Origin of the sequence: Streptomyces viridosporus T7A, from assembly GCF_008704515.1 — a bacterium.
In the GTDB taxonomy this organism is placed as follows: domain Bacteria; phylum Actinomycetota; class Actinomycetes; order Streptomycetales; family Streptomycetaceae; genus Streptomyces; species Streptomyces viridosporus.
The window spans coordinates 5765203-6226575 of record NZ_CP023700.1; the positions used below are offsets into that span (position 1 = coordinate 5765203).

Below are 461373 nucleotides of genomic sequence, written 5' to 3' on the forward strand. Positions count from 1 at the left end.
GGTGGGCTTCGTAAGGTCACTACATGACCGTTTTGGATGAGGCGCCGGGTGAGCCGACCGACCTGCCGGGCGAACCGACCGACGCGCGCGGACGCGTGGCCGAACTGCACGGGATCCGCGAGCAGGCGGTGGCCGGGCCGAGCGAGAAGGCGACGGCGGCGCAGCACGCCAAGGGCAAGCTGACCGCACGGGAACGCATCGAGCTGCTGCTGGACCCCGGCTCCTTCCGCGAGGTCGAGCAGCTGCGCCGGCACCGGGCCACCGGCTTCGGTCTGGAGGCCAGGAAGCCGTACACGGACGGTGTGGTCACCGGCTGGGGCACGGTGGAGGGCCGCACGGTCTTCGTCTACGCCCATGACTTCCGCATCTTCGGCGGTGCGCTGGGCGAGGCCCACGCCACGAAGATCCACAAGATCATGGACATGGCCATCGCGGCCGGCGCCCCGCTGGTGTCGCTGAACGACGGCGCCGGCGCGCGGATCCAGGAGGGCGTCTCGGCGCTGGCCGGCTACGGCGGCATCTTCCAGCGCAACACCAAGGCCTCGGGCGTGATCCCGCAGATCAGCGTGATGCTGGGTCCGTGCGCCGGCGGCGCCGCCTACAGCCCCGCCCTGACGGACTTCGTGTTCATGGTCCGCGACACCTCGCAGATGTTCATCACCGGCCCCGACGTGGTCAAGGCGGTCACCGGCGAGGAGATCACCCAGAACGGCCTGGGCGGCGCGGACGTGCACGCGGAGACCTCCGGCGTCTGCCACTTCGCCTACGACGACGAGGAGACGTGCCTGGCGGAGGTGCGCTACCTGCTGTCGCTGCTGCCGCAGAACAACCGGGAGAACCCGCCCCGGGCGGAGGCCGCCGACGCCCCCGACCGGCGCGGCGACGCGCTGCTGGACCTGGTCCCGGTGGACGGCAACCGCCCGTACGACATGGCCAAGGTCATCGAGGAGATCGTCGACGACGGCGAGTACCTGGAGGTCCACGAGCGCTGGGCGCGCAACATCATCTGCGCGCTGGCCCGGATGGACGGCCGGGTCGTCGGCATCGTCGCCAACCAGCCCCAGGTGCTGGCCGGCGTGCTGGACATCGAGGCGTCCGAGAAGGCCGCCCGCTTCGTGCAGATGTGCGACGCCTTCAACATCCCGATCCTCACCTTCCTGGACGTGCCCGGCTTCCTGCCGGGGGTCGACCAGGAGCACGGCGGCATCATCCGGCACGGCGCGAAGCTGCTCTACGCGTACTGCAACGCGACCGTGCCGCGGATCTCGCTGATCCTGCGCAAGGCGTACGGCGGTGCCTACATCGTCATGGACAGCCAGTCCATCGGCGCCGACCTGACCTACGCCTGGCCGACGAACGAGATCGCCGTGATGGGCGCGGAGGGCGCGGCCAACGTCATCTTCCGCCGCCAGATCGCCGAGGCCGAGGACCCCGAGGCCATGCGGCAGAAGATGGTCAAGGAGTACAAGGCCGAGCTGATGCACCCCTACTACGCGGCCGAGCGCGGCCTGGTCGACGACGTGATCGACCCCGCCGAGACCCGTGAGGTGCTCGTCGGGGCCCTGGCGATGCTCCAGACCAAGCACGCCGACCTGCCCTCCCGCAAGCACGGCAACCCGCCCCAGTAACCCGACGGACCCCACGCGGCAACCCCGCGGTCCCCTCTCCCAGGGAGACTGACACCCATGAGCACACCTGACATCCGCGTCGAGAAGGGCCACGCCGAGCCCGAGGAGGTCGCCGCCATCACGGCCCTCCTGCTGGCCCGCGCCGCCGCCCGCCCCGCCGAGATCGCCCCGGCCCACGGCGGCCGCGTCCGCGCCGGCTGGCGGCGCCTGGAACGCGAGCCGGGCTTCCGCGCCCCGCACAGCTGGCACTGACCTCACCGACGCGAAGAGGCCCCTCCGCACGGAGGGGCCTCTTCGCGTGAACGCCCGCCGGAGCCGTGCCCCTTGGGGACCCGGGGGCCCGGGGAACGGCGCGACCGGCCACGGACGGCCCCGCGCCCGGCAGACAAAGACCCCCTGTGGCCCGGAGGCCGCAGGGGGCGTCGCGCACACCGGTCCGCGCTACCGCAGACGCGCCATCAACGCGTGCTCCACGAGCGTGATCAGCGTCGACTTGGCGTCCGCGCGGTGGCGGGCGTCGGTGGTGATGATGGGGGTGTCGGGGCCGATCTGCAGTGCCTCGCGCACCTCGTCCGGCTGGTACGGCTGCTGTCCGTCGAAGCCGTTCAGCGCGATGACGAAGGGCAGTCCGCTGTTCTCGAAGTAGTCGACGGCCGGGAAGCAGTCGGCGAGCCGGCGGGTGTCGACGAGGACGACCGCGCCGATGGCGCCGCGCACCAGGTCGTCCCACATGAACCAGAAGCGGTCCTGGCCGGGGGTGCCGAACAGGTACAGGATCAGGTCCTGGTCGAGCGTGATGCGGCCGAAGTCCATGGCGACCGTGGTGGTCGTCTTGTCCCCGGTGTGGGTGAGGTCGTCGATGCCCGCCGAAGCAGACGTCATGACGGCCTCCGTGCGCAGCGGGTTGATCTCCGAGACGGCGCCGACGAACGTGGTCTTGCCCACGCCGAAGCCGCCCGCCACCACGATCTTCGCGGAGGTGGTGGAGCGGGAAGGACCGCCGCTAGAGCTTGCGAAGTCCACTGAGCACCCTTTCGAGCAGTGTCACGTCTGGCTGGCCGCCGGCGTTCTCGTCGCCGCCGGGCTGATGGATGGCGACCAGTCCCGCCTCCGCCAAGTCGGCGACGAGGATCCTGGCCACGCCGAGAGGAATGGTCAGCAGGGCCGAGATCTCGGCCACCGACTTGATCTCCCGGCAGAGGTTGCAGATCCGCTGATGCTCGGGCAGCTGCCCCTGCATCTGATGCGGCTGCGCAGTGGTGTGCACCAGTGCCTCGATGGCGAGCTGGTACCGCGGCCTGGTGCGGCCGCCCGTCATCGCGTACGGACGCACCAGTGGGTTGCTCGACGACCCGGCGGGCGTCGGCTCGGGGGTGCGGCGCTGCGGCTGCACGGGCTGGACACGCGGCTGGTCGTACGGCGAAGGGCCGGGGCCCTGCGGCGCGTACGGCTGCTGGTGGCCGGGGGAGGGGTAGCCGTATCCGCTCTGGGCGTCGTTCTGGCCCTGGGCAGGGCCGTACGACCAGTTGCCCGAAGACGAACCGCCTGGGGGTGTTGCCACTTTCTCCTCCTCCGACTGTGCCGGGCACCCATGACTGTGGAGCCGCGTCCCGAAACCTTACGGCTCCGGGACGCTCAAGCGCACCGTCCCTTTGTTAGTTGAGAAGGCTTCCCTGGAGCTCCGCCCGGAGATCCGGTGTCAGGACCGTACCGGCCCGGTCGACCAGGAGGGCCATCTCGTACCCGATGAGGCCGATGTCCGCCTCGGGATGTGCGAGGACCGCGAGTGACGAACCGTCGGAAATGGACATGATGAAGAGGAATCCCCGCTCCATCTCCACAACCGTCTGGTTCACGCTGCCGCCCTCGAAGATCCGGGAGGCGCCTGCCGTCAGAGACGTCAGACCGGAGGCGACGGCCGCGAGCTGGTCGGCGCGGTCGCGGGGGAAGCCTTCGGACATCGCCAGAAGGAGTCCGTCGGCGGAGACCACCACCGTGTGGGACACCCCCGGGGTGTTGTCCACGAAGTTGGTGATCAACCAGTTCAGGTTCTGTGCCGCCTGGCTCATCGGGCTCACACTAACGCTCCTGGTTGTAGGTGCTGTCAGGACCGAAGCCCTGGCCGTTCGTTTCACTGCCTGCGGTGCGGCCCCGTTGGACGCCGCGCCGCAGGTTGCTCAGTCTGCCCCGGACGTCCTCCGGGGCGCGGGAGACCTGTGGGCCTCCCTGGGGAGTGGTTTCGGCGGAACCTTGGACCAGGTTGGCCTTGGGCACCCGCCGCGGCAGGCCGGAGGAGGTCACTCCGCCCGCCTTGGGCTTCCGGAGCTGCGAGGCCTGCTGCCAGCGCTCGTCGTTCGCCGAGCGCCAGCCGCTGCCGCCGTTGCTCTCCGGGGTGGAGGCCGGCGGCTCCTGGTTCACGCGCCGTGCGCCGCCCGCGCCGTTCGCGGTGGATCCGCGGCGGGGAAGTCCGGCGTCGGTCAGGTCGTGACCTTCGGAGGGGGCCGGTCCCGGACGGTCGAAGCCTACGCCGTCCCGCTCACCTGCGTCAGCGGCCTGCGCGGATTCCGGTTCCTGGGCACCCGCAGGGTACTGGGCGGGGTAGCCGTTGGGGTAGCCGTCCTGCTGCGGCCAGTCGTCCTCACGGCGCCGCTCGGCGAAGGCCGGGAAGGACTCGGTGGCGGAGGCGTCCGCCGAGCGGTTCTCCTGGGCCGGCTCGGCGTAGGAGGGGTCCTGGTAGCCGCCGGGCGCCGGGAAGCCGTCGTTCTGCGGCAGGTGGCCGCCGGGCGCGTAGTAGTCCTCGCCGTACGCCGCCTGCTGTCCGTTGCCGTACGCCTGCTGGTCGTACCCGGCGGTCCGCTGCTCCTGGTAGCCGTCGTAACCCTGGCCGTTGTCGTAGCCCTGCGGGGCGGCGAACTCGTCGGGGTACGCGGGCGCCTCGGGGGCGTTCTGGCCGTTCGGGGCGCCCGACTCGGGCTGCTGGGGGTGCGCCTGGGCCTCCAGGGCCGCCCGGCGCTCCTCGCGCATCAGGGAACGGCCGACCGGGTCCAGGCCGCGTATGTCGTCCGGGGCCTCGGTGTAGCGGCTGTCGTCGAAGCCGAGCTCCGCCGCGGTGCGCAGGGGCTGGTTGAAGTCCTCGCCCTGGAAGTTCTGTTCCGGGATGATCTGCGAGACGGTGAACTCGTCGGGGCCCATCTGCTGCTCGCCGCCACCGCCGTGGGTGATCGCGTCCGGCAGCATGACCAGCGAGGTCGTACCGGCCTGCTCGCCCGAGGGGCGCAGCTGGACGCGGATGCCGTGCCGGTCGGACAGCCGGCCGACCACGAACAGGCCCATGCGCTGCGAGATCGCGGCGTCCACGGTCGGCGGGTTGGCCAGCTTGTGGTTGATGTCCGCGAAGTCCTCGGCGGTCAGGCCGATGCCCTTGTCGTGGATCTCGATCATCACGCGGCCGTCGGGGAGACGGGTCGCGGTGACGCGGACCTTGGTCTGCGGGGAGGAGAACGTCGTGGCGTTCTCCAGGAGCTCGGCGAGCAGGTGCACGAGGTCGGTCACGGCCCGGCCGTGGATCTCGGCGTCGGGGACGCCGGACAGTTCGATGCGCTCGTACTGCTCCACCTCGGAGGAGGCGGCGCGCAACACGTCGACCAGCGGCACCGGCTGGTCCCAGCGGCGGCCCGGCTCCTCGCCGGCGAGGACGAGGAGGTTCTCGCCGTTGCGGCGCATACGGGTGGCCAGGTGGTCCAGCTTGAAGAGGTTCTCCAGCTGGTCCGGGTCGGCCTCGTTGTTCTCCAGGTCGGTGATCAGGGTCAGCTGGCCCTCGATCAGCGACTGGTTGCGGCGCGAGAGGTTGGTGAAGATCGCGTTGATGTTGCCCCGCAGCAGCGCCTGCTCGGCGGCGAGCCGGACGGCCTCGCGGTGGACCTGGTCGAAGGCGCGGGCGACCTCGCCGATCTCGTCCGTGGAGGTGATCGGGATCGGCGCGACCCGGGTGTCGACCCGGCCGGGGTCGGTGCGGGAGAGCTGGTCGACCAGCATCGGCAGCCGCTGCTCGGCGATGCCGAAGGCGGCGTTGCGCAGCTGGCGCATGGAGCGGCTCATCTGACGGGCCACCATGCCGGCCACGATGAACGCGGCGAGCAGGGCGACCACGACGGCGGCACCGGTGATGTAGGCGTCGCGCTGGGCGTCGTCGGCGATCTGGGAGGCCTCGTTCACCGCGGTGTCGGCGAGGTCCGTCTCGATCCGGCCGTAGCCGTCGAACTTGAGGGTGTTCACCGCCCACCAGTTCTCGGGGGTGATGCCCTGTCCGGCGAGGCCGGCGCGGGCGGCCTCGCCGGTGGTGTCGAGCCGGGCCAGTTCGGAGACCATCGTGACCGGGTTCGCGGGCGGTGCGACGTAGTCCGGGTCCTTGTCCTTGGCCTCCTGGGCCATGGCCTTGCCGTCGGCCTGGATCTCCTGCGTGATCTCGTCCAGCTTGGCGGCGTCGGCCTCGGTGCCACCGCCGAGGTACTCCCGGACGGCGATGCCCTCGAGGTAGGCGTAGGACGAGAGCGCGACGCGCTGGCTGGCGAGCTGGCTGTCGGTGGGGCCGGGCTTCACCAGCATGTGCATACCGATGGACCGCTGCAGCGACACGGCCGCCTTGGTCAGCGAGATCGCGTAGACCGTACGGCCGTAGCTGGTGATGTTGCCGGTGCCCAGGCCGAGTTCGTTGGCGAACTGCATCAGAGGGTTGGCCACCTCGACGTAGCCCTCTTCGGTCTCCACGCCCTTGAGCTTGGAGGTGTACGCGCCCGCGCGCAGCGTCGTGAGCTTCGGCTCGACCTCGCGGAACAGGTTCAGCCGGCGCTTCAGACCCGCTGTGCCCGGCATGTCCTGCGCCGCCTCGTTGAAGGCGTCGGCGGCCTTGTCGGTGGCCTCGCGGGCCTCGGTGACGGTGGAGTCCTGCTGGCCCTTGCCCTGCAGCAGCGGGGTCGCCGTGACGTCCCGCTCGTTGTAGAGGGCGTTGGCGTAGGTGAGGGAGGCCTGCACCAGGCGCGCGGTCTTCTCCGCGTCCTCGGCCTCCTGCCAGGTGTCGATCGAGCCCTTCACCTGGAAGCCGCCCATGACCAGGCCGACCAGCACGGGAAGGAGCAGGATCGCGTTCAGCCTGGTCGCCACCCGCCAGTTGCGCGGGGTGAGGCGCCCGCTGCTGGGAGCGGGCGCGCCCGCCGACTCGGTGTCGGACACGGGGGCGGGTGCCGCTGCGCGCGGCGGCGGGGTGAAGTTGCCCCGGGCCGACGGCTCGGGACTGTTCTTGCTTCGCCTCACTCGACCAACAACCTCTCGGCGGTCGGCACCAACGTTGTGCCGCAGTGTCTCAGAGCCCGACATGCCATCGACTACTGAGTACGTCTTTGACTATTGGGCAGTTCAGGCATTCCAGCATGCCGAGCTGCGCTCTTCCAAACAGTGGAGAGCGGGCATTCCGAGTGATGCAAGCCCCAGATAAAACGGTCATAAAGAGCGAGCCTTGTCAAAAGACAGGAGGTTCGTGCGCACAGTGACACCGATCGACCGCGTCGAGTGGTGGGCTTCGCCCGATTCCTCTGCCGAAACGTTATGAACGCCGAGGCCGGCCGTGTCGAAGGACACAACCGGCTACGGGTCGTCGTCTACGGCAACTGCCGTACGCGGCGCGTGATTTGGATCTACCGCAGGCGCGCCATGAGAGCGTGTTCGACCAGCGTGATCAGCGCACTCTTGGCGTCCGCGCGGTGGCGGGCGTCGGTGGTGATGATGGGGGTGTCGGGGCCGATCTGCAGTGCCTCGCGCACCTCTTCGGGCTGATAGGGCTGCTGTCCGTCGAAGCCGTTCAGGGCGACGACGAAGGGCAGTCCGCTGTTCTCGAAGTAGTCGACGGCCGGGAAGCAGTCGGCGAGCCGGCGGGTGTCGACGAGGACGACCGCGCCGATGGCGCCGCGCACCAGGTCGTCCCACATGAACCAGAAGCGGTCCTGGCCGGGGGTGCCGAACAGGTACAGGATCAGGTCCTGGTCGAGCGTGATGCGGCCGAAGTCCATGGCGACCGTGGTGGTCGTCTTGTCCCCGGTGTGGGTGAGGTCGTCGATGCCCGCCGAAGCAGACGTCATGACGGCCTCCGTGCGCAGCGGGTTGATCTCCGAGACGGCGCCGACGAACGTGGTCTTGCCCACGCCGAAGCCGCCCGCCACCACGATCTTCGCGGAGGTGGTGGAACGGCTTTCGGAGACCGCCCCGCCGCTAGAGGTTGCGAAGTCCACTGAGCACCCTTTCGAGCAGTGTCACATCCGGGGCGCCGGTCGTTTCGTCGCCGCCCGGCTGGTGAATGGCGACCAGACCCGCTTCCGCGAGGTCCGCCACCAGGATTCTTGCCACACCCAGCGGCATGTTGAGCAGTGCCGAGACCTCGGCGACCGACTTCACCTCACGGCACAGGTGGCAGATGCGCTGATGCTCCGGAAGGAGCCCCATGAGCGCTGCCGGATCGGCCGTCGTGCTGACCAGTGCCTCGATGGCGAGCTGGTAGCGCGGCCTGGTCCGGCCGCCGGTCATCGCATAGGGACGGACCAGCGGCTGGTCGCCCTCATCCTCGTACGGCTCCGCGTACGGATCATGAGAGGCGGTGGGCGGGGTCATGAATCCTCCGGGCGGGACAGCAAGTCGGTCAGTCAAGCCGTCTGACGGGGCCGGTGGGGGGAATGTGGCGGCCGGACGGTGATTTGGTGAGACGGGTGGTGCCGAGGCCGATCAGTGGAGCAGACTTCCCTGGAGCTCGGCGCGCAGATCCGGGGTGAGGACTGCGCCGGCGCGATCGACCAGCAGCGCCATTTCGTAGCCGACGAGGCCGATGTCGCACTCGGGATGCGCCAGGACGGCGAGGGACGAGCCGTCCGAGACGGACATGAGGAAGAGGAATCCCCTCTCCATCTCGACGACCGTCTGGGCGACGTTGCCGCCCTCGAAGATCCGGGAGGCGCCGGCCGTCAGGGAGGTCAGTCCCGACGCCACGGCCGCGAGCTGGTCCGCGCGGTCGCGCGGAAAGCCCTCGGACAAGGCCAGAAGAAGACCGTCGGCGGACACGACGACGGTGTGGGACACCCCGGGGGTGTTGTCCACGAAGTTGGTGATCAACCAGTTGAGATTCTGTGCCGCCTGGCTCATCTGACTCAACTAACGCTCCTGCTGGTGAGTGGGCCGCGGGAAGCTGCCGGTCTGGGTGGACCCGGCCTGACGACCCTGTGCGATACCCCGACGGAGATTGGTCAGCCGGCCGCGCACGTCATCGGGGGCGCGCGAGACCTGGGGACCGCTCTGGTGCGGTTGCTGCTGAGCCGTGCCCGGGACGAGGTTCGCCTTGGGCACCCGGCGCGGCAGGCCGGAGGTGGTGACGCCGCCCGCGGCCGGCTGCCGGACGCGTTCGGCCTGCCGGACCAGCTCGTCGTTGGGCGAGCTGCGCCAGGCGGGGGAAGCGGACCGCTGCGGGCCGGTGGGCCCCTGCGGCTGCTGGGACTGCTGCTGGGGTGCCGCAGCGGAGTCGTTGCCCTGTTCCTGGCCACCGCCACCCCCGCGGAACCAGTTGGTCTCCAGGGTGTCGTACAGCGGCGTACGCCCGTCGCCGGGGCCGGGCGCCGGGGGCAGGGCCTCCGGCTCGTGGCGGACCGGTTGCTGCTGCGGGGCGGGCGGACGCGGGGCGCCGAAGTCGGCTCCGTGCGCGCCGTTGCGCTGCGGACGCTCGAACCGGCCGGTGTCGGCCGGGTCCATGGGGCCCGGGCCCTGCGGGAGGGCGTGCCGGCCCGTGGCGCCGTTGTCCTGGCCCGCCACCGGGTACGGGCCGGTGGCGCCGTTGTCGTAGCCCTGCGGGGCCGCGAACGGGCCCGTCGCGGACGGGTCCTGCTGACCGCCCGGCCGGCCCTGGGAGGCACCGAAGACGTCGCTGCGGCTGAACTGGCCCGTGTTCTGGGCGTCGTTCGCGCCGGGCTGGGCGTACTGGCCCGTGTGCTGCCCGGGGTCGGGGAAGCCGTAGCCGGACGGACCGGCGTTCTGCCGGTCGTCGAACCGGGGGATCTCCGCCGTGGCGCCGGGCCCCTGCCGGTCGTCGAACCGGGGCATGGGGGCGGTCCGGGAGACGTCCGGCTCCTCGTGGCCGCGCGGGGCGTCCAGCGAGGCGCGCGGCACCGGGGGCTGGGCGTTCTCGTCGCTCCAACTGGGCGTGCGCTGCTGCGGGTCGCCACCGGGCAGCTCGGCGCGCGGACCACCGCGCGGCGGGAGCTGCGGACGACGGCCGCGCTCGGCGTTGTCGTTGCCGTTGCCGCGCTGCGGGGGCACCTGGCCCCGGCCGCCACCGAAGGCGTCCCGGTCCTGCGCACCGCCCGGACCCGCGGCCTGCAGCCCCTGCGGGGCACCCGGCGCCTGGCCTCCGAAGCCGGCGCCGGCGCCGGCCGGACGGCCCTGCGGCGGCGCGGAGGGAGCACCCCGGTCGAACAGCGACGGCGTGGAGTTGCCCGGCTGGCCCTGCGGCCCCCGTGACCCGTCGGGCCGGCCCGCGCCGTCCCGTCCGGGCAGCGCGGTCCGCGGGCCCTGACCGGCGCCGAGCAGGCCCCCGGGTGCACCGCCCTGACCGCCACCGGCGTTCCGGCGCGCGGCGGCGGCACCGGCGGCCGCCTGCGCGGCGGCGGGGCCACCGACACCCGGCTGGCCCGGCTTGCCCTGGGGCTTCCTGCCGCCCTGGGCGACGTCGACGGGCAGCATGACCAGCGCGGTCGTACCACCGGAGTCGGACGGGCGGAGCTGGATGCGGATGCCGTGGCGCTGCGACAGGCGGCCGACCACGAACAGACCCATGCGGCGGGAGACGGAGACGTCCACGGTGGGCGGCGAGGCGAGCCGCTCGTTGATCGCCGCCAGGTCCTCCGGGGACAGACCGATACCGGTGTCGTGGATCTCGATCAGCACCCGGCCGTCGGGCAGCGCGTGACCGGTGACCTTGACCTTGGTCTGCGGCGAGGAGAACGAGGTCGCGTTCTCCAGCAGCTCGGCGAGCAGGTGCACGAGGTCGTTGACGACCCGGCCGGCCACCTCGGTGGTCGGCACGGAGGACAGCTCGATGCGCTCGTACTGCTCCACCTCGGACGCGGCGGCACGCAGCACGTCGACCAGCGGGACCGGACGGGTCCACCGGCGGCCGGGCTCCTCACCCGCGAGGACCAGCAGGTTCTCACCGTTACGGCGCATACGCGTGGCGAGGTGGTCCAGCTTGAACAGCGAGGAGAGCTGGTCCGGGTCGGCCTCGCGGGACTCCAGTTCGGAGATGAGCGAGAGCTGACGCTGGATGAGGCCCTGGGAGCGGCGCGAGAGGTTGGTGAACATCGCGTTGACGTTGCCCCGCAGCAGGGCCTGCTCGGCGGCGAGGCGGACCGCCTCGCGGTGCACGTCGTCGAAGGCCGCGGCCACTCGGCCGATCTCGTCCCGGGAGTGCACACCGACCGACTCCACGGACGTGTCGACGTCCTGCGGGTCGGACTCGGAGAGCTGCTTGACCAGTTCGGGCAGGCGTTCCTGGGCGACCTTGGTCGCGGTGTCCTCCAGCCGGCGCAGCGAGCGGATCATGGAGCGGGCCACGACGAAGGCGCCGACCAGCGAGACGCCGAGCACGATGAGGATCAGCGCACCGGAGATGATCGCGTCGCGCTCGGTGGCGGCGCGCAGCTCACGGGCCTTCTGCTCCATCTCCTCGAGCAGCCTGTGCTCGATGTTCTTCATCTGCTGGATCTTGGTGGAGCTGTCGTCCAGCCAGTCCCGGTAGGACCGCTTGCCCACCGACTTGAGGCCGAACTCCGAGGCCAGGGCACGCCCGGCGTACTCGTCGGTGGCCTTGATGATGTTGTTGCCGTCCTCGATCGGCAGGAGCAGCTCGGCGGCGGCGGTCTCGCCGTAGATGCTCTTGAAGCTGCGGATCTCGGACTTCTGGTTCGTCAGCGCCGACTCGGCGTAGAGCCGGTCGTTGTCGGAGAGTTCACCGGTGGTGGTGTTGCTGGCGGGCAGCGCCGCCGCGAGGACCGCGCGCTGGATCGAGGCGTACTCCTTGGCGGAGGAGAAGGACGCCAGGGCGCGGGTGCGCTGGATCATCTCGGGGTTGCTGGTCGCCTCCGCCATGTCCTGCGAGAGGTCGATCAGGTTCTCGATCAGGCGGTGGTACGCCTCGACGGTCTGCGTGGAGTTCTTCTCCGACGTGTAGGCCGTGTTGCGGATCTTCGCGATGTCGCCCAGCTCGCCGGTGAGCTGGACCAGGTTGTCGCGGACCCCCTTGAGGTTGCCGTCCTTGGCCGCGTTGTCGATCTCCTCGGAGCTGTCGAGGAAGTTCTCCATCGCACGGTCGGTCTTCTCGCGGTAGCCCTTGACCGTGAAGTCGGTGCTCTTGCCGCCGTGCGCCAGCGGGCCGGCCGACTGGTCGCGCTCCTCCTGGAGCGCGGCGGCCAGTTCGGTGGCCTGCTTGGTCATGTCCGTCAGCAGCTTCATGTTGTCGAGCTGCTGGATGTCGTCCATCGACTGGCTGATGCGCAGCGCACCCAGCGAGGTGGCCGCGACCACCGGGAGCGCGAGCAGCGACACCAGACGGGTCGAGATGCGCCAGTTGCGCAGGGCTATGCGCGGTCCGGGGCCGGTCGGGCCCTTCGGCGCCACCTCGTCGACCGGGTCCGACGTCCCCGCGGACGCGCCGGGACGCCCGGTCCGGTCGCCGCTGTCGCCGGACACGGCCGGGCCCTGGTTCTGGGCGTGCTGGGGCGAGGAGCTGACGGCCATCGGGCCAGTCCCGCCGTGCGGCTCCGGCTCCGCCGAAGCGCTGCCATCCCTCTTGAAACGTCCCTGCACTAGCGTCGCAACCTCTGGACCAGGCACCCCTCCGCGTGAACGACGGGGCACGGTGTCGGCGTCATAGGGGCGCCCTGAATACGCCCCCGTGGTGGTCGTGAGTGACCGGCGCTGGTTCCCCCCATCTCGCCGCCACTCGGCGCGTCTGTGCGCCCCCTGTGCGCCGGCTCGATCCTGCGGCGGTCCGTGGAATTCCAGCACAGTGCCGGATCTCCAACAAGGCCCGTAGGCCCACCCGTGACATACGTGACACCGCGTGAGTGGCGAGTCACCACGGGTAGAAAGGGAGCTCCCCCAAACCGGGCGTACGCTCACGAGTCGACCGGTCGCTCCGGGTGTCCCAGTCGCCATGATCAGGAGCGGAATGGTGGCTTCAGGGGGGCAATGTCCGTTTCGGAGGGGCGGGGCGCCTGTCCGTATTGGTCCATTTGTTCAATAGTTCGTGAGCAAAATCACACCAAGATCCCGGCCTTCGAGCGCCGTCGGCGGGGAATTGCATGTTTAGCCTGACGCTTTACAGGGATGGCAAAACCGACAACCCGCGCCCGTCACCCGGGTCCCCGTACCCCGGTGGGCGCCGCGAACAGGACAAGGTCGAAGTAAACAGTGAAGACGACGATGATGTTCCACAAGATCGCCAACCCGCGACGCACCACGCTGGCGCACCTCGACGGCGCCGACGAACTGCAGACGCCGGTCCAGCAGGAACACCCCGTCGACCTTCCGGCCCAGACCGCCAACCCCAGGCGCACCGTCCTCATGGAGATCCCGGTCACGGCCGGCGCCGCGCACTGACCCGGACGCCGACCGCGCTGATCGCACCGATCAGTACGCACACCGGCCGCGCATCGCTCAACGCCACCGCGTCCGGCCGGTGACACCGGCCCGCCACGCGGCACGAGGGGCGCCCCACGTTCCACCGGGGCGCCCCTCGCCGTGCGCGGGGCGCCCCGCGCACCGGGCGACGGCGCCCGCAATGCGCGAGAACGGGAGGTCGTACCGCGTTAGCCTGGAGCGTCAGACTCCAGCCGCTTAAGTCAAGGGGCCAAGCATCCCGTGCGCATCGCCAGATTCTCCATCGACGGGAACGTCGCCTTCGGCGCGGTCGAGGGCGACCAGCAGGACGAGCTCGTCCTGGACATCATCAAGGGCATCCCGTTCACGGACTTCGAGCTCTCCGGTACGAAGGTCCCGCTGAGCAAGGTCAGGCTGCTGCCCCCGGTGCTCCCCAACAAGGTGGTGGCCTTCGGCCGCAACTACGCCGAGCACGCCAGGGAGATGGGCAACGAGGTGCCCGAGGAGCCGTTCGCCTTCTTCAAGCCCGCCACCTCGGTCATCGGCCCCGGCGACGAGATCCAGTACCCCTCCTTCTCCCGGGAGGTGCACCACGAGGCCGAGCTGGCCGTGGTCATCGGCCGGCTGTGCCGCGAGGTCCCGCGCGAACGCGTCAAGGACGTGATCTTCGGCTACACCTGCGCCAACGACATCACCGCGCGTGACGTCCAGAAGCGCGAGAAGCAGTGGGCCCGGGCCAAGGGCTTCGACACCTCCTGCCCGCTCGGCCCCTGGGTGGAGACGGGCCTGGACCTCGCCGCCGCGAGCGACCTGACCGTCCAGCTCACGGTCAACGGCGCCCAGCGCCAGCTCGGCCGCACCAGCGAGATGATCCACTCCATCGAGGACCTGGTCGTCAACATCTCCGAGGCCATGACGCTGCTCCCGGGCGACGTCATCCTCACGGGCACCCCGGCCGGGGTCGGCCCCCTCAACGTCGGCGACGAGGTCGCCGTCACCATCGAAGGCATCGGCACTCTCACCAACAAGGTTGTCAAGCGTGGCTAGCGCATCAGGCTCCCCCTCCCCCCAGTCCTCGACCCCGCTCGGACAGGGGGCACCCCCACGCGTCCGTTTCTGCCCCTCGCCCACCGGTAACCCCCACGTGGGCCTGGTCCGCACCGCCCTGTTCAACTGGGCGTTCGCCAAGCACCACGGCGGCACCCTGGTCTTCCGCATCGAGGACACCGACGCGGCCCGCGACTCCGAGGAGTCCTACGAGCAGCTGCTCGACGCGATGCGCTGGCTCGGCTTCGACTGGGACGAGGGCCCCGAGGTCGGCGGCCCGCACGCGCCGTACCGCCAGTCGCAGCGCATGGACATCTACCGGGACGTGGCCCGCAAGCTCCTCGACGGCGGTCACGCCTACCACTGCTACTGCTCCCAGGAGGAGCTGGACACCCGCCGCGAGGCCGCTCGCGCCGCGGGCCGGCCCTCCGGGTACGACGGCCACTGCCGTGAGCTGAGCGACGCCCAGGTCGAGGAGTACAAGGCCCAGGGCCGGGAGCCGATCGTCCGCTTCCGCATGCCCGACGAGACGATCACCTTCACCGACCTGGTCCGCGGCGAGCTGACCTTCACCCCGGAGAACGTCCCGGACTACGGCATCGTGCGCGCCAACGGCGCCCCGCTGTACACGCTGGTCAACCCGGTCGACGACGCGCTGATGGAGATCACCCACGTCCTGCGCGGCGAGGACCTGCTCTCCTCCACCCCGCGCCAGATCGCCCTGTACAAGGCGCTGATCGAGCTGGGCATCGCCAAGGAGGTCCCGGCCTTCGGCCACCTGCCGTACGTCATGGGCGAGGGCAACAAGAAGCTCTCCAAGCGCGACCCGCAGTCGTCCCTGAACCTCTACCGCGAGCGCGGCTTCCTCCCCGAGGGCCTGCTCAACTACCTCTCGTTGCTCGGCTGGTCGCTCTCCGCCGACCGGGACGTCTTCTCGATCGACGAGATGGTCGCGGCCTTCGACGTCACGGACGTGCAGCCGAACCCGGCCCGCTTCGACCTCAAGAAGTGCGAGGCGATCAACGCCGACCACATTCGCCTGCTCGGCGCGGAGGACTTCGCGGAGCGCTGCGCCCCCTGGCTCCGGGCCCCCTTCGCCCCCTGGGAGCCGGAGGCCTTCGACGAGGCCAAGTGGCAGGCCATCGCCCCGCACGCGCAGACCCGCCTGAAGGTCCTCTCCGAGATCACGGAGAACGTCGACTTCCTGTTCCTGCCGGAGCCGGTCTTCGACGAGGCCTCCTGGAACAAGGCGATGAAGGAGGGCTCCGACGCCCTGCTGCGCACCGCCCGCGAGAAGCTGGAGGCGGCCGACTGGACCTCCGCCGAGTCGCTGAAGGAGGCCGTCCTGGCCGCCGGCGAGGCCCACGGCCTCAAGCTCGGCAAGGCCCAGGCCCCCGTCCGCGTGGCCGTCACCGGCCGCACGGTCGGCCTGCCGCTCTTCGAGTCGCTGGAGGTCCTGGGCAAGGAGAAGACGCTGGCCAGGATCGACGCGGCCCTGGCCAAGCTCGCCGCGTAGGGCCCGTACGGGCGAGGGGCGGCACCCGGGGGGTTCCCGGGTGCCGCCCCTTTGCCGTGCGGGTCCGGGTACCGTCGGTCCCATGGCGATCCGAGCCGTCGTCTGGGACGTGGACGACACCCTCTTCGACTACACGACCGCCGACCGCGAGGGCATGCGGGCGCACCTCCTGGCCGAGGGGCTGCTCGACGGGCACGCCTCCGTGGAGGAGGCGCTGCAGCGCTGGCGGGAGGTCACCGACCTGCAGTGGGCGCGGTTCGCCGCGGGGGAGGTGGACTTCGAGACCCAGCGCCGCGACCGCACCCGCGTCTTCCTGGACCGGAACCTGACCGACGCCGAGGCCGACGACTGGTTCCGGCGCTACGTGACCCACTACGAGGCCGCCTGGAGCCTCTTCCCGGACGTGCTGCCCGTCCTCGACGCCCTCGCCGCCAGCCACCGCCACGCGGTGCTCTCCAACTCCAGCCTGACCGTCCAGGACCGCAAGCTGCGCCTCCTCGGCGTCCACGACCGCTTCGAGGCCATCCTGTGCGCCGCCGAGCTGGGCGTCTCCAAGCCCGAGCCCGATGCCTTCCTGGCCGCCTGCGAGGCCCTGTCCCTGCCGCCCGACCAGGTCGCGTACGTCGGCGACCACCCGGAGATCGACGGCCGGGGCGCCGCGGAGGCCGGGTTGCTGTCGGTGTGGATCGACCGCGGCGGGGCGTACGCGACCGTCGAGCCGCCCGTGGGACCGCGCCGCATCGCCTCCCTCGCCGAACTGCCCGCACTGCTCGCCGCCGATACTCGTTTTGGAGCGCCGTCCACCTTCGGGTAATGTTCTTCCTGCGCCGCGGAGAGCGGGCCGGAAGGCCGGGACTCCACGGTGCAGAACTAGAACAAGATCCCCTCAGGGGCTTGCGTTCCAGTGGCCTATGGTGTAATTGGCAGCACGACTGATTCTGGTTCAGTTAGTCTTGGTTCGAGTCCAGGTAGGCCAGCTCGCAGAGCTCATCTGCAACCTGCGGATCACATCCGCGAGCCCCCGTTGTGTAGCGGCCTAGCACGCCGCCCTCTCAAGGCGGTAGCGCCGGTTCGAATCCGGTCGGGGGTACAGATCCTTCCCGCGGGAACAGCCGGGTCGCTCCCACTGTTCCCGATGCAGGATCGCTAGGGCCCCCGTTGTGTAGCGGCCTAGCACGCCGCCCTCTCAAGGCGGTAGCGCCGGTTCGAATCCGGTCGGGGGTACTGACTGGTCTAAACCATCATTGGTCTATGGTGTAATTGGCAGCACGACTGATTCTGGTTCAGTTAGTCTTGGTTCGAGTCCAGGTAGACCAGCAGGATCTACGGAAACGTGTGATCCACGCCCCCGTTGTGTAGCGGCCTAGCACGCCGCCCTCTCAAGGCGGTAGCGCCGGTTCGAATCCGGTCGGGGGTACAGATGGCGAGAGCCCTCCACTGCGGTGGAGGGCTCTCGGCGTTCCGGGAGGGCGACGGCGCGAGGCGCCGGACGCCGGCCCCGCCGGGTGACCCGGTTCACTCGATCCCGTGGCGCCGTGCCGACTGCTCCTCCCGTGCCGACCGGTGGAGTGCCCGCGGCGCCGGTGCGAAGAGCACCGCGGAGGCCACCGCCGGCTCCACCCGCTCCGTCCCGGAGACGCGCCTCTCCGGGGAGTCGAGCTGCCTGCGCGCCACCTGGTGGGTCAACTCCCCGAACGGTGCCGTCAGTTCGGCGTCCCGGGAGTGGCCCGGCCGGCGCGGCGGCTCGACGAGCCGTCGCCACCGGCAGGCTCCCACCCGGACCGGGGCGCGCACCGGCCGCAGTCGGCGCGGGCGCTCCTCGCCGTCCCCGGCCGTCGTCGCGTTGATCCGGCGGCGCCGCTCACCGCCTCGCCGCGGACGTACGGCGTCGTCCGACGGCGGGTGGGGCCGGGGAGGGCCTGCCGCGGCGTTGAGGCGGGCCCGTCCCCGACGGAGCGGCGGATGAAGAAGGGGGGCGGTCAGGAGCGGCGCAGCGCCTCGGAGAGGCGGCCGGCGGCGTCGATGACGGCCTGCGCGTGCATGCGGCCCGGGTGACGGGTGAGGCGCTCGATGGGACCGGAGACCGAGACGGCGGCCACCACCCGGTTCGAGGGGCCGCGCACCGGCGCGGAGACGGACGCGACCCCCGGCTCGCGCTCGCCGATCGACTGGGCCCAGCCGCGGCGCCGTACGCCCGACAGGGCCGTCGCCGTGAAACGGGCGCCCTGCAGGCCGCGGTGCAGCCGCTCCGGCTCCTCCCAGGCGAGCAGGATCTGCGCCGAGGAGCCGGCCTTCATCGTCAGCGTGGAGCCCACCGGGACCGTGTCCCGAAGGCCCGACAGGCGCTCCGCCGCGGCGACGCAGATGCGCATGTCGCCCTGGCGCCGGTAGAGCTGGGCGCTCTCCCCGGTGACGTCGCGGAGGTGGGTGAGCACCGGGCCCGCCGTGGCGAGCAGACGGTCCTCGCCCGCCGCCGCGGCCAGTTCGGCCAGGCGCGGGCCGAGGATGAACCGGCCCTGCATGTCGCGCGCCACCATGCGGTGGTGTTCCAGTGCCACGGCCAGGCGGTGGGCCGTGGGTCGTGCCAGTCCGGTGGCGCCGACCAACCCCGCGAGGGTGGCCGGACCGGACTCCAGAGCGCTCAGGACGAGGGCCGCCTTGTCCAGAACGCCGACGCCGCTACTGTTGTCCATGAAACGATACTTGCGTCTCACTCTGTGAAACGCAAGTTCAATTTTCCGTGGAACCCGCCACTCTGGAAGCACGGAAGCAACGCGGCCCGTGGACCACCGGGCCTGGCGGCGGACGCCCGGGATCAGGGGTGCGGGCGCCGTCTCCTCACAGATCTCTAGATGGGCCGGAGGGGTTCGTGCCGGCCGGAGGGAAAGCGATGGGTAGGACACTCGCGGAGAAGGTCTGGGACGACCACGTCGTCCGGCGCGCCGAGGGCGAGCCCGACCTCCTCTACATCGATCTGCACCTGCTGCACGAGGTGACCAGCCCGCAGGCCTTCGACGGTCTCCGCAAGAACGGCCGGAGGGTGCGCCGGCTGGACCTGACCATCGCCACCGAGGACCACAACACCCCGACCCTGGACATCGACAAGCCCATCGCCGACCCGGTCTCCCGGGTCCAGCTGGAGACGCTGCGCAAGAACTGCGCGGAGTTCGGCGTCCGGCTGCACCCGCTGGGCGACGTCGAGCAAGGCGTCGTGCACGTGGTCGGCCCGCAGCTGGGCCTGACCCAGCCCGGCATGACCGTGGTCTGCGGCGACTCGCACACCTCCACGCACGGTGCCTTCGGCGCCCTGGCGTTCGGCATCGGCACCTCCCAGGTCGAGCACGTGCTGGCCACCCAGACGCTGCCGATGGCCCGCCCGAAGACCATGGCGATCACGGTCAACGGCGAATTGCCCGACGGCGTCACGGCCAAGGACCTGATCCTGGCGATCATCGCGAAGATCGGCACCGGCGGCGGCCAGGGCTACGTCCTGGAGTACCGCGGCGAGGCCATCGAGAAGCTCTCGATGGAAGCCCGGATGACCATCTGCAACATGTCGATCGAGGCCGGCGCCCGCGCGGGCATGATCGCCCCCGACGAGACCACCTTCGAGTACCTCAAGGGCCGGCCGCACGCCCCGCAGGGCGAGGACTGGGACGCCGCCGTCGCGTACTGGAGCACGCTGCGCTCCGACGAGGACGCCGAGTTCGACGCCGAGGTCGTCGTCGAGGCCGCCGAACTGTCGCCGTTCGTCACCTGGGGCACCAACCCGGGCCAGGGCGCGCCGCTGTCCGCCGCGGTCCCCGACCCCGCTTCGTACGAAGACCCCTCGGAGCGCTTCGCCGCCGAAAAGGCCCTGGAGTACATGGGGTTGGAGGCCGGCCAGCCGCTGCGCTCCATCGACGTGGACACCGTCTTCGTAGGTTCCTGCACCAACGGCCGCATCGAGGACCTGCGCGCCGTCGCCGAGATCCTCCAGGGCCGCAAAGTCGCCGACGGCGTACGGATGCTGGTCGTCCCGGGCTCCGCGCGGGTGGGGCTGCAGGCCGTCTCCGAGGGCCTGGACGTGATCTTCAAGGAGGCCGGCGCCGAGTGGCGGCACGCGGGCTGCTCCATGTGTCTGGGCATGAACCCCGACCAGCTCGCCCCCGGTGAGCGCTCCGCCTCCACCTCCAACCGCAACTTCGAGGGCCGGCAGGGCAAGGGCGGCCGCACCCACCTGGTGTCCCCGCAGGTCGCCGCGGCCACCGCGGTCCTCGGTCACCTGGCCTCCCCGGCCGACCTCGCCGCCGACGCCCCCACGCCCGCTGGAGTCTGATCAGTCATGGAAGCATTCACCACCCACACCGGCCGGGCCGTCCCGCTGCGCCGCAGCAACGTCGACACCGACCAGATCATCCCCGCCCACTGGCTCAAGAAGGTGACGCGGGACGGGTTCGAGGACGGACTGTTCGAGGCCTGGCGCAAGGACCCGGAGTTCGTGCTCAACCGGCCCGAGCGCGAGGGCGCCACCGTGCTGGTGGCCGGCCCCGACTTCGGCACCGGCTCCTCCCGCGAGCACGCGGTCTGGGCGCTGCAGAACTACGGCTTCAAGGCCGTGATCTCCTCCCGCTTCGCCGACATCTTCCGGGGCAACTCGCTGAAGAACGGCCTGCTCACGGTGGTCCTCGACCAGAAGATCGTGGACGCGCTGTGGGAGCTCACCGAAGCCGACCCCACGGCGGAGATCACCGTCGACCTCGAGGCCCGCGAGGTGCGCGCCGAGGGCGTCACCGCCTCCTTCGAGCTCGACGAGAACTCCCGCTGGCGCCTGCTGAACGGCCTCGACGACATCTCCATCACCCTGCAGAACGAGGCCGAGATCGCCGCCTACGAGGCGAAGCGTCCGTCGTTCAAGCCGCGCACGCTCACCGCCTGACGCGCTCGGCAGGCGGAGCCCTGCCGAGAGGTCGACTTTCGGCCACCCCCACACCCCGCCCGTACCCCCGATCGGCTTGATCGGGGGTACGGGCGTCTCTGTGCCCGACCGGCTCCGCCCGGTGCCCCGGATGCGCTCAACCTCCCACGTTACGGAGGTGATTGCTGGGGTACGTGCGTCATGTACCCACGGCTTCCGCGGGTGTCGGGAAGGACGCCCGAGGCAGCAGTTGCCCCCTGCGCAGGCGACAACTTGCCCCAGATGGCACAATCTGTGCATGGAACACGACGGCCAACTCGAGCTCTATGCGGCGGTCGCGGTCCGGCTCAAAGAAGCGCACTCGAGGGTGCGCGCACTGCAAGTCCCGGAGGGCGTACGGATGGCGCTGACCCGGAAGCTGCTGGTCATTACGGCCGCGGCCAAGCACGATCTCGCCGGTGCGGCAAGGCGTCTGGACCGGTTCGTCGCGGACCTCGACGCGGGGCGATTCCCCGAAGAGGAGCGCTGAACCGGTCGGGACGGTCGAGTCCGTTGCGGCACAAGGGTGATTAGCCCGTTTCGTGTTTGATTTGCGGTATATATCTGCCTAACGTGCGAAAAAGCTTGAACAGTTTCGTTCTGGCGATGTCTCCGAAGGGGAAGACGTGAACAAGGCGCAGCTCGTAGAAGCGATTGCCGACAAGATGGGCGGCCGCCAGCAGGCCGCCGATGCTGTCGACGCGGTCCTGGACGCCATCGTCCGCGCGGTGGTCGCGGGGGACCGGGTCTCGGTCACCGGTTTCGGTTCGTTCGAGAAGGTCGACCGTCCGGCCCGCTACGCCCGCAACCCCCAGACGGGCGAGCGGGTTCGGGTCAAGAAGACCTCCGTTCCGCGGTTCCGCGCGGGACAGGGGTTCAAGGACCTGGTCAGCGGGTCGAAGAAGCTCCCGAAGAACGACATCGCCGTCAAGAAGGCCCCCAAGGGAAGCCTGTCCGGTCCGACGCCCACCATCTCCAAGGCCGCGGGCAAGAAGGCGGCCACCAAGAAGGCCGCGGCCAAGAAGGCGACGGGCGCGGCGAAGACCACGACGGCCCGGAAGACGGCGGCGAAGAAGGCGCCCGCCAAGACGGCGGCGGCCAAGACCGCGGCCAAGAAGGCGCCCGCCAAGAAGACGGCGGCGCCCGCCAAGACCGCCGCCGCGAAGAAGACGACCGCCAAGAAGGCCCCGGCCACGAAGGCACCCGCCAAGAAGTCCACCGCGCGCAAGACCACGGCCAAGAAGACCAGCGCCCGCAAGAAGTAGCCGCGGGCAAGCGGTACTCACGCGCCGGGCCGGACTCCGTCGGGGAGCCCGGCCCGCGGCGTGTCCGGGGTGGTGACGGCAGGAAAACGGCCGGTCAGAACGTCTGGAGCGTCACCAGCGTGATCCGCCGCCCCTCGCCCTCGCCCTCGGTCTCGATCCGCACCCGCTGCCCGGGACGCAGCAGCCTCAGGCCCCCCGCGTCGAACGCCGGAGCCTCGAAGGGCACCGGGGTGCCGTCGTCCAGGAGCACCTGACCGCTGCGGCTGACGGGGTCGTAGGTGTATGCGGTGGCCTGCATACCGGCAGCCTACTGCTCCGGAATCAGCAACCGCGCGGCGGCAGCGGCCGTGTGGGGACCCACCCCCAGTGCCAGCGCCGCCCGCAGATCGTCGCCGGTGTCCACGTCCTGCCGTACGGAATCCACCCCGTCCAGGCACAGCTCCACGGCCCCGGACGCCCGGTGCCGGGCCCGGGAATCGGGCCCGAAGGACGGACGCAATTCCCGGTCCGGGGACGCGGCCAGCAGGGTCGTGCCGATCGCGGCGGTATCCGCGAGAAAAGCACGCGGGAATGCGGCGGCCGTATCGAGAGCGCGGGCCAATTCCGGCGGGCGGAGCGCCGGCAGATCGGCGTTCAGGGCCGCCACCGCGCCGGCCCGCCGGGACGCGCGCACCACCGCCGCCGCGTGGGCGAGGGCGGCGTTCAGGCCGCCGCCCGGCTCGTCGGGGACGATCCCGGCACCCAGTGCCCCCAGCTCGCGGCCCGCCCGGGCGTCGTCCGTGACGACCACCACATCCCGCACCGCCGGGCACGCCAGCGCGGCCGCCACCGTGTCCTGGGCGAAGGCGAGCGCGAGGCCCGGGCGCAGCCCGTCGCCCGCGGTGTCCGACAGCCTGCTCTTGGCCCGGTCCAGCGGCTTCAGGGGCACCACCAAGGTCCACTGCACGAGTGTTACGTCCCTCTCTTGTCGCGGTCATTGTCCCCCGGGGCGCCCGGTGCCCGGAGGGAGGGGGAGGGCGGCGGAGCCCCTCGCGGGGACGGTGACGGAAGACGGGCGGGCGTACGGTGTTCTCGACAGACCGGCGGCCCGGGGCGACACTTGTGCGGCCCGTCCGGCCTCCGGCCCGAGCCCGTGGCCCCGGGGTGATACGAAAGACAGGACCAAGAGGAAGGTGTCCTTGTGCCGCGCCGCAGAATCGGCTTCTGGTACCGCTTCGCCGCGGTGATCTGCAAACCGCCTCTGGTGGTTCTGCTCAAGCGGGACTGGCGCGGAATGGAGAACATTCCGGCCGAGGGCGGCTTTATCACCGCGGTGAACCACAATTCGCACATCGATCCCCTCGCCTATGCGCACTTTCAGTACAACACCGGACGTGTTCCGCGTTTCCTGGCGAAGAGTGGGCTTTTCAAGAAGGGATTCGTCGGCGCCGCGATGCGCGGCACCGGACAGATCCCCGTCTACCGCGAGAGCACGGACGCGCTCAGCGCCTTCCGCGCGGCGATCGACGCCGTGGAGCGCGGGGAATGCGTCGCCTTCTACCCGGAGGGCACCCTCACCCGCGACCCGGACGGCTGGCCCATGACCGGCAAGACCGGTGCCGCGCGCGTCGCCCTGCAGACCAAGTGCCCCGTGATCCCGGTCGCCCAGTGGGGCGCCAACGAGGTGCTGCCGCCGTACGCCAAGAAGCCGCACCTCCTGCCGCGCAAGACGCACCGGGTCCTCGCCGGACCGCCGGTGGACCTGGACCGCTTCTACGACCGGGAGATGACCCCGGAACTGCTCAAGGAGGCGACCGAGGCGATCATGGCGGCCATCACCCGCCAGCTGGAGGAGATCCGCGGCGCGAAGGCCCCCGAGACGCCCTACGACCCGCGTCGCGAACGCATCGAACAGCGCCGCAGGACCCGGTCGCAGAGGCAGCGGACGGGACGGCGCGGCACCCGGTCGCCGGGGACGCCGATGGTGGAGACCGAGCAGGCGCGGAACAGGGTCGTCGCACAAGAAGAAGGGCTGGGCACGTGAGCAAGCCGGTCAAGGCGGCCGTCTTCGGCACCGGATCGTGGGGCACGGCCTTCGGCATGGTCCTCGCCGACACGGGCTGCGACGTCGTGCTGTGGGGGCGGCGCCCCGAACTCGCCGAGGCGGTCAACTCCACCCGCACCAACCCCGACTACCTGCCCGGCATCGAACTCCCGAAGAACCTGCGGGCCACGGCGGACGCCGCCGAGGCCGCGCACGACGCCGACTTCACCGTCCTCGCCGTCCCCTCGCAGACGCTGCGCGGCAACCTCGCCGAGTGGGCGCCGCTGCTCGCCCCCGGCACGGTCCTCGTGTCGCTGATGAAGGGCGTCGAACTCGGCTCCGCCATGCGCATGAGCGAGGTGATCGAGGACGTCGCCGAGGTGGGCGCCGACCGCGTCGCCGTGGTCACCGGCCCCAACCTGGCCCGCGAGATCGCCGCCCGCATGCCGGCCGCCGCCGTGGTCGCCTGCGCCGACGAGGCCGTCGCCCGGCGGCTCCAGACCGCCTGCCACACGCCCTACTTCCGGCCGTACACCAACACCGACGTCGTCGGCTGCGAACTGGGCGGCGCCGTGAAGAACGTGATCGGGCTGGCCGTCGGCATCGCGGACGGCATGGGGCTCGGCGACAACGCCAAGGGCTCGCTCATCACCCGCGGCCTCGCCGAGACCACCCGGCTCGGCGTGGCGCTGGGCGCCGACCCGCTGACCTTCTCCGGACTGGCGGGACTGGGCGACCTGGTGGCCACCTGCTCCTCGCCGCTGTCGCGCAACCACACCTTCGGCACCAACCTCGGCAAGGGCATGACCCTGGAGGAGACCATCGCGGTCACCCGGCAGACCGCCGAGGGCGTCAAGTCCTGCGAGTCGGTGCTGGACCTGGCCCGCCGGCACGGCGTCGACATGCCGATCACCGAGACGGTCGTCGGCATCGTGCACGAGGGCAAGCCTCCCGCGGTCGCCCTCGAGGAGCTGATGTCGCGCAGCGCGAAGCCCGAACGACGCTGAGCGACGACCCCCCTCCGTCCGGCCCACACGCGGCGTTGCGGGCGCTGTCTCCCGGCTCTACCAACGGGTACTCTCGTCGCGATATGAGCACCGAGAACCTCTCCCAGAGCCCCGAGCAGCCGCCGCGCAAGCCGCGGGTGGCCGTCGTGTTCGGCGGGCGCAGCTCCGAACACGGGATCTCCGTGGTCACCGCCGGAGCCGTCCTCAAGGCCATCGACCGGTCCCAGTACGACGTCCTGCCCATCGGCATCACCGCGGACGGCCGCTGGGCGCTCACGGCCGACGAGCCGGAACGCATGGCGATCACCGACCGCCGCACCCCCAGCGTCGACCAGCTCGCCGAGTCGACGGAGGGCGGCGTGGTGCTCCCCGTGGACCCCGCCAGCCGCGAAGTCGTCTACAGCGAGCCCGGCTCGGTGCCCAAGGCGCTCGGCGAGGTCGACGTGGTCTTCCCGGTGCTGCACGGCCCCTACGGCGAGGACGGCACCCTGCAGGGCCTGCTGGAGCTCTCCGGCGTCCCCTACGTCGGCTCGGGCGTGCTCGCCTCGGCCGTCGGCCAGGACAAGGAGTACATGAAGCGGGTGTTCACCTCCTTCGGGCTCAAGGTCGGCCCGTACGTGGTGATCCGGCCGCGCGAGTGGCAGCGGGACGAGTCCGCCGCCCGCAAGAAGATCGTCGACTTCGCCGGCGAGCACGGCTGGCCGCTGTTCGTGAAGCCCGCGCGGGCCGGCTCCTCGATCGGCATCACCAAGGTCGACGACCTCTCCGGGCTGGACGGGGCGATCGCCGAGGCCCAGCGCCACGACCCGAAGATCCTCGTCGAGGCGGCGCTGCGCGGCCGTGAGATCGAGTGCGGCGTGCTGGAGTTCGAGGACGGCCCGCGCGCCTCGGTGCCCGCCGAGATCCCGCCGCCCGACGCGCACGCGTACTACGACTTCGAGGCCAAGTACATCGACTCCACGCCCGGCATCGTGCCCGCGCCGCTGACCGAGGAGGAGACGGCCGAGGTGCGCCGGCTCGCGGTGGAGGCGTTCGAGGCGGCCTCCTGCGAGGGACTGGTCCGCGCGGACTTCTTCCTCACCGAGGACGGCGACTTCGTGATCAACGAGATCAACACGATGCCCGGCTTCACGCCCATCTCGATGTACCCGCAGATGTGGCAGGCCACCGGCATCGGCTACCCGGAGCTGGTGGACCGGCTGGTGCAGGCGGCGCTGCGGCGCTCGACCGGACTGCGCTGACCCACGCGGCGGTCGCGGCCCGCACGGGGGCCGCACCGGTCACGGAGGCCGCGGGGATCGCGGACGACGCGGGGCTTCGGGAGGAGGCCCCGCGGGCAGTGCCTGCCCTGCGGCCGGAACGGGAGCGGCCCGCACGCGCGCGCCGCCGTCCGCTTCTCCGCCGACCGCCCCGGCACCGCGCGGTGCCGCGTCCGGGCCGGTCGTCTCCGGCGGTCGTGCGGCCCCGTACCGCAGTATGATCGCCACGCCGCCCCGACCCGTGGCCGGTTCGGACGCGGGCCGGGACCTCGCGACGCCCACCGCCCGCCGCCGTCCCCGGGGCTCCGTCCGGGATCCGGCACGGCCCGGTGGCCTTCGCGCCCGGGCCGAGAACCACCGCGGACGCGCAGCGGCCCGTGGCGGTGGAAGCGGCGCCGCGGGGGCGGGCAGGGCGGTACGCCGGTGGCGGAAGGAGTCCACCGGCGCAGGGCGGACGGGGGCTACAAATGGACGACCGGACAGGTCAGGGTACGGGTGATCCCGTCCACCTGCTGGACCTTCGCGACCACCATCCGACCCAGGTCGTCGACGGTGTCGGCCTGGGCGCGCACGATGACGTCGTACGGCCCGGTCACGTCCTCGGCCTGGACGACTCCAGGGATCTTGCCGATCAGATCGGCGACGGTCGACGCCTTGCCGACCTCCGTCTGGATCAGGATGTACGCCTGTACCACGGAACCTCCAGGGCGGCCACGAGGATCATGTGGGGAAAAGGAACGCCACGGTATCGCGTCGCCGCTCGTCACGGGGAGATCTGCGGGAACCGGACCTTGCGCGCCGGGGTCCGGACACGAGAGAAGTTGACGGTCACCTCGACCGTAGCGAGCCCACGGACGGCTCGCGACCGGGCACGGTCAGGCACAGGGACAGAAGGGGAGCAAGGGAAATGAAGGGCACTGTTGGTGAGCTCGGGGAGTTCGGGCTCATCAGGGAGCTCACCTCCCGCCTCACCACCACCCCCGCGGTCCGGATCGGCCCCGGTGACGACGCCGCCGTGGTCGCCGCGCCCGACCGCAGGGTCGTGGCCAGCACCGACATCCTGGTGGAGGGCCGCCACTTCCGCCGCGACTGGTCCACGGCCTACGACGTCGGCCGCAAGGCCGCCGCGCAGAACCTCGCCGACATCGCCGCCATGGGAGCCGTGCCGACCGCGCTGCTGCTCGGCCTGGTCGTCCCGGCGGAGCTGCCCGTCACCTGGCCCTCGGAGCTGATGGACGGCCTGCGCGACGAGTGCCAGGTCGCGGGTGCCGCGGTCGTCGGCGGTGACGTCGTGCGCGGCGACACGATCACGGTGTCGATCACCGCGCTCGGTGACCTGCGCAACCAGGAACCGGTGACCCGGTCCGGCGCACAGCCCGGCGACCTCGTCGCGGTGACCGGCTGGCTCGGCTGGTCCGCGGCCGGGCACGCGGTGCTCTCCCGCGGTTTCCGCTCGCCGCGCGCCTTCGTCGAGGCGCACCGGCGCCCCGAGCCGCCGTACCACGCGGGCCCGGCCGCGGCCGGGCTGGGCGCCACCGCGATGTGCGACGTGAGCGACGGACTGATCGCCGACCTCGGGCACATCGCCGTGGCCAGCAACGTGCGCATCGACATCCGTTCCGGGGCGATCGACATCCCCTCGCAGATGAACGACATCGGCCAGGCCGTCGGCGTCGACCCCATGCAGTGGGTGCTGACCGGGGGGGAGGACCACGCGATCGTGGCCACCTTCCCGCCGGACGTGAAGCTGCCCGCCCGCTGGAAGGTCATCGGCGAGGTGCTCCACCTCTCGGCGCTGCCCCAGGTGACGGTCGACGGGGCGCCCTGGACGACCCAGGGCGGCTGGGACCACTTCGGGGACATCGAGTCATGAGCGGGCGGACCGCCCCGCCCCGGGTGCTCACGGTGGCCGGCTCCGACTCGGGCGGCGGCGCGGGCATCCAGGCGGACCTGAAGACGATGCTCGCGCTCGGGGTGCACGGCATGAGCGTGCTGACCGCGGTGACCGCGCAGAACTCCCTCGGCGTGCAGGGCGCCTGGGAGCTCCCCGTGGAGGCGGTGCGGGCCCAGTACCACAGTGTCGTCGACGACATCGGCGTGCAGGCGGTCAAGACCGGCATGCTGGCCTCCGCCGAACTCGTCGAGGCCGTGGCCGACTTGATCGCCGGCACGGACGCTCCGGCGGTCGTCGACCCGGTGGGGGTCTCCAAGCACGGGGACCCGCTGCTGGCGCTCTCCGCACTGGACTCCGTACGGACCAGGCTGCTGCCGGTGGCGACCGTGGCCACGCCGAACCTGGACGAGGTGGCGCAACTCACGGGCCTGCGGGTCGAGTCGGAGTCCGACATGCGCCGGGCGGCTCGGGCGGTGCTGGAGTTCGGGCCGCGCTGGGTGGTGATCAAGGGCGGCCATCTCGCGGCGGGCGCGGACCAGGCGGTCGACCTGCTGACGGACGGCTCGCAGGAGCACTGGCTGCGCGCCCCCCGGCACGACAACCGGCACACCCACGGCACGGGCTGCACGCTCGCGTCGGCGATCGCGTCCCAGCTGGCGAAGGGGCAGCCGGTGCCGGAGGCGGTGGCGGCGGCCAAGGAGTACGTCACCGGGGCGATCGCGGCCGGGTTCGCCCTGGGCGGTGGCATCGGGCCGGTGGACCACGGCTGGGAACTCGGCCGGCGGACCCGCGGCGGGGCGGCCGGTACCGGCTGAGGACCGGTGGCGGGACGGCCGGCCCCGGCCGACGCCCCGGGGCGGCGGAGGGGGTCCGGCCGTCATCCTGTGACGGCGGCGGCCGCCCTCCGTCCCCGCGGCCGCGGACGGTCCTCAGAGCACGGCAAAAAGCCGGTCCACACGAGGTGGACCGGCTCCATGCGGCGAAACCGGTTGTGACCGCGCGCTCAGCGGAAGCGTCAGCGCGAGACCTTGCCGGCCTTGATGCACGAGGTGCAGGCGTTCACGCGCTTCGGCGTCCCGCCGACCACGGTACGCACACGCTGGATGTTCGGGTTCCAGCGACGGGGCGTACGGCGGTGCGAGTGCGAGATGTTGTTGCCGAAGCCCGGCCCCTTGCCGCAGACGTCGCAGTTGGCAGCCACGGGTCACTCCAAAGACTTCAGATGCACTTACGGTTGATCCCGGCTTGCCGGGATCCGGACACCGGGCTCGAGGAGCCCCGTGGAATCCGAGTGGCGTTGCCAGGGGAGAGGCCCGATCGGATCGGGCAACCGGAGCAGCATACAACGGCTGCAGCCGTAGGACGAAACTACCATGGCGGCTCCGGGGCCCGCCCCGGGCCCTCCCGCGGTGGACGAGGTCCCGAGGTCTACGCTGCGTGCCACGTCCAGCAGCTCAGGGAGGCGCAGGTGGCGCAGGTGCCGCAGACGTTCTTCGATGCTCTCGCGGTGCGTGCCTGGTGCGGTCTCGCGCTGGAGGCGCTGGGACGGGCGCGCGAGGAGATCGACGCGATCAATGTCTACCCCGTGGCGGACGGGGACACCGGTACCAACCTCTACCTGACCGTCGAGTCGGCGGCCGCGGCGGTCGAGGCGGTGTTCGCGGGGCACGAGGCGGGCGGCGCCGCGCGCCCCGCCGGGAACCCGGGCGGCGTGGCCGAGGGGCCGACGCTGGCCGAAGCGGTACGGGCGATGGCGCACGGGGCGCTGATCGGCGCCCGGGGGAACTCCGGGACGATCCTGGCGCAGCTGCTGCGCGGGATGGCCCAGGTGCTGGCCGGGGAGGAGACCGCCGTCCACGCCGACGGACAGCGGCTGCGGCTCGCCCTGAGGCACGCGGCCGACTCCGCGCGCGGGGCCGTCGCCCACCCCGCCGAGGGCACGGTCCTCACCGTCGCCTCGGCCGCCGCCGAGGCGGCCGACGGTGCCCCGGGCGACTGCGGGACGGTGGCCCGGGCGGCCTACGAGGGAGCCCGCACGGCCCTCGCCGCGACGCCGGGCCAGCTGGCCGTCCTCCGGCGCGCGGGAGTGGTGGACGCGGGCGGCAGGGGACTGGTCGCGGTGCTGGCGGCCCTGGTGGAGACGTTCACGGGGGAGACGCCGCGCGTGCTGCCCGCGGTGGCGGTGGACGGCGCGGTCGCGGGGGAGCGCCGGGCGTGCGGGGAGGCGCCCGGAGATCTCGCCCGGGCCGCCGCGGGGCCCGGTGAGTGCGCCGACGGCGGGAGCGTGCCGGGGTCCGGCGGGCCCGCCTTCGAGGTGATCTACCTCCTGGAGGCCGACGACGCGGCCGTGGCGCGGTTGCGGGAGCGGCTCGACGGGCTGGGGGACTCGCTCGTCGTGGTCGGCGGCGACGGGCTGTGGAACGTCCACGTGCACGTCGACGACGCGGGCGCGGCGGTCGAGGCCGGGGTCGAGGCCGGGCGGCCGTACCGGATCCGCATCACCCACTTCGGTGCCGGGGACGTGCACACCACGGGAGCCGGGCGCTCGCTCGGGGAACGCGCCCAGCGGGCCGTCGTGGCCGTGGTGCCCGGCGAGGGGCTGGCCGGGCTGTACGCCGAGGCCGGTGCGACCACCGTGCTCGCCCGCCCCGGGGAGCCGCCCGCCAGCGGTGAGCTCGTCCAGGCCGTGCGGCGGGCGCACGCGCGCGAGGTGGTGCTGCTGCCCAACGACGAGAACCTGCGCCACACCGCCGCCGCGGCGGCCGAGCAGGCCCGGACCGAGGGCGTCCGGGTGGCGCTCATCCCGACCCGTTCCGCGGTCCAGGGCATCGCGGCGCTCGCGGTGCACGAACCGGAGCGCCGTTTCGACGAGGACGTGGTGGCGATGACCTCGGCGGCGGGCGCGACCCGGTACGCCGAGGTCACCGTCGCCGAGCACCAGTCCTGGACCATGGCCGGCATCTGCCAGGCCGGTGACGTCCTCGGTCTCATCGACGGGGACGTGGCCGTGATCGGGCAGGACCTCACGGCCGTCGCCGAGGCGGTCCTCGACCGCATGCTCGCGGCCGGCGGCGAGATGGTCACCCTGGTCCTCGGCGACGGGACCCCCGAGGCCGTCGCCGACCGCCTGGAGGCCCGGGTCCGCGAGGGCTACCTCGCCGTCGACACGGTGGCGTACCACGGCGGGCGACAGGGCGCCCTGCTGCTCATCGGGGTGGAGTGACCCCCGACCGGGCCGGCCGCTCCCCAGGGGTCCGGGCGTCCGCCCGTTCCCGCGCCCGCTCCTGAGCGTGCTCCTGTTCCTGTTCCGCCAGGACCCTCAGCAGGTGCTCCGCCTCCGCGCGCCCGGCCCGTCCCCGCCTGCCACCGGCCCTGCCCGTGCGGCTCGTACGCGGGGCAGTCGGCCATGGAGTCCCGGTCGGCGGCCAGCCACGCGGCATACGCCCGCTCGGCCCGCCGCACGTCCCCGATGTGCGCGGCCACACTGAACTCGGCGCCGCGGACCGCCCGTTCGGAGTGACCGACGAGCCGGTAGCGGTGCTCCGTCTCACCGAGCCACTTCTCGACCGAGGCGAGCGGGACGTGCGGCTGGTCGAGCATGCCGGCCGGCATCCACTCGGACACCCAGTGCAGCGAGTGCGTCTCGTACGCGTCGAAGTCCTCGGGCCGCTCGTCCCACAGGCGCGGCAGCCGCGCGAAGGGGACGAACATCTTCGCCTTCTCGGAGCCGTAGTTGTCGACCGTCAGCCGGTGCCCGAGCGCCTCGATCACGGCGAGCGGGACGTTCAGCCGCTCGGCCTCCAGCCGCAGCCGCTCCGCCCGGGCGTTGCGGGCCGGCCCCTCCGGCTGTCCGGCGTTCTCCGCCATCGCCCGGCGCAGGGAGTCGAGGTCCGTGATCCCGCCCATCAGCGACCGCCCCCGCGGAGTCGTCGTGCATGGCCCACTCCAGAAGACCGATGTCCATCGTCACGGCGCCGGTGGTGGGACTCGCGACGGCGCGGGGTCGGACGGTCCCGGTGGGGCGGCGGCCGCGGGAAGGAGGGCCGGGCGCGTCATCCCGGAACTTCGGGCACTGGCCTGACCAGGTATTTCCCGAGAATTCCGGAAAGTGCCAGGACCCGGTGTCCCCGCGCTGTCAGTGCCGTGGTGTGCAATGGACCCCGTGCCCGCACTGGAAGAACCACTGAAGAAGGTGCTCGGCCCCGCCACCGCGAAGGTGATGGCCGAGCACCTCGGCCTGCACACCGTCGGCGACCTCCTGCACCACTATCCGCGCCGGTACGAGGAGCGCGGCCAGCTCACCCACCTCGCCGACCTCCCCATGGACGAACACGTCACGGTGGTCGCCCAGGTCGCCGACGCCCGCCTGCACACCTTCGCCTCCGCCAAGGCCCCGCGCGGCAAGGGCCAGCGCCTGGAGGTGACCATCACGGACGGCAGCGGCCGGCTCCAACTGGTCTTCTTCGGCGCCGGCGTCCACAAGCCCCACAAGGAACTCCTGCCGGGCACCCGCGCGCTGTTCGCGGGCAAGGTCTCCGTCTTCAACCGCCGCCTCCAGCTCGCCCACCCGGCCTACGAGTTGCTGCGCGGCGACGGCGACGGCGCGGAGGAGACGGTCGAGAGCTGGGCCGGCGCCCTCATCCCGATCTACCCCGCCACGGCCAAGCTGGAGTCCTGGAAGATCGGCAAGGCGCTGCAGACGGTCCTGCCCAGCGCCCGGGAGGCCGTCGACCCGCTCCCGGAGTCCCTGCGCGAGGGCCGCGGCCTGGTCCCCCTCCCCGAGGCCCTGCTGAAGATCCACCGCCCGCAGACCAAGGCGGACATCGAGGACGCCCGCGCCCGCCTCAAGTGGGACGAGGCCTTCGTCCTCCAGGTCGCCCTCGCCCGCCGCCGGCACGCCGACGCCCAGCTCCCCGCGGTCGCCCGCAGGCCCGGGCCGGACGGCCTCCTCGCCGCCTTCGACGACCGCCTCCCCTTCACGCTCACCGAGGGCCAGCAGAAGGTCTCCGCGGAGATCTTCGCCGACCTCGCCACCGAACACCCGATGCACCGGCTGCTCCAGGGGGAGGTGGGATCGGGGAAGACGATGGTCGCCCTGCGCGCCATGCTTGCCGTCGTCGACGCCGGAGGACAGGCGGCGATGCTCGCGCCCACCGAGGTGCTCGCCCAGCAGCACCACCGGTCGGTCACCGAGATGATGGGCGAGCTCGCCGAGGGCGGCATGCTGGGCGGGGCCGAGAACGCCACCAAGGTGGTGCTGCTCACCGGCTCCATGGGCGCGGCCGCGCGGCGCCACGCCCTGCTGGACCTGGCCACCGGCGAGGCCGGCATCGTCATCGGCACCCACGCGCTGATCGAGGACAAGGTGCAGTTCCACGACCTGGGCCTGGTCGTGGTCGACGAACAGCACCGGTTCGGGGTGGAGCAGCGCGACGCCCTGCGAGGCAAGGGCAAGCAGCCGCCGCACCTGCTCGTCATGACCGCCACGCCCATTCCGCGCACGGTCGCCATGACCGTCTTCGGCGACCTGGAGACCTCCGTCCTCGACCAACTCCCGGCCGGGCGCTCGCCGATCGCCAGCCATGTCGTCCCCGCCGCCGACAAGCCGCACTTCCTCACCCGCGCCTGGGAGCGGGTGCGCGAGGAGGTGGTGGGCGGCCACCAGGCGTACGTGGTCTGCCCGCGCATCGGCGACGAGGAGGACGACCCGAAGAAGGCCGGCCGGAAGAAACCGGCGTCCCCCGAGGACGAGGCCGAGAAGCGTCCGCCCCTCGCCGTCCTCGACGTCGCCGACCAGCTCGCGAAGGGCCCGCTGCACGGTCTGCGGGTCGAGGTCCTGCACGGCAGGATGCCGCCCGACGACAAGGACGCCGTCATGCGCCGCTTCGCCGCCGGCGAGACCGACGTCCTGGTCGCCACGACCGTCATCGAGGTCGGCGTCAACGTCCCGAACGCCACCGCGATGGTGATCATGGACGCCGACCGCTTCGGCGTCTCCCAGCTCCACCAGCTGCGCGGCCGGGTCGGCCGCGGCTCGGCCCCCGGCCTGTGCCTGCTGGTCACCGAGATGCCCGAGGCGAGCGCGGCCCGGCAGCGGCTGAACGCGGTGGCCTCCACCCTCGACGGCTTCGAGCTCTCCCGGATCGACCTCGAACAGCGCCGCGAGGGCGATGTGCTGGGCCAGGCCCAGTCCGGCACCCGGTCCAGCCTGCGCATGCTCGCGGTCATCGACGACGAGGAGATCATCGCCGAGGCCCGCAGGGAGGCCACCGCGGTCGTCGCCGCCGACCCGGAGCTGGAGCGCCTGCCGGCCCTGCGCACGGCGCTGGACGCCCTCCTGGACGAGGAGAGGGAGCAGTACCTGGAGAAGGGCTGACGCCGGCGCCGCCCGGGGGACACGGGGCGGCGCCGGAGCGCGGCGCCACCGGCGGGCGCGAGCGGCGCCACGACGGACCCGCGGCCACCGACGCGACGCCCGGCGCCCTCGGCCTGCGAGACTGGACCCGTCACCACTCCACGAACGAGGACCCGAGATGACCCGCGTGATCGCCGGCGTGGCCGGCGGACGCCGCCTGGCCGTTCCGCCGGGCAACGGCACCCGTCCCACCTCCGACCGCGCGCGCGAGGGTCTGTTCTCCACCTGGCAGGCGCTGCTCGGCGGCCCGCTGGACGGCGAACGCGTTCTCGACCTGTACGCCGGGTCCGGAGCCGTCGGGCTGGAAGCCCTGTCCCGGGGCGCCGGCCACGCCCTGCTCGTCGAGGCCGACGCCCGGGCCGTGCGCACGGTCCGGGACAACGCCAGGTCGCTCGGGCTCCCCGGCGCCGAGGTCCGCTCCGGCAAGGCGGAACAGGTCATCCGCACGGCGCCGCCGGACGAGCCGTACGACCTCGTGTTCCTGGACCCGCCCTACGCCGTCTCGGACGACGATCTCCGCGAGATCCTTCTCACACTCCGTTCACAGGGCTGGCTCGCGGAAGAGGCCCTCGTCACCGTGGAGCGCAGCACCAGAGGCGGAGAATTCAGGTGGCCGCCCGGTTTCGACGCGCTCCGGGCCCGCCGCTACGGCGAGGGAACGTTTTGGTACGGTCGCGCCGCCTCTACGTGCGAAGACGCACGATGACCGGACCGGAGAGCGAGGGATCACAAGTGCGCCGCGCCGTATGCCCCGGGTCGTTCGACCCGATCACCAACGGACATCTCGACATCATCGCCCGGGCCTCCCGGCTGTACGACGAGGTCTACGTCGCGGTGATGATCAACCAGTCCAAGAAGGGCCTGTTCGAGATCGAGGAGCGGATCGACCTGATCCGCCGGGTCACCTCCGAGTACGGGAACGTACGCGTCGAGGCCTTCCACGGCCTCCTCGTCGACTTCTGCAAGGAGCGCGACATCCCCGCCATCGTCAAGGGCCTGCGCGCCGTCAGCGACTTCGACTACGAGCTGCAGATGGCCCAGATGAACAACGGCCTCTCGGGCGTGGAGACCCTCTTCGTCCCCACCAACCCCACCTACAGCTTCCTGTCCTCCTCACTGGTGAAGGAGGTCGCGGCCTGGGGCGGCGACGTCTCCCACCTGGTGCCGGAGGAGGTCCTCGCGGCCCTCACCGAGCGTCTGCGCAGGGACTGAGGACGCGCACCGCCGGCACCCGGGGGCGGTCCGCCGCCCGGCGAACCGCCCGGCCGGTGTCCCGGCGACGCCCCGGGGTCGTACAGTCGTCCCGTCCGTCTCCAACACAGCTGTAGAGAGTGGCGAGCACACGGTGGACGTGCAGAAGAAGCTCGACGAGATCGTCGCCGCGGTCTCCAGTGCCCGGTCGATGCCCATGTCGGCCTCGTGCGTGGTCAACCGCGCCGACCTGCTCTCGAAGCTCGACGAGGTGCGCGCGGCGCTCCCCGGCTCCCTCGCCCAGGCCCAGGAACTCATCGGCGACCGGGAGCAGATGGTCGAGCAGGCCCGGCAGGAGGCCGAGCGGATCATCGAGAGCGCCCATGCCGAGCGCGGCTCCCTGATCGCCGGCACCGAGGTCGCCCGCCGCTCCCAGGCCGAGGCCGACCGCATCCTCGCCGAGGCCCGCAAGGAGGCCGAGGAGATCCGCGCGGAGGCCGACGACTACGTCGACTCCAAGCTCGCCAACTTCGAGGTCGTCCTCACCAAGACCCTCGGCTCGGTCGGCCGCGGCCGCGAGAAGCTGCTCGGCACCGGCCCCGGTCTGGACGAGCAGGGCTACGAGGACGAGGACGCCCCCGAGCGCAGCCACGACCCGGAGACCCTGCGCCGCACCGCCGACGAGTACGTCGACGCCAAGCTCGGCGCCTTCGAGGCGGTCCTCGCCAAGACCCTGGAGGCGGTCGGCCGGGGCCGCCAGAAACTGCACGGCCGGATCGCCACCGACGACCTCGGCGCCCTCGCCGACGACCCCACGACCGTGCAGCACTCCAGCGACGCCGACTACCTCGCCGACCTCGCGGCGATCGCGGACACCCCGGCCCCGCCGTCCCAGCCGCCCGCGCAGGTCCCGCAGCAGGCCTCCCCGCAGCAGGACTACATCCCGCAGCAGCCGGCCTACGACTACCCGCAGCAGGCCCAGCAGCCGGATCCGTACGGCGGCTACCCGGAGCAGTACGGCGGCGGGCAGGACGCCTACTCCCCCACCTCCGGCTACGCTCCGGCGGGAGGCACCCCCCTCCAGCAGGCCGACCCGTACGCCGCCTACCAGGGCTACGACGCCCCGCAGCAGCCGGCGTACGATCCCGGTCAGGCCCAGCAGGGCTACGTCCCCCAGCAGGCCCAGCCCGCCCTCGACGAGACCAGTCTCTTCGACACGAGCATGATCAGCGCCGAGCAGTTGCGGGCCTACGAACAGGGCCGCGGCAACGGCTGACCGGCCGTCGCCGGCCGTCGGGGACCCGGATTGGGCTGAGAGCGAAAGGTCCAGTATTCTGGCTCTTCGGTCGCGCGTGCGTTCACGCTGATGATGTGGACATCCGCGATCACCGCTGTCCGGACGTACGGGAAGCCCCGGGGGCAGCGTTCCTCCGAGTTCCGCAGACCGAAAGCAGGAATGGCCCTGAACGCCCGCCTCGACCACCGCAACCCCCTTGTGCTCGACACGCACGAGCTGGGTCGGCGGCCCGGTGCGCTGCAGCGCCTGACCCGTACGGTCGACGCTCCCAAGGACTTCGGTATCAAGGGGGTCGTCGGGGTGCCGGAGGGCGCTCCGGTGGAGCTCGAACTCCGGCTCGAGTCGGTCATGGAAGGTGTGCTCGTCACGGGCACCGCCCGTGCCACGGCCGAGGGGGAGTGCGTAAGGTGTCTGGAGCCGCTCGGGCTGGAGCTCGAAGCGGACTTCCAGGAGATGTTCTCGTACCCTGACGCCGACGACCGGGGCCGCGTGATCGCGGAACCGGGCGACGACGCCGAGGAGGACGAGGACAGGCTCTTTGTCGAGGACGGTCTGATCGACCTCGAGCCCGTGCTGCGTGACGCGGTGGTGCTCGCACTGCCGATGCAGCCGGTGTGCCGGGAAGACTGCCCGGGTCTGTGCTCCGAGTGCGGAGCGCGGCTCGCTGACGACCCGGATCACCACCATGACGCCGTCGACATCCGTTGGGCGGCTTTGCAGGGACTCGCCGACACCATGAAGGACGGCGAGAAGGACGAGATGGGCGGCGCCGAACCGGGCGTCGACGAGAAGCAGGAGAAGTAGCCGTGGCTGTTCCGAAGCGGAAGATGTCGCGCAGCAACACGCGCCACCGCCGGTCGCAGTGGAAGGCTGCGGTCCCCACCCTGGTTGCGTGCGAGCGCTGCCACGAGCCCAAGCAGCAGCACATCGCGTGCCCGTCGTGCGGCACTTACAACAAGCGCCAGGTCCTCGAGGTCTGAGCGGCTGGTGAGAGGCACTGTGTCCACTGCCAAGAAGGCGGAAGACGCCGAAACCAGCAGTCCCCGTCGACGCGGGGGTGCTCCGGCGGACAACCAGGCCTCGTCCCACACGCTTCTGGAAGGGCGGCTCGGCTACCAGGTCGAGTCCGCCCTTCTGGTGCGTGCGCTGACCCACCGTTCCTACGCGTACGAGAACGGCGGTCTGCCGACGAACGAGCGGCTGGAGTTCCTCGGGGACTCCGTGCTCGGCCTCGTCGTCACGGACACGCTGTACCGCACCCACCCCGACCTGCCCGAGGGCCAGCTGGCCAAGCTGCGGGCCGCGGTGGTCAACTCGCGTGCGCTGGCGGAGGTGGGCCGCGGCCTCGATCTGGGTTCCTTCATCCGGCTCGGCCGCGGTGAAGAGGGCACGGGCGGCCGGGACAAGGCGTCCATCCTCGCCGACACCCTCGAAGCGGTGATCGGCGCGGTCTATCTCGACCAGGGCCTGGACTCGGCGGCGGAGCTGGTGCACCGCCTGTTCGACCCGCTGATCGAGAAGTCCTCCAACCTCGGTGCCGGACTGGACTGGAAGACCAGTCTCCAGGAACTCACCGCGACCGAGGGGCTCGGTGTCCCCGAGTACCTGGTCACGGAGACCGGCCCCGACCACGAGAAGACCTTCACTGCTGCCGCCCGCGTCGGAGGCGTCTCGTACGGCACCGGCACCGGCCGCAGCAAGAAGGAGGCGGAGCAGCAGGCCGCCGAGTCCGCCTGGCGCTCCATCAAGGACGCGGCGGACGAGCGCGCCAAGGCGGCGGCCGAGGCCGAGGAGGCCGTCCGGGCCGCCGAGGCACGGGCCACCGGCAAGAGCGCCGACGCCCCGTCGGCCTCCGCCTGACCGACAGCACGTCCCGAGCGCCCGTCCCGACCCGGGACGGGCGCTCGGTGTTCGTACAACCGCCCCTGGAGGGGGAACCATGCCCGAGCTGCCCGAGGTCGAGGTCGTACGGCGCGGACTCGAACGGTGGGTCGCCCATCGCACCGTCGCCGAGGCCGAGGTGCTGCACCCGCGCGCGGTGCGCCGCCACCTCGCCGGCGCCGACGACTTCGCGCACCGCCTCGAGGGCCACCGCATCGGCACCGCCGACCGCCGCGGCAAGTACCTGTGGCTGCCGCTGGAGGACACGGACCAGTCGGTCCTGGCCCACCTCGGCATGAGCGGCCAGCTCCTCGTCCAGCCGCACGACGCACCGGACGAGAAGCACCTGCGCATCCGGGTCCGTTTCGCGGACGATCTGCACACCGAACTCCGCTTCGTCGACCAGCGCACCTTCGGCGGCCTGTCGCTGCACGACACCACCCCCGACGGCCTGCCGGACGTCATCGCGCACATCGCCCGCGACCCGCTCGACCCGCTCTTCGACGACGAGGCCTTCCACCGGGCGCTGCGCCGCAAGCGGACCACCATCAAGCGGGCCCTGCTCGACCAGTCGCTGATCAGCGGCGTCGGCAACATCTACGCGGACGAGGCGCTGTGGCGCGCCCGCATCCACTACGAGAGCCCGACGGCCGGCTTCACCCGCCCGCGCACCCTGCTCCTGCTGGGACACGTCCGGGACGTCATGAACGCGGCCCTCGCGGTCGGCGGCACCAGCTTCGACAGCCTCTACGTCAACGTCAACGGCGAGTCGGGCTACTTCGACCGGTCCCTGGACGCCTACGGCCGCGAGGGACTGCCCTGCCGCCGCTGCGGTACGCCGGTGCGCCGACGGCCGTGGATGAACCGCTCCAGCTACTTCTGCCCGAAGTGTCAGCGGGCGCCGCGCGTGTCGTCGTAGCGCTCACGCGCCTCGAGCACGGCGTCCATGCTGTCCTCCACGAAGCGGATGAGGGACAGCAGGCGCTGCGCGACCCCGCGGCCCAGCGGGGTGAGTTCGTAGTCCACGCGGGGCGGGTTGGTGAGCTGCGCCTCCCGGTGCACCAGGCCGTCGCGCTCCAGCGCGTGCAGTGTCTGGGACAGCATCTTCTCGCTCACGCCGTCGACCCGGCGGCGCAGTTCGTTGAACCGGAGCGAACCCTCGTACAGCGCGCCGAGCGTCAGCGCGCCCCAGCGTCCGGTCACGTGCTCCAGGGTGCCGCGGGAGGGGCAGGCCTTGGCGAACACGTTGAAGGGGAGGCCCTGCTCCTCCGGGCGCCGCTGCGTGGTCGTCATGGTTCAAGCCTACTTCAGAGCAGCACCGTCCAGCAGAAAGCACTAACTGAGAGTTAGTGCTTTTACCTGGTGGTTTTCCGGAAAGCGCGGACGGTGGCCCCGGAACGCCCCGCGCCCGCCGCCCCCGCGCGGACCGCGCACCGCGTAGCGCCGGGGGTGTCCGCGCCCTTCCTAGTAGCCGAAGTTCTGGGTCCACCACGGGCCGCCCGGCCCGAAGTGGACACCCACGCCCAGTGTCCTGAAGTCGCAGTTCAGTATGTTCGCCCGGTGGCCGGGGCTGTCCATCCAGGCCTGCATGACGGCCTCGGCGTCGGCCTGGCCGCGGGCTATGTTCTCGCCGCCGAGGTCGCTGACACCGGCCGCCTTGGCCCGGTCCCACGGCGTGTCGCCGTCGGGGTCCGTGTGGTCGAAGAAGTTCCGCCGGGCCATGTCCTTGCTGAACGCGGTGGCCAGACCTGCCAGGCCGCCGTTCGGGATGACGGGGCTGCAGCCCACCTTGGCCCGCTCCTCGTTGACCAGCTTGAGGACCTGGGCCCCGGCGGCGGCCTCCGCCGGCGTGGCCACCGGGCTGCCCGGCTTCTTCTCCGGCTCCGGCTCGGCCGTGCGGGGCGGCGTCTTCCCCGGCTTCTCGCTCGGAGTCGCCGCGGGGGCCTCCTTCTCCGGGGCCTCCTTCTCCGGTGCCTTCGTCGGCGCGGCCGAGGCGGAGGCCGGTGCCGACGGCTCGGGGGAGACCGGGCGTCCGGAGTCGCGGTTCGCCGGGGCGCCGGCGTCACGGCTCGGGGGCTGGGCGCTGCCGGACGTGCCGCCCTGCTCGCTGGGCAGGTTGGTCGCCAGGTCCCCGGCCTGCACCTCCTCACCGGGGGTGCTGTCGCCGCCGAGCTTGTAGTTCTCCAGGCCGGGCACCGCGCCCGTGGCCACCGCGACCGTGCCGAGGGCCACCGCGGCGGAGACACCGAGCAGACCGCTGCGGACCGGTGCCGCGTTCTTCTTCTTCCGGCGCCGGTGCCCGCCCGCACGCCGGGCGCCCCCTTCGGGCGTGAAGCCGTCGTCGGGGGAACGGCCTTCCGGGAAGGAGTCGTTGGGGAAGCGGTTGCTGGGGAAGGGACCGCCCGGGAAGTCGCCGTCCGGGAAACGGTCGTTCGGGAAGGAGCCGCCCGGGAAGGGGTCGTTCGGGAAGGGGCCGCCGGCGGGACCGCCCGCGAACCCGTCATCGGCGAGGACGGCGGTGTCCAGGACCTCGGTCCCGCCGTCCGTCCCGAAGAGGTAGGCCTCGCTCTTCGCGTACGTCTCGGCGTACGCCTCGGGGTTCAGGTACGGCGCGATGCCCATCGTGGGCGGGTCGTCGGTGCGGGCACTCAGCGGATCCCGGTCCCCGCCGTAGGAGCCGTCGTCGTGAGCGACCCCCGGGGCGCGGCCCGTGGCGGCGCGGCCGGCGGCGGAGCGTCGGTGGCGTCCCATGTCCTGGCCTTCCTCGTCCTCGCGGTCGAATCGTCCTCGCGACCTACGCGAAACATGATCGACACGAAACTCACACCAACGAGTGAGTTTCATATGAGATTCATGGGTGGGGACGGTACCGCATGAGGCCTGGGAAGGAAGTGTCCCCAGGGACATTGACCGGTTAGGTTGCCGTCATGAGCGACGACGTGCGACTGGTCGCCTGGGTGCGAGGACGTGTCCAAGGTGTGGGTTTCCGCTGGTTCACCCGGGCCAAGGCCCTGGAGATCGGCGGCCTGAGTGGCTTTGCTCTCAATCTGGGCGACGGCCGGGTCCAGGTGGTCGCCGAGGGCTCCCGCGAACGTTGCGAGGGGCTGCTCGACTGGCTCCGGGCCGGCGACACGCCCGGACGAGTGGACGGTGTCACCGAGATCTGGGACACACCGCGCGGCGGCTACGAGGGCTTCGCCGTCCGCTGAGCCCGCCGCCCCCCGGCGGCTCGGCCGGCGCCCGCCGCGGGCTGCGGACGGGGAAAAAGTCCAGGTGATTGCCAAGAACGGCTTGTCATGGGAAGCTCCACCCGCAAAAATGATCGCCGCACCCCCGAGGACCCGCAGGCCTCGCGGCACCGCCCTCGCCCGGCCGTGCACGCCCGGTTGTCCGCCGATACGGGGCGTGATCGTGTTGACCGTCAAACTTTTTGGTGAGACGCTGAAAGCCCCGCGCACCTTAGCTGTTTGGCATGGCTGAACGGCAGCACAACTCCAGGCCTGCCAAGCACCGCGGGTGCAAATCCCTCACGACCCACACCGCATCGGTCGGTCACTCAGTGTGGAGGACCATCCATCATGGCAAAGGCGCTTCTCGGTTACGTCGGCGGCTCCGACCCTCGACTCCTCGCCGAGATGCGACGGCTCCAGCAGCGCGTCCAGGACCTGGAATCCGAGCTCGTACGCATCCAGGCGGAGAACGACGCGCTGGCGGCTGCCGCTTCTCACGACAGGAGCATGGAGAGCGTTGACGCACACCAGGCGGAGCCTGCGCTCACCTGATCACTGCACCGCTCCACAACGGCACAGCAGTGGTCGGGCCGTCCGTCACAACCGCCAAGCAGTCAGAATTGCAAGGGACGCCCCGGCGTCCCTTCTTTCTTGCCTCCGCGTCCTCGCCCCCGCGTCTTCGCCCCCGAGCCCGGGCCCGTGCCCGGTACTCCTTGTCCCGCGCATCCTTTCACCGTCTTCAACGTCTGGTGTGCCCTGCGCGTTCACCGGCGAAACCGCGCGTTCATGGAGCGAGACCTTCCCGGCGTACGGGTAAAGTCCGACGGCGTGCACCTCAAGGCCCTGACCCTCCGCGGCTTCAAGTCGTTCGCCTCGGCCACCACCCTCCGGTTCGAGCCGGGCATCACCTGCGTCGTGGGGCCGAACGGTTCGGGCAAGTCCAACGTCGTGGACGCGCTCAGCTGGGTCATGGGCGAGCAGGGCGCCAAGTCGCTGCGCGGCGGCAAGATGGAGGACGTCATCTTCGCCGGCACCACCGGCCGACCGCCGCTGGGCCGCGCCGAGGTGTCGCTGACCATCGACAACTCCGACGGGGCGCTGCCCATCGAGTACTCCGAGGTCACCATCACGCGGATCATGTTCCGCAACGGCGGCAGCGAGTACCAGATCAACGGGGACACCTGCCGTCTCCTGGACATCCAGGAACTGCTCTCCGACTCCGGCATCGGCCGCGAGATGCACGTCATCGTCGGCCAGGGCCAGCTCGACTCCGTGCTGCACGCCGACCCCATGGGCCGCCGCGCCTTCATCGAGGAGGCCGCCGGCGTCCTCAAGCACCGCAAGCGCAAGGAGAAGGCGCTGCGCAAGCTGGACGCGATGCAGGCCAACCTCGCGCGCGTGCAGGACCTCACCGACGAGCTCAGGAGGCAGCTCAAGCCCCTCGGTCGCCAGGCGGCGGTCGCCCGCAGGGCCGCCGTCATCCAGGCCGACCTGCGCGACGCCCGGCTGCGCCTGCTCGCCGACGACCTCGTGCGGCTGCGCGAGGCCCTCGAGGCCGAGATCGCCGACGAGGCCGCCCTGAAGGAGCGCAAGGAGGCGGCCGAACGGGAGCTGGGCAAGGCCCTCCGGCGCGAGGCCCTGCTGGAGGAGGAGGTGCGCCGGCTCGTCCCGCGGCTGCAGAACGCCCAGCAGACCTGGTACGAGCTCTCCCAGCTCGCCGAACGGGTGCGCGGCACGATCTCGCTGGCCGACGCGCGGGTGAAGAGCGCCACCTCCGCGCCCCCCGAGGAGCGGCGCGGCCGCGACCCCGAGGACATGGAGCGCGAGGCCGCCCGCATCCGCGAACAGGAGGCCGAGCTGGAGGCGGCCCTGGAGGCGGCCGAGCGCGCCCTGGAGGACACGGTCGCCCACCGCGCCGAACTGGAGCGCGAACTGGCTCAGGAGGAACGGCGTCTGAAGGACGCCGCCCGTGCCATCGCCGACCGGCGGGAAGGGCTCGCCCGGCTCAGGGGCCAGGTGGGCGCCGCCCGTTCGCGTGCCGCCGCCGCCCAGTCCGAGATCGAGCGCCTGGCCGCCGCCCGCGACGAGGCCCGGGAGCGCGCCGTCGCCGCCCAGGAGGAGTACGAGGCGCTCAAGGCCGAGGTCGACGGCCTCGACGCCGGTGACGCGGAACTCGCCGAGCGGCACGAGGCGGCCAAGCGCCGGCTGGCCGAGGCGGAGAGCGCCCTGAGCGCCGCCCGCGAGGCGGCCGCCGCGGCCGAGCGCGAACGCGCCGCGACCCGGGCCCGCCACGACGCCCTCGCCCTGGGCCTGCGCCGCAAGGACGGCACCGGGGCCCTGCTCGCGGCCGAGGACCGGCTCGCCGGACTGCTGGGACCGGCCGCCGAACTCCTCACCGTGGCGCCCGGCCACGAGATCGCCCTGGCCGCCGCCTTCGGGGCCGCCGCCGACGCCCTGGCGGTGACGTCCCCGTCGGACGCCGCCGACGCCATCCGCCTGCTGCGCAAGCAGGACGCCGGCCGGGCCGCCCTGCTGCTCGCCGGCGCCCCCGACGACGTACCGCGGCAGCCGCGGGCCGACGGACCGCCGTACGCCGCCGATCTGGTGCGCGGGCCCGCCGCCCTGCTGCCCGCCGTGCGGCGGCTGCTGCGCGGGATCGTCGTGGTCGGCACCCTGGAGGAGGCCGAGGACCTCGTCCGCGCCCGGCCCGATCTGACCGCGGTCACCGCCGAGGGCGATCTGCTGGGAGCGCACTTCGCCCAGGGCGGGTCCGCCGGGGCGCCCAGCCTCCTGGAGGTGCAGGCGTCCGTGGACGAGGCGGCCGCCGAGCTGGAGGAGCTGACCGTGCGGTGCGAGGAGCTGGCCGGGGCGCAGGCCGCCGCGGCCGAGCGGCGCACGGAGTGCGCGGCCCTCGTCGAGGAGCTGGGGGAGCGGCGCCGGGCCGCGGACCGGGAGAAGTCCGCCGTCGCCCAGCGGCTCGGAGGGCTCGCCGGACAGGCGCGCGGTGCCGCCGGGGAGGCCGAGCGGGCCGGCGCCGCCGCGGCCCGGGCCCAGAAAGCCCTGGACACGGCGCTCGCCGAGGCCGAGGAGCTCGCCGAACGGCTCGTCGTCGCCGAGGAGAGCGCCCCCTTCGGGGAAGGAGGGGCGGAGGAGCCCGACACCTCGGTGCGCGACCGGCTCGCCGCCGACGGCGCCAACGCCCGCCAGACCGAGATGGAGGCCCGTCTCCAGGTCCGTACCCACGAGGAGCGGGTCAAGGGGCTCGCCGGGCGGGCCGACTCCCTGGACCGGGCCGCCCGCGCGGAACGCGAGGCACGGGCGCGCGCCGAGCGGCGCCGTGCCCGGCTGCGGCACGAGGCGGCCGTCGCCGCGGCCGTCGCCTCCGGGGCCCGGCAGTTGCTGGCGCACGTCGAGGTCTCCCTCGCCCGCGCCGACCAGGAGCGCGCCGCCGCCGAGGCCGCTAAGGCCCACCGCGAGCAGGAACTCGCCCGCGCCCGGGCCGAGGGACGCGACCTCAAGGCGGAACTCGACAAGTTGACGGATTCAGTTCACCGGGGCGAGGTACTCGGCGCCGAGAAGCGGCTGCGGATCGAGCAGCTGGAGACCAAGGCGCTGGAGGAACTGGGTGTCGAACCGGCAGGGCTGGTGGCGGAGTACGGGCCGCGGCAGCCGGTGCCGCCCTCGCCCCCCGCCGAGGGCGAACGGCTGCCGGAGGACCCGGAGCACCCGCGCAACAGGCCCCGCCCCTTCGTCCGGGCCGAGCAGGAGAAGCGCCTGAAGGCCGCCGAGCGCGCGTACCAGCAGCTCGGCAAGGTGAACCCGCTCGCCCTGGAGGAGTTCGCGGCGCTCGAGGAACGCCACCAGTTCCTCGGCGAGCAGTTGGAGGACCTGAAGAAGACCCGCGCGGACCTGCTCCAGGTCGTCAAGGAGGTCGACGAACGGGTCGAGCAGGTCTTCACCGAGGCCTACCGGGACACGGCCCGCGAGTTCGAGGGCGTCTTCTCCCGCCTGTTCCCGGGCGGTGAGGGACGCCTCGTGCTGACCGACCCCGACGACATGCTCACCACGGGCGTGGACGTCGAGGCGCGTCCGCCGGGCAAGAAGGTCAAGCGGCTGTCGCTGCTCTCGGGCGGGGAGCGGTCGCTGACCGCCGTGGCCCTGCTCGTGTCGATCTTCAAGGCGCGGCCCAGTCCGTTCTACGTGATGGACGAGGTCGAGGCCGCCCTCGACGACACCAACCTCCAGCGGCTGATCGGGATCATGCAGGAGCTGCAGGAGGCCTCGCAGCTGATCGTGATCACGCACCAGAAGCGCACCATGGAGGTCGCCGACGCGCTCTACGGCGTCTCCATGCAGGGCGACGGCGTGTCGAAGGTCATCAGCCAGCGCCTCCGCTAACTCCGTGCAGATTGCACCTTTCTGGCCCGCATCCTCCCCTTTTTGCTTCAACTTGTGAAGTCAGTCTCTGAGGTAACGCCAAGGAAACTTCTACTTGGCCCCCTGTTGACTTCGAAAATTGAACACATAGTCTCTGCTTCGTTGCTTTTACCTTCAGGCACCTTCAGGTGGACCTCGAAGGGCTGACCCCCCATCCGGCGACGTTGCCGGTGGCCCGAGGAGTACACGTGACCAGCACAGCGCAGGCGCAGAAGTCAGGAGCCGGGGCGGCTCATCCCGAACATCTCGGGCACGTCATCTTCATCGCGGCGGCCGCCGCGATGGGCGGTTTCCTCTTCGGCTACGACAGTTCGGTGATCAACGGCGCCGTCGAGGCCATCCGCGACCGCTACGACATCGGCTCCGCCGCCCTCGCGCAGGTCATCGCCGTCGCCCTGATCGGCTGCGCCATCGGTGCCGCGACCGCCGGCCGCATAGCCGACCGCATCGGCCGCATCCGCTGCATGCAGATCGCCGCGGTCCTGTTCGCCGTCAGCGCCGTCGGATCCGCGCTGCCCTTCGCCCTGTGGGACCTCGCCTTCTGGCGCGTCGTCGGCGGCTTCGCCATCGGCATGGCCTCCGTCATCGGCCCGGCCTACATCGCCGAGGTCGCCCCGCCCGCCTACCGCGGCCGGCTCGGCTCCTTCCAGCAGGCCGCGATCGTCATCGGCATCGCCACCTCCCAGCTGGTCAACTGGGGCATCCTGAACGCCGCCGACGGCGACCAGCGCGGCAAGCTGCTGGGCCTGGAGGCCTGGCAGCTCATGCTCGGCGTCATGGTGATCCCCGCCGTCCTCTACGGTCTGCTCTCCTTCGCCATCCCCGAGTCCCCGCGCTACCTGATCTCCGTCGGCCGCCGCGAGCGCGCCCGGCGGGTCCTCGAGGAGGTCGAGGGCAAGGACGTCGACCTGGACGCCCGCGTCACCGAGATCGAGTCGGCGATGCACCGTGAGGAGAAGTCCAGCTTCAAGGACCTGCTCGGCGGGAGCTTCTTCTTCAAGCCGATCGTCTGGATCGGCATCGGCCTGTCGGTCTTCCAGCAGTTCGTCGGCATCAACGTCGCCTTCTACTACTCCGCGACGCTGTGGCAGTCGGTCGGTGTCGACCCGACGGCCTCGTTCTTCTACTCCTTCACCACGTCGATCATCAACATCGTCGGCACCGTGATCGCGATGATCTTCGTGGACCGCATCGGCCGCAGGCCGCTCGCGATCATCGGCTCCGTCGGCATGGTGATCGGCCTCGCGCTGGAAGCCTGGGCGTTCTCCTTCGACCTCGTCGACGGCAAGCTCCCGGCTACCCAGGGCTGGGTCGCCCTGATCGCCGCCCACGTCTTCGTCCTCTTCTTCGCCCTGTCCTGGGGCGTGGTCGTCTGGGTCATGCTCGGCGAGATGTTCCCGAACCGGATCCGCGCCGCCGCCCTGGGCGTGGCCGCCGCCGCCCAGTGGATCGCCAACTGGGCCATCACCGCGAGCTTCCCGTCGCTGGCCGACTGGAACCTCTCCGGCACCTACGTGATCTACACGTTCTTCGCCGCGCTCTCCATCCCGTTCGTCCTGAAGTTCGTGAAGGAGACGAAGGGCAAGACGCTGGAGGAGATGGGCTGACCCGCCCTCCCGCGCGCCGGACGGGCCCGACCCGTCCCGCGGACCCGGGGAGAAGGGCCCAAGTCCCCGCTGCCCCTCTCCTCGTACCCCCCACCGCCGCCCCGGCCCGGTACCGTCCGAGCCGGGGCGGCGCCCTGTGCGCGCCGCCGTACGCGGGGAGTCCCGGGCCGGGAGCGCCGACCGGGGCGCCGCCGGATCGCCGGGCCGCCGGCACCGTGCGGCACGGGCCGTCCGGGCGGGTCGGCATCGGGGCGAGGGGGGTGCCCATGGCTGATACTGGACCCGTTATGGACATCGTCATCCTTGCTGTAGTCATCGCCGTGGTCGTGCTCGGCGCGCTCAGCGGGCTCATCGTCGGGAGCAGGCGCAAGAAGTCGCTGCCCCCGCCACCGCCCGCCGCGCCCGACATCACCGCCCCCCCGGCCGAGCCGCACGTCGGCGACGAGGCCGAGACGCCGCGGGAGGAACCGCGGCGCACCATCGAGGAGGTTGATCTTCCGGGCGGCCCCGCTCCCGTCACCGTCGAGGAGCCGCCCATCGTCGAGGCTCCCCCGATCGAGATCCCGGAGCCCACCGCCGGACGTCTGATCCGGCTGCGCGCCCGTCTCTCCCGTTCGCAGAACGCCCTGGGCAAGGGCCTGCTCACCCTGCTGTCCCGCGAGCACCTCGACGAGGACACCTGGGAGGAGATCGAGGACACCCTGCTCACCGCCGACGTCGGCGTGCAGCCCACGCAGGAGCTGGTCGAGCGGCTGCGCGAGCGCGTGAAGGTGCTCGGCACCCGTACGCCCGAGGAACTGCGCGGCCTGCTCCGCCAGGAGCTGATCACGCTGGTCGGCCCCGAGATGGACCGCACCGTGCACACGGAGAACGCGGCCGGCGGCCCGGGCATCGTGATGGTCGTCGGGGTCAACGGCACCGGCAAGACCACCACCACCGGCAAGCTCGCCCGCGTGCTGGTCGCCGACGGCAACACCGTCGTCCTCGGCGCCGCCGACACCTTCCGCGCCGCCGCCGCGGACCAGCTCCAGACCTGGGGCGAGCGGGTCGGGGCCCACACCGTGCGCGGTCCCGAGGGCGGCGACCCGGCCTCCGTGGCGTTCGACGCGGTCAAGGAGGGCAAGGAGATGGCCGCGGACGCCGTGCTCATCGACACCGCCGGCCGCCTGCACACCAAGACCGGCCTCATGGACGAGCTCGGCAAGGTCAAGCGCGTCGTGGAGAAGCAGGCCCCGCTGGACGAGGTGCTGCTGGTGCTCGACGCCACCACCGGTCAGAACGGACTGGTCCAGGCCCGGGTCTTCGCCGAGGTCGTCGACATCACCGGCATCGTGCTCACCAAGCTGGACGGCACGGCCAAGGGCGGCATCGTGATCGCCGTCCAGCGCGAGCTGGGCGTCCCGGTGAAGCTGATCGGCCTCGGCGAGGGCGCGGACGACCTGGCGCCGTTCGAGCCGGAGGCGTTCGTGGACGCGCTCCTCGGGGACTGATCCCTCAAGACCCCTGCTGCCCACGCGAAGAAGCGCCCGCTCCCGGATCGTCCGGGGACGGGCGCTTCGCCGTGCACGGGGCCAGCTCGCGGGAGCGGCGTGCCCCCCGGCGGTCGGCGGCGCCGGGGGTCACCTCCGCGACCGGTGCGCCACGTACGCCAGCGTGCCGAGCACCAGCCGGGCCTCGGGCGGCCGGGACGCCGGGTCCAGGGTGGGGGAACGCAGCCAGCGCACCGGGCCGAGGCCGCCCCGGTCGGACGGCGGTGCCGTGATGTGCGTGCCGGGTCCGAGGCCCCGCAGGTCGAGGGCGGCCGGGTCGTCCCAGCCCATGCGGTAGAGCAGCTCGGGCAGCGCGGCGGCGGCGCCGGGCGCGACGAGGAAGTGGGCGCGGCCGTCCGGGGTGGCGGTGACCGGACCGACCGGCAGGCCCATGCGCTCCAGCCGGGCCAGGGCGCGGCGCCCGGCGGGCTCGGCGACGTCGATGACATCGAACGCCCGCCCGACCGGCAGCATCACCGAGGCCCCGGGGAACTCGGCCCAGATCCCGGTCGCCGCGTCCAGCGGTGTGCCGGCGGGGATCACCGGGGCGAAGTCCAGGGGGTGCGCGCCCGGTGCCCGGCAGCCGGTCCGGCCGCAGGAGCAGATGCCCGAGGCGGCCCGGGCGCCCGGCACCACGTCCCAGCCCCACAGCCCGGTGTACTCCGCCACGGCGGTGCCGTCCGACGAGCGCCCCCGGCGGCGCGAGCCGGACCGGATGTCGCGGATGCCCCGACTGATGCCGATCGTGAAGCCCATGCCCCCTCCAACGGGTCCGGCGTACCGCTGGTTACGCAGCGGACGCGGAACGTGACTCTCTGTATTCCGACTTCCCCGCGCCGCACCGCTCAGTCGGCGCTTGGAAGTGTTCGGGGGTGGTGTGTTCCACGGTGCGCGCCCCTGCGCGCACTACTGCACCCATCCCTGACTGTCCTGTGTCAAGTGAAGCGTGGGTCGACGGTCGTGGGTTCATTCGAAGGGGTGGCGAATGGTGGCGATTGTGGTTTCGCCATGGTGAGACGGGTGATCGTAGGACTACGGTGAGTGCACGGCTTCTTGGGGCACATGCACTCGTGGGTATGCCGGAGGCAACTCGGCTTTCCGTTCGAGGGGTGGCAACCGCCGGACGGGCGGCCCCGGCAACCGGCATTCTGATAGGGCTTGGCGCACTCAGCGACAAGTGGTCTTCAGGGATGGGGGCGTTCCAGTGAGCGGCAACGGCGGCGGCGGGACGAATGCTGCGGGCACGGAGAAACGCCCGAACGGACTCCTCGCCTCGTGGTTCGTCCGCAGCGGTTGGTCCAAGGGCGAACTGGCCCGCCAAGTCAACCGCAGAGCACGCCAGTTGGGCGCCAACCACATCTCCACCGACACCTCGCGCGTGCGCCGCTGGCTGGACGGCGAGAACCCGCGCGAGCCGATCCCCAGGATCCTGTCCGAGCTGTTCTCCGAACGCTTCGGCGTCGTGGTCTCCGTCGAGGACCTGGGCCTGCGCACCGCCCGCCCGTCACCCTCCGCGACCGGCGTCGACCTGCCCTGGACGGGCCCGCAGACCGTGGCCCTGCTCAGCGAGTTCTCGCGCAGCGACCTGATGCTGGCGCGGCGCGGCTTCCTCGGGAGCTCGCTGGCCCTCTCCGCGGGCCCGCCCCTCATCGAGCCCATGCAGCGCTGGCTCGTCCCCACCCCGTCCGCCCCACAGCCCCGGCCCGAGCCGGACCCGGTGGCGTCCCCCGGGCGGGCCCGGGGCCGGCTGTCCAAGCCGGAGCTGGACCTGCTGGAGGCCACCACCGTGATGTTCCGCCAGTGGGACGCCCAGTGCGGCGGCGGCCTGCGCCGCAAGGCGGTCGTCGGCCAGCTGCACGAGGTGACGGACCTGCTCCAGGAGCCCCAGCCCGAGACCACCACCCGGCGACTGTTCAAGGTCGCCGCCGAACTGGCCGAACTGGCCGGCTGGATGTCGTACGACGTCGGGCTCCAGCCCACCGCGCAGAAGTACTTCGTGCTCGCCCTGCACGCCGCCAAGGAGGCCGGCGACCGGCCGCTCGGCTCCTACGTCCTCTCCAACATGAGCCGCCAGATGATCCACCTCGGCCGGCCCGAGGACGCCCTGGAGCTCATCCACCTCGCCCAGTACGGCAGCCGGGACTGCGCGAGCCCGCGCACCCAGTCGATGCTGTACGCGATGGAGGCCCGCGCCTACGCCAACATGGGCCAGCCCGGCCGGTGCAAGCGGGCGGTCAGGATGGCCGAGGACACCTTCGCCGAGGCCGCCGAGTGGGACGAGCCGGACCCCGACTGGATCCGCTTCTTCTCCGAGGCCGAGCTGTACGCGGAGAACTCCCACTCCTTCCGCGACCTCGCCTACGTCGCCGGCCGCAGCCCCACCTACGCCTCCCTCGCCGAGCCGCTCATGCAGCGGGCCGTGGAACTGTTCGGCCAGGAGAGCGGCGAGCACCAGCGGTCCTACGCCCTCAACCTGATCGGCAAGGCCACGGTGCACCTGCTCCAACGGGAGCCCGAACAGAGCGTGGTTTTCGCCACCGAGGCCATCAAGGCGGCCAAGAAGGTCCGTTCCGAACGCGTCAACACTCGTATCCGAAAGACGGTCGACACGGCCGTACGCGACTTCGGGGACCTCGCCGACGTCGTCGATCTCACCGAGCGACTCGCGATCGAGCTGCCCGAGTCGGCGGAGGCGGTCTGACACTCCCGAGGAACCGTTGAGCCCCGGCCGCGGCCGGCCCTCCCGAACTGCCCGACTCGGCTCCCCCATGCCAGGTCATTCGGAGGCCGACCGCGGCCGGCCCTTTTCCGCGCCCAGGCCGGCGCCGCCCTCGCGGACGGGGCCGCTCGCCGTGGTCCCTCCACGGGCGGTCGTCGTGCCGTGCGGTGAAGGGGGCGTCACGACAGCGATCGGTGCTGTCCGGATCCGGCGGTTCACCGACCCGTAACACGCCGGGTCCCTTCGTCACGGCGGCGAAACAGCGAGGGGCTTCCACCGAAACCGCGCTGCGCCAATCTCATGGCGCATAACCGGCCCACCCCTCCATCCGCTCAGGCTTCGCCCGCACGGGGCCGTACCAACGACGAGGAGACGCCGATGGCACCAGCCATCACCCTGGCCGCGGAGACGCCCACGCTCTCCGCCGCCAACACAGGGTTCATGCTCATCTGTTCCGCCCTGGTGATGCTCATGACCCCGGGCCTGGCCTTCTTCTACGGGGGCATGGTCCGCGTCAAGAGCACGCTGAACATGCTGATGATGAGCTTCATCAGCCTGGGGATCGTCACCGTCCTGTGGGTGCTGTACGGCTTCTCCCTGGCGTTCGGCACCGACTCCGGCGGCGTCATCGGCTGGAACTCCGACTGGGTCGGGCTCAGCGGCATCGGCCTGACCGAGCTGTGGGACGGCACCACCATCCCGCTCTTCGTCTTCCTGGTCTTCCAGATGATGTTCGCCGTCCTCACGCCCGCCCTGATCAGCGGCGCGCTCGCGGACCGCGTGAAGTTCACCGCCTGGGCGCTGTTCGTCGCCCTGTGGGTCACCGTCGTCTACTTCCCGGTCGCGCACTGGGTCTGGGGCTCCGGTGGCTGGGCCTTCGAGCTGGGCGTCATCGACTTCGCCGGCGGTACGGCGGTCCACATCAACGCCGGCGCCGCCGCACTCGGCGTGATCCTGGTCATCGGCAGGCGCATCGGCTTCAAGAAGGACCCGATGCGCCCGCACAGCCTCCCGCTGGTCATGCTCGGCGCGGCCCTGCTGTGGTTCGGCTGGTTCGGCTTCAACGCCGGCTCCTGGCTCGGCAACGACGACGGCGTCGGCGCGCTGATGTTCGTCAACACCCAGGTCGCCACCGGTGCCGCGGTCCTCGGCTGGCTCGCCTACGAGAAGATCCGCCACGGCGCCTTCACCACCCTGGGCGCCGCCTCCGGCGCGGTCTCCGGCCTGGTCGCCATCACCCCGGCCGGCGGCGCGGTCTCCCCGCTCGGCGCGCTCGCGGTCGGCGCCGTCGCCGGTGTGCTGTGCGCCATGGCCGTCGGCCTGAAGTACCGGTTCGGCTACGACGACTCCCTCGACGTCGTCGGCGTCCACCTCGTCGGCGGCATCCTCGGCTCCCTGCTCGTCGGCTTCTTCGCCACCGGCAAGGGCCAGTCCGACGTCGCGGGCCTCTTCTACGGCGGCGGCCTCGACCAGTTCTGGAAGCAGTGCGCCGGTGTCGCCGGGGTCCTCGCCTACTCCCTGGTCGTCTCCGCGGTCCTCGCCTTCCTCCTCGATCGGACCATCGGCATGCGCGTCTCCGGGGACGACGAGGTGGCCGGCATCGACCGGGCCGAGCACGCCGAGACCGCGTACGACTTCAGCGGCGGTGGCGGCGGCGCGGCCCGCACCGCCGCCACCGCCCCCGCCGCCCCGGCCGAGAGCAAGAAGGTGGACGCATGAAGCTCATCACCGCCGTCGTGAAGCCGCACCGGCTCGACGAGATCAAGGAGGCCCTGCAGGCCTTCGGCGTGCACGGTCTCACCGTCACCGAGGCCAGCGGCTACGGCCGCCAGCGCGGCCACACCGAGGTCTACCGCGGGGCCGAGTACACCGTCGACCTGGTCCCCAAGATCCGCATCGAGGTGCTGGTGGAGGACGACGACGCCGAACAGCTCATCGACGTCGTCGTCAAGGCGGCCCGCACCGGCAAGATCGGTGACGGCAAGGTCTGGTCGGTCCCGGTCGAGACGGCCGTACGGGTCCGGACCGGCGAGCGCGGTCCGGACGCGCTCTGACCGCGGTCCGACGGAACAGGAGTCGCCGGATGACGGGCACGGACACGCACGACGAGACGAAGGACCCGGGGCCCGGCGGCTACGCGGCGGCCCGGCTGCGCCTCCTCACCGGGGGGACGCGGTCCGGGCCGCCGCGCCGTACCGCCCTCGCGGGCCTCACGGACGCCTGGCTCGCCGCACTGTTCGCCGCCGGGGCGCGGGAGCCGCGCGGCGTCTCCCTGGTCGCCGTCGGCGGCTACGGCCGCGCGGAGCTGTCCCCGCGCAGCGACCTCGACCTGCTCCTGCTGCACGACGGCGGCGACCCCGGGGCGGTCGCCGCCCTCGCCGACCGGCTCTGGTACCCCGTCTGGGACCTGGGCCTCGCGCTCGACCACTCCGTCCGCACACCGGAGGAGGCCCGCAGGACCGCGGGCGAGGACCTCAAGGTCCAGCTCGGACTGCTCGACGCCCGGCACCTCGCCGGCGACCTCGGCCTCACGGCCTCCCTGCGCACGGCGGTGCTGGCCGACTGGCGCAACCGGGCGCCGAAACGGCTCCCCGAACTTAAGGAGCTGTGCGCCGAACGCGCCGCACGCCAGGGCGAACTGCAGTACCTCCTGGAACCCGACCTCAAGGAGGCGCGCGGCGGACTGCGCGACGCCACCGCGCTGCGCGCCGTCGCCGCCTCCTGGCTCGCCGACGCCCCGCGCGAGGGCCTCGTCGAGGCCCGCCGCCGGCTCCTCGACGTACGGGACGCACTGCATCTGACGACCGGCCGCGCGACCGACCGGCTCGCGCTCCAGGACCAGGACCAGGTGGCGTCCGAGCTGGCGCTGCGCGACGCCGACGCGCTGCTGCGGCAGGTGTACGAGGCCGCCCGCGTCATCGCGTACGCCGGTGACGTCACCTGGCGCGAGGTGGGGCGTGTGCTGCGGTCCCGGGCCGCGCGGCCGAGGCGGCGCGCCCTGCTGGGCGGGGGCGTGCCCGCCGCCGAGCGCTCCCCCCTGGCCGAGGGGGTGGTGGAGCAGGAGGGCGAGGCGGTGCTCGCGCGCACCGCGCGCCCCGAACACGACCCCGTGCTCCCGCTGCGCGCGGCGGCCGCCGCCGCGCAGGCCGGGCTCCCGCTCTCCCCGCACGCCGTACGGCGCATGGCGGCCGGAGCGCGTCCGCTGCCCACGCCCTGGCCGGCCGAGGCCCGGGAGCAGTTCGTCACCCTGCTGGGCTCCGGCCGCCCCGCCGTGGAGGTCTGGGAGGCACTGGAGGCCGAGGGCCTGGTCACCCTGCTGCTCCCCGACTGGGAGCGGGTGCGCTGCCGGCCGCAGCGCAACGCCGTGCACCTGTGGACCGTCGACCGGCACCTCGTCGAGACCGCCGTGCGCGCCTCCGCGCTCACCCGCCGGGTCGGCCGCCCCGACCTGCTGCTGGTCGCCGCGCTGCTGCACGACATCGGCAAGGGCCGGCCCGGGGACCACTCGGTGGCCGGCGAGGTCATCGCCGGGGACGTGGCCGCCCGCATCGGCTTCGACCGCCACGACACCGCGGTGATCGCCGCCCTCGTGCGCCACCACCTGCTGCTCGTGGAGACCGCCACCCGGCGCGACCTGGACGACCCGGCGACCGTGCGCGCGGTCGCCGGGGCCGTCGGCTCCCAGGGCACCCTGGAGCTGCTGCACGCCCTGACCGAGGCCGACGCGCTCGCCACCGGCCCCGCCGCCTGGTCGTCCTGGCGCGCCTCGCTCGTCGCCGACCTGGTGAAACGGGTCTCGGCGGTGTTCGCGGGGAACGCCCCCGCCGCTTTCGAGGAGAGCGCGCCCACCACCGAGCAGGAGCGCCTCGCGCGCGAGGCGGTCGCCGCGGGCGGCCCGGTGCTGGCGCTGCGGGCGCGGACCGAGCCGCCCGCGAAGCGGCAGGAACCCACCGGTGACCCGGAGCCGCTGGGCGTGGAACTGCTCATCGCCGTCCCCGACCGGCCGGGCGTGCTGCCCGCGGTGGCGGGGGTGCTGGCCCTGCACCGGCTGACCGTGCGGACCGCGGAGCTGAGGGCGGTGGGCCTGCCGGACGGCGTCGAGGGATCGGTGCTGCTGCTGGACTGGCGCGTGGCCGCCGAGTACGGCTCCCTGCCCCGGGCCGCCCGGCTGCGCGCGGACCTCGTACGCGCCCTGGACGGCACCCTGGACGTCGCCGGCCGACTCGCCGAACGGGACGCCGCCCACCCCCGGCGCCGGGGCGTGGTCGCCCCGCCGCCGCGCGTCACGGTCGCCCCGGCCGCCTCCCGGCACGCCACCGTGATCGAGGTCCGGGCCCAGGACGCGCCGGGGCTGCTGTTCCGGATCGGACGGGCGCTGGAGGACGCGGGGGTGCGGGTGCGCAGCGCGCATGTGAGCACGCTGGGCTCCAACGCGGTCGACGCCTTCTACGTGACGACTCCCGCGGGGGCGCCCCTGCCGGGAGACGACGCGGCCTCGGCGGTCGGGAAGCTGGCGGAGGCGCTCCGGGCATGACCTCGCCGGCCGATCCCTCGTGCACCGGGCGTGCTCCCCGCCGACGCGGGATCTCGTCCCTGCCCGCTCTCCGCAGCGGGCAGGGACGATTTGCTTGCCGGGCCGGATACCCTGGAGGACGACCCACACCACTGCCGACGCGAGGACCTACGCCGCCGTGTTCGATACTCTCTCCGATCGCTTGTCAGCCACCTTCAAATCCCTCCGGGGCAAGGGCCGGCTGTCCGAAGCGGACATCGACGCCACGGCCCGCGAGATCCGTATCGCCCTTCTCGAGGCGGACGTGGCCCTGCCGGTCGTCCGTACGTTCATCAAGAACGTCAAGGAGCGCGCGCTCGGCGCCGAGGTCTCCAAGGCGCTGAACCCGGCCCAACAGGTCCTCAAGATCGTCAACGAGGAACTGGTCACCATCCTCGGCGGCGAGACCCGGCGGCTGCGCTTCGCCAAGCAGCCCCCCACCGTGATCATGCTGGCCGGTCTGCAGGGTGCCGGTAAGACCACCCTCGCGGGCAAGCTCGGCAGGTGGCTCAAGGAGCAGGGCCACTCGCCGGTGCTGGTCGCCGCCGACCTCCAGCGCCCGAACGCGGTCAACCAGCTCAGCGTCGTCGCCGAGCGCGCGGGCGTCGCCGTCTACGCGCCCGAGCCGGGCAACGGCGTGGGCGACCCGGTGAAGGTGGCCAAGGACTCCATCGACTTCGCGCGGGCCAAGGTCCACGACATCGTGATCGTGGACACCGCCGGCCGCCTGGGCATCGACCAGGAGATGATGCAGCAGGCCGCGGACATCCGGGACGCGGTCTCGCCCGACGAGATCCTGTTCGTCGTCGACGCGATGATCGGTCAGGACGCCGTCAACACCGCCGAGGCCTTCCGCGACGGCGTCGGCTTCGACGGCGTGGTGCTCTCCAAGCTCGACGGCGACGCCCGCGGTGGCGCGGCCCTGTCGATCCGCCAGGTCACCGGCAAGCCGATCATGTTCGCGTCGAACGGCGAGAAGCTCGACGACTTCGACGCCTTCCACCCGGACCGGATGGCCTCCCGCATCCTCGACATGGGTGACCTGCTCACCCTGATCGAGCAGGCGGAGAAGACGTTCAGCCAGGAAGAGGCCGAGAAGATGGCCTCCAAGCTGGCGTCGAAGAAGGGCCAGGACTTCACCCTGGACGACTTCCTGGCCCAGATGGAGCAGGTCAGGAAGATGGGCTCCATCTCCAAGCTGCTCGGCATGCTCCCCGGCATGGGCCAGATCAAGGACCAGATCAACAACCTCGACGAGCGCGACGTCGACCGCACGGCCGCCATCATCAAGTCGATGACCCCGGCCGAGCGCCAGGACCCGACGATCATCAACGGCTCGCGCCGCGCCCGCATCGCCAAGGGCTCCGGTGTCGAGGTCAGCGCGGTGAAGAACCTGGTCGAGCGGTTCTTCGAGGCCCGCAAGATGATGTCCCGCATGGCCCAGGGCGGCGGCATGCCGGGGATGCCCGGGATGCCGGGCATGGGCGGCGGCCCCGGCCGGCAGAAGAAGAAGCAGAAGCAGGCCAAGGGCAAGCAGCGCTCCGGCAACCCGATGAAGCGCAAGCAGCAGGAGCAGGAGGCCGCCGCCCGCCGCGCCGCCGCCGCGGAGGGGGGCAGCGCCTTCGGGCTGCCGCAGCAGGGCGGCAAGGACTTCGAGCTCCCCGAGGAGTTCAAGAAGTTCATGGGCTGACGCCCGCGCCGTGACCGTACCGGGGCGCCCCTCGCACGGGGGGCGCCCCACAGGCGTGTCCGGCGGTCCCGGGCGCCGGTGGCGTCAGGGCACCGGCACCGGGTTCACGGTGTCCGCGCGATCAGGTACCGGAACACGTTCGGCATCCACACGGTGCCGTCCTGCCGCTGGTACGGATGGAGCGCCTCCGCCAGCTCCTTGTCCACCTGCTCCTGGTCCGTGGCGCTGATCGCCGGGTCGAGCAGCCCCGTCGACCTCAGGCCCCGCACCGCGCTGTCCACGTCGGCGTAGCCGAAGGGGCAGGCCACCCGCCCGGAGCCGTCCGGCGTCAGCCCCGCCCGCCGGGCGACCCGCTCCAGGTCGTCGCGGTGCGCGGGGCGCCAGGTGCCCGCGGCGCGCAGGGGCTCCGCCGACTTGGCGGCCACCCGGAGCACGGACGCCGTGGTGCACCGCTCCGGCGGACCCCAGCCGGCCAGGACCACGGCCGCGCCGCGCCCGGCGAGCGGCGTCGCCCCGGCGAGCAGCTCGCCGAGCCCTTCCGCGTACCCCGCGAGACAGCCGATCGGCTCGAAGGCGGTCAGCACGGTGTACGGGGCCGCGTCCGCGCGGGCCGCGTCCGCGCGGGCCGCGTCCGCGGGCGGGCCGTCCACGAGCCGGGTCTCCGTCCGCGTGCGCGCCTCCCGCTCGTCGGGCAGCAGCCGCTCCCGCGCGAGGGCCAGCCGGTCGGCGGAGGTGTCGACACCGGTGACCGTGGCACCGCGCGAGACCGCCATCAGCAGGGCCAGCCCGGAACCGCAGCCGAGACCGAGCAGTCGCGTCGCGGGCCCCACGTCCAGTCGCTCGTAGACGGCCTCGAAGAGCGGTACGAGCATCCGCTCCTGTATCTCGGACCAGTCACGCGCGCGTGCACGCAGGTCCACGCGGGGGACGGCCCCCGGGTGAGGCAGGTGCTGCCGCACGAGCGTAGGTGTCATAGGTAAGCGCCCCAATCAGCCGAGAGTTGCCGCAGTGCCCGATTCCCTGGCCCCCGTGCAGTGCGCTCGCACTTCCCCCGTATGCCAGGAAACTGCGCCCTCGACGTGTCGTCCAGTGGAACGGGGCGGCGGTTTGGCAGTTGCTCGTGCCAGTGGCAAGAATTCACATTCCGGCAATCCGGGACCGCGCGATCCGGTCGGGTGCGGGGTGGTGCGGATCGGTACGGACCGGGGCGGGGCGGTGCGGAGCGCCGGCGGGGCACCCGGTAGCGTGCGGTCCGGACGGGTGCGGACCGGGCCGAACGGCTCCGCCGCGAGAGCGGCCGAAAACGCCTCTTGCGCATCAGCGGGCTCTCCGCACACCGGCGCGCGGACACTGCGTACGCGCCGGGCCGTACGTCGGCCTACGCACCACCTTGCGGTGAGCTGCGAGGCTTCTCCGCAGATCAGCGCACCCGCCCTCGTCGGCACGCATCAGTGACAACTGACGGGTACGTGCAAATTATTTGGGATGCCCCGGAATCGGAACACAGAGGCACCCCGGCTCGTTGTCATTACGTGAGCACGACACAGACACCACCTGTTCTCGCCGCAGAGCTGGCGCAGGCGTGGGCCGACATTCAGCGGCACCACCCCGAGCTGCCCGATCTTGCCGCGCCCGAGTCCCTGATCGGGGAGTCGTCGTCCGCGTGCGGTCACGAACTCTCCTTCGAACGACTGCTGCACGAAGCAGTCCACGGCGTCGCCGCCGCGCGCGGCGTGCGCGACACATCCCGTGCCGGCCGCTACCACAACCGCAGGTTCCTCGCCATCGCGGAGGAGCTGGGCCTGGACCACCCCGAGGAGCCGCATCCCAGCAGCGGTTTCTCGCTGGTCACGCTCACTCCCGAGGCGAAGCGCCGCTACCGCCCGACGATCGAACGCCTGCAGCGCGCCCTGAAGGCCCACTCCGCGGCGACCGCGGGCGACACCGCCCGCAGCTTCCGCGGCCCGGCCGCCCGGCACGGCTCCTCCGGCGGCGGCGTCCGGGTCAAGGCCGTCTGCGACTGCGGCCGCAACGTCCGCGTCGTCCCCTCGGTCCTGGCCCAGGCCCCCATCGTCTGCGGCGGCTGCGGCAAGCCCTTCCGCATCCCGGAGGTCGTGGGAGCGGCGAGCTGACCCTCTTCGGTATCTCGTGGGTACCGGACGGGCGACGACAGAACCGAACAGGGTGCCGGCGACCCTGCCCGCGCGGCTGGGGGCAGGGTCGCCGGCACCCCTGACACCGGACCGTGCACCCGGCGCGCGGCTCTCGCGGCACCGGGCGGCCCCCGGCGCGCCCCCTCTTTTTCGCGCGCCCCTTCGGTCCGAGGGGCCCCGCGGCGTATGGCACAATGGCTAGCTGTACTCGACAGCCGCACAGGATCCCTCTCTCCTCCGGCTGACGCGTCCATCGGGCACTCGGGTACCGCAACCCCACGCGGCTTCTCTCGCCGTGCCCAACCACGTCAAATCCAGGAGAACCCACTCCCGTGGCAGTCAAGATCAAGCTGAAGCGTCTGGGCAAGATCCGTTCGCCTCACTACCGCATCGTCGTCGCCGACTCCCGCACCCGCCGTGACGGCCGGGCCATCGAGGAGATCGGCAAGTACCACCCGACGTACAACCCGTCGGTGATCGAGGTCGACGCCGAGCGTGTGGCGTACTGGCTCGGCGTCGGCGCCCAGCCGACCGAGCCCGTGCTCGCCATCCTGAAGAAGACCGGCGACTGGCAGAAGTTCAAGGGCGAGCCCGCTCCGGCTCCGCTGCTGCAGCAGGCCGAGAAGTCCGCCCGCCCGTCGTTCGAGGCGCTCGGCGGTGACGACGAGGGCAAGGGTGAGGCGATCACCCAGAAGAAGAAGGCTGAGAAGAAGGACGAGGCCGCCGCCGAGTCCGCGTCGACCGAGGCCTGAGCATGCTCGAGGAGGCTCTCGAGCACCTCGTGAAGGGCATCGTCGACAACCCCGACGATGTGCAGGTCGCCTCACGCAACCTGCGGCGCGGGCGAGTGCTCGAGGTCCGGGTCCACCCGGACGACCTCGGCAAGGTGATCGGCCGCAACGGCCGCACCGCACGCGCCCTGCGCACCGTCGTGGGCGCCATCGGCGGCCGCGGTGTCCGGGTCGACCTCGTCGACGTGGACCACGTCCGCTGACGCTTATCGCAACCGGCTCGGGCCGGGGAGGGCCTTGAGGGCCGTCCCCGGCCCGTAGTCGTGCGGGGGCAGCCGTAGAGGCCAGTCGTAGATCAGGAGAACCAAGCACCGTGCAGCTGGTAGTCGCTCGCATCGGCCGCGCCCACGGCATCAAGGGCGAGGTCACCGTCGAGGTCCGTACCGACGAGCCGGAACTGCGGCTCGCCCCCGGCGCCGTCCTGGCCACCGAACCGGCCTCGGCCGGTCCGCTGACCATCGAGACGGGCCGCGTCCACAGCGGCCGCCTTCTGCTGCGCTTCGAGGGCGTACGCGACCGCAACGCCGCCGAGGCCCTGCGCAACACCCTCCTGATCGCCGAGGTCGACCCGGAGGAACGGCCCGAGGACGAGGACGAGTACTACGACCACCAGCTGATCGACCTCGACGTCGTCACCGCGGACGGCGAGCGGGTCGGCCGGATCACCGAGATCTCCCACCTGCCCACCCAGGACCTCTTCGTGGTCGAACGCCCCGACGGCAGCGAGGTGTTCGTGCCGTTCGTCGAGGAGATCGTCGCCGAGATCGACCTGGTGGAGCAGCGCGCGGTCATCACCCCGCCGCCCGGCCTGATCGACGACCGGGCGGTCCGCGACGAAGCCGCCGACGGGCACGGTGCGTCCCCCCGGGACGAGGTCTAGATGCGCCTCGACGTCGTCACGATCTTCCCCGAGTACCTCGAACCGCTGAACGTCTCCCTCGTCGGCAAGGCACGCGCGCGCGGGCAGTTGAGCGTGCACGTGCACGACCTGCGCTCCTGGACCCACGACCGGCACCACACCGTCGACGACACCCCGTACGGCGGCGGCCCCGGCATGGTGATGAAGACCGAGCCGTGGGGAGAGGCCCTCGACTCGGTGCTGGCGGACGGGTACGAGACCGGCTCCCACGAGCCGGCCCTGATCGTCCCCACCCCCAGCGGCCGCCCCTTCACCCAGGAACTCGCGGTCCACCTCTCCGAGCGCCCCTGGCTGATCTTCACCCCGGCCCGCTACGAGGGCATCGACCGGCGGGTCGTCGACGAGTACGCGACCCGGATGCCCGTGTACGAGGTGTCCATCGGCGACTACGTCCTGGCCGGCGGCGAGGCGGCCGTCCTCGTCGTCACCGAGGCCGTGGCGCGGCTGCTCCCCGGCGTCCTGGGCAACGCCGCATCGCACCAGGACGACTCCTTCGCGCCCGGCGCCATGGCCAACCTCCTGGAGGGCCCCGTCTACACCAAGCCGCCCACCTGGCGCGACCGGGGGATCCCCGAGGTGCTGCTCAGCGGCCACCACGGGAAGATCGCCCGCTGGCGGCGCGACGAGGCGCTGCGGCGCACCACGGCGCACCGGCCCGACCTCATCGAGCGCTGCGCCCCCGAGGCCTTCGACAAGAAGGACCGCGAGATGCTGTCCATCCTGGGCTGGGAACCGGACCCGGAGGGAAAGCCGTACGGTCGATTTTGGCGCAGGACCGACGGCGTGGAAGAATAGGCCGCTGTTGTGCGCCGTCCGGCGTGCGCCCCTGCCGCAGGGGGACACGACGCCCGCCCGGCCCCGCACACCCGTGATCCGAACTCCAGTTGCCGTTGATGACCTGCGGCATCAGCGAAGAAAGCAGACGAAATGTCTCACCTGCTCGACTCCGTCGACTCCGCGTCGCTGCGCAGCGACGTCCCGGCCTTCCGTCCCGGCGACACCGTCAACGTCCACGTGCGCGTCATCGAGGGCAACCGCTCCCGTGTGCAGCAGTTCAAGGGCGTGGTGATCCGCCGCCAGGGTGCCGGCGTGCGCGAGACCTTCACGGTCCGCAAGGTCTCCTTCTCCGTCGGCGTCGAGCGCACCTTCCCGGTGCACACCCCGATCGTGGAGAAGATCGAGCTCGTCACCAAGGGTGACGTCCGTCGCGCCAAGCTGTACTACCTGCGCGACCTGCGCGGCAAGGCGGCGAAGATCAAGGAGAAGCGCGAGAGCTGAGCGTTTTACCGGCGTCGTCTCGCGGCCGGATAACATCTGGCCCCGATGGACACCGAAGCACAGCCGACGGAGCGCGATCGCTCCTCCCGCCCGGCCGCACCCGAGGAGACCTCGGGAGCACCGGGCCCGGAGGGGCGGTCGCGTTCCGCGTTGGGGCCGCGCGTGAGGGAGTGGCTCCCCGGCGGGCGGATCACGCTGACCCTGCTGCTCTGCCTGCTGTTCCTGCTGGCGCTCAACACGTTCGTGGCGCGGCCGTTCCAGATCCCCAGCGGTTCCATGGAGCCGGCTTTGAGGGTCGGCGACCGTGTTCTCGTAAACAAGGTGGTGTACCGCTTCGGCCCCGGACCGCTCCGCGGCGACGTGGTGGTGTTCGACGGCACCGGGTATTTCGGTGAGGCCGACTACATCAAGCGGGTCGTCGGGGTGGGCGGGGACCGGGTGGTCTGCTGTGACGAGGAGGGGAGGATCCGGGTGAACGGCCGGGCGATCGACGAGTCGGGCTTCCTGTTCCCCGGTGACGCTCCCTCCACCGTGCCCTTCGACGTCGTGGTGCCCGACGGGCGCCTGTTCGTCCTGGGTGACCACCGCGGTGACTCCAGCGACTCCCGCGACCACCTCGGGTCGCCCGGCGGCGGCATGATCCCGGTCCGCGAGGTGATCGGCCGCGCCGACTGGATCGTCCTGCCCTTCGACCGGGCCACCCGGCTGCACCGTCCCGACGCCTACGCGCGCGTGCCCGCCCCGGGGACGGACGCGGCGCACCCGGCGGAGGGCGCCCATGGGTAACCGAGGTCGGCCCCGCGGCGTCCCGGCCGAGGCCACGGAGAGCCCGCTGCCCACCGGCTACCGCCGTGCGTCCAGCCCGGCCGCCGGCCGCACGCGCGCCGAGCGGCGCAAGCTCCAGCGCAAGGTCAAGCGGCGGCGCAGGCGCAGCGCCGTCAAGGAGATCCCCCTCCTCGTCGGTGTGGCCGTCCTGATAGCGCTGGTGCTGAAGACGTTCCTCGTCCAGGCCTTCGTGATCCCGTCCGGCTCCATGGAGCAGACGATCCAGATCGGCGACCGGGTGCTCGTCGACAAGCTCACCCCGTGGTTCGGCTCCAGGCCGCAGCGCGGGGACGTCGTCGTGTTCAAGGACCCCGGCGGCTGGCTGCAGGACGAGCAGACCGCCCCGAAGAAGGACGACCCCGTCGGGATCAAGCAGGTCAAGGAAGGGCTCACCTTCATCGGCCTGCTGCCGTCCGACAACGAGAAGGACCTGATCAAGCGGGTCGTCGGGGTCGGTGGCGACCGGGTCCTGTGCTGCGACGCGCAGGGCCGGGTCACCGTCAACGGCGTTCCCCTGAACGAGGACTACCTGTACCCCGGCAACGCCCCGTCCGCGACGCCGTTCGACGTCACGGTCCCCGAGGGGCGGCTGTGGGTGATGGGCGACCACCGGGACAACTCCGCCGACTCCCGTGCCCACCAGGACACCGATTACGGCGGCACCGTCTCCGAGGACCAGGTGGTGGGCCGGGCCATGGTCATCGCCTGGCCGCTCGGCAACTGGAGCACGCTGGAGGAGCCGAAGACCTACGCCTCCGTGTCGGACTCGGCGTCCGGGTCGACCGATGCCGCCCGGCTGTCGCATAGGGTTGCCCCGGACGACCCGAACGGAACGGCCCGGCTCCCGACCCCTGCGGAACTCCCGCTCGTTATGGGAGTGGTGGGCCTGCGTCGCGCACGGCGCGGGCGGCGGCAGAGAGTGAGGAGTTGGCGTGGGGGATGCGGCGGTTGGCGCACGGTCCGGACACGAGGGCGAGGAACGGCACGGGCGTTCCCCGGGAGCGGCCTACCAGGCCGCGGACGACTCCGTGACCCCCGGGAACCACACCCCGGCGGGCGGTGGCGACGGGCCCGGGGACCGGCGGCCCCCCACGGCGGAAGGGGGGCCGGGCGACGGCGCCCCCCAGGCGAAGAAGCCCCGCTCCTTCTGGAAGGAACTGCCGATCCTGATCGGCATCGCGCTGGTGCTGGCGCTGCTGATCAAGACGTTCCTGGTGCAGGCGTTCTCGATCCCGTCCGACTCGATGCAGAACACCCTCCAGCAGGGTGACCGCGTCCTGGTCGACAAGCTCACCCCCTGGTTCGGCTCCGAGCCCGAGCGCGGCGAGGTCGTCGTCTTCCACGACCCCGACAACTGGCTGGCGGGCGAGCCGACGCCCACCCCGAACGCCCTGCAGCAGTTTCTCAGCTGGATCGGTCTGATGCCGTCCGCGGAGGAGAAGGACCTGATCAAGCGGGTCGTCGGGGTCGGCGGCGACACGGTCGAGTGCAAGGGCACCGGCCCGCTGAGGGTCAACGGCAAGGAGCTGAACGAGCCGTACGTCTACCCCGGCAACACGCCCTGCAGCCAGGACGACCAGGGCGGCCAGTTCAAGGTCCAGGTCCCCGAGGGGTACATCTGGGTGATGGGCGACCACCGGCAGAACTCCCGGGACTCGCGGTACAACCAGGCCGACAAGAACCACGGCATGGTCCCCGTGAAGGAGGTCGTCGGCCGCGCCGTCGTCATCGCCTGGCCCGTCAACCGCTGGAACAACCTGCCGGTCCCGGACACCTTCGACCAGTCCGGTCTGGACGCCCGGGCGCCGGCCGGCGCGGTCCTGTCGGTCGCGCCCCAGGGGCTCGCGCTCGCCGGCGCGGCGCCGCTGGTGCTGCTGCGCCGCAGGTGGCGCGGCGACGGCGACGGCCGCTGAGCGGTCCCCGGGAGAGCGTCCCGGGGAGGGCTGCCCCCCGTCCGGTACTGCCGGGTAGGGTGCGGCCATGAGTGGTCGGAGCACGACGCGTACGGCCCCCCGCGGGGGCCAGGCGGGCAGCCGGACCGGACAGCGGCTGTCCGGACTGGCCGTGGCCCTGGGCATGGTGCTGTTCCTCGGCGGTTTCGCCTGGGGGGCGGTGGTGTACCGGCCGTACACCGTGCCCACCACGTCGATGGCACCGACGATCGGCGCCGGCGAGCGCGTGCTGGCCCAGCGCATCGACAGCGGTGACGTCCGCCGCGGTGACGTCGTCGTCTTCAAGGACGAGACCTGGGCGAACGTCCCGATCCTCAAGCGGGTGGTCGCCGTCGGCGGCGACACCGTCTCCTGCTGCCGGGACGGCAGGCTCGAGGTCAACGGCGAGGAGATCGACGAACCGTACCTCTCCGAGGCCACGGCGACCGGGTTCAACGGCTTCCCGGAGGTGACCGTGCCGAAGGGGCGGCTGTTCCTGCTCGGCGACGAGCGCTCCGGTTCGGTCGACTCCACCGCCCGTCTCGCCGACGCCGCGCACGGCACCGTGGCCCGGGGGGCCGTCGAGGCCCGGGTCGACGCCGTGGTCTGGCCGATGGACGGCATGCTGACGGCCGCCACCGGCTTCGAGGAGCTCGGCCCCCTCTCCTCGCCCGGCCCGCTGCGGACGATCACCGCCATGGTGGTCGCCGGTGCCGTCCTCGTCCTCGGTGGGGCCGCGTACGGTCCCCTGGCCCAGTGGGCGGGCGCGTCCCGGGCCCGGACGAAGGCGGGGCCCGCCGGTGCCCGCTGAGCCGATCCCGGTGGCCGGGGACCTCGCCGAGGGCGGACTGCGCAGGGTCGCCCGGGTCGTCCTGCTCGACCCGCAGGACCGCATCCTGCTGCTGCACGGCCACGAACCGGACGATCCGGCCGACGACTGGTGGTTCACGCCCGGTGGCGGCGTGGAGGGCGACGAGACGCGTGAGCAGGCCGCCCGGCGGGAACTCGCCGAGGAGACCGGCATCACCGAGATCGAGCTCGGGCCCGTGCTGTGGAAGCGGCGGTGCTCCTTTCCCTTCGCCGGACGCCGCTGGCACCAGGACGAGTGGTACTACCTCGCCCGCACCGACCGGACGGCCACCGCGGCCACGGCGCTGACCGAACTGGAGCGGCGCAGCGTCGTCGGAGCACGCTGGTGGACGTGCCCGGAACTGACCCGGGCCCGTGAGACGGTGTATCCGACCAGACTCGCCGAGCTGCTGCGCACGCTGCTCGACGAGGGTCCCCCGGCCGGCCCCGTGACCCTGGACACCGAAATCGTCTAGGGGTTCCCGGGACTGGCGCACAATGGGGGGATCGCACGGCTGAAGGGGAACATGCCATGAGCGCCGAGGACCTCGAGAAGTACGAGACCGAGATGGAGCTGAAGCTCTACCGGGAGTACCGCGATGTCGTCGGTCTGTTCAAATACGTGATCGAGACCGAGCGGCGTTTCTATCTGACCAACGACTACGAGATGCAGGTGCACTCGGTCCAGGGTGAGGTGTTCTTCGAGGTGTCCATGGCGGACGCCTGGGTCTGGGACATGTACCGGCCGGCTCGGTTCGTGAAGCAGGTGCGGGTCCTTACGTTCAAGGACGTGAACATCGAGGAGCTCAACAAGAGCGATCTGGAGCTCCCGGGCGGGTGACGGAGTTGTCCACAGCCGCCGGGTTTCCCACCGGGACCCACTCCGCGGGGCGGGATGCGTGACGGTTGGCGCCGGAGGTGGTGCCGACATGAACGCACAACGGGCACGCGGCGCGCTCGGACGGTACGGCGAGGCGCTGGCCGCACGGCGGCTGGTCCAGGCCGGGATGACGGTCCTGGAGCGCAACTGGCGCTGCGGCAGGACCGGCGAGATCGACATCGTGGCCAGGGACGGGGACGTCCTGGTCGTCTGCGAGGTGAAGACCCGCAGGGCGGGGTCCTTCCAGCACCCCATGGAGGCGGTCACGCCGGCCAAGGCGAGCCGGCTGCGCGGCCTGGCGGAACGCTGGCTCCAGGAACACGGGGGAGCGCCGCCCGGCGGCGTCCGCATCGACCTGGTCGGCGTCCTGCTGCCGGCCCGCGGTGCGCCCGTCGTCGACCACGTCCGGGGGGTGGTCTGAGATGGGGTTCGCCCGCACGTGCTCGGTCGCGCTGGTCGGCGTCGAGGGCGTGGTCGTGGAGGTCCAGGCCGACCTGGAACCGGGGGTGGCGGCGTTCACGCTGGTGGGGCTGCCGGACAAGAGCCTGACGGAGAGCCGGGACCGGGTCCGCGCGGCCGTGGTGAACTCCGGTGGGCAGTGGCCGCAGAAGAAGCTCACCGTGGGACTCAGTCCGGCCTCGGTGCCGAAGGCCGGCAGCGGATTCGACCTGGCGGTCGCCTGCGCGGTGCTCGGCGCCGCCGAGCGGATCGACCCACGGGTGCTCGCCGACATCGTCATGATCGGCGAGCTGGGGCTGGACGGCAGGGTACGGCCGGTGCGCGGCATCCTGCCGGCGGTGCTGGCCGCGGCCGACGCGGGTTACGAGCAGGTGGTGGTGCCGGAGTGCGCCGCCGCCGAGGCCTCCCTGGTGCCGGGCGTGTCCGTGCTCGGCGTGCGCAGCCTGCGCCAGCTGGTCGCGGTGCTCACCGACGAGCCCGTGCCGGACGAGGTCCCCGACGAGCAGGGGCGCCCCGATCCGCTCCTGGCCGGGCTGCGCGTCCCCGGCGCCGGGGTGGCCGCCGGCATGCACGGCACCGGCGCGGCGCAGCACGACCACGGCCACGACCTCGCGGACGTCGTGGGCCAGCTCTCGGCACGGACGGCGGTGGAGGTGGCCGCGGCGGGCGGGCACCACCTGTTCCTCGAAGGGCCGCCCGGGGCCGGCAAGACGATGCTGGCGGAGCGGCTGCCCTCGGTCCTGCCACCGCTGGACCGGCAGGAGTCGCTGGAGGTCACCGCGGTGCACTCGGTGGCGGGCCTGCTGCCCCCGGGCAAACCGCTGATCGACGTCGCCCCCTACTGCGCCCCGCACCACTCGGCCACGATGCAGGCGCTGGTGGGAGGCGGCCCCGGGGTGGCGCGGCCCGGAGCGGTGTCCCTCGCGCACCGAGGGATCCTCTTCCTGGACGAAACACCCGAATTCAGCAGCCACGCCCTCGACGCGCTGCGCCAGCCGCTGGAGGCCGGGCACGTGGTCGTCGCGCGCAGCGCGGGCGTGGTGCGCTTCCCGGCGAAGTTCCTGATGGTGCTGGCCGCCAACCCCTGCCCCTGCGGGCGCTTCTCGCGGACGAACGACCTGTGCGAGTGCCCGCCCTCGGCGATCCGCCGCTACCAGGCCAGGCTCTCCGGGCCCCTGCTCGACCGGGTCGACCTGCGGGTCGAGGCCGACCGCGTCACCCGCGCCGAGCTGACGGCGAGCGGTGTCCGCGGCGAGTCCACCGCCGCGGTCGCCGCCCGGGTGCGGGCGGCCCGGGAGCGCGCCGCCGCGCGGTTCGCCGGCACTCCGTGGCGCACCAACAGCGACGTCCCCGGCCGGGAGCTGCGCAGCCGCTGGCACGCCGCGCCCGGCGCGATGGAGGACGCCGAACGCAGTCTGGAGCGGGGGGTGCTCACCGCCCGGGGGCTCGACCGGGTGCTGCGGGTCGCCTGGACCGTCGCCGACCTGGCCGGCCACGACCGGCCCGACGCCGGGGACGTCGCCCTCGCGCTGCAACTGCGCACCGGTGTCCCCCGCGGTGTGCCCATGGCCATCGGAGCGCCGGCATGAGCGCCGCCGACGAGGGCGAGGACGGGCTCCTCGCCCGGATCCTCCTCACCCGGGTCGTCGAGCCCGGGGACGAGACCGGCGGGCGCTGGGTGCGGGAACTCGGAGCGGGGGCCGTGGTGCGGCGGCTGCGGGAACGGGGCGGGCCCCTGCCCGGGGTGAGCGGCAAGCGGTGGGCCGGGATGCTCGCCCGGGCCGAGCGGGCCGACCCGCACAGGGACCTCGCCGTCGCGCGGGAGGCCGGCGCGCGGTTCGTCACCCCCGGGACCACCGAGTGGCCCCGGCAGCTCGACGACCTGGGGGACGCCCGGCCCCTCGGGCTGTGGGTGCGCGGCGGCGCCGATCTGCGGATGTGGGCGCTGCGCTCGGTCGCCCTCGTCGGCGCCCGCGCCTGCACCGAGTACGGCGCCCACATGGCCGCCGTCCTCTCCGCCGGCCTCGCCGAACGCGGCTGGGTCGTGGTCTCCGGCGGAGCCTACGGCGTCGACGGTGCCGCCCACCGCGGCGCGCTCGGCTCGGGCGGCGCCACCGTCGCCGTCCTCGCCTGCGGAGTCGACCGGCCCTACCCGCGCGGGCACACCGGGCTGATCACCAGGATCGCGGAACAGGGACTGGTGATCGGCGAATTGCCGCCCGGCGATCACCCCACACCGAGCAGATTCGTCCTCCGGAACCGGGTGATCGCCGCACTCACCCGGGGCACCGTGGTCGTCGAGGCCGCCCACCGCAGCGGCTCCCTGGTGACCGCCAGGGCGGCCCGGCGGCTGGGGCGCCACACGATGGGGGTACCGGGACCGGCCACCAGCGGGCTCTCCGCCGGGGTGCACGAGCTCCTGAGGCAGGAAGCGGTGCTGGTCACCGATGCCGCGGACGTCGTCGAGCTGGTCGGCGACATGGGCGAGCTCGCGCCGGAACGCCGGGGGCCGGTGCTGCCCCGGGACCTGCTGGAACCGGCCGGCCGCCAGGTCCTCGCCGCGCTGCCGGCGCACGGGGCCGCCCGGGCGGAGGACATCGCGTGCGGCGCGCAGACCACCCGGGACGACGCGATCGCGAGACTGTACGAACTGCGAGCACTTGGTTACGTCGAACGACACGGCGACGGCTGGAAGTTGACACGCCAGGCGCTGATCTCGGCCCGCGGCGGTTCGGACGCGCACTGACGGAGCGTGTTCGGCCGTCCGGGGGAACCCCCGACGCCCCTTGAAAAATACGTCAGTTGGGACACCCGGGTGATCACGCTGAGCGACCGCAATGCCCCGGTGGGGCGGCGCCCGGAACGAATCTGCGCACGGCTCCGCCCCGCCTCTTCGCACACCGCGACGCCCCAGTCACGCTACGCTCACGAGGATTCCGGCACGCACAGGCAACTCGACACGGGACAGACGACTCACCCAGGCAGTACCAGTCCACGGCAGAACGGCACAAGGCGACGAATGCCCCAGCACACCTCCGGGTCCGACCGGGCGGCGATCCCCCCAGCCGCCCGCGACGGTGGCAGCGTGCGGCCGCCCGCTCCCTCGACACTCGACGAGTTGTGGCGGTCGTACAAGGCGACAGGAGACGAGCGGCTGCGGGAACAGCTGATCCTGCACTACTCGCCGCTGGTGAAGTATGTCGCCGGCCGGGTCAGCGTGGGGCTGCCGTCCAATGTCGAGCAGGCGGACTTCGTCTCCTCCGGGATCTTCGGGCTGATCGACGCGATCGAGAAGTTCGACGTCGACCGGGAGATCAAGTTCGAGACGTACGCGATCACCCGCATCCGGGGCGCGATGATCGACGAGCTGCGGGCGCTCGACTGGATCCCGCGCTCGGTCCGGCAGAAGGCGCGGAACGTCGAGCGGGCCTACGCCACCCTGGAGGCGCGGCTCAGACGCACGCCGTCGGAGAGCGAGGTCGCCGGCGAGCTGGGCATCGCCGTGGAGGAGCTGCACGCGGTTTTCAGCCAGTTGTCGCTCGCGAACGTCGTCGCCCTGGAGGAGCTGCTGCACGTCGGAGGCGAGGGCGGCGACCGGCTGAGCCTCATGGACACGCTGGAGGACACCGCCGCCGACAACCCGGTGGAGGTCGCCGAGGACCGGGAGCTGCGGCGGTTCCTGGTGCGGGCGATCAACACGCTGCCGGAGCGGGAGAAGACCGTGGTCACCCTGTACTACTACGAGGGGCTCACCCTCGCCGAGATCGGCAACGTGCTGGGGGTGACCGAGAGCCGGGTCAGCCAGATCCACACCAAATCCGTGCTCCAGCTGCGGGCGAAACTGGCGAGTTTCGGACGCTGAGCCCGTTCGGCCCGGGTTCCGCCGGGGCCCCGTGTGACCTGCGCCTGCGAACGGGAGACTCCCGCCGCGGGTGAGGCGTCCGTAAAGTGGACGACGTGCCAAGGATTCGAGCGGCCTCCGTGGCCGAGCACCGGTCGATGCAACGAGCCGCCCTGCTGGACGCGGCACGCTCCCTGCTGTCCGAGGGCGGGACGGAGGCGTTGACCTTCCCGGCCCTCGCCGAGCGGACGGGCCTCGCGCGCTCGTCCGTGTACGAATACTTCCGCTCGCGAGCGGCCGTCGTCGAGGAGCTGTGCGAGGTCGACTTCCCGGTCTGGGCGGCGGAGGTCGAGGCGGCGATGGCCCTCGCCGACGGAGCCGAGGCGAAGATCGGGGCGTACGTCCGCAAGCAGCTGGAACTGGTCGGGGACCGGCGGCACCGGGCCGTGGTGGCGATCTCCGCCAGCGAACTCGACGCGGGTGCCCGGGAGAAGATCCGCGCGGCGCACGGCGGACTCATCGCGATGATCGTCGAAGCCCTGGGCGACCTGGGCCACGACCAGCCCCGGCTCGCGGCGATGCTGCTCCAGGGCGTGGTCGACGCCGCGGTGCGCCGCATCGAACTGGGCGCGGCGGAACACCCGGACGCGATCACCGAGGCGGCGGTCTCCATGGTGCTGAGGGGAGTGCGGGGCTGACGGACGGAGCGCGCGGCCCGGCCCGGCACGCCTTCGCGGTGCCTTTCGGCGGTGTCCTTCCGGCGGCGGAGGATCCGGCCGTGGCCACTCCTCCGGCGGCCGCTTTCGAGACGCCGGGTCACCGAGGCGACGGCCGCTCCCCGGCGCCGGCCCGGCGCGGAGGGGCCGGCCCCCGTCACCGGGGCACCGGGACCCCGAGCACCGGCAGCAGTCTCGGCGGGCCCCTGTGCAGCAGCCACGGGGGCAGCAGGGTGAGCGGGTCCAGGTAGGCGTCGCCCCTCAGGAGGCCCCAGTGCACGCACGGGGCCGAGCAGTGCGAGCCCGTGGGCTCCACCGCGCCGACCACCTCGCCGGCCGCCACCTCGTCGCCCTCGTCCACCGACGCCCGGACGGGTTCGTAGGTCGTGCGCAACGGGGGATCACCCGTACCGGCCAGTTCCACCGAGACGACGCCCCTCCCGGCGACCCGGCCCGCGAACGAGATCCGGCCCGCCGCCACCGCCCGTACCGGCGCCCCCGGCGCCGCCGCCAGGTCCACGCCCCGGTGCCCCCGCCCGTACACCGTGACCGGCGGCTCCCAGCCGCGCAGCACCCGCGGCCGCGCTCCCACGGGCCACGCCCGTCCCACGGCCGGAGTCCCGCAGTCCCCGCCCGCCGGCACCGCGTTCCCCGTGCCGGTGTCCGTGCCCGGCGCCGGCCACCACGGCGCCGGTGCCGACAGCACCGTCAGCACCGACAGGATCAGGGCCACCCACGGGGCCGCTCGCGCACACGCTCTCGGACATCGCCTCACTCGCATGCGGGAAGCGTTCCGGAAGAACCGTGATCATGGCCGGGACCTGTGGATCGGCCGCCGGTTGTGGACAACGGCGTCACCCGGCACCCCGCCGGTCCCGTACACTTCTGGTGGCGACCCGGGCCACCGGGTCGACTTCGCACGCCCCGACACCGAGACCGGTCACGGCCGGATCCCGATGTCAGCGCCCCTCGGTCCTTCGTGGCAACGGCGCGTCGCGGGCGTCAGGCGCGGAGGCCGGCCGGTCTCCGCGGCACAACCGAGAAATTCAAGGAGATACGGCCATGGCCGTCGTCACGATGCGGGAGCTGCTGGAGAGCGGCGTCCACTTCGGTCACCAGACCCGTCGCTGGAACCCGAAGATGAAGCGCTTCATCTTCACCGAGCGCAACGGCATCTACATCATCGACCTGCTCCAGTCGCTGTCGTACATCGACCGCGCCTACGAGTTCGTCAAGGAGACCGTCGCCCACGGCGGCACGGTCATGTTCGTCGGCACGAAGAAGCAGGCGCAGGAGGCCATCGCCGAGCAGGCCACCCGCGTCGGCATGCCCTACGTCAACCAGCGCTGGCTGGGCGGCATGCTCACCAACTTCTCGACCGTCTACAAGCGCCTGCAGCGCCTGAAGGAGCTCGAGCAGATCGACTTCGAGGACGTCGCGTCCTCCGGTCTGACCAAGAAGGAGCTCCTGGTCCTCTCCCGCGAGAAGGCCAAGCTGGAGAAGACCCTCGGCGGTATCCGCGAGATGCAGAAGGTGCCCAGCGCCGTCTGGATCGTGGACACCAAGAAGGAGCACATCGCGGTCGGCGAGGCCCGGAAGCTCAACATCCCGGTCGTCGCCATCCTCGACACCAACTGCGACCCCGACGAGGTCGACTACAAGATCCCGGGCAACGACGACGCCATCCGCTCCGTCACCCTGCTCACCCGGGTGATCGCCGACGCCGTCGCCGAGGGCCTCATCGCCCGCTCCGGTGTCGCCACCGAGGGCAAGGGCGAGAAGGCCGCGGGCGAGCCGCTGGCCGAGTGGGAGCGCGACCTGCTCGAGGGCGAGAAGAAGGCGGACTCCGAGGGCGCCGCTCCGGCCGCCGCCGAGGGCGAGAAGCCGGCCGAGGCTCCCGCCGCGGAGGCCCCGGCCGAGCAGGCCCCGGCCGAGCAGGCTCCGGCCGAGCAGGCCTGACCGACCCGTCAGGGCCGATGACGGCGGGAGCGGTGTCCTCGTCCCCCTCGCCCCGAGGGCGGGGGAGGCACCCCCATCGCTCCCGCCGTCCGCCCGCAGGTCGGCGGCGCGTCGGAGACCTGCCCCCGGGCGGGCCCCGATCCGCAGATCTTCGAAACTCCAGACTTCGAGAAAGACTCACAGACTCATGGCGAACTACACCGCCGCCGACGTCAAGAAGCTCCGGGAGCTCACCGGCGCCGGCATGATGGACTGCAAGAAGGCGCTGGACGAGGCCGAGGGCAACGTCGACAAGGCCGTCGAGGCGCTTCGCATCAAGGGCCAGAAGGGCGTCGCCAAGCGCGAGGGCCGCTCCGCCGAGAACGGCGCGGTGGTCTCGGTCATCGCCGACGACAACTCCTCCGGCGTCCTGGTCGAGCTGAAGTGCGAGACGGACTTCGTCGCCAAGGGCGAGAAGTTCCAGTCCGTGGCCACCACCATCGCCGAGCACGTCGCCAAGACCTCCCCGGCCGACCTCGAGGCCCTGCTCGCCTCCGAGATCGAGGCCGGCAAGACCGTCCAGGCGTTCGTGGACGAGGCCAACGCCAACCTGGGCGAGAAGATCGTCCTGGACCGCTTCGCGCAGTTCACCGACGGTTACGTGGCGGCGTACATGCACCGCACGATGCCCGACCTGCCCCCGCAGATCGGTGTCCTCGTCGAGCTCGACAAGCCGAACGCCGAGGTCGCCAAGGGCGTCGCCCAGCACATCGCCGCCTTCGCGCCGAAGTACCTCTCCAAGGAGGACGTGCCGGCCGAGGTCATCGAGTCCGAGCGCCGCATCGCCGAGGAGACCACCCGCGCCGAGGGCAAGCCCGAGGCCGCCCTGGCGAAGATCGTCGAGGGTCGCCTCAACGGCTTCTTCAAGGACGCCACGCTGCTCGGCCAGCCCTACGCGCTGGACAACAAGAAGTCCGTCCAGAAGGTCCTGGAAGAGGCCGGTGTCACCCTGAAGCGCTTCGCGCGCATCAAGGTCGGCATCTGAGTCCGTACCGCGACGGGCGCGCGACCCGGATAGGGTCGGCAGCGGTCGCACCGGTACGCCGTCACGTACGCGCGGGTGTCGGGCGACAGCAGATCTGACGAGGAGGCCATTGCCGTATGGGATGCGAACCACGCCCCACCGGCAATGGCCTTCTTCGTATGTGCAACACGTGAAAGAGGCGGGATCCCCGATGACCACCAAGGCTGAGAAGAGCGACGACGGCAAAGTGTGCGGCCGGTTTCTGCTGAAGCTGTCCGGAGAGGCCTTCTCCGGGGGCGGGGGCCTGGGCGTCGATCCCGACGTGGTGCACGCCATCGCGCGCGAGATCGCGGCCGTCGTGCGGGACGGCGCGCAGATCGCGATCGTCATCGGCGGCGGCAACTTCTTCCGCGGCGCGGAACTCCAGATGCGCGGCATGGACCGGGCCCGCTCGGACTACATGGGCATGCTCGGCACCGTGATGAACTGCCTCGCCCTCCAGGACTTCCTGGAGAAGGAGGGCGTCGACTGCCGGGTGCAGACCGCCATCACCATGGGGCAGGTCGCCGAGCCCTACATCCCGCTGCGCGCCGTGCGGCACCTGGAGAAGGGCCGTGTGGTCATCTTCGGCGCCGGTATGGGCATGCCGTACTTCTCCACCGACACCACCGCGGCCCAGCGCGCCCTCGAGATCGACGCCGAGGCCCTGCTGATGGGCAAGAACGGCGTGGACGGGGTGTACGACTCCGACCCGAAGGCCAACCCCGACGCGGTGAAGTTCGACCATCTCGGCTACGGCGAGGTCATCACCCGGGACCTGAAGGTCGCCGACGCCACGGCGATCACGCTGTGCCGTGACAACAAGCTCCCCATCGTCGTCTTCGAGCTCCTGACGGAGGGCAACATCGCGCGCGCCGTCAAGGGTGAGAAGATCGGCACGCTCGTGGGTGACCAAGTCAGCCAGGGCTGATGACCCGGGCCGGGGGATGGACAATGTCCCGCCGGTCGGGAACCGTGCAGGAAGAAGACGCGACGCAGCAGCCGGCCGCCACCCCGACGGGGAACCGCAGCCGGGCCTACTCAAGACACGCAGGAGCAAGTGGTGATCGAAGAGACCCTCCTCGAGGCCGAGGAGAAAATGGAGAAGGCCGTCGTGGTTGCCAAGGAGGACTTCGCCGCGATTCGCACCGGTCGTGCGCACCCGGCGATGTTCAACAAGATCGTGGCCGACTACTACGGCGCGCTGACGCCGATCAACCAGCTGGCCTCGTTCTCCGTGCCCGAGCCGCGCATGGCCGTGGTGACGCCGTTCGACAAGAGCGCGCTGCGCAACATCGAGCAGGCGATCCGCGACTCCGACCTGGGCGTCAATCCGAGCAACGACGGCAACATCATCAGGGTGGTGTTCCCCGAGCTGACCGAGGAGCGCCGCCGCGAGTTCATCAAGGTGGCCAAGGCCAAGGGTGAGGACGCCAAGGTCTCCATCCGCGCCGTGCGCCGCAAGGCCAAGGACGCCATCGACAAGCTGATCAAGGACGGCGAGGTCGGCGAGGACGAGGGTCGTCGTGCGGAGAAGGAGCTCGACGACACCACCGCGAAGTACGTCGCCCAGGTGGACGAGCTCCTGAAGCACAAGGAAGCGGAGCTTCTCGAGGTCTGATGAACGACTCTTCCTGGGGGACGCCGCAGACCGGGTACTGGGGGCCGTCCGACCACGGGCCCGGCGGGGGAGCTGCCCCGGCGGGTCCCGCGTACGATGCGCACTACGCACAGCAGACTCGCCCCATGCCCATCGTGCCCGACGTACCCGAACACGGCGGAGACCAGGATGCGGACCCGGGGGCCGCTCGGTCGAGCGGTCCTCCGTTCCGAGACGAGCCGACGCGGGCCCGCCCCCACCCGGGGGAGGTGCCGCAGAATCCGGAGCCCATGCCCGACGTCCCGCAGCCGGCGCGTGCCCCGCAGAAGAAGAGCGCGGGGCGCGACCTGGGCGCCGCGATAGGCGTCGGCGTCGGACTCGGCGCGGTGATCGTCGCGTCGCTGTTCGTCGTCAAGGCCGTCTTCGTCGGCGTGGTCACCGTCGCGGTCGTGGTGGGCCTGTGGGAACTGACCACGCGGCTGAAGGAGTGCAAGGGCATCAGGGCACCCCTGGTGCCGCTCGCGCTCGGCGGCGCGGCCATGGTCGTCTCCGGGTACGCCCGGGGAGCCGAGGGCGCGTGGGTCGCCATGGCGCTCACCGCGCTGGCGGTACTGGTGTGGCGTATGACGGCGCCCCCCGAGAACTACCTCAGGGACGTCACGGCGGGTCTGTTCGCGGCGTTCTACGTGCCGTTCCTGGCGACCTTCGTCGCGATGATGCTGACGGCGGACGACGGGCCCTGGCGCGTGCTGACGTTCCTGCTGCTGACGGTCGTGAGCGACACGGGCGCGTACGCGGTCGGCTGGCGTTTCGGCACGCACAAGCTCGCCCCGCGCATCAGCCCCGGCAAGACTCGCGAGGGGCTGCTGGGCGCGGTCGCCTTCTCGATGGCGGCGGGCGCGCTGTGCATGCAGTTCCTGATCGACGACGGCAGGTGGTGGCAGGGTCTGCTGCTCGGCCTCGCGGTCGCGGTCAGCGCCACGCTCGGCGACCTGGGCGAGTCCATGATCAAGCGGGACCTGGGCATCAAGGACATGGGCACGCTGCTGCCCGGCCACGGCGGCATCATGGACCGGCTGGACTCCCTGTTGCCGACGGCACCGGTGGTGTGGCTGCTCCTCGTCCTCTTCGTCGGGTCCGGCTGACCCGTTCCCCGGCCGTACCCGTGGTGAGAGGGGCCCGTCCCGGTGGGACGGGCCCTTCCGCGTGCCTGCTCCGGCTCGTGCGCCGGGCCTATTCGGCCGGGTGTGTCCGCGGTACCGGGGCCGGAGCGTCGAAGGGAGTGGGCCCCTCGTCGGCACGGGGGGACTCCGGTGGAGCGGGCCGGGCGCGACGGTCGTCCGCCGACACGCCGTCGGCCGGGGCGCGGACGGGGGAACGGCGCAGCGCCACCATGGCGATGTCGTCCACGATCCGGGCGCCCGCGTACCGCCGCAGGTCGGCGTGGAGGGCGGCCAGCAGCGCCTCGGGTTCCGTGTCCGTCCAGCGCCGTACCCGCTCGGCGAGCGGATAGAAGGCTCCCGACGTGTCGCGGGCCTCGGTCACCCCGTCGGTGTACAGCAGCAGCGTGGCCCCGGGCGGGATGTCGGCCGTGTCCACGACGAGTCCGTCGGCGTTCAGGTCCGCCAGACCCACCGGTGGGGCCGGAACGGTCGGTTCGAGGGCCGTGACCGTGCCCCCGTGCAGCAGCAGCGGGGCCGGGTGGCCCAGGTTCACCAGACGGATGCGGCCGTCGTCGGACAGGTCGGCCGCCACCCCGGTGACGAACGACTCGGTCGCGAGTTGACCGGCCGGACGGACCCCCGGGTCCGTCGCGGCGGTCTGCTCCTGGACCTCCTCGCGGAACGCCGCCTCGATCTCGCCGACCATCTCGTCCAGCGGGAGACCGTGCCGCGTCGACCGCCGGAAGCTGTTCAGCACACAGCTGACCATCTCCAGCGAGGCCAGCCCCTTGCCCTGGACGTCCCCGACCAGCACCCGAGTGTTGCGCCCGCACCGGGCGACACCGTAGAGGTCACCGCCGACGGCGGCCTCCTCGTCCGCCGCCAGGTACAGCGAGGCCACGTCGAAGGGGCCGGACCGGCGCGGCAGCGGGTGGAGCAGCACTCGTTGGGTGACCTCGGCCACCCAGCGGGACGCGGCCAGCCGGCGCTCCCCGCGCACCCGGATCGCGCTGGCCGCCACGGAGGCCGCGCCGATCAGCACCGTGCTGCCGAACTGGACCGGGAAGTTGACGGTGTCCAGGTGCTGGTTCACCGCGGAGGCCGCGACCGAGCACGGGAGGGTCACGGCGAGCACCGCCAGGACGCAGCGGGGGACGCAGAAGATCGCGGCGAAGGCCGGGCCCGCGACCATCAGGGGGCTCAGGCGCACCTTCGGTCCGGTCACCGCGTCCACCAGCAGCAGGAGCAGCGGCAGGAGACAGAAGGCCAGCACCCGGACCGCGGGGCGACGCCAGATATCGGAAGCGGCCAGTCTGTCGACGACAGTCCGCACTCCGACCACCTCCAGCGCCGGCACTCCTGCACGGCTCAGCGCGTTCCTCACGCTCGGGGAGCGGACCACGGGCTCCGCTCCACCGGTGCGTTTCGTCCCTTGTTCCAGCAATTATGAATTATGTCGGCAGGTGCCTTCCTGCGGTGTGCGGGACGGGGAGCACGGCCGGACCGGGGACGGGGAGCGGCGGCGGACCGATCCGGCGCGGAGATGATCACTCTGCACGTCTGCGACACTGGTAGGGCCATGCCTAAGCCCGGAGAACTCACTTTCGTCGCGCCGCGCGGAGCCAAGAAGCCGCCGCGGCACCTCGCCGACCTCACGCCCGCCGAGCGCAAGGAGGCGGTCGCAGCGGCCGGTGAGAAGCCGTTCCGCGCCAAGCAGCTCTCGCAGCACTACTTCGCGCGGTACGCGCACGACCCGGAGCAGTGGACCGACATCCCGGCCGGCTCCCGGGCCCGGCTGCGGGAGGCGCTGCTTCCCGAGCTGATGACGGTCGTCCGGCACCTGTCGACCGACCAGGGCACCACCCGCAAGACGCTGTGGAAGCTGTTCGACGGCACGCTCGTCGAGTCCGTGCTGATGCGCTACCCGGACCGGGTGACGATGTGCATCAGCTCCCAGGCGGGCTGCGGCATGAACTGCCCGTTCTGCGCCACCGGGCAAGCCGGACTCGACCGGAACCTGTCCACCGCGGAGATCGTGCACCAGATCGTGGACGGCATGCGCGCCCTGAGGGACGGCGAGGTGCCGGGAGGGCCGACGCGGCTGAGCAACATCGTGTTCATGGGCATGGGTGAGCCGCTCGCCAACTACAACCGGGTCGTGGGGGCCATCCGCCGCCTCACCGATCCCGAGCCGGACGGGCTCGGGCTGTCGCAGCGCGGGATCACGGTGTCCACGGTCGGCCTCGTCCCGGCCATCCACCGGTTCTCCGACGAGGGCTTCAAGTGCCGCCTCGCCATCTCGCTGCACGCCCCCGACGACGAGCTGCGCGACACCCTCGTCCCCGTGAACACGCGGTGGAAGGTGCGCGAGGTGCTCGACGCCGGGTTCGCCTACGCGGCCAGGTCCGGGCGGCGGCTGTCCATCGAGTACGCGCTCATCCGGGACATCAACGACCAGGCCTGGCGCGGCGACCGGCTCGGCCGGCTGCTCAAGGGCCGGCCCGTGCACGTCAACCTCATCCCGCTCAACCCGACGCCCGGTTCCCGGTGGACCGCCTCCCGGCCCGAGGACGAGAAGGCGTTCGTGGAGGCGATCGCCGCCCACGGCGTGCCGGTGACGATCCGGGACACCCGCGGCCAGGAGATCGACGGGGCCTGTGGTCAGCTTGCCGCGAGCGAGCGGTAGCCTGGCCGGCGTCAGCACAACTTCATAGTCGAGAATCAGACAAGCACATCTTCATATTCCGACAGGGGAGCGCCACAGCGCTGAGAGTGCGGCACCGGCCGCAGACCCTCCGAACCTGGCCCAGGTCATTCTGGGTAGGGAGATCGGTCACCACTCGAGCTGTTGCACCCTGCCCGGGACACCTGTGAGGGGTCCCGGGCAGGGCCGCGTCTCTTCCTGGTCACCCAGGAGGGATCCAGTGAGCATCACCAAGAAGGTCACGATCCTGGCCGTCGGGCTGGGCCTGGTCACCGTGACCGCCTGCGGTTCGTCCGGCGGCGACGACCGGAGCGGCGGCGGGTCGAAGACCGTGACCCTCGTCAGCCACAACTCGTGGGCCGCGTCCGAGGAGGTCGTCGCCGCCTTCGAGAAGGAGTCCGGCTACAAGCTCAAGGTCCTTAAGGACGGCGACGCCGGGCAGGCCGTGAACAAGGCGATCCTGACCAAGGACAACCCCCAGGGCGACGTCTTCTTCGGCGTCGACAACACCCTGCTGTCCCGCGCCCTCGACAACGGGCTGTTCCAGTCGTACGAGGTGAAGGACGCCGACTCCATCCTCCCCGAGTACCGCGTCGACGGGGGCGAGCACCGGGTCACGCCCATCGACACCGGCGACGTCTGCGTCAACTACGACAAGGAGTGGTTCGCCGAGCGGAAGCTGACCCCGCCGCGGACCTTCGACGACCTGACCGAGCCCGAGTACAAGAACCTCCTCGTCGTCGAGAACGCCTCCACCTCCTCGCCCGGCCTCGGCTTCCTGCTCGGCACCGTCGCCGAGTACGGGGACGACGGCTGGACGGACTACTGGAAGAAGCTCAAGGCCAACGGCGTGAAGGTGGCCGACGGCTGGGAGCAGGCCTACAACGAGGAGTTCAGCGGCTCCGCCGGCGGCAAGAAGGCCAAGGCCGACCGGCCGCTGGTGGTGTCCTACGCCTCCTCGCCGCCCGCCGAGGTGATCTACGCCGACCCGAGGCCGGACACCGCGCCCACCGGTGTGGCCGAGGACACCTGCTTCCGCCAGGTCGAGTACGCGGGGCTGCTGAGCAACGCGAAGAACCCCGAGGGCGGCAAGGCGCTGCTCGACTTCCTGGTCGGCCAGCGGTTCCAGGAGGACATGCCGCTCAACATGTTCGTCTACCCGGTGCGCGAGGACGCCCGGGTGCCCGCGGAGTTCACGGAGTTCGGACCGCAGGCGAAGGACCCCCGGACCATGGCCCCGGCGAAGATCGCCGACCACCGTGACCAGTGGGTCAAGTCGTGGACCTCGCTCGTACTGAAGTGAGCGGCGCCGCGCCGGTGAGCCGCACCGCGGCCGGGTGGCGGGGGAACGCGGCGCGGCTCGGTCTCATGGCCGTGCCCGTCGCGTTCTTCGCCGTCTTCTTCGCCTACCCCGTCGCCGCGATCGTCGCGCGCGGCCTCAAGGCCGAGGGGACCTGGCAGCTCGGGCGGGTCGGGGAGGTCCTGGCGCAGTCCGACGTCCGGCAGGTCCTGTGGTTCACCACCTGGCAGGCGCTGGTCTCCACCGCCCTCACCCTGCTGATCGCCCTGCCCGGCGCCTACGTCTTCGCCCGCTTCGACTTCCCCGGCAAGCAGGTGCTGCGGGCCGTGGTCACCGTCCCGTTCGTGCTGCCGACGGTGGTCGTCGGGACGGCGTTCATGGCGCTGGTGGGACGCGGCGGGCTCCTCGACGAGCTGTGGGGCCTGCGGCTGGACACCACCGTGTGGGCGATCCTGCTCGCGCACGTCTTCTTCAACTACGCCGTGGTCGTCCGGACCGTGGGGGGACTGTGGGCACAGCTCGACCCCCGGCAGGAGGAGGCCGCGCGGGTGCTCGGCGCCTCGCGGTTCGCGGCCTGGCGGACCGTCACCCTGCCCGCGCTCGCGCCGGCCGTGGCCGCCGCCGCGCTGATGGTCTTCCTGTTCACCTTCACCTCCTTCGGCGTGGTGCAGATCCTCGGCGGGCCCACCTTCTCCACCCTCGAGGTGGAGATCTACCGCCAGACCTCCGAGATCTTCGACCTGTCCACCGCCGCCGTCCTGACGATGATCCAGTTCGTCGCCGTGGGCGCGATCCTCGCCCTGCACGCCTGGACGGTGCGGCGGCGGGAGACCGCGCTGCGGCTGGTGGACGCCTCGGTGACCGCGCGCCGGCCGCGCGGCGCCGGGCAGTGGGCGCTGCTCGGCGGGGTCGTGGCCACCGTCGGCGTGCTGCTCCTGCTGCCGCTCGCCGTCCTGGTGGAACGGTCCTTCGCGGGCGCCGGACTCGGCTACTACCGGGCGCTGACCCGCGAGGACGGGGGAGTGTTCCTCGTGCCGCCGATCGAGGCGGTCGGCAACTCGCTGCAGTACGCGGTGGCCGCCACCGCCATCGCCGTGGTGATCGGCGGCCTCGCCTCCGTCGCGCTCACCCGGCGGGACGCGGGGCGGCTGGTGCGCGGGTTCGACGCGCTGCTGATGCTGCCGCTCGGGGTGTCCGCGGTGACCGTCGGCTTCGGGTTCCTGATCGCCCTCGACGAGCCGCCGCTGGATCTGCGGGCCTCCTGGATCCTGGTGCCGCTCGCACAGGCACTGGTCGGCGTCCCGTTCGTGGTCCGGACGATGCTGCCCGTGCTGCGGGCCGTGGACGTCCGGCTGCGGGAGGCGGCGGCCGTGCTCGGGGCGTCGCCGTGGCGGGCGTGGCGGGAGGTGGACCTGCCGATGGTGCGGCGGGCGCTGCTGATCGCCGCCGGGTTCGCCTTCGCGGTGTCGCTGGGCGAGTTCGGGGCGACGGTGTTCATCGCGCGGCCCGAGAACCCGACGCTGCCGGTGGCCGTGGCCCGGCTGCTGGGACGGCCCGGCGACCTCAACTACGGCCAGGCGATGGCCCTGTCGACGATTCTGATGATCGTGTGCGCGGTGGCGCTGCTGGTGCTGGAGCGGCTGCGGACCGACCGGACCGGGGAGTTTTAGATGCTGTTGAGCCTTCGGGCCGCGACCGTCCGCTTCGGCGGACGGCCCGTACTGGACGCCGTCGACCTGGAGGTCGCCGAGCACGAGATCGTGTGCGTGCTCGGACCCAGCGGCAGCGGCAAGTCGACGCTGCTGCGGGCGGTGGCCGGGCTGCAGCCCCTCGACTCCGGGCGGGTCGTGCTCGACGGCCGCGACCGGACGGACGTGCCCGCGCACCGGCGCGGGGTCGGGCTGATGTTCCAGGACCACCAGCTGTTCCCGCAGCGGGACGTCGGCGGCAACGTAGCCTTCGGGCTGCGGACGCGCGGGGCGTCGCGCAGCGAACAGGCCGAGCGGGTGGCGGAGCTGCTGGAGCTCGTCGGGCTGCCCGGAGCGGCCGGGCGGGCCGTCGCCGCGTTGTCCGGTGGGGAGCAGCAGCGCGTGGCGCTGGCCCGCGCCCTCGCGCCCAGCCCCCGGTTGCTGATGCTCGACGAGCCGCTCGGGCAGCTGGACCGCTCGCTCAGGGAACGGCTTGTCGTCGAACTGCGTGAGTTGTTCGGCCGGCTGGGCACCACCGTGCTCGCCGTGACCCACGACCAGGGGGAGGCGTTCGCGCTGGCCGACCGGGTGGTGGTGATGCGGGACGGGCGGATCGCCCAGTCCGGTACGCCCCTTCAGGTGTGGCAGCGGCCGGCCGACGCCTTCGTGGCCCGCTTCCTCGGTTTCGAGAACGTGGTCGAGGCGACGGTGGGCGACGCGGTCGCCGTGACTCCCTGGGGCAAGGTCCCCGTGCCCCGGGACGCCCCGCAGGGGACGCGGACGCTCCTCGTCCGGCCCGCCGGTGTCCGCCTGGTCCCGGCCGACACGGGCCTGCGCTGCACCGTGGCCGCGCGGACCTTCCGGGGCACCCATGTCGCCGTCCGCCTCCAGCCCGAGGGCGCGCCCGGGCTGGAGGCGGCCTGCGCACTCAGGTCGGCGCCGGAGGTCGGGGACGAGGTCGGGGTGGAGTTCGACGCCGACGAGATCGCCGTGCTCGGATGAGTGCTCCCGCCCGGGCGAGCGGCACGGAGCCCCTCGCGCATGACCACCACCGCGACGGCACCGCCCCTCGGGCGGGCCGGTCGGGGGCCGGGGTGACCCCGGGCGCCGCTCCGGACGGCACCGCGCCCGCCCCCTCGGACCGGTCGCTCGGGTGAACCGCCGGGAGGCGGCCCGTTCCCGCAGCACGATGGCCCGCCCCCCTCGGGGACGGGCCATCGCATCGCGTCCGTGAGGCGTCAGTCCTCGCTCTTCGCCCCTCGGCGGCGCATGCCGAGGAAGACCGCGCCGCCGCCGACCGCGACCAGCGCGGCCGCGATGCCGACGATCAGACCGGTGTGGGAATTGGCACCGGTTTCGGCGAGGTTCGACTCACCGGCCGGGGAGGGCACGTTGTTCGTCGTGTCCGCCGGAGCGGTGCTGCCGCTCCCCGAGGCCGACGGGGTCGGCGAGCCGGCCTCCTCGGCCGGGGACGGGGCGGCGTCCGACGGGGTCGGCACGGGCTTCGAGGCCGGGGGCTTCTCCTCGCCCTTCTCGCACGCCGTGGCCGGGGTGACCAGGTTCGGCTTGATGTCCTCGTCCACGTGGGGCACGGCCTTGACGTGGATGCGGTACTCGGCGTTCGGCTCCCAGTCCTCCTCGAAGGTGATGGTGGTGCCCTCGGGGGAGCCCTTGACCACCTGTTCGCCGACCTTCTTCACGTCGGCGCCGTTGTTCTCGAGGAACACGCTGACGGTGGCGGGGATGCCGGCCGGGTCCACGTCGGTGACGGTGATGACGCCCTTGTCACCCACGCACTCGGCCCGGGCCGAGAACTCGTCGATGGTGCACGCCGCCGCGCTGCCGGCGGTGCTGAGCGCGAGCGCGGCCGATGCGGAGACGACACCGAGGGCGCGTACGCTGCGCGCGACGGTGCGGCGGGGTACGGACAGAACTGCCACGTTTGTCCTTTGCGGGGGATGCGCAAATGCGGGGGGTTGAGGGAGTGCTGACGGAGCATCACCACTCCCGGGAAGCTCCCAGGTGTATAAGCGCCGCGTAAGGAGTGTCAACGCATGTGCCCGCAGCAGGCTCCGGTTTTGCCTTCTTATTAAGCAACCGGATGTTTCAACGTCGTCAGGGCGGTCCTCACCTCCGTCGGGGAAGCGCTCCTCGCCCCCGACGGGGGGAGGGCGGGACCCGTCCGTGCCCGCCCCCGCCGGGCCCGCCCGTCTCTCATCCCTCCACGGCGGTCGGGTCCATCCACACGACCTCCCAGGTGTGGCCGTCGAGGTCGTCGAAGGCGCGGCCGTACATGAAGCCGTGGTCCTGGGTCTCGCCGGTGACCGAGCCGCCCGCCGCGACGGCCTTCTCCACCAGCTCGTCGACCTTCTCGCGGCTCTCGGCGCTCAGGGCCAGCAGCACTTCGCTGCTCTTCGTGGCGTCCACGATCTCCTTCTTCGTGAAGTCCGCGTACTTCTGACGGGTGAGCAGCATCGCGAAGATCGTGTCACTGATCACGACCGACGCGGCGGTCTCGTCGCTGAACTGCGGGTTGATCGAGTAGCCGAGCTCCGTGAAGAACTTCTTCGACGCCTCGAGGTCGTTGACGGCCAGGTTCACGAAGATCATCTGCTGGTACATGGCGGGGTCTCTCCCATCGGTTCCGTGCTGTTCGGGGGGTGGACCCGGGGGCGGCGCGGAACTCATCGGTGCGCGGAGAACCCGTTCGAGGAATTTTCCGCACGGGCCTCAGCGGGCCAGCGGCCACGCCGACAGTTCGGCCACGGCCAGGGTCAGCGGCCCGAACAGCGCCAGGAGGGCGCCGGCGCGGAGCGCGGCGGCCTTGCGCAGTGTGGTGAGCGGTGCCCCGAGGCGCAGCAGCGCGGCCGTGGTGTCGGCGCGGGCGTGCTTGGCCTCGACGGCGGCCGTCAGCAGGGTCGCCGTCGTGCAGCCGGCCACCAGCAGCACCCCGAGCGTGGTGAGCGGACCGACCGACGGCCCGTCGGACCCGCTCAGCGAGGCCATGGCGCCGGCGGCCGACAGCACCGCGCAGACCACCCCCAGCGGGCGGCCGATGCGGGCGGCCTCCGTCATCAGGATCCGCCCGGCCAGCAGGCGCAGGGCACCCGGCCGGACCGCCTGGAGCAGCAGCCCGCACAGATGGGTGAGACCGGGGCCGGCCAGGGCGAGGCCGACGGCGGTCAGGGCCAGCCCGACCAGCGCGCCGGGCCGGTCGACGGGGGCGCCGTCGGAGCCCGTACGGCTCGCGAAGGCCTCCACGGCCAGTCCCACGGCCAGCACGGAGATGCCCCAGGGGAGACCGGACAGCACCGAGCGGGCGGGGGCGGGCGGGACACCGGTGCCCCCCGGGACCGCCTCGGCGGCGCCCGGGACCGCTTCGGGAACGCCGGAGACCGCTTCGGGAACGCCGGGGACCGCCTCGGGGGTGTCGGGGACGGCCCCCCGCTTCTCCTCCTGCGGTGCGCGGGCCGTCCGCCGCCCGCGCGCCGCCGCTCCCAGCTGCCTGCCGAACCGTCCGTACGCCCCGAAGGTCTCCGGCCCCGCCGGGCGCCGGGCCGCGCCGAACCGTCCGTACGCCCGCGCGCCGCGGGACGCGCCCGGCGCCGGTTCGCGCGGACGCAGCGTCACCGCCACGGCCGCCGACGCGCTCAGCGGCACCAGGGCCAGCAGCGTCAGGGTCGCCGGGAACGGCAGCGGCCGGTCCGCGGCGAGGAAGTCCGCCGCGGCACCGCCGGAGGGCACGCCGGTGAGACCGCCGCGCAGGAACAGGAAGACCAGCAGGGCGAGCAGCGAACCCAGCGCACACGACAGGGCCGTGGTCGTCGCGGAGATCGCCATCAGACGGGCCGGGCCCAGGCCGACCGCCGACAGCCCGGGCCGGGGCCGGGTGCCCGGGTCGGTGCGGGCCACCGCGACCGCGAGGTGCACGGTGGCCGCCATCGGGGCTGCGCACCAGGCCAGCCGGAGCGCCGAGGCGGACGGCGCGCCGGAGTGGCCCAGCGCGTGGCCGAGGGCGCACAGCAGCAGGAAGCCCGTGCCCGCCGACGCGGCCGCGACCAGCAGACGGCGCAGCTGGACGGCGGGGTGGGCGCTTCGGGTCAGACGGAGAGCGAGCACGCCGCCCGGCCTTCCGCCTCGGCGCTCCCGGGGACCGGGGGCAGGTGCACGGTGCGCACGCGCCGTCCGTCGAGCAGCGACACCGTGCGGTCGGCGACGGCCGCGGTGTCCGGGGCGGCGGTCGCGAGGACCACCGTGATGCCGTGCGAACGGGCCGCCGCGGTGAGCGTGCGCAGGACGTGCCGGTGGTCGGCACGGTGCAGCGGGGCGGTCGGCTCGTCGGCGAACACCACCGAGGGCGCCGGGGCGAGGGCGCGGGCGATGCACACCCGCTGCCGCTCCGCCTGCACCAGTTCGTCCGGGCGCCTGCGGGCCTTGTCGCCGATGTCGAGGCGTTCCAGCCACTCCATGGCGGCCGTCTTGGCCCGGCGCCGTCCGGTGCCGCGCATCATCAGTGGCAGGGCGGCGTTCTCCCAGACGTTCAGTTCGGGGATGAGCACCGGGTCGGGGTCGATCCAGCCGAAGCGCTCCCGGCGCAGCCGCTCCCGGGCGACGGGGCCCATGGTGTGCACGGGCACGCTGTTGAACCAGACCTCGCCGCTGCGGACGGGCACCAGTCCCGACAGGCAGCGCAGCAGTGTCGTTTTTCCGCTGCCTCGCGGGCCGCTGACGGCGAGGATCTCGCCCTCCCGGACACCGAGCGAGACCCCGCTCAGTCCGGGTGAGCCGTCGTCGTGCCGGAAGTGCAGGGCACGGGTCCAGAGCACGTCGTTGTCCGGTGGGGCCACCATGGCGTACACCTCGGTTCGGATCGGAAATGCCGTGCGTGGTTCGGGCTAAGTCCCCCGTCCGGGGGAACGAAGGCAGGGCCGATCGGTCACAGGAACGCTAGGCAGGCCACGGCGACGGGCCGGACAGCACGCGGCCCCGGGCCGCCGTTTCTCACTCGAACGGGCGGCACCGGGGCCGTGAATGATCATCCCAACGGAAGATCACAGCCGTCGGCGGCTCACAGCTTCGTCCACGCCTCCGACAGCGTCGCGCGCAGGATCTGCTCGATCTCGTCGAAGGTCCCCTGGTCGGAGATCAGCGGCGGGGCGAGCTGGACGACCGGGTCGCCGCGGTCGTCGGCACGGCAGTACAGGCCGTTCTCGAACAGCTTCTTCGACAGGAAGCCGTACAGGACCCGCTCGGTCTCCTCCGCGTCGAAGGACTCCTTGGTGTCCTTGTCCTTGACCAGTTCGATGCCGTAGAAGAAGCCGTTGCCGCGGACGTCGCCGACGATCGGCAGGTCGTGCAGCTTCTCCAGGGTGGCGCGGAAGGCGCCCTCGTTGTCCAGCACGTGCCGGTTCAGGCCCTCGCGCTCGAACAGGTCGAGGTTGGCGAGGCCCACCGCGGCCGACACCGGGTGGCCGCCGAAGGTGTAGCCGTGCAGGAAGGTGTTGTCGCCCCGGTAGAACGGCTCGGCGAGCCGGTCGGAGACGATGCACGCGCCTATGGGGGAGTAGCCCGAGGTCATGCCCTTGGCACAGGTGATCATGTCCGGGACGTAGCCGAACTTGTCGCAGGCGAACGTCGTGCCGAGCCGGCCGAAGGCGCAGATGACCTCGTCGGAGACGAGCAGCACGTCGTACTGGTCGCAGATCTCGCGCACCCGCTGGAAGTAGCCGGGCGGGGGCGGGAAGCAGCCGCCGGCGTTCTGCACCGGCTCCAGGAAGACCGCGGCGACCGTGTCGGGGCCCTCGAAGAGGATCTGCTGCTCGATCTGGTCGGCGGCCCAGCGGCCGAACGCCTCGGGGTCGTCCCCGTGGATCGGCGCCCGGTAGATGTTGGTGTTGGGCACCTTGTGCGCGCCCGGGACGAGGGGCTCGAACGGGGCCTTCAGACCCGGCAGTCCGGTGATGGACAGGGCGCCCTGGGGGGTGCCGTGGTAGGCGACCGCGCGGGAGATGACCTTGTACTTGGTCGGCTTGCCCACCAGCTTGAAGTACTGCTTGGCGAGCTTCCAGGCGGTCTCCACCGCCTCGCCGCCGCCGGTGGTGAAGAAGACCTTGTTGAGGTCGCCCGGCGCCTCGTGCGCGAGCCGCTCCGCGAGCTCCACGGCCTTGGGGTGGGCGTAGGACCACACCGGGAAGAAGGCCAGTTCCTGCGCCTGCTTGGAGGCGGTCTCGGCGAGCTCCGTACGGCCGTGACCCGCCTGCACCACGAACAGGCCGGCGAGACCGTCGAGGTAGCGCTTGCCCTTGTCGTCGTAGATGTGGGTGCCCTCGCCCCGGACGATGGTGGGGACGGGGGAGTTCTCGTACGAGGACATGCGGGTGAAGTGCATCCACAGGTGGTCGTACGCGGACTTGCTGAGGTCGTTGGGGCTGTCGCTGCTCACGGTTATCGGGTTCCCCACATGTAGGTCTGCTTCTTGAGCTTGAGGTAGACGAAACTCTCGGTGGAGCGCACGCCGGGCACGGCCCGGATGCGTCTGTTGATGACCTCCAGAAGGTGGTCGTCGTCCTCGCAGACGATCTCGACCATCAGGTCGAAGGAGCCCGCGGTCATCACCACGTACTCGCACTCGTCCATGGCGCTCAGCGCGTCGGCCGCGGACTCCACGTCGCCCTCGACGTTGACCCCGACCATCGCCTGGCGTCTGAAGCCCACGGTGAGCGGGTCCGTGACGGCGACGATCTGCATCACGCCCTGCTCCAGCAGCTTCTGGACGCGCTGGCGCACGGCCGCCTCCGACAGGCCCACGGCCTTGCCGATGGCGGCGTACGGGCGGCGGCCGTCCTCCTGGAGCTGCTCGATGATGGCGAGGGAGACGGCGTCCAGGTGGGGACCACCGCCGTTCTTGGACTCGCGGGGGTCCTTCGGGTCTGCGCTTCGACTGGCCACGGGGCCACTGTGCACGACGTATCGACAGTTTCGCAAGGCTCATTCAATGAAATTCGTTGTTATCGGGGTGCGAGTTTGCGGATTTCGCAGGGGCGGGGCGGGTGGGGGTGTTGAAAACGTCAGGGCTCGGTCTAGGGTGGGTGTCTCAGAGGCTGGACACTTCCGGCCCCTCTCGAGACCTCATCGACACCTCACCTCATCGACACTCGGACACCCACAAGGAACACCAGGAGGGCCTGCAGTGAGCACCGAGCTGCGTCGTCTGCGCAACTACATCGGCGGGGAGTTCCGGGACGCCGCCGACGGACGGACCACCGAGGTGGTCAACCCCGCGACCGGCGAGGCCTACGCGACCGCTCCGCTGTCCGGCCAGGCGGACGTGGACGCCGCGATGGCGGCCGCCGCCGAGGCCTTCCCCGGCTGGCGCGACACCACCCCGGCCGAGCGGCAGAAGGCCCTGCTGAGGATCGCGGACGCCTTCGAGGAGCGGGCCGAGGAACTCATCGCGGCCGAGGTGGAGAACACGGGCAAGCCCGTCGGGCTGACCCGCACCGAGGAGATCCCGCCGATGGTGGACCAGATCCGCTTCTTCGCGGGCGCGGCACGGATGCTCGAGGGCCGCTCGGCCGGCGAGTACATGGAGGGCCTGACCTCCATCGTGCGCCGCGAGCCGATCGGTGTCTGCGCCCAGGTCGCTCCGTGGAACTACCCGATGATGATGGCCGTGTGGAAGTTCGCCCCGGCGATCGCCGCGGGCAACACGGTCGTCCTGAAGCCCTCGGACACCACCCCGGCCTCCACCGTCCTGCTCGCCGAGATCCTCGGCTCGATCCTGCCCAAGGGCGTCTTCAACGTCATCTGCGGCGACCGCGAGACCGGCCGGATGATGGTGGAGCACGAGACCCCGGCGATGGCGTCCATCACCGGCTCGGTGCGCGCCGGCATGCAGGTCGCCGAGTCCGCGTCCAAGGACCTCAAGCGCGTCCACCTGGAACTCGGCGGCAAGGCCCCGGTCGTGGTCTTCGAGGACACCGACATCGCCAAGGCCGTCGAGGACATCTCCGTCGCGGGCTTCTTCAACGCCGGCCAGGACTGCACGGCCGCCACGCGCGTCCTCGTCCACGAGTCGATCCACGACGAGTTCGTCTCGGCGCTCGCCAAGGCCGCCGCCGACACCAAGACCGGCATGCCCGACGACGAGGACGTCCTCTTCGGCCCGCTCAACAACCCCCGCCAGCTCCAGCAGGTGGAGGGCTTCATCGAGCGGCTGCCCGCGCACGCGCGCGTGGAGGCCGGCGGCAAGCGCGTCGGCGAGCAGGGCTTCTTCTACGCGCCGACCGTGGTCTCGGGTCTGCGGCAGGACGACGAGATCATCCAGAAGGAGGTCTTCGGCCCGGTCATCACCGTCCAGTCCTTCACCGACGAGGACCAGGCCGTGGAGTACGCCAACGGGGTCGAGTACGCCCTGGCCTCGTCGGTGTGGACCAAGGACCACTCCCGCGCGATGCGCATGTCCAAGAAGCTCGACTTCGGCTGCGTGTGGATCAACACCCACATCCCGCTGGTCGCGGAGATGCCGCACGGCGGCTTCAAGAAGTCCGGCTACGGCAAGGACCTCTCGGCGTACGGCTTCGACGACTACACGCGCATCAAGCACGTGATGACGTCGCTGGACGCGTAGGCGCCCCCGCCGGGCGGCCGGATACCCGGGCACCGTCCGGGAAGTCCGGCCGCCCGGAAGGCCGCGGGCCGTCCGCGGCCTTCCGGGCGGTTCCCCGCGGCCCTAGGCGGTGTCTTCAAATGTCACGCCCACATCAGGAGCGATGCGAGGGTGACGGCTGCTTGGTAGGACTCGGCGGTCTTGTCGTAGCGGGTGGCGATGCCGCGCCACTGCTTCAGGCGGCTAAAGCAGCGTTCGACCACGTTGCGCCGTTTGTAGAGCTGCCTGTCGAAGGCCGGCGGCCGCCCGCCGCGGCGGCCGCGGCGGAGCCGGTTGCGGATCTGGTCGGCCCGCTCCGGGATGGTGTGGCCGATGCCCCGTCGCCTGAGCCAGGCCCGGATCGCCTTGGAGCTGTAGCCCTTGTCGCCGAGCACGTGATCGGGCCGGACGCGGGGCCGTCCCGGTCCGAGGCGGGGCACCCGGATCGCCTCCATCACGGCGGTGAACTGGGTGCAGTCGTTGGTGTTGCCGCCGGTGACGGTGAAGGCGAGCGGGCGCCCCAGGGCATCGCAGGCGAGGTGGATTTTGCTGGTCAGGCCGCCTCGGGAGCGTCCGAGGGCGGGGTTGTGGATCCCCCTTTTCGGGCGCCGGCGGCGTGCTGGTGGGCGCGGACAACGGTGGAGTCGACCGACACCAGCCAGTCGATGTCCCCGGCCGCGTCCGCCTGCGCCTGGGCGGCCCGGAGCATCCGCTCGAAGGTGCCGTCCAGGGCCCACCGGCGAAAACGGGTGTGCAGCGTGGCCCACGGGCCGTACCGCTCGGGCACGTCCCGCCAGGCGGTTCCGGTGCGGAACTTCCACACGATCCCGTTGAGGACCGTGCGGTCGTCCAGCCGCTTCCTGCCCCGCAACGAGGCGGGCAGCAATGGCCGGACGAACTCCCACTCGGTATCCGACAGTTCATGGCGACGTATCACCCGACCATGATCCACCACTCAAGATCATTTGAAGACACCGCCTAGCGGCCCTAACGACCCTGGCGCCCGGCCCCGGTGCCGCGCAGCGCGCACAGGACGTCGATGCGGTTGGTCGTGATCGAGTCGGCGCCCAGGGCCAGCAGGCGGCGCATGGAGCGGCGGGTGTCCGGGGTCCAGACGGAGAGCAGGTGGCCGCCGCGGTGGACGCGGTCGGCGAGGGCCCGGTCCACCAGGCTGAAGCGGTAGTTCAGCCAGCGGGGGCGGATCACCTCCAGGAGGCCGGCGCGCGGCGGGGCCAGCGTGGTCCGGGTGAGGGCGATCTCGGCGGACGGGTCCGCCGCGCGGACGGCGAGCATGGCGGGGGCGTCCGCGCAGTAGGAGACCCGCTCCTGTGCGCCGCAGGCGCGCACCACGTCCACGATCCGGTGCGCGGCACGGACGTCCGGCGTGCCGGGCAGGTCGATCATCACCCGGCTGCCGTCCGTCGCCGCCAGCGCGTCGGAGAGGGCGGGCACCCCGCCGCCGGTGACGTCGCGGACCTCGTCCCACGACAGGGACGGCAGCGGGCGGTCGTGTTCCCACAGGCGCAGGAGCGTCTCGTCGTGCAGCAGCACCGGTACGCCGTCGCGGGTGAGGCGCACGTCGATCTCGACCGCGTCCGCGCCCCGCCGGAGCGCGGAACGCAGTGAGGCGAGCGTGTTCTCGCGGACGCGGTACGGGTCGCCGCGGTGGGCCACGGCGGTCACGTTCGGCATGGCGGCCTTTCGCGGGGCGGTCAGGGGGCGAGCCAGGACGCGGTGTAGCCGTCGATCTCGGCGGCCAGGCGGGCCTTGCCCGCCCGGTCCATGAAGGACGCCTCGACCGCGTTCTTCGCCAGCTCGGCCAGGCCCCGCTCGTCGAGGTCGAGCAGCCGTGCGGCGACCGCGTACTCGGTGTTGAGGTCGGTGCCGAACATCGGCGGGTCGTCGGAGTTGATCGTGACCAGGACGCCGGCCCGCACGAACTCCTCCAGGGGGTGCTCGTCGAGGGTGGTGACCGCACGGGTGGCGATGTTGGAGGTGGGGCACACCTCCAGGGCGATGCGCCGCTCGGCCAGGTGCCGGAGCAGCTCGGGGTCCCGGGCGGAGCTGGTGCCGTGCCCGATCCGCTCGGCCCGCAGCTCGTTCAGCGCGTCCCACACCGTCTCCGGGCCGGTGGTCTCGCCGGCGTGCGGGACCGAGCGCAGCCCGGCGGCGATCGCCCGGTCGAAGTACGGCTTGAACTGCGGGCGGGGGACGCCGATCTCGGGTCCGCCGAGGCCGAAGGAGACCAGGCCCTCGGGGCGCAGCCGGTCGTCGGTGGCGAGCCGCGTGGTCTCCTCGGCGGACTCGAGACCGGCCTCGCCGGGGATGTCGAAGCACCAGCGCAGCACGGTCCCGAACTCGGTCTCGGCCGCCTTGCGGGCGTCCTCGATCGCGTCCATGAAGGCACGCTCGTCGATGCCGCGGCGGGTGGAGGAGAACGGGGTGACGGTCAGCTCCGCGTACCGCACCTGCTGCCGGGCCAGCTCGCGGGCCACCTCGTAGGTCAGCAGGCGGACGTCCTCGGGGGTGCGGATCAGGTCGACGACGGACAGGTACACCTCGATGAAGTGGGCGAAGTCCGTGAAGACGAAGTAGTCGGCCAGGGCCTCGGGGTCGCTGGGGACCCGGGAGTCGGGGTGGCGGGCGGCCAGCTCCGCGACGATGCGGGGGGAGGCGGAGCCGACGTGGTGCACGTGCAGTTCGGCCTTGGGCAGTCCGGCGATGAAGGCGTGCAGGTCGCGGCCCTGCACGGTGGTGGCTGCGTCGAGGCGGTCGGTCAATGTTCCTCCCCGGAACGGCGCCCCGGGCCGGTGTGCGGCGGGACGCGGGTGATCGGCTGATCGGTGGATCGGGGATCATCGTAGGCCGGGTGCACGCGGTGGGGGAGCGCGCCGTAGCATGACGGGACGCTCGACCAAGGAGGCCCAGCGCATGTCCGACGACGCGCAGACGCCGGGGGCGCGGGGGGACACGGGACCCACCGGGGCCGCGGGAGGCGGTACGCCGGCGGACCGGCCGGCCCGTGACGTGTGGCCGGCGCCGGTCGACGGCGGGGCCGCGGACGCGGTGCCGCAGGACGGTTCGCTGGTGGACCTGGGCAAGCCGGACGCGCCGGCGACGACGGGCACCCCCGACCCCTGGGCGCCTCCGGCCCACGGCGCACCGGCCTCCGGCCCGGGAGCGGGCGGACCCGGTCCCGGTGGCCCCGGCGGTCCGGGCGAGACCGTCGTGGCCGGCGACCTCCCGCCCTGGTCCGCCCCCTCCGCCTCCTCCGTGCACGACCAGCAGACGGTCACCTCGTTCCCCGCGATGGGCACGCCCCCCGCCCACGGTTCTCCGCCCGGTCCCTACGCTCCCCCGGCCGCGAGCGAGCCGGTCCCGCCGCCGCCCCTCGCCCCCGACGGCCCCGGCCAGGTCCCGTACGGCTATCCGGGCGGGTACGGCCACCAGGCCGCGCAGCCGCCCGGGTACGGCGGTGTCCCGGGACAGGCCTACTACGGCTGGACCGGCATGGCGCCGGTGCCGAGCAACGGGCTGGGCGTGGCCGGACTGGTGCTGGGGATCATCTCGGCCGTCGTGTTCTGCCTGTGGCCGGTGGCCATCCTGCTCGGCGTCCTGGGCGTGATCTTCGGTGCGATCGGCCGGGGCAAGGCCGCCCGCGGCGAGGCCACGAACCCCGGCCAGGCCCTGGCCGGGATCATCTGCGGAGCGATCGGCACGGTCTTGGGCATCGGCTTCGGCGTGCTCGTCCTCGTCACCTCGCTCTAGGGCTCAGCCGGCGCCCCCGCCCGCCCGGATCCGTCCGCGCGCCTCCATCAGCGCGAACCCCAGCAGGTTCGGTCCCCGCCACCGCTCCGGGTCCGCCGCCCCCTCGTCGGCCGCCGCCAGGCCGATGCCCCACACCCGGTCCACCGGGCTCGCCTCGACCAGGACGCGCTCGCCCGTGTTCAGCAGGAAGGCCCGCAGGCCGTCGTGGGCCGTGAACTTGTGGACGCTGCCCTCGACGACGATGCGGAACCGCTCCTGCCGCCAGAGCGCCTCGTCGAAGCCCCGCACCAGCCGCCCGGCCTTCTTCGCCTGCGCGGGATGGTCCGCGGCGAGCACCCGCCGCTCCGCCTCCGCGTCCGCGAAGAGCCGGGCCTTGGCCGCCATCATCCAGTGCTCGGCCGTCGCGTACTCCACGCCCTCCACCGTGAACGGCGACGGCCACCACTGACTCATACAGCTCGCCCCGATCCGGCCGTCGGGCAGCGACCGATGTCCCCAGAAATGCAGGTACTTGACCCTCTTCCCGGCCCGCAACGCCGCGATCAGCGCCTCCCTGGAGCCGATCGTCCCCGCCGTCCCGCCCACCGCCACCCCGCCCACCGCCACCCCGCCCACCGCCACCCCGCTCACCGCCACCCCGTGGTCCCTTCCGTGCACGCGAGTCTGGCACGCACCACCGACACCTCGTCCTGCCTTTTCCGCAGTCGCTCGACACCCGGTCGACAGAATTCGTCGCGTAACCAAATGGCAACAACGGAATCACTTGTTGGAGTCCCGTCCCTCTGTCAGGATCGGCACTCACATCGAGCTGGAGCCACGCCGCCCCCCTCGGGGACACGGAGGAGAGCGACATGCACAACCCGGACAACGCCACCCCGGACAACGCCACCCCGGAACGATTCCCCGCACGGGAGCGCTTCGCCGACGGGGCGCAGTTCATCGCGGGACGCGTGACGAAGGGGACCTCGGGCCGCACCCACACGGTCGTCGACCCGGCCACCGGTGAGGGCGTCCTCACGTACGAACTGGCCGGCGCCGACGACGTGGACGCGGCCGTCGCCGCGGCCCGTGAGGCGTTCCCGGCCTGGGCGGGCGCCACCCCGGGCGAGCGCTCCGACGCCCTGCACCGGTTCGCCGCCGTCGTCGCCGGGCGCGCCGAGGACTTCGCGCAGGCCGAGTCCCTGCAGTGCGGCAAGCCGCTGAAGCTGAGCCGCGAGTTCGACGTGCCGGGCACGATCGACAACATCACCTTCTTCGCGGGTGCCGCCCGCCACCTCCAGGGGCAGTCGGCCGGTGAGTACTCCGGCGACCACACCTCCTACGTCCGCCGCGAGCCGATCGGCGTCGTCGGGTCCGTCGCCCCCTGGAACTACCCCCTCCAGATGGCCGCCTGGAAGATCCTCCCGGCGATCGCCGCGGGCAACACCATCGTCCTCAAGCCCGCCGAACTCACCCCGCTGACCTCGCTCCTCTTCGCACAGGCCGCCGCCGACGCCGGCATCCCGGACGGGGTGATCAACATCGTCACCGGCACCGGCGCGGAGGCGGGGGAGCACCTCGTCGGCCATCCCGGCGTGGCCATGACCTCCTTCACCGGCTCCACCGCCGTCGGCAAGCGCGTCGCCGAGATCGCCACCGCCACCGTCAAGCGCGTCCACCTGGAGCTCGGCGGCAAGGCTCCCTTCGTCGTCTTCGACGACGCCGACCTCGACGCCGCCGTCAACGGCGCGGTGGCGGGCGCGCTGATCAACACCGGCCAGGACTGCACGGCCGCCACGCGCGCGTACGTGCAGCGCCCGCTCTACGAGGCGTTCGTCGAGCGGACGGCCGCCCTGATGGAGACGGTGCGGCTGGGTGACCCCTTCGCCCCCGGCACCGACCTGGGCCCGCTGGTCTCGCACGTCCAGCGCGACCGCGTGGCCGGCTTCGTCGACCGGGCGCGCGCCTACGCGCGCGTGGTGACCGGCGGTGAGGCCCCGGGGGGAGACCTCGCGAAGGGCGCGTACTACCGCCCCACCCTCATCGCCGGAGCGCCGCAGGACAGCGAGGTCGTGCAGTGCGAGATCTTCGGGCCGGTGCTGGTGGTCCTGCCCTTCGACACCGACGACGAGGGCATCGCGCTGGCCAACGACACCCCGTACGGGCTCGCCGCCTCGGCGTGGAGCCGTGACGTGTACCGCGCGGGCCGCGCCACGCGCGAGATCAAGGCGGGATGCGTGTGGATCAACGACCACATCCCGATCATCAGCGAGATGCCGCACGGCGGTTACCAGGCGTCCGGCTTCGGCAAGGACATGTCCTCGTACTCGTTCGAGGAGTACACCCAGATCAAGCACGTCATGTTCGACAACACCGCGGTGGTCCGCAAGGACTGGCACCGCACCGTCTTCGGGGACCGATAGCAGCCAGGCCGCCCGACCCGCGGCCCTCCTCCCGAAAGGGCACCACGAGCATGGAGCAGTACGAGCCCGACCGCCTCTCCCCGGCCCAGGTGGCCGCCGTGCGGCGCAGCCTCCGCAACGGCCGGGCGTCCCTGACCCGCCGTTCGCTGCTGCGCGCCTCCGCGGGCGGCGCGCTCGCGGTCGGCGGAATCGGGGCGCTGAGCGGCTGCGGCATCCCCGCGGCCGGCACCCCCCAGGGCGGTGTCTCGGCGGAGGACCACTCCGAGAAGGAGAAGACCGTCGCCTTCTCCAACTGGACCGAGTACATGGACGTCGACGACAGCGGCCGCAGGCACCCCACGCTGGAGGCGTTCACCCGGCGGACCGGCATCAAGGTCACGTACACCGAGGACATCAACGACAACACCGAGTTCTTCGGCAAGATCAAGCCGCAGCTCGCCGCCGGCCAGGACACCGGCCGCGACATCATCGTCCTCACCGACTGGCTGGCCGCCCGCCTGATCCGCCTCGGCTGGGTGCAGAAGCTGGACCCCGCCAACCTCCCGCACGCCTACACCAACCTGTCCGCCCAGTTCCGCAACCCCGACTGGGACCCCGGCCGCGCCTACTCCTACCCCTGGCAGGGCATCTCCACGGTCATCGCCTACAACAAGAAGGCGCTCGACGGCATCGAGGTGAAGACCCTCTCCGACCTGCTGGACGACCCGAAGCTCAAGGGGCGCGTCGGCCTGCTCACGGAGATGCGCGACACCATCGGCATGACCCTGCTCGACATGGACAAGGACCCGGCGAAGTTCACCGCCGACGACTACGACGCGGCGACGGCCCGGCTGCAGAAGGCCGTCGACAAGGGGCAGATCCGCCGCTTCACCGGCAACGACTACACCGCCGACCTCACCAAGGGCGACCTCGCCGCCTGTCTGGCCTGGGCCGGTGACATCGTCCAGCTCAGGGCGGACAACCCGGACATCGAGTTCCTGATCCCCGACAGCGGCTACATGACGTCCAGCGACAACATGATGGTCCCCAACAAGGCCCGGCACAAAGAGAACGCCGAACGGCTGATCGACTACTACTTCGAGCCGCAGCCGGCCGCCGAGCTCGCCGCCTACATCAACTTCGTCTGTCCCGTCGACGGGGTGAAGGACGAGCTCGCGAAGCTCGACGAGGACGCGGCGAACAACCCGCTGATCCTCCCCGACCAGGACATGCAGGCCAAGTCCCGTGCCTTCCGCTCCCTGAGTTCCGAGGAAGAGACGGTGTTCGAAGAGAAGTTCGCGAAGCTCACTGGGGCGTGACGAGATGAAGACGACGAAAGACACCACCACGGCCGGCAACGGCGGCGGGGACGTCCGCCTCACCGGCATCAGCAAGACCTACGGCGCCTTCACCGCCGTGCACCCCCTCGACCTGACCGTGCCGGAGGGCTCCTTCTTCGCCCTGCTCGGCGCGTCCGGCTGCGGCAAGACCACCACCCTGCGGATGATCGCCGGCCTGGAGGAGCCCACGAGCGGCACCGTCCGCCTCGGCGACCAGGACGTCACCGCGCTCCCGCCGTACAAGCGGCCGGTGAACACGGTCTTCCAGTCCTACGCCCTCTTCCCGCACCTCGACATCTTCGAGAACGTCGCCTTCGGTCTGCGCCGGCGCGGCATCAAGAGCGTGAAGAAGCAGGTCGAGGAGATGCTGGACCTGGTCCAGCTCGGCGAGCAGGCGAGGAAGAAGCCGCACCAGCTCTCCGGCGGCCAGCAGCAGCGCGTCGCGGTGGCCCGCGCGCTGATCAACCACCCCAAGGTGCTGCTGCTGGACGAGCCGCTGGGTGCCCTGGACCTGAAGCTGCGCCGCCAGATGCAGTTGGAGCTCAAGCGCATCCAGACCGAGGTCGGCATCACCTTCGTGCACGTCACGCACGACCAGGAGGAGGCCATGACCATGGCCGACACGGTCGCCGTGATGAACGCGGGCCGGGTCGAGCAGCTCGGCTCGCCCACCGACCTGTACGAGAACCCGCGGACCACCTTCGTCGCCAACTTCCTCGGCACCTCCAACCTCATCGAGGCCGAGGTCGACTCGAAGTCCGGCGACGAGATCGTGCTGAGGGCGGGCGGCGGCAAGCTCGTCCTGCCCGGGGCCCGCACCAGCGCGCCCGCCGCGACCGGCGGGAAGGTACTGGTCGGCGTGCGCCCGGAGAAGATCTCCCTCACCCACGCCGACGACGCCGGCGAGATACCCGAGGGCCGCAACCGGATCACCGGCCGGATCGTCGACTCCAGCTTCATCGGCGTCTCCACGCAGTTCGTCGTCGACAGCCCGGCCTGCTCCGACTTCGAGGTCTACGTCCAGAACATCGACCGCGACACCCGGCTGGTGCCCGGTACCGAGGTCGTCCTGCACTGGAACCCGGCGCACACCTTCGGCCTGGACGCCGCCCAGTCCCTGCTCGCCGGGACGGTGGGCTCCGCGGGCGTCGAGACGGTCGAGGAAGAGGTCACCCGATGACCACGGTCACCGAGGCGCCACCCCTGGCGCCCGCCCCGGAGGGGAAACCCCCGCGCAGACGGGGCCGCTGGACGCCGTACCTGCTCCTGCTGCCCGGTCTGCTGTGGCTGGTGGTGTTCTTCGCGCTGCCGGTGATCTACCAGGCCTCCACGTCCGTGCAGACGGGCTCCCTGGAGGAGGGCTACCGGGTCACCTGGCACTTCGCCACCTACTGGGACGCGCTGTCCGAGTACTGGCCGCAGTTCGTCCGCTCGGTGCTCTACGCGGCCTCCGCGACCGTGCTGTGCCTGCTGCTCGGCTATCCGCTCGCCTATCTGATCGCCTTCCGCGCCGGACGCTGGCGGAACCTGATCATGATCCTGGTGATCGCGCCGTTCTTCACCAGCTTCCTGATCCGCACCCTCGCCTGGAAGACGATCCTCGCCGACGGCGGCCCGGTGGTCGGCGCCCTGGACGCCCTGCACGTCCTGGACGTCACCAACCTGCTCGGCTGGACCGCCGGCGACCGGGTGCTCGCCACCCCGCTCGCGGTCGTCTGCGGTCTGACGTACAACTTCCTGCCGTTCATGATCCTGCCGCTCTACACCTCCCTGGAGCGCATCGACCCGCGCCTGCACGAGGCGGCGAACGACCTGTACGCCAGACCGTCGACCACCTTCCGCAGGGTCACCTTCCCGCTGTCGATGCCCGGCGTGGTCTCCGGCACGCTGCTGACCTTCATCCCCGCCACCGGCGACTACATCAACGCGGACCTGCTCGGCTCCACCGACACCCGCATGGTCGGCAACGTGATCCAGACGCAGTTCCTGCGGATCCTCGACTACCCGACGGCCGCGGCGCTCTCGTTCATCCTGATGGCCGCGATCCTCTTCATGGTCACGTTCTACATCCGCAAGTCCGGCACGGAGGATCTGGTTTAAATGACCTTCGTCAACTGGCTCAAGCGCCATCTCGTCGTCATCGCGGGACTGTGCACCCTCGCGTACCTCGTCCTGCCGAACGTCGTCGTCACCGTGTTCTCCTTCAACAACCCGAAGGGGCGCTTCAACTACGAGTGGCAGGAGTTCTCCACGGCGGCCTGGAAGGATCCCTGCGGTGTCTCCGGACTGTGCGAATCGCTCTCGCTCAGCCTCCAGATCGCACTGTGGGCGATGCTCGGCGCCACCCTGCTCGGCACGATGATCGCCTTCGCGCTGGTCCGCTACCGCTTCCGCGCCCGCGGCGCCGTGAACTCGCTGATCTTCCTGCCGATGGCGATGCCCGAGGTGGTCATGGCGGCCTCGCTGCTCACCCTGTTCCTCAACATGGGCGCCCAGCTGGGCTTCTGGACGATCCTGATCGCCCACATCATGTTCTGCCTCAGCTTCGTCGTGGTCGCCGTCAAGGCACGCGTGATGTCCATGGACCCCCGGCTGGAGCAGGCCGCGCAGGACCTGTACGCCGGCCCGTTCCAGACGTTCGTCCGGGTCACGCTGCCGATCGCGGCCCCCGGCATCGCGGCGGGCGCGCTGCTCGCCTTCGCGCTCTCCTTCGACGACTTCATCATCACCAACTTCAACGCCGGCTCGACCGTCACCTTCCCGATGTTCGTCTGGGGCTCCGCCCAGCGCGGAACGCCCGTGCAGATCAACGTCATCGGCACGGCCATGTTCGTCGTCGCCGTCCTGCTGGTGCTGGTCTCGATGGCGATCGGGAACCGGCGCAGGCGGCAGAAGGCCTAGCGGCGGAAGGTCCGGAAGCCGCGCACCGGGAAAAACAAACCGCAGTCCCCTGTAGGGAGTTGAAATCATGGCCCCGAGCGCCATGAGCCGTTGGACGCGATCCCTCTCCGAAGCCCGGCCGGTGTCCTACTGGCTGGACGACCCCGGCAGGCCCGACCCCGAGCCCGCCCTCACCGGCGCCGAGACCTGCGACCTGCTGGTCGTCGGCGGCGGCTACAGCGGGCTGTGGACCGCGCTGATCGCGAAGGAACGCGACCCCGGGCGGGACGTGGTGCTGGTGGAGGGCCGCGAGGTGGGCTGGGCCGCCTCGGGCCGCAACGGCGGGTTCTGCGCCGCCTCCCTCACCCACGGCCTGCCCAACGGACTCGCCCGCTGGCCGGGGGAGATCCACCGGCTCCAGGAGCTGGGCGCCCGCAACCTCGACGCCATCGAGGAGACGCTCGCCCGCCACTCCATCGACTGCGACTTCGAACGCACCGGTGAGATCGACGTCGCCACCGAGCCCCACCAGGTCCGGGAACTGCGCGACTGGCACCGGGAGATCGAGCGCGCCGGCCTCGCCGACGGCATCGAGTTCCTGGACGCCGACGCGGTACGGGAGCAGGTGGACTCCCCGACCTTCCGGGCGGGCCTGTGGGACCGGCGGGGCGTGGCGATGCTCCACCCGGCCAAGCTCGCCTGGGGCCTGAAGCGGGCCTGCCTCGACCTCGGCGTGCGCGTCCACGAGCACACCCCCGCCCTCACCCTGAAGCGGTACGGCGCCGGCATGGCCGTCCGCACCCCCTACGGGCACGTCCGCGCCCGCCGGGTGGCCCTCGGCACCAACGTCTTCCCCAGCCTGGTCAGACGGGTCCGCCCCTACACCGTCCCGGTCTACGACTACGCCCTGATGACCGAGCCGCTCACCGACGGGCAGCTGGCGTCGATCGGCTGGAGGAACCGCCAGGGCCTCGGCGACAGCGCCAACCAGTTCCACTACTTCCGGCTCTCCGCCGACCACCGCATCCTGTGGGGCGGCTACGACGCGATCTACCCGTACGGCGGCCGGGTGCGCGCCGAGCACGACGACCGGCCGGAGACCTACGCCAGGCTCGCCGGGCACTTCTTCACCTGCTTCCCGCAACTGGAGGGCGTCCGGTTCACCCACGCCTGGGGCGGCGCGATCGACACCTGCTCCCGCTTCTCGGCGTTCTTCGGCACGGCGCACGCGGGGAAGGTGGCGTACGCGGCGGGCTACACGGGGCTCGGCGTGGGCGCCACCCGCTTCGGCGCCGAGGTCATGCTGGACCTGCTGGCGGGGGAGCGGACCGAGCGCACGGAACTGGAGATGGTGCGCACCAAGCCGCTGCCGTTCCCGCCGGAGCCGTTCGCCTGGACCGGCATCGCCCTCACCAAGTGGTCGCTGGCCAGGGCGGACGCCCGGGGCGGGCGGCGCAACCTGTGGCTGCGGACGATGGACAAGCTGGGCCTCGGCTTCGACAGTTGAGCTGCGCGGGGGCTTGACAACCGAATTGGTCTGGACCAAATTGAGCGCGCTCCACCCTCCCCTTCCCCCCTGCCCGGAGGCTCTTGTGGACCGCTCCAGACCTCTCGCGCGCCGACCCCTCGTCGCGTTGCTCACCGCCACCGCCCTCGCCGCGACCGGGACGACCGCGCTCGCGTCGGCCGCCCGCGCGGCCGACGCGGACCTCGTCAGGAACGGAGGCTTCGAAGCCGGCCTCGACGGCTGGAGCTGCACGGCCGGTACGACCGTGAACGCCCCTGTCCACAGCGGTAGTTCGGCGCTCAGGGCGACACCGGCCGGTGCGGACAACGCCCGTTGCTCGCAGACCGTCACCGTGAAGCCGGACTCCCAGTACACGCTCTCCGGCCACGTCCGCGGCAGCTACGTCTACCTGGGCGCGAGCGGCACCGGCACCACCGACGTCTCCACCTGGGCCCAGTCCGCCCCCGACTGGCAGCGGCTCACCACCACCTTCCGCACCGGCCCCTCCACCACCCGCGTCACCGTCTACACCCACGGCTGGTACGGCACCGGCGCCTACCACGCCGACGACATCTCCCTCGTCGGGCCCGGCGGCGAGACGGGGCAGCCGCCCGCCCCGCCCACCGGCCTCAAGACCGGCACCGTCACCTCGACGAGCGTGGCCCTGTCCTGGTCACCGGTCGCGGGCGCCACCGGCTACGCGGTCTACCGCGACGGCACCAAGGTCCGGACCGTGAACGGCACGTCGGCCACCGTCACCGGACTGTCGCCCTCGACGGCGTACGCCTTCCAGGTCGCGGCCGTGAACGACGCGGGGGAGTCCGCCCGTTCGGCCACCGTCACCGCGACGACCACGGCACCCGACTCCGGCGGCGACTCCGGTCTCCCGCCCCACGCCCTGGTCGGCTACCTCCACGCCAGCTTCGCCAACGGCTCCGGCTACACGCGCCTCGCCGACGTCCCCGACAGCTGGGACGTCATCGACCTGGCCTTCGGCGAGCCGACCACCGTCACCTCCGGCGACATCCGCTTCGACCGCTGCCCCGCCTCGGAGTGCCCGGGCGTGGAGAGCGACGCCGAGTTCAAGGCGGCCATCAAGGCCAAGCAGGCGGCCGGGAAGAAGGTGCTGATCTCCATCGGCGGTCAGAACGGCCAGGTGCAGCTCACCACCACCGCCGCCCGCGACATGTTCGTCACCTCCGTCTCGAAGATCATCGACGAGTACGGACTCGACGGGCTGGACATCGACTTCGAGGGCCACTCGCTCTCCCTGAACGCCGACGACACGGACTTCAGGAACCCGAAGACCCCGGTGATCGTCAACCTGATCTCCGCGCTGAAGACCCTCAAGGCCAAGTACGGCGACGGCTTCGTGCTGACCATGGCCCCGGAGACCTTCTTCGTCCAGCTCGGCTACCAGTACTACGGCACCGGCAAGTGGGGCGGCCAGGACCCGAGGGCGGGCGCGTACCTCCCGGTCATCCACGCCCTGCGGGACGACCTGACCCTGCTGCACGTCCAGGACTACAACTCCGGCCCGATCATGGGCCTGGACAACCAGTACCACTCGATGGGCGGCGCGGACTTCCACATCGCGATGACGGACATGCTGCTCACCGGCTTCCCGGTCGCGGGAGACGCGAACAACGTCTTCCCGCCGCTGCGCGCCGACCAGGTCGCCATCGGCATGCCGGCCACGCCCAACGCCGGCAACGGGCACGTGTCCCCGGCCGAGGTCACCAAGGCCCTCGACTGCCTGACGAAGCGGACGAACTGCGGCTCCTACGCGACCCACGGCACCTGGCCCGGACTGCGCGGGCTGATGACCTGGTCGATCAACTGGGACCGGTTCGGAGGCTGGGAGTTCCAGCGGACCTTCGACGGCTACTTCGGCTGACCAGCAGCCGCAGGCAGATCAGCAGCACCGCGCCGAGGCACCAACTGGCCGCCACGTCCAACGGCCAGTGGTAGCCCCGGCGCACCAGCCCGAAGGAGGCGCCCAGCACCAGGGCGCCGCAGAGGACGACCAGTGCACGGCGTACGGCCGGCGACCGCAGCAGCGGAAGGAGCAGCAGCGTCGCCGCGCCGTACGCCACGACGGCGGTGGCGGTGTGGCCGGAGGGGTAGTAGCCGACCGCCGGGGGCACGGCCGGGGTGCCGGGCCGGTCGGTCCACTCCTTCAGGGGCGCGACCAGCGCCGGCACCAGCACCATCGCCGCGGCCCCGGCGAGCGGCGGCAGCCACCAGCGTGCACGGCCTCTCGCGCGTCCGTGCCACGCGACGTACGCCAGCGCGACCGCCAGGACCGGCACGGCCACCTGGACGTTGCCGAGGTCGGCGAGCAGTTCGGAGGCCCGGTCCGGACGGACGAGGGCCCCGCTCAGCCGCTCGTCGACGTCCACCAGGGGGCCGTCGGCGACGACCTGCCAGGTGATCAGCGCGAAGAGGAGCAGGGGCGGTCCGAGCAGCAGCATGCCGCCCAGCTTCGCAGGTCGGCGACCTCGTGACCTCACCGCCCGTGAAGCGCGGACGAACGGCACGGGACAGCGCGAGACGACAGCTCTTCGCCCGGCTCGAAGAGCTGTACGAGACGGGAGAGTACGAGGAGGCCCCGGCCGAGGCCCCGCACGGTCCGGGGCGCCGCGGCGAGGCCGCGGTGCGGCGCGCGCTCACCGACTGCGGGCACCGCCTGCGTCCCGCCCGTCCCCGCGTCCGGGAGGCCCGCGCCCCGCCGGCCCGTGTCACCGGGGAGGAGTCCCGCCCGTGAACGCCGAAGGGCCGGCGCAAGGGGGGGTGCGCGCCGGCCCTTCGGGGAACGGCGTGCCGACATGCCTGGGCGGCCGTCCGGACCGGAACGTCGCGCGCCCCGGGGGGTTTGGGGCGGGCGACCGTCCGATCGTGAGGAGACCCGGGGCCCTCGGGCCCCGGTTGTGTGCGCGAGGGCACGACCAGGTCGAAGCTGGGGAGGCCTCGGCCCGTGCCGCTCACAGTTCCCTGTGAGCGGGTGTATCTCTCATCCCGGTAGAACCTACGGCAGGGGGCGGACCCGCGACAGGGGCAACGGGCTGCCGTCATCCACCCCGCACACGTTCTTCACAGGCTCTGCGGTTCCGCCCCGGTCCGCCGGACCGGGGCGGCTCACCTGCTCCGATACCGGCTCAGATGCGGGCGAACGCCTGCTCGATGATGTCCAGGCCCTCGTTCAGCAGGTCCTCGCCGATGACCAGCGGCGGCAGGAAGCGCAGCACGTTGCCGTAGGTGCCACAGGTCAGGACCAGCAGACCCTCCTGGTGGCAGGCCTTGGCCAGCGCCGCGGCCGCCTGCGGGGCGGGCTCCTTGGTGGCGCGGTCCTTGACCAGCTCGATGGCGATCATCGCGCCCCGGCCGCGGACGTCGCCGATGACCTCGAACTTCTCCTGCATCGCGGTGAGGCGGCCCTTCATGACCTCCTCGATCCGCTTCGCCCGGGCGTTGAGGTCGAGCTCCTTCATCGTCTCGATCGCGCCGAGCGCACCCGCGCAGGCCACCGGGTTGCCGCCGTAGGTGCCGCCCAGGCCGCCCGAGTGCGCGGCGTCCATGATCTCCGCGCGGCCGGTCACCGCGGCCAGCGGCAGACCGCCCGCGATGCCCTTGGCGGTGGTGATCAGGTCCGGGACGATGTCCTCGTCCTCGCAGGCGAACCACTGGCCGGTGCGGCAGAAGCCGGACTGGATCTCGTCGGCGACGAAGACGATGCCGTTGTCCCGGGCGAACTGGCTGATCGCGGGCAGGAAGCCCTTGGCCGGCTCGATGAAGCCGCCCTCGCCGAGCACCGGCTCGATGATGATCGCGGCCACGTTGTCGGCCCCGACCTGCTTGGAGATCTGGTCGATGGCCTGGGCGGCGGCCTCCGGACCGGCGTTCTCCGGACCGGTCGGCCAGCGGTAGCCGTAGGCCACCGGCACCCGGTAGACCTCGGGCGCGAACGGGCCGAAGCCGTGCTTGTACGGCATGTTCTTCGAGGTCAGCGCCATGGTGAGGTTGGTGCGGCCGTGGTAGCCGTGGTCGAACACGACGACCGCCTGCCGCTTGGTGTAGGCGCGCGCGATCTTGACGGCGTTCTCGACGGCCTCGGCGCCGCTGTTGAACAGCGCCGACTTCTTGGCGTGGTCGCCCGGCGTCAGCTCGGCGAGCGCCTCGGCGACGGCCACGTACCCCTCGTACGGCGTGACCATGAAGCAGGTGTGCGTGAAGTCGGCGAGCTGGGCGGAGGCGCGGCGGACGACGGCCTCGGCGGAGGCGCCGACGGAGGTCACGGCGATGCCCGAGCCGAAGTCGATCAGCCGGTTGCCGTCGACGTCCTCGATGATCCCGCCGCTCGCGCGCGCGGTGAACACGGGCAGCACGGAGCCCACGCCCTGCGCGACCGCGGCGGTGCGGCGGGCCTGCAGCTCCTGCGACTTCGGGCCGGGGATGGCGGTGACGACGCGGCGCTCCTGGGGAAGTGCGGTCATGCGGGGCTCCTGGAGGTGTAACGGACGCTTTTCCGGTCTTTTCTCGCAGGCTAAGACGGTGGGAGGGGGCTGGGCATGCTCCATGTGGGCGTTGTCCGGGGGGCCGGGTTGTCCGCGGTGGACATAGCGGCGGTGCGGCTTCGACACGGGGGCGGGAATTGCGCCGTGGCCGGACCCGGCCGCGTAAACGGTGAACTCGCCCTGCCGGGGCGTTAGATTGACTCGCTGATGGTGGACGGAGCGGCTGGTCAGGGGGCAAGGGCGATGGACAGCGACGGGACCCGGGACACGCGGGGCACGCATGCGAATTCCGTGCCCCGCCCGGCGGGACCTCCGGACGCACCCGCGGTGCCTCCGCGGCCCGCACGGGCGCCGGGCATGCCACCGCCGCCGGACGGGTCGGCGTTCCTGACCTGGCTGCGCACCCCGCGCCCCCAGGCGCTGCCCGGCGTGTGGCGGTTCGGGCACCGGCCGCGGCCGGAGCAGGAGCCGGAGCGGATCCCGGCCCGGCAGCTGCTGAGCGGGGCGCTGATCGCGTTCCTCGTCGGGTGGCTCGTCTGGTCGCTGCTGTGGAACGGCTACCTCGGCGGCTGGTGGCTGCTGCCGCTCTACGCGATGGTCCCCGACTCCTGGGCCGAGCCCCACAGCTTCGGCGCCGTGGTCGTCGTCTACGCCTATTACGCGCTGGTCGCGGGGGTCATCATGGTCGGCGTCGGCCGGCTCGGCCGCTGGGGCGAGATCTGGCACCGCTGGGGCCCGCCCGCCTGGCGCCGCACCCCTCAGCGGGAGCAGCGTCCGCCCACCCCCGAGGCCGACCCCGCCACCTGGCCCGCGCTGCGGGCCGCCGGGGCCGTCGACGCCGCCGAGCGGCTCGCCGCCGACGCGCGCGCCGGGCTCATGCGGGACGTCGACCACGCCCGCATCGCCCGTGCCTGGCAGGGCGTGCGCAACGGCCGCCACAGCCTCGCCGCCTTCACCGGCGCCGTGCTCCGGGACGGCGCCGCCGCCTGCGCCCACCCCTCCGGCGCACGCGACCTGTCCGCCCGGCAGGCCCGGCACGACCTGCTCACCGAGCAGGTGCGGCTCGGCACCACCGCCGACGATCCCCGCAACCCCTACGCCTACCGCGGCACCGGCCTGGCGCTCGGCCCGGACCTGCTCGGCACCTCCCTGCTCGCCGTCGGTCCGGCCGGCTCCGGCAAGACCGGCGGCGTGGTCCGGCCGCTCGCCGAGTCGCTGTGCCTGCACGCGCTCGCCGGGAAGGCCGCCGTGATCGTCGTCGGCGCGGCGGGCGCGGGACTCGGCCCGGCCGACGCCTACGACGTCGTCGTGCGGATCGGCCATCCCGACTCCGTCCACGACCTCGACCTCTACGGCGGCACCACCGACCCCGACGAGGCCGCGGCCGTGCTCGCCGAGGCGCTGGTGGGGGACCTGGCGGATCCGCACCCGGGCAGTGACAGCCGCCGCTCGACCACCGTCCTCGCCCAGCTCCTCGGCCCCTTCCGCGCGGTCCACGGACGCTTCCCCTCCGTCCCCGAGCTGCGGCAGCTGCTCGACGGGGCGCCGGGGCCGCTGGCCGCGCTGCGCCAGGGCCTGACGGAGGCGGGGCAGGAGTCGCTGCTGCGCGAACTCGACGCCCGGGAGCGGCAGATGGCCCACCCCGGCGACATCGGCGGGATCCTCGCCGACCGGGTGGCGCTGCTGGACCGGCCGGCCTTCGCCACGTTCTTCAAGAGCGCGGCCCTCGCCACCCCCGGGCAGCCCCGGCCGTTCTCGCCCAAGGCGCTCGACCACCCGGTGCGGGTGCGCGTCGACCTGCCCGAGCGCGGGCACGCGGACGCCTCGCGGCTGCTGGCCCGGCTGGTGCTCGCGCAGTTCACGGCGAGCGTGACGGCGCGTGAGGACCGGTCGCTGTTCGCCTGCCTGATCCTGGACGACGCCACCGGCGTGGTCACCCCCGAGGCGGTCCGCGGCATCCAGCGGCTGCGGTCGGCCAACGCGGGCGCGGTCCTGACGCTGCGCACCCTGGACGACGTGCCGAGGCCGCTGCGCGGGCCGCTGCTCGGGGCCACCGGCTGCCGGATGGCGCTGTCCGGGCTCACCCCGTGGGACGGGCAGGACTTCGCCGAGGTGTGGGGCAAGGAGTGGACCGAGGCCCGGGACGTCACCGACCGGCAGATCATCGCCGAGAGCCCGGCGGGCAAGGCCGTGCACGCGCTGCGGCGGGCGATCACCGGCAAGGCGCCGACCGCGCGGGCGGTCACCGTGCGGCAGGTGGAGCGGGAGCGGTGGTCCGCCTCCGAGCTGGCGCACGCGGTGCCGGCGGGGCACGCGGTGCTGTCGCTGACGAACGTCAGGGGCGAGCACGCGCCGCCGCTGCTGGTGGACCTGCGGGGCTAGGGCCCGCCGCGCGCCGCCGCACCCGCCGACGGCGGCCCGCGGGGCGGTCCAGCGTGGAGTGCGGCGGGAGGCCGCGTCCGAGGTGCCGCGGCAGGCGGTGCCCGCCACGTGCCGCCTCTCCTCCTCGGTCGGGCCGGGCTTCGAACGCACGGGCCGGGCGGTGGTCCCGACGTTCTCGACGCCCGGATCGTCGGCCGCGTCCGCGCCCCGGCGTCGCCTGCGCACGGCGATGCGGCGACCGTACGATGAGGCAGAATTGACACAGGTCGTTCATACGCAGCGGCCAAAAGATCACGATGATCACCGAACCTCCGCATGCCCCGATGTCCACCGACCTGAAGGCCCCATGCCCCTGACGCTCGCCTCGCTCGTCCACCACTCCGCGCTCAAGCTGACCGTGCGCGCGGGCGAGGACCGCCTCGACGCGCCGGTCCGCTGGGCGCACGCCAGCGAGCTCGCCGACCCCGTGCCCTACATGGAGGGCGGGGAACTGCTGCTGATCACCGCGCTCAAGCTGGACGCGGAGGATCCGGCGGCGATGCGCCGCTATGTGAAGCGGCTGGTGGCGGCGGGGGTCGTCGGGCTCGGGTTCGCCGTCGGCGTCCACTACGAGGACATCCCCGACGCCCTCGTCGACGCGGCCCGCGAGGAAGGGCTGCCGCTGCTGGAGGTGCCGCGCCGCACCCCCTTCCTCGCGATCAGCAAGGCCGTGTCCGCCGCCATCGCCGCCGACCAGTACCGCGCGGTGACCGCGGGCTTCGCCGCCCAGCGGGAGCTGACCAAGCAGGCGCTGACCGACGGACCGGAGGGACTGCTGGCCGCGCTCGCCTCCCAGGTCGACGGCTGGGCCGCGCTCTACGACGCCTCGGGCACCGTCGTCGCGACCGCACCGGAGTGGGCGGGCCGGCGCGCCGCGCGGCTCACCGCGGAGGTGCAGCGGCTGCGGGAGCGGCCCGCGCCCGCCTCCTGCGTCGTGGCCGGGCCGGAGAACGAGGACCGGGTCGAACTGCACTCCCTGGGCACCGGCCGGCGCCCCCGGTCCGCGCTCGCCGTGGGCACGGCCGCGGCCCTGGGCACCGCCGAGCGGTACGCCGTGCACTCCGCCGTCGCCCTGCTCACCCTGACCACGGAACGCTCCCGCTCCCTGCACGCCGCCGAGCAGCGCATCGGCGCCGCCGTCCTGCGGATGCTGCTCGCCGGGGAGCCGGACCACGCCCGCGCGGTGGCCGGGGACCTGTACGGCAACCTCCTGGACGCGCCGTTCCGGATCATCGTCGCCGAGACCGGGACGACCCCCGCCGCCCGGGACCGGGGAGAGGTGAACGGGGACGCCCTCGGCGCCCTGGCCGAGGTCGCGGAGTCCGCCGCCGCCCGCTCCGGCGAGGCGGTCCTGGTGGTGCCGGAGGGCGAGCGGCTGGTGGTGCTGGCCGCCGACGGGGGCACCGCCGCGGCGGCCTGCTGCGACCACGCCGCCGCCCGGGAGGCGGTCCGCACCGGCGCGGGCGCCCACGCGCCCCGGGCGGGCGCCGACGAGGAGGAGCTGGTCGTGGGGCTGTCCGCGCCGGCCGGCCCGATCGCCGCGTCCGCCGCCTACAAGCAGGCCGAACAGGCCCTGTCGGTGGCGCGGCGGCGCGGGCGGGTGCTGGTGGAGCACGAGCAGATGGCCGCCGGGTCCGTGCTGCCGCTGCTCGCCGACGACGCGGTCCGGGCGTTCGCGGACGGGCTGCTGCGGGCGCTGCACGAACACGACGCGACCGGGCGCGGCGACCTGGTCGCCTCCCTGCGCGCCTGGCTCTCCCGGCACGGGCAGTGGGACGCGGCGGCGGCCGACCTCGGCGTGCACCGGCACACCCTGCGCTACCGCATGCGCCGGGTCGAGGAGATCCTCGGCCGCTCGCTGGACGACCCGGACGTCCGCATGGAGCTGTGGCTGGCGCTGAAGGCGACGTCCGCGGAGTGACCCGGCCGCCCCGCCAAAGCGGCGTGCCGGCCCGCCCGACTGCTACGACTCGGACAAACGACCGTCCGTCGTCCCGCCCCTACCGTGAATTTCAGCAATCCATGTACTCACCCCCAAGCGGAAGGGCCGGGACTCGACATGCCCCAAGAACAGAATGTGGGGGCCACCCACGCCTTCTGGATCGCCGGCCGCCAGGCCACCGGCGAGGCCGGCTTCGACGTCACCTCCCCGTGGGACGGCCGGGTCGTCGGCACGGTGAGCGTCCCCTCGGACGCCCAGGTCGAGGAGGCCGTGGCCGCCGCGTACGCCGTGCGGGACGAGTTCGCCGCCACCCCCGCCCACGTCCGCGCCGCCGCCCTGGACCACGTCGTCCGCAGGCTCGTGGAGCGCACCGAGGAGATCGCCCGGCTGATCTCCGCCGAGAACGGCAAGCCGATCAAGTGGGCGCGCGGCGAGGTCGGCCGGGCCGTCTCCGTGTTCCGCTTCGCGGCCGAGGAGGCCCGCCGGTTCAACGGCGGCGAGGCCCAGCGGCTCGACACCGACGCCGGCGGCCAGGGCCGGCTCGCCCTCACCCGCCGCTTCCCCAAGGGCGTCGTGCTGGGCATCGCGCCGTTCAACTTCCCGCTGAACCTGTGCGCCCACAAGGTCGCCCCGGCCATCGCCGCCGGCGCGCCGATCATCCTCAAGCCGGCCCCGGCGACCCCGCTGTCCGCGCTGATCCTCGGCGAGCTGCTCGCCGAGACCGAGCTGCCCGCCGGTTCCTGGAGCATCCTGCCGGTCCCGAACGACCGCATGCCCGCCCTGGTCCAGGACGAGCGGCTGCCGGTGATCTCCTTCACCGGGTCCGAGCAGGTCGGCTACGCGATCATGGACTCGGTGCCGCGCAAGCACTGCACCCTGGAGCTCGGCGGCAACGGCGCGGCCGTCGTCCTCGCCGACTGGGCGAGCGACGAGGACCTGGACCGGGCCGCGAACCGCATCGCGACCTTCTCCAACTACCAGGGCGGCCAGTCCTGCATCTCGGTGCAGCGCGTGATCGCCGACGCCGCCGTGTACGACCGGCTGCTGCCGCGCATCGTCGCCGCCGTCGAGGCCCAGGTCACCGGCGACCCGAACGACGAGGCCACCGACGTCGGCCCGCTGGTCAGCGAGGACGCCGCGCGGCGCGTCGAGGCCTGGGTGCAGGAGGCCGTCGAGGCCGGCGCCACCCTCCTCACCGGCGGCAAGCGCGACGGCGCCTCCTACGCGCCGACCGTGCTCACCGACGTGCCGGCCGACGTGACGATCGCCTGCGAGGAGGTCTTCGGCCCGGTCCTGACCGTGCAGAAGGTGGACGGCGAGGCCGCGGCCTTCGACGCCGTCAACGACTCCAAGTACGGCCTCCAGGCGGGTGTGTTCACCCACGACCTGCAGACCGCCTTCCGGGCCCACCGCGCCCTGGAGGTCGGCGGTGTGGTCGTCGGCGACGTGCCCTCCTACCGCGCCGACCAGATGCCGTACGGCGGTGCCAAGCAGTCCGGCGTGGGCCGTGAGGGCGTGCGGTTCGCGATGGAGGACTACACCTACGAGCGGGTGCTGGTCCTGACCGGCCTCGCCCTCTAGCGGCGACCGGGAGCCGTCTCCCGCGGACCCCCGAAGGGGCCCGGCACCGAAGGCATCGGTGCCGGGCCCCTTCTTCGTGCCGGCCGCGTCCGGACCCTCAACCGGAGAAGCCGGCCCGCGCGAGCCGCAGCGGGCCGCGCAGTCCGAGGCGCACGTCGTGCACGCCGTCCACGGCGGCGGTGACGGGCGCGGTGAGCGTGACGTAGGCGTACCGGCCCGGGGTGGGCGCCCCCGTCGACAGCGCGGCGAGCACCGGACCGCCGTCGAGGGACAGCTCGACCGTGCCCTCGCCGGACACCTCCACCGACACCTCCGCCACGCCGCCGCCGAAGTCGCAGCGGCGGAAGAGCAGTTCCCCGTCCTCGCCGTCCACGGGGGTCACCGCGTCGCCGGACGCCCTGCTCCGGTCGACGATCTCTGTGCCGCTCTGCTCGTCGAAGTCGGCCGCCTCCAGGCCGCGTTCGAGAACGGGGCGCGGGGTGGCGGGCTCGCCGTCGAGCACGACGGCCGCACGGAGCCGCACGTCCTCGGCGGAGGCGCCGGCCAGCAGCTCGTACGGGCCCGGCTCGACGCGCCACCGGCCCACGGCGACGTCCCAGAACGCGAAGGCGGACAGCGGGACCTCGAAGGACAGCTCGGCCGTCTCCCCGGGCGCGAGCGTCACCCGCCGGTGGGCCACCAGCTCGCGCCGCGGGCGCGGGACCGACGGCTCCACGGCCCGTGCGTAGAGCTGGGCCACCTCGTCGGCGGTGACGGACCCGGTGTTGGTGACCGCGAAGGAGACGTGCACCGCCGCCGCGTCGGCCCGGGCCGCCAACGCGTCGTAGGAGAAGGACGCGTACGACAGGCCGTGCCCGAAGGGGAACAGCGGCGTTCCCTCGAAGTAGAGGTAGGTCTGGCGGCCGCCGATCACGTCGTAGTCGAGGAGGTCCGGCAGGTCGGCGTCGTCGGCGTACCAGGTCTGCGGCAGCCGGCCGGCGGGGGAGACGTCCCCGGCGAGCACCCGGGCCAGGGCGGTGCCCGCTGCCTGCCCGCCGTGCGCCGTCCACAGCACCGCCGGCAGGTCCGCCGGGTCGACCGCGTACGGGTAGGCGGAGACCAGCGCCAGCACCGTGCCCGGGTTCGCGGCGCGGGCGGCGCGCAGCAGCAGCTCCTGCTGGGCGGGCAGCCGCAGCGTCGTGCGGTCCTCGGTCTCGCGCCCGTTGACGTGCGGGTCGTTGCCCGCGACCACGACGACCGCGTCGGCGCGGGCCGCGGCCCGCGCCACCGCGTCCTCGCCGCGCTCGGTGACGACCAGCTCGAAGACCTCGGGGTCCTCCTCGGCAACCTTCACGCCGTCGGCGGCGACCTGCACGTGACGTCCTGTCCCCACGTGCCTGAGGAGGTGACCGTCCCCGTGCGGTTCCAGGCGGAACGTCTCCTGGACGACCCAGCCGCCCGGCTGGTCGGCGGAGGCGCGGACGTACCCGTCCTCGGCGACGGAGAGGTAGCGGCCGTCGGGGGCGCGCAGCGTGAGCACGCCCTGGCCCCAGTCGGCCAGGGCGAGTTCGGTGCCGTCCGGGCCGGCGGTGAGCGGGGGCAGATCGGTGCGGCCGGCGAGCAGCGCGGGGTCGAGGGCGCCCTCGGCGCCGCGCGCCGCCCCGAGGGCCTCGGGGGCGGGCGGGACGCGCAGGAACGCACCGGCGGCCGTCTTCAGCAGGACGCGGTCCACGCCCTCGGCGAACTCCACGTGCTCGGCGCCGAACCGCTCGTGGATCCCCTCCAGCGGAGTGGAGCGGTGGAGGAGGGTGCCGCTGTACCAGTCGAGCTTGCACTCGTCGGCGAGCAGCCCGACGACCGCGATCCGGGTGCCGGGGGCGAGCGGCAACAGGCCGTCGTTCTTGAGCAGGACGACCGCCTGCTCGGCGGCCTCCTGGGCGAGCGCCCGGTGCTCCGGGGTGTCGAAGGCGTGCGCGTCGGCGAGCGGGCCGGCGGGGCCGTCGGCGCCCCGGTCGAACTCCCCGAGCCGGAAACGCACCGAGAGCTGGCGGCGGACGGCCGTGTCGACGTCGGCCTCCGTCAACAGGCCCCGCTCCAGAGCCCCCTTGACGCGCGCGACGGTCCTCGAACCGTCCGTGCCGTGGTCGGTGAAGCTGTCGACACCGGCGCGCAGGGCCGCCGCGGTGGCCTCCTCGTGCGTGTCGAAGTAGTGCTCGGAGTCGACCAGGTTGGACGGCGCGCCCGCGTCCGAGCAGACCAGCAGGTCCCGGTCGGTCCAGGCGCGCAACTGCTCGCGCAGGTACGGCGAGACGTGGTTGGGGCGGCCGTTGACCAGGTTGTACGCCGGCATCACCCCGGCCACCGCGCCCGCCTCGACGGTGCCGCGGAAGGCGCGCAGGTCGTACTCGTGCAGCACGCGCGGGCGGACCGAACTGGAGGAGGTGTCGCGGTCGGTCTCGTTGTTGTGCGCGAGCCAGTGCTTGAGGACGGGGGCCGTGCGCCAGTACACCGGGTGGTCGCCGCGCAGGCCGCGGGTGTAGGCGGTGGCGATCGCGGAGGTGAGCTCCGGGTCCTCCGCGTACCCCTCCTCGTTGCGGCCCCACAGGGGGTGGCGCAGCAGGTTGACCGTCGGCGCCCAGACGTTGAGGCCGACCCGCCCGTCCCGGGCGCGCATCGCGCGGGCCTCCTTCGACACCGCCTCGCCCACCCGGCGCACCAGCTCCGGGTTCCAGGTCGCGCCCAGCCCGACCGCCTGCGGGAACACCGTCGCCGGGCCCATCCAGGCGACGCCGTGCAGGGCCTCCTGACCGGTGCGGAAGGCGGCGATGCCCAGGCGCTCGACGGCGGGGGCGAACTGGTGCAGGAAACCGATCCTCTCGTCGAGGGTGAGCCGCGACAGAAGGTCGTCGATGCGCTTCGCGAACGGCAGGTGCGGATCGCGGAAGGGCGGCGTGGTCGGCGTGGGTGCGGTCACGTGGGGTTCCCCTCGGAGTGGAGCGACGAGGCGCTTTCGAAGCGCTTCGATGCTCATGCGGAGCGGAGTCGGGTGTCAAGGGACCGGAGTGCGACAGATCCGGTGACTCCGGTCCGACCCGTGCAGTGCAAGGTGCTCCCGCACTCGTGCGGACCTCCGAGGAATCTTGGGAGTGACCCTTGTGCGCCCTGAGGTGTTCACTTAACCTCGCAGCAACATCGAAGCGCTTCGACTGAGAGGCCCGCCGTTCGGCGCATCCTGAGCCGAACGGCCGCTTCGGCTCAGCCAGTTCCACTGAAGACACCGCAGCCGACGGCCACCGCCGGGTGTCCTGGTGCGCCATGAAGGGTTGACGCAATGACGCCGAACGCCGCCCCCCATTCCTCCGGACCCAGCCGGAGAAGCTTCCTCGCCTCCACGGCGGTCGCCACCGCAGCGGTGGCCGCAGGGATGCCGCTGCTCACCGCCTGCGGGGGCGGGCAGGAGGGCCGCAAGGAGGGCGCCACCTCCGAAAAGGAGGCCGAGAAGCTCCTCCCGGCCTTCGTGGCGTCGAGCGTCGTCACCCCGGACATCCCGGCGAAGAACGGCTCGGCGGCCGGCTTCACCCGGGCCATCCCGGCCGCCGAGCTGAAGACCTCGGTGCCCGAGAAGCTGGGCAGCGGCGGCAGGCTGAAGATCATGTCCCCGTTCTGGGGCACCCCGCCCAAGGGCGACAACCCGTACTACACGGCGATGAACGAGGCCGTCGGCGTCGAGGTCACCTGGCAGAACCAGGACGGCGTCACCTACGACCAGAAGCTCGGCGCGGTCCTCGCCTCCAGCGACATCCCCGACGTCGTGGTCGTGCCCGGCTGGAACCTGATGGGCCGCATCCCCAGCGCCGTCAACGCCAAGTTCGCCGACCTCGGCCCCCACCTGTCCGGCGACAAGGTCAAGAAGTACCCCAACCTCGCCGCCGTCCCCACCGAGGCCTGGCGGCGCGGCATCTTCGGCGGGCAGCTCCGCGCGGTCCCGATGCCCGGCCCGTACGTCACGGACATCGCGCCCCTCTACCGCAAGGACCTGTTCGCCGAGGAGGGCTACAGCGTCCCGGGGAGCCCCGACGCGTTCCTGTCCTGGGCGAAGGAGGCCACCGACGCCAAGGGCAAGCGCTGGGCCTGCGACGACATGAAGTGGACGGCGTTCAACATCTTCGGCGTCCTGTCGGGCAGCGACAAGGCGCTGTGGTGGAACCTCGAGGGCGACCGGCTCGTCAACCGCATCGAGACCGAGCAGTACCTCGAGGCCCTGGAGTGGACGCGCAAGCTCTACGCCGCCGAGGTGGTCCACCCGGACGCGGTCCAGGGCAAGGCGGGCGGCGACGCGGGCAACCGCTTCACCGCCGGGGAGGTGCTGGTCTACAACCAGAACATCTCCGACTGGTGGGGCAAGACCGCCGAACAGCGCACCCAGAACCCGGACTTCGAGATGGCGGCGTTCGACGTCTTCGGCCCCGACGGGGGCGACCCGACGCTCTGGGCGGTCCAGCCGGCCAACATCTTCACCTTCGTCTCCAAGAAGGCGTCGAAGCGGCAGGTCGAGGACTTCCTCGCCCTGTGCAACTTCTGCGCCGCGCCCTACGGCACCAAGGAGTTCATGCTCACCGCCTACGGCGTCGAGGGCACCGACTACGAGATCGAGGACGGTCTGCCGACCAAGACGCAGCAGGGCGTCAACGAGGTCAACGGCGCCTACGACTACACCGGCAACCCCGCCCCGTACATCGCCTACCCGGACCTGCCCGACATCACCCGGGGCATGGTCGAGTGGCAGCAGCGCATGGGCGCCTTCACCAAGAAGTCGTCCTTCTTCGGACTGACCGTCACCGAGCCCAACCGCTGGTCCAACCTCGCCGACGACTTCGAGCAGCTCGAGGACGACGTGGTGCGCGGCCGCAAGAAGATCAGCGACGTGCAGCAGGCCGTGTCCGACTGGAGGAGCAGGGGCGGCGACGGACTGCGCGACTGGTACCGGAAGCTGCTCGACGACAACGGCGCGGCGAAGTGACCCGGAGCTGACGCGAGGAGAAGGCCGTGTCCCACAGCACGGTGCCCCGGAACACGACCGGGGCGCAGACCGCCGAGCAGGCCCCCGAGGGGTCCGGTGACGCCGCCGGGCCCCGGGGCCGGGGCGGGAAGAAGCCCGGCCGGAGGCCCGGAAGGTCCGGGAAGAAGTCCGGGAGGGCGTCCGGGCCGGCCCCGGGCAAGCTGGGCCTGAGGCTCAGGTTCCGGCGTGACCGCACCCTCGTCCTCATGACGGTGCCGACCCTGCTGCTGGTCCTGGTGTTCAACTACATACCGATCCTCGGCAATGTGGTCGCCTTCCAGGACTACGACCCGTACCTCAGCGAGAACGGCTTCGTCGCCATCTTCGAGAGCCCCTGGATCGGCTTCGAGCAGTTCGAGCGGATCTTCGCGGACTCGGCCTTCTGGCACGCGGTGCGGAACACCTTCGTCCTGTTCTTCCTCCAACTGGTGCTCTACTTCCCGATCCCGATCCTGCTCGCGCTGCTCATCAACAGCGTGGTCAGGCCCCGGGTGCGGGCGGTCGCCCAGGCGATCATGTACCTCCCGCACTTCTTCTCCTGGGTCCTCGTCGTCACCGTCTTCATGCAGATCTTCGGCGGCGCGGGCATCATCGCGCAGACCCTCCGCCGGCACGGCTACGAGGGTTTCGACCTGATGACCGACCCGGAGGTCTTCAAGTACCTGGTGACGGCCGAGACCGTCTGGAAGGACGCCGGCTGGGGCATCATCGTCTTCCTCGCCGCGCTCTCCTCCGTCTCCGACGACCTGTACGAGGCCGCCGCCATGGACGGCGCCGGACGCCGGCGGCGCATGTGGCACATCACCCTGCCCGCCCTGCGCCCGGTGATCGCCCTGCTGCTGGTGCTGCGCGTCGGCGACGCCCTCACCGTCGGCTTCGAACAACTGCTGCTGCAACGACAAGCGGTGGGTGTCGCCGCCTCCGAGGTCCTCGACACCTACGTGTGGTGGAACGGCATCCGCAACCAGGACTTCAGCTACGCCGCCGCCGCGGGCCTGATCAAGGGCGTGGTCGGGCTGGCCCTGGTGCTCACGGCCAACAAGGTGGCCCACCTCATGGGCGAGCAGGGGGTGTACAAGAAGTGACCGCCGTCCTCGGCACACCGGCCGGTGAGCAGCCGGCGAAGAAGGCGAAGAGGCCGAGCCCCTGGGCCGCGCCGCCCCGTCCCGTCTGGGAGGAGAAGCCGTCCGGGGCCGGACAGGCGGGCAAGGGCCTCGCCCTGGGCCTGGCCTGCCTGGCGATCCTCTTCCCGCTGTGGATCGTGGTCGTCACCAGCCTCCAGACGAAGAGGACCATCGACGAGGCCGGCGGCCTGGTGGTGATCCCCAAGGGCGTCACCTTCCTCGCCTACCAGGAACTCCTCACCGGCGGCCAGGTGCAGCGCGCCACCCTGGTCAGCATCGGCGTCACCGTCGTCGGCACGCTGTTCAGCATGACCGTGTCCGTGCTGTGCGCGTACGGCCTCTCGCGCAGCGGCTCGCTCGGCCACCGCTGGATCCTGATGACCCTGCTCGCCACGATGTTCTTCGGCGCCGGTCTGATCCCGACCTACCTGCTGGTCCAGGCCCTCGGCCTCACGGACACCTATCTGGCGCTGATCCTGCCCAGCGCGGTGAGCGTCTTCAACATCCTGGTGCTGCGCTCGTTCTTCATGAACATCTCGCAGGAGCTCATCGACAGCGCCCGCATCGACGGGGCCGGCGACTGGCGGATCCTGTTCCGGATCGTGCTGCCGCTGTCCCGGGCGGTCGTCGCGGTGATCGCGCTGTTCTACGCGGTGGGCTACTGGAGCGCCTGGTTCAACGCGTCGATCTACCTGACCGACCAGGACATGATGCCGCTGCAGAACGTGATGATCCAGCTGGTGCAGAAGCAGGAACGGCCGGTGGGACTGTCCGCCCAGATCAACACGGGACAGCTGTCGCCGCTGGCGATCCAGATGGCCGTGATGGTGCTGGCGCTGCTGCCGGTCGCGGTGCTGTCGCCGTTCGTCCAGAAGCACTTCAAGAAGGGGATGCTCACGGGGGCGGTGAAGGGCTGACGCCCGAACGGGGCGTGCGCGGCGCGCCGGCCGCGGCCCCGTCGCGGCCGGTCGCCCCCACGACAAAAGCCGCACACCGGCACGGCCCCGCCCCCGAGATCCCCCCACCCACCCGTAGACGAGGTTCTGTCATGCATGCGTTCCCTCTGAGCCGACGTGCCGTTCTCGCCGGTGCCGCGGCCACCGCCGCCGTCGCCGGTGCCTGTCTCCCCGGCGGGCGCGCCGAGGCCGCCGAGCCCGTGGCCGCCCGCGCCTACCGCTGGCGCAATGTCGTCATCGGCGGCACCGGGTTCGTCACCGGCGTGCTGTTCCACCCGTCCGCGCGCGGGCTCGCCTACGCCCGCACCGACATCGGCGGCGCCTACCGCTGGGACGATCGGACCGGCCGCTGGATCCCGCTGCTGGACCACATCGGCTGGGACGACTGGAACCTGCTCGGCGTCGAGGCGATGGCGGTCGACCCCGCCCACCCCGACCGGCTCTACCTCGCCCTCGGCACCTACGCCCAGCCCTGGGCCGGCAACGGCGCCGTGCTGCGCTCCGAGGACCGCGGCGCCACCTGGCGGCGGACCGACCTCGCCGTGAAGCTCGGCGCCAACGAGGACGGGCGGGGCACCGGCGAGCGGCTGCTGGTGGACCCGCGCGACAGCGACGTCCTGTGGCTGGGCACCCGGCACGACGGCCTGCTCAGGTCGGCCGACCGGGGCGCCACCTGGGCGCCGGTGCGCGGCTTCCCGGCCGCCCCGTCCGCCACCGGCCAGGGCGTCACCCTCCTCGTCGCCGCCGGGCGCGCCGTCTACGCCGGGTGGGGCGACGCGGACGGCGGCTCCGCCCGCCTGTTCCGCACGCTCGACGGCACCACCTGGGAGGCGGTCCCCGGGCAGCCGTCCGGCACCGCCGCCCGGGTGCCGATCCGGGCCGCCTACGACCGGCACACCCGCGAGCTGTACGTGACGTACGCCGACGCCCCCGGCCCCAACGGGCAGTCCGACGGCAGCGTGCACAGGCTGCGCACCGGCGACGGCACCTGGAGAGAGGTCACCCCGGTGAAACCGGGGGGCACGGGGGACGGCGGCGCCGCCGACACCTTCGGCTACGGCGGGGTCGCCGTGGACGCGCGGCGCCCCGGCACCGTCGTCGTCTCCACCAACAACCGCTGGGCGGCGGTCGACACGCTCTACCGGTCCACCGACGGCGGCCGCAGCTGGCGGTCCCTGAAGGACTCCGCCGTCCTGGACGTCTCCGAGACGCCGTACCTGAAGTGGGGCGGAGAGGAACCCAAGTTCGGCTGGTGGATCCAGGCCCTCGCCCTCGACCCGTACGACTCCGCGCACCTCGTGCACGGCACCGGCGCCACCCTCTACGGCACCCGCGACCTCAAGCACTGGGCCCCGTGGATCCGCGGCCTGGAGGAGGCGTCCGTGCGCCAGCTGATCTCGCCCCCGACCGGACAGGCGCACCTGATCAGCGGCCTCGGGGACATCGGCGTGATGTACCACGACCGGCTCACCGCCTCCCCCTCGCGCGGCATGGCGACGAACCCGGTCTTCGGCACGGCGACCGGACTCGCGCAGGCCGCCGCCCGCCCCTCCCACGTCGTCCGCACCGGCTGGGGCGACCACGGCAACGGCGCCCACTCGCACGACGGCGGCCGGACCTGGGCGCCCTTCGCCTCCCAGCCGGTGCCCGCCGAGGACGCCCCGGGACCGATCGCCGTCAACGCCGACGGCACCGTGCTGCTGTGGTCCTTCGTGCACGGGGACGGCACCGGGTACGCGGCCCACCGCTCGGCGGACGACGGCGCCACCTGGTCCGAGGTCCCCACCTTCCCCGAGGGCGCCGTCCCGGTCGCCGACCCCGTCGACCCGGCGCGCTTCTACGCCTACGACACCGGCACCGGCACGCTCTTCGCCAGCACCGACGGCGGGCGCGCCTTCACCGCGCGGGCGGGCGGACTGCCGTCCGGCGACCACCAGTTCAAGCTGGTCGCGGCACCCGGCCGGTCCGGCGACCTGTGGCTGAGCGCCAAGGAGAACGGGCTGTACCGGTCGACCGACGGCGGCGCGGGCTTCACCCGGGTGGAGAGCTGCCGGACCTCCCACACCCTCGGCTTCGGCAAGGCCGCCGGCGGGGCCGCGTACCCCGCGATCTACCAGGTCGGCTCGACGGGGACGAGCACCGCCGTGTACCGCTCCGACGACGGGGCGAGGACCTGGGTGCGGATCAACGACGACGCCCACCAGTGGGGCTGGACCGGCGAGACGATCACCGGCGACCCCCGCGTGTACGGCCGGGTCTACCTCGCCACCAACGGGCGCGGCATCCAGTACGGGGAGCCCGTCTGATGCCCCGCCGCGAAGGACCCACGCTCGCCGACGTCACCCGCGGCCGCATCCTCTACGGCGGCGACCACAACCCGGAGCAGTGGCCCGAGGAGACCTGGCACGAGGACGTCCGCCTGATGAAGGAGGCCGGCGTCAACTCCGTCACCCTCGGCGTCTTCTCCTGGTCGAAACTCGAACCCCGCCCGGGAGAGAGGGACTTCGGCTGGCTGGACCGGCTGATGGACCTGATGCACGGGGCCGGCGTCGGCGTCGTCCTCGCCACCCCGACCGCCTCGCCGCCGCCCTGGCTGGGACACCTCCACCCGGACACCCTGCCCCGCGACGAGGACGGCCGCACCGAGTGGTGGGGCGGCCGCCAGCACTTCTCGCACTCCAGCGCCACCTACCGCCGCCACGCCGCCGCCCTCACCGAGGACCTGGCCGCCCGCTACGCGAACCACCCGGCCCTCACCCTGTGGCACATCAACAACGAGTACTGCACCTACGACTGGGGCGACGAGGCCGCCGCCCGCTTCCGCACCTGGCTGCGCCGCCGCTACGGCACCCTCGACGCCCTCAACACCGCCTGGGGCACCGCCTTCTGGAGCCAGGGCTACGGCGACTGGGCCGAGGTGCTGCCGCCCCGCCGCGCGCACTACCTGAAGAACCCCACCCAGGTGCTGGACTTCAAGCGCTTCACCTCCGACATGCTCCTGGAGTGCTACACCGCCGAACGCGACATCGTCCGCCGGCACACCCCGCACGTCCCGGTCACCACCAACTTCATGCCGCTGTGGGCGGGGCAGGACGCCTGGCGCTGGGCCGAGGAGGAGGACGTCGTCTCCGTCGACCTCTACCCCGACCCCCGCGACCCCCTCGGCGCCCAGAGCGGCGCGCTGGTGCAGGACATGACCCGGTCCCAGGCGCGCGGCCCCTGGATGCTGATGGAGCAGGCGGCCGGAGCGGTCAACTGGCGCGGGGTGAACCACCCCAAGCCGCGCGGCCTCAACCGCCTGTGGTCCCTGCAGGCGGTGGCCCGCGGCGCGGACGCCGTCTGCTACTTCCAGTGGCGCCAGTCCCGGCAGGGCGCGGAGAAGTTCCACTCCGGGATGGTCGGCCACGCGGGGGAGGAGGGGCGCGCGTACCGGGAGGTCAAGCGGCTCGGCGCGGACCTGGCGCGGATCGCCCCGCACGTCGGCGGTGCCCCGGTCGCCGCCGACGTCGCCGTGCTGCACGACTGGCACTCCTGGTGGGCCGGGGACCAGGAGGCCCGGCCGTCGCGCGAGGTCGACTACCCGCGGGTCCTGGGCGCCTGGCACCGGGCGCTGTGGCAGGCGCACCTCACCACCGACTTCGCCCGTCCCACGCACGACCTGTCCGCCTACCGGCTGGTCGTCGTGCCGCAGCTCTACCTCCTCACCGACGCGGCCGTCGACAACCTCCTGGCGTACGTGCGCGGCGGCGGCACCCTCGTCTGCGGCTTCCTGACCGGCGTGGCCGACGAGGACGACCGGGTGCGGCCCGGCGGCATGGACGCCCGGCTGCGCGCGCTCTTCGGCATCCGCACCCTGCACGAGTGGTGGCCGCTGGACCCCGGGGAGACCACCGCGTGCGAAGGCTTCCGCGGCACCCTGTGGTCGGAGGAGCTGGAGGCCGACGGCACCGCCGACGAGACGGTCCCCTACCGGGGCGGGGAACTCGACGGACTGCCCGCCGTCCTGCGCAAGGGCCGCGCCTGGTACGTCTCGACGCTGCCGGAGCCGGAGGCGCTGCGCGCGCTGCTGACCCGCGTCGCGGGGGAGGCCGGCGTCCGGCCGGTGCTCGACGACCTCCCGGACCGGATCGAGGCGGTGCGCCGCGGTGAGGTGCTGTTCCTGCTCAACCACGGCCGCGAGCCGGTCACCGTCGAGGTGCCCGGCACCCACCGCGACCTGCTGACCCGGACGACCGTGACCGACCGGCTCACCCTCGGCCGCTACGGAGCGGCGGTGCTGGGACCATGAGCGCCACCCCCGTCCACGGAACCTGGGAGCCGCGCCCGGCCGCCCGCTGGGAGGACGGCTTCCTGAGCGGCAACGGCCACCACGGCGCCCTGGTGTTCGGCGATCCGGACGACGACCGGGTCGTCGTCACGCACCACACCCTCGTCCGGCCGAACGGGGGGAGCGGCGAGCACCGCCTGCCGCCCCGCCTGGCCGACGGACTTCCCGGGCTCCAGGACCGTCTGCTCTCCGGCGACCCGGCCGCCGCGGAGGACTTCACCGACGGCCGCCCCCTCCAGTGGGTGCAGCCCTTCCACCCGGCCTTCCAGGTACGTCTGCGCGGCCAGGACGGCGAGCGGGACGCCCCGGACGGCGACCGGGGCGGTCCGGACCGGTACCGCCGCGCGGTCGACTTCGCCACCGGCGTCACGGAGGCGACCCGCGCCGGTCGGACCAGCCGCGTCTTCGTCTCCCGCGCCGACGACGTGATCGTCCAGCACGTCACCGCCCCCGCACCCGCCCTCGACGTGTCCCTGGACCACCGCCTGCCCGGCGCCCCCGCCGCGCTGGGCATCGGCCACGGCGCCGTCCTCACCCCCGAGGGCGCCCTGCTGAGCCTGCGCGTCCGCTACCCGGGCAGCGACCTCGCGTACACCGGCGTCACCCTGGTCGCCGTCACCGGCGGCACGACGAAGCTCACCCCGCCGGGGGCCCGGGTCGAGGGCGCGCGGTCCGTGCTGCTGCTCACCCGGGTGCGGCGGCACACCGGGGAGGCGGACGTGGCGGCCGAGGGCCGCGCCCTGCGGGACCTGCTCGACGAGGGGCGGGACGCGTACGACGACCTCCTGGCCCGCCATCTGCCGCACCACCGCACCGCCTACGAACGCGTCACCCTCGACCTCGCCGCCGACCCGGCCGAACGCGCCCTGCCGGGGTCCGCGCTGCTGACCCGGCCGCACAGCGCCGCCCTGCTGGAACGGCTCTTCGCGGCCGGCCGCTACCACCTGCTGTCCGCCGGCGGCCTGCTCCCGCCCCGCCTCACCGGCCTGTGGACCGGCGACTGGGACACCGCCTGGTCCGGCGCCTTCACCACCGACGCCAACCTCAACCTCCAGACCGCCTCCGCCGCGGCCGCGGCCCTCCCCGAGGTCACCGAGGCGCTGGCGTCGCTCGTCCACCGCCAGCTGCCCGACTGGCGGGACAACGCCCGCGCGGTCTTCGGCACGCGGGGCGCGGTCGCGCCCGCGCACACCGACGGCGAGTCCGGGCACGCGTACCACTTCAGCCGCGAGTACCCCCTCCACCTGTGGACCGCCGGCGCCGACTGGCTCCTCAAGCCCCTCGTCGACCACGACGAGACCCGCGGCGAGCGGGACCCGCGCACCGCCGCCGCGCTCGCCGAAGTCGCCCTGTTCTACGAGGACTTCCTCACCCGCACCGACTCCGGGGGCCGACTGGTCGTCGTCCCCTCCTACTCGCCCGAGAACCGGCCCGCGAACGCGAGCTGGGGCACGGTCAACGCGGCCATGGACCTCTCCGCGGCCCGGCACGCCCTGCTGACCGCGGCGACGTACCACCCGGAGCGCGCCGCTGGTTGGCGGGCACTCGCCGACCGGCTCCCGCCGCACCGGACCAACGCCGACGGCGCGCTCGCCGAATGGGCCTGGCCGGGCCTGGAGGACTCCTACGACCACCGCCACCTCAGCCACCTCTACGGCGTCTGGCCCCTGGAGGAGATCACCCCCTACGACACCCCGGACCTCGCGGCGGCCGCCCACCGCGCCCTCGAACTGCGCGGCACCGAGAACGACTCCGCGCACGGCCACCTGCACCACGCCCTGATCGCGGCGCGGCTGCGGGACGGCGAGCGGGTCGCCCACGCGCTCGCCCGGGTGCTGGAGGGCGACTTCTTCCACGTCTCCCTGATGAGCGCGCACTACCCGCACCGGCACGTCTACAACGCCGACGCCGCCCACACCCTGCCCGCCGTGCTGATCGAGGCGCTCGTGCAGTCCACCCCCGACCGGCTGGTCCTGCTGCCCGCCCCGCCACCGGCGTACCCGAGCGGCACCCTGCGCGGGGTGCGCACCCGCTTCGGTGCCGCACTCGACCTCACCTGGTCCCCGGCCGGCGCCACCGCCGTCCTGCGGCCGGACCGCACCCACCGCATCGACCTGTGGACTTCCGCCGGCGCCGAGCCCCTCGACCTCGTCGCCGGAGAAGACCGCGTCCTCACGCTGAGGACGCGGTGATCCCCGCCATTCCCCCCACCCATGGAAGGAACACCATGGCACCAAGCACCCTGAGCAGGGTCACCAAGGCCCTGCTGGCCCCCGCCCTCGCGCTCGGCGCCACCGTCGGCCTCGCCTCCGCCCCGGCCCACGCCGCCGTCTGGCACTCCTGCGACCAGTGGGGCAACACCGGCCTGAACGGCTACACGCTCTACAACAACATCTGGGGCTCCGGCGCCGGCAGCCAGTGCATCTGGGCCAACTCCGGCACCGACTGGGGCGTGTGGGCGAACCACCCCGACACCGGCGGCATCAAGTCCTACCCGAACGCCAAGAAGGTGATCAACAAGCCGATCGCCTCGATCGGTTCGCTCACCAGCAGCTACAACGTCACCGTCCCGTCCTCGGGCGCGTACAACACCTCGTACGACATCTGGGACACGGACTACGACTACGAGATCATGCTCTGGGTCAACGACAACGGCGCCGTGGGCCCGCTCGGCACCGCCCAGGGCACGGTGTCCCTCGGCGGCCACACCTGGAACGTCTACAAGGGCAGCAACGGGCACAACGAGGTCTTCTCGTTCCTGCGCACCTCCGACTCCACCTCCGGCACGGTGAACATCCTGCCGATCCTGAAGTGGATCAAGGACACCAAGGGCTGGATGGGCAACGAGACCATCGGCGACGTCCAGTTCGGGTACGAGATCACCTCGTCGGCCGGCGGGCTGGACTTCCGCACCAACAGCCTGACGGTGTCAGGCGGTTAGGCACCGGCACCGTCTCCTCGCCGCCCGTGCCGGCGCGGCTCCCCGAGCCGCCGGTCCGGGCGGCTCCGGCGTTCCCGGGGACCGGCGTGCCCCCATAACGCCGTGCAGGGGCAGGAGCGGGAGCTCCCCCGCGGCCGCCACCGCGACTACGTTTTCCGGTGATCACCACCGGAGCACGTCCGCGCGACCACAACAGCCCGCCCCGCGAGCGCGGGCGCGCTCCGGGTCAGGCACGTCCCGTCCTTCCCGCCCCCCACCGAGGAGATCGAGGAACCCGCCATGACCCCATCCGACCCCGACGCCCCCGGCGCGTCCGCTCCCGACGCGTCCGGCACCGGTACGGGAACCGGCGCCGACCGCCGGATCAGCCGCAAGAGCCTGCTCAGGGCGGCCGTCGCCGCCGGGGCCGCCGTCCCGCTGCTCGCCACGGGCACGGCGGCGCTCGCCCGGGACGCCGAAACCCAGGGGCGGTCCCTGAAGCCGACGCCCTTCTGCGACGACGGCGACGACCCCACGCCTCCCCAGATGGAGGGCCCCTACTTCAAGCCGAACTCCCCGCTGCGCACCGACCTCGTGGCACCGGGCGCCCCCGGCACCCGGCTCACCGTCAGCGGACACGTCTTCGGCCGGAACTGCGTCCCGCTCGCGGGGGTCCTGCTCGACTTCTGGCAGGCCGACCACGCGGGCGCCTACGACATGGCCGGATACACCTTCCGCGGGCACCAGTTCACCGACTCCTCCGGCGCCTTCACCCTGCGCACGATCGTGCCCGGCCTCTACCCGGGCCGCACCCGGCACATCCACGTCAAGGCCCAGGCGCCCGGCAGGCCCGTGCTCACCACCCAGCTGTACTTCCCCGGCGAGCCCCGCAACAGCACGGACGCGCTCTTCGACCCGGAGCTGCTGATGAACGTCCGCAGTGCCGGCGGCGGCAGGGAGGGCACCTTCGACTTCGTGCTCGACGTGGACGGCCGGCCCACCGACCCGCCCACCGATCCGCCGACCGACCCGCCGAGCGGCAGCTGGGCGCCCGGCCGCGCGTACGCGGCGGGCGACCGGGTCACCCACGGCGGCGCCGCCTACCGCTGTCTGCAGGCCCACACCTCCATGGCCGGCTGGGAGCCGCCCCTCGTCCCCGCGCTGTGGCGCCGCGAGTGACGTCCGTCCCGCGTCGCTTCGGCCGAAGTCCCGTGGCGGTGCACGGAACTTCGGCCGAAGTGCGCTACGCCTCCCGGACCGGCAGGTTCGCCCCGTCCCGCAGGAACAGCGGGATGCGGTCCAGCGGCGCCGCGACCGTCACGGTCGCACCGCCCTCGTAGGTCTCGCCCGTCCACGCGTCCGTCCAGCGCGCGCCCGCCGGGAGATGCGTCGTCCGGGCCGTGGCGCCCGCCGTCAGCACCGGGGCGACCAGCAGGTCGCGGCCGAACAGATACGCGTCGTCCACCGACCAGGCCGCCTGGTCGTCGGGGAACTCCAGGAACAGCGGCCGCATCACCGGCAGCCCCTCCTCGTGCGCCTCCCGCATGACCTCCAGGACGTACGGCTTCAGCCGCTCGCGCAGCCGCAGGTACTTCTCGAGGATCGGGTACGCCTCCTCGCCGTACGACCACACCTCGTTCGGGCCGCCGGTCATGTCCGGGCCCAGGGGCATGCCCGGGTCGCGGAAGCCGTGCAGCCGCATCAGCGGGGACAGCGCGCCGAACTGGAACCAGCGGATCATCACCTCGCGGTAGGCGGGGTCGTCCGGGTCGCCGCCGTGGAAGCCGCCGATGTCGGTGTTCCACCACGGGATGCCGGACAGCGAGGTGTTGAGGCCGGCCGCGATCTGGCGGCGCAGGGTGGCGAAGTCGGTGCCGATGTCCCCGGACCACAGGGCGGCCCCGTAGCGCTGACTGCCCGCCCACGCCGAGCGGTTGAGGGTGATCACCTCGTCCTCGCCGGAGGCCCGGAGGCCCTCGTGGAAGGCGCGGGAGTTCTCGGCCGGGTACAGGTTGCCGACCTCCAGGCCCGGGCCCGCCCAGTAGCGCAGGTTCTCCGGGAAGCCCGGCTTCAGCTCCGGCTCGCAGGCGTCCAGCCAGAAGGCCGTGATCCCGTACGGGTCGAGGTAGTTCTCCTTGATCCTCGACCACACGAACTCCCGGGCCTCGGGGTTGGTGGCGTCGTAGAAGGCGACCTGGACCGTGGAGGCGACCTCCTTGTCCGGCCAGTCGGCGTGCGCCGTCGGACCGTACTGGGTGCCGATAAAGTAGCCGCGCTGGTCCATCACCGGGTGGTTCTCGCTCAGCGGGGAGACCGACGGCCACACGGAGACCACCAGCTTGACGCCGAGCTCGTCCAGCTCGCGCACCATCGCCGCCGGGTCGGGCCACTCCTTCGGGTCGAACTTCCACTCGCCGAGGTGCGTCCAGTGGAAGAAGTCGCAGACGATCGCGTCCAGCGGCAGCCCCCGGCGCCTGTACTCCCGTGCCACGGCGAGGAGTTCGTCCTGGGTGCGGTAGCGCAGCTTGCACTGCCAGAACCCGGCCGCCCACCGGGGCAGCATCGGCGACCGCCCGGTCACCGCGCTGTAGCGGCGCTGGGCGTCCGCCGGGGTGCCCGCGGTGATCCAGTAGTCGATCTGCCGGGCCGAGTCCGCCACCCAGCGGGTGCCGTTGTGGGCCAGTTCCACACGGCCGATCGCCGGGTTGTTCCACAGCAGGGTGTAGCCGCGGCTGGAGGTGAGCACCGGGATGGAGACCTCGGCGTTGCGCTGCACGAGGTCGACGACCAGGCCCTTCTGGTCCAGCCGGCCGTGCTGGTGCTGGCCCAGGCCGTACAGCCGCTCGTCGTCGTGGGCGGCGAACCGCTGTTCCAGCCGGTGGTGGCCGTTGCCGACCGCCGTGTACAGGCGCGGGCCGGGCCACCAGAAGTGGGCGCGCTCCTCGGCGAGCAGTTCGCCCCCGTCGGCGGTGCGCAGGAAGCGGACCATGCCCTCGGCGTCGACCTCGGCGGTGAGCGCGCCGACGGTCAGCCGACCCCGGCCGTCCTCGATCTTCACGGCGGACTCGGTGGCGGGCGCCTCGTCCAGGAGGGCACCGGGCAGGTCCCGGAGCACCGGGCCGCCGAGCCGGGCCCGCACCCGGACCGCGTCCGGCCCCCACGGTTCGATCCGTACGGTCTCCTGACGGCCGCTCCACTCCAGCGCACCGTCCCGCTCACGGAACGTGCCGACGGTGGGGGAGGACTGGGCGAGGCCGACCTTGGGCTGTGTCTCGGCGGACTGGGTCACGAGGCGTGCTCCTGGAGGAGTGCAGACATGGAGGTGCCCCGGGAGGGGCGAGCGTTCGCTGAAACCGAAGAGGGGGAAGTGCGCTGAGGCCGAAGAAGAGCGAAGAAGGGAGGGAAGGGGGAGAAGCGAAAAGGGAAGGAGGAGAGGAAGGGACCTGGCTTACCGGGACTTACTGGGCAGGAGCGGGGCCGGAACTCGCCCGGACCGTCAGCTCGGGGGCGAGCAGCACGACCTCGTCACCGCCCCGCCCGTCGAACTTGGCGACCAGCTGTTCCACGGCGTGCCGGCCCATCTCCTGCGCCGGGATGGCGACGGAGGTGAGCCGCACCGACGCCTGCACGGCGACCTGCTCGGGGCAGATCGCGACCACCGAGACGTCCTCGGGCACGGCCCGCCCCTGCTGCCGCAGCAGGGCCAGCAACGGCTCCACCGCCGACTCGTTCTGCACGACGAACCCGGTGGTGCCCGGGCGCTCGTCCAGGATCCGGGAGAGCGTCACGGCCATCGCGTCGTACCCGCCCCCGCACGGCCGGTGCAGCAGCCGCAGCCCCAGCTCCCGTCCCCGGGAACGGAGCCCGTCGAGGGTGCGCTCGGCGAAGCCGGTGTGCCGCTCGTACACCGCGGGGGCCTCACCGATGACGGCGATGTCCCGGTGCCCCAGCGTCGCCAGATGTTCCACGCACAGCGCGCCGGTGGCCTTGAAGTCGAGGTCGACGCAGGTCAGGCCGGTGGTGTCGGCGGGCAGCCCGATCAGCACCGCCGGCTGGTCGGTCTCCCGCAGCAACGGCAGCCGTTCGTCGTCGAGTTCGACGTCCATCAGGATCATCCCGTCGGCGAGCCCGCTGCCCGAGACGCGGCGCACCGCGTCGGGGCCCTCCTCGCCGGTGAGCAGCAGCACGTCGTAGCCGTGCGTGCGGGCCGTGGTGGCCACCGCGATGGCGATCTCCATCATCACCGGCACGTACATGTCGGTGCGCAGCGGGACCATCAGCGCGATGATGTTCGACCTGCTGCTGGCCAGGGCGCGGGCCCCGGCGTTCGGGTGGTACCCGAGTTCGCGGATGCTCCGCTCGACCCGCTGCCGGGTGGTCACGGAGATGGACCGCTTGCCGCTGAGGACATAGCTCACCGTGCTCGCCGAGACTCCGGCGTGCTGGGCGACCTCGGCGAGGGTGACCATCCGGCTCTCCCAGTGTGTGAAGCGCTTCGACAGTGCGCAGGGCGTACAAGGGCGGGTGAGGGTGGTTCGACAGTATCCCTAGCGAAGGTGGGTGTCCAGAGGATGTCGAAGCGCTTCGACAGCTTTCTTCGGGACCCCGTCGCAGCGGGCCTCGTGGCGCCCCCAGGTTCCCATGCGCGGTGCCCGGCCGGTGCCCGGCCGGCTTCCGGGGCCGGTGTCGGCCGAACGGCCGCACGAAGGGTGGCGGGACGGCTACGAATCGGGTACATACGATCGGGTAGCACCAGTCAGTAACGTAACCCCCGGAAGCATGCGAAAAGATCCCCTCCGGGGGTGTGGACCATCCATTCCGATTCGCGGCGAGGTGAGCCTCATGTCCGCAACACCCGAGACACCCCCGTCTCCGTCTCGACCCACCGTCACCGAACGTGAGGCCCGCCAGGTCGCGGAGGCCGCCCGGGAGCAGGACTGGCGCAAGCCCAGCTTCGCCAAGGAACTGTTCCTCGGCCGCTTCCGGCTCGACCTGATCCACCCCCACCCCCTCCCGGCCGACGAGCACGCCCAGCGCGGCGAGGAGTTCCTCGCCAAGCTCCGCGACTTCTGCGAGACGAAGATCGACGGGGCGCTGATCGAACGCGAGGCGCGCATCCCCGACGAGGTGGTCACCGGGCTCAAGGAGCTCGGCGCCTTCGGCATGAAGATCGACACCAAGTACGGCGGCCTGGGCCTCACCCAGGTCTACTACAACAAGGCCCTCGCCCTGGTCGGCTCCGCCAGCCCCGCGATCGGCGCCCTGCTCTCCGCCCACCAGTCGATCGGCGTCCCGCAACCGCTGAAGCTCTTCGGCACGCAGGAGCAGAAGGAGACGTTCCTGCCGCGCTGCGCCCGCACCGACATCTCGGCCTTCCTGCTCACCGAACCGGACGTCGGCTCCGACCCGGCACGGCTCGCCACCACCGCCGTCCCGGAGGGCGACGACTACGTCCTGGACGGCGTGAAGCTGTGGACGACCAACGGCGTGGTCGCCGACCTCCTCGTGGTCATGGCGCGCGTGCCGAAGTCCGAGGGGCACCGGGGCGGCATCACCGCGTTCGTGGTGGAGGCGGCCTCGGAGGGCATCACCGTGGAGAACCGCAACGCCTTCATGGGCCTGCGCGGCCTGGAGAACGGCGTCACCCGCTTCCACCGGGTCCGCGTCCCCGCCTCGCACCGCATCGGCGAGGAGGGCCAGGGCCTGAAGATCGCCCTCACCACGCTCAACACCGGCCGGCTCTCCCTGCCCGCCATGTGCGTGGGCGCCGGCAAGTGGTGCCTGAAGATCGCCCGTGAGTGGTCGGCGGCCCGGGAGCAGTGGGGCAAGCCGGTGGCGCTGCACGAGGCGGTCGGCTCCAAGATCGCCTTCATCGCGGCGACCACCTTCGCCCTGGAGGCCGTCGTCGACCTGTCCTCGCAGATGGCGGACGAGGACCGCAACGACATCCGCATCGAGGCCGCCCTGGCCAAGCTGTACGGCTCCGAGATGGCCTGGCTGATGGCCGACGAGCTGGTCCAGATCCGCGGCGGACGCGGCTTCGAGACCGCCGACTCCCTCCGGGCGCGCGGCGAGCGGGCGGTCCCCGCCGAGCAGATGCTGCGCGACCTGCGCATCAACCGCATCTTCGAGGGGTCCACCGAGATCATGCACCTGCTGATCGCCCGGGAGGCCGTCGACGCCCACCTGTCGGTCGCCGGCGACCTGATCGACCCCGAGAAGTCGCTCCCCGACAAGGCCAGGGCGGGCGCGAACGCGGGCGTCTTCTACGCGAAGTGGCTGCCCAGGCTGGTCGCGGGTCCCGGACAGCTCCCCGGGTCCTACGGCGGGTTCAAGCACGGCGTCGACCTGTCCGGGCACCTGCGCTACGTCGAACGCACCTCCCGCAAGCTGGCCCGCTCCACCTTCTACGCCATGTCCCGCTGGCAGGGGAGGATGGAGACCAAGCAGGGCTTCCTGGGCCGGATCGTCGACATCGGCGCCGAACTGTTCGCGATGAGCGCCGCCTGCGTCCGCGCCGAGCTCCTGCGCGGGCGCGGCGAGAACGGCCGCGAGGCCTACCAGCTCGCCGACGCCTTCTGCCGCCAGGCCCGCATCCGGGTCGAGGAACTCTTCGACCGGCTGTGGACCAACACCGACGACATCGACCGCAAGGTCGTCAAGGGTGTGCTCTCCGGCACCTACACGTGGCTGGAGCACGGCGTCGTCGACCCCTCGGGCGACGGCCCGTGGATCGCGGACGCCGCACCGGGTCCGAGCACCCGGGACAACGCGCACCGGCCGATCCGCTGAACCGGAGGAGGGGAGGGGCCGCCGCCCGGTCCGGCTCCTCCCCGGCGCCCCTCCGTCCGGCGGGCACGACACGGACACGGGAACGGTGCCGCCGGGGCGGGGCCCCGGCGGCGGCCGCAACCCGACACAATGGGGCCATGACCGACGCTCCAGCCCCCCTCGCCGACCCGCACCTGGTGTACGACCCCGTCGCGGGAGACGGCCCGAAGGACGTGGTGATCCTCGGCTCCACCGGGTCGATCGGCACCCAGGCCATCGACCTCGTGCTGCGCAACCCCGACCGCTTCCGGGTCACCGGCCTGTCCGCCAACGGCGGCCGGGTCGCCCTCCTCGCCGAACAGGCCCGCCGGCTGCGGGTGCGTACGGTCGCCGTCGCCCGCGAGGACGTCGTACCGGCCCTGCGCGAGGCGCTGTCCGCGCAGTACGGCGCGGGTGAGCCGCTGCCCGAGGTCCTGGCCGGGAAGGACGCGGCCACGCAGCTCGCCGCCTCCGACTGCCACACCGTCCTCAACGGCATCACCGGCTCCATCGGGCTCGCGCCGACCCTCGCCGCCCTGGAGGCGGGCCGCACCCTCGCGCTCGCCAACAAGGAGTCGCTCATCGTCGGCGGCCCGCTGGTCAAGGCGCTGGCCAAGCCCGGGCAGATCATCCCGGTCGACTCCGAGCACGCCGCGCTGTTCCAGGCGCTGGCCGCCGGCACCCGCGCCGATGTGCGCAAGCTCGTCGTCACCGCCTCCGGCGGCCCCTTCCGCGGCCGCACCAAGGAGGAGCTGGCGCACGTCACCGTCGAGGACGCCCTCGCCCACCCCACCTGGGCGATGGGCCCGGTGATCACGATCAACTCCGCGACCCTCGTCAACAAGGGGCTGGAGGTCATCGAGGCGCACCTGCTGTACGACATTCCCTTCGACCGCATTGAGGTCGTCGTGCACCCGCAGTCGTATGTCCACTCGATGGTTGAGTTCACGGACGGATCGACACTGGCCCAGGCGACGCCCCCCGACATGCGCGGGCCCATCGCCATCGGCCTCGGCTGGCCCGAGAGGGTCCCCGACGCCGCCCCGGTCTTCGACTGGAGCAAGGCGTCCACCTGGGAGTTCTTCCCCCTGGACAACGAGGCGTTCCCCTCGGTGAACCTCGCCCGGCACGTGGGCGAGCTCGCGGGCACCGCCCCGGCGGTGTTCAATGCCGCCAACGAGGAGTGCGTGGAGGCGTTCCGCGCCGGAGCGCTGCCGTACCTCGGGATCATGGAGACGGTCACACGGGTGGTCGAGGAGCACGGCACCCCGGGAACGGGAACCTCGCTGACCGTGTCGGACGTCCTCGAAGCGGAGACCTGGGCCCGCGCACGGGCCCGGGAACTGACAGTCCGGACGGCGAGCGCGGAGGCGCGTGCATGACGATCCTGATGTTCATCCTCGGCATAGTCGTCTTCGCGGTCGGCCTGCTGCTCTCCATCGCCTGGCACGAGCTCGGGCACCTGTCCACGGCCAAGATGTTCGGCATCCGGGTGCCCCAGTACATGGTGGGTTTCGGGCCGACCCTGTGGTCGCGGCACAAGGGCGAGACCGAGTACGGCGTCAAGGCGATCCCGCTCGGCGGATACATCCGCATGATCGGCATGTTCCCGCCCGGCCCCGACGGCCGGCTGGAGGCCCGCTCCACCTCGCCGTGGCGCGGCATGATCGAGGACGCCCGCTCCGCCGCGTTCGAGGAGCTCCGGCCGGGCGACGAGAAGCGCCTGTTCTACACGCGCAAGCCGTGGAAACGGGTCGTCGTCATGTTCGCGGGCCCGTTCATGAACCTGATCCTCGCCGTGGCGCTGTTCCTCACCGTGCTCATGGGCTTCGGCATCCAGCAGCAGACCACCACCGTCAGCTCGGTCTCGCCGTGCGTCATCTCACAGAGCGAGAACCGCGACGCGTGCAAGAAGTCCGACCCCCAGTCCCCGGCCGCCGCGGCCGGCATGAAGGCGGGCGACCGGATCGTCGCCTTCGGCGGGGTCAGGACCGATGACTGGGCCGTCCTCTCCGACCTCATCCGCGACAGCGCGGGCAAGCAGGTGCCGATCGTCGTCGACCGCGACGGCCGGGAGGTGACCCTCCGGGCGGAGATCGCCACCAACCTGGTCGCCAAGAAGGACGGCAACGGGGCCTACGTCGAGGGCGAGTACGTCAAAGCGGGCTTCCTCGGCTTCAGCGCGGCCACCGGCGTGGTCAAACAGGACTTCGGCGACTCCGTGGTCTGGATGACCGACCGGGTCGGCGACGCCGTCGACTCCCTCGCCGCCCTGCCGTCCAAGATCCCCGCCCTGTGGGACGCCGCCTTCGGCGACGGCCCGCGCGAACCCGACTCCCCGATGGGCGTGGTCGGCGCGGCCCGGGTCGGCGGCGAGATCGCCACCCTCGAGATCCCCGCCTCACAGCAGATGGCCATGTTCGTGATGCTGCTCGCGGGCTTCAACCTCTCCCTGTTCTTGTTCAACATGCTCCCGCTGCTGCCGCTCGACGGCGGGCACATCGCGGGCGCCCTGTGGGAGTCGCTGCGCCGCAACCTGGCCAAGGTGCTGCGCCGCCCCGACCCGGGACCGTTCGACGTGGCGAAACTGATGCCGGTGGCCTACGTGGTGGCCGGGATCTTCGTCTGCTTCACCCTCCTCGTCCTCATCGCGGACGTGGTGAACCCGGTGCGGATCTCCTAGCCCCGCCCCCGACACCTGTCGTTCACGACGGCCTGGAACCCTTTCGTTCCGGGCCGTCGTCCTTTGGACGGGTTTACGAAGGGGATGTGCCCGGGCGTCGGCCCGTGCCGTAATCTCGGAGCCCGGGGCCCGCTGCTCACGGGGAGCCGGAGCTCGATCCACGACTTGGGGTTGCACAGCAGATGACTGCGATTTCTCTCGGCATGCCGTCCGTTCCGACCAAGCTCGCCGAGCGGCGGAAGAGCCGGCGGATCCAGGTCGGGTCCGTGGCGGTGGGCGGGGATGCCCCGGTGTCGGTGCAGTCGATGACGACGACGCGGACCTCGGACATCGGTGCGACGCTGCAGCAGATCGCGGAGCTGACCGCGTCGGGGTGCCAGATCGTGCGGGTGGCCTGTCCCACGCAGGACGACGCGGACGCGCTGGCGGTGATCGCGCGCAAGTCGCAGATCCCGGTGATCGCGGACATCCACTTCCAGCCGAAGTACGTGTTCGCGGCGATCGAGGCGGGCTGCGCGGCGGTGCGGGTCAACCCGGGCAACATCAAGAGGTTCGACGACCAGGTGAAGCAGATCGCCCGGGCGGCCGGGGAGCGCGGCACGCCGATCCGCATCGGGGTGAACGCCGGGTCGCTGGACCGGCGGCTGCTGCAGAAGTACGGCCGGGCCACGCCGGAGGCGCTGGTGGAGTCCGCGCTGTGGGAGGCGTCGCTGTTCGAGGAGCACGGTTTCCGGGACATCAAGATCTCGGTCAAGCACAACGACCCGGTGGTGATGATCGAGGCGTACCGGCAGCTGGCCGAGCGGTGCGACTACCCGCTGCACCTGGGCGTGACCGAGGCGGGCCCGGCGTTCCAGGGCACGATCAAGTCGGCCGTCGCCTTCGGGGCGCTGCTGTCGGAGGGGATCGGGGACACCATCCGGGTGTCGCTGTCGGCGCCGCCGGTGGAGGAGATCAAGGTCGGCATCCAGATCCTGGAGTCGCTGAACCTGCGGCAGCGGGGTCTGGAGATCGTCTCGTGTCCGTCCTGCGGGCGGGCGCAGGTGGACGTCTACAAGCTGGCGGAGGAGGTCACCGCGGGGCTGACCGGGATGGACGTGCCGCTGCGGGTGGCGGTGATGGGGTGTGTGGTGAACGGCCCGGGCGAGGCCCGCGAGGCCGATCTGGGGGTGGCCTCGGGCAACGGCAAGGGGCAGATCTTCGTGAAGGGCGAGGTGATCAAGACCGTGCCCGAGGCGAAGATCGTCGAGACGCTGATCGAGGAGGCGATGAAGATCGCCGAGCAGATGGAGAAGGACGGCGTGGCCTCCGGCGAACCGGAGGTCTCGGTCGCGGGCTGACCGGACTCCCGGCGCCGGCCGGACGATCCGATCGGTCCGGCGCCGGCGGACGCGACCGTTCGACCGAAGCGGGCCCGGGGCGGCAGCCCCGCAGACGGCGTGCCGACCGGCGGTGCCCTTCACAGAAGTGGCACCCCGCACGATGCGGCGCCGTACAGGCTCCGCGGGTACAGTGCGGAAATCAGCAGACCCCAGTGTGTGAGGCCCCCACGCGTGTTGACGCAGACCACATCCAGGGTCCTCGAACCGAGCGACCTGGACGCCGCACTCGCCGTGCTCGACCGCGAGCCGGTGGTGAACGCCTTCGTGGCCGCCCGGGTGCGGGTCGCGGGCCTGGACCCGTGGCGGCTCGGCGGTGAGATGTGGGGCTGGTACGAGGGCGGCGCACTGACGTCCCTGTGCTACGCCGGCGCCAACCTGGTCCCCATCTGCGCCACCCCGAGGGCCGTCCGCGCCTTCGCCGACCGCGCCCGCCGGGCGGGCCGCCGCTGCTCCTCCATAGTCGGGCCGGCCGGCCCGACCGCCGAACTGTGGCGGCTGCTCGAACCCCAGTGGGGCCCGGCCCGCGAGGTCCGCTCCCGCCAGCCCCTCATGGTCGCCGACCGCATGTCCGACACCGTCGCCCCGGACCCCTACGTACGCCGCGTCCGCAAGGACGAGCTGGAGACGATCATGCCGGCGTGCGTGGCGATGTTCACCGAGGAGGTCGGCATCTCCCCGCTGGCCGGCGACGGCGGCCTGCTCTACCAGGCCCGGGTCGCCGAGCTCGTCGGCTCGGGCCGCTCCTTCGCCCGCTTCGACGCCGACGGCAAGGTCGTCTTCAAGGCCGAGATCGGCGCCGCGACGGACCGCGCCTGCCAGATCCAGGGCGTCTGGGTGGCTCCCGAACACCGGGGCGCGGGCCTCGCGGCCCCCGGCATGGCGGCCGTCCTGCGCTACGCCCTGGCGGACGTCGCCCCCCTGGTGAGCCTCTACGTCAACGACTTCAACACCCCCGCCCGCAGGACGTACCGGCGGGTGGGCTTCCGGGAGATCGGCGCCTTCATGAGCGTGCTGTTCTGAGCACGGGCCGACGGCCGCGCGACGGACGGCGCCGGGCGCCGCACACCACGGCCCCCGCACCGGCCCGGGAGACCGTTCTGCCCCGGGGGGCACCCCCTGTAGTCTCCCCGACATGCTGCGCTTTCCCGGTCACGGCCCCTCCCGCCCCGACGACATCGTGATCGGCCCCCTCGACCTCGCCGCCCACGTCGACGCGGCGCTGGCGGTCCAGGCGGTGGCCTTCGGACTCGGCCCCGACGAGGTGGCCGTACGGCGGCAGATCGTGCTGCGCCACATGACCTTCCCGGGCGCCAGGGCCTTCGGCGCCACCGTCAAGGGCCGCCTGATCGGCTTCGTCTACGGCATGCCCAACGACCGCACCCACTGGTGGTCCACCGTCGTCGAGCCCTATCTGCGCGCCCAGGGCCACGACGACTGGCTCGACGGCTCCTTCGTCATCACCGAGCTGCACGTCCACCCGCGCCACCAGGGACACGGCGTCGGCCGCGCCCTGATCACCACCATCACCGACGGCGCCGACGAGCCCCGCTCGATCCTCTCCGCCATCGACGTCGAGAGCCCCGCCCGCCGCCTGTACCGCTCCCTCGGCTACCGGGACCTCGCGCGGCAGGTGCACTTCCCCAGCGCCGTCAAGCCGTACGCCGTCATGGGCGCCCCCCTGCCACTCCCGCGCGGACAGCTCCGCGGGTAGCGGAGAACCGATTTCCGCCGTCCCGTCCCGCCCGGCTAACCTCCTGTCATCACCCAGACATAGCAGGAGTACGAGAACCATGGCGAACGCACCGGTCCAGCGCATGTCCCAGTTGATGGCGAAGACGCTGCGCGACGACCCGGCGGACGCCGAGGTCCTCAGCCACAAGCTGCTCGTCCGCGCCGGCTACGTGCGCCGCACCGCCGCCGGCATCTGGACGTGGCTGCCCCTCGGCAAGAAGGTCCTCGCCAATGTCGAGCGGATCGTCCGCGAGGAGATGGACGCCATCGGCGCCCAGGAGGTGCTGCTGCCCGCCCTGCTCCCGCGCGAGCCCTACGAGGCGACCGGCCGCTGGGACGAGTACGGCCCCGAGCTGTTCCGCCTGCAGGACCGCAAGGGCGGCGACTACCTCCTCGGCCCCACCCACGAGGAGATCTTCACCCTGCTGGTGAAGGACCAGGCGTCCTCCTACAAGGACCTGCCGGTGATCCTCTACCAGATCCAGACCAAGTTCCGGGACGAGGCCCGCCCCCGGGCCGGCATCCTGCGCGGCCGCGAGTTCCTGATGAAGGACTCCTACTCCTTCGACCTCGAGGACGAGGGTCTCGCCCGGTCCTACGCCCTGCACCGCCAGGCGTACCAGAAGGTGTTCGAGCGCCTCGGCCTCGACTACCGCATCTGCGCGGCGACCGCCGGTGCGATGGGCGGCTCCAAGTCCGAGGAGTTCCTCGCCCCGGCCGAGGCCGGCGAGGACACCTTCGCGGACTGCCCGAACTGCGACTTCGCCGCGAACACCGAGGCGATCGCGTACGAGCTGAAACCGGTCGACGCCTCCGGCGCCCCGGCCGCCGAGGACATCCCCACGCCCGACACCCCGACCATCGAGACCCTCGCCGCGTCGCTCGGCGTGCCGGCCTCGGCCACGCTGAAGAACCTGCTGGTCAAGGTCGACGGCGAGATCGTCGCCGTGGGTGTGCCCGGTGACCGCGAGGTCGACATGGGCAAGGTCGAGGCGCACTTCGCCCCGGCCGCGGTGGAACTGGTCACCGAGGCGGACTTCGCCGCCCGCCCCGATCTGGTCCGCGGCTACGTCGGCCCGCAGGGCCTGGACAAGGTGACCTACATCGCCGACCCGCGCGTGGCGCCGGGCACCGCGTGGATCACGGGCGCCAACAAGGCCGACACCCACGCGAAGAACGTGGTCGCCGGACGCGACTTCGAGGTCGACGCGTACGTGGACGTCGTGGTGGTCGAGGAGGGCGACCCCTGCCCCCGGTGCGGCACCGGCCTCAAGCTCGACCGCGCCATCGAGATCGGCCACATCTTCCAGCTGGGCCGCAAGTACACCGACGCCCTCAAGCTCGACGTGCTCGGCCAGAACGGCAAGCCGGTCCGCGTCACCATGGGCTCCTACGGCATCGGCGTCTCCCGCGCGGTGGCGGCCCTCGCCGAGCAGACCGCCGACGACAAGGGCCTGTGCTGGCCGCAGGAGGTCGCCCCGGCCGACGTCCACGTGGTCGCCGCGGGCAAGGCCCTCCAGACGGAGCTCGCGCTCGACGTCTCCGAGAAGCTGGCCGCGGCCGGCGTCCGCGTCCTGGTCGACGACCGCCCCGGCGTCTCCCCGGGCGTGAAGTTCACCGACTCCGAGCTGATCGGCGTCCCGCGGATCCTGGTCGCCGGCCGCCGCGCGGCCGAGGGCGTCGTGGAACTCAAGGACCGCCGCACGGGCGAGCGCGAGGAACTGACCGTCGAAGAGGCGATCGCCCGCCTGACCGCCCACTGACGGGGCACCCGGCCGGCCTCCGGACGGCCGGGGCGGGGCACGGCCGGCGCGGTCCGCGCGCCGGCCGCCGGCCCCGGACCCGAGGGGGCCCACCCCCTGTGTCCGGTGGCCGGCGTCCGTGCCCCGGGCACCCCGCCCGGCGACCGCGCCCTCCCCGCGCGCGTACCCCTGCGCGCAAGCCGCCGCCGCGCACCGCGTCCCCGACGGCGACCCCCCGGACCAGGACGCGCTCCTCCGCCGGCACACACGGCCACCGGCTCGCGAAGGGAACGTGCCGTCCGGTTCCACCGGGGCACCTTGCACCGGGACGACCGGACGGGAGCCGCCGGAACCCCCGGTCGGCCTCCGGACCGCCCCGGCGACGGACACGCGGGACTCCGGCCGGCAGGCCCGGGAGGCACACCGACCGGACCGCCGGCGCCCCCTCGCCGTCCCGGCCGGCGGGGGCGCATCCGCCCGGCCGCCGATCAGCCGTGTGAACGACGCCTCGGGTCCGCACCCGGTCGGTCCCCCGGAGCCGTCCCGCGCCTAGAGCCAGCCCGCGAACTCCAACAGCAGTTCCGCGTCCTGCGCGCGGCCGACCCGGCGGGCCCGTACCCCCGACTCCACCGCGCGGAACAGGGTCCAGCCGCGCAGGCGCTCCCGGTCGACCTCCAGGGACTCCGCGAGGCGCTTCACCCGGCGACGGGTGGTCGCCGCGCCGGAGGGCTGGGCGATGAGGTCCTCCACGCGGTCGCGGACCAGCCGGGCCAGGTCGAAGGCGTGCTCGCCGACCACCGGGTCCGGGCCCACCGCCAGCCACGGCAGCCGCTCCCCGGACAGCACCTTGCTCTGCCGGAACGTGCCGTGCAGCAACCGGTGCTCGGGCGGCGCGGCCAGCAGCTCCTCGCGGGCCGTCAGCGCCGCCTCCACCAGCGGCGCCACCTCCGGGTCGGACGCCGCGCTCGCCCGCATCGCCTCGGCCTGCCGCCCGGTCCGCTCGGCGACGGTCTCGAACGTGTGGTCCTCCGGCGGCTCCACCCACAGCCGGCGCAGCGTCTCCGCCGCCTCCAGCAGCGCCCTCGCCTCCGGGAGCGACCGCACCGACACATCCGGGTGCAGCCGCTCCAGCAGCAGGACGCCCTCGGTGGACGGGGGTGCCTCCCCGCTCACGGGGGTGCCCCCGCTCGAGCGGAGCCGGGAACTCGGGGGAGGCTCCAGCAGCCGCACCGCTCCCCGGCCGCCCCAGTGGGCCAGCGCGGCCCGCTCGCTCTCCGGCCGGGCCCGGCGCGGGGCCAGTTTCAGCACTGCGGGCGTGCCGTCGGCCGTCCGCACCAGCACGACCAGGCTGCTGCGCCCTCCGGGCACCTGCACCCGCTCCACCGCCAACTCGCGCCGGGCGACGGCCTGCCGCGCCAGTTCGGGCAGCCTCTCCAGCCAGTCGTCCCCGTGCGGCGCCGTCTCACCGAGCGCCCTCACCAGACGCTGCGGCGGTTCGAAAACCATGCGCGAGTCGTTCCCTTCGTGCTGTACGCGGTGTCTGCCGCCCCGTCACGCCGTCGGCGGGGAAGCCGGAGCCTTCGAGGCCGGGCCGGCCCGCTCGGCGAGCCCAGGGAAGGCTACGCTCCTGCCGCTCCACCGCACCGACCGCACCGCCGCCTCCCGCATCGCCTCGGCAGCCCCCCGGCGCCGCTCGCCCCCGCTGTCGCGCACCAGATCGGCGTACACCCCGGCCACCCGGCCCTCCAGTTCCGCGGCGAACCGGACCGCCGCCGCGTCCTGCACCGGGAAGGGCAGCGCGTACCCCGCGGCCGCGGCGACGGGCTCGCCCCCCGCGTCCCTCACCTCGCGCACCAGCGCGTCCCTGCGCGCCCGGTGCGCGTCGTACGCCGTACGCGCCTCCGTGCGCCGCTCCTTGGCGATCCGCCCCCCGACGACCCCGTAGCCGTACACCGCCGCGTGCTCCGCCGCCAGGGCCGCCTGCAGGGCCCGCAGCTCCCGGTCCTCCGTCTCGCGCGCCTCGTTCACCGTCATGCCTCCGTCAGCAGGTACACGTGGGCCGCGCCGGCCGCCGCCACCGAGGCCAGCAGCCGGGCCAGTTCGCCCGGCGCGTCCACCAGAGCCCGAGTCCGCCGGTCGGCGACCTCCCGCTCCGCGGCGGCGAGTTGGGCCAGGGCCTCCTTCTCCCCGGCGGGCACGGCGGCGCTCCAGGCGGAGGCGGAGGCCGGTGCGGAGGCCGGTGCAGAGGCGGAGGGCGCCGTCCCGGAGGGCGTCGGCGACGCCGCCGTCGCACCGCCGAACGCCTCCGTGTGCCGGGCGGTCTCCGCACGCAAGGGGGCCAGCCGCCGGGCCAGCTTCGGGTGCGCGGCGATGACCGCGTCGTACCGCCCGGCCAGCTCCCGGCTGTCCCGGGCCGCACGCGCGCGCACCCGGTCGGCGGCCGAGGGGCGGCTGCCCCCGGTGGAGTCGGGGCGCTCGGACTCGGCGGAGCAGCCCGCCACCAGCAGGGCCGCCGGAGCGACGGCGAGCAGGCTCCTTCTGCGCGGCCCCGGACGGACGCGCAAAGACGGGGGGAACGGCACGGCAGACGTCCTCGGGGGGTTCGTACGAACGTGGCGACGGGAGAAGGGCCCCGGGGCGCGCCGGCGACCTCCGCCCGCCCGGCGGGAGGCGGGGAATCGTCGGACAGGCCCTCGGCCCGGGATCACGGTACCCGGGCGTCCGCCCGGCAGCGGTCAGCGGCACCCCCCGCGACCGGGTGGACGGCAACACCCTCCGCGACCGGATACCCTTTGACCAGACACGCGCCCCATCCCACAACAGCACACGCGGCCGAGGAGTCACCCGGATGAGCACCACCCAGAGCGAGAGGCTTCGAGAACTTCTGGAACCGCTCGTCAGCTCACAGGGCTTCGATCTCGAGGAGATCGCCGTGGACTCGGTCGGCCGCCGACGTGTGCTGCGCGTCGTCGTCGACTCCGACACCGGTGCCGACCTGGACCGGATCGCCGACGTGAGCCGTGCGCTCTCGGCGAAGCTCGACGAGACGGACGCGATGGGCCAGGGGGAGTACACCCTCGAGGTGGGAACCCCGGGCGCGGAGCGCCTCCTCACCGAGCACCGGCACTACGTGCGCGCCACGGGCCGCCTGGTGCGGTTCCAACTGGCCGAGGGCGGCGAACTGGTCGCCAGGATCCTCGAGGTCGGCGACGACGGCCTCGACCTCGAGGTGCCCGGGGTGAAGGGCCGCAAGGCCACCGCGCGCAGACTCGCCTTCGACGACATCACCAGGGCGCGCGTCCAGGTCGAGTTCAACCGCAAGGACGACGCGTCCGACAAGAAGGACGACGAGAAGGAAGAGGAGGCGTAGCCGTGGACATCGACATGAGTGCCCTGCGGGGCCTGGTACGGGAGAAGGAGATCTCCTTCGACCTGCTGGTCGAGGCGATCGAATCGGCCCTCCTCATCGCCTACCACCGCACCGAGGGAAGCCGCCGGCACGCGCGCGTGGAGCTCAACCGGGAGACCGGGCATGTGACCGTGTGGGCGAAGGAGGACCCCGAGGACCTCGAGGAGGGCCAGGAGCCCCGCGAGTTCGACGACACCCCGTCCGGCTTCGGCCGCATCGCCGCCACCACGGCCAAGCAGGTCATCCTGCAGCGCCTGCGCGACGCCGAGGACGACGCGACGCTCGGCGAGTACGCCGGCCGCGAGGGCGACATCGTCACCGGCGTGGTCCAGCAGGGCCGCGACCCGAAGAACGTGCTGGTCGACATCGGCAAGCTGGAGGCCATCCTGCCGGTGCAGGAACAGGTCCCGGGCGAGAGCTACCCGCACGGCATGCGGCTGCGCAGCTATGTCGTCCGGGTGGCGAAGGGCGTGCGCGGCCCGTCCGTCACGCTGTCGCGCACGCACCCCAACCTGGTGAAGAAGCTGTTCGCCCTCGAGGTGCCGGAGATCGCCGACGGCTCCGTGGAGATCGCCGCGATCGCCCGCGAGGCCGGTCACCGCACCAAGATCGCCGTCCGGTCCACCCGGTCCGGCCTCAACGCCAAGGGCGCCTGCATCGGCCCCATGGGCGGCCGGGTGCGCAACGTCATGGGCGAGCTGAACGGCGAGAAGATCGACATCGTCGACTGGTCCGACGACCCGGCCGAGATGGTGGCGAACGCGCTGTCGCCGGCCCGCGTCTCCAAGGTGGAGGTCGTCGACATGGCGGCCCGGTCCGCCCGGGTGACCGTGCCGGACTACCAGCTGTCCCTGGCGATCGGCAAGGAGGGGCAGAACGCCCGTCTCGCCGCCCGTCTGACCGGCTGGCGCATCGACATCCGGCCGGACACCGAGCAGGCCGGGGAATAGATCCGAGCCGCAGGCCGCTGAGATCACGACAGGTTCCCGCGCGGCGTGCGTTCGATCCTTGCCCCGAGGGGGTGAGGTCGGTCCGGGGAGGTAGACTGAGGAGTGTCTGGCCGGACACGTACCCGCGCATGCCCTGAGCGCACCTGCGTGGGGTGCCGGGAGCAAGCGTTCAAGAGTGAGCTGCTGCGCATCGTGGCGATCGAGGACGCGTGCGTCCCCGACCCTCGCGGTACGCTGCCCGGCCGGGGCGCCTATGTACACCCCGTCCAGGTCTGTCTCGACCAGGCGGTGCGCCGCAGGGCGTTCCCCCGGGCGCTGCGCGTTCCGGGACCGCTCGACGTAAAGGCGTTGCGCCGCTACGTCGAGCAGACGCAAGGTTGCTGACAGCGACTGACAGCAACACGGTAAGGAAACGTGCCGCACGGAAGCCCCCGTGCGGTCTGGTACCTCGCGAGTCGAAAGCAGGTCGAGATTGCGATGAGCACTCGATGAGTACGCGATGAGTACGCCCATGAACTAGCGACGGTCCGGACGCAACCCGGACCTCAAAGGAGCGAAGTGGCTAAGGTCCGGGTATACGAACTCGCCAAGGAGTTCGGTGTGGAGAGCAAGGTCGTCATGGCCAAGCTCCAGGAACTCGGTGAATTCGTCCGTTCGGCGTCTTCGACGATCGAAGCGCCCGTAGTACGCAAGCTGACCGACGCCTTCCAGCAGGGCGGGGGCAACGGCAAGTCCGCCGCGAAGCCCGGCGCGCCCAGGAAGGCGGCCCCCAAGCCCGCCGCGCCCTCTCCGGTGCAGGCGGGAGGCGCCTCCCGCGCCGCCAAGGCACCGGGGGAGCGTCCGGCCACCCCGAAGCCGCCGGCCGCGCCCAAGCCCGCTGCGGCCCAGCCGCCCGCGGCCCCGTCGGCGCCCGCGCCGACCCCCGGTCCGCGTCCGACGCCGGGTCCGCGGCCCGCGCCGCGTCCGGCTCCGGCGGCCCCGGAGTTCCAGGCCCCGCCGTCGGCTCCGGCCCAGCCCGGTCCGAAGCCCGGCGCGCGTCCCGGTGCCCCCAAGCCCGGCGGTCGTCCCGCCGGTCAGGGCCAGGGCGGCCAGGGCCGTCCGGCCGGCCAGGGTCAGCGTCCCGGTGGCGCCGCACCGCGTCCGGGTGCCCGCCCGGCCGGTCCGCGTCCCGGCAACAATCCCTTCACCTCCGGTGGCTCCACCGGCATGGCCCGCCCGCAGGCGCCCCGCCCGCAGGGCGCGCGTCCCGGCCCCGGCGGCCCCGGCGCCCCCGGTGCCGGTCCGCGTCCGCAGGCCCCCGGCGGCCAGAGCGGCGGCGGTCCGCGTCCGCAGGCTCCGGGCGGTCCGCGCCCGACCCCGGGCTCGATGCCGCGTCCGCAGGGCGGTCCCCGCCCCGGCGGCCCGCGTCCGAACCCCGGCATGATGCCGCAGCGTCCCGCTGCCGGCCCGCGTCCCGGCCCCGGCGGCCGCGGTCCGGGCGGTGCGGGTCGTCCCGGCGGTGCCGGTCGTCCCGGTGGCGGCGGCGGCTTCGCCGGTCGTCCCGGCGGCGGTGGCGGTGCCGGTCGTCCCGGTGGCGGTGGCGGCTTCGCCGGTCGTCCCGGCGGTGGCGGCGGCTTCGCCGGCGGCGGTGGCCGTCCCGGCTTCGGTGGCCGTCCCGGCGGTCCCGGTGGCCGCGGTGGCACGCAGGGCGCCTTCGGCCGTCCCGGCGGTCCGGCCCGTCGTGGCCGCAAGTCGAAGCGGCAGAGGCGCCAGGAGTACGAGGCCATGCAGGCCCCGTCGGTCGGCGGCGTGATGCTGCCTCGCGGCAACGGCGAGAGCATTCGCCTGTCGCGCGGTGCGTCGCTCACCGACTTCGCGGAGAAGATCAACGCCAACCCGGCGTCGCTCGTCGCGGTCATGATGAACCTCGGCGAGATGGTCACCGCGACCCAGTCCGTCTCCGACGAGACGCTCCAGCTCCTCGCCGACGAGATGAACTACACGGTTCAGATCGTCAGCCCGGAGGAGGAGGACCGCGAGCTGCTCGAGTCCTTCGACCTGGAGTTCGGCGAGGACGAGGGCTCCGAGGAGGACCTGGTCGTCCGTCCGCCGGTGGTCACCGTCATGGGTCACGTCGACCACGGCAAGACCCGCCTGCTCGACGCCATCCGCAAGACGAACGTCGCCTCGGGCGAGGCCGGCGGCATCACCCAGCACATCGGTGCCTACCAGGTCACGACCGAGGTCAACGAAGAGGATCGCAAGATCACCTTCATCGACACCCCGGGTCACGAGGCGTTCACCGCCATGCGTGCCCGTGGTGCGAAGTCGACCGACATCGCGATCCTGGTCGTCGCGGCCAACGACGGCGTCATGCCGCAGACGGTCGAGGCGCTCAACCACGCCAAGGCGGCCGACGTGCCGATCGTCGTCGCGGTCAACAAGATCGACGTCGAGGGCGCGGACCCGACCAAGGTGCGCGGTCAGCTGACCGAGTACGGCCTGGTGGCCGAGGAGTACGGCGGCGACACCATGTTCGTCGACATCTCCGCCAAGCAGGGTCTGCACATCGACAGCCTCCTCGAGGCCGTCGTCCTCACCGCCGACGCCTCGCTCGACCTGCGGGCCAACCCCAAGCAGGACGCGCAGGGCATCTCGATCGAGTCCCGGCTCGACCGCGGCCGCGGTGCCGTGGCGACCGTCCTCGTCCAGCGAGGCACCCTGCGGGTCGGCGACACGATGGTGGTGGGCGACGCCTACGGCCGCGTGCGCGCCATGCTCGACGACAACGGCAACAACGTCGCCGAGGCGGGTCCGTCGACGCCGGTCCAGGTCCTGGGCCTGACCAACGTCCCGGGCGCGGGCGACAACTTCATCGTCGTCGACGAGGACCGCACGGCCCGTCAGATCGCCGAGAAGCGCGCCGCCCGTGAGCGCAACGCCGCGTTCGCCAAGCGCACGCGCCGCGTGTCGCTGGAGGACCTGGACAAGGTGCTCAAGGCCGGCGAGATCCAGCAGCTGAACCTGATCATCAAGGGTGACGCGTCCGGATCGGTCGAGGCCCTCGAGTCCTCGCTGCTCCAGCTGGACGTCGGCGAAGAGGTCGACATCCGCGTCCTGCACCGCGGCGTCGGTGCGGTCACGGAGTCCGACATCGACCTGGCGATGGGCTCGGACGCCATCGTGATCGGCTTCAACGTGCGCGCCGCCGGGCGGGCACAGCAGATGGCCGAGCGCGAGGGCGTGGACGTCCGCTACTACTCGGTCATCTACCAGGCGATCGAGGAGATCGAGGCGGCCCTCAAGGGCATGCTCAAGCCGGAGTACGAGGAGGTCGAGCTCGGCACGGCGGAGATCCGCGAGGTCTTCAAGTCGTCCAAGCTGGGCAACATCGCGGGTGTGCTCATCCGCTCCGGCGAGGTCAGGCGGAACACCAAGGCCCGCCTCATCCGCGACGGCAAGGTGGTCGCGGAGAACCTCACCATCGAGGGTCTGCGTCGCTTCAAGGACGACGTCACCGAGATCCGCGAAGGCTTCGAGGGCGGTATCAACCTCGGAAACTTCAACGACATCAAGGTCGACGACGTCATCGCGACGTACGAGATGCGCGAGAAGCCGCGGGCGTAACACCCCACGGCGTGTGCCGGCCGGCGGGACCGCGGTCCCGCCGGCCGGTCCGTGTGTCCGGGGGACGGTGGACCGGGCCCGGAGCCCACGGAGCGTAATATCCGTCGAGCGGCGCGCCCCCTTCGTTGTACGGTTCTGATGTCCCCGCCCATGACGGATGGCGGGGCCATCGATCCCGGACCGGCGGGTGAACCGGTTGCACACATGTATGTGGGGACGCTGTCCTTCGACCTCCTCCTCGGCGACGTACGGTCGCTGAAGGAGAAGCGCTCCGTCGTCCGCCCCATCGTCGCCGAGCTCCAGCGCAAGTACGCGGTGAGCGCGGCCGAGGTGGATCACGTGGACCTCCACCGCAGGGCACTCATCGGCCTGGCCGTGGTGTCCGGCGACCCGGGGCACCTGACCGACGTGCTGGACCGGTGCGAGCGACTGGTCGCCGGGCACCCGGAAGTGGAGCTGCTGTCCGTCAGACGGCGCTTCCACGGCGAAGACGACTGACGACCACAGCTCATCGAAACGCAGACAGGAAAGAACGGGAGACGGACCAGTGGCCGACAACGCGCGGGCGAAAAGGCTGGCGGACCTCATCCGAGAGGTGGTGGCCCAGAAGCTGCAGCGCGGGATCAAGGACCCGCGGCTCGGCACACACGTCACCATCACGGACACCCGGGTCACGGGCGACCTGCGGGAGGCGACCGTCTTCTACACGGTGTACGGGGACGACGAGGAGCGCAAGGCGGCGGCGGCCGGCCTGGAGAGCGCCAAGGGCATCCTGCGCTCCGAGGTGGGCCGGGCGGCGGGCGTGAAGTTCACGCCGACCCTGACCTTCGTCATGGACGCGTTGCCCGACACGGCACGCAACATCGAGGACCTCCTCGACAAGGCGCGCCAGTCCGACGCGAAGGTGCGCGAGGCGTCCGCGGGCGCCACGTACGCCGGGGGCGCCGACCCGTACCGCAAGCCGGGCGACGACGAGACGGACGACACCGCCGAATGACCCAGAAGCACACCGCGCCCGACGGCCTCGTCATCGTCGACAAGCCGTCGGGCTTCACTTCGCACGACGTGGTCGCCAAGATGCGCGGCATCGCGCGCACCCGGCGCGTCGGCCACGCCGGCACCCTCGACCCGATGGCGACGGGCGTCCTCGTCCTCGGCGTCGAGAGGGCGACCAAGCTCCTCGGCCACCTGGCGCTGACCGAGAAGGAGTACGTGGGCACCGTCCGGCTCGGGCAGAACACGCTCACCGACGACGCCGAGGGGGAGATCACCTCCTCCACCGACGCCTCCCGCGTCACCCGCGAGGCCATCGACGCCGGCGTCGCCGAGCTGACCGGCGACATCATGCAGGTGCCGTCCAGGGTCAGCGCCATCAAGATCAACGGCGTGCGCTCCTACAAACGCGCCCGGGAGGGCGAGGAGTTCGACATCCCGGCACGGGCGGTCACGGTCTCCTCGTTCTCCGTGTACGACGTGCGGGAGGCCGTCGCCGACGACGGCACCGCCGTGCTCGACCTGGTGGTCTCCGTCGTCTGCTCCTCCGGCACCTACATCCGCGCCCTCGCCCGCGACCTGGGCGCCGGCCTCGGCGTGGGCGGGCACCTCACCGCGCTGCGCCGCACCCGGGTCGGCCCGTACAAGCTGGAGGCGGCCCGCACGCTCGACCAGCTCCAGCAGGAGCTGACCGTGATGCCGATCGCCGAGGCCGCCGCCGCCGCGTTCCCGCGCTGGGACATCGACGCCCGGCGGGCCCGGCTGCTCACCAACGGCGTGCGACTGGAGATGCCGGACGAGTACGCGGGCTCCGGTCCCGTGGCCGTCTTCGGCCCCCAGGGGCGGTTCCTGGCCCTCGCCGAGCAGCAGAAGGGCAAGGCCAAGAGCCTGGCCGTCTTCGGCTGACCGGCCGCCGGTTCCGCCCGTGGAGCGGCGTCACGGGGATGGACATGCCGCCGCTCCACGGTCCCCCTCGGTTCCCCCACCCCTAGGGTTATCCATCCGTCCCCGCCTGTTCACCCGTAAGTGCGGGCGCTCGGAGTGAACCGGGGGAGTGGAAGGGGGCGCGTTCGCCGAGCGGGCTGTCCCGCCGATCATTCCGGCCGCACCGCCGGGCGCAAGGGCACGGTGGTACGGCGGAGGACTCGACGATGAGGTCGCGGAACCGGTCCCGTCACGGACGGGACACTCCGGGCGCCCCCTCGGACCTCCGCGGCCGCCCGGGCCTCTCGGGCTGCTCGGGCCCCTCCGGCCGCCCGGACCCCTCGGGCCGCTCCCGTGCGACCACGGGGGATCACCCCGGCGACGACGTCCTGGTCCGCGCCCGGGCCCTCGCCGGCCGGCCGCGCGGCACCGGCTTCGCGGCCGACCACCACGGCACGGTGATCACCAGCCACGAAACCGCCGACGGCCTCCCCGGCCTGCGCCACCGTGGCGACGGCGGCACAGGCCCTGCCGCGCACCCACCGGCGCGCGGCCCCGGACGCGCCGGCGGAGGCGCTCGCCGACAGCGCGCACCGGCGGGCCGACCAACTGCTCGCCGTGCCGGCCGAAGCGGAGCCCCCGGCGGTGTACCGGGCGGTCGACCGGTGGGCGCGGGACGAGAGCGGCCCGCGCGCCGGGCCGTGGCTCCGACGTACGGCCTGCGCGTCGCACCGTACGCCCGCACCGCCGGTGACCGCGCGCTCGGTCGGCCGGCGGACGCCCCGCGGGAGTGGGCCGCGGTCGTGGGACCCGGCGCCCGCCGGACGATCGAGGACCTGACGGGCGTAGGCACCCCCGGCCGGGCCCGCACCGCGCGTGTACCCGGTCACAGCTCCATGCCGATGCGGGCCGCGGGTCTGCGGCATGGCACTCTTAGACCTGCGCAGGAGAAGTCCACGGGAGTCCACGGACTCGGGTACGACGAGGTTTCGACAAGGAGCAGGGACAGTGCAGCGCTGGCGTGGCTTGGAGGACATCCCCCAGGACTGGGGGCGCAGCGTCGTCACCATCGGCTCCTACGACGGAGTCCACCGTGGGCACCAACTGATCATCCGGCATGCCGTGGACCGCGCCCGCGAACTGGGCGTCCCCGCGGTCGTCGTCACCTTCGACCCGCACCCCAGCGAGGTCGTCCGCCCCGGCAGCCACCCCCCGCTGCTCGCCCCGCACCACCGGCGCGCCGAACTCATGGCCGAGCTGGGGGTGGACGCGGTCCTGATCCTCCCCTTCACCACCGAGTTCTCCAAGCTGTCCGCGGCCGACTTCGTGGTCAAGGTCCTGGTCGACAAACTGCACGCCAAGGCGGTCGTCGAGGGCCCCAACTTCCGCTTCGGTCACAAGGCCGCGGGCACCGTGGACTTCCTCACCGAGCAGGGACGGATATACGACTTCGCGGTCGAGGTCGTCGACCTGTACGTGACCGGCGAGGCGGGCGGCGGCGAGCCGTTCTCCTCCACGCTCACCCGCCGCCTGGTCGCCGAGGGCGACGTCGACGGCGCGGCCGAGATCCTCGGCCGCCCGCACCGCGTCGAGGGCGTGGTCGTCCGCGGCGCCCAGCGCGGCCGCGAGCTGGGCTTCCCCACCGCCAACGTCGAGACCCTCCCGCACACCGCGATCCCTGCCGACGGCGTCTACGCCGGCTGGCTGCACGCCCAGGGCGAGGCCATGCCGGCCGCCATCTCCGTCGGCACCAACCCCCAGTTCGACGGCACCGAGCGCACGGTCGAGGCCTACGCCATCGACCGCGTCGGCCTCGACCTGTACGGCCTCCACGTCGCCGTCGACTTCCTGGCCTTCGTCCGCGGCCAGGCGAGGTTCGACACGCTCGAGGCGCTGATGGAGCAGATGGCGCGGGACGTCGAGCGCTGCAAGGAACTGGTGGCCGCGGCCGGGAAGCCGTAGAGGCGGCCGGATCCCGCCCCGGACGCGAAGCGGCCCGCGCCGAGTACGGACGGCGCGGGCGGGGAGGGGGACCGGTCCCTCGGGAGGGACCGGTCGGTCGGACGGAGACGCGGGTGCCCCGGCCTACTGCTGCGCGGGCGGCTGCTGGCCGGACTGGGGGTAGCCGTAGCCCGGCTGGGGTTGCTGCGGCTGCGGCTGGGGTTGCGGCTGCGACGGCTGGGGTTGCTGAGGCGGCCGGCCGGGCTGGGGGTAGGGCTGGCCCGGAACCTGCGGATACGCCTGCCCCGGAATCTGCGGATACCCCTGGCCGGGCTGGACCGGCGGCTGTCCCGGCATGGGCTGGCCGGGCTGGGCGTACGGCTGGCCGGGCTGAGGCTGGGGCTGCTGCGGGTACGGACCCGGCTGACCGGGGACGGGCTGCCCCGGAACCTGCGGATATCCCTGGCCGGGCTGGACCGGCGGCTGTCCCGGTACGGGCTGTCCCGGCAGCGGCGGGGCGGCGACCGGCGGCGGGTTGCCGTCGGAGGTCCACAGGCCGTGCGACTGCTGGTGGCGGACGAAGTCCTCGGCGACCAGCGCCGCGAGGTTGAAGTACGCCTCCCGCACCTTCGGCCGCATCATGTCGAGGTCGACCTCCGCACCGGCGGCCAGATGCTCGTCGAACGGCACGACGACCACACCGCGGCACCGCGTCTCGAAGTGCGTCACTATGTCCTCGACCTTGATCATCTTTCCGGTCTCGCGCACGCCGGAGATGACGGTGAGGGACCGCGAGACGAGATCGGCGTACCCGTGCGCCGACAGCCAGTCCAGCGTCGTGCTGGCGCTGCTCGCACCGTCCACGGACGGGGTGGAGATGATGATGAGCTGGTCGGCGAGGTCCAGCACCCCGCGCATGGCGCTGTAGAGCAGACCCGTGCCGGAGTCGGTGAGGATGATCGGGTACTGCTTGCCGAGCACGTCGATCGCGCGCCGGTAGTCCTCGTCGTTGAACGTCGTCGACACGGCGGGGTCGACGTCGTTGGCGATGATCTCCAGGCCGGAGGGCGCCTGCGAGGTGAACCGCCGGATGTCCATGTAGGAGTTGAGGTACGGGATCGCCTGCACGAGGTCACGGATGGTGGCCCCGGTCTCGCGCCGCACGCGGCGGCCGAGCGTACCGGCGTCCGGGTTGGCGTCGATCGCGAGGATCTTGTCCTGCCGCTCGCTGGCGAGGGTGGCGCCGAGCGCGGTGGTCGTGGTCGTCTTGCCGACACCGCCCTTGAGGCTGATGACGGCGATGCGGTAGCAGGACAGCACCGGCGTGCGGATCAGTCCCAGCTTCCGCTGCCGCTCGGCCTCCTCCTTCTTGCCGCCCAGCTTGAACCGCGACCCGCCGGCCGCGGGACGGCTGCTCTTCGCCTTCTGCTTCCTGCTGTTGAGCAGCCGGTCCGACGACAGCTCCACGGCCGCGGTGTAACCGAGCGGCGCCGCACCGGGGTTGGTCGGCTGCCGCTGGTCGTGCTGCACCGGCTGCGGCCAGGCGGCCCCGACCCGCGGATCGACGGGCGGCTGCGGCGGCTGGCCGGCATGCGGGGGTTGGCCGGCGTGCGGGGGCTGCGGCTGCACCGGTTGCGGCTGCGGACCGGCGCCGTACGGAGCCGGTGCGCCCGGCTGGGCCTGCGGCGGCACACCGGGGTGCTGAGGCTGTCCCTGCTGCGGGAGCGGCTGCTGGGGGAAGCCGTAACCGCCGGGCTGGGCCGGGGGGTTCGGGGTCGGGGCGGGACCGGCGGGCGGGAAGCCGTAACCGGGCTGCGGGACGGGGGGCTGGACGGGGGGCTGCTGGGCGGCGGGGCCCGGAGCCCCCGGCTGCGGGAAGCCGTATCCGGCCTGCGGGGCGGGTGGCTGTGCGGCCTGGGCCGGCACCTGGTGCGGCGGTGCCTGCGCACCCGGTGCGTTCCAGGCGGCGGGCGCGGGCTGCGGCGCCTGCGGCTGGAACGGCGGCTGCTGGCCGGGGACGACCGGCCCGCCCTGGGCCGCCGCCGGCTGTGCCGGTGCCTGCGGCGGCTGCTGCGGCTGCGCGGGCCACTGGCTCGCGGGCGCCGGGGCGGCGGGGAAAGCGGGCGGTACCGGAGGCACTCCCTGCGGTGCCGGTGGCGTCCAGGCGGGCGGGGCATCGGGCGCGGCCGGGACGGTGTCCCGGGGAGCGTCGGAGGGGGCCGCGGCGGCGGGCGCGGCGGCGTCGTCCACCGGCTCGGCGTCCTCGGGTCCGGCGGCCGTCGGTCCGTCGTCCGCCGCGGGCACCGCACCCTCGGGTCCGGTCTCCGGGACCGCCGACGCGGTGGCGTCCTCCACGTCGGTGACCGAAGAGCCGGCGTCCCCGTCCTCCGCGTCTGCCGTGTTCTCCCCGTTCTTCCCGTGCTCCGCGTGCTCCGCGTTTTCCAGAGCCTTCGCGTCCGCCGCTTCCTCCTCGTGCTCGGAGGAGACGGCACGGTCGGGACGGCTCTCGTCGGACCCGTGCGGGGCACCGGGAGCGTCGGGCGTTCCGGACCCGTCGGAGGGGCCGGTGGTCCCGGAAACCGCTTCCGGTTCGCCCGCCCCCGGGACGTCCGACGCACCGGCCGGGGCGTCCGTGCCGTCGGTCCCGTCCCGGTCCTCGTCGGCAACCGGCGCGGACGGCGTCCCCGCCTCGGCCTCCCGCTCCTGGATCTCCCGCTTCAACGCGGCGGCGGAGAACCGGATGGTGGCACCGCTCTCGAGGTCCCCGTTGCCGGATTCCTCCCCGGTCACGGGCGAAGACGGAGGCGTCGGCGCCTCGTTGGGCTCCTGCTCTTCCCGAGGCCGAGGCTCGAACCCGCTCCCCACCGGAAGACCGGGCACGGCCACGGGCTCCCCGACCGGCGGCGCGGGCGGCGTGAAGGGCGCCCTCGGTGCCGGAACGGGGGAGGACCCCGCGGCCGGAGGCGAAGCCGGGACCGGGGGCGTGGGGGAAGAGGGGCCGGAAGAAGAACCGGAGGAGGGCGAGGGGTCCGGGGAGGACGACGCGGCGGGCGCGGAGGGCACCCCCGGCCCCGAACTCCCCGAAGCGTTCTGCGTGTACCAGGCCGGCGGTGCGTAGTCGATGGTGAACTCGCCCGTCGCCTCGACGGCGGACTCCGCGTCGGGCTGGTCATCGCCGGGTGTCGCCCAGCCCCCGCGCGTCCCGTCCCGATCGCTGCTCACAGTTCCTCCTGGTGTGGTCGAGCACCCTCATGCCGTGCTGGTGCGACCGTTTCTCGTCATCCGAAGTAGTTCGAGGCCGTCCGAGGCCGCTGTGAGGCCGTCCGATTCACGGTCGACCGATCCACCGGCTCCCCCTGGGGCGTCGCCACCTGGTTCACGGGCTCAGGCGCCGCGCCCGATCCCAGCCTAATCACCACCACCGGTACCCCGGCAGACCCGTCCACCGCTCGGTGCGCGTCCGCTCCGTGGCAATCTGCCCGACGCCGCCGCTCCCGAAGCCCCGGCGCACCGGACGAAAAATGACGGACCGCGCCGAACCACCATGACAGAGAAGGCACTTGCCGGGCCGACTTACCCCTGCCCCTGCGCTTGCCCTGTGCTGTGCCGCCGGCCCGCCGCGGTGTCAGTCCATCCGCCGCGGCGTGCCCAGCAACCCGACCTCCGCATCGGTCGGCTGCGTCATCACGTACTGCCGGTCGCGATCGGAGCACCAGAGGGTGATGCCGTCGGCGAGGGTCGGCAGGGAGTCGACGTCGGCCCGGGGCAGCCCCATCGTGCGGCCCAACTCCCCGGCCTCGTCCGGCGATATCCGCTGGACACCCACGAGCCGGGCCTGCCGCAGCAGCCGGGGCGCGACGGGGCTGAGGTAAGGCAGCAGCGTCAGCACCGACTGCCAGGGGCCGGACACCACACGCCCCCGCGGGGGCCGCATGCCGCAGTCCCGCACCACCAGCACCGGGGTACCGGCCGAAGCGCCCTGCGGGGGCACCCGCCCCACGTCGTACACCGCGAGCCCGTTCTGTCCACCGCCCATGGCGTGCACCATCTGCGTCCAGGCCTGTGCCCGCCCGGTCTCCACGGCCACCCGCGCGCCGGTCGCCGCGGCCCGCAGCGCGAACACCTGGGCCGTCCACAGGCCGCCGATGAGCACGACGTCGTACGGCGTGGGCCGGTTCAGCCCCAGCACGGCGGGCTGCCCCTCGGCGTCCACCCCGATGACGACGCCGTCGTCCCCGATGGGCAGCGCCAGGGTGTCCAGGTCGTCCGCGGACAGGGTGTGCCGTCCGTGGCGCGGGCCGAGCAGACCGAAGCCGGTGCGCAGCAGTTCGTGCGCCCGCCGGCCGGCCGACTGCGATGCCCCGGCCCCGGCCGCGGCCGGCGACTGTGCGTCGCCCGGCACTCCCGGCCCCCCGGCCGCTCCCGGTGCGCCGTACGCACCGGGTCCGCCGGCGGTCCGCGTCGTCATGGCCGTCACCGAGCACCTCCGAGGGGCAGAGTGGCGAGTACACCCGGCAGCTGTTCCCGGTCGAGCCGCGCCAGCGCCGCGCCCGACTCCCGGGCGGCGTCCTCCAGCGCGCGCCGCGCCGCGGTCAACTCCTCGGCGCTGCGCCCGGTCACCCGCAGGTGGCCGCTCAGCGCCATCTCCCGCCGGTCCGCGTGGGCGAGGGTGAGGCTGATGGTGGTGGCGAGCGCGGGCACCGCCGTGACCCGTGCGACGAACTGGGGCAGTGACACCCCGCGGTCCCCGCCCAGCGGAGGCCACCTGCGGATCCAGTACGTGGTGTGCCTGCGGTTGTCGCAGCGCCAACTGCGGCTGGACTCCTCGGTCCGCCGCTCCTGCCGGTCCGCCCGCCCGGCCTCGGCCGTCACCAGCGGGTTGGCGCAGGCCGAGGTGGCGATGGCCGAGGTCAGCTCCTCCTCGTCGAGCACCGTGGCACGGAACCCGGCACCGGTCAGCCGGCTGGCGAGGTGGTCGGCGGCGCGCACGACGCACTTCTGCGCGCCGACCAGACCGCCGCCCCGGGCCGCCACGGCCTCCGGACACAGCTCCGGATCCAGTTTCAGCGCGATCCAGGTGATGCGGACCGCGGGAGCGCCGGTCTGTTCCTGCAACGGCGCGTAATTGCTGACGGCCACGGACTGCCGCGGCAGATGCAGCGCGGGCGCGGGCTGGGTGTGCAGCACTATCTGCGCCGACTCCAGGCGGATCCCGTCCACCTCGAGCGCGTCCCGCACCAGGGCCAGCGGCAGCGGCCGCCGGCTCCGCTCGGCACGCAGGGCCGTGGCATCGGCCTCCACCTGCACCACGGCGGTGACGAAGGTGCCGTCCCCGACGACACCGACGGGACGCCGCTCCCGGCCGCCGTACGCATACGTGCGCAGGCTCGGATCGCACTCCACGGCCGGAGCGAGCCCCGGCTCCGTGCCGGGCGGCACCACCAGCTTCGCGGCGCTCTTCTGCCGGGAGCGCAGGGCCTGTGCCGTGGCGATCCATTCGGGCAGGGAGCGGCCCCGGCGGCGTACGAAGGCCAGCAGGACCAGGACGACGGCGACGACGGCGGCGGGCACCAGGGCCAGGGGGCCGATCACCCACCCGGTGAGGAGGACGGCGGCTGCGAGCTCCAGCAGGACGATACGTTGCAGCCGGAACGAACCCGGCCGACCCGTGCGCACCTTGAGGTGGAGGCCGCCCCGCGCGGACGCCTGCCGTGCCGCTCCCGCCCCGGGTTCGGCGGAGTCGCGCGCCCGGGTCCGGCCACGGCGCGGCGCCCGCGTTCCGGAAGCCATCACTCCATCCCCCCCATTTGTTTACAACTCGCTGGAATTCCAGCACGGCACCAGGCCCTTGAGGGCCCAGGCACCCTACCCGCTCCTCAAGTCGCTTCCCGTACCAGGCATAGTAGGGGGCCGGTCCGACATCGGCGGGCGGGGGACGGCGGCCCCCGGCGCCACCCGGGCGGAACACGGGCGGAACACGGGGAGAGACACGCATCCATGGCATCTCGGCGGGACCAGCTCAATGCCTACACCTTCGCGAAGCGCCGCTTGCTCGCGGCCTTCGTCCAGTCGTTCCCGCAGGGCTCTGAGGAAGGAGCGCCGCGCCCGTTGCGCGGCGTCGTGCCCGGGCTCGTCATCGGTGTGATCATCATGGCCGTTTTCGGCGCCTGGGGCATGTTCAAGCCGACCGCACCCAAAGGCTGGGACACCCCGAACGAAAAAGTGATCATCGCCAGCGAGTCGACCACCCGGTACGTCGTGCTGAGGACCGGTAAAGAGGTCCAGTTGCACCCCGTGCTCAACATGGCGTCCGCCAAGCTCCTCCTGGCCCCCGGCAAGGGCGACGTCGTCACCGTCAGCGAGTCGCTCCTCGACAACGGCAAGATCCCGCACGGCGCCACCATCGGCATCCCGTACGCCCCCGACCGCCTGCCCTCCGGGAAGGAGGCGGGCGCCGCCAAGCGGTGGGTCGTCTGCGAGCGCCCGAGCGCGGGCGGGGGGTCCGTCCAGAAGGCCGCGCTGGTCCTCGCCGACCGCGAGAAGGAACTGACCGAGGACAAGCAGAAACTGACCGGCGGTCAGCTTCTCTACGTGGCGGACCCCGACGGCAACCGCTTCGTCGTGGACCCGGGCGGTACGGCGTACCGGGTCGACGAGGTGGACACCGGCGACGAACTGGAACTGCTGCTCCGCACGGTCGTCGGCTCCGGCCGCGAGCCCCAGCGGGTGTCCCGGGAGTGGCTGGCGACCCTGCACCAGGGCGACCCGATCACCTTCCCGGAGATCGATGGCTCGCCCGGCGCACCGGCGAACGCCCCCGGCCAGCTCGACGAGTCGGCCGACAAGGTCGGCACCGTGCTCAAGGCGTTCGACAACAACAAGGAGCAGTACTACGTCGTGCTGCCCGACCGGGTCGCCCCGGTCTCCGCCTTCGTCGCCCAACTGCTGCTGTTCAGCAAGGACCTGGCACAGGTCGGGCAGGCCGGTCAGGCGCTGGAGACGAGCCCCGGAGCGATCGTCCCGGGCAAGCCCTTCGGCACCGAGCACGACTGGCCCACCGGCACCCCCCAGCCGGTCAACGAGGCGTCGGACGCCCCGGGCAGCCGCAACACGGTCTGCAACGTCCTGCGCGGCGTCGGCGACAAGGGCGCCACCACCCTCAGCACCTGGGCGGGCACCGACTTCCCGGCCGACCTCCCCACCGGTTCCTCCAGTGCCTACGTCACCCCCGGATCCGGCCAGCTCTACCGCCAGTTCCAGGGCACGGAGACGAAGGCGGGCCCCGTCTTCCTGGTGACCGACACCGGCCTGCGCTACGTGCTGCAGTCCAACGCGGACAGCGCCACCGACGACGCCGGCATCGGCATGTCGGCCGAGGAGAGGAAGCAGTTGGAGCAGGAGGCCCAGCAGGCCCAGACGCGCCTCGGCTACGCCGACGTGGACCCCGCGCCGATCCCCGCCGCCTGGTCCGCGTTCCTCCCCACGGGCCCCCGCCTGTCCACGGCAGCGGCACGCCAGCCGCAGGGCTCGTAGCAGGGGGCGCCGCCATGCGACACACACGCCTGCCCCTCCTCCGGACGGCGGCCGCCGCGGCCCTGCTGACGGTTCCCGTGGTCCTCGCACCGCCGTCCGCCGCCGCGGACTCCTTCTCCGGCCAGTGCGAATACCCCAACGCGCCCTATCCCGGCCGCCCTTGGTCCCTCCAACGCGTCCAGCTCGACGAGCTGTGGAGCCAGTCCAAGGGCAAGGGCGTCAGGGTCGCCGTCATCGACACCGGCGTCGACGTGAGGAACCCGCAGCTGAAGGACGCGGTGGACGTGAAGAGCGGCCGCAACTTCCTGCCCAAGGGTCTTAAGGACGAGGACGGCGACCCCATCGAGCGGGGCAACGAGAACGGCACCACCGACACCGTCGGCCACGGCACCAAGGTCGCCGGCATCATCGCCGCCCGTCCCGCCGACAAGACCGGCTTCGTGGGCCTGGCCCCCGAGGCGACCATCATCCCGATCCAGCAGAACGACGCGGAGGGCCACGGCGACACCGACACCCTCGCCGCCTCGATCCGCCACGCCGTCCAGGCGAAGGCGGACGTCATCAACATCTCCCAGGACACCTCGGACGCCGCCGAGCCGGCCCCGGACCTGGAAGCAGCCGTCAACGAGGCCCTGGAGCAAGAGATCGTCGTCGTCGCCTCGGCGGGCAACGACGGAGCCGGCGGCAACGTCAAGAAGACCTACCCCGCCTCCTACGAAGGCGTCCTCGCCGTCGCCGCCTCCGACCGCAACAACGAGCGCGCCTCCTTCTCCCAGTCCGGCGACTTCGTCGACGTGGCGGCCCCGGGCGTCGACATGATCTCCACCGTCCCCCGAGGGGGTCACTGCTCCGACAACGGCACCAGCTTCTCCGCGCCGTACGTCGCGGGCGTCGCGGCGCTGATCAAGGCCAAGCACCCCGACTGGACGCAACGTCAGATCGTCGCCCAGATCGAGCAGACCGCGGAACGCACCGTCGCCGGCCACGACCGCCTGGTCGGCTGGGGAGTGGTGGACCCCGTCCGCGCGCTGACGGAGGACGACCGGCCGATCGAGTCCCCCCGCCCCCGGGAGGGCCTGGTCAAGGCCGAGGCCCCCGCCGCGGCGGAATTCCCGCTCGGCGAGACCGCCGACGAACGCAACGCCCGCCTCGCGACCTACGTGGCCGTCGGCGCGGCGATCCTGGTCGCGGGTCTCGGCGGGACGGCGGTGGCGATCCGGGACGCGCGCGCAAGGGCCCGTGGCACGGGCGTTCGCAGGGGCCGCACCGCAACGTGACGAACACCGCTCGACCGTCGCCCGGACATCCGTGACCCTTGTGGGAACCGTATCGGCCGGGTGAAGAAGGGGAGTATGTCTGTCAGTTGACAGTACTGCTCCTGCATAAGGCAGTTGGGGCTGTCGGTGTCAGTCACTAGAGTGGGCCGTAGCGGTCGTGATCGCTTCAGTGGTGTACCCACCCGGCGACTTGCGCAGGACCGACCGCGACACGGGGAAAACGGGGAGGAATAACGTGGGGCTTCCTGAAGACATGGTCGGAGGCGCCGCGGACGTGCGCCGCGGCGTGATGGCACTGTCGACGTTCAAGAAGCGCGTGGACGACCTGCTCGCCACCTTCGAGGAATCGGCGGGCGGCCCGTCCAAGGTCGGAGCTCACAGCCTGTCGGAGAGCGCCTTCGGCAGCGGTGCCTTCCCGGAGGGCAAGCGGCTCCACCTGGAGTACGAGCGGGTCCACGAGAGGATCACCGCGCTCTCCAAGTCACTGGGTCTCCAACTGGAGGCCATGCGGATCGCCGTGCACGGCGTGGACGTCACCTTCGACAACCTCGAAGAGGAACAGCGCCGGCGGTTCCACGAGATCCGATTTGAGATCAATCAGACGCGGGAGAAGATGCTGGAACAGCAACTCCAGCGGGACAACCGCGCCGATCGCACCGACGCGGGGTACTGATGAGCGGAGACAAGAAGACGCCGGACCCCTACCAGGAGGAGCGCCAGGAGGCCCAGGCGCAGAACGGCGCGCTCGACGCGTTCACGCACATGACGAGGTTCGTCAGCCCCTTCGGCCCCTTCTCCCCCAGGGGCTTCCACTTCGGCTCCACCAGCTTCGAGGGCTACGACCTCAACGACATGGTCGACATCGTCGAGTCCGCCAACCCGGCACTGCTGGAGTCGGCGGCCGAGGCACTCGTCGCCGCCAGCAACGCCATCCAGAAGGCCGCCGGGGAACTCAACGGCAACCTCAAGGGCATTGATTGGAAGGGCGAGTCCAACACCGCCTTCACTAAATGGGCCACCAGCCTCGTCGAAACCGCCAAAGGCATCGCCGACTACGCCGACGTCGTCGGTACCCAGGTCCTGGCCGCCAGTTCCGGCCTCGCCTCCGTCCGCAAGTCCATGCCTCCGCGTGATACCCGCAGCAACCCCAAGGCCATTGACGACATCCCCGAGGCCAAACGGGTCGACAGCAACGACGAGTACACAGCGGCTGTCAAGGCGGAGAAGCACCGTCAGGAGGCCATCAACCAGATGTACCGCCTGGCGTCGTACTACACGGTGTCGGCGGGGGCGATGCAGGCGGCCGAGGAGCCGGTGTTCCCGAAGATGCCGGATGTGGGGGTGCCGCTGCCGTCGCCTTCTACTGGAAACCCGATTGAACGAGGTGCTCCTCATGAGGTATTGACACCTCAGGGCGCCCCAGAGAGCTCTGTGCGGAATTCCATGGTGACCGCAGTAAAGGAGCAAGGGCCAGGGGACCAGTTGTCGGCGCTCAAAGAAGCTGACAGACCTGTCCCGCAGGCAGTTGGTACGGAGATCAACAGCGTCGGTACGCTGCCTCCCCAGGAATCCATGAGGCCGACCAACGTCGCGCCGCCGTCGACGACCGGCCCGGCTGCCGCAGGAGTCTTTCCACCTGTGGCCTCGGGCGCGGTCCCACCTGTTTTTCGCGGGACCACCGGGCGCGCCACAGGATCCAGTGGCGCGCCCGTGACCAAGATTCCTCCGTCGGTACAGGGACGAGTGGGGGGTGCGGCAGGCAGCAGCCCGACAGCTCGTACGGGACCCGGCCCTCTGGGACAAAGCCCACGTGCCGCCACACCTGGATCGGTGGGGGGTCGGGGGACCGGCCCTCTAGGGCAAGTAGGACGCACCGCTATGCCGGGGCAGGCAGAGAGCCGCGGAACTGGTCCTGTGGGACGTGGCATCATCGGCGGCATGCCGAGGTCCGGGGGAGCGGCGACTGGACAAGTCGGCAGTGTTCCACGCAGTCCCATGGGGACTGTGGGCGCCACACCCCCCAGTCGCAGCGGCTCCGGACGCACCAACGATGGCGTTGTCGGCGGTCGGCCGGTCACCGGCGCTGCGCCCGGCGGCAACAACTCCAGACCGCCGCGCGGCACGGTCATCGGTGGTGAAGGCGTGCCCGGCCCGCGCACGACCGGACAGAGGCCCGGTCAGCACGGTGTGATCGGAGCGCCTCCTGCGACGCCGAACACGGGGCAGGCACCCCGTCGCTCCGTCAGCAGTCCTGACGGTGTCGTCGGAACGCCCAACGGAATGGTTCCCGGTACAAGGAACAACGGACGTACCTCTGAGGGTTCCGGGGCACAACGTGGTGCCGCAGGCAACCGCGGCTCCAGCGCGGGTCGTTCACGTCGCGATGAACGACGCGATACATCGGCGACCGATTGACCGGATTGAAGAAGGACAGACAGAGCATGGTGTCAAGGTTCAGCCGACGTGTTAGGCGGAGCGCGCCCTCTCCGAGGCGATACAGGAGACGGGTTGCCGGTACCTGTTCAGTGCTTGGTGCCGTGGCCATCCTGTCGGTAGGACTGACGCCTGGTGCAGCAGCTGCAGACGTCCAGCCGAAACAGTGGTATCTCTCGGCGATGAAGGCCGAGGAGATGTGGAAGGCGAGCACCGGCAAGGGCGTCAAGGTCGCCGTCGTCGATACGGGAGTGAATCCCGATACCCCCTCATTGAAGGGGCAAGTCCTCACTGACGAAGTCCCGAAAGAGGTCTCTTATAAGGCCACCGAAGATTACGACGGCCACGGCACCAGTATGGCTGAGCTGATCGCAGGTACTGGTGCCGACGGCACGCTGAGAGGTCTAGCTCCCGACGCCAAGATTGTTCCTTACCGGGTCGCGCTTACGGGCCTCGACAAGGCAGAGATGCAGAAGGCGCCCCACCTGGCGAAAGTCATCAGGGCGATTGCCGACAGCGATGTGAAGATCATCAATATGTCCTTCGGTGGAAAAATAGATCTCCCCGATGTTCGTGAAGCGATGAAGTACGCCCACGACAAGGGGAAATTGATGTTTGCCGGTACGGGTAACGATGCAATGGAGACGGAGTTTACCGGTTTCCCAGCCGCCTACCCCTATGTAGTCGGTGTTGCTGCTTCGGACGAGTCCGGCGTCGTAGGGGAGTTCTCACAGCACGGCAACTACGTTGACCTAGCTGCCCCGGGGCTCGACGTACCCACCTGGTGCGACAAGACTTTCCGTTCCTATTGCACAGGTGAAGGAACGAGTATGGCCTCCGCAATCGCCTCCGCCTCTGCCGCCCTTGTCTGGTCCGCCCACCCCGACTGGACCGCCAACCAGGTCCTCGCCAGCCTCATCGACACCGCCGGCCGCGACTGGGCCAGGGACGACCCGAGCACATACCTCGGCTACGGCCTGATCCGTCCCCGCAAGGTCCTGGAGAACAAGGACTTCAACCCCGGCCCGGCGGACACCGACCCTCTGGCCAAGGAGAACTTCAGGGGCGTCGTGGACGAGTCGGGCAAGCCGGTGGCTGCCTCCCCCTCTCCGTCGACCGAGCCCTCGAAGGGAACAGAGACGTCGGACGGCGATGACCAGGGCGACCGGGCATCAGCAACCGCCTCCGAGACGGACACCTCCGGCAACACCACCCTCTGGGTGGCCCTCGGAGCCGCAGCGGCGGCCCTGGTGATCGGAGGCGGCGCCTTCGCCGTGATCCGCTCACGGCGAGGCGCGTAGGGAAAGGCGCACAGAGCAGCCGACCCGGTACGGGCACAACCGACCACCCACCACCACGCGGTGCCACGCCGCACCGCACCACCGCTCTCACGAAAGGGACCGCCGACATGGCTGACGGCCGCAAGCTTTATGAGGCCCAGGTACAGAAGCTCCAGACGAACGTCATCGACCGGTACGACTCCATCAGGCAGTCTCTCGCCCGCCTCCAGGGGACGATCGACATGATCGAGAAGAACTGGACGGGTCAGGGCGCCATCGCCTTCGACAAGAAGCAGACGGAGATCAACCGCCACATGGCCGCGATCGGCCGGATGCTCGACGACTTCCTCGAGGGCATCCAGCTGAACAAGAAGGACAAGCAGAACCTCGAGAGCCAGATCGAGGCCGACATCGCCAAGATCTCGGTGGAGGACCTCGGCGGAAAGACCTCGGCACTCAGCAGCTACTGACGCGAGCCACCGACCACCTTCCGGTCTTCAACGAAACGAGGAAAACATGTCCGGAGCCCACTACGACGAGCTCGCCGTCTCCTACGGCACCATGGACGCGCTCGCCACCGAACTCGGCGACCAGGCCAGGAAGCTCGAGGAGGACCTCGAGGCCCTCAAGAAGGCCGTGCTCGACGCGGCCGCGGGCTGGGGCGGCGAGGCGTACGAGGAGTTCACCAAGAAGACCAAGGAGTGGGACCGTCACGCCAACGGCATCCACCAGGCCCTGGTCAGCATCGCCCAGCGGGTCGGCACCGCCGGCGGTGACTACCGCGGCGGCGATCTGAAGGGCGCCAGCTACTTCCTGTAGACCGGCCGCAGGAAGCGCGCAGAGCGCGCACAGCGCACGCAGAGAAGCGAACAGGGTGGACACGCGCGGGAGGTGTCCACCCTGTCGTGCGTCATGGCGCGGCAGGACCGGGCTTTGCCCGAAGTATCAGCCGCGCAGGTCCCGCAGCGTCGAATCCTGTGCGGACCACGCTGCGCCACGTGCGTCGTTGACCAGAGAAGCCTGGACCTTGCTGCTCGTACCCAGAGCAGTGCTCCACACCCGGACCAGTTCGGTGCTCTGTGCTTCGAGGACTTCGATAAGATCGTCGGGCGGGTCAGAGGGAAGGCTTTTCCTCCAGGTGGCGACGATGTGTCCAGCCGGGTCTTCGTCGAAAGAAGGCACCTGACCTGCTTTCTTCGACGACAGGCGAGTGAAGGTCTTCTCCTCCCAATCTTTCGAATTCTCCTTGCCTGCCTTTTCCCGTGCGGCATTTGCTACTGCGTCCATGGTGCCGAGCGTCCACGCAGTAATCGGAGGATAAGGAGACAAGGCTTCCTTGGATTTACTGCGGGGCGCGGCAGCGAACTCCTGAGCCGCTTGTTGGGTCATTGCATCGCGCAGAGTCGCGTAGGCCTCGGGGTCGACGGAAAGGGACGTCATAATGCGCACCAGCGATTTAAGTGGGATCGACATGTGCACACCTTCGGAATCCGTCCATGCCTTTTCAGAGGGCAGCGCGCGGCGGGCGTACTCCGTGTTGCCGGGTGTCAGCATCGCGTGCATGTCCTCGGCATAGTCCGCCAGTGCCATCGAAACGGGACCGGTCAGTTGCTGGTCCAAGGGGGCGGGACCTTCCCCGATGACGTTGTCGATTGCCACCAGGACATTCTTCATCGCCTGAGCCTGATCCAGCGAATGCTGCTCGGTCTGTGGTCCGGTCGTCGCACGCTTGATGGCAGCACCGAGCTCCGCACAACTCAAGTCGGACTCGTAAGCCAATTCGAGAGTTGCGGGAATGCGCTCGTGCTGCAGAAGTTCCTGGCAGGAGTCCTGCTCGCCACGAGAATCGATGTACAGCCATGTGCCCAGCCCTGCCACGAGGCCAATGACGCACAGAATGACGATGAGTGACTTGGCGCCCGGGCGCCTTGCTCCGTTCACATTTTCTTCCATGAGTTGGCCGGTCGTGCGGGTTTTCGTACTGCCGCGGCAGTACTACCGCCGTGTGGCAGAGAGACGTTTCAGTGCCGCTGGTGTCAGTTCGTCGTGTCTGTCAGGTACTTTCCGGCGGTCTCGGCCCCCCGACTGCGGCCTTGGAGCATGTTGGTGGTGAGTGCCTGGCTCTCCGGACTGTCGGCCTCGATGTCCGACCGTCCCTGCGCCCAGCCGTCGACGATGTAGGCGGCCTGTTGGTTGGCATTGAGATAAGTGTCAGCGATCTGAGCGTTCGCTTCGGCGTCCGCATCTGCCTTCATGGAGTTACCCAGGTCCCAGGTCAGAGTGTCCACACCACGCTGGAGGGCGTCGCCGTAGGCGATGGTGACTGGGCCTGTCGTGACGTACAGAGGAGTGAGCGCGCCACCGATGAAGTGGTAGGCGGCCTTCATCTTCCAGTCGGCTTCGGAATACTTGTCCATGCGCTTGTCGTTGATCACGTCTTCCTTGATGGCCGAGTACGTACCCAGACCGCTGCCCAGGTTCTCCAGCTTCTCGTCGATGTCTCCGTGGGCCGCCCCTTCCGGCATGGTTCCCAGCACATTGCTGATGTGGCGGAGTTCTGCCTTTTCCAAAGTCGAGTACGCCGCTGGGTCCTCGGAGAGGCCACGCAACACCTGTACAAGGCTCTTCGCGTCGGTGGCCAGGTGGGTCGAACTGTCTTCGGTGAAGTAGCCGTTGCCTCCGGCAGCACTGATGTAATCGATGTCCACACCGACGAGAATGTTGTGCGTGTCCGATCCGTACTCGCCGAGTGCGTTGGCCAAAGGCTGACGTAGGTTCGCGTGAATGCCCTCATCCGTGTCCACGACCGGTGCGAGCTCCTTGATGATGGAGTTCATGACACGCGCTTGGGCTTCGGTGTGCTTCATATCGGGCCAGGGATCCTCTCCAGTTCGAAGAGGCGGGTGCCCGGTCGCCGCCGCTTCCAGTGCCGCGCCGAGCCCCATGCGGCTGAAGGGGTCGTCGGTAGTGATGACCGTAACAGAGGCGGGGACGCTGATCTGCGGCCACTCACGCTCGTTCAGCAGATACTTCAAGTGGCTGTTGCCGACATGGTCGGAGCCCGAGCCATTGCCCGCCGGGTCGAAGAAGGCGGTGGCCGCGTCGGGGTTCTTGCTCATGATGCCGAGAAGTCCGTCGAGGGCGTCCGCGCGGACCCCGTCGTGGCTGGCCCCCCACGGAGCGAAGATGTTGGACTGTTCCTTCTCTGCCGCTATCAGGTCGTCGCCCAACTCGTAAAGGAACTGGTCGTCGTACTTGACGCTACTGTGCTGCATCAGGCTGACGAACGACTGGTAGCCGTAGAGCGGATGGTCGCCGGCCCCGTAGTTCTTGGTGCCGTGCTTGTCGAGGCTGTCCATCCACTGCCGGTAGAACCTGCCATCGTCGCTGGCGAGCCAGTCCTTGAACTTCTGGGATCCGGGAGGAGCGTCGGTGACCGAGCCGGGCACCTGGGTGGCCTTGGCGATGGTGTCGGCCAGACCGCCCTGCAGTTCCAGGTACTGGGCCTTGTTCTTCTTGTCGTCGTCATAGGCGAGCTGGTTCAGCTCGTTGGTCAGCTTGATGGTGCCGTCGGGGCCGAGTCCCTTCAGGAGGGCCTGGCTGAACACCTTGCTGTCGGAGTTGTCACGGAAGGCGCGGTCGAGTTCGGCGAGTTCGGCGGCGGACACCTTCTTGCCGTCCACAAGGCGGGTGGCGATGTCCTCGGCGTTCTCCGCCTCGTACTTCTCGATGTCACCCTGTGCCCGGCCGTTGAAGCCGTTGGACGTGCCGTCGAGGAGATCGGAGTCGACGACGACGGCCTTGAAGGCGATCTCGACGCCCTTGTCGGCGTCGGTGACGTCCTTGACGAGCTGGTCGATGCGGTCCTGCCAGGAGCGGATGCTCTTGCGGACGCTTTCCTGGAAGTCGGGGTCGTGGCGGTAGGCGTTGCGGGTGCCTTCGTCGAGCTGTGTCGTGTCGTAGGAGACGACGCCCTGGTCGGACACCTTCAAGCCGGCGTCGACGGCACCCTGGCGGGCGGCCTTGAGCTTGCCGCGCAGATCGACGAACTGGGTGTGGGCGTCCCGCAGGAGGGAGGCGATGGCCTTCGCCTCAATCTGGGCGCTCTGGTACTCCTTGAGCGTGATGTCGAAGCGGCGGTTGGCCGCGTCCGCGCTCAGGCCCAGCCAGGTCTGGCCCATGGACACGCCGTGCACGTCCCGCTTGTAGGCCTTCTCCTGCTTGTTGAACTCCTTGGCCATGTCGTCCCAGGCGTCGGCCGCCGTGGTGAGCGTGGCCAGGTCGGTCGTCATGATCTCGTGGTACGTCGGCATGCGTCCCCCGCGGTGCGCGTCGGCGTGAACAATCGGCGGTGGGCGGCTCAGTAGCCGTCCAGGCTGGAGGACTTGCGGATCCCCAGGCCGACGTTGAAGTCGTTGTTCTGGAACAGGATGTTGGTGCTGCGCAGGGCTTCCTTCTCGGAGCCCAGGCGGTTCATCAGGTTCTGCACCTGCTCGCCCCAGGTCTTGTGCGCCTTCTTCAGCGCCGCGGAGGTGACCCACCCGTGGCCGTCCTTGGCGGCGAAGGCCTTGACCGCGGCGCCGGTCTCCTCGTCCGCCCGGTCGCCGGCCTTGCGGGTGTCGGGCTCGAGGTGCTCCTCGATGGCCTTGGCCGCGGCCTTCTTCTGCGCGGGACTGGACGCCAGGTCCCTCTGGCCGCCGATCACGGGCCCGGGCGCGCCTCCCGGGTCCGCCGGGTACTGGTTCAGCCGCATCCCGACCGGCTGCCCGACCCCGCCGTCGTTCCCGTACCGCTCCGCGACAGGCTCCGTCATGCCTTCTCGTCCCCGTTCACTCGATCGGCGTGCGCCCGACAGGCTAACAATCAGGCCGACTTGTGGATCACGAGGGCACCTGTTGACACAGGGTCGACATCAGCCCGCCCCGACCTCCTCACGAAGCTCCTCCCACAACCGTGTCCTGGCCGGCCCGGGCTCACCCAGGCTCCGATGCCCCCGGCACCCTTGCGGAAGGTCACCGGCGGGATCCGGCGCTCGCGCAGCTCCCGACGGTTCTTCCGGCGACCGGCCACCGGTTCGGCCGCACACCGGCAGGCTGCCCGGCCCGACCGTCGTTCCCGTACCGCTGCGGCACAACCAGGAGCACTCAACCCAGCAGATCCAGCGCGAGGAAGGTGCCCCCTCACGAAGATCCAGATCCGTCCCATGATGCGGAAGACGACCGGGGCACCGATCATCGGTGTGCGACGGGAAGCGAACCGGTGAGTCCGATGCGCGAACCCCATGATGTTCAGTGCGAAGAACCAGCCGACGACGAAGAAGAGCAGTGGCCCCGGGGCGATGCCGATCACCGGTCCTCCCTCCTGCTTCCGTGGTGGTGGGCCTGTCGGCCATCGCGGTCGATGCTGCCGTCGTTGTCCTGAGCGGTGCGGCCCTTGTCGACCCGCCGGTGGGAGCGCAGCCGGTACCGGAAACCGCCCGGCACCGTCGCGGCCGGGACAGTTGTGATGACGTTCAGTGGTGTCGGCAGGCGACGCTCCGCCCGGAGCCGCTCCGGGAAGCGCCGGGCCCGAAGCCCGCCCACGAGTCGCGGGCCGCACAGGGACGGGGCCCAGTCGTTCACCGGGCCGCCGGAGGCGCTCGCCTGCTCCTGTGGACTTCAGTCCGCGTCCACCTCCGCGCGGAACTCCTCCATGGTCATGACCCGGTCGGTGTCCGGCAGGGTCACCGTGGTCGCCTTGCCGAAGTCGACGTACGTCGTGCCGCTTCTGCGCCCGTTCCGCACCGACTCCATCCTCAGCAGGCGCGCAGGGTCCTTCTCGCTGAGGTAATACACGTCTGAGGCGGCCCCCGAGGACGCCACGACGGCCTGTGCCGGGACCCCTTCGATCTCCTTGTCCTTGTCGGGGGCGAAGACGCCGGACGGCACCGCGAAGTAGGAATCGCAGCCCTGCTCGCTCTCCGTGGTCACATAGACGTCGTCCAGCCGGGCCGGGACGGTGATCCGTACGCCTTTGGACTCCAGGCTCAGCGCCAGCAGACCCGCACTCGTGTAGGTCACGCCGTCCTTGCAGTACATGTCGTCGCCACTGATTCCGGTGAGCTTGATGTGCAGACCCTGCTCGGGGTTCCACCGGATCTGCTGCAGTCCTTCATCGAAGGCCGTCGTCGTGCCGATCCCGCTGAACGGTGTGTTCCGCATGGTCTCGTTCACCTGGTCGATGCGTGCTTCGGCAGAGGTCCCGCCGGGGCCCGAGCCGTCGGTGGCCGTGGGGGAGGAGACCGGGGCGCGCTCAGCCTCCTCCCCTCTGCCGGAGTCGGCCCCACAGGCGAGCGCGGGTAGCGAGAGCAGCGCTGCCAGGGCAAGCGCACGCGCCACCGCACGGGGACGATCCGGTCCCGTGCCGGCCCGCTGTGTCCGGTTCCTGCGCGTCAGCGAACTCATGTGTATCAACCGCCTTCCTGAAGAAGGTCACGGCCCGTCGACGGGCGGACCACTGGCCGGCGCGGCACCGGGCAAGAATGGCTACGAGGCGCACGTGCTGCGCGCCGCGCCCTGATCCCGCCGGCCCCCGCTCGTTGCGCCGCCGCACCCCGAAGCGCCATCACGGCGCCGACCCCGACCATCAGAACCCCTCCTCCGCCACCAGCCCCGTCTGCACCAACGGCCGCCCCCGCCGCCGGGAAACGAACACGCCCCGCCCCGGAGGCATCGGCCGCGGCCGCACCCCGCCCAGCACGTCGCCCTCGGCCGGGTCGCCGGCCAGGACGACACCCTGGGCCCCCAGCTCCTTGATGCGCTGCGTGAACGCCTCGTACGAGGCACGGCTCGCGCCGGCCGTGGACCGCGCGATGATGAAGCGCACGCCCACGTCCCGGGCGAACGGCAGCAGCTCCGTCAGGCCGCTCAGCGGGTTGCCGCTCGACGTGGCGACGAGGTCGAAGTCGTCGATGACCACGTACACCGTCGGTCCCCGCCACCAGCTCCGGTCCCGCAGTTGCTGCGGGGTCACGTCGGCGGTGGGGGTGCGCCGCTTCATCAGGTCGGCCAGGGCCGCCATGTGGTGGTCCATGGCGTTGGACATCGGGATGTACTCGGCGAGGTGGGAGTCCGGGGTGACACCCAGCAGGGAGCGCCGGTTGTCCACGACGAACAGCTTGCACTCGTCGCCGGGGTAACGCGTCGTCAGCTGGTTGATCAGCAGGCGGAGCAGGTTCGACTTGCCGGACTCGCTCTCGCCGAAGACGAGGAAGAACGGGTCCTGGTCGAAGTCGACGAAGACGGGCTCCAGGTTGTCCTCGTCGAGCGCGAAGGCGATGCCGCGCTTCGGGAAGCGGTCGCCCGGAGGAAGCCGGTCCGCCGGGAACTCGCGCGGCAGCAGACGGACCTCGGGGGCGCCCGGAGCCTCCCAGTGCCGGGACACCTCGGCCGCCAGCGCCGCCGTGGCGTCCGCCAGGTCGGTGTCGGAGGTCAGGCCGTCGATGCGCGGCACGGCCGCCATGAAGTGCAGCTTCTGCGGCGACAGACCGCGGCCGGGCACACCGGTGGGAACGTTCGCGGCCACCTTGCGGTCCAGTTCGGAGTCCATCGGGTCGCCGAGCCGCAGCTCCAGCCGGTTCAGCAGGTTGTCCTTGAGGGCGGAGCGGACCTCCATCGAGCGGGAGGCCGACAGGACCAGGTGGATGCCGTAACCGAGGCCGCGGGCGGCGATGTCGAGGATCACCTGGTCGAGTGCCTCGTAGTCGGCGCGGAAGTTGCCCCAGCCGTCGATGACCAGGAAGACGTCGCCCCACGGCTGATCGGTGGCCGAGATGTCGCCGCGGGCGCGCCGGGTCCGGAACTCGGCGATGGACGAGATGCCCGACGTGCGGAAGTACTCCTCACGGCGGGTCAGGACGCCGTAGACCTCCGCCACCGTGCGCCGCACCTTCTCCGGGTCCAGACGGGAGGCGATGCCGCCGACGTGCGGCAGTCCGGCCAGCGAGGACATGCCGCCACCGCCGAAGTCCAGTCCGTAGAACTGCACTTCGTGCGGCGTGTGCGTGAGGGCGAAGGAGCAGATCAGCGAACGCAGCAGCGTCGACTTGCCGGACTGCGGGCCGCCGAGGACCTGCATGTGGCCCGCCGCACCCGAGAAGTCCACCCACAGCGGGTCGCGGCGCTGCTCGTACGGCTTGTCGACGAGGCCGACCGGGACCACCAGTCGTCCGGCGCCCTCGTAACCGGGCTGGGTGAGACCCCGGCCCTCCACGGCGGTGAGGCCGGGCAGCAGCCCGTCCAGGGACGGCGGGCTGTCCAGCGGCGGCAGCCACACCTGGTGGGCCGCCGGACCCTGGGCCTCCAGCCGGCGCACGACGACGTCCAGCACGGTGTCCGCCAGCGCGTCGTCCACCTCGCCGGCGCCGTCCGCCGCGTCCGTCCGCTGCCGCGGCACCGGGGCGTACCGCACCGGCACCTCCGCCGCCGTGAACAGCACCGGTCGGCGGTCCACCGGCAGCGGGCCGCCCGCGGACGCGTCCCGCCGGCCCCCGGCACGGTAGACGCCCGAGACGTACGCCGCCTTGAACCGCACCATCTCGTCCGTACCGAACTTGAGGAACCCCGATCCCGGCACGTTCGGCAGTTCGTACGCGTCCGGGACCCCCAGGGCCGCCCGCGACTCGGCGGCGGAGAAGGTGCGCAGACCGATGCGGTACGACAGATACGTCTCCAGGCCGCGCAGCCGGCCCTCCTCCAGCCGCTGCGAGGCCAGCAGCAGGTGCACGCCCAGCGACCGGCCGATGCGGCCGATCTGCACGAACATGTCGATGAAGTCCGGCTTCGCGGTCAGCAGTTCGCTGAACTCGTCGATGACCAGCAGCAGGGAGGGGATGGGCTGGAGCGGCGCGCCCGCCGCACGCGCCTTCTCGTAGTCGTGGATGTTGGCGTAGTTGCCCGCGTCGCGCAGCATCTCCTGGCGGCGGTTCAGTTCGCCGCGGATGGAGTCGCCCATGCGGTCGACCAGGGTCAGGTCGTCCGCCAGGTTGGTGATCACGGCTGCCACGTGCGGCATCTGCGCCATGCCGGCGAAGGTGGCGCCGCCCTTGAAGTCCGCCAGGACGAAGTTCAGGGTCTCGGAGGAGTGGGTGACCGCGAGGCCCAGCACCAGGGTGCGCAGCAGTTCCGACTTGCCGGAACCCGTGGCACCGACGCACAGGCCGTGCGGGCCCATGCCCTCCTGGGCCGCCTCCTTGATGTCGAGCATCACCGGGCGGCCGTCCTCGCCGACGCCGATCGGCACCCGCAGCCGTTCCGCCTGCGACCGCGGCCGCCAGGTGCGCCGGGTGTCGACGGAGGCGGCGTCGCCCAGGTTCAGCAGGTCCGTGAACTCCAGGTTCGCCAGCAGCGGTTCGTCGTCGTCCCCGCCGGACGCCATCCGCAGCGGCGCCAGCTGCCGGGCCAGCGCCTCCGCGGACTCGTACGACAGGACGTCGGGCGTTCCTTCGTAGACGACGCCGTGCGCCGACTCCAGGTGCAGCGAACGCGGCCGTACGACGACGGAGAGGTCGCCGCGGACACCGGACGGCTCCCCCTCGGCCACCTCGACGACCGTCACGCCCTGCAGGCCCTCGGGGCTCGCCAGCAGGGAGTCCGGGGGCAGGGACACCCCGTCGAGCACGACGACGACGTGTGGGGTGTCCGGTAGGGGCGCGGCGTTCGGATGGAAGCGGGGGCGTCCGGTCAGGCGCGGGGCCAGCAGGTCCTCGAGCTCACGGGGGTCGCCGCTGATCAGACGGCGGGAGCCGGCACCGTCCGTGGTACCGGGAAGCTGCACGTGCGGCAGCCACTTGGCCCACTCCCAGTGCGGCAGCGCCTCCCGGCCCGCCGCGACCGCGACGACCAGGTCCTCGGGGGAGTGCAGCGAGGCGAGCGAACCGGTCAGGGCGCGGGCGGAGGACCGTACGGACTCCGGTTCGCCGCCGAGCACGACGTGGTAGAAGGCGCGCAGGGAGACCGCCATCGGCAGGTCGTCCAGGGTGCCGTGCACCGCGACGAACCGCTGCATCGCGCCCGCGGTGAGCGGCTCCAGCTGGTCGACCGGGCCCGTCTCGGGGGCGATCAGCGGGGTGGCCAGGGACTGCGGGCCCAGACCGATGCGCACCTGCGCGAAGTCCTCGTCGCCCGGCCGCCGTTCCCACACCCGGCTGCCCTCGGCGACCAGCGCCCACAACTGCTCGGGGGAGGGGTGGAGGTAGTACTGGGCGTCACGCTGCGCCCGCGCCGTCTCCTGGGTGGTCCGGCGGGTCCGCGACAGGTAACTCAGGTAGTCGCGGCGCAGATCGGCGAGCTGGCCCTGGGAGCCGCGGCGGAAGCGGACCACCATGGCGATCGACATGGCGATCGTCGACGCGATCATCACCATGCCCATGATCCGCATGAACGGCTGCCCGCTGGTGAAGAAGAAGACGACCGAGCCGCCCATGCCGAGCGTGGGCAGCAGTTGCATCAGCACGCTCTCCTGGTGCCCCCGCGGCAGTTCGGGCGGCGGCTGCACGACGACCTCGCCCGTGGGCACCTCCGGCGGCAGCGCCCGCGGCGGACGCTTCACGACGATCTGGCTCACTGCTCACCAATTCCCTTGCCGGCCCGCCGGGTTTGTCGTCCGCCACCCCGTGTCAGGCGGACGAGGGCCGCCGCGTGATCCTACTGATCCCGCCGCGCACCGGCGGGCGGTAGGGTGCCGGATGTTCGCGTGAGCACAGGTGAACCGGACGGATGTATGGGGCATTCCGTGAGATGCGGTGCGGCACGGAGGCGCCGGGCTCTGCCGGACGGCCCCCCGTCCGTCCCGTGCCGCCCCGTCCTGCGGCGGACGCCGGGAAAGAGGCGCAGGACCTTCACACCGCAGACACAGCAGCAGCACTGAGGGGGAGCAGCAGGTGAGCACGACGGCCTCCACGGCGGCCACCGGCACGGGCGGACCGGGCCAGGGAGCCCTTCCCGGGGCGGTGACGGGGCTCGGCTTCTGCCGGGTCACCATCGTCGCGCCCGACAGCCGGATCGATGTGGCGCTGCCCGACGACGTACCGGTCGCCGATGTCTACCCCGAGATCCTCCGGCTCTCCCGGCAGACCGCCGCCGAGGGCGCCCCGGTCGGCTACCACCTCGTCCGCCGCGACGGGACCGTCCTCGACAGCTCCCGCTCCTTCGCGGCGCAGCGCATCCTCGACGGTGAACTCCTCACCCTCCGCCCCTTCTCCGAATCGCTGCCGCCGGCCGTCATCGACGACGTCTCCGAAGCGGTCGCCTCCGCGGTGACCCGGGACCGCTCCCTGTGGCGCGGCGACCTCACGCGTGCCGCGGGCCTCGTCGGCGGCGGTGTGCTGCCCGCCCTGCTCGCCTTCGTCGCCTGGTCCGCCGACCCGCGGCACGACATGCACGGCCTCCCCGGCATCCTCGCGGGCATCGCCGGGGTCCTCCTCGTCGTCCTCGGCTGCGTCCGCGCCCGCGTCTACGACGACCGGGCCGCGGCCGTCGCGCTGGGCCTCGGCGCCCTCCCCAACATGGGCGTGGCGGGCTCCGGCCTGCTGTCGCTCTCCGAGGGGCAGGGCGTCGGGAAGCTCCAGTTCCTGCTCGCCTGCGCGGCGGTGCTGGTGGCCTCGGTGATCCTCACCCTGTGCTCCCCGCGCGGCGACGGCCCGTTCGTCGCCTTCGCGGTCGCCTCGGGCCTCGCCCTGGTCACCACCTTCGTGGCGCTCCTGAGGAACTGGACCCCGGCCGAGAGCGCCGCCCTGTGCGCCCCCGTCGCCATCGGCGCCCTCGCCTTCCTGCCGGGCATGTCCCTGCGCTTCGCCCGGCTGCCCATCGGTTTCGAGGCACCGGACACCGCCCCGCGCAGCGTGTACGGCGCCGACCCCGAGCCCCACGAACCGGTGGACGCCGAACGCATCGAGGCCCGGGCCCGGCGCGGCCACGAACTCCTCGTCGGCCTGGTCGGCGGCTGCTCGCTGGTCGCGGTCGGCGCGGCCCTGGTGCTCGGCTTCTCCGACGACCTCTGGGCGCAACTGCTGGCCCTCGCCACCGGAATCGCCCTGTTGATGCGCGCGCAGCTGTTCCGCTACACCGCGCAGGTCGCCACCGTCCTGGCCGCGGGCCTCGGTTCCCTGGTCGCGCTCGGCCTCGGCCTGGCGCTCAACCCGCCGAACGCCCTGGTCCGCGAGGCCCTGGCGGGGGACCGCACCGACCTCGACATCCGCACGGTCTGGCTGGTCGCGGCCATCGCGGCGGCGGCCGCGCTGATCACCGCCATCGGCCTGATGGCCTCGCGCAGCGGACTCACGCCCTTCTGGGGCCGCTTCCTGGAGATCGCCGAGGGCTTCGTGCTGCTGACGCTGGTGCCCCTGGCACTCGCCGTCTTCGACGTGTACACGACGGTGCGGTCGATGACCGGCTGACGCGGCGCGACGCCCGGCGGGCGCACCCGTGCGGGGAGCCTGCCGGGCGTCGCGCCGCGGTCACTTCGCGTCGGGACCCGACGGCTCCAGGTCGAACTCCCCGTCCCGCGCGCCCAGCACGAACGCCCGCCACTCCGCCTCCGTGTACCGCAGCACGGTGTCCGGGTCGAGGGACGACCGCATGGCCACGGCGCCGCCCGGCAGGTAGGCGATCTCGACGCGCTCCTCGTGCTCCTCCGTACCCGGCGCGCCGTGCCACTCGACGCCGGAGATGTCGAGTGCGTACAGCTCGTCCCTCTCCCGCTCCTTGCGCGCCTTGATCTCCTCAGCCGTCTCCGCCATGCCGCAGCGTTCCCTTCCGTCGTTTCCGCCGTATCCGCCGTACGAACGACTCCGAGCGCTCACCCTAGTGGCCGCCTCCGTCCGACCCGGGCGGTTCGACGGACCCGGGAAAAGCGCCCGCCGCTGCCTGGTAGTCTGGCTGACGGCCGTTTGTGTACGCACCCCCGGAGCGCCCGCTCTGGAGGCCGCGCTCAGCGGATCCCCGCCTTCCGAGTCATGGAAGATCCCCCGAGACGAAGACCGGGGGCACTCGGTGGCCCTTTATCCAGACCATGAGGAGTACGCGTGTCGCTCGACGCCGCCACGAAGAAGCAGATCATCTCCGAGTTCGGTACCAAGGAGGGTGACACCGGCTCCCCCGAGGTCCAGGTCGCTCTGCTCTCCCGTCGGATCTCCGACCTGACGGAGCACCTCAAGACCCACAAGCACGACCACCACTCCCGCCGTGGTCTGCTGATCCTGGTCGGTCAGCGCCGCCGGCTGCTGCAGTACCTCGCCAAGAAGGACATCCAGCGCTTCCGTGCGCTGGTCGACCGCCTCGGCATCCGCCGCGGTGCGGCGGGCGCCAAGTAAGACGCCGTGAGGGGAGCGGTTCCCGTGACGAGGGGGCCGCTCCCTTTGCTGTACGTGCGGAGTGCCGCCGCATCTTTGTAGTGTGGTAGCACAACGCATGAAGTACGACTCAGTGTGATGACCCGTGCCGCATCGGGTATGCGGTTCCACGGGTGTCACGACGGACGTCCTCCGGACGTCAACGACGCACGAGGAGAAGCGCGCCTCGCCGCCGGTCCTCGGTAGTGGCCCCCGGGAGAGTGAACCCGGGTGCTTCGATCGAAGACCGGCCCGCACCAGTGGAGCGCTTCTCCGCCACCGTCCCCCCGCCACACGGGCGCGGCGGGACCAAAGACGACAAGTAACGGAGAAAACGCTAGTGGAGAACGAGACCCACTACGCCGAGGCCGTCATCGACAACGGCTCCTTCGGCACCCGCACCATCCGCTTCGAGACGGGCCGCCTCGCCCGGCAGGCCGCCGGCTCCGCCGTGGCCTACCTGGACGACGACACCATGGTGCTGTCGGCCACCACCGCCTCCAAGAACCCCAAGGACCAGCTCGACTTCTTCCCGCTCACGGTGGACGTCGAGGAGCGGATGTACGCGGCCGGCCGGATCCCCGGCTCCTTCTTCCGCCGTGAGGGCCGGCCCTCCGAGGACGCGATCCTCACCTGCCGCCTCATCGACCGCCCGCTGCGCCCGTCCTTCAAGAAGGGCCTGCGCAACGAGATCCAGGTCGTCGCCACGATCATGGCGCTCAACCCCGACCACCTGTACGACGTCGTGGCGATCAACGCCGCCTCCGCGTCCACGCAGCTGGCCGGCCTGCCCTTCTCCGGCCCGATCGGCGGCGTCCGCGTCGCGCTGATCCGCGGTCAGTGGGTCGCCTTCCCGACGCACACCGAGCTCGAGGACGCCGTCTTCGACATGGTCGTCGCGGGCCGCACCCTGGAGGACGGCGACGTCGCGATCATGATGGTCGAGGCCGAGGCCACCGAGAAGACCGTCAAGCTGGTCGAGGGCGGCGCCGAGGCACCCACCGAGGAGGTCGTGGCCGCCGGTCTGGAGGCCGCGAAGCCCTTCATCAAGGTGCTGTGCCGCGCCCAGGCCGACCTCGCCGCGAAGGCCGCCAAGCCGACCGCCGAGTTCCCGATCTTCCTGGACTACCAGGACGACGTCCTCGAGGCGCTGACCGCCGCCGTCAAGCCCGAGCTCGCCCAGGCGCTCACCATCGCCGGCAAGCAGGAGCGCGAGGCCGAGCTGGACCGCGTCAAGGCGCTCGCCGCCGAGAAGCTCCTGCCGGAGTTCGAGGGCCGCGAGAAGGAGATCTCCGCCGCGTACCGTTCGCTGACCAAGTCCCTGGTCCGCGAGCGCGTCATCAAGGAGAAGAAGCGCATCGACGGCCGCGGTGTCACCGACATCCGCACCCTGGCCGCCGAGGTCGAGGCCATCCCGCGGGTGCACGGCTCGGCGCTGTTCGAGCGCGGCGAGACCCAGATCCTGGGCGTCACCACCCTCAACATGCTCCGCATGGAGCAGCAGCTGGACACCCTCTCCCCGGTGACCCGCAAGCGCTACATGCACAACTACAACTTCCCGCCGTACTCCACCGGCGAGACCGGCCGCGTCGGCTCCCCGAAGCGCCGCGAGATCGGCCACGGGGCCCTCGCCGAGCGCGCCCTGGTCCCGGTCCTGCCCTCGCGCGAGGAGTTCCCCTACGCGATCCGCCAGGTGTCCGAGGCCCTCGGCTCCAACGGCTCGACGTCCATGGGCTCGGTCTGCGCCTCCACCATGTCGCTGCTGAACGCCGGTGTGCCGCTCAAGGCCCCGGTCGCCGGTATCGCCATGGGCCTGATCTCCCAGGAGATCGAGGGCGAGACCCACTACGTCACCCTCACCGACATCCTCGGTGCGGAGGACGCCTTCGGCGACATGGACTTCAAGGTCGCCGGCACCAAGGACTTCGTGACCGCCCTCCAGCTCGACACCAAGCTGGACGGCATCCCCGCCTCCGTCCTCGCCGCGGCCCTCAAGCAGGCCCGCGACGCCCGCCTTCACATCCTCGACGTGATGATGGAGGCCATCGACCGGCCCGACGAGATGTCCCCGCACGCCCCGCGGATCATCACCGTCAAGATCCCGGTCGACAAGATCGGCGAGGTCATCGGCCCCAAGGGCAAGATGATCAACCAGATCCAGGAGGACACCGGCGCCGAGATCACCATCGAGGACGACGGCACCATCTACATCGGTGCCGCCGACGGCCCCTCCGCCGAGGCCGCCCGCACCACGATCAACGGCATCGCCAACCCGACGATGCCCGAGGTCGGCGAGCGCTACCTGGGCACGGTCGTGAAGACGACGACGTTCGGCGCCTTCGTCTCCCTCCTCCCCGGCAAGGACGGCCTGCTGCACATCTCGCAGATCCGCAAGCTGGCCGGCGGCAAGCGCGTGGAGAACGTCGAGGACGTCCTCGGCGTGGGCCAGAAGGTCCAGGTCGAGATCGCCGAGATCGACTCCCGCGGCAAGCTCTCCCTGGTCCCCGTGATCGAGGACGAGGAAGGTTCCGAAGAGCAGAAGGACGACGCCGACAAGTGACGTCCCACGGTTTCAACACGACGGCCCGCACCTCCTCGGAGGTGCGGGCCGTCGCCCGTACCCAAACCCTGATCAAGGGGGAGAACGGCATCGGCACCGTCCGCAAGACCACCCTTCCCGGGGGCCTGCGGATCGTCACCGAGACCCTGCCCTCGGTCCGCTCGGCGACCTTCGGCATCTGGGCGCACGTCGGCTCCCGCGACGAGACCCCGGCCCTGGGCGGCGCCACCCACTACCTGGAGCACCTGCTCTTCAAGGGCACGGCCCGCAGGTCCGCCCTGGACATCTCCTCCGCCATCGACGCGGTCGGCGGCGAGATGAACGCGTTCACGGCCAAGGAGTACACGTGCTACTACGCGCGTGTGCTCGACACCGACCTGCCGCTCGCCATCGACGTGGTCTGCGACATGCTCACCGGCTCGGTGATACGTGAGGAGGACGTCGACGTCGAACGCGGCGCCATCCTCGAAGAGATCGCGATGACCGAGGACGACCCGGGCGACTGCGTGCACGACCTGTTCGCGCACACCATGTTCGGCGACAACCCCCTCGGCCGTCCGGTGCTCGGCACGGTCGAGACGGTCAACTCCCTCACCGCGGACCGCATCCGCCGCTTCTACCGGAAGCACTACGACCCCACCCACCTCGTGGTCGCCTGCGCCGGCAACATCGACCACGGCAAGGTCGTACGCCAGGTCCGCGCCGCCTTCGAGGCGGCCGGCGCCCTCAAGGACCCCGGCGCCCGGCCGATCGCCCCGCGCGGCGGCCGGCGCGCCCTGCGCACCGCGGGCCGCGTCGACCTCGTCGACCGCAGCACGGAGCAGGCGCACGTCATCCTCGGCATGCCGGGCCTGTCCCGCACCGACGAGCGGCGCTGGGCCCTCGGCGTGCTGAACACCGCCCTCGGCGGCGGCATGTCCTCCCGCCTGTTCCAGGAGGTCCGGGAGAAGCGCGGTCTGGCCTACAGCGTGTACTCGTACACCTCCGGCTTCGCCGACTGCGGCCTGTTCGGCGTGTACGCGGGCTGCAGGCCCTCGCAGGTCCACGACGTGCTGAAGATCTGCCGCGACGAACTCGACCACGTGGCCGAGCACGGACTGCCGGACGACGAGATGGAGCGCGCCGTCGGTCAGCTCCGGGGCTCCACCGTCCTCGGCCTGGAGGACACCGGCGCGCTGATGAACCGCATCGGCAAGAGCGAGCTGTGCTGGGGCGAGCAGATGTCGGTGGACGACATGCTGGCCCGGATAGCCTCGGTCACTCCGGACGACGTCCGCTCGGTCGCCCGCGACGTCCTGGGACAGCGGCCCTCCCTGTCGGTCATCGGCCCGCTCAAGGACAAGCAGGCGTCCCGGCTGCACGACGCCGTCGCCTAGCCGCGGGACCTGCCGGCAGGCCCCACCCCCCGACAAGGAAGCAAGGAAGATGAGCAAGCTGCGCGTGGCGGTCCTCGGTGCCAAGGGCCGGATCGGGTCCGAGGCGGTCAGGGCGGTCGAGGCCGCCGAGGACATGGAACTGGTGGCCGCCCTCGGCCGGGGCGACAAGCTGGAGGCCCTCGCCGAGACCGGCGCCCAGGTCGCCGTGGAGCTGACCACCCCGGCCTCCGTCATGGGCAACCTCGACTTCTGCGTGCGCCACGGCATCCACGCGGTCGTCGGTACGACGGGCTGGACCGACGAACGCCTCGCGCAGCTGAGGGGCTGGCTCGCGCAGTCCCCGGAGACGGGCGTGCTCATCGCGCCGAACTTCTCCATCGGCGCCGTGCTGACCATGAAGTTCGCGCAGATCGCCGCCCCGTACTTCGAGTCCGTCGAGGTCGTCGAGCTGCACCACCCGAACAAGGTGGACGCCCCCAGCGGCACCGCCACCCGCACCGCCCAGCTCATCGCCGAGGCCCGCCGCCGGGCCGGCAGCGCCCCCGCCCCGGACGCCACCACCACCGCCCTGGACGGCGCCCGCGGCGCGGACGTGGACGGGGTCCCGGTGCACGCGGTCCGGCTGCGCGGCCTGCTCGCCCACCAGGAGGTCCTGCTCGGCGGCGAGGGCGAGACCCTCACCGTCCGCCACGACTCCCTGCACCACAGCAGCTTCATGCCGGGCATCCTGCTCGGCGTCCGCCGCGTGGTGACCACTCCCGGCCTGACCTTCGGCCTGGAACACTTCCTCGACCTGAACTGAGCCCGAGCCGACCCCATGCGCGCCAAGATCTCCTACGCCGTCACGGCCGCCGTCCTGGTCGTCTACTTCGTCCTGGTCGGCAGCCGCGGTGTGCTGCTCATCGAGACCGGTACGCCCCTCACCGTCGTCTTCGGCGTCGCGGTGCTGATCCTGCCGGTCATCGGTGTGTGGTTCCTGTGGAAGAACACCGAGTTCGTCCGCCACGCCAACCGGCTCGCCGCCGAGCTCGACGCCGAGGGCGGACTGCCCGTCGACGAGCTGAAGCGCCTCCCCAGCGGCCGCATCGACCGCGACTCGGCCGACGAGGTCTTCGCCCGGCGCAAGGCCGAGACGGAGGCCGCCCCCGACGACTGGCGCAACTGGTTCCGGCTCGCCGTCGCCTACCACGACGCCCGCGACACCCCGCGCGCCCGCAAGGCCATGCAACGGGCGATCGCCCTGCACAAGACCTCCCACTGAGCGTGGGCGCACCATGCGTCGGGGCCCGGTCCGTCTGTACGGACCGGGCCCCGACGCATGGTGCAGGGGTCCGCGTGCTCAGCTCCGCCGGTACTCGTCGGCCCAGGCCTCCACGGAGTCGGCCGCCCGGTCGAAGGCCAGCGGGTCCCGCCCCAGGAAGTCCGCGTTGTGCGAGGTCAGCAGGGGCGGCAGGGTCTCCGCCGCCCGCCCCCGCCGGACGAGGAGCAGTGCCTGCCCCTGCACCGTGCGCGGCAGCCCCAGCCAGCGCACCGGCTGCTGCACCGTGCGCACGGAGGCCACCTGCTCCCAGGGCGTCGTACGGGTGGTGAGGAAGGCCACGTGGCGCAGGCCCCGCGCGCTCACCCAGACGCCCGTGCGCAGCATCCGCAGCGCGCAGCCGACGACGACCAGTGCTATGCCGAACACGGCACCGGCGGACGACAGCGTCGCCGTCGCCGCGATGACGACCCCCGCGAACAGCACGAACGAGGCGAGCAGCAGCAGAATCGCCGCCGCACCCACCCGCCACGGCCCGGGGCGGTACGGGCGCCGCCAGCGGTCACGGTCGTCGTACGGCAGAGCGGCGTCGTCCGCCGTGTCGAACGCGCGGTCGGCCGTCAGGAAGGGCAGGGGCACGGCTGGTCCTCACTCGATCCATGCGTGGGCAGTGCCCGGTGAGGCTACCGACCTGTGTTCGCAGTCACCACCCTCGGGGTCCGGACGGGACCGGTGCGGCCGACCCGGCGGCTCAGCGCCCGTCGGTGGCCTGTGACTGCTGGGTCCCCGTGCCCGCGGGATCGGTGGACAGCGCGGGCGTCCCGATGATCAAAGAGCCCACCAGTCCGGCGACGACGGTGAGCCCCAGCAGACAGCGCCCGGCTATCTGACCGACGGTCGCCCGTTCACGGGGCGGGGGAGTGACATTGCTGCGGAACCTCTCGGCCTCGGCGAGGAAGGCGAACGGTACGGGCTCACGCCGACCGAACATCAGGGGTACCTCTCCCTTCGGGTCGAACGAATCACTGTCACCAACACAGACGAACGGACGCCCCGAAAAGTGCCCACTTTCGCCGAGTACGCAGAAGTTCGATGATGTTCGCAGCCGTTCGGTGGCGTATGTCGTGGCCCGACGTCGAACGTCCCGTCGAACGATCCGCTGTCGGAGCCGGGCCGTAGAGTGGGCGCCGCCCGCGAGATGTGATGGAAGGACCTCCGCGCCGTGACCGACACCCCCGCCGACGACCTCAAGCCCGACTTCCGCAGCGATGTGACCGTCGAGCTGGTCAAGCACACCGCGTCCGACGCCGACGTGCTGTTCGCCGCCCGCGTCTCGACCCTCGGCGAGCAGTCCCTGGACGAGCTGAACAAGGACCCCGAGCGTTCCAAGGGCTTGATCAACTACCTGATGCGGGACCGGCACGGCAGCCCCTTCGAGCACAACTCGATGACCTTCTTCATCAGCGCTCCGATCTTCGTCTTCCGGGAGTTCATGCGGCACCGCGTGGGCTGGTCCTACAACGAGGAGTCGGGCCGCTACCGCGAGCTCCAGCCGGTCTTCTACGTCCCCGACGGGTCCCGCAAGCTGGTGCAGGAGGGCCGCCCCGGCAAGTACCGCTTCGTCGAGGGCACCGAGGCCCAGCAGGAGCTGGTGGGCCGCGTCATGGAGGACTCCTACCGGCAGGCGTACGAGGCGTACCGGGAGATGCTCGCCGCCGGCGTCGCCCGCGAGGTCGCCCGCGCGGTGCTCCCCGTCGGCCTGTACTCCTCGATGTACGCCACCTGCAACGCCCGCTCCCTGATGCACTTCCTCGGACTGCGCACCCAGCACGAACTGGCGAAGGTCCCGTCCTTCCCGCAGCGGGAGATCGAGATGGTCGGCGAGAAGATGGAGGCCGAGTGGGCCCGGCTCATGCCGCTCACCTACGCCGCCTTCAACGCCAACGGCCGTGTCGCACCGTGAAGGAACTCCCCGTTCGCGCGCTGGGCGCACATCTGCGGGTCAGCCCTCCGCGGTGTCCGTATTGCGGCATTTCGTGAAGTTCATCTAGCCTGATCAAACGGGCCCGGCACTGCCTGAACCCCCGAGCGGGCAGTGCCGGGTCCCCCTTTTGCCCCAGTTTGCCGTCTCCCCCGAGGGCAGACCCCGACCTGAGCAACGAGTAGCGTGTAACCCATGGCTCCGACCTCCACTCCGCAGACCCCCTTCGGGCGGGTCCTCACCGCCATGGTCACGCCCTTCACGGCGGACGGCGCACTCGATCTCGACGGCGCACAGCGGCTCGCCACCCACTTGGTGGACGCAGGCAACGACGGCCTGATCATCAACGGCACCACCGGCGAGTCCCCCACCACCAGCGACGCGGAGAAAGCGGATCTCGTACGAGCGGTCCTGGAGGCGGTCGGCGACCGCGCCCACGTCGTGGCCGGAGTCGGCACCAACGACACCCGGCACAGCATCGAGCTGGCCCGCGCCGCCGAGCGCACCGGCGCGCACGCTCTGCTGGTCGTCACCCCGTACTACAACAAGCCCCCGCAGGAGGGCCTCCACCGGCACTTCACCGCCGTCGCCGACGCCACCGGGCTGCCGGTCATGCTCTACGACATCCCCGGCCGCAGCGGCGTCCCGATCAGCACCGAGACGCTCGTCCGCCTCGCCGAGCACCCCCGGATCGTCGCCAACAAGGACGCCAAGGGCGACCTCGGCCGCGCGAGCTGGGCCATCGCCCGTTCGGGCCTGGCCTGGTACTCCGGCGACGACATGCTGAACCTCCCCCTGCTCTCCGTGGGCGCCGTCGGCTTCGTCTCGGTCGTCGGCCACCTCGTCACCCCCGAGCTGCGCGCCCTGGTCGAGGCGTACACCTCGGGGGACGTCCAGAAGGCCACCGAGATCCACCAGAAGCTGCTTCCGGTCTACACGGGGGTGTTCCGTACCCAGGGCGTGATGACCACCAAGGCGGCGCTCGCCCTCAAGGGCCTGCCCGCCGGGCCCCTGCGTGCCCCCATGGTCGAGTGCGCGCCGGAAGAGGTCGAGCAGCTCAAGATCGATCTTGCTGCCGGCGGGGTACAGCTTCAGTAACCAGACTTCGCGCGACCGCCCGCGCACCGGCTTCACAACTGAATAAGCGGGCCACCGGTGCCCGCGCACCCCACAACGACAACTGCTTCTGCACGAACGTCACGCGCGCCACGTGCCCACCGGTACGTGGCGTGTGTGGTGAGGAGAGTCTTTTGAGTCATCCGCATCCTGAACTCGGTCCGCCCCCCGCGCTCCCCGAAGGCGGTCTGCGCGTCACGCCGCTCGGCGGCCTCGGCGAGATCGGCCGGAACATGACGGTCTTCGAGTACGGCGGCCGTCTGCTGATCGTCGACTGCGGAGTGCTCTTCCCCGAGGAGGAGCAGCCCGGAATCGACCTGATCCTGCCGGACTTCTCGTCCGTCCGGGACCGTCTCGACGACATCGAGGGCATCGTCCTCACCCACGGTCACGAGGACCACATCGGCGGCGTCCCCTTCCTCCTCCGCGAGAAGCCGGACATCCCGCTGATCGGCTCCAAGCTGACCCTCGCCCTCATCGAGGCGAAGCTCCAGGAGCACCGCATCCGCCCGTACACCCTGGAGGTGGCGGAAGGACAGCGCGAGCGCATCGGCCCCTTCGACTGCGAGTTCATCGCGGTCAACCACTCCATCCCCGACGCGCTCGCCGTGGCCATCCGCACCCCCGCCGGCATGGTGGTCCACACCGGCGACTTCAAGATGGACCAGCTCCCGCTGGACAACCGCCTCACGGACCTCCACGCGTTCGCCCGACTCAGCGAGGAGGGCATCGACCTCCTCCTCGCCGACTCGACGAACGCCGAGGTCCCGGGATTCGTCCCGCCCGAGCGGGACATCTCCAACGTCCTGCGCCAGGTCTTCGCCGGTGCCCGCAAGCGGATCATCGTGGCCAGCTTCGCCAGCCACGTCCACCGCATCCAGCAGATCCTGGACGCGGCGTACGAGTACGGCCGCCGGGTCGCCTTCGTCGGCCGCTCCATGGTCCGCAACATGGGCATCGCCCGCGACCTCGGCTACCTCAAGGTCCCGCCGGGCCTGGTCGTGGACGTCAAGACCCTCGACGACCTCCCCGACAGCGAGGTGGTCCTCGTCTGCACGGGCTCCCAGGGCGAGCCGATGGCGGCCCTGTCCCGCATGGCCAACCGCGACCACCAGATCCGCATCGTCGAGGGCGACACCGTGATCCTGGCGTCGTCGCTCATCCCCGGCAACGAGAACGCGGTCTACCGCGTGATCAACGGCCTGACCCGCTGGGGCGCCAACGTCGTCCACAAGGGCAACGCCAAGGTGCACGTCTCCGGCCACGCGTCCGCCGGCGAGCTGCTGTACTTCTACAACATCTGCCGCCCGAAGAACCTGATGCCGGTGCACGGCGAATGGCGCCACCTGCGCGCCAACGCGGAACTGGGCGCCCTGACCGGTGTCCCGCACGACCGCATCGTCATCGCCGAGGACGGCGTGGTCGTCGACCTCGTCGAGGGCAAGGCGAAGATCGCAGGAAAGGTCCAGGCGGGATACGTCTACGTCGACGGCCTCTCCGTCGGCGACGTCGGCGAGCCGGCCCTGAAGGACCGCAAGATCCTCGGGGACGAGGGCATCATCTCGGTCTTCGTGGTCATCGACTCGTCCACCGGCAAGATCACGGGTGGTCCGCACGTCCAGGCCCGGGGCTCCGGCATCGAGGACTCCGCCTTCGGCGGGGTGATCCCGAAGATCACGGAGGTGCTGGAGCGCTCGGCCCAGGACGGCGTCGTCGAACCCCACCAGCTGCAGCAGCTCATCCGCCGGACGCTGGGCAAGTGGGTCTCCGACACGTACCGGCGCCGGCCGATGATCCTGCCCGTGGTGGTCGAGGTCTGACGGTCCGTCCGACCCCACGCACGAGCGAACCCGGAGCGGGGCACCCCGATTTGCATCGGGGCACCCCGCTCCAGTACGTTTACAGCTCCCCCCGATCGGGAACCCGACCATCTCGTGCGTCGGAACCGCTCCCGGAGGGGCGAGAAAATCCGACTCAGAAACTTCTGATAAAGTCGGGTCCGCCGGAAAGGGAAACGCGGACGCGGGACCCCGGAAAGCACCGAGGAAATCGGATCGGAAAGATCTGATAGAGTCGGAAACGCAAGACCGAAGGGAAGCGCCCGGAGGAAAGCCCGGAGGGGTGAGTACGAAGGAAGCGTCCGTTCCTTGAGAACTCAACAGCGTGCCAAAAGTCAACGCCAGATATGTTGATACCCCGTCCATCGGGTACACCGATGGCCGAGGTTCCTTTGAAGAAACACAGCGAGGACGCTGTGTGCGAGGGGACTATTCCTCCCCTCGCACCGCTCTCGTGATGTGTGCACCGGATCACCGGTAAACATTCACGGAGAGTTTGATCCTGGCTCAGGACGAACGCTGGCGGCGTGCTTAACACATGCAAGTCGAACGATGAACCACCTTCGGGTGGGGATTAGTGGCGAACGGGTGAGTAACACGTGGGCAATCTGCCCTGCACTTCGGGACAAGCCCTGGAAACGGGGTCTAATACCGGATACGACGCGCTCGGGCATCCGATGCGCGTGGAAAGCTCCGGCGGTGCAGGATGGGCCCGCGGCCTATCAGCTGGTTGGTGAGGTAACGGCTCACCAAGGCGACGACGGGTAGCCGGCCTGAGAGGGCGACCGGCCACACTGGGACTGAGACACGGCCCAGACTCCTACGGGAGGCAGCAGTGGGGAATATTGCACAATGGGCGCAAGCCTGATGCAGCGACGCCGCGTGAGGGATGACGGCCTTCGGGTTGTAAACCTCTTTCAGCAGGGAAGAAGCGCAAGTGACGGTACCTGCAGAAGAAGCGCCGGCTAACTACGTGCCAGCAGCCGCGGTAATACGTAGGGCGCGAGCGTTGTCCGGAATTATTGGGCGTAAAGAGCTCGTAGGCGGCCTGTCGCGTCGGTTGTGAAAGCCCGGGGCTCAACCCCGGGTCTGCAGTCGATACGGGCAGGCTAGAGTTCGGTAGGGGAGATCGGAATTCCTGGTGTAGCGGTGAAATGCGCAGATATCAGGAGGAACACCGGTGGCGAAGGCGGATCTCTGGGCCGACACTGACGCTGAGGAGCGAAAGCGTGGGGAGCGAACAGGATTAGATACCCTGGTAGTCCACGCCGTAAACGGTGGGCACTAGGTGTGGGCGACATTCCACGTCGTCCGTGCCGCAGCTAACGCATTAAGTGCCCCGCCTGGGGAGTACGGCCGCAAGGCTAAAACTCAAAGGAATTGACGGGGGCCCGCACAAGCGGCGGAGCATGTGGCTTAATTCGACGCAACGCGAAGAACCTTACCAAGGCTTGACATACACCGGAAAACCGTGGAGACACGGTCCCCCTTGTGGCCGGTGTACAGGTGGTGCATGGCTGTCGTCAGCTCGTGTCGTGAGATGTTGGGTTAAGTCCCGCAACGAGCGCAACCCTTGTCCCGTGTTGCCAGCAGGCCCCTCCGGGGGTGCTGGGGACTCACGGGAGACCGCCGGGGTCAACTCGGAGGAAGGTGGGGACGACGTCAAGTCATCATGCCCCTTATGTCTTGGGCTGCACACGTGCTACAATGGCCGGTACAATGAGCTGCGATACCGCGAGGTGGAGCGAATCTCAAAAAGCCGGTCTCAGTTCGGATTGGGGTCTGCAACTCGACCCCATGAAGTCGGAGTCGCTAGTAATCGCAGATCAGCACTGCTGCGGTGAATACGTTCCCGGGCCTTGTACACACCGCCCGTCACGTCACGAAAGTCGGTAACACCCGAAGCCGGTGGCCCAACCCCCCTGGGGAGGGAGCCGTCGAAGGTGGGACTGGCGATTGGGACGAAGTCGTAACAAGGTAGCCGTACCGGAAGGTGCGGCTGGATCACCTCCTTTCTAAGGAGCACTTCTCACCGCGTCCCTGCGGGATCGCGGTCAGAGGCCAGTCCATCGGCGCACGTCCGATGCTGGTGGCTCATGGGTGGAACGTTGACTACTCGGCATCATCAGCCGCCTCGGGCTGCCAGTACTGCTCTTCGGAGCGTGGAACGCAGGCCACGGGTGGGGCGGGGGTGTCGGGCACGCTGTTGGGTGTCTGAGGGCACGGCCGCACGGCCGGGTCTTCGGTCGCCGGCCCCGGTGCAGCGCCGCGTGAGCGGTGTGTGACGGGTGGCTGGTCGTTGTTTGAGAACTGCACAGTGGACGCGAGCATCTGTGGCCAAGTTTTTAAGGGCGCACGGTGGATGCCTTGGCACCAGGAACCGATGAAGGACGTGGGAGGCCACGATAGGCCCCGGGGAGCCGTCAACCAGGCTGTGATCCGGGGGTGTCCGAATGGGGAAACCCGGCAGTCGTCATGGGCTGTCACCCGCTGCTGAACACATAGGCAGTGCGGAGGGAACGCGGGGAAGTGAAACATCTCAGTACCCGCAGGAAGAGAAAACAACCGTGATTCCGGGAGTAGTGGCGAGCGAAACCGGATGAGGCCAAACCGCAGGCGTGTGAGACCCGGCAGGGGTTGCGCATGCGGGGTTGTGGGATCTCTCTTCCACGGTCTGCCGGCCGTGGGACGAGTCAGAAACCGTTGGCGTAGGCGAAGGACATGCGAAAGGTCCGGCGCAGAGGGTAAGACCCCCGTAGCCGAAACGTCAGCGGCTCGTTGGAGAGACACCCAAGTAGCACGGGGCCCGAGAAATCCCGTGTGAATCCGGCGGGACCACCCGCCAAGCCTAAATATTCCCTGGTGACCGATAGCGGAGAGTACCGTGAGGGAATGGTGAAAAGTACCCCGGGAGGGGAGTGAAATAGTACCTGAAACCGTGTGCCTACAAGCCGTGGGAGCGTCGCGTTGAGTGCTTGCGCTCAACGTCGTGACTGCGTGCCTTTTGAAGAATGAGCCTGCGAGTTTGCGGTGTGTTGCGAGGTTAACCCGGGTGGGGAAGCCGTAGCGAAAGCGAGTCCGAACAGGGCGGTTTCAGTAGCACGCTCAAGACCCGAAGCGGAGTGATCTAGCCATGGGCAGGTTGAAGCGGAGGTAAGACTTCGTGGAGGACCGAACCCACCAGGGTTGAAAACCTGGGGGATGACCTGTGGTTAGGGGTGAAAGGCCAATCAAACTCCGTGATAGCTGGTTCTCCCCGAAATGCATTTAGGTGCAGCGTCGTGTGTTTCTTGCCGGAGGTAGAGCACTGGATAGGCGATGGGCCCTACCGGGTTACTGACCTTAGCCAAACTCCGAATGCCGGCAAGTGAGAGCGCGGCAGTGAGACCGTGGGGGATAAGCTCCATGGTCGAGAGGGAAACAGCCCAGAGCATCGACTAAGGCCCCCAAGCGTACGCTAAGTGGGAAAGGATGTGGAGTCGCAGAGACAACCAGGAGGTTGGCTTAGAAGCAGCCACCCTTGAAAGAGTGCGTAATAGCTCACTGGTCTAGTGATTCCGCGCCGACAATGTAGCGGGGCTCAAGCGTACCGCCGAAGTCGTGTCATTGCGATATGTACCCCCAACGGGGATCGTGATGGGTAGGGGAGCGTCGTGTGCCGGGTGAAGCAGCCGCGGAAGCGAGTTGTGGACGGTTCACGAGTGAGAATGCAGGCATGAGTAGCGATTCACACGTGAGAAACGTGTGCGCCGATTGACTAAGGGTTCCTGGGTCAAGCTGATCTGCCCAGGGTAAGTCGGGACCTAAGGCGAGGCCGACAGGCGTAGTCGATGGACAACCGGTTGATATTCCGGTACCCGCGGTGCAGCGCCAGACACCGAGCATCGTGATGCTAAGGCCGTGAAGCCGCCCCGGAGCCTTCGGGTGAAGGGGAGTGGTGGAGCCGCCGGCCCAAGCGGTCAGTAGGTGAGTGATGGGGTGACGCAGGAAGGCAGTCCAGCCCGGGCGGTGGTTGTCCCGGGGTAAGGGTGTAGGACGTCAGGTAGGCAAATCCGCCTGGCACATCGTCTGAGACCCGATGCCGAGCCGATTGCGGCGAAGTGGATGATCCTATGCTGTCGAGAAAAGCCTCTAGCGAGTTGCACGGCGGCCCGTACCCGAAACCGACTCAGGTGGTCAGGTAGAGAATACCGAGGCGTTCGGGTGAACTATGGTTAAGGAACTCGGCAAAATGCCCCCGTAACTTCGGGAGAAGGGGGGCCATCACTGGTGATCCGGCTTTGCCCGGTGAGCTGGGGGTGGCCGCAGAGACCAGCGAGAAGCGACTGTTTACTAAAAACACAGGTCCGTGCGAAGCCGTAAGGCGAGGTATACGGACTGACGCCTGCCCGGTGCTGGAACGTTAAGGGGACCGGTCAGCTCCACTTCGGTGGGGCGAAGCTGAGAACTTAAGCGCCAGTAAACGGCGGTGGTAACTATAACCATCCTAAGGTAGCGAAATTCCTTGTCGGGTAAGTTCCGACCTGCACGAATGGCGTAACGACTTCTCGACTGTCTCAACCATAGGCCCGGTGAAATTGCACTACGAGTAAAGATGCTCGTTTCGCGCAGCAGGACGGAAAGACCCCGGGACCTTTACTACAGTTTGATATTGGTGTTCGGTTCGGCTTGTGTAGGATAGCTGGGAGACTGTGAAGCGGCCACGCCAGTGGTCGTGGAGTCGTCGTTGAAATACCAGTCTGGTCGTGCTGGATGTCTAACCTGGGTCCGTGATCCGGATCAGGGACAGTGTCTGATGGGTAGTTTAACTGGGGCGGTTGCCTCCTAAAGGGTAACGGAGGCGCCCAAAGGTTCCCTCAGCCTGGTTGGCAATCAGGTGGTGAGTGTAAGTGCACAAGGGAGCTTGACTGTGAGACCGACGGGTCGAGCAGGGACGAAAGTCGGGACTAGTGATCCGGCGGTGGCTTGTGGAAGCGCCGTCGCTCAACGGATAAAAGGTACCCCGGGGATAACAGGCTGATCTTCCCCAAGAGTCCATATCGACGGGATGGTTTGGCACCTCGATGTCGGCTCGTCGCATCCTGGGGCTGGAGTCGGTCCCAAGGGTTGGGCTGTTCGCCCATTAAAGCGGTACGCGAGCTGGGTTTAGAACGTCGTGAGACAGTTCGGTCCCTATCCGCTGTGCGCGCAGGAGTCTTGAGAAGGGCTGTCCCTAGTACGAGAGGACCGGGACGGACGAACCTCTGGTGTGCCAGTTGTCCTGCCAAGGGCATGGCTGGTTGGCTACGTTCGGGAGGGATAACCGCTGAAAGCATCTAAGCGGGAAGCCTGCTTCGAGATGAGGACTCCCACCCACTTGATGGGGTAAGGCTCCCAGCAGACGACTGGGTTGATAGGCCGGATCTGGAAGCACGGTAACGTGTGGAGGTGACCGGTACTAATAGGCCGAGGGCTTGTCCTCAGTTGCTCGCGTCCACTGTGTTGGTTCTGAAACCACGAACAGCCAACGGTTGTTGATTGTTTCATAGTGTTTCGGTGGTCATAGCGTAGGGGAAACGCCCGGTTACATTCCGAACCCGGAAGCTAAGCCCTACCGCGCCGATGGTACTGCAGGGGGGACCCTGTGGGAGAGTAGGACGCCGCCGAACAATTCTTGATAAGGGTTGGATCCCGAACTTCGGTTCGGGGTCCAACTCTTTTTTGTTTGCCGTCACTTGACGTTCACGTGGCGCAACGAGCATCCACCCCATGGGTACTGCTGCACTGCTCAGAGCCGCCGGCGTCGGCTTCGGTGACGAGGTCGTCGTACCGGCTTTCGGGAACGTGGAAGTCGCCGAAGCCGTGGTGATGGCGGGAGCGCTGCCGGTGTTCGCCGACATAGATCCGGCGTCGTACTGCCTCGAGCCGGCCGCCGTGGAGGCGGCCGTAACTCCCCGGACGGCGGCCGTGGTTGTCGTCCACCGCTTCGGCAGGCCCGCCGAGCTCGAGCGGTTGCACGCCCTCGGCCGCCGGCACGGGCTGCTGGTGCTGGAGCACGGAGAGCCCGAGGCGCCGTACGAGGAGACAGCACGGCGCCGGGAGCGGGCGGCGTTCCTCGACGCGAAGTTGAGGGGGGTGCGGACGCCCGAAGGCGGGGTCGGGCACACCTATCGGCAGTACGTGGTGCGGGTGCCGGGGAACGGACGGCCCGACCGGGATGCCTTCGCACGGGCCATACGTGCCAAGGGCGTTGACTGCCGGGTGCCGGTGAAGACGCCTGTGCACCGCCTGCCCGAATTCCGGCGGTGCGTGTTCCTGCCGGAGACCGAGCGGGCCGCCGACGAGACGCTCGCGCTTCCGGTGGACGCCTCGCTGACCAAGCGGGACATGCAGCGGATCGCGTCCGCGTGCAATGCGCTGGGCGGGTTGCTGCAGCCGACCTCTTGAGCGTGGTTGGGAACACGGGTCTGTTCAGGGTATGATCTATTTCGTTGCCGCGAGGGAAACCCCGCACACGGCAACAGGCCCCTATAGCTCAGTCGGCAGAGCGTCTCCATGGTAAGGAGAAGGTCAACGGTTCGATTCCGTTTGGGGGCTCCGACAGAAAGGCCCCGCCCTCCCGGGCGGGGCCTTTCTCATGCCCTGCTGCTCACTGGTCCTGGTGGAGGCCCGGGACGCGCATGGCGAGGATGGCCATGTCGTCGGAGGGAGCGTCGGAGGCGAACCGTTCCACGGCGCGCATGATGCGGGCCGCGACCGCGCCGGCCGTCAGGCCCGTACAGGTCGTCAGGACGTCGGCGAGACCGTCGTCGCCCAGCATGCGGGGGCCCTCACGGCGTTCGGTGACGCCGTCCGTGACACAGAGGAGGACGTCGCCGGGGTCGAGGGTGACCGTCTGCTCGTACAGTTCCAGGTCCTCCAGGACACCGAGGAGCGGCTGGGGGTCGGCGGCCGGTTCGACCGTGCCGTCCTGACGCAGACGCAGGGGGAGGGGATGACCGGCGCAGACCACCTTCAGTTCCGCGCTGCCGTCCTCCTGCGGACGCAGCTCGCCGTAGAGCAGCGTGAGGAAGCGGCTGCGGGCGCCTTCGTCGAGGATCGCGGAGTTCAGGCGCTCCAGGACCGCCGGGCCGCTCAGGCCCTCGCGGGCCAGCAGCCGGAGCGCGTGCCGGGCGAGGCCGGTGACGGCCGCCGCGTTGGGGCCCGTACCGCAGACGTCGCCGATGGCGAAGCCGTAGGCGCCGTCGCTGATGGGGAAGAGGTCGTAGAAGTCGCCGCCGACCTCGTTGCCCTCGCCGGCCGCGCGGTAGATGACCTCCACCTCGACGCCCTCGACGGTCGGCAGTTCGGGGGGCAGCAGGCTGCGCTGGAGGGACTGGCTGATGGCCGTGCGCTCGGAGTAGAGGCGGGCGTTGTCCAGGGCCAGGGCGGCCCGTCGGGAGAGGTCCTCGGCGAGTTCCAGGATCTCCTGGCGGAAGTGCTCGTCGGTCGGCTTGCCCAGGGTCAGCATGCCGATGACGCGGTTGCGGGCGACCAGGGGGAGGACCACGGTCTCGCCGCCGACGGCCGCGGCCGTGGCGAGGGTCGGGCCGATGCCCGGAGTGACCTGGTGGGCCGGACCGCCGCTGAGGCCGAGGCTGCGCATGGACGTGCGCAGGGCGGCCTGGTGGGCGATCTCCGCGGGGGCCGACCAGACGCGGGCGCCGGGGGTGGGCACCGGGTCGGGCGGGGGGATCTTCGACAGCAGGGACTTGATGCCGTCGATGAGCTCCTCGTCCTCGTGCAGCACGTAGGAGAGGTCCGGTTCGGAGGCCTGGTCGGCGATCGTGTAGACGGCGCACCAGGTGGCGAGGGTCGGGACCGTCATCTGGGCCATGAGGGCCAGCGTCTGGTCCCGGTCCAGTGTGCCGGCGAGCAGGTCGGAGGCCTCGACGAGGAAGCTGAGCGAACCCCGGCGCAGGCGCTCCAGTTCGCCCAGGCGGGCCGACTCGACGGCGAGCGCGATGCGGTCGGCCGCGAACTGCAGGCGCAGGGCCTCCTCGTTGGAGTACCTGCCGGCTCCCTCGGCGGCGACGCCGAGGGAGCCGGTGAGGCGGCCCTCGACCTTCAGCGGGACGGTGACGACCGAGCGCATGCCGGTGCCGTTGAGGAGGGGGACCGCGCCGGGCATGGCGGTGAGGTCCTCGTGGACGGCCGGCATGCGGGCGGAGCCGTAGCGGCCGGGGCCCGCCTCGACGGGGACGCGGGCGAAGCGCTGGCGGGCCGAGGGCAGTCCGGTGGAGGCGCGGACCTCCAGTTCCGTCTCGTCGTCGGTGGCGAGGAGCAGGAAGGCGGAGTCGCCGTCGAGCATGTCGCGGGCGCGCTCCACCGTGCGCTGGAGCAGGCCGTCGAGGTCGTCCGGGGCGGGAGAGCCGATGAACACCTCGAAGGGGTCGGTGCTCTGGCCCTCGGAGCCGCCGGACGTCTCGGAGGCGGGTCCGCGCAGCGGCGTCTGCAGGACCGCCCGTTCGTGGTCCCTCACCAGCAGGCAGACCGTTGACGGCTCGCCGTCGGTGTCGCGGACCCGCAGATGGGAGGCGTACACCGGGATCACGCGGCCGTGGGCGCCCCTGATGCCGTAGCTGCCCTCCCAGCGGGAGAGCTGGAGCGCCTCGGCGATGCCGGTGCCGGTGCCCGGGGTGTGCGGCCAGGCGGCGAAGTCGGTCAAGGGCTTTCCGGTGACCTGCTCGGCCGTGTAGCCGAAGAGTTCCTCCGCGTCCTCGTTCCAGGCGGTGACGGAGCCGGCCCGGTCGATCTGGACGACGGCCACGCGGACCCGGGTGTCGGCGAGCGGGAGGAGGTCGGGCGGCAGGGACGGACCGGCGGTGCGGGTCCCCACCGGGCGCTCGGGGAGGTCAAGCCGGAACCAGACGGTCTTGTGGGTGGGGGTGTACTCCACGCCCCAGCGGCCGGCCAGGGCCGCGCACAGCTGGAGGCCGCGGCCTCCTTCGCGGTCGGGGCTGCCCATGTTGACGGCCGAGCCCTGGACGGGGATCTCGCGCTCCGGATACCGGTCGGACACCTCGATCCGCACGCCGTCGTCGCCGCGCAGGCACAGCAGGTCGGCGGAGGTGCCCGCGTGGACCACGGCGTTGGTCACCAGTTCGCTGGTGAGAACCACCGCGTCGTCCACGATGTCACCGAATCCCCAGCCCTGGAGGGTGTCGCGGACGAAGGAGCGGGCGCTCGCGACCGATCGTCCGACGGGCTCGAAGCTGGCGGCCGCGCGCGCGGTGATCACAGAACTCCTCGACCGGTCGTCGGCGGACATGGTTCCATGGCCGTCGGGCTCGTGCCGCTGTTGCGGCAGGCCGCCCGTCGGCCGAGGCTCCGGGGGCTGCTCCCCGGGGATCAGTCCGGTGGTCATGTGTGCGGCCGCCCCTCCGATGCCCGCTCGTCTCCCTGCCACCGGCCAGGCCGGACGGACCGGCGTGGCTGGGCAGCCGGATGCAAGGTTACTTACCCTCGCGCCCCCAGCGGATGCCGGTCCGCTGTGTTTCCGTCCGGAGGGGTCTCACGTCCGGAGGTGTGCGGACGATGTGCGAAGCTGCCGAACTGTTATGGCCTGGTTCGGCGAGGGTGAAACACTGGGCAGGCTTGTCGTGAAGGTCCTGGCGGACCGGGTGTTTTCCGCGCCGGGTGGGCAGCAGCCCCCTTGGCGGCGTCTTGGTGCGCCGGGCGGGAATCGCAGTACGGCATTGCAGTGGTACGCAGTAGTACAGGCACTGGGCAGGAATCGGGTACGTCCTCCGGGGCGGTACCCGAGAGCACAGCGGTAAAGGTCGACCCCTGCGGGAGGGACACAGTGGAGTCTGGCGCAGCGACGCGGGGCACGAAGGCGCGCGCGAAAGGCGGACAGTCCCTGAGCAACCCACGCAAGGCGAAGGGCGGGACCACGGTGGTGGACACGGCGGCCCTGAATCGGCTGCTGGTGGCTCTCGTGGCGATGCGGGACGGGAACTTCCGCAAGCGGCTCACGGTGTCCGGCGACGGTGTGATGTCGGAGATCGCGGCGGTCTTCAACGAGGTGGCCGACCGCAATCTGCACCTGACGGGTGAGCTGGCGCGGGTGCGGCGCATGGTCGGACGTGAGGGAAAGCTCACCGAGCGGCTGGAGACGGGGGCCTCCGTGGGCTCCTGGGCGACCGCGATCGAGCACTCGAACGCGCTGGTGGACGATCTCGTGCGGCCGGTGTCCGAGGTCAGCCGGGTGCTGTCCGCGGTGGCCGAGGGCGATCTGTCGCCGCGCATGGAGCTGCGGGCCCAGGCGCCGGACGGGACCGGGCACCCGCTGCGCGGTGAGTTCCTGAAGGTCGGGCGCACCGTCAACAACCTGGTCGACCAGTTGTCGACGTTCACCGACGAGGTCACGCGCGTGGCCAGCGAGGTGGGTACCGAGGGCAAGCTGGGCGGGCAGGCCCGGGTGCGCGGCATGTCCGGTTCGTGGAAGGACCTCACGGACTCCGTCAACACCATGGCGGAGCGGCTGACGGCGCAGGTGCGCGACATCGCGCTGGTGACGACGGCGGTCGCCCGCGGCGACCTGTCGCGCAAGGTCACCGTGCACGTCGAGGGGGAGATGCTGGAGCTGAAGAACACCGTCAACACGATGGTGGACCAGCTCTCCGCGTTCTCCTCCGAGGTGACCCGGGTCGCGCGCGAGGTGGGCACCGAGGGCGCGCTGGGCGGTCAGGCGCAGGTGCCCGGGGTGGACGGCGTCTGGAAGGAGCTCACCGACTCCGTCAACACCATGGCCGGGAACCTCACGGCGCAGGTGCGCGAGATCGCCGAGGTGACGACCGCGGTCGCCAACGGGGACCTGTCGCGGCAGGTGACCGTGCCGGCGCGCGGCGAGGTCGCGCAGCTGGCCAAGACGATCAACCAGATGACCGAGACGCTGCGGATCTTCGCGGACGAGGTCACGCGGGTCGCCAACGAGGTCGGCGCCGAGGGCCGGCTGGGCGGTCAGGCGAACGTGCCGGGCGCCGCGGGCACCTGGAAGGACCTGACGGACTCCGTCAACACGGTGTTCCGGAACCTGACCACCCAGGTGCGGGACATCGCCGCGGTGACGACGGCGGTGGCCAACGGCGACCTGTCGCAGAAGGTCACCGTGGACGTGGCCGGCGAGATGCTGGAGCTGAAGAACACCGTCAACACGATGGTGGACCAGCTGTCCGCCTTCGGTGCCGAGGTCACGCGCGTGGCGCGCGAGATCGGGGTCGAGGGCGAGCTGGGCGGCCAGGCGCAGGTGCCGGGGGCGGCGGGGACGTGGAAGGACCTGACGGACTCCGTCAACACGGCGTTCCGCAACCTCACCGGACAGGTGAGGAACATCGCCCAGGTGACGACGGCGGTGGCCAACGGCGACCTGTCGCAGAAGGTCACGGTCGACGTGTCCGGCGAGATGCTCCAGCTGAAGAACACCGTGAACACGATGGTGGACCAGCTGTCGAGCTTCGCCGACCAGGTCACGCGGATGGCCCGGGACGTGGGCACGGAGGGCCGCCTGGGCGGCCAGGCCCGGGTGGACGGGGTGTCGGGCACCTGGAAGGAGCTCACCGACTCCGTCAACTCGATGGCCGGGAACCTCACGGCCCAGGTGCGCGGCATCGCCGAGGTGACGACGGCCGTCGCGCGCGGTGACCTGTCGCAGAAGATCGACGTCGACGCGCGCGGGGAGATCCTCGAGCTGAAGAACACCATCAACACGATGGTCGACCAGCTGTCGTCCTTCGCCGACCAGGTCACCCGCGTGGCGCGCGAGGTGGGCACCGAGGGCCGGCTCGGCGGCCAGGCGCAGGTGCCGGGGGTCGCCGGTGTGTGGCGGGACCTGACCGACTCCGTGAACGGCATGGCCGGCAATCTCACCGCGCAGGTGCGCAACATCGCCCAGGTGGCCACCGCGGTGGCCCGCGGCGACCTGTCGCAGAAGATCACCGTGGACGCGCGCGGGGAGATCCTGGAGCTGAAGAACACGCTGAACACGATGGTGGACCAGCTGTCGTCGTTCGCCCAGGAGGTCACGCGGGTGGCCCGTGAGGTGGGTACGGAGGGCATCCTCGGCGGCCAGGCCGAGGTGCAGGGCGTCTCCGGCACCTGGAAGGACCTCACGCAGTCGGTGAACGGCATGGCGAACAACCTGACCCTCCAGGTGCGCAACATCGCCGAGGTCACCACCGCGGTCGCCAAGGGCGACCTGTCGAAGAAGATCACCGTCGACGCCAAGGGCGAGATCCTCGAGCTGGTCACCACCGTCAACACGATGGTGGACCAGCTGTCGTCGTTCGCCGAGCAGGTGACCCGGGTGGCCCGCGAGGTGGGCACGGAGGGCATCCTCGGCGGTCAGGCCAACGTGCCGGGCGTGACGGGCATCTGGAAGGACCTGAGCGACAACGTCAACCTGATGGCCAAGAACCTGACCACCCAGGTGCGGAACATCTCCCAGGTCTCCGCCGCCGTCGCCAACGGCGACCTGACGCGGCAGGTCAGCATCGAGGCGCGCGGCGAGGTGGCGCAGCTCGCCGACACCATCAACACCATGGTGAAGACGCTGAGCGCGTTCGCCGAGCAGGTCACCAAGGTGGCCCGCGAGGTGGGCACGGACGGCATCCTCGGCGGTCAGGCGCAGGTGCCGGGTGTGGCCGGCACGTGGAAGGATCTCACCGAGTCGGTGAACCAGATGGCGTCCAACCTGACCGGTCAGGTGCGCAACATCGCCATGGTGACCACGGCCATCGCCAAGGGCGACCTGACGAAGAAGATCGACATCGACGCGCGCGGGGAGATCCTCGAGCTGAAGACGACCATCAACACGATGGTCGACCAGCTGTCCTCGTTCGCGGAGGAGGTCACGCGAGTGGCCCGCGAGGTGGGGACGGAGGGCCAGCTGGGCGGCCAGGCGCGGGTGCGTGACGTCGACGGCACCTGGCGGGACCTGACCGAGTCCGTGAACGAGATGGCCGGGAACCTGACCCGGCAGGTGCGTGCCATCGCGCGCGTGGCGACCGCGGTGACCCGCGGCGATCTGAACCTGAAGATCGACGTGGACGCGTCCGGGGAGATCCAGGAGCTCCAGGACTACATCAACAAGATGATCGCCAACCTGCGCGACACCACGATCGCCAACAAGGAGCAGGACTGGCTCAAGGGCAATCTCGCCAGGATCTCCGCGCTGATGCAGGGCCGCCGCGACCTGGAGGACGTGGCCTCGCTGATCATGAGCGAGCTGACGCCGGTGGTCTCCGCGCAGCACGGCGCGTTCTTCCTGGCGATGCCGCTGGTCGACGGCGAGGACGTGAGCGACGCGGACGACGACCAGTTCGAGCTGCGCATGCTCGGCTCGTACGGCTACTCCATGGGCTCCATGCCGACGTCGTTCCGGCCCGGCGAGGGGCTCATCGGGACGGCGGCCGTGGAGAAGCGCACGATCCTCGTGGAGAACGCGCCCACCGGTTACCTGAAGATCTCCTCGGGGCTCGGGGAGGCGCCGCCGGCGCAGGTGATCGTGCTGCCGGTGCTGTTCGAGGGGAAGGTGCTCGGCGTCGTCGAGCTGGCGTCGTTCACGCCGTTCACGGCGATCCAGAAGGACTTCCTGAACCAGATCGCCGAGATGATCGCGACGAGCGTCAACACCATCTCGGTCAACACCAAGACGGAACGGCTGCTGAAGCAGTCCCAGGAGCTGACCGAGCAACTGCGGGAGCGGTCGGCGGAGTTGGAGCAGCGGCAGAAGGCGCTCCAGGCGTCCAACGCCGAACTGGAGGAGAAGGCCGAGCTGCTGGCGCGGCAGAACCGCGACATCGAGGTGAAGAACACCGAGATCGAGGAGGCGCGGCAGGTCCTGGAGGAGCGGGCCGAGCAGCTCGCGGTCTCCATGCGCTACAAGAGCGAGTTCCTGGCCAACATGTCGCACGAGCTGCGGACGCCGCTCAACTCGCTGCTGATCCTGGCCAAGCTGCTCGCCGACAACGCGGAGGGGAACCTCTCCCCGAAGCAGGTCGAGTTCGCCGAGACCATCCACGGTGCCGGGTCCGACCTGCTCCAGCTCATCAACGACATCCTCGACCTGTCCAAGGTCGAGGCGGGCAAGATGGACGTCTCCCCGACGCGCATCGCGCTGGTCCAGCTCGTGGACTACGTGGAGGCGACCTTCCGGCCGCTGACCGCGGAGAAGGGCCTGGACCTGTCGGTGCGCGTGTCCCCGGAGCTGCCGGCCACCCTGCACACCGACGAGCAGCGGCTGCTCCAGGTGCTGCGGAACCTGCTGTCCAACGCGGTGAAGTTCACCGACTCCGGATCGGTCGAGCTGGTCATCCGGCCGGCCCGGGACGACGTCCCGCAGGCCATCCGGGAGCAGTTGCTGGAGGCCGGTTCGCTGACCGACCCGGACGCGGACCTGATCGCGTTCTCGGTGAGCGACACGGGCATCGGCATCGCGGCCAGCAAGATGCGGGTGATCTTCGAGGCGTTCAAGCAGGCCGACGGCACGACCAGCCGCAAGTACGGCGGCACGGGTCTGGGGCTGTCCATCTCGCGGGAGATCGCGCAGCTCCTCGGCGGTGAGATCCACGCGCAGAGCGAGCCGGGCCGCGGCTCGACGTTCACGCTGTACCTCCCCCTGCACCCGAGCGAGTTGCCCCCGCACGGCTACCAGCAGGCCCTGCCCGCCCCGGAGACCGGTGGCCTGGTGGCACCGGCCGGGCCGGAGGCCGGGGCGCCCGCCGAGGTGACGTCGTACCGGGAGACCCAGAGCGGTCCGGCCGCGTTGTTCCGGCGCCGTCGCCGGGCCCTGCCCCGGGCGGAGCAGCGGCCCGCTCCGGAGCAGCGGCCCGCGCCGGAGCAGCGGCCCGCGCCGGAGCCGGAGCAGTGGTCGGGCGCGGAGCAGCCGGAGCCGGCGCCCCGGTCGCACCGGGGCATCCGCTTCGGCGGGCAGAAGGTGCTGATCGTCGACGACGACATCCGCAACGTCTTCGCGCTCACCAGCGTGCTGGAGCAGCACGGCCTGTCCGTGCTGTACGCGGAGAACGGGCGCGAGGGCATCGAGGTGCTGGAGCAGCACGACGACGTGGCGGTGGTGCTGATGGACATCATGATGCCCGAGATGGACGGGTACGCGACGACCACGGCGATCCGCCGGATGCCGCAGTTCGCCGGGCTCCCGATCATCGCGCTCACCGCGAAGGCGATGAAGGGCGACCGGGAGAAGGCGATCGAGTCGGGCGCCTCCGACTACGTGACCAAGCCGGTCGACCCCGACCACCTGCTGTCGGTGATGGAGCAGTGGATGCGGGGGGAGTGAGGCGGCGTCCGAGGGGGCGCGCGACGGGCCGGGGCTTCCGCGTTCGCACGGAGTTGCTCACGCGGTGTGCGCGAAGTCGTGTAGAAGTGCGGGATTCGGGGAACCTTCTGGTCTCCCGCCGCGTTTCTGCTATGTGCACAGTGACATCACGGTGACAGGGTGTGGCGACGGGCGGGGTGCGGCTACGATGACCGGCACAAGGACGGACGGCGCAAGGGAGTCGTCGTCTGGGGTGGTACCGACCAGTGCCTCCCCAGGTCCTGCGGACAGGGGAGGCCCCAAGCCGGGGCGAGGAGGGCGGGCCATGGTGCAGAAGGCCAAGATCCTCCTGGTCGATGACCGGCCGGAGAATCTGCTGGCGCTGGAGGCGATCCTCTCGGCGCTCGATCAGACACTGGTGCGGGCATCGTCCGGGGAGGAAGCGCTCAAAGCACTGCTCACGGACGATTTCGCGGTCATTCTGCTGGACGTCCAGATGCCGGGCATGGACGGCTTCGAGACCGCCGCGCACATCAAACGGCGGGAGCGGACCCGGGACATCCCGATCATCTTCCTCACCGCGATCAACCACGGCCCGCACCACACGTTCCGCGGCTATGCGGCGGGTGCGGTCGACTACATCTCCAAGCCGTTCGACCCGTGGGTGCTGCGGGCGAAGGTCTCGGTGTTCGTCGAGCTGTACATGAAGAACTGCCAGCTGCGGGAGCAGGCGGCGCTGCTGCGGCTCCAGTTGGAGGGCGGCGAGAAGGACACCGGCGAGCCGAAGGAGCCGGCGGGGCTGCTCGCCGAGCTCTCGGCGCGCCTCGCGGCCGTCGAGGAGCAGGCCGAGGCACTCACCAAGCAGCTCAACGACGAGTCGACCGACGCGGCCGCGGTGGCCACGGCGGCACATCTGGAGCGCAAGCTCACGGGGTTGCGGCGGGCGCTGGACGCGCTGGAGCCGGGTACCGGCAGCGCGTCGTCGGTGCCGTCGCAGAACTGAACCCGGCCGCAGGGGGTTTGGCCGGTCTCCGGGTGGGTCCGGACATGAGCCCGGGTCAGTTCCGCGGACCCGCACGCCTTTCCGTGCCGGTCCACAGCCCTCGTTGTCAGCTTCACGCCTCCAGAAGAGCGACACGAACGGGTGAAGCATCCGCCACGCGTGTCCCCTGCCTCCTCCAGCGGTAACCTCACACCCATGGCCTCACGTCCCTCCGCAGCCAAGAAGCCGCCCGTGAAGAAGGCGGCCGCTTCCGCGAAGGCTCCGGCGAGGAAGGCTCCCGCCAAGAAGGCCCCCCCGAGGAAGGCTCCCGCCAAGAAGGCGGCGGTGAAGAAGCCCGCGCCCAGACCGGCACCGAGCCCGACCGGAGGCGTCTACCGCCTCCTGCGTGCCCTGTGGCTGGGCCTGGCGCACGCCGTCGGCGCCGTCTTCCGCGGCATAGGGCAGGGCGCCAGGAACCTCGACCCCGCGCACCGCAAGGACGGCCTGGCGCTGCTGCTGCTCGGCATCGCGCTGATCGTCGCCGCGGGCACCTGGGCCGACCTGGAGGGACCGGTCGGCGACCTCGTGGAGATCCTGGTCACCGGCGCCTTCGGCCGGCTGGACCTGCTCGTGCCGATCCTGGTCGCGGTCGTCGCGGTGCGGTTCATCCGGCACCCGGAGAAGCCGGAGGCCAACGGCCGGATCGTCATCGGCCTGTCCGCGCTCGTCATCGGCGTGCTCGGCCAGATCCACATCGCCTGCGGCTCGCCCGCCCGCGACGACGGCATGCAGTCCATAAGGGACGCCGGCGGCCTCATCGGCTGGGGCGCGGCCACCCCGCTGTCGTACACCATGACCGACGTACTCGCCGTGCCGCTGCTGGTGCTGCTCACGGTCTTCGGTCTGCTGGTCGTCACGGCCACCCCGGTGAACGCCGTCCCGCAGCGGCTGCGGATGCTCGGTGTGCGGCTCGGACTCGTCCACGAGGTCGTGCCGCAGGAGTTCGGCGAGGACGACGAGCGCTACGAGGAGCAGTGGCGCGAGGTGCTGCCCGCCAGTCGCCGCGGGCGACGGCCCGCGCCCGGGGAGTACGACCCGGACGGCGCGGAGCAGGAGGCGCTGTCCCGGCGCCGGGGCCGGCCCCGCCGGCCCGCGACGCCGCAGCCCGACGGGCACCGGTCGATGGACGCCGTGGACGTGGCCGCCGCCGCGGCCGCCGCGCTCGACGGAGCCGTCCTGCACGGGATGCCGCCCTCGCCGGTCGTCGCCGACCTGACCCAGGGCGTGCGCGTCGGGGACCGCGAGCCGACCACGCCGACACCGGTCCCGGCCGCCCGCCCCCAGCCGGAGAAGCCGAAGCCGGACACGACGAAGGCGGACGGGCCGAAGCGGGACCAGCCCGTGGCCGGCGTCCCGGACCTGACGAAGGCCCCGCCCTCCGAGCCCCGGGACCTTCCCGCGCGCGCCGAGCAGCTCCAGCTGTCCGGCGACATCACGTACGCCCTGCCCTCGCTCGACCTGCTCACCCGGGGCGGCCCGGGCAAGGCGCGCAGCGCCGCCAACGACGCCGTCGTCGCCTCGCTCACCACCGTCTTCACCGAGTTCAAGGTCGACGCCCGGGTCACCGGCTTCACCCGCGGACCGACGGTCACGCGCTACGAGGTCGAACTCGGGCCCGCCGTGAAGGTCGAGCGGATCACCGCGCTGACCAAGAACATCGCGTACGCCGTCGCCAGCCCGGACGTACGGATCATCAGTCCGATCCCCGGCAAGTCCGCGGTCGGCATCGAGATCCCGAACACCGACCGGGAGATGGTCAACCTCGGCGACGTACTGCGGCTCGCGGAGTCCGCCGAGGACGACGACCCGATGCTGGTGGCCTTCGGTAAGGACGTCGAGGGCGGCTACGTCATGCACTCGCTGGCGAAGATGCCGCACATGCTGGTCGCCGGCGCCACCGGCTCCGGAAAGTCGTCCTGCATCAACTGCCTGATCACCTCGGTCATGATGCGGGCGACCCCCGAGGACGTCCGGATGATCCTGGTCGACCCCAAGCGCGTCGAGCTGACCGCGTACGAGGGCATCCCGCACCTGATCACACCGATCATCACGAACCCCAAGCGGGCCGCCGAGGCGCTGCAGTGGGTGGTCCGCGAGATGGACCTGCGCTACGACGACCTGGCCGCCTACGGCTACCGGCACATCGACGACTTCAACCGCGCGGTGCGCGAGGGCAAGGTCAAGGCGCCCGAGGGCAGCGAGCGCGAGCTCCAGCCGTACCCGTACCTGCTGGTGATCGTCGACGAGCTGGCCGACCTGATGATGGTCGCCCCGCGTGACGTCGAGGACGCCATCGTGCGCATCACGCAGCTCGCGCGGGCGGCCGGCATCCACCTGGTGCTCGCCACACAGCGGCCGTCGGTCGACGTCGTCACCGGTCTGATCAAGGCGAACGTGCCCTCCCGGCTGGCGTTCGCCACCTCCTCGCTCGCCGACTCGCGGGTCATCCTCGACCAGCCCGGTGCCGAGAAGCTGATCGGCAAGGGCGACGGGCTGTTCCTGCCGATGGGAGCGAACAAACCGACCCGTATGCAGGGCGCGTTCGTGACCGAGGAGGAGGTCGCGGCGGTCGTCCGGCACTGCAAGGAGCAGATGGCGCCCGTCTTCCGGGACGACGTGGTCGTCGGGACCAAGCAGAAGAAGGAGATCGACGAGGACATCGGCGACGACCTCGACCTGCTGTGCCAGGCGGCCGAGCTGGTCGTCTCCACCCAGTTCGGGTCGACGTCCATGCTCCAGCGCAAGCTGCGCGTGGGCTTCGCCAAGGCCGGCCGGCTGATGGACCTGATGGAGTCCCGGAACATCGTGGGACCGAGCGAGGGTTCGAAGGCTCGTGACGTTCTTGTGAAACCCGACGACCTGGACGGCGTGCTCGCGCTGATCCGGGGGGAGTCTGAAGGGTAGGCGCACGGGGCACGGGTGACGCCCCGGAGCGTCCGGACGGTCGATCGTGACCCACCCGTGAGGGGACGGCGGGCAACCGTTTCCCCTCGGCGTACGTCAAGTTGAGGAAAGCCACAAGCAGCAGGTCCACCATCGGGATGTCGGGCCATTCCGATGGCGTACAAAGTCCGACCGCCCGGTTGCCCCACCCATTTGTACCCCCCCTAGACTGAATCTCCAGCACAGGCGGCTACACGCTCGAAAGGCGCCCCCGTGTCCATCGGCAACTCCCCTGAAGACGAGCGTCCGTTCGAAGACGTTTCCGAGGAAGCCCGCCCCTCCGTCGGCCGTGCACTGCAGCAGGCGCGCATCGCCGCCGGGCTCACCGTCGACGACGTCAGTACCGCCACCCGGGTCCGTATCGCCATCGTGCACGCCATCGAGGCGGACGACTTCGCGGCCTGCGGCGGCGACGTCTACGCGCGCGGGCACATCCGGACCCTGGCCAGGGCCGTGAACCTCGATCCGGCTCCGCTGATCGCCCAGTACGAGACCGAGCACGGCAACGGCCGCCCGGCCCCGACCCCGGCCGCGCCCCTCTTCGAGGCGGAGCGCATCCGTCCGGAGCGGCGCGGACCGAACTGGACCGCGGCCATGGTCGCCGCGATCGTCGTGGTGATCGGCTTCGTCGGGTTCACGATGGTCAAGGGCGGTGACGACGGCGGGAAGGAGAACGTCGCCGACGGCACCGCGTCCACCGAGTCCGCCTCGCCCACGCCCAAGGCGGAGAAGCCCGCCGTCCCCGAGCCCGAGCCGTCGGACAGCGCCATCGCCGCCGCGCCGCAGGACAAGGTGACGGTGCAGGTGAGCGCCGTCGACGGACGCAGCTGGATCTCGGCCAAGGACCACAACGGCCGGCTGCTGTTCGACGGCCTGCTCAAGCAGGGCGAGTCCAAGACCTTCCAGGACAGTTCGAAGATCAACCTGGTGCTCGGCGACGCCGGCGCGATCGACCTGTTCGTGAACGGCAAGAAGATCGAGGACGACTTCCAGCCGGGAGCCGTCGAGCGCCTCACCTACACCAAGGGCGACCCGCAGGCCGGATAAACAGCCCCAGGCGGTACATCGACGACGGGGTCGGCCAAGCTCGGCCAACCCCGTCGACGTGGGCCGTCTGCGGGACGAAGTAGTCTTGAGCCCATGCCTGAACGCCGTACCGTCGCACTCGTCACCCTTGGCTGCGCCCGTAACGAGGTGGACTCGGAGGAGCTCGCAGGCCGTTTGGAGGCGGACGGCTGGCGGCTCGTCGAGGACGCCGCCGAAGCGGACGTCGCCGTCGTGAACACCTGTGGTTTCGTCGAGGCCGCCAAGAAGGACTCGGTCGACGCCCTCCTGGAGGCCAACGACCTCAAGGAACACGGGAGAACGCAGGCCGTCGTGGCGGTGGGCTGCATGGCCGAGCGGTACGGCAAGGAACTCGCCGAGGCCCTCCCCGAGGCCGACGGCGTGCTCGGCTTCGACGACTACACCGACATCTCGGACCGGCTCCAGACCATCCTGAGCGGCGGCATCCACGCCTCCCACACCCCGCGTGACCGGCGCAAGCTGCTGCCCCTCAGCCCGGTGGAACGGCAGGCGGCGGGCGCGTCCGTCGCGCTGCCCGGCCACGGTCCGGCGGACCTGCCGGAGGGCCTCGCCCCGGCCTCCGGTCCCCGCGCGCCCCTGCGCCGCCGGCTGGACGGCTCCCCGGTCGCCTCGGTGAAGCTCGCCTCGGGCTGCGACCGGCGCTGCTCCTTCTGCGCCATCCCGTCCTTCCGCGGCTCCTTCATCTCACGCCGCCCCAGCGACGTGCTGAACGAGACGCGGTGGCTGGCCGAACAGGGGGTGAAGGAGATCATGCTGGTCTCCGAGAACAACACCTCCTACGGCAAGGACCTCGGTGACATCCGCCTGCTGGAGTCCCTGCTGCCGGAGCTCGCCGAGGTCGACGGCCTCGAGCGGGTGCGCGTCAGCTACCTCCAGCCGGCCGAGATGCGGCCCGGTCTGATCGACGTCCTGACCTCCACGCCGAAGGTCGCCCCGTACTTCGACCTGTCCTTCCAGCACTCCGCGCCCGGCGTGCTGCGCGCGATGCGTCGTTTCGGCGACACCGACCGCTTCCTCGAGCTGCTCGACACCATCCGGAGCAGGGCGCCGCAGGCCGGTGTGCGCTCCAACTTCATCGTCGGTTTCCCCGGCGAGTCCGAGGCCGACCTCGCCGAGCTGGAGCGCTTCCTGAACCACGCGCGGCTGGACGCCATCGGCGTCTTCGGCTACTCGGACGAGGAGGGCACGGAGGCGGCGACCTACGACACCAAGCTGGAGGAGGACGTCGTCGCCGAGCGGCTGGCACGTGTCTCCCGGCTGGCCGAGGAACTCGTCTCGCAGCGCGCCGACGAGCGGGTCGGCGAGACCGTGCACGTGCTGGTGGAGTCCGTGGACGAGGAGGAGGGCGTCCACGGCCGGGCGGCGCACCAGGCCCCCGAGACGGACGGCCAGGTGCTGCTCACGAGCGGCGGGGGTGTGGGCGTCGGCCGTATGGTCGAGGCGAAGGTGGTCGGTACGGAGGGTGTCGACCTGGTGGCCGAGCCGCTCTTCCAGGGCTCGCTCGCGTGTAGTGAGGAGGCGGGCAGATGACGGGTGTCCCGGCATCGGCGGCAGGAGGCCCCTCCGGCACGAGGAGGGCGACGGCGAACGCGGCCCCCGGGACCGTCCCGGGGACGGCGGCCGGTCGCACGGCCGCGCGGGAGGCCCGGAGCTCGACTCCGGGACCGCCCGGCGGCGGCCCGGGGGCGGGCGGACGGTCCGGCCGTGGCCAGGGCGGGGAGCAACTGCCCGGCGGGGAGGTGTCCGCGGGCGTCTTCGACGGCGCCGTGGACGCCGTGGACGGGGCGAAACCGCCGCGCGGCGGGAAGATCGCGGCGGCGGCCGTCAACCAGGCCAGCGTCTGGAACATCGCCAACCTGCTGACCATGCTCCGGCTGCTGCTCGTACCGGCCTTCGTCGCGCTGATGCTCGCCGACGGCGGATACGACCCGGCGTGGCGGTCGCTCGCCTGGGCGGCGTTCGCCGTCGCCATGATCACCGACCTGTTCGACGGTCACCTGGCGCGCACGTACAACCTGGTCACCGACTTCGGGAAGATCGCCGATCCCATCGCCGACAAGGCGATCATGGGGACGGCGCTGATCTGCCTCTCGGCGCTGGGCGATCTGCCCTGGTGGGTCACCGGGGTCATCCTCGGCCGGGAAATCGGCATCACGCTGCTGCGTTTCCTGGTCATTCGCTACGGCGTGATCCCGGCCAGCCGCGGGGGCAAGCTCAAGACCCTCACCCAGGGCGTGGCCGTCGGCATGTACGTACTGGCGCTCACGGGATGGCTGGCCACCCTGCGGTGGTGGGTGATGGCCGCCGCGGTCGTGCTGACCGTGGTGACCGGACTCGACTATGTGAAACAGGCCATTGTGCTCCGCAGGCGGGGAATTGCCGAGCGCAAGGCGGCGTTGGAGGAGACGGAAGCGTGAGTTCCACGGCCACCGAGGTGGTGCGACTACTCACCGTGAACGGCGGAACGCTCGCTGTCGCCGAGTCGCTGACCGGTGGCCTGGTGGCGGCGGAGATCACCTCGGTTCCCGGGGCCTCCAAGGTCTTCCGTGGTTCGGTGACGGCGTACGCCACCGACCTGAAGCACGGACTGCTCGGCGTGGACGCCACTCTGCTGGCTCAGCGCGGAGCGGTGGATCCGCAGGTGGCGGCCCAGATGGCGGCCGGCGTGCGCAAGGCGCTGGGTGCCGACTGGGGCGTCGCGACCACCGGCGTCGCCGGCCCGGACCCGCAGGACGGCCAGGCCGTCGGGACGGTCTTCGTGGCCGTGGACGGTCCCTCCGGAGTCGGTTCCGGTTCCGCCTCCGGCGGAAAAGTGGAGCGCCTGCGGTTGAACGGCGACCGCGCGGAAATTCGTATGGAGAGTGTACGGAGCGTACTCGCACTGCTTCTGACGGAGCTTGTGGGCGAACAGACCGGAAATGAGCGGGCACAGGATACGGAACGGAACGGGGGGTTTTGATGTTTGCAGCCCAGAGTGAACACGACATCGCTCCCCGCACGGCCGCAGCACGAGGCGGTACGGTGGGGCGAGAAGGATGCGGCTACGCGGTCCGAGGAGGGAGCCACCGATGATTCTGCTCCGTCGCCTGCTGGGTGACGTGCTGCGTCGGCAGCGCCAGCGCCAGGGCCGTACTCTGCGCGAAGTCTCCTCGTCCGCCCGAGTCTCACTCGGCTATCTCTCCGAGGTGGAGCGGGGGCAGAAGGAGGCTTCCTCCGAGCTGCTCTCCGCCATCTGCGACGCGCTGGACGTACGGATGTCCGAGCTCATGCGGGAAGTGAGCGACGAGCTCGCCCTCGCCGAGCTGGCCCAGTCTGCTGCAGCGACCCCCAGCGAGCCCGTACCCACGCCGGTTCGTCCGATGCTGGGTTCCGTTTCGGTGACCGGCGTGCCACCGGAACGGGTGACCATCAAGGCGCCCGCCGAGGCGGTGGACGTCGTCGCCGCGTGACGCGGTTTCGCGCACGCGCGGTGTGAGGGTGTGAGAGGCCCCGGTCTGGGCCCTTCCGGGAGATCCGGAGGGGTGCTGCCGGGGTTTTCGCATGTCCGGGGCGTCCGCGTGCGTTTGCCGGTGCGGCATGCGGCGGTCATCGTTGAGTGAGGAGGCGGGGGACGGCTACGGAGGTGCGGATGTACGTCGTGAAGAGTCCATTGTCCGACGCGAACCTGAAGACGGTGTCCGAGGCGCTGCAGGGCGCCCTGGTGGATCTGGTGGATCTCGCCCTCGTGGCGAAGCAGATCCACTGGAACGTGGTCGGACAGCGCTTCCGTTCCGTCCACCTCCAGCTGGACGAGGTCGTGGCCGTCGCGCGCAAGCACGCCGACACCGTGGCGGAGCGCGCCGCGGCACTGGGCGTCTCGCCCGACGGGCGCGCCGCGACGGTGGCCGTCGGCAGCGGGATCGGGGTGACGCCCGAGGGCTGGGTCGACGACACGACCGCGGTGGGAACGCTCGTGGAGGCGCTGGGCGCGGTGATCGCCCGCATGCGGGAGCGGGTCACGGCGACCGGGGAGGCGGACCCGGTGAGCCAGGACATCCTCATCGCGGCCACGGCGGACCTGGAGAAGCAGCACTGGATGTTCCAGGCCGAGAACGGGTGACGTGACCCCGGAGGGTCGCGCGGCTTCCGGTCGGCGGTCCCGCGGCATCCGGCCGGGGAGGCGGGGCCCATGACGGGACGGATGGTGTGCCGGGGGGCCGCCGTGGGGCTCGGGGCGCTGTGGTGGTGGTCCCTGGCACGGCTGCTGCTGGTGCCCGGCGCCGGTGCGCTGGAAGGGGCGGTCGCGGCCGGCGGGTGGGGGCTCAGCCTGCTGCCGGTGCACTGCATGCCCAGGGGCCGGGCGGAAGGGGTGATGGCCGCCGGCCGGTGGCGGCGAGCCTGGCGCGCGGGCACCGCCTCCTCCGCGACGGCGGTCCCCCAGGAGGCGCCGCGCCCCCGTCCGGACGGGGAATCCGGCCGGCGGTGACGGCCGTGGTGCCGGAGACCGGGGACGGGACCGTGCGGGCGGACGGCCTCCGGGCTGTGCCCGTCACCACCGCGGGGCTGCGGTGCGGCGCGGCCGGGACGGCGTGGGAGCCGGGCCCGGCTGGCAGACCGGGCACCAGTAGGTGGGACGCCCGCGGGAGCCGTCGCCCTGGTCGGCGAGGCGGATCGGGGTGCGGCAGCGCAGGCAGGGGCGGGACGCGCGACCGTACACGAACAGGTCCGGGTCGCTCAGGCCCGTCGTGTTGCGGACCGGGCGCTCGCGGTTGGACTCCAGCAGCTTCCTGGCGAGTCCGGGCAGTTGTGCGGCGCGCTCGGCGGGCAGCTCCCCCGTGGGGAGCCAGGGGGTGACGCCGAGCAGGAAGCAGAGCTCGCTCTTGAACACGTTGCCGATGCCGGCGAGGTTGCGCTGGTCCAGCAGGGCCTCGCCGAGGGGGCGGGACGGGTCCCCCAGGAGGTTGGCCAGCGCCCGGTCCGGGTCCCAGTCCGGGCCCAGGAGGTCGGGGCCGAGATGGCCGACCGCGCGGTCCTCGTCACGGGTGCGCAGGAGTTCCACGACGGGGAGCCGGTAGCCGACGGCCGTGCGGTCGGCGTTGCCGAGGATCGCGCGGATCTGGTGGGCGGGGCCGCCGCCCCAGCGCTGCCCCTCCGCGTACACCCGCCAGGAGCCGTCCATCCGCAGGTGCGAGTGCAGGGTCAGCCCGCCCTCGATGCGTGCGAGCAGGTGCTTGCCGCGCGCGGTGACGTCCAGGACGGTCCGGCCGGTGAGGTCGGCCGTGGCGTACTTGGGCACCCGGAGGTCGCTGCGGGTCAGCACCCTGCCCGCGAGGGCGTCGTGCAGCCGCCGTGCGGCCTGCCGGACCGTGTCTCCTTCGGGCATGCGTCAAGGGTGGCACGTCGGGCCGGACGCGGTGTCCGGCCCGGCCGGGCCACCGGCCCGGGTCAGGCGCGCAGGCGCAGGCCGCGCGGGGTGGCGACGAAGCCCGCGGACTCCAGGAGGGCACCGAGGGGGGAAGTCAGGGCCGGGGCGCCGTTGACGCGCTCCACGGTGACCGTGCCGAGGGAGCCCGCGCGGGCGGCCGAGGCGAGGGCTTCGGTGGCGGCCGGGAGGCGGGGGTCGTCGACCGGCCGGCCGTCGGGGTCGGCGGGCCAGGCCAGCAGGGTCTTTCCACCGCGTTCCAGGTAGAGCGCCAGTTCGCCGTCGACGAGCACCACCAGGGAGCCCGCCTTGCGGCCCGGCTTGTGCCCCGCGCCGGTCGGTGGCTCGGGCCAGGCCAGGGCGGCACCGTACGCGTTGGCCGGGTCGGCGGCGGCGAGGACGACGGCCCGGGAGGCGGCCGGGCCGGTACGGCGGCCCGCGAAGGGGTCGTACGACGCCCGCCCGCCGTTCCACCAGGGCGGCGGGGCCTGCGGGGCGATGTCGCGGGGGGAGAGGTAGTCGCCCGGCGCCGGAACCGGGTACGGCGCGTCGTCCGAGCCGGGGGAGCCGTCGTGGCCCGCGGCGGTCGTACGGGAGCCGTCGGAGGCGTCGGCGAAGCCGTGGGCGGTGAAGGGTCCGGAGCCGCCGTCGAACGGGCCGGGCCCGCCCCCGCCGGGGCCGGGGAGGCCGTCATCGCGCTCGCGGGCGCCTGCCACGGCGCGGAGGCGGTCCACCGCGCCGTCCGTCGCGAACTGGGCGGCGCCCAGCCCCTCCACCACGTAGCCGCGGCGGGCCTGCCCCGTCTCCTCGAAGGCGGACAGGATCCGGTACACCGCCGAGAAGCCGCCCTCGACGCCCTCCGCGGAAACGGCCCCCCGGGTCACCACGCCGTGCCGGTCGAGCAGGGTGCGGGCCAGCGCGTGGGCGCGGACCGTCGGGTCGTCCTCCCGGTCCGGGAGCAGGGACCAGCGGCCGGCGACGGTCGGCGGACTGGTGCGGGAGGCGGCGCGGGCGGCCGCCGTGAGCGAGCCGTAGCGCCCGCGCGGGATCGAGCGCCTCGCGCGGTGGGCCGTGGAGCCCGCGGTGCGGCCCGAACCCAGCAGGGAGCGCAGGGGGGCGAGGGTGTCGTTGGTCAGCCGTCCCGACCAGGCCAGGTCCCAGAGGGCGTCGGAGAGTTGCGGATCGGTGACCTCCGGGTGGGTGGTGGCGCGGACCTGGTCGGCGATCTGACGGAAGAACAGGCCGTAGCCGCCGGACAGGGCGTCCAGCACGGACCGGTGGAGGGCGGTCGGCTCCAGGGGGTGCGGGGGCGGCAGGAGCAGCGGAGCCGCGTCCGCCAGGTACAGGGAGACCCAGCCGTCCTTCCCCGGCAGGGCGCCGGCGCCGGCCCACACCACCTCCCCGGCGGCGGTGAGTTCGTCCAGCATCGCGGGGGCGTAGTCCGCCACCCGGGACGGCAGGACCAGTTTCTCCAGGGCGGACGCGGGCACAGCCGCGCCCTGCAGTTGCTCGACGGCGCGCACCAGGCCGTCGACGCCGCGCAGCGCGTGCCCCTTGCCGAGGTGCTGCCACTGGGGGAGGAACTGGGCGAGCGCGGCCGGCGGGGCCGGCTCCAGTTCGTGCCGCAGGGCGGCCAGGGAACGGCGGCGCAGTCGGCGCAGCACGGCCGCGTCGCACCACTCCTGGCCGATCCCGGCCGGGTGGAACTCGCCCTGGACGATCCTGCCCGCCGCCGCGAGCCGCTGGAGGGCGCCCTCGGTGACCGCCACGCCCAGCCCGAAGCGGGCCGCCGCGGCGGCCGACGTGAACGGGCCGTGGGTGCGCGCGTACCGTGCGAGGAGATCGCCGAGCGGGTCCTTGACCGGCTCGGTGAACGCCTCCGGCACGCCGACCGGCAGCGCCGTGCCCAGCGCGTCGCGCAGCCGCCCGGCGTCCTCGACCGCCGCCCAGTGGTCGGCGCCGGCGACACGGACCCGGATGGCACGCCGCGCGGCGGCCAGCTCCCGCGCCCACTGCGGCTCGGCCCCCCGCTCGGCCAGCTCGGCCTCGGTGAGCGGCCCGAGCACGCGCAGCAGGTCGGCCACACCCTCCACGTCCTTGGCGCGCCGGTCCTCGGTGAGCCACTGCAGCTCGCGCTCCAGCTCGGCCAGCACCTCCGCGTCGAGCAGCTCGCGCAGTTCGGCCCGGCCGAGCAGCTCGGCCAGCAGCCGCGAGTCCAGGGACAGGGCGGCGGCGCGGCGCTCGGCGAGCGGGGAGTCGCCCTCGTACAGGAACTGTGCGACGTACCCGAAGAGCAGGGAGCGGGCGAAGGGGGACGGCTCGGGGGTGGTGACCTCGACGAGCCGCACCGCGCGGGACTCCAGGTCGCCCATCAGCTCGGCGAGACCGGGAACGTCGAAGACGTCCTGGAGGCATTCGCGGACCGCCTCCAGGACGATCGGGAACGAGCCGAACTCGCCCGCCACCCGGAGCAGCTGGGAGGCGCGCTGGCGCTGCTGCCACAGCGGGGTGCGCCTGCCGGGATTGCGGCGCGGCAGCAGCAACGCGCGGGCGGCGCACTCCCGGAACCGGGACGCGAACAGCGCCGAGCCGCCCACCTGGTCGGTGACGACCTGCTCGACCTCGCCCTTGTCGAAGACGACGTCCGCCGCCCCCACGGGGGCCTGTTCCGCGTCGTACTCCGCGCCGGCCTTCACCGGCTCCTGGTCGAGCAGGTCCAGGCCCATCAGATCGGCGTCCGGCAGGCGCAGCACGATGCCGTCGTCGGCGTGCATCACCTGGGCGTCCATGCCGTACCGCTCGGAGAGCCGGGCGCCGAGCGCCAGCGCCCACGGGGCGTGCACCTGGGCGCCGAACGGCGAGTGCACGACGACCCGCCAGTCGCCGAGCTCGTCGCGGAAGCGCTCCACGACGATCGTGCGGTCGTCCGGGACGTGGCCGCAGGCCTCGCGCTGCTCGTCGAGGTAGGACAGGACGTTGTCCGCGGCCCAGGCGTCCAGCCCCGCCGCGAGGAGCCGCCGGCGGGCGTCCTCCCGGGTGAGCGAGCCGACCTCGCGCAGGAAGGCGCCCACCGCGCGGCCCAGCTCCAGCGGACGGCCCAGCTGGTCGCCCTTCCAGAACGGCAGCCGGCCCGGCACCCCCGGTGCCGGGGAGACCAGGACGCGGTCACGCGTGATGTCCTCGATGCGCCAGGAGCTGGTGCCGAGCGTGAAGACGTCGCCCACGCGGGACTCGTACACCATCTCCTCGTCGAGTTCGCCGACCCGTCCGCCGCCCTTCTTGGGGTCGGCGCCCGCGAGGAACACCCCGAACAGGCCCCGGTCGGGGATGGTGCCCCCGGAGGTGACGGCGAGGCGCTGGGCCCCGGGGCGGCCGGTGATGTCGCCCGTCACCCGGTCCCACACCACGCGCGGACGCAGCTCCGCGAAGGCGTCGGACGGATAGCGGCCGGCGAGCATGTCCAGGACGCCCGTGAAGGCGGACTCGGGCAGCGAGGCGAAGGGCGCCGCCCGGCGGACCGTGGCGAGCAGGTCGTCGAACTGCCAGGTGTCCATGGCCGTCATGGCGACGAGCTGCTGGGCCAGGACGTCCAGGGGGTTCGCGGGGACGCGCAGGGACTCGATGGCGCCCGCGCGCATCCGCTCGGTGACCACGGCCGCCTGCACGAGGTCGCCCCGGTACTTCGGGAAGACCACGCCCGTGGAGACCGCGCCCACCTGGTGCCCCGCGCGGCCGACGCGCTGGAGCCCGGAGGCGACGGACGGCGGCGACTCGACCTGGACCACCAGGTCGACGGCGCCCATGTCGATGCCGAGCTCCAGGCTGGAGGTGGCGACCACCGCGGGCAGCCGGCCGGCCTTGAGGTCCTCCTCGACCAGGGCGCGCTGCTCCTTGGACACCGAACCGTGGTGGGCGCGGGCGAGGACCGCGGGGGCGCCCTGGGCGCTCCCGGAGCCGCCCATGAGTTCGGCGGGGGAGTGGTGCTCGCCCAGGGGCTCCCCGGTGGCCCGTTCGTGGGCGATCTCGTTGAGACGGTTGCACAGGCGCTCGGCGAGGCGTCGCGAGTTCGCGAACACGATCGTCGAGCGGTGCGACTGGACCAGATCGGTGATCCGCTCCTCGACGTGCGGCCAGATCGACGGGCGTTCGGCGCCCTCGGAGCCGTCGGCGACCGGGGAACCGCCCAGTTCGCCCAGGTCCTCGACCGGCACCACGACGGAGAGGTCGAACTCCTTGCCCGACTCCGGCTGGACGATCTCCACCTTGCGGCGGGGCGAGAGGAAGCGGGCCACCGCGTCGACCGGGCGGACGGTCGCCGAGAGGCCGATGCGGCGGGCCGGCGCGGGCAGCAGTTCGTCCAGCCGCTCGAGGGACAGCGCGAGGTGCGCTCCGCGCTTGGTGCCGGCGACCGCGTGCACCTCGTCCAGGATCACCGTCTCCACGCCCGTCAGCGCGTCGCGCGCGGCCGACGTCAGCATCAGGAACAGGGACTCGGGGGTGGTGATCAGGATGTCCGGCGGGCGGGTGGACAGGGCGCGGCGCTCGGCGGGCGGGGTGTCGCCGGAGCGGATCCCGACCTTCACCTCGGGCTCGGGCAGGCCCAGACGCACGGACTCCTGCCGGATGCCGGTCAGCGGGCTGCGGAGGTTGCGCTCGACGTCGACCGCCAGGGCCTTGAGGGGGGAGACGTACAGAACGCGGCAGCGCTTCCTCGGATCGGCGGGCGGGGGCGCGGAGGCCAGCTGGTCCAGGGCCGCGAGGAAGGCGGCCAGCGTCTTCCCGGAACCGGTGGGGGCGACCACCAGGACGTCCGAGCCCTCGCGGAGGGCCTGCCACGCGCCGGTCTGGGCGGGGGTGGGCGCGGAGAACGCCCCCGTGAACCAGCCGCGGGTCGCGGGGGAGAAGCCGTCCAGGGCCCGGTGCGGTGTGCTGACCATGCGTCCATCGTGCACCCGGGCACTGACAAGGGGCCTGACCTGGCCGGACGGGGTGTCCCGGCCTGCGGGCCGGCACCGGGGCTGCGTGACAATGGCCGCATGACGGGATCGGGCGGGGAGCGTGCGCGGCACTGGCAGTACGCCGAGCTGCCCGGTGTCGACCTCCTGCGGGCCCGCTACATACGGAAGGCCTTCGTCCGGCACACCCACGAGCACTTCGTGATCGCCGCCATCTCCGACGGGGTGGAGGTCTTCCACCACGGCGGGAGCGACCAGTACGCGGGCGCCGGGGCCCTCGCGCTGGTGAACCCGGACACCGCGCACACCGGGCGGGCGGGCGTTCCCGAGGGATGGCGGTACGGGGCGGTGTACCCGTCGCCGGAGGTGGTGGCCGCGATCGCCGCCGAGACCACCACGTTGCGCGGCACGCCGGGCTTCGTGTCACCGGTGCTCGACGATCCGTACACCGTCCGCCTGGTGCACCAGGTGCTGCGGGCCACCGACGAGGGCAACGCGCTCGCCGCCGACACCCTGCTGAGGGTCGCCGTGACCCGGCTGCTGCGGCTGAACGGCGGGTCGCTGCCGCGCCGGGAGGTGCGGACGGCGGGCGCCCGGACCGCCGCCCGCGCGCGTGCCCTGCTGGAGGAGCGGATGGCCGCACCGCCGACGCTGGAGCAGCTGGCCGGTGAACTCGGCACCGGCCCGTTCGCCCTGCTGCGCGCCTTCCGGGACGCCTACGGGATGCCGCCGCACGCCTGGCTCACCGATGCGCGGGTGCGCAGGGCACGGCGGCTGCTGGACGCGGGGACGGCGCCGTCGGCGGCGGCCGTCGCGGTCGGGTTCACCGACCAGCCGCACCTGAACCGCCACTTCGGCCGGATCGTGGGCGTGCCCCCGGGCGCCTACCAGCGCGAGCGCAAGAACGTACAAGACCCACCGCGCGAACCGTTCGTACCGTTGGAGGCGTGGCAACGGAACAGACAACTCTCACAGACGTACGGGACACCGGGGGAGGGAAGCCGGACGGCGCCGTCGTACGGGACGCCCTCGGGGTCGGGGTCGCCGTCGGACTCTCCGGGTTCGCCTTCGGGGTGACCTCGGCGGGCAGCGGGCTCACGCTGCTCCAGACCTGTGCGCTCAGCCTGCTGGTGTTCACCGGTGCGTCCCAGTTCGCGCTGGTGGGGGCGCTGGCGGCCGGTGGGGGTCCGTTCACGGCCGCCGCGGGGGCGTTCTTCCTGGGGGTGCGCAACGCGTTCTACGGGCTGCGCCTGTCGCAGCTGCTGGCCCTTCCGCGCATGGTGCGGCCGTTCGCCGCCCAGTGGGTCATCGACGAGACGGCCGCCGTCTCGCTCGCCCAGCCCGACCGGCGCAGCGCGCGCATCGGGTTCCTGGTGACCGGGCTCAGCCTGTACCTCCTGTGGAACCTCACGACCCTGCTCGGCGCGCTGGGCGCCGAGGCCATCGGGGACACCGACGCCTGGGGCCTGGACGCGGCCGGTCCCGCGGTCTTCCTGGCGCTGCTCGCACCGATGCTGCGGACCGGCACCGAGCGGGCCGTCGCCGGTGTCGCCGTCCTCCTGGGGCTCGGTCTGCTGCCCGTGCTGCCCGCCGGCGTGCCGGTCCTGGTGGCCGCCCTGGCGGCACCGGCCGTCCTGTGGGCACAGGGCCGCCGGAAGGGCGCGGCGCGCGGTGACGTGCCGGAGGAGAACCGTTGAACATCTGGATCGCGATCGGCGTGACCGTCCTCGGCTGCTACGCCGTCAAGCTGGCCGGGCTGCTGGTGCCCGCCGGAGTCCTCGAGCGCCCTCTGGTCAGGCGGCTCGCCGCGCTGCTGCCGGTCGCCCTGCTCGCCGCCCTGACGGCCCAGCAGGCCTTCGCCGACGGCCGGGCGCTGGTGCTGGACGCGCGGGCGGCGGGGCTGGCGGCCGCCGCCGTGGCGCTGGTGCTGCGCGCCCCGTTCCTGGTCGTCATCGGGGCGGCCGTGGTCGTCACGGCGGGAGTGCGCGCTCTGGGCGGGTGAGGCGGTCACCGGCCGACCTCCGACGGCGGTGCCGTGCGGGGGCGCGGCCGGGTCCGGAGCGGGCCGGTCCGCGTCCTCCCGGCCCCCGGGGCACGCGGTCCGGAGGCCCACCGCCGGATGTGCCGGTCCGGCGGTCAGCCGATCGGGCGGCCGTACGCCACCAGCGTGCGCAGGGCCTCGATCGTCACCATGGGGCGGGCCTCCAGCACGGGCGCCGGTGCCCACCGGCGCCCGCGGACGGGCCAGCCGCCGTCCTCCTGCTGCCCGGCCGCGAGGAAGTCGAGGGAACGTGCCATCTCCTCGTCGGTGAACCAGGCGCGTGCGAGTGACCGCGGTGTCCTCGCGTAGTCGTGGGGGAAGTGGTGCTCGCCCGGGGCGCAGCCGGGCGCGACCGGGTACGCGTCGAGGTCGTCCGGGTCGAGCACCGCGAGCCGCCGCCTGCGCACCAGGCGGCCCAGCCGCTCGGCGGCGGCCTCCGCGCGGGCGCGGTCGGGGGCCCGGTCCAGGAAGGCCACGGCGGCCCGGACCTCGTACGGACGGGCCCCCTCCAGCGACTCGACGGCCTGCCAGCAGAAGTCCGTGGCCCGGAACAGCCAGGCGTGCCACACCTCGTTGCGGTGCAGCAGGCCCACCACCGGCCCGGTGGCCAGCAGCCGGCCGAGCGGGTCCTCCACCGACGGGTCCTCCACCGCCGGTACGAAGGGCGCCGTCGGACAGTCGCGCCGACGGGGGTGCACCGCCGGGAGCGCGCCGTCCGCCGTGGAGACGGACGTCAGGTAGCGGCACACCCGCTCCGCGCGCCGTCCGTCGCACCGCCCCAGGGCGTCCAGCACGCCCAGGGCGCGGGCGGTGTGCAGGGGCCGGCTGACCGGACCGCGCAGATCGGGCTCCAGTCCGTGGCCGTATCCGCCGTCCTCGTTGCGGTAGGCGTCCAGGGCCGTCTCCACCGGATCGGCGGCGCCGTCCCGGAACTGGTGGGCGAAGAGGCGCTGTTCGAGCACGCGCGCGGTGAGCCAGACGAACCGCTCCGCCCGTGCGAGCGGGCTGTCGTGCGCCGGGGAGGTCGGGGTCGGTGGGGCAGCTCCGGGATCGGCCATGGATCCGACCGTAGGGCGGGAAGCGGGCCCGGCAGGCCGTCCGGCTCGGGGCCACCCCCACACGCGGGATACTGGGGGCATGCGGTTGACGGTCTTCTGGGAGCGGATGGCGGAGCACTTCGGGTCGGGCTACGCCGACACCTTCGCACGCGACCATGTCATGTCGGAGCTCGACGGGCGCACCGTGCACGAGGCGCTGGCGGCCGGCTGGGACGCCAAGGACGTCTGGCAGGTGGTCTGCGCGGTGATGGACGTTCCCCGGGAAAAGCGCTGATCGTCACAGAGATCGCCGGGGGGCGGACGGCCGGTGGGGGCATGGGTCAGACTTGCCCCCGTGGCATCCACTGACGAGACCGGGCAGGCAGCCCAGCACACCTCCGCGCCAGGCGCACCACCGCCCGCCGGCCCCCCGGTGGACCCCGTGGCCGGGCCGGGCGCCCGCATGCCGCGCTGGCTGCCGCGCGCCATGGTGCTCGCGCTCGCGCTGGTCGCCGTGTTCCAGCTGGGCAGCTGGGCCTTCCACCAGCTCACCGGTCTGCTGATCAACGTCCTCATCGCGTTCTTCCTGGCGCTCGCCGTCGAACCGGCGGTGAGCTGGATGGCCGCGCGCGGGGTGCGCCGGGGGCTGGGCACCTTCCTGGTCTTCCTGGCGGTGCTGATCGGGGCGGCGGGTTTCGTCACGCTGCTCGGTTCCATGCTGGCGGGACAGATCATCAAGATCGTCGAGGACTTCCCGGAGTACCTCGACTCCGTCATCAACTGGTTCAACACGCACTTCCACACCGAGCTGCGGCGGGTGGACATCCAGGAGGGCCTGCTGCGCTCCGACTGGCTGCGCACCTACGTGCAGAACAGCGCCACCGGTGTCCTGGACGTCTCCGCGCAGGTCCTCGGCGGCCTCTTCCAGCTGCTGACCATCGGGCTGTTCTCGTTCTACTTCGCCGCCGACGGCCCGCGGCTGCGGCGCGCCCTCTGCTCCGTCCTGCCGCCCGCCCGGCAGGTCGAGGTGCTGCGCGCGTGGGAGATCGCCGTGAACAAGACCGGCGGCTACCTGTACTCGCGCGGTCTGATGGCGCTGGTCTCCGGCCTGGCGCACTACGTACTGCTGGAGTTCCTCGAAGTGCCCTACGCGCCCGTGCTCGCGGTGTGGGTGGGCCTGGTGTCGCAGTTCATCCCGACCATCGGCACCTATCTCGCGGGCGCCCTGCCCATGCTGATCGCCTTCACGGTCGATCCCTGGTACGCGCTGTGGGTGCTGATATTCGTGGTGGTCTACCAGCAGTTCGAGAACTACGTCCTGCAGCCCAAGCTGACCTCCAAGACCGTCGACATCCACCCGGCGGTCGCCTTCGGCTCGGTCGTCGCGGGCACCGCCCTGCTCGGCGCCGTGGGCGCGCTGATCGCCATCCCCGCGATCGCCACCCTCCAGGCGTTCCTCGGCGCCTACGTGAAGCGGTACGACGTCACCGACGACCCCCGTGTGCTCGGCCACCGCGGTTCCGGCCGGGGGCCGGGGGCCCTCGCGCGCGCCCGGCGCCTGTGGGTCCGCCGCCCGGGGGCGGGCACCCGGGGCGAGGACGCCGGGGCCGACTGACGGGGAGGCGGTGTCGCGCCGGCTTTCCGGGGCACCGGACGCCGGCCCGGGTGCTCCGGGCGCGCTTGACACAAAAATCGAACGTCCATTCTCATAGGGGTGCCGGTGGGGCTCGATGACGGGTGGTTCGTCATGTTTCGAGGCGATATGCACCTGAGTTGTCCACAGGCCGGACGTGCGTCGGGACGCGTTGTCAGTGGCAGGCGTTAGCGTCTTTGACGTGAAGCGATCGACTCAAGCAAATCGGGTGGAACCCATGGCAGGAACCGACCGCGAGAAGGCGCTCGACGCCGCGCTCGCTCAGATTGAACGACAATTCGGCAAGGGCGCGGTCATGCGCATGGGCGAGCGGTCGAAGGAGCCCATCGAGGTCATCCCGACCGGGTCGACCGCGCTCGACGTGGCCCTCGGCGTCGGCGGCCTGCCGCGCGGCCGGGTGGTGGAGATCTACGGGCCGGAGTCCTCCGGCAAGACGACCCTGACCCTGCACGCGGTGGCGAACGCCCAGAAGGCCGGCGGCCAGGTGGCCTTCGTGGACGCGGAGCACGCCCTCGACCCCGAGTACGCGAAGAAGCTCGGCGTCGACATCGACAACCTGATCCTCTCCCAGCCGGACAACGGCGAGCAGGCCCTGGAGATCGTGGACATGCTGGTCCGCTCCGGCGCCCTCGACCTCATCGTCATCGACTCCGTCGCGGCGCTCGTCCCGCGCGCGGAGATCGAGGGCGAGATGGGCGACAGCCACGTGGGTCTGCAGGCCCGCCTGATGAGCCAGGCCCTGCGGAAGATCACCAGCGCGCTCAACCAGTCCAAGACCACCGCGATCTTCATCAACCAGCTCCGCGAGAAGATCGGCGTGATGTTCGGCTCCCCGGAGACCACCACCGGTGGCCGGGCGCTGAAGTTCTACGCCTCGGTGCGCATCGACATCCGCCGCATCGAGACCCTGAAGGACGGCACCGAGGCGGTCGGCAACCGCACCCGCTGCAAGGTCGTCAAGAACAAGGTGGCGCCCCCCTTCAAGCAGGCCGAGTTCGACATCCTCTACGGCCAGGGCATCAGCCGCGAGGGCGGCCTGATCGACATGGGCGTGGAGCACGGCTTCGTCCGCAAGGCCGGCGCCTGGTACACGTACGAGGGCGACCAGCTCGGCCAGGGCAAGGAGAACGCCCGCAACTTCCTGAAGGACAACCCCGACCTCGCCAACGAGATCGAGAAGAAGATCAAGGAGAAGCTGGGCGTCGGGGTGCGGCCCGAGGAGCCCGCCACCGAGCCGGGCACGGACGCCGCGGACTCCGCAGCCCCGGCCGAGGCGGCCGCGGTGCCGGCTCCGGCGGTGAAGGCCGGCAAGTCCAAGGCCGCGGCGGCCAAGAGCTGACCCGTGACCCGACGAACCGACTGGGCCGAGTACGAGTCCGCCGCCACCGGTGTCCCACGGGGGAGGGGCACCGAGGGCGGCGAGGGCTCGGCCGTGGGCGGTGACGAGGTGTACGACGACAGCACCGGTGCGGACGGCCGCCCCCCGGACTCCGGCAGCAGCCGACGGTACGGGGGCGGCGCACGGGCGGGCGGCTCGCGTGACGGCGGGGCGCGCGCTGGACGCGGGCGCAGGCGCCGGGCTTTCGGCGAGGCGGCCGCGGAGGACGGGGGCGACTCCTCCTCGTCGAGGGCCGGGCAGGAGGAGCCCCCGGGGGACCCGGTGGAGCGGGCACGGGCGATCTGCCTGCGCCTGCTCACCGGGACCCCGCGCACGCGGAAGCAGCTCGCCGACGCCCTGAGCAAGCGGCAGATCCCGGACGAGGCCGCCGAGGAGGTGCTGTCCCGGTTCGAAGAGGTCGGGCTGATCGACGACAGTGCCTTCGCGGACGCCTGGGTGGAGTCCCGGCACCACGGCCGAGGGCTGGCCCGGCGCGCGCTCGCCCAGGAGCTGCGGACCAAGGGCGTCGACCCCACGCTGATCGACGCGGCCGTCTCGCAGCTCGACTCCGAGCAGGAGGAGGCGACCGCGCGCGAACTGGTCGCCCGCAAGCTGCGCTCCACCCGGGGACTCGACCGCGACAAGCGGATCCGTCGCCTCGCGGGCATGCTGGCCCGCAAGGGCTACCCCGAGGGCCTCGCCCTCCGCGTGGTCCGGCAGGCGCTGGAGGAGGAGGGCGAGGACACGGAGTTCCTCGGCGACGAGGGGTTCTGAGGCGACGAGGGGTTCTGAGGAGGCGGGACAACGGGGCGTGGTGGTCGGCCCGGTGATGCGGGCGCCGGCGTCCCCGCCTTTCCGCCCGCTCCTACTCCGGTACGGGCAGCACCGGCAGCCCCGCCGCCCGCCAGGCCTGGAAACCGCCGATCAGGTCGGTGGCCCGGTGCAGCCCCAAGCGGTGCAGGGACTCCGCCGCCAGGCTGGAGGCGTACCCCTCGTTGCAGATCACGACGACGCGCAGGTCATGGCTCGTCGCCTCGGGGAGACGGTGGCTGCCCCGTGGGTCGAGGCGCCACTCCAGCTCGTTGCGCTCGACGACGACGGCGCCGGGGACGAGCCCGTCCCGGTCGCGCAGGGCGGCATAGCGGATGTCCACCAGCAGTGCCTCGCCGGCCCGGGCGGCCTCGTGGGCGCGGATCGCCCCGATCCGCTCGTAGCCCGCGCGTACCCGCTGTAGGAGTTCGTCGATTCCAGGGGCGTCGACGGCCCGCTCGGGTGTCCCGCTCACTGCCAGTCCTCCGGGCGTTCGACCTGCTCCAGGCGCAGCATCCGACCGCTGCGACTGTAGCGGCGGATCAGCGGCAGAGGTGGGTGATAGGCGTGCACGGAGACGGCGTGTCGGTCCGGGGACTCGTTGAGCACCTCGTGCACATGGTGCCGGCCGAAGGCGCGGCCCTGCCCGGCCGGCAGACGGCGTTCCCGGTCCACCCCATCGGCCAGTTCCAGGGCCTTCCAGCCGTCGGCGGGCAGCCGCGCGGTGAGCGAGTTCTCCTTCAGTTCACCCGACGCGGTCATGAAGGCACCGACGGATTCGGCGTGGTCGTGCCAGCCGGTTCCGGTGCCGGGCGGCCAGCCGATCAGCCAGGCCTCACTGCCACCGGGCCCGTCGAGCCGTACCCAGGTACGGCCCTCCGGGTCGAGGGGGAGCGAGGCGATCAGCTCGTCGTCGGCGGCGATACGGCGTACGAAGGCGAGGAGGTCCGCCTGGGTGGGGGAGGCGGCGGGAGGCGTGGCGGGGGAAGAGGCGGCGGGGAAGACAGACACGTGCACCGTCCTGGAGAAGGGTTCGCGGAGGCGCGCGGCGGCGGCATGCGGAGCGGCGAGCGGCGCGCGGGAAGTGAGGGGGAACGCGAAGTCAGCAGGACGGGCGACACACGCAGCCCGCGTAGCGGACGAGGTCCATGTGGACCCTCCGCCACAGGCGCACACAGGTGTCGGTCACGGTGCGGAGTAGACCATGAAGCGGCATATCGCTTCAACCCGTCCTCACCCTGCGGACGCAGGGTCCTTCGGACGCACGAGCCTGCGTGCGTACGGGCCTTCGGGCGCACGGTGAGGGCGACACGACCGGATGCGGCGCGAGCCGCCCTTCGCCACGGACCTCAGCCCGTCGCAGCCCCGGCCTCCGCCTCCGTCTTCGCCTTCGCTCTGGTCTCCGTCGGTCCTCCGACGACCGCCTCCGCCGCCGCGTACAGGTCCGCCGGGCGGACCCCGCCCAGTGCCGTCACCAGATGGCCGTCGGGGCGTACCAGCAGAACGGTGTGGGCCGCCGCCCCCGGATAGCTCTCGGCGACCAGCAGCTCGGCCGGATGCGGCAGCGCCGAGACGGCCGCCGCCAGCCGGGGCATGATCCCGGCGGACATCCAGTGCCTGCGCTCCCACACCCCCGTGCCCGGCGCGATCAGCACCACCAGCAGCGCACCCCGGCCGAGCCGGTCCCGCAACCGGACGAAGGTGCCGTCCTCCGCCGTGACGCGCACGTCCGTCACCGCCGCCCCGGGAGGTGTTCCGACGGGCACCTCGCCCTCGAGGCGGCCGGGTGCGAGCGGCGAGTCGGCGTACGTCCCCGGCGCGCCCAGCGCTCCCCGCCCCAGATGACCGTCCGTCAACAGCGCGTCGTGCCCCCGGGCGGCCCCCGGGACATAGGAACGCAGCCCCCCGCCGCCTCGCAGCAAAGGCAGCACCTGGTCGGCGGCGCGCAGCCGGCCCGAGACGATCGCGCGGCGCTCGGCCTGGTAGCTGTCGAGCAGCGCCTCGTGCGGACCGTGGTGCCAGGCCAGCGCCAGCTTCCAGGCGAGGTTGTCGACGTCGCGCAGTCCCTCGTCCAGCCCGTGCGTGCCCAGCGAGCCGAGCAGGTGGGCCGCGTCCCCGGCGAGGAACACGCGGTCGGCCCGCCAACGCCGGGCCAGCCGGTGGTGCACGGTGTGGACCCCGGTGTCCAACAACTCGTAGGGCGGGGTCTCACCGTGGTTCCAGCCGGCCAGCGTCTCCCGGACACGGGTCAGCAGCAGCTCCGGCGTGACCAGTTCCTTCCCCGGCGGCAGCAGCCAGTCCAGCCGCCACACCCCCTCCGGCAGCGGACGCGCGCTGATCTCCCCGGCCGAGGGACCGGTCGTGCGCCACGGCGGCATGCGGTGCAGCAGCGTCTCGCCGTCCCAGGGGAATTCCGTGCGCAGCGCGGCCACGGCGTATCGTTCCACCGCCGTGCGGCCGGGAAAGCGGATGTCCTGGAGCTTGCGCACGGTCGAGCGGGGGCCGTCGCAGCCGACCAGGTAACTGCCGCGCCACCAGGTCCCCCCGGGGCCGCGGGTGTGGGCGGTGACGCCCGAAGGCTCCTGTTCGAGGGAGTCCAGACGGCTGTCCACCGCGACCTTGACGAGCCGTTCGCGCGCGAGGGCGGCGCGCAGGACGCCCGTCAGGACGTGCTGGGCGATGTGCAGGGGCGCGGGCCGGGCGTCGTCGTAGGTGATCTCGTGCACCACCTGTTTGCGCCGCACCGACCGCCATACGGCCGGGCGGAAGCCGGCCCGGGCGAGCGGCACCCCGGTCAGCCGCTCCATCAGCGCGGCGGTGTCCTCGCGCAGCATGACGGTGCGCGCCGGGCGCGGCTCGTCCTTGCCCGGCCCCTCGTCGAGGAGCACGCACGGCACCTCCTGGCGCGCCAGCGCCAGGGCGAGCGCGAGCCCGACGGGCCCCGCTCCGACGACGATCACCGGGTCCACGGCGCGGCTCCCCCTGCTCGAAGTGACGTCCGTAGGGACGGGGAGGAACAGAAAGACGGAGCAGGGTGCACGATCACAGAACGTATGCAACCCATTGCCGGTGCTTGCGTCAAGTGACCGAAGGCCGGTGGCGATCATGAGAGGGCGCGGGAGCCGTCCCCCTACTTGACTGCTCGTCATATGAGTCCGGGGCGCACCGTTCACCCGCACCGGCGATGCCGGCCGGTCACCCGACACGACTGTGGCCCGCCGGGAAACGGCGGGCCACAGTCGTGTCGTACGACAGGGCGTCAGGTGGCGCCGCCCGCACCGGTTCCGTGGGATCCCCCGACCTCGGCCGCGTTCAGCTCCTCGACGTCCTCGGCGCCGAGCACCGCGCCCGTGCTGCGCTTGCTGCGGCGCAGCCGCGCCTCGAGCCAGGAGGCGAAGGAGGTGAGGGCGAAGTTGAGCGCGATGAAGAGCACGGACACGACCGTGAGGCTGGCGATGACGTTGGCGCCGTAGTAGCCGCTCATCGTGTTGGCCGAGGCGAGCAGCTCGGGGAAGGTGAGGACGGCGCCGCCGAGGGCGGTGTCCTTCACGATGACGACGAGCTGGCTGACGATGGCCGGGAGCATCGCGGTGACCGCCTGCGGCAGCAGGATCAGCCGCATCACCTGGTTCTTGCGCAGGCCGATCGCCATCGCTCCCTCGGCCTGGCCCTTGGGCAGGGACAGGATGCCGGCGCGCACGATCTCCGCGAGGACGGAGGCGTTGTACAGCACCAGACCCGTGACGACCGCGTACAGCGGACGGTCGTCGGAGCTGACGTTGGTGTACTCGGCGAACAGGGCGAGACCGAAGATCATCAGGACCAGGACGGGGATGGCCCGGAAGAACTCGACCACGATCCCGGCCGGGACGCGGATCCAGGCGTGGTCCGACAGCCGGGCGATGCCGAAGACGGCACCGAGCGGCAGCGCGATGACCACCGACAGCGCGGCGGCCTTCAGCGTGTTCTGCAGACCCGGCCAGATGTACGTGGACCACGGCTCGGCGCTGGTGAAGAACGGCTTCCACAGGAACCATTCCAGCTGGCCCTTGTCGTTGAGGGTGCTGAACACCCACCACAGCAAGGCCGCGAGGACGACCAGGAAGACCGCCGTGAAGACGACGTTGCGTCGCTTGGCGCGAGGGCCTTGAGCGTCGTAGAGAACGGAGCTCACCGCTTCACCGCCACCTTCTTGCCCACCCAGCCGAGGAACAGGCCGGTCGGCAGCGTCAGAACCACGAAACCGAACGCGATGACCGCGGAGATCAGCAGCAGCTGCGCCTCGTTCTCGATCATCTCCTTCATCAACAGGGCCGCCTCGGCGACACCGATCGCGGCAGCCACTGTGGTGTTCTTGATGAGCGCGATCAGCACGTTCGCCAGCGGGCCGACGGACGAGCGGAACGCCTGGGGCAGCACCACGAGGCCCAGCACCTGGTTGAAGCTGAGGCCGATCGCGCGGGCCGCCTCGGCCTGGCCGACCGGCACCGTGTTGATGCCGGAGCGGATCGCCTCGCACACGAAGGCCGAGGTGTAGAGGATCAGGCCGAGGACGGCGAGCCGGAAGTTGATCGTCTCGAAGTCGTCCGCGCCGAGGCTGATGCCCAGGGTCTGGTTCAAGCCGAGTGACGTGAACAGGATGATGACGGTCAGCGGGATGTTCCGCACGATGTTCACGTACGCGGTCCCGAAACCGCGCATCAGCGGCACCGGACCGACGCGCATGGCGGCCAGTAGGGTGCCCCAGATCAGGGAGCCGACGGCGGAGAGCACAGCGAGCTGCACCGTCGTCCAGAAGGCCCCCAGCAGGTCGTAATCTTCAAGAAAGTCGAACACGATCTCCCGCGCTTCCGCGTGTAGGGATGCCCGCACCGGTGCGCCGCCCCGCATCCGGGGCGGCGCACCCTGTCAGGCGAGGCCTCAGCTCTTGACGTCGCCGATCTTCGGCGCGGGCTCGTACTGGTAGTTGGCCGGACCGAAGTTGTCCTTCACGGCCTTCTCCCAGGAGCCGTCGGAGACCATGGCCTCCAGCGCGTCGTTGATCTTCGCCTTGAGGTCGCTGCCCTTCTTGACGCCGATGCCGTAGTTCTCGTTGGTCAGCTTGAAGCCGCCGAGCTTGAACTTGCCCTTGAACTGATCCTGGGCGGCGTAGCCGGCGAGGATGGAGTCGTCGGTGGTCAGCGCGTCGACGGCACCGTTCTGCAGGCCGGGCAGGCAGGCGGAGTACGTCGGGTACGGCTGGAGCTGCGCCTTGGGCGCCAGCTTGTCCTTGACGTTCTGCGCCGAGGTCGAGCCGGTGACCGAGCACAGCTTGGCGTCGTTCAGGTCCTCCGGCGACTTGATCGAGTCGTCGTCGGCACGGATCAGCACGTCCTGGTGGGCGAGCAGGTACGGGCCGGCGAAGTCGACCTTCGCCTCGCGCTCCGGGGTGATCGAGTAGGTGGCGGCGATGAAGTCGACGTCGCCGCGCTGCAGCATGGTCTCGCGGTCGGCGCTCTTCGACTCCTTCCACTCGATCTGCTTCTCGTCGTAGCCGAGCTTCTTGGCGACGTACGTGGCGACGTCCACGTCGAAGCCCGCGTAGCCCTGCGGGGTCTTCTGGCCCAGGCCCGGCTGGTCGAACTTGATGCCGATGGTGATCTTCTTCTTGTCGCCGCCCGACGACCCCGAGCCGTTGGAGTCGCCGCCGTCACCATCGCCACAGGCGGTCGCGGTCAGGGCGAGGGCGAACACGGCGGCCGAGGCGGCGGTGACCTTGCGGAGGTTCATGGTGCACATCCTTATGACTGGTGAAGTGATGCGGTCCGGTCGAATGTCCGGTGACGCAAGTCGTCAGGGCGCGGGGTGCGCCGTCAGTGGTGAAGGATCTTCGACAGGAAGTCCTTGGCGCGGTCGCTGCGCGGATTGCTGAAGAACTGTTCCGGCGCGGCCTGTTCGACGATGCGGCCGTCGGCCATGAACACCACGCGGTTCGCTGCCGAACGGGCGAACCCCATCTCATGGGTGACGACGATCATGGTCATGCCGTCGCGGGCGAGCTGCTGCATGACCTCCAGAACCTCGTTGATCATCTCCGGGTCGAGAGCCGACGTCGGCTCGTCGAAGAGCATGACCTTGGGCTCCATCGCCAGGGCCCGTGCGATGGCGACACGCTGCTGCTGGCCACCGGAGAGCTGCGCGGGGTACTTCTCGGCCTGCGCGCCCACGCCGACCCGGTCGAGCAGGGCGCGGGCCCGCTCCTCGGCGGCCTTCTTGTCCTTCTTGCGAACCTTGACCTGGCCCAGCGTCACGTTCTCGAGCACGGTCTTGTGCGCGAAGAGGTTGAAGGACTGGAAGACCATCCCCACGTCGGCCCGCAGCCGGGCGAGCTCCTTGCCCTCGTCGGGCAGGGGCTTGCCGTCGATCGCGATCGACCCGGAGTCGATCGTCTCCAGACGGTTGATGGTGCGGCACAGGGTGGACTTCCCGGACCCGGAAGGCCCGATGACCACGACGACTTCGCCACGAGTGATCGTCAGGTCGATGTCCTGGAGTACGTGCAACGCGCCGAAGTGCTTGTTGACGCTCTTCAGGACGACCAGATCGCCGGTCGCGGCCACATCTTCCTTGGCCACCGCTACTTCGGTCATCGCTCTCAGGCTCCGTCCTCCTCGGTTTCGGAGGACAGTAGTAACCCTTCAGGCCTGCGTCATTACATCTGAGGGGAATCTGAGCATCACGATCCGATAGCAATCGGACACATGTCGTAGCACTTGTGAGCAGGGCGCATTTCGGCCGGGTAACGGTACGAAAGCGCAACCGGAATCCTCTTGACGCCGTCGTCGTCCATCGGCGTCACTGCAAGGTGCATGCGCGCGTCCATGCGTTTTGTACCCGGGAAGATCGTACGGCCGATGAACGGAAAGGGGACCCGGTGAGACTGCTCCTGGTCGAGGACGACAACCACGTCGCCGCCGCCCTGTCGGCGGTGCTGGCCCGGCACGGGTTCGACGTCACCCACGCGCGCAGCGGCGAGGAGGCCCTCCAGGCGCTCGTCCCCGAGGGCAACGGCTTCGGCGTCGTCCTGCTCGACCTGGGCCTGCCCGACCAGGACGGCTACGAGGTCTGCGGCAGGATCCGCAAGCGCACCAGCACACCGGTGATCATGGTCACTGCCCGCTCCGACGTGCGCTCCCGCATCCACGGCCTCAACCTCGGCGCCGACGACTACGTGGTCAAGCCGTACGACACGGGGGAGCTGCTGGCCCGGATCCACGCCGTCAGCCGGCGCACCGTCCACGAGGAGACCACCGGCGCCGCCGAGGCCGAGCTGCGCCTGGGCCCGGTGCGCATAGAGCTGCCGACCCGCCAGGTCAGCGTGAACGGCTCGGTCGTCCAGCTCACCCGCAAGGAGTTCGACCTGCTGGCCCTGCTCGCCCAGCGGCCGGGGGTCGTCTTCCGCCGGGAGCAGATCATCAGCGAGGTGTGGCGCACCAGCTGGGAGGGGACCGGCCGCACCCTGGAGGTGCACGTCGCCTCCTTGCGCGCCAAGCTGCGCATGCCGGCCCTCATCGAGACGGTACGCGGAGTCGGCTACCGGCTCGTCGCGCCCGCGGCCTAGCGGGGCCGGGTGCACACACGTCTGCTTCCGCTGCTCATCGTCCTGATGGCGGCCGTCCTCCTCGCGCTCGGCGTCCCGCTCGCCGTGAGCCTGGCCGGCGCGCAGCAGCAGAAGGTCGTCGTCGACCGGATCGACGACACGGCGCGCTTCGCGGCCCTCGCCCAGTTCGTCACCGAGCCGTCCGACCCGGCCACCGGGGACATCAACGAGCGCCAGGAGACGCTCCGCAACGAACTGCGCAGCTACTACGAGGTCTACGGCATCCGCGCCGGTGTGTTCTACCGCAACGACTCGTCCATGGCGCACGCCCCGGACAACTGGCTCCTCCCGCGGTCGGGCGAGGTGCGGGGCGCCTTCCAGGAGGCCCTGCTCAGCCGCCGCAGCCACGACCCCGAGCAGGTGTGGCCCTGGCAGCGGCACAGCCTCGTGGTGGCCTCACCGGTCATCCGGGACGGTGATGTCGTCGCGGTCGTCGTCACCGACTCGCCGACCGGGCCCATGCGCTCCCGCATCCTGCAGGGCTGGCTGGTCATCGGCGCGGGCGAGGCCGCGGCCATGCTGCTGGCCGTCGGCGCGGCCCTGCGCCTGACCGGCTGGGTGCTCAGACCAGTGCGGGTGCTGGACGCCACCACCCACGACATCGCCACCGGGCGGCTGAAGTCCCGGGTCGCCGTGGCGGGCGGCCCCCCGGAGCTCAGACGCCTCGCCCGGTCGTTCAACGAGATGGCGGACCATGTCGAAAGCGTGCTGGAGCAGCAGCGCGCCTTCGTCGCCGACGCCTCCCACCAACTGCGCAACCCGCTCTCGGCGCTGCTGCTGCGCATCGAACTGCTGGCCCTCGAGCTGCCCGAGGGCAATGAGGAGATCGCCTCGGTCCAGGCCGAGGGCAAGCGCCTGGCACAGGTCCTGGACGACCTGCTCGACCTGGCGCTCGCCGAGCACAGCGAGGCCCAGCTCCAGGTCACCGACATCGGCGCGCTGACCGGCGAGCGCGTCGCGGCCTGGGCTCCCACCGCCGAGGCCAAGGGGGTCCGCCTGGTCGGGAACTGCCCGCCGACCACGGCATGGGCCGACCCGGTCGCGCTCTCCAGCGCGCTGGACGCGATCATCGACAACGCGGTGAAGTTCACGCCCGGGGGCGAGAGCGTCGAGGTGGCCGTCACCTCCAACGGCGACACCTCCACCGTCGTCGTCACCGACAACGGCCCGGGCCTGACCGACGAGGAACTCACCCGTATCGGCGACCGCTTCTGGCGCAGCGGCCGGCACCAGAACATCAAGGGCTCCGGTCTGGGCCTGTCCATCTCCCGGGCGCTGCTCGCGGCGGGCGGCGGCTCCCTCGCCTACGACCGCCACGAGCCGCACGGGCTGAGGGTGACGGTGACGGTACCGAGGAACGCCCCCACGAGTGAGACGGCGGCTCAGGGCTTGACGGACCGGTAGTAGCGGCGGGCGCCCTCGTGCAGCCGGAGCGGGTCCGTGTAGATGGCGGTGCGTACGTCGACCAGCTGCGCGGAGTGGACGTCCGCCCCGATGCGGTCCCGGCTCTTGAGCACCACGCGGGTCAGCCACTCGGTGAGCCGGGGATCCGCGTCCGCCCTGGTGATCAGGAGGTTGGACACCGCCATCGTCGGGACGGCCGCGCCGGACTGGCTGCCGGGATAGGCCGACTCCGGCATGTTGGTGGCCCGGTAGTAGCGCGCGGCACCGCCCTGCTTGTGCAGCTCGGCGACGAGGTCGGCGCCGATCGGGACGAACCGCAGAGTGGAATCCTCGGCGAGCGTCTTCAGGCCGTCCGTGGGCAGTCCACCCGACCAGAAGAACGCGTCCAGCCCCCGTCCCAGCCGCCCCGGCCCGGTGTCGATACCGTCCGAGGAGGGCCTGATGTCCGTCTCCGGGTCGATGCCGGCCGCCCTGAGCACCCGGTTGGCGATGAGCCGGACCCCCGACTTGGGCGACCCTATGGCGACCCGCTTGCCCCGCAGGTCCGCGACGGAGCGGATGCCGGAGTCGGGCGGGACCACGAGCTGCACGTAGTCGTCGTACAGGCGTGCCACCCCGCGCAGCCGGTCGGCGCCCGACAGGCCGCTCAGCCGGTACGTCTCCACCGCGTCGGCCGCGGCGATCGCGAAGTCGGCCTGCCCGGTCGCCACGCGCCGTACGTTCTCCTGCGAGCCGTCACTCGTCTCCAGCCGGACCTCGAGGTCGGGCATGTGCGTGCCGAGCGAGGTGCGCAGGAGTTCGCCGTACTTCTGGTAGACCCCCGGGCGCGTTCCCGTGCTCAGCGTGATCGTCCCGCCGGGCGGCTCTTCGCTCCAGGGCGCCAGCCACCACAGCAGCAGCCCGAGCGCCACGAAGCCGGCGACCGCGCCCCGCAGGGCCCGGCGCCCGCCGATCCGGGACAGCGCGTGGGACATGCGCGCGATCCTGCCAGCCCGGAGCCCCGCTGACCAGGGCGGGGCTCACAGCCCGGACCCGTGCGCGGGCCCAAGGGTGTCCGAGGCGGCCGCTACAGTCGCCGCATGAGTCCTTCGCCCGCCGACCTGGTCCGTGAGTTCCACCGCGCCTTCGGGCTGGACGTCCGCGACACCCCGTCCGAGGTCTCGCCGGATCTGGCCGCCCACCGCGGCGAACTGCTGGCCGAGGAGGCCGCGGAGGTCGCCGAGGTGTCGGTGGAGGGCCCGCTCGACCGGCTCGCCCACGAACTGGCCGACGTCGTCTACGTCGCGTACGGCACGGCACTCGTCCACGGAATCGACCTCGACGCGGTCATCGCCGAGATCCACCGCTCCAACATGACCAAGCTGGGCCCGGACGGACAGATCAGCCGCCGCGCCGACGGCAAGGTCCTCAAGGGCGGGCACTACGAGGCCCCGGACGTGTCGGCGGTCCTGCGGCGACAGGGCTGGGCGCCGCGCGGGGAGGACTGAGCGACTGAGCGGCACCGCCCGGTCGTACGGTCGATTCCGTGTGCGCCGGGAATTCCCGGCGCACACGGAGGAAACCCGGCGGCTCGCTCGCGTCCCCGTGGGCACGACACCCGTGGTCCGCTCGTTTCCCGCGGTGCCCGACCGGATCCGGCGACGTCTCTCCTTCGCCCGGTGGCGGAGTTTCCCGGCCCGCTCCGGGCCGCCGAGGAAATGATCGAGAACTCCCGGCGACCCGGATCACCGTCGTACCCGTCCGCCGACGGTGCCCGCGCCCCGTCACGCCCCCGGCTCCGCCCACCGCGTACCGCCCGGCCGTGCGGGGCCGGCGCACGTCCCGGGAACGCCGGACCCGGGAGCACGGCCTCGACGGCGGAGGCCGTCCGCGGCACCGCCTACCCTTAGGGCATGAGCAGCATCGACCGGAGCCAGTCAGTGGGCGGCACGCGCACCTATGAAGTACGCACCTACGGGTGCCAGATGAACGTCCACGACTCCGAGCGGTTGGCCGGGCTGCTGGAGGACGCGGGCTACGTCCGCGCCCCCGAGGGCTCCGACGGCGACGCGGACGTCGTCGTCTTCAACACCTGCGCCGTGCGCGAGAACGCCGACAACAAGCTGTACGGCAACCTGGGACACCTCGCCCCCAAGAAGGCGCGGCGCCCCGGCATGCAGATCGCGGTCGGCGGCTGCCTGGCCCAGAAGGACCGCGACACGATCGTGAAGCGCGCGCCCTGGGTCGACGTGGTCTTCGGTACGCACAACATCGGCAAGCTGCCCGTCCTCCTGGAGCGCGCCCGCGTCCAGGAGGAGGCACAGGTCGAGATCGCCGAGTCGCTGGAGGCCTTCCCCTCCACGCTGCCGACCCGCCGCGAGAGCGCGTACGCGGCCTGGGTGTCGATCTCCGTCGGCTGCAACAACACCTGCACCTTCTGCATCGTCCCCGCGCTCCGCGGCAAGGAGAAGGACCGGCGCCCCGGCGACATCCTCGCCGAGATCGAGGCCCTGGTCGCCGAGGGTGTCTCGGAGATCACCCTGCTCGGCCAGAACGTGAACGCCTACGGTTCCGACATCGGCGACCGCGAGGCGTTCAGCAAGCTGCTGCGGGCCTGCGGGAGGATCGACGGCCTGGAGCGCGTCCGCTTCACCTCGCCGCACCCGCGCGACTTCACCGACGACGTCATCGCCGCCATGGCCGAGACGCCGAACGTGATGCCGCAGCTGCACATGCCCCTCCAGTCCGGCTCGGACGCGGTCCTGAAGGCGATGCGCCGCTCCTACCGGCAGGAGCGCTACCTCGGCATCATCGAGAAGGTCCGCGCCGCCATCCCGCACGCGGCGATCAGCACCGACATCATCGTGGGCTTCCCCGGTGAGACCGAGGAGGACTTCGAGCAGACCCTGCACGTCGTCCGCGAGGCCCGCTTCGCGCAGGCGTTCACCTTCCAGTACTCCAAGCGCCCGGGCACCCCGGCCGCCGAGATGGACGGCCAGATCCCCAAGAAGGTCGTCCAGGAGCGGTACGAGCGGCTCGTCGCCCTCCAGGAGGAGATCTCCTGGGAGGAGAACAAGAAGCAGGTGGGGCGCACCCTGGAGCTGATGGTCGCCGAGGGCGAGGGCCGCAAGGACGACACCACCCACCGTCTCTCCGGCCGTGCCCCCGACAACCGTCTGGTGCACTTCACCAAGCCGGAGCAGGAGGTCCGCCCCGGCGACGTGGTCACCGTCGAGATCACCTATGCCGCCCCGCACCACCTGCTCGCCGAGGGACCCGTGCGGGACGTGCGCCGCACCCGCGCGGGTGACGCCTGGGAGAAGCGGAACGCCGCCGAGGCCGCCAAGCCGGCGGGCGTCATGCTCGGCCTGCCCAAAGTGGGCGTGCCCGAGCCGCTGCCGGCGGTCACCGGGGGCTGCGCCGTCGACTGACCGGTCCGCGACGAGGGGGCGGACGCACGGCTCGGCGGGCCGTCGTGACGGAGTCGGACGCCGGGCTCCGGCCGGTCGCACGCGCCGGGGGCACGCGCGAGGAGGCGCGTCGCGGACGGTACGGCGTGCACGCACGGAGTCGGTCAGTGCTTCGCCGAGCGCTGCCGGAACGGCGCCCCTGAGGCGGGGGCGCCGTTCCGGGCCGCCGCAGTAGGCTGCCGATCATGCTAGTCGCCGCCGCAGTCTGCCCCTGTCCGCCGCTGCTCGTTCCCGAGGTCGCCGCGGGTGCCGCCGCCGAGCTGGACGCCGCGCGCACCGCGTGCACGGACGCGCTGGGCGTGCTCGCCGCCGCCCGGCCCGACCGGCTCGTGGTGGTCGGACCGGCGGCGGCCGCCGGCCCCGAGAGCTACCCGGAGGGCACCCCGGGGTCCTTTCGCGGCTTCGGCGTCGACCTGGACGTACGGCTGGGTCCGGACAGGGGCGGGCCGGCCGGGCCGGAACTCCCCTACGGACTCGCCGTGGGCGCATGGCTGCTGGGCAGGGCCGGGTGGGCGGACGCCCCCGTCGAGGGGCTGGGAGTGGGGGAACCCCTGACGGCCGAGCGGTGCGTCGAAGAGGGAGGGGCGATCGCCACGCGAGCGGAGCGGGTGGCGATGCTGGTGCTGGGCGACGCCAGCGCCTGCCGCACCCTCAAGGCGCCGGGCTACCTCGACGAGCGTGCGGCCCCCTTCGACGCGGAGATCGCGCGCGCGTTGGGCGCTGCCGACACCGCGGCCCTGCGCGCGCTGGACACCGGCCTGGCACGCGAGCTGAAGGCGTCCGGCCGTGCCCCCTGGCAGGTCCTCGCGGGCGCCGCGGCCGGAAACCCGGACCTGGAGGGGGCGCTGCTCTACGAGGACGCCCCGTACGGGGTGGGCTACATCGTGGCCACCTGGTCGTAGGAACCGGCCGGGCCGGATCCGGCCGGAGCAACGGCGGACGGCCGTGGAGCCCTCGAGGTGCTCCACGGCCGTCCGGCGTCGTACCGCTCAGGAGGCGGGCGGTGGTCCGGCCGGCGGCGTCGTGTCGCCCTTTCCCGGACCGGGGTCGTTCTTGTGCGCGAGTCGGTCCATGGCGCTCTTGGCCTTTCCCGTGCCCGTCTGGATCCTGTCGCGGTACTTGCCCTTGGTCCGCTCGTCGACGGCCCGCGCGGCCTTGTCCAGACCGTGCTGGATCTTGCCCCCGTGCTGGTGCGCGAGGTCGGAGACCTTGCCCTTGGCCGGGTCGAGTTTGGTCCTCAGATTGTTCAGGAGACCCATGATGCACCTTCCCTCGCGGGCGTCTACGTGCGGGCGCCCTTGTCGGCCTCGCTGCCGACGGCCTCGGAGGACTGCTGCTTCGGGATCTCGACGCCGTCGGTGCCGGTGACCCCGTCGGCCTCCTGCACCGCCGGCCCGTCGGTCTTCGGCGTCTCGGCCGATGCCTTCGACTGCGCGGTCCCGGCCGTGTCCTCCGTCTGCGGCCCGGCTGCCGTCCGGCCGTCCCGGGCCTCGTCGGTCCGCGTCTCCTCCGTGGCCTTCGACCTCCGAAAAATCCGTGCAAAAACGCCCATATCCACTCCATACGTTACTCGTGCGAGCGACATTCCGCGTGACCCGGTGGGCCCGTTCGCGTGACCCGGGGTCGCCGCCGCCGTGCTCCGGCGGCAGGAGACTCGCAACGGGCAACGACCCCGTGACGGCCGCGTCACGTAACTCGTTCGAGAGCGGGCCGAGAGGTTTGGGAGACTGGATCGGTGAGCAGCGCACCCCTCGCCCCCCGCGTCATCGCCGTCGTCGGTCCCACTGCGGCCGGAAAGTCCGATCTGGGCGTTTTCCTGGCCCGGAAGCTGGGCGGTGAAGTCGTCAACGCGGACTCCATGCAGCTCTACCGGGGGATGGACATCGGCACCGCCAAACTGACGCCCGAGGAGCGGGGCGGCGTTCCGCACCATCTGCTGGACGTCTGGGACGTGACCGTCACCGCGTCCGTCGCCGAGTACCAGCGCCTGGCGAGGGCCCGGATCGACGCGCTGCTCGCCGAGGGGCGCTGGCCCGTCCTGGTCGGCGGCTCCGGCCTCTACGTCCGCGGAGCCATCGACAACCTGGAGTTCCCGGGCACCGACCCCGGGATCAGGGCCCGCCTGGAGGAGGAGCTCACCCTGCGCGGCCCGGGCGCGCTGCACGCGCGCCTCGCCGCCGCGGACCCCGAGGCCGCGCGGGCCATTCTGCCGAGCAACGGCCGCCGCATCGTCCGGGCACTCGAAGTGATCGAGATCACCGGCCGGCCCTTCACCGCCAACCTCCCCGGCCACGACTCGGTCTACGACACCCTCCAGATCGGCGTCGACGTGGCCCGGCCCGAGCTGGACGAGCGCATCGCCCGCCGGGTCGACCGGATGTGGGAGGCGGGTCTGGTGGAGGAGGTGCGCGCACTGGAGGCGCAGGGGTTGCGCGAAGGGCGTACGGCCTCGCGCGCGCTCGGCTACCAGCAGGTCCTCGCCGCGCTCGCCGGCGAGTGCACCCTGGAGGAGGCGCGGTCCGAGACCGTGCGTGCCACCAAGCGCTTCGCGCGCCGTCAGGATTCGTGGTTCAGGCGCGATCCCCGGGTGCACTGGTTGAGTGGGGCCGCGGCCGACCTCGGGGAACTTCCGCGGCTCGCGTTGTCGTTGGTCGAACGACCGGTTACAGCCTGATCACGTCATGGCATCGGGACGCCCAGGCCGTCATCGGGGCCTGTGACGCCGTGCCATCATCGAGCTTCGATCGACCAGTGGAGTCCAAGTTGGGAGGGCGCGTGGCGATGGAGGCCGGCCCTCGTGACACCGCACACGGCACCGAGCACCTCACCACCGAGCGGGGTGCGCCGGAGCAGGAGACCGACCGCCTCAGCCCCGACGGGCCCGAGGAGGTGCAGGGCGGTGTGACCGACGACGGCCCCGAGCCGGACCAGATGTTCACGGGCGGTGACGAGGTCGAGGTCGAGCTGCGCCCGCAGCGCCGACTGCGCATCTGGCAGCTCGCACCCATCGTCGGCCTGGCCGGGGTCGGTTCCCTGATGTTCGCCTTCCCCCTCGCCTTCGACTTCGGCGACAGCGGGGCCGTGATCGCCATGCTGGGCCTGCTGATCTGCTCCTGCTCGGCCGGGTGGGGAATGATGGCCGCCCGCCGGGTGGGCTACACCTGGCCGGGCCTGCCGGCCAGGGGATCCGGAGGCAGACCCGACTGGCGGGTCGTGGCCGGCTACGCCGTGATGGTCGCCGCGGTGGTGGCCCTGGCCGTCTGGCGGGTCGCCCGGCTCCGCTGACGCCCGGCCCGGTCGCCGGCGGGGAGGGCGCTGCCGCGCCCACCCCGTACGATCGAGGAATGAGCACGCGGATCGCCTTCCTCAAGGGGCACGGCACCGAGAACGACTTCGTGATCGTCCCGGACCCGGAGAACGCCCTCGACCTGTCCCCGGCCGCCGTCGCCGCCCTGTGCGACCGCCGTGCGGGCATCGGCGCCGACGGACTGCTGCACGTGGTGCGGTCCGAGGCGCACCCCGAGGGCCGGGCCATGGCGGACGAGGCCGAGTGGTTCATGGACTACCGCAACGGCGACGGCTCGATCGCCGAGATGTGCGGCAACGGGGTGCGTGTGTTCGCGCGCTATCTCCAGCGCGCCGGACATGTGGCCGAGGGGGATCTCGCGGTCGCCACACGCGGAGGCGTGAAGACCGTGCACATCGCCAAGGACGGTGACGTCACCGTCGGCATGGGCAAGGCGCTGCTTCCCGAGGGCGACGTCACGGTGAGCGTCGGCGAGCGCAGCTGGCCCGCGCGGAACGTGAACATGGGCAACCCGCACGCGGTGGCCTTCGTGGACGACCTCGCCCACGCCGGCGACCTGCTCGCCCCGCCCCCCGTCAGTCCGGCCTCCGCCTACCCGGACGGCGTGAACGTCGAGTTCGTGGTCGACCGCGGCCCGCGGCACGTGGCGCTGCGGGTGCACGAGCGCGGTGCCGGCGAAACCCGTTCGTGCGGCACGGGCGCCTGCGCGGTCGCCGTGGCCACCGCCCGCCGGGACGGCGTCGACCCGAGCGTCACCGGCACCCCGGCCACGTACACCGTGGACGTGCCCGGCGGCACCCTGGTGATCACCGAACGGCCCGACGGCGGGATCGAGATGACCGGCCCCGCGGTGATCGTCGCCGAGGGGGAGATCGAAGCGGAGTGGCTGGAAAACGCCCTCCGTTGAGCGGGGCGGCGGACCGGTGCCCCGGCCCCGGGCCGGTCGGACGCGGACATAAGTGGGTGCGGGACCGTATCTCTCTTCGAGACCACGGTGGACCGTCGACCGGGTGGCGTGAAACCGCCCCGGGAAGGGCCTTCGCTCGAAGGAGTGATCCGTTTCACGCTCGACGGGAGGCGGTCGGTCGCACCGGGTCGGGCTGGGTAGCATCAAGCACCGGCCCGGACGGGGGAGGCGCACGCCGCCTCCCGAGCCCGAGTCCGCCCTGGGGCGCGCCGTCCACCGGTCCACGCAGCCGGAGGTGCCCATGAACGCGGAGGCCGCCAACCCTGCGACCCCGGGCTCCGTGACGTCTGGTCACGCCACACCCGCGGGGTCGCGCAGAAAGGCCCGGCCCCGGATCGACCTGCGCCGACTGGGACGCGCGGCGCTGCTCGGCCCCGCCACCCGCGACCGGCTCCCCGACGCCATCGGCCACGTGGTCGACGCCCACCGCGCGCACCACCCCGACGCCGACCTCGAGCCCCTGCGCCGCGCCTACCTCCTGGCCGAGTCCTCCCACCGCGGCCAGATGCGCAAGAGCGGCGAGCCGTACATCACCCACCCGCTCGCCGTGACCCTGATCCTCGCCGAACTCGGCGCGGAGACCACGACCCTGACGGCCTCCCTGCTCCACGACACCGTGGAGGACACGGACGTGACGCTCGACCAGGTGCGGGAGCAGTTCGGCGAGGAGGTCCGCTACCTCGTCGACGGCGTCACCAAGCTGGAGAAGGTCGACTACGGCGCCGCCGCCGAACCCGAGACCTTCCGCAAGATGCTCGTCGCCACCGGCAGCGACGTCCGCGTGATGTCGATCAAACTCGCGGACCGCCTGCACAACATGCGCACCCTCGGAGTGATGCGCCCCGAGAAACAGGAGCGCATCGCCAAGGTGACCCGGGACGTCCTGATCCCCCTCGCCGAACGCCTCGGTGTCCAGGCGCTCAAGACGGAACTGGAGGACCTGGTCTTCGCGATCCTCCACCCCGGGGAGTACGAGCGCACACGGGAGCTGGTCGTCCGCAACGCCGCCCGTGCGGACGACCCGCTCGCCGAGGTCGCCGAGGACGTGCGCAAGGTGCTCCGCGAGGCCGACATCGCCGCCGAAGTCCTCATCCGCCCCCGCCACCTCGTCTCCGTCCACCGCGTGTCCCGCAAACGCGGGCGGCTGCGCGGCGTCGACTTCGGCCGCCTGCTGGTGCTGGTGAACGAGGACGCCGACTGCTACGGCGTCCTCGGCGAGCTGCACACCTGCATGACGCCCGTGGTGTCGGAGTTCAAGGACTTCATCGCCGTACCGAAGTTCAACCTGTACCAGTCGCTGCACACCGCCGTGGCACGCGAGGACCGCCAGGTCGTCGAAGTCCTCATCCGCACCCACCAGATGCACAAGGTCGCCGAGGCCGGAGTCGTCGCCCTCGGCAACCCCTACGCGGCCCCGTCGGAGGAACAGCCCGCGAGCGACGGCGAACGCGCCGACCCCACCCGGCCCGGCTGGCTCTCGCGGTTGCTGGACTGGCAGCGGGCCGCGCCCGACCCCGACACCTTCTGGTCCACCCTGCGCGAGGACCTCGCCCAGGACCGCGAGATCACCGTCTTCCGCCCCGACGGCGGCACGCTCGGCCTGCCCGAGGGGGCGACCTGCGTGGACGCCGCGTACGCGCAGTACGGTGAGGACGCCCACGCGTGCATCGGCGCCCGGGTCAACGGCCGTCTGGCGACGCTGAGCACCGTCCTGAAGGACGGCGACACCGTCCAGCTCCTCATGGGCCAGGACCCCGCCTCGGAGCCCTCCAGGGAGTGGCTGGAGCACGCCCACACCCCCGCGGCCCGCATCGCCATCCAGCGGTGGCTGGCCACCCATCCCGCGCAGGACGCCGCCCCCGCGGCGGAACCCGCGGCGGACGCGCGGCCGGCCGCCGGCGACCCCGCCGCTCCGCAGGCCCCCCAGGCGCCGGACACGGTCCCCGGCCGTCCCGCCGCCGCCCAGGTCCTGGTCGACCGGCCCGGCGCGGCCGTGCGGCTCGCCCGCTGCTGCACGCCCGTGCCGCCCGACGAGGTGACCGGCTTCGCCGTGCGCGGGGGAGCCGTCACCGTGCACCGGGTCGAGTGCGCCGCGGTCGCGCGCATGACGGGATCCGGGCGCGCGGAGGTCGGCGTGCGCTGGGGGGAGGGTGCCGAGTGCCGGGTCACGCTGGTCGCGGAATCGTTCGTCCGTCCCCACCTGCTCGCGGACCTCACCGAGGCCATGGCCCTCGAAGGCGCCGAGATCGTCTCCGCCACCGTCGAACCGCCGACCCGGCAGCAGGTGCGGCACACGTACACCGTGCAGCTGCCGGACGCCGCGGGGCTGCCCGCCCTCATGCGCGCGATGCGCAACGTGGCCGGCGTGTACGACGTGAGCCGGGCGCAGCCGCAGACGCCGGGCGCCTGACGCCTCCCGAGCGGGGGCGGGCCTCCCGTACATCCGGTGGCCGTCCCGGCCGCGGACAGCCGGTGCGACGCCTCGCCCGGCCGGTCGGGTGGGCCCGGAGCGCGCCGTCGCCGCAGCGCACGCGCGCTGACGGCCGCGGGGCCGCGCTGCTCACTCCACCCGGCCGGACTCCGCGGCCGGGCCCCGCGGTCAGGCACTTCGCGGTCGGGCCCCCACGTCCGCCGTCGGCGGGCGGCCACCGCGCTGCTCGCCTCCGCCCAGGCCGACGCCGCCCACCTGGTGCTCCCGTGCGACGACCACCCCTCCGACAAGGCGGTGTTCCCCCACCGGGACGACACGGCCACGACCGCCGACTCCGTCCGGCTCGCCTCCGCAGTCGCCGGACGCGACCCGGTCGGCTTCCCGGACCCCCGGCTCCACGGAGCCACGACCCCGACGGCGCCCGGACACCCGCAGGGGGAGCCCGCGCCGCGGGCCGTGACACCCGCCCACGGCCGGGCGCGCCCGTGCATCGACCGGGCGAGGACCGGGAATAACACGATGACGAGACGGGCCGTCCCGTGCGACCATCGTCAGGTCCGCACGGCGCGGGACACGGGAATCTCCCGGGGTACCCGTACGTTGAGGACAGTGACGGAAGGTTCCGGGGACAGGTCCCACCGACCGGACCCGGAGCCCGACGGGCAGCCGAAGCCCACTCCGTCGCCGCAGACGGCTTCCCATCGACGTAAGGACCCAATGACCTCCTCTTCTTCCCCTTCCCAGGACACCAAGCGCTTCGCGCACACCCACCCCGAGGGTCTTCGGGCCGATGCCCTGATGGAAGAGGACGTCGCCTGGAGCCTCGAGATCGACGGAGAGCGGGACGGCGACCAGTTCGACCGCTCCGAGCGCGCGGCCCTGCGCCGTGTCGCGGGACTCTCCACCGAGCTCGAGGACGTCACCGAGGTCGAGTACCGGCAGCTCCGCCTGGAGCGGGTCGTACTCGTCGGCGTGTGGACCTCGGGAACCGTGCAGGACGCGGAGAACTCCCTCGCGGAACTCGCCGCCCTCGCGGAGACGGCCGGCGCCCTCGTGCTCGACGGCGTGATCCAGCGCCGCGACAAGCCCGACGCGGCGACCTACATCGGCTCCGGCAAGGCCGAGGAGCTGCGCGACATCGTGCTCGAGACGGGCGCGGACACCGTCATCTGCGACGGTGAGCTCAGCCCGGGCCAGCTGATCCACCTCGAGGACGTCGTCAAGGTCAAGGTCATCGACCGTACGGCCCTGATCCTGGACATCTTCGCCCAGCACGCCAAGTCCCGAGAGGGCAAGGCGCAGGTCTCGCTCGCGCAGATGCAGTACATGCTGCCGCGGCTGCGCGGCTGGGGTCAGTCGCTGTCCCGGCAGATGGGCGGCGGCAAGGGCGGCGGCCTCGCCACCCGCGGTCCCGGTGAGACCAAGATCGAGACCGACCGGCGCCGGATCCGCGAGAAGATGGCGAAGATGCGCCGCGAGATCGCGGAGATGAAGACCGGCCGTGAGGTCAAGCGCCAGGAGCGCAAGCGCAACAAGGTGCCGTCCGTGGCCATCGCGGGCTACACCAACGCGGGCAAGTCCTCGCTGCTCAACCGCCTCACCGGCGCGGGTGTACTGGTCGAGAACGCCCTGTTCGCGACCCTCGACCCGACCGTGCGCCGGGCCGAGACCCCGAGCGGACGGCTGTACACGCTGGCCGACACGGTCGGATTCGTCCGGCACCTGCCGCACCACCTGGTCGAGGCCTTCCGCTCCACGATGGAGGAGGTCGGCGACTCCGACCTGATCCTGCACGTGGTGGACGGTTCGCACCCGAACCCGGAGGAGCAGCTGGCCGCGGTGCGCGAGGTGATCCGGGACGTCGGCGCCACCGACGTGCCCGAGATCGTCGTGATCAACAAGGCCGACGCGGCCGACCCGCTCACCCTCCAGCGACTGCTGCGGGTGGAGAAGCGGTCCCTCGCCGTCTCGGCCCGCACCGGCCAGAACATCGAGCAGCTGCTCGCGTACATCGACGCCGAGCTGCCCCGCCCCTCGGTGGAGATCGAGGCGCTGGTGCCGTACACCCACGGCAAGCTGGTCGCCCGTGCCCACGACGAGGGCGAGGTGATCTCCGAGGAGCACACCCCGGAGGGCACCCTGCTCAAGGCGCGGGTGCACGAGGAACTGGCGGCGGAACTCGCGCCGTACGTTCCGGCGGCGGCCGGCTGACCCTTCACCCGGTGCGAAGGCCCGCCCCCCGCTCACGGCGGGGGGCGGGCCTTCGGCGCGTCCGGATCACCGGCCGCCGCAGGTCTCGCTCATGTTGCGGTAGAGCGCCTCCGCGTCCTTGCCCAGCAGCGGGCCCGCCAGCCAGGTGTTGTCGAGCGGGCCGATCGAGGTGCTGGAGACCAGCACGGTCTCGCCGTCGACCACGCGGCCCCAGCCACCGCCGGACGAACCGCCGGTCATGGTGCGGCCGATGCGGTGCATCGTCGGCAGGTTCGGGCCGAGCGAGAACCGGCCCGGGGCGTCGAGGCACTTGAACATCCGCGGACTGTCGTAGGGCGGCGCGGCCGGGGAGCCCCAGGCACCCATCATGCCCGCCTCGGCCGCCGAGGGGGCGGAGAAGTCCACGTCGAGCGCGGCGCCGACCGTCTCCTCCAGGGACTCGGCCCCCTGCTCCGGCTTCACGTGCGGCACGGCGTAGTCGTACGCCGCTCCGTCACCGCCGCTCTTCGAGCCGCCCCGGGTCCAGCCGCCCGAGGTCGAGGCCCAGTCCGCCCACCAGTTGCTTCAGGGCGCGATCTCGGAGGCGCCCGCGTCGGTCAGGTCCGCCTCGGACCTGCCGAGGTCGTCGGAGGCCGGGACGAAGACGATGTCGCGGTACCAGCCGCCGTCGCCGTCGGCGTGCACGCGGTGCCCGGCCGCCCACACGAGGTCGGGCTCGCCCGGGTGGTTCACGTCCTTGGCGACCGTGCCGGAACAGACGCTCGGACCTTGGGGGGAGTCGAAGAAGACCTTGCCGACCGGGGCCGCGTTGTCGTGGTGGGGCGTCCTCTCGGCCTCCGCCCGGACCGGGGCCGGCTCCGGGCCGCTGACCCCCTGGGCCGCCTTCGCTTCCCTGGTCGAGACGGCTTGTCGGCCTCCTCGGCGGAGCGCGTCCGCTCCGGCTTCCACAGGCCCTCGATCACCGGGTTGACGAAGTCCCCGGCCTCACTGAGCCACTTGTCCTCGTCCCAGTCCTGCCACGCGCCGCCCTTCCGCCGGTCGACGCCAACCCCGTGCTCCTTGAGCCTGTCCGCGGTGTCGGACGGGATGCCGATCCCGCCTCGCCGCTGCCGTCGGAGGCCTGCGAGGCGGTGGCGTCGGGCTTGCCGCTCGCGGTGTCCTCCCCGTAACCACCGCACGCGGTCGCGGTGAGCACCAGGACGGTGAGGAGCCCGGTGGCGGCGAGGACGGTGCGCCGCCCTCGCCCGGGCGGTGCGGACGGGCGCGTGGAACGCATGGTGCGACGGCCCCCGTCGAAGCGGACGAACGTGGTGCCGCACGTGAGCGCGTGCGGTGGTGCCGGCGGTCCGGTGCCCCGCGGCGTCCCTTCCCGCGGGCCCGGCGGCCCGCGGGAAGGGACGGGCCGGTCACTGCCCGGCGAACTTCTCGCTGACCGCGTCGTACACGCCCTTGGCCTCCTCACCCAGCCGCGGACCGGCCAGCCAGCCCGATGTCACCGGGCCGATCGAGGTGTTGGACACCAGGGCCGGCTTGCCGTCCGAACCCGTCGCGACCCAGCCACCGCCGGACGAGCCGGCGGTCATGCTGCACCCGATGCGGTACATCGTCGGGTCGGACGCGGCGAGGGACAGCCGGCCCGGGCGGTCCTGGCAGCGGTACAGCGTCTGGCCGTCGTACGGCGGAGCGGCCGGGTAACCGATCGCCGTCATCTCCTTCATCTGCGGCACGGCCGGGGCCTTGAAGTCCACCGGCAGTGCCGAACCGACCGTCTCCTCCAGCGACTTGCCGCCACTGCCCTTCTCCGGCGTCACATGGATGACGGCGAAGTCGTACGCGGCGCCGTCACCGCCCGTCGAGCCGCCCTGCTCGATCCACTGGTCCGACGTCTGCGCCCAGTCACCCCACCAGATGCCGTACGGAGCGATCTCCTCCTGGGTGGCGCTCTCGAGCTCCTTGGCCGACTTGCCCCCGTCGTTGTACGACGGCACGAAGGCGATGTTGCGGTACCAGCCGCCCTTCTTGCCGGCGTGCACGCAGTGGCCGGCCGTCCAGACCATGTTGGACTTGCCGGGGTTGGCCGGGTCCTGCACCACCGTCGCGGAGCAGACCATCGTGCCCTCGGGGGAGTCGAAGAAGACCTTTCCGGCCGTGGGGGCGTTGGCGTGGTACGACGGCGGAACGGCCTGCGCCTGCACCGGCTCCGGGGTCGGGTCCGTCACACCCTGGTCACCGGAGATGTCGCTCTCGTCGACTTCCTGCTCTGGTTCCTCGGCGTCCCGCATGCGGTCCGGGTCCCACAGGTCCTCGATGATCGGGTTGATGAACTCGTTGGCCTCGCGCAGCCAGTCGTCCTTGCTCCAGTCCTTCCACGCGCCGTCCCGCCACTTGTCGAGGTCGATCCCGTGCTCCTTGAGCCGGTCCTTGATGTCGTCCGGGATCTTGAGCTTGCCGTCGTCGGCGGCGGCGGTCGCGGAGGTGTCGGAGCCCGCGTCGGCGTCCCCCGAACCACAGGCGGTGGCGGTGAGCGCGAGCGCCGAGGCGAGCGCCACGGCGGCCAGGACGGGGGAGGTTCCGCGCCGCGCCCTCCCCTCTCGTCGAGCGGTGGACGACGGCCGTATGGATCGCATGATCTGACTCCCCCTGAGGTGGACGAACGTGGTGCTTCGACCGTGTTCGCACCTGAACCGACGCGCAGTTCACAGGCGCTCTCACGGCCTCCGGGAACGGCACCACACACTATGTGCTCGCCGTGGGGGACACCCGACGGAACGGCAACGGTTCCGTCACGGCAGGGATCTTGAGGCAACCCGTAACCCGGTGAGCGGTCCGGGGTTGGTAGCGGTGGGACCCGCCGTCCGCGCGGCGTGCCCGTGCCCGTGGTCGGCGGGAGCGCCGTGGAGGACGGAGGACGGTGGTGGAATTCACCTACGAGGGGCGGAAAGCGACCAGCCCGGCCGTCCGGGCCGCGGCGGGGGACACCACCGCGCGCGAGGGCGTCCCGCGCCGACAGCCCGCGCGGGAGCCCACGGCCCACACCTACGCCCGTGCCCTGCCGGTCGTCCCGGTGAGAGCGCGCGGAATGACCATCGAGGGCGCGGACGGACGGCGTTATCTCGACTGCCTCTCCGGCGGCGGAACGCTCGCGCTCGGGCACAACCACCCCGTGGTGCTCGAGGCGATCCGCAAGGTCATCGACTCGGGTGCGCCCCTTCACGTCCCCGATCTGGCGACCCCGGTGAAGGACGCCTTCGTCACCGAGCTGTTCCGCACACTGCCCCCGGGACTCGCCGACCGCGCACACGTGCGTTTCTGCGGACCGGCCGGCACCGACGCCGTGGCGACCGCCCTCCGGCTCGTACGCGCGGCGACCGGTCGCACCGGCGTCCTCGCGTTCACCGGCGCCCACCCTGCGCCGGCCGGCGGATCTCCGGATGCGACCCGCGCCGCACCCTCCGATGCGCAGACCACCCTGCTGCCCTATCCGCAGGACTACCGCTGCCCCTTCGGCATCGGAGGCGAGCGCGGAGCCGAACTGGCCGCCCGTTGGACCGAGACCGTCCTCGGCGGTCCTGCCACCGGCGTACCGCTTCCCGCCGGGATGATCCTCGAGCCCGTGCAGGGCGACGGCGGGGTGCTTCCGGCACCGGATGCCTGGCTGCGGCGCATACGGCGTCTGACGGCCGACCGGTCCGTCCCTCTGATCGTCGACGAGACTCTGACGGGGGTCGGACGGACCGGCGCCTTCTGGGCAGTGGAGCACAGCGGAGTCACGCCCGACGCGATGGTGCTGTCCGCGGCCATCGGGGGAAGCCTGCCGCTGACCGTCGTGGTCCACCGGGACGACCTCGACGACCGCGCCCCCGGTGCCGGGACCTTCCCCGGCAACCAGCTCGCCATGGCCGCGGGCACGGCGGTCCTCGGCCACGTCCGCGAGAACGGCCTCGCCGCACACGCGGCCGGGCTGGGCGCCCGCATGCTGGACCGGCTGCGGACACTCGCGGGTGAGCTCGCCTGTGTGGGGGAGGTACGCGGGCGGGGGCTGATGATCGGGATCGAGCTGGTGGATCCGGAGGGCGGGGACGACGGCAGCGACCGCGGCACCACCGGTCCGGGGCCGGCCGTGGCGCCGGACGGCACGGCCGGGGGCCGGCCCCGTCCCGCCGCGCCCGGACTCGCGGCCGCCGTACGGCGGGAGTGCCTGCGGCGTGGCCTGATCATCGACCTGAGCGGCCCCTGCGCGAGCGTCGTACGGCTGCTCCCGCCGCTGACGACCACCGATGAGCAGGCGGGCGTGGTGCTCGACCGACTTGCCGATGCGCTCCAGACGGCGGCGCGCGACCGCTTCGCCCACCGCCGGACGGAACAGCCCCGCCACCCGCACCACGCACCCCCTCGCCCCGCGGGCGGCACCGAGCCGCCGGGGTGACGTGACCGCGGCGCACGAGCGCCCCGGTACCCCTTCCCGGCGGACGCCCGGGCGGCGGATCCTCACGCACAGGGTGAGCACGACCGCCACCGTCCCCGGACCGAGACCGCATGACCACGCGCCATTCCCCGAGGATCCGCCGTGCACTCGACCCCCACTCCCGACGACCGCACCCCGGAACAGCCGTGCGGCCCGAGCACCGACGACACCCGGTCCGCTGCCGGGAGGACGAGTACCGCGGTACCGCGCCAGTGGAGGGAGCCGCCGCACGACGGGCGGCTCCCGGGCCCCGGCACGGATCCCCTGGAGCATCCCGACCCGCACAGGGCGGCCCGGGCCGCAGCGGTGGAGAACCTGCTGCGCTGCTGGGTCCGCGAGACCGGCCTGACCGCTCCCGACGGCGGGGTGCTGCGCATCCCCCTGCCGGCCAGCGGCACCGCCCTGCTCGTCCCTGTCCTGTACTGGTCGCCGACGGGCTGGCACCGCTTCGGCCCGCCCCGCCTGGGCCACGTCCCGGAGCCCGTCCCACCGGTCGACGCCGTCCTCCTCGCCGCCCTCCTGGGCAGGGAAAGCACCGGCATTCCGAAACCGGCTCCGACCGATCCGGCCGCCCTCGGCCCGACGGCCCACGACCCGGCTGCCGCTCCCGGGCCCCTCCTCCCCACCCCCGTCACCGGCCCCGAATCCGGGGGGCTCCCCCCGGCCTCCGCTCCCGAGGTCGGTGACGCCACCGACCTCGCCTCGTGCGTCGCCGACTCCCTCCGGCGCGTCGCCGCCTTCCTCACCGATCGGCGGAAGAATCCGGCAGACGTCCCCGACCTCTTCCTCGCCGCGGAACAGGCCCTCCTCCTCGGCCACCCGCTGCACCCGGCTCCGAAAAGCCGCGAGGGACTCTCCGACGCCGAGGCACGGCGGTACTCACCCGAGGTGCGCGGCTCCTTCCCCCTCCACTGGATGGCTGTGGCTCCCTCCCTGCTCGTCACCGACTCCGCCTGGACCGAGCGCGGACGCCGGATTCCCGCGCCCCGCCTCACCGCACGTCTCGCCGGACCCGGACTGCCGTTGCCGGACGGATACGCGGCTCTCCCCGTGCACCCCTGGCAACTGCGCGAGATCCGGCACCGTACCGGGACCGCCGCTCTGCTGGACGCCGGGCTGCTCCGCGACCTCGGCAGCCACGGCACCCCCTGGCACCCCACCTCCTCCGTACGCACCGTCCACCGGGCCGACGCCCCCGCGATGCTCAAGCTGTCGTTGGGCCTGCGCATCACCAACTCCCGCAGGGAGAACCTCCGCAAGGAACTCCACCGTGGTGTCGAGGTCCACCGTCTGCTGCGCACCGGACTGGCCCGGCAGTGGCGGGCCGTGCACCCGGGCTTCGACATCGTCCGCGATCCGGCCTGGCTCGCCGTGGACGGGCCGGCCGGCGATCCCGTGCCCGGGCTGGACGTCGTGATCCGGCACAACCCGTTCCGGCCCCACCACGACGTCGCCTGTGTCGCCGGACTGGTCTCGCCGCGCCCTTGCCCACGACCGGGCACAGGCGCCGGTCCCACGGCGCATGCCGCCGTCACCGACACCGCCCGGAACCGTGCGGGCACGCATGCCCCGGTCATGGGATCCCGACTGGCGGAACTCGTCACACGTCTCACCGCCCGCACGGGACGCTCTCGCGATGCCGTGGCCGCCGAGTGGTTCCTGCGGTACCTCGAGCACGTGGTGCGGCCCGTCCTGTGGCTCGACGGAGAGGCCGGCATCGCCCTGGAGGCGCATCAGCAGAACACCCTGCTTCTGCTGGACACCGACGGCTGGCCCGCGGGCGGGCGCTACCGGGACAACCAGGGCTACTACTTCCGTGAGTCCCGCCGCGCGGAACTCGACGCCCGACTGCCCGGTATCGGCGAACACAGCGACACCTTCGTCTCCGACGAGGTCACCGACGAACGGTTCGCGTACTACCTGGCCGTCAACAACGTGTTCGGCCTCGTCGGGGCCTTCGGCTCCCAACGCCTCGCCGACGAACGGCTGCTGCTCGCCGCCTTCCGCCGCTTTCTCACCGCGGTCTCCTCCGGCCCGGCACGCACCCGGAGCTCGCTGCCCGCCCGCCTGCTGGACTCGCCCGTCCTGCGGTGCAAGGCCAACATGCTGACCCGGCTGCACGGCCTCGACGAACTCGTCGGCCCGGTCGACACCCAGTCCGTCTACGTCACCATCGCCAACCCCCTGCACTCCTGATGGCCCACCCGTTCCCCCACACGACCGCCGCCGGCGGCACCGCGGCCCCCTCGGACGAGGCGGGCCTCCACGACCTCCACGACCTGCTCGACCGCATCGGCGACTGGGGCCCGGTCCGCACTCCCGCAGGCCTGTTCCGACTCGTCCCCGTATGCGTCGAACGCGACCTGCCGCTCCTCGCACGGTGGATGAACGACCCCGCCGTCGCCGCGTTCTGGGAGCTGTCCGGGCCGCCGGCCGTGACGGCGGACCACGTGCGGGCCCAACTCGCGGGTGACGGACGCAGTGTTCCGTGCGTCGGCGTGCTGGACGGTACGCCGATGAGCTACTGGGAGGTCTACCGGGCGGATCTCGACCCGTTGGCCCGCCACTACCCGGCCCGGCCCCATGACACCGGGCTCCACCTCCTCATCGGTGCTCTCGGCGACCGGGGGCGGGGTCTGGGCGGCACGCTGCTCAGAGCCGTCGCCGACCTCGCCCTCGACAGGCGCCCTGCCTGCACATGCGTCGTCGCGGAACCCGACCTTCGCAACATTCCCTCCGTCGCCGCCTTCCTGCGCGCCGGTTTCCGCTTCTCCGCCGAGCTCGACCTGCCCGGCAAGCGGGCCGCCCTCATGGTGCGGGACCGGTGCCTGCGTCATCTCCTGTAGCGCTCCGTCACCGCGCTCTCACATCTGGTACACCGCTCGCGCCGTCCCGGTTCCCCGCACCGCGGCAATTTCTTCCGCGCCGGTCCCGGACGCCGGGTGCCGGCGCCGATCACCGCGTCGGCGCCGGACCGCGACCGGTGGCCGCCGCCCCGATCCGAGGAGTCCCCGTCTTGATCGCACCCCCCGACCTCGCCGTGATCACTCGAATGTCAGCTCCGGGCCGTAGGGTGGTCGCGCTATGACGAAGCCCTCACTCCCCGAACTCCTGCATGCTGCCGTCACTGCCGTCGGCGGCACGGAGCGCCCCGGCCAGGTGGCCATGGCCGAGGCCGTCGCCGAGGCGATCGACGACGGCACCCACCTGCTGGTCCAGGCCGGCACCGGTACCGGAAAGTCGCTGGGCTACCTGGTGCCCGCGCTCGCGCACGGGGAGAGAGTCGTCGTGGCGACGGCCACCCTGGCCCTGCAGCGCCAGCTCGTGGAGCGCGATCTGCCGCGCACGGTCGAGGCGTTGCACCCCCTGCTGCGTCGCCGCCCCGAGTTCGCGATGCTCAAGGGCAGGTCCAACTACCTGTGTCTGCACCGTCTTCACGAGGGGGTGCCGCAGGACGAGGAGGAAGGCCTCTTCGACCAGTTCGAGGCGGCCGCGCCCACCAGCAAGCTGGGCCAGGACCTGCTGCGTCTGCGCGACTGGTCGGACGAGACGGAGACCGGCGACCGGGACGACCTCACGCCCGGAGTGTCCGACCGGGCCTGGTCCCAGGTGTCGGTGTCGTCGCGGGAGTGCCTGGGCGCCACGAAGTGCGCCTACGGCGCCGAGTGCTTCGCCGAGATGGCCCGTGAACGCGCCAAGCTGGCCGAGGTCGTCGTCACCAACCACGCCCTGCTCGCGATCGACGCCATCGAGGGCGCGCCGGTGCTCCCGCAGCACGAGGTGCTGATCGTCGACGAGGCCCATGAGCTGGTCTCCCGGGTCACCGGAGTCGCCACCGGGGAGCTCACCCCGGGGCAGGTCAACCGCGCGGTGCGCCGTGCCGCCAAGCTCGTCGACGAGAAGGCCGCCGACCAGCTCCAGACCGCCGCCGAAGGTTTCGAACGGCTGATGGAGCTGGCGCTTCCGGGTCGGCTGGAGGAGATTCCGGAGGACCTCGGGTACGCGCTCATGGCGCTGCGCGACGCCTGCCGGACAGTGATCTCCGCGATCGGGAACACCCGCGACAAGTCGGTCCAGGACGAGGACGCGGTCCGCAAGCAGGCGCTGGCCTCCGTGGAGAACGTCCACGAGGTGGCGGAGCGGATCACGAACGGCTCCGAGTGGGACGTCGTCTGGTACGAGCGCCATGACCGGTTCGGTGCCTCCCTGCGCGTCGCCCCCATGTCCGTCTCGGGTCTGCTGCGGGAAAAGCTCTTCGCCGACCGCTCCGTCACCCTGGCGTCCGCGACGCTGAAACTGGGGGGCGACTTCAACGGCGTGGGGGCCTCTCTGGGCCTCGGCCCCGAAGGAGTCGAAGGCGATGACCTTCCTCAGTGGAGGGGCATCGACGTCGGCTCGCCGTTCGACTACCCCAGACAGGGCATCCTGTACGTCGCCAGGCATCTGGCCCGCCCCGCCCGTGACGGTGATCGCGCGGACATGCTCGACGAGCTCACCGAGCTGATCCAGGCGGCGGGCGGCCGCACACTGGGGCTGTTCTCCTCGATGCGGGCCGCCCAGCTCGCCGCGGAGGAGCTGCGCTCCCGGATCCCCGAGTTCCCGATCCTTCTGCAGGGTGAGGAGACGCTCGGGGAACTGATCAAGAACTTCGCGGCAGACCCCAGGACCTGCCTCTTCGGCACGCTGTCGCTCTGGCAGGGCGTCGACGTCCCGGGTCCGAGCTGTCAGCTGGTCGTCATGGACAAGATCCCGTTCCCGCGCCCGGACGACCCCCTGATGAGCGCCCGGCAGAAGGCCGTGGAGGAGGCGGGCGGCAATGGCTTCATGGCGGTCGCCGCCACCCACGCGGCGCTGCTCATGGCGCAGGGAGCCGGCCGTCTCGTCCGTGCCTCGGGGGACCGGGGGGTGGTGGCCGTACTGGACCAGCGGCTGGCGACGGCCCGCTACGGCAGCTATCTCAAGGCCTCACTGCCCGACTTCTGGTACACCACGGACCGCAACCAGGTGAGGAAGTCGCTGGCCGCGATCGACGCGGCGGCGAAGCAGGCCGAAGCCGAGGTGGAGGCGTAGGGGAGCGGGGTGTGCCGCGGGTCCGTGGCACACCCCGGCTGCGGCCGAGGACCGTCGCCGTCCGCTGTCGGCGCCCGTCACCGGATCCGGACAGCACAGGGCCCCGGAACCGGCGCAGGGGTCCCGGGGCCCGGTCGAGGGGCGGGGCGGCGGTCGAGGCCGGCCCGCGCCGTGTTCAGACGCGCCGCAGAACGGCCACCACCTTGCCCAGGATGGTCGCGTCGTCGCCGGGGATCGGCTCGTAGGCCGCGTTGTGCGGGAGGAGCCAGACATGGCCGTTCTCGCGCTTGAAGCGCTTGACGGTCGCCTCACCGTCGAGCATCGCCGCCACGATGTCACCGTTCTCGGCGACGGGCTGGCGGCGCACCGTGACCCAGTCGCCGTCGCAGATCGCGGCTTCGATCATGGAGTCGCCCACGACCTTCAGCACGAACAGCTCACCGTCCCCGACGAGCTGCCGGGGGAGAGGGAAGACGTCCTCGACGGACTCCTCCGCGAGGATCGGCCCACCGGCGGCGATCCGGCCGACGAGCGGCACGTAGGACGCGGCCGGCTTGCCGGCGGTGTCCGCGGGCTGCACGGGGGCGGCCTGGTCGGAGCCGCGCACCTCGTAGGCGCGCGGGCGGTGCGGGTCGCGGCGCAGGAAGCCCTTGCGTTCCAGCGCCATCAGCTGATGCGCTACGGACGACGTGCTGGAGAGGCCGACCGCCTGTCCGATCTCACGCATCGACGGCGGATAGCCGCGTCGCTGCACCGAATCCCTGATGACCTCGATCACCCGGCGCTGGCGGTCGGTGAGCCCGGAGCTGTCCGCCCGGATGCCGGGAGGCCTGCCCGGCAGGGAGCGCTTGTGTCCCTCGGGATTCACGGCTTCGTTCATCGCGTGCACCGGCTCGAGTCGGCCCTGGGAGCGGTCCTGGGCAGTGATGGCGGCACTGTCTGCGGTGGTGGTCACGTCGGCCCCTCTCGATGGTCTCCCTGCAGCACAACGGTAGTTGCTTTCGAAAGGTTGCGCCAAACACACGTTCGAGTGAAAATTCGCGAATTGCTGTGCGTGATCTCTTGCTGGGGTGTATTGGCCGCCGTGCTCCCCACTGGGCGAACGAGCCCGTTGTTGTACTCTTCACCGCCGAGGTGAGGGCCTCGTGCCGGCGGACCTCAGTCTGCCATCGGGTGCCCCGCCCCGGAGGGAGCGGCCCCGGCCCCCCTCGGGAGTCGCGCCCCTCCTCCCCGCGCACGGCGCCTCCCCGTGCGCGGTGCCGGTGTGTGGCGCATCCGGTGGCCCCGGAGGGGTTCGAACGGGCGTGTTCGGGTACTGCGGAGGCGGTCGGACGGCCGTGTCCGGCCCGCCGCGCACGACACGCACGCAGGACGTGCATGTATGAGCCAATCCCCACATCTAGTGGTTGGATTGCGGTAGTGGCCCAGAAGTTGTGGTCCCCGGGTCTTCGGGCCCTCGGAGATCGCCTATGCTGGAGCTGCTTCGTGAGGCCCGTGAGGCCCAGCGAGGCCGTTGAGTCTGCTGTGAGGAGGGTTGGAGTCCATGCACTGCCCCTTCTGCAGGCACCCCGACAGCCGTGTCGTCGACAGCCGTACGACCGACGACGGCACGTCGATCCGCAGGCGCCGCCAGTGCCCCGACTGCTCCCGTCGATTCACGACCGTGGAGACGTGCTCGCTCATGGTGGTCAAGCGGTCCGGAGTCACCGAGCCCTTCAGCCGCACCAAGATCATCAATGGTGTGCGCAAGGCGTGCCAGGGGCGGCCCGTCACCGAGGACGCGCTCGCCCAGCTCGGCCAGCGCGTCGAGGAGGCGGTGCGGGCCACCGGAAGCGCCGAGCTGACCACCCATGACGTGGGGCTGGCCATACTCGGCCCGTTGCAGGAGCTCGACCTCGTCGCTTATCTGCGGTTCGCCTCCGTCTACCGGGCGTTCGACTCGCTCGAGGACTTCGAGGCCGCGATCGTGGAACTCCGGCGGGCGGAGCAACCCGCCGCGGACGGCGGGGACCGCGAGGGGGCTGTCGCGGAGAGCCGGGAAGACGACGGCGGGTCCGGAGGGGCTGTCCAGGTCCCCGAACCCGCCCGCGCCGCCGACTGAACCGGCGGGCCGGTCCCGTACGCCAGGTGCGGGGAGCGGCCGGGCGGCGGCGATGAGAAGACCTGTTGCGGGTGGACCAGTGGGCGCCCGCAGCACCAGACAGAACACCGTGCCACGGAAACAACGGGGCACTTCAGGGCGTTTCAGCCTGTACAGGGAGGCGGCATGACAGAGACGGCGAGCGGTCCGGCACGGAGTTCCCGAGCCAAGAGCAACAAGGCCGGCAAGGGGCTGCGTGTCGAGCGCATCCACACCACCCCAGGGGTCCACCCTTACGACGAGGTGGCCTGGGAGCGCCGTGACGTCGTCATGACCAACTGGCGCGACGGCTCGGTCAACTTCGAGCAGCGCGGCGTGGAATTCCCCGACTTCTGGTCGGTGAACGCGGTCAACATCGTCACCAGCAAGTACTTCCGCGGTGCCGTGGGCACCCCGCAGCGCGAGACCAGCCTCAAGCAGCTGATCGACCGCATCGTGAAGACCTACCGGAAGGCCGGTGAGGACCACAAGTACTTCGCCTCGCCCGCCGACGCCGAGATCTTCGAGCACGAGCTGGCGTACGCACTCCTGCACCAGATCTTCAGCTTCAACAGCCCCGTCTGGTTCAACGTGGGCACGCCCCAGCCGCAGCAGGTCTCCGCCTGCTTCATCCTGTCCGTCGACGACTCCATGGAGTCGATCCTCGACTGGTACAAGGAAGAGGGCATGATCTTCAAGGGCGGCTCCGGCGCCGGCCTGAACCTCTCCCGGATCCGCTCCTCCAAGGAGCTGCTCTCCTCCGGCGGCAACGCCTCCGGCCCGGTCTCCTTCATGCGCGGAGCCGACGCCTCCGCAGGAACGATCAAGTCCGGTGGTGCCACCCGCCGCGCCGCCAAGATGGTCGTCCTCGACGTGGACCACCCGGACATCGAGGACTTCATCGAGACCAAGGTCAAGGAAGAGGAGAAGATCCGCGTCCTGCGCGACGCCGGCTTCGACATGGACCTGGGCGGCGACGACATCACGTCCGTCCAGTACCAGAACGCCAACAACTCGGTCCGCGTCAACGACGAGTTCATGCAGGCGGTCGAGCAGGGCGGCAAGTTCGGCCTGCGCGCCCGGATGACCGGCGAGGTCATCGAGGAGGTCGACGCCAAGGCGCTCTTCCGCAAGATCGCCGAGGCCGCCTGGGCCTGTGCCGACCCCGGCATCCAGTACGACGACACGATCAACAACTGGCACACCTGCCCCGAGTCCGGCCGGATCACCGCGTCGAACCCGTGCAGCGAGTACATGCACCTGGACAACACGTCCTGCAACCTGGCCTCGCTGAACCTGATGAAGTTCCTCAAGGACGACGGCAAGGGCAACCAGTCCTTCGAGACCGAGCGCTTCCAGAAGGTCGTCGAGCTCGTCATCACCGCGATGGACATCTCGATCTGCTTCGCGGACTTCCCCACCCAGAAGATCGGCGAGAACACGCGCGCGTTCCGCCAGCTCGGCATCGGCTACGCCAACCTCGGCGCCCTGCTGATGGCGACCGGCCACGCCTACGACTCCGACGGCGGCCGCGCCCTCTCCGGCGCGATCACCTCCCTGATGACCGGCACCGCCTACCGGCGCTCCGCCGAGCTCGCCGCGATCGTCGGCCCGTACGACGGCTACGCCCGCAACGCCGACGCGCACCAGCGCGTCATGAAGCAGCACGCCGACGCCAACGGCACCGCCGTGCGCATGGACGACCTGGACACCCCGGTGTGGGCCGCCGCCACCGAGGCATGGCAGGACGTGCTGCGCCTCGGCGAGAAGAACGGCTTCCGCAACTCCCAGGCGTCCGTGCTCGCCCCGACCGGGACGATCGGCCTGGCGATGTCCTGCGACACCACCGGTGTCGAGCCCGACCTCGCGCTGGTCAAGTTCAAGAAGCTGGTCGGCGGCGGCTCGATGCAGATCGTCAACGGCACCGTCCCGCAGGCCCTGCGCCGCCTGGGCTACCAGGAGGAGCAGATCGAGGCGATCGTCGCCCACATCGCCGAGCACGGCAACGTGATCGACGCCCCCGGCCTCAAGCACGAGCACTACGAGGTGTTCGACTGCGCCATGGGCGAGCGCGCCATCTCCCCGATGGGCCACGTCCGCATGATGGCCGCGATCCAGCCCTGGATCTCCGGCGCCATCTCCAAGACGGTCAACATGCCGGAGACGGCGACCGTCGAGGAGGTCGAGGAGATCTACTACGAGGCCTGGAAGCTGGGCGTCAAGGCCCTCGCCATCTACCGCGACAACTGCAAGGTCGGCCAGCCGCTCTCCGCCAAGAAGAAGGAGGACGAGAAGAAGGCCGAGATCGCCGAGAAGACCGAGGAGACGATCCGTACCGCGGTCGAGAAGGTGGTCGAGTACCGCCCGGTCCGCAAGCGCCTCCCGAAGGGACGTCCCGGCATCACCACCTCCTTCACGGTCGGCGGCGCCGAAGGCTACATGACCGCCAACTCCTACCCGGACGACGGGCTCGGCGAGGTCTTCCTGAAGATGTCCAAGCAGGGCTCGACGCTCGCGGGCATGATGGACGCCTTCTCCATCGCCGTCTCGGTCGGCCTCCAGTACGGCGTGCCGCTGGAGACGTACGTCTCGAAGTTCACCAACATGCGCTTCGAGCCGGCCGGCATGACGGACGACCCGGACGTGCGGATGGCGCAGTCGATCGTCGACTACATCTTCCGCCGCCTGGCGCTGGACTTCCTGCCCTTCGAGACGCGCTCCGCGCTGGGCATCCACTCCGCGGAGGAGCGTCAGCGCCACCTGGAGACCGGTTCGTACGAGCAGTCCCTCGACGACGAGGTCGACGTCGAGGGACTGGCCCAGTCGGCGCCGCGGGCCCAGGAGCTGAAGGCGATCGCCACGCCGAAGGTCGAGACCGAGGCGGCCAAGCCCGCCCCGAAGCAGGCCCACACCAGCGCCGAGCTGGTCGAGATGCAGCTGGGCATCCAGGCCGACGCTCCGCTGTGCTTCTCCTGCGGCACGAAGATGCAGCGGGCCGGTTCCTGCTACATCTGCGAGGGCTGCGGCTCGACCAGCGGTTGCAGCTGACGCGTCCGGGCACGGCCCGGGGGTCGAGGTCGTGAGCGAGGGCGGTGGCACCGGCGTACCGGTGCCACCGCCCTCGGCGTCGTGGCGGGCCGGGCCTCACCGACCCGCTCGCCGGGTCACGGCCGGCGCGCCGCTCCCATCGTGCGGGCGAAGGCCGCCGGGTCGCCCTCGAAGCCCTGGACCCCGGGACGGAAGGCCCAGGCTCCGGAGCCGTCGCGGACGAACTCCGCGACCGTCGCCGCCGTGGCCCCGGGGACACCGCCGAAATCGTCCTCGGCCAGGACGGTGTACCCCTCGCGGATGCGCAGACCCGGGCTGCTCACACCGGAGAACGTGCGCGGCGCCCGGTGCTGCTGGACGACGACGCCGACCACCACGCGCCCGTACCGTGCGTCGAGGCGGTCCAGCTCCAGCGTCATGACCTCGTCGTAGCCGAAGCCCTTGCCGTCCTTGCTGTCCCGGTTGAGCGTGATGGTGCCGTCGGGGGAGCGGCTGTCGAAGTGCACCACGTAGGCGGGGTCGCCGTGCGGGTCGCTCGCCGGATAGGGCGCGGCGACGAGATCCAGGTCGGTCGACGGCTCCCCCGAGGGACTCGGGTCCCACCGCAGTGCGATCTCGACCTTGCGGATGCCCTTGCTGAGGCCGTTCACCAGTTCTCCCCTTCCCCGCGACGGTCCTGCCGTCCGCCCCAACCACCGGGCGATCCCGGCGGGTTGTCCATCCTGCCACGCACGCGGTGGCGGAGGAGGGGAAGCGGGCCACCCGAGGGTGACCGACGCCACGCTTCCTGGCCTTACGATGGCGCAGTGCTGGTCAAGTGGATTCGCTGCACCGTGGTGGACCGCCGAGGGTTCGAGCGGGGGCAGCGGAAGTGGGCGGGGCTTCTGGGGGAGCCGGGGTTTCGCGGACAGGGCGGGGGCTGGAGCCGGGGGCGGCCGGACGTGGCGCACATCTTCTCCTTCTGGGAGAGCCGCGCCTTCTACGACTCCTTCATGGCGCGCTCCCACGACCGGCTCGCCTCGGCTCAGTCGGGCACCTTCAAGGACGCCCGGGTCAGACTCTTCGACCACCGCTTCGACGTGAAGACCGGCTTCGAACCGCGCTTCACGGACGCCGACCTGCTCAGGGCGGCACTGTGCCGGGTCCGTGAGGAGCGGGCGGAGCACTTCGTGCTGATGCAGGAGAAGGTCTGGAATCCGGCGATGGCCGGCTCGCCCGGAATGGTCCGCGGGCTGTTCGGCGAGGCGCCCGGCAACGAGTTCCTGGTGCTGTCGATGTGGCAGTCCGCGGCCGAGCACGGCAAGTACCGCACCGAGAGGGTGGAACGCCTCGCCCTGCGGGCGCAGACGGAGGCCGACGTCGTGGCCCTCACGGGGGACGTCGTGGACATGGAACAGGCCTGGACGGTTTGATGCCCGGACGCACCGAGAACGCGCCCGGGGGCGGCCCGCGGCGCAGGACGGATGTGACCTACGCCGTAAGGGACCCGCACGGTTGCTCGTCGGGCCGTCCCCCGATCTAGGGTTTCGGCATGGCACGACCACGGCGCATCGTTCTTGTCCGGCACGGCGAATCGACGGGCAATGTCGATGACTCCGTCTACGAGCGCGAACCCGATCACGCCCTGGCCCTGACCGAGCGGGGCTGGCGGCAGGCGGAGGAGACGGGCAGGCGGCTGCGGGAACTGTTCGGACGGGAACGCGTCAGCGTCTACGTCTCCCCCTACCGCCGGACGCACCAGACGCTGAGGGCCTTCGACCTCGACCCGGATCTCATACGGGTGCGCGAGGAGCCGCGGCTGCGCGAACAGGACTGGGGCAACTGGCAGGACTGCGAGGACGTACGTCTGCAGAAGGCCTACCGGGACGCCTACGGGCACTTCTTCTACCGCTTCGCCCAGGGCGAGTCCGGAGCCGACGTCTACGACCGGGTCGACGGCTTCCTGGAGAGCCTGTTCCGCAGCTTCGACGCCCCCGACCATCCGCCGAACGTCCTGATCGTCACGCACGGTCTGGCCATGCGGTTGTTCTGCATGCGGTGGTTCCACTGGACCGTGGCGGAGTTCGAGTCGCTGTCGAACCCGGGGAACGCCGAGACGCGGATGCTCGTCCTGGGGGAGAACGGCAAGTACACCCTCGACCGGCCCTTCGAGCGCTGGCGAGACCCGGAACCGTACGGGATCACCGGATAGAGTGACGGGGCGATGACCGCTGACTCCTCCTCCGCTTCCGCCGGGCGCCTGGATCGCGCCCTGGCCAGCCTGCGTGGCCTGTCGGTGGGGGACGCGCTCGGCTCGCAGTTCTTCGTTCCGGTGAACTACCCGCTGCTCAAGCGCCGCGAGCTGCCCGACGGTCCCTGGCAGTGGACCGATGACACCGAGATGGCCTGTTCCGTCGTGGCCGTCCTGGCCGCCCACCACCGGATCGACCAGGACGCCCTCGCACGGTCCTTCGCCGAGCACCAGGACTTCGACCGGGGTTACGGCCCCGCCGTCGGCCGGCTGCTGCGACTGGTCCGTGAAGGGGGCGACTGGCGCGAGCTCGCCGCCGCGCTCTTCGACGGGCGGGGTTCCTGGGGCAACGGCGCCGCGATGCGGATCGCGCCGCTGGGCGCCTGGTACGCGGACGATCCGGAGCAGGCCACTCACCAGGCGGAGATCTCGGCCTACCCCACCCACCAGCACCGCGAGGCCGTGGTCGGGGCCATGGCGGTCGCCGCGGCAGCCGCACTCGCCGCCGCCCCCGGCGGGCCGCCCGGTGCGCAGGCCCTCCTCGACGGCGTCATCGCACTGGTGCCCATGAGGAGCGCGGTCGGCGCCGGGCTGCGCCGCGCCCGGGACATGCTCGACTACGGCGACGCGGCCACCGTCGCCGCCGTGCTGGGCTGTGGGCGGCGTACGACGGCTCATGACACCGTGCCGTTCGCGCTCTGGTCGGCCGCCCGGGCACTGGGTGACTACGAGCGGGCTTTCTGGACGACCGCGCAGGTGGGCGGGGACGTCGACACGACCTGCGCCATCGTGGGCGGGGTGGTCGCCGCCGGGAAGGCGGGGGCGCCGCCCGCCGAGTGGGCCGGCCGGGTCGAGCCGCTGCCGGACTGGCTGCCGGCCGGGGTGTGAGGGCCGGTCCGCCGGATCGGCCCGACCGGCGGCTGCCCGAAGAGCGCCGGTGAACCCCGGGGCGGTCGGGACGAGCCCCCGCGATCGTGAACTCTCCGTGTGCTCCGGGAACTCTCCGTGACCGTCGCGCGTTGTCGAGACATCCGCCGTGTGAGCCGTGGGGTCCGACAGCCGCAGGTGGATCGTCGGGAGCGTCGTCGAAGAGTGCCGTAGGACCCGGTACGTCCCCCGTAGGTGCCGAGCGGCGTGTGTCCGTCCCCGCGCTGCCCGCTTCCCCCGCTCGTCGGAGAGTCGGATGGTTACTTCGCGCCGGGCGACCGCCCAGGCTCGGACGGCCGCTTCCCGTCGGCGTGGTGCCGTACGGGAACGCGCGATCCTCGATGCCGCCCTGGAACAGCTCAGTGCGGTCGGCTGGAGCGGCCTGACGGTGGAGGGTGTCGCCGCCGGCGCCCGGACCGGGAAGGCCGCCGTCTACCGCCGCTGGCCGTCCAAGGAGGATCTGGTCGCGGACGCCCTGCGGGCCGGCCCGCCGCGTTTCGAGGCGGCGCCGGATCGGAGGAGCGTGCGCGAGGACCTACTGGTCCTGTGCCGGCGGGCGCGCGACGCGATGTTCTCCCAGTCGGGACTGGCGGTGCGTGCGGTGGTTCACGAATGCGACACCACGCAGGCCGAGCGCTTCCACGGCGTGATCTTCGAAGGGGTCGTGGAGCCGACGCTCACGATGCCGCGTGAGGTGATCGAGCGTGGTACCGAGCGGGGAGAGGCGCGCCCCGACGCCGCGAACGGATATGTCTTCGACGCCATCCCCGCGATGATGACGTACCGCTCCAAGATGTGCGGAAGCGAATGGACGGATGCCGACCTGGAGGAGATGATCGACCGGTTGATGGTTCCGCTGCTGCGCTCGGGCGGCTCCTGACCGGGGTCCGCGGGGGCGAGGGCGCCGCTCGGGGAACCGGGGTGTCGCGGGCCGTTCCGGGCGGCGTACGCTATGGGCGCCATGCCGTACGAACCACCTACTCACACCGTCGAGCGCTCTCTGCGCGCCACGACCGGGGCGAAGGTCATTGCGGGTGTCGACGAGGTGGGGCGCGGTGCGTGGGCCGGCCCCGTCACCGTCTGCGCGGCGATCACCGGACTGCGCCGGCCTCCCGAGGGGCTCACCGACTCCAAGCTCCTCACCCTCAAGCGGCGCACCGAGCTCGCCGAGACGCTGCGGAGCTGGGTGACGTCGTATGCGCTCGGGCACGCGTCTCCGGAGGAGATCGACGTGCTGGGGATGACGGCCGCCCTGCGGCTGGCGGCGGTGCGGGCGCTGGAAGCGCTGCCGGTCCGGCCCGACGCGGTGATACTCGACGGCAAGCACGACTACCTCGGCACGCCCTGGAAGGTCCGTACGGTGATCAAGGGCGACCAGTCGTGCGTGGCGGTCGCGGCGGCCTCGGTGATCGCCAAGGTCCAGCGCGACAAAATGATGGCCGAACTGGGTGTCGACCATGCAGACTTCGGTTTCGCGGACAACGCCGGGTATCCGTCGCCCGTGCACAGGGCCGCACTGGAGGTTCGGGGACCCACCCCGCACCACCGGTTGTCATGGGCGTATCTTGATGCGCTGCCCCGGTGGCGGCACCTCAAGAAGGTCCGCGGCGGGACGGACGGAAGCGCTCCGGGAATCGAGGGTCAGCTCGGCTTCGATTTCTGACAGTTCCGCTCGCACTGATGTGCCACCCGGCGGCGCGAGCCGTACCAACGTTTGATAAAAATCAGCTCATGCCTCTCATTCCCGAGGAGCCTCAGATTCACGAGAGTGCCCAGGGTCCCCGCACCGCGCCGACCCCCCGACCCGTACCCGGTCCCCGCCCCGCGGCTCCGTCGCGTCCCGGACGCCCCGGCCCGCCGCGGCCCGTGCCGCCGGTGCAGCGTACGCCGCGTGACGCGGCCACCCCGGCCAAGCCCGGTCCTTCGGGACCGGCGGCGCCCGCCGGGACCACCCCGCAGATCCAGTTGATCCCGGCCTCGGCCCAAGGGGCGCTCGACGCCGCCGAGGAGGCCGTGGACCTGCTGCTGGAATCGGGCCGTGCCCCCGGTGACGTGCTGGTGATCACCACCGGTGCCCCGCACCCGTGGGCCACCCACGAACTGTCCTTCGGCGAGGTCTCCTACTGGGCCCAGCACGATGCCGGTGACGACGTCTTCTACACGGACGCCGGCGTCGCGGAGCGTGCCGGGGCGCGGCCCGTCGTGGTGGTCGCCGTCAACGGCGGCTCCCGGGCCGTGGCCGCCTCCGCCCTGTCGGTGGCCCATGCCAGGGCCGGCGCCCTGCTGATCGTCTGCGGTGATCCGCAGCAGATCAACTCGGTGCTGGGCACGGGCGTCTGAGTCGGCATCACGGCGTCGGGACGGACGACGAGGAGTGACGCGAGCGCCGCGATCGCGGCGTCCGCACCCTCAGGGTCCGGTGCACCGCAGGACCGGCCGGGCCGATGTGCGCGTGGTCGTTGCCGTTCCCGCGCCGGGCCGAGTGCGGTGGCGTGCGGGCGCACCGCGCCCTTCCGCGGTTCGTCCTGCCCCGGGGAGCAGGACGGAGGCGGCGAGCGGTCCGTGCGCGGCGTCAGCGTGCCGCCGCGCGGCGCAGGATCTCCGACGGGACGCCGCCGGTGCGCGGTATTCGGGGCGGTGCCTCGGACGTGGCGAACGGTTCCGGTGTCGATCCGGCGCTGGGGTGGCGCCCGCCGCGACCTTCACCGAGCACCTGCCAGCCGTCCCGGGTGAGGGTGATGTACGCCCCGCAGCGCAGCCCGTGCAGGGTGCAGGCGTCCCGCAGCCCCCACATCCACGCACCGTCCTCCTCGGTCCACCGCGCGTCGCCGTCACGGCAGTAGAGCAGCACGGCGGTGCGCACCGGTGTGCGGCGCCGGAGGTCGTGCGGGATGATCCGGCGCAACTGGGCCAGCAGCACGTTGCGGAACATCCAGCCGTCCGCGGGGGCGGGGCGGCGGGTGAACGAGGCGCTCGCCCGCAGCCGCTCGTCCAGGTCGAGCACGGCGACCACCGCGGTCGCCGGCCCGGGACGGTGCCGGACGTGCAGTCCGCTGACGACCTCGCGCGGGTTGCGCAGCAGCGGGATTCCCGCGGTGGCCCACTCCGCGGGTTCGAGCACACGGTTGGTGGAAGCGGCGGACGTCGACAGCGGTGCCGCCGAGGACGGAGCGAATCCGAAGGTCACGGTCCTCCCTTCGGCTACGCCCGTACTGCGGGCGGGGTCGGATTCGGGGGAGCGCGCACGCAACGGAGCCCTACCTGATCGGCGGGTGAGCCGTGCGGGTGCGGACTTCAATTCTTCCTGTCGAACTTGGATGCGGCAACGAGCAATTGGAGCAGCAGCCCGTTATCGGGGGAAGCGCGGCTTATCTCCCCACACGCTGCCTCCCGGACCGCGCACGCGGCGTTCGAGCACGACACGTTCGTACGCCATGAGGGGGCGGACTTCCAGAGGGGCGCGTTCCCGAGGAGCGTGCGCGAGCGGGCCGTCACACAGGGTGAGGTGGCCGATTGTCCGTGCCGTCGGGTTGCATGGGGGCATGGACGACCTGGAGCTGCGTACCGAAGCCGATGCCATCCTCGCCGAGCTCGTCGGTGCCCCGGAAGGGTCGGCGCGGCTGCGGGAGGACCAGTGGCGGGCGGTGGCGGCCCTAGTGCGGGAGCGCCGGCGGGCCCTGGTGGTGCAGCGCACGGGCTGGGGCAAGTCGGCGGTGTACTTCGTGGCCACCGCCCTGCTGCGCCGTCGCGGCTCCGGCCCGACGGTGATCGTCTCGCCGCTGCTGGCGTTGATGCGCAACCAGGTCGAGTCGGCCGCGCGGGCCGGTATCCGGGCGCGCACCATCAACTCGGCCAACCCGGAGGAGTGGGACGCCATCCACGAGGAGGTCGAGCGCGGCGAGACCGACGTTCTCCTCATCAGTCCGGAACGCCTCAACTCCGTGGAGTTCCGCGATCAGATGCTGCCCAAGCTCGCGGCCACGACCGGCCTGCTGGTGGTCGACGAGGCGCACTGCATCTCCGACTGGGGCCATGACTTCCGGCCCGACTACCGTCGGCTGCGGGCGATGCTCGCCGAACTCGCCCCCGGTGTGCCGGTGCTCGCGACGACGGCGACCGCCAACGCGCGGGTCACCGCGGACGTGGCCGAGCAGTTGGGCACCGGCGGCGGCGAGGCCCTGGTGCTGCGGGGGCCGCTCGAGAGGGAGAGCCTGCGGCTCGGAGTCGTCCGGCTGCCGGACGCCGCGCACCGCCTGGCCTGGCTCGCCGAGCACCTGGACGAGCTGCCGGGATCCGGGATCGTCTACGCGCTGACGGTGGCCGCGGCCGAGGAGACCACGGACTACCTGCGCCGGCGCGGTTTCCGGGTGGCCTCCTACACGGGGCGCACGGAGAACGCCGACCGGCTGCAGGCCGAGGCCGACCTGCTGGAGAACCGGGTCAAGGCGCTGGTGGCGACATCGGCACTGGGCATGGGCTTCGACAAGCCGGACCTGGGCTTCGTGGTCCACCTCGGTTCGCCGTCCTCGCCGATCGCCTACTACCAGCAGGTGGGGCGGGCGGGCCGCGGTGTGGCCCACGCCGACGTGCTGCTGCTGCCGGGCAAGGAGGACGAGGCCATCTGGCGCTACTTCGCCGACACCGCCTTCCCGCCCGAGGCGCAGGTCCGCCAGACCCTCTCGGCCCTCGCAGGTGCGGGACGCCCCCTGTCCGCACCGGCCCTGGAGGCGACGGTGGACCTTCGGCGCACCCGTCTGGAGACGATGCTGAAGGTGCTCGACGTCGACGGCGCGGTCAAGCGGGTGAAGGGCGGCTGGACGGCCACGGGAGCCGACTGGGCGTACGACGCCGAGCGCTACGCCAGGGTGGCGCGGCAGCGCGCCGCCGAGCAGCAGGCCATGCGCGATTACGTGAGCACGGACCGGTGCCGGATGGAGTTCCTGCGCCGGCAGCTGGACGACGAGGGGGCGGCCCCGTGCGGCCGTTGCGACAACTGCGCGGGCGCCTGGGCCGACCCCTCGGTCTCGGCGGAGGCGTTGACGGGGGCGGCGAAGGAGCTGGACCGCCCGGGGGTGACGGTCGAGCCGCGCCGGATGTGGCCGACGGGGATGCCCGCGCTCGGCGTCGACCTCAAGGGCCGCATCCCGGTCGCGGAGCAGTGCTCCACCGGACGCGCCCTGGGGCGGCTCTCGGACATCGGCTGGGGCAACCGGCTGCGCCCGCTGCTGGCCGAGGACGCGCCCGACGGGCCGGTCCCCGACGACGTCCTGCGGGCCGCGGTGACGGTCCTCGCCGATTGGGCGCGCTCCGCGGGGGGCTGGGCGTCGAACGACCCGGACGCCCCCGCCCGGCCGGTGGGCGTCGTCGCCGTACCGTCCCTGACCCGGCCCCTGCTGGTCGCGTCGCTGGCCCGGGGAGTGGCGGACATCGGGCGCCTGCCCTTCCTGGGCACCCTGGCGTACACGGGCCCGAGCGGCGCGCACGCGGCCCGGCGGAGCAACTCGGCCCAGCGCCTCCGGGCGCTGTCCGGGGCCTTCACCGTCCCCGGGGAACTGGCCGACGCACTGGCCGGTGCCTCCGGGCCCGTCCTGCTCGTGGACGACAGCACGGACTCCGGCTGGACCCTCGCCGTCGCCGCCCGCCTGCTGAGGCGGGCGGGGGCCGACCAGGTCCTGCCGCTGGTGCTCGCCACGGCGGGCTGACCGGCTCCCCAAAGCCCCCTGCTTCCAAGCCACTTGGAGGCTCTCGGGTTCTTGTCCGCGCGGAAGCCGCTAGGAAGCCTCTCGGCCTCGCCGAAAGGCTTCCGGGGAGGAATGCATGGCCCCTGCAGGTAGCCATTTAGGTAAGGCTATCCTTATTCCTGCAGGTCACCGGTTCGCCGCCGGCGGCTTTGCCGTGCCCGGCCGTCCCCAGGTCCGTGCTGTGCCTCCGCGCCGCTCGTCGGCGTCCATGACCAGAAAGCAGATCATGCCCCAGTCCCGGCCCCGCTCGTCCCGTCCCGCCCGTCCGCTGATCGCCCTCGGCGCCGTCGTCGGCTCCGTGGCCCTGCTGGCGGCCTGTTCCTCCGGCACCGACTCCGAGAAGAAGGACGGCGCCGCGGGCGCGGAGCAGATCACCCTGACCACCAACCTCGGCGAGAAGAAGGTCGCGAAGAACCCCGAGCGGGTCGCCGCGCTGGACAACACCTCCTTCGCCACCCTGAAGGCCCTGGGCGTCAAGCCGGTCGCCGCGCCCAAGGGGCTGCTGCCCGCCACCGGGTACGACGACTGGAAGAACGACGACTCCATCGCGGACGTCGGCACGCACCGCGAGCCGAAGCTGGAGGAGCTGAACGCCGCCGAGCCCGATCTGATCATCGGCGGTTACCGCTTCGGCGAGCAGCAGGACGAGCTGGAGAAGATCGCGCCGACCATCGACATCTCCCCCTCGGACGAGGCCGAGGGCGGGTACGTCGCGTCGCTGAAGACGCAGACCGAGCAGCTGGGCGAGCTCTTCGGCAAGGAGCGGGAGGCCGCGAAGATCGTCGACGAGCTGGAGACGGCCGAGCGGGCCGCCGTCGAGGCGACCGGCGGGGAGACCGTCTTCCTGGCCGTCGCCAACGGCGGCAAGATCGACAACGGTGCGAGCCGCATCGGTCGGCTGGCCGAGCCGCTGGACCTGAAGAACGTGCTCGCCGCCGAGGGCCAGGAGGACACCGCGGTCCACAACGACTCCGGCCTGGCGCCCGAGACCGTCGCCGAACTGAACCCCGACTGGATGATCGTGATGGACCGCGACGCCGCCGTCTTCAAGGGCGAGGGCGAGGCGCCGACCCCGGCCAAGACCCTGGTGAAGGGGCAGGACGCCTGGAAGAACGTCACGTTCCTGGTCAAGGACCAGATCGTCTACCTGCCCTCGGACTTCTACGTGACCGAAGGCGCCCAGGCCTACGCGGCGAGCTTCAACCTGATCGCCGAGGCCTTCGCCAAGGCCGCCGAGTAGCCCCGGACCCATCCCTTCACGGACCCGAGCGGAGGTGCGCATGCTGCGCCGTCTCGCCCTGCCCTGCGCCGTGCTGGTCGTCCTGGGGCTGGTGGTGGCGTCGCTGCTGACCGGCGGTTACGACATCGATCTGCACTCCCTGCTGCACGACCCCGAGGCACGGCGGATGTTCCTGATCTCCAGGGTGCCCCGCACCCTGGCGCTCATCCTGGCCGCGGCCGCCATGGCGGTCTCCGGGGTGATCATGCAGATGCTGGTGCAGAATCGTTTCGTCGAGCCGACCACCACCGGCACGGCCGAGTGGTCGGCGCTGGGCGTGCTGCTGCTCACCCTGGTGGCGCCGGGCGCTCCGGTGCTGGTGAAGATGGCGTGCGCCGCGGTGTTCGCCTTCGTCGGGTCCGTGCTCTTCCTGAGTCTGCTCGGCAGGCTCGCACTGCGCTCCCAGGTGATCGTGCCGATCGTCGGCATCATGCTGGGCGCCGTGGTCGGCGCGGTCACCACCTACATCGCCTCCTCCGCCAACCTCATGCAGACGCTGTCGGCCTGGCGCTCCGGCGGCTTCAGCTCGGTGGTCAAGGGCACCTACGAGCCGCTGTGGGTGGTCGGCGTGCTGGTCGTCGTGCTGTACACGGTGGCCGACCGGATCACCATCGCCGGTCTCGGCCGGGACATGGCGGTGAGCCTGGGCCTGTCCTACCGCCGGATCCTGTACCTGGGCCTGGCGATGGTGGCGCTGGCCACCGGTGTGACCTCCATCGTGGTCGGCTTCCTGCCGTTCCTCGGACTGGTGGTGCCCAACCTGGTCTCCATGGTGCGCGGCGACGACGTGCGCTCCAACCTGCCCTGGGCGGTGCTGGGCGGTGTCGCCCTGCTGACGGTGTGCGACCTGATCGGCCGCACCGTCGTCGCCCCGCTGGAGATCCCCGCCTCGGTGATCCTCGGTGCCGTGGGGGCCGTCATCTTCCTGAGCCTGATCCTGCGCCGGTTCGTACGAGGGGGAGCCGTCCATGCCTGAGTCCGCAGCCGTTCGGGTACCGGCCGCCCCGGACCCCGGCACCTCCGGCCCGGCGGCCCCCGGCCGTCACCCGCGGTCGGCGCCGGGCGCCTCGGAGAAGGGGCGCCGCCGCGGCCCGAGCCCGCGCACACGCCTCCTCGTGGCCGGCGGCGCCGTCGTGGTGGCCGCGCTCTGCTTCCTGTTCCTCTTCGTCAAGGGGTCGTTCGACTTCGCGATCGAGCGGCGGCTGACCCTGGTCGGCGCCATGGTCGTGGCGGCCTTCGCCCAGGGCGTGGGAACGGTCGTGTTCCAGACCGTCACCCACAACCGGATCCTCACCCCGTCCTTGATGGGCTTCGACGCCGTCTACACCTTGATGCAGACGCTGATGGTGTTCTTCTTCGGCGGCACCGTACTGGCCGCGACCGACGGGCTCGCGAAGCTGGTCGTGCAGACGGTGCTGATGGTCGCCTTCACGACGGTGCTGTTCCGGTGGCTGTTCAGCGGTCCCACCGGCAATCTCCACGTGCTGCTGCTGGCCGGCGTGGTGCTGGGGGTGGCCTTCGAGAGCCTGTCGCTGTTCCTCCAGCGCATGCTCGCCCCCGCGGACTACGACGTGCTCTCCGCGCGGCTGTTCGGCCGCCTCGGATCGGTGGGGGCGGAGCACCTCCCGTTCGCCTTCGCCGTGTGCGCCGCGGCCGGCCTCTACCTGTGGCGGCGGCGGCACCGGCTCGACGTGCTGCTGCTGGGCCGGGACGCGGCCACCGGACTGGGCCTGAACCACCGCGGGGAGCTGACCGGCGCGCTGATCGTGGTCTCGCTGATGGTCGCGATGTCGACCGCGCTGGTCGGTCCGATGACCTTCTTCGGGTTCACTGCGGCACTGCTCGCCTACCAGTTCTCGGGGACCCACCGGCACGCCGTCGTCCTGCCGATGGCCTTCCTGATGGGCCTGCTCACCCTGCTCGTCGGCCAGTTCACGATGGAGCACATCGTGTACGCGTCCGGCATGCTCACCACCGTCATCGAGTTCCTCGGCGGCGTGGTCTTCCTGGCCTACCTGCTCAAGAAGGGCACCCTGTGATCGAGTTCCGTGATCTGGTCAAGTCCTACGGGGACCGCACCGTCCTCGGTCCGGTGAGCGGCCGCATCGAGGAGGGCGGCATCACCTCGCTGATCGGGCCGAACGGCGCGGGCAAGTCGACGCTGCTCACTCTGCTCGGCCGACTCGCCGCCCCCACCTCCGGCACGGTGCTGCTGGACGGCACGGACGTGCACCGCACGCCGTCGGCCGAGATGGCCCGGCGGCTGGCGATCCTGCGCCAGGACAACCACTTCACCGCCCGGGTCACCGTGCGGGAACTCGTGGCCTTCGGCAGGTTCCCGCACAGCCGGGGGCGGCTCACCGCCGAGGACCACGAGCACATCGACCGGGCCCTGGACTTCCTCGCCCTGGGCGACCTGGCCGGCCGCTACCTCGACCAGCTCTCCGGCGGTCAGCGGCAGCGCGCCTACGTCGCCATGGTGCTGGCCCAGGACACCCGCTACGCGCTGCTCGACGAGCCGCTGAACAACCTCGACATCAAGCACGCGGTCCGGATGATGGAGCAGTTGCGCTCCGCCGCCGACGAGTTGAACAAGACCGTGGTCCTGGTGGTGCACGACATCAACATCGCGGCCGGTTACTCCGACCACATCATCGCCCTGCGGGACGGCGCGATCGTCGCCAACGGCACCCCGGCCGAGCTGATGGATCCCGATCTCCTCACCCGGATCTTCGACACCCCGGTCCAGGTGCACGAGGTCGACGGCCGTCCGCTGGCCGTCCACCACCGCTGAACCGCCGGCCCGGATCCGGTGCGCGGACGGGCACGCCCGCCGCTCATGAGGTGTCCCTGACCGGACTTGTCCACAGAGGGAAACGGAACAATGAATTCCGCGAGATCGTCTCCCCATGACGAACCACAGCGAAATGGTCGGACCCTCCGGAAACGGCGACATTCCCGGGTGTGACGGACGAGAACACCCCGGTTCCCCGGAGCGCGATGCACCCGCGGGCCGCACCGCGCCTCCCGGCCCCCGCGGGCCCGGAGACGAGGAAGGCGGCGCACCGCGCGCCGCGGACATCACCTGCACCGCGTACGAGCACCACGGCGACGCACGGCAGGTCACCCTGCGCACACCGGCCGAACTCGCCGATGCGCTGCCCTACCTGCTCGGGTACCGCCCCGAGGACAGCATCGTGCTGGTCGCCCTGCACGACAAGGACGGGCGGGGCCGGTTCGGCGGCCGTGCCCGGCTCGGCATCCCCGCGAAACCGGACGACTGGCCCTGTGCCGCCCGGCAACTGGCCCACGGCCTGGTGACGGGCAGCGAGCGCCGAGGCGCCCGGCCCGAGCAGATGGTCGTCTTCCTCTGCCGCGAGCCGGCCGAGGGCGAATCCGGCCGCCAGGTCAAGGAGCGGCTGGGACCGCTCGCCCACGCGCTGCGCCTGGAGTGCGGCGCCCTCGACGTCCCGGTGGTGGAGGCCCTGTGCGTCTCCGGCGGCCGTTTCTGGTCCTACTGCTGCGACAACGAGGGCTGCTGCCCGGCCGAGGGGACGCCGATGGGCCTGCCCGGCACCTCGGTCCTGGCCGCCGCTGCCGCCTACGCGGGGATCCAGGTCCGCGGCACACTGCGCGAGCTGCGCGCCAGGCTCCTGCCCTGGGAGAACCCCGCGGCCCTCGAACAGGAGGCCGCCCTGGACGCCGCCGGCGCGGCCCTGATCCCCAGGATCCTCGACGCGGCGGGACGGCACGAGGTCGCCGAGGAGACGTTGGAGCTCGCCGAGAAGATCAGGGACCGCCTCGCCGGCGCTCCGGCTGTCACCGGCGCGCTCCCGGCGGACCTGCGGGACGACGCGCTGCTCGGACACGACGAGGCCGCGACACTGATTCTGGGCCTGCAGGACCGCACGACGCGCGACCGCGCGGCCGAGTGGATGGAGGGGGACGAAGCGGGCGCCGCCCTCCGTCTGTGGCGGGCCCTGGCGCGCCGCTGTGTGGGGGCGTACGGCGAACACGCGGCCGCTCCCCTGACCCTCGCCGGATGGGTCGCCTGGTCCACGGGTGACGAGTTGGAGGCCCGGGAGGCGCTCGCCATGGCCCTGGGCGCCGACCCCGACTACCTCTTCGCCCGTCTTCTGCACCAGGCCTGCAACGAAGGGCTCGACCCGGAGTCGATCCGCCGTTGCCTGCGCGAGGAGCGCGAGGAACGTGCGGAGCGCGGGCGGGCGGCCTCCGACGGGCCGGTCGCGGACATCGAAGGGAACAGCGGGTGCGGGCCCGAGGTCTCGGAGCCCGCGGACCCCCGACCCGCCGCGCCCGGACGCACCGCACCCGACCATGCGGCTTCCGGTCCGGGTGGGACCTCCTCGCGCCGCCGGCGCCGCACGCGCACCTCCGGCTCCGGCGACTGCTCCCCTCTCCGGGTGCGGGCGGAGGGGACCCGCCGGAGCACCCGGGTCCCGCGTCCGCGCGCGGCGGCGGGGGGCACGCATCCCGGGGCCGGGAGCCGTACGCGTCCGGGCGGCGTGCGTCCGGGCCCGGTGAAGCCGGACGCCCCACGCCGTCGCGACGCCTCGCCGGGAGGCGCACAACCCGGGGGCCGGAGCGGCGAAGGGAACGAGTGAACGGGCGGGGGGACCGGTGACCGGGGCGGCGGGACCGGAAGGGGCCCGGGAGGCGGCCGGCTCGGCCCCGCCACGGACGGGGAAGGGGCCGGCGGGCTCCGGCCGGGGCGTGGCCGGGCGCGACGCGCTGCCGCAGGCCGCTCCGCGGGGTGTGCCGAGAACCGTGCCGGAGCGAAGCGGACCAGCGGTCGATGCGGACGGCGAAAGGAGTGCTTATCGTCAGGCAGACGACTATGATCGCCACATGCCCTACGATCCGTCAGCCTTTCCGCCCTTCGCCGTCACCGTGGACCTGGTCGTGCTGACCGTGCGCCGTCATGCTCTGTGCGCGCTGGCGGTGCGCAGGGGAGAGCCGCCCTTCCAGGGGCGCTGGGCCCTCCCCGGCGGCTTCGTACGGGCCGACGAGGACCTGGCGCAGGCGGCGGCGCGGGAACTGGCCGAGGAGACGGGGCTGCGGGTGCACGACCCGGCCGTGCCCGCCCAGGACAACGGTGCTCATCTCGAGCAGCTCGCCACCTACGGCGATCCCAAACGCGACCCCAGGATGCGTGTCGTCAGCGTCGCGCACCTGGCCCTGGCCCCCGACCTGCCCGCACCCCGGGCGGGCGGTGACGCCAGCAACGCGCGCTGGGCGCCGGTCGAGGAACTGCTGCAGCAGGGCGGTTACGGCCGGGACGGCGAGCCGGTCGCGCCGCTCGCCTTCGACCACGCCCAGATCCTGGCGGACGGGGTGGAGCGTGCCCGGTCCAAGATCGAGTACTCGTCCCTGGCGACGGCCTTCTGCACGTCCGAGTTCACCGTCGGCGAGCTGCGCCGTGTCTACGAGGCGGTGTGGGGCGTGGCGCTCGACCCGCGCAACTTCCACCGCAAGGTGACCGGCACGCCGGGCTTCCTGGTCCCCACCGGGGGGACGACCACCCGCCAGGGCGGTCGTCCCGCGCAGCTCTTCCGGGCCGGCGGAGCCACCCTGCTCAACCCCCCGATGCTGCGTCCCGAGGTCTGACGCGAAGAGCGCGGCCGCGCGGGGAGGCGGACGGCGAACACGGGTTGACGAGGGTGTTCTCCCCGTCGGCAGCGGTCCCTGCGGCGCCCGGAAAATCCGATAGGGCGCGCTGCCTTGCTTCGGGTGATCCAGGCCATCGGACCGACCAGCGGCCCCGCAAGGAGCTTCCGCCCGCCGTCGACGACGTCTCCTTCGAGGCGCCCGCGGGGCGCGTCACCGTGCCGCTCGGAGCGCCGGGCGCCGGCAGGACGACAGCGCTCGGCCTCATGCCCGAACCCCGACCGGGGCGCGGCGTCACTCACTTCAGGGGCCGTCCGCTGCACCGCATCGCGCATCCCTCCCGTGAGGTCGGCGTTCTGCTGGGTGGCGTGCCCGGCCATCCCGCCCGAACGATCCGCGGACACCTCCGCGTGCTGTGTGCCGCCGCGGACGTCCCGGTCCGCCGTGCCGACGAAGTCCTCGAAGCCGTGGAACTGGTGAACCCGCGGGACGAACGCCTCGGCCCGCTGTCGCGCGGTACGGACCGCCGACTCGGACCGGCCTGCGCGTTGCCGGCGGACCCGCACACGCTCGTGCTCGACGAGCCCGGGCACGGACTCTCCGTCCGCGAGAACCGATGGCTCCACGGCATGCTCCGGGCGTACGCGGCCCAGGGGGCACCGTCCTGTGCACGACGGCCGATCCCAAGGAGACCGCAGGGACCGCGGACCGTGTGGTCACGCTGGAGCGGGGGAGGGCCGTCGCCGACCAGGAGGCCGGGGACTTCTCACGCACCCGACTGCGCCCCCGCGTCGCCGTCCGCGGTCCGCACGCCGCACGCCTCTCCGCGCTGTTCGCGAAGGAGGCCCGCACCGCACGGCGCTCCGTGGAGGTCGTACCGGAAGGCGGCAACCGCCTCCGCGTCTACGGCAGTACCTGTGCGGAGGTCGGCGAGACCGCGTTCCGGCACGGCACCGTCGTGCACCGACTCGCCGCGAGGTGGGAGGCGTGGGGCCCGGAGCGGACGTCGCCGACCCGCCCCGGGCCGCCGGTGATGACGCGCGGGCCCGGACCGGTCACCCGCAACGGGCCACCGGCGGACCGGCGGCTCCCGCCATCGGCGGACCGGCGCTCTCGGCCGTCGACGCACCGGCGCCCCCAGCCGTGGACACCCCGCCGCCCTCCACGGCGGAAGCACCTGAGAACCCCGCCGCCGTCCCGCCGCCCTCCACGGCAGCCGCTGCGGAACACGCGGCGGACGACCGGCGACCGGCGACCGGCGCCCGCCGCCGCCCCGCGGCACCGCACCGGCGCTCCGGCCGGTGACGGCCGGCCCGCCTCCCCGCACTCCGGCCTGCGGGAGCCGGAAGCCCCCGCAGGGGGAGAAGCCCACCGCCCCGCCGCGGCCCCCGCGAACCGGTCCGAGCGCACCTGCGACGCCCCGGCGGAGCTTCCGCCGCCCCTCTCCGTCCGGTCCGCCCCAGCCCCCTCCGTCCTCTTCGCTACGAGATCCGCCGTCCCGCGGGCGTCGGCACGGGGCTCCTCATCGGGGCCGGTGTGCTCGCCGTGCCCGCGCTCACCGCCGTACCGCTGGCACGCGTCGGGCACACTCCGCAGCCACGTCTGCTGGCCGCGTGGCCGCGCCGGTTGCCGCTGCCGCCCGCGGCGCGGGGCTGCTCGGCGCGCCGGCCTTCGGCGACGAGTTCCGCCACCCCACCCTGGCGGCGGACCGCGGCACCGTGCCCCTGCGGCTGGGGCTGCTGACCGCCGAATTCCTGGTCGCCTCGGGCGCCGCGCTGGTGCCGGCCGTCCTGACCGTCGGGTGCGATGCCGAACTGCTCCACCTCGTCCACGGGCCGGAGGTCGTGGAGGTTCCGGCCGACTGGTTCCCGCTGGGCGCCGGCCGGCTCGGGCTCGTGGTGGGATGTGCCTGTGCCGGTGTGCTGGCCGCGGGCGTCTTCCGGTCCGCCACCGCCGGACTCGCCGTGGTCGTCGCCGTCCCCCTCCTCGCCGTCCCCTCGTGCACAAGGTGGCGGAAGGACCGTCGGCGCGCGCCACGACCGGGTTCCCGGCGCGGGTGCGGGAAGACTGTCGCTCCGGTGGCCTTCCGGGGGAGAGCGCCATCTGGAGACGGTGCTGCGGGTGGTCGCCCAACCCGTGGGCGGTGCGCTGGTGTTGTCGCTGGCGGTGCTGCTCTGCGCCTGTCTGCTCACGACCCCGCGGAGCAGGGTTCGATGACGGCCGCCCGTGCACGGATCGATGCGTCCGTGGCCACAACTCCCCGGGAAAAGTCCGTTTCTTTCCGATAAGGCGTCAATTGCGACGAGGTGAGCGATCACCCTTTCGTGTGCTTTTCACCAAAGCCCTCAAGGGAGTTGGGGCTGACGCCGACAAAGGATGCGTGAGTACCCTTGCGCACACCATGATGACCGCCGCCCGCTCCGCAGACTCCGGCCTCGCGAACTCGGGCGGGCTCGACCGCTACCCCTACGCCGAGGCGTCCGCCGACCGCGTCGGGGCCCCTGCCTGGGAGGGGACGGATCCGGAGCTGGGCCGCGTGAGCCGTCGTGCCGCGGGCAGCCGTGGACGCGGGCTGCACGGCCAACTCGTCCAACAGCTGGGTCAGATGATCGTTTCCGGCGATCTGGGCGCCGACCGTCCGCTGGTGCCCGAGGAGATCGGCCAGCGCTTCGAGGTCTCCCGCACCGTCGTGCGCGAATCGCTCCGCGTCCTGGAGGCCAAGGGCCTGGTCAGCGCGCGCCCGAACGTGGGCACGCGGGTGCGCCCCGTCAGTGACTGGAACCTGCTCGATCCGGACATCATCGAGTGGCGGGCCTTCGGGCCGCAGCGCGACGACCAGCGCCGTGAGCTCAGTGAGCTGCGCTGGACGATCGAGCCGCTCGCCGCCCGGCTGGCGGCCGGCCATGGACGCGAGGACGTCCAGCAGCGTCTGTCCGACATGGTGGAGATCATGGGCCACGCGATGGGGCAGGGCGACGCGCTCACGTTCGCCCGTGCCGATGCCGAGTTCCACTCGCTGCTCATCCAGGTCGCCGGCAACCGCATGCTGGAGCACCTCTCCGGGATCGTGTCCGCGGCGCTCCAGGTGTCGGGTGGCCCGGTCACGGGCTGTGAGCGGCCGAACGAAGCGTCGTTGGCGCACCACGGCAGGATCGTCGACGCCCTCGCCGACGGCGACGGCGCGGCGGCCGAGGCGGCCATGCGCCAGCTCCTCACGGTTCACCCCGAGGTCGAACGCGTGGTGCCCGCTCCGCGCGAGCACTGAACGCGTTCCGCGGACGGTGCGGTCCGGCCTGCCATCCCCTCCTGTGGCAGCGCCCCACCGATGAGCCGTCCCCCGCCGGACCCCGCGGGATCGTCGACGATCCCGCGGGGTCCGACGGCGAAAAGGGGGTATGAGGCCCGAAGAGGTACCCCCCTCGTCCCGAATGAAAGTTTTTGCACCTGTCTGACGGTTTCTGAATACTTACGGGGTGTGACTCGGGCCACGCGGATTGGGCGTAACGCTCCTGGGAAGAACGCGATGACCTAAGAGGTGACAGCCGCGGAGGAATACGGACGCCGTCGAAGGCGCTGTGCATCTCCCGGCCCCCGCCCGCACCGTCGGCCCATCCCCAAGCCGGTGGTCGGCTCCTGTCCGTCGTGGACGGGGCCGGAAGCCGTTTTCCAACGTTCCGAGAGGTTGTTCGTGTCGGCCAGCACATCCCGTACGCTCCCGCCGGAGATCGCCGAGTCCGTCTCTGTCATGGCGCTCATTGAGCGGGGAAAGGCTGAGGGGCAGATCGCCGGCGATGACGTGCGTCGGGCCTTCGAAGCCGACCAGATTCCGGCCACTCAGTGGAAGAACGTACTGCGCAGCCTCAACCAGATCCTCGAGGAAGAGGGTGTGACGCTGATGGTCAGTGCCGCAGAACCCAAGCGCACCCGCAAGAGCGTCGCAGCGAAGAGCCCTGCCAAGCGCACCGCCACCAAGACGGTCGCGGCCAAGGCGGCGACCACCCGGAAGGCCACAGCCACCGCCACGCCCGCCGCCTCCGCCGCCGACCCCGCCGCCGAGGGGGAGGCGCCCGCGAAGAAGGCGGCCGCCAAGAAGACCACCGCCAAGAAGGCGGCGGCGAAGAAGACCACGGCCAAGAAGACGGCCGCCAAGAAGACCACCGCCAAGAAGGACGACGTCGAGCTGGTCGACGACGAGGTCCTCGAGGACACCAAGGTCGCGGAGGAGCCCGAGGGCGCCGAGAGCGCCGGTTTCGTGCTCTCCGACGAGGACGAGGACGACGCCCCCGCCCAGCAGGTCGCCGCCGCCGGCGCCACCGCCGACCCGGTCAAGGACTACCTCAAGCAGATCGGCAAGGTGCCCCTGCTCAACGCCGAGCAGGAGGTCGAGCTCGCCAAGCGCATCGAGGCGGGCCTGTTCGCCGAGGACAAGCTGGCCAACTCCGACAAGCTGGCACCGAAGCTCAAGCGCGAGCTGGAGATCATCGCCGAGGACGGGCGCCGCGCCAAGAACCACCTGCTGGAGGCCAACCTCCGTCTGGTGGTCTCCCTGGCCAAGCGCTACACCGGCCGCGGCATGCTCTTCCTGGACCTCATCCAGGAGGGCAACCTCGGTCTGATCCGCGCGGTGGAGAAGTTCGACTACACCAAGGGCTACAAGTTCTCCACGTACGCCACCTGGTGGATCCGCCAGGCGATCACCCGCGCGATGGCCGACCAGGCCCGCACCATCCGCATCCCGGTGCACATGGTCGAGGTCATCAACAAGCTCGCGCGCGTGCAGCGCCAGATGCTCCAGGACCTGGGCCGCGAGCCCACCCCGGAGGAGCTGGCCAAGGAACTCGACATGACCCCGGAGAAGGTCATCGAGGTCCAGAAGTACGGCCGCGAGCCCATCTCGCTGCACACCCCGCTGGGCGAGGACGGCGACAGCGAGTTCGGTGACCTCATCGAGGACTCCGAAGCGGTCGTCCCGGCCGACGCGGTCAGCTTCACGCTTCTGCAGGAGCAGCTGCACTCCGTCCTCGACACCCTGTCCGAGCGCGAGGCGGGCGTCGTCTCCATGCGTTTCGGTCTCACCGACGGTCAGCCGAAGACCCTCGACGAGATCGGCAAGGTGTACGGCGTCACGCGCGAGCGCATCCGCCAGATCGAGTCCAAGACCATGTCGAAGCTGCGCCACCCGTCGCGTTCCCAGGTGCTGCGCGACTACCTCGACTAGTCGGTCCGGTCGTCGCGCGGCGCGGGCGTACGACGTGTCCGCACAAGGCCCGGCCCCCGTTCCCGGGGGCCGGGCCTTCGCGGTGCGCGCGGGTGCGCCCCACGGCGGGGTGGATCACTCTGGGTGTTCCACGACCACCCCAGTGTGAGGAGCGTGCATGCGTCGTCGTCTCGTCCGGGCCCTGGCCCGGCCTCTGGTTCTCGCGGCCGTCACGACCGTCATACCGATGGCCGCCGCCGCTCCGGCGGCCGCCGACAGCATCGTCGTCGGCGGCTTCCCGGTCGATGCGGTGGAAAGTCCCTGGACCGTGGCACTGTCCAGCCGTGACCGGTTCGGGGGTACGCACGCCGGTCAGTTCTGCGGAGGTGTGGCGGTCGGCCGGACCACCGTGCTCACGGCGGCCCACTGCATGGACGAGGAGGTGCTGGGAGCGCCGCCGGACCGGATACCCGACCTCAGGGTCATCACGGGGCGCGCGGACCTGCTCTCGGACCGGGGCCAGGAGATAGCGGTGCGCAAGACCTGGGTGAATCCGGCCTACGACGGTGCCACCAACTCCGGCGACTTCGCCGTGCTCACCCTGGCCGAGCCGCTTCCCTCGGGCGCGGTCATCGAGATGGCGGGGGCGGGCGACCCCGCGTACCGGGTGGGTACGCGGGCCACCGTCTACGGGTGGGGGGACACCACGGGCTCCGGCGCCTATGCGGGCAGTCTGCACGCGGCACGCGTGCGTGTGCAGCCCGACACGCTGTGTGAGAAAGCCTATCCGGGGGGTCCTGCCGGGACGTACCGCGCCGAGACGATGCTGTGCGCGGGAGAGACGGCAGGGGGCCGGGACGCCTGCCAGGGGGACAGCGGCGGGCCGCTGGTGGCCCAGGGGCGGCTGATAGGCCTGGTGTCCTGGGGAGCGGGCTGCGGCTGGGCGGGCAGCCCGGGGGTGTACACGCGGGTGTCCGCCGTCGTGCGGGCCCTCGGGTAGGCGGCGCACAGGCCGACAGGAGGGCCGCAGGGGCGTCCGACGGGTCCGAGCGGTCCCCGGAGGGCTCCGGGGCGCGAGACGGGCGGCTGCCTCCCGGGAAAGGGGGGAGCCGCCCGTCCGCCGGCCTGTGCCGGTCGGCTCGTCGTCGGACGCGAGGCGTCAGCGCTCTTCGTCGGGAGCGGTCGCCCGGGGAGCGGTCAGCCGCTCCGTCTCGTCCTGTATCTCAGCGGCGATCTTCTTGAGTTCCGGCTCGAACTTGCGGCCGTGGTGGGCGCAGAAGAGCAGTTCTCCGCCGCTCAGCAGGACGACGCGCAGGTATGCCTGGGCGCCGCAGCGGTCGCAGCGATCGGCGGCCGTCAGCGGGCTCGCGGGGGTCAGAACAGTAGTCACGTCGCCTCTTCTCTAGCTCGACGAGCTGTCGTACCAGGGTCAACATCCAACCAGCCCCAAACGTTCCCGCTCGCGGCTTCTCCTCGAAAAAATCTTCCGAGACGGCTGGCTGCTGCCGGTTGGCGGCGAATGTGCCGTAGTGCGTGTCTGATGTGTCGTACGGATTCGCGTTCTTATAGGTGGTCCGCCCTCCCGGCAGGGTTGCCGGTTGTTCATGAGGACGTGCCCGGAGCCTAAATGGTTCATGCCTCGAAGGGAACGTGATGTGTGCTTCACCCCATCGAGCGATCGAACAGGCATGCGACTCTCGACTAGGGTGGACTCGGGCGAGGGTGGCGTTACAACGGCTCTACCAGGCCTCGGTACCCTCTCACCGTTAACCGAAGTCGCGCCCTTACCCATGAGGGCCCCACCTGAAATTCAGCGAGGAGCGAACCGCGTGACCGCCGATACGTCCGTGCCGTCCACAGCTCTGCTGGCAGGAGCAGACCGGGACGGTTCCAACTACACCGCGCGGCACCTGCTCGTCCTCGAGGGGCTCGAGGCCGTGCGGAAGCGCCCCGGCATGTACATCGGATCGACCGACAGCCGGGGTCTGATGCACTGCCTCTGGGAGATCATCGACAACTCCGTGGACGAGGCCCTCGGGGGCTACTGCGACCGCATCGAGGTGGTCCTCCACGACGACGGCTCGGTGGAGGTCCGGGACAACGGCCGCGGCATCCCGGTCGACGTCGAACCCAAGACCGGCCTCTCCGGCGTCGAGGTCGTCATGACCAAGCTGCACGCGGGCGGCAAGTTCGGCGGCGGCTCGTACGCCGCCTCCGGCGGTCTGCACGGCGTCGGCGCCTCCGTCGTCAACGCCCTGTCCGCGCGGCTGGACGTCGAGGTGGACCGCGGCGGGCACACCCACGCGATCAGCTTCCGGCGCGGTGTCCCCGGAGCCTTCGCCGCCGGGGGCCCGGACGGGAAGTTCGAGGCCGGGAACGGACTGCGCAAGGTCAAGAAGATCCCGAAGAGCCGCAGCGGCACGCGTGTGCGCTACTGGGCCGACCGCCAGATCTTCCTCAAGGACGCCAAGCTCTCCCTGGAGACGCTGCACCAGCGCGCCCGCCAGACCGCGTTCCTGGTGCCCGGCCTGACCATCGTCGTCCGCGACGAGTACGGGCTCGGCGAGGGGGGCAGCAAGGGCGAGGAGTCGTTCCGCTTCGACGGTGGCATCAGTGAGTTCTGCGAGTTCCTGGCCACCGACAGGCCCGTCTGCGACACCCTCCGGTTCACCGGGCAGGGCACCTTCAAGGAGACCGTCCCCGTCCTCGACGAGCACGGCCAGATGACGCCCACCGAGGTCACCCGCGAGCTCGGTGTCGACGTCGCGCTGCGCTGGGGGACCGGCTACGACGCGACGGTCAGGTCGTTCGTCAACATCATCGCCACCCCCAAGGGCGGCACCCACGTCGCCGGCTTCGAGCAGGCCGTCGCCAAGACGATGAACGAGGTGCTGCGCGCGAAGAAGATGCTGCGCGTGGCCGAGGACGACATCGTCAAGGACGACGCCCTGGAGGGCCTCACGGCGGTGGTCACGGTCCGCCTGGCCGAGCCGCAGTTCGAGGGCCAGACCAAGGAGGTCCTCGGCACCTCGGCGGCCCGCCGCATCGTGAACACCGTCGTCTCCCGCGAACTCAAGGCCTTCCTGACCTCCACCAAGCGGGACGCCGCCCAGCAGGCGAGGGTCGTCCTGGAGAAGGCCGTCGCCGCGGCCCGGACCCGCATCGCGGCCCGTCAGCACAAGGACGCCCAGCGCCGCAAGACGGCTCTGGAGTCCTCCACGCTGCCCGCCAAGCTGGCCGACTGCCGCAGCGACAACGTCGACCGCAGCGAGCTGTTCATCGTCGAGGGCGACTCCGCGCTCGGTACGGCGAAGCTCGCCCGGAACTCGGAGTTCCAGGCGCTGCTGCCGATCCGCGGGAAGATCCTCAACGTTCAGAAGTCGTCCGTGACGGACATGCTGAAGAACGCCGAGTGCGGTGCGATCATCCAGGTCATAGGAGCGGGGTCGGGGCGGACCTTCGACATCGACGCGGCCCGCTACGGCAAGATCATCATGATGACCGACGCCGATGTGGACGGCTCCCACATCCGCACCCTGCTCCTGACGCTGTTCCACCGCTACATGCGGCCCATGGTCGAGGCGGGCCGGGTGTTCGCCGCGGTGCCGCCGCTGCACCGCATCGAGCTGGTCCAGCCCAAGAGGGGGCAGGAGAAGTACGTCTACACGTACTCGGACCGGGAGCTGCGCGACAAGCTCATGGAGTTCCAGAGCAAGGGCGTCCGGTACAAGGACTCGATCCAGCGCTACAAGGGCCTCGGCGAGATGGACGCCGACCAGCTGGCCGAGACGACCATGGACCCGCGCCACCGCACCCTGCGCCGGATCAACCTCACCGACCTGGAGGCCGCCGAGCAGGTCTTCGACCTGCTCATGGGCAACGACGTCGCCCCCCGCAAGGAGTTCATCTCCAGCTCCGCGGCGACCCTGGACCGGTCCCGCATCGACGCCTAGCGGCCGCCCGGACGCCCACGGGGGCCGGATCGCCCGAGGGGGCGCCCGCGAGGCCGGGTCACCTGATGGGGTGAAGAGGAACGGGAAGAAGAGTCGGGGATCTTCCCGTTCTGTCCATCCTTGGGCATGCAGTCGAGCGACGGCCGTACCCGCGCGGGCGGGGACGGCCATGTGAGTTTTGCCGGGCACGTCGACGACCACCCCCCGGTTCCCGGCGGGGGAGCCGGGGACATGAGGTACGACGATCCCTGGTACGACGCCCTGGCCTCGGGCTGGGGCGAGTCGGCCGACGCGGGGGCGTCGGCGGCGGTGCCGGCGACGCGGGGGGAGGACCGGGCCCCGGCCGACGTCTACCTCGAGGTCCAGCGCAGCGAGGCCTTCCGGGAGGTGCGCAGCCGGTACCGGAGGTTCGTGGTCCCGGCGGTCGCGCTCTTCTTCGCCTGGTACGTGGCGTACGTCGTGACGGCCACGGCCGCGCCGGAGTGGATGGCGCGGCCCGTGGCGGGCGCGGTGAACGCGGGCATGCTGGCGGGGCTCGCGCAGTTCCTGACCACCTTCCTGCTCACCTGGGCCTACGCACGGCACGCGCGGCTGCGCAGGGACCGGGCGGCGCTGGAACTGCGCTGGGACACCCAGGAGCTGGCGCGGGAAAGAGGTGGCGCGGCATGACGGGCGACCACCAGACGTTGGCCCTGCTGCTGTTCAGCGCGTTCGTCGCGGTCACGCTGGGCATCACGACGTGGGTGAGCCGCCACCGGCACGGCTCCGCGGAGGAGTTCTACGCCGGCGGCCGGCTCTTCTCGCCGATGGAGAATGGTTTTGCCCTCGCGGGCGACTACATGTCGGCCGCCTCCTTCCTCGGCATCTCCGGACTCATCGCGCTCGTCGGCTACGACGGGATGCTCTACTCGGTGGGCTTCCTGGTGGCCTGGCTGGTCGTCCTGTTCCTGGTCGCCGAGCTGGTGCGCAACTGCGGGCGGTTCACGCTCGCCGACGTGGTCGCGGCGCGCATGCGGGAGCGTCCGGTGCGCGTCGCGACCGGAACCTCGTCGGTCACGGTCTCCGTCCTGTACCTGGTGGCGCAGATGGTGGGCGCGGGCAGCCTCGTCGCGCTGCTGCTCGGGGGCACCGGCGAGGCGGCGCGGGCCTGGACCGTCATCGGGGTCGGCGCGCTCATGGTGATCTACGTGTCGCTGGGAGGCATGCGGGCCACCACGTGGATCCAGATCGTCAAGGCGGTCCTGCTGCTCGGCGGCACCGTCGCGCTGACCGTCCTGGTCCTGCTGCGGTTCCACGGCGACGTCAACCGGCTGCTGCTCACGGCGGCCGAGCGCAGCGGTCACGGGGAGGCGTTCCTGGCACCCGGGCTCGCCTACGGCGGGGACTGGACCGCGCGGCTGGACTTCATCAGCCTGGGACTCGCGCTGGTCCTCGGCACGGCCGGGCTGCCGCACATCCTGTCCCGCTTCTACACCGTCCCCACCGCGCGGGCGGCACGGCGCTCGGTCGTCTGGGCGATCGGGCTCATCGGCGGGTTCTACCTGATGACGATCGTGCTCGGGTTCGGCGCCGCCGCCCTCGTCGGTCCGGACGCCGTGCGCGCCTCGAGCACGTCCGGGAACACGGCGGTGCCCCTCCTGGCGCTCGACCTGGGCGGCGGGGCCGGATCCACGGGCGGAACGGTGCTTTTCGCGATCGTCGCCGCGGTCGCCTTCGCCACCATCCTCGCCGTGGTCGCCGGGGTCACGCTCGCCTCCTCGGCGTCGGTCGCCCACGACCTGTACGCCTCCCTGCGGCGGCGGCGCGGGGAACCGCGCAGCGAGGTGGCCGTGGCCCGCCTCGCCGCCGTCGGCATCGGCGTGGTCGCGATCGCCCTCGGCCTGCTGGCCCGCGACCTCAACGTCGCCTTCCTCGTGGGCCTCGCCTTCGCCGTCGCCGCGTCCGCCAACCTGCCCGTGCTGCTCTACTCCCTGTTCTGGCGCGGCTTCACCACACGGGGTGCCGTGTGGGCCGTCTACGGGGGCCTGGTGCCGGCCGTGGTGCTGGTGCTGCTGTCCCCCGTGGTGTCCGGCAGCCCCGAGGCCCTCTTCCCCGGCGTCGACTTCCAGCTCTTCCCGCTGCAGAACCCGGGCCTGGTCTCCATCCCGCTGGGCTTCCTCGCGGGCTGGATCGGCACGGCCACCTCGGCCGAGGTCCCCGACGAGGCCAGGCACGCGGAGACCGAGGTCCGCTCACTGACCGGCGCGGGAGCGGTGTAGGCCACCGGCGGGGACGGACGGCGTCGGTATTCGCAGGGAGGAGGGCACGGTTCCTTTCCCCTCCCCCACGGGCCGTGCCCTCAGGCGCGGGTCGCCCACGCGTAACGGTGCTCCGGGCGGCCCGCGTCGCCGTACTTGAGGGTCAGCGTGGCCCGTCCCGTGCGCTCCAGGAGCTTCAGATAGCGCTGGGCGGTCTGGCGGCTCACCCCGGTGCGTTCGGCGATCTCCTGGGCCGACAGCGGGCCGTCGGCGTGCAGCAGGGCCTGCCGCACCAGCTCGGCGGTGGTGGGCGAGTGCCCCTTGGGCAGTCGGGGCTCGGCCGACGCCGACAGGGTGCCGAAGATGCGGTCCACTTCCGCCTGCTCCGCCTCGCCGCCCCCGTCGAGGGTGCGGCGCAGCTCCGCGTACGCCTCCAGCTTGGCGCGCAGACCGGCGAAGGCGAACGGCTTGACCAGGTACTGCAGGGCGCCGTGGCGCATCGCCGCCTGCACGGTGGACACGTCGCGCGCGGCCGTCACCATGATCACATCGCTCGGGTGGCCGCGCCGGCGCATCTCCCGGACGACCTCGAGCCCCGTCCCGTCGGGCAGGTAGTGGTCCATGAGAACGAGGTCCGGCCGGGGCGGCGCCTCCAGAGCGGCGAGTGCCTCGGCCGCGCCGTGCGCCGTCCCGGCGACCCGGAAACCGGGCACCTTCTCGACGTAGGCGGCGTTGACCCGCGCGACCCGGACGTCGTCGTCCACGACCAGAACTTCGATCATCACGTTTCCTCCGTGGTGGACCGCGGGGCGGGGCCCCCGGTGAGAGCGGGTGCGGCGGCCGGCTCGGTCAGGGCCTCGGGCAGGACGACGGTGAACTCCGCGCCTCCGCCGGGCGCCTCCGCGACGGCCGCGCTGCCGCCCTGCCGCTCGGCGAACCTGCGCACCAGGGGGAGCCCGATGCCGCGCTCGCGGTGGGCCGGCGGTTCCTTGGTCGACCAGCCCTCGGTGAAGACCGACTCGCGGTGCTCCGGCGGAACTCCGGGCCCGGTGTCCCGCACCACGAGCACCACCGTGCGTCCCTCCGCGCGCAGTTCGATCTCCACGCGCGCGTGCGGGGTGCCCGCGACGGCGTCGAGGGCGTTGTCCACCAGGTTGCCGACGACGGTGGCGAGTCCCCGGGAGTCGACCAGCCGGTCCGGCAGCCGCGTCCGGTCCGCGACCCGCAGGGCGACCGAGCGCTCGGCCGCGACCGTCGCCTTGCCCACCAGCAGGGCGGCCAGCAGGGGGTCCCGGATCTTCTCGGTGACCTGCTCCGCCGTGGCCCGGTGCTCGCCGACGACCTCGCCGACGAACTCCACGGCGTCGTCGTACATCTCCAGTTCGAGCAGTCCCAGCAGCGTGTGCATGCGGTTGGCGTGCTCGTGGTCCTGGGCGCGCAGCGCGTCGATCAGGCCGCGGGTGGAGTCCAGTTCCCGGCCCAGCCGGTCCAGTTCGGTGCGGTCGCGCAGGGTGGCGACGGCGCCGCCGTCGTCGGTCGGCATGCGGTTGGCGACCAGGACGCGCTGCCCCCGGACGGTGAGCAGGTCGGTGCCGGTCACCCGCCCGGCCAGCACATCGGCGGTCCGCCCCGCGCCGAGCGCCCCGTCGGGGGAACGGCCCAGGGCCTGCTCGCCGATGCCCAGCAGGCGCTGCGCCTCGTCGTTCAGGAGGCGGATGCGGCCGCCGCGGTCGAGGGCGACGACGCCCTCCCGGATGCCGTGCAGCATGGCCTCGCGCTCCGCGAGCAGCGCCGAGATGTCGGAGAAGGCCAGGTCGCGGGTCTGCCGCTGCACCCGCCGGGAGATGAGCCAGGCCGCGAGCGCGCCGACGGCCAGGGCACCGCCCGCGTACGCGAAGAGTCCCGGGACGGCGTGGATCAGCCGGTCCCGGACGCTGTCGTAGGCGATGCCGACCGAGACCGCCCCGACGATCTCGCCGGCCTCGTCGCGCAGCGGTACCTTGCCGCGTGCGGAACGGCCCAGGGTGCCGTCGTCGATCTCCATGACCTCGCGGCCGGCCAGGGCCTCGCCCGGGTCGGTGGAGACCGGACCGCCGATCCGCCGGGGGTCGGTGTGCGACCAGCGCACCCCTCGCCGGTCCAGCACCACGACGTACTCGGCCCCGGTGGCCTTCCGGATCCGTTCCGCCTCCCGCTGCACCGGTCCGTCCGGCGACGGCGGGGTGCTCCGCAGGTCGTGGGCGAGCCGTGGCCTCTGGGCGGTGGTCTGCGCGATCGCGAGGGCCCGCCGCATCGCCTGGTCGTCCAACTGTTCGCCGAGCGGTGCCAGGAAGAGCCCGGTGGCGAGCACCGCGACCCCCGCGGCGATCGCCAGCTGCATCAGCAGGACCTGCGAGAACACCCGCCGGGGCAGGCCGAGGCGCAGACGGCGTGCGGGGGGAGTGGGGCTCATGCCCCCTGACGGTACGCGGGTGGGTGCGGGGCGCCGCGGGGGTGGGGTGCGGATCTCGTGCCCACCCGGCGGGGAGGACGGGCGCGTGCGCGGGACGGTCAGCTCGCCAGCGCCGTCACGGCGACCTCGCGGACCGCCACCACGTCCATCCGCGCGGGCGAGCCCAGCGCCGACCCGCAGCTCTCCGGGCGGGGCGGGAGGGACGCGCCCTGGGCGACCTCGACCAGCCACCGGCGTCCGTCCGCGTGGGCGACGGTCACCTCCCAGCGCCCGGCCGCACCGTCCGTCCGCACGACGCTCAGGGCCTGCGCGGCGTACTCGCCGACCGCACCGCGCACGGCCAGTTCGGCCGCCTGGCCGGGACGCTCCCAGGCGGAGCTCCCGCGGCACCCCTCGACCACGACCCGGCCCTCCCGCACGCCGTGCAGCACCTCCTTGACGGCATGCGCCCCGGCCCTGCCGTACGCGTAGCCGTACGGCAGGACGAGCACCGTGGGGGAGAAGCGGTGACCGCCCAGATGGGTGACCTCCCAGACGCCCTCGACGCCGGAGGCGGTGAGTTCGGCCGCCAGGGGCCGCCCGAGGAGGGCACAGCAGCGGTCACGCTTGCCGTTGGTGCAGACGAGGGCGAGGGGGTCGCCTTCGTGGGGCCGTCCGTCGAGCGCGGTGTCGAAGCCGGCGGGTTCGCCCCGGCCGAGTGCGGCGAAGTCGAGGTCGAGCAGCCGTGCGGGGTCCGTGATCGTGGCGGTGTGCAGCCAGGTGCGCCCCGGGACGGTGTGGCCCGCGTACACCCGGCGCGCGGCGGGTGTGCGGCGGTCCGCGTGACGCCCCGGACGGCGTATGAGCGCGATGCGCACCCTGGTGTCCCGCGCGGCGGCCTCCAGGGCGCGACCGAGTGCGGGATCGAGGTGGCTCGAGGTGAGCGCCTTGGCACCCCACGGGCCGGGCTGCTCCAGCAGCAGCCAGGTCCTCGCGGTGGCCGCGGTTCCCGCGACCGGCTCGTCGAGCTCGCGGGAGGTGGTTGAGCACGTACTCACACAGGTGAGCCTAACCTGACTTGCTCACCGGGGCCTCTCGGCCCCGTCCGTGTCCTGCTCCGGCAGCGGCCGGGGCGGCTTCGGTCCCGTGTACAGCCCGCTGGGGCGCATGCGCAGGGGACGCTCGCCGTACTCCTCGAGGGCGTGGGCGATCCAGCCCGCCGTACGGGCGACGGCGAAGACCGTCTCTCCCGCGGTGGCCGGCATTGCGCATGAGACGGTCAGGACGGCCAGGGCCAGGTCGACGTTGGCGTGCAGGGGGGTGCGGCGGGCGGTGGTGGCCACGATGTCGCGGGCCGCGGCGAGGGCGGGTGCGGTGTGCGGGATCTCCTCCAGGAGGGAGAACAGGGCACGCGCGCGGGGGTCCTCACCGGCGTAGAGACGGTGTCCGAGCCCCGGGACGCGGCGGCCGGCCCGCAGCTCCTCGGCGATCACCGGTGCCGCGCTGCCCCGGTCGAGCACCTCGAGCAGCAGTTTGTGCGCGAGTCCGCTGGCCGCACCGTGCAACGGGCCCTCGAGCACGCCGAGTCCCGCCGAGACGGCCGCGTAGGCGTGCGCGCGGGCCGACGCGGCGACCCGGACGGCGAGCGTGGAGGCCGCCAGGTCGTGGTCGACGAGGAGGGCGAGGGCCGTGTCCAGGACGCGCAGCTCCGCTTCGTCGGCCTGACGGCCGGTCAGCCGCGCCCAGAGGCGGTGGGCCAGCGGTCCGGTGTCGCGGTGGCCGGGCCGCACGGGAGGCAGGGCGGCGACGAGCGTGGGGATGAGGGTGCGGGCGGTGCCGAGCACGGCCGCGTCGGACAGGTCGAAGCGCAGGGGGTCCGCGGTCGCCGCGGCGATGGCCGCGACCCGCAGGCGGTCGGTGGGCGTGGTGTGTTCGGGCAGCGCGTCGACCGCGCGACGGGCCACCGCGACGGAGGCCTCGGGCGCGGCGAAGGCGGCTCCCGGGCGGAACCGGCCCGTCCACAACCACTCGGCGACCTCCTCGTAGGTGTACCGGGTGGCGAGTTCGACGGCGTCGACGCCCCGGAAGTAGTACCGGTCGGTGTCGATCAGGGTGAGGCGGGTCCGCACGGACAGTTCGCCGCCGGGGCCACCCGAACCGCTGCCCTCCCGCCGGTTGCGCCGCGCGAGCGCCGCCACCTCCTCGGTGGCGAAGGTGCTGCCCCGCCCGCCCGCCGCCCGGCGGCTGCTGAGCAGGCCGCGGCTCACGTAGGCGTACACGGTCTCCGGCTTCACGCCGAGCAGTTCGGCGGCCTCCCTGGTGCTCAGGCGCCGGTCCGCGTCGGCCGGGGAGGGGTCTTGGTCGCGCATGGGGCCCACCGTATCCGTCCCGTCGTGTCTCTCTGCTTGCATGGACTGACGTGTTGACTCAATCAATATTGACAGGGATCGCATCAAGGATGGAGGGTCGAATCAAGTTCGAGGAGGTAATCATGTCCGTTCATGGGGCCGTGGCGGAGCGCGTCGAGGTGCCGCGGGGGCTGGCCGGTGTCGTCGTCACCGACACCCGGATCGGTGACGTCCGGGGCACCGAGGGCTTCTACCACTACCGCCAGTACTCGGCCGTCGACCTGGCGCGGTCGCGTTCGTTCGAGGACGTGTGGCACCTGTTCGTGCACGGCGAACTGCCCGACGCGGACCGGAGCGCGGCCTTCACCGCCGAGACGGCCGCCCTGCGGCGGCTGCCGGACGGGCTGCGGGCGGCGCTGCCCGTCATCGCGGCCGCCGGCGGACGGTCCGGTCCGCTCGCCGGGATGCGCACGGCGCTGTCGCTGCTCGGTGCGGCGAAAGGCTTCGCGCCGGTGTACGACATCGACGCCGGCCGGCGTCGCCGGGACGCACTGGAGGCGACCGCGGCGGTGCCGACGCTGCTCACCGCGCTGCACCGGCTGGGGCGGGGGCTGGAGCCGGTGGAGCCGCGCACGGACCTGTCGTACGCGGCGAACTACCTCTACATGCTCACGGGTTCGGAACCGGACGGGGAGCGCGTGCGGGCGCTCGAGCAGTACCTGATCTCCACCATCGACCACGGCTTCAACGCCTCGACCTTCACGGCCCGGGTCATCGCCTCGACGGGCGCGGACGTGGCGGCGTGCCTCGCGGGGGCGGTGGCGGCGCTGTCGGGGCCGTTGCACGGCGGTGCGCCGAGCCGGGCGCTGGACACGCTGGACGCGATCGGGACCGCGGAGCGCATCGACGCCTGGGTCCGTGAGCAGGTCCTCGCGGGTGAGCGGATCATGGGTTTCGGGCACGCGGTCTACCGCACGGAGGACCCCCGTTCGCGGATGCTGCGCGAGGTGGCGCAGCGGTTCGGTGGCCCTCGGGTCGACTTCGCCGTGGCGGTCGAACGGCGGGTGGAGGCGATCCTGGCGGAGCTGAAGCCGGGGCGGGAGCTGCACACCAATGTGGAGTTCTACGCGGGCCTCGTCATGGAACTCTGCGGCCTGCCGCGCGAGATGTTCACTCCCACGTTCGCGGCGGCACGGGTGGTGGGGTGGAGCGCCCACATCGTGGAGCAGGCGGAGGACTCCAAGATCATCAGGCCGGCGGCCCGGTACACGGGGCCGCCGGCGCCGGTGGAGGTGCCCAGGAGGTGAGAGCGGCCGGCCACAGGGCCGGCGCCCCTGCCGGGGCCCGCTCCGCGCACGCCGCCGGCAGCCGTTCGCCTCGCGGCCGTTCCCGGCGTTCGTATCCTGGTGCGTCGGTCGGTCCTCGTCCGTACGCCCGGGCGCGAGCCGGTGTACGCGTGGGTGGGAAAAGGGAAAGAGGTCGTGCGGTGGTGCGGAGCAGCGGTCGGCAGATTCCGGTGGTCGTCCTGGCCGGATTCCTCGGCTCCGGGAAGACCACCGTGCTCAACCACCTCCTCCACCACAGCGGCGGAAGCCGCATCGGCGCCGTCGTCAACGACTTCGGCGCCATCGAGATCGACGCCATGGCCGTGGCCGGTGCGCTCGGGGACTCGACGGTCTCGCTCGGGAACGGATGCCTGTGCTGCGCCGTCGACGGCAGCGAGCTGGACGAGTACCTCGAGCGGCTGGCCCGGCCGTCCGCCGGCGTCGACGTCATCGTCATCGAGGCCAGTGGTCTCGCCGAGCCGCAGGAACTCGTGCGGATGGTGCTCGCCAGTGAGCACCCCCAGATCGTGTACGGCGGGCTCGTCGAGGTCGTGGACGCCGCCGAGTTCGACGCCACCCGGGCCCGGCACCCGGAGATCGAGCGGCACCTCGGCCTCGCCGATCTCGTCGTCGTGAACAAGCTGGACCGGGTCACCGACGCCTCACGCGTGCTGGACCCGGTCCGCTCGCTCGTCGACCGCGCGGCCGTCGTCCCCGCCACGCACGGGCGCGTCGACCCCGAGCTCCTCTTCGACTGCAGGCCGAGCGAGGAGCGCGTCGGGCAGTTGTCGTTCGACGACCTGCACCGCCACGACCGCGGGGAGGAGGAGCACACCGGGCATCTGCACGCCGCGTACGACAGCCTCTCCTTCGTCTCCGGGCGGCCGCTGGACCCGCGGCGGCTGATCCGGTTCCTGGACAGCCGGCCCGAGGGGCTGTACCGGATCAAGGGGTACGTCGACTTCGGGCCGTACGACGCCCGCAACCGGTACGCCGTGCATGCCGTGGGGCGGTTCCTGCGGTTCTATCCCGAGCCCTGGGCGGCCGGCGAGGAGCGGCTCACCCAGCTCGTCCTCATCGGGACGGGCCTCGACACCACCGCCCTGCGCGAGGAACTGGAGGCGTGCGGGAGCGACGGCGCCCCACACGTCGACGAGCACGGCATGTGGGGCGTTCTGCGCTATGTGCAGGAACCCGGAGATCCCGGTGATCCCGGAGAGTTCGGGGAATCCGGGGATCTCGGGGAGCCCGGCGAACCCGCGGCCTAGACCGGCCCCGCCACCACCGACACCGTCTTCGGCAGCGACACGCCCGAGCCGTCGCGGCGCGGGTCGGGCTCCGGGAGGCTCACCGGCGTGCCGTTCTTCTGGGCGGCACGGGCCGGGACCGGGCCCACCCAGGCCAGGGCCAGGCAGTCCTCGCCCTTCAGGAACCGCTGGCAGCGCACGCCGCCGGTGGCCCGGCCCTTGCGCGGGAACTGGTCGAACGGGGTCAGCTTCGCCGTCGTCTGGACGGAGTCGTCCAGGGTGCCGCGCGAGCCCGCGACCGTGAACACCATCGCGTCCGCCGCCGGATCGACCGCCGTGAAGGCGATGACCTTCGCGCCCTGGGCGAGCTTGACGCCCGCCACACCGCCGGCGGGCCGGCCCTGCGGACGGACCTGCCCGGCCTGGTAGCGCAGCAGCTGGGCGTCGTCGGTGACGAAGACCAGGTCCTCCTCGCCCGTGCGCAGCTCGATCGCGCCGACGATCCGGTCGCCCTCCTTGAGGGTGATGACCTCCAGCTCCTCCTTGTTGGAGGGGTAGTCGGGCACCACGCGCTTGACGACACCCTGTTCGGTGCCGAGCGCCAGCCCCGGCGACGACTCGTCGAGCGTCGTCAGGCACACGACCTCCTCGTCGTCCTCCAGGGAGACGAACTCGGCCAGGGGCGCCCCGCCCGAGAGGTTCGGCGTCGGCATCGCCTCCGGGAGCACGGGCAGGTCGACGACGTTCAGCCGGAGCAGGCGGCCGGCCGAGGTGACCACGCCCACCTCACCGCGGGCCGTCGTCGGCACCGCCGAGACGATCACGTCGTGCTTGACCCGCTTGGCGGCGTCCTGCGCGAACGGCTCGTCGTTCGCCGTGCGGGCCAGCAGACCCGTGGAGGACAGCAGCACGCGGCACGGGGCGTCCTCCACCTGCAGCGGCACGGGGGCGGCCGGGACGTCGGCCGACTCCAGCAGGAGCGTACGGCGGTCGTTGCCGAACTTCTTGGCCACCGCGGCCAGTTCGCCGGAGACCAGCTTGCGCAGCTCGGCGTCCGAGTCCAGGATCCGGGTGAGTTCCTCGATCTCCGCGTTCAGCCGGTCCCGCTCCGTCTCCAGCTCGATGCGGTCGTACTTGGTCAGCCGGCGCAGGGGCGTGTCCAGGATGTACTGGGTCTGGACGTCGCTGAGGGAGAAGCGCTCCATCAGGCGCTGCTTGGCCTGCGCGGAGTTCTCGCTGGAGCGGATGAGGCGGATGACCTCGTCGATGTCCACCAGGGCCGTGAGCAGGCCCTCGACCAGGTGCAGCCGGTCCCGCTTCTTGCCGCGGCGGAACTCCGAACGCCGGCGGACGACGTCGAAGCGGTGGTCGAGGTAGACCTCCAGCAGTTCCTTGAGGCCCAGGGTGAGCGGCTGGCCGTCCACCAGCGCCACGTTGTTGATGCCGAAGGACTCCTCCATCGGCGTCAGCTTGTACAGCTGCTCCAGGACCGCCTCCGGCACGAAGCCGTTCTTGATCTCGATGACGAGCCGCAGGCCGTGCTCGCGGTCGGTGAGGTCCTTGACGTCGGCGATGCCCTGGAGCTTCTTCGACCCGACCAGGTCTTTGATCTTGGCGATCACCTTCTCCGGGCCGACCGTGAAGGGCAGCTCGGTGACGACCAGGCCCTTGCGGCGCGCCGTCACCTCCTCCACGGTGACCGTCGCACGGATCTTGAACGTGCCGCGGCCCGTCCGGTACGCGTCCCGGACGCCGGACAGGCCGACGATCCGGCCGCCGGTGGGCAGGTCGGGGCCGGGGACGTGCTTCATCAGGGCGTCGAGATCGGCGTTCGGGTACCTGATCAGGTGGCGCGCGGCCGCGACGACCTCGCGCAGGTTGTGCGGCGGCATGTTGGTGGCCATGCCGACGGCGATGCCCGACGCGCCGTTCACCAGCAGGTTCGGGAAGGCGGCGGGCAGCGCCACCGGCTCCCGCTCCTGGCCGTCGTAGTTGGGCGCGAAGTCGACCGTGTCCTCGTCGATGGACTCGGTCATCAGGCTCGTGGCCTCGGCCATCCGGCACTCGGTGTACCGCATGGCGGCGGGCGGGTCGTCGTTGCCCAGCGAGCCGAAGTTGCCGTGGCCGTCGACCAGGGGCACGCGCATCGAGAACGGCTGGGCCATGCGCACCAGGGCGTCGTAGATCGAGGCGTCGCCGTGGGGGTGCAGCTTGCCCATCACCTCGCCGACGACGCGGGCGCACTTCACGTAGCCGCGCTCGGGCCGCAGACCCATCTCGTTCATCTGGTAGACGATGCGGCGGTGCACCGGCTTGAGACCGTCGCGCGCGTCCGGCAGGGCGCGGGAGTAGATGACCGAGTACGCGTACTCGAGGAAGGAGCCCTGCATCTCGTCGACGACGTCGATGTCGAGGATCTTCTCCTCGTACGAGTCGTCGGGCGGCGGGGTCTTCGTGCTGCGGCGGGCCATCGCTGCCGGCTCCTTGCTGAAGCGTGTGACGGGATCTGACGCGGACCATTGTGGACCGTCGCACTGACAAGCGGGACCAGGACCTGGCTCAGTCCGTCCGGCGCGGACGGGCAGGGGCGGCGCGAGCAGGGTACGCGCACGGGCCGCGAACGCCGCGCACGGGGGGCTGCGGTCCGCCCCTCGGGGCGGGGCGGACCGCGCGGCCCGACCGCACGCGGGACGGCCTCCACGAGTGCCTCGGCCGGCCGGGCCGGGGCTCGCGATCCGGCCCGTGCCCCGCGCGGTCCGCCGCCCGCCGGCGCGCGTGCCGCGCCCGCGGACCGGTACCACAGGTGCCCCATTCGTCCCACGGCCCACACCGGCACCGTCAACGGCCCGTACCGCTTCTCGCTCTCGGCGTAGCCGGCCCCGCCCGGGAACTTCACCGGTGGTCCGCGCGCTTGCATACAGTGGCAGGACCGGCAGAAACGGCGGTGACGACGACCGCCTCCGCGATCGAAGGGACGTACATGCCCATGGGTCACACGGCCACAGCCCAGGCAGGCTCCGGCGGCCTGACAGCGACCGAGCACCGCCTGGCCAACGGCCTGCGCGTGGTGCTCTCCGAGGACCACCTGACCCCGGTCGCCGCGGTGTGTCTCTGGTACGACGTCGGTTCACGCCACGAAGTCAAGGGGCGTACCGGTCTGGCTCACCTTTTCGAGCACCTCATGTTCCAGGGGTCCGCCCAGGTGAAGGGCAACGGCCACTTCGAGCTGGTGCAGGGCGCCGGCGGTTCGCTCAACGGCACCACCAGCTTCGAGCGCACCAACTACTTCGAGACCATGCCCGCCCACCAGCTGGAGCTCGCCCTCTGGCTGGAGGCCGACCGCATGGGCTCCCTGCTGGCCGCCCTGGACGAGGAGTCCATGGAGAACCAGCGGGACGTGGTCAAGAACGAGCGCCGCCAGCGCTACGACAACGTGCCCTACGGCACGGCCTTCGAGAGGCTGACCGCCCTCGCCTACCCGGAGGGCCACCCGTACCACCACACGCCGATCGGCTCGATGGCGGACCTGGACGCGGCCACCCTGGAGGACGCCCGCCAGTTCTTCCGCACGTACTACGCGCCGAACAACGCCGTGCTCTCCGTCGTCGGCGACATCGACCCGGAGCAGACGCTCGCCTGGATCGAGAAGTACTTCGGCTCCATCCCGTCCCACGACGGCAAGCCCGAGCCGCGCGACGGCTCGCTGCCCGACGTCATCGGCGAGCAGCTGCGCGAGGTCGTCGAGGAGGAGGTCCCCGCGCGCGCCCTGATGGCCGCCTACCGGCTGCCGCAGGACGGCACGCGCGCGTGCGACGCGGCGGACCTGGCGCTCACCGTGCTCGGCGGCGGCGAGTCCTCGCGGCTCTACAACCGGCTGGTACGGCGCGACCGTACGGCCGTGGCGGCCGGGTTCGGCCTGCTGCGGCTGGCCGGGGCGCCCTCCCTGGGGTGGCTGGACGTGAAGGCGTCCGGCGACGTGGAGGTACCGGTGATCGAGGCCGCGATCGACGAGGAGCTCGCCCGGTTCGCCGAGCAGGGCCCCACGGCCGAGGAGATGGAGCGCGCCCAGGCCCAGTTGGAGCGCGAGTGGCTGGACCGCCTCGGAACGGTCGCGGGCCGCGCCGACGAACTGTGCCGGTACGCCGTCCTGTTCGGCGACCCGCAGCTCGCCCTGACCGCCGTCCGGCGCGTCCTGGAGGTGACGGCGGAGGAGGTGCAGGAGGTCGCCAAGGCCCGCCTGCGCCCCGACAACCGCGCGGTGCTCGTCTACGAGCCCGTCGCCCCCGAGGCGCAGGACGCAGAGGAAGCCGCCGCAGTCGCCGGCACCGACGAGACCGAGGAGACGGCGAAGTGACCGAGCTCGCCACGATGGACTTCCACCCCCGGCCGCAGGCGGGCGAGGCCAGGCCCTGGGCCTTCCCGGCCCCCGAGCGCGGCGCGCTCGACAACGGCCTGACCGTCCTGCGCTGCCACCGCCCGGGCCAGCAGGTCGTCGCCGTCGAGGTGCTCCTCGACGCTCCGCTCGAGGCCGAGCCGACCGGACTCGACGGTGTCGCCACGGTCATGGCGCGGGCCTTCTCCGAGGGCACCGACAAGCACTCCGCCGAGGAGTTCGCCGCCGAACTGGAGCGCTGCGGCGCCACCCTGGACGCGCACGCCGACCATCCCGGCGTCCGGCTGAGCCTGGAGGTCCCCGCCTCGCGGCTCGCCAAGGGGCTCGGGCTGGTCGCCGACGCCCTGCGGGCGCCCGCGTTCGCCGACAGCGAGGTCGAGCGGCTGGTCCGCAACCGCCTCGACGAGATCCCGCACGAGCTGGCCAACCCCGCCCGCCGGGCCGCCAAGGAACTCTCCAAGGAGCTGTTCCCGGCGAGTTCGCGCATGTCGCGCCCGCGCCAGGGCACCGAGGAGACGGTCGCCGGCATCGACTCCGCGGCCGTGCGCGCCTTCTACGAGAAGCACGTCCGGCCCGCCACGGCGACCGCGGTGGTCGTCGGCGACTTCACCGGGATCGACCTGGACGCGCTGCTCGGTGACACGCTCGGAGCCTGGACGGGCTCCCCGGCCCGGCCCCGGCCCGTTCCGCCGGTGGTCGCGGACGACACCGGCCGGGTCGTGATCGTGGACCGTCCGGGCGCCGTCCAGACGCAGTTGCTGATCGGCCGGGTCGGTCCGGACCGGCACGACCGCGTGTGGCCCGCACAGGTGCTCGGCACGTACTGCCTCGGCGGCACCCTCACCTCCCGCCTGGACCGCGTCCTGCGCGAGGAGAAGGGCTACACCTACGGCGTCCGGGCCTTCGGGCAGGTCCTCCGGTCCACCGCACCCTCCTCCTCCGGAGGGGCCGCCGGCGCCGCGATGCTCGCCATCAGCGGCTCCGTCGACACGCCGAACACCGGGCCCGCCCTGCAGGACCTGTGGACGGTGCTGCGCACGCTCGCCGCGGAGGGACTCACCGACGAGGAGCGGGACGTCGCCGTGCAGAACCTGGTGGGCGTGGCACCGCTCAAGTACGAGACCGCCGCGGCCGTCGCGAGCACCCTGGCCGACCAGGTCGAGCAGCAGCTGCCCGACGACTACCAGGCCGAGCTGTACCGGCAGCTCGCCGCGACCGGCACCGTGGAGGCGACCGCCGCGGTCGTCAACGCCTTCCCGGTGGACCGTCTGGTGACCGTCCTCGTCGGCGACGCGGCGCAGATCAGGACGTCCGTGGAGGCCCTCGGGATCGGTGACGTCGCCGTGGTGACGGCCGAGTAGGCGGCCGCGGAGGACGCGCACGCGCGGGGCCCTGGTGACCCACGGGTCACCAGGGCCCCCTTATGCCCGAATTGGGGTGGAGGTTGCCCATCTGCCCTGTGGGATGCGCTACAAAACCCGGGTTCCGGTTGGGAATTGAAAGCCCGCCCGCTTAGCGTCTTCCGGGCTGTTCGTCGGGCAGTGCGCCGCACCCGCGGCACCGGGCAGCCATCGCCGAATCCCCTGCGGCGCGAGCCGGGGGGAGCCGGGGACCCGCATGCAGTCCCTGGGGTGAATCGGACGCCCGCGCGTGTCGCGAGGGGGTCCGTAGGAGACCTTCCTGCTCCGAACCCGTCAGCTAACCCGGTAGGCGAGAGGGAAGGAAAGGACCAGCCTGCACATGGCGTTCACCCGCGCCACCGGGAAGCACCGTCGTCCCCGCCGGATCGAGCGCGGCACCGCCCGCGCGGCGGGCGTCGCGGCCCTCACCACCACCGGCGTCGTCGGCTCCTTCGCGGCCCCCGCGCTCGCCGCCGAACCCGCCGCCGCGCAGACCGGCCTCACCCCCGTCATCACCCTGGGCGACGAGGTCGCCGCCCAGGTCGACGCCCAGGCGGCCGCCCAGCACGAGGCCGCCCGGGAGGCCGCCGAGACCGCCGCGCGGAAGGCGGCCGAGGAGGCCGCGCGCGAGAAGGCGGCCGAGGCGGCCGAGGAGGCCCGCGCGGAGGAGGAGCGCGCCGCGCGGGAGGCCGAGCGCGCACGCCTCAACACCTTCGTCTCCCCGATCCCCGGCTCCTACGTCTCGACCGGCTACAAGAGCGGTGGCGCCGTCTGGTCCTCCGGCAGCCACACGGGCGTCGACTTCCACGCCGCGAGCGGCACCCCCGTCCAGTCGGTCGGCATGGGCACCGTCGTGGAGGCCGGCTGGGGCGGCGCGTACGGCAACCAGGTCGTCATCAAGATGCACGACGGCACGTACACCCAGTACGGTCACCTGTCGTCCATCGGGGTCTCGGTGGGACAGCAGGTCACCGCGGGGCAGCGGATCGGCCTGTCCGGCGCCACCGGCAACGTCACGGGCGCGCACCTGCACTTCGAGGCCCGTACCGGCGCCGAGTACGGATCCGACCTGGACCCCGTCGCCTACCTCCGCGCGCACGGCGTGAACCTCTGACGCGCGTCCGCCTCCGGCACGGAGTGCGCCCCCGCTTCCCGGCCCCGGCTTCCGAGCCGGGGCTTTCGGCGTCGCTAGGGAAGGGGCGACCGAAAAACAAGCATGGATTCCGGCCCGGCATCGGAAATTCCCGCCGACTGCAATAGAGTCACGTGCAATGGAGTCACGGAACGCACGTCAATCGTCGGCGTGTCACGGGAATTGATCCGGAGGTCGGTCATGCGCATTCCCGCGCACTCGGTGTGCACGGCGATCCGGGACGACATCGTCGCGGGTGTCCTCGGGCGCGGCAGCCGGCTCACGGAGGAAGTGCTCGCCCGCCGTTACGGCGTCTCCCGCGTCCCCGTCCGGGAGGCCCTGCGCACGCTGGAGGCCGAGGGCTTCGTGGTGACCCGGCGGCACGCGGGCGCGTGCGTCGCGGAGCCCACCGAGCAGGAGGCCGCCGACCTGCTGGAGATGCGCCTGCTCCTCGAGCCGCTCGGCGCCCTCCGCGCGGCCCAGCGCCGCACCGGGGCCCACGTGAAGGTGCTGCGCGGTCTGGTCCGCCTGGGGCAGGAGCGCGCCCGCCGGGGCGCCGGCGACGACCTGCGCTCCCTGGGCGGCTGGTTCCACGAGACGCTCGCCCAGGCCTCCGGCAGCCCGGCGCTGGCCTCGACGCTGACCCAACTGCGGCACAAGATCGCCTGGCTGTACGCCGTCGAGGGACCCGCCGACCCGGTGGAGCACTGGACGGAGCACGGCGCGATCGCGGACGCCGTGGCACGCGGCGACGGCGAGCGCGCGCGGGCCGTCACGGCGCTGCACGCCGAGCGCGCGACCGCCGCGCACCGCCTGCGCTCCGCCTCCGGCGCCGACCGGACGGACCGCGCGGAGCGTGTGAGGAACTCGCAACATCCCGTAAACACGCCGAGCCTGCGCGCTTAACACAAAGGCCGTATAAAAAGAGAAGGAATCGGCGAGGGATTTGTTCCGCTGCCCTTTTCCGAGGGTGCGGAGAATGCGCGGCCACCTCTCCCGCGGCCGTGCCCTCCGGGGTTTCCGAATGCCCGTGAAGAAAAGCGGAGGCGGAAACGGGGCCGCCGGTCCGGAAGGGAAACGACGGAGCCGCGCCGCCCGGAACGGACGACGCGGCTCCGCCGCTGTCGGGCACTCGCTCAGACGGTCTCGGGGAGTTCCTCGAGACCCTCGGCGACCAGCTTCGCCAGACGGTCCAGGGCGGCGTCCGCGCCCTCCGCCTCGGAAGCCAGGACGATCTCCTCGCCGCCCTGGGCGCCCAGGCCCAGAACGGCCAGCATGGAGGCGGCGTTGACGGGGTCGCCCCCGGCCTTGGCGATCGTCACCGGGACGCCTGCGGCCGTGGCGGCCCGGACGAAGATGGAGGCGGGGCGGGCGTGGAGGCCCTCGGCCCAGCCGACGTTGACGCGGCGCTCAGCCATGTGTTGCTGCCCTTCAGTTTTCAAGGTTGTCTAGACCAGTTTCCCATACCGTGAAGCATGCCGGGAGTGGCACCTGCTCCCGCTCCCGGGTGGGTTCCGGACCGCGGCCTCGGTCCGGTGCGTCGCCCTCCACAGACTGCCTCGCGCCGTTGCCGTGCGCGAGCCGTACTCTGGGGCCCATGCAGACCACGTCGGACCGGCACGAGTACCCCGCCCACTGGGAGGCCGACGTGGTGCTGCGCGACGGCGGCACCGCGCGCATCCGCCCCATCACCGTCGATGACGCCGAGCGCCTGGTCAGCTTCTACGAGCAGGTGTCGGACGAGTCGAAGTACTACCGCTTCTTCGCGCCCTACCCGCGTCTGTCCGCCAAGGACGTCCACCGCTTCACGCACCACGACTTCGTGGACCGGGTGGGACTCGCCGCCACCGTGGGCGGCGAGTTCATCGCCACCGTACGCTACGACCGGATCGGCGCCGACGGGGCGCCCGCCTCCGCGTCGGCCGACGAGGCCGAGGTCGCCTTCCTCGTGCAGGACGCCCACCAGGGCCGGGGCGTCGCCTCCGCCCTGCTCGAACACATCGGCGCCGTCGCGCGGGAGCGCGGCATCCGCCGGTTCGCCGCCGAGGTGCTGCCCGCCAACACCAAGATGATCAAGGTGTTCACCGACGCCGGGTACACCCAGAAGCGCAGCTTCGAGGACGGCGTCGTCCGCCTGGAGCTCGACCTCGAACCCACCGACCGCTCCCTGGCCGTGCAGTACGCGCGCGAGCAGCGCGCCGAGGCGCGCTCCGTGCAGCGGCTGCTCGCCCCCGGGGCGGTGGCCGTCATCGGCGCCGGCCGCACCCCCGGCGGCGTGGGACGCAGCATCCTCGACAACATCCGGGACGCCGGGTTCACCGGCCGCCTGTACGCCGTGAACGGGGCCCTGCCGGAAGGGCGGAAGGAGCTCGACGGGGTGCCCGCCTTCCGCTCGGTGCGCCAGGTCGACGGCCCCGTCGACCTGGCGGTCGTCGCGGTGCCCGCCGAGCGCGTCCCCGAGGTGGTCGCCGAGTGCGGCGAGCACGGCGTGCAGGGGCTCGTGGTCGTCTCCGCCGGCTACGCCGAGTCCGGCCCCGACGGCCGGGAACGCCAGCGCGCCCTGGTGCGGCAGGCGCGCACGTACGGCATGCGGATCATCGGTCCGAACTCCTTCGGCGTCGTCAACACGTCCCCCGACGTACGGCTGAACGCCTCGCTCGCCCCCGAGATGCCCCGCCCCGGCCGGATCGGGCTGTTCGCCCAGTCCGGCGCCATCGGCGTCGCCCTGCTGTCGCGCCTGCACCGGCGCGGCGGAGGCGTCACCGGCGTCACGGGCGTGTCCACTTTCGTGTCGTCCGGCAACCGCGCCGACGTCTCCGGCAACGACCTCCTGCAGTACTGGTACGAGGACCCCGACACCGACGTCGTCCTCATGTACCTGGAGTCCATCGGAAACCCCCGCAAGTTCACCCGCCTCGCCCGCCGGACCGCGGCGGCGAAGCCCCTGGTCGTGGTCCAGGGCGCACGCCACGGAGCCGGGCCGCGGGGGCACGCGGTACGGGCGACCCGGCTGCCGCACGCGACGGTGTCCGCGCTGCTACGGCAGGCCGGGGTGATCCGGGTGGACACCATCACCGAACTGGTCGACGCGGGCCTGCTGCTCGCCCGCCAGCCCCTGCCGGCCGGACCCCGGGTGGCGATCCTCGGCAACTCCGAGTCCCTGGGCCTGCTCACCCACGACGCCTGCCTCGCCGAGGGACTGCGTCCGCACCGCCCGCTGGACCTCACCACCGCAGCCTCGGCGGCGGACTTCCACGCCGCGCTGTCCCGGGCGCTGGCCGACGACACCTGTGACGCGGTGGTCGTGACCGCGATCCCGGCGGTGGGGGAGGGCTCGGTCGGCGACGCGGCGCTGGCCGAGGCCCTGCGCTCGGCCGTCGCCGCGGCACCGTCCAAGCCGGTCCTGGTGGTCCACGTGGAACTCGGCGGCCTCGCGGAGGCCCTCTCGGCCGCCGCGAGCACGGCACCGCAGACGGCGACGGCGGCCACCGCGCCGCAGACGCCGCCGGGCACGCCGCCCCGGCCGCCGGCGGCCGCGTCCCCGGCGGCCGCGTCCGGCCCCGCGGACGGCGCCCCTCCCGGGCCCCCCGCCGCGGACGGCCCGTCCGTCCCCGCCGCGCCCCCCGAAGGCACCCACCTCATCCCGGCCTACCCCGCCGCCGAACGCGCGGTGCGTGCCCTCGCCCAAGCCGTCGCGTACGCGCAGTGGCGGCGGGACGCCGCCGACCCGGGCAAGGTGCCCGGGTACGACGACATCGACGAGAGGGGCGCCGCCGCGCTCATCGAGGGGCTGCTCTCGCGCGGGCAGGGCCTCACCCTCGGCGGCGAGGAGACCTGCGACCTGCTCGGCACGTACGGCATCCACGTCCACCGGGCGCTGCCCGCCCCCACTCCCGACGCCGCGGCCGAGGCCGCGCGCACCCTCGGCTACCCCGTGGCCCTCAAGGCGACCGCGCCGCACCTCAGGCACCGCGCCGACCTCGGCGGCGTCCGTCTGGACCTCGCGGACGAGGAGCAACTGCGCCGGGCGTACGCCGAGTTGACCGAGCTGTTCGGCGCGCCGCAGGAGCTGCGCCCCGTGGTGCAGCGGATGGCGCCGCGCGGTGTCGACACCGTCGTCCGGGCGGTCATCGACCCCGCCGCCGGGGCCGTGCTCTCCTTCGGCCTGGCCGGGGCAGCCTCGCAACTGCTCGGGGACATGGCGCACCGGCTGATACCGGTCACCGACCGGGAGGCGACCTCGTTGGTGCGATCGATCCGGACGGCCCCGCTCCTGTTCGGCTGGCGCGGCTCGGCACCGGTCGACACCCCCGCGCTGGAGGAGCTGATGCTGAGGGTGTCGCGGCTGGTCCACGATCACCCGGAGGTCGTGGCGGTCACCCTCGAGCCGGTCGTCGTCGCCCCGCACGGCGTGAGCGTCCTCGGCGCCTCCGTGCGCCTGGCCCCGCCCCCCGCCCGCGACGACCTCGGGCCGCGGACCCTCCCGGTGGCGTACTGAGGGCGCGCGGGGCGGCCGGGAGCCCGGGGGAGAGGCCCGGGACGAGGCCCCGCGCACGCGGAGTGCCCCGAGCGGTGCCTCGCAGTCAGCGGCCCCCCGTAGGATGGGCGTCATGGCCAAGACCAGTACGACGACCCAGGGGCTGCGGGCGGCGATCGAGCGCAGCGGCTACTACCCGGCCCTCGTGGCCGAGGCGGTGGAGGCCGCCGTGGGCGGCGAGCCCGTCCGGTCGTACCTGGTCCACCAGGAGACGACGTTCGACCAGAACGAGGTGCGGCGGCACGTGACCGTGCTCGTCCTCACCGGCAACCGCTTCATCGTCAGCCACACCGACGAGCAGGCCGCGGACAACACCTCCCCGACGCCCTACGCCACCACGTCCACGGAGTCGGTCAAGCTCGACCGGATCTCGTCGATCGTGGTCAGCCGCGTGGTCGCCAACCCGGAGTCGTACAAGCCGGGCACGCTGCCCCGCGAGATCGTCCTCACCATCGGCTGGGGCGCCGTCTCCCGCATCGACCTCGAGCCGGCCGCCTGCGGCGACCCCGACTGCGAGGCCGACCACGGGTACACCGGCAACTCGACGGCGGACGACCTGAGCCTGCGCGTCAGCGAGGCGGGTGACGGACCGGAGACGGTGCGTCAGGCGCTCGCCTTCGCACAGGCCCTCTCCGAGGCGACCGCGGACCAGACGCGCTGATGGCGCACCCCACGCAGCCCGCACGGCCCACGCCGTCCGCGTCCCCCGCCCCGCCGCTGTCCTCCGCGCACACCACCGCCTGGGACCCCCACCCGCAACCCCTCCCCCTGGACTCCGCGCCCCGGCCCGAGTACGGCACCGGTTCGCTCGCCGACCTGCTGCCCACGCTCGCCGCGGGGATGGGCGTCCCCGGGACGACCGCCGCGATCCCCGAGCTGGCCCCCGCCGACCGGAACTGCGTGTTCCTGATCGACGGACTGGGCTGGGAGCAGCTGAAGGCGCACCCGGAGGAGGCCCCCTTCATGACGTCCCTGCTGGCCGCCTCGCGCGGCGGCACCGGACGTCCGATCACCGCCGGCTATCCGGCGACCACCGCCACCTCCCTGGCCTCCGTCGGCACCGGCCTGCCGCCCGGCGCGCACGGCCTGCCCGGCTACACCGTGCGCAACCCGGACACCGGCGAGCTGATGAACCAGCTGCGTTGGCAGCCCTGGGCCCCGCCCGGCCCGTGGCAGCCGTACCCCACGGTCTTCCAGCTGGCCCACCGGGCGGGCGTGCACGCCGCCCAGGTCACCTCCCCGGCCTTCGAGAACACCCCGCTGACCAAGATCGCGCTCAGCGGCGGCACCTTCCTCGGACGGCTGTCCGGCGAGGAGCGCATGGACGCCGCGGCCGAGCAGCTGGCCGCCGCCGACCGCTCCCTGGTCTACACGTACTACGCCGAGGTCGACGGCGCGGGCCACCGCTTCGGCGTCGACTCCGACACCTGGCGCGGCCAGCTCATGTACGTCGACCGCCTGGTCCAGCGCCTGGCCGAGCAACTGCCCCCGCGCAGCGCGCTCTACGTCACCGCCGACCACGGCATGGTCGACGTCCCGTTCGACGAGGAGCACCGCATCGACTTCGACGAGGACTGGGAGCTCGGCGCCGGCGTGGCGCTGCTCGGCGGCGAGGGGCGCGCCCGTCACGTCTACGCCGTGCCCGGAGCCGAGAACGACGTGCTGACCTGCTGGCGCGAGGTGCTCGGCGAGCAGTTCTGGGTGGCCTCGCGGGACGAGGCGATCGAGGCGGGCTGGTTCGGGCCGTCGGTCGACGCACGCGTGTACCGGCGGATCGGCGACGTGGTGGCCGCCGCGCGGGACGACGTCCTGCTGATCGCCTCCGAGCGGGAGCCGAACGAGTCGGCGATGGTCGGCAACCACGGTTCGATGACCCCTGCCGAGCAACTGGTCCCGCTGCTCGAAGTACGCTCCTGAAGCCCGCCCGACCCACCGTCCCGACCCACCGTCCGACGTCCCGTCCCCGACGACCCAGGCCGAAAGGTGCCCGACCCCCCATGCCAGAGCTGGTGTTCTTCTCCGGAACGATGGACTGCGGGAAGTCGACACTGGCTCTCCAGATCAGCCACAACCGGTCGGCGAGAGGCCTGCAGGGTGTGATCTTCACCCGCGACGACCGCGCGGGGGAGGGGAAGCTCTCCTCGCGGCTGGGCCTGGTCACGGAGGCCGTCGAGGTCACCGAGGGCATGGACATGTACCGGTACCTGGTCGACCGGCTGTCCCGGGGCGGCAAGGTCGACCACGTGATCGTGGACGAGGCCCAGTTCCTCGCGCCGGAGCAGATAGACCAGTTGGCGCGGGTCGTGGACGACCTCGGGCTCGACGTCTTCGCCTTCGGCATCACCACCGACTTCCGCACCAAGCTCTTCCCCGGCTCGCAGCGGCTGATCGAGCTGGCCGACCGGATCGAGACCCTCCAGGTGGAGGCCCTGTGCTGGTGCGGCGCCCGGGCGACGCACAACGCCCGTACGGTGGACGGGGAGATGGTGGTCGAGGGCGCCCAGGTGGTCGTGGGCGACGTCAACCGCCCGGCGGAGGAGGTCGGTTACGAGGTCCTGTGCCGCCGCCACCACCTCCGCCGGATGACCAGGGCCTCGGTCCGCGCGGGCGTGCTGTCCCCCGACGTCCTGCCGGTGACGTCGGTCTGACGCACCGGTGCGCGCAGCGCCCCCGCGGGGGGTCCCGCACGGTACCCTGCGCGGGTGACCCCGCGACCTCCCCCGTTCGCGGGGTCACGCGCGTACGCGCCGCCCGCCTCCGCGACGAAGTCACGCGCGCCGGGCGTGGACGGGCCGCCGCCGGAGCAGAATGCAGGGGCGTGCGCATCGGCGTCAGGACGGCGCCGGCCGCCTCCAGGCCGTGACGCTGCCACAAAGGAGGGGGCCCGGCACCGGTGTTGACGTGCCGTCGGATGCCCCGCGTCACCGCCGCCGTCCCGCTCCCACCCGATCCGGAGAAGGCATGGAGCCCCGTTCCCGACGTCCCGTCCGAGGCCGCCGCCGTGCCGCCGCCGCGCTCGCCGCCGCCGTGCTCGCCACGGCGGTACCGGCGGCGGCCGCGGACGCGGACTCCCCCGGGGCGCGGGCCCCGTCGGTGCCGCTGCGGGTGGCGACCTACAACATCCACGCCGGGGCCGGTGCGGACCAGGTCTTCGACCTCGACCGCACCGCGCGGGCCGTACGCGACCTGAGGGCCGATGTGATCGGTCTTCAGGAGGTCGACGTGCACTGGGGCGCCCGCAGCGATTTCGTCGACGAGGCCCGCGCGCTCGCCGGGAAGCTGGGCATGCGCGTGTTCTTCGCACCGATCTACGACCTGGACCCGGCGACCCCGGGCGGGGAGCGACGGCGGTTCGGCGTCGCCGTGCTGAGCCGCTACCCGGTGCTCGAGGCGGAGAACCACGAGATCACCCGGCTCTCGACCCAGACCCCCGATCCGGTGCCGGCCCCGGCGCCCGGCTTCGCCGAGGTGACGGTCGCCGTGCGGGGCGCGCACGTGCACGTCTACTCCACGCACCTGGACTACCGGGCCGACCCGTCGATCCGCGCGGCCCAGGTCGCGGACATGCTCGAGGTGCTCGCCGCCGACCGCGGACCGAAGGTCCTGGTCGGCGACTTCAACGCCGAGGCCACGGCTGCGGAGTTGGCGCCGCTGTGGCGGCGCCTGCGGGACGCCGCGCCCGGCGGGGGCGGGACGTACCCGGCGGTCGACCCGGTCAAGCGCATCGACCTGGTCACCGTCTCGCCCGACATCACCGTGGTCGGCGCCGAGGCGGTGGCGACGCGGGCGTCGGACCACCGCCCCGTGGTCGCGGACCTGAGGCTGCACCGGCGCGGCCGCTGAACCGGGCCGGCGCAGCCTTCGGTGAGGCGGTGCGTCACTCCTGCCCGGAGACGCTCATCTCGCCCAGCAGCGACCAGTCGTCCTGCGGAACCGTCGCGTTCACGATCCGGGGCGTCTCGACCAGGTGGGGCGGCAGCGTCCGCTGTGCGGTCCTGAAGTGCTCGGACTGCACGTGGGCCGCCCCCGCCTCGTCGTCGCGGAAGGCCTCGACCAGGACGTACTCCGTCGGGTCCTCGACGCTGCGCGACCAGTCGAACCACAGGCACCCCGGCTCCTCGCGGGTGGCCGTGGTGAAGTCGGCGGCGATCTCCGGCCACCGGTCGGCGTACTCGGGGCGGACACGGAACTTGGCGGTGATGAAGATCATCGGTCTCCCTGGTCGGTCTTTGCGCGCGGTCGCGCCGCGGGACGTACAGCAGGCTATGACGGCCGTGGTGGAAGCGGAGCGCCCACCCCCGCCGTCCGCGACGACGGGGTGCCCGGCACCCCGCGGCTCATTCGACGCCGCTGGGCGTGGGCTGCGGCGTCCGGCCCGCCAGGACGTCCTCGAGCCGCGGGGTGCCCTGCTCCACGGCGGCCCTGGTGGTGTCGTGGTCGGCGCCGTCGAGCCCGCCGTTGGTGACCGTGATCGCGTCCGCGCCGATCCGGACCGCGGCGACGTCCAGGGTGAGGGTCACGGGGTCGCCGCCGCTGGTGCCCTTCACCGTCACGGTCAGTCCCTGCCGGTCGTCGCCCTCCTCGGGCAGGGACGCCTCGACGACCTGGACGGTGCGCTGGCCGCTGCCGCTCCCGGTGAGGGTGAACTGGTCGCAGGTGTCCGGCAGTGACTTCAGCCACGTCATCGAGTCGTCGAGATCGTCCTTCTGGTAGGCGGCGACCTGGTAGAGCAGCCGGGAGTCGCCCTCCTGGAAGCCGGTGAGCGCCGACGCCCCGGACGGACTGCCCAGCAGGGTCTCGTCGTAGAGCGCGTTCACGAGGCGCTGGCAGGCCTCGGCGTCGCTCTTCCCGGTGAGGAACGCCGCCACGTCCACCTGTCCGACGAGCAGGGAGTCCCGCCAGGACCGCGGGTCCTTCACCTGGGTCCACTGGTCCTCGATGTCCGACTCGGTGATCAGCGCGTTCCGCGCGTCGGTCTCGGTGAGGTCCGAGGTGGGGGAGGCGGACGGCGTGGACGCGGTGGCCTGCGCGGCGAGGGGCCGCTCGGCGACGGTGGGGGCGGTCTCCGACTCGGCCACCGTACGGTCGTCCCCGCCGGAGCAGGCCACCGTGAGGAGCAGCGTCCCGCCGACCAGAACGGCGGCCGGCGCACGGGCCGACCGGGCGGCCGGACGCGGCGCGCACGCACGAGCCGTGGCCCCGCGGGGCGAGCGGGGGTTCGGGCGAGAGGTGGTCACGAGGGCCTCCTGGGAACGGGACGGTCGCCCGGCGCCTGCCTGCCCGAGCGGCTCCCCCCTTGTCCCTCCACCGCACCACCGGCCCGCCCGGGCGACCAGCACAGCGGGGTCATACGGGTGAAGGCCGACCGCCGTCCGGCACGACCCGCCGCCCACGGTTCCACGGTGGCCGCTCCCGGACGGGGCGGGGCCGGAGGCGACGGGGTACGGCGCGAGGCCGGCGTACGGGACGACCGCGTCCCCGCCTGACGGCCGGCCGCGGGCCCGGCCGGCGAACGGTCCGGCAGGAGGGCCGAGGGGGAACCGGGGCGCGGAACGGCCGCCTCGAGCCGCGTGCCCCGGTTCAGTGCGCGTCGTTCGGCGGCGCCGCGCCCGGTGACGGGGGAGCGGGACGCTCCAGAGCGGAGCGGAGCGCTGCCAGCCTCCTGTGCAACTCCGGGTCGTGGGCCGGCTCCGGGATCCGCAGCGGGTGCGGGAGAGCCGACCGGAGTCCGGGGGAGCCGGGCAGGCCCGCACGCGCCGCACCGGCCAGGACGTGCAGGAAGACCCCGGCCCGCGCGCCGTCGTCGGGGGCGGGTGGTGTGGGGCCGCCGAGGAGGTTCCAGGAGAGCAGGCGGCGGACCGCCAGCAGGGTCGGCCACAGCCGGTCGGCGGTGCCGGTGGAACGGATCTCCTCGGCGGGCACCGAGGCGTGCATGGTCCACAGGTCCGCCGTTCGCTGCCAGGCGGTCCCCTCGGACACGGCGTGGGCCGTCCCCGTGCGCAGGCGTTCCCGCACGGCCGGCCCCGTCGCCGACACGGCCGCCGAGACGGCGGCGCACACCCGGCGCAGCGGCACACCGCGCACCAGCAGCAGGGCGGCGGCCATGCCGAGACACATGCCGAGGGTGAGGTCGAGCAGCCGGTACGCGGCGAGCGGCCCCAGACCCGGTCCCGAGACGAGGGCGGCGTTGACGAGCAGCAGCGCGACCGGGGTGTTCAGCAGGGTGCGGGCGAGGAGGGAACCGGGGGGCAGGGCGCGCGAGACCCCGTGCACGACCGTGGCCAGGGCCACGGTCGCCCACACGCCGGGCCGGTAGACCTGGGCGACCAGAACCGTGACCACCACCCCGGCCACCGTCCCGACGAACCGTGAGCCGACGCGCTGCGAGGGCTGCTGACCGGGTCCGCCCTGGAGCGCCGCGGCCGCTCCCACCGCCACCCACGCCGGGTGCATCAGGGGGAGCGCCCAGCCCAGGACGGTGCCCACCGCGACGGCGAGCCCGACCCGCAGGGCGACCGTCGGGGCGGGGGAGGCGGAGGACAGCACGAGACGCAGTTCGGTGCCCAGGCTCTTGCGCGGCGGCAGCGGCGCCGGCCAGAGCGCGTGCACGGACTCCGGGAGCGCCGGTGACGCCGGTGTCCGGTCACCGGCCCCGCCCGGCGACCAGGCGGCCCCGACCCCTGTCTCGACGGGCCAGGACGCCGGTGTCCGGCCCGCCCTCACCGTCGCCGCCGCGCCCCGGAGCCAGGGGCCCCATGCGGCCGGTACCGGCTCGCCGCCCCGCTCCGCCGCGTTCTGCACCGTGTCGAGCACGACCTCCAGCCGGAGCATGAGGGCGTGGAGCGCCAGCCGCCGGGGAGCCGGCGCAGTGCGCCGGCCCAGGGCGTCGTCGAGCGCCGACCAGGTCGCGTGCACCGCCGTGTAGGCGCTCCGCTGGGCGGTGGTGGTGTCGCCCGGCGGGTGCCCGGCCGCGGCCCGGCGGGTCGCGTCCGCGAACGCCGCGACCGACCGGAAGGCGGCCGCGACCGAGCGTTCCTCGGGGCCGTACGGCCGCACGAGCCGGCCCGACATGGCGGACAGCCACGACGCGGACGCACCGAGGGCGACGTAGCCGGCCCGGGTCGCCGTCTCCGCGAGGTCCACCGGAGGCAGGAAGGCCGCCAGGGCGGAGACCAGGACGACGAAGTAGCTGCCCGGCCCGCTCAGATGGAGCGTCCGGACGACCAGGGTGGCCGTGACCGCGACGACGGCGAGCACCGCCGTCATCGCCCACGCGTCTCCCGCGGCCAGTGAGCCCGCCGTGAACGCCAGGACGAAACCCCCGCAGAGCAGGGCGAGGACCGGGCCCCGCCGGGGGTAGGGGTCCCGGGCGCCGTAGGCGTCGACGTAGCAGCCGATCGCGGCGAACACCCCGTTGCCGATGCCGGCGACCGCCGTGACGACGCCGAAGCAGAGCCCGAAGGCCAGTGTCGACCGGACGGCGCGCCACCGGTCGAGCGCGGGCAGCGCGGCGCGCCACCGGTGCGCCTTTCGGGTGATCGCCGTGATCACCACAGGGTCTGGGCGACGGCCGCGCCCGTGAACGACAGGGCGAGCCCGAGGGCGACCGTCACCAGCAGGTAACTGGCGGCCTGGGCGACCCGCAGGGAACTGGCCGTGGACATGAGCTCGTTGGAGAACGTGGACCAGGTGGACAGGGCGCCGCAGAACCCCACCGAGAGCAGTGCCTGCCCGGTGCTGCCGAGCGCGCCTTCGGTGCCGGCCTCGACCAGGAAGCCCAGGACCAGGGACGCGGCCATGTTGGCGAGGAAGGTGCCCCAGTGGAACGCGGACGGCAGGCGTGCGCGCGCCGCCTCGCCGATCAGGTAGCGGGCCGGTGCGCCGATCGCGCCGCCGACGAGGACCAGGAGCCATTCACCCATCAGGCGGCCCTCCCCGGCGCGGTCGCCGTGCGCCGCGGACGTGTCAGGACGATGCGTGCCAGGGCCACGCCGAGGGCGACACCCGCCAGGGCTCCGGCCGCGGTCAGGACGAGGTAGCCGATGGCGGCGGCCGCCTGGTCGTTCTCGAACAGCCTGCGGGCGTCGTCCGTGTAGGACGAGAACGTGGTGAAGCCGCCGAGGACGCCCGTGCCCAGGAAGGGGTTCAGCAGCCGGGGGGAGCGGGTGAACCGCTCCTTCAACGCGACGGTCAGCACTCCCATGAGGAAGCAGCCGACGACGTTGATCACCAGGGTCGTCCAGGGGAAGGCGGCCTCTCCGGTCCGCCAGACGGCATGGGCGTCGCTGCCGTTGCGCCACAGGCGGGAGACGCCGTAGCGCAGGAGGGCGCCCACCGCCCCACCCGCCGCCACGACCGCGACCACGGGCCACCGCGTGCCGGGCGTGTGGTCCGGGTGCGGGTGGAGATGTGTACCTCCCATAAGGTGCATATCGTCACATTAGTGTTCCGGCGATGACGCGGCGCTGGACGCATCACCCTCGTTCCTCCCCATCCGGCGAAGGAGTGCGTGTGGCTTCCCAGCTCACCGAGGCCGCCCCCGTGTCCACGCAGGGCTCCCTGAAGGACACGGCTCTCGGCACCCTGCGGGGCGTGGGCCAGGTCGACTTCCAGGCCAGTGTCCTGACTTCGTTGGTCATCCTGGCCGCCCTGTGGGTGGAGAGCTGGGAGATGGGGCTCTTCGCCACCCTCGGCGCGGTGGTGTCGACCCTCACCGCACGCCTCCTGGCCGTCCCGCACGACACCCTGACCCAGGGGCTGATGACCTACTGCGGCGTGCTCGGCAGCATCGCCATGGTGGTGTACCTCGGCAACCACCCGTCGACGTACGTCATGGCGGTGGCCGCCGCCGTCATGTGCACCCTGGTGACCGCGACCCTCAACCGCCTGCTCAACCCCTTCGGGCTAAGGGCGTTCACCGGACCGTTCTGCCTCGTCGCCCTCGTGATGGTCCTGGGGGCCCCTTCGTTCGAGCGCGTCTGGCACGGGACGCCGGAGACCGCCGTCACCCCGGCGACCCCCAGGAGCCCCGTCGTCAGCTGGACCGACCTGTGGCAGGGCTTCTTCACGAACGTCTCCCAGATCTTCTTCGCCGGGACCTGGTACGTCGGGCTGATCATGCTGGTCGGCCTCTTCCTGGCCGGCTGGAAGGTGGGCGTGTTCGCCGTGGTGGGCAGCGTCGTCGGTCTCCTCACGGCGTGGGCGCTCGGTGCGCCCGCCGTCCTGATCGGCGAGGGGATCTACGGCTACAACGCCGTCCTGACGAGCCTGGCGTTCGGCGTCGTCCTGCTGCGCCCCACCGCGTGGAACTACGGCTTCACGGTGCTGGCGGCCGCCGCCAGCACGGCCCTGACGGCCTCCCTGTCGGTGCTCTTCGAGACCTTCGGCAGCCACACCTTCACCTGGCCGTTCAACATCACGACCTGGGCGCTGCTGGCGGCCGTGCCCTTCCTGCCGCGCATCACCCCCCTGGCCGACGACTCCTAGGCCCGTCCGCCCCGAGAGCCGGGCCCGCACCCATTCACCGAGGAAGGCGTTGCCCCATGAACCTGGCCCCCCGAGAGATCGACAAACTGCTCGTGTACGTCGTGGCCGACCTGGCCCGCAAACGCCGTGAGCGCGGACTGAAGCTCAACTACAGCGAATCGGTGGCGCTCATCACCGAGGCCATCCTCGAGGCGGCCAGGGACGGCAAGAGCGTCGCCGACTGCATGGAGCTGGGCCGGAACGTGGTCGACGAGGACAGCACCATGCCGGGCGTGCGGGAGATGCTGCCGCTGCTCCAGGTGGAGGCGACCTTCGACGACGGCAACAAACTCGTCTCCTGCCACGACCCGGTCGGCGGCTGAGCCGTGTCCCCGGGCGAGGTGGTCGCGGTCGGCGGGCACGAGAGCGACGGCGGACGGGCCCTGCGCGGCCTGCTGGGCCCCCGGGTCTCCTGTGTGTCCGGCGGACGCGAACTGTTCCGGCGCGTCAGCGCGTTGCGCGCCCGGGGCGAGCCCGTCTGCGTGGTGCCGATGACCCTGGGCAGGGACCCGGAACTGGTCGCCGACGCCGCCCGCACCCTGCTGGCCCTCTCCGCCGAGGACCGCGCCGGGACCGTGCTGGCCGAGCCCTTCGGCACCGCGGACCACCTGGTCGGCTGGCTCCGCGCGGCGGCCTCGCGGGTGGCCGCGGACAAGGCGCTGCTGGTCACCGCCCCGTCGGGCGACCCGTTCGTCGACGCGGACCTCTTCCGGATCGCACGCCTGGTACGGCAGTACGGCCGGCACCGCACGGTCGAGGTCGCCCTGATCGGGGGCGACCCGGACCCGGCCGAGGGCGTACGGCGCTGCCGCGCCCTCGGCGAGCGGCGTGTCGTCCTGCTCCCGGCCGCATGGGTGACGCCGCGGGTCCCCGACCCCGAACACTGCGAGCCGGGCGGGCCGTTGCTTGCGGCGCCCGCTGTGGCGGGCGTTCTCGACGCACGGGTGCGCGAGGCGTGGGAGCGGCACGACCGGCTCGGCGACGACGGCCTGTCCCGGGGGCTCCGGGCGGCCCACGACCACGGTCACGCCCACACCCACGGCCCGGGCGGCCACGCCCACACCCACGGCCCGGGCGACCACGCCCACGGGCCCCCGCACACCGACGAGTCGCACGGCTCCCACGGACCGCACGGCCCGCACACCCACGTCCACGGGACGCACCACGACCCCCGCACGCACCCCCACGGGCCGGACGGCGCGGCGGCCTCGCACCGCGGCCACCGCGCCCCCTACGGCCACCCGCCCCCGCACCACCGTGCCGACGCCGTCGCGCACCGGGGTGCCGATCCGCACCTCCTCCCCTCCCACAGGAGTCCTCGATGACGCTTCCCCCGCGCTACCAGTACGGCGACGGCCCGATCGAGATCAACGCCGGCCGGCGGACCGTCAAGGTCACCGTCCGCAACACGGGCGACCGGGCGATCCAGGTCGGTTCGGACTACCACTTCTTCGAAGTGAACTCCGCCCTCGAATTCGACCGCGACATCGCGCTCGGCATGCACCTCAACATCGCCGCCGGCACCGCCGTCCGCTTCGAACCCGGCGGCACCCACGAGGTGGAGCTGTGCACGTACGCGGGCACCGGGCGCCTGCACGGCTTCAGCGGCCTCCTCAACGGCAGCGTCAAGTCGCACCCCGCCCGGGTCGAGGCCGTCAGCCGGGCGCTGCGGCGCGGATTCCGCGGAGCGGGCCAGGAGGGGGACGGGGAGCACGGGACCGGTGACGCGGCCGGCAAGTCGGGCTCGGGCAAGTCCGGTGCCAAGAAGAACACGAAGAAGGGATCCCACTGACATGCCGACCCTCTCCCGCAAGCAGTACGCCGACCTGTTCGGCCCCACGGTGGGCGACCGGTTCCGGCTGGCCGACACCAACCTCGTCGTCGAGGTCGAGAAGGACGTCCGCGAGGGCACGTACGGCGACGAGGTGGTCTACGGCGGCGGCAAGACCATGCGCGACGGCATGTCCTCCGACCCGCAGGCCACCGCCGCGCAGGGCGCCCTCGACCTCGTGATCACCAACGTCGTGGTCATGGACCCGGTGGTCGGCGTGGTCAAGTGCGACATCGGCGTCAAGGACGGCTTCATCGCGGGCATCGGCAAGGCCGGCAACCCGCAGACCCAGGACTCCGTCGACCCCCGGCTCGTCATCGGCACCGGTACGGAGGTCATCGCCGGCGAGCACCTGATCGCGACCGCCGGGGCCATGGACGCGCACGTCCACCTCATCACCCCCCAGCAGTGCCAACAGGCCCTCAGCAACGGCATCACCACGCTGTTCGGCGGCGGCACCGGGCCGACGGACGGGACCAACGGCACGACCTGCACCCCCGGCCCCTACAACCTCGCCCGCATCCTGCAGGCCGCCGAGGACCTGCCGGTCAACCTCGGCGTCATGGGCAAGGGCAACGGCAGCCTGCCCGGCGCCCTGGACGAGCAGATCGAGGCCGGTGCCGCCGCCCTCAAGGTCCACGAGGACTGGGGCTCCACCCCCGCCGTCATCGACAACGCGCTGGCGGTCGCCGACCGGCACGACGTCCAGATCGCGATCCACACCGACACCCTCAACGAGGGCGGCTTCTTCGAGGACACCCGTTCCGCGATCGACGGCCGCACCATCCACACCTTCCACAGCGAGGGCGCGGGCGGCGGCCACGCCCCCGACATCCTGCGGGTCACCGGCGAGCCCAACGTCCTGCCGTCCTCCACCAACCCCACGCTCCCGTACACCAAGAACTCCGTGGACGAACTGCTGGACATGGTGATGGTGTGCCACCACCTCAGCCACGGCATCCCCGAGGACGTGGCCTTCGCGGACAGCCGGGTGCGCGCGGAGACCATCGCGGCCGAAACGGTTCTGCACGACCGGGGCGTCATCAGCATGATCTCGTCCGACTCCCAGGCCATGGGCCGCATCGGCGAGTCCGTCACCCGCGCCTTCCAGATCGCGCACGTGTGCAAGGAGGCCTTCGGGCCGCTGCCCGAGGACTCCGAGCGCAACGACAACCGGCGCGTCCTGCGCTTCCTGGCCAAGGTCACCATCAACCCGGCCATCGCCAGCGGCATCTCGGACTACGTCGGGTCGATCGAGCCGGGCAAGCTCGCCGACATCGTCCTGTGGCCGATGCACTCCTTCGGCGCCAAGCCGAAGATGGTCATCAAGGGCGGCATCGTCTCCTGGGCGCAGATGGGCGACCCCAACGCCTCGCTGCCCACCCCGCAACCCGTCTACTACCGGCCGTCGTTCGGCCACTACGGGCGCGCCATGCAGGCGACGCACGTCACCTTCATGTCGCAGGCCGGCATCGCGGCCGGAGTGCCCGAGAAGCTCGGCCTGGAACGGAAGGTGCTCCCGGTGCGCAAGACCCGCACCATCGGCAAGCACAACATGATCCGCAACGACGTCGTGCCGAAGATCGAGGTCGACCCGGAGACGTACAAGGTCACGTTGGACGGTGAGGTCGTGACCATCGACCCCGCCCAGAAACTCCCCCTCAACCAGCTGTTCTTCCTGGTCTGAGCGCATGTACCGCGACGAGACCGCCGAGCCGGGCGGGTCCGCCCGGGGCACCGAGGCACCCGACACGGACCTGGGGCACCTCCTGGTCAGCCTCCAGTTGACCGACTCGGCGTTCCCCAGTGGTTTCTACACCCTGTCCCACAGCCTTGAGGGCTTCGTCCAGGAGGGAGCCGTCGACCGCGGCTCCCTCCCCGCGCTGCTCCACGACCTCCTCAGGCACGGCGTCGGCCCGTCCGACGCCACCGCGCTGGCCCTGGCCCACCGGGCCGCCGCGGCGGGGGACTGGGCGGCGGTGGCCGCGACGGACCGGCGGCTGCACGCCACGAAGCTCAACCGCGAGATGCGGCAGGCCGCCACCCGGACCGGGCGCCAACTGCTGGACCTCGCCGCCGAGGTCTTCGGCACACCCGGGATCGCCGGCTACCACCGGACGGTGACGGCCCGTCGGGCGCCGGGCACGCAGGCCGTCGCCGCCGGGGTCGTGTACGCGGAGACCGGGGTGCCCGTGCGCCAGGCCGTCGCCGCCGACCTGTTCGCGTTCTGCGCGAGCTTCGCCGGCGCGGCGCTGAGACTGCGGCTGACCGACCACCGCCTGGCCCAGGTCCTGCTGCGGCGGACGGCCCCGGTCATCGAGGAGACCACGCGTCAGGCACTGACCCGGGGCCTCGACGACCTCGGGGCGACCACCTTCGCCGCGGACGTCATGTCCGCCCGCCACGAGCGGGCCGAGGCCCGCCTCTTCGCCAGCTGACCGCCCCGTTACCGGGAGGAAGAGAACATGCGAGACAACGTCCTGCGCGTCGGGATCGGCGGTCCCGTCGGGTCGGGGAAGACCGCCCTCATCGAGGCGCTCGTCCCGATCCTGATCAAGCAGGGCCACCGGCCCGGCGTGATCACCAACGACATCTACACCCAGGAGGACGCCCAGCACGTCCGCCGCACGCTCGAGGGGGTGCTGGAGGGCGAACGCGTCGTGGGCGTGGAGACGGGGGCCTGCCCGCACACCGCCGTGCGCGACGACCCGACGATGAACCTGGCGGCCGGCGCCGAGATGCTCGAACGCTGCCCCGACATCGACGTCCTCCTCTACGAGAGCGGCGGCGACAACCTGACCCTCACCTTCAGCCCGGCCCTGGTGGACGTGTTCGTCTTCGTCCTGGACACCGCCGAGGGCGAGAAGATGCCGCGCAAGCGGGGACCGGGCATCACCGACTCGGACCTGCTGGTCATCAACAAGATCGACATCGCCCGCTACGTGCGCACCGACATCGACGTCATGGAGTCCGACGCCCACCGGGTGCGCGGCGACGGACCGGTGGTGCTGACCGACTGCCTGACCGGCAAGGGCGTCGACGAGGTCGCCGCCTTCCTCGAGTCCCGGCGCAAGGTGCTGATCTGACGTGCCGGCCGTCCGCGACCGGCTCGTGCCGGAGTACTACGAGCCCGTCCGGCTCCCGCCGGAGCTGGCCGCGTTCTCGGCGGCGCCCGAGACCCTCGGCCCGGGTTCGCCGGCCAAGGTCGGCATCCTCGACCTCGGGTTCGCCCTCCGCGGGGACCGGACGGAACTGGTCGAGCGGTACCAGAAGTCACCCCTGGAGATCATGCGCCCGCTCTACGTCGACCCGGCGCTGCCCGGCATGGCGTTCACCTACGTGATGGCCACCGGCGGCGGCATCGCCCAGGCCGACCGCTACCGCCAGGACCTCCGGTGCGGCCCGGGAACCCGGGTCCTGTTCACCACGCAGGCGGCCACCAAGGTCTACCGGATGGAGCAGGACTACGCGACGCAGCGCGTCCACCTGACCGCGGCCGACGGCGCCTACGTCGAGTACCTGCCCGATCCGCTGATCCCCTTCGCGGGGGCGCGCTTCCACCAGGGCGCGGTGCTGACCGTCGACGAGAACGCCACGGTGGTGTACGGGGAGACGGTCACGGCGGGCCGGATCGCCCGGGGCGAGCGGCACGAGTACACCGTGCTCACCAACGACCTGGAGATCCGCCGGCCCGACGGGACGCTGCTGGCGGTGGACACCCTGCGGCTGCGGCCGGAGCGGCCCGGCGGGGTGAGCGGACCGGGCGTCTTCGCCGGGCACGACCACGTCGCCTCGCTGTTCGTGGTGAGCGGCCGGCGCCCCGCCGCCGAGATCGCCGACACCCTGCACCGGGCCCTGACGGACCGTGAGGTGCTGCACGGGGCGAGCGTGCTGCCGGACGACTGCGGGGCCTGGGTGCGGATCCTCGCCCGTGAACAGCCCCGCGTCGCCGACGCCGTCCGCGCCGCGTGGGACGCCGTGCGGCGGCTGCTCATCGGTCACCCCGCCCCCGACCTGCGCAAGCCGTAGCGTGCGCCCGACGCGATCAGGAGACCATGCCCGTGATCACCGCACCCGCCCCCATGCCGCCCGGCTACGACTCCGGCGACACCGCCTGGATGCTGGCCGCGACCGCCATGGTGTTGCTGATGACCCCCGCCCTCGCCTTCTTCTACGGCGGCATGGTCCGCACCAAGCACATCCTGGTGATGCTCAAGATGAGCTTCGCCTCGCTGTGCTTCGTGAGCATCCTCTGGTACATGGTCGGTTACTCGCTGGCCTTCGGCCCGGACGTCGGCGGCGTCGGCCTCATCGGCAACCTGGACCACGCCTTCCTGTGGGACATCGAGCCGAACACCCTGACCGGGTCCATCCCCACCTACGTCTACACCACCTTCCAGATGGGCTTCGCCATCGTCACGGTGGCGCTGATCAGCGGGTCCATCGCCGGCCGGGCCACGATGCGGGGGTGGCTGGTCTTCTCGGTGCTGTGGCTGCTGATCGTGTACGTGCCGGCCGCGCACTGGGTCTTCGACACGGAGGACGGCTGGATCACGAAGCACCTGGGGGCGCTGGACTTCGCCGGCGGGCTGCCGGTGGAACTCAACTCGGGCATCGCCGGGCTGGCCACGGCCCTGGTCATCAGGGGCCCGGCGGACTTCCGGCGCAAGGAGCCGAGGCCCAACAACATCCCCCTGGTCATGATCGGTGTGGCCCTGCTCTGGTTCGGCTGGCTGGCCTTCAACGCCGGCTCGGCCGTCCGTGACACCGGCACCGCCGCCACGGCCCTCATCAACACCCAGCTCGGCGCGGCCGGAGCCATGGTCACCTGGCCGCTGGTGGAGTACTGGCGCACCCGCAGGGTCACCATGATGGGCGTGGGCTCGGGCGCGGTGGCCGGCATGGTGGCCATCACCCCCGCGTGCGGCGAGATCGACCCCACCGGCGCGCTGGTGACCGGGCTCGTCGCGGGTGCGGTCTGCGCGTACGCCGTCACCCTCAAGTACCGCCTGAACGTGGACGACACGCTCGACGTGGTCGGGGTGCACGGCGCGGGCGGCCTGGTCGGGCTGATCATGGTCGGCCTGTTCGCCACGGCCCAGGTGAGCGGCAAGGAAGGACTCTTCTACGGCGGCGGCCTCTCCCTGCTCTGGCGGCAGGTCGTCGCCATCCTCGCCGTCGCCGCGTTCTCCTTCGTCATGACCTGGATCATCGCCAAGGTCGTCGACGTCGTCATCGGCTTCGCGGAGAAGGAGACGTACGCCGCGGTCCCGGGCCAGGACGAGGAACGCGCCTACGACCTGCGCACCGCCGAACGCCTGGACGCCCTGACGGCCGGTGGCCGGGGCCCCGACCGGGAGACCCTGACCGAGATCCAGCGGCTCCTGCAGGACCGCCGGGAGAGCTGAGGGGTTCCGGCACGCGCCCCGCACGCGCCACGGCCGGCGGACGGGCGCGCCGGCCGCCCGAAGCCGCCGCGGGACAGCGGAAGGCCACCTTCCGCTCCGGGCTCCACCGCTGTCCGGCCGTGGCCGCGGGGGACGGCCACGTCACCGCGCGGCGGGACGGCCGGCGGCTTCCGGGACCGTCCGCGCCGCGGCGGGCACGGAAGGCGACGACGGGAGAGAACGACGGAAGGCGACGGCGGAAGGCGGTGACGGGGGGGGGAACGGACGAGGGCGGGCCGCGGGTCCGGCGCGCCGCCCGTGCACGGGCTACGCCGCCGTGCCGGCCTCGCTGATGTCCTTGTGCAGATGGTCCATCAGGTCGCCCATCTCACCGGTCCCGGGGGACGAGGGGGCCGCCCGCCGGGCGGCGCTGCGCAGCCAGTCCGTCGTCGCCAGGGCGAGCCGCGCCGCGTCCTGCGGGTGCCGTTCGAAGAGGAGTTCGTCGATGCGGTAGGAGATGTCGCTGAGCGTCTCCTCGTCGGTCTCCGGCGGCAGGACGCCCTCCAGCCCGGCGGGAAGCGGCTCCTCGGCACGGGACGAGCGCAGGGCCTCGACGACCCCGGCGTCGTCGCTGTACCGGTCGAGGATGCCCGTCAGCACGACCAGCCGTGCGGTCAGGCGCGGAAGGCCGGGGTGGCGGTCCAGCCACTCCAGCAACCGGAGTTCACCGCCCAGGTGTTCGGTGACCGTGTACAGCCGTTCCTTGGCCCTCGGCGACAGGGACCAGCCCAGGGGGAGGACCTCGGCGACCTCCTCCGCGAGCCGCGGCTCCTGCGCGGGGTCCAGCGTGCCGTCGGCGAACCGGAGGACCCTCTCCTCGTCCAGGCCGAACGTGTCCGGCCCGACCCGGTGCCGCGTGGGACGCGAGGCGCCCGGCCGCCGGTGCAGCAGGTGACCGGCGAGCTTGCTGAGCGGCTTGTCGTGCACGGATCCTCCCGGCGGACCGCTGTGGTGACGTCTTCCCGGCCGACGAGTCCCCTGCCGGGACGGCCGCCGGCTGCGGCCCCGTTCCCCGCGTTCGACGACGGCTGCACCCCCACTGTGCCCTCGGGCGTGCGCGGGCGCGCGCCCGGTGACCCGGTCGGGCGACGGCCCGCGCGGCGGCCCTGTCGCCGGACGTGCTCCCGGCGCGTCCACCCGGCCGGTGCGGTTCAGCGCGGCCCCTGCAGCAGCGCGAACCGCGCCCCCTCCCGGTCCGCCACCGTGGCGACGCGGCCGTGGGGGGAGTCGCGGGCCGGTGTGAGGATCCGGCCGCCCAGGTGCCGGACGTGGTCGACCGCGTCGTCCGTGTCGGTCACGGTGAAGTACGTCGTCCAGTGCGGCCCCCGGTCCCGGGGCACGGCGCGGCCCACCCCTCGGACGCCGGCCACGGGGCGGCCGTCCAGGCGCAGGGTGATGTGGTCGAAGTCCGCGGAGACCTCCGGCTCCTCGTCGTAGCCGAACACCGTCTCGTAGAACTTGGCGACGGTCTGCGACTCGAAGGTCGTCAGCTCGTTCCAGGCGGGGGTGCCGGGGACGCCGGTGACGGAGGTGCCGAGAGGGTCGGCGGCCTGCCAGACGCCGAAGACGGCGCCGCAGGGGTCGGAGCAGATCGCCAGCCTCCCGGCGGCGGAGACGTCCAGCGGGCCGACCCCGACCGTGCCGCCGCGGGAGCGCACCGCCTCGGCCGTCGCGTCCGCGTCGGCCGAGGCGAAGTAGGGCGTCCACGCGACCGGCAGGTGGCGGTCCGGCGGCAGCAGGCCGATACCGGCCACGTCGTGTCCGTCGAGCAGGGCGCGCACAGAGGGGCCGAACGGTTGGGGGCCGGGCCGGAACTCCCAGCCGAACAGCGCTCCGTAGAACTCCTCGGTCGCGTCCAGCGAGCGCACCATCAGGCTCACCCAGCAAGGTGTGCCGGGCGCGTGCGGCGTTCCGCCGTTCGGGCGGGCGGCCCCCCGTGCGTCGGTCATCGTCACTCTCTCCTCGGCCGCCCTCACGGCGGCCGTGCTCTTCTCGACCCCGGAGGGGGGCCGTGCCGCGTCCGCTCCGCGGACCGTCCCCGCGCCCGCGCGACGGTGTCTGCTCCCGGAGGATGCCCGATGCGCGGGCCCTCGTCCTCTTCGGCGCGCTGGCCGACGGGTGTCGATCGGTTGTACAGCATGTGCCCGATCCCGTACGCCTCGTGACCGGAGCTGCTCGGCCGAGCAGAGTAGCCGGACCGGGACGACTCGGCCACCCCGTGCGCGAGGATGGGGTCATGAACGCCACCATCTCCGCATCCGAACTCGCGCGGGAACTGACGGCCGGGAACCCGCCCGTCCTGCTCGACGTCCGCTGGCAGCTCAGCCTGGCCAAGGCGACCGGTGAGCCGCCGTTCGACGGACGGGCCGCCTACCGGGCGGGACACCTTCCCGGCGCCGTCTTCGTGGACCTGGACGGGGAGTTGGCCTCCGCGCCGGGTGAGCGCGGACGCCATCCGCTGCCCGACCTCGCAAAGTTCGGCGCCGCGATGCGCCGGGCGGGCGTGTCGTCGGGAACACCGGTGGTCGTGTACGACGGGGGCATGGGGTGGGGGGCCGCCCGCGCGTGGTGGCTGCTGAGGTGGACGGGTCACCCGGACGTGCGGGTCCTCGACGGCGGGTTGCCGTCCTGGGAGGGGCCGCTGGAGACGTCGGAGCCGTCCCCGGCCGAGGGCGACTTCATCCCCGTGCCGTCGGCGACCGGGCTGCTCGACGCCGACGGCGCGGCGGCGCTGGCGCGCTCCGGGGTGCTGCTGGACGCACGCGCGGGGGAGCGGTACCGGGGCGAGGTGGAGCCGATCGACCGGGTCGGCGGGCACATCCCCGGCGCGGTCTCGGCGCCCACGACGGAGAACGTCGGCCCGGACGGCCGTTTCCTGCCCGCCGGGGAACTGCGCGCGCGTTTCGAGGAGTTGGGCGTGTCCGAGGACGTGCCGGTCGGTGTGTACTGCGGCTCCGGGGTCTCCGGGGCCCACGAGGTGCTGGCGCTGGCGGTCGCGGGCATCCCGGCGGCGCTGTACGTCGGCTCCTGGTCGGAGTGGTCCTCGGACCCGGAGCGGCCGGTCGCGGTGGGGCCCGACCCGCAGTGACCGGGAACGGGAAGGGGGCGCTCACCGCGCGGTGAGCGCCCCCGGGTCCGTCGTCCGCACCCGCCGCCCGTACGGCGGCAGCGCACGGAACCGGGCCGCTCCCGTCCTCCGGGCTACTCCTGCTTCTTGCGGCGCGTCCCGAACACGATCTCGTCCCAGCTCGGCACCGCCGCACGGCGGCCCGGCCGGACGCCGTCCGCCTCGGCCTGACGGTCGGTGGCACCGATGAGGCGGTCCCGGTGACTGCCGACCGAACGGGGCATCAGCACGTCCGCGTAGGCGGAGCCGGCCGAGGCCGCGGGGGCCGGCGGCTCCTCCGCCTCGGACTCGGAGTCGGGCTCCTCGGAGTCGGGCTCGGGCGTCCGCTCGGGGACGACCAGGTCGCCCCGGAAGCTGGGCACCGCCTCCAGCAGGCTGGTCAGCGAGTCCCGTTCGCCCGAGGCCGTGACCGCCGTGGACTCCTCGGCGGGCTCGGACGCCTGTGCGGGCAGGTTCGGCCGCTCGCGGTCGCCGGAACGGTCGCGCGGCAGCCGGGCGATGCGCGGGACGAACGGGAAGCTGGGCTCGGGCGCGGCGAGGTCGTCGGACTCGCCGATCAGCGAGCGCGCCTCGTCGTCGACGGCCTGGACGAGCCGCCGGGGCGGGTCGTAGGTCCAGCTCGCCGAGTGCGGTTCCCCCGCCACCCGGTAGACCAGCAGCACCTCCCAGGTGCCGTCGTCGCGGCGCCAGGAGTCCCACTGGACGGTGTCCTTCTCCGCGCCGCGCAGCAGCAGCCGCTCCTGGACGGCCTCGCCGAGCGGGGGGCCGGAGTTCTCGCCGGGGCGGCGGACCGGGGTCTTGCGGGCGCGCTCGGCCATGAAGGCGCGCTCGGCGAGGACGGGGCCCTCGAAGCGGCGTACGCGGTCCACGGGGATGCCGGCCATCTGCGCGACCTCCTCCGCGGTCGCGCCGGCCCTTATGCGCGCCTGGATGTCGCGGGGGCGGAGGTGGCTCTCCACCTCGATCTCGATCTGGCCGAGGCGGGGACGGTCGCCGCGCACGGCGGCGCGGAGCCGTTCGTCGATCGGAAGCGTGTACTCCGTGCTGTCCGCAGCCTTCAGCACCAGCCGTGTGCCGTCATTCGAGACGGCCACGACACGCAGTTCGGGCATGGGGACCTCCCGGGTGGTGCCTGCCGACGTCACGTGCGTCGCTGCTTCCGCTAGTCGAGTGTGGCCTGCCCGGGTGCAGCCTGCCACAACCTTGCCGAGTTGCCCGGCGTGTCGGGCGCGGGCCCTGGATCGCCGTTATGGCACGGTTACCTGTTCGCAACGCTAAGTGACCAACTGCGTCACCCTGTGCAACTAGCCCCCTCCCGGCGGTCCTCGGGGACCCGGGCACCCTGACGGGAGACCGGACCCAGGGCTCGCCACAGTACTCCATTCGGGCCACGTGCGTGGATGGGCGCGCCGACCGACTTCTGGCGAGGGGTCGGACTTGGCCGCCGTTGCCCAACTGTCCGTATCTCGAACGTGGGAAATTTCACCCCACCACCAGAAACGGAACCTGTGATTTCGCTCGTACGTCCCTTTCTCGTACGGTTGATCGCTCACATTCGGGAAAAAGCGAACAAGGTCCAGTAATGCGCGGAAAGTCGGAAGGTGCGGGAGAGTCGAGTGTCCCGGAGGAGGGGAAACGGCGGCGGGTCGAGCTGAGCGTGCCGCAGGTCGCGGGCAGTGCCGCGGCCACGGTGCTGGGCGCCCAACTCGCCTCGTCCTTCGGTGTCTACGGGACGATCCTGGGGGCCGGCGTCGTCAGTGTCGTCGCCACCTGCGGCGGAACGCTCTTCCAGCACTTCTTCACGCGCACCGGTGAGCAGGTGCGGGGGGCCACCGCGAGGGCCGGGCGGACCGGCGAGCGGACGCCGCCCGCGCCCGGGGAGTTCACCGAGGGCACGGTGTACCGGGCGAAGCGCCGGGCGGGAGCCGGGAACTGGAAACGGCCGGTGGCCGCGGCGTTCCTCGTCTTCGCGGTCGCGATGACCGGGATCACCGCCTACGAGCTCGCCTCCGGCCGCAGCCTCAGCGGCGAGCGGGGCACCACGGTCGGTGACGCGGTCTCCGGGTCCTCCGGCTCCACCGGGCGGGACCCCGGCCCCTCCGACGGGGAGTCCGGGACGTCCGGGCCCTTCGAGGATCCCGACCGGGACGAGCCGGCGCCCACCCCGACCGGCATCCCCGGCGTTCCCGAGGGGACCGGCCCCACCGACGGCGCCTCTCCCGAGGGGACGTACGGCCCGGTGCCGTCGCCGGAGATCACCGGAACGGAGGACCCCGGCGTCACGAGCCCGGACCCCGGCACGTCCCTCACGCCCCCAGGACCCTCCGCAGATGGTCGTTCCGAAACCGGCGCTCCGGGTCGAGACGGTCCCGCAGTGCCGTGAACTCGGCGAAGCGCGGATACACCCGGGAGAAGTACGCGGCGTCCCGGGTGTGGATCTTCCCCCAGTGGGGTCGCCCCTCGTGCGCGGTGAAGATGCGTTCGGCCGCGGTGAAGTACCCCTGATAGGGGGTGCCCCTGAACATGTGGACGGCGATGTACGCGCTGTCGCGCCCGGACGCCGTGGACAGGGTGATGTCGTCGGCCGGGGCGGTGCGCACCTCGACGGGGAAGCTGACCCGCAGGGGGGAGCGGTCGACCATCGCCTTCAGCTCGCGCAGCGTCTCCACCAGGGCCTCGCGCGGGACGGCGTACTCCATCTCCACGAAGCGCACCCGGCGCGGTGAGGTGAACACCTTGTAGGGGATGTCGGTGTAGGTCCGCGCGGACAGCGCCCTGCTGGAGACCTGCGCGATGGCCGGGACGGCCGCGGGCACCGCGCGGCCGACCCAGTTGACCACCTGGAAGACGCCGTTGGAGAGGAACTCGTCCTCGAACCATCCCCTGAGCTGCGGCACCGGCCGTTCGGGCCCCGCGCTGCGGTTGTTGCGCTTGGTGTTGGTGTTGCCGGTGTGCGGGAACCAGTAGAACTCGAAGTGCTCGTTCTCGGCGTGCAGTTGGTCGAACTCGGCGCAGACCCGGTCGAAGGGCATCGGCTCCTCGCGGGCGTGGAGCAGGAAGATCGGCTCCACCGCGAAGGTGATCGCGGTGACGATCCCGAGGGCGCCGAGGCCGATGCGGGCGGCGGCGAAGACCTCCGGGTTCTCCTCCCGGGAGCAGGTGAGCACCGAACCGTCGGCGGTGACCAGTTCCAGGCCCCGGATCTGGGCGGCGAGGGAGGCGGAGTCGCGGCCGGTGCCGTGGGTGCCGGTGCTGGTGGCCCCGGAGACCGTCTGCTCCATGATGTCGCCCATGTTGGCCAGCGACAGGCCCTCGCGCGCGAGGGCCACGTTGAGCCTCCTCAGCGGAGTGCCGGCCTCGACCGTGACGGTGCCGGCCTCGCGGTCGACGTCGCGTATGCCGGTCAGCAGGTGGGGGCGGACCAGCACGCCGTCGGTGGCGGCTATGGAGGTGAAGGAGTGCCCGGTGCCCACCGGCTTCACCGTCAGGCCGTCCTCGGCGGCCCGGCGCACGGCGGCGGCCAGTTCGTCGACCGAGGCGGGCGTGACCTCCCGGGCGGGACGGACGCGGACGTTGCCTCCCCAGTTACGCCATGTGCCGTTCCTCGCGCTCGCTGTGCTGCCCAACGGAGCCTCCCCGACCCGGAGCCGGCCGCTTGAGCCGGCGGTACCCGAGGAAACCGACCACGACCGCGACGGCCCCGGACACCGCCGGGACCCCGTACCCCGCCCGCGCCCCGGCCGCGTCGATCACCCAGCCGGCCACGGAGGAGCCGAGCGCGACACCGACCGCGAGCCCGGTGCTCACCCAGGTCATCCCCTCGGTGAGCTGCGCTCGGGGTACGTGCTCTTCGATGAGGGACATCGTCGTGATCATCGTGGGAGCGATGGACAGACCCGCAACGAACAGCGCCACGGCCAGAAACGGCAGGTTCCCGACCAGTAGGAGGGGGATCATACTCACGGCCATCGCACACACGCCCAGCAGCCACCGGCGTTCCGCCGCCCCCGCGAAGCGCAGCAGCCCGAACACGACGCCCGCCGCGCAGGAGCCCAGCGCGTACACGGAGAGCACCACACTGGCCGCGGCCTTGTGCCCCTCCTCCTCCGCGAAGGCCACGGTGACCACGTCGACGGCCCCGAAGATCGCCCCCGTCGCCACGAACGTCGCGACCAGGACCTGCAGGCCGGCGGAGCGCAGCGCGGTGCCGCCGCCCGAGCGCTCGCGCGGATGGGGCGCGGGTTCGGTGGCGCGCTGCTCGGTCAGCCAGAAGACGCCGACCGCGAGGAAGCACGCCGCGAGCAGCGGACCGGCCTCCGGGAACCAGGCGGTGGACAGCCCGATGGAGATGATCGGCCCGAAGATGAAGCAGATCTCGTCCACCACGGACTCGAAGGAGTACGCGGTGTGCAGGCGCGGGGTGCCCCGGTACAGGGCGGCCCAGCGGGCCCGGACCATCGCGCCGACGCTCGGCACGCAGCCGATGCCGGCGCAGCAGACGAACAGGACCCAGTCCGGCCCGTCGTGGTGCGCGGCCAGCAGCAGCCCCGCCGCGGCGACGAGCGAGATCAGCGTCGCCGGGCGCAGCACCCGCCGCTGCCCGTACTGGTCCACCAGACGGGAGACCTGCGGGCCGGCCACGGCGGCGGCCAGCGCGATGGTGGCCGCCAGGGCACCGGCCAGGCCGTAGCGTCCCGTGAGCTGGGAGACCATGGTCACCACGCCGATGCCCATCATGGACAGCGGCATGCGGCCGAGGAACCCCGCGGCGGAGAAGGCCTTGCTGCCGGGAGCGGCGAACAGGGCGCGATAAGGGCTGGGCACGGGAGCTCCGAAGGTCTCAGTAAGGTGCGACCGCAGTCGGTACAGCTTACTGGTTAGGTCACCCTAACGCACCCGGAAAAACCGCCCCGCACCCCGCCCTTCCCCGGCCGTCGGCGCCGAGTGGCAGGATCGAGACATGTCTGACCTGCTCGATGCCACCCCCTATGACGCCCTGCTCCTGCTCTCCTTCGGCGGCCCCGAAGGCCCGGACGACGTGGTCCCGTTCCTGGAGAACGTCACGCGCGGACGCGGCATCCCCAAGGAACGCCTGAAGGAAGTCGGGCAGCACTACTTCATGTTCGGTGGGGTCAGCCCCATCAACGACCAGAACCGTGCCCTGCTGGACGCGCTGCGCAAGGACTTCGCCGACCACGGCCTGGACCTGCCGGTCTACTGGGGCAACCGCAACTGGGCGCCGTACCTCACCGACACCCTGCGCGAGATGGTGCGGGACGGCCACCGCCGCATCCTCGTCCTGGCCACCAGCGCCTACGCCTCGTACTCCGGCTGCCGCCAGTACCGCGAGAACCTCGCCGACGCGCTCGCGGCCCTGGAGTCGGAGGGCCTGGAGCTGCCGAAGCTCGACAAGCTGCGGCACTACTTCAACCACCCCGGCTTCCTGGAGCCCATGATCGACGGGGTGATCCGGTCGCTCGCCGACCTCCCCGAGGAGGTCCGGGACGGGGCGCACCTCGCCTTCTGCACCCACTCGATCCCCACCTCCGCCGCCGACACCTCCGGCCCGGTCGAGGAGCACGGCGACGGCGGCGCCTACGTCCGGCAGCACCTGGACGTGGCCCGGCTGATCGCCGACGCCGTCCGGGAGCGCACCGGCGTGGACCGCCCCTGGCAGCTCGTCTACCAGTCCCGCTCCGGCGCCCCGCACATCCCCTGGCTGGAGCCCGACATCTGCGACCACCTCGAGGAGCGGCACGCGGCCGGGGCCCCGGCCGTGGTGATGGCCCCCATCGGCTTCGTCTCCGACCACATGGAGGTCATCTACGACCTCGACACCGAGGCCAGCGCCAAGGCGGAGGAGTTGGGCCTGCCGGTGCGCCGCTCGGCGACCGTCGGCGACGACCCGCGGTTCGCCGCCGCGATCCGCGAGCTGGTCCTGGAGCGCGCCGCCACCGAGCGCGGGCAGGACGTCACGCCGTGCGCCCTGGGCGCGCTGGGCGCCAGCCACGACCTCTGCCCGGTCGGCTGCTGCCCGGCCCGCACCCCGCACCCCGCCGCCGCGGGCGCCGACAGCCCCTACGCATGAGGAGCCCCGTGACCGACCCCCTGCACGCGGAACTGCTCCACCTCGCCCGCGAGGCGGCACGGCGCGCGGGCGAGCTGCTGCGGGACGGCCGACCGGCCGACCTGGCGGTCGCCGCCACCAAGTCCAGCCCGATCGACGTCGTCACCGAGATGGACCTCGCGGCCGAGAAGCTGATCACCACGCTGATCGCCGAGCGCCGTCCGCAGGACGGCTTCCTCGGCGAGGAGGGCGCCACCAGCGAGGGCACCAGCGGCATCCGCTGGGTGATCGACCCGCTCGACGGCACGGTCAACTACCTGTACGGCCTGCCCACCTGGGCCGTCTCCATCGCCGCCGAGCAGGACGGCGAGACGGTGGCCGGAGCCGTCGCCGCCCCGATGCGGGGCGAGGCCTACCACGCGGTGCGCGGCGGCGGCGCCTGGGCCACGGGCGCCTGGGACGGCGAGCGCAGGCTCACCTGCCGGCCCGCACCGCCCCTGGACCAGGCCCTGGTCTCGACCGGCTTCAACTACGTCGCCGGGGTCCGCACCCACCAGGCCGACGTCGCGCAGCGGCTGATCCCCCTGCTGAGGGACATCCGGCGCGGCGGTTCGGCCGCGGTGGACCTGTGCGACGTGGCCGCGGGCCGCCTCGACGGCTACTACGAGCGCGGACTGCACCCCTGGGACCTCGCCGCAGGTGACCTGATCGCCCGCGAGGCGGGCGCGCTGACCGGCGGGCGCCCCGGCCGGCGCCCGTCGTGGGACCTCGCGGTCGCGGCCGTCCCGGGCGTCTTCGAGCCCCTCCAGCGGCTCCTGGAGGACTTCGGGGCCTGGCACGACTAGAACCGCGGAGCACGGGCCACCGGCCCCGGCACGGGCCCACAGGTCCCCGGCACGGGCCCACCGGCGCCGCCGCCCCGGAGGGGACGAAGCGGAGAAGGGGAACAGGAGGGCGGACGAACAGGAAAGCGGGCCCCGGCGCAGGATCCGCCGGGGCCCGCTTCCCACGGGCTGATCAGACGCCGGACGCGCCGACCTCCACGCCATGCTCGGCGGCGAGGCGGCGCAGGTCGTCGAGCTCGCCCTGCTCCACCTCGACGAGGAAGTCGTCGCCCTCGTCACGAGCCCGCGTCAGGTCGGACTCGGTCGCCTTTATGCGCTGCAGAAGTCCTGCGGTGAATGCGTCCATGCTGCGCCCCCTCGTCCTGGGTCGGTGGGTCGGTGGCACGGGGGTGTGCCGTTCGGAAGGGATGATCACGTCTGAAGCGGATGCCCGGTCCCGCACGGCCGGAGGCGACGGTGCCGGGCATCCACGCCCGCTCTGCGGAAGCAATTCGATGCGTACCGCATGGTGGTGCGGTACGTGCAGAGCGTGATCGCGGGATGTAAGACCCGTCCTCCCCAAGCTGCCTTCCGGGGAAACCTCACCGCGCGAGAAAATCTTGTATTCGCGTCCCGTTCCCCCGGACGTCTCCCGGCCCCGTACCTCTTCGCCACCGTGCCCGCGCCGGTCGCCCACTTGCCTTACCGCCGACTTATGGACGGAAAAGGCAGGATGGAGGCCGACACACCCACGGCATCCCTGCAGGCGTGCGCCCACCGGCGCCGCCCGGCAGGACATGAGGAAGGACAAGCGACGTGCGCGTACTCGTCGTCGAGGACGAGCAACTGCTCGCCGATGCGGTGGCCACCGGACTGCGCCGGGAGGCCATGGCCGTCGACGTCGTGTACGACGGTGCGGCCGCCCTGGAGCGCATCGGCGTCAACGACTACGACGTGGTGGTCCTCGACCGCGACCTCCCGCTCGTGCACGGTGACGACGTCTGCCGCAGGATCGTCGAGCTCGGCATGCCCACGCGCGTACTGATGCTCACGGCGTCCGGTGACGTCAGTGACCGCGTCGAGGGGCTGGAGATCGGCGCCGACGACTACCTGCCCAAGCCCTTCGCGTTCAGCGAGCTCATCGCACGCGTGCGGGCCCTCGGACGGCGTACGAGCGTGCCGCTGCCGCCCGTTCTGGAGCGCGCCGGGATCAAGCTCGACCCCAACCGCCGCGAGGTCTTCCGCGACGGCAGGGAGGTCCAGCTCGCGCCCAAGGAGTTCGCCGTCCTGGAGGTGCTCATGCGCAGCGAGGGCGCGGTCGTCTCCGCGGAGCAGCTGCTGGAGAAGGCCTGGGACGAGAACACCGACCCCTTCACCAACGTGGTGCGGGTGACCGTGATGACCTTGCGCCGCAAGCTGGGCGAGCCGCCGGTCATCGTGACCGTGCCCGGCTCCGGTTACCGGATCTGATGAACGATGGCTGCCACCCCCGCGCCCCCCACCGCGCCCCCCAAGCCCACCTGGGACCCGAGGAAGCCGGAGCCGCCCTTCCCGTGGCTGCGTCCGACCATCCGGATACGTCTCACGCTGCTGTACGGCGGCATGTTCCTGATCGCCGGCATCCTGCTGCTGTCGATCATCTACCTGCTGGCCGCCCAGGCCCTGCACGACGGCAGCGGCCAGTCCTTCAAGGTGATCGGCACCAACATAACCATCACCAGCGAGACCTGCCCGCAGTTGCAGGGCGCGACCGACAACAGCCAGCTCAACGAGATGTTGAAGCAGTGCAACGCGGTGCAGCGCCAGCACGCCCTGGACGACCTGCTCAGCCGCTCCCTGGGGGCCCTGCTGGGCCTCGCCGTCATCGCCTTCGCCTTCGGCTACGCCATGGCGGGCCGCGTGCTGTCGCCGCTGGGCCGGATCACCCGCACCGCCCGTGCGGTGGCGGGCTCGGACCTGTCCCGCCGGATCGAGCTGGACGGCCCGGACGACGAGCTGAAGGAGCTGGCCGACACCTTCGACGACATGCTGGAGCGGCTCGAGCGGGCGTTCACCGCCCAGCAGCGCTTCGTCGGCAACGCCTCGCACGAGTTGCGCACCCCGCTGGCGATCAACCGCACGCTCCTGGAGGTGCACCTCTCCGACCCGACCGCGCCGGTGGAGCTCCAGCAGCTCGGCAAGACCCTGCTGGCCACCAACGAGCGCAGTGAACAGCTCGTCGAGGGCCTGCTGCTGCTCGCCCGCAGCGACAACCAGATCGTCGAGCGCAAGGCCGTGGACCTCGCCGAGGTGGCCTCCCAGGCCATCGACCAGGTGCACGCCGAGGCGGAGGCCACGGGCGTGGAGATCCGCTCCAGCAGTGAGCCCGCGGTCGTCCAGGGCAACGGCGTGCTGCTGGAGCGGGTCGCCCTGAACCTGGTGCAGAACGCCGTGCGCTACAACGTGCCCGAGGGCGGCTGGGTCGAGGTCACCACCCGGGTCCAGCACGGCCAGGCGGTCCTGGAGGTGTCCAACACGGGCCCGGTCGTGCCGGCGTACGAGATCGACAACCTCTTCGAGCCGTTCCGGCGGCTGCGCACCGAGCGCACCGGCAGCGACAAGGGCGTGGGACTCGGGCTGTCCATCGTCCGGTCGGTGGCCCGGGCGCACGGCGGGCACGTCTCGGCCCGCCCGCGCGAGGGCGGCGGGCTGGTGATGCGCTTCACCCTGCCCGTCTGAGACCATGCCGTCGACACACGGGGATGTTCGCTTCGCGCGGAATTCTCGGACCACCTTCCGGACGTTCTCGTGTGTGATCGATCACACGGGCGATTTTCCGGCCATCTACTCTCCGTGATCATGCGACCCGTGGAAAGGCCGGGAAAATCCCGGTTTTCAGGTCCCCTGATCACGGGAAGTACAGGGTGAGGCGGCTTTGAAGTGCGGCATTCGGACCGTGTACGGTCCCCTTCGCCATCCAAGCCGATCACTCATGAGGAGTCCGGTTGGGTGTCGATTGAGTAACAGACCTTGATGTGAGGCAAAATCTCCGCCTCAGGTCGGGCACAAGTCCGGCCTCTCACGCGTTACGTGCGCTGGAGACACCGCAGACACCCAGAGGGGGAGAGCGACATGGCAACCGATTACGACACTCCACGCAAGACCGACGACGACGTCGACTCGGACAGCCTCGAAGAACTGAAGGCCCGCCGGAACGACAAGTCGGCCTCCGCCGTGGACGTCGACGAGTTCGAGGCCGCCGAGGGCCTCGAACTGCCCGGGGCGGACCTTTCGAACGAGGAACTGGCCGTCCGGGTACTTCCCAAGCAGCAGGACGAGTTCACTTGCATGAGCTGCTTCCTGGTGCACCACCGCAGCCAGCTGGCCCGCGAGAAGAACGGCCAGCCGATCTGCCGCGACTGCGACTGAGGAGGGGTCGGCCGTGACTGGCTCGACCCCTCCCCGGAAGCGCCGCTTCCTCCAGAGGGGAGCGGACAAAGGGCCGCAGGACGGCCCGCAGCACGACACGCGTGACGACGAGCGGGGCTCAACCGGTACCGGGGCGGCCTCGCTCGAATCGGCAGTCGACCGGGGTGACCTCCCGGTGTCCGTGGAGGTCACCGCCCCCGTGGCCCGTCGGCGGGCCGCGGCGTTCCGGGAGAAGGCCAGGGAGGGCGCCCGCAAGGGCGGTGCCCGCGCGCGTGCGGGGCTGGCGCACCTCGCGGACCGGATCGTCGAGATCGCCCCGCGCGTGCCCGTACGGGACCTGGGGACGCTGCGCGACCAGTTCCCCGGACTCGGCCCGGAGGAGCTCGCCGACAAGCTCGTGGCGGGAGCCACGAGGGCCACGGCGACCGTCGGGGCCGGAGTCGGTGCGGCGGCGATGCTTCCCGTGCCGCCCGCGATACCGGCGGAGCTGGCCGCCGAGATCACCGGCGTCGCGGCGATCGAACTCAAGCTGATCGCCGAACTCCACGAGGTCTACGGCGTACGGCCGGCCGGCGGCCTCACCCAGCGCAGCACCGTGTACCTGAACTCCTGGTCGCAGGAGCGCGGGATCGAGGCGACGAAGCCCTCGACCGTGAGCGCGGCGATGAACAGCCGCATGAAGCGCGAACTGCGCCAGCGGATCATGAAGCGCACGGTCCGCAACCTGCCGAACCTGATGCCGTTCCTGGTGGGAGCCGCCGTCGGCGCGGTCATGAACCGCCGGGACACCAGAAAGCTCGCCGACCGCGTCCGGACGGACCTGCGCAGGATCCAGGTGCCCTGGGACGCGCTGCCCGCGCTGCCCGCCCTGGAGCGGCCCGCGGACGCCCTGGACGTGGACCGCCTTCCCGAGGACGCCCTCAAGGAGCTCGGCGGCCGCACCGCAAGGACGAGGAAGGGCGAGGGGCACGGGAGAGCGTGAGGCGCCTCCCGGGTGAGGCCTCGCCCGCGTGTTCCCCGGGCGACCCCGGGTGACCCCGCGGTACGGCTACGCGGCGGCCTTCGCCGCCCGCAGCGCCTCGGCCAGCCGCTCCGGCTCACGGGTCGACAGGAAGACGTAGGGGGTCGGGTCCTCCGGGTCCGTGATCTCCACGCGCAGCGCCCCGGGGATGTAGGCGCGCAGCAGCATGAAGGAGCGCGGGTCGGCCTTGTGGGTGCGCCAGGCGCGGGCCTCCTCGGCGTCCAGGACCTCCGCCTCGCCCAGCGCCGTCACCGGGATCCTCGCCTCGCCCGCGATCAGGCTGCCGCCCACGACCCGGATGCGCACCGCGCCGTAGGAACTGGCCACGACCGCCGCGACGGCGGTGCCGCAGGCCAGACCGCCGAGCATCGGCAGCGTGCCGAACGGCAGCAGGATCAGCGCCATCGAGACCCCCACCAGGAAGGAGATCAGCCACCAGGAGCGGGGAGCGGTCAGGCGTTCTTCGTACGGGGCGGCGGAGAGCTGCATGGATCCAAGCTTGGCACGGTGCCGGGGCGGGACCGCCATCAGGGCGGCCGGGGTGAAGCACTGCCCGGCGGGGCGGGGATGGGCGGCGGACGGGCGGGTAAGGTCTGCGGCTGTGAGTGGTACTTCCGCAGCCCTTCAGCCCCCGGCCGACGCCGCGAAACCGGTGCGCCACCCGGACGCCCCCGCGCCCGGCGAACTCCTCGGTGCCCACTACGGCCAGTGTTTCGGCTGTGGTGAGGAGCAGGCCCACGGGCTGCACCTCCAGGCCCGGGCCGGCCAAGGGGTGTCGATCACCGCCGAGTTCACCGTGCAGGCCGCCCACCAGGGCGCCCCGGGCCTCGCGCACGGCGGGGTGCTCGCCACCGCCCTGGACGAGGCGCTCGGCTCGCTGAACTGGCTGCTGCGCGTCATCGCGGTGACCGGCAGGCTGGAGACCGACTTCGTCCGCCCCGTGCCGGTCGGCACGACGCTGCACCTGGAGGCGGAGGTCACGGCGGTGGCCGGACGGAAGATCTACAGCAGCGCCACCGGACGCATCGGCGGCCCGGACGGACCCGTCGCGGTCCGTGCCGACGCGCTGTTCGTCGAGGTCAAGGTCGACCACTTCGTCGACCACGGCCGCGAGGAGGAGATCCGGGCCGCGATGAACGACCCGGACCAGGTCCGGCGGGTCCGCGCCTTCGAGGTGAACCCGTGAGCGAGCCCCGCGGCGGCGGGCTCGAGGTACTGATCCGGCGCGTCGACCCGGACGTACCGCTCCCGGCGTACGAGCACCCGGGTGACGCGGGAGCCGATCTGCGGACCACCGAGGCGTGCCGGCTGGCTCCCGGCGAGCGGGCGGTACTGCCCACCGGGGTGTCTGTGGCGCTGCCCGAGGGGTACGCGGCCTTCGTGCACCCGCGGTCCGGTCTCGCCGCCCGTTGCGGCGTCGCCCTGGTGAATGCCCCGGGGACGGTTGATGCCGGGTACCGTGGGGAGATCAAGGTGATCGTGGTGAATCTCGACCCGCGCGAGACCGTGCGGTTCGAGCGCTTCGACCGGATTGCCCAACTGGTCGTCCAGCAGGTCGAGAGGGTCCGCTTCGTGCCGGTGGCGGAGCTTCCCGGCTCGGCGCGGGCCGAGGGGGGCTTCGGGTCCACCGGCGGGCATGCCTCGGTGGAGGGCGAGAGAGGCACAAGCGGTCAGGCCGCCCTGGGCGGCACAGCGGGTGGGAATCGATACGCTTCGGTCGTATCCGACCGGGAAGGACAGTGACGTGTTCGGACGTCGCAAGAAGAGGGATGCCGCCGAGGGTGCGGCCGGCGAGGCCGAGCAGGTCGTCGACGGTGTCGACACTGAGGCGGACGGTGAGGCCGGGCGGCTGAGGCTCGAGCCGGCCCCGCGGCCCGACGGGCCCTGGGACAGGTCCGAGGTCCGTGAACCCGGCGAGGGCCGGGTCGACCTGGGCGGCCTGTTCGTGCCCGGCGTCGACGGCATGGAGCTGCGGGTCGAGGTCGCGGGCGACGCGATCGTCGCGGCCACCGTCGTGCTGCGCGACAGCGCCATCCAGCTGCAGGCCTTCGCCGCTCCCAAGCGCGAGGGCATCTGGGGCGAGGTGCGCGAGGAGATCGCGGCCGGGATCACCCAGCAGGGCGGCATCATCGACGAGGTCGAGGGTCCGCTGGGCTGGGAGCTGCGGGCCCAGGTGCCGGTGCAGCTGCCGGACGGGACCGGCGGCTTCCAGGTCGTGCGGTTCGTCGGCGTGGACGGCCCCCGCTGGTTCCTGCGCGGAGTGATCTCGGGCCAGGGCGCGGTGCAGCCGCAGGCCGCCGGGCTGCTGGAGCAGATCTTCCGGGACACGGTCGTGGTGCGCGGCGACGGGCCGATGGCACCGCGCGACCCGATCGTCCTGAAGCTGCCGAACGACGCCCAGATGGTCCCGGAGAACGTCCAGCAGGAGGAGGGCTCCCGCTTCGCGGGCGGCATGGGCCAGCTGCAGCGCGGGCCGGAGATCACCGAGGTCCGCTGACACGAGGGGATTCCGACCGGGGCCGCACCCACCGGGTGCGGCCCTTCGTGGTGCGCGGCCCCTTTGGCACCGGCCACCTCTTCGTCGCCCGGGAGACCCTCACCCACGGGGGACGACCCGGCCCCGACCGTTGATCGACCGGGCGTCCGGTGGCGATACTGGCGCCCGGTCCACGGGGGAGGTCGTCCGGATGAGTCAGGTGAGCACCGAGACCATGGTGCGCGTGGCGGACGTGCACCGTTCGTACGGCACCGGAGCCGCCGCGGTCCACGCGCTGCGCGGCGTCTCCTTCGACGTCCCGCGCGGTGAGCTGGTCGCCCTCAAGGGGCGCTCGGGCTCCGGCAAGACCACGCTCCTGAACATCGTCGGCGGCCTCGACGCGCCCGACCGGGGGCGGGTCGAGATCGACGGACTCGACCTCGCCGGACTCGACGAGAACGGGCTGCTCGCCCTGCGCCGGGACCGCGTCGGCTTCGTCTTCCAGTCCTTCGGCCTCATCCCGATCCTCACCGCGGCCGAGAACGTCGGCGTCCCGCTGCGGCTGCGCCGGGCCGACCCGCGCGAGCGCGAGGAACGGGTCGAGCTGCTGCTGTCCCTGGTGGGCCTCGCCGACCACGCGGCACAGCGGCCCGGCGAGCTGTCCGGCGGCCAGCAGCAGCGGGTCGCCATCGCCCGCGCCCTCGCCAACCGGCCCTCCCTCCTCATCGCCGACGAGCCGACCGGCCAGCTGGACGCGGAGACCGGGCACGCCGTGATGGAGCTGCTGCGCGCGGTCGTCCACAGCGAGCGGGTCACCGCGCTCGTCGCCACGCACGACGCGACCCTGCTCGACCTCGCCGACCGCGTCCTGGAACTGAGCGACGGTGAGATCGTCGAGCACCGGGGAACCGGCCCCGGTACGCCCCGCACCGGCGCCGGGGCCGCACCGGGGACGGGCCCCGAACCCCGGCCCGGGCCCCCGGACCGCGGCGCCCGGCCGTAAGGTCGACTGCGCCCAGCCAAGTTCGACCGGAAGACCATGAGGCCATGGGACGCGGCAAGCTTCGGATCCACCTCGGTGCGGCACCGGGCGTCGGCAAGACGTACGCGATGCTGTCCGAGGCGCACCGGCGCGCCGAGCGCGGCACCGACTGCGTGGTGGCGTTCGTCGAGCACCACGGCCGGCCGCGCACCGAGGCGCTGCTGCACGGCCTGGAACGGATCCCGCCCAGGGAGCTGGAACACCGCGGGAGGGTCCTCCCCGAGATGGACCTCGACGCCGTCCTCGCTCGCCGCCCCCAGGTGGCCCTCGTCGACGAGCTCGCCCACACCAACGTCCCCGGGTCCCGCAACGCCAAGCGCTGGCAGGACGTGGAGGAACTGCTGGCCGCCGGGATCGACGTGCTGTCGACGGTCAACATCCAGCACTTCGAATCGCTGGGCGACGTCGTGGAGTCGATCACGGGCGTACGGGAGCGGGAGACCGTGCCGGACGAGGTGGTGCGGCGGGCGGACCAGATCGAGCTGGTCGACATGGCGCCCGAGGCGCTGCGCCGCCGCATGGCGCACGGCAACGTCTACCAGCCGGACAAGGTCGACGCGGCCCTGTCGAACTACTTCCGCCTCGGCAACCTCACCGCGCTGAGGGAACTGGCGCTGCTGTGGGTGGCCGACCGGGTCGACGCCCACCTCCAGCGCTACCGCAGCGAGCACGAGGTCTCCGCGATATGGGGCTCGCGCGAGCGGATCGTCGTCGGCCTGACCGGGGGGCCCGAGGGCCGGACCCTGATCCGGCGGGCCGCGCGGCTGGCGGAGAAGGGGGCCGGCGGCGAGGTCCTCGCCGTCTACATCGCCCGCGGCGACGGACTCACCGCCGCCTCGCCGAAGGAACTCGTCGAGCAGCGCGCCCTGGTGGAGGACCTGGGCGGCACCTTCCACCACGTCGTCGGCGACGACGTACCGGCCGCCCTGCTCGCCTTCGCCCGCGGGGTGAACGCCACGCAGATCGTGCTGGGCTCCTCGCGCCGCAAGACGTGGCAGTACGTCTTCGGCCCCGGGGTCGGCGCGACCGTCGCGCGGGACTCCGGGCCGGACCTGGACGTGCACATCGTCACCCACGAGGCGATCGCCAAGGGGCGCGGGCTGCCGGTGGCCCGGGGCGCCCGGCTCGGGCGGTCGCGCACGGTGGCGGGCTGGGCGGTCGGCGTGGCCGGTCCGGTGCTGCTGGCCGTGCTGATCAGCGCCGTGAACCCGGGGTTCGCCAACGACATGCTGCTGTTCCTGGCGCTGACCGTCGCGGCGGCCCTGCTCGGCGGACTGTGGCCGGCCCTGGGCTCGGCGGTGGTCGGCTCCCTGCTGCTCAACTACTTCTACACCCCGCCCCTGCACACCTGGACCGTCTCCGATCCCAAGAACCTCGTCGCCATCGTGGTCTTCGTCGCCGTCGGCGTGGCGGTGGCCTCCGTCGTCGACCTCGCCGCCCGCCGCACCCACCAGGCGGCCCGGCTGCGCGCCGAGTCGGAGATCCTGTCCTATCTCGCCGGGAACGTGCTGCGCGGCGAGACCGGCCTGGAGGACCTGCTGGAACGGGTGCGCGAGACCTTCGGCATGGAGTCGGCGGCCCTGCTGGAACGCGCCGCCGACGTCGCACCGTGGACCTGCGCCGGACGCGCGGGCCGCGGGCGGCCGGTGGAGCGGCCCGAGGACGCGGACGTGGACGTGCCGGCCGGCGACCACATGGCGCTCGCGCTGACCGGCCGGGTGCTGCCCGCCGAGGACCGCCGGGTGCTCGCCGCCTTCGCCGCGCAGGCCGCCGTCGTGCTGGACCACCGCCGGTTGCGGGAGGAGGCCGACCGGGCCCGCGCCCTCGCCGAGGGCAACCGCATCCGCACCGCGCTGCTGGCCGCCGTCAGCCACGATCTGCGCACCCCGCTGGCCGGGATCAAGGCGGCGGTCTCCTCCCTGCGCTCCGAGGACGTCGACTGGTCGCCGGAGGACACCGCCGAACTGCTCGCCAGCATCGAGGAGGGCGCCGACCGGCTGGACCACCTGGTGGGCAACCTGCTCGACATGTCACGGCTGCACACCGGAACGGTCACCCCGCTGATCCGCGAGATCGACGTGGACGAGGTGGTGCCGATGGCGCTCGGCGGGGTGCCCGAGGGCAGCGTCGCCCTGGACGTCCCCGAGACCCTGCCCATGGTCGCCGCGGATGCCGGGCTGCTGGAGCGGGCGATGGCCAACGTGGTCGAGAACGCCGTCAAGTACAGCCCGCCCGGCGTCCCCGTGCTGGTCGCCGCCAGCGCCCACGCCGACCGGGTCGAGGTGCGGGTGGTCGACCGCGGGCCCGGAGTGCCCGACGAGGCGAAGGGCCGCATCTTCGAACCCTTCCAGCGGCACGGCGACGCCCCGCGCGGAGCCGGGGTCGGTCTCGGGCTGGCCGTCGCGCGCGGCTTCGCCGAGGCCATGGGCGGCACCCTCGACGCCGAGGACACCCCCGGTGGGGGCCTCACCATGACGCTCACCCTCCGCGCGGCGGCGGCGGAGTGCCCGGAGCCCGTCCCCGCCGCAGAACCGGAAAGGCAGCCCTCATGACCCGTGTGCTGGTGGTCGACGACGAGCCGGCGCTCGTGCGCGCCCTCGTGATCAACCTCAAGGCACGTTCCTACGAGGTCGACGCGGCCCACGACGGAGCCGGCGCGCTGGAGCTGGCCGCGGCCCGCCACCCCGACGTGGTCGTCCTCGACCTGGGCCTGCCCGACATGGACGGCGTCGAGGTGATCAAGGGGCTGCGCGGCTGGTCCCGGGTCCCGATCCTGGTGCTGTCCGCGCGGCACGCCTCCGCGGAGAAGGTCCAGGCGCTGGACGCGGGGGCCGACGACTACGTCACCAAGCCCTTCGGCATGGACGAGCTGCTGGCCCGGCTGCGGGCCGCCGTGCGCCGCGCCGAGCCCGTCGGCGACGAGGGCGACGTGGTGGTGGAGACCGGCACGTTCACCGTCGACCTGGCCGCGAAGAAGGTCAACCGCGACGGCAAGGACGTACGGCTGACCCCCACCGAGTGGCACCTGCTGGAGGTGCTGGTGCGGGCCGGCGGTCGCCTGGTGGCGCAGAAGCAGCTGCTGCGGGAGGTGTGGGGGCCGTCGTACGGGACGGAGACGAACTACCTGCGCGTGTACATGGCGCAGTTGCGCCGGAAGCTGGAGGCCGACCCGTCCCGCCCGAAGCACTTCATCACCGAGCCGGGCAGGGGCTACCGCTTCGAGAGGTGAAGGCCGGGGCGGTGCCGGCGCGCGACGCGGGAGAAGCCGGGCGCCGGCCGGTTCGGGCGGGTGGAGCAGCGGGTACGGAACCCTCGGGGCACCCCGGTACGCTTCACGTATGAGTGCTGTTCCTCGTCACGAGAAGCCGACGGGCCGGTTCCGGCGCATGCTCGACCGGCTCTCCTCGTCGCAGGAGGACCTGGAGTCCGAGGAGCTGCGCGAGGACGCCGAGACCGCCGGCTGTACCCCCATAGACGACTGTCAGGACCGTCAGATCGTGACGGTTACTGGTACCTTGCGCACGGTCACGCTGCGGCCGCGCGCGGGCGTCCCGGCCCTGGAGGCCGAGCTGTTCGACGGCTCCGCCGCGCTGGACGTGGTGTGGCTCGGCAGGCGCTCCATCGTGGGGATAGAACCGGGGCGCAAACTGATCGCATCGGGCCGGATCTCGATGAGCCGGGGCCGCCGGGTGCTGTTCAATCCGAAATACGAACTGAGACCCCTCGGACGGGAGTAGCCGGTGACGTCGCTCGACAAGCCGACAACCGAAGACACATCCGCGGACGACGCCCGGGCGGTGACCGAGGCCGCGTTGTTCGAGGCGTTCGGCGGAGTGCGGGGCATGGTCGAGACGGTACTGCCCGGCCTCCTCTTCGTCAGCATCTACACGGTCAACAAGGACCTGCACATGTCGGCGATCGCGGCGCTCGCCGTGTCGCTGGTGCTGGTCGTGGTCCGGCTGGTGATGAAGGACACCGTCAAGCACGCCTTCAGCGGGGTCTTCGGCGTCGGCTTCGGCGTGGTCTTCGCGATGATGACCGGCAACGCCAAGGACTTCTACCTGCCCGGCATGCTCTACACCCTGGGCCTGGCCCTGGCGTACATCATCACCGCGATGGCCGGTGTCCCGCTGATCGGCCTGATGCTGGGCCCCGTCTTCCGGGAGAACCTCTCCTGGCGCACCCGCAACCCCGGCCGGAAGAAGGCCTACACCAAGGCCAGCTGGGCCTGGGGGCTGATCCTGCTCGGCAAGAGCGCGATCCTGTTCCCGCTGTACTGGTGGGCGGACACGACCCAGCTGGGCTGGGTGCTGGTCGCGCTGAAGATCCCGCCGTTCCTGCTCGCCGTGTACCTGACGTGGGTGTTCCTGGCGAAGGCGCCCCCGCCGATCGACGTGTTCGCGGAGATGGAGGCGAAGGAGCGCGAGGAGGAGGAACGCGAGGAGGAGCGCAGGGCCGCGGCCGCGCAGGAGAACGGCGGGGCGACGCCGGCCGGCCGGCACCGACGGCAGGGGTAGCCCCCGGCGGGGCGAGCCCGCTGCGGCCCGTACGTGCACGAGGGCGCCGGGAGATCACGGGATCTCCGGGCGCCCTCGCGTCGTCGACGGCGGTGCTCAGCGCGCCGTCTCGTCCCGGCGCACCGAGAGCAGGTCCTCCAGCTGTTCCTCGCGGGCCTGGGCGGCCACGAAGAGCAGCTCGTCGCCCGCCTCCAGGGAGTCCTCCCGGGTCGGGGTCAGCACGCGCGTGCCGCGGATGATGGTGACCAGCGAGGTGTCCTGCGGCCACTGGACGTCGCCGACCCGGGTGCCGGCCAGCGCCGACTCCTCGGGCAGGGTCAGCTCGACGAGGTTGGCGTCGCCGTGGCTGAAGCGCAGCAGCCGCACCAGGTCGCCGACGCTGACCGCCTCCTCCACCAGCGCCGACATCAGGCGCGGGGTGGAGACGGCGACGTCCACGCCCCAGGCCTCGGTGAACAGCCACTCGTTCTTCGGGTTGTTCACCCGGGCGACGACCCGCGGAACCCCGTACTCGGTCTTGGCGAGCAGCGAGACGACGAGGTTGACCTTGTCGTCCCCGGTCGCCGCGATGACGACGTTGCAGCGCTGGAGCGCCGCCTCGTCCAGGGACGTGATCTCGCAGGCGTCGGCGAGCAGCCACTCGGCCTGCGGGACGCGCTCGACCGAGATGGCGGTCGGCGCCTTGTCGATGAGCAGGATCTCGTGGCCGTTCTCCAGCAGTTCGCCCGCGATCGAGCGGCCGACCGCCCCGGCTCCGGCAATGGCGACCCTCATCAGTGACCGCCCTTCTCTTCGGGGCCCTTGGCGAACGCCGCCTCGACCCGGTCGATCTCGTCGGTGCGCATCATCACGTGCACCAGGTCGCCGTCCTGCAGCACCGTCTGCGAACTGGGCAGGATCGCCTCGCCGAGCCGGGTCAGGAACGCGACGCGGACGCCGGTCTCCTCCTGCAGCCTGCTGATCCTGTGCCCCACCCAGGCCGGGGAGGTGTGCACCTCGGCGAGCTGCACCCCGCCGGTGGGGTCGCGCCACAGCGGCTCGGCTCCCGAGGGGAGCAGCCGGCGCAGCATCTGGTCGGCCGTCCACCGGACCGTCGCCACGGTGGGGATGCCGAGGCGCTGGTAGACCTCGGCGCGGCGGGGGTCGTAGATGCGGGCGGCGACGTTCTCGATGCCGAACATCTCCCGGGCCACCCGCGCGGCGATGATGTTGGAGTTGTCGCCGCTGGAGACGGCGGCGAAGGCGCCCGCCTCCTCGATGCCCGCCTCGCGCAGGGTGTCCTGGTCGAAACCGACCCCGGTGACCCGGCGTCCGCCGAACGCGGAGCCCAGCCGGCGGAAGGCGGTGGGGTCCTGGTCGATCACGGCGACCGTGTGACCCTGCTCCTCCAGGGTCTGGGCCAGAGCGGACCCGACCCTTCCGCAGCCCATGATGACAATATGCATCGCGTCACACCGCGCTTCCTGCAGGCCCTTCGACCTTCATGGCTCTCGTGCTCATGTCTCTCTTTCGGCTCGCCAGGCAACACGTCGCGGCCTGAGTGCGGGCCGCCGGGCAACATCATGCCGGGGGAACACGGTTTCGAAGCCCTCCGGGGCCCGGCCACCGCGTCCACCTGCCCGAGTCCAACGTATCCGCACCCCGTGGGAGTGCCCGGCGCCCGGACGGACGGGCGGAGCCGGAAAGGGCCGGAAAGGGCCGGGAAGGGAGCACACGAGAGGACGCGGGAGGGCGCGGGAGGGCGCGAGAGGGCGCGAGAGGGCGCGGGGGAACACCGCGGGGCGTGCGGTCAGCGGCGCGTGATGCTCCGCACGCTCGCCAGCGCGAGGAATCCAAGGCCGACGAGGGCGGCCACGGCACCGATCAGTTCTGCGGGCGTGGGCATGGAACCTCCACGGAGCGGCGACGGACGAGGGCAACCGGAGGGGCGGCCGGGCGACGGGCTGGGCTCGGCCCTCACGGACAGGGCTCAGTCATATAGGCATGGAAGTGCCCCGACCTGCTGAATCCACGAGTCGATCATCCGGTGATTTCACCCGGAGGGCAGAGGCCGTTCGAACGCGGGGAGGAGGCACCCCCGCCCGAGCGAAACCGGGAGCGGGGGAGGGTGGGCGGTCCCTCCTCCGAAGGCTTACGATCCTCTGTTGTGTCCAAACTGACCGACGTGCCCAAACGGATTCTGATCGGGCGCGCACTGCGCAGCGACCGGCTGGGGGAAACACTTCTGCCGAAGCGCGTCGCACTCCCCGTTTTCGCCTCCGACCCGCTGTCCTCCGTGGCGTACGCGCCCGGTGAGGTGCTGCTGGTCCTGTCCATCGCGGGCCTGTCGGCGTACCACTTCAGCCCCTGGATCGCCGTCGCGGTCGTCGTGCTGATGTTCACCGTCGTCGCCTCCTACCGGCAGAACGTCCGCGAGTACCCCAGCGGCGGCGGCGACTACGAGGTGGCCACCACCAACCTCGGCCCCAGGGCCGGGCTGACCGTCGCGAGCGCCCTGCTCGTCGACTACGTCCTGACGGTCGCCGTGTCGATCTCCGCCGGCATCGAGAACCTGGGCTCGGCGATCCCGTTCGTCGTCGAGAACAAGGTGGCCTGCGCGATCGGCGTGATCGTGCTGCTGACGCTGATGAACCTGCGCGGGGTCAGGGAGTCGGGCACCCTCTTCGCGATTCCGACGTACGTCTTCGTCGCGGGCGTCTTCACCATGATCGTGTGGGGGGCGTTCCGCGCGGTGGTGCTCGGCGACGAGATGCGGGCGCCGACCGCGGACTTCGAGATCAAGCCCGAACACCCCGGCCTGGCGGGCTTCGCCCTGGTCTTCCTCCTGCTGCGGGCCTTCTCCTCCGGCTGCGCCGCGCTCACCGGCGTCGAGGCGATCTCCAACGGCGTCCCCGCCTTCCGCAAGCCCAAGTCGCGGAACGCGGCGACCACGCTCGCGATGATGGGCCTGCTCGCCGTCAGCATGTTCTGCGGCATCATCGCGCTGGCGGCGGCCACCCGCGTCCGCATGGCCGAGAACCCGGCCGTGGACCTGATCCACGACGGCGTCCCGCTCGGCCCGGACTATGTGCAGGACCCGGTGATCTCGCAGGTCGCCGAGGCCGTCTTCGGCCACGGCAGCCTCCTGTTCATGATCCTCGCCGCCGCCACCGCGCTGGTGCTGTTCCTCGCCGCGAACACCGCCTACAACGGCTTCCCGCTGCTCGGCTCGATCCTCGCCCAGGACCGCTACCTCCCCCGTCAGCTGCACACCCGCGGCGACCGCCTCGCCTTCTCCAACGGCATCGTGCTGCTCGCGAGCGCCGCGGGACTGCTGGTGTGGATCTACGGCGCCGACTCCACGCGGCTGATCCAGCTCTACATCGTCGGCGTGTTCGTGTCCTTCACGCTCAGCCAGACCGGCATGGTCCGGCACTGGAACCGCCTGCTGGCCACCGAGAGGGAGCAGGCCAAGCGGCGCCACATGATCCGCTCGCGGGCCATCAACGCCTTCGGTGCCTTCTTCACCGGCCTGGTGCTGGTCGTCGTGCTCGTCACCAAGTTCAGCCACGGCGCCTGGGTCGCGCTGCTCGGCATGTGCATCTTCTACGCGACGATGACGGCGATCCGCAGGCACTACGACCGCGTCGCCGAGGAGATCGCGGCCCCGGAGATCCCGAGCGACGACATGGTGCGGCCCTCCCGGGTCCACTCGGTCGTCCTGGTCTCCAAGATCCACCGTCCCACGCTGCGGGCGCTCGCCTACGCCAAGCTGATGCGCTCGGACACCCTCGAGGCGCTCAGCGTCAACGTGGACCCGGCGGAGACCAGGGCGCTGCAGGCGGAGTGGGAGCGGCGCGGCATCGACGTCCCCCTGAAGGTGCTCGACTCCCCGTACCGGGAGGTCACGCGGCCGGTCATCGAGTACGTGAAGGGCCTGCGCAGGGAGTCGCCGCGCGACGTCGTCTCGGTCGTCATCCCCGAGTACGTGGTCGGCCACTGGTACGAGCACCTGCTGCACAACCAGAGCGCGCTGCGGCTCAAGGGCCGGCTGCTGTTCACCCCGGGTGTGATGGTGACCTCGGTGCCGTACCAGCTGCAGTCCTCCGAGGTGGCCAAACGGCGTGTCCGCAGGCGGCAGGAGTGGGCCGCGCCCGGCTCGGTGCGGCGCGGTCCGGCGGAGCGGGCGAAGGACACCTCCACGCACACGTAGACTGGTGGGCTGTTGTCACGGGCCCACGGGCCCACGGGCCCGCCCGCCCGCTCTCGATGTTGTGGAGTCACCCCGCCATGCAGGCAGAACCGAGGAAATCACTGGTGGGGGAGGAGTACGAGGTCGAGGTCGGCCCCGTCGCCCACGGCGGCCACTGCATCGCCCGTACGTCCGCCGGACAGGTCCTCTTCGTCCGGCACGCCCTGCCCGGTGAACGGGTCGTCGCGCGGGTGACGGAGGGCGAGGAGGGGGCCCGCTTCCTGCGCGCCGACGCGGTGGACGTGCTGGACGCCTCCAAGGACCGGATCGACGCTCCCTGCCCCTTCGCCGGCCCCGGCCGCTGCGGCGGCTGCGACTGGCAGCACGCCAAGCCGGGGGCGCAGCGGCGCCTGAAGGGCGAGGTCGTCGCCGAGCAGCTGCGGCGCCTCGCCGGGCTCACGCCCGAGGAGGTCGGCTGGGACGGCACGGTGATGCCCGCCGAGGGCGACAAGGTCCCCGCGGGCCAGGTCCCGGCGTGGCGCACCCGCGTGCAGTACGCGGTGACCGCCGACGGCCGCGCGGGACTGCGCCGGCACCGTTCGCACGAGGTCGAGCCGATCGACCACTGCATGATCGCCGCCGAGGGCGTCAGCGAGCTCGGCATCGAGAAGCGGGACTGGACGGGCATGGACTCCGTCGAGGCGATCGCGGCGACGGGCTCCCAGGACCGTCAGGTCGTCCTGACCCCCAAGCCGGGCTGCCGCCTGCCGCTGGTCGAACTGGACCGCCCGGTCTCGGTCCTGCGGATCGACGAGCGCTCCGGCCAGGTCCACCGCGTCCACGGCCGCCCCTTCGTCCGCGAGCGCGCGGACGGCCGCACCCACCGCGTCGGCGGCGGAGGCTTCTGGCAGGTCCACCCGCAGGCCGCCGACACCCTGGTCACCGCGGTGATGCAGGGCCTGCTGCCCCGCAAGGGCGACACGGCCCTCGACCTGTACTGCGGCGTCGGCCTGTTCGCGGGCGCCCTGGCCGACCGGGTCGGCGACCAGGGCGCGGTCCTCGGCATCGAGTCCGGCAGGCGGGCCGTGGAGGACGCCCGGCACAACCTCGCGGACTTCCCCCGCGTCCGCATCGAGCAGGGCAAGGTCGAGTCCGTCCTGCCCCGCACCGGCATCACGGAGGTCGACCTCGTCGTCCTGGACCCGCCGCGCGCGGGCGCCGGCCGGAAGACGGTGGAGCACCTGTCGTCGCTGGGCGCCCGGAGGATCGCCTACGTGGCCTGCGACCCGGCCGCCCTGGCCCGGGACCTGGCGTACTTCCGGGACGGGGGGTACCGGGTGCGGACGCTGCGGGTGTTCGACCTGTTCCCGATGACGCACCACGTGGAGTGCGTGGCGATTCTGGAGCCTGCGGCAAAGGGCCTATGACCTGCCGTTCCTTCTGCTCCTGCTAGCCCCGGGCGGTGGCCCCGACCTGTTTCCGCGGGCGCGTGACGTGGACTGTGCCGAGGTGTCGGATGGAGCCGGCGACGGGCGGTGTGCCCGCTCGTCGCCGGTTGCTGCCCCGCGGTCGAGGGAGCCGAGGCGTCCGTCGGGGCGGGGCATGACGGATGCGAGGGTCCGCGCGCGGCGCCGCACCTCGGCGTAGGCGACGGTCGCGGATTTCGCCGCGTCGTACGCGGTGACCCAGGCCAGGCCGTTCGCGCGCAGTCGTTCCCGGTGGGGCCGCCGCAGTCGCGCCCACGCGCGTTCGAAAGTTTCGAATGCCGCGCACATGCTTGCGTTGCGTACCTTCCTCGCCTCATTCCGTCCCTCGCGTCGGTTCGCGTGAGGGTTGGTTTGACCAGCGAAGGTGTACTCGACAAGACCTCTTCTGGTGAAAGAAGTCTTTCCGAAAGGCTGTCGAAAGTGTTGACAGGGTCATGGCGCTCTACGAAAACTGTGGCCACCGAACGACAGGAGACCGTCGTTCCTCTCGCGTCACGTGACCGGGGGCGGCGGTCGGTCGTTGCGGCACGACGACGGGTGACCCCCGCCGTGTTCCATGCAAGGCCGCGGGCAGCAGAAGCCGCCCGCCCCCCACCAGCCTTCATCGGGAGGACGCATGCAGCAGGACCAGATCCAGCAGAACCCCGCTCCCTTCAGCGGCTTGAGCCGACGAGGCTTCCTCGGCGGCGCCGGCACCGTCGCGCTCGCCACCGCGTCCGGACTGCTGCTGCCCGGCACCGCCCACGCCGCCACCACCATCACCACCAACCAGACCGGCTACGACGGCATGTACTACTCGTTCTGGACCGACGGCGGCGGCTCCGTCTCCATGACGCTCAACGGCGGCGGCAGTTACAGCACCCGGTGGACCAACTGCGGCAACTTCGTCGCCGGCAAGGGCTGGAACACCGGCGGGCGCAGGACGGTCCGCTACACCGGCTACTTCAACCCGTCGGGCAACGGCTACGGCTGCCTCTACGGCTGGACGTCGAATCCGCTGGTGGAGTACTACATCGTCGACAACTGGGGCAGCTACCGGCCCACCGGCGAGTACAGGGGCACCGTCTACAGCGACGGCGGCACGTACGACATCTACAAGACGACCCGGTACAACGCCCCCTCCGTCGAGGGCACCCGCACCTTCGACCAGTACTGGAGCGTCCGGCAGTCGAAGGTGACCAGTGGCTCCGGCACCATCACCACCGGCAACCACTTCGACGCCTGGGCACGCGCGGGCATGAACCTGGGCCAGTTCAGGTACTACATGATCATGGCCACCGAGGGTTACCAGAGCAGCGGAAGCTCGAACATCACGGTCAGCGGCTGACCTCTGTCCGGCGAACGACCGGCTGCGGGACCCGTCCTCGTGGCGGGTCCCGCAGCCGTGGCGAACCCGCCACCGCGGTGGGGCACCCCCGGCCGAAGGCCGGGGAGGGTCGACCGGTCCGACAACCAGCACCTCCACCCAGCGATCGGCGACATCCCACCCCACGAGCACGGGACCCACCACTACGCCCAGCACCCGCCCCAACCGGCAGCACGGCCTGGCCCGCGTTGGTGATTTCGTACGGTTCCAAGTCACCGGTCGGCTCGTCGAAACGGATGGGCCGGGGGACCGTCACGCCGTTGTAGGTGACGGTGCACCGTGTGGCCACGCCCGGCTCCTCGCTCACCTGGCCGCCCTCGCACGTGGCGCTGGTCCTCCCCGGTGTCCCGGCCATGGCCACGGTGCGTTTAGGCATCGTCCACAGCACCCGTTCGGTGAACGCGGCGTCGTCGGTGGGTTCCGGCGGCAGAGCGCCGAGCAGCGTCTTCACCGTCAGGGGTCCGGGCTCGGCCGAGGTGATCGCGGCGGGGAGTTCCTCGCCGCTCTTCGGCGGCGCGGTGTCCGCAGGGCGAAAGGCGCTGCCATCCGATCCCGGCCCGCCGCAGCCCGCGGTGACGAGAGCGATCACGGCTGTGCCCGGGAGAGTTCCCCCGATGCGCACGCAGCCCGACTCCAGCCAGACGCATGGCCGGTCGAGACGGTCGCAGTGAACAATGTCGGCAGGCTCCGGTGCTGCACCGAACGCCGGAGAACGGCCGTCGAGTTCTTCCTCGCCCCGGCCGGCACCGACGGCGACTGCGCCTGTGATCCCACACTGCGCCCGTGATCCCGCCGGGCCGGGCACCATCCGGCGGATGATGTGAGGGGTCCGACGAATCGCGAGTGGTCGTTTCCGGGGCCGCGTCTGCCGCCTTCGGGCGGACGGGGAGGCCGGATCAACGGGGCATGACCCTGCCGGGATTGGATCGTTGGCGTCCGGGCTTCGGGGAATCAGCCACCGGCCGCCCGTGGGCGGGTGATGATGCAAGCGACAGGCGATCAGGTCGGTGGCCGTGCGCATACGGTGGAGCGGCCTGCCCTGATGGACTTGGGGGACTTTATGACGTTCGAGCAAGAGTGGGCCGAACTGCGCGCGGCGGCGGCCAAGCGGACGGGCCTGCAGACCAACAGCGTTCCGGCCGCCGGCGGCGGAGGCGGTGGCGAGAAAGACCTGGTGGTCAATCGGGACGACCTCGGCGCCATCGGCAATGACGCGTATGACTTACTGGGAAGGCTGGCGAAGGAGGGTGACATCGCCCGTTCCTCCACGTTCGACGCGGCGACGGCGCTGACCAACGGCAACTTCGTGAGCGGTTCGGCCGTGCTGAAGGTGCACGACTTCTGGCGGACCCACCTGAAGACGCTGCTGGACGCCTGCGCGCAGATCTCGAATCACCTCGATTACAGCAAGGCCCAGCACGCCAAGGACGAGGCGAAGATCGAGGGAGACCTGATGCGGATCTCCGTGCTCACGGAATACATGAAATAGGGCTCGGGGGAACGCGCGACATGCTGAAGTACGAGGACATCATCGACGCCCCGGTGGCGAAGCTGAAGGCCGCCGCCGACGACTGGTCGGAGATGGCGGGGAAGCTGGACAAGCTCGCCACCGATGCCGCCGACGGAATGAAGGCCAAGGCGGACAGGGCGGCCTGGGAGGGCGTCAACGCAGGGGTCACCAAGGCGTTCATCGGCAAGACGGCCAAGGAGTTCGCGGACGCCGCGGCCGAGGCCAAGGGTGTGAAGCTGATCCTGGAAGAGGGCTACGCGGCCATCAAGAAGGCCAAGGACGACCTGATCGGCATCCGGGACCACGAGGGGCCCGCGGCCGGTATCCGCGTGGACGGCAACGGCAGGGTCACGGCGCGGAACCCGTTGTCCGAGAACGAGGCGGCGCGGCACGACCCCGACTACAGCGAGCTCCTGCGGGAGGAGAAGCGGAACATCGAGTCGTGGCAGAAGAGGATCGACCTCATCGTCGACAACTGCAACGACACCGACCTCGCCCTCAAGAACACCCTCGAGGCCAACGTCACCGACCGCAAGGACTTCAGCGCTCCGACGTACACGAAGCTGGACCAGGAGGAGGCCGCCCGCGCCGCCGCTCTGGCGGCCAAGGGCCGGGACATCACACACGCCGAACTTCAGCAGCTCAACGAACTGCTGAAGGACAACAGTTCGTCGGTGGAGTTCTCCAAGGGCTTCTACGGGAAGCTCGGCCCCGAGAAGTCGCTCGCGTTCTTCGGACAGCTCTCCATGGACACGTACGAGTACGGCAAGGTCGACCCGGAGCGCCTCAAGGACGTCCAGGAGCTCCAGCGGAACCTGGGCCTCAACCTGGCCACCGCCTCCCACGACAGGGAATTCACCGACAAGTGGGGACCGGAGCTCCGCAAGTTGGGTACGGAGCGTGTTCCGTTGGCCAAGCACGACTACGGCGGGCCGTTCGGATACCAGCTGCTCGGCGGGATCATGCGGTACGGGAACTACGACGCGAAGTTCCTCAACCCGATCGCCGAACACGTGGCGCAGCTGCACCAGAAGGATCCGGACATGTTCGCCGGGAACAAGATGGTGAACAGTCCGTTCAAGAACCCGTTCAACCCCTCCGGTGTGAACGGGGCCGGCTACGACCCGGCCACCGCCATGCTGGAAGCGCTCGGCAACAGCCCGGAAGCGGCGAAGAAGTTCTTCGCCGACCCCCCGACCGCCTACAACGAGGACGGCACGGTCAACCACGGTGCCACGGCCGACCTCGGCAAGGACAAGGACGGCGAGGCGATCGACAACTACCTCGACTTCTTCGGCAACGAGGAGTGGGAGTCCTTCCCCGACGTCAACTCGCTCGACCAGAAGGAGCTCGAGGCGTCGCTCGACCAGATGCCCGACGCCCTCGGCCACGCCCTGGAGGCGGCGACCCTCGGCTACCCGGCCGGGCACCCGGACGCCGGCGTGGTGCGGGACGCGGACAACGCCGCGGTCATGCAGAAGGTCATGGAGAAGTACGGTGCGGACCCGGGCCTGCTCAAGGAGCACCACGAGGCGATGGCCGACAGCCTGGGCGTCATGGGCGCCGGCTACATCGACGACATCAATTGGGCGTTGGCCAAGAACGATCCGGACAGCGTGTTCGCGCCGGGCAAGAACCCGGACGGGCACATCGACTTCGCGGACACCGCGGACGGGAACGGGCGGAGCGTCGTCCGGAGCTTCCTCAGCACCCTGGGCCAGCACCCGGACGCCTACGCGACGGTCTCGACCGCGGAGCAGGTCTACACCCGCAGCGTGCTGGAAGGGACCGTGGGCCCGGACGGGAAGATCACCGAGGCGGTCGAGGCCAGGGCCAGGGCGGCCGTGCGCGTGGGCGCCGAGGTGCAGGGCATGCTCGACCAGTCCCGGGCCGACCAGGTGGAGGCGACGAACCTCAAGACCCACGAGGACTACGAGAAGGCGGTCGCCAAGCGGGCGGGCTGGATCGAGTTCGGTGCCACGGCGGGCATCGCGGCGGGCGTCGCCTTCCTGCCCGCGACCGCGGCCGTGGGCACGGCCGCGGTGCTCGTCCCGCTGGCGACCGACACCGCCAGTGGCGCTGCCGAACAGGTCATAGGCCAGATGGTCGGCGATATCTCCGACAACTCGGTGGACGAACACAAGGAGAAAATGGAGGAGCTCACCGACGAGGAGAGAATGGAGATCTTCTCGGCCGGTGAGACCCTGGCCGAGGCACCGATGGAGGAGTTTCTGCGGCGGCACGTCCCGGACCCCGGGAACAGCACGTTCGCACAGGACCTACGCGAATCGATGCTGATCGGCTACGGGGTCGGCAACGACCGGGAGAACCAGCAGGGCAACGACCCGGAGACCGGCTGAGGCCGGCGGCCGAGGACACGTAAGGATGCGGATAGTGATCAGTCGTAGGCCGGTGCCCGTTGGACTCCTTGCCACGGCCGTGGCCGGCTTGTTGTGTCTCGGGGCCACCGGTTGTGGTGGGGACGGAGACGAGGAGGCGGCCGACAAGGCTGTGGCGGGGACGCAACTCTGCGGTGGCGACGCCGTGTCCGCCCAAGCGTCCAAGGCGCTGAAGGTGATCACGGGGTCGTCGCGGTTCGGGACGACGGCGGAGAAATCCACCGTCGCGCGGGCCGCGACGGACCTCGTCGAGGCGTTTCCGGTCGCCACCGGGGGGCGCGACGACGTCTGCCGCATCTACACGGCCGACGGTACGGCGGATTTCGCGATCCGAGTCACCTGGGGGCTGGTTGACGGCCCCCCGACGGGAACTCCGGCCCCGGATTTCACCGTGCTGAAGATGGGGGAGCGCACCCTGGCGGCGGCGAACAGGGCGTCGGTCCGGTTCGCGTGCCGGAGCGACAGGTTCCCCAACTCGACGAACGCGGCTCACGTCGCCATCGGTGTGGAGCGCTGGGGTATGCCGAGGGAGCCCGAGGGTGATGTCGAGGCGTTGAAGGACGCCTACGCGACCGTGGCCCACTCCGTCTCGCTGGCCATGGCCAAGGAACTGGGCTGCGAGAAGAACGGCGGGCTCCCCGCGCGGCCCGTGCTGGATCCCGCGTAGCCGCTGACGTACGCGGAAACGACCATGATCAGGCGGCCTTTCCTGTCCGGAGGAGGGGTCGTCTGCCGTATGCGGTGCGCCACGGACGAGCGGTGCACGGATCTCGTCTCCGAGGGGCGCCGACCTCGCGCTCGCCCACGATTCCGGCCCGGCCCGGCTCCCCGTGCCGGACGGTGCGGAGAAGCCCTCCTCGGCGAAGACCCGGTCGAGATCTGCGTACCGGTCGCCCGCCCCTCGCCGGCCCATGCCTTGCAGGCCGCAGCCGCGCCTCTCGGCCCACCCCGCTCGCCGCCTCTTCTCGAGCGTGACCTTGCGGTGCCGTCCCCCGGCCACGGTGGCATCGACCGGACGGCACCGCTCATGGCCGTCGTGGGACGGGGAGGCAGGGTCGCCCGTTTCGTTCAGATAGTCCTCGAAATCGTGTGTAAATGCCCCATAAGTAGCTACTCGGCCCGGGCGAGGCCCGTGACGTCCATGGGCCGACGGCGAGGAGTGAACAACTCGCTACCTGCAGGCAAAGAGACAAGAGGCAAGTCATGTCCACTTCCGCTTCCCGGTCATCCATGGAGATGCACCCGGACATCATCGATATGCGTGAGCGCCATGAGATGGCCGAGCGTGCGACCAGCACGCCGCAGGGGCAGGCCGTGGGGACACTGGCCTTCCTCACCGGTATCTACCTGGCGGCTTCCCCGTGGATCACGGGCTTCAACGGCCTGTCGACGCTCGCCGTCAACAACCTTCTCGTCGGTCTCGCTTACGCGCTGCTGATGAGCGGCGGGTTCGGCCGAGCCTACGAACGCACCCACAGTATGGCGTGGGGCGCGTGTGCCCTGGGTCTTTGGACGATCGTCGCACCGTGGGTGGTGGCGGGTGACGTCAGCACCACGAAGACCATCGTCAACAACGTCATCACAGGGGTGATAGCCGCTCTGCTGGCCCTGGCTGCCAGCGCAGCCGCCCGTGCAGCCGAGTCCGGCAAAGCCCGAGCGGGCACGGCGGCACCGCACACACGGCGCGGCTGAAACCCGCCCCACCGGATCGGTCGATCGGGGGGCCGGGACGAGAGCGGCTGCAGCGTCCTGGAACGCCTCCGGACCCGGCCCGCCGCCGAAGCCGTCACTCTCCTCGGCGGCGACCCCGACGATCCGGCCCGCGGCGTCGTCCCGGCGGTCACCTCCGCCGACCCCACCATCGACGGGTCCGGCGTTCGCCACAGCCCGTCCAGCGTGCGGGGGACGAGTGGCCCCCGCTTGCGGCGTGAGCGGGTCGGGGCGCTCACTGCCGCTTCCGCTGCTTTCACTGCGCCGGGACGATCGCGGGGCGGCGGCGAGCATCCCGGCCGGGTCGGTGATCACCTTCTGCGTGGCGGAAGGGATCTTTTGACGCCCGGGACGTCACGCACGGGGTCGTAGACGCTCAGTGGCACACCGGGAAGGCGTCCGCGGGCGGCCGTCGGGGTGGGAAGGGGTGGGTGTGGTCCGTCGAGGGCCGCAGCCGGAGCGGTCTCCAGCGCGTTCCGCGACCGGGGGAGAGGAAGATCCTCCTCGACCCGGACCGTCAGTTCCCCGCCGTCCGGGACCGAGGCTCGTACGGCGGGCCGCAGCACCGTCTCCTCCGCGGGTGCAGGCGATGACCCGCCGCCGCGAGAGGGTCACAGGCTCGGCCGACTCGAACATTCCGGTCAGCCGCCGCGGTACCCGTGACGGCGGGGATCGATCCGAGGAGGGAAACGGTGCCGCAGACCGACGACGAACTGCTCGCCTTCGACACCAGTGACCTGGAGGACTGGGACGAGCAGCGTGCGCGAGCCGCCCTCGGCGGAAGGCACGGCGCCTTGTACCGCAACCACCTGCGCATCGCTCTGCACCTCGACTCCTGGGCGGAGGCCGAGGGCCGCCGGACCGATGTCGACGCACACTACAGAGCCGGATACAGGCAGGCCCTGCAGGACATGGCCGCGTTCCTCAGGCAGACCTACTACCTGCCCCGCGACCCGGATTGAAGCCCGTTCACGCCCGGCTCCGTGTCGATCCGTCGCTCGCATGCGGGGAATCCCCCGGCAACCGAAGGAGGCTTCAGATGAACGCCCTTCCGCATTCCGGCACGATCCAGCGCCGCCCCACCGGACGGCGTGCCGACAGGAAGCTGCTCGGCATCTATCTCAACGACCACCTCGCCGGCGCCACCGCCGGCACCGCACGCGCCACCCGCCTGGTGCGCACCGCCCGCGGTTCCGCGCTCGGCCGCGCGATCGAGCCCGTAGCGGCCGAGATGGCCCGGGACCGGGCAGCGCTGCTGGACATCATGCGGGATCTCGGCGTTCCCGTTCGCCGTTACAAGGTGTGCGCGGGCTGGGCGGGCGAGAAGCTGGGACGGCTGAAGCCCAACGGCCACCTGGTACAAGGCTCCCCGCTCGGCGTCGTACTGGATCTGGAAGCCCTGCGGCTGGGGGTCGAGGGAAAGGCGGCCGGCTGGCAGACCCTGCGCCGACTCGGCGCAACCGACGAGCGCCTGGACCCTGCCCGGCTCGACACCCTGCTCGAACGAGCCCGGCGGCAGCAGGAGAGGATCGAGGAGTGGCGCGTCCGCCGGGCCGAGGAAGTACTGGCCGCAACAGTCGGCTGAGTCCCTGCGTCAGGGAGGCGGTGGCCCGCCCCGCGAAGTCGTCAGGGGCGGGCGTCGAGCAACTCCTCGACCAACGACATGGCGCCCTCCGTACCTCGCGAGCAAGGGGCGGAACCGTCCGGTGAAGTCCGGTTCGTTCCTACGGTGCGCCGAGTCGGGGGCCCGTCGGCGGAGGCGGACCACATGCCCGTGGCGAGGGCTTCCGTCGCGGTCGTGCCAGGTCGGCCACTCGGACGGACCCGCCGACGGACGGGGCCGGCCCGTCGTCCGGGCGCTCACTGCTTCCTCCGTGGGTGTCAGTCGGGGCTCTCCTCGGACTCCGCTCGCTCCTCCAGGGTCTCGTCGGTGGTCTCGCCGGACGTGTCGGGCTCGGGGTGCCCTTCCTCCTCCGGATGGACGTCCCGCTCGTCCGTCTCCCGCTCCAGAGGCGACGTGGGTTCGCGCTGTGCTTCTCCGGAACTGCTCATGGCTGCCTCCCTCGGGCGCCGCTGCGGACGTACCGGGTCCCCCCGGGGCCGTGGCGCAAAACGAGTTCCGGAGAGGCTGCATGGCCCGGCTCGGCCCGTGGGGACTCCGCCGTCTCCCCGGTGGGGGGCGACGTGCCCTGCGGATCCGCACACCGGACGATGCCCGCGGTGTCGTGGGAGGCGATGCCCGGCCTCGAGTACTCGTGGCGGCAGCGGCCGGGGACGGCGGATCGGCGCGACGCCTCGTCCTCATGCCCACGTCGGCGGGCGGCTGCCCGGTCACGTCCACGACGCGAGACGGCCGGCGTCGCCCGGCGGGTGCGGACCTGCTCGGCGCGGCCCACGGACCGGTCGGCGGCCCACGGACCGGCCGGCGGCCGGGGAACTGAGCACGCTCACCTGGCGATCCACAGCCTGTCCCCGGACGAGGCGCCGCGGGTCCACCGGGTGTTCGAGGAGAAGACGGACGGCTGCGGGCGCGCGGTGATCCGGCCGGGCGACTGACCGTGGTCCACCGCAGGCGGCCCTTGCTCCGTTTGCCTTCCGCGCAGGCGGGGACCCGGCCGATCATGAGCGCTACGCCACGCCGCCGCCCACGGATGCGGCAGAGCCGCGTCCCGTCGCTGCCGGACCGGCTGGAGCGGGATCCTCGCCGGGCCGCTCTCCGGGGGCACGGTCACCGGCGGATGCGTCCGGTGCCCGTGGCACGGCAGTGCCTTCCGGCTCGCGGACGGCTGGACGTCCGCGGCCCGGCCACCGCACCGCAGCCCGCCTTCGACGCCCGGATCCTCGACGGCCACGTCGAGATACGCCTGCGCCGGGCCGACCGGGACGAGCGCGTGCCGAACGACCGGGAAGCGGAGCGGCAACGGGTCGGAACAGGAGGGGGCACCACTCATGGACACAGCAACTGACAGCCGCTTCGCAGGACGCCTGCACCGGCTTCTCCAGCGCACCGGACGAAGCTACTCAGCAGGGAACGACCGGCCGTTGGGCGGCTACCTCGCGGCCATGACGGGCTTCGCGGCGTACACGGCGGCCTGGGCCACGGCGGTACGGCTGCGCGGCCGCCCCCTGCCCGACCGGCCCGAGCCGTGGGACGTGGTCCTGACCTCGGTCGCCACTTTCCGGCTCAGCCGGCTGCTGAGCAAGGCCTCGGTGACCAGCCCGCTGCGGGCCCCCTTCACGCGGTACGTCGGCCCGCAGGGCCCGGCCGAACTGCACGAGGAGGCGCAGCCCGAGGACGGCAAGCGGACCGTCGGCGAGCTGGCGACCTGTCCTTTCTGCATGAGCGTCTGGGTCGCCTCGACCCTGACCGCCGGCCAGTTGCTCTGGCCGCGCGCGACCCGCACCGCCATGGGCGCGCTCGCCGCCGTGGCCGGGGCGGACACGCTGCAACTGGCGTACAGCGCGCTGGTCGAGAAGACGACCGGCGAATGACCCGGCCGCGGAGACAGCGGTGCGGGCCGGCCGGCCCGGCGCGGCCTGCGGCGCCTCGGCCCGGAACGCGTCTGCCGGGAGTCAGGAGGCCGGCGAAGACACCCGCCCTGGGACGCAGGGCATGGGGAGCCCGAGCCGTACGTGCCTGACGCCTTCCGAGAAGTGCACCACGGGCTCGCCGAGCGGAGCCTCCCCCAGGCCCGCCGCGGTGGTCAGGGTCTCCTCCAGTACCTCGACGGTGGCGTGGGCCAGCGGCCACGGCTCATGCTCGACGGGCGTCTCCCAGAGCACGCCGAGCCGACGGGTGTACGCCCGCCAGCGCGAGGTCAGCCACACGTCCCGCTCCGTCGGCTCGATCGGGTCGCCGCGACGGACGAGAACGCGGTAGGAGGCGTCCCCGTTCCCTCTCGTACCGGAGTACGCGACGGTGTCCCCGTCCGTGGAGACGCTGAGGCTGCCCGGGTTGTACGGCGCACCGATGGCGCGGGCCGCCAGCATGAGGGGGAAGGCCACCTCGAGGGACAGGAACCACAGCCCGTCGCGCCCGTCACGGCACCGGACGTAGGTCCGCAGGTTCGTCTCCGCGAACGTCGGGAGGCCGGGCAGCGCGGCCGGGACGCCGGGCAGGCGTACGTCCGCCATGACGAGGGGCGTGAGCCCCACCCATGCGGCGCCGTCGTACTCGTCCACCACCAGTTCCTCGGGCAGCAGCGCCTGTACCGCCTCCGGCCGGAAGGGCCGGTGGACGAACGTCTGCGTCAGCCAGCCGGCCCGCAGCGCGGGCAGACGCACCCGCTGTTCCGCTTCCCGTGCCACCACGGGCGGCGGGTCCCCGCGCACGGTCGGGGAAAACACGGCATGGACCTGGGGGGCCGCCCGGCCGCGGCAGCGGTCCGTTCCTCCCGCCCGAGCGATGAAAGCGTCACCGTCCGCGGCCGTGTCGAAGCAGGGCGGGCAGCCGCCGGGAGCGACGGGGCCCCCGTCCCCCCGCCCCCCGTCCGTCCGGTGGGCCCGGGTCAGTCCGGGGTCACGCCGGTCCCGGCCCCCAGCAGGCGCTCGGCGAGGGCCTCCGCCTCGCGGGCCTTCGGGGCGTTGAAGAACAGCACCCGGCCGACGACCGGGTCGCCGGTGTAGTAGCGCTCGTAGAGCGCCTGACGGGCGGCGAACGGGCTGCAGGTCATGTCCCAGACCATCCGCATCACCTGAAGACGGCGCTCGGCACTGATCTCCGGGCCGTGGACGTACTTCTCGACGAGGTGGCCGATCTCCTCGTGCCGCAGCTCGCCCTCGGTCATCACGATCGCGCCGCTGCCCGCGACCGTCCGGAGCACCTCGACCGCCTTGGCGATCGCGTACGGGAAGAAGAACGTCAACGCCGCGATGCCGACCCGCGACTCCTCGCCCGGGTGGCCGTGACCGCGCAGCGCCGATGCGGGGTCGCGACGCTCGCCGATCCGGCGGCTCAGGTCGAGGGCGGCCCCGTCGAGGAGGCCCTCGGCGACGTTCAACAGCCCCATGATCTCGCCGAGTTCCTCCTGGTAACGCGGAGAGGCCGCCCGGCCCGTCGTCCGGGCGGCCACCGTGGCCAGGCCGGCGAGGAACTTCAGTTTGGAGGTGCTGCGCGCCGCGCCCTGGAGCGGGCCGTAGCCGACCGCGTTGCGCACCACGTTGTTGTAGGCGTCCAGGTCGCCGGCGACGACGACCCGGTCCTCGGGGACGAAGACGTCGTCGAAGACGAGGATCGCGTCACCCTCGTCGAACCGACCGCTCAGCGGGGTGTCGAAGAGGCCGTCCCCGCGGTCGTAGGCCTGCCGGCAGACGATCTTGAGGCCGGGTGCGTCGAGCGGCAGCATGCAGACCAGGGCGTAGTCCTCCTGGCCGGGCCGGCGCGGTGCGTACGGGCCGACGAAGACCTCGTTGGCCACCGGGGCAAGGGTGGAGAGCAGACGCGCGCCGCGGATCACGATGCCGTCCGCGCGGCGCTCCACGATGCGCACCGCCTCGGGCGGGGCGTCCTGCGTCGAGCGGTCGCTCTGCGGGTCCACCAGGGTGTGGGTGACCGCGAGGTCCTCCCGCCGCAGCCGGGCGAGACAGGCGTCCATCCGGGCCGCCTCCTGGTGCTTGCCGACGTGCTCGAGGCTGCTCTTGACGTCGAGCAGGTAGGCGTTCATGAAGTCCGGGAGCCGGCCCATCAGGCCGTAGGTGAGCTCGGTCCGGAGCCGGTCGCAGCGCTGCCGGGCCAGCACGTCCCCGTGGTCGCGCGCCTCGAGCAGGGTGGTGCTGCAGGCCTCCCCGCTCGCGGCGTCCCACACCGTCAGCACGTCGGCGAACTCCGGGTCCAGCTGGGCGTCGTAGAGTCCGGCGAGCGTCGTGAGCACGCCCCGGAAGGCGGGGTGGGCGGTGACGTCGTCGACCCGCTCACCGTCGATGTACAGGCTGCGCCCGTCCCGCAGGCTCTCCATGAACGCGGCACCCGAACGAAGTCCCATGTCGTCACTCCTTGTCTCCTCGGGATGAGGCTTGGCGCGTGCGTCCGCCGGGGACGCGACGTGGTGGCCCGGCTCCCGGACGCTGGGGCAGGGGGGACCGCCGCCGGGCCGCCGCGGTGGCGGCCCGGCCGGGGGAGCGGAGGTCAGCGGCCGAGCAGGAAGTCGAGCTGGATCCGGTTGAAGGTCTCGGTCTGCTCGTACTGGGGCCAGTGGCCGGCGTTCTCGATCACCGCGAGCCGGCCGCGCGGGATCAGGTCGGCGATCCGGCGTCCCTCGTCCACCGGACCCGAGGGGTCCTTGGTGGTCCACACGACCAGCGCCTCCGCCTCGATGGCGCGCAGGTCGTCGTCGGTGAGCATGTTGCGCCGCCGGGTCTCCAGGTCCTGCAGCGCCATGTTCATCCGGCAGGCCATCTTCCAGTCCGGCTGCTCGAAGATCGCCTGCCGGGTCCTGATCAGGTCGTCGGTGACCATCGACGGGTCGGCCATCAGCCACTCCAGGCGGGCCTTGACCCGCTCCCAGGAGGGGTCCTCGGCGGCCTGCGTGGACAGCGTCAGCAGCCGCTCCATCACCTGCGGGTTGGCCATCGTGCCACCCATCGTGTTGAGCACGATCCGCTCGGTGCGCTCGGGGTGCAGCTGCGCGAACCGCGCGGTCACCCAGCCGCCCAGCGACTCCCCGCTGAAGTACGCGCTGTCGTACCCCAGCGCGTCCAGCAGCCGCTGCACCTGGTCGAGGTAGTGCGGGATCTCCAGCGGGTGCTCCGGCTTGGTGGAGTAGCCGTGGCCGATGAAGTCGACGGCGTAGCAGTTGAAGTGCTCCGCGTGCGCGGCCAGGTTCCGCACGTACGCCTCGGCGTGCCCGGTGATCCCGTGCAGCATCAGCAGCAGCGGCTTGTCCGGGCTGCCCGACTGCAGGAACCGGGTCCGGTACGGCCCCGTCTCCAGGTATCCCTGCCGGAACTCGACCTGCGCCAGGTCGGACCACACGCTCGTGTACGACATCGTCTCTCCTTGTGTTTCTGGCGGGGCGCCCCGGGCGGGCCCGGGCGGCCTCAGACGGGGGCCGGGGCGGCGGGGCGTTCGGCGAGGAACCCGAGCACCAGCCGGGTGAACTCCGAGGCGCGCTCGTGGGGCACCCACAGTCCGGTCCGCTTGAACAGGTGCAGCTGGGCGTCCGGGATCTGCTTGAGCAGGAAGAGGGCGTTGTCGAAGCCCTGCACCCGGTTCTCGGTCCCCCAGACGATCAGCGTCGGCGCCGCGATCCGGCCCAGTTCCTGCCACAGCGGCTCGGCCGGCACGCCCGCCGACTCGGCGGCGGCCCGGCGCTCCTCGCCGCCGGCGACCGACTCCAGGTACCGCTCCTCGACGAGTGCGTCGGTGACCAGTCCGGGGTCGAACATCATCATCCGCAGGTAGGCGCGCATCTTCTCCCGCGACGGGCCCTCGCCCGCGTAGTAGGAGCGGATGGCCTTCTGGCCCTCGGACGGCATCGTGCTGAACAGCGGGACCCCGCCGGCGCTGGAGACCAGGACCAGGCGGTCCACGCGCTCGGCGTGGTGCAGGGCCATCGCGATCGCGACCGCGCCGCCGGTGGCCAGACCGACCACGCTCGCCCGCTCGATGCCCAGTTCGGTGAGCATCGCGGCGAAGACGTCCGCGTGGGGCCGGTACTTGCCGCCGGTCAGGTCGATGGTGTCGGACCGGCCGTAGCCCGGCAGGTCGACGACCAGGACCCGGGCGTGCCGGGACAGTTCGGCGAGGTTGGTGCCGAAGTTGCCCCAGCCCGAGGCCCCGGGCGCCCCGCCGTGGATGCACAGCAGCACCTCCGGTCCGGTGCCGGCCTCGTGGTAGTGCAGGCGGGTGCCGTCGACGGTGACGAAACGGGAGGTGGACTCCCGGGTCGGCGGATGGGGGGCGGCGGGCATCAGACCTTCACCGCCGCCGGCATCTCGCCGCCGAAGAAGTCCATGCCGTAGGCCTGGTACAGCGGACCCGCGTAGTTCTGCACGTGGTGCAGGGCGCTCTGGCAGTCGCGCCACATCCGCTGCATGGGGTTCTTGGCGTGCAGCTGCGAGCCGCCGCTGACCTTGAAGACCTCGTCGGCGGCCGCGGCCGCGCGGTGCGAGGCGGAGACCTGGTTGCGGCGGATCCCGGCACGCTCGGAGAGGGTCAGCAGCCGGCCGGAGGAGACGATGTCGAAGGCCCGGTCCACGTCGTGCAGGACGTGGCGGAGGCTGGCGTCGATGTCGGCGGCGGCCGGAGCCAGGGCGGAGAGCTGGAACGGGTCGCGGCTGGCGGAGCCGAACCGGCTGCTGCGCTCCCGGGTCCACCGGACGTACGCGTCCAGGGTGCCCTGGGCCAGGGCGATCGTCGCCGTGGTGATCGCTCCGGAGAAGATCACGTTGCGCGGCATCGAGTACAGCGGCGCGTCCCGGCCGGCGATCGGCCCGGCGCTGCCGTCGGTGACCGGGTCGGTCCGGATCAGCCGGTGCCCGGGCACGAAGGCGTCCTTGACCACGATGTCCTTGCTGCCGGTGCCGCGCAGCCCGATGACGTCCCAGGAGTCGTGCAGGATCTCGTAGTCGTCGCGCGGGAGGACGAAGTGGATCGTCTCCCGGTCGGTGACGTTGCCCTCCTGGTCGGTGATCAGGCCGCCGATCATCACCCACCGGCAGTGGTCGGTGCCCGAGGAGAACGGCCAGCGTCCGTTGAAGACGTAGCCGCCCTCCACCGGTCGCGCCCGGCCCATCGGGGCGTACGGCGAGGCGACCCAGGTGTCCGGGTCCTCGCCCCAGATCTCGCGCTGCATCCGCGGGTCGCCCTGGGCGAGCTCGTGCGGGTGGACGCCCACCACGCCGGCGACCCAGCCGGCCGCGCCGTTGCGCCGGCCGATCTCGTGGACGACGCGCAGGAAGTCGGTCGGGTGGGACTCGAAGCCGCCGAAGTCGCGGGGCTGGAGCATCCGGATCACCCCGGACTCGCGCAGCACGGCAGCGACCTCGTCGCTGACCCGGCCGAGTTCCTCGGACACGGGTCCGTCGCCCTCCAGCAGCTCGGCGTGCTCCAGCACGCGGTCAAGCACGGGGTTCATGGCGCCTTCCTCTCTGGTGTGGCAGACGGGTCAGTGGTGGTCGACGGAGTGGTGGCCCCAGAAGTGCGCGGTGTCGTACCGCGTGGGCGTCCAGGTCTCGTCGTCGATCTTGATGCCGCCGGTGCCGAACTCGAGCCCCACGTCGGACGGGGTCAGCAGGTAGAAGCTGACCATCCGGTCGTTGCTGTGCCGGCCGAACGTCTTCAGCAACCGGTGCGGTTCGTCCTCGATGTGCTCCATGGCCCGGCCGATCACGTCGAGGTCGGTGACCTCGAGCATGAAGTGGCCCACGCCCAGCGGGCGGCCCTCCACCTTCGGGGTGAAGGCGAAGGAGTGGTGGCGGCGGTTGCAGTGCAGAAACGTTGCTGCGAGGTTCGGGGCGAGGTCGATGTGGTCGGAGAGCCGGAAGCCCAGGACGTCGAGGAAGAGCGACTCGTAGCGGGCACGGTCCGAGACCACCTGCAGGACGTGGCCCACGCCCTCGGTCCCGGCGACGAACTCCGCGCCGATCGGGGAGGCGAACCGCGCCGAGGAGGTGCTCAGCCCCCAGAAGATCTCGTGGTCGTAGCAGTCGTCGGGGTCGCGGAAGCGGATCAGGTCCGAGACCATCCGTTCCCGGGCGACCGCCTCGCCCGGGCGGGTGACCTCGTACCCGGCGGCGACCAGGCGCTCCTCCAGCTCGGCGAGCTCGGCGGGGCCCCTGGTCTCCCAGCCGACCGCGCGGACGCCGCCGGTCTCGCCGGGACGCACCTCCAGCCGGTAGGCCTTCTCGTCGATGCGGAACAGCAGGCGGTCGTCGCCGCGGCGGTCGGCCATCAGCCCGAGCACCCGCTGGCCGAAGTCCTGCCAGTGGTCGAGGTCGGTGGCGGTGAACTGCAGGTAACCGAGGGCGGTGACGCGGGCGGTCATGTCTCTCCTTCGCGGTTGTGCGGTCGTGCGGCGCGGAGCGGGGCGGGTTCAGCCGAGCACGCGGTCCTGTCCGAACCGGATCTGGATCAGGTCGGCGACCTCGGCCGCCCGGTCCCGTACCTGCGCACTCCACCGGGCGACGGTCCGCCCGTCGGCCCCGGCCGGCGGGAAGGACATCCGGACCGCCAGCCGCGGGGTGCCGGCCATCGGCACCGCCACGGTGATCGAGCGGACGTCGTAGGTGCCGTCCGGGTCGAGGTCGGGTTCGTAGTAGTCGAGGCGGTCCAGGTGCATGCTGAGCACCTGGCGCTGGCGGCGCGGGGTCGGCTCGCCGTGGATGTAGCGGGTGACGTCCTGCCAGGTGTCCTGGTCCGGGGCGTGGCCGACCAGGCAGAGCGAGTAGCCCTGGACGGCGACCCGCTCCGCGAGCTCCCGGCAGCGCTCGCGCGCCGCCTCGTCCTTGCGCGGCAGCCGGTCGAGCCAGCGGGCGAGTCCCGTCTCGTCGGCGGGGTCGAGGTGGACCGCGCCGATGGGCGGCAGGTGCGGCAGCCGCAGGCCGATCTCGAAGTAGGTGGGTGTCGCCGAGCCCCGCTCGGTGCCGATCACCACGTCGTGGTCGCCGATCGACGCGAGCAGCGAGACGTCGGCCGACTCCTCGGCGGCCAGCGCGGCCAGCGGCTCCATCGCCGCCTCGCTGAGCCGGGCGGCCCGGATCAGGTCGTGCTCGCCCGGCACCAGGAACGACGACGGTGCGAAGCCGCCGAAGCCGCCCTGGAAGAAGAGCAGCGGAGAGGTCGGACGCTGCACCTGGAGCGCACGGACCTCGCCGAGCACGATGTAGTGGTCGCCGGCGTCGACCAGTCGGTGGTAGGAGCAGTCGACCCAGGCGACCGAGTCGCGCAGGATCGGCGCACCGGACGGCGACGGCTGCCACTCCACGCCGGCGAACGACTCCGGGCCGCGCCAGCTCGTGACGAGGTCGGCCTGGTCGGCGGCGAGCACGTTGACGCAGAAGGTGCTCGCCTCCCGCAGCCGGGCGAAGGTGCGCGAGGCGCGGTCGGGCATGAACCCGACGAGGGGCGGGTCGAGCGAGACGGAGGTGAAGGTGCCCACCACCATCCCGATGTGCTCGCCGCTGTCGAGGGTCGCGGTGATCAGGGCCACCCCGGTCGGGTAGTGCCCCAGCGCCTCGCGGAACGTGTGCGGGTCTATCGCGGTCAGGGCCGCGCCCGTGGTCGTCTCAGACATCGCGGATCAACCTGTAGACCTGGCTGCGCAGTTCGGCGAACCGCGGCAGCGACTTGGTGGCGACCTGCTCGCGCGGGGCGGGCAGGTCGACGGTGAGCAGACTGCGGATACCGGCCGGCTTCCCGCCGAGGGCGAGCACCCGGTCGGAGAGGTAGACGGCCTCGTCGATGTCGTGGGTGACCAGCAGCACCGTGATGCCGAGGTGCTCGCGCACCCGCAGCAGCAGGTCCTCCAGGTCCGCCCGGGTCTGGGCGTCCACCGAGGCGAACGGCTCGTCCATCACCACGACGGCCGGCCGGTAGGCCAGCGCCCGCGCGATCGCGACCCGCTGCTGCATGCCGCCGGAGAGCTGCCAGGGGTAGTGGCCGGTGAAGTCCGACAGCCCGACCTCGGCCAGCGCCTCCCGGGCGGTCCGCTCCCGCTCGTCCTTGGCCACGCCCGCCGAGCGCAGCGGCAGCACCACGTTGTCGAGCACGCTGAGCCACGGCATCAGCGACCGGCTGTAGTCCTGGAAGACGATGGCCAGCCCGCGCGGGGGAGCCTCGATCCGCTCGCCGTCGAACAGCACCTCGCCCTCGCTGGGGCGGCGCAGCCCGGTCAGGCACTCCAGGAGCGTGGTCTTGCCGACGCCCGAGGGGCCCACGACGCACATCAGCTCGCCGCGGCCGACCTCGAAGTCCAGGCCCTTGAGGACCTCGCGCTCGCCGTAGCTGTGGCCCAGCCCGCGGACCCGCATGATCGGGCCGGAGGCGCCGCCGTCCGGCTCGTCCTTGCTCAGGGTGGTCTGCGTCTTCATCGCTGGTCCTCCTTCTGCTTGGTGGAGCCGCGGTGCCAGGCCAGCACCCGGGCCTCGACGAGGCCGAACGTCTTGTTCGCCGCGTAGCCGATGAGGCCCAGGACGATCAGGCCGGTCCACATCGCGACGATGTCGAACGTGCGCTGCGAGTCGAGGACGAAGTAGCCCAGCCCGCCCGGACTGCCGACCATCTCGGTGAGCACCATCGCCACCACCGACATCGACAGCGCCACCCGGGCACCGGCGAAGATCTGCGGCATGGCGGCGGGAACGACGAGGTGGCGGATCCGGTGCCAGGCACTGAGCCGGTAGCCGGCCGCGACCTGGTGCAGCACCGGGTCGACGGAACGGACGCCCTCGACCGTGTTGAGCAGGATCGGCCAGGTGGAGACGAAGGCGATGGTGATCACCTTCATGTCGTCGTCGGTGCCGAGCAGCAGCATCATGATCGGCAGCAGCGCCACGCTGGGCAGCGCGCGCATGAACTCCACCAGCGGCCGGGTCGCGTCCTCCAGGGCCGGCACGGACCCGAGGGCCAGACCGAGCACCACGGCGACGGCGAACCCGATGCCGAACCCGGAGACCAGCCGGATCACGCTGGGCAGCGCGTCCTCGACGAGGTGCTCGAAGAACCACAGGTCGACGAAGCGGTCGGTGATCTCGGCGAGTGGGGGCCAGTAGAGCGAGGTGCTGCCGGCACTGAGCCACCACCAGGCGGCGACCAGGAGCACCGGGAGCCACAGTTCCCGTGCGACGGCGGTGACGACGCGCAGCGTCCTGCTCATGACGCACCTCCCTTGCGGACCGAGGGGTGCCACCACAGCAGGCGGCGCTGGAGCAGCACGAAGACCAGGTTGAGCACCAGGCCGAGGAGCGCCGCCGTGAACGAGTAGACGAACGCCCGGTGGGTGTCGTTGATCTGCATCGCCTGCAGCAGCAGGTAGCCCAGTCCGTCGGAGCCGCCGAGGAACTCCGAGCTGATCGCCATCAGCAGCGAGATCGTCGCGGCGATCCGCAGGCCGACGAAGACGAAGGGCAGCATGGACGGAGCGATCAGGTGGCGCAGCCGGTGCCACCGGGTGAGGTGGTAGGCCTGCCCCACCCGGCGCAGCTGCGGCGAGATCTCGCCGACGGCGTACGAGGTCTGGATGATGACCGGCCAGACCGCGGACACCACGATGAGGACCAGGCCGAGGCTGCGGGTCGCGCCGAACATCAGCAGGAACAGCGGCAGCAGCGCGATCGCGGGCACCGTCCGGCCGAAGTCCAGGATCAGCTGGGTGCTGCGCCGGGCGCGTTCGTCGGCCCCGATCAGCAGGCCGACGGGCAGACCGACCAGGACGGCCAGGCCCAGGCCCAGCAGGGCGGTCTCGACCGAGGTGGCGATGTTCGACCAGTAGACGGAGGTGCCGGCCAGGTCGACCGCGGACTCCATGCTCTCCAGCGGCGTGGGAAAGCCGCTGGAGGATCCGGGTCCGCGGGCGAACAGGTGCCAGACGACGAACGCGACCAGGAGCGCCAGGAGCCTGTTGACCAGGCGCCGGACGCCGGGTGGCGCCGTCCGGAGCGGGGTGCGGGTCACGGCAGGATCAGCTTCCCCGCGTCCGGGGCGGCCTTCTCGAACATGTCGTACTTGTCCATGTACTGGACCGAGAACTCGATGTCCTCCTGGGTCAGCGGCTTCTCCGCGTAGACCGGGAAGGCCGCCTTCTCCAGCAGCGCCGCGTCCGCCTTGAGTACCTCGGCGGCGGTCTTCACCAGCAGGTCGCGGTCGCCGTTGACGGTCTTGTTGCCCTCGCGCACCGCCTCCGCGAACGCCTTCACCTTGTCCTGGTTCGCGTCGGCGAAGGCCCGGGTGGTGACCCAGACGTACGCCGATCCGCCGCCGCCGGAGTTCACCGGGCCGAGCGGGTGCAGCTCGCCCTTGGCGCGCTCCACGGTGCCCACCGGCTCGGGCGTGGTGGTCGCGTCGACCTGGCCGGACTTCAGGGCGGCCAGCGGGTCCGGGGACTCGACGAACTTGATGGTGGAGCTGTCGCCGCCGGCCTCGTCGACCGATCCGCGCAGGTCGACCCAGGGCGCGCTCTTGATCTGGGGCACGCCGACGGTCTTGCCGGTCAGGTCGGCCAGCGACTTGATCGGGGAGCCCTTCTTGACCCACACGTTGGCGAAGCTGAAGTCCTCCTGGCCCTCGGGGATGCCTCCGTCGGTGGCCGCGGCGACGTAGACCAGGTCGACACCCTGGCCCGCGGCGACGAGCGAGGTGGCGGTGTCGAGCAGGGCGAGGTTCACCTTGCCGCCGAGCAGCTGCGGGACCATCTCGGTGGACGTCTTCGCCGTACTGATCTCGACGTCGAGGCCGTGCTTGTCGAAGACGCCCTCGTCGTCCGCGGCGAAGGCCGGGACACCGTTGAGCGAGGCGAAGACGGCCAGCTTGAGCGGCCCGTCACCCGACGACTTCGAGCCGGAGTCGTCGGAGGAACAGGCGGTACACAGGGCCAGCGCCGCGACGGCGGTCGTGGCGAGAGCGCGAAATCGAGTGGAAGCCATGAGGGTCCAGTCCTTCTGTCGTGCCCGAGAGCTCGGCTCGTGCGGAGGATGTGTCCGTGACGGGCACGACGACAGTGACAAAGCAGGGCCCGTGAGTGGCCCGATCCCTCACCAATCGGAATTTCATCTCGGCTGACTCGGAAACCTCGACGTAACGGAAGACGTCACGTACGTTCCGTGTGCACACATCTTTCACATGGCTGAAACTGTTCCCTCTCCGGGGAACGTCGGGTGACGGGAGGAAGCCGAGATGAGCGAGATCAACGGCAAGCGCGGAGTGCTGGCGCGGGCCTTCGACATCCTCGGCTGTTTCACCGGAGGCGTGCCCGAGCGCTCGGTCGCCGACATCTGCGCGGTGACCGATCTGCCACCGGCCACCGTGCACCGGATGCTCGCCACCCTCTCCGAGCACGGCGCGATCGAGCGGACCGGCCGTGGCCGCTACCGGCTCGGCCCGCGCCTGTGGCGGCTCGGCCACGGCGTCCCGGACATCCGGCTGTTGCGCGACTGCGCCCGCCCGGCCCTGGTCGACCTGCACGCGAGCACCCGGCTGCCGGTCGCCCTGGCGACCCGTGAGGGCGACCGGCTGCACATCATCGACAAGATCGCCGGACGGAACACCGTCCGGGTCTGGGAGCAGCTCGGGGCGCCGGTGCTGGACGAGCACCCCGCCGGTCTGGTGCTCCTGGCCTGGGGCGGGGACTCGGACCGCCGGCCGGCGTCGCGCCCGCTGCGCAGCGAGGAGCAGTTCGCCTGGCGGCAGAAGCTGGCCCAGGTGCGGCAGCTCGGCTTCGCGCACTCTCCCACCGGCACGCAGCACACCTCCCCGCTGGTCTGGGCGGCCGCCCCCGTCTTCGCCGAGGACCAGTCGGTGAGCACCTGTGTGATGATCGGCGGCCGCCGGGGCCAGCACCCGCCGGTGTCGCTGGGGCGCCTGGCCCGTACGACGGCCCGGGACATCTCCGCCGGTCTGCGCAGCGGCGCGGACGACACCCCGCTCAGCCGCACGCACGCCTGAACCGGCGGACCGCACCGGGAGGCCGGCCGCGCCGCCCGGGCGGGCGGCGCCCTCGGGGCCGGCGCACGGTGCCGGTGCGGCCGGACCCGTGGGACGGGCCGCCGACCCTCGGGCGATCGGCCTCGTCGTCCCGCCGACACGGCCACCGGCCCAGGTGCCGGCCGAAACGCTCCGGGCGCCGGTTCCCCGACGAGCCGATCGGCCACGACCGCCGCGCCGCGCACCGCGCGGCCCCGGCGTCGCGGCCGCTTCCTCCCTGCGCCTCCGGCCGGCGGACCGGGACCGGTCCCGGTCCGGTCCCGGTCCCGGGCCACCGGCCGGAGGTGAGGCGTCCGGCGCATCGCCCCGCCGCATGTGCGACGGCTCCCGGCCGACCGCGGTGAGCACCGGCCTCCTCGGGGCGGTTCCCCGGCCCCGCGTGGCCGCCGAGGACTCGTGTGTCCCGAGGCTCGCGTGTCCCGAGGCTCGCTTGTCCCCTCCGGGGCGAGGTCGGCCGTACGGCGGCGGGGGAGGGAGGGCGTGGGCGGTGGCCACGCGGGCCCGGCGGTCCGGCCTGCCGCCCTCGGCCGACGGGGCGCCGCGTGTCCGCCGGCCGATCGGCCCGGGGAACCGCCGCCCGGTCCACCGGTCGCCCGCGCCCGGTCGGATCAGCCGCCCGGCCGGATCAGCCGTCCGGCCGGATCAGCCGTCCGGCCGGACCAGCCGGACGAACCGGACCACCCGACCGATCGGCCACCCGATCACCCCGACAACCGGACACCGGGGCCGGCAGTACCCGCGGCACCCGCCTCTCCGGCCGACCGCCGCACGTGTCCGTCATGCCCGGCCACCAACTCGCTTTCCGCTGGATGCGAGCCGGGGACCGCTCGGCCCGCACTGCTCCGACACTGGTCACCGCGGGTCGCCGAGGAGCCCCGCGGATCCACCGTAGAGAGGACAGCTGTGAGCGTCGCCCCTCCCACGCCGCAGCAGGCCGGTGCCACCGCGCAGCTGGTCGGCTTCGTCTGCCACCGGGACCACCGGGCCGAGCCCGCCCCCCGGGTGGCCCTGCGCGGCCTGGTGGTCGACACCGTCGGCGTCGCCGTGGCCGGGCTCACCACCCCCGCGGCGGTGCTGGTGCGCGACTGGGTCGAGGACCAGTCACCGTCCGGCGCGCTCGCGCCGGACGGGACGGCGGCCGTCTGGGGCACCGCGGGCAGGCTCGGACCGGCCGACGCCGCCCTGGTCAACGGCACCGCCGCGCACGCCCTGGACTGGGACGACGCCGCTCCCTCCATGGCGATGCACCCCGCGGCGGTCCTGCTGCCGACGCTCTTCGCGCTCGCCGCCCGCCGTCCGGTGACCGGTGCCGGTCTCGTCGCCGCCTACAGCGTCGGCTCCGCCGTCTTCCGCGCGGTCTCGGAGGTGCTCCCGCACGCCGTCCACTACGGCCGCGGCTGGCACAACACCTCCACCACCGGACGGCTGGCCGCCACCGCCGCCGCCTGCCGGCTGCTCGGCCTGGACACCGGCGCGACCGCCCACGCCCTGGGCATCGCCGCCTCCCAGGCGGCCGGGAGCCTGGCCAACTTCGGCACGATGACCAAGCCGATGCACGCCGGCCTCGCCTCCCGGGACGCCGTGATGGCCGTCGGGCTCGCCACGCGGGGCTTCACCGCCCATCCCGCCCAGCTGGAGGCGCGCGGCGGCTTCCTGGACCTCTTCGGCGACCACGACCCGGAGCGCACGGCGCTCCTGGGCGAGCGCCTGGAACACTGGATGACCGGCTGGACCGACGACTACGCGCTCAAGGCCTACCCCTCCTGCTTCGCCACCCAGCGCGCGATCGACGCGGGGATCTCCCTGCGCGAGGAGCTGGGCGCCGATCCCGGCCGGATCGCGCGGGTGGAGGTGACCCTCGAACACGGCGGCACCCGACCACTGCGGGACACCGGGCCGGGCAACGGGCTCGAGGCCAAGTTCTCCCTGGAGTACACCCTCGCCGTCGCCCTGCTGACCGGGGACGTGCGGCTCGCCGACTTCACCGACGAGGCCCTGCGACGTCCGGGCGTGGCCGAGCTGATGGCCCGGATCGAGCTCGCGGAACGGCCGCCGGCCGCGGAGCCCGGCCACACCGTCGTCCGGCTGCACACCGACGACGGCCGGGTCCTGGTCCGCGACGTCCACCACTCCCGCGGCGACTCGCACCGGCCGCTCTCCCGCGCCGAACTGGCGGCGAAGTTCCACCAGTGCGTGGGGCACGGCCCGGCCGCCCGGTCCTGGTTCGAGGCGCTCCACGCCGTCCCGGACGCCGACGACCCCCGGGACCTGCAGGCACTCCTCGCCGGCCCACCCGCACGCGACTGACCCGGCCCCGCCCTTCACCGGCCGCATCCCGCAGCGCGCCGTACCCGAGACCAGGAGGATCCCGATCATGACCGACACCTTCACCGAGGAAGCGACCAGCCGCTTCGTGGAACTGCCGAGCGGACGCGTCCACTACCACGAGTACGGGGAGGGGCATCCGCTCGTGCTGCTGCACGGCTCCGGCCCCGGCGCGACCGGCTGGAGCAACTTCGCGGCGAACATCCGCGAGCTCGGCGAGCGGTTCCGCTGCCTGGCCGTCGACATGCCCGGCTGGGGCAAGTCCGACCCGGTCGGCTACGACGACCGCGACCACGCCGCGACCGCGCTGGAGTTCCTCGACGCGCTGGGGATCGAGCAGGCGGCGTTCATCGGCAACTCGATGGGCGGCGCCACCTCGATCATGTTCGCCGCGACCCACCAGGAGCGGGTCAGCCACCTGATCACCATGGGCGCCGGGGTCGGCGGCGCCCACCTCTTCGTGCCCGGCGGCGGGCCGAGCGAGGGCGTGAAGGTGCTGCAGCGGACCTACCGCGAGCCCACCGAGGAGAACTTCCGCGACCTGGTCGAGGTGATGACCTTCGACCCGGCGCACGCCTCGGAGGAACTGGTCCGGCTCCGCCACAAGGCCGCGGTGGAACGCCCGGACCACCTCGCCAACTTCGCCGCCGGCATCGGCAGGCCGCGCCCGCACATGGCCACCCACGCCCAGATCGCCGGCATCACCGCACCGTCCCTGTTCTTCCACGGCCGCGACGACCGGGTCGTGCACTACGAGAGCTCGCTGAAGCTGGTCTCCCTGGTGCCCCGCTCCCGGATGGTGCTGCTGGCCGGCTGCGGCCACTGGGCCCAGCTCGAGCACGCCGACGAGTTCAACCGCACCGTCACCGACTTCCTGCTCCACAACTGAAGAAGAAAGGGCTTCCGCCATGCACGAGGTACACGAACGGATCCTGGCCCGCGCCGAGGAGATCGCCGCCGAGGCCGCGCCCAGCGACGAGCTGGGCCGACTGACCGACGAGGCGGCCGAGGTGCTGCGCTCCAGCGGCGTCATCCGGATGCTGCAGCCGGCCGAGTTCGGCGGCCACGAGGCCAGTCCGGTCGACTTCTTCCGCACCCTGCGGGACATCGGGGTCCAGTCCTCCTCCGCGGGCTGGGTGGCCGGCGTGGTCGGGGTCCACGCGTTCGAGGTGGCGCAGATGGACATCGCGGTGCAGAAGGAGATCTGGGGCGAGGACCCGGACACCTGGATCGCCTCGCCGTACGCCCCGCTGGGGCGCGCGACCCCGGTCGAGGGCGGGTTCCGGTTCTCCGGTCGCTGGCCGTTCTCCTCGGGCACGGACCACTGCCGGTGGATCATCCTGGGAGGCCTGATCGTGGACGAGGAGGGCAGGCCGGTCCCGGGCGGACTGCGCCACTTCGTCCTGCCGCGGGCGGACTACGAGATCATCCAGGACTCGTGGGACGTGGTCGGGCTGCGCGGCACCGGCAGCAAGGACATCCTCATCGAGGACAAGTTCGTCCCCGAGCACCGGATCCTCGACCCGGTTCCGATGGAGGACGGCGGCCTGGCACACCGGGTCGGACGGGGCGACTCGCCGCTGTACCGGATGCCGTTCCACCCGATGTTCACCGCGGGCATCACCACCGCGACGGTCGCGATGGCGCAGGGCGCCCTGGCGGCGTTCGTCGCCTCGATGCGGGGCCGGGTCACGGCCCGCGGGGTGCGGACCGCCAGCGACCCGCACCAGCTCGCCGTGCTGGGCCGGGCGATCTCCGACCTGGAGGCCGGCGAGGTCCAGCTGTTCGGGGACATCGAGCGGATGTGGGAGCGGGCACAGCGCGACGAGCGGTTCCCGGCCGAGGAACGGCTTCGGGTCCGCCGCAACCAGGTCCGCATCGCCCGCCGCGCGGTGGACGCCGTCGACGAGCTGTTCCTGCACGCCGGCGGCTCGGCGCTGCGCAGCGACTCCGCCCTGCAGCGGTGCTGGCGCGACATCCACGCCGCGATGAACCACGCCAGCAACAACGCCGACCCGATCTACCAGGCCTACGGCCTGAACACCTTCGGTCACCCGGTACCGGCCTCCGTGCTCTTCTGACCCGCCCCGCACGCCGGTCACGCCGCATCCCGGCCCCCGCGCCCCTGCCGGTGATGCGTGCACGCGGCCCCCGCGTGCCGTCCGGCGACCACGCCACCACCCCGTTCGTCCCCTCCCGGAGGTAGCCCGCATGTCCGTTCCGCACCGCGCCCCTCTTCCCCCGGACAGGAGGCACGCATGAGGAGGCACGCATGAGCGCCCCCGAGTACACCGCCGCCGTGACCGAGGCGGCGGCCGTCCTGGAGGAGGCCGCCCGCACGGCGTCCCCTGTCCCCCGGTGCGTTCGCTTGCGGGGCCGCCGAGCGCGGTGGCCCCGCACCGGGTGGTGACGGTCGTTCCAGGAGACCGGCGCCGGGCCCCTGTCCGCCGCGCCCACCGCGGCGTGGAGCGCACGGTCGGACCGGCCCGGCGCGGTGGAGCCGCTCCGGCGGCTGCCCGCACGCTCCTCCCGGTCGGCGACGGGGCGGGGCCCGCAGGAGCACTCAGTGCCAGTCGTCGTCCCCCGGCAGCAGCACCATGTTGTGCGCGCCGAGGACGTCCACGAGCTCGTTCAGCTTCTCGTCGGGCCAGGGCTTTGGAGCGCGGTCCGTCTCGCCGTGGGCCAGGAAGAACGACTCGGGCCCGGCGGGCGTGTAGAAGATCAGGAGCCGGGCCGCTTCCTGCCCCAGGTTCCTGAAGGCGTGCCGTGTGCCCTTGGGGATGTAGACGAAGTCCTCGGGGCCGGCCGTGAACCTCTCGGACCCGTTGAGGAACTCGAACTCGCCGGACAGGACGTAGAAGGCCTCGTCCTCCTTCGAGTGGATGTGCGGGACGTTGCCGTGGCCGGGCTCGATGAGTCCGTCCATGAACGCGAGGGCACCGTCCGTCTCCTCCCCCGTGACCTTGACCGACATCGTCTCGTGCCCCGTGAGCCGGACGACCCCCTCGTCCTTGCGGACGACGAAGCCGTTGGCGGACGTCCAGACCGGGTCGTCCTCGTCGGGGAGCGGTAAGCGGAAAACCATGGCGCGGTCCCTTCTCGCGGCGTCGCCCGGGCGGCATGCCGCGACGTACGTTGAATGTAAGTCATTGAATGGCAATCAATCAAGGGTCCCGGGGCGGGCGGTCGCCCGGGTCTCGCCTACGCTGCTGGATCACAGATCGTCGCCGTCATCGCCGGGAGGTACGGACGTGGCCCCGCCCGAAGCAGCCAAGCCGCCGACCCGGCGGCAGGCGGCCGCCCAGGAGACACGCCGGAAGCTGCTGCACGCGGCGCTGGAGAACTTCTCCCGGCGTCCGTACGGCGAGGTCACCGTGGGGGACATCGCCCGGACCGCGGGTGTCGCGCACGGGCTGCTGTCCCACCACTTCCAGGGCAAGGAGAGCCTCTACGCGGAGGTCGTGCGGGAGATCGACCAACAACTGCGGGCCGCCACGGAGTTCGCCTCCGAAGGCCCGGTCGTCGACCGGCTGCGGCAGCACTTCACCGCGCATCTGCGCTTCCTGGCCGCACACGAGGACGTCGCGCTGCACCTCGTCCTGCGCCGTGCGCAGGCCACCGACCTGGCGTCGGCGGCCTTCGAGGCGACACGGGAGGAAGGGGTCCGGACCATCTGCGCGGTGCTCGGCCTCGACGCCGACGACCCCGCCCTCCTCCTGGCCATGCGGGGGTTCGGCGCCGCCTGCGACGAGATGTCCCTCCTCTGGCTGAGGAACGGCCGTCCCGTGGAGGCCGGCGCGCTGGCCGAGGCCTGGATCGCCCTGCTGGCGGGCTCCCTCCGGGCCGCCCACGCCCTCGCCCCGCGCCCCGCCCTGCGCGAGGCGCTCCGCACCCTCGGGCAGGAGGACGCCGCAGCGACGGCGGACCCGTCGCCGGAGGAGACACCGGGCAGCCGGAGCTGACAGCGGGCCGAGTCGGTACGGCTTGCCCGGAGCCCGCCGAGGGGCGGCCGACGAGCGGCCGGTCGCACCTCCCGGAGTCAAGGGCCGCGGCGGCCCGGCGCGGTGACGACGCGGCGGAGGACCGTGCGGCGTTCCGCCGCGGGCCGGTGGCTGATCGAGCGGGGGTCGACGAGCGCCACCGTCCGGGTCCGCCGCGGCGGCCGCGTGCTGTGGGACGGCGCCGCCGAGTGCCGCATCGACACGCCGCTGGAACTGGAATGGCTCCGGGCCGGCGGGCTGTTCGGCCACCTGCTGGCCGCCCGGACGGGCGGCCAGGACCCCTCCGGCGCCGGCTCCGGATGAGCGGACCGGCGGCCCGGCGGGCCACCGGTCACGTCCTCCTGTCCGCCGCGGCGGAGGGTCCCGGCGCCGAACGGCTCCCTCCCGCGTGCGCGGGAGGGAGCCGTCGTCCTGAGGGCGGGCGGGGGAGGCCGGCGGCCCGCCTACCGGGCGGGAGCCGGCGCCGGGACGTCGTCGAGCCCGGGCGACCGGGGCGCGGAGTCCGCGCCCGTGGCGGAGTGGTCGGAGCGGAGTCCGATCATGCCGAAGGCGGTCAGCGCCGCGGCGACGAGGGCCGCCGCACCGCACACCAGGTAGGCGGTGCTGAAGCCGCTGCCCAGGGCGTCCAGGGCCAGGCCGTGCGCCGAGGAGCCCGGGGCGCCGGGCGGCAGGCTGTTCACCGCGATGGGCCCTCCGGCCCGGCCGATCTCCTGCGCCGCCGCCAGCTCCCCGGGCGTCAGGTCGGCGCCGGCCAGCTTCTCCCCGAACGCCGAGCCCGCGTTGCTGAGGGCGACCGCGCCGACGACGACCGGACCGAGCGCGAAGCCGAGGTCGCGCAGCATGTTGGTGGTGGCGCTGGCCATGCCCGCGAGGTGCTGCGGCACGCTGTTCAGCGCCACGGCCGTCACCGAGCTGACGGTCAGGGCGAAGCCGATGCCGATCAGCAGGGCGGGCGCGACGAACGCGCCGAGTCCGGTGTCGGTGACGTCCAGCCGGGTGCACAGCAGGCAGCCGATCGCCATCAGGACGAATCCGGAGGTCAGCAGCCAGGAGGCGGCGACCTTGTGCAGGAGCCGCGAGACGACCGGGATGAGCAGGAAGGCGGGGCCCTGGAGGAGCAGGAAGGGGACCGCGACGCGGATCGGGTCCTGGTGCTGCACCGGCCCCAGCCACATGCTCGTCGCGAAGCAGGCGCCGAGGAAGGCCAGCATGCCGATGACCGCGACGACGGACGACACGGTGAAGGCCCGGTTGCGGAACAGCTTCAGGTCGAAGATCGGGGACGAGGCCCCCAGCTCCACCAGCACGAACGCGGCGAGGAAGCAGGCGCCGAGGACGAAGGCGAGCAGGACGGGGAGGGTGGTCCAGCCCGACTCGGGCCCCTCGACGGCGCCGTACAGCACCAGGATGAGGCCGAGGGCGAAGGTGATCTGGCCGGGGACGTCGAGCGAACGGCCCTCGGGCGCCTTCGACTCCGTGGCCAGCACCAGGGTGACCACCATGCTGACCAGGGCGAGGCCGACGAGCACCCAGAAGGAGCCGCGCCAGGACCCGACCTTGGCGAACATGCCGCCGAGCAGCGGTGAGACGGCGGCGCCGGCGGACAGGAAGCCGCTCCAGAGCGCCACCGCCTGCGCCCGTTCCCGGGCGGTGCGGGTGACGGCGGTGATCGCGGTCAGCGAGCCGGGGAACATGGCGCCGGCGCCCAGACCGTTGAGGGCGGCGCCGATCCACAGCACCTGCACGCTGGGCGCGAGCGCGGCCACGGCACTGCCCGCGGCGACCAGGGCGGTGCCGGCCGCGACGAGCCTGCGCCGACCGAAGAGGTCACCGAGGACACCGAAGGTGAACTCGAAGCAGACCACGGCGATCATGAACGCGGCGGTGATCCACGTGAGCTGGGATCCGTGGGTGTTCAGGTCCTGCTGGAAGAGACCGTTCAGCGAGGCCGGCAGCGCGTTCGCGACCTGGGCCACGAAGACCGCGCCGCAGGCGGCGGCCAGTGTTCCCGCGTAGCCCGGCATCCGGGCGGCCCCCGCGGTCGGGCCCTGGGACGTCGTCGTCCCGTTGTTGAGCGTCATTGCTGTTTCTCCCCGGCTGGGAAAGACGGGCGTCCCGGGAACGGGAGCCTCGGGAGGGCGGAACGGCTCGACCCTGCGTGCGCGGTGGGGGGCGGGACGCGCACGGTACGGATCGGCCGCGATGCCGTGGAGAATGACACTCGCTTTACGTCGCGTCAATGATGTGTTCGCGATTTAAAGCAAACAGTCCCCCTGTAAGCCTGGCGTCCTCGCTGTCGCGCGATCGGGGGAAACGGTTCAGTGCTGCTCGGCCAGGTCCTCCTCCAGGGCGCGCGCCGTGGTCTCCAGGACGGCGACCAGGGGCTGGAGGCGGTGCGGGTCGTAGCGCACGCCGGGCATCGACACCGACAGGCCGGCCAGCGAGGTGCCGTCCCGGTCGCGCACGGGGACGCCGACGGCGACGAGGCCGCGTTCGGAGCGCTCCTTGTTGACGGCGAACCCGTTGCGGCGCAGCCGCCTCAGCTCGGTCCGCAGCCGGGCGAGGTCCGGGCGCTCGGCCGGGCGGTCGCGGTAGCGCTCGGGGGCGTAGACCTCCTCCAGTTCCTCGTCGGTGAGCTCGGCGAGCAGCAGCAGCCCCGTCGTCGTGCGGTGGGCCGGGAACACCATGCCCTCCCGGGAGCCGACCCGCAGTGCCTGCCGGCACTCCACGCTGGCGATGAACCGGGTCGTGTCCCCGGTGCGCACGATCAGGTTCGTGGTCTCGTCCAGCAGGTCGACGACCCGGTGCAGATGGGGCAGGGCCGCCGCGCGCAGCCGCGACACCAGGGACTGGGAGTGCGCGGCGAGCTCCAGCACCGGTCCCGCGCGGTAGACGCGGTCCTCGTCCTGCACGGCGAAGTCGCGGTAGACGAGCATCGCCAGGAGCCGGTGGGCGGTCGACCGGGCGACGCCCAGCCGCTCGGCGATCTGCGACACGGTCGCGCCGCCCTCCATCTGCAGGATGGTCGCCGCCCGCAGCGCGTGGTCCACGCTGGCGATGGGGTAGGGCGGCGGGGTCTTCAGCGGTTTGTCCATGGCATGCCCTCCGGATTCTGCTCTCCAGAATCTACATGTTCATCTGGAAGACACCAGGCACGCTGTGGCACATGGCTCAGTCCTCCTTCGCCCCAGACACCGCTACGGGTTCCCCGGTCCGGCTCCAGGCCGTCTCCGCGGAGGGACAACCCGAGGTCACCCCGGCGCTCGAAGAGCTGTACCGGGGCTTCGAGCAGGAACTGCTCGTCCCGTTGTGGACCGAGATCGGTGACCTGATGCCGGCCCACCCGCGCTCGCGTGCCGTGCCACACCTGTGGCGCTGGGAGAAGCTGCGGGAGCTGGCGGACCGGGCCGGCGACCTGGTCCCCGTCGGCCGCGGCGGTGAGCGCCGGGCCATCGCGCTGGCCAACCCCTCCCTCGGCGGGCGGCCGTTCGCCACCCCGACCCTGTGGGCGGCCATCCAGTACCTCATGCCGGGGGAGGACGCCCCCGAGCACCGCCACACCCAGCACGCCTTCCGCTTCGTCGTCGAGGGCTCGGGCGTGTGGACGGTCGTCGGCGGCGACCCGGTGCCGATGAACCGCGGTGACTTCCTCCCGCAGGCGGGCTGGAACTGGCACGCCCACCACAACGCGACCTCCGAGCCGATGGCCTGGATCGACGGTCTGGACATCCCCTTCCAGTACGTCACCGAGGCGCAGTTCTTCGAGTTCGGCCGCGACGAGATCAGTGACGCCGAGCGGACCACCCCCGAGCGGTCGCGCTCCGAGCGCCTGTGGGGCCACCCGGGCCTGCGCCCGCTGTCGGCCGCCCCGGCCACGCCGGGCAGCCCGCTGCTGTCCTACAAGTGGGAGTACACCAACGCCGCCCTGGCCGACCAGCTGCTGCTGGAGAAGGAGGGCTTCGGCGGCACCGTCGAGCCCGGCCATGCCGCGGTGCGCTACTCCAACCCGCACGACGGCTCCGACGTCCTGCCCACCCTCCGCGCCGAGTTCCACCGCGTCGCCCGGGGCGCCGAGACCGCGCCGGTGCGCGAGACCGGTTCGTCGGTCTACCAGGTCTTCGACGGCTCCGGCGTGGTGACCGTCGGCGGGAAGTCGTGGACGGTGACCCGCGGCGACCTGTTCGTCGTCCCGTCCTGGGAGCCGTTCTCCGCCAAGTCCGAGGCCGGCGCGACCGACTCCGACGAGGGCGCCCTCGACCTGTTCCGTTTCTCCGACGCGCCCGTCTTCGAGGCGCTCAAGCTCGACCGCACCCAGAAGGACGCCTGACCATGAAGCTCGCCACCATCCGCACCGCCGACGGGACCCGGGCGGTCCGCCTCGACGGTGAGACCCTCGTCGACCTCGGGTACGCCGACCTCGGCGAGCTGTTCGCCGAGGCCGACTGGCAGGCGAAGGCCGCCGCCGCGTCCGGCACCACCCACCCGGTCGAGGGCGCGGACTTCGCGCCGGTCGTCCCCAACCCGTCCAAGGTCATCTGCGTCGGCCACAACTACACCAACCACATCAAGGAGATGGGCCGGGAGCTGCCGAACTACCCGACCCTCTTCCCGAAGTTCGCCGAGACCCTGCTGGGCGCGGGCGACGACATCGTCAAGCCGGCCGAGACCGAGGCGTTCGACTGGGAGGTCGAGCTGGCCGTCGTGATCGGCAAGGCGGTGCGCCGCGCCGACGAGCAGCAGGCCGCCGACGCCATCGCCGGCTTCACCGTCATGAACGACATCTCGGTGCGCGACTGGCAGTTCCGCACCATCGAGTGGACCCAGGGCAAGATCTGGGAGGCCTCCACCCCGGTCGGCCCCTACGTCGTCACCCCCGACGAGGTCGGCGGCGTCCGCCCCGCCCTCGAGGTGAAGACGACCGTCGACGGCCAGGTCATGCAGCAGGACGACACCGGCACGCTGCTGTTCGACCCGGTCTTCCTGGTGCAGTACATCTCCACCGTCATCACCCTGCAGCCGGGCGACATCATCGCCACCGGCACCCCGGCCGGCGTGGGCAACGCCCGCGACCCCAAGGTCTTCCTGCTCCCCGGCCAGACCGTGGTCACCGAGATCGCCGGCCTGGGCGCCTGCACCAACAAGGTGGTCGAGGGATGACCGGCACGCGGACGTTCGCCGACGCGCGCGCGTGGGCCCGCACCGGCACCGAGCTGATGCTCGACGCCGTCGCGGGCCTCGACGAGGCCGCCTTCTCGGCCCCCAGCGTGCTGCCGGAGTGGACCCGCAAGCACCTCGTGGCCCATGTCGCCGCCAACGCCGACGCCCTGGGCAACCTGGTGCACTGGGCGGCCACCGGCGAACAGACGCCGATGTACGCCTCCGCCGAGGAGCGCGCCGCCGGCATCGCCAAGGGGCCGACCCTGTCGGCCGACGAGCTCCGCTCCTGGCTGACGACTTCCGCCCACGAGCTCGCCGAGGGACTGGACCGGCTCACCGACGAGCAGTGGCACCGCGAGGTCGTCACCGCCCAGGGCCGCACCGTCCCCGCCACCGAACTCCCGTGGATGCGCGCCCGCGAGGTGTGCGTCCACGCCGTCGACCTCGGCACCGGGGTCGTCACCTTCGCCGACCTCCCGAAGGGCTTCCTGACCGCCCTGGTCGGCGAGATCCGCGCCAAGCGCGGACTGACCGAGCTCCCCGACGGCCCTCTGCCCGAGGTCGCCGCCTGGCTGGCCGGCCGCCCCCACACGCTCGCCGACGCTCCCGAGCTCGGCCCGTGGCTGTAGTAGAGGAGTGAAGTCATGTCCCACCCTGATGTGATCGTCGTCGGCGGCGGCATCGGCGGCCTCGGCGCGGCGTTCTCGCTGACCCGCCAGGGCCTGAGCGTCCGCCTGCTGGAGCGCGCCCCCGCCTTCGGCGAGGTCGGCGCCGGCATCCAGCTCGCCCCCAACTGCACCCGCATCCTCGACGACTACGGTCTCCTGGAAGAGGCCAAGGGCCTCGGTGTCGTCCCGGACGCGATGGTCATGCGCGACGCCGTCGACGGCGACGAGCTGACCCGGCTCGACCTGCGGGACCTGGAGAAGCGCTACGGCTACCCGTACATGGTCATCCACCGCAGCGACCTGCACGGCCTGCTGCTGCGCGCGTGCGAGCGCGCCGGTGTCGAGCTGATCACCGACGCCCAGGTGACCTCGTACGAGAACACCGACGGCGGCGCCCGCGTGACCCTCGCCTCCGGCGAGACCCACGAGGCCGGTGTGGTGATCGCGGCCGACGGCCTGCACTCCGTGGCCCGCAAGCTGTTCGTCGACGACGAGCCCGTCTCCTCGGCGTACGTCGCCTACCGCGGCACCGTCCCGGCCGAGCAGCCGCGGGTGCGGTCCGTCGACCTCAGCGAGGTCGTGGTGCACGTCGGCCCCGCCTGCCACTTCGTCCACTACGGACTGCGCGGCGGCGAACTGCTCAACCAGGTCGCGGTCTTCGAGTCGCCCAAGGCGCTGGCCGGCCGGGAGGACTGGGGCACGCCGGACGAGCTCGACGCCGCCTTCGCCCAGACCTGCGACTTCGTCCGGGACGGTCTGCAGTTCATGTGGCGGGACAAGTGGTGGCGGATGTTCGACCGCGAGCCGATCATGAACTGGGTCCACGGCCGGATCGCGCTGCTCGGCGACTCCGCGCACCCGCCGCTGCAGTACATCGCACAGGGCGCGATCATGGCCATCGAGGACGGCTGGGTGCTGGGCGAGCACGTCGCCCGCAACCGCGCCGAGGACGGCACGGTCGACTGGGGCGCCGCGCTCGCCGCCTACGAGGCCGTCCGCCCGGAGCACTGCCGCCGCGTGCTGACCACGTCCCGCAAGTGGGGCGAACTGTGGCACCTCGACGGCGTCGCCCGTGAGCAGCGCAACGTGCTGCTGCGCGCCCGCGACACCTACGACTACGCGTTCACGGACTGGCTGTACGGCCCGACCGCGCTGACGCCGGACGAGGAACCCCCCATGTTCACGCCGATCCCGCTGTCCTCGGCGGCCGTCGAGGACGCCGGACGCGCCGAGGGCGAACCGCTGACGGTGGTGGGGGACGCCGCGTGAGCGACGCCTACCTGTACGCCGCGGTCCGCACCCCCTTCGGCCGGTTCGGCGGAGCCCTGGCCGGGGTGCGCCCCGACGACCTCGCCGCCACCGCGCTGACCGGGCTGCTGGACAAGGCCCCGGACCTGGACCGCGCCGCGATCGGCGACGTGGTCTGGGGCAACGCCAACGGCGCCGGCGAGGACAACCGCAACGTCGGACGGATGGCGGTGCTGCTGGCCGGACTGCCGGTGGGCGTGCCCGCCACCACCGTGAACCGGCTGTGCGGCTCCAGCCTGGACGCGGCGATCATCGCCTCGCGCACCCTGGAGTCCGGCGACGCGGACGTCGTCGTCGCCGGCGGTGTGGAGTCCATGACCCGCGCGCCCTGGGTGCTGCCCAAGCCGGAGAGGGCCTTCCCGGCCGGCGACGTCACGGCCGTCTCCACGACGCTCGGCTGGCGGCTGGTCAACCCCGCGATGCCGAAGGAGTGGACGGTCTCGCTGGGGGAGAGCAACGAACTGCTCCGGGAGAAGTTCTCGGTCTCCCGGGAACGGCAGGACGCCTTCGCGGTGCGCTCCCACCGGCTCGCGGACCGCGCCTGGGACGAGGGCTTCTACGACGACCTGGTCCTGCCCGTGGAGGGGCTCACCCGCGACGAGGGCATCCGCCCCGACACCTCCCCCGAGAAGCTGGCGGCCCTGAAGCCGTCGTTCCGCCCGGACGGCACGATCACCGCCGGCAACGCCTCCCCGCTGAGCGACGGGGCGTCGGCGGTGCTGCTGGGCACCGGGGCGGCGGCCGACCGGATCGGACTGGCGCCGCTCGCCCGCATCGCCGGGCGCGGCGTGCACGCCGTCGAGCCGCAGATGTTCGGCCACGCCCCCGTGGAGGCCGCCGAGCGGGCGCTGCGCCGGGCCGGGATCGGCTGGGGCGACGTCGGCGCGGTCGAGCTGAACGAGGCGTTCGCGGTGCAGTCGCTCGCCTGTGTGGACGCCTGGGGCATCGACCCGGAGATCGTCAACACCCGGGGCGGCGCCATCGCGCTCGGCCACCCGCTGGGCGCCTCGGGCGGCCGGCTGCTGGGCACCCTGGCGAAGGTCCTGCGCGAGCGGCGCGAACGCTGGGGCGTCGCGGCCATCTGCATCGGCGTGGGCCAGGCCCTCGCCGTGGTCCTGGAGAACGTCACCGAGGAGGTGGGCCGGGGATGACCACGACCATCGCCGCCACGGCCGACGAGGCCGTGGCGGGCGTCGAGGACGGCGCGACGGTCCTGGTGGGCGGGTTCGGACTGGCGGGCATGCCGTTCGACCTCATCGACGCCCTCATCCGGCAGGGCGCCACGGACCTGACCGTGGTGTCCAACAACGCCGGCAACGGCGACGTGGGCCTGGCCGCGCTGCTCAAGGCCGGCCGGGTGCGCAAGGTGATCTGCTCCTTCCCCCGGCAGAGCGACTCCTACGTCTTCGACGACCTGTACCGGGCCGGCCGGGTGGAGCTGGAGGTGGTGCCGCAGGGCACCCTCGCCGAGCGGATGCGGGCCGCCGGGGCGGGGATCGGCGCCTTCTACAGCCCCGTCGGCGTCGGCACCCCGCTCGCGGAGGGCAAGGAGACCCGGGAGATCGGCGGGCGCGTCCACGTCCTGGAGCACCCGATCAAGGGGGACGTGGCCCTGATCTCGGCGCACCGGGCGGACACCGTGGGCAACCTCGTCTACCGCAAGACCGCCCGGAACTTCGGCCCCGTCATGGCCACCGCGGCCACCACGGTCGTCGCCCAGGTCACCGACATCGTGCCCGTCGGGGAGATCGACCCGGAGACCGTGGTCACCCCGGGCATCTACGTCGACCGTCTGGTACGGGCCGAGGCCCGACGGCTCACCGTGCAAGGAGCCCGCTGATGACGGACACGAACACCACACCCGCCGCGGCCCCCGTGGAGCACACCGGCCGGGGCCCGCTCACCACCGACGAACTCGCGGCCCGCATCGCGCGCGACGTCCCGTCCGGTTCCTACGTCAACCTCGGCATCGGGCAGCCGACCCGGATCGCCGAGCACCTGCCGGCGGACGCGGGGATCGTGCTGCACACCGAGAACGGCATGCTCGGCATGGGCCCGGCCGCGGTGGGCGACGAGGTGGACCCCGACCTCACGAACGCCGGGAAGGTACCGGTCACCGAACTGCCCGGGGCGGCGTACTTCCACCACGCCGACTCCTTCGCGATGATGCGCGGCGGCCACCTGGACGTGTGCGTCCTCGGGGCGTTCCAGGTCTCGCAGCACGGGGACCTGGCGAACTGGCACACCGGCGACCCCGACGCCATCCCCGCCGTGGGCGGCGCGATGGACCTCGCCGTCGGGGCGCGGCAGGTCCTGGTGATGATGAAGCTGTTCACCCGGGACGGCGACCCCAAGCTCGTCCCCGCGTGCACGTACCCGCTCACCGGGGCCGCCTGCGTCCACCGGGTCTACACCGACCACGGCGTCTTCGTCCCCGGCCCGGACGGGCTCCGGGTCCTGGAGACGTACGGCACCACGGTCGCGGAACTGCGGGAGCGGCTCTCCGTCGACCTGCTCCCGTGAGCCACCGGAGCCCGGGGCCCCGACGGTGACGTCGGGGCCTTCGCCGTGCGCCCGTCCGGGCGGTTCGAACACCTGGCCTATGATGACGGGGCCGGCAGTCCGCCCGACGAGATGTCCGTCCGGCGCACGAACCGGCAAACCATGGGAGGCGACGAAGGTGGCGGGTCTGCGAGCCGCGCAGAAGGAGATGACCCGGAAGATCCTCGTGTCGGCCGCCATGGAACTCTTCCAGTCCAAGGGTTATGCCGCCACCACCGTCAACGACATCGCCGCCGCGGCCGGCACCACGCGCGTCACCTTCTACGCGTACTTCTCGTCCCGCAGCGACCTGGCGCGGGCCCTCATCGGCGAACTCAACGACATCCTCGGCCGCAGCCCCTCCCCGGAGCACAGGTCCACGGCCGGCCACCTCGTCCGGGCCGTGCGGGAGGGCACCCGCACGTCCCTCGGGCAGTGGCTGCGCGAGCGCTCCGAGCAGTGGGACACGATCCGGCCCTACATGAACGTCACCATCGAGGCGTCCACGGTCGACCCGGAGCTGCGCGGCCTGGTCGAGGAGTGGTTCGAGGAGGTCACCGCCGACATCGAGCAAGGGCTCGACGAGGCGGGACGGTTCGAGCCGAAGACCCGGCACACCCGCGCCGTCCTGGCCTTCGCCCAGTTGCACGAGGTCGGCCAGCACTGGCGTGAGGGCCGCTGGCAGATCGACCGCGACACCCTCATCGAGCTGCTCACCGACAGTTGGCTGAGCCTGCTGGCGGACCGGGACGCCCCGGTCTCCTGACCCTCGGTCGTCCGCGGCGACTCCCGTCCCCCCGTTCCCCCGTCCCCCCGAAGCCGTGCGCCCGCCGCCCGCCCGGCCGTCCCGTGGTGACGTGGCCGGGGCCGAATGCCCCGCTCCGCTTCGGGCGGTCGCTCATTCCCCGTCATGTCGCCGTGAGAATGCGGGACTTGGGGGTACATGGGGTCCTGCGTCCGCAATGTGCGGATGTCACGGGACGAGGTGTGGCCGGCACGAGGACCGGCCGGAAGGAGCGGGAGACATGGCGGTGGCCAGGACACGGACCACGTGGGTGCTCGGCGCGCTCTGCTCGGGGGCGCTGCTCGTCTCCGGGTGCGGGGACGACTCCTCGGAGGAGGCCTTCCCGGGGCAGAAGGCCGACGACATCGCGGCCAAGGCCGTGGCCGCGACCGACAAGGCGTCCTCCGTCCACCTGAAGGGGACCGCGCGGACCGAGGGGGCGGGCAGGATCGAGCTCGACGTACGGGTGGACGACCAGGGCAACTGCACCGGCACCATCAGCGGGGACGGCGCCCGGGCCGAGCTGCTGCGCAGCAAGGGCGGCGACGTCCTGATCAAGGGCGACCGCACCTTCTGGACCAACTCGGCGCGGGCGGGGGGCGCCGACGGCAAGCAGGGCGAGGAGCTCGCCGGCGAGCTGGCGGGCAAGTGGGTCGCCTCCCCGGCCGACAGCCCGGACGCGGCCTTCTGCGACAAGAAGCAGTTCCTGGCCTCCATGGACCAGGACAAGACCGAACGCCGGGGCATGAAGCGCGGGGAGACGACCGAGGTGAACGACGAGGACGCCCTCGCCCTGGAGAAGAAGCAGGGGGACACCCGGATCAGCATGCACGTCGCGACCGAGGGGGAGCCCTACATCCTGAAGGCCACCACGGAGGGCTCCGAATCCAGCAGCGTGACCTTCGACGACTACGGCGAGAAGGTCGAGGTGCGGATGCCGCCCCAGGAGGAGATCGTGGACCCGGCGGACTCCAAGGCGTGACGCGTCCGGCGTCGGAGGAGGGAAGTCCGGAGTATGACGGGGGCGCCGTGGGGCTCGCGGGGCGCGTCAAGGGAGACGGCGACATCCACGTCGGCACCATGCACCGCGTCAAGGGCCTCGGATACCGGAGGCTCGCCCTCGTCGGTGCCCGTGACGGCAGCACCCCCCGCGCGTCCGTCGTCCAGCGCTACCGCGACACCCTGCGCATCTGCCCGGGGAGCGGTGTGGGAGAGCCCTGCCGCCCGAGGGGGACGGCAGGGCTCTCGCTTCACGCGTGACCCTCAGGCTTCCCTGACGAACCCCGCCCACGCTTCACGTGACACGCGGATGACGGGTCCGGCCACGGCCTTGGAGTCCCGGATGTGCACAATTCCCGTACCGGCGGCGACCTCGACGCAGTCGCCGCCCTCCGCTCCGCTGTAGCTGCTCTTGAACCAGGCGAGGCCGGACGCGACGGCCGAGGACTCAGCGGTGTTCATAGCTCTCCCAGCAACCTCTCGATGAACTCCAGGGACTCTCGCGGAGTGAGAGCCTGTGATCGGATAATCCCATAACGGGCGGCGGCGAGTGCTGCCTGCTGCGGGTCGGTCTGAAGAGTGCTGGTTCCCTGCGCTTCGGTGTAAGCGAACTTCCTGCCGTCATCACGCGTGACGACCGTGAACGGCCCGTCCACGCCGGCGCTCTCCTCGCAATCGAGCGGGATGACCTGAATCTCGACGTTTCGCTTCTGGCCAACGAGTAGTAGGTGCTCCAACTGCCCTCGAAGCACGTCCGTTCCGCCAAACCGACGCCGCAAGACCGACTCATCCATCACGAAGCTCAGCAGCGGTGCAGACTGGCGGTCGAAGATGTCCTGACGAGCAAGTCGCGCTGCCACCCGTTGCTCAGTCGTCTCTTGGTCCAGAGGCGGTCGCCGCATGGCCAGCACCGCCCTCATGTACTCCTCGGTCTGAAGCAGGCCTTTGACCACCAGCGTGTCGTACGAGAGCAACTCGATCGCCGTCTTCTCCAGAGCTGCCATTCCCTGAAAGAACACCGGATACTGAGCCCGCTCCACCTGCTCCTTCCACACCGTCAGCAATCCACCCGCGTCCAGGACCTCGTCCGCCCGCTCGATGGTCCTGGGCGACGGGATCCGCCGCCCCTGCTCGTACGACGCGATCGTGGACGCGGAGTATCCGATCCGCCGCCCGAACTCCTCGCGCTCCAGACCCGCCCGCACTCGCAGCGTCTTCATCGTCTGCCCGAACGCGACGACGACAGCCTGGCCGGACGTGTCCGCCGTCGCCCCTTCCGCGTCGCCCGCCATCACGGCTCCGGCCCCCTCGCCCACGTCTTCGTTCATCGGCATCGCCTCCCTGGCTCAACGCAGCCCCGACGGCCTCGTCACGCCGCGCGCCTCGTACCGGAACCGCCACCGCGCGTACATCGGACCGCGTCGTTGAGTCACCACTGGTCACGTTGAGCGACCGGGAGCACCGTTGGCGGCATGGCGAACCAACTCCCCAGCCCCGTCAGCACCTCCCGACCCACAGCTCCCGTCGATGACTTGAGCCGCACCTTCGAGATGCGCTTCACCTCCACCCCGCGCGGCGCCCGCCTCGCCCGCCGACTGGCCGCGCACCGGCTGGACACCTGGGGCATCCCGTACGGCAGCGGCCCGCACGAGGAGATCGTGCTGGTCCTCGGCGAGCTGACCGCCAACGCCGTACGGCACGGCCATGTCCCCGGCCGGGACTTCCACCTGCTCCTGCACGTGTGCGCACTTACGCGTACGGCCAGGATCGAGGTCACCGACACCCGTACCGAACGCACGCCGCCCGACCCCGCGAAGTTGCACGCCCCCGGTGCGGAGGACACCGGCGGCCGAGGGCTGCTCCTCGTCGCGGGGCTCGCCACCCGCTGGGGTTGGTACCTCCGGTCCGACGGTCCGGGCAAGACGGTGTGGGCGGAGTGCGTGTGCGCGACTCCCACGTGAGTTCGTGAACGGAGTGGAAGAATGTGCCGAGACGACCTCTGCCGACTGCACCCCCTTCGCCCACCTCACCACCCCCAACGCCCCCTCTACCGTCAGGTGATGCGCGCCTTCCTCGCCGCCGAGGAGCGGTTCGCGGTGCACCTGCGGCCCGAGGACGGGTACGCCGCCCTGGACGCGGGGAGCCGGCCCGCTGAGCCCGAGGGGTGACGCAGGCGCTGGACGAGCTGGTGGAGTGGGGCAACCCGCGGGCCGATCCGGACCACGCGCGGGTGGCGGAGGTCGAGGATCGGAGCCAGTCCGAGCCACCGCGCCCTCTGGCAGCGGCTCCGGGGCTTACGGGACAGATCCCCGGTGCGGAGCGTCTTTCCCGTCGAGGATGCCGCCGGCCATCTCGAGTCCGCGAGACCGGCCGCGCCGGCCTCCTGCCCGGTCGCGCGGTCCTCCTCCGTCGACGTCCCCGGCGTGCCGCCGGCTGGGGGAGTCGGGTGGTTCAGCGGCCCCCGCGACCGTCCCGTTCCGCCGACCCGACGGCGCCCGCCGGACCGGCCGCCGTGACCGCGTCCACCGGCCGCCGCCCCGGCCCTCCACCGAGCGGTGCGGTGCTCTGCCGTACGACGAGGTGCGTCGCCAACTCGATGCGCCGGTCCGCCCTGCCGGGGTCGGCCGGGCCCAGGAGCATGCGGGTCGCCTCCTCGGCCATCCGGCGCAGCGGCTGGTGGACCGTGGTCAGCGGCGGGCTCGACCACTGGGCCAGCGGCACGTCGTCGTAGCCGACCACCGAGAGGTCCTGAGGCACCCTCAGCTTCCTGAGCCGGGCCGCCTCCAGCACCCCGAGGGCCTGGAGGTCGCTGCCCGCGAAGATCGCCGTCGGCCGGTCGGGTCCCGCCAGCAGGTCCATGGCGTGCTCGAAGCCGCCCTGCACCCGGAAGTCGCCGAAGCGGACGAGGCGCGGGTCGATCGTCAGGCCCGCCATCGTCATGGCGGAGCGGTACCCGTCGAGGCGGGCCAGCGAGCACAGCATGTCCTCGGGCCCGGTGATGACCGCGATGCGTTCGTGCCGCCGGTCGGTGAGGTGGCGCGTGGCCGCGAGGCCGCCGGACCAGTTGGCGGAGCCCACGGACGGCACGCCGGGGTCGGGATCCCCGGCCGGGTCGATGACGACGAAGGGGATGCCCTGCGAGCGGAGCCGCCGCTTCACGTCCTGGGGGAGCGACGAGAAGACCAGCACGACGCCCAGCGGCCGGCGCCGCAGCACGCCCTCGATCCAGTCGGGTGCGGGGGCGTGCCGCGTGCCGCTCCGGGTGAGCACCACGGTCGCCCGGTTCTCCTGGGCGACGCTCTCCACGCCCCGGACGATCTCCATCGCCCAGACGCTGTCCAGTTCGTGGAAGACGAGTTCGACGAGGGGGGAGTGCGGCGCGCCCGGGTTCCGGCGGCGGTAGCCGTGGGTCTCCAGGAGCCGCTCGATCCTGGTCCGGGTGGCACGGGAGACGTCTGAACGGCCGTTCAGGACCTTCGAAACTGTCGGTAGGGAGACTCCCGCTTCTTTCGCCACTTCGGCCAGCGTCACTCTTGCGCCCACCCCGTCAACACCGTGCATGTCAGCAGGGTATGCCATGTACTCGATAACGGTTTGGGACAGGGGCTGCACGACCATTGACCCCAAATCCGGTCTGACCTTTACTGTCCGACAGCATGGACTTTCGGCAAAGGTGTCGAAACTTTCGAAAGGCGAACGATGAAGACACGTGCGCGCTTGCCCAGACTGGTCGCCTGCGGTGCGACGCTCGCCCTGGCCCTGGGGCTCTCGGCCTGCGGCGGCGACGGCGGCGGGGGGTCGTCGGACGACGGCAAGATCCGTGTCCTGGTCTACGGGGACGCCACCAACAAGGTCGAGAAGCGGATCGTCGACACGTTCAACAAGACGTCCGACGTCAAGGTCGTCCTCGACACCATTCCCGGTGCCGACTACCAGAAGAAGCTCCAGACGATCATCAGCACCCCGCAGGCCCCGGACGTCTTCTTCAACTGGGGCGGCGGCAGCATCAAGCCGTTCGTCAAGGCCGACCTGCTGATGCCGCTGGACGACCTCATCAAGAAGAACCCGGACCTGGAGAACAAGTTCCTGCCGTCCGTCTTCAACAACGCGGTCGTCGACGGCAAGCCGTACGGCGTCCCGATGCGCGGCACCCAGCCGGTCCTGCTCTTCCACAACAAGAAGGTCCTCGACGAGGCGGGCGTGAAGCCGCCGAAGACCTGGGACGAGCTGCTCGACGCGGTCGGGAAGCTCAAGGACCGGGGCGTCACGCCGATCGCGCTCGGCGGCGGCGACATCTGGCCGACGCAGATGTGGTTCCAGTACCTCTACGACCGCGTGGCCGGCCCGGAGCTGTTCCAGAAGGCCGTCGGGGGCGACAAGAGCGCCTGGGAGAGCGCGGACAGCAAGAAGGCCCTGAGCATGATCAGGGAGCTCGTCGACGCCGGCGCCTTCGGCAAGAACTACGACTCCGTCAAGTACACCAACGGCGGCTCGCCCGCGCTGCTCGCCTCCGGCAAGGCCGGCTTCGAGCTGATGGGCTCCTGGTACTACTCCCAGCAGCAGACGGACGCCGAGAAGTTCGCCGAGAAGGACCTCGGCTACACCCCCTTCCCGACCGTCGAGGGCGGCAAGGGTGACCCGGCCAACGTCGCCGGCAACACCAACAACTACTACTCGGTGATGAAGAAGACCAAGCACCCCGAGGCCGTCGCCGAGTTCCTGAAGCTCATGTACTCCGACGAGTTCGTCAAGGCGCAGCTGGACATCGGCAACCTGCCGACCACGACCAACACCGACCAGTTCATCGACTCCTCGGCCACCCCCGAGTACTCGCGTTTCCAGTACGACCTGGTCGCCGACGCCCCGTCGTTCCAGCTCTCCTGGGACCAGGCGTACCCGCAGAAGGCGAGCTCGTCCATGCACCAGGCCATCCAGCAGTTCTTCAACGGACAGCTCGACGCGGACGGCTTCATCAAGGCCATGCAGGCCCTCCCGACCGAGTGACGAAAGGCCCATGACCACACAGATCACGAGCGCTCGGCCCGCCGCCGGACCCCGCAAGGAGTCCCGGCGGCGGCCGGCCGCCTCGTCCGCGACGCAGGTGGGGCGCCCCGGCTTCGCCTGGGCGCTGCCCGCCGCAGTGTTCTTCGCCCTCTTCGCGATCGCCCCGCTGATCATGGTGGCGGTGCTGTCCTTCATGAGCTGGGACGGGATCGGCTCGCCCGAGTTCGTCGGCACGGACAACTGGTCGCGCCTGATGGACGACCCGGTGATGCTCAAGAGCGTCTGGCTGACCCTGCTCCTGACCGTGCTCGGCGTGGTCCTCCAGACGCCGCTGAGCATCGTGCTCGGCGTCTGGGCCGCCGGCCACCAGCGCAACCGGGCCGTCCTGTCCGTCATCTACTTCCTTCCGCTGCTGCTGTCCGCGACGGCCGTGTCCGTGCTGTGGCGGGCGCTGCTCGACCCCAACTTCGGCATCCCGGCCGACGCCGGCTGGCTGTTCGGCGACGGCAACCTGTTCGGTGAACAGGCCACCGCCATCGGGGTGCTGGCGTTCGTGAGCACCTGGCAGTTCACCCCGTTCCACACCCTGATCTACCAGGGCGCCGCCCGCGCGATCCCGCAGGTGCTCTACCAGGCGGCGGAGATCGACGGGGCGGGCCGCTACCGGCAGTTCTTCCACATCACGCTGCCGCAGCTGCGCAACTCGATGATCACCTCGATGATCCTGATGATCGTCGGTGGTCTGACCACCTTCGAGACCGTCCTCATCCTGACCCAGGGCGGCCCCGGCACCGACACCACGATCAGCGCCTACTACATGTACGACAAGGCGTTCAAGGGATTCGACTTCGGCGCCGGCTCCGCCATCGCCCTCGCCCTGGTCGTCGCGGCCACCGTCATCTCGCTGATCGTCGTCCGGGTCTCCGGCTACGACAAGATGCGCAGCTCCATGGAGGGTGTGTCATGAGGCGCCGCCCCAACTACCTGGCCGGTGCCGGCTCGCTCCTCTGGCTCTTCCTGGTCGGCCTGCCGCTGTACGTGATGCTCGCCGCGACGGTGCGCACCCGGCAGGACTACGCCGAGAACGGCCCGGTATCCCTCCCGGGCACCTTCACCCTGGACAACTACACCGGAGCCTTCGACTCGGGCTTCGGCCAGTACTTCCTCAACACGCTCGTCGTCACCGCCTGCGTGATCGGCATCGTGCTGCTGCTGGTCCCGCCGCTCGCCTACGCGATCGTGCGCAGCCGCGGCAGGGCCACGTCGGCCGTCTTCCGGCTGTTCCTGCTCGGACTCGCCATCCCGGCCCAGGCCGTGATCGTGCCGATGTTCTACCTGATCAGCGAAGCCGGGCTGTACGACAACCTGCTCGGCGTCATCCTGCCCACGGCCGCGTTCTGCCTGCCGATGTCGGCGCTGATCCTCAGCGGCGCGATGCGCGACATCTCCCCGGAGCTGTACGAGGCCATGGCCATGGACGGTGCCTCCCCGCGGCGCATGTTCTTCCAGCTCGTGCTGCCGCTGTCCCGGGGCGGACTGTCCACGATCGTCGTGTTCTCCGCCCTGCAGGCGTGGAACGGCTTCCTGTTCCCGCTCGTCCTGACCCAGTCCGACTCCACCAAGGTGGTCACCCTGGGTCTGTACAACTTCCAGACCGAACACGGCATCGACATCCCCGGTCTGCTGGGAGCCGTGGTGCTGTCCATGGTGCCCGTCCTGCTCATCTATCTGTTCGCCCGTCGCGCCCTGGTCCAGGGCCTGATGGGCGTCGGAGGAAAGTGACCGCCAACGTGGCCGTTGAGACCACCCCCGAAGTCCCCCTCTGGAACGACCCCGCCCGCTCCGTCACCGCCCGGGTGTCCGCGCTGATGGAGGCGATGACCCTTCAGGAGAAGATCGCCCAGCTGTACGGCGTGTGGGTCGGCGCGTCCGACGAGGGCGGTGAAGTCGCCCCCCACCAGCACGACATGGAGGAGGCCGTCGACCTCGACGCCCTCCTGCCCGCCGGACTGGGCCAGCTCACCCGCCCCTTCGGCACCGCCCCCGTCGACCCGGCGCTCGGCGCGCTCTCCCTGATGCGCACCCAGGCCCGCATCACCTCGGCGAACCGCTTCGGCATCCCCGCCGTGGCCCACGAGGAGTGCCTGGCCGGCTTCGCCGCCTGGGGCGCCACCGCCTATCCCGTCCCGCTGTCCTGGGGCGCCACCTTCGACCCGGACCTGATCCACCGCATGGCCGGCGCCATCGGCCGCGACATGCGGTCCGTCGGCGTCCACCAGGGCCTCGCGCCCGTCCTGGACGTGGTGCGCGACGCCCGCTGGGGCCGCGTGGAGGAGACCATCGGCGAGGACCCGTACCTCGTCGGCACCATCGGCACGGCCTATGTGCGCGGTCTGGAGGAGGCCGGGGTCGTCGCCACCCTCAAGCACTTCGTCGGCTACTCGGCCTCCCGGTCCGGACGCAACCTCGCCCCCTCCTCCATGGGGCCGCGCGAGCGCGCCGACGTCCTGCTGCCGCCCTTCGAGATGGCCGTCCGCGAGGGCGGCGCCCGGTCCGTGATGCACTCCTACACCGACACCGACGGCGTGCCCGCCGCGGCCGACGAGGACCTGCTGACCGGACTGCTGCGCGACACCTGGGGCTTCGACGGCACCGTCGTCGCCGACTACTTCGGCATCGCCTTCCTCAAGACGCTGCACGGCATCGCCGCCGACTGGGCCGAGGCCGCCGGTGCCGCGCTGCGGGCGGGCGTCGACGTCGAACTGCCCACCGTCAAGACGTTCGGCGCGCCCCTGGTGGAGGCCGTCGCCGCCGGGCGCGTACCGGAGTCGGTGATCGACCGCGCCCTGCGCCGGGTGCTCACCCAGAAGGCGGTGCTCGGGCTGCTCGACCCGGACTGGAGCCCCGTGCCGCCCGCGCTGGAGGGCGCCGACCTGGACGACCCGGACGCCCTGCGCGGCAGGATCGACCTGGACGGTCCGCAGAACCGCGCCCTCGCCCGCAGCGTCGCCGAACAGGCGGTGGTGCTCCTCTCCAACGACGGCACCCTGCCGCTGGACCGGCCGCGCCGCATCGCCCTGGTCGGCCCCAACGCCGACGAGCCCACGGCCGTCCTGGGCTGCTACTCCTTCCCGCTGCACGTCGGGGTCCAGCACCCCGGCACCCCGGTCGGCATCGACCTGCCCACCCTGCGCGACACCCTGGCCGCCGAGTTCCCCGACGCCGAGTTCACGGTCGTGCGCGGCACGGGCGTCGACGACGGCGACGCCCTCGGCATCCCCGAGGCCGTCCGGGCGGCCCGGGACGCCGATGTCGTCGTCGCCGTCCTGGGCGACCGCGCCGGGCTGTTCGGCCGCGGCACCAGCGGTGAGGGCTGCGACGTCGAGTCGCTGTCCCTGCCCGGCGCCCAGCAGCAACTCCTCGACGCGCTGCTCGACTCGGGGACACCGGTGGTGACGGTGCTGCTCGCGGGCCGGCCCTACGCCCTCGGCCGCGCCGTGGAGGAGTCCGCCGCGATCGTGCAGTCCTTCTTCCCCGGCGTCGAGGGCACCGCTGCCCTCGCCGGGGTGCTCAGCGGGCGGATCGACCCGTCGGGCCGGCTGCCGGTGAGCGTGCCGCGCGGGGCGGGCACCCAGCCGGCCACCTACCTCGGCGCGCGGCTCGCGCACGCCAGCGAGGTGTCCAACGTCGACCCGACGCCCGCCTTCGGCTTCGGCCACGGCCTCACGTACACCACGTTCGCCTGGAGCGACCTCGCGGTGGATGCGAAGGAGGCGGCCACCGACGGCGAGTTCGCGCTGGCGTTCACCGTCCGCAACACCGGCGCGCGGCACGGCACCGAGGTCGTCCAGCTCTACCTGCACGACCCGGTCGCCTCCGTCGTCCAGCCGGTGCAGCGCCTCATCGGCTACACGCGGGTGCCGCTGGCCCCGGGCGAGGCGTGCCGGGTGCGCGTCACCGTCCCGGCCGACCTCGCCTCCTTCACCGGCCGCGACGGCCGCCGCGTCGTCGAGCCGGGCGATCTGGAGCTGCGGCTCGCCGCGTCCAGCGCCGACCCGCGCCTGACGGCGACGGTCACCCTGACCGGCCCGGAACGCCCGGTGGACCACACGCGGCGCCTGCACGCCGTCTTCGCCCGGGAGGCCGCCGCCGGCGCCTGAGCCGCCGACGGCGCGGTGAGCGGTGTCCCCCGGGGAACTCCCCCGGGGGACACCGTCGTTCGGGGGCGTTTCCTGTTCCCGTCAGCGGTCCGGACGGGTCAGGACCGCCGTGAACCGGTAGCGCGAGCCGCGGTACACCGAGCGGACCCACTCGACCGGCGTTCCCGTCCCGTCCCGGGAGTGGCGGGACAGCAGCAGCATCGGCAGGCCCACGTCGGTGGCCAGCAGTCCGGCCTCCCGGGGGGTGGCCGGGGAGGTCTCGATGGTCTCGTCGGCCTCCGCCGGGCGGACGCCGTACACCTCGGCGAGGGTCGTGTAGAGCGAGGTGTGGCGGGCCAGGTTGCGGCGCAGGCCGGGGAAGCGCCGTGCGGACAGGTGGGACGTCTCGATGGCCATGGGCTCGCCGCCGGCCAGCCGCAGCCGCTCGATGCGCAGCACCCGGTCGCCCCGCTCCACCTCGAGCAGGGCCGCCAGTTCCCGGTCGGCGGCGATGTACCCGAGGTCCAGGACCCGTGAGGCGGGATCGAGGCCCTGGGCCCGCATGTCCTCGGTGTACGAGGTGAGCTGGAGCGTCCGGTAGACCTTCGGACGCGCGACGAAGGTGCCCTTGCCCTGGATGCGGTCCAGGCGGCCCTCGCTGACGAGTTCCTGCATGGCCTTGCGGACGGTGGTGCGCGAGGTGCGGAACTCGATGGCCAGGAGGCGCTCGGCCGGCATCGGCGAGCCCGGCGGGCGCGCCTCGGTCATCCGCAGGAGCCGCTGCTTGATGCCGTAGTACTTCGGAACGCGGCCGGTACGGCCGGGCGCTCCCGACCGGGCCTGGGCGCTGCTGACGTCCGTGCTCATGACCTGCCTTCCGGCTGCGGTGTCCGGCGCGCGGACGGCAGGGGCCGGCCGCGGTGCACGTCGGCGGACCGCCGGGTTCGGCGCCGCACGCTCGGCGAACCCGTTATAACCGCAGGTCCCCGTTTGGTCTAGTCCAACTGTCGAGGCGTGGGGGTTTGGGAGGGGTTCGAAGCGCTCGGCGAGGTGTCGGAGTCGTTATCGGCGAGGGTGGGCACGACCCTTGACAGGGTCATAGGTCTAGGCCAAGCTCCCCTTGCTGGTCTAAACCATTTAGGGGAAGCCGGGTCCCGACCCGCCGAGCTGTTGCGCCGTTCGTGGGAGTCACCGCCGAGGGTGTGGGTGCGGGTGTGCAAGGCAATTCCTGAGGAGGGGTGGCGCATGAAGCGCAAGCTGGTAGCCGCGATCGGGGTCGCGGGCATGTTGTTCTCCGTCGCCGCGTGCGGCGGCGGCGACGACGGTGACGGGGGCGGGAAGGCCGGTGCGGACGGCTACGCCGGCCAGACGCTCACCGTGTGGGTGATGGACGGCTCCTCGCCGGACCAGTGGCAGAAGGACCTCGCCGCCGAGTTCGAGGCGAAGACCAAGGCGAAGGTCAAGTTCGAGAACCAGCAGTGGAACGGCATCCAGCAGAAGCTGACCACCGCGCTGTCCGAGGAGAACCCGCCGGACGTCTTCGAGATCGGCAACACCCAGACCCCGGCCTACGCCAAGACCGGCGGCCTCGCCGACCTCGCCGACCTCAAGGCCGAGATCGGCGCCGACTGGACCGAGTCCCTCAACCAGTCGTCGATCTACGAGGGCAAGCAGTACGCGGCACCCTGGTACTTCGCCAACCGCGTCGTCCTCTACAACAAGAAGGTCTGGGCGGACGCCGGCCTCAAGGACACGCCCAAGACCCGCGACGAGTTCTACGACGCGCTCAAGACCATCGGTGACAAGACCGACGCCGAGCCGATCTACCTGCCCGGCCAGAACTGGTACCACTTCGTCGGCCTGGTGATCGGCGAGGGCGGCGAACTGGTCAAGAAGGACGGCGACAAGTACGTCTCCAACCTCGACGACCCGAAGGTCGTCGCCGCCGCGGAGACCTACAAGAAGTTCCAGGCCCTGTCGAAGGCGCCCAAGGACAAGGACGAGGCCACCCCGCAGCAGGGCGAGGTCTTCGCCAAGGGCAACGTCGGCGCCTTCATCGGCATGGGCTGGGAAGCCGGCATCGCCATCAAGGCCAACCCGAAGATCGAGAAGGAGATCGGCTACTTCACCATCCCGGGTGAGACCGCCGACAAGCCCGAGGGCGTCTTCCTCGGCGGCTCCAACCTCGCCGTCGCCGCGGGCAGCAAGAAGCAGGACCTCGCCAAGGAGTTCCTGAAGCTCGCCCTCTCCGACAAGTTCGAGGGCCAGCTCGCCAAGCTCAACGGCGTCATCCCCAACAAGGAGTCGCTGCAGAGCAACCTCAAGGGCAACGCCCCCGCCGAGGCCGCCGCGCCGGCCGCCGCCGTCGGCGGCACCACCCCGCTGATCCCGGAGTGGGCCGCGGTGGAGAACGCCCCCAACCCGATCAAGACGTACCTGACCGCCGTCCTGAACGGAAAGTCCCCGGTCGAGGCGGCCAAGCAGATCGAGGGCGAGTTCAACAAGCGCCTGGAGCAGCAGCAGTAGGAGCGCACGCGCTCCGACCGGAGCGGGGGCCGGCCACGTGACGGCCCCCGCACCGCGTTCGGGCACGTCGAGAAGAGAGATCGCGAGCATGACCGTGCAGACCGAACGGCCGCCCTCCGGCCCGGCGGACGTCCGCAAGGCGGACGACGGGGGACCCGGCACGCCGACCCCGCGAGCGGCGTCGCGCGCCGGCGCGCTCGGCCCGTACCTGTTGCTGCTGCCCGCCTGCGCGGCCACCGTGCTGCTGCTCGGCTGGCCGCTGCTGAAGGACGTGCTGCTGTCGTTCCAGAACCTCAACATGGCGCAGCTGATCCAGCACGCCACCGAGTGGAACGGCGTCGACAACTACAAGGAGACCCTCACCAGCGAGGACTTCTGGCGGGTCACCCTCCGCTCGATCCTGTTCACGGCGACCAACGTCGCCCTGATCATGATCCTGGGCGCGCTGATCGGCCTGCTGCTCGCCCGCCTCGGCAAGCGGATGCGGTTCACCCTGCTGATCGGCCTGGTGCTGGCCTGGGCCATGCCGATCGTCGCCGCCACCACCGTCTACCAGTGGCTGTTCGCCCAGCGCTTCGGCGTCGTCAACTGGGTCCTGGACAAGCTCGGCTGGCACTCCATGGCCGACTACAGCTGGACCAGCAGCCAGATGTCGACCTTCTTCGTCGTCACCGTGCTGATCGTGTGGATGTCCGTCCCGTTCGTCGCCATCAACATGTACGCGGCGACGACCACCATCCCGAACGAGCTCTACGAGGCCGCGTCCCTCGACGGCGCCGGCACCTGGCGGAGCTTCACCGCGGTCACCCTGCCGTTCCTGCGGCCGTTCCTCTACGCGACGACCTTCCTGGAGGTCATCTGGGTCTTCAAGGCGTTCGCCCAGGTCCTCCTCTTCAACGGGGGCGGTCCCGACCGGCTCACCGAGATCCTGCCCGTCTACGCCTACGTCGAGGGCATCGGCAACCAGCACTACGGCATGGGCGCGGCGATCGCCGTCCTGACCATCCTGATCCTGCTCGGCCTGACCGCCTACTACCTCAGGATCGTGCTCAAGCAAGAGGAGGACGAGCTGTGAGGCGCTCGCTCTTCGGCCGCCTGTGGCCCAACGTCACGGCCGTCGTCCTGTTCGTCGGCTGCGTCTTCCCCGTGTACTGGATGTTCGCCACGGCCTTCAAGCCGACCGGCGACATCATCGCGGAGGACCCGGTCTGGTTCCCGACCGACGTCACCCTCGAACACTTCAGAACAGCGACCGGCGTCGAGCACTTCTGGACGTACGTCCGCAACTCGCTGACCGTCACCGTCCTGGCCGTCACCTTCTCGCTGATCATCGCGCTGGCGGGTTCCTTCGCCCTGGCACGGATGCGGTTCAAGGGGCGGCGCGGCTTCGTCATCGGCTTCATGCTGGCCCAGATGGCGCCCTGGGAAGTCATGATCATCGCGATCTACATGATCGTGCGGGACGCCTCGATGCTGAACAGCCTCGTGCCGCTCACCCTCTTCTACACGATGATGATCCTGCCCTTCACCATCCTGACGCTGCGCGGCTTCGTCGCCGCCGTGCCGAAGGAGCTGGAGGAGTCGGCGATGGTCGACGGCTGCACCCGCGCCCAGGCGTTCCGCCGGGTCATCCTGCCGCTGCTCGCCCCGGGTCTGATGGCCACCTCGCTGTTCGGCTTCATCACCGCCTGGAACGAGTTCGCGCTGGTCCTGGTGCTCAACAAGGACGCCGGGGCGCAGACCCTGCCGCTGTGGCTGTCCCGGTTCCAGACCCAGTTCGGCAACGACTGGGGCGCCACCATGGCAGCCTCGTCCCTGTTCGCCGTCCCGATCCTGATCCTCTTCGTCTTCCTGCAGCGCAAGGCCGTCAGCGGCCTCACCGCGGGCGCAGTGAAGGGATAACGCCACCCGATGACGACATTCACCACCGGCACCGACACCCTCACCCGGGACGCGCTGGCCGTGCTGCAGCCGGGCTTCGACGGCACCACCGCGCCCGACTGGGTGCGCCGCCGGCTGGGCGAGGGGCTGGCCTCCGTCGCCCTCTTCGGCCGCAACGTCACCGGCGCCGAGCAGGTCGCCGCGCTCACCGCGCAACTGCGGGCCGAGCGGGACGACCTCCTGGTGGCCATCGACGAGGAGAGCGGCGACGTCACCCGCCTGGAGGTGCGCACCGGATCCTCCTTCCCCGGCAACCACGCCCTCGGCGCCGTCGACGACACCGACCTCACCCGGGACGTCGCCCGCGAACTGGGCCGCCGCCTGGCCGCGTGCGGGGTCAACCTCAACTGGGCGCCGTCGGCCGACGTCAACGCCAACCCCGACAACCCGGTGATCGGCGTCCGCTCCTTCGGCGGGGACCCCCACCTGGTGGCCCGGCACACCGCCGCCTACGTCGAGGGCCTGCAGTCCACCGGCGTCGCCGCCTGCACCAAGCACTTCCCCGGCCACGGCGACACCGGCGTCGACTCGCACCACGCGCTCCCGCACATCGACCTCGACGCCAAGACCCTCGACGAGCGCGAACTGCGGCCGTTCCGGGCGGCGATCGAGGCCGGCACCCGCGCCGTCATGAGCGCGCACATCCGGGTCCCCGTCCTCGACCCGGACCGCCCGGCCACGCTCTCCCGCCGCATCCTCACCGACCTGCTGCGCGGCGAACTCGGCTACCAGGGCCTCATCGTCACCGACGGCATGGAGATGCGGGCCGTCTCCGCGACCTACGGGCTCGAGCACGGCGTCGTCCTGGCCATCGCCGCCGGCGCGGACGCGATCTGCGTGGGCGGCGGTCTCTGCGACGAGGACACCGTGCAGCGCCTGCAGGACGCGCTCGTCACGGCCGTCCGCTCCGGCGAACTGCCCGAGGAACGGCTGGCGGACGCCGCCGCCCGGGTCCGCGCCCTGGCCGACTGGACCACGAAGGCACGGCCGTCCCCGCTCCCGGCGGACGCGTCCGGGCCGGAGGTCGGCCTCACGGCGGCCCGCCGCGCGGTGACCGTCACCCGCTCCCGGCCCACCGCCCCGCCCGCCGGGCCGGTCTACGTGGCCACGTTCACCCCGGTCGCGAACATCGCCGTGGGCGACGAGACGCCCTGGGGCGTCGGAGCGGAGCTGGAACGGCTGCTGCCGGGCACCACCACCGGCTTCTTCACCGGCCCCGACGCCGGTGAGCAGGCGCTGAAGGCGGCCGGCGGCCGGCGGGTGGTCGCCGTGGTCCGCGACGAGCACCGGCACCCGTGGATGCGCACGGCCCTGGACACCCTGCTCGCCGCCGACCCGGACACCGTGGTCGTGGAGATGGGCGTGCCGCAGGCCTCCCCGCGCGGCGCCCCGCACATCGCCACCCACGGCGCGGCCCGCGTCTGCGGCGTGGCGGCCGCGGAGGCGGTCGTCGCGGGCTGACCCCCCACGGAAGAACCGGTCCCGGGCGGTGGACGCCCGGGACCGGTTCTCCCGTTTTTCCCGTGTCGGGTTCTCCGTCCCGGCGGAGGGGCGCGGGCCCGCCGGCTCAGCCCGCGGCCGGCTGCACCAGCCGGGCCAGCAGGTCGTCCAGCGTGATCATGCCCGTCAGCCGGCCCGTGCCGTCGCGGACCACCGCCAGGGTGGCCCGGCGGCGGCGCAGCGCGTCGATCGCCTCGGCGACCGTCGTGCCGTCCGTCACCTCCGGCACCGGGCGGGCCAGGTCACGGGCGTGCGTGGCCCGGCCGCGGGCCCGGGCGACCAGGGCGTCACGGGCGTGCACCGTGCCGAGCACCGCGGCGCCCTCGCGGACCAGCAGCCGGGTGCGGTCGTGGGCGGTGGCCACCCGCAGCAGCTCGTCGATGCCGGCGCCGCCCTCGACCGAGGTGATCCGCTCGGCCGGGACGCACAGCGCACCGACCGGTGTCCCCGGCTCGGTCAGCGAACGCGTCAGCAGCTGCGAGTCGGCCGCGCTGATCAGACCGAGCCGCTCGGACTCCGCCACCAGGTGGGTGAGCTGCTCGCGGTCGTGGACCGGGGCCAGCTCGTCGCGCGGGGTCACCCGGCACAGCCGTACGAGCCCGTTGCTCACCGAGTTGAGCAGCCGGATCAGCGGCCGTACGGCCTTCACCAGCGCCCTGAAGAGCGGGGACAGCAGCATCGCGGAGCGCTCCGGGTGGGCGATCGCCCACGACTTGGGCGCCATCTCGCCGACCACCATGTGCAGGAACACCACCACGATCATCGCGACGGCGAACGCCACCCCGTAGCTGAGCGCGCTGGGCAGCCCCAGCCCGTGCAGCAGCGGGTCCAGCTGGTGGGAGATCGCGGGCTTGGACACCGAGCCGAGACCCAGCGTGCACACCGTGATGCCCAGCTGGGCACCGGCCAGCATCAGCGACAGCTCGCGCATCCCGGCCAGCGCGGCACCCGCGCCGCGCCGCCCCTCGGCCGCCGCCTTCTCCATGCGGTGCCGCTTGGCGGCGACCAGCGCGAACTCGGCGGCCACGAAGAACCCGCTGCCGATCAGCAGCAGCACGGTCACGAAGAGGGCCATCGGGAAACTCATGCGGGCTCCTCCGTCGTCTTCCGCTCCTCCACCAGGGGGGTGATCCGCACGCGCTCGGCCACGTGCCGGTCGAGCGTGCGGACGTCGATCACCGCGCCGCCGCCCGCGGGCAGCGCGACGGTGATCCGGTCACCGACCGCGGGGAAGCGGCCCAGCCGGTCCACGATCAGCCCGGCCACCGTGTCGTAGTCGTCCTCCTCGGGCAGGTGCACACCGGTCGCCTCGGCCACCTCGTCCAGCCGGCGGCCGGCGTCCACGAGCCAGCCGTCGCCGTCCGCGACCGCCGCCTCGGTGACCCGGTCGGTCTCGTCGGCGATGTCCCCGACGAGCTCCTCGGCGATGTCCTCGTAGGTGACGATGCCGGCCACGCCGCCGTGCTCGTCCAGGACGACGGCGAACTCGTCGTCCTGCTCGCGCATCCGCGCCACCGCGTCGGGCAGCTCGAGGGTGTCCGGCAGCAGCAGGGGCAGGCGGGCCACCGCGCCCGCGGTGGTGCCGGCGAACCGGTCGGCGGGCAGCGCCATCAGCTCGCGCACGCCCAGCACGCCCGCGACGTCGTCGGGGTGGTCGCCGAGCACGGGGTAGTTCGAGTGGCCGTGGGCGGCGATCAGCCCGACCGCCTCCTCGGCGCTCGCGTCCCTGCGCACGAACACGGCGTCCGCGCGCGGCACCATCACCTCCCGCAGGGTGCGCTCGGAGAAGTCCAGCGCGTGGTCCAGCAGGGTGGCGGTGTCCCCGGGCAGCGCGCCGCTCTCGTGGGACTCGCCGATCAGGTGGCCGAGCTCCTCCAGCGTGGCGCCGTGGTGCAGCTCCTCGACCGGCTCGATGCCGACGCGGCGCAGCAGCCTGTTCGCCGCGCTGTCGAAGATCCGCACGAGTGGCCCGACGACCTTCAGGTACGCCAGGGTGGAGCCGGCCAGCGACTTCGCCAGCCGTTCCGGCACGGCGATCGCGAGGTTCTTCGGGGCCAGCTCGCCCAGCACCATCTGCACGACGGTGGCGAGGACGAAGGCCAGCACCACGGAGATGCCGCTCACGGCCGCGTCCGGCAGGCCGAGGCCGGACAGCGCGGGCCTGAGCAGCGCGGACACCGACGGCTCGGCGATGAAGCCGACGACCAGGCCAGTGACGGTGATGCCGAGCTGGGCGCCCGACAGCATGAACGACAGCCGCTGCAGCACCTTCAGGGCGCGGGCGGCCTTGCGGTCCCCGGCCTCGGCCTCACGGGCGAGTGCGAGCCGGTCGGCGGAGACGTAGGCGAACTCCTGGGCGACGAAGTAGCCGGTGCCGGCGGTGAGCACGAACACGGCGAGCAGGCCCAGCAGCGCCTCGGCGGCACTCACCGAACACCACCCCGCCGGGTGCCGCGGTCAACAGTGCTGTGGCGGGATGGTCCGGGACTGTGTCCCGGGGGGTCCGTCGGTCTGGCGGACAAGCAGGTGACTCCTCACGTGTGGTCGGTACGGGGTGCAACGATTGTCACCCGGCCCGTGTTCCCGGGACCACCGGCCGGTGTCCTCGGCACCGGCCGGTGGGCACCCGCGCCGCTCGGAAGGTCGAATCAGAGGTCGAACTCGTGCGGTGCCAGACCCAGCGCGAAGCACGCCTCGCGCACGACCGCCCGCTCGTCCTGGTCGAAGTGGCCGTCCGCGCCGCCGATGACGATGCCGATCTGGACGACCGCCCGCGCCTCGGCCGGCTTCTTCTTCGCCTTGGCGACCTCCTGGAGCACGCTCACCTTGCCGAAGGCGAAGTCCGCGGCCAGCTTGTCGAGGTTCGCCTCGAAGCGGCGGCGCAGGTCGTCGGCGGGGAAGTTCCGCAGCACCTCGTTGGTGGCGATGAGCTGCGCCACACGCTGCCGCTCGGACGGGTCGACGGAGCCGTCGGCGGCGGCGACCAGGGCGCACATGGCCATGCTCGCGTCGCGGAACGCGCCGCTCTTCAGGTCGTTCTTCTTCGCCTCCAGCTGCGTCTGCATCTGCGACGCGGACTCCTTGATGCGGTCCCACAGGGCCATGCGCACTCCAGTGATCGGGCGGGGCCGGCCGCCTCGCGGCGCACCGCGGCCCCGGAATATCTACAACAATGTAGAACTTAGCAGCGCGGCGGAGAAGTCCCCGGCCCACGGGCGGTCCGGCAGGAGTGCCCCGAGATGGCGGAGCGTGTCGTTGTTGAGCCGAACGGGTGACCATGCGTAAGAATTGACCGATGCAGACAGCCAGCGCGACCCAGGACGGAGCATGCCGGTGAGCAGCCGCGATGTCACCGACGAACAGTGGGAGGGGCTCGCCCAGGTCGTGCCGCTGCGGGGCCGTGACGCCTGGCCGTCCGCGGTGGATCACCGGGCCGTGCCCGAAGCCGAGACCGAGGCGCGACGCCGCTTCGTCGTCCTGCGGGTGAACGTGTTCGCGGACGCCCGCGACGTCGCCGAGACGCTGATGGCCGGGATACCGGTGCTGCTCGACCTGACGGGGGCGGAGACGGAGGTCGCCAAGCGGGTCCTGGACTTCAGCACGGGGGTCGTCTTCGGCCTGGCGAGCGGCATGCACCGCGTGGACCGCAACGTGTTCCTGCTGTCCCCGGCCGGCACGGAGGTGACCGGCCTGATGGAGGGCATCGGGGTTCCGGGAGCGTGAGCGGCGTGCCGCCGGGTGCCAGGAGGCGGGCAGAGGCGCGCGAGGCGTTCGGGGGAGTGAGCGCTCATGGCGGACGCGCCGCCCGAACGTGGGAAGACGGCCCGAGCGGAACGGTTCGCCCCGCATCGGCGCCCTAGCATCCCCGCACATGACCCCGCCTCCCCCGACCTCCCCGCCCCACCCGGACACGAGCCCGTCGATCGAGCCCCCGGCCCCCGGCGCGGGCCCGGCGCCGTCCCCCGCCGACCGGGACACGGCACCGGCCGCACCGCCCACCGGGCCCGCCGACCGTCCGCTGCCCCGGTCGGGCACCCGCCCCGACGGCACCGTGGGACACCCCGACCGGCCGCGCGTCACCGAGCTGCTGCTGTCCGCCTTCGCCGGGCACCGCGGCGTCGGTCTCCCCCTCGGGGCGCTCACCCTGCTCGCCGGCCCCAGCGGCAGCGGCAAGACCAGCGCCCTGCGCGCCTACGAGGCCCTCGCCCGGCTCGGCGGCGGGGCCGGACTCGACGAGGCGTTCCCCGACCCGGGCGCCTGCGTGCCGGAGCGGGCCCGGGCCGACGCCCAGCGCCGCCGCGGCTTCCGCATCGGCTGCACCGCCGACGGCCCCGAGGGCCCCGTCCGGCTCGAGATCGCCGTCCAGGCCGAACCGGAGCTGCGGATCGTGGGGGAGCGGCTCACGGCGGACGGGCAGGTCCTGCTGGAGACCGCGCTGCGCGATCCCCGGCGCCGCACGGTGCAGGCCGCCTGGCACACGGCCGGGGCGACCCCGGTGACCCGCGCCCCCCTGCCGGACGACCGCCTCGGCACCGCGCTGCTGCCGCTGCGCGTCGCCGGCACGACGCCCGGACAGCGCAAGGTGCTCGCCGCCGCCGAGCAGATGGTGGTCGCCCTGCGCTCCGTCTTCCCCTGCGACCCCCGCCCCGACCGGATGCGCGCCCCCGTGCCGGCCGGCACCGGCCGGCTGCTCGGCGGCTGCGACAACCTCGCCGAGGTGCTGTGGCGCACCCGCGTGGAGTGCGGACGCCGGCACGCGCTCCTCGTGGCCGCGGTGCGCGCCGGATGCGCCGGACCGGTCGCCGACCTGCTCGCCGAGCCCTACGGCGCGGGACGGGTCCGCGCCCTGCTCGCCCGGGGCGACGGCACCCGTACCGACCTGCGGCTGCTGGGCGACGGCGAGCTGCGCTACACCGCCCTCGCGCTGGTGCTGCTCACCGGACCCGGCGTACTGGAGGTCGACGCGCCCGGCGAGGTCCCCGCCGCGCTGCAGACCCTCACGGTGCTCGCCGACGGCCTCGACCGGGCACTGGACCCGCTCCAGCGCGCGGAACTGCTGCGGCTGGCGGCGCGGATGTGCGAGCGCGGGCACATCCGGCTGGTCGGCGCGGTGAGCGACGCCTCCTGGGCCGCGGAGGTGGACGGGGTGACGGTGGTACACCTGGACCGTGACTGATCCGGACGACGACACCGCCCCGGTCCCGCCCGCCGACGGGGACCCGCGCGAGCCCCTCGACGTGGCGGGACTCCAGCGCCGCCTCGCCGAGTTCGCCGCCGCACGGCACTGGCAGCCGTACCACACCCCGAAGAACCTCGTCGCCGCGCTCAGCGTGGAGGCGTCCGAGCTGGTCGAGATCTTCCAGTGGCTGACGCCGGAGGAGTCCGCCCGCGTCATGGACGACCCCGGCACCGCGCACCGCGTCACCGACGAGGTCGCCGACGTCCTCGCCTACCTCCTCCAGCTGTGCGAGGTCCTCGGCATCGACCCGCTGGCCGCCCTGGCCGCCAAGATCGACCGCAACGAGCACAGGTTCCCCCGTTGACGGCGCCCCTGGGAAGGTGTCCCGCGAGCCTCGGAGGAGGGAACCCACTCTCACTCTCCGTAGTCGGTGAAGCGGTTGAATGGGTACGAGTGTCCGAAGATTTCGGTCTTCCTCTGGCTTTTTGTCTCACACTCCCTCACTCTGGGTAGTGGACAAGGGAGTTCGGGCGGAAGAAGGCGGGGCGGCGCATGGACGCTGTGCGGCTCATCGTGACGAGCAGGCGGGCCCTGGCCGCGGGCGGGGGCGTGCCGGAACTGCTGACCGAGGTGTGGCAGGCGCAGGCCCTCGCGCAGGCGATAGGCAGCCGCCTCGCGGTCGCCGGGCCACCGGAACTGCGCGGCGAGGCACTGGGGCTGACGGAGCTGGCGGGCCGCGGCTGCGGTGTGCTGGGCACCCCCGATCTCGGCCCGGGGGAACTGCGCGCGGCCCAGCTCACCGAACTGGGCGAGGCCCGCCAGTGCCTGCTGTACCTCGGAGGTCTGCTCGGCGAGGTCGGCATCGCCCTGGTCGGCCTCGCCTGCTCCGCGGACGACGAGGCCATGTACTGGCAGTGCATGGAGGCCATCGACGCGGCGGACGAGTCCCGGGACCGCGTCCTGGAGATGCTCCGCAAACTGGCCGACCGCGAGCAGGCCCTGTCGGAGCGGGAGGCCGGCTGACCGCGCCCCCGGCGCCGGCCGCGGACCGCGGGGCACACCGGGGGCCGGGCGCAGCCGGGACACCCCGGCGTGCAGGATGGACCGTATGGATCTCCGCATCTTCACCGAGCCCCAGCAGGGGGCCACCTACGACACCCTCCTCACCGTCGCCAAGGCCACCGAGGACCTCGGCTTCGACGCCTTCTTCCGCTCCGACCACTACCTCAAGATGGGCTCCGTGGACGGTCTGCCCGGCCCCACCGACGCCTGGATCACCCTCGCCGGCCTCGCCCGCGAGACCGAGCGCATCCGGCTCGGCACGCTGATGACCGCCGGTACCTTCCGCCTCCCCGGAGTGCTCGCCATCCAGGTCGCGCAGGTCGACCAGATGTCCGGCGGCCGCGTCGAACTGGGCCTGGGCGCGGGCTGGTTCGAGGAGGAGCACAAGGCGTACGGCATCCCCTTCCCGAAGGAGAAGTTCGGCCGCCTCGAGGAGCAGCTGGAGATCGTCACCGGCCTGTGGGCCACCGAGGTCGGCGAGACCTTCGACTTCCACGGCACGTACTACGACCTCACGCGGTCCCCGGCGCTGCCCAAGCCGGCCCAGCGCAAGGTGCCGGTGCTCATCGGCGGCCACGGCGCGACCCGCACCCCGCGGCTGGCCGCACGGTTCGCCGACGAGTTCAACATCCCCTTCGCCTCGCTCGAGGACAGCGAGCGCCAGTTCGGCCGGGTCCGCGCCGCGGCCCAGGAGGCCGGCCGGGACCCGGACGACCTCGTCTACTCCAACGCCCTCGTCGTCTGCGTCGGCAAGGACGACCAGGAGGTCGCCCGCCGCGCGGCCGCCATCGGCCGCGAGGTCGACGAGCTCAAGGCGAACGGCCTGGCGGGCTCCCCGGCCGAGGTCGTCGACAAGATCGGCCGCTACGCCGGGATCGGCTCCGGCCGGATCTACCTCCAGCTCCTCGACCTGGACGACCTCGACCACCTGGAGCTGATCTCCTCCCAGGTCCAGGCCCAGCTGTCGTAACACGCGCACGGCCGCGACGACCCCGTGCGCGCGGGCGGACGCCGGAACGGGCGCGAGCGGCTCTCTCCCGGCCTTCTGGGGAAGGGGAGGCCGGGAGGGGGGAGTCCTCGTCGGGCCCGGTCGGCGCTCACACGGGCGTCTGCGGCCGTCGGGCCGATCCCGCGCTCACCGCGGAGCCGCAGACCAGGACCGCGGACAGCGCGATCAAGTCGGTCAGGACGTCCTGGATCTGTGCGACGGGGACGCAGACGACCACGATGACGACGAGGACGGCAGCCCAGTGTCGCGGTCGGGGGATGGGAAGTGGGTTCGCCGGGATCACACTCATGGCAGTACCTCCTGGGTGCCCGCTCACCGAACGCCGCTCCTGCCGGGAAGTCCAGGCGGCGACCGGTGTGCTTGTGCGTCGGGCCACTGTGAAGTGGGTCTGCCCTCAGGATGCGGCGAAGTAACGGTGCGTAAGAGTGATATGACACATGGTAATAGCGTGCGGAGGGGGCGCGCCGTCACGCCGTCCGCGAGGTGAACGGCGAGGCCCGCCCGGCGGCCCGAGCCCCCGGAGGTGACACGAGGGGGTGTCCGGCTCCGCTGCGTCTCCGGGACCCGGGACCTCGGTCGGCCGCCCTTCGCAGAGCCCTGCGGGTCCCCCGCCGACAGGGCCGGGGCCCTCCTGCCGCCCTGGGATAATCCAGTACCGCCCCGGCCCGCCGGCACCCATACTCGGACAGGTGTTCCTGACGATCTCGACCACGGGTGACGAGCAGTACCCGGCCACCGACCTGGGTTTCCTCCTCCACAAGCACCCCGACAACCCGTTCTCGGCCACGCTGTCCCACGGCACGGCGCACGTCCTCTACCCCGAGGCGGACGCCGAGCGCTGCACGGCGGCGCTGCTGCTGGAGGTGGACGCGGTGGCACTGGTCCGGCGCGGCAAGGGCAAGGGCCGCGGCGGCGCACCCGACGCGGCGCTCGCGCGGTACGTCAACGACCGCCCGTACGCGGCCTCCTCCCTCCTCGCCGTGGCGCTGAGCGGCGTCTTCTCCAGCGCGATGCGCGGTGTGTGCCACGTCCGTCCGGAACTGCCCGCGCGGCCGCGCCCGCTGCGCATCGAGGTGCCCGCGCTGCCCGCCCGCGGCGACCCCGCACTGGTGGGCCGGCTCTTCGGACCGCTCGGCTGGACGGTCACCGCCGAGCCCGTGGCGCTGGACGCGGAGTTCCCCGAGTGGGGCGACTCGCGGTACGTGCACCTGGTCCTGGAGGCGGACACGCTCACCCTCGCCGAGGCCCTGCGCCACCTCTACGTGCTGCTCCCCGTCCTCGACGACGCCAAGCACTACTGGGTCTCCTCCGACGAGGTGGACAAGCTGCTGCGCGCCGGCGAGGGCTGGCTGCCCGCGCACCCGGAACAGCAGCTGATCACCAGCCGCTACCTGTCCCGCCGCTGGTCGCTGACCCGGCAGGCCAGGGAACGGCTGGAGCTGGTCCGGCTGGCCGAGGCGGACGACACCGACGTCGAGGAGATCGACAACGCCGTCGAGGCGGAGACCGAGGAGGGCGCCGAGCAGAAGCCGGCCCCGCTCGCCGTGCGGCGGCGGGAGGCGATCGTCGCCGCGCTGCGCGCCTCGGGCGCCGCCCGGGTGCTCGACCTCGGCTGCGGCCAGGGCCAGTTGGTGCAGGAACTGCTCCGGGACCCGTCCTTCACCGAGATCGTCGGCGTCGACGTGTCGATGCGGGCGCTCACCATCGCCTCCCGGCGGCTCCGACTGGACCGCGTGGGGGAGCGGCAGGCGGCGCGCGTGAAGCTCCTCCAGGGCTCGCTCACGTACACCGACCGCCGGCTCAAGGGCTACGACGCCGCCGTGCTCAGCGAGGTGATCGAACACCTCGACCTTCCGCGGCTGCCCGCCCTGGAGTACGCGGTGTTCGGCGCGGCCCGCCCCCGGACGGTCCTCGTCACCACCCCCAACGTCGAGTACAACGTGCGCTGGGAGAGCCTCCCGGCCGGCCACGTCCGGCACGGCGACCACCGCTTCGAGTGGACCCGCGGGGAGTTCCGCGCCTGGGCGGGGAAGGTGGCCGAACGCCACGGCTACACGGTGGAGTTCGCACCCGTCGGACCCGACGACCCCGAGGTCGGGCCGCCCACCCAGATGGCCGTGTTCACCACCGGGACCGCGCAGGAGGCGCAGGCCGCATGACCACCACCGAGACGACCCCGCACACCGGGAACCCGCAGCCGCGGGGCCGGGTCCTGCCCGTCACCGACCTGTCCCTCGTGGTGCTCGTCGGCGCCTCCGGCTCGGGCAAGTCCACCTTCGCACGCCGCCACTTCAAGCCCACCGAGGTGCTCTCCTCCGACTTCTGCCGCGGCCTGGTCGCCGACGACGAGAACGACCAGAGCGCCTCCCGCGACGCCTTCGACGTCCTGCACCACATCGCCGGCAAGCGCCTGGCCGCCGGCCGCCGCACCGTCGTCGACGCCACCAGCGTCCAGCAGGACGCCCGGCGCCAGTTGATCGACCTGGCCAGGCAGCACGACGTGCTGCCCATCGCCATCGTGCTCGACGTGCCCGAGGAGGTGTGCGCCGAGCGCAACGCCACCCGCGCCGACCGCGCCGACCTGCCCCGCCGGGTCGTCCGGCGCCACATCCGCGAACTCCGCCGCTCCCTGCGCCACCTGGAGCGCGAGGGCTTCCGCAAGGTGCACGTCCTGCGCGGCGTGGAGGAGGTCGAGCACGCCACCGTCGTCACCGAGAAGCGGTTCAACGACCTCACCCACCTCACCGGGCCGTTCGACGTCATCGGCGACGTCCACGGCTGCTCCGCCGAACTGGAGGCACTGCTCGGCAAGCTGGGCTACGTCGACGGCGTGCACCCCGAGGGCCGCACCGCCGTCTTCGTCGGCGACCTCGTCGACCGCGGCCCGGACAGCCCCGGCGTGCTGCGCCGCGTGATGGCCATGGTGAAGTCGGGCGACGCGCTGTGCGTGCCCGGCAACCACGAGAACAAGTTCGGCCGTCACCTCAAGGGCCGCAACGTGCGGCACACCCACGGACTCGCCGAGACCATCGCCCAGATGGAGGGGGAGAGCGAGGAGTTCCGCGCCGAGGTGCGGGAGTTCATCGACGGTCTGGTCAGCCACTACGTCCTCGACGGCGGCAGGCTGGTGGTCTGCCACGCCGGCCTGCCGGAGAAGTACCACGGCCGCACCTCCGGCCGGGTCCGCAGCCACGCCCTGTACGGCGACACCACCGGCGAGACCGACGAGTTCGGCCTGCCGGTGCGCTACCCCTGGGCCGAGGACTACCGCGGCCGGGCGGCCGTCGTCTACGGCCACACCCCGGTCCCGGAGGCGACCTGGCTGAACAACACCATCTGCCTGGACACCGGCGCCGTCTTCGGCGGCAGGCTCACCGCGCTGCGCTGGCCGGAGCGGGAGCTGGTCGACGTACCGGCCGAGCGGGTCTGGTACGAGCCGGTCCGCCCCTTGCGCACCGAGGCCCCCGGCGGCCACGAGGGGCGCCCGCTGGACCTCGCCGACGTGCACGGCCGCCGGGTGGTGGAGACCCGGTACGCGGGCCGGGTGTCCGTCCGCGAGGAGAACGCCGCGGCGGCCCTGGAGGTCATGAGCCGCTTCGCGATCGACCCGCGCCTGCTGCCGTACCTCCCGCCGACCATGGCGCCCACCGCCACCTCGCGCCTCGACGGCTTCCTGGAGCACCCGGTCGAGGCCTTCGCCCAGTACCGGGAGGACGGCGTCGCGCGGGTCGTGTGCGAGGAGAAGCACATGGGCTCTCGCGCGGTCGCCCTGGTCTGCCGGGACGCCGGCACGGCCCTTCGCCGCTTCGGGGCGGAGGGCGCCACCGGGTCCCTGTACACCCGTACCGGCCGCCCGTTCTTCGACGACGCCGCCGTCACGGAGGAGATCCTCGGCCGGCTGCGCACGGCGGTCACCGGGGCCGGTCTGTGGGACGAGCTGGAGACGGACTGGCTGCTGCTGGACGCCGAGCTGATGCCGTGGTCGCTGAAGGCGTCCGGGCTGCTGCGCTCGCAGTACGCCGCCGTGGGCGCCGCCTCCGGCGCGGCCTTCCCGGCCGCCCTGGCCGCCCTGGAGGGCGCGGCGGCCCGGGGCACGGAGGTGGGGGACCTGCTGGAGCGCCAGCGCGAACGGGCCGGCGCCGCCGCCGCGTTCACCCGGGCGTACCGCCGCTACTGCTGGACCACCGACGGCCTGGAGGGCGTGCGCCTGGCGCCGTTCCAGATCCTCGCCGTCCAGGGCCGCAGCCTCGCCGCCCTGCCCCACGACGAGCAGCTCGCCCTGCTGGACCGCCTGGTCGAGCACGACGCCACCGGACTGCTGCAGGCCACCCGCCGCCTCCACGTCGACACGGCCGACCCCGAGTCGGTGCGGGCCGGCGTCGACTGGTGGCTGGAGCTGACCGGACGCGGCGGCGAGGGCATGGTCGTCAAGCCGGTCGGCGCGCTGGTCCGGGACACGGAGGGCCGCCTGGTGCAGCCCGGCATCAAGTGCCGGGGCCGCGAGTACCTGCGGATCATCTACGGACCCGAGTACACCCGCCCGGAGAACCTGGCCCGGCTGCGCGCCCGGTTCCTGAACCACAAGCGGTCGCTCGCGATCCGCGAGTACGCGCTCGGCCTGGAGGCCCTGGACCGGCTGGCCGGGGGCGAGCCGCTGTGGCGGGTGCACGAGGCGGTCTTCGGCGTCCTGGCGCTGGAGTCGGAGCCGGTGGACCCGCGCCTGTAGCGCACGGTCCGGGCCGGGCGGCCACCGCACGGGGCCGCCCGGCCCGAACGGGGCCCCGGGGCCGCCCCGGGGACACGGGCCGGTCCCCGACCCGACCGCAGAGGGGTGAACACCCGCCCGGGTGGTCAGGATGGAGGCATGACCTACCACGTCGACTCCGAGGCCGGACGGCTGCGCCGCGTCATCCTGCACCGGCCCGATCTCGAGCTCAAAAGGCTCACCCCCAGCAACAAGGACACCCTGCTCTTCGACGACGTGCTCTGGGTGCGCCGGGCGCGCGCCGAGCACGACGGGTTCGCCGACGTCCTGCGCGAGCGGGGGGTCGCCGTCCACCTCTTCGGCGACCTCCTCGCCGAGACGCTGGACATCCCGGCGGCGCGTGCGCTCGTCCTGGACCGCGTCTTCGACGAGAAGGAGTACGGTCCGCTGGCCACCGACCACCTGCGGGCCGTCTTCGAGACGTTTCCCGCGCGCGAGCTGGCGCAGGCGCTGGTCGGCGGGATGACCAAGCGGGAGTTCCTGGACGCCCACCCGGAGCCGGTCTCGGTGCGCTTCCACGTCATGGAGCTCGACGACTTCCTGCTCGATCCGCTGCCCAACCACCTCTTCACCCGCGACACCTCCGCCTGGATCTACGACGGCGTCGCCATCAACGCGATGCGCTGGCCCGCCCGGCAGCGCGAGACGGTGCACTTCGAGGCGATCTACCGGCACCACCCGCTGTTCCGCGCGGAGTCCTTCCACGTCTGGTCCAGGGGGCAGGCCGACTACCCGTCCACCATCGAGGGCGGTGACCTGCTGGTGATCGGCAACGGCGCGGTACTGATCGGGATGAGCGAGCGGACCACGCCGCAGGCCGTGGAGATGCTCGCGCACAAACTCTTCGCGGCCGGCTCCGCCGAGACCATCGTCGCGCTCGACATGCCGAAGCGGCGCGCCCTCATGCACCTCGACACCGTGATGACGATGATCGACGGCGACACCTTCACCCAGTACGCCGGGCTCGGCATGCTCCGTTCGTACACCATCGAGCCGGGTGTGGAGGAGAAGGAGCTGAAGGTCACCGACCATCCGCCGGAGCACATGCACCGGGCGATCGCCGCCGCGCTGGGGCTCAGCGAGATCCGGGTGCTGACCGCCACCCAGGACGTCCACGCGGCCGAGCGCGAGCAGTGGGACGACGGCTGCAACGTCCTGGCCGTCGAGCCGGGCGTCGTCATCGCCTACGAGCGGAACGCCACCACCAATACGCACCTGCGCAAGCAGGGCATCGAGGTGATAGAGATCCCGGGCAGTGAGCTGGGACGGGGCAGGGGAGGGCCGCGCTGCATGAGCTGTCCGGTCCAGCGGGATCCCGTCTAGACCGGCGGACCGCGGGACCGCGGGATCGCCGGACTGCCGGACTGCCGGACTGCCGGACTGCCGGACTGCCGGACTGCCGGACTGCCGGACTGCCGGACTGCCGGACTGCCGGACCACGGGGCTGCCTGACCAGGAGCCTGCCGGACCGCCCGGGACCCGTCCGGTCCCGATCACGGCACCCGGTCGCATAGAAATTCTGCCACTCGTATAGAATTCCAGTCGTCCCTGTTCCTGCACCCCTGGAGCGCCCCATGGCGACAGTTCCGACCGCCCTCGCCGGCCGCCACTTCCTCAAGGAGGTGGACTTCACCGAGGAGGAGTTCCGCGGCCTGCTCGAGCTGGCCGCGGAGCTGAAGGCCGCCAAGAAGGCCGGGACCGAGATCCGGTACCTGGGGGGGAAGAACATCGCGCTGATCTTCGAGAAGCCCTCGACGCGCACCCGCTGCGCCTTCGAGGTCGCCGCCGCCGACCAGGGCGCCTCGACGACGTACATCGACCCGAGCGGCTCGCACATCGGGAAGAAGGAGTCCGCCAAGGACACCGCGCGGGTGCTCGGCCGGATGTTCGACGCGATCGAGTTCCGGGGCGACGCCCAGGCCACCGTCGAGACCCTCGCCGAGCACGCCGGGGTGCCCGTCTACAACGGCCTGACCGACGACTGGCACCCCACGCAGATGCTCGCCGACGTGCTCACCATGACCGAGCACAGCGCCAAGCCGCTCGAGGAGATCTCCTTCGCCTACCTCGGCGACGCCCGCTTCAACATGGGCAACTCCTACCTCGTCACCGCGGCCCTGCTGGGCATGGACGTCCGGATCGTCGCCCCGAAGGCCTACTGGCCCGCCGAGGAGGTCGTCGACCGGGCCCGGGAGCTCGCCGCGTCCAGCGGGGCCCGCCTCACGCTCACCGAGGAGGTCGCCGAGGGCGTCGCGGGCGCCGACTTCGTCGCCACGGACGTCTGGGTCTCCATGGGTGAGCCCCAGGAGGTCTGGGACGAGCGGATCGCCGCCCTCGCGCCGTACGCGGTGACCATGGACGTCCTGCGCGCCACCGGAAACCCGGACGTCAGGTTCCTGCACTGCCTGCCCGCCTTCCACGACCTGGGCACGAAGGTCGGCCGCGAGGTGTACGAGACCCACGGCCTGTCGTCGCTGGAGGTGACGGACGAGGTGTTCGAGTCGGCGCACTCGGTGGTCTTCGACGAGGCGGAGAACCGCCTGCACACGATCAAGGCGGTCCTGGTGGCGACCCTGGCCTGAGCCCCGGCCCCGCCGCGGAGGGGTCCGGTCAGGCGGGGCGCCGCTGGCTCGGGATCGCCGACAGCCGGAACCACACCGCCTTGCCGGACGCGGTGGGGCGGTGGCCGCACGACGCGCTCAGGGCGCGGATCAGCAGCAGTCCGCGCCCGTGCTCCTGCCAGGGGTCCGGCGCGCCGAGGTCCGGGCGGGTGAGATCGCCGGGCGGCGCCGGATCGGCGTCGTGCACCTCCACCTGGCAGCCGGTCGGCAGCAGCTCCACCACCAGCTCGATCGGGCCCCTCCCCGAGGTGTGCTCCACGGCGTTGGCCACCAGCTCCGCGGTCAGCAGCTCCGCCGTGTCGCTGTCGGCGGCGTGCTCCCGCTCGGCCAGCGCCGTGCGGACCAGCGCACGGGCCACCGGCACCGCCGCGGTGGTGTGCGGCAGCGCTACGCGCCAGGAAGCGGAGGTTCGGGGGAGTTCGTACACAGCGGATCCGTTCGGGGAGCAGGCTGTCCTGCTTTCAAGCGGCCATGGTACGGCGCGCCCGACGGGGCCCGACGCGGGGGCGTCGAACCGGTGAACCGCGCGGTTTATCGCGTACTCGTGACGACGGTCACCAATAAAAGACAGCTTCTCCGGGTAGGGCTCAGTGAGCAGTGCCGTGCCCGCCCGAGGAGGCCGCCCCCATGAGTCCCTTCACCGGCTCCGCCGCCCGCACCACCCGCTGGGAGCATCTGCGCGTCGACCTCGCCGACGGCGTCGCCACCGTCACCCTCGCCCGCCCCGACCGGCTCAACGCGCTCACCTTCGGCGCCTACGCCGACCTGCGCGACCTGCTCGCCGAGCTGTCCCGGGAACGGGCCGTGCGGGCCCTGGTGCTGGCCGGCGAGGGACGCGGCTTCTGCTCCGGCGGCGACGTCGAGGAGATCATCGGCGCGACCCTCTCCCTGGACACCGCCCAGCTGCTCGACTTCAACCGGATGACCGGGCAGGTCGTCCGGGCGGTACGGGAGTGCCCGTTCCCGGTGGTCGCCGCGGTGCACGGGGTGGCGGCCGGCGCCGGTGCGGTCCTCGCCCTGGCCGCGGACTTCCGGGTGGCCGACCCCAGCGCCCGCTTCGCCTTCCTCTTCACCCGGGTCGGCCTGTCCGGCGGCGACATGGGCGCCGCCTACCTGCTGCCCCGGGTGGTCGGCCTCGGGCACGCGACCCGGCTGCTCATGCTGGGCGAGCCGGTGCGGGCGCCCGAGGCCGAACGGATCGGCCTGATCAGCGCGCTCGCCGAGGAGGGCGGCGCCGACGAGGCCGCCCGGGCCCTCGCCCGCCGCCTGGCCGACGGTCCGGCGCTGGCGTACGCCCAGACCAAGGCACTGCTCACGGCCGAGCTGGACATGCCGCTGGCCGCCGCCGTCGAACTGGACGCCGCCACCCAGGCCCTGCTGATGAACGGCGAGGACTACGCCGAGTTCCACGCGGCCTTCACCGAGAAGCGCCCCCCGAAGTGGCGGGGGCGGTAGCCGTGAGGGTCGCCGTCATCGGAGGCGGGCCCGGCGGGCTGTACGCCGCCGCGCTGCTCAAGCGCCTCGACCCCGCCCGCGAGATCACCGTCTGGGAGCGCAACGCCCCCGACGACACCTTCGGCTTCGGCGTCGTCCTGTCCGACGAGACGCTCGGCGGCATCGAGCACGCAGACCCGGTGGTCCACGCGGCCCTCCAGCGGGACTTCGTGCGCTGGGACGCCATCGACATCGTGCACCGGGGCGTGCGCCACACCTCCGGCGGACACGGCTTCGCCGCCCTCGGCCGGCGCCGGCTGCTGCGGATCCTGCACGAGCGCTGCCGCTCCCTCGGGGTGGAGCTGCGCTTCCGGGCCGAGGCGCCCGACGCGGAGCGGCTGGCGCGGACGCACGACCTGGTGATCGCCGCCGACGGGGTGCACAGCACCACCCGCGCGGCCTTCGCGGACGTGTTCCGGCCCCGGATCACCGGGCACCGCTGCCGCTACGTCTGGCTGGCCGCCGACTTCGCCTTCGACGCCTTCCGCTTCGAGATCGCCGAGACCGAGCACGGCGTGATGCAGCTGCACGGCTACCCCTACGCCCGCCCGTCGTCCGGCCCCCGCCCCTCGACGAGGACTTCCGGACCGCAGGACCAGGGCGCCTCCACCGTGATCGTCGAGATGCGCGAGGAGGTCTGGCGCGCCGCCGGGCTCGACGCGGCGGACGAGGGCGAGACGGTCGAACGCTGCGCCAAGATCTTCGCCGAGGCGCTCGGCGGACGCCCGCTGAGGTCCAACAACTCCGCCTGGACCACCTTCCGCACGGTCGTCAACGCCCGCTGGTCGCACGGCAACGTCGTCCTCCTCGGCGACGCCGCCCACACCGCCCACTTCTCCATCGGCTCCGGCACCAAGCTCGCCGTCGAGGACGCCCTGGCGCTGGCCGCGGCCCTGCGCGAGCAGCCCTCGGTACGGGAGGCGCTGACCGCGTACGAGGCGGAACGGCGGCCCGTCGTCGAGTCCACCCAGCGCGCGGCCCGGGCCAGCCTGGAGTGGTTCGAGAACCTGGACCTGTACCTCGGCCAGCCGCCCCGCCGGTTCGCCTTCAACCTGCTCACCCGCAGCCGCCGCGTCACCCACGGCAACCTGCGGCTGCGCGACGCGCGCTTCGTCGGGGCCGTGGAGCGCGAGTTCGGCTGCCCGCCCGGCACGCCCCCGATGTTCACCCCCTTCCGGCTGCGCGGCCTGACGCTGCGCAACCGGGTCGTCGTCTCCCCCATGGACATGTACTCCGCGGCGGACGGCGTCCCCGGCGACTTCCACCTGGTCCACCTGGGCGCCCGGGCCCTGGGCGGGGCGGGACTGGTGATGACCGAGATGGTCTGCGTCAGCCCGGAGGGACGCATCACCCCCGGCTGCGCCGGCCTCTGGACCGGCCGCCAGGCCGAGGCGTGGCGGCGGATCACCGACTTCGTGCACACGCGGGCCCCCGGCACCGCGATCGGCGTGCAGCTCGGCCACAGCGGGCGCAAGGGCTCGACCAAGCTCATGTGGGAGGGCATGGACGAACCGCTCGACGACGGCAACTGGCCCCTCGTCGCCGCCTCCCCCCTCCCGTACAAGCCCGGCAGCCAGATCCCCCGCGAGCTGTCCCGCGCCCAACTCACCGACCTGAGGGAACAGTTCGTCTCCGCCGCCGTGCGGGCCGCGCGCGCCGGCTTCGACCTGCTCGAACTGCACTGCGCCCACGGCTACCTGCTCTCCGGCTTCCTCTCCCCGCTGACCAACCACCGCACGGACGCCTACGGCGGCTCACCGGAGAAGCGGCTCCGCTTCCCGCTGGAGGTCTTCGACGCGGTGCGCGCGGTGTGGCCCGAGGAACGGCCCATGACCGTCCGCCTCTCCGCCACCGACTGGGCCGACGGCGGCACCACGGCCGAGGACGCGGTGCACCTCGCCCGCGCCTTCGCCGCGCACGGCGCCGACGCGATCGACGTCTCGACCGGGCAGGTCGTGGCCGACGAGCAGCCGGAGTTCGGGCGCTCGTACCAGACCCCGTTCGCCGACCGCATCCGCCACCGGGCGGGTGTCCCGGTGATCGCGGTCGGCGCCATCTCCTCCTGGGACGACGTCAACTCCCTGATCCTGGCCGGGCGCGCGGACCTGTGCGCGCTGGCCCGCCCCCACCTGTACGACCCGCACTGGACGCTCCACGCGGCGGCCGAGCAGGGCTACACCGGGCCCGGTGCCGACTGGCCCGCCCCGTACCGGGCCGGGAGCCGGCCCCCGCGGACCGGCCGCACGGACGCGCCCAGGCCCCGGCTGTCGCTCGGGAGCTGACGGCCTCGCCCCCGCCGCCGGTCACAGTCCCGCGAACACGGCCCCCGCGTCCCGCAGACGGTCGTGCAGGCCCCGGAACACGGCGGCCGAGCGGGTGCCGGGCCAGTCGGCGGGGAGCAGGGCGGCGGGCAGGCCGGGGTCGGCGTAGGGGAGGTGGCGCCAGGAGTCCAGGGCGAGGAGGTAGTCCCGGTAGGCCTCCTCGGGCGGGGTGTCCGCACGCCGCTCCCAGGCGCGCAGCACCCGCGCGTGGCGGTCCAGGAACGCCTCGTGCTGCTCGGCGATCCGGTCCAGGTCCCACCAGCGGGCGACCGCCTCGGCGGTGGGCGCGAAGCCGAGGTGCTCGCCGCGGAAGAAGTCGACGTAGGTGTCGAGGCGCAGGCGCTCCAGGGTGTGCCGCGTCTCCTCGTACAGCCGCGCGGGGGCGAGCCAGACGCCGGGCGCCGCCGTTCCGAAGCCGAGGCCGGACAGCCGGGAGCGCAGGACGTGCCGCTTCTGGCGCTCGGACTCCGGCACGGAGAACACGGCGAGCACCCAGCCCTCGTCCCCGGGCGGTGCGTCGGCGTAGATGCGCCGGTCGCCGTCGTCCAGCAACTGGCGGGCGTCCGGGGAGAGTTCGTACCCGGCCGCGCCCTGCGCGGTGCGGGCCGGGACGAGCAGCCCGCGCCGCTTGAGCCGGGACACCGAGGAACGGACGGAGGGGGCGTCCACGCCGACCGCGGCCAGCAGCCGGATCAGCTCGGCGACGGGCACCGGTCCCGGCGCGAAGCGGCCGTACGCGCCGTAGAGCGTGACGATGAGGGACCTCGGGGCGTGCTGGTCTTGCTGGTCGGACACGTTGATCATCTTAGGTGGTGCCGCTCGGTTCCGTTCTCCGGCATCACGCCTGGTCATCTCCGGTGCCGGCCGGGGTGCGCAGCCGGAACCGCTGGAGCTTGCCGGTGGCCGTGCGCGGCAGCGCGGCCAGGAACACGATCTCGCGGGGGCACTTGTACGGCGCGAGTTCGGACTTCACGAAGGCGCGCAGGCGCTCGGCGTCCCGCCGCGCGCCCTCCCTGAGGACCGCGTACGCCACCACGACCTGGCCGCGCGCCTCGTCCGGCCGCCCGACCACCGCCGCCTCCACGACGTCCGGGTGGCGCAGCAGGGCCTCCTCCACCTCCGGGCCGGCGATGTTGTACCCGGCCGAGACGATCATGTCGTCGGCGCGGGCGACGTACCGGAAGTAGCCGTCGGGCTCGCGGACGTAGGTGTCACCGGTGATGTTCCAGCCGCCGCGCACGTACTCCCGCTGCCGCGGATCGGCGAGGTAGCGGCAGCCGATCGGCCCGCGCACCGCGAGCAGCCCCGGCTCCCCGTCCGGCACGGGACGGCCCTCGGCGTCCTGCACGCGCGCCTGCCACCCGGGCACCGGGACTCCCGTCGTGCCGGGCCGGATCCGCTCGTCGGCGGCGGAGAGGAAGATGTGCAGCAGTTCGGTGGCGCCGATGCCGTTGATGATGCGCAGCCCGGTGCGCTCGTGCCAGGCCCGCCAGGTGGCGGCCGGCAGGTTCTCGCCCGCCGAGACGCAGCGGCGCAGCGAGGCGATGTCGTGCCCGTCCAGCTCGCCGAGCATGGCGCGGTAGGCCGTGGGCGCGGTGAACAGCACCGAGACCCGGTGCTCGGCGATCGCGGCCAGCAACTGCCGGGGACGGGCCTGTTCGAGCAGCAGCGCGCTCGCCCCGGCCCGCAACGGGAACACCACGAGCCCGCCGAGGCCGAAGGTGAAGCCGAGCGGGGGGCTGCCGGCGAACACGTCGTCGGCGGTCGGCCGCAGGACGTGCCGGGAGAAGGTGTCCGCGATCGCGAGCACGTCCCGGTGGTAGTGCATGCAGCCCTTGGGCCGCCCGGTGGTGCCGGAGGTGAAGGCGATCAGCGCGATGTCGTCGGACGCCGTGTCCACGGCCGCGTAGGGCGTGCCGGGCGCCGGGCGGTTCAGCAGGTCCTCGGGGGAGTCGCCGCCGTACACGGTGATCGCCAGGCCCGGGACCCCGGCCTCGGCGAGGTCGTCCACGGCCCGGACGTCGCACAGGGCGTGGCGGACCCGGGCGATCTCGCAGACGGTGCTCAGTTCGTGCGGGCGCTGCTGGGCCAGCACGGTGACGGCGATCGCGCCCGCCTTCAGCACCGCCAGCCAGCAGGCCGCCAGCCACGGCGTGGTGGGGCCGCGCAGCAGCACCCGGTTGCCGGGGACCACCCCGAGGTCGCCGGTGAGGACGTGCGCCAGCCGGTCCACCCGGGCGCGCAGTTCGCCGTAGGTCCAGTCGGCGCCGTCGGGGGTGCGGAAGACGGGGCGGTCGCCGGGCGGGCCGTGCAGCAGTTCGGCGGCGCAGTTCAGCCGCTCGGGGTAGGCCAGCTCCGGCAGGTCGAAGCGGAGCTCGGGCCACTGTCCGGGTGGCGGGAGACGGTCGCGGGCGAAGGTGTCGACGTGCGCGGTGGCCCGTGGGTTCATGTCGGTGCGCCCCCTCGGAGTGGTGGGCTCGCACCAGGAGCGTATCGCGTTGGTGACGGCAGTCAACGGTACGCGATAGCCTCGGGAGGGGTCGGCGGCGAGGGAAGGAACCGGCGATGACCGCATTCTCGCTCGAACCGGAACACATCACCTGGTGCGCCGAGCTGCGCGCCCTGGCCGCCGAACGCCTGCGCCCGCTCGCCGAGAAGGGTGCGCCCGGCCGTGTCAACCGCCCGCTCGTCGCCGAGCTCGGCGCCCTCGGCCTGCTGCCCCGGCTGTTCACCTCCGGCGCCCTCGACCTGTGCCTGATGCGGGAGTCCCTGGCCCGCGTCTGCACCGAGGCGGAGACCGCCCTCGCCCTCCAGGGCCTGGGCGCCCACCCGGTGCACGCCCACGGCACCGCCGCCCAGCGCGCCCGCTGGCTCCCCCGGGTGGGTGACGGCAGCGCGGTCGCGGCGTTCGCGCTCAGCGAGCCGGGGGCCGGCTCGGACGCGGCGGCGCTGTCGCTCGCCGCTCACCCGGACGGCCCCGGCCGCTGGCGGCTCACCGGCGAGAAGTGCTGGATCTCCAACGCCCCCGAGGCCGACCTCTACACCGTCTTCGCCCGCACCACCCCCGGCGCGGGCGCCCGCGGCGTCACCGCCTTCCTGGTCCCCGCCGACCGCCCCGGCCTCACCGGCCGCGCCCTCGACATGCTCTCCCCGCACCCCATCGGGAGCCTCGGCCTCGACGCCGTGCCGGTGACCGCCGACGACCTCCTCGGCGAGGTGGACGGCGGCTTCCGCGTCGCCATGGGCACCCTCAACCTGTTCCGCCCCAGCGTCGGCGCCTTCGCGGTCGGCATGGCGCAGGCGGCCCTGGACGCGACCCTGGACCACACCGCCCGGCGGGACGCGTTCGGCGGCAGGCTGAAGGACCTCCAGTCCGTCGCCCACCAGGTCGCCGAGATGGCCCTGCGCACGGAGTCGGCCCGGCTGATGGTGTACGCGGCGGCCACGGCGTACGACGCGGGCGCGCCGGACGTCCCGCGGCGCGCCGCCATGGCGAAGCTGCTCGCCACCGAGACCGCGCAGTACGTCGTCGACCGGGCCGTCCAGCTCCACGGCGCCCGGGCCCTGCAGCGCGGGCACCTGCTCGAACACCTCTACCGCGAGGTCCGCGCGCCCCGGATCTACGAGGGGGCGAGCGAGGTCCAGCGGGGCATCGTCGCCAAGGAGCTGTACAAGAGTCTGGAGGACCGGTGAGCACCGAGCGCGTCAACCCGCCCGACCTCTCCCCGCCGGCCGGCTTCTCGCACGCCGTGGTCGCCACCGGCACCCGGATGGTGTTCCTGGCCGGCCAGACCGCCCTCGACGGCGACGGCAAGGTGGTCGGCGACACCCTGCCCGAGCAGTTCTCGCGGGCCCTGGCCAACCTCCTCACCGCCCTGCGCGCGGCCGGCGGCACCCCCGCCGACCTGGCCCGCGTCACCGTCTACGCCACCGACGTCGCCGCGTACCGCACCCACGCCCGCGAGCTCGGCCGGCGGTGGCGGGAGCTGGCGGGCCGCGACTACCCGGCGATGGCGGTCGTCGAGGTGGTCCGGCTGTGGGACGAACGGGCGCTGGTGGAGCTCGACGGATGCGCGCTGCTGCCCTGAAGGGTGGGGCGCCCTAGCCTGTCACCATGCCGGAGATCACGCTCAGCGCGGGCACCGTCGAGTACGAGGACACGGGGGGCGGGGGCCCGGTCGTCGTCCTGCTGCACGGCCTGGTGCACGACGCCTCGGTCTGGCGGAAGGTGATCGCCGAGCTGCGGACCGACCACCGGCTCCTCGCGCCGACCCTGCCGTACGGCTCGCACCGCAGGCCGATGACCCGGCCGCCCACGCCCGACCTGGTCAACGAGCTGGTCGCGGAGTTCCTGCAACGGCTGGACCTGTGGGACGTCACCCTCGTCGAGAGCGACTGCGGACGCGCCCAGACGGTCGCGGCCCGGCATCCGCGGCGGCTGGCGCGGCTGGTGCTGATCTCCTGCGAGGCCTTCGACAACTACCCGCCGGGCCTGCCCGGCAGGATGATCGCCGCGGCCTGCAGGGTGCCCGGCGGCATCCCGCTCATGGTCCGCGTGCTGGGCCTGAAACCGCTGCGCAGGCTGCCGGTCGGCCTCGGGGCGCTCACCAAGCGCCCCGTGCCGGACGAGATCGTCGACCGCTGGCTGCGTCCCCTGCGCACCGACCCGGCGATCCGGCGGGACTTGCGGCACTACGGGACCCACGTCCGGCGGACCGAACTGCTCGAGGCCGCCCAGGGGCTGCGGTACTTCGACCGGCCCGCGCTGGTCGTCTGGGCGACCGAGGACCGGATGATGCCCCGCGAGCACGGCCGCCTTCTGGCCGAGCTGCTGCCGCGGGGCCGACTGGTGGAGATCAACGACACCCGGACGCTGATCGCCGAGGACCGGCCGGAGCGCCTCGCCTCCCTGCTGCGGTGGTTCGTCGCGGAGGGGTGAGCGGTGTGCGGCCGGGGTCAGGCGGCGACCGCGAGGCGGTCGGCGGGCGCCCGGTGCGGGGCGACCACCCGGCCGTCGGGGAGCAGTTCGCCGGTGTCGTCGAAGACGATCGATCCGTCGCAGAGCAGGCTCCAGCCCTGCTCGGGGTGGGCGGCCACCACGTGCGGGGCGGGGGAGTCGGTCCGTCGGCAGGAAGGCTGGTGGGCACACATGGCGCACCTCCACATCGGTGTGGACGATCCGAAGGGGTCGTACAGGGAGGACCGTGCCCGCGTCGCGAACTCATCGCAACGGCCCGCCGGAAAACGTGACGGATCCCGGACCGTCCCGGGACGGTTCCCCGACGGCCGGTGCGGACTCGCCACCGAAGGAGTGAGGATGACGGCCCCGGACCCGCTCGCCCGGTACTGGTGGACCCCTCAATCCGCTCACTTCGGGAGGTTTCCCCATGTTCGCATCCCCTGTCCTCGGCGTGGCGACCGGTGCCGCGCTGCTGCTGCTCGGCTCCGCCGCGGCGGCACCCCCGGAGGCGTCGGCCGCCCCCTCGGAGACCGTGACGGTGGACTCCGTGGGCCGGATCGCCGGCAACTCCGTCACCCTCTCCGGCACGTACCGCTGCACCGACGCCACCGGGTCGGTCTACATCAGCTCCGCGGTGCACCAGGGCCCGTCCGCGGAGAGCCACTCCATCGGCGGCACCCAGGCGGTGTGCGACGGCCGGGAGCACCGCTGGGAGAACACCGGCAACGTGCCCGACGGCGCGCTGAAGGCCGGCGAGGCCCGGGTGGAGGCCACGATCCTGGAGATGTCCCCCTCGGGCGTCCTCCTGGTGCCGACCTTCCACGCGGTGCAGCACCAGGACGTCACGCTGGTCCAGGACTGACCGGCGCCGGGCCCGGCCGTGCCGGAGTTCCGCCGGGCCCCGGAAGGTCTTCGGCGCCGGCTCCGCCCCGTCCGGGCGCGGACCGCCGGGCGGTGACCGCTGCCCGGCGGCACGGTCGCCGCGCCCCGGACACGCCCTCCCTCACAGCTCGTTCGCCGGCCACTCCAGCAGGCGTGCGCCGATCACCGCCGTCTGGAGCATGTAACGGTGGGACGGGTCCGAGGGGTTGGCGCCGGTGAGCCTGTGGATGCGCTCCAGACGGTAGGTCAGGGCGCGCACGCTCAGGGAGAGGCGGCGGGCCGCCTCCGCGGAGACGCAGCCGGAGTCGAAGTACGCGGTGAGCGTGTCGAGGAGGGGCTCGGCGCCGCCGCGGGCCGTGGTGAGCGGGCCCAGGGTGTTGCGGACCAGGTCGGCCATGGCCTGGCGGTCGCGGGCCAGGACGGGGTAGACGAGCAGATCGGCGGCGCGCAGCACCGGATCGTCCAGCTCCAGCCGCTCGGCGATCTCCAGGATGTTCAGCGCCTCCTCGTAGGAGTGGACGACCCCGCCGGGCCCGGACCGCGGACGGCCGACGGCGACCTGTCCGCCGTCGGTGGCGGCGTGCGCCTGCTTGGCGAAGTGGAGGAGGACGTCCTCCTGGTACCCGGGGGCGATGCACAGCAGCCGCCCGTCCTTGGTGGTGAGCAGGATGCTGCGGTTGCCGAACCGGGAGAAGAGGGAGCGCTCCACCTGCCGGGGCACCGGGTCGCCCTCCTCGTAGGGGACGGCCCCCCGGGCGACGGCCACCGCGTGCTCGTGGGACAGCCGCAGCCCGAAGCGCTCGGCACGCTCGGCGAGCCGCCCCAGGTCGCTGCGGCCGTAGAGCAGGTCGTCGATGAACTCCCGCCGGGCCGCCTCCTCCTGACGCACCGCCAGTCGCTGCGCCCGCTCATAGCCCTCGGCGAAGGCGTCCACCACCTGTTGTACGGCCGCGAGCGCGCCGTCGGCCGATTCGGAACCGCGGGGCCACGCCTCGCGGGCGGCGGACAGGTGCACCCTGACCAGGGCGCGCAGACCGAAGCCCGCCTCCGCGGCCCGTTCGCCCAGGGCCCGCCGGGAGGCGATCTCGTCCCGGGTGAGGCGTCTGCCCGTGGCCGCGACCTCGGTCAGAATGTGGGCATAGCCGTTCAGATACTCCTCCGGGATCTCCCGTTCTGTCACGCCATCCCTCTCGATTTTGACGCTCTCTTAGCGCGTCGTCGGCATGGAGATCCTAGGGAACATTGCCGGGATCCGGCAATGCGCTGATGGATTCCGCTGCGGCAGGATGGTCCGCGGGCAGCACTGCGCAAGGTCTTGGTGCCGGGCACCGGCAGGTATCCGTGCCGGAACCGGAGGGGAGCAGTGCTGCCGCCGAAAAGCCGGCAGTCAGCAGCGGGCGGAACAGGGGGTCGGAATGCGTACGTTCGTGGAAGCCGCCGCGGGCCTGCCCACCCTCCTGTTCACCGCCGCCCTCGTCGTGGTGATCTGCTTCTGGCTGCTGGTGGCCGCCGGTGTCGCCGGCAGCCGCAGTTTCGACTCCGACGCGGATCTCGACGCCCTCGGGATGGGCGGGGTGCCGGTGGCGGTCGCGTTCTCGCTGCTGACGGTCTTCGCCTGGCTCCTCGCCACCGGCACGGGCGTCCTGCTGGCCGCGGCCGTCCCGGAGAGCTCCGCCGGACTGCTGCGCCCCCTCGTCGCGTGCGGCGCACTGCTCGTCTCCTGGCGGCTCACCTGCCTGTTCGTGCGGCCGCTGCACCGCCTCTTCCCGGACGAACCCGGCCCGTCCCGGTCCGCCCGCGCGCTCGGCGAGGACCGGGACGGTGCACCGTACCCGCTCCGCGACGGGGCCGAGCGGTCCCGCCCGCGCGTGCCGCACGACCGCGCCGCCTGAGGCGGAACCCCGCGGCGGGACGTCCTCGTCCCCCTGTGCGACCCCCGGGGCGCCGGCCCCGCCACCCAACCGTTCCTTGCCGTTCCTTCTCGTTTCCTCCCGCTTCCTCCCGCTCCTTTCCGGTCTTTTCCGTCCTTGTCCGTTCCGGCTCGTCACCAACCGCTTCCGACCAGCCATCAGCCCTGAAGGACGTGTCCCATGGATGCCGCCACCGTGGGCATCGCCGTGTTCGTCGGCGTCTGCCTGCTGCTCGTACTCGTCGTGCTGTTCGCCTTCTCCAAGCTGTTCCGCAAGGTGGAACAGGGCAAGGCGCTGATCGTCTCCAAGACGCGGAAGGTCGACGTCTCCTTCACCGGGCAGGTCGTGCTGCCGGTGCTGCACAAGGCCGAGGTGATGGACATCTCGGTGAAGACCATCGAGATCACCCGGGCCGGCAAGGAAGGACTGATCTGCCGGGACAACATCCGCGCGGACATCCGCATCACGTTCTTCGTCAAGGTCAGCAAGACCGTGGAGGACGTCATCAAGGTCGCCCAGGCCGTCGGCACCGCGCGGGCCAGCGACCGGAACACGCTGCAGGAGCTGTTCCACGCCAAGTTCTCCGAGGCGCTGAAGACCGTCGGCAAGCAGATGGACTTCACCGACCTGTACACCAAGCGCGAGGAACTGCGGTACCGGATCATCGAGGTCATCGGCGTCGACCTGAACGGCTACCACCTCGAGGACGCCGCGATCGACTACCTGGAGCAGACGCCGCTGACCCAGCTCGACCCGGGCAACGTCCTGGACGCGCAGGGCATCCGCAAGATCACCGAGCTGACGGCCGTGGAGCACATCCGCACCAACGAGGCCCAGCGCGGCGAGGAGAAGGAGATCACCCGGCAGAACGTCGACGCGCGCGAGGCGATCCTGGAGCTGGAGCGCCGGCAGGCCGACGCCGAGATCAAGCAGCGCCGGGAGATCGAGACCGTGCGGGCCCGCGAGGAGGCCGAGACGGCGCGGGTGGTGGAGGAGGAGCGGCTGCGCGCGCAGAGCGCCTTCCTGCGCACCGAGGAGCAGCTCGGCGTGCAGCGGGAGAACCAGGCCCGTGAGGTCGCCGTCGCCGCCAAGAACCGCGAGCGGGTCATCGCCGTCGAGAGCGAGCGCATCGAGAAGGACCGCCTGCTGGAGGTCATCGCCCGGGACCGGGAGACCGAACTGACCCGGATCGCCGCCGAGAAGGAACTCGAGGTGGAGCGGCGGGAGATCGCCGAGGTCATCCGGGAGCGGGTCGCGGTGGACCGCACGGTCGCCGAGCAGGAGGAGTCGATCCTGAAGCTGCGGGCCGTGGAGGAGGCGGAGCGGCAGCGCCAGGCCGTGGTCATCGCCGCGGAGGCCGAGGCGCAGGAGAAGCTCGTCAAGGACATCAAGGCCGCCGAGGCCGCCGAGCAGGCCGCCGCGCACCGCGCGGCCGAGGAACTCACCCTCGCCGAGGCCCGGTTGAAGACCGCCGACCTGGAGGCGCGGGCCAAGCTGCGGATGGCCGAGGGCGTCCAGGCGGAGGCCGCGGCCGAGGGGCTGGCCGCCGTCCAGGTCCGCGACAAGGAGGCCGACGTCATCGAGAAGGCGGGCCGTGCCGAGGCCGAGGCCGCCGAGGCCCGGATGCGCGCCGAGGCCGAGGGGGCGCGGGCCAAGGCGCTGGCCGAGGCCGAGGCGATCGGCGGAAGGCTCCGTGCGGAGGCGGCCGGCCTCACCGAGAAGGCGGCGGCGATGGCCGCCCTCGACGAGGCGTCCCGCGGCCACGAGGAGTACCGGCTGCGCCTGGAGGCGGAGAAGGACGTCCGGCTCGCCGGACTGGAGGTGCAGCGGCAGGTCGCCGAGGCGCAGGCCACGGTCCTGGCGACCGGGCTGGAGAACGCGGACATCAACATCGTCGGCGGGGAGTCCGTCTTCCTCGACCGGCTGGTGTCCTCGATCGCGCTCGGCAAGAGCGTGGACGGCTTCGTCCAGAACTCCGAGACCGCCCGGGCCCTCGCCGGTCCCTGGCTGGACGGCTCGGCGAGCTTCACCGACGACCTGAGCCGGATCCTGGGCTCCGTCTCCACGGCCGACGTGCAGAACCTCACGGTCTCCGCCCTGCTGATGAAGCTGATGAACACGGGCGCCGACAACAGCGATCGGTTGCAGCAACTGATCGAGAAAGCCGGTGAGTTGGGTCTCGCGGATACTCCGCTGGCCGCGTTGAACGGCCACCCCAGGGCCTGACCACCCCCAGGTCGGGAGCCGCCGCACAGGGGACGGCGGCTCCCGACCGCTCCTTTCCGAGAGGCAGCCATGACCACCGGCACCCACGAGACCGCCGACACGGCCCCGCGCCAGACGCCCGGCGCCGGCGACCTCCACGGCACGCCCGACGCCGACGGCGGCCACGGGACGGTCGACGCCGGCACCTACCAGGTGCTGCGCGACCGCCTCGCCGACCGGGCCGCGGAACTCGCCCGCCGCGCCGAGGCGCTGAACCGCCGCCGGGCCGATGAGTTCGGCGCCCCGGAACTGCGCCTCACCGGCACCGAGCGGCTGCGCACCGAGCGCACCGGGGTGCCCCGCGACATCGTGGCCGTGGGCGACGTGCTCCTCTTCGGCTACGGCGCCCGGCCCCGGCCGGAGGGGGACACCGCGGTCGGCGACGTCCTCGTGCCGCACGACCGCGCCCTGAACCGGCTGCCCGACGACGCCGTGCCCGGACTGCTCGACGACCCCGCCTTCCTGCACGAGTTCGCCGCCCTGCACCGCTACTACCGCCAGGCACGCCTGCTGCGGCTGCGCCGGGTCGAGGGCAAGCTGCTCGCCGTCTTCCAGACCGGCGAGAAGGTCGGCGACATCCGCGTCCTGCGCTGGTCGGTGTCCGAGGACGGCCGGGCCGCGTTCCTGGACGCGCGCGGCGACCGCGACCACGCGGCCGCCCCGCCGGACGACATCGACTGGACGCCCACCACCCGCGAGGACCACGTCCTCGGCCGCCATCCGCACGTCTCGGTCCAGGGCGAGGTCTTCGTCGACACCCTCGGCGGCACCCTCACCGTCAAGACCGAGAACGACACCGGCACCGCCGAGGGCATCCACACCGAACCGGTCGACGAGCCCCTGCAGTCCCTCGCCGACGCCGAGATCGCCCACGCGCGCGTCGGTCCCCTGATCCTGCTGCGGATCCTGCCCTACAAGGAGACCGCGCACCGCTACCTGGTCTTCCACACCCTCACCCGGTCCGTCGTCCGCCTCGACGGCATCGGACAGGGCTGCCGCCGGCTCCCCGAGGACCAGGGCATCGTGTTCCCCGGCGGCTACTGCCTGGCCGCCGGCCCCCACAAGACGTACGAACTCGACACCGACGGCATGGAGTTCGAGCGCGAGGTGCGCTCGCCGTACGGCGAGGACGTGCTGTACGCGTTCCACGCGCCCGAGCGCGGACGCGGACTGCTGCTGTCGTACAACCTGATCCGCGAGGCGGTCGCCACTCCGCTGACCTGCCACGGCTGGGCGCTGTTCGACGACGGACTGCTCGCCCTGCTGCGGCCCGACGGCGACGAACCCGCCCGCGTCCACCCCCTCCAGCTGTGGCACTCGCCCTACGTCTCCGACACCCACGCCGCCGCCCTGCCCGCCGACGGGAGCGCGCTGGCCCGGGTCGGCAACGCCGACCTCGTACGGGGCGTCTCCGACTGCCTGTCGCTGGCCCGCTCCGTCACCGAGACCACCCCCACCGCCGAGGTGTACGCGGCCCTGGCGGCCGCCTGCGTCCGCGCCCTGGACACCCACCACTGGCTGGGCGAGGACGAACTCGGCGACCTGCGCACCCCCCTGGAGCAGGTGCGGGAGGCCGCCGAGCAGGTGCTGGTCGAGTTCGAGACCGTGCGGGACCTCACCCGCCGGGCCGCCGACGCGCTGGAGGAGGCGGCGGACCGGATCGCCTCGGTGGTGCGCCGGCTGCGCGGCGAGCAGCCCCGCGAGGCCGCCGCCTGGGTCACGGGCCTGACCGAACTGCGCCACGCCCAGGGCCACTTGCTGACCCTGAAGGACATGCGGTACGCGGACCGCGCCCGCATCGACGACCTGGCCGCCCGGGCCGAGACGGACCTCGCCTCCTTCGGCCGGCGCGCGGTCGCCTTCCTGGCCCGGGAGGACGCCTTCGCCCGGCACCACGCCGACGTCGAACGGCTCGTCGCCGACGCCGAGTCGATCACCACCGCCGCCGAGGCCGGCCCGGTCACCGCCCGCCTGGAGGAACTCGCCGACGGACTGCGCACGGTGACCGAGGTCGTCGCCGGCCTCGACATCGGCGACGCCACCGTCCGCACCGCGGTCCTGGAACGGGTCGCCGAGGCCCTGGGCGGCGTCAACCGCGCCCGCGCCACCCTCGACGCCCGCCGCCGCGGACTCCTCGACCGGGAGGCGCGTGCCGGGTTCGCCGCCGAACTCGCCCTGCTCGGCCAGACGGTCACCGGCGCGCTCGCGGCGGCGGACGACCCCGAGGCCTGCGACGAGCGGCTGACGCACGTGCTCACCCAGCTCGAGACGCTGGAGTCCCGGTTCGCCGAGTTCGACGACGTCCTCGGCGAACTCGCGGACCGGCGCACCGAGATCTACGAGGCGTTCTCCGCGCGCAAGCAGAGCCTCACCGACGCCCGCGCCCGTCGCGCCGAACAGCTCGCGTCCGCCGCCGACCGCGTGCTGGAGACGATCACCCGGCGCTGTGCCGCGCTCGCCGACACCGACGCGGTGAGCACCTACTTCGCCTCCGACCCGCTCGTCACCAAGGTCCGCCGCACCGCGGACGAACTGCGCGGACTCGGCGACCGCGTGCGGGCCGAGGAGCTCGACGGACGGCTGCGCTCCGCCCGGCAGGAAGCCACCCGCGCCCTGCGCGACCGCGCCGACCTCTACGCGGACGGCGGCCGCACCATCCGCCTCGGCGGCCACCGCTTCGCCGTCAGCACCCAGCCCGTCGACCTCACCGTCGTCCCGCACGGCGACGGCCTCGCCCTCGCCCTCACCGGCACGGACTACCGCGCCCCCGTCACCGACCCCGCCCTCCTCGCCGACCGCTCCCTGGGGAACCGGCACCTGCCGTCCGAGTCGCCCGAGGTCTACCGCGCCGAGCACCTCGCCGCCCGGCTGCTGCACGAGCACGGCGCCGCCGCCCTGGCCGGCGCCGACGACCTCGCCGCGCTGGTCCGCCGGGCCGCCGAGGAAGCGTACGACGAGGGGCACGAGCGGGGCGTCCACGACCACGACGCCACCGTGATCCTCCAGGCCCTGCTGCCCCTGTACGACGGCGCCGGGCCCCTGCGCCACGAGCCCGCCGCCCGCGCCCACGCCCTGCTGTACTGGGCGCACGGCACCACGGCCGAGGAACGCGCCGACCTCACCCGCCGCGCCCGCTCCCTGGCCCGGGTCCGCGACGCCTTCGGTCCGCCGCCCGCGCTCGACGCGCTGCGGACGGAACTCGCCGAGGCCGTCGAGCGGTGGGACGGCGCCACCGCCGTACGGCCGCGGGCCTGCGCCGCGTACCTCTTCGAGGAGCTGACCACGGGCCCCGAGGGCTTCGTCATCGGCGCCCGGGTCCGCTCCCTGCTCGACGCGTTCCACGGCGCGGTCCCGACCGGGGCCTACGACGAGGACCTCCCCGCCCTCGACGGCCTGGCCGCCCGCCGGCAGCTGGTCGAGGCCTGGCTGTCCGCGTACACCGCCGCCACCGGCGCCCCCGTCACCGACGGCGACCTCGCCGAGGCCGTGGCCGCCGAGCTCTGCCCGGACCTGCCCCGCCACACGTCCGACGCGCCGCTGACCGCCACCGCGGAGGGGCTGCTCGGCACCCACCCCCGGATCACCGACCGCCGCCTCACCCTCCGGCTGGACGAGTTCCTCGCCCGCACCGCGGAGTTCAGGGAGCGCGGCGTCCCCGCGTTCCGCGCCTTCCAGCGCCGGCGCGCCGCCCTCGTGGCCGCCGAGCGGACGCGGCTGCGGCTGGACGACCACCGGCCGCGGGTGATGGCGACGTTCGTCCGCAACCGCCTGGTCGACGAGGTCTACCTGCCGCTGATCGGCGACAGCCTCGCCAAGCAGCTCGGCACCACGGGCGAGTCCGGCCGCACCGGCACCGGCGGCCTGCTGCTGCTCGTCTCCCCGCCCGGTTACGGCAAGACGACCCTGATGGAGTACGTGGCCCACCGGCTCGGCCTGATCCTGGTGAAGATCAGCGGCCCGGCGCTCGGTCACACCGTCACCTCGCTGGACCCCGCCGAGGCGCCGAACGCCACCGCGCGCCAGGAGATCGAGAAGATCAACTTCGCGCTGGCCGCCGGCGGCAACACCCTCCTGTACCTCGACGACATCCAGCACACCTCGCCCGAACTGCTGCAGAAGTTCATCCCGTTGTGCGACGCCACGCGCCGGGTGGAGGGCGTGTGGGAGGGCGAGCCGCGCACCTACGACCTGCGGGGCAAGCGGTTCGCCGTCTGCATGGCCGGCAACCCCTACACCGAGTCGGGCGAGGCGTTCCGGGTGCCCGACATGCTGGCCAACCGCGCCGACGTGTGGAACCTCGGCGACGTCCTCACCGGCAAGGAGGACGTCTTCGCGCTCAGCTTCCTGGAGAACGCGCTCACCGCCAACCCGGTGCTCGCCCCGCTCGCCGGCCGCGACCGCGCCGACCTCGACCTGCTGATCCGCCTCGCCGAGGGCGACCCCACGGCCCGCCCCGACCGGCTCGTCCACCCCTACGCCCCCACCGAGCTGGACCGGATCCTGGCCGTGCTGCGCCACCTGCTCACCGCCCGCCGGACGGTCCTCGCGGTCAACGCGGCCTACATCGCCTCCGCCGCCCAGTCCGACGACGCGCGCGCCGAGCCGCCGTTCCGGCTCCAGGGCTCCTACCGCAACATGAACAAGATCGCCCAGCGGATCCAGCCCGTGATGAACGACGCCGAACTCGCCGCCGTCGTCGAGGACCACTACGCGGCCGAGGCGCAGACCCTCACCACCGGCGCCGAGGCGAGCCTGCTGAAGCTCGCCGAGCTGCGCGGCACGCTCACCGGTGACCGGGCCGACCGGTGGGCCGAGGTGAAGGCCGCCCACGTCCGCACCCGGGCCCCGGGCGGCGCGGACCAGGACGCCCTGGCCCGCGCGGTGGCCGCCCTCGCCCTCCTCGGCGACCGCATCGCCGCCGTCGAGTCGGCCATCACCCGGGCGGCCGACCCCCGCCGCCTCCTGGCCGACCCGACGGGCCGTCACGTTCCGCAACTGGCACCGCAGTCCGCACCGCGGTCCGCACCGGGGGAGGGCCCGGGGACCGGGCGGGGCGACGAGGGCTGAGGGGGCCACGGCGCCCCCGTTCCGGACGCCGGGCGGGCGGGCGGGACGCCCGCCCGGCGCGGGGGACGGGGGCGCACAGGAGTCTCGAATCTCACGTCCCCGAGCGCCGATTGAAGGTTTGTCTACGCGCGGAGCTCACTTCACCGAACGATCATTCGGGCATTACGGACGGCTTTTCTCCAGGGAGTTACCGAGGGGTATCAGGGCCTGCTACAAGCATGCTTGCACGTTTAACCACCCCCGCGATCCCCACCTTCGAAGGGCGGACCGTCGTGTCAGTGCGTTCTGTTCGGGCAACCCTGGCGACCCTCGCCATGAGCGCCGCAGCCGTGTTCGGTCTGGCACAGCCGGCTTCGGCCGCCGGCGACAACTACGTGGCTCTCGGCGACTCCTACTCCTCCGGAGTGGGCGCCGGGAGCTACACCTCCGAGAGCGGCACCTGCAAGCGCAGCACCAAGGCCTACCCGTCGCTCTGGGCCACCGCCAACTCCCCGTCCTCGTTCAGATTCGTCGCCTGCTCGGGCGCGACGACGGCGAGCGTGGCCAGTGGCCAGTTGAGCGCGCTCTCCTCGTCGACCACGCTCGTCAGCGTCACGGCGGGCGGGAACGACGTCGGCTTCGCGGACGTCATGCAGACCTGTGTGCTGCAGAGCGAGGCCACCTGCGTCAGCCGCGTCAACACCGCCGTCTCGCAGATGCAGAACTCCCTCCCGGGCAAGCTCGACTCGCTGTACGCCGGCATCCGCTCCCGCTCCCCGCAGGCGCGTGTGGTGGTGCTGGGGTACCCGCGCTTCTACAAGCTCTCGGGCAACTGCATCGCCGGACTCACCGAGACCGAGCGCGGCGCGATCAACAACGCCTCGGACGTGCTGAACGGGGTGCTCGCGAAGCGGGCGGCCAACGCCGGGTTCACCTTCTCCAGCGTGGTGGACGAGTTCACCGGACACGAGATCTGCTCGGGCGACGCGTGGCTGCACAGCGTGGACTGGCTCAACATCAGCAACTCCTACCACCCGAAGGCCATCGGCCAGTCGGGCGGCTACCTGCCCGCCTTCCGCTCCGCGGTCTGATCCTCCGGTCGGTGGCGCCGCCCGCCCGGGCGGCGTCACCGCACCAGGGGGAGCGCCGGACAGGGCCCCCGGCGCTTTTCGGTCAACGACCGCCCCGCACCCGACCGCTGACGGAGCAGGTCTGTTCCGGCCGGTGAAGGGTCAATACCCTTGCGCGGTACATCAGTTGATGAACCGAGGGAGTCTCATGTCCACCGCGCAGCAGGTGACCGACATCCTCTCGCCCGAGTTCGCCGCGGACCCCTATCCCGCCTACCGCGTGATGCGCGACAGCGCGCCCCTCCTCTGGCACGAGGCCACCCGGAGCTACATCGTCTCGCGCTACGAGGACGTGGAGCGCGTCTTCAAGGACAAGGACGACCAGTTCACCACCGGCAACTACGACTGGCAGCTCGAGCCGGTGCACGGCAGGACGATCCTCCAGCTCAGCGGGCGCGAACACGCCGTGCGCCGCGCCCTCGTCGCCCCCGCCTTCCGCGGCAGCGACCTGCGGGAGAAGTTCCTGCCCCTCATCGAGCGCAACTCCCGGGAACTCATCGACGCCTTCCGGCACACCGGCTCCGCCGACCTGGTCACCGACTACGCGACCCGGTTCCCGGTGAACGTGATCGCCGACATGCTGGGCCTGGACAAGACCGACCACCCCCGCTTCCACCGCTGGTACACCTCCGTCATCGCCTTCCTCGGCAACCTCTCCGGGGACCCGGAGGTGGCCGCGGCGGGGGAGCGGACCCGGGTGGAGTTCGCCGAGTACATGCTGCCGGTCATCCGGCGGCGCCGCGAAAACCCCGGTGACGACCTGCTGTCCACGCTGTGCGCCGCCGAGATCGACGGCGTGTCGATGAGCGACGAGGACGTCAAGGCGTTCTGCAGTCTGCTGCTCGCCGCCGGCGGCGAGACCACCGACAAGGCCATCGCCGGCATCTTCGCCAACCTGCTGCTGCACCCCGAGCAGCTCGCCGCCGTCCGCGAGGACCGCGGCCTCATACCCGCCGCGTTCGCCGAGACGCTGCGCTACACCCCGCCCGTCCACATGATCATGCGCCAGTCGGCCACCGAGGTCACCCTCAGCGGTGGCACCGTACCCGCCGGTGCCACCGTCACCTGCCTGATCGGCGCCGCCAACCGCGACGAGAGCCGCTACCGCGACCCGGACCGCTTCGACGTCTTCCGCGACGACCTCACCACCACGACCGCCTTCTCGGCCGCCGCCGACCACCTCGCCTTCGCGCTCGGTCGGCACTTCTGCGTGGGGGCCCTGCTCGCCAAGGCCGAGGTCGAGACCGGCGTGAACCAACTCCTCGACGCCCTGCCCGACCTACGGCTCGCCGAGGGCTTCGACCCCGTCGAGAAGGGCGTCTTCACCCGGGGACCGCAGTCCCTGCCGGTACGGTTCACCCCGGTCACGGACTGAACCCCGGGGAGCGACGGGCACGGGCCCCGGCCCAGGGGCCCGTGCGCCCGCTACTGCACCACCGGCGTGAACTCCACCGGCAGCGCCGTCAGTCCGCGCATCCAGATCGACGGGCGCCAGGTCAGTTCGTCCGGCTCCACCGCCAGCACCAGGTCCGGCAGCCGATCCAGCAGCGTCTCGACGGCGGTGCGTGCCATCACGTCGGCCAGCAGCGGGGCCGGATAGGGGCAGCGGTGCTCCCCGTTGCTGAACGACAGGTGCGCGCAGTTCTCGGCGCCGACGTGCCCCTCGGGCCAGATCTGCGGGTCCGTGTTGGCCGCCGCCAGCCCCAGCACCAGGCAGTCGCCCGCCCGGATCCGCCGCCCGCCGAGCTGCGTGTCCCGCACCGCCCACCGGCCGATGAAGTTCTGCGTCGGCGTGGCCAGCCACAGCACCTCGTTCAGCGCCTCGGCCACGCTGAGCCGCCCGCCCGAGACGCCCAGCGCGAACCGCTCGTCGGTGAGCAGCAGCCTCAGCGTGTTGCAGATCCAGTTCGCCGTGGGCTGCTGGGCGGCGGCGATCACCGAGATCAGGTCCTGGACGACCTCCTCGTCGGTGAGTTCCGCCGGGTGCAGCAGCATCCGCGAGGTGACGTCCGGGCCCGGCAGCTCCCGCTTCTCCTTCACCAGCCGCGCCAGACGCTCACCCACCCGCCCGTACGCGGCGACCGGGTCGTCGCCCTCCGCCGCGTCCAGCGAGATGCGCAGGTCGTCCACGAGCCGCTGGGTGTCGGCGGCGTCGAGCGGCATCCCGCACATCTGCACGGCGGCACGCGCCGGCACGGCGTGCGCGTACTGGCCCATCAGTTCCGCCTGCCCGCTCCCCGCGAACCCCGAGATGAGCCGGTCGGCGATCCGCCGGCAGTCCCGGCCCAGCTCGAACTGGTCGACGCCGTCCAGCGCCAGCGTGATCACCCCGGCCCGCCGCCGGTGCTCGTCGCCCTCCGTGAACAGGACCGACGGCTGGTACCCCACGTACGGCAGCAGCGGCCAGTCCGGCGGGATGTTCGGCCACTGGTTCCAGCGCCGCGAGTCCCGCGCGAACAGCTCGTCGTGCCGGGTCACATAGGTGACCTCCGGGTAGCCCAGCACCAGCCAGGCCGGGACGTCGCCGTCGAGCAGCACGGGGGCGACCGGGCCGTGCTCCCGGCGCAGCGCGCGGTACAGCTGCGCCGGCGTCCGCTGGTACTCCAGCCCGGCCAGGCGCACCGCGTCCGCGGGGGCGGGGCAGCCCGGCGGGGCCGGACGGGCGAAGGATCCGGTGTCGGTCACGGTGTCGTCTCCCGGGCCATGGCCAGTGCGCGGAGGTGGTCCACGAGGGTGATCAGTACGTTCTTGCCGGACCGCCGCAGCCGCGCGTCGCAGTCGATCAGCGGCACGTGCCCGGGCAGCGCGAGCGCCTGCCGTATCTCGTCCAGGGAGTAGTGGCTCGTGTCGTCCTCGAACCGGTTCACGGCGACCACGAACGGTGTCCGGTGGTGTTCGAGCCGGTCGATCGCGTACCAGGAGTCGTCCATCCGCCGGGTGTCGACGAGGACGACCGCGCCGAGCGTGCCGGAGAACAGCCGGTCCCACAGGAACCAGAAGCGCCCCTGCCCCGGAGCGCCGAACAGGTAGAGCACCATGCGTTCGTCGAGGCTGATCCGCCCGAAGTCGAACGCCACCGTCGTGGTGGTCTTCGTCGTCACCCCGCCCGGCTCGTCCACGCCCACTCCGGCCTGCGTCATCACCTCCTCGGTGTTCAGCGGCCGGATCTCGCTGACCGAGCGGACCAGAGTGGTCTTGCCGACCCCGAAACCGCCCACGACCACGATCTTCAGGCCGGTCTCGGCGGTGTCGGACAGGGGCGTGCGGTGGGAGGGGAGCTCAGAGGTTGCGGAGCCCATGGAGCACCTCCTGGAGAAGGGCGGAATCGGGCAGCGAGGCGACGGACCGCGCCGCGCGCGGGTGACGGGCGGTGATGCGGCCCGTGGCGAGCAGGTCGCCGAGCAGGATCCGCACCACCGTGATCGGCAGGCCCAGTTCCGCGGCGATCTCGACCACGGCCGTCGGACGGCGGCACAGATCAAGGATCCGGGCATGCTCCGACTGCATCCCGGAGGCGGGCTCGCACTCGCTGACCACGAGGGTGACCAGGTCGAACGAGTCGTCGGCACGGCTGCGCCCGTTGGTGACCAGGTAGAGCCGGTCGGGGGCGCCGGTGTCCACGGGCCCGCGCGTCACGACGCGGCGCTTTCCCGGGCGGGCCGCCGGGGCTCGGCCCGCAGGTGCTCCCCGATCTGCTCGACCAGCTCCGTCATCTGGTGCCCCACCACACCGGGGTCGGCGTTCTCGTGCGCGAGGGCCGCCAGGTGCGCCCCCTCACCGGCCTCCACGACGAACAGCAGGCCGCCGTGGAACTCGGTCATGGAGTGGCGCACCCCACCGGTCCCGTCGCCGAACTCGACGGAGGCGCCCTGGGCGAGCGCCTGGATCCCCGAGCAGATCGCCGCCAGTTGGTCGGCCTGGTCGAGCGTCAGGTGCTCGGTCCAGCACAGCTTGAGACCGTCCCGGGACAGCACCAGCGCGTGCCGGGTGCCGGGGGTGCGCTCCAGGAGACTCTGCAGAAGCCAGGTGAGGCTGTTGTCGGTGGTCTGCATGGTGGCTGTCGGGACGGTGGCGCCGGACCGGCCGGTCACCGCCCGTTTCTCCAATCTCACGAACTCGAGCGGGGGCGGGCGCCGGTGCCCCGGACGCCCTGCGGGTACGCGACGGGACGGGCCTACGGAGCGGTCGCCGGGCCGGCGTCCGGCCCGGCGGCGGCCGCGCCCGCGGACCGGCGGCCGCGGTGGAAGGCGCCGAAGCGGGCGCCCGCGTCACGCGCCGGGTGCTCCGACGGGGTGCCGGTGACGGGCCGGTGCCGCTCGCGCTCGCGTTCCGCCTCGGCCATGGTGCGTCCGGGCGTGCGGACGGGCAGCCCGTTCGGTGTGGCGTCGAGGGGCCTGCGGTGCCTGCCCTGCTCGGGCGGTCCCGCGGGCAGGGCGGCGGGGTGCCCGGCGGTGGGCGGCGACACCTCCGCGGCGGGCACGGGCCGGGGTGCGGGCGGGGCGGCCACCGGGTGGCCCGCGCCCCGGGCGGGGCCCGGGTCCCGCTGCTGGGCGAGCAGTTGCGGAGGCAGCAGGACGACGACACCGGTGCCGCCGCGCGACGACGGCCGGAAGTTCACGGTGATGCCGTACTTCACCGCCAGCAGGCCCACCACGGCCAGACCGAGTCGCGTGCCCTGCAGCGAGGAGAGGTCGGGCAGCAGGCCGGCCACCGCCTCCTCGGCGCGGCGCATCGCCGCGTCGGCCATCCTCAGGCCGCTGTCCTCGATCGTGACGACGATGCCGGCGCTGCGCTCCTCCACGTACACGTGGACCTCGTCGATCGGCGGCGAGAAGTTGGCGGCGTTGTCCATCAGTTCGGCGAGCAGGTGCATCACGCCCTCCGCCGCGAACCCGGAGACCGCCGCCGTGCTCGAGGAGTGCATCCGCACCCGCCGGTAGGCGGCGATCCGGCCGACCGCGCCGCGCAGGATGCTCTCCATGACGATCGGCTTGTTCCACGCCCGGCTGGACCGGCCGCCCATGAGCAGTGCCAGCCGGTCCGTCATGAGGCCCATCTGCGAGGTGGTGTGGTCCAGCTTCAGCAGGTCGCCGAAGACCTCCTCGCCGTGCCGCTCCTGCATCTCCCTGAGGTCGGCGAGCAGGGCGACCGTCTTGGCCTGCACCCGGCTCAGGGCCTTCGCCGAGGTGACCTGTGCCGCGACGGCCCGGCGCTCGCTGAGCGCGAGCTCCCGGACGAACGATTCGGCGGGGGCCCTCAGCAGCGCGCTGCGCGGCCGGTCGAACGAGGCGAGCACCTTGTCCGCCGAGCGGCCCTCGCGCAGCTCCGCCACGACGGCCGGCAGCGTCCTGAGGGTGAGCCGTTCCAGCTCGGCGGCGATCTCGTCCAGCTCCCGCCGGGCCTGCCGGCGTTCGGCGTCCAGGGCCGCGGCGTGCCGCACCGACTCCTCGACGACGGCGGCGAAGGTGTGCGCGACCCGCCGCAGCTGCGGGTCGGACGGCGGCGTCACGCCCGCGAGGGCGTCCTTCGCGTCGGCCCCGTCGCGCAGCCGCTCGGCGACGGCGGGCATCGTGACGGTCACCAGGTGCGCCGACTCGGCGGCGACATGCGCCAGTCGGGCCTTCAGCCGGTCCGCCTCGCCGCCCCGTGTCCAGGACGCCTGCCGGGCCCGGCGGACGAGCAGGGCGCCGACGGCGACCGCGGCGGCCACGCAGCACCAGGCGGTCAGGGCCGTCACCAGTGTCCACGCGGTGGCGCCGGCCGGTGCCACCGCCACCGCCGCCCCGGCTGCCGCCGCGCTCACCCCCAGGACGGCCGCGGGTACGGCCGGCGAGGCCGGTGGCGCCTTCGCCGGCCGGTGCTGGCTGGGTGGTGCAGGCACTGACATTCCGCGGCCCTTCGGTGCTCGGGTGCAAGAAGAAGACGGGCCGGCCGGCGCATGCCGACCGCGGGTCGGGACGGAGCCGCCGGGAGGGCGGTCACTCTCCGGATCGAAAGCCTGACCCATGGTAGTCATCCCGTCGTGCGCCGGGGCGGGAGCGGCTGCATGGTCCAACCATGGAATCAACTTCGCCGGGAACGCTCCGTGGGAACGGCGGTGACGTGATAAGGCGGTTGAATGCCCGTCGGTATGCCCCTCGGTATGTCCGTCGGTATGCCCGAGCGGCCCGCGGGACGGGTCCGGCCCGCTCCTTCCCGCCCCGGAGCGGGGCGGGACGGGTGCGCCTCACGGCGTCGCGCCCCGCACGGCGGGAGCGCCGGCCGGGCGACCGCCTTCCGCCCGCGTGGTGTCGTGTTCGTGCGCGCGTGCGGTCGGGGTCCGTTCGGACCACCGGGAAGGCGGGCCACCGGGGAAGGCGGCGCACCGGACGGCGCGGTCAGCGGCCGGAGGGCCGGGGATCCGCCGAGGCCGCCGCCGGCAGTTCCTCCGGGGTGCGGGGGCCGGTGGCGGTGTCGGCCGACAGTCCCCGTGCCCGCAGGAGATGGGCCGCCGCCACCCCCCACGGCAACCGCAGCCCCGCCGCCGCGAGGAGGTCCGTGCGGGCCAGCACCGTGGCGGCCGGCCCGGTGCGGGCGCCGGAGGGCGTGAGCAGCGCCGCGTCGTCGGCCCAGCCCAGGGCGAGGTCCACGTCGTGGGTGGCCATGGCGACCGTGGTGCCGTTCGCGCGCAGCCCGTCGAGGGTGGCGAGCAGCCGCTCCTGGCCGTCGGGGTCGAGGCCCGCCGTCGGTTCGTCGAGGATCAGGACGCGGGGTCGCACGGCGACCGCGCCCGCGATCGCCGTCCGCCTCCCCGGACGGCGGCTCGTACAGCGGCGAGAACCACGGCTCGTAGTCCGGGTCGAGCTCGGTGATCGCCGTCTCCGCCTCGGCGTCGGCGCCGCGAACGGCTCCTCCTTGTGGTCGCCGAGCCCGGCGGGCCGGCGTACCGGCGCGCACCCGCGGGCCCGACACCGGCCGCACGCCCCGCCGAAGGGGGAGGACTGGGGGAGGCCGGTCCTGGGTAGGGCCCTGCTGCAACTAATATGCAACAGCGATGACCGGGCAGCAGGGATGTGAGGTTCGATGACGACCCGACGAATACACCGACGGGCGCGGGGCGCCGCCGTCGTGGCGGCGACGGCCGGCGTGCTCGCCGCGTGCTCGGCGCCGGGTGGCGGCACGGCCGGCGGCGTGGCCGCCGATTCGGTGGTGATCGGGGTCTCCACCGAGCCGGACACCCTGAGCCCGCTGCTCGGCTACGGCAAGGACGGCAACTCCAAGATCTTCGACGGGCTCCTCGCCCGTGAGGCCGACCTGGAGCTGAAGCCCGCGCTGGCGAAGGCGCTGCCCGAGATCGGCGACGGCGGCCGCACCTACACCTACACCCTGCGCGACGGCGTGAAGTTCAGCGACGGCGAGCCGCTCACCGCCGAGGACGTCGTCTTCACGTACCGCACGGTGCTGGACGGCAGGACCAACAACACCGCCAAGAGCGAACTGGACGCCATCGAGAAGGTGCGGGCGGACGGCGACGACAAGGTCGTCTTCACGCTCAAGTACCCCTACGCGGGCTTCGCCGCCCGCACGGTGCTGCCCATCGTCCCCGAGCACGTCGCCGGCGGTCAGGACCCCAACACCGGCTCCTTCAACACCGAGCCCGTCGGCACCGGACCGTACGTCCTCACCGGCTGGAGCAAGGGGGAGAAGCTCACCTTCAAGGCGAACCCGGACTACTGGGGCGGCGCGCCGAAGGTGAAGAAGCTCACCATGGCGATCATCGCCGACGACGACGTCCGCGCCACCCGGCTGCGCTCCGGCGACCTCGACGGCGCGGTCCTGCCGCCGAACCTCGCCGCCACCTTCAAGGACGACGACGGCAGGAAGACGTACCGGGCGACGTCCTACGACTTCCGCGCCGTCACCCTCCCCACCGGGAACCCGGTCACCGGCGACACCGCGATCCGCCGCGCCCTGGACCTCGCCGTGGACCGCGAGGCGATGGTCGACAAGATCCTCGACGGGGCCGGCCGCCCCGCCTACGGCCCGCTGCCCCTGGACGACGACTGGTTCGCCCGGGACGTCGCACGCGACCGCGACCTCGACGAGGCGGGGCGCGTCCTCGACGACGCCGGCTGGAAGCCCGGCAAGGACGGCGTCCGCGCCAAGGACGGCCGCCGCGCCTCGTTCACCCTCTACTACCCCTCCGGCGACAAGGTCCGCCAGGACCACGCCCTCGCCTACGCCTCCGACGCCAAGAAGGCCGGCATCGAGGTGAAGGTCGAGAGCGGCACCTGGGAGGTCATCGAACCCCGGATGAAGAGCTCCGCCGTCCTCGCCGGCTTCGGCAGCACCGGCGACCCCGACTTCGGCCTCTACACCCTGCTGCACTCCTCCCTCGCCGGCGACGGCTTCAACAACATGGCCCGCTACGACAACCCGGCCGTGGACGAGGCGCTCGAGACCGGCCGCCGCAGCCAGGACCCCGCGGACCGCAAGGCCGCCTACGACGACCTCCAGCGCGCGCTGGTGAAGGACCCCGGCTACACCTTCCTCACCCACATCGACCACCTGTACGTCCTCGCCGACCGCTGGGACGGGCTGACCACGCAGACCGAGCCGCACGAGCACGGCTTCGCCAGCGGCCCGTGGTGGAACGTCGAGGACTGGCAGCCGAAGAAATGACGTCCCTGCCCTGGGGAGCGATGGCGCGGCTCGTGGCACGGCGGGCCCTGCTCGCCGTGCCCGTGCTCCTCGCCGTCACCTTCGGCGCGTTCGCCCTCGCCGCCGCCTCCCCCTTCGACCCGGTCAAGGCCTACGCGGGCACCGCCGCGCTCGGCGCCGACCAGGAGACCCTGGACCGGCTGCGGGAGAACCTCGGCGTGGACCGGCCGTTCACCGCACGCTGGTGGGAGTGGCTGACCTCCGCGGCCACCGGTGACCTCGGTCACTCCGGCGTGATGCGGCAGCCCGTGGCCGAGGTGATCGGCGAACGGCTGGTGTGGTCGGTGCTGCTGTGCGCCGTCGCGTTCGCCGTCGCCGTCCTGCTCGGCACCGTGCTCGGCGTGCTCGCCGCCCGCCGCCCCGGCTCACCGCTCGACCGCGCCGTCACCTCCCTCTCCTACGCCCTGGAGGCCGCGCCGGTCTTCTGGATCGCCCTGCTCGCCGTCTGGCTGTTCGCCCTGCAACTGGACGTCCTCCCGGCCGGCGGCCTCACCGACACCGGCAGCGAGCACGTCACCGCCGGACAGCTCCTGAGCCACCTCGTACTGCCCGCCGGCGTCCTCGCCGTCTCCCAGCTGCCCTGGTTCACCCTCTACGTCCGCCAGGGCGTCGGCGACGCGCTCGCCGAGGACCCGGTGCGCGGCGCCCGGGCCCGCGGCCTGAGCGAACGCACCGTCCTGCTCGGCCACGCCCTGCGCTCCGGACTGCTGCCGGTCCTCACCCTGATCGGCTCCCGCGTCCCCGAACTCATCACCGGCGCCCTGCTGGTGGAGACCGTCTTCAGCTGGCCGGGCATCGCGGCGGCCACCGTGGAGGCGGCCACCGCCGTGGACTTCCCGCTGCTGGCCGCGCTCACCACCCTCGCCACCGCCGCCGTCCTCGCCGGAAACCTGCTGGCCGACCTGCTGTACGGACTGACCGATCCGCGGGTGAAGCTGAGTGAGATGTGATCCCCATGGCTGACACCACCGTCGAGAAGGCGGACACCGCCGGGCCCGCGGCCCCGACCGCGTGGCGCGGGCACGGCACCGCCCGCCGCTCCACCCACACCCTGCGGCTGCGCACCTCCGCCGCGCTGGTCGGCGTGACCGTCCTGGCGGTGCTGCTCGTCCCGCCGCTGGTCCAGCTCGACCAGCAGGCCGTCGACCTGGCCGCCAAACTCCGGCCGCCCACCTGGGCGCACCCCTTCGGCACCGACGACGTCGGCCGGGACCTGCTGCTGCGCTGCGTCTACGGCCTGCGCGTCTCCCTGCTCGTCGGCGTGGTGGCCGCGCTCACGGCCACCGTGATCGGCACCGCCGTCGGCGCCACCGCCGGGGCGCTCGGCGGCCGGGTCGACCGCGTCGTCATGCGCCTGGTCGACACCGTGGCGTCCGTCCCGCACCTGCTGCTCGGCATCTTCATCGTCGCCATGTTCCGCCCGGGGGTCTGGCCGGTGGTGGTCTCCGTCGCCCTCACCCACTGGCTGTCCACCGCCCGCATCGTGCGCGCCGAGGTCCTCTCACTGCGCTCCCGCCCGTACATCGACGCGGCCGTCTCCGGCGGCGCCTCCCGGTGGCGGGTGGCGGTCCGGCACCTGCTGCCCGGGGTGCTGCCCCAGGCCGGGCTCGCCGCCGTCCTGATGATCCCGCACGCCATGTGGCACGAGTCGGCGCTGTCCTTCCTCGGCCTCGGCCTGCCCACCCACACGGCCAGCCTCGGCACCCTCATCCAGGGCGCCCGGGGCTCCCTGCTCGCCGGCCAGTGGTGGCCCACCCTCTTCCCCGGCCTGTTCCTGATCATCCCCACCCTCGCCATCGCCGGGCTCGCCGGAGTCTGGCGGGAGCGGATCAACCCGCGGCGCCGATCGGAGCTGATGCTGTGACCGAGCTGACCGAGCTGACCGAGCTGACCGAGCTGACCGAGCGAACCGAGCGGGCCGAGGGGACCGGGCGCGCCCGGCGCTCTCCCGTGCTGTCGGTCCGCGGGCTGTCGGTGCGCTTCCTGCTGCCCGGCGGGGGCCGGGTCGCCGCCGTCACCGACGCGCACTTCGACGTGGCGCCCGGCGAGTGCCTCGCCCTGATCGGCGAGAGCGGCTGCGGCAAGTCCGTCCTCGCCTCCGCCCTCCTCGGCCTGCTCCCCGCCAACGTGCAGACCGCGGGCAGCGCGCTGCTCGGCGACCTCGACCTGCTCACCGCCGGCGAACGCACCCTCGCCCGCACCGTACGGGGCCGCCGGATCGGCCTCGTACCGCAGAGCCCGGCCGCCCACCTCACCCCCGTCCGCACCATCCGCTCCCAGCTGGAGGAGACGGTCGCCCAGCTCACCGGCGTCCGGGGCCGCGCGGCCCTGCGCGCCGCCGCCGAGCGGGCCGCCGAACGCGCCGCCTTCCCGCCGGACCACCTCGACCGCCACCCCCACGAGCTCTCCGGCGGCCTCGCCCAGCGCGCCGCCACCGCCCTCGCCCTGGTCGGCGGGGCACCCCTGCTGCTCGCCGACGAACCCACCACCGGCCTGGACCGCGACCTGGTGGACCACACCGTCGACGAACTGCGCCGCCACGTCGACGCCGACGGCGACCGGGCGCTGCTGATGATCACCCACGACCTGGCGGCGGCCGAACGCATCGCCGACCGGATCGCCGTCATGTACGCGGGCCGCATCGTCGAACTCGCCGACGCCCGCACCTTCTTCGGCGCCCCCGGCCCCCGCCACCCCTACAGCCGCGGCCTCCTCGACGCCCTCCCCGACCGCGCCTTCACCCCGATCCCCGGCATGCCCCCCGAACTCGGCGCCCTCCCCGGCGGCTGCGCCTTCGCCGCCCGCTGCACGCGGGCCACCGACACCTGCGCGACCCTCCCACCCCTGACCGGGCCGTCCGCGACCGGGCCGTTCCCGACCGGGGAGGTCGCCTGCCACCATCCGCTCCCGGTCCACGACGGGAAGGGCGAGAGCCCGCGCACCGCGGCCCCGGAGGACGTCCATGCTTGAGCTGCGCGCCATCACCGCCGGATACGACCGGCGCGCCCCCGTCGTCCGGGACGCCTCCCTCGCCGTCGCCCCCGGTGAGGCCGTCGGCCTGCTGGGCCCCAGCGGCTGCGGCAAGTCCACCCTCGCCCGCGTCGCCGCCCTGCTGCACCGCCCCGACGCCGGCACCCTCCTCCTCGACGGCACGCCCGTACGCCACTGGCGCCACCGCGCCCCGCGCGAGCTGCGCACCGCCTTCGGCGTCGTCTTCCAGCAGCCCCGTCTCTCCGCGGACCCCCGGCTGCGTCTGGCCGACCTGATCGCCGAGCCCTTGCGCGCCACCGGCCGGCGCGAGGAGGTCCCCACCCGGGTCCCCGAACTCGCCGGCACCGTCGGCCTGACCCCCGACCTGCTCACCCGCCGTCCCCACGAGGTCAGCGACGGCCAGCTCCAACGCGCCTGCCTGGCCCGCGCGCTGGTGCTCCGCCCCCGCTGGCTCATCTGCGACGAGATGACCGCGATGCTCGACGCCTCCACCACGGCCGCGCTGGTCGCGGTCGTCGAGGACTACCGCGCGGCGACGGGCGCGGGCCTGCTGGCCGTGGGCCACGACCGGGCCCTCCTCGACCGCTGGTGCGACCGCACGGTCCACTGGGACACGGTCATCGAATGCTGATCCCGTTCCCCTGAAGGATGGTGGAGAGGTCTCCGGCTTTCGCCGTCCTCCGGTCATGATCCGGGCCGGGGCCGTCGCCCCCGGGGCGGCCCCGCTCCCAGGACCACCGGGAGAACCCTCCGGTGTCCCCGCCGCGCCGGCGGTACGGGGCAGCAGCACCGCGCCACGCCCGACAGGGGCCGTCCCCGGTGACGCCACGCGTGCCTCCTGGGACGGCAGGCGCCTCACCGGCCGCACCCCGCGCCCGCGCGCTCCGCCCGGATGCTCCCGTTGCGACCGGATCGCGCCCTACCCCCCGCCTGCGGCGGTGCCGACCCTCGAAGCCATGGGGGATACACACGAACCGCACCTCGTCCCACTGCCCGGCCCCGACGCCCACCACCGACCGCCCGCCGGCACCCGCCGGCCGTGGGAGAACATCGACCAGGCCCAAGCCGCCCTCGACGGCGCCACCGGGCCCGAACCACCCGCACCGCCCCTGTGCCCCGAATGCGGCCTGGCCGGCGAACGCCGGCCCACCCACACCGGACAGCACGTCCTCCTCGAACCCGGCTACCCCCTCCCCGCCCACCTCGTGCCCGGCGGACACCGCTGGTACCTCGGTGGCGACGGCACCGCCTGGAACGGCGGCCTCGACGAGCCCCCGCCCGGCGCCACCTGCCGCATCCCGCACCGGCTCGCCTGCCCCGGCCTGACCCTCGACGAGATCCGACCGTGGCGGTGGCTGGAGGCGGTCCGGGAGTTCAACACGGACCGGGCACGGCGGAAGGCGGACGAGGACGGCTTCCCGGGAGCACTGCCCGACGTCGGCTGACCGCCCCGGGCACCGCCGTCCCCACCGCCCCGTTCGGGGACGTCGGCCACTGCGGCGCGGCGGAGCCGCGTTCCGGCTCCGCCGCGCCCCCTCCCGGAGTCACCGGGGTCCACTCCGTACCGGAGTCGGCCCGGGCCGCCGCCGCTGAGACCCTTCCCTCGGAGGAGTTGTGCGATCTCGTTCCCCTCAGGTGGTCAGCGGCCCTCGCCCATGGCCCTGCGCACCGCGTCCTTGGTGCGGTCCATGAGTGCGGCGACGGGACCGAGGGCGACGTTGGCCGCCGCGGACTGGACGCCGGGGTGCGGCCGGGTGGGCGCCATGGCCTCGGCCGCCTTCACGGCCTTCGCCATGGCGGCCAGGGTCTTGGCGTCGGCGTTGCGGTAGATGTGGGTGAACTCGTAGCGTTCCTCGGCCCGGGCGTGCTCCTGGACGTCCGTGCGGAGCTTCACGAGACGGGGCATGAAGGTCGGGTCCTCGGTGTCCATCTCGTCCATCTCGGCGAGGGTCTCCTTGGCCGTCTTCTCCTCGGCGAGACGGTCCTCGACGACCTGCTCGCCGCCGGGAAAGGCGCGGCGGGCGTAGGGATGGACGACCTCCTGCTCGGCGGTCTCGTGCACGGCCAGCAGCCGCACCAGTCGGCGGAACGCGTCCTGGCGCTCCGCGCCGGTGCAGGCCTCCACCTCGTCGAAGAGGTTGCGGATGTCACCGTGCTGGCGCTTCAGCAGCGCCACCACGTCGTCGTCCGGGGCGTGGTCGTCGCCGGCGTGCGGGGTGTGCAGCTCGGACATGTGCGCCCCTCACTTCTCGCGCATGGCGGGGTCGGGGTGCTCGCCCTCGGACTGCACGCGGTACTCGCGGCCGAACATGTCGTCGTGCTGGGCCATGACCCGCTCGCTCGGCGGCTGCTCGCCGCCGTGGATCTGCTCCTGCAGCTTCT

General features: G+C 72.2%; 384 protein-coding genes, 6 tRNA genes, 3 rRNA genes, 9 pseudogenes and 2 riboswitches (1 of these 404 only partly in view). Of the genes and pseudogenes, 273 read left to right on the forward strand and 129 right to left on the reverse strand.

The genetic code is table 11. The features are described 5' to 3' along the window. Positions 1 to 23 precede the first annotated feature (23 nt). Together CP969_RS26715 and CP969_RS26720 are read left to right on the forward strand one after the other, a co-directional pair. Positions 24 to 1628 (forward strand): acyl-CoA carboxylase subunit beta, encoded by a 1605-nt coding sequence (locus CP969_RS26715; RefSeq protein ID WP_026084857.1) that lies wholly within the window; start codon positions 24 to 26, stop codon positions 1626 to 1628. A 57-nt stretch (positions 1629 to 1685) separates the two neighbouring features. Beyond that, the gene (locus tag CP969_RS26720; RefSeq protein ID WP_016824526.1) at positions 1686 to 1880 is read left to right on the forward strand and encodes an acyl-CoA carboxylase epsilon subunit; all 195 of its coding nucleotides are present in this window, start codon (positions 1686 to 1688) and stop codon (positions 1878 to 1880) included. A 189-nt stretch (positions 1881 to 2069) separates the two neighbouring features. Here CP969_RS26720 and CP969_RS26725 read toward each other — a convergent pair whose 3' ends face one another. From CP969_RS26725 to CP969_RS26760, 8 genes are all read right to left on the reverse strand, one after another. Next, positions 2070 to 2651 carry a GTP-binding protein gene (locus tag CP969_RS26725; RefSeq protein WP_026084856.1) on the reverse strand — a complete coding sequence of 194 codons (582 nt, stop codon included), beginning with the start codon at positions 2649 to 2651 and terminating at the stop codon, positions 2070 to 2072. Continuing rightward, complete coding sequence (locus tag CP969_RS26730) at positions 2632 to 3189, reverse strand: DUF742 domain-containing protein (protein WP_004983069.1); 558 nt, start codon at positions 3187 to 3189, stop codon at positions 2632 to 2634. The genes CP969_RS26725 and CP969_RS26730 overlap by 20 nt, the downstream gene beginning before the upstream one ends. Before the next feature lie 94 nt (positions 3190 to 3283). Then, on the reverse strand, positions 3284 to 3697 hold the full coding sequence (locus tag CP969_RS26735) for a roadblock/LC7 domain-containing protein (RefSeq protein WP_004983065.1): 414 nt from the start codon (positions 3695 to 3697) through the stop codon (positions 3284 to 3286). Between the two features lie 10 nt (positions 3698 to 3707). Then, a complete protein-coding gene (locus tag CP969_RS26740; RefSeq protein WP_016824524.1) occupies positions 3708 to 6938 on the reverse strand; it encodes a sensor histidine kinase in 3231 nt (1076 codons plus the stop codon). 380 nt (positions 6939 to 7318) lie between these two features. After that, complete coding sequence (locus tag CP969_RS26745; protein ID WP_026084855.1) at positions 7319 to 7909, reverse strand: GTP-binding protein; 591 nt, start codon at positions 7907 to 7909, stop codon at positions 7319 to 7321. After that, on the reverse strand, positions 7890 to 8285 hold the full coding sequence (locus CP969_RS26750) for a DUF742 domain-containing protein (protein WP_004983059.1): 396 nt from the start codon (positions 8283 to 8285) through the stop codon (positions 7890 to 7892). Before CP969_RS26750 ends, CP969_RS26745 begins: the two co-directional genes overlap by 20 nt. Positions 8286 to 8396: 111 nt before the next feature. Further along, entirely contained in the window at positions 8397 to 8810 is a 414-nt protein-coding gene (locus CP969_RS26755; protein WP_004983056.1) for a roadblock/LC7 domain-containing protein, read from the reverse strand. Between the two features lie 9 nt (positions 8811 to 8819). Beyond that, entirely contained in the window at positions 8820 to 12518 is a 3699-nt protein-coding gene (locus CP969_RS26760; RefSeq protein ID WP_026084854.1) for a sensor histidine kinase, read from the reverse strand. A 606-nt stretch (positions 12519 to 13124) separates the two neighbouring features. Here CP969_RS26760 and CP969_RS26765 point away from each other — a divergent pair. The 9 genes from CP969_RS26765 (at position 13125) to CP969_RS26805 (ending at position 17293) form a co-directional block, all read left to right on the forward strand. After that, positions 13125 to 13313 carry a hypothetical protein gene (locus CP969_RS26765; protein ID WP_016824521.1) on the forward strand — a complete coding sequence of 63 codons (189 nt, stop codon included), beginning with the start codon at positions 13125 to 13127 and terminating at the stop codon, positions 13311 to 13313. Positions 13314 to 13574: 261 nt separating this feature from the next. Beyond that, positions 13575 to 14360, forward strand: a complete 786-nt coding sequence (locus CP969_RS26770; RefSeq protein ID WP_004983050.1) for a fumarylacetoacetate hydrolase family protein — start codon at positions 13575 to 13577, stop codon at positions 14358 to 14360. Then, on the forward strand, positions 14353 to 15876 hold the full coding sequence (gene gltX, locus CP969_RS26775) for a glutamate--tRNA ligase (protein ID WP_004983049.1): 1524 nt from the start codon (positions 14353 to 14355) through the stop codon (positions 15874 to 15876). The genes CP969_RS26770 and gltX overlap by 8 nt, the downstream gene beginning before the upstream one ends. 82 nt (positions 15877 to 15958) lie before the next feature. Further along, positions 15959 to 16690, forward strand: coding sequence for an HAD family hydrolase (locus tag CP969_RS26780; protein ID WP_016824519.1), 732 nt, complete (start codon positions 15959 to 15961; stop codon positions 16688 to 16690). 91 nt (positions 16691 to 16781) lie between these two features. After that, positions 16782 to 16853: transfer RNA gene (locus tag CP969_RS26785), tRNA-Gln, on the forward strand. Positions 16854 to 16893: 40 nt separating this feature from the next. Continuing rightward, positions 16894 to 16966: transfer RNA gene (locus CP969_RS26790), tRNA-Glu, on the forward strand. Positions 16967 to 17027: 61 nt separating this feature from the next. Continuing rightward, positions 17028 to 17100, forward strand: a tRNA-Glu gene (locus CP969_RS26795). 21 nt (positions 17101 to 17121) lie between these two features. Beyond that, positions 17122 to 17193: transfer RNA gene (locus CP969_RS26800), tRNA-Gln, on the forward strand. 27 nt (positions 17194 to 17220) lie between these two features. After that, positions 17221 to 17293 (forward strand) — tRNA-Glu (locus CP969_RS26805). 98 nt (positions 17294 to 17391) lie between these two features. Here the strand turns inward: CP969_RS26805 and CP969_RS26810 are convergent. Next, positions 17392 to 17670, reverse strand: a complete 279-nt coding sequence (locus tag CP969_RS26810; RefSeq protein ID WP_016824518.1) for a hypothetical protein — start codon at positions 17668 to 17670, stop codon at positions 17392 to 17394. A 185-nt stretch (positions 17671 to 17855) separates the two neighbouring features. Further along, on the reverse strand, positions 17856 to 18569 hold the full coding sequence (gene ndgR, locus CP969_RS26815) for an IclR family transcriptional regulator NdgR (RefSeq protein ID WP_004983042.1): 714 nt from the start codon (positions 18567 to 18569) through the stop codon (positions 17856 to 17858). A 197-nt stretch (positions 18570 to 18766) separates the two neighbouring features. Here ndgR and leuC point away from each other — a divergent pair, with 197 nt between their 5' ends. The 4 genes from leuC to CP969_RS26835 all read left to right on the forward strand — a co-directional run bounded on the left by leuC (position 18767) and on the right by CP969_RS26835 (position 22077). Further along, positions 18767 to 20194: a 3-isopropylmalate dehydratase large subunit gene (gene leuC / locus CP969_RS26820; protein ID WP_004983040.1), complete on the forward strand. Its 1428-nt coding sequence runs from the start codon at positions 18767 to 18769 to the stop codon at positions 20192 to 20194. A 6-nt stretch (positions 20195 to 20200) separates the two neighbouring features. Next, positions 20201 to 20794, forward strand: coding sequence for a 3-isopropylmalate dehydratase small subunit (gene leuD / locus CP969_RS26825; protein WP_004983039.1), 594 nt, complete (start codon positions 20201 to 20203; stop codon positions 20792 to 20794). A 277-nt stretch (positions 20795 to 21071) separates the two neighbouring features. Next, positions 21072 to 21302 carry an SCO5555 family protein gene (locus tag CP969_RS26830; protein ID WP_004983038.1) on the forward strand — a complete coding sequence of 77 codons (231 nt, stop codon included), beginning with the start codon at positions 21072 to 21074 and terminating at the stop codon, positions 21300 to 21302. Between the two features lie 136 nt (positions 21303 to 21438). Beyond that, a complete protein-coding gene (locus tag CP969_RS26835; RefSeq protein ID WP_004983033.1) occupies positions 21439 to 22077 on the forward strand; it encodes an HU family DNA-binding protein in 639 nt (212 codons plus the stop codon). A gap of 94 nt (positions 22078 to 22171) precedes the next feature. Here CP969_RS26835 and CP969_RS26840 read toward each other — a convergent pair whose 3' ends face one another. Together CP969_RS26840 and cofC are read right to left on the reverse strand one after the other, a co-directional pair. Continuing rightward, the gene (locus CP969_RS26840) at positions 22172 to 22375 is read right to left on the reverse strand and encodes a hypothetical protein (protein ID WP_004983032.1); all 204 of its coding nucleotides are present in this window, start codon (positions 22373 to 22375) and stop codon (positions 22172 to 22174) included. Positions 22376 to 22384: 9 nt separating this feature from the next. Then, positions 22385 to 23023 (reverse strand): 2-phospho-L-lactate guanylyltransferase, encoded by a 639-nt coding sequence (gene cofC, locus CP969_RS26845; protein WP_004983030.1) that lies wholly within the window; start codon positions 23021 to 23023, stop codon positions 22385 to 22387. Between the two features lie 234 nt (positions 23024 to 23257). On the opposite strand from cofC, the gene CP969_RS26850 reads away from it, so the two are divergent. The 3 genes from CP969_RS26850 (at position 23258) to CP969_RS26860 (ending at position 26348) form a co-directional block, all read left to right on the forward strand. Next, a complete protein-coding gene (locus tag CP969_RS26850; protein WP_016824517.1) occupies positions 23258 to 24100 on the forward strand; it encodes a lysophospholipid acyltransferase family protein in 843 nt (280 codons plus the stop codon). Next, positions 24097 to 25107, forward strand: coding sequence for an NAD(P)H-dependent glycerol-3-phosphate dehydrogenase (locus CP969_RS26855; RefSeq protein ID WP_004983025.1), 1011 nt, complete (start codon positions 24097 to 24099; stop codon positions 25105 to 25107). The genes CP969_RS26850 and CP969_RS26855 overlap by 4 nt, the downstream gene beginning before the upstream one ends. Before the next feature lie 83 nt (positions 25108 to 25190). Then, the gene (locus CP969_RS26860; protein WP_004983022.1) at positions 25191 to 26348 is read left to right on the forward strand and encodes a D-alanine--D-alanine ligase family protein; all 1158 of its coding nucleotides are present in this window, start codon (positions 25191 to 25193) and stop codon (positions 26346 to 26348) included. A 479-nt stretch (positions 26349 to 26827) separates the two neighbouring features. Here the strand turns inward: CP969_RS26860 and CP969_RS26865 are convergent, their stop codons facing one another. After that, entirely contained in the window at positions 26828 to 27061 is a 234-nt protein-coding gene (locus tag CP969_RS26865) for an Lrp/AsnC family transcriptional regulator (RefSeq protein WP_004983019.1), read from the reverse strand. A gap of 212 nt (positions 27062 to 27273) precedes the next feature. Between CP969_RS26865 and CP969_RS26870 the strand changes: the two genes are divergently transcribed. Further along, complete coding sequence (locus CP969_RS26870; RefSeq protein WP_004983013.1) at positions 27274 to 28239, forward strand: thiamine-phosphate kinase; 966 nt, start codon at positions 27274 to 27276, stop codon at positions 28237 to 28239. Next, the gene (thiD, locus tag CP969_RS26875; protein ID WP_016824516.1) at positions 28236 to 29075 is read left to right on the forward strand and encodes a bifunctional hydroxymethylpyrimidine kinase/phosphomethylpyrimidine kinase; all 840 of its coding nucleotides are present in this window, start codon (positions 28236 to 28238) and stop codon (positions 29073 to 29075) included. Before CP969_RS26870 ends, thiD begins: the two co-directional genes overlap by 4 nt. A 200-nt stretch (positions 29076 to 29275) precedes the next feature. On the opposite strand, the gene rpmB is transcribed toward thiD, so the two are convergent. Then, entirely contained in the window at positions 29276 to 29461 is a 186-nt protein-coding gene (rpmB, locus tag CP969_RS26880) for a 50S ribosomal protein L28 (RefSeq protein WP_004924906.1), read from the reverse strand. Positions 29462 to 29728: 267 nt separating this feature from the next. On the opposite strand from rpmB, the gene CP969_RS26885 reads away from it, so the two are divergent. Continuing rightward, positions 29729 to 31483: a DAK2 domain-containing protein gene (locus CP969_RS26885; RefSeq protein WP_016824515.1), complete on the forward strand. Its 1755-nt coding sequence runs from the start codon at positions 29729 to 29731 to the stop codon at positions 31481 to 31483. A 122-nt stretch (positions 31484 to 31605) separates the two neighbouring features. Here the strand turns inward: CP969_RS26885 and CP969_RS26890 are convergent. Further along, positions 31606 to 32166: pseudogene (locus CP969_RS26890) on the reverse strand (tetratricopeptide repeat protein); the annotation flags it as partial. A 247-nt stretch (positions 32167 to 32413) separates the two neighbouring features. Here CP969_RS26890 and recG point away from each other — a divergent pair. From recG to mutM, 8 genes are all read left to right on the forward strand, one after another. Next, positions 32414 to 34636 (forward strand): ATP-dependent DNA helicase RecG, encoded by a 2223-nt coding sequence (gene recG / locus CP969_RS26895; protein WP_016824514.1) that lies wholly within the window; start codon positions 32414 to 32416, stop codon positions 34634 to 34636. 157 nt (positions 34637 to 34793) lie between these two features. Beyond that, positions 34794 to 35381: a 16S rRNA (guanine(966)-N(2))-methyltransferase RsmD gene (gene rsmD / locus CP969_RS26900; RefSeq protein WP_016824513.1), complete on the forward strand. Its 588-nt coding sequence runs from the start codon at positions 34794 to 34796 to the stop codon at positions 35379 to 35381. A gap of 26 nt (positions 35382 to 35407) precedes the next feature. Continuing rightward, on the forward strand, positions 35408 to 35887 hold the full coding sequence (gene coaD / locus CP969_RS26905) for a pantetheine-phosphate adenylyltransferase (RefSeq protein ID WP_004983003.1): 480 nt from the start codon (positions 35408 to 35410) through the stop codon (positions 35885 to 35887). Between the two features lie 133 nt (positions 35888 to 36020). Then, positions 36021 to 37142 (forward strand): hypothetical protein, encoded by a 1122-nt coding sequence (locus CP969_RS26910; protein ID WP_016824512.1) that lies wholly within the window; start codon positions 36021 to 36023, stop codon positions 37140 to 37142. 180 nt (positions 37143 to 37322) lie between these two features. Then, the gene (locus tag CP969_RS26915) at positions 37323 to 37967 is read left to right on the forward strand and encodes a YceD family protein (protein WP_004982996.1); all 645 of its coding nucleotides are present in this window, start codon (positions 37323 to 37325) and stop codon (positions 37965 to 37967) included. 2 nt (positions 37968 to 37969) lie between these two features. Continuing rightward, a complete protein-coding gene (gene rpmF / locus CP969_RS26920) occupies positions 37970 to 38143 on the forward strand; it encodes a 50S ribosomal protein L32 (protein WP_003951102.1) in 174 nt (57 codons plus the stop codon). 7 nt (positions 38144 to 38150) lie between these two features. Then, entirely contained in the window at positions 38151 to 39023 is an 873-nt protein-coding gene (gene rnc / locus CP969_RS26925) for a ribonuclease III (RefSeq protein ID WP_171817458.1), read from the forward strand. A 79-nt stretch (positions 39024 to 39102) separates the two neighbouring features. Then, positions 39103 to 39963: a bifunctional DNA-formamidopyrimidine glycosylase/DNA-(apurinic or apyrimidinic site) lyase gene (gene mutM / locus CP969_RS26930; RefSeq protein WP_004982991.1), complete on the forward strand. Its 861-nt coding sequence runs from the start codon at positions 39103 to 39105 to the stop codon at positions 39961 to 39963. On the opposite strand, the gene CP969_RS26935 is transcribed toward mutM, so the two are convergent. Together CP969_RS26935 and CP969_RS26940 are read right to left on the reverse strand one after the other, a co-directional pair. Further along, on the reverse strand, positions 39936 to 40337 hold the full coding sequence (locus tag CP969_RS26935; protein ID WP_004982989.1) for a winged helix-turn-helix transcriptional regulator: 402 nt from the start codon (positions 40335 to 40337) through the stop codon (positions 39936 to 39938). The two genes, mutM and CP969_RS26935, sit on opposite strands and share 28 nt — an antisense overlap. 171 nt (positions 40338 to 40508) lie before the next feature. Continuing rightward, a complete protein-coding gene (locus CP969_RS26940; RefSeq protein WP_016824510.1) occupies positions 40509 to 41795 on the reverse strand; it encodes a CAP domain-containing protein in 1287 nt (428 codons plus the stop codon). A gap of 176 nt (positions 41796 to 41971) precedes the next feature. Here CP969_RS26940 and CP969_RS26945 point away from each other — a divergent pair, with 176 nt between their 5' ends. The 5 genes from CP969_RS26945 (at position 41972) to ftsY (ending at position 49808) form a co-directional block, all read left to right on the forward strand. Continuing rightward, a complete protein-coding gene (locus CP969_RS26945; protein WP_004982981.1) occupies positions 41972 to 42253 on the forward strand; it encodes an acylphosphatase in 282 nt (93 codons plus the stop codon). A 369-nt stretch (positions 42254 to 42622) separates the two neighbouring features. After that, positions 42623 to 42826 (forward strand): hypothetical protein, encoded by a 204-nt coding sequence (locus tag CP969_RS26955; protein WP_004982980.1) that lies wholly within the window; start codon positions 42623 to 42625, stop codon positions 42824 to 42826. Between the two features lie 276 nt (positions 42827 to 43102). After that, positions 43103 to 46672, forward strand: coding sequence for a chromosome segregation protein SMC (gene smc / locus CP969_RS26960; protein WP_150474970.1), 3570 nt, complete (start codon positions 43103 to 43105; stop codon positions 46670 to 46672). A gap of 227 nt (positions 46673 to 46899) precedes the next feature. Further along, entirely contained in the window at positions 46900 to 48318 is a 1419-nt protein-coding gene (locus tag CP969_RS26965; protein ID WP_016824508.1) for a sugar porter family MFS transporter, read from the forward strand. A 287-nt stretch (positions 48319 to 48605) separates the two neighbouring features. Further along, positions 48606 to 49808, forward strand: coding sequence for a signal recognition particle-docking protein FtsY (gene ftsY, locus CP969_RS26970; RefSeq protein WP_016824507.1), 1203 nt, complete (start codon positions 48606 to 48608; stop codon positions 49806 to 49808). A gap of 129 nt (positions 49809 to 49937) precedes the next feature. Here ftsY and CP969_RS26975 read toward each other — a convergent pair whose 3' ends face one another. Then, positions 49938 to 50603: a bifunctional DNA primase/polymerase gene (locus CP969_RS26975; RefSeq protein WP_016824506.1), complete on the reverse strand. Its 666-nt coding sequence runs from the start codon at positions 50601 to 50603 to the stop codon at positions 49938 to 49940. A 448-nt stretch (positions 50604 to 51051) separates the two neighbouring features. On the opposite strand from CP969_RS26975, the gene nsdA reads away from it, so the two are divergent. The 5 genes from nsdA to ffh all read left to right on the forward strand — a co-directional run bounded on the left by nsdA (position 51052) and on the right by ffh (position 58808). Next, on the forward strand, positions 51052 to 52548 hold the full coding sequence (nsdA, locus tag CP969_RS26980) for a transcriptional repressor NsdA (protein ID WP_026084852.1): 1497 nt from the start codon (positions 51052 to 51054) through the stop codon (positions 52546 to 52548). A 396-nt stretch (positions 52549 to 52944) separates the two neighbouring features. Continuing rightward, entirely contained in the window at positions 52945 to 54285 is a 1341-nt protein-coding gene (locus CP969_RS26985) for an ammonium transporter (protein WP_016824504.1), read from the forward strand. Further along, positions 54282 to 54620 carry a P-II family nitrogen regulator gene (locus CP969_RS26990; protein WP_004924863.1) on the forward strand — a complete coding sequence of 113 codons (339 nt, stop codon included), beginning with the start codon at positions 54282 to 54284 and terminating at the stop codon, positions 54618 to 54620. The genes CP969_RS26985 and CP969_RS26990 overlap by 4 nt, the downstream gene beginning before the upstream one ends. A 29-nt stretch (positions 54621 to 54649) precedes the next feature. Then, on the forward strand, positions 54650 to 57100 hold the full coding sequence (locus CP969_RS26995; protein ID WP_016824503.1) for a [protein-PII] uridylyltransferase: 2451 nt from the start codon (positions 54650 to 54652) through the stop codon (positions 57098 to 57100). A gap of 157 nt (positions 57101 to 57257) precedes the next feature. Continuing rightward, positions 57258 to 58808 (forward strand): signal recognition particle protein, encoded by a 1551-nt coding sequence (ffh, locus tag CP969_RS27000; RefSeq protein ID WP_026084851.1) that lies wholly within the window; start codon positions 57258 to 57260, stop codon positions 58806 to 58808. Between the two features lie 104 nt (positions 58809 to 58912). On the opposite strand, the gene CP969_RS27005 is transcribed toward ffh, so the two are convergent. Then, positions 58913 to 59782, reverse strand: coding sequence for a methyltransferase domain-containing protein (locus CP969_RS27005; protein ID WP_051044395.1), 870 nt, complete (start codon positions 59780 to 59782; stop codon positions 58913 to 58915). Between the two features lie 558 nt (positions 59783 to 60340). Between CP969_RS27005 and CP969_RS27010 the strand changes: the two genes are divergently transcribed. The 17 genes and pseudogenes from CP969_RS27010 (at position 60341) to CP969_RS27090 (ending at position 73432) form a co-directional block, all read left to right on the forward strand. Further along, the gene (locus tag CP969_RS27010) at positions 60341 to 60940 is read left to right on the forward strand and encodes a hypothetical protein (protein ID WP_004982951.1); all 600 of its coding nucleotides are present in this window, start codon (positions 60341 to 60343) and stop codon (positions 60938 to 60940) included. Positions 60941 to 61293: 353 nt separating this feature from the next. Beyond that, complete coding sequence (gene rpsP, locus CP969_RS27015) at positions 61294 to 61713, forward strand: 30S ribosomal protein S16 (protein WP_004982950.1); 420 nt, start codon at positions 61294 to 61296, stop codon at positions 61711 to 61713. 2 nt (positions 61714 to 61715) lie between these two features. Continuing rightward, positions 61716 to 61955 carry an RNA-binding protein gene (locus CP969_RS27020; protein ID WP_003973401.1) on the forward strand — a complete coding sequence of 80 codons (240 nt, stop codon included), beginning with the start codon at positions 61716 to 61718 and terminating at the stop codon, positions 61953 to 61955. A gap of 110 nt (positions 61956 to 62065) precedes the next feature. Then, positions 62066 to 62632 (forward strand): ribosome maturation factor RimM, encoded by a 567-nt coding sequence (gene rimM / locus CP969_RS27025; protein ID WP_016824500.1) that lies wholly within the window; start codon positions 62066 to 62068, stop codon positions 62630 to 62632. Next, positions 62633 to 63466 carry a tRNA (guanosine(37)-N1)-methyltransferase TrmD gene (gene trmD / locus CP969_RS27030; RefSeq protein ID WP_016824499.1) on the forward strand — a complete coding sequence of 278 codons (834 nt, stop codon included), beginning with the start codon at positions 62633 to 62635 and terminating at the stop codon, positions 63464 to 63466. Between the two features lie 132 nt (positions 63467 to 63598). Beyond that, positions 63599 to 63949, forward strand: coding sequence for a 50S ribosomal protein L19 (rplS, locus tag CP969_RS27035; protein ID WP_004982943.1), 351 nt, complete (start codon positions 63599 to 63601; stop codon positions 63947 to 63949). A 45-nt stretch (positions 63950 to 63994) separates the two neighbouring features. Further along, the gene (gene lepB, locus CP969_RS27040; protein WP_050793755.1) at positions 63995 to 64735 is read left to right on the forward strand and encodes a signal peptidase I; all 741 of its coding nucleotides are present in this window, start codon (positions 63995 to 63997) and stop codon (positions 64733 to 64735) included. After that, positions 64728 to 65816: pseudogene (gene lepB, locus CP969_RS27045) on the forward strand (signal peptidase I); the annotation flags it as partial. The gene lepB (CP969_RS27040) and the pseudogene lepB (CP969_RS27045), both read left to right, overlap by 8 nt. Beyond that, complete coding sequence (lepB, locus tag CP969_RS27050) at positions 65707 to 66687, forward strand: signal peptidase I (RefSeq protein ID WP_016824496.1); 981 nt, start codon at positions 65707 to 65709, stop codon at positions 66685 to 66687. The pseudogene lepB (CP969_RS27045) and the gene lepB (CP969_RS27050), both read left to right, overlap by 110 nt. Before the next feature lie 67 nt (positions 66688 to 66754). Further along, complete coding sequence (lepB, locus tag CP969_RS27055; RefSeq protein ID WP_026084849.1) at positions 66755 to 67516, forward strand: signal peptidase I; 762 nt, start codon at positions 66755 to 66757, stop codon at positions 67514 to 67516. After that, positions 67506 to 68030 (forward strand): NUDIX hydrolase, encoded by a 525-nt coding sequence (locus CP969_RS27060; RefSeq protein ID WP_004982932.1) that lies wholly within the window; start codon positions 67506 to 67508, stop codon positions 68028 to 68030. The genes lepB (CP969_RS27055) and CP969_RS27060 overlap by 11 nt, the downstream gene beginning before the upstream one ends. Positions 68031 to 68086: 56 nt before the next feature. After that, the gene (locus CP969_RS27065) at positions 68087 to 68395 is read left to right on the forward strand and encodes a DUF2469 domain-containing protein (RefSeq protein WP_003965949.1); all 309 of its coding nucleotides are present in this window, start codon (positions 68087 to 68089) and stop codon (positions 68393 to 68395) included. 58 nt (positions 68396 to 68453) lie between these two features. Continuing rightward, complete coding sequence (locus tag CP969_RS27070) at positions 68454 to 68855, forward strand: YraN family protein (protein WP_078495346.1); 402 nt, start codon at positions 68454 to 68456, stop codon at positions 68853 to 68855. A 1-nt stretch (position 68856) separates the two neighbouring features. After that, on the forward strand, positions 68857 to 70482 hold the full coding sequence (locus CP969_RS27075) for a YifB family Mg chelatase-like AAA ATPase (protein ID WP_016824491.1): 1626 nt from the start codon (positions 68857 to 68859) through the stop codon (positions 70480 to 70482). Further along, positions 70479 to 71639 (forward strand): DNA-processing protein DprA, encoded by a 1161-nt coding sequence (gene dprA, locus CP969_RS27080; RefSeq protein ID WP_004982898.1) that lies wholly within the window; start codon positions 70479 to 70481, stop codon positions 71637 to 71639. The genes CP969_RS27075 and dprA overlap by 4 nt, the downstream gene beginning before the upstream one ends. A 273-nt stretch (positions 71640 to 71912) precedes the next feature. Continuing rightward, the gene (whiG, locus tag CP969_RS27085; RefSeq protein ID WP_004982895.1) at positions 71913 to 72755 is read left to right on the forward strand and encodes an RNA polymerase sigma factor WhiG; all 843 of its coding nucleotides are present in this window, start codon (positions 71913 to 71915) and stop codon (positions 72753 to 72755) included. Between the two features lie 119 nt (positions 72756 to 72874). Continuing rightward, complete coding sequence (locus CP969_RS27090) at positions 72875 to 73432, forward strand: TetR/AcrR family transcriptional regulator (protein ID WP_016824490.1); 558 nt, start codon at positions 72875 to 72877, stop codon at positions 73430 to 73432. 175 nt (positions 73433 to 73607) lie between these two features. On the opposite strand, the gene CP969_RS27095 is transcribed toward CP969_RS27090, so the two are convergent. Then, positions 73608 to 74231, reverse strand: a complete 624-nt coding sequence (locus tag CP969_RS27095; protein ID WP_051044393.1) for a murein hydrolase activator EnvC family protein — start codon at positions 74229 to 74231, stop codon at positions 73608 to 73610. A gap of 281 nt (positions 74232 to 74512) precedes the next feature. On the opposite strand from CP969_RS27095, the gene rpsB reads away from it, so the two are divergent. From rpsB to CP969_RS27120, 5 genes are all read left to right on the forward strand, one after another. Further along, on the forward strand, positions 74513 to 75409 hold the full coding sequence (gene rpsB / locus CP969_RS27100) for a 30S ribosomal protein S2 (protein WP_016824488.1): 897 nt from the start codon (positions 74513 to 74515) through the stop codon (positions 75407 to 75409). Between the two features lie 187 nt (positions 75410 to 75596). Continuing rightward, positions 75597 to 76433 (forward strand): translation elongation factor Ts, encoded by an 837-nt coding sequence (tsf, locus tag CP969_RS27105; protein ID WP_004982884.1) that lies wholly within the window; start codon positions 75597 to 75599, stop codon positions 76431 to 76433. Positions 76434 to 76623: 190 nt separating this feature from the next. Beyond that, complete coding sequence (gene pyrH, locus CP969_RS27110) at positions 76624 to 77382, forward strand: UMP kinase (protein ID WP_004982881.1); 759 nt, start codon at positions 76624 to 76626, stop codon at positions 77380 to 77382. A gap of 132 nt (positions 77383 to 77514) precedes the next feature. Continuing rightward, a complete protein-coding gene (gene frr / locus CP969_RS27115) occupies positions 77515 to 78072 on the forward strand; it encodes a ribosome recycling factor (protein WP_004982880.1) in 558 nt (185 codons plus the stop codon). After that, the gene (locus CP969_RS27120) at positions 78072 to 79196 is read left to right on the forward strand and encodes a phosphatidate cytidylyltransferase (protein WP_004982879.1); all 1125 of its coding nucleotides are present in this window, start codon (positions 78072 to 78074) and stop codon (positions 79194 to 79196) included. Before frr ends, CP969_RS27120 begins: the two co-directional genes overlap by 1 nt. A gap of 88 nt (positions 79197 to 79284) precedes the next feature. Here CP969_RS27120 and CP969_RS27125 read toward each other — a convergent pair whose 3' ends face one another. Continuing rightward, a complete protein-coding gene (locus CP969_RS27125) occupies positions 79285 to 80547 on the reverse strand; it encodes a PP2C family protein-serine/threonine phosphatase (RefSeq protein ID WP_223887109.1) in 1263 nt (420 codons plus the stop codon). 246 nt (positions 80548 to 80793) lie between these two features. On the opposite strand from CP969_RS27125, the gene rlmN reads away from it, so the two are divergent. The 4 genes from rlmN (at position 80794) to CP969_RS27145 (ending at position 85908) form a co-directional block, all read left to right on the forward strand. Further along, positions 80794 to 81900, forward strand: a complete 1107-nt coding sequence (gene rlmN / locus CP969_RS27130) for a dual-specificity RNA methyltransferase RlmN (protein WP_016824484.1) — start codon at positions 80794 to 80796, stop codon at positions 81898 to 81900. 53 nt (positions 81901 to 81953) lie between these two features. Continuing rightward, positions 81954 to 82059, forward strand: a riboswitch (TPP riboswitch). 79 nt (positions 82060 to 82138) lie between these two features. Beyond that, entirely contained in the window at positions 82139 to 83221 is a 1083-nt protein-coding gene (locus tag CP969_RS27135; protein WP_016824483.1) for a thiamine ABC transporter substrate-binding protein, read from the forward strand. After that, positions 83197 to 84888 carry an ABC transporter permease gene (locus CP969_RS27140; protein WP_026084847.1) on the forward strand — a complete coding sequence of 564 codons (1692 nt, stop codon included), beginning with the start codon at positions 83197 to 83199 and terminating at the stop codon, positions 84886 to 84888. Before CP969_RS27135 ends, CP969_RS27140 begins: the two co-directional genes overlap by 25 nt. Continuing rightward, positions 84889 to 85908 (forward strand): ABC transporter ATP-binding protein, encoded by a 1020-nt coding sequence (locus CP969_RS27145; protein ID WP_016824482.1) that lies wholly within the window; start codon positions 84889 to 84891, stop codon positions 85906 to 85908. It begins immediately after the preceding gene. A 236-nt stretch (positions 85909 to 86144) separates the two neighbouring features. On the opposite strand, the gene CP969_RS27150 is transcribed toward CP969_RS27145, so the two are convergent. The 6 genes from CP969_RS27150 to CP969_RS27175 all read right to left on the reverse strand — a co-directional run bounded on the left by CP969_RS27150 (position 86145) and on the right by CP969_RS27175 (position 91869). Further along, positions 86145 to 86846: an LAETG motif-containing sortase-dependent surface protein gene (locus CP969_RS27150; protein WP_016824481.1), complete on the reverse strand. Its 702-nt coding sequence runs from the start codon at positions 86844 to 86846 to the stop codon at positions 86145 to 86147. Between the two features lie 274 nt (positions 86847 to 87120). After that, the gene (locus tag CP969_RS27155; RefSeq protein ID WP_016824480.1) at positions 87121 to 87528 is read right to left on the reverse strand and encodes a VOC family protein; all 408 of its coding nucleotides are present in this window, start codon (positions 87526 to 87528) and stop codon (positions 87121 to 87123) included. Positions 87529 to 87636: 108 nt separating this feature from the next. Next, a complete protein-coding gene (locus tag CP969_RS27160) occupies positions 87637 to 89025 on the reverse strand; it encodes a hypothetical protein (RefSeq protein WP_109540894.1) in 1389 nt (462 codons plus the stop codon). After that, a complete protein-coding gene (locus CP969_RS27165; RefSeq protein ID WP_016824479.1) occupies positions 89007 to 89756 on the reverse strand; it encodes an ABC transporter ATP-binding protein in 750 nt (249 codons plus the stop codon). The genes CP969_RS27160 and CP969_RS27165 overlap by 19 nt, the downstream gene beginning before the upstream one ends. Positions 89757 to 89974: 218 nt before the next feature. Beyond that, complete coding sequence (locus CP969_RS27170; protein ID WP_004982858.1) at positions 89975 to 91348, reverse strand: aspartate aminotransferase family protein; 1374 nt, start codon at positions 91346 to 91348, stop codon at positions 89975 to 89977. A 2-nt stretch (positions 91349 to 91350) separates the two neighbouring features. Further along, entirely contained in the window at positions 91351 to 91869 is a 519-nt protein-coding gene (locus CP969_RS27175; protein WP_016824478.1) for an Lrp/AsnC family transcriptional regulator, read from the reverse strand. Between the two features lie 226 nt (positions 91870 to 92095). On the opposite strand from CP969_RS27175, the gene CP969_RS27180 reads away from it, so the two are divergent. Continuing rightward, on the forward strand, positions 92096 to 93535 hold the full coding sequence (locus CP969_RS27180; protein WP_004982852.1) for a gamma-aminobutyraldehyde dehydrogenase: 1440 nt from the start codon (positions 92096 to 92098) through the stop codon (positions 93533 to 93535). Between the two features lie 122 nt (positions 93536 to 93657). Here the strand turns inward: CP969_RS27180 and CP969_RS27185 are convergent. The 3 genes and pseudogenes from CP969_RS27185 to CP969_RS27195 all read right to left on the reverse strand — a co-directional run bounded on the left by CP969_RS27185 (position 93658) and on the right by CP969_RS27195 (position 96333). Then, positions 93658 to 94487: pseudogene (locus tag CP969_RS27185) on the reverse strand (IS5 family transposase). A gap of 53 nt (positions 94488 to 94540) precedes the next feature. After that, positions 94541 to 95245: a glycerophosphodiester phosphodiesterase gene (locus CP969_RS27190; RefSeq protein ID WP_016824475.1), complete on the reverse strand. Its 705-nt coding sequence runs from the start codon at positions 95243 to 95245 to the stop codon at positions 94541 to 94543. A 20-nt stretch (positions 95246 to 95265) separates the two neighbouring features. After that, positions 95266 to 96333, reverse strand: coding sequence for an adenosine deaminase (locus CP969_RS27195; RefSeq protein WP_016824474.1), 1068 nt, complete (start codon positions 96331 to 96333; stop codon positions 95266 to 95268). 118 nt (positions 96334 to 96451) lie between these two features. Here CP969_RS27195 and CP969_RS34300 point away from each other — a divergent pair, with 118 nt between their 5' ends. Next, positions 96452 to 97321, forward strand: coding sequence for a DUF4190 domain-containing protein (locus CP969_RS34300; RefSeq protein WP_016824473.1), 870 nt, complete (start codon positions 96452 to 96454; stop codon positions 97319 to 97321). Between the two features lie 3 nt (positions 97322 to 97324). Here the strand turns inward: CP969_RS34300 and CP969_RS27205 are convergent, their stop codons facing one another. Then, on the reverse strand, positions 97325 to 97927 hold the full coding sequence (locus CP969_RS27205; protein WP_039831463.1) for an NADAR family protein: 603 nt from the start codon (positions 97925 to 97927) through the stop codon (positions 97325 to 97327). A 245-nt stretch (positions 97928 to 98172) separates the two neighbouring features. On the opposite strand from CP969_RS27205, the gene CP969_RS27210 reads away from it, so the two are divergent. The 7 genes from CP969_RS27210 (at position 98173) to CP969_RS27240 (ending at position 107326) form a co-directional block, all read left to right on the forward strand. Next, positions 98173 to 99723, forward strand: a complete 1551-nt coding sequence (locus tag CP969_RS27210) for a gamma-aminobutyraldehyde dehydrogenase (protein WP_016824471.1) — start codon at positions 98173 to 98175, stop codon at positions 99721 to 99723. A gap of 50 nt (positions 99724 to 99773) precedes the next feature. After that, positions 99774 to 101021, forward strand: a complete 1248-nt coding sequence (locus tag CP969_RS27215) for an ABC transporter substrate-binding protein (protein ID WP_016824470.1) — start codon at positions 99774 to 99776, stop codon at positions 101019 to 101021. A gap of 4 nt (positions 101022 to 101025) precedes the next feature. Next, on the forward strand, positions 101026 to 102222 hold the full coding sequence (locus CP969_RS27220) for an ABC transporter ATP-binding protein (protein WP_016824469.1): 1197 nt from the start codon (positions 101026 to 101028) through the stop codon (positions 102220 to 102222). Then, complete coding sequence (locus CP969_RS27225; RefSeq protein ID WP_016824468.1) at positions 102219 to 103142, forward strand: ABC transporter permease; 924 nt, start codon at positions 102219 to 102221, stop codon at positions 103140 to 103142. The genes CP969_RS27220 and CP969_RS27225 overlap by 4 nt, the downstream gene beginning before the upstream one ends. Then, the gene (locus CP969_RS27230) at positions 103143 to 103943 is read left to right on the forward strand and encodes an ABC transporter permease (protein WP_016824467.1); all 801 of its coding nucleotides are present in this window, start codon (positions 103143 to 103145) and stop codon (positions 103941 to 103943) included. A 67-nt stretch (positions 103944 to 104010) separates the two neighbouring features. After that, positions 104011 to 105429 (forward strand): NAD(P)/FAD-dependent oxidoreductase, encoded by a 1419-nt coding sequence (locus CP969_RS27235; protein WP_026084844.1) that lies wholly within the window; start codon positions 104011 to 104013, stop codon positions 105427 to 105429. 85 nt (positions 105430 to 105514) lie between these two features. Beyond that, positions 105515 to 107326 (forward strand): chitinase, encoded by a 1812-nt coding sequence (locus tag CP969_RS27240; RefSeq protein WP_016824465.1) that lies wholly within the window; start codon positions 105515 to 105517, stop codon positions 107324 to 107326. Here the strand turns inward: CP969_RS27240 and CP969_RS27245 are convergent. After that, positions 107265 to 107903, reverse strand: a complete 639-nt coding sequence (locus CP969_RS27245; RefSeq protein WP_016824464.1) for a phosphatase PAP2 family protein — start codon at positions 107901 to 107903, stop codon at positions 107265 to 107267. The genes CP969_RS27240 and CP969_RS27245 overlap by 62 nt on opposite strands. A 44-nt stretch (positions 107904 to 107947) precedes the next feature. On the opposite strand from CP969_RS27245, the gene CP969_RS27250 reads away from it, so the two are divergent. Further along, positions 107948 to 108196 (forward strand): hypothetical protein, encoded by a 249-nt coding sequence (locus CP969_RS27250; protein WP_026084843.1) that lies wholly within the window; start codon positions 107948 to 107950, stop codon positions 108194 to 108196. A 391-nt stretch (positions 108197 to 108587) separates the two neighbouring features. On the opposite strand, the gene gabT is transcribed toward CP969_RS27250, so the two are convergent. Then, positions 108588 to 109922, reverse strand: coding sequence for a 4-aminobutyrate--2-oxoglutarate transaminase (gene gabT / locus CP969_RS27260; protein ID WP_016824462.1), 1335 nt, complete (start codon positions 109920 to 109922; stop codon positions 108588 to 108590). A 264-nt stretch (positions 109923 to 110186) separates the two neighbouring features. Here gabT and CP969_RS27265 point away from each other — a divergent pair, with 264 nt between their 5' ends. The 3 genes from CP969_RS27265 (at position 110187) to CP969_RS27275 (ending at position 115887) form a co-directional block, all read left to right on the forward strand. Continuing rightward, the gene (locus tag CP969_RS27265) at positions 110187 to 112325 is read left to right on the forward strand and encodes a hypothetical protein (RefSeq protein ID WP_026084842.1); all 2139 of its coding nucleotides are present in this window, start codon (positions 110187 to 110189) and stop codon (positions 112323 to 112325) included. A 346-nt stretch (positions 112326 to 112671) separates the two neighbouring features. Next, positions 112672 to 114285, forward strand: a complete 1614-nt coding sequence (locus tag CP969_RS27270) for a PucR family transcriptional regulator (RefSeq protein ID WP_004982823.1) — start codon at positions 112672 to 112674, stop codon at positions 114283 to 114285. A 156-nt stretch (positions 114286 to 114441) separates the two neighbouring features. After that, on the forward strand, positions 114442 to 115887 hold the full coding sequence (locus CP969_RS27275) for an aldehyde dehydrogenase family protein (protein WP_016824460.1): 1446 nt from the start codon (positions 114442 to 114444) through the stop codon (positions 115885 to 115887). A gap of 97 nt (positions 115888 to 115984) precedes the next feature. Here the strand turns inward: CP969_RS27275 and CP969_RS27280 are convergent, their stop codons facing one another. Beyond that, on the reverse strand, positions 115985 to 118840 hold the full coding sequence (locus CP969_RS27280; RefSeq protein WP_016824459.1) for a glycoside hydrolase family 3 C-terminal domain-containing protein: 2856 nt from the start codon (positions 118838 to 118840) through the stop codon (positions 115985 to 115987). Positions 118841 to 119197: 357 nt separating this feature from the next. Here CP969_RS27280 and CP969_RS27285 point away from each other — a divergent pair, with 357 nt between their 5' ends. The 8 genes from CP969_RS27285 (at position 119198) to CP969_RS27320 (ending at position 131431) form a co-directional block, all read left to right on the forward strand. Beyond that, the gene (locus CP969_RS27285) at positions 119198 to 120886 is read left to right on the forward strand and encodes an extracellular solute-binding protein (protein WP_016824458.1); all 1689 of its coding nucleotides are present in this window, start codon (positions 119198 to 119200) and stop codon (positions 120884 to 120886) included. Between the two features lie 26 nt (positions 120887 to 120912). After that, the gene (locus tag CP969_RS27290) at positions 120913 to 122010 is read left to right on the forward strand and encodes an ABC transporter permease (RefSeq protein ID WP_016824457.1); all 1098 of its coding nucleotides are present in this window, start codon (positions 120913 to 120915) and stop codon (positions 122008 to 122010) included. Continuing rightward, positions 122007 to 122966, forward strand: coding sequence for a carbohydrate ABC transporter permease (locus CP969_RS27295; RefSeq protein WP_004982796.1), 960 nt, complete (start codon positions 122007 to 122009; stop codon positions 122964 to 122966). Before CP969_RS27290 ends, CP969_RS27295 begins: the two co-directional genes overlap by 4 nt. Positions 122967 to 123097: 131 nt before the next feature. Further along, complete coding sequence (locus tag CP969_RS27300; RefSeq protein ID WP_016824456.1) at positions 123098 to 125311, forward strand: WD40/YVTN/BNR-like repeat-containing protein; 2214 nt, start codon at positions 123098 to 123100, stop codon at positions 125309 to 125311. Then, complete coding sequence (locus CP969_RS27305) at positions 125311 to 127293, forward strand: beta-galactosidase (protein WP_016824455.1); 1983 nt, start codon at positions 125311 to 125313, stop codon at positions 127291 to 127293. Before CP969_RS27300 ends, CP969_RS27305 begins: the two co-directional genes overlap by 1 nt. Then, positions 127290 to 129524: a glycosyl hydrolase family 95 catalytic domain-containing protein gene (locus tag CP969_RS27310; RefSeq protein WP_016824454.1), complete on the forward strand. Its 2235-nt coding sequence runs from the start codon at positions 127290 to 127292 to the stop codon at positions 129522 to 129524. Before CP969_RS27305 ends, CP969_RS27310 begins: the two co-directional genes overlap by 4 nt. A 35-nt stretch (positions 129525 to 129559) precedes the next feature. Next, on the forward strand, positions 129560 to 130273 hold the full coding sequence (locus tag CP969_RS27315; RefSeq protein ID WP_004982789.1) for a glycoside hydrolase family 12 protein: 714 nt from the start codon (positions 129560 to 129562) through the stop codon (positions 130271 to 130273). A 279-nt stretch (positions 130274 to 130552) separates the two neighbouring features. Beyond that, positions 130553 to 131431: a dioxygenase family protein gene (locus CP969_RS27320; RefSeq protein WP_016824453.1), complete on the forward strand. Its 879-nt coding sequence runs from the start codon at positions 130553 to 130555 to the stop codon at positions 131429 to 131431. 64 nt (positions 131432 to 131495) lie between these two features. Here the strand turns inward: CP969_RS27320 and CP969_RS27325 are convergent, their stop codons facing one another. Both CP969_RS27325 and CP969_RS27330 read right to left on the reverse strand, forming a co-directional pair. After that, positions 131496 to 133541 (reverse strand): glycoside hydrolase family 31 protein, encoded by a 2046-nt coding sequence (locus CP969_RS27325; RefSeq protein WP_016824452.1) that lies wholly within the window; start codon positions 133539 to 133541, stop codon positions 131496 to 131498. A 169-nt stretch (positions 133542 to 133710) separates the two neighbouring features. Next, positions 133711 to 134721, reverse strand: coding sequence for a LacI family DNA-binding transcriptional regulator (locus tag CP969_RS27330; RefSeq protein ID WP_016824451.1), 1011 nt, complete (start codon positions 134719 to 134721; stop codon positions 133711 to 133713). Between the two features lie 373 nt (positions 134722 to 135094). On the opposite strand from CP969_RS27330, the gene CP969_RS27335 reads away from it, so the two are divergent. The 7 genes from CP969_RS27335 to CP969_RS27365 all read left to right on the forward strand — a co-directional run bounded on the left by CP969_RS27335 (position 135095) and on the right by CP969_RS27365 (position 144621). Beyond that, positions 135095 to 137044, forward strand: a complete 1950-nt coding sequence (locus CP969_RS27335) for an acyl-CoA dehydrogenase family protein (protein WP_004982778.1) — start codon at positions 135095 to 135097, stop codon at positions 137042 to 137044. A gap of 137 nt (positions 137045 to 137181) precedes the next feature. Beyond that, on the forward strand, positions 137182 to 138444 hold the full coding sequence (gene dxr / locus CP969_RS27340; protein ID WP_004982776.1) for a 1-deoxy-D-xylulose-5-phosphate reductoisomerase: 1263 nt from the start codon (positions 137182 to 137184) through the stop codon (positions 138442 to 138444). 8 nt (positions 138445 to 138452) lie between these two features. After that, positions 138453 to 139745: a M50 family metallopeptidase gene (locus CP969_RS27345; RefSeq protein WP_004982774.1), complete on the forward strand. Its 1293-nt coding sequence runs from the start codon at positions 138453 to 138455 to the stop codon at positions 139743 to 139745. A gap of 182 nt (positions 139746 to 139927) precedes the next feature. Next, entirely contained in the window at positions 139928 to 141085 is a 1158-nt protein-coding gene (ispG, locus tag CP969_RS27350; protein WP_026084841.1) for a flavodoxin-dependent (E)-4-hydroxy-3-methylbut-2-enyl-diphosphate synthase, read from the forward strand. A 213-nt stretch (positions 141086 to 141298) separates the two neighbouring features. Then, positions 141299 to 142147 (forward strand): GNAT family N-acetyltransferase, encoded by an 849-nt coding sequence (locus CP969_RS27355; RefSeq protein ID WP_016824448.1) that lies wholly within the window; start codon positions 141299 to 141301, stop codon positions 142145 to 142147. Between the two features lie 112 nt (positions 142148 to 142259). After that, the gene (locus tag CP969_RS27360; protein ID WP_016824447.1) at positions 142260 to 142838 is read left to right on the forward strand and encodes a GNAT family N-acetyltransferase; all 579 of its coding nucleotides are present in this window, start codon (positions 142260 to 142262) and stop codon (positions 142836 to 142838) included. A gap of 79 nt (positions 142839 to 142917) precedes the next feature. Continuing rightward, positions 142918 to 144621 carry a proline--tRNA ligase gene (locus tag CP969_RS27365; RefSeq protein ID WP_004982766.1) on the forward strand — a complete coding sequence of 568 codons (1704 nt, stop codon included), beginning with the start codon at positions 142918 to 142920 and terminating at the stop codon, positions 144619 to 144621. Between the two features lie 528 nt (positions 144622 to 145149). Here the strand turns inward: CP969_RS27365 and CP969_RS27370 are convergent. Genes CP969_RS27370 through CP969_RS27380 form a run of 3 tightly spaced genes read right to left on the reverse strand, consistent with a single transcriptional unit; the run spans position 145150 to position 147182 of the window. Then, positions 145150 to 146106 (reverse strand): aminoglycoside phosphotransferase family protein, encoded by a 957-nt coding sequence (locus CP969_RS27370; RefSeq protein WP_016824445.1) that lies wholly within the window; start codon positions 146104 to 146106, stop codon positions 145150 to 145152. A gap of 45 nt (positions 146107 to 146151) precedes the next feature. Beyond that, the gene (locus CP969_RS27375) at positions 146152 to 146634 is read right to left on the reverse strand and encodes a ferritin-like domain-containing protein (RefSeq protein ID WP_016824444.1); all 483 of its coding nucleotides are present in this window, start codon (positions 146632 to 146634) and stop codon (positions 146152 to 146154) included. Continuing rightward, positions 146631 to 147182 (reverse strand): hypothetical protein, encoded by a 552-nt coding sequence (locus CP969_RS27380; protein ID WP_026084840.1) that lies wholly within the window; start codon positions 147180 to 147182, stop codon positions 146631 to 146633. The genes CP969_RS27375 and CP969_RS27380 overlap by 4 nt, the downstream gene beginning before the upstream one ends. A 266-nt stretch (positions 147183 to 147448) precedes the next feature. Here CP969_RS27380 and rimP point away from each other — a divergent pair, with 266 nt between their 5' ends. The 9 genes and pseudogenes from rimP (at position 147449) to CP969_RS27425 (ending at position 156444) form a co-directional block, all read left to right on the forward strand. Beyond that, complete coding sequence (gene rimP / locus CP969_RS27385; protein WP_004982761.1) at positions 147449 to 147970, forward strand: ribosome maturation factor RimP; 522 nt, start codon at positions 147449 to 147451, stop codon at positions 147968 to 147970. A 2-nt stretch (positions 147971 to 147972) separates the two neighbouring features. Beyond that, positions 147973 to 148959, forward strand: a complete 987-nt coding sequence (gene nusA, locus CP969_RS27390; protein WP_004982760.1) for a transcription termination factor NusA — start codon at positions 147973 to 147975, stop codon at positions 148957 to 148959. Positions 148960 to 149061: 102 nt separating this feature from the next. Beyond that, positions 149062 to 149343 (forward strand): YlxR family protein, encoded by a 282-nt coding sequence (locus tag CP969_RS27395; protein ID WP_026084839.1) that lies wholly within the window; start codon positions 149062 to 149064, stop codon positions 149341 to 149343. Between the two features lie 174 nt (positions 149344 to 149517). Beyond that, on the forward strand, positions 149518 to 152565 hold the full coding sequence (gene infB, locus CP969_RS27400; RefSeq protein ID WP_016824441.1) for a translation initiation factor IF-2: 3048 nt from the start codon (positions 149518 to 149520) through the stop codon (positions 152563 to 152565). 204 nt (positions 152566 to 152769) lie between these two features. After that, on the forward strand, positions 152770 to 153063 hold the full coding sequence (locus CP969_RS27405; RefSeq protein ID WP_004982757.1) for a DUF503 domain-containing protein: 294 nt from the start codon (positions 152770 to 152772) through the stop codon (positions 153061 to 153063). 49 nt (positions 153064 to 153112) lie between these two features. After that, positions 153113 to 153562: a 30S ribosome-binding factor RbfA gene (gene rbfA / locus CP969_RS27410; RefSeq protein WP_004982755.1), complete on the forward strand. Its 450-nt coding sequence runs from the start codon at positions 153113 to 153115 to the stop codon at positions 153560 to 153562. Continuing rightward, positions 153559 to 154464 (forward strand): tRNA pseudouridine(55) synthase TruB, encoded by a 906-nt coding sequence (gene truB / locus CP969_RS27415; protein WP_016824440.1) that lies wholly within the window; start codon positions 153559 to 153561, stop codon positions 154462 to 154464. Before rbfA ends, truB begins: the two co-directional genes overlap by 4 nt. Before the next feature lie 498 nt (positions 154465 to 154962). Then, positions 154963 to 155258: pseudogene (locus CP969_RS34755) on the forward strand (hypothetical protein); the annotation flags it as partial. 232 nt (positions 155259 to 155490) lie between these two features. After that, positions 155491 to 156444 (forward strand): bifunctional riboflavin kinase/FAD synthetase, encoded by a 954-nt coding sequence (locus CP969_RS27425; RefSeq protein WP_004982749.1) that lies wholly within the window; start codon positions 155491 to 155493, stop codon positions 156442 to 156444. Between the two features lie 123 nt (positions 156445 to 156567). Here CP969_RS27425 and CP969_RS27430 read toward each other — a convergent pair whose 3' ends face one another. The 3 genes from CP969_RS27430 to eccE all read right to left on the reverse strand — a co-directional run bounded on the left by CP969_RS27430 (position 156568) and on the right by eccE (position 162213). Next, the gene (locus CP969_RS27430; RefSeq protein WP_150474971.1) at positions 156568 to 159645 is read right to left on the reverse strand and encodes an SCO5717 family growth-regulating ATPase; all 3078 of its coding nucleotides are present in this window, start codon (positions 159643 to 159645) and stop codon (positions 156568 to 156570) included. A 403-nt stretch (positions 159646 to 160048) separates the two neighbouring features. Next, on the reverse strand, positions 160049 to 160900 hold the full coding sequence (locus tag CP969_RS27435) for a hypothetical protein (RefSeq protein ID WP_016824437.1): 852 nt from the start codon (positions 160898 to 160900) through the stop codon (positions 160049 to 160051). After that, entirely contained in the window at positions 160897 to 162213 is a 1317-nt protein-coding gene (gene eccE / locus CP969_RS27440) for a type VII secretion protein EccE (RefSeq protein ID WP_016824436.1), read from the reverse strand. Before eccE ends, CP969_RS27435 begins: the two co-directional genes overlap by 4 nt. A gap of 207 nt (positions 162214 to 162420) precedes the next feature. Here eccE and eccB point away from each other — a divergent pair, with 207 nt between their 5' ends. From eccB to CP969_RS27475, 7 genes are all read left to right on the forward strand, one after another. Further along, positions 162421 to 163956 (forward strand): type VII secretion protein EccB, encoded by a 1536-nt coding sequence (gene eccB, locus CP969_RS27445; RefSeq protein WP_026084835.1) that lies wholly within the window; start codon positions 162421 to 162423, stop codon positions 163954 to 163956. Between the two features lie 14 nt (positions 163957 to 163970). Further along, entirely contained in the window at positions 163971 to 165233 is a 1263-nt protein-coding gene (gene mycP / locus CP969_RS27450) for a type VII secretion-associated serine protease mycosin (RefSeq protein ID WP_016824434.1), read from the forward strand. A 235-nt stretch (positions 165234 to 165468) separates the two neighbouring features. Next, positions 165469 to 165906, forward strand: coding sequence for a hypothetical protein (locus tag CP969_RS27455; RefSeq protein WP_223887111.1), 438 nt, complete (start codon positions 165469 to 165471; stop codon positions 165904 to 165906). Then, positions 165906 to 167648 carry a hypothetical protein gene (locus CP969_RS33310; RefSeq protein ID WP_171817457.1) on the forward strand — a complete coding sequence of 581 codons (1743 nt, stop codon included), beginning with the start codon at positions 165906 to 165908 and terminating at the stop codon, positions 167646 to 167648. Before CP969_RS27455 ends, CP969_RS33310 begins: the two co-directional genes overlap by 1 nt. Further along, positions 167645 to 168967: a S8 family serine peptidase gene (locus CP969_RS27465; RefSeq protein ID WP_171817456.1), complete on the forward strand. Its 1323-nt coding sequence runs from the start codon at positions 167645 to 167647 to the stop codon at positions 168965 to 168967. The genes CP969_RS33310 and CP969_RS27465 overlap by 4 nt, the downstream gene beginning before the upstream one ends. Positions 168968 to 169074: 107 nt before the next feature. Continuing rightward, the gene (locus tag CP969_RS27470) at positions 169075 to 169416 is read left to right on the forward strand and encodes a WXG100 family type VII secretion target (protein ID WP_004982728.1); all 342 of its coding nucleotides are present in this window, start codon (positions 169075 to 169077) and stop codon (positions 169414 to 169416) included. Between the two features lie 46 nt (positions 169417 to 169462). Beyond that, positions 169463 to 169765 carry a WXG100 family type VII secretion target gene (locus CP969_RS27475; RefSeq protein WP_004982726.1) on the forward strand — a complete coding sequence of 101 codons (303 nt, stop codon included), beginning with the start codon at positions 169463 to 169465 and terminating at the stop codon, positions 169763 to 169765. 126 nt (positions 169766 to 169891) lie between these two features. Here CP969_RS27475 and CP969_RS27480 read toward each other — a convergent pair whose 3' ends face one another. The 5 genes from CP969_RS27480 to CP969_RS27505 form a co-directional block, all read right to left on the reverse strand. Then, complete coding sequence (locus tag CP969_RS27480) at positions 169892 to 170899, reverse strand: hypothetical protein (RefSeq protein WP_039830842.1); 1008 nt, start codon at positions 170897 to 170899, stop codon at positions 169892 to 169894. Positions 170900 to 170982: 83 nt separating this feature from the next. Continuing rightward, positions 170983 to 173238, reverse strand: coding sequence for a hypothetical protein (locus tag CP969_RS27485; RefSeq protein WP_223887112.1), 2256 nt, complete (start codon positions 173236 to 173238; stop codon positions 170983 to 170985). 68 nt (positions 173239 to 173306) lie between these two features. Continuing rightward, positions 173307 to 173759 (reverse strand): hypothetical protein, encoded by a 453-nt coding sequence (locus tag CP969_RS27490; protein WP_004982720.1) that lies wholly within the window; start codon positions 173757 to 173759, stop codon positions 173307 to 173309. Between the two features lie 844 nt (positions 173760 to 174603). Beyond that, positions 174604 to 175146 (reverse strand): hypothetical protein, encoded by a 543-nt coding sequence (locus CP969_RS27500; RefSeq protein WP_144055247.1) that lies wholly within the window; start codon positions 175144 to 175146, stop codon positions 174604 to 174606. 424 nt (positions 175147 to 175570) lie between these two features. After that, the gene (locus CP969_RS27505) at positions 175571 to 179548 is read right to left on the reverse strand and encodes a type VII secretion protein EccC (protein ID WP_016824424.1); all 3978 of its coding nucleotides are present in this window, start codon (positions 179546 to 179548) and stop codon (positions 175571 to 175573) included. A 316-nt stretch (positions 179549 to 179864) separates the two neighbouring features. On the opposite strand from CP969_RS27505, the gene eccD reads away from it, so the two are divergent. Beyond that, positions 179865 to 181379, forward strand: coding sequence for a type VII secretion integral membrane protein EccD (gene eccD, locus CP969_RS27510; RefSeq protein WP_016824423.1), 1515 nt, complete (start codon positions 179865 to 179867; stop codon positions 181377 to 181379). A 60-nt stretch (positions 181380 to 181439) separates the two neighbouring features. Here eccD and CP969_RS27515 read toward each other — a convergent pair whose 3' ends face one another. Further along, complete coding sequence (locus tag CP969_RS27515) at positions 181440 to 181721, reverse strand: DUF397 domain-containing protein (protein WP_016824422.1); 282 nt, start codon at positions 181719 to 181721, stop codon at positions 181440 to 181442. 285 nt (positions 181722 to 182006) lie between these two features. Here CP969_RS27515 and rpsO point away from each other — a divergent pair, with 285 nt between their 5' ends. The 5 genes from rpsO (at position 182007) to CP969_RS27540 (ending at position 187509) form a co-directional block, all read left to right on the forward strand. Next, a complete protein-coding gene (gene rpsO / locus CP969_RS27520) occupies positions 182007 to 182294 on the forward strand; it encodes a 30S ribosomal protein S15 (protein ID WP_004982702.1) in 288 nt (95 codons plus the stop codon). 358 nt (positions 182295 to 182652) lie between these two features. Next, positions 182653 to 184872, forward strand: coding sequence for a polyribonucleotide nucleotidyltransferase (locus CP969_RS27525; protein ID WP_004982700.1), 2220 nt, complete (start codon positions 182653 to 182655; stop codon positions 184870 to 184872). Continuing rightward, positions 184869 to 186248 (forward strand): M16 family metallopeptidase, encoded by a 1380-nt coding sequence (locus CP969_RS27530; RefSeq protein ID WP_016824421.1) that lies wholly within the window; start codon positions 184869 to 184871, stop codon positions 186246 to 186248. The genes CP969_RS27525 and CP969_RS27530 overlap by 4 nt, the downstream gene beginning before the upstream one ends. 49 nt (positions 186249 to 186297) lie before the next feature. Next, positions 186298 to 187050, forward strand: a complete 753-nt coding sequence (gene dapB / locus CP969_RS27535) for a 4-hydroxy-tetrahydrodipicolinate reductase (protein ID WP_016824420.1) — start codon at positions 186298 to 186300, stop codon at positions 187048 to 187050. 15 nt (positions 187051 to 187065) lie between these two features. Further along, a complete protein-coding gene (locus CP969_RS27540; RefSeq protein WP_004982692.1) occupies positions 187066 to 187509 on the forward strand; it encodes a tetratricopeptide repeat protein in 444 nt (147 codons plus the stop codon). Positions 187510 to 187587: 78 nt separating this feature from the next. On the opposite strand, the gene CP969_RS27545 is transcribed toward CP969_RS27540, so the two are convergent. Together CP969_RS27545 and CP969_RS27550 are read right to left on the reverse strand one after the other, a co-directional pair. Continuing rightward, complete coding sequence (locus tag CP969_RS27545; RefSeq protein ID WP_016824419.1) at positions 187588 to 188145, reverse strand: hypothetical protein; 558 nt, start codon at positions 188143 to 188145, stop codon at positions 187588 to 187590. A 112-nt stretch (positions 188146 to 188257) separates the two neighbouring features. Then, a complete protein-coding gene (locus CP969_RS27550) occupies positions 188258 to 188497 on the reverse strand; it encodes a hypothetical protein (protein WP_004982688.1) in 240 nt (79 codons plus the stop codon). A gap of 231 nt (positions 188498 to 188728) precedes the next feature. Between CP969_RS27550 and thyX the strand changes: the two genes are divergently transcribed. From thyX to CP969_RS27595, 8 genes are all read left to right on the forward strand, one after another. After that, positions 188729 to 189469 (forward strand): FAD-dependent thymidylate synthase, encoded by a 741-nt coding sequence (gene thyX, locus CP969_RS27555; protein ID WP_004982686.1) that lies wholly within the window; start codon positions 188729 to 188731, stop codon positions 189467 to 189469. Between the two features lie 213 nt (positions 189470 to 189682). Then, on the forward strand, positions 189683 to 190585 hold the full coding sequence (gene dapA / locus CP969_RS27560) for a 4-hydroxy-tetrahydrodipicolinate synthase (RefSeq protein ID WP_004982684.1): 903 nt from the start codon (positions 189683 to 189685) through the stop codon (positions 190583 to 190585). 152 nt (positions 190586 to 190737) lie between these two features. Then, positions 190738 to 192423, forward strand: coding sequence for a ribonuclease J (locus tag CP969_RS27565; protein ID WP_004982683.1), 1686 nt, complete (start codon positions 190738 to 190740; stop codon positions 192421 to 192423). Positions 192424 to 192925: 502 nt separating this feature from the next. Next, positions 192926 to 194456 (forward strand): 16S ribosomal RNA (locus CP969_RS27575). A 320-nt stretch (positions 194457 to 194776) separates the two neighbouring features. Beyond that, positions 194777 to 197902, forward strand: a 23S ribosomal RNA gene (locus CP969_RS27580). A gap of 70 nt (positions 197903 to 197972) precedes the next feature. Beyond that, a 5S ribosomal RNA gene (gene rrf, locus CP969_RS27585) occupies positions 197973 to 198089 on the forward strand. The 16S, 23S and 5S rRNA genes sit together here, the layout of an rRNA operon. Positions 198090 to 198189: 100 nt before the next feature. Continuing rightward, positions 198190 to 198867: a DegT/DnrJ/EryC1/StrS family aminotransferase gene (locus CP969_RS27590; RefSeq protein WP_016824418.1), complete on the forward strand. Its 678-nt coding sequence runs from the start codon at positions 198190 to 198192 to the stop codon at positions 198865 to 198867. Positions 198868 to 198944: 77 nt separating this feature from the next. After that, positions 198945 to 199017 (forward strand) — tRNA-Thr (locus tag CP969_RS27595). Between the two features lie 52 nt (positions 199018 to 199069). Here the strand turns inward: CP969_RS27595 and CP969_RS27600 are convergent. Further along, positions 199070 to 201826 carry a SpoIIE family protein phosphatase gene (locus CP969_RS27600; protein ID WP_026084832.1) on the reverse strand — a complete coding sequence of 919 codons (2757 nt, stop codon included), beginning with the start codon at positions 201824 to 201826 and terminating at the stop codon, positions 199070 to 199072. Between the two features lie 438 nt (positions 201827 to 202264). On the opposite strand from CP969_RS27600, the gene CP969_RS27610 reads away from it, so the two are divergent. From CP969_RS27610 to CP969_RS27655, 10 genes are all read left to right on the forward strand, one after another. Further along, positions 202265 to 207760, forward strand: a complete 5496-nt coding sequence (locus CP969_RS27610) for a HAMP domain-containing protein (RefSeq protein WP_004982680.1) — start codon at positions 202265 to 202267, stop codon at positions 207758 to 207760. A gap of 304 nt (positions 207761 to 208064) precedes the next feature. Next, positions 208065 to 208742, forward strand: coding sequence for a response regulator (locus CP969_RS27615; RefSeq protein WP_004982678.1), 678 nt, complete (start codon positions 208065 to 208067; stop codon positions 208740 to 208742). 195 nt (positions 208743 to 208937) lie between these two features. Then, positions 208938 to 211685, forward strand: a complete 2748-nt coding sequence (locus CP969_RS27620; protein WP_026084830.1) for a DNA translocase FtsK — start codon at positions 208938 to 208940, stop codon at positions 211683 to 211685. Positions 211686 to 211937: 252 nt separating this feature from the next. Further along, the gene (locus CP969_RS27625) at positions 211938 to 212771 is read left to right on the forward strand and encodes a helix-turn-helix domain-containing protein (RefSeq protein WP_004982674.1); all 834 of its coding nucleotides are present in this window, start codon (positions 211938 to 211940) and stop codon (positions 212769 to 212771) included. Positions 212772 to 212864: 93 nt separating this feature from the next. Next, complete coding sequence (gene rimO, locus CP969_RS27630; RefSeq protein WP_004982672.1) at positions 212865 to 214340, forward strand: 30S ribosomal protein S12 methylthiotransferase RimO; 1476 nt, start codon at positions 212865 to 212867, stop codon at positions 214338 to 214340. After that, positions 214337 to 215227 carry a CDP-diacylglycerol--glycerol-3-phosphate 3-phosphatidyltransferase gene (gene pgsA, locus CP969_RS27635; RefSeq protein ID WP_026084829.1) on the forward strand — a complete coding sequence of 297 codons (891 nt, stop codon included), beginning with the start codon at positions 214337 to 214339 and terminating at the stop codon, positions 215225 to 215227. Before rimO ends, pgsA begins: the two co-directional genes overlap by 4 nt. Then, positions 215224 to 215769: a CinA family protein gene (locus CP969_RS27640; protein WP_016824412.1), complete on the forward strand. Its 546-nt coding sequence runs from the start codon at positions 215224 to 215226 to the stop codon at positions 215767 to 215769. Before pgsA ends, CP969_RS27640 begins: the two co-directional genes overlap by 4 nt. A 109-nt stretch (positions 215770 to 215878) precedes the next feature. Further along, entirely contained in the window at positions 215879 to 216259 is a 381-nt protein-coding gene (locus tag CP969_RS27645) for a helix-turn-helix domain-containing protein (protein ID WP_003993396.1), read from the forward strand. A gap of 179 nt (positions 216260 to 216438) precedes the next feature. Next, positions 216439 to 216909, forward strand: a complete 471-nt coding sequence (locus CP969_RS27650; protein ID WP_004982664.1) for a Dps family protein — start codon at positions 216439 to 216441, stop codon at positions 216907 to 216909. Between the two features lie 69 nt (positions 216910 to 216978). After that, the gene (locus CP969_RS27655; protein ID WP_004982662.1) at positions 216979 to 217275 is read left to right on the forward strand and encodes a hypothetical protein; all 297 of its coding nucleotides are present in this window, start codon (positions 216979 to 216981) and stop codon (positions 217273 to 217275) included. 63 nt (positions 217276 to 217338) lie between these two features. On the opposite strand, the gene CP969_RS27660 is transcribed toward CP969_RS27655, so the two are convergent. After that, entirely contained in the window at positions 217339 to 218172 is an 834-nt protein-coding gene (locus CP969_RS27660) for an Fpg/Nei family DNA glycosylase (protein ID WP_016824411.1), read from the reverse strand. 62 nt (positions 218173 to 218234) lie between these two features. Next, a complete protein-coding gene (locus CP969_RS27665) occupies positions 218235 to 223148 on the reverse strand; it encodes an ATP-dependent helicase (protein WP_150474972.1) in 4914 nt (1637 codons plus the stop codon). A gap of 99 nt (positions 223149 to 223247) precedes the next feature. Between CP969_RS27665 and CP969_RS27670 the strand changes: the two genes are divergently transcribed. Genes CP969_RS27670 through CP969_RS27680 form a run of 3 tightly spaced genes read left to right on the forward strand, consistent with a single transcriptional unit; the run spans position 223248 to position 225168 of the window. Beyond that, positions 223248 to 224243, forward strand: coding sequence for an AraC family transcriptional regulator (locus tag CP969_RS27670; protein ID WP_004982656.1), 996 nt, complete (start codon positions 223248 to 223250; stop codon positions 224241 to 224243). Then, entirely contained in the window at positions 224240 to 224863 is a 624-nt protein-coding gene (locus tag CP969_RS27675; protein WP_016824410.1) for an AzlC family ABC transporter permease, read from the forward strand. Before CP969_RS27670 ends, CP969_RS27675 begins: the two co-directional genes overlap by 4 nt. Further along, entirely contained in the window at positions 224860 to 225168 is a 309-nt protein-coding gene (locus tag CP969_RS27680) for an AzlD domain-containing protein (protein WP_016824409.1), read from the forward strand. The genes CP969_RS27675 and CP969_RS27680 overlap by 4 nt, the downstream gene beginning before the upstream one ends. A gap of 134 nt (positions 225169 to 225302) precedes the next feature. On the opposite strand, the gene CP969_RS27685 is transcribed toward CP969_RS27680, so the two are convergent. Then, a complete protein-coding gene (locus CP969_RS27685) occupies positions 225303 to 226265 on the reverse strand; it encodes a hypothetical protein (RefSeq protein WP_016824408.1) in 963 nt (320 codons plus the stop codon). A gap of 79 nt (positions 226266 to 226344) precedes the next feature. On the opposite strand from CP969_RS27685, the gene CP969_RS27690 reads away from it, so the two are divergent. The 4 genes from CP969_RS27690 (at position 226345) to recX (ending at position 230050) form a co-directional block, all read left to right on the forward strand. Then, complete coding sequence (locus CP969_RS27690; RefSeq protein ID WP_004982649.1) at positions 226345 to 226539, forward strand: DUF3046 domain-containing protein; 195 nt, start codon at positions 226345 to 226347, stop codon at positions 226537 to 226539. A gap of 60 nt (positions 226540 to 226599) precedes the next feature. After that, complete coding sequence (locus CP969_RS27695; RefSeq protein WP_171817455.1) at positions 226600 to 227859, forward strand: AI-2E family transporter; 1260 nt, start codon at positions 226600 to 226602, stop codon at positions 227857 to 227859. A 256-nt stretch (positions 227860 to 228115) separates the two neighbouring features. After that, the gene (gene recA, locus CP969_RS27700; RefSeq protein WP_004982642.1) at positions 228116 to 229237 is read left to right on the forward strand and encodes a recombinase RecA; all 1122 of its coding nucleotides are present in this window, start codon (positions 228116 to 228118) and stop codon (positions 229235 to 229237) included. Positions 229238 to 229240: 3 nt separating this feature from the next. Further along, the gene (recX, locus tag CP969_RS27705; protein WP_016824407.1) at positions 229241 to 230050 is read left to right on the forward strand and encodes a recombination regulator RecX; all 810 of its coding nucleotides are present in this window, start codon (positions 229241 to 229243) and stop codon (positions 230048 to 230050) included. A 91-nt stretch (positions 230051 to 230141) separates the two neighbouring features. Here the strand turns inward: recX and CP969_RS27710 are convergent, their stop codons facing one another. The 8 genes from CP969_RS27710 to CP969_RS27740 all read right to left on the reverse strand — a co-directional run bounded on the left by CP969_RS27710 (position 230142) and on the right by CP969_RS27740 (position 236715). Beyond that, positions 230142 to 230561, reverse strand: coding sequence for a rhodanese-like domain-containing protein (locus tag CP969_RS27710; protein WP_004982638.1), 420 nt, complete (start codon positions 230559 to 230561; stop codon positions 230142 to 230144). Continuing rightward, positions 230558 to 231097 (reverse strand): cupin domain-containing protein, encoded by a 540-nt coding sequence (locus CP969_RS27715; RefSeq protein WP_016824406.1) that lies wholly within the window; start codon positions 231095 to 231097, stop codon positions 230558 to 230560. Before CP969_RS27715 ends, CP969_RS27710 begins: the two co-directional genes overlap by 4 nt. 91 nt (positions 231098 to 231188) lie before the next feature. Next, entirely contained in the window at positions 231189 to 231302 is a 114-nt protein-coding gene (locus CP969_RS34660) for a putative leader peptide (protein ID WP_004982636.1), read from the reverse strand. Between the two features lie 133 nt (positions 231303 to 231435). Further along, positions 231436 to 233055, reverse strand: a complete 1620-nt coding sequence (locus tag CP969_RS27720; RefSeq protein ID WP_016824405.1) for an FAD-dependent monooxygenase — start codon at positions 233053 to 233055, stop codon at positions 231436 to 231438. A 290-nt stretch (positions 233056 to 233345) separates the two neighbouring features. Further along, the gene (locus tag CP969_RS27725; protein WP_016824404.1) at positions 233346 to 234260 is read right to left on the reverse strand and encodes an amino acid ABC transporter permease; all 915 of its coding nucleotides are present in this window, start codon (positions 234258 to 234260) and stop codon (positions 233346 to 233348) included. Next, positions 234257 to 234922, reverse strand: a complete 666-nt coding sequence (locus CP969_RS27730; protein WP_004982626.1) for an amino acid ABC transporter permease — start codon at positions 234920 to 234922, stop codon at positions 234257 to 234259. Before CP969_RS27730 ends, CP969_RS27725 begins: the two co-directional genes overlap by 4 nt. A gap of 84 nt (positions 234923 to 235006) precedes the next feature. Then, positions 235007 to 235855: a glutamate ABC transporter substrate-binding protein gene (locus CP969_RS27735; RefSeq protein WP_016824403.1), complete on the reverse strand. Its 849-nt coding sequence runs from the start codon at positions 235853 to 235855 to the stop codon at positions 235007 to 235009. A gap of 83 nt (positions 235856 to 235938) precedes the next feature. Beyond that, positions 235939 to 236715 carry an amino acid ABC transporter ATP-binding protein gene (locus CP969_RS27740; protein ID WP_026084828.1) on the reverse strand — a complete coding sequence of 259 codons (777 nt, stop codon included), beginning with the start codon at positions 236713 to 236715 and terminating at the stop codon, positions 235939 to 235941. Positions 236716 to 236999: 284 nt separating this feature from the next. On the opposite strand from CP969_RS27740, the gene CP969_RS27745 reads away from it, so the two are divergent. Both CP969_RS27745 and CP969_RS27750 read left to right on the forward strand, forming a co-directional pair. Continuing rightward, positions 237000 to 237686 carry a response regulator transcription factor gene (locus tag CP969_RS27745; RefSeq protein WP_016824401.1) on the forward strand — a complete coding sequence of 229 codons (687 nt, stop codon included), beginning with the start codon at positions 237000 to 237002 and terminating at the stop codon, positions 237684 to 237686. 9 nt (positions 237687 to 237695) lie between these two features. Then, entirely contained in the window at positions 237696 to 239129 is a 1434-nt protein-coding gene (locus CP969_RS27750) for a sensor histidine kinase (RefSeq protein WP_004982619.1), read from the forward strand. On the opposite strand, the gene CP969_RS27755 is transcribed toward CP969_RS27750, so the two are convergent. Beyond that, on the reverse strand, positions 239108 to 240103 hold the full coding sequence (locus tag CP969_RS27755) for a TAXI family TRAP transporter solute-binding subunit (protein ID WP_004982618.1): 996 nt from the start codon (positions 240101 to 240103) through the stop codon (positions 239108 to 239110). The genes CP969_RS27750 and CP969_RS27755 overlap by 22 nt on opposite strands. A 105-nt stretch (positions 240104 to 240208) precedes the next feature. On the opposite strand from CP969_RS27755, the gene CP969_RS27760 reads away from it, so the two are divergent. The 3 genes from CP969_RS27760 (at position 240209) to CP969_RS27770 (ending at position 243480) form a co-directional block, all read left to right on the forward strand. Then, positions 240209 to 240616, forward strand: coding sequence for a pyrophosphohydrolase domain-containing protein (locus tag CP969_RS27760; protein WP_016824400.1), 408 nt, complete (start codon positions 240209 to 240211; stop codon positions 240614 to 240616). 405 nt (positions 240617 to 241021) lie between these two features. Then, the gene (gene miaB, locus CP969_RS27765; RefSeq protein ID WP_004982616.1) at positions 241022 to 242539 is read left to right on the forward strand and encodes a tRNA (N6-isopentenyl adenosine(37)-C2)-methylthiotransferase MiaB; all 1518 of its coding nucleotides are present in this window, start codon (positions 241022 to 241024) and stop codon (positions 242537 to 242539) included. A gap of 224 nt (positions 242540 to 242763) precedes the next feature. Then, complete coding sequence (locus CP969_RS27770) at positions 242764 to 243480, forward strand: class III extradiol dioxygenase subunit B-like domain-containing protein (RefSeq protein ID WP_016824398.1); 717 nt, start codon at positions 242764 to 242766, stop codon at positions 243478 to 243480. Between the two features lie 87 nt (positions 243481 to 243567). Here CP969_RS27770 and CP969_RS27775 read toward each other — a convergent pair whose 3' ends face one another. Both CP969_RS27775 and CP969_RS27780 read right to left on the reverse strand, forming a co-directional pair. Further along, a complete protein-coding gene (locus CP969_RS27775; RefSeq protein ID WP_016824397.1) occupies positions 243568 to 243837 on the reverse strand; it encodes an antitoxin in 270 nt (89 codons plus the stop codon). Positions 243838 to 243860: 23 nt separating this feature from the next. Continuing rightward, the gene (locus tag CP969_RS27780) at positions 243861 to 244130 is read right to left on the reverse strand and encodes a hypothetical protein (RefSeq protein WP_016824396.1); all 270 of its coding nucleotides are present in this window, start codon (positions 244128 to 244130) and stop codon (positions 243861 to 243863) included. Positions 244131 to 244313: 183 nt separating this feature from the next. Between CP969_RS27780 and miaA the strand changes: the two genes are divergently transcribed. The 5 genes from miaA to hflX all read left to right on the forward strand — a co-directional run bounded on the left by miaA (position 244314) and on the right by hflX (position 251494). Continuing rightward, on the forward strand, positions 244314 to 245252 hold the full coding sequence (gene miaA / locus CP969_RS27785; RefSeq protein WP_016824395.1) for a tRNA (adenosine(37)-N6)-dimethylallyltransferase MiaA: 939 nt from the start codon (positions 244314 to 244316) through the stop codon (positions 245250 to 245252). 107 nt (positions 245253 to 245359) lie between these two features. Further along, positions 245360 to 245863, forward strand: coding sequence for a hypothetical protein (locus CP969_RS27790; protein WP_016824394.1), 504 nt, complete (start codon positions 245360 to 245362; stop codon positions 245861 to 245863). A 59-nt stretch (positions 245864 to 245922) separates the two neighbouring features. Next, positions 245923 to 246792 (forward strand): diaminopimelate epimerase, encoded by an 870-nt coding sequence (gene dapF, locus CP969_RS27795; protein ID WP_004982605.1) that lies wholly within the window; start codon positions 245923 to 245925, stop codon positions 246790 to 246792. Between the two features lie 301 nt (positions 246793 to 247093). Then, entirely contained in the window at positions 247094 to 249262 is a 2169-nt protein-coding gene (locus CP969_RS27800) for a RelA/SpoT family protein (protein ID WP_016824393.1), read from the forward strand. Positions 249263 to 250000: 738 nt separating this feature from the next. After that, positions 250001 to 251494 (forward strand): GTPase HflX, encoded by a 1494-nt coding sequence (gene hflX / locus CP969_RS27805; RefSeq protein ID WP_016824392.1) that lies wholly within the window; start codon positions 250001 to 250003, stop codon positions 251492 to 251494. A 66-nt stretch (positions 251495 to 251560) separates the two neighbouring features. Here the strand turns inward: hflX and CP969_RS27810 are convergent. Then, positions 251561 to 252770 (reverse strand): annotated as a pseudogene (locus tag CP969_RS27810) (hypothetical protein). Positions 252771 to 252900: 130 nt separating this feature from the next. Continuing rightward, on the reverse strand, positions 252901 to 254121 hold the full coding sequence (locus CP969_RS27815) for a trypsin-like serine peptidase (RefSeq protein ID WP_026084825.1): 1221 nt from the start codon (positions 254119 to 254121) through the stop codon (positions 252901 to 252903). A gap of 284 nt (positions 254122 to 254405) precedes the next feature. On the opposite strand from CP969_RS27815, the gene CP969_RS27820 reads away from it, so the two are divergent. The 4 genes from CP969_RS27820 to CP969_RS27835 all read left to right on the forward strand — a co-directional run bounded on the left by CP969_RS27820 (position 254406) and on the right by CP969_RS27835 (position 261029). After that, positions 254406 to 255920: an aminotransferase class III-fold pyridoxal phosphate-dependent enzyme gene (locus tag CP969_RS27820; RefSeq protein WP_016824390.1), complete on the forward strand. Its 1515-nt coding sequence runs from the start codon at positions 254406 to 254408 to the stop codon at positions 255918 to 255920. 141 nt (positions 255921 to 256061) lie between these two features. Continuing rightward, entirely contained in the window at positions 256062 to 258155 is a 2094-nt protein-coding gene (locus CP969_RS27825; protein ID WP_016824389.1) for an IucA/IucC family protein, read from the forward strand. After that, positions 258050 to 258805, forward strand: coding sequence for a GNAT family N-acetyltransferase (locus tag CP969_RS27830; RefSeq protein WP_039830841.1), 756 nt, complete (start codon positions 258050 to 258052; stop codon positions 258803 to 258805). Before CP969_RS27825 ends, CP969_RS27830 begins: the two co-directional genes overlap by 106 nt. A 238-nt stretch (positions 258806 to 259043) precedes the next feature. Further along, positions 259044 to 261029: an ATP-dependent DNA helicase gene (locus CP969_RS27835; RefSeq protein ID WP_004982588.1), complete on the forward strand. Its 1986-nt coding sequence runs from the start codon at positions 259044 to 259046 to the stop codon at positions 261027 to 261029. Positions 261030 to 261204: 175 nt separating this feature from the next. Here CP969_RS27835 and lexA read toward each other — a convergent pair whose 3' ends face one another. After that, positions 261205 to 261984, reverse strand: a complete 780-nt coding sequence (lexA, locus tag CP969_RS27840) for a transcriptional repressor LexA (protein ID WP_004982586.1) — start codon at positions 261982 to 261984, stop codon at positions 261205 to 261207. 588 nt (positions 261985 to 262572) lie between these two features. Between lexA and nrdR the strand changes: the two genes are divergently transcribed. Further along, the gene (nrdR, locus tag CP969_RS27845; protein ID WP_004982585.1) at positions 262573 to 263130 is read left to right on the forward strand and encodes a transcriptional regulator NrdR; all 558 of its coding nucleotides are present in this window, start codon (positions 262573 to 262575) and stop codon (positions 263128 to 263130) included. A 165-nt stretch (positions 263131 to 263295) separates the two neighbouring features. Then, on the forward strand, positions 263296 to 266196 hold the full coding sequence (locus CP969_RS27850; RefSeq protein ID WP_004982584.1) for a vitamin B12-dependent ribonucleotide reductase: 2901 nt from the start codon (positions 263296 to 263298) through the stop codon (positions 266194 to 266196). A gap of 116 nt (positions 266197 to 266312) precedes the next feature. On the opposite strand, the gene CP969_RS27855 is transcribed toward CP969_RS27850, so the two are convergent. Next, a complete protein-coding gene (locus CP969_RS27855; protein ID WP_016824387.1) occupies positions 266313 to 266846 on the reverse strand; it encodes a TerD family protein in 534 nt (177 codons plus the stop codon). Between the two features lie 156 nt (positions 266847 to 267002). Here CP969_RS27855 and CP969_RS27860 point away from each other — a divergent pair, with 156 nt between their 5' ends. The 6 genes from CP969_RS27860 to CP969_RS27885 all read left to right on the forward strand — a co-directional run bounded on the left by CP969_RS27860 (position 267003) and on the right by CP969_RS27885 (position 271693). Beyond that, positions 267003 to 267608, forward strand: a complete 606-nt coding sequence (locus CP969_RS27860; RefSeq protein ID WP_004982582.1) for a YdbC family protein — start codon at positions 267003 to 267005, stop codon at positions 267606 to 267608. 119 nt (positions 267609 to 267727) lie between these two features. After that, a complete protein-coding gene (locus tag CP969_RS27865; protein ID WP_016824385.1) occupies positions 267728 to 268387 on the forward strand; it encodes a phosphoglycerate mutase family protein in 660 nt (219 codons plus the stop codon). Between the two features lie 12 nt (positions 268388 to 268399). Beyond that, positions 268400 to 269314, forward strand: coding sequence for an ADP-ribosylglycohydrolase family protein (locus CP969_RS27870; protein ID WP_004982580.1), 915 nt, complete (start codon positions 268400 to 268402; stop codon positions 269312 to 269314). Between the two features lie 295 nt (positions 269315 to 269609). After that, positions 269610 to 270233, forward strand: coding sequence for a TetR/AcrR family transcriptional regulator (locus tag CP969_RS27875; protein ID WP_026084824.1), 624 nt, complete (start codon positions 269610 to 269612; stop codon positions 270231 to 270233). A gap of 81 nt (positions 270234 to 270314) precedes the next feature. Beyond that, complete coding sequence (locus tag CP969_RS27880; RefSeq protein ID WP_004982577.1) at positions 270315 to 271016, forward strand: ribonuclease HII; 702 nt, start codon at positions 270315 to 270317, stop codon at positions 271014 to 271016. Between the two features lie 68 nt (positions 271017 to 271084). Continuing rightward, entirely contained in the window at positions 271085 to 271693 is a 609-nt protein-coding gene (locus tag CP969_RS27885; protein WP_004982576.1) for a hypothetical protein, read from the forward strand. Between the two features lie 232 nt (positions 271694 to 271925). On the opposite strand, the gene CP969_RS27890 is transcribed toward CP969_RS27885, so the two are convergent. Then, positions 271926 to 272540: a hypothetical protein gene (locus CP969_RS27890; protein ID WP_016824381.1), complete on the reverse strand. Its 615-nt coding sequence runs from the start codon at positions 272538 to 272540 to the stop codon at positions 271926 to 271928. A 355-nt stretch (positions 272541 to 272895) separates the two neighbouring features. Between CP969_RS27890 and CP969_RS27895 the strand changes: the two genes are divergently transcribed. From CP969_RS27895 to CP969_RS34760, 8 genes and pseudogenes are all read left to right on the forward strand, one after another. After that, positions 272896 to 275055, forward strand: coding sequence for a RecQ family ATP-dependent DNA helicase (locus CP969_RS27895; RefSeq protein ID WP_016824380.1), 2160 nt, complete (start codon positions 272896 to 272898; stop codon positions 275053 to 275055). Between the two features lie 247 nt (positions 275056 to 275302). Further along, complete coding sequence (locus CP969_RS27900) at positions 275303 to 276334, forward strand: siderophore ABC transporter substrate-binding protein (RefSeq protein WP_016824379.1); 1032 nt, start codon at positions 275303 to 275305, stop codon at positions 276332 to 276334. A 40-nt stretch (positions 276335 to 276374) separates the two neighbouring features. Continuing rightward, complete coding sequence (locus CP969_RS27905; RefSeq protein ID WP_016824378.1) at positions 276375 to 277349, forward strand: ABC transporter permease; 975 nt, start codon at positions 276375 to 276377, stop codon at positions 277347 to 277349. After that, entirely contained in the window at positions 277342 to 278412 is a 1071-nt protein-coding gene (locus CP969_RS27910) for an iron chelate uptake ABC transporter family permease subunit (protein ID WP_004982566.1), read from the forward strand. The genes CP969_RS27905 and CP969_RS27910 overlap by 8 nt, the downstream gene beginning before the upstream one ends. Next, positions 278409 to 279167: an iron ABC transporter ATP-binding protein gene (locus CP969_RS27915; RefSeq protein WP_020476672.1), complete on the forward strand. Its 759-nt coding sequence runs from the start codon at positions 278409 to 278411 to the stop codon at positions 279165 to 279167. The genes CP969_RS27910 and CP969_RS27915 overlap by 4 nt, the downstream gene beginning before the upstream one ends. Before the next feature lie 115 nt (positions 279168 to 279282). Continuing rightward, positions 279283 to 280998 carry a DUF4192 domain-containing protein gene (locus CP969_RS27920; RefSeq protein WP_223887113.1) on the forward strand — a complete coding sequence of 572 codons (1716 nt, stop codon included), beginning with the start codon at positions 279283 to 279285 and terminating at the stop codon, positions 280996 to 280998. Between the two features lie 244 nt (positions 280999 to 281242). Continuing rightward, positions 281243 to 282001: an NUDIX hydrolase gene (locus CP969_RS27925; RefSeq protein ID WP_016824374.1), complete on the forward strand. Its 759-nt coding sequence runs from the start codon at positions 281243 to 281245 to the stop codon at positions 281999 to 282001. A 123-nt stretch (positions 282002 to 282124) separates the two neighbouring features. Then, positions 282125 to 283016, forward strand: a pseudogene (locus tag CP969_RS34760) (ATP-binding cassette domain-containing protein); the annotation flags it as partial. Between the two features lie 466 nt (positions 283017 to 283482). On the opposite strand, the gene CP969_RS34765 reads toward CP969_RS34760, so the two are convergent. After that, positions 283483 to 283833: a DEAD/DEAH box helicase family protein gene (locus CP969_RS34765; protein WP_016824372.1), complete on the reverse strand. Its 351-nt coding sequence runs from the start codon at positions 283831 to 283833 to the stop codon at positions 283483 to 283485. A gap of 548 nt (positions 283834 to 284381) precedes the next feature. Between CP969_RS34765 and CP969_RS27940 the strand changes: the two genes are divergently transcribed. The 3 genes from CP969_RS27940 (at position 284382) to CP969_RS27950 (ending at position 288198) form a co-directional block, all read left to right on the forward strand. Next, positions 284382 to 285266: a FadR/GntR family transcriptional regulator gene (locus CP969_RS27940; protein ID WP_004982554.1), complete on the forward strand. Its 885-nt coding sequence runs from the start codon at positions 284382 to 284384 to the stop codon at positions 285264 to 285266. A 423-nt stretch (positions 285267 to 285689) separates the two neighbouring features. Further along, positions 285690 to 287219 (forward strand): RNA polymerase sigma factor, encoded by a 1530-nt coding sequence (locus CP969_RS27945; RefSeq protein WP_004982552.1) that lies wholly within the window; start codon positions 285690 to 285692, stop codon positions 287217 to 287219. Positions 287220 to 287376: 157 nt separating this feature from the next. Beyond that, positions 287377 to 288198, forward strand: a complete 822-nt coding sequence (locus tag CP969_RS27950; protein ID WP_016824369.1) for a S1 family peptidase — start codon at positions 287377 to 287379, stop codon at positions 288196 to 288198. A 159-nt stretch (positions 288199 to 288357) separates the two neighbouring features. On the opposite strand, the gene CP969_RS27955 is transcribed toward CP969_RS27950, so the two are convergent. Further along, positions 288358 to 288588, reverse strand: a complete 231-nt coding sequence (locus CP969_RS27955; RefSeq protein WP_004982549.1) for a DUF7455 domain-containing protein — start codon at positions 288586 to 288588, stop codon at positions 288358 to 288360. Positions 288589 to 289027: 439 nt separating this feature from the next. Here CP969_RS27955 and CP969_RS27960 point away from each other — a divergent pair, with 439 nt between their 5' ends. From CP969_RS27960 to CP969_RS27970, 3 genes are all read left to right on the forward strand, one after another. Further along, positions 289028 to 291151 carry a DNA gyrase/topoisomerase IV subunit B gene (locus tag CP969_RS27960; RefSeq protein WP_004982547.1) on the forward strand — a complete coding sequence of 708 codons (2124 nt, stop codon included), beginning with the start codon at positions 289028 to 289030 and terminating at the stop codon, positions 291149 to 291151. A gap of 231 nt (positions 291152 to 291382) precedes the next feature. Next, a complete protein-coding gene (locus tag CP969_RS27965; RefSeq protein ID WP_016824368.1) occupies positions 291383 to 291820 on the forward strand; it encodes a DUF485 domain-containing protein in 438 nt (145 codons plus the stop codon). Further along, positions 291817 to 293409, forward strand: a complete 1593-nt coding sequence (locus tag CP969_RS27970) for a solute symporter family protein (protein WP_016824367.1) — start codon at positions 291817 to 291819, stop codon at positions 293407 to 293409. Before CP969_RS27965 ends, CP969_RS27970 begins: the two co-directional genes overlap by 4 nt. 80 nt (positions 293410 to 293489) lie before the next feature. Here the strand turns inward: CP969_RS27970 and CP969_RS27975 are convergent, their stop codons facing one another. The 4 genes from CP969_RS27975 to CP969_RS27990 all read right to left on the reverse strand — a co-directional run bounded on the left by CP969_RS27975 (position 293490) and on the right by CP969_RS27990 (position 298188). Further along, positions 293490 to 294170: a response regulator gene (locus CP969_RS27975; RefSeq protein ID WP_016824366.1), complete on the reverse strand. Its 681-nt coding sequence runs from the start codon at positions 294168 to 294170 to the stop codon at positions 293490 to 293492. Continuing rightward, positions 294170 to 295840 (reverse strand): sensor histidine kinase, encoded by a 1671-nt coding sequence (locus CP969_RS27980; RefSeq protein ID WP_004982537.1) that lies wholly within the window; start codon positions 295838 to 295840, stop codon positions 294170 to 294172. Before CP969_RS27980 ends, CP969_RS27975 begins: the two co-directional genes overlap by 1 nt. A 98-nt stretch (positions 295841 to 295938) precedes the next feature. Further along, entirely contained in the window at positions 295939 to 296877 is a 939-nt protein-coding gene (locus CP969_RS27985; protein WP_016824365.1) for a sucrase ferredoxin, read from the reverse strand. 24 nt (positions 296878 to 296901) lie between these two features. Then, complete coding sequence (locus CP969_RS27990; RefSeq protein WP_016824364.1) at positions 296902 to 298188, reverse strand: citrate synthase; 1287 nt, start codon at positions 298186 to 298188, stop codon at positions 296902 to 296904. Positions 298189 to 298310: 122 nt separating this feature from the next. Here CP969_RS27990 and CP969_RS27995 point away from each other — a divergent pair, with 122 nt between their 5' ends. Both CP969_RS27995 and CP969_RS28000 read left to right on the forward strand, forming a co-directional pair. After that, positions 298311 to 299474: a citrate synthase/methylcitrate synthase gene (locus tag CP969_RS27995; RefSeq protein WP_026084820.1), complete on the forward strand. Its 1164-nt coding sequence runs from the start codon at positions 298311 to 298313 to the stop codon at positions 299472 to 299474. A 179-nt stretch (positions 299475 to 299653) separates the two neighbouring features. Beyond that, the gene (locus tag CP969_RS28000) at positions 299654 to 300760 is read left to right on the forward strand and encodes a CobW family GTP-binding protein (protein WP_016824362.1); all 1107 of its coding nucleotides are present in this window, start codon (positions 299654 to 299656) and stop codon (positions 300758 to 300760) included. Here the strand turns inward: CP969_RS28000 and CP969_RS28005 are convergent. Next, on the reverse strand, positions 300757 to 303210 hold the full coding sequence (locus CP969_RS28005) for a DNA gyrase/topoisomerase IV subunit A (RefSeq protein ID WP_004982525.1): 2454 nt from the start codon (positions 303208 to 303210) through the stop codon (positions 300757 to 300759). The two genes, CP969_RS28000 and CP969_RS28005, sit on opposite strands and share 4 nt — an antisense overlap. A gap of 509 nt (positions 303211 to 303719) precedes the next feature. Between CP969_RS28005 and CP969_RS28010 the strand changes: the two genes are divergently transcribed. The 4 genes from CP969_RS28010 (at position 303720) to CP969_RS28025 (ending at position 308570) form a co-directional block, all read left to right on the forward strand. Beyond that, positions 303720 to 305093: a M16 family metallopeptidase gene (locus CP969_RS28010; protein ID WP_039831450.1), complete on the forward strand. Its 1374-nt coding sequence runs from the start codon at positions 303720 to 303722 to the stop codon at positions 305091 to 305093. Then, entirely contained in the window at positions 305090 to 306493 is a 1404-nt protein-coding gene (locus CP969_RS28015) for a M16 family metallopeptidase (RefSeq protein ID WP_004982519.1), read from the forward strand. The genes CP969_RS28010 and CP969_RS28015 overlap by 4 nt, the downstream gene beginning before the upstream one ends. Positions 306494 to 306694: 201 nt before the next feature. Further along, positions 306695 to 306860: riboswitch (cyclic di-AMP (ydaO/yuaA leader) on the forward strand. Between the two features lie 12 nt (positions 306861 to 306872). Continuing rightward, complete coding sequence (locus CP969_RS28020; protein ID WP_016824360.1) at positions 306873 to 307646, forward strand: M23 family metallopeptidase; 774 nt, start codon at positions 306873 to 306875, stop codon at positions 307644 to 307646. 219 nt (positions 307647 to 307865) lie between these two features. Then, on the forward strand, positions 307866 to 308570 hold the full coding sequence (locus tag CP969_RS28025) for a GntR family transcriptional regulator (protein ID WP_004982513.1): 705 nt from the start codon (positions 307866 to 307868) through the stop codon (positions 308568 to 308570). A gap of 230 nt (positions 308571 to 308800) precedes the next feature. On the opposite strand, the gene CP969_RS28030 is transcribed toward CP969_RS28025, so the two are convergent. Beyond that, positions 308801 to 309082 carry an HPr family phosphocarrier protein gene (locus tag CP969_RS28030; protein WP_004982511.1) on the reverse strand — a complete coding sequence of 94 codons (282 nt, stop codon included), beginning with the start codon at positions 309080 to 309082 and terminating at the stop codon, positions 308801 to 308803. Between the two features lie 179 nt (positions 309083 to 309261). On the opposite strand from CP969_RS28030, the gene CP969_RS28040 reads away from it, so the two are divergent. From CP969_RS28040 to CP969_RS28060, 5 genes are all read left to right on the forward strand, one after another. Further along, complete coding sequence (locus CP969_RS28040; protein WP_150474973.1) at positions 309262 to 312162, forward strand: bifunctional acetate--CoA ligase family protein/GNAT family N-acetyltransferase; 2901 nt, start codon at positions 309262 to 309264, stop codon at positions 312160 to 312162. Positions 312163 to 312265: 103 nt separating this feature from the next. Next, positions 312266 to 312862 (forward strand): DUF5998 family protein, encoded by a 597-nt coding sequence (locus CP969_RS28045; protein WP_016824359.1) that lies wholly within the window; start codon positions 312266 to 312268, stop codon positions 312860 to 312862. Further along, positions 312862 to 314118, forward strand: a complete 1257-nt coding sequence (locus tag CP969_RS28050) for an alkaline phosphatase family protein (protein ID WP_016824358.1) — start codon at positions 312862 to 312864, stop codon at positions 314116 to 314118. The genes CP969_RS28045 and CP969_RS28050 overlap by 1 nt, the downstream gene beginning before the upstream one ends. 80 nt (positions 314119 to 314198) lie before the next feature. Further along, complete coding sequence (locus CP969_RS28055) at positions 314199 to 314849, forward strand: thymidine kinase (RefSeq protein ID WP_004982498.1); 651 nt, start codon at positions 314199 to 314201, stop codon at positions 314847 to 314849. 313 nt (positions 314850 to 315162) lie between these two features. Next, positions 315163 to 316044 carry an endonuclease/exonuclease/phosphatase family protein gene (locus CP969_RS28060; RefSeq protein WP_016824357.1) on the forward strand — a complete coding sequence of 294 codons (882 nt, stop codon included), beginning with the start codon at positions 315163 to 315165 and terminating at the stop codon, positions 316042 to 316044. A gap of 34 nt (positions 316045 to 316078) precedes the next feature. Here the strand turns inward: CP969_RS28060 and CP969_RS28065 are convergent, their stop codons facing one another. The 5 genes from CP969_RS28065 to CP969_RS28085 form a co-directional block, all read right to left on the reverse strand. Beyond that, on the reverse strand, positions 316079 to 316411 hold the full coding sequence (locus CP969_RS28065; RefSeq protein WP_004982495.1) for a putative quinol monooxygenase: 333 nt from the start codon (positions 316409 to 316411) through the stop codon (positions 316079 to 316081). A gap of 127 nt (positions 316412 to 316538) precedes the next feature. Beyond that, a complete protein-coding gene (locus tag CP969_RS28070) occupies positions 316539 to 317438 on the reverse strand; it encodes a hypothetical protein (protein ID WP_016824356.1) in 900 nt (299 codons plus the stop codon). Between the two features lie 343 nt (positions 317439 to 317781). Continuing rightward, the gene (locus CP969_RS28075; RefSeq protein WP_223887114.1) at positions 317782 to 319752 is read right to left on the reverse strand and encodes an FUSC family protein; all 1971 of its coding nucleotides are present in this window, start codon (positions 319750 to 319752) and stop codon (positions 317782 to 317784) included. Further along, entirely contained in the window at positions 319749 to 320123 is a 375-nt protein-coding gene (locus CP969_RS28080; protein WP_016824354.1) for a fluoride efflux transporter FluC, read from the reverse strand. The genes CP969_RS28075 and CP969_RS28080 overlap by 4 nt, the downstream gene beginning before the upstream one ends. Beyond that, positions 320123 to 320632, reverse strand: coding sequence for a fluoride efflux transporter FluC (locus tag CP969_RS28085; protein ID WP_004982487.1), 510 nt, complete (start codon positions 320630 to 320632; stop codon positions 320123 to 320125). Before CP969_RS28085 ends, CP969_RS28080 begins: the two co-directional genes overlap by 1 nt. A gap of 80 nt (positions 320633 to 320712) precedes the next feature. Here CP969_RS28085 and CP969_RS28090 point away from each other — a divergent pair, with 80 nt between their 5' ends. Genes CP969_RS28090 through CP969_RS28130 form a run of 9 tightly spaced genes read left to right on the forward strand, consistent with a single transcriptional unit; the run spans position 320713 to position 328965 of the window. After that, the gene (locus CP969_RS28090; RefSeq protein WP_016824352.1) at positions 320713 to 321687 is read left to right on the forward strand and encodes an urea transporter; all 975 of its coding nucleotides are present in this window, start codon (positions 320713 to 320715) and stop codon (positions 321685 to 321687) included. 56 nt (positions 321688 to 321743) lie between these two features. Then, positions 321744 to 322049 (forward strand): urease subunit gamma, encoded by a 306-nt coding sequence (locus CP969_RS28095; RefSeq protein ID WP_004982483.1) that lies wholly within the window; start codon positions 321744 to 321746, stop codon positions 322047 to 322049. A 3-nt stretch (positions 322050 to 322052) separates the two neighbouring features. Next, the gene (locus CP969_RS28100; protein WP_016824351.1) at positions 322053 to 323051 is read left to right on the forward strand and encodes a hypothetical protein; all 999 of its coding nucleotides are present in this window, start codon (positions 322053 to 322055) and stop codon (positions 323049 to 323051) included. Next, positions 323048 to 323518 (forward strand): urease subunit beta, encoded by a 471-nt coding sequence (locus CP969_RS28105; protein ID WP_004982480.1) that lies wholly within the window; start codon positions 323048 to 323050, stop codon positions 323516 to 323518. The genes CP969_RS28100 and CP969_RS28105 overlap by 4 nt, the downstream gene beginning before the upstream one ends. Before the next feature lies 1 nt (position 323519). Then, positions 323520 to 325244 (forward strand): urease subunit alpha, encoded by a 1725-nt coding sequence (ureC, locus tag CP969_RS28110; protein WP_016824350.1) that lies wholly within the window; start codon positions 323520 to 323522, stop codon positions 325242 to 325244. 4 nt (positions 325245 to 325248) lie between these two features. Continuing rightward, positions 325249 to 325995 (forward strand): urease accessory protein UreF, encoded by a 747-nt coding sequence (locus tag CP969_RS28115; RefSeq protein WP_016824349.1) that lies wholly within the window; start codon positions 325249 to 325251, stop codon positions 325993 to 325995. 27 nt (positions 325996 to 326022) lie between these two features. Then, entirely contained in the window at positions 326023 to 326643 is a 621-nt protein-coding gene (ureG, locus tag CP969_RS28120) for an urease accessory protein UreG (RefSeq protein WP_004982473.1), read from the forward strand. Position 326644: 1 nt separating this feature from the next. Next, positions 326645 to 327586, forward strand: coding sequence for an urease accessory protein UreD (locus CP969_RS28125; RefSeq protein WP_016824348.1), 942 nt, complete (start codon positions 326645 to 326647; stop codon positions 327584 to 327586). Between the two features lie 32 nt (positions 327587 to 327618). Continuing rightward, positions 327619 to 328965, forward strand: coding sequence for an ammonium transporter (locus CP969_RS28130; RefSeq protein ID WP_026084817.1), 1347 nt, complete (start codon positions 327619 to 327621; stop codon positions 328963 to 328965). Between the two features lie 306 nt (positions 328966 to 329271). On the opposite strand, the gene CP969_RS28140 is transcribed toward CP969_RS28130, so the two are convergent. Together CP969_RS28140 and CP969_RS28145 are read right to left on the reverse strand one after the other, a co-directional pair. Then, on the reverse strand, positions 329272 to 329931 hold the full coding sequence (locus CP969_RS28140) for a hypothetical protein (RefSeq protein WP_016824346.1): 660 nt from the start codon (positions 329929 to 329931) through the stop codon (positions 329272 to 329274). A gap of 224 nt (positions 329932 to 330155) precedes the next feature. Beyond that, on the reverse strand, positions 330156 to 330953 hold the full coding sequence (locus tag CP969_RS28145; RefSeq protein ID WP_026084816.1) for a VOC family protein: 798 nt from the start codon (positions 330951 to 330953) through the stop codon (positions 330156 to 330158). Positions 330954 to 331240: 287 nt separating this feature from the next. Between CP969_RS28145 and CP969_RS28150 the strand changes: the two genes are divergently transcribed. Then, the gene (locus CP969_RS28150) at positions 331241 to 332092 is read left to right on the forward strand and encodes a sulfurtransferase (RefSeq protein ID WP_016824344.1); all 852 of its coding nucleotides are present in this window, start codon (positions 331241 to 331243) and stop codon (positions 332090 to 332092) included. Between the two features lie 113 nt (positions 332093 to 332205). On the opposite strand, the gene sepH is transcribed toward CP969_RS28150, so the two are convergent. Further along, the gene (gene sepH, locus CP969_RS28155) at positions 332206 to 333243 is read right to left on the reverse strand and encodes a septation protein SepH (protein ID WP_016824343.1); all 1038 of its coding nucleotides are present in this window, start codon (positions 333241 to 333243) and stop codon (positions 332206 to 332208) included. 470 nt (positions 333244 to 333713) lie between these two features. Between sepH and CP969_RS28160 the strand changes: the two genes are divergently transcribed. After that, on the forward strand, positions 333714 to 334514 hold the full coding sequence (locus CP969_RS28160; protein ID WP_026084815.1) for a hypothetical protein: 801 nt from the start codon (positions 333714 to 333716) through the stop codon (positions 334512 to 334514). Here the strand turns inward: CP969_RS28160 and CP969_RS28165 are convergent. After that, positions 334438 to 335757: a D-arabinono-1,4-lactone oxidase gene (locus CP969_RS28165; RefSeq protein ID WP_016824341.1), complete on the reverse strand. Its 1320-nt coding sequence runs from the start codon at positions 335755 to 335757 to the stop codon at positions 334438 to 334440. The genes CP969_RS28160 and CP969_RS28165 overlap by 77 nt on opposite strands. Then, positions 335717 to 336955, reverse strand: a complete 1239-nt coding sequence (locus tag CP969_RS28170; RefSeq protein WP_016824340.1) for an MFS transporter — start codon at positions 336953 to 336955, stop codon at positions 335717 to 335719. The genes CP969_RS28165 and CP969_RS28170 overlap by 41 nt, the downstream gene beginning before the upstream one ends. 136 nt (positions 336956 to 337091) lie before the next feature. Here CP969_RS28170 and CP969_RS28175 point away from each other — a divergent pair, with 136 nt between their 5' ends. Both CP969_RS28175 and CP969_RS28180 read left to right on the forward strand, forming a co-directional pair. Continuing rightward, complete coding sequence (locus tag CP969_RS28175; protein ID WP_016824339.1) at positions 337092 to 338219, forward strand: ferrochelatase; 1128 nt, start codon at positions 337092 to 337094, stop codon at positions 338217 to 338219. Between the two features lie 8 nt (positions 338220 to 338227). Next, the gene (locus CP969_RS28180) at positions 338228 to 339043 is read left to right on the forward strand and encodes an inositol monophosphatase family protein (RefSeq protein ID WP_004982448.1); all 816 of its coding nucleotides are present in this window, start codon (positions 338228 to 338230) and stop codon (positions 339041 to 339043) included. Positions 339044 to 339215: 172 nt separating this feature from the next. On the opposite strand, the gene CP969_RS33320 is transcribed toward CP969_RS28180, so the two are convergent. Beyond that, positions 339216 to 339389, reverse strand: coding sequence for a hypothetical protein (locus tag CP969_RS33320; RefSeq protein WP_016824338.1), 174 nt, complete (start codon positions 339387 to 339389; stop codon positions 339216 to 339218). Positions 339390 to 339838: 449 nt separating this feature from the next. On the opposite strand from CP969_RS33320, the gene CP969_RS28185 reads away from it, so the two are divergent. From CP969_RS28185 to CP969_RS28200, 4 genes are all read left to right on the forward strand, one after another. Further along, complete coding sequence (locus CP969_RS28185; RefSeq protein ID WP_004982445.1) at positions 339839 to 340492, forward strand: response regulator transcription factor; 654 nt, start codon at positions 339839 to 339841, stop codon at positions 340490 to 340492. 6 nt (positions 340493 to 340498) lie between these two features. Beyond that, the gene (locus CP969_RS28190) at positions 340499 to 341740 is read left to right on the forward strand and encodes a sensor histidine kinase (RefSeq protein WP_004982442.1); all 1242 of its coding nucleotides are present in this window, start codon (positions 340499 to 340501) and stop codon (positions 341738 to 341740) included. 393 nt (positions 341741 to 342133) lie between these two features. Continuing rightward, a complete protein-coding gene (locus CP969_RS28195; RefSeq protein ID WP_003993510.1) occupies positions 342134 to 342430 on the forward strand; it encodes a DUF4193 domain-containing protein in 297 nt (98 codons plus the stop codon). 13 nt (positions 342431 to 342443) lie between these two features. After that, positions 342444 to 343412: a hypothetical protein gene (locus CP969_RS28200; protein ID WP_026084814.1), complete on the forward strand. Its 969-nt coding sequence runs from the start codon at positions 342444 to 342446 to the stop codon at positions 343410 to 343412. Between the two features lie 66 nt (positions 343413 to 343478). Here the strand turns inward: CP969_RS28200 and CP969_RS28205 are convergent, their stop codons facing one another. Then, positions 343479 to 343940 (reverse strand): DUF3093 domain-containing protein, encoded by a 462-nt coding sequence (locus CP969_RS28205; RefSeq protein WP_004982440.1) that lies wholly within the window; start codon positions 343938 to 343940, stop codon positions 343479 to 343481. Positions 343941 to 344052: 112 nt separating this feature from the next. Here CP969_RS28205 and CP969_RS28210 point away from each other — a divergent pair, with 112 nt between their 5' ends. The 8 genes from CP969_RS28210 (at position 344053) to CP969_RS28245 (ending at position 351486) form a co-directional block, all read left to right on the forward strand. Beyond that, positions 344053 to 344637 carry a PaaI family thioesterase gene (locus CP969_RS28210; protein ID WP_004982439.1) on the forward strand — a complete coding sequence of 195 codons (585 nt, stop codon included), beginning with the start codon at positions 344053 to 344055 and terminating at the stop codon, positions 344635 to 344637. Further along, positions 344634 to 345194 carry a dUTP diphosphatase gene (dut, locus tag CP969_RS28215; protein ID WP_004982438.1) on the forward strand — a complete coding sequence of 187 codons (561 nt, stop codon included), beginning with the start codon at positions 344634 to 344636 and terminating at the stop codon, positions 345192 to 345194. Before CP969_RS28210 ends, dut begins: the two co-directional genes overlap by 4 nt. A gap of 1 nt (position 345195) precedes the next feature. Beyond that, positions 345196 to 345948: a DUF3710 domain-containing protein gene (locus tag CP969_RS28220; protein WP_004982437.1), complete on the forward strand. Its 753-nt coding sequence runs from the start codon at positions 345196 to 345198 to the stop codon at positions 345946 to 345948. Between the two features lie 190 nt (positions 345949 to 346138). Then, positions 346139 to 346930: an ABC transporter ATP-binding protein gene (locus tag CP969_RS28225; protein ID WP_004982436.1), complete on the forward strand. Its 792-nt coding sequence runs from the start codon at positions 346139 to 346141 to the stop codon at positions 346928 to 346930. Positions 346931 to 346974: 44 nt separating this feature from the next. Continuing rightward, positions 346975 to 349521, forward strand: coding sequence for a sensor histidine kinase (locus tag CP969_RS28230; RefSeq protein ID WP_016824334.1), 2547 nt, complete (start codon positions 346975 to 346977; stop codon positions 349519 to 349521). Then, on the forward strand, positions 349518 to 350198 hold the full coding sequence (locus CP969_RS28235) for a response regulator (RefSeq protein WP_016824333.1): 681 nt from the start codon (positions 349518 to 349520) through the stop codon (positions 350196 to 350198). Before CP969_RS28230 ends, CP969_RS28235 begins: the two co-directional genes overlap by 4 nt. 109 nt (positions 350199 to 350307) lie before the next feature. After that, complete coding sequence (locus CP969_RS28240; protein ID WP_004982430.1) at positions 350308 to 350706, forward strand: OB-fold nucleic acid binding domain-containing protein; 399 nt, start codon at positions 350308 to 350310, stop codon at positions 350704 to 350706. A gap of 3 nt (positions 350707 to 350709) precedes the next feature. After that, positions 350710 to 351486, forward strand: a complete 777-nt coding sequence (locus CP969_RS28245) for a DUF3159 domain-containing protein (RefSeq protein WP_004982428.1) — start codon at positions 350710 to 350712, stop codon at positions 351484 to 351486. A 96-nt stretch (positions 351487 to 351582) separates the two neighbouring features. Here the strand turns inward: CP969_RS28245 and CP969_RS28250 are convergent, their stop codons facing one another. Beyond that, a complete protein-coding gene (locus CP969_RS28250) occupies positions 351583 to 352260 on the reverse strand; it encodes a potassium channel family protein (RefSeq protein ID WP_016824331.1) in 678 nt (225 codons plus the stop codon). After that, positions 352260 to 352931, reverse strand: a complete 672-nt coding sequence (locus tag CP969_RS28255) for a potassium channel family protein (RefSeq protein WP_004982424.1) — start codon at positions 352929 to 352931, stop codon at positions 352260 to 352262. The genes CP969_RS28250 and CP969_RS28255 overlap by 1 nt, the downstream gene beginning before the upstream one ends. Before the next feature lie 701 nt (positions 352932 to 353632). Between CP969_RS28255 and CP969_RS28260 the strand changes: the two genes are divergently transcribed. The 9 genes from CP969_RS28260 to CP969_RS28305 all read left to right on the forward strand — a co-directional run bounded on the left by CP969_RS28260 (position 353633) and on the right by CP969_RS28305 (position 365714). Further along, on the forward strand, positions 353633 to 355678 hold the full coding sequence (locus CP969_RS28260) for an APC family permease (RefSeq protein WP_016824329.1): 2046 nt from the start codon (positions 353633 to 353635) through the stop codon (positions 355676 to 355678). Between the two features lie 77 nt (positions 355679 to 355755). Next, positions 355756 to 357084, forward strand: coding sequence for a class I SAM-dependent RNA methyltransferase (locus CP969_RS28265; RefSeq protein ID WP_039830837.1), 1329 nt, complete (start codon positions 355756 to 355758; stop codon positions 357082 to 357084). Positions 357085 to 357760: 676 nt separating this feature from the next. Beyond that, positions 357761 to 358471 (forward strand): glycoside hydrolase family 11 protein, encoded by a 711-nt coding sequence (locus tag CP969_RS28275; RefSeq protein WP_004982418.1) that lies wholly within the window; start codon positions 357761 to 357763, stop codon positions 358469 to 358471. 1099 nt (positions 358472 to 359570) lie between these two features. Continuing rightward, positions 359571 to 359999, forward strand: a complete 429-nt coding sequence (locus CP969_RS28280) for a hypothetical protein (protein WP_016824327.1) — start codon at positions 359571 to 359573, stop codon at positions 359997 to 359999. Between the two features lie 20 nt (positions 360000 to 360019). After that, positions 360020 to 362380: a hypothetical protein gene (locus tag CP969_RS28285; protein WP_016824326.1), complete on the forward strand. Its 2361-nt coding sequence runs from the start codon at positions 360020 to 360022 to the stop codon at positions 362378 to 362380. A 25-nt stretch (positions 362381 to 362405) separates the two neighbouring features. Further along, positions 362406 to 363086 carry a hypothetical protein gene (locus CP969_RS28290; RefSeq protein ID WP_016824325.1) on the forward strand — a complete coding sequence of 227 codons (681 nt, stop codon included), beginning with the start codon at positions 362406 to 362408 and terminating at the stop codon, positions 363084 to 363086. A gap of 563 nt (positions 363087 to 363649) precedes the next feature. Further along, on the forward strand, positions 363650 to 364111 hold the full coding sequence (locus CP969_RS28295; RefSeq protein WP_004982411.1) for an SPW repeat protein: 462 nt from the start codon (positions 363650 to 363652) through the stop codon (positions 364109 to 364111). Positions 364112 to 364821: 710 nt separating this feature from the next. Then, on the forward strand, positions 364822 to 365091 hold the full coding sequence (locus CP969_RS28300; RefSeq protein ID WP_016824324.1) for a hypothetical protein: 270 nt from the start codon (positions 364822 to 364824) through the stop codon (positions 365089 to 365091). 77 nt (positions 365092 to 365168) lie between these two features. After that, positions 365169 to 365714, forward strand: a complete 546-nt coding sequence (locus tag CP969_RS28305) for a hypothetical protein (protein WP_004982407.1) — start codon at positions 365169 to 365171, stop codon at positions 365712 to 365714. Between the two features lie 296 nt (positions 365715 to 366010). Here CP969_RS28305 and CP969_RS33325 read toward each other — a convergent pair whose 3' ends face one another. Continuing rightward, complete coding sequence (locus CP969_RS33325; RefSeq protein ID WP_016824323.1) at positions 366011 to 366181, reverse strand: hypothetical protein; 171 nt, start codon at positions 366179 to 366181, stop codon at positions 366011 to 366013. Positions 366182 to 366829: 648 nt separating this feature from the next. Between CP969_RS33325 and CP969_RS28310 the strand changes: the two are divergent. Beyond that, positions 366830 to 367095: pseudogene (locus tag CP969_RS28310) on the forward strand (Rieske (2Fe-2S) protein); the annotation flags it as partial. Further along, a complete protein-coding gene (locus tag CP969_RS28315) occupies positions 367079 to 367621 on the forward strand; it encodes a DUF1360 domain-containing protein (RefSeq protein ID WP_004982397.1) in 543 nt (180 codons plus the stop codon). The pseudogene CP969_RS28310 and the gene CP969_RS28315, both read left to right, overlap by 17 nt. 81 nt (positions 367622 to 367702) lie before the next feature. On the opposite strand, the gene CP969_RS28320 is transcribed toward CP969_RS28315, so the two are convergent. The 11 genes from CP969_RS28320 to CP969_RS28370 all read right to left on the reverse strand — a co-directional run bounded on the left by CP969_RS28320 (position 367703) and on the right by CP969_RS28370 (position 378706). After that, positions 367703 to 368440 (reverse strand): YqjF family protein, encoded by a 738-nt coding sequence (locus CP969_RS28320; RefSeq protein ID WP_051044387.1) that lies wholly within the window; start codon positions 368438 to 368440, stop codon positions 367703 to 367705. 197 nt (positions 368441 to 368637) lie between these two features. Continuing rightward, on the reverse strand, positions 368638 to 370110 hold the full coding sequence (locus CP969_RS28325; protein ID WP_004982389.1) for a 4-hydroxyphenylacetate 3-hydroxylase N-terminal domain-containing protein: 1473 nt from the start codon (positions 370108 to 370110) through the stop codon (positions 368638 to 368640). A gap of 143 nt (positions 370111 to 370253) precedes the next feature. Further along, entirely contained in the window at positions 370254 to 371114 is an 861-nt protein-coding gene (locus CP969_RS28330) for an alpha/beta fold hydrolase (protein ID WP_004982388.1), read from the reverse strand. 50 nt (positions 371115 to 371164) lie between these two features. Further along, positions 371165 to 372037, reverse strand: a complete 873-nt coding sequence (locus CP969_RS28335; RefSeq protein ID WP_004982386.1) for an alpha/beta fold hydrolase — start codon at positions 372035 to 372037, stop codon at positions 371165 to 371167. Beyond that, positions 372037 to 373203, reverse strand: coding sequence for an acyl-CoA dehydrogenase family protein (locus CP969_RS28340; protein WP_004982383.1), 1167 nt, complete (start codon positions 373201 to 373203; stop codon positions 372037 to 372039). Before CP969_RS28340 ends, CP969_RS28335 begins: the two co-directional genes overlap by 1 nt. A gap of 30 nt (positions 373204 to 373233) precedes the next feature. Then, positions 373234 to 374112, reverse strand: a complete 879-nt coding sequence (locus tag CP969_RS28345; RefSeq protein WP_016824318.1) for a VOC family protein — start codon at positions 374110 to 374112, stop codon at positions 373234 to 373236. 48 nt (positions 374113 to 374160) lie between these two features. After that, the gene (locus CP969_RS28350) at positions 374161 to 375360 is read right to left on the reverse strand and encodes a flavin reductase family protein (protein ID WP_004982378.1); all 1200 of its coding nucleotides are present in this window, start codon (positions 375358 to 375360) and stop codon (positions 374161 to 374163) included. Then, entirely contained in the window at positions 375353 to 376156 is an 804-nt protein-coding gene (locus CP969_RS28355; protein ID WP_016824317.1) for an ABC transporter ATP-binding protein, read from the reverse strand. Before CP969_RS28355 ends, CP969_RS28350 begins: the two co-directional genes overlap by 8 nt. After that, entirely contained in the window at positions 376153 to 376941 is a 789-nt protein-coding gene (locus tag CP969_RS28360) for an ABC transporter permease (protein WP_004982374.1), read from the reverse strand. The genes CP969_RS28355 and CP969_RS28360 overlap by 4 nt, the downstream gene beginning before the upstream one ends. Then, positions 376938 to 377738: an ABC transporter permease gene (locus CP969_RS28365; protein WP_004982373.1), complete on the reverse strand. Its 801-nt coding sequence runs from the start codon at positions 377736 to 377738 to the stop codon at positions 376938 to 376940. Before CP969_RS28365 ends, CP969_RS28360 begins: the two co-directional genes overlap by 4 nt. Continuing rightward, the gene (locus CP969_RS28370) at positions 377735 to 378706 is read right to left on the reverse strand and encodes an ABC transporter substrate-binding protein (protein WP_016824316.1); all 972 of its coding nucleotides are present in this window, start codon (positions 378704 to 378706) and stop codon (positions 377735 to 377737) included. The genes CP969_RS28365 and CP969_RS28370 overlap by 4 nt, the downstream gene beginning before the upstream one ends. A gap of 250 nt (positions 378707 to 378956) precedes the next feature. Here CP969_RS28370 and CP969_RS28375 point away from each other — a divergent pair, with 250 nt between their 5' ends. The 4 genes from CP969_RS28375 (at position 378957) to CP969_RS28390 (ending at position 384169) form a co-directional block, all read left to right on the forward strand. Then, entirely contained in the window at positions 378957 to 379724 is a 768-nt protein-coding gene (locus CP969_RS28375; protein WP_016824315.1) for an IclR family transcriptional regulator, read from the forward strand. A 942-nt stretch (positions 379725 to 380666) separates the two neighbouring features. Continuing rightward, entirely contained in the window at positions 380667 to 382070 is a 1404-nt protein-coding gene (locus CP969_RS28380) for an MmgE/PrpD family protein (protein WP_016824314.1), read from the forward strand. Positions 382071 to 382137: 67 nt separating this feature from the next. Further along, complete coding sequence (locus tag CP969_RS28385; protein ID WP_004982364.1) at positions 382138 to 382977, forward strand: alpha/beta fold hydrolase; 840 nt, start codon at positions 382138 to 382140, stop codon at positions 382975 to 382977. Between the two features lie 19 nt (positions 382978 to 382996). Beyond that, positions 382997 to 384169: an acyl-CoA dehydrogenase family protein gene (locus CP969_RS28390; protein WP_004982356.1), complete on the forward strand. Its 1173-nt coding sequence runs from the start codon at positions 382997 to 382999 to the stop codon at positions 384167 to 384169. Positions 384170 to 384651: 482 nt separating this feature from the next. On the opposite strand, the gene CP969_RS28400 is transcribed toward CP969_RS28390, so the two are convergent. After that, positions 384652 to 385173 carry a cupin domain-containing protein gene (locus CP969_RS28400; RefSeq protein WP_016824312.1) on the reverse strand — a complete coding sequence of 174 codons (522 nt, stop codon included), beginning with the start codon at positions 385171 to 385173 and terminating at the stop codon, positions 384652 to 384654. 166 nt (positions 385174 to 385339) lie between these two features. Here CP969_RS28400 and CP969_RS28405 point away from each other — a divergent pair, with 166 nt between their 5' ends. Then, on the forward strand, positions 385340 to 386050 hold the full coding sequence (locus CP969_RS28405) for a TetR/AcrR family transcriptional regulator (protein ID WP_016824311.1): 711 nt from the start codon (positions 385340 to 385342) through the stop codon (positions 386048 to 386050). A 123-nt stretch (positions 386051 to 386173) separates the two neighbouring features. Further along, complete coding sequence (locus CP969_RS28410) at positions 386174 to 386392, forward strand: hypothetical protein (protein WP_016824310.1); 219 nt, start codon at positions 386174 to 386176, stop codon at positions 386390 to 386392. Positions 386393 to 386532: 140 nt separating this feature from the next. Here CP969_RS28410 and CP969_RS28415 read toward each other — a convergent pair whose 3' ends face one another. After that, a complete protein-coding gene (locus CP969_RS28415; protein WP_016824309.1) occupies positions 386533 to 388170 on the reverse strand; it encodes an MFS transporter in 1638 nt (545 codons plus the stop codon). Positions 388171 to 388407: 237 nt separating this feature from the next. Beyond that, positions 388408 to 389184, reverse strand: coding sequence for an IclR family transcriptional regulator (locus tag CP969_RS28420; protein WP_016824308.1), 777 nt, complete (start codon positions 389182 to 389184; stop codon positions 388408 to 388410). Positions 389185 to 389255: 71 nt separating this feature from the next. On the opposite strand from CP969_RS28420, the gene CP969_RS28425 reads away from it, so the two are divergent. The 9 genes from CP969_RS28425 to CP969_RS28465 all read left to right on the forward strand — a co-directional run bounded on the left by CP969_RS28425 (position 389256) and on the right by CP969_RS28465 (position 397529). After that, positions 389256 to 390416, forward strand: coding sequence for a cupin domain-containing protein (locus CP969_RS28425; RefSeq protein ID WP_004982300.1), 1161 nt, complete (start codon positions 389256 to 389258; stop codon positions 390414 to 390416). A 2-nt stretch (positions 390417 to 390418) separates the two neighbouring features. Beyond that, entirely contained in the window at positions 390419 to 391246 is an 828-nt protein-coding gene (locus CP969_RS28430) for a fumarylacetoacetate hydrolase family protein (protein WP_016824306.1), read from the forward strand. Beyond that, positions 391243 to 391875 (forward strand): maleylpyruvate isomerase N-terminal domain-containing protein, encoded by a 633-nt coding sequence (locus CP969_RS28435; protein WP_016824305.1) that lies wholly within the window; start codon positions 391243 to 391245, stop codon positions 391873 to 391875. The genes CP969_RS28430 and CP969_RS28435 overlap by 4 nt, the downstream gene beginning before the upstream one ends. 30 nt (positions 391876 to 391905) lie before the next feature. Further along, entirely contained in the window at positions 391906 to 393183 is a 1278-nt protein-coding gene (locus CP969_RS28440) for an FAD-dependent oxidoreductase (RefSeq protein WP_016824304.1), read from the forward strand. Then, a complete protein-coding gene (locus tag CP969_RS28445; RefSeq protein ID WP_016824303.1) occupies positions 393180 to 394373 on the forward strand; it encodes a thiolase family protein in 1194 nt (397 codons plus the stop codon). The genes CP969_RS28440 and CP969_RS28445 overlap by 4 nt, the downstream gene beginning before the upstream one ends. Next, a complete protein-coding gene (locus tag CP969_RS28450) occupies positions 394370 to 395062 on the forward strand; it encodes a 3-oxoacid CoA-transferase subunit A (protein ID WP_004982289.1) in 693 nt (230 codons plus the stop codon). The genes CP969_RS28445 and CP969_RS28450 overlap by 4 nt, the downstream gene beginning before the upstream one ends. Then, positions 395062 to 395745 carry a 3-oxoacid CoA-transferase subunit B gene (locus CP969_RS28455; RefSeq protein ID WP_004982288.1) on the forward strand — a complete coding sequence of 228 codons (684 nt, stop codon included), beginning with the start codon at positions 395062 to 395064 and terminating at the stop codon, positions 395743 to 395745. Before CP969_RS28450 ends, CP969_RS28455 begins: the two co-directional genes overlap by 1 nt. Positions 395746 to 395932: 187 nt before the next feature. Beyond that, positions 395933 to 396529, forward strand: coding sequence for a TetR/AcrR family transcriptional regulator (locus tag CP969_RS28460; protein WP_016824302.1), 597 nt, complete (start codon positions 395933 to 395935; stop codon positions 396527 to 396529). 259 nt (positions 396530 to 396788) lie between these two features. Then, positions 396789 to 397529, forward strand: a complete 741-nt coding sequence (locus tag CP969_RS28465) for a hypothetical protein (protein WP_016824301.1) — start codon at positions 396789 to 396791, stop codon at positions 397527 to 397529. 281 nt (positions 397530 to 397810) lie between these two features. Here the strand turns inward: CP969_RS28465 and CP969_RS28470 are convergent, their stop codons facing one another. Then, the gene (locus CP969_RS28470) at positions 397811 to 398008 is read right to left on the reverse strand and encodes a DUF397 domain-containing protein (RefSeq protein ID WP_004982279.1); all 198 of its coding nucleotides are present in this window, start codon (positions 398006 to 398008) and stop codon (positions 397811 to 397813) included. Further along, positions 398005 to 398880: a helix-turn-helix domain-containing protein gene (locus CP969_RS28475; protein ID WP_016824299.1), complete on the reverse strand. Its 876-nt coding sequence runs from the start codon at positions 398878 to 398880 to the stop codon at positions 398005 to 398007. Before CP969_RS28475 ends, CP969_RS28470 begins: the two co-directional genes overlap by 4 nt. A gap of 138 nt (positions 398881 to 399018) precedes the next feature. Between CP969_RS28475 and CP969_RS28480 the strand changes: the two genes are divergently transcribed. After that, positions 399019 to 399507, forward strand: coding sequence for an ATP-binding protein (locus CP969_RS28480; RefSeq protein ID WP_026084809.1), 489 nt, complete (start codon positions 399019 to 399021; stop codon positions 399505 to 399507). 490 nt (positions 399508 to 399997) lie between these two features. Here the strand turns inward: CP969_RS28480 and CP969_RS28490 are convergent, their stop codons facing one another. Beyond that, positions 399998 to 401077, reverse strand: a complete 1080-nt coding sequence (locus CP969_RS28490; RefSeq protein WP_004982269.1) for a LacI family DNA-binding transcriptional regulator — start codon at positions 401075 to 401077, stop codon at positions 399998 to 400000. Between the two features lie 168 nt (positions 401078 to 401245). Here CP969_RS28490 and CP969_RS28495 point away from each other — a divergent pair, with 168 nt between their 5' ends. Genes CP969_RS28495 through CP969_RS28510 form a run of 4 tightly spaced genes read left to right on the forward strand, consistent with a single transcriptional unit; the run spans position 401246 to position 406710 of the window. Beyond that, the gene (locus CP969_RS28495; protein ID WP_004982266.1) at positions 401246 to 402550 is read left to right on the forward strand and encodes an ABC transporter substrate-binding protein; all 1305 of its coding nucleotides are present in this window, start codon (positions 401246 to 401248) and stop codon (positions 402548 to 402550) included. Between the two features lie 10 nt (positions 402551 to 402560). Continuing rightward, positions 402561 to 403517: a carbohydrate ABC transporter permease gene (locus CP969_RS28500; RefSeq protein ID WP_016824295.1), complete on the forward strand. Its 957-nt coding sequence runs from the start codon at positions 402561 to 402563 to the stop codon at positions 403515 to 403517. Beyond that, entirely contained in the window at positions 403514 to 404332 is an 819-nt protein-coding gene (locus tag CP969_RS28505; RefSeq protein ID WP_004982260.1) for a carbohydrate ABC transporter permease, read from the forward strand. The genes CP969_RS28500 and CP969_RS28505 overlap by 4 nt, the downstream gene beginning before the upstream one ends. Next, positions 404329 to 406710, forward strand: coding sequence for a beta-xylosidase/alpha-l-arabinosidase (locus CP969_RS28510; protein ID WP_016824294.1), 2382 nt, complete (start codon positions 404329 to 404331; stop codon positions 406708 to 406710). Before CP969_RS28505 ends, CP969_RS28510 begins: the two co-directional genes overlap by 4 nt. 81 nt (positions 406711 to 406791) lie before the next feature. On the opposite strand, the gene CP969_RS28515 is transcribed toward CP969_RS28510, so the two are convergent. Beyond that, positions 406792 to 407556: a GntR family transcriptional regulator gene (locus CP969_RS28515; RefSeq protein WP_004982252.1), complete on the reverse strand. Its 765-nt coding sequence runs from the start codon at positions 407554 to 407556 to the stop codon at positions 406792 to 406794. 378 nt (positions 407557 to 407934) lie between these two features. On the opposite strand from CP969_RS28515, the gene CP969_RS28520 reads away from it, so the two are divergent. The 4 genes from CP969_RS28520 to CP969_RS28535 all read left to right on the forward strand — a co-directional run bounded on the left by CP969_RS28520 (position 407935) and on the right by CP969_RS28535 (position 412617). Beyond that, on the forward strand, positions 407935 to 409215 hold the full coding sequence (locus tag CP969_RS28520) for an extracellular solute-binding protein (RefSeq protein WP_004982248.1): 1281 nt from the start codon (positions 407935 to 407937) through the stop codon (positions 409213 to 409215). Between the two features lie 88 nt (positions 409216 to 409303). Then, a complete protein-coding gene (locus tag CP969_RS28525; protein WP_016824293.1) occupies positions 409304 to 410290 on the forward strand; it encodes a carbohydrate ABC transporter permease in 987 nt (328 codons plus the stop codon). Then, entirely contained in the window at positions 410287 to 411117 is an 831-nt protein-coding gene (locus CP969_RS28530; protein WP_016824292.1) for a carbohydrate ABC transporter permease, read from the forward strand. Before CP969_RS28525 ends, CP969_RS28530 begins: the two co-directional genes overlap by 4 nt. A gap of 9 nt (positions 411118 to 411126) precedes the next feature. Next, entirely contained in the window at positions 411127 to 412617 is a 1491-nt protein-coding gene (locus tag CP969_RS28535) for a glycoside hydrolase family 3 protein (RefSeq protein WP_016824291.1), read from the forward strand. Between the two features lie 106 nt (positions 412618 to 412723). Here the strand turns inward: CP969_RS28535 and CP969_RS28540 are convergent, their stop codons facing one another. The 3 genes from CP969_RS28540 to CP969_RS28550 all read right to left on the reverse strand — a co-directional run bounded on the left by CP969_RS28540 (position 412724) and on the right by CP969_RS28550 (position 415760). Next, positions 412724 to 413743, reverse strand: a complete 1020-nt coding sequence (locus CP969_RS28540) for a hemolysin family protein (RefSeq protein ID WP_004982236.1) — start codon at positions 413741 to 413743, stop codon at positions 412724 to 412726. After that, positions 413740 to 415086: a hemolysin family protein gene (locus CP969_RS28545; protein WP_016824289.1), complete on the reverse strand. Its 1347-nt coding sequence runs from the start codon at positions 415084 to 415086 to the stop codon at positions 413740 to 413742. Before CP969_RS28545 ends, CP969_RS28540 begins: the two co-directional genes overlap by 4 nt. Before the next feature lie 218 nt (positions 415087 to 415304). After that, positions 415305 to 415760, reverse strand: coding sequence for a tellurite resistance TerB family protein (locus CP969_RS28550; RefSeq protein WP_004982233.1), 456 nt, complete (start codon positions 415758 to 415760; stop codon positions 415305 to 415307). Between the two features lie 223 nt (positions 415761 to 415983). On the opposite strand from CP969_RS28550, the gene CP969_RS28555 reads away from it, so the two are divergent. The 5 genes from CP969_RS28555 (at position 415984) to CP969_RS28575 (ending at position 419867) form a co-directional block, all read left to right on the forward strand. Further along, a complete protein-coding gene (locus CP969_RS28555; RefSeq protein WP_004982225.1) occupies positions 415984 to 416379 on the forward strand; it encodes a cell division protein SepF in 396 nt (131 codons plus the stop codon). Positions 416380 to 416527: 148 nt separating this feature from the next. Then, entirely contained in the window at positions 416528 to 417832 is a 1305-nt protein-coding gene (locus CP969_RS28560; protein ID WP_016824288.1) for a hypothetical protein, read from the forward strand. Further along, positions 417825 to 418199, forward strand: coding sequence for a nucleotide pyrophosphohydrolase (locus CP969_RS28565; protein ID WP_004982221.1), 375 nt, complete (start codon positions 417825 to 417827; stop codon positions 418197 to 418199). The genes CP969_RS28560 and CP969_RS28565 overlap by 8 nt, the downstream gene beginning before the upstream one ends. A 188-nt stretch (positions 418200 to 418387) precedes the next feature. Continuing rightward, positions 418388 to 418858, forward strand: a complete 471-nt coding sequence (locus tag CP969_RS28570) for a DUF6099 family protein (protein ID WP_016824287.1) — start codon at positions 418388 to 418390, stop codon at positions 418856 to 418858. A gap of 85 nt (positions 418859 to 418943) precedes the next feature. Continuing rightward, positions 418944 to 419867, forward strand: a complete 924-nt coding sequence (locus CP969_RS28575) for an LLM class F420-dependent oxidoreductase (RefSeq protein WP_004982217.1) — start codon at positions 418944 to 418946, stop codon at positions 419865 to 419867. A 127-nt stretch (positions 419868 to 419994) separates the two neighbouring features. Here CP969_RS28575 and CP969_RS28580 read toward each other — a convergent pair whose 3' ends face one another. Continuing rightward, positions 419995 to 420195 carry a hypothetical protein gene (locus CP969_RS28580; RefSeq protein ID WP_016824286.1) on the reverse strand — a complete coding sequence of 67 codons (201 nt, stop codon included), beginning with the start codon at positions 420193 to 420195 and terminating at the stop codon, positions 419995 to 419997. A gap of 400 nt (positions 420196 to 420595) precedes the next feature. On the opposite strand from CP969_RS28580, the gene CP969_RS28585 reads away from it, so the two are divergent. From CP969_RS28585 to argF, 4 genes are all read left to right on the forward strand, one after another. Beyond that, the gene (locus CP969_RS28585) at positions 420596 to 422065 is read left to right on the forward strand and encodes a 3' terminal RNA ribose 2'-O-methyltransferase Hen1 (protein WP_016824285.1); all 1470 of its coding nucleotides are present in this window, start codon (positions 420596 to 420598) and stop codon (positions 422063 to 422065) included. Next, entirely contained in the window at positions 422062 to 424632 is a 2571-nt protein-coding gene (locus tag CP969_RS28590; protein WP_016824284.1) for a polynucleotide kinase-phosphatase, read from the forward strand. Before CP969_RS28585 ends, CP969_RS28590 begins: the two co-directional genes overlap by 4 nt. Positions 424633 to 424770: 138 nt before the next feature. Then, a complete protein-coding gene (locus CP969_RS28595; protein WP_004982209.1) occupies positions 424771 to 425994 on the forward strand; it encodes an arginine deiminase in 1224 nt (407 codons plus the stop codon). Positions 425995 to 426245: 251 nt separating this feature from the next. Next, complete coding sequence (argF, locus tag CP969_RS28600; protein ID WP_004982207.1) at positions 426246 to 427253, forward strand: ornithine carbamoyltransferase; 1008 nt, start codon at positions 426246 to 426248, stop codon at positions 427251 to 427253. A 28-nt stretch (positions 427254 to 427281) separates the two neighbouring features. On the opposite strand, the gene CP969_RS28605 is transcribed toward argF, so the two are convergent. After that, complete coding sequence (locus CP969_RS28605) at positions 427282 to 427719, reverse strand: ATP-binding protein (RefSeq protein ID WP_004982205.1); 438 nt, start codon at positions 427717 to 427719, stop codon at positions 427282 to 427284. A gap of 200 nt (positions 427720 to 427919) precedes the next feature. Between CP969_RS28605 and CP969_RS28610 the strand changes: the two genes are divergently transcribed. After that, entirely contained in the window at positions 427920 to 428747 is an 828-nt protein-coding gene (locus CP969_RS28610; protein WP_004982203.1) for an enoyl-CoA hydratase family protein, read from the forward strand. 2 nt (positions 428748 to 428749) lie between these two features. Continuing rightward, positions 428750 to 431068, forward strand: coding sequence for a bifunctional salicylyl-CoA 5-hydroxylase/oxidoreductase (locus tag CP969_RS28615; protein WP_026084807.1), 2319 nt, complete (start codon positions 428750 to 428752; stop codon positions 431066 to 431068). Between the two features lie 21 nt (positions 431069 to 431089). Here the strand turns inward: CP969_RS28615 and CP969_RS28620 are convergent, their stop codons facing one another. Beyond that, complete coding sequence (locus tag CP969_RS28620) at positions 431090 to 431911, reverse strand: PaaX family transcriptional regulator (RefSeq protein WP_016824282.1); 822 nt, start codon at positions 431909 to 431911, stop codon at positions 431090 to 431092. Positions 431912 to 431945: 34 nt separating this feature from the next. Continuing rightward, positions 431946 to 433556, reverse strand: coding sequence for an AMP-binding protein (locus CP969_RS28625; RefSeq protein WP_016824281.1), 1611 nt, complete (start codon positions 433554 to 433556; stop codon positions 431946 to 431948). Between the two features lie 116 nt (positions 433557 to 433672). Between CP969_RS28625 and CP969_RS28630 the strand changes: the two genes are divergently transcribed. Genes CP969_RS28630 through CP969_RS28640 form a run of 3 tightly spaced genes read left to right on the forward strand, consistent with a single transcriptional unit; the run spans position 433673 to position 436046 of the window. Beyond that, complete coding sequence (locus CP969_RS28630; RefSeq protein WP_016824280.1) at positions 433673 to 434800, forward strand: acyl-CoA dehydrogenase family protein; 1128 nt, start codon at positions 433673 to 433675, stop codon at positions 434798 to 434800. Further along, complete coding sequence (locus CP969_RS28635; RefSeq protein WP_004982192.1) at positions 434797 to 435195, forward strand: RidA family protein; 399 nt, start codon at positions 434797 to 434799, stop codon at positions 435193 to 435195. Before CP969_RS28630 ends, CP969_RS28635 begins: the two co-directional genes overlap by 4 nt. Positions 435196 to 435221: 26 nt before the next feature. Beyond that, positions 435222 to 436046, forward strand: coding sequence for an alpha/beta fold hydrolase (locus CP969_RS28640; protein WP_004982188.1), 825 nt, complete (start codon positions 435222 to 435224; stop codon positions 436044 to 436046). 17 nt (positions 436047 to 436063) lie between these two features. On the opposite strand, the gene CP969_RS28645 is transcribed toward CP969_RS28640, so the two are convergent. Continuing rightward, a complete protein-coding gene (locus tag CP969_RS28645; RefSeq protein ID WP_026084806.1) occupies positions 436064 to 436258 on the reverse strand; it encodes a DUF5999 family protein in 195 nt (64 codons plus the stop codon). Between the two features lie 236 nt (positions 436259 to 436494). On the opposite strand from CP969_RS28645, the gene CP969_RS28650 reads away from it, so the two are divergent. After that, a complete protein-coding gene (locus CP969_RS28650) occupies positions 436495 to 436929 on the forward strand; it encodes a DUF6299 family protein (protein WP_004982185.1) in 435 nt (144 codons plus the stop codon). A 141-nt stretch (positions 436930 to 437070) separates the two neighbouring features. Here CP969_RS28650 and CP969_RS28655 read toward each other — a convergent pair whose 3' ends face one another. After that, positions 437071 to 438129, reverse strand: coding sequence for a PucR family transcriptional regulator (locus tag CP969_RS28655; RefSeq protein WP_004982184.1), 1059 nt, complete (start codon positions 438127 to 438129; stop codon positions 437071 to 437073). A 235-nt stretch (positions 438130 to 438364) separates the two neighbouring features. Between CP969_RS28655 and CP969_RS28660 the strand changes: the two genes are divergently transcribed. The 5 genes from CP969_RS28660 (at position 438365) to CP969_RS28680 (ending at position 448675) form a co-directional block, all read left to right on the forward strand. Continuing rightward, positions 438365 to 438841: a hypothetical protein gene (locus tag CP969_RS28660; protein WP_016824278.1), complete on the forward strand. Its 477-nt coding sequence runs from the start codon at positions 438365 to 438367 to the stop codon at positions 438839 to 438841. A gap of 198 nt (positions 438842 to 439039) precedes the next feature. Continuing rightward, positions 439040 to 441085: an SPFH domain-containing protein gene (locus CP969_RS28665; protein ID WP_016824277.1), complete on the forward strand. Its 2046-nt coding sequence runs from the start codon at positions 439040 to 439042 to the stop codon at positions 441083 to 441085. 69 nt (positions 441086 to 441154) lie between these two features. Continuing rightward, positions 441155 to 446191, forward strand: coding sequence for a DNA repair ATPase (locus tag CP969_RS28670; RefSeq protein ID WP_016824276.1), 5037 nt, complete (start codon positions 441155 to 441157; stop codon positions 446189 to 446191). Positions 446192 to 446463: 272 nt separating this feature from the next. After that, positions 446464 to 447261, forward strand: coding sequence for an SGNH/GDSL hydrolase family protein (locus CP969_RS28675; RefSeq protein WP_004982176.1), 798 nt, complete (start codon positions 446464 to 446466; stop codon positions 447259 to 447261). A 187-nt stretch (positions 447262 to 447448) separates the two neighbouring features. After that, positions 447449 to 448675, forward strand: a complete 1227-nt coding sequence (locus CP969_RS28680) for a cytochrome P450 (protein ID WP_004982175.1) — start codon at positions 447449 to 447451, stop codon at positions 448673 to 448675. A gap of 50 nt (positions 448676 to 448725) precedes the next feature. Here CP969_RS28680 and CP969_RS28685 read toward each other — a convergent pair whose 3' ends face one another. The 7 genes and pseudogenes from CP969_RS28685 to CP969_RS34665 form a co-directional block, all read right to left on the reverse strand. Further along, positions 448726 to 449985, reverse strand: coding sequence for a cytochrome P450 (locus CP969_RS28685; RefSeq protein WP_016824274.1), 1260 nt, complete (start codon positions 449983 to 449985; stop codon positions 448726 to 448728). Further along, positions 449982 to 450599 carry a GTP-binding protein gene (locus CP969_RS28690; protein WP_016824273.1) on the reverse strand — a complete coding sequence of 206 codons (618 nt, stop codon included), beginning with the start codon at positions 450597 to 450599 and terminating at the stop codon, positions 449982 to 449984. Before CP969_RS28690 ends, CP969_RS28685 begins: the two co-directional genes overlap by 4 nt. After that, positions 450580 to 450936 (reverse strand): DUF742 domain-containing protein, encoded by a 357-nt coding sequence (locus CP969_RS28695; protein WP_004982171.1) that lies wholly within the window; start codon positions 450934 to 450936, stop codon positions 450580 to 450582. Before CP969_RS28695 ends, CP969_RS28690 begins: the two co-directional genes overlap by 20 nt. Then, the gene (locus CP969_RS28700; RefSeq protein WP_086015587.1) at positions 450933 to 451352 is read right to left on the reverse strand and encodes a roadblock/LC7 domain-containing protein; all 420 of its coding nucleotides are present in this window, start codon (positions 451350 to 451352) and stop codon (positions 450933 to 450935) included. Before CP969_RS28700 ends, CP969_RS28695 begins: the two co-directional genes overlap by 4 nt. 122 nt (positions 451353 to 451474) lie before the next feature. After that, positions 451475 to 453187 (reverse strand): sensor histidine kinase, encoded by a 1713-nt coding sequence (locus CP969_RS28705; RefSeq protein WP_150474974.1) that lies wholly within the window; start codon positions 453185 to 453187, stop codon positions 451475 to 451477. 490 nt (positions 453188 to 453677) lie between these two features. After that, a pseudogene (locus tag CP969_RS28710) lies at positions 453678 to 454088 on the reverse strand (ABC transporter ATP-binding protein); the annotation flags it as partial. Positions 454089 to 454131: 43 nt separating this feature from the next. Next, a pseudogene (locus CP969_RS34665) lies at positions 454132 to 454260 on the reverse strand (hypothetical protein); the annotation flags it as partial. Between the two features lie 102 nt (positions 454261 to 454362). On the opposite strand from CP969_RS34665, the gene CP969_RS28720 reads away from it, so the two are divergent. The 6 genes from CP969_RS28720 (at position 454363) to CP969_RS28745 (ending at position 460436) form a co-directional block, all read left to right on the forward strand. Next, positions 454363 to 455961 (forward strand): ABC transporter substrate-binding protein, encoded by a 1599-nt coding sequence (locus tag CP969_RS28720; RefSeq protein ID WP_026084805.1) that lies wholly within the window; start codon positions 454363 to 454365, stop codon positions 455959 to 455961. Next, positions 455958 to 456950 (forward strand): ABC transporter permease, encoded by a 993-nt coding sequence (locus CP969_RS28725; protein WP_004982148.1) that lies wholly within the window; start codon positions 455958 to 455960, stop codon positions 456948 to 456950. Before CP969_RS28720 ends, CP969_RS28725 begins: the two co-directional genes overlap by 4 nt. A 5-nt stretch (positions 456951 to 456955) precedes the next feature. Beyond that, positions 456956 to 457864 carry an ABC transporter permease gene (locus CP969_RS28730; RefSeq protein ID WP_026084804.1) on the forward strand — a complete coding sequence of 303 codons (909 nt, stop codon included), beginning with the start codon at positions 456956 to 456958 and terminating at the stop codon, positions 457862 to 457864. 32 nt (positions 457865 to 457896) lie between these two features. Beyond that, complete coding sequence (locus CP969_RS28735; protein WP_051044486.1) at positions 457897 to 458970, forward strand: ABC transporter ATP-binding protein; 1074 nt, start codon at positions 457897 to 457899, stop codon at positions 458968 to 458970. Next, complete coding sequence (locus CP969_RS28740; RefSeq protein WP_004982144.1) at positions 458963 to 459622, forward strand: ABC transporter ATP-binding protein; 660 nt, start codon at positions 458963 to 458965, stop codon at positions 459620 to 459622. The genes CP969_RS28735 and CP969_RS28740 overlap by 8 nt, the downstream gene beginning before the upstream one ends. A gap of 325 nt (positions 459623 to 459947) precedes the next feature. Then, on the forward strand, positions 459948 to 460436 hold the full coding sequence (locus CP969_RS28745; RefSeq protein ID WP_223887117.1) for a DUF6083 domain-containing protein: 489 nt from the start codon (positions 459948 to 459950) through the stop codon (positions 460434 to 460436). Positions 460437 to 460630: 194 nt separating this feature from the next. Here the strand turns inward: CP969_RS28745 and CP969_RS28750 are convergent, their stop codons facing one another. Continuing rightward, a complete protein-coding gene (locus CP969_RS28750) occupies positions 460631 to 461224 on the reverse strand; it encodes a hemerythrin domain-containing protein (RefSeq protein WP_004982141.1) in 594 nt (197 codons plus the stop codon). A gap of 9 nt (positions 461225 to 461233) precedes the next feature. After that, positions 461234 to 461373: the 3' end of a hypothetical protein gene (locus CP969_RS28755; RefSeq protein ID WP_016824266.1), read on the reverse strand. 1060 nt of this gene lie beyond the right edge of the window; 140 of the gene's 1200 nt are visible here — the last part of the coding sequence; the start codon falls outside the window, past its right edge; the stop codon is at positions 461234 to 461236.

Excerpts from the sequence above, each read along its gene's own strand:
- CP969_RS28160 (WP_026084815.1), top strand. The coding sequence starts at position 333,714 with ATGCGCGGAAAGTCGGAAGGTGCGGGAGAGTCGAGTGTCCCGGAGGAG.
- CP969_RS28555 (WP_004982225.1), top strand. The coding sequence starts at position 415,984 with ATGCCGGTGAGCAGCCGCGATGTCACCGACGAACAGTGGGAGGGGCTC.
- CP969_RS27780 (WP_016824396.1), bottom strand. The coding sequence starts at position 244,130 with ATGGGCGTTTTTGCACGGATTTTTCGGAGGTCGAAGGCCACGGAGGAG.
- CP969_RS27665 (WP_150474972.1), bottom strand. The coding sequence starts at position 223,148 with ATGGTCAGCACACCGCACCGGGCCCTGGACGGCTTCTCCCCCGCGACC.
- CP969_RS28285 (WP_016824326.1), top strand. The coding sequence starts at position 360,020 with ATGCTGAAGTACGAGGACATCATCGACGCCCCGGTGGCGAAGCTGAAG.
- CP969_RS27790 (WP_016824394.1), top strand. The coding sequence starts at position 245,360 with ATGGAGGCCGGCCCTCGTGACACCGCACACGGCACCGAGCACCTCACC.
- CP969_RS28625 (WP_016824281.1), bottom strand. The coding sequence starts at position 433,556 with ATGAACCCACGGGCCACCGCGCACGTCGACACCTTCGCCCGCGACCGT.
- CP969_RS28055 (WP_004982498.1), top strand. The coding sequence starts at position 314,199 with ATGCCAGAGCTGGTGTTCTTCTCCGGAACGATGGACTGCGGGAAGTCG.
- ispG (WP_026084841.1), top strand. The coding sequence starts at position 139,928 with ATGACTGCGATTTCTCTCGGCATGCCGTCCGTTCCGACCAAGCTCGCC.
- CP969_RS28115 (WP_016824349.1), top strand. The coding sequence starts at position 325,249 with ATGTACCGCGACGAGACCGCCGAGCCGGGCGGGTCCGCCCGGGGCACC.
- CP969_RS28045 (WP_016824359.1), top strand. The coding sequence starts at position 312,266 with ATGGGCGTCATGGCCAAGACCAGTACGACGACCCAGGGGCTGCGGGCG.
- CP969_RS28065 (WP_004982495.1), bottom strand. The coding sequence starts at position 316,411 with ATGATCTTCATCACCGCCAAGTTCCGTGTCCGCCCCGAGTACGCCGAC.
- CP969_RS28495 (WP_004982266.1), top strand. The coding sequence starts at position 401,246 with ATGAAGACACGTGCGCGCTTGCCCAGACTGGTCGCCTGCGGTGCGACG.
- CP969_RS28375 (WP_016824315.1), top strand. The coding sequence starts at position 378,957 with ATGAGCGAGATCAACGGCAAGCGCGGAGTGCTGGCGCGGGCCTTCGAC.
- CP969_RS28745 (WP_223887117.1), top strand. The coding sequence starts at position 459,948 with ATGGGGGATACACACGAACCGCACCTCGTCCCACTGCCCGGCCCCGAC.
- CP969_RS28360 (WP_004982374.1), bottom strand. The coding sequence starts at position 376,941 with ATGAGCAGGACGCTGCGCGTCGTCACCGCCGTCGCACGGGAACTGTGG.
- CP969_RS27900 (WP_016824379.1), top strand. The coding sequence starts at position 275,303 with ATGACCAGAAAGCAGATCATGCCCCAGTCCCGGCCCCGCTCGTCCCGT.
- CP969_RS28255 (WP_004982424.1), bottom strand. The coding sequence starts at position 352,931 with ATGCATATTGTCATCATGGGCTGCGGAAGGGTCGGGTCCGCTCTGGCC.
- CP969_RS27230 (WP_016824467.1), top strand. The coding sequence starts at position 103,143 with ATGACCTTCGTCAACTGGCTCAAGCGCCATCTCGTCGTCATCGCGGGA.
- CP969_RS27540 (WP_004982692.1), top strand. The coding sequence starts at position 187,066 with ATGCGCGCCAAGATCTCCTACGCCGTCACGGCCGCCGTCCTGGTCGTC.
- CP969_RS26780 (WP_016824519.1), top strand. The coding sequence starts at position 15,959 with ATGGCGATCCGAGCCGTCGTCTGGGACGTGGACGACACCCTCTTCGAC.
- gabT (WP_016824462.1), bottom strand. The coding sequence starts at position 109,922 with ATGACCGCACTTCCCCAGGAGCGCCGCGTCGTCACCGCCATCCCCGGC.
- CP969_RS28705 (WP_150474974.1), bottom strand. The coding sequence starts at position 453,187 with ATGTCAGTGCCTGCACCACCCAGCCAGCACCGGCCGGCGAAGGCGCCA.
- CP969_RS28570 (WP_016824287.1), top strand. The coding sequence starts at position 418,388 with ATGGACGCTGTGCGGCTCATCGTGACGAGCAGGCGGGCCCTGGCCGCG.
- CP969_RS27215 (WP_016824470.1), top strand. The coding sequence starts at position 99,774 with ATGGAGCAGTACGAGCCCGACCGCCTCTCCCCGGCCCAGGTGGCCGCC.
- dprA (WP_004982898.1), top strand. The coding sequence starts at position 70,479 with ATGAGCGCCGCCGACGAGGGCGAGGACGGGCTCCTCGCCCGGATCCTC.
- CP969_RS27405 (WP_004982757.1), top strand. The coding sequence starts at position 152,770 with ATGTATGTGGGGACGCTGTCCTTCGACCTCCTCCTCGGCGACGTACGG.
- CP969_RS28660 (WP_016824278.1), top strand. The coding sequence starts at position 438,365 with ATGCGTACGTTCGTGGAAGCCGCCGCGGGCCTGCCCACCCTCCTGTTC.
- CP969_RS27925 (WP_016824374.1), top strand. The coding sequence starts at position 281,243 with ATGCCCTACGATCCGTCAGCCTTTCCGCCCTTCGCCGTCACCGTGGAC.
- CP969_RS27490 (WP_004982720.1), bottom strand. The coding sequence starts at position 173,759 with ATGACGGAGCCTGTCGCGGAGCGGTACGGGAACGACGGCGGGGTCGGG.
- CP969_RS28340 (WP_004982383.1), bottom strand. The coding sequence starts at position 373,203 with ATGAACCCCGTGCTTGACCGCGTGCTGGAGCACGCCGAGCTGCTGGAG.
- CP969_RS26940 (WP_016824510.1), bottom strand. The coding sequence starts at position 41,795 with ATGGGACGCCACCGACGCTCCGCCGCCGGCCGCGCCGCCACGGGCCGC.
- CP969_RS28400 (WP_016824312.1), bottom strand. The coding sequence starts at position 385,173 with ATGGTTTTCCGCTTACCGCTCCCCGACGAGGACGACCCGGTCTGGACG.
- CP969_RS28080 (WP_016824354.1), bottom strand. The coding sequence starts at position 320,123 with ATGGGTGAATGGCTCCTGGTCCTCGTCGGCGGCGCGATCGGCGCACCG.
- CP969_RS27800 (WP_016824393.1), top strand. The coding sequence starts at position 247,094 with ATGAACGCGGAGGCCGCCAACCCTGCGACCCCGGGCTCCGTGACGTCT.
- CP969_RS28370 (WP_016824316.1), bottom strand. The coding sequence starts at position 378,706 with ATGGCTTCCACTCGATTTCGCGCTCTCGCCACGACCGCCGTCGCGGCG.
- CP969_RS27245 (WP_016824464.1), bottom strand. The coding sequence starts at position 107,903 with ATGCTGCTGCTCGGACCGCCCCTGCTCCTCTTCGCGCTGATCACCTGG.
- CP969_RS27360 (WP_016824447.1), top strand. The coding sequence starts at position 142,260 with ATGCTGCGCTTTCCCGGTCACGGCCCCTCCCGCCCCGACGACATCGTG.
- thiD (WP_016824516.1), top strand. The coding sequence starts at position 28,236 with ATGAGCGGGCGGACCGCCCCGCCCCGGGTGCTCACGGTGGCCGGCTCC.
- CP969_RS28640 (WP_004982188.1), top strand. The coding sequence starts at position 435,222 with ATGCCGGAGATCACGCTCAGCGCGGGCACCGTCGAGTACGAGGACACG.
- CP969_RS28475 (WP_016824299.1), bottom strand. The coding sequence starts at position 398,880 with ATGCCGATGAACGAAGACGTGGGCGAGGGGGCCGGAGCCGTGATGGCG.
- recA (WP_004982642.1), top strand. The coding sequence starts at position 228,116 with ATGGCAGGAACCGACCGCGAGAAGGCGCTCGACGCCGCGCTCGCTCAG.
- leuD (WP_004983039.1), top strand. The coding sequence starts at position 20,201 with ATGGAAGCATTCACCACCCACACCGGCCGGGCCGTCCCGCTGCGCCGC.
- CP969_RS28345 (WP_016824318.1), bottom strand. The coding sequence starts at position 374,112 with ATGACCGCCCGCGTCACCGCCCTCGGTTACCTGCAGTTCACCGCCACC.
- CP969_RS28740 (WP_004982144.1), top strand. The coding sequence starts at position 458,963 with ATGCTTGAGCTGCGCGCCATCACCGCCGGATACGACCGGCGCGCCCCC.
- CP969_RS27755 (WP_004982618.1), bottom strand. The coding sequence starts at position 240,103 with ATGTCCCACGCGCTGTCCCGGATCGGCGGGCGCCGGGCCCTGCGGGGC.
- CP969_RS28010 (WP_039831450.1), top strand. The coding sequence starts at position 303,720 with ATGCCCATGGGTCACACGGCCACAGCCCAGGCAGGCTCCGGCGGCCTG.
- rplS (WP_004982943.1), top strand. The coding sequence starts at position 63,599 with ATGTCTCACCTGCTCGACTCCGTCGACTCCGCGTCGCTGCGCAGCGAC.
- mycP (WP_016824434.1), top strand. The coding sequence starts at position 163,971 with ATGCGACACACACGCCTGCCCCTCCTCCGGACGGCGGCCGCCGCGGCC.
- CP969_RS27500 (WP_144055247.1), bottom strand. The coding sequence starts at position 175,146 with ATGCGGAACACACCGTTCAGCGGGATCGGCACGACGACGGCCTTCGAT.
- CP969_RS27270 (WP_004982823.1), top strand. The coding sequence starts at position 112,672 with ATGCCCCTGACGCTCGCCTCGCTCGTCCACCACTCCGCGCTCAAGCTG.
- CP969_RS27685 (WP_016824408.1), bottom strand. The coding sequence starts at position 226,265 with ATGGCCGATCCCGGAGCTGCCCCACCGACCCCGACCTCCCCGGCGCAC.
- CP969_RS26735 (WP_004983065.1), bottom strand. The coding sequence starts at position 3,697 with ATGAGCCAGGCGGCACAGAACCTGAACTGGTTGATCACCAACTTCGTG.
- CP969_RS27095 (WP_051044393.1), bottom strand. The coding sequence starts at position 74,231 with ATGCGAGTGAGGCGATGTCCGAGAGCGTGTGCGCGAGCGGCCCCGTGG.
- CP969_RS28460 (WP_016824302.1), top strand. The coding sequence starts at position 395,933 with ATGACCCGGAAGATCCTCGTGTCGGCCGCCATGGAACTCTTCCAGTCC.
- trmD (WP_016824499.1), top strand. The coding sequence starts at position 62,633 with ATGCGCCTCGACGTCGTCACGATCTTCCCCGAGTACCTCGAACCGCTG.
- CP969_RS27645 (WP_003993396.1), top strand. The coding sequence starts at position 215,879 with ATGATTCTGCTCCGTCGCCTGCTGGGTGACGTGCTGCGTCGGCAGCGC.
- CP969_RS28325 (WP_004982389.1), bottom strand. The coding sequence starts at position 370,110 with ATGGGACTTCGTTCGGGTGCCGCGTTCATGGAGAGCCTGCGGGACGGG.
- CP969_RS28085 (WP_004982487.1), bottom strand. The coding sequence starts at position 320,632 with ATGCACCTTATGGGAGGTACACATCTCCACCCGCACCCGGACCACACG.
- CP969_RS27655 (WP_004982662.1), top strand. The coding sequence starts at position 216,979 with ATGACGGGACGGATGGTGTGCCGGGGGGCCGCCGTGGGGCTCGGGGCG.
- CP969_RS28020 (WP_016824360.1), top strand. The coding sequence starts at position 306,873 with ATGGCGTTCACCCGCGCCACCGGGAAGCACCGTCGTCCCCGCCGGATC.
- ftsY (WP_016824507.1), top strand. The coding sequence starts at position 48,606 with ATGGACATCGTCATCCTTGCTGTAGTCATCGCCGTGGTCGTGCTCGGC.
- CP969_RS28515 (WP_004982252.1), bottom strand. The coding sequence starts at position 407,556 with ATGAGCACGGACGTCAGCAGCGCCCAGGCCCGGTCGGGAGCGCCCGGC.
- CP969_RS26995 (WP_016824503.1), top strand. The coding sequence starts at position 54,650 with ATGACGGGCACGGACACGCACGACGAGACGAAGGACCCGGGGCCCGGC.
- leuC (WP_004983040.1), top strand. The coding sequence starts at position 18,767 with ATGGGTAGGACACTCGCGGAGAAGGTCTGGGACGACCACGTCGTCCGG.
- CP969_RS27735 (WP_016824403.1), bottom strand. The coding sequence starts at position 235,855 with ATGAACCTCCGCAAGGTCACCGCCGCCTCGGCCGCCGTGTTCGCCCTC.
- CP969_RS26945 (WP_004982981.1), top strand. The coding sequence starts at position 41,972 with ATGAGCGACGACGTGCGACTGGTCGCCTGGGTGCGAGGACGTGTCCAA.
- CP969_RS34300 (WP_016824473.1), top strand. The coding sequence starts at position 96,452 with ATGACGGGACGCTCGACCAAGGAGGCCCAGCGCATGTCCGACGACGCG.
- CP969_RS28435 (WP_016824305.1), top strand. The coding sequence starts at position 391,243 with ATGACCGGCACGCGGACGTTCGCCGACGCGCGCGCGTGGGCCCGCACC.
- rimO (WP_004982672.1), top strand. The coding sequence starts at position 212,865 with ATGCCTGAACGCCGTACCGTCGCACTCGTCACCCTTGGCTGCGCCCGT.
- CP969_RS28235 (WP_016824333.1), top strand. The coding sequence starts at position 349,518 with ATGACCCGTGTGCTGGTGGTCGACGACGAGCCGGCGCTCGTGCGCGCC.
- CP969_RS27975 (WP_016824366.1), bottom strand. The coding sequence starts at position 294,170 with ATGATCGAAGTTCTGGTCGTGGACGACGACGTCCGGGTCGCGCGGGTC.
- CP969_RS27305 (WP_016824455.1), top strand. The coding sequence starts at position 125,311 with ATGCCCCGCCGCGAAGGACCCACGCTCGCCGACGTCACCCGCGGCCGC.
- CP969_RS27650 (WP_004982664.1), top strand. The coding sequence starts at position 216,439 with ATGTACGTCGTGAAGAGTCCATTGTCCGACGCGAACCTGAAGACGGTG.
- sepH (WP_016824343.1), bottom strand. The coding sequence starts at position 333,243 with ATGCCCGAACTGCGTGTCGTGGCCGTCTCGAATGACGGCACACGGCTG.
- CP969_RS27210 (WP_016824471.1), top strand. The coding sequence starts at position 98,173 with ATGCACAACCCGGACAACGCCACCCCGGACAACGCCACCCCGGAACGA.
- CP969_RS27970 (WP_016824367.1), top strand. The coding sequence starts at position 291,817 with ATGACGGGCGACCACCAGACGTTGGCCCTGCTGCTGTTCAGCGCGTTC.
- CP969_RS28720 (WP_026084805.1), top strand. The coding sequence starts at position 454,363 with ATGACGACCCGACGAATACACCGACGGGCGCGGGGCGCCGCCGTCGTG.
- CP969_RS27265 (WP_026084842.1), top strand. The coding sequence starts at position 110,187 with ATGGACAGCGACGGGACCCGGGACACGCGGGGCACGCATGCGAATTCC.
- CP969_RS28560 (WP_016824288.1), top strand. The coding sequence starts at position 416,528 with ATGACCCCGCCTCCCCCGACCTCCCCGCCCCACCCGGACACGAGCCCG.
- pyrH (WP_004982881.1), top strand. The coding sequence starts at position 76,624 with ATGACCACCAAGGCTGAGAAGAGCGACGACGGCAAAGTGTGCGGCCGG.
- CP969_RS28500 (WP_016824295.1), top strand. The coding sequence starts at position 402,561 with ATGACCACACAGATCACGAGCGCTCGGCCCGCCGCCGGACCCCGCAAG.
- rimP (WP_004982761.1), top strand. The coding sequence starts at position 147,449 with ATGAGCACCACCCAGAGCGAGAGGCTTCGAGAACTTCTGGAACCGCTC.
- mutM (WP_004982991.1), top strand. The coding sequence starts at position 39,103 with ATGCCCGAGCTGCCCGAGGTCGAGGTCGTACGGCGCGGACTCGAACGG.
- CP969_RS27370 (WP_016824445.1), bottom strand. The coding sequence starts at position 146,106 with ATGGTTTTCGAACCGCCGCAGCGTCTGGTGAGGGCGCTCGGTGAGACG.
- CP969_RS28610 (WP_004982203.1), top strand. The coding sequence starts at position 427,920 with ATGAGTCCCTTCACCGGCTCCGCCGCCCGCACCACCCGCTGGGAGCAT.
- CP969_RS27515 (WP_016824422.1), bottom strand. The coding sequence starts at position 181,721 with ATGGCGGAGACGGCTGAGGAGATCAAGGCGCGCAAGGAGCGGGAGAGG.
- CP969_RS28725 (WP_004982148.1), top strand. The coding sequence starts at position 455,958 with ATGACGTCCCTGCCCTGGGGAGCGATGGCGCGGCTCGTGGCACGGCGG.
- CP969_RS27885 (WP_004982576.1), top strand. The coding sequence starts at position 271,085 with ATGCCTCTCATTCCCGAGGAGCCTCAGATTCACGAGAGTGCCCAGGGT.
- CP969_RS28355 (WP_016824317.1), bottom strand. The coding sequence starts at position 376,156 with ATGAAGACGCAGACCACCCTGAGCAAGGACGAGCCGGACGGCGGCGCC.
- CP969_RS28225 (WP_004982436.1), top strand. The coding sequence starts at position 346,139 with ATGAGTCAGGTGAGCACCGAGACCATGGTGCGCGTGGCGGACGTGCAC.
- ureG (WP_004982473.1), top strand. The coding sequence starts at position 326,023 with ATGCGAGACAACGTCCTGCGCGTCGGGATCGGCGGTCCCGTCGGGTCG.
- CP969_RS28595 (WP_004982209.1), top strand. The coding sequence starts at position 424,771 with ATGACCTACCACGTCGACTCCGAGGCCGGACGGCTGCGCCGCGTCATC.
- CP969_RS28385 (WP_004982364.1), top strand. The coding sequence starts at position 382,138 with ATGACCGACACCTTCACCGAGGAAGCGACCAGCCGCTTCGTGGAACTG.
- CP969_RS28145 (WP_026084816.1), bottom strand. The coding sequence starts at position 330,953 with ATGACCGACGCACGGGGGGCCGCCCGCCCGAACGGCGGAACGCCGCAC.
- CP969_RS27315 (WP_004982789.1), top strand. The coding sequence starts at position 129,560 with ATGGCACCAAGCACCCTGAGCAGGGTCACCAAGGCCCTGCTGGCCCCC.
- CP969_RS34660 (WP_004982636.1), bottom strand. The coding sequence starts at position 231,302 with ATGCCGCTTCATGGTCTACTCCGCACCGTGACCGACACCTGTGTGCGC.
- CP969_RS27475 (WP_004982726.1), top strand. The coding sequence starts at position 169,463 with ATGTCCGGAGCCCACTACGACGAGCTCGCCGTCTCCTACGGCACCATG.
- CP969_RS28645 (WP_026084806.1), bottom strand. The coding sequence starts at position 436,258 with ATGTGTGCCCACCAGCCTTCCTGCCGACGGACCGACTCCCCCGCCCCG.
- CP969_RS27775 (WP_016824397.1), bottom strand. The coding sequence starts at position 243,837 with ATGGGTCTCCTGAACAATCTGAGGACCAAACTCGACCCGGCCAAGGGC.
- rsmD (WP_016824513.1), top strand. The coding sequence starts at position 34,794 with ATGACCCGCGTGATCGCCGGCGTGGCCGGCGGACGCCGCCTGGCCGTT.
- ureC (WP_016824350.1), top strand. The coding sequence starts at position 323,520 with ATGCCGACCCTCTCCCGCAAGCAGTACGCCGACCTGTTCGGCCCCACG.
- CP969_RS28575 (WP_004982217.1), top strand. The coding sequence starts at position 418,944 with ATGGATCTCCGCATCTTCACCGAGCCCCAGCAGGGGGCCACCTACGAC.
- CP969_RS28005 (WP_004982525.1), bottom strand. The coding sequence starts at position 303,210 with ATGGCCCGCCGCAGCACGAAGACCCCGCCGCCCGACGACTCGTACGAG.
- CP969_RS27470 (WP_004982728.1), top strand. The coding sequence starts at position 169,075 with ATGGCTGACGGCCGCAAGCTTTATGAGGCCCAGGTACAGAAGCTCCAG.
- CP969_RS27335 (WP_004982778.1), top strand. The coding sequence starts at position 135,095 with ATGTCCGCAACACCCGAGACACCCCCGTCTCCGTCTCGACCCACCGTC.
- CP969_RS28430 (WP_016824306.1), top strand. The coding sequence starts at position 390,419 with ATGAAGCTCGCCACCATCCGCACCGCCGACGGGACCCGGGCGGTCCGC.
- CP969_RS27950 (WP_016824369.1), top strand. The coding sequence starts at position 287,377 with ATGCGTCGTCGTCTCGTCCGGGCCCTGGCCCGGCCTCTGGTTCTCGCG.
- CP969_RS27770 (WP_016824398.1), top strand. The coding sequence starts at position 242,764 with ATGCTAGTCGCCGCCGCAGTCTGCCCCTGTCCGCCGCTGCTCGTTCCC.
- CP969_RS27895 (WP_016824380.1), top strand. The coding sequence starts at position 272,896 with ATGGACGACCTGGAGCTGCGTACCGAAGCCGATGCCATCCTCGCCGAG.
- recG (WP_016824514.1), top strand. The coding sequence starts at position 32,414 with ATGGACCCCGTGCCCGCACTGGAAGAACCACTGAAGAAGGTGCTCGGC.
- CP969_RS27330 (WP_016824451.1), bottom strand. The coding sequence starts at position 134,721 with ATGGTCACCCTCGCCGAGGTCGCCCAGCACGCCGGAGTCTCGGCGAGC.
- CP969_RS27875 (WP_026084824.1), top strand. The coding sequence starts at position 269,610 with ATGGTTACTTCGCGCCGGGCGACCGCCCAGGCTCGGACGGCCGCTTCC.
- dapF (WP_004982605.1), top strand. The coding sequence starts at position 245,923 with ATGAGCACGCGGATCGCCTTCCTCAAGGGGCACGGCACCGAGAACGAC.
- CP969_RS26915 (WP_004982996.1), top strand. The coding sequence starts at position 37,323 with ATGGCCCTGAACGCCCGCCTCGACCACCGCAACCCCCTTGTGCTCGAC.
- CP969_RS33320 (WP_016824338.1), bottom strand. The coding sequence starts at position 339,389 with ATGGACGCATTCACCGCAGGACTTCTGCAGCGCATAAAGGCGACCGAG.
- CP969_RS27300 (WP_016824456.1), top strand. The coding sequence starts at position 123,098 with ATGCATGCGTTCCCTCTGAGCCGACGTGCCGTTCTCGCCGGTGCCGCG.
- CP969_RS28040 (WP_150474973.1), top strand. The coding sequence starts at position 309,262 with ATGCAGACCACGTCGGACCGGCACGAGTACCCCGCCCACTGGGAGGCC.
- CP969_RS26830 (WP_004983038.1), top strand. The coding sequence starts at position 21,072 with ATGGAACACGACGGCCAACTCGAGCTCTATGCGGCGGTCGCGGTCCGG.
- CP969_RS27285 (WP_016824458.1), top strand. The coding sequence starts at position 119,198 with ATGACGCCGAACGCCGCCCCCCATTCCTCCGGACCCAGCCGGAGAAGC.
- CP969_RS33310 (WP_171817457.1), top strand. The coding sequence starts at position 165,906 with ATGAGCGGAGACAAGAAGACGCCGGACCCCTACCAGGAGGAGCGCCAG.
- CP969_RS27590 (WP_016824418.1), top strand. The coding sequence starts at position 198,190 with ATGGGTACTGCTGCACTGCTCAGAGCCGCCGGCGTCGGCTTCGGTGAC.
- CP969_RS27190 (WP_016824475.1), bottom strand. The coding sequence starts at position 95,245 with ATGCCGAACGTGACCGCCGTGGCCCACCGCGGCGACCCGTACCGCGTC.
- CP969_RS28505 (WP_004982260.1), top strand. The coding sequence starts at position 403,514 with ATGAGGCGCCGCCCCAACTACCTGGCCGGTGCCGGCTCGCTCCTCTGG.
- CP969_RS27760 (WP_016824400.1), top strand. The coding sequence starts at position 240,209 with ATGAGTCCTTCGCCCGCCGACCTGGTCCGTGAGTTCCACCGCGCCTTC.
- CP969_RS28425 (WP_004982300.1), top strand. The coding sequence starts at position 389,256 with ATGGCTCAGTCCTCCTTCGCCCCAGACACCGCTACGGGTTCCCCGGTC.
- CP969_RS28680 (WP_004982175.1), top strand. The coding sequence starts at position 447,449 with ATGTCCACCGCGCAGCAGGTGACCGACATCCTCTCGCCCGAGTTCGCC.
- CP969_RS27320 (WP_016824453.1), top strand. The coding sequence starts at position 130,553 with ATGACCCCATCCGACCCCGACGCCCCCGGCGCGTCCGCTCCCGACGCG.
- lepB (WP_050793755.1), top strand. The coding sequence starts at position 63,995 with ATGGACACCGAAGCACAGCCGACGGAGCGCGATCGCTCCTCCCGCCCG.
- CP969_RS28290 (WP_016824325.1), top strand. The coding sequence starts at position 362,406 with ATGCGGATAGTGATCAGTCGTAGGCCGGTGCCCGTTGGACTCCTTGCC.
- CP969_RS28205 (WP_004982440.1), bottom strand. The coding sequence starts at position 343,940 with ATGCAGCTCTCCGCCGCCCCGTACGAAGAACGCCTGACCGCTCCCCGC.
- CP969_RS27220 (WP_016824469.1), top strand. The coding sequence starts at position 101,026 with ATGAAGACGACGAAAGACACCACCACGGCCGGCAACGGCGGCGGGGAC.
- CP969_RS28520 (WP_004982248.1), top strand. The coding sequence starts at position 407,935 with ATGAAGCGCAAGCTGGTAGCCGCGATCGGGGTCGCGGGCATGTTGTTC.
- CP969_RS28535 (WP_016824291.1), top strand. The coding sequence starts at position 411,127 with ATGACGACATTCACCACCGGCACCGACACCCTCACCCGGGACGCGCTG.
- CP969_RS27920 (WP_223887113.1), top strand. The coding sequence starts at position 279,283 with ATGACGAACCACAGCGAAATGGTCGGACCCTCCGGAAACGGCGACATT.
- CP969_RS27020 (WP_003973401.1), top strand. The coding sequence starts at position 61,716 with ATGCTCGAGGAGGCTCTCGAGCACCTCGTGAAGGGCATCGTCGACAAC.
- CP969_RS27145 (WP_016824482.1), top strand. The coding sequence starts at position 84,889 with ATGCTGTTGAGCCTTCGGGCCGCGACCGTCCGCTTCGGCGGACGGCCC.
- CP969_RS28415 (WP_016824309.1), bottom strand. The coding sequence starts at position 388,170 with ATGACGCTCAACAACGGGACGACGACGTCCCAGGGCCCGACCGCGGGG.
- CP969_RS26715 (WP_026084857.1), top strand. The coding sequence starts at position 24 with ATGACCGTTTTGGATGAGGCGCCGGGTGAGCCGACCGACCTGCCGGGC.
- CP969_RS28305 (WP_004982407.1), top strand. The coding sequence starts at position 365,169 with ATGAACGCCCTTCCGCATTCCGGCACGATCCAGCGCCGCCCCACCGGA.
- CP969_RS28105 (WP_004982480.1), top strand. The coding sequence starts at position 323,048 with ATGACGCTTCCCCCGCGCTACCAGTACGGCGACGGCCCGATCGAGATC.
- hflX (WP_016824392.1), top strand. The coding sequence starts at position 250,001 with ATGACCTCCTCTTCTTCCCCTTCCCAGGACACCAAGCGCTTCGCGCAC.
- rlmN (WP_016824484.1), top strand. The coding sequence starts at position 80,794 with ATGCCTAAGCCCGGAGAACTCACTTTCGTCGCGCCGCGCGGAGCCAAG.
- CP969_RS28455 (WP_004982288.1), top strand. The coding sequence starts at position 395,062 with ATGACGGACACGAACACCACACCCGCCGCGGCCCCCGTGGAGCACACC.
- CP969_RS26860 (WP_004983022.1), top strand. The coding sequence starts at position 25,191 with ATGAGCACCGAGAACCTCTCCCAGAGCCCCGAGCAGCCGCCGCGCAAG.
- CP969_RS27980 (WP_004982537.1), bottom strand. The coding sequence starts at position 295,840 with ATGAGCCCCACTCCCCCCGCACGCCGTCTGCGCCTCGGCCTGCCCCGG.
- CP969_RS28350 (WP_004982378.1), bottom strand. The coding sequence starts at position 375,360 with ATGTCTGAGACGACCACGGGCGCGGCCCTGACCGCGATAGACCCGCAC.
- CP969_RS28175 (WP_016824339.1), top strand. The coding sequence starts at position 337,092 with ATGTCTGACCTGCTCGATGCCACCCCCTATGACGCCCTGCTCCTGCTC.
- CP969_RS27225 (WP_016824468.1), top strand. The coding sequence starts at position 102,219 with ATGACCACGGTCACCGAGGCGCCACCCCTGGCGCCCGCCCCGGAGGGG.
- CP969_RS28050 (WP_016824358.1), top strand. The coding sequence starts at position 312,862 with ATGGCGCACCCCACGCAGCCCGCACGGCCCACGCCGTCCGCGTCCCCC.
- CP969_RS26975 (WP_016824506.1), bottom strand. The coding sequence starts at position 50,603 with ATGGGCTTCACGATCGGCATCAGTCGGGGCATCCGCGACATCCGGTCC.
- CP969_RS27835 (WP_004982588.1), top strand. The coding sequence starts at position 259,044 with ATGACGAAGCCCTCACTCCCCGAACTCCTGCATGCTGCCGTCACTGCC.
- CP969_RS28060 (WP_016824357.1), top strand. The coding sequence starts at position 315,163 with ATGGAGCCCCGTTCCCGACGTCCCGTCCGAGGCCGCCGCCGTGCCGCC.
- argF (WP_004982207.1), top strand. The coding sequence starts at position 426,246 with ATGGCGACAGTTCCGACCGCCCTCGCCGGCCGCCACTTCCTCAAGGAG.
- CP969_RS27120 (WP_004982879.1), top strand. The coding sequence starts at position 78,072 with ATGAACGACTCTTCCTGGGGGACGCCGCAGACCGGGTACTGGGGGCCG.
- CP969_RS28335 (WP_004982386.1), bottom strand. The coding sequence starts at position 372,037 with ATGCCCGCCGCCCCCCATCCGCCGACCCGGGAGTCCACCTCCCGTTTC.
- CP969_RS27075 (WP_016824491.1), top strand. The coding sequence starts at position 68,857 with ATGGGGTTCGCCCGCACGTGCTCGGTCGCGCTGGTCGGCGTCGAGGGC.
- CP969_RS27310 (WP_016824454.1), top strand. The coding sequence starts at position 127,290 with ATGAGCGCCACCCCCGTCCACGGAACCTGGGAGCCGCGCCCGGCCGCC.
- CP969_RS27165 (WP_016824479.1), bottom strand. The coding sequence starts at position 89,756 with ATGGTGGCCCCACCGGACAACGACGTGCTCTGGACCCGTGCCCTGCAC.
- CP969_RS27550 (WP_004982688.1), bottom strand. The coding sequence starts at position 188,497 with ATGTTCGGTCGGCGTGAGCCCGTACCGTTCGCCTTCCTCGCCGAGGCC.
- CP969_RS28590 (WP_016824284.1), top strand. The coding sequence starts at position 422,062 with ATGACCACCACCGAGACGACCCCGCACACCGGGAACCCGCAGCCGCGG.
- CP969_RS27995 (WP_026084820.1), top strand. The coding sequence starts at position 298,311 with ATGTCCGTTCATGGGGCCGTGGCGGAGCGCGTCGAGGTGCCGCGGGGG.
- CP969_RS27850 (WP_004982584.1), top strand. The coding sequence starts at position 263,296 with ATGACAGAGACGGCGAGCGGTCCGGCACGGAGTTCCCGAGCCAAGAGC.
- CP969_RS28280 (WP_016824327.1), top strand. The coding sequence starts at position 359,571 with ATGACGTTCGAGCAAGAGTGGGCCGAACTGCGCGCGGCGGCGGCCAAG.
- CP969_RS28700 (WP_086015587.1), bottom strand. The coding sequence starts at position 451,352 with ATGCAGACCACCGACAACAGCCTCACCTGGCTTCTGCAGAGTCTCCTG.
- CP969_RS28465 (WP_016824301.1), top strand. The coding sequence starts at position 396,789 with ATGGCGGTGGCCAGGACACGGACCACGTGGGTGCTCGGCGCGCTCTGC.
- CP969_RS27865 (WP_016824385.1), top strand. The coding sequence starts at position 267,728 with ATGGCACGACCACGGCGCATCGTTCTTGTCCGGCACGGCGAATCGACG.
- CP969_RS27600 (WP_026084832.1), bottom strand. The coding sequence starts at position 201,826 with ATGACCACCGGACTGATCCCCGGGGAGCAGCCCCCGGAGCCTCGGCCG.
- CP969_RS28195 (WP_003993510.1), top strand. The coding sequence starts at position 342,134 with ATGGCAACCGATTACGACACTCCACGCAAGACCGACGACGACGTCGAC.
- lepB (WP_026084849.1), top strand. The coding sequence starts at position 66,755 with ATGAGTGGTCGGAGCACGACGCGTACGGCCCCCCGCGGGGGCCAGGCG.
- CP969_RS28540 (WP_004982236.1), bottom strand. The coding sequence starts at position 413,743 with ATGAGTTTCCCGATGGCCCTCTTCGTGACCGTGCTGCTGCTGATCGGC.
- CP969_RS28630 (WP_016824280.1), top strand. The coding sequence starts at position 433,673 with ATGACCGCATTCTCGCTCGAACCGGAACACATCACCTGGTGCGCCGAG.
- dapB (WP_016824420.1), top strand. The coding sequence starts at position 186,298 with ATGAGCAAGCTGCGCGTGGCGGTCCTCGGTGCCAAGGGCCGGATCGGG.
- CP969_RS28450 (WP_004982289.1), top strand. The coding sequence starts at position 394,370 with ATGACCACGACCATCGCCGCCACGGCCGACGAGGCCGTGGCGGGCGTC.
- CP969_RS27485 (WP_223887112.1), bottom strand. The coding sequence starts at position 173,238 with ATGACGACCGACCTGGCCACGCTCACCACGGCGGCCGACGCCTGGGAC.
- CP969_RS28095 (WP_004982483.1), top strand. The coding sequence starts at position 321,744 with ATGAACCTGGCCCCCCGAGAGATCGACAAACTGCTCGTGTACGTCGTG.
- CP969_RS28750 (WP_004982141.1), bottom strand. The coding sequence starts at position 461,224 with ATGTCCGAGCTGCACACCCCGCACGCCGGCGACGACCACGCCCCGGAC.
- CP969_RS28240 (WP_004982430.1), top strand. The coding sequence starts at position 350,308 with ATGAGTGCTGTTCCTCGTCACGAGAAGCCGACGGGCCGGTTCCGGCGC.
- CP969_RS28730 (WP_026084804.1), top strand. The coding sequence starts at position 456,956 with ATGGCTGACACCACCGTCGAGAAGGCGGACACCGCCGGGCCCGCGGCC.
- CP969_RS26720 (WP_016824526.1), top strand. The coding sequence starts at position 1,686 with ATGAGCACACCTGACATCCGCGTCGAGAAGGGCCACGCCGAGCCCGAG.
- CP969_RS28650 (WP_004982185.1), top strand. The coding sequence starts at position 436,495 with ATGTTCGCATCCCCTGTCCTCGGCGTGGCGACCGGTGCCGCGCTGCTG.
- CP969_RS27155 (WP_016824480.1), bottom strand. The coding sequence starts at position 87,528 with ATGTACCAGCAGATGATCTTCGTGAACCTGGCCGTCAACGACCTCGAG.
- CP969_RS27005 (WP_051044395.1), bottom strand. The coding sequence starts at position 59,782 with ATGACACCTACGCTCGTGCGGCAGCACCTGCCTCACCCGGGGGCCGTC.
- CP969_RS26755 (WP_004983056.1), bottom strand. The coding sequence starts at position 8,810 with ATGAGCCAGGCGGCACAGAATCTCAACTGGTTGATCACCAACTTCGTG.
- CP969_RS28670 (WP_016824276.1), top strand. The coding sequence starts at position 441,155 with ATGACCACCGGCACCCACGAGACCGCCGACACGGCCCCGCGCCAGACG.
- CP969_RS27905 (WP_016824378.1), top strand. The coding sequence starts at position 276,375 with ATGCTGCGCCGTCTCGCCCTGCCCTGCGCCGTGCTGGTCGTCCTGGGG.
- CP969_RS27870 (WP_004982580.1), top strand. The coding sequence starts at position 268,400 with ATGACCGCTGACTCCTCCTCCGCTTCCGCCGGGCGCCTGGATCGCGCC.
- CP969_RS26985 (WP_016824504.1), top strand. The coding sequence starts at position 52,945 with ATGGCACCAGCCATCACCCTGGCCGCGGAGACGCCCACGCTCTCCGCC.
- CP969_RS26750 (WP_004983059.1), bottom strand. The coding sequence starts at position 8,285 with ATGACCCCGCCCACCGCCTCTCATGATCCGTACGCGGAGCCGTACGAG.
- CP969_RS28620 (WP_016824282.1), bottom strand. The coding sequence starts at position 431,911 with ATGATCAACGTGTCCGACCAGCAAGACCAGCACGCCCCGAGGTCCCTC.
- CP969_RS27615 (WP_004982678.1), top strand. The coding sequence starts at position 208,065 with ATGGTGCAGAAGGCCAAGATCCTCCTGGTCGATGACCGGCCGGAGAAT.
- CP969_RS27815 (WP_026084825.1), bottom strand. The coding sequence starts at position 254,121 with ATGCGATCCATACGGCCGTCGTCCACCGCTCGACGAGAGGGGAGGGCG.
- pgsA (WP_026084829.1), top strand. The coding sequence starts at position 214,337 with ATGACGGGTGTCCCGGCATCGGCGGCAGGAGGCCCCTCCGGCACGAGG.
- CP969_RS28330 (WP_004982388.1), bottom strand. The coding sequence starts at position 371,114 with ATGTCGTACACGAGCGTGTGGTCCGACCTGGCGCAGGTCGAGTTCCGG.
- CP969_RS26840 (WP_004983032.1), bottom strand. The coding sequence starts at position 22,375 with ATGCAGGCCACCGCATACACCTACGACCCCGTCAGCCGCAGCGGTCAG.
- CP969_RS28025 (WP_004982513.1), top strand. The coding sequence starts at position 307,866 with ATGCGCATTCCCGCGCACTCGGTGTGCACGGCGATCCGGGACGACATC.
- CP969_RS27375 (WP_016824444.1), bottom strand. The coding sequence starts at position 146,634 with ATGACGGTGAACGAGGCGCGCGAGACGGAGGACCGGGAGCTGCGGGCC.
- CP969_RS28295 (WP_004982411.1), top strand. The coding sequence starts at position 363,650 with ATGGAGATGCACCCGGACATCATCGATATGCGTGAGCGCCATGAGATG.
- CP969_RS27365 (WP_004982766.1), top strand. The coding sequence starts at position 142,918 with ATGGCGAACGCACCGGTCCAGCGCATGTCCCAGTTGATGGCGAAGACG.
- CP969_RS28265 (WP_039830837.1), top strand. The coding sequence starts at position 355,756 with ATGCAGGCAGAACCGAGGAAATCACTGGTGGGGGAGGAGTACGAGGTC.
- CP969_RS27065 (WP_003965949.1), top strand. The coding sequence starts at position 68,087 with ATGAGCGCCGAGGACCTCGAGAAGTACGAGACCGAGATGGAGCTGAAG.
- truB (WP_016824440.1), top strand. The coding sequence starts at position 153,559 with ATGACCCAGAAGCACACCGCGCCCGACGGCCTCGTCATCGTCGACAAG.
- eccE (WP_016824436.1), bottom strand. The coding sequence starts at position 162,213 with ATGGCTTCCGGAACGCGGGCGCCGCGCCGTGGCCGGACCCGGGCGCGC.
- eccB (WP_026084835.1), top strand. The coding sequence starts at position 162,421 with ATGGCATCTCGGCGGGACCAGCTCAATGCCTACACCTTCGCGAAGCGC.
- CP969_RS27740 (WP_026084828.1), bottom strand. The coding sequence starts at position 236,715 with ATGACCGAAGTAGCGGTGGCCAAGGAAGATGTGGCCGCGACCGGCGAT.
- rpsB (WP_016824488.1), top strand. The coding sequence starts at position 74,513 with ATGGCCGTCGTCACGATGCGGGAGCTGCTGGAGAGCGGCGTCCACTTC.
- CP969_RS28420 (WP_016824308.1), bottom strand. The coding sequence starts at position 389,184 with ATGGACAAACCGCTGAAGACCCCGCCGCCCTACCCCATCGCCAGCGTG.
- nrdR (WP_004982585.1), top strand. The coding sequence starts at position 262,573 with ATGCACTGCCCCTTCTGCAGGCACCCCGACAGCCGTGTCGTCGACAGC.
- CP969_RS27480 (WP_039830842.1), bottom strand. The coding sequence starts at position 170,899 with ATGGAAGAAAATGTGAACGGAGCAAGGCGCCCGGGCGCCAAGTCACTC.
- dxr (WP_004982776.1), top strand. The coding sequence starts at position 137,182 with ATGACCGACGCTCCAGCCCCCCTCGCCGACCCGCACCTGGTGTACGAC.
- dapA (WP_004982684.1), top strand. The coding sequence starts at position 189,683 with ATGGCTCCGACCTCCACTCCGCAGACCCCCTTCGGGCGGGTCCTCACC.
- CP969_RS33325 (WP_016824323.1), bottom strand. The coding sequence starts at position 366,181 with ATGAGCAGTTCCGGAGAAGCACAGCGCGAACCCACGTCGCCTCTGGAG.
- CP969_RS28390 (WP_004982356.1), top strand. The coding sequence starts at position 382,997 with ATGCACGAGGTACACGAACGGATCCTGGCCCGCGCCGAGGAGATCGCC.
- CP969_RS28690 (WP_016824273.1), bottom strand. The coding sequence starts at position 450,599 with ATGGGCTCCGCAACCTCTGAGCTCCCCTCCCACCGCACGCCCCTGTCC.
- CP969_RS26990 (WP_004924863.1), top strand. The coding sequence starts at position 54,282 with ATGAAGCTCATCACCGCCGTCGTGAAGCCGCACCGGCTCGACGAGATC.
- CP969_RS28580 (WP_016824286.1), bottom strand. The coding sequence starts at position 420,195 with ATGAGTGTGATCCCGGCGAACCCACTTCCCATCCCCCGACCGCGACAC.
- CP969_RS27235 (WP_026084844.1), top strand. The coding sequence starts at position 104,011 with ATGGCCCCGAGCGCCATGAGCCGTTGGACGCGATCCCTCTCCGAAGCC.
- CP969_RS28315 (WP_004982397.1), top strand. The coding sequence starts at position 367,079 with ATGGACACAGCAACTGACAGCCGCTTCGCAGGACGCCTGCACCGGCTT.
- miaB (WP_004982616.1), top strand. The coding sequence starts at position 241,022 with ATGAGCAGCATCGACCGGAGCCAGTCAGTGGGCGGCACGCGCACCTAT.
- CP969_RS27620 (WP_026084830.1), top strand. The coding sequence starts at position 208,938 with ATGGCCTCACGTCCCTCCGCAGCCAAGAAGCCGCCCGTGAAGAAGGCG.
- CP969_RS27670 (WP_004982656.1), top strand. The coding sequence starts at position 223,248 with ATGACGGGATCGGGCGGGGAGCGTGCGCGGCACTGGCAGTACGCCGAG.
- CP969_RS28480 (WP_026084809.1), top strand. The coding sequence starts at position 399,019 with ATGGCGAACCAACTCCCCAGCCCCGTCAGCACCTCCCGACCCACAGCT.
- CP969_RS27660 (WP_016824411.1), bottom strand. The coding sequence starts at position 218,172 with ATGCCCGAAGGAGACACGGTCCGGCAGGCCGCACGGCGGCTGCACGAC.
- CP969_RS28525 (WP_016824293.1), top strand. The coding sequence starts at position 409,304 with ATGACCGTGCAGACCGAACGGCCGCCCTCCGGCCCGGCGGACGTCCGC.
- CP969_RS28550 (WP_004982233.1), bottom strand. The coding sequence starts at position 415,760 with ATGGCCCTGTGGGACCGCATCAAGGAGTCCGCGTCGCAGATGCAGACG.
- CP969_RS27910 (WP_004982566.1), top strand. The coding sequence starts at position 277,342 with ATGCCTGAGTCCGCAGCCGTTCGGGTACCGGCCGCCCCGGACCCCGGC.
- whiG (WP_004982895.1), top strand. The coding sequence starts at position 71,913 with ATGCCCCAGCACACCTCCGGGTCCGACCGGGCGGCGATCCCCCCAGCC.
- tsf (WP_004982884.1), top strand. The coding sequence starts at position 75,597 with ATGGCGAACTACACCGCCGCCGACGTCAAGAAGCTCCGGGAGCTCACC.
- CP969_RS27965 (WP_016824368.1), top strand. The coding sequence starts at position 291,383 with ATGAGGTACGACGATCCCTGGTACGACGCCCTGGCCTCGGGCTGGGGC.
- CP969_RS28030 (WP_004982511.1), bottom strand. The coding sequence starts at position 309,082 with ATGGCTGAGCGCCGCGTCAACGTCGGCTGGGCCGAGGGCCTCCACGCC.
- CP969_RS27690 (WP_004982649.1), top strand. The coding sequence starts at position 226,345 with ATGCGGTTGACGGTCTTCTGGGAGCGGATGGCGGAGCACTTCGGGTCG.
- CP969_RS28150 (WP_016824344.1), top strand. The coding sequence starts at position 331,241 with ATGAACGCCACCATCTCCGCATCCGAACTCGCGCGGGAACTGACGGCC.
- CP969_RS26935 (WP_004982989.1), bottom strand. The coding sequence starts at position 40,337 with ATGACGACCACGCAGCGGCGCCCGGAGGAGCAGGGCCTCCCCTTCAAC.
- CP969_RS28230 (WP_016824334.1), top strand. The coding sequence starts at position 346,975 with ATGGGACGCGGCAAGCTTCGGATCCACCTCGGTGCGGCACCGGGCGTC.
- CP969_RS28665 (WP_016824277.1), top strand. The coding sequence starts at position 439,040 with ATGGATGCCGCCACCGTGGGCATCGCCGTGTTCGTCGGCGTCTGCCTG.
- CP969_RS27345 (WP_004982774.1), top strand. The coding sequence starts at position 138,453 with ATGTTCATCCTCGGCATAGTCGTCTTCGCGGTCGGCCTGCTGCTCTCC.
- CP969_RS26955 (WP_004982980.1), top strand. The coding sequence starts at position 42,623 with ATGGCAAAGGCGCTTCTCGGTTACGTCGGCGGCTCCGACCCTCGACTC.
- CP969_RS28275 (WP_004982418.1), top strand. The coding sequence starts at position 357,761 with ATGCAGCAGGACCAGATCCAGCAGAACCCCGCTCCCTTCAGCGGCTTG.
- CP969_RS28190 (WP_004982442.1), top strand. The coding sequence starts at position 340,499 with ATGGCTGCCACCCCCGCGCCCCCCACCGCGCCCCCCAAGCCCACCTGG.
- CP969_RS27990 (WP_016824364.1), bottom strand. The coding sequence starts at position 298,188 with ATGCGCGACCAAGACCCCTCCCCGGCCGACGCGGACCGGCGCCTGAGC.
- CP969_RS28470 (WP_004982279.1), bottom strand. The coding sequence starts at position 398,008 with ATGAACACCGCTGAGTCCTCGGCCGTCGCGTCCGGCCTCGCCTGGTTC.
- CP969_RS26870 (WP_004983013.1), top strand. The coding sequence starts at position 27,274 with ATGAAGGGCACTGTTGGTGAGCTCGGGGAGTTCGGGCTCATCAGGGAG.
- CP969_RS28250 (WP_016824331.1), bottom strand. The coding sequence starts at position 352,260 with ATGAGGGTCGCCATTGCCGGAGCCGGGGCGGTCGGCCGCTCGATCGCG.
- CP969_RS27880 (WP_004982577.1), top strand. The coding sequence starts at position 270,315 with ATGCCGTACGAACCACCTACTCACACCGTCGAGCGCTCTCTGCGCGCC.
- ndgR (WP_004983042.1), bottom strand. The coding sequence starts at position 18,569 with ATGGACAACAGTAGCGGCGTCGGCGTTCTGGACAAGGCGGCCCTCGTC.